Source organism: Acidovorax sp. M2(2025) (assembly GCF_049330835.1).
Lineage (GTDB): Bacteria > Pseudomonadota > Gammaproteobacteria > Burkholderiales > Burkholderiaceae_C > Acidovorax.
In genome coordinates this window covers 1,513,649-1,959,171 of the sequence record NZ_CP186262.1, presented here as the reverse complement: position 1 = coordinate 1,959,171, position 445,523 = coordinate 1,513,649, and the positions used below count along the sequence as shown (strand labels likewise).

The window sequence follows — 445,523 nt, the reverse complement described above, 5'->3', positions numbered from 1 at the left end:
CTGGGCCAGGGCGGGAAATGCCACGCCGCATGCGGCGGCCAGCAGGGTCAACAGGGGGGTCTTTTTGGACATCGCGGAACTCCTTTTGCGTGTTCGTTCGTTGTTCGTGGATTGGATTGCCCGTCTATTGCGCCGGGCGGGGCTGGGCATCCGCGCCGCCACGCGGCTCTTCGGGTGACGGCCCGGCCTGTGGCGCCGGGCCGTCGTCCGCGCGGCGGTGGGTCCGCTCGCGCAGGTGGTCGCCGTGCTTGAGCTTCAGCACCTTCAGGGTTTCGGGCTCAATCTTGGCTTTGAACGGCTGCCCTTCGGCATCCGTGCCGCGGATCTCATAGCAACCGTCATCAATCTTCAGCCGCTGGATCTGCCAGCCTTGCGCGGCAGCCCACTGCCGCAGGGCTTCGCGCGTCTGCCACCGGCTCACGGGCGCGTCGCAGTCGTCCTTGGCCGAGGCGGGCACGGCGGCCAGGCCCATCGACAGGACCACCAGGCCATCGCGCAGACAGGGGGGGCATTTCATGGCAGGCTCCAAAAAAACAGGCTCGCAGCGCAGGCGCACCGGATCTTCCTGATGCACTGCATTGTTCCCCAGGCACTCTGAACGTATGCTGAACGGCGTATTCAGGGCCTGTTCAGCCCGCATGGGGCAACATGCCCCCCATCATCAACCTGGGATACCCATGAGGCATAGCGAAAGACACAAGACCCACCGCACGGGCTGGCTGCGGGCCGCCGTGCTGGGCGCCAACGACGGCATCGTTTCCACGGCCAGCCTGGTGCTGGGCGTGGCGGCCACCAAGGCCAGCACGCAGGCCATTCTGATCGCCGGCGTGGCCAGCCTGGTCGCGGGAGCGATGTCCATGGCCGCGGGGGAATACGTGTCTGTCAGTTCGCAGGCAGACACCGAAAACGCCGACCTGGCCCGCGAAAAGACCGAGCTGGCCGACAACCCGGGCCAGGAGCATGCGGAACTCACGGCCATCTACATGCAGCGCGGGCTGGACGAAAGCCTGGCTTCGCAAGTGGCCACCCAGCTGATGGCCCGCGACGCCCTGGGCGCGCACGCACGGGACGAACTGGGCATTTCGGAAACCCTGGCGGCCAAGCCCGTGCAGGCCGCTTTCGCCTCGGCCGGGATGTTTGCCGCGGGCGCGCTGCTGCCGCTGGCCGTCGTGCTCCTGGCGCCCGCCTCCGCGATCATGGAGGCCGTGGCCGGCAGTTCGCTCTTCTTCCTGGCGCTGCTGGGGCTGGTGGCCGCACGCGCTGGCGGGTCCCCGCTGCTGGTGTCGGCCGCCCGCGTGACGTTCTGGGGCGCGCTCGCCATGGCCCTCACCGCCGGCGTCGGGGCGCTCTTCGGCGTGGCGGCATAAGCCAGTGGAACCGCTGTGCCCCCTCGTCTTCAGCACGGCGAATATTGTTTCCAATACTGGAACAGTTAGTTTGCGACTGGATGGTTTTTCCCTGAACCCCCTCGGCGTACAGTTCATCCCATCGATGAGCCGAACCCGCAAGGCGACTCACCGAACCCGGTTCAAGAATGGTTCTTGCACCGGCTTTTCTGAGACGCTTAACTAGGAATCCATCATGAACAAGACCGCACGTATCCTCTCCCTGGCCGCCCTGACTGCTTTCGCTTCCTTCGGCGCCCAGGCTGACGAAGCCGACGCTTCGCAATTCGCCACGCAGTTCCAGACCAACCGCACCCGCGCTGAAGTGGCTTCCGAAGCCGCCACGGTGGCTGCCACCCGCAGCCAAGAGCCCGCAGGCTCCCGCGTGGTGACCTACAAGAGCACGGCCGACCGCGCTGCCGTGCGCGCCCAGGCTGCCGAAGCCCTGCGCACCGGCAAGATCCCTTCGGGCGAATTCAGCATGTAATTGCTGCGGTTGCGGGCCTTGCCCGCACTCGCAGAAACAAAAGGGCTCCCACCGGGAGCCCTTTTTTCTTGTCCGTGCCCCATCCTACCCAGCGTTGACACAGGGACCTTTCACGAAACAGGTACGTCTAGGAACACGCCCGTCAGACGGCCGGGGTGGCGACCTGACTGAAACCAATCGACCTCCGCGAAACCCCGGGGGGATTCAAGCCCGTTTTCCCCGCCGCATCACTGTGCGGTCTCATCGGTTCCTCGGGGCCAAAGCAGTTTTCGTGATCCCCGCAGTCCGCACAACTTGGCGAGCGGCAGATGAGAATGTCCTCTTGCAGGCACAGCTGCCGGTAGAAGAACTTCTTCCACTTCATGTTGTTCGCATTGAGCGCCGACAAGGCAGGAAACCAGTGCTGAATGAACGCGCTGAGCGCATTCCGGGAAGGTAGCCCCATGTCCTGCCACAAATGCCCGTCGCCCAGACTCGCGCAAGCAACCAGCCATGCCGCGTGGTAGACCTCTGCCTTGGACCCTGCCGAGAAATCCGCATGCCCAATCAGCAGTGCCATCAGGCTGTCAATCTCGTCGGTGCGGGCACGCATGCGCGCCGCAAGGGCAGACCAGTCGAGACAGGGAGAGGTGGATGACGGCATGGCCTGCTCCTCAAGCGTCCGCCGGCGCGTGCGTATAGCACTTCTTGGGGCAGATGCGCGAGCACGCCGTGCAGCCAATGCAAAGTTCCTGGTGCGCGATCGTCATGACCTTTTTTTCGTATTCATCGTCGTCGTCCCCTTCGAGGTCCACGGTGACGCGCTCGCCCTCGTCGTTCAGGCCCACCAGCTCCAGCACGCCGCGCGGGCACACCTTGAAGCAGCGGCCGCAGCCAATGCACTTCTCTTCGTTCAACGAAGCGACGAAGGTTGGCGTCCAGGTCGCGCCGCTGGGCAGGGTGACGGAAAAGGCGCTCATTGCGAGGCTCCGTTTACCGAGGAAGCCGCCGCCGCTTTGCGAGCTTCCATCAACGCGGCGTGGGCGTCGTGGCAGCGCTGCGCCACCGACAGAATGTTCTCCCAATGGGTGGGCAGATCTTCGGACAGGTCATGCAGGTCCATCTTGGCCTGCGTGGCCTGGGCGTTGAGCTTCTTCAGGCGCACTTTGAGTTCGTCAGCGGTTTCACTCATGGTCAGGCTCCGTACTGCGCAACCTCGGGGTAGGTGCGGATCATGGCCACGGCTTCACTCAGGAACTTTCCGCCAGCCTCGGCCAGCTTGGCCAGTGACGGAAAGCCAAACCGGTGCACGTCGCGCAACTGCTTGTTGACGACCACCAGACGACCCGCGATGAGCACCATGCGGCCGAATCCCTCATGGCTCATCTTCATCATGGGTGAAACCATCTGACCAGTTTCACGTTCGATCGCCACCGCGATGGCGTTGTAAAAAATCTCCAGGTGCCACAGCGTCTCAGGATCAGGATCGCCCATGATCGGAATGGCGCGCCGCTCTTCGGCCGTATGGATGAACGGTTTAAGCAGTTGAAGGTCGCTCTTGTTCTCCCAGGTACCGTGGGTATCCTGAGCACGCATCTGCTTGATGAGTTGCTGGATGAACGGCGTGGCCAGCGTGGCCTCGTCGCCGACGGCAGCCGTTTCCAGGGTGGCAGCTTCAGCCATGGGCCACCTCATCGTCTTCAAAGTCAAACGAAGGGACGGCATCCTTTTGCAGCGCCTTGCGCAACCATGGGGGCGGCGTTCCCTTGATCACGGCCTGCAGCTTCTGCAGGATCTCGGCGATGGCTTCCGGCTGCGGCACCTTGATCGGATGGATCCTGGACGCCACCACGCGCGCGGCGCCGGACCCGCCGATGGCCGCAACGTACAGGATGGCGCAGTCCTGGATGGCCTCCAGCTTCGGCGCAAGCTTGTCCTCGTCCCCGTCTTCCTGCAGCTTGTCGCCAAAGTCGAAGCTCCGCACAAGGCTGTAGCCCTCCGGGGAAATTTCGTAAACCAGGATGTGTTTGGCCCAGCCAAAGTGCGCGTTCACGCTCTCCTTGTCCTGGGTGGCGAAGGCGATCTTCATAGGGGACTCCTGAGTCAGGCGCTGGCGGCGGCCAGCGGGTTGGTGAATGGGGTGCTGGCAGCGCTGCCGCGGGGCGCCATGGCCGCACGGCGCGCCTCGGGCGTCAGCGGCCAATCGTTTGCGTGGTGGTGCGGGATGCGCTCAATCATCAGGTTGGCGATCTCGAAAATCAGATTCATCGTGCCGCGGTAGCCCACCTGCACACGGTGCGCATTACCCACACGGTCGAAGACCGGAAAGCCCATGCGCAGCAGCGGCTTTCCCAAGCGCTCGGCCGCTTGGCGGCCATGGGCGTGAGTGACGATCAGGTCGCACTCCCGGGCGCCCTGCTCCAGGTCTTCCAGGTCGCCCAGCAGCACCGTCTGCGCCGGGAGCAGCGCATGCGAGGCGGACTGCGTGGTGCTGACGCAGCAGCGCAATTCAGCGCCCATCTCGTGCAGCAATGCGCCCACGGCCAGCAGCAGGTCCGGCTCGGAGCCAATGGCCACGGTCATGCCGCCGGTGTAGAAATGGCCGTCGAGCATGGCGTCCAGCAGTTGGCTGCGCTGGCGACGGTACTTGGCGGGAACAGGCCGGCCGCTGTGCTGTGACAGGCGCATGAGGAATCGGTCATTGGCCTCGATGCCCGTCAGGCGCTCGAAGACCTCGACGGGCGCACCGCTGATCTCCCGCAATGCCTCGGCGCCCTCACGGGTCTGCTCCCCCACGCCGATGGTCCAGGACGAGGCGCCGGCAGCGCGGATCTGGTCGAGCGAGGTGCCCCCCAGCGTGGTTCCGCGCCAGTCGGGCGGAATGTGACCGTCCAGCGACCCCGAGATATCGGGCAGCACGACGGGCGTCAGCCCAAACGCCTCAATGATCTCGCGCAACTCGTCAATGTCGCCCGGCGAAAGGTGGCTGCCCGGCAGCAGCGTGACCTGCTCGCGCACCGGCGGCAACGGCCGCACCAGGGACTGCACGATTCCCTTGACGGCATGTTTGAAACCGTCCTCGAAAGCCCCCACATAGTCGGGCGTGGACACATAGATGATCTCGGTGTCTGCCAGTTCGGGGTGCCTTTGCCGCGCCAGATTCAGGAACCCGACCACGTCGTCGCCCTTGGTTTCGGTGAGCCCTGTCGAGCAGATCGCGATCAGCCGGGGTGCCGCGCGCTTGCGGATGTTCAGCAGTGCCGCCTCGATGTTCTCGTAGCCGCCGAGGATGGTGGTGACCTCATTCATCGCCGTGGTTTGCAGCGGAATCGCTTCCTTGAAATGCCGCACCAGCAGCACCAGGCCGAAGGACGTGCAACCCTGCGCCCCGTGCATCACGGGCATGCAGCTGTCCAGCCCGAGAAACGCCAAGCTTGCGCCCAGTGGCTGGCTCATCTTCAACGGGTTGACCGCGCAGGCCTTTTTGGATTCGACGACAGTAGCCATGGTGTTCTCCGCTCAGACCGGGATTTCTTCAGGCTCCAGGCCCATGGCGCGTGCTGCGACGCAGGCCAGTGGGTCGATGGCCGTTGCGGGGACCGGCGGGGTTGTGGGCACAAGGGCCCCCAAGGTTTCTCCATCGTCTCCCCACGGTGCGGCGATGCGCACCCGCTGCCAGACGGGGTTGGACAGGGTGCGGTCGATCTGGTGCACCAGCTCGACCATGCCTTCGTAGCCGGCGTAGGCGTAGTAACGTTCCTGGTTGATATCCAGCCAGGGCATGCGCGCCTTCAGCGCCACGAACTGCGAGCGGCCGCCGCTGAGCATGATGTCGGCGCGCGCGTCGCGCAGCATGGCGTACATCTCGCGCGGCGTCATGTCGTCGATCATGTGGGCGTCAGCGCCTTCGCCCATGATCTCCTTGAGCTTTTCCTTGTCTTCCTTGGTGCTCTTCTTGACACTGGTGCCGACGATTTCCATGCCGCCTTCCTGCAGCGCCGCCACCACCGACCAGGACTTCACCCCGCCGGTGATCAGCAGCACGCGTTTGCCGGCCAGGCGCAGCTTGTATTCGGCAATGCGCTTGTAGGCCCGCGCTTCCTCAATTTCGATCAGCCGCTCCGTGCGGGCCATCAGTTCTGCATCGGCGCCCTGCTGCACCAGCAACTGCGCGATTTGGCGCAATGTGTCGCTCATGTCGCTGATGCCGTAGAAAGACCCCTCGAAATACGGGATGCCGTAGCGCTGCTGCATCTTGGTCGCGATGTTGATCATCGACTTGCTGCAGACCATCATGTTGGCCTTTGCGCGGTGGGCCGAAGCGATCTCGTTGTACTTGCCGTCACCGCTGATGCACGAAAGGATGCGAATGCCCAGCGCATCCAGCAGCGGCTTGACCTGCCAAAGCTCTCCGACCAGGTTGTATTCGCCGATGATGTTGATGTCGTACGGCGTCGTGATCTCTGGCTCCACGGTGCCAATCACGTAGTCCAGAATGGCTTCCGCGCCGAGCTTGTTGCCCAGGTTCTTGGGGCCGGCAAAACCGGGCGCGTTGACCGGAATCACCGGCTTGCCGAACTTCTCCGTTGCGCGCTGGCACACGGCCTCGATGTCGTCGCCCGTCAGCGCGGTCACGCAGGTCTGGTAGACGAAAACCGCCGGCGGGTCGTACTTCTCGATGATCTCGCGGATCGACTTGAACAGCCGCTTCTCGCCGCCATAAATCACATCGAGTTCATTGATGTCGGTCGTGAAGCCGGTGCGGTAGATCTGCGAATGCGAAGAGGCGCTGTGCCGGTTGTCCCAGCTGTTGCCTTCGCAAGCAATGGGGCCGTGCACCAGGTGCGCCACGTCGGCCACGGGCTGCAGCGCAATCTTGGCGCCGTCAAAGGCGCACCCACCTGCTGCGGCGCCGGGCGAGAGCTGTTTGGTGCAGCCCTTCTTGCGCTCCTTCTCGCTCTTGCCCTGGTTGATGTCGCAGCCAGGCTCTTCGAACACTTCGGCGATCTTGGCTTTTAGCGATACCGACATGGCGAACTCCTGTCATTGGGATGCATGCCCTCTGCAGGTTTGATGCCAGGGCATTTGGCAGTGTTTTCGGCGCATCGCGGACTGCCAATGGCGGTTTTGAAGCAATCGCGACGGTCGATTTGCGACAGACGTCGGCAACTCAGGCGTCCGTCGGCAGCGGCTTGCCGGCGCGGTGCAATGCGATCCAGCGCTGCAGCTCGGCCACGTGCTGCGCCTCTTCCTCTGAGAACTCCTTGGCGAATGCGCGGATCTCGGGATCGGCCGTGCTGCGCATGATGTCGCTGTAGTAGCTCAGCCCGGCCTGCTCTGCGGCCAGGGCAATCTCCAGCGCCTGCTCACGCCCGAGCATCGGATCTGCGGCCCAAATCGCGGCTGCCTCGGGGCTTTCAATGTCAGGCCAGCGAAACTCGTCCGATGCCAATGTGGACAACTGGCGATAGCCGGAACGCTCCCGCGCGTCGGCCAAATGCAGTTGCGAATAATGGGCCAACTGCCGAAAGAGGCGCCCGACTTCTTTGTTGCCCTGCGCGAACATGGCGTCCGCCAGCTGCCCAAAGCGCAATACCGCTTCCTGTTCGATCTGGATGGCGTGGGCGAGGAATTCTTCGACCGAGTCCATGGTGTGCTTTCTTCTTCAGTAATCGATTTCGAACCAATGCGGCTCGCGCTTGCGCAGTTCGGCCACCAGTTCCAGCGTGGCCGGCACCAACGCCCGCACGCCGTACCAGACGGCTTCCCGGCGCGGCTGTCCGCCCGACTCCAGTAGCTGGTGCAGTTGGCCCCAACTCTGCCAGTCGATCCGGTGGAGCCGCTGGCGCAGCGCGGGCGAAAAGTGCGCCAGGGTCTGCGACATCACCAGCAACTGCGCTTCAACCGCATGGAGCGTGGCGCCGCTCGCGAAGAGCTCATCCTCATCCTGCATCTCCGCCAGCAAGCGCAGGATGGTCTCGCCCGCGCTCCGCACAATGTCGCACTGCATGCGATGCAGCATGGAGGCTCCTTCAGAAGTTGTCGGCCACCACTTCGAGCGCCAGCAATTGCTGGAGCAAGGCATGGCGGGCGCGCCAGCGCGTGGCATCACCGAGCCAGGTGTCGGCGCCTTCGGTTGCCAGCACGGCCTCCCTGTCGGACCAGTAGACCCGCCGCTCACCCGGCCGCGCGGCCAGCGCCGCCAGCAGCGCGGCCCGCTCGTCCACGGGATCCGGGCTGAGCACGCCGCGCCCCAGCACGTGGTCGGCCCGGTAGAGCGTGGCGTCCCAGCCGAACCGGTCACCCAGTGCGCAGACGGCCGGAGCCGCGGCGCGCGCAGCGGCGCTGGCCTCTTCATGGCCCAGCCCGCCCAGCAACGCACGCGGCGTCACTTCGTCGAACAGCTCCCAGGGCTCGCAAGCGTCTGCGGCCGCGATCTTGTGCGACAGGTCCGCCAGGTGGTAGGCGAACCAGGCGTGCGGTTCACCCTTGGGGGGGCATTCGACGATGTAGATCATGCCGGCCCGATCACTCAACGCCCTCGGCCACGGCCTTGGCCCACATCGCGCGACGCAGCCGCTGCGCGATAGCCCTTGGGCTGGTGTCGATCACGCGCTGCTCCAGCGACATCGCGCCGTGCGCGATGGCCGCTTCTTCGTGCGTCAACGGCAGGCGCCCCGCCATATGCGTCGCGCCAGGCGCCACCGCCAGGATCGCTTGGCGGTTGGGGTGTTCCGTCAACGGCACCAGGGTGTCAGCCTCCTTGCGCCCTCCCAGGCACACCCAGCCATCGATCACTTCGACCGGCCGGCCGTCCAGCGTGGTCTTGACAGACACCGGGGCCCCACTACGCCCAGGTGCTGCGCCCGAACCGTCCGGCCCGCCATGCGGGGTAGAAAGCGCAGCGCCAGCGGGTGGGGCCTTCATCTCAGAACTCCACCAGAATGTCTTCGCTGCGCACCACGAACTGGCACGCCAGGCGCCACGGCGGCGGCAGGTCCTTCGTCTCGGCGTCTTCGATCTGCTGCGCAGTGATCTTGCCCGCGAAACGCAGCACGGTCTTCTCTTTCTCTGTCAGCGCCACACCGATCGGCGCCTTGTCGCTGAGCACGGTGACCTTGAGTTGGCAGGACCCGCACTCTCCGTTCTCGCACTCGAAGTCCAGCGGGACGTTGTTCGCCTTCGCCACCGCCAGCAAAGTCCGCGTATCGCCCGCCACCGCATAGACCGTGAGGTCCTTCTTCATGCGTGGAGAACTGAAAGTCACATTGGCCATAAGAGCCTCACAAAAAAGGTGGGAGCGGCCGGCTTCCGCATCCGAGGCGTTGCGGAACCGGCGCCGCCGGGCCGCACGCATCGCCTGCTTGGGGACGAAACGTGCGGCGCTGCGGCAGGAAGGCGCGATCAACGGATGATGTCGTACGAGTAGTCGGTCTTGCCCGGAACGATGGTGTTCGCGTCCAGGGTCTCGAAGAACTCGTCCAGCAAGTTGACCAGCACGCGCATGCCGCCCTCGTACCCCCAGGTGGGGAAACGGTGGTAGTGGTGGCGGTCAAAAATCGGGAACACCATGCGAACCAATGGCGTGCTGGTGTCGCGCTCCAGGTACTTGCCGTAGGTGTTGCCGATCAGGAAGTCCACCGGCTCTGTGAACAGCAACGAACGCATGTGCCACAGGTCGCGCTTGGGGTAGGCCTTGCAGCCGGCGCCGTAGGGCGAGCTGTCGAACAGCTTTTGCATCTTCTCGGCCCAGGCCTCCGTGCCATTGGTCGCCAACACGTGGGCCGGCTCAGCCCCCAGCTCCAGAAGGAACTGGGTGTAGCCCAGCATCTGGTCTGGATCGCCGTACAGGGCATAGCGCTTGCCATGCAGGTGCGCCTGGCTGTCGGCCATGGCGTCAACCAGTTGCCCCCGCTCCTTCTCCAGCTCGGCCGGAATCGGCTTGCCCGTGAGGCGGGAAATGGCCATCAGGAACTGGTCCGTGCCGGCCACGCCCACAGGGGCGTTGAGCACCACGACTTCCTGTCCCTTCTCGGCAATGTACTTGCTGGTCTTCTCGCAGCAATACTCCTGGAACACGATGGTCGCTTTCGCGTTGAGCGCTGCGATCACTTCTTCCTTCGTCGTGCCGCCTTCGTACATGCGGAACTGGCCGTCGGTGGGCGTGTTCCAGTTGCCCGACGGGTCGCAAAGGACGTTCACCTGCACGCCGAACAGATCGAAGATGCGCCGGATTTCCTTCATGTTGCCGACGACATAGCCGTCAAAGCCCGCAATGAAGTTGATGCTGTCGTCGGGCTTGCGCTCCAGGGCCGGCGCGGTGTTGGCCTTGCCGTCCCAGAAGTGCTTGAGAATGCCCAGCAGCGCGTTGTCATAGCCGGTGATGTGGCTGCCGACGAACGCCGGGGTGTGCGCGAACGGTACGTCGAACTCGTCCGGCACGCTGCCCTTTTGCTTGCTGTTCTTGATGAACGCATCCAGGTCGTCACCGATCACCTCGGCCATGCAGGTCGTGGAGACGGCAATCATGTCGGGCTTGTACAGGTTGTAGGCGTTGGCCAGGCCGTCGATCATGTTGTTCAAGCCTCCGAACACGGCGGCGTCTTCCGTCATGGACGAGCTGACACAACTGGTCGGTTCCTTGAAGTGCCGCGAGAAGTGCGAGCGGTAATAGGCCACACAGCCTTGCGAGCCGTGCACGAAGCTCAGCGTCTTGGCAAAGCCGTTGGCCACATACACCGCGCCCAGCGGCTGGCAGGCCTTCGCCGGGTTCACAGTGAGCGAATCGCGCGCGAAGTTCTTCTGCTTGTAGTCCTCGGTCTTCGTCCATTCAATGACCTGGCCGATTTTTTCATCGCTGTGGTTGTATTCGAACTGTTCCTTCTTGTTCTTGAACAGTTCCTGGTACTCGGGCTCACGGAACAGCAGCTCGTGGTCGAGGATCTTGTCGGCGGATTGGGGCATGGCGTACTCCTTGGGAATGTCGGGATGGATCAGTTCTTCCAGGGTGCCTTGGTCAGGCCCCAGATCGGACTGCTGATGGCCATGTCCATGTCACGGGCGAAGATGGCGAAGCCGTCGTAGCCGTGGTAGGGGCCGCTGTAGTCCCAGCTGTGCATCTGGCGGAACGGCACACCCATCTTCTGGAACACATACTTTTCCTTGATGCCGGAGCCGATCAGGTCGGGCTTGATCTTGTCGACGAAGTGCTCGAACTCGTAGCCGGTCACGTCGTCATAGATCAGCGTGCTGTCCTTGATGTAGTGCGTGGTGCGCTGGTAGTCGTCGTTGTGGCCAAACTCGTAGCCCGTGCCGACCACTTCCATTCCCAGGTCTTCGTAGGCACCGATCACATGGCGGGGACGCAGGCCGCCCACGTAGAGCATCACCTTCTTGCCCTGCAGCCGCGGCTTGTATTTGTCGATCACGGCCTGCATCAGCGGTTTGTACTTTTCGATCACGGCTTCGGCGTTGGCCTTGATCTTGTCGTCGAAGTGGCTGGCGATTTCGCGCAGGCTCTTCTCGATCTGGGTCGGACCGAAGAAGTTGTACTCGCACCATGGAATGCCGTACTTCTCCTCCATGTGCCGGCTGATGTAGTTCATCGAGCGGTAGCAGTGCAGCACGTTGAGCTTGGCCTTGGGCGTGTTTTCCAGCTCGGCAATGGAACCGTCGCCTGACCACTGGGCGATCACGCGCAGCCCCATCTCTTCGAGCAGGATGCGGCTGGACCAAGCGTCGCCACCGATGTTGTAGTCGCCGATGATGGCCACGTCGTGCGGGGTGGAGACGAAGTCAGGGCGCTTGTTCGGGTCGGTCTTGTCGAACACCCAGTCGCGGATCGCGTCGTTGGCCAGGTGGTGGCCCAGCGACTGGCTCACCCCACGGAAACCCTCGCAGCGCACGGGCACGATGGTCTTGCCATCGTACTGCGCACTCTTCTTCTTGGAGACGGCCTCGATGTCGTCGCCGATCAGGCCGATGGGGCACTCCGACTGGATCGAGATCCCCTTGTTCAGCGGGAACAGTTCCTGGATCTCGTCAATGATCTTGTCGAGCTTCTTGTCGCCACCAAAGACGATGTCCTTCTCCTGGAAGTCGGAGGTGAACTGCATCGTCACGAAGGTGTCCACGCCGGTCATGCCGATGTAGTAGTTGCGGCGGGCGGCCCAGCTGTACTGGCCGCATCCCACGGGGCCGTGGGAGACATGGATCATGTCCTTGATGGGGCCCCAGACCACGCCCTTGGAACCGGCATAGGCGCAGCCGCGGATCGTCATCACGCCCGGCAGGGACTTGATGTTGGACTTCACGCCGCAATCGGGCTTGCCCTCTTCGTACGTGCTCAGGTGCTTGGCGCGGCGCTTGGCCATCTTCTCGGGATAGGCCTTCAGCACTTCATCGATCAGGGCCTTGTTGGCGGCCTTGCGCTCTTCAACGGTGGCGGTCATGGGAACACTCCAGTGGATGGTAGATGGCTCTCTTGCTCCGCACCCGGCCCGCCTGCAAGCACGCCGAATGCGGTCCTTGAGACGATCAGGCGGCGAGTTCGGCGGCAGTCTTTCCGACTTCCGATTCGTCGATGGCTTTCATGATCCCGTGCTCCATCAGCAAGTCTTCAAGCTGGTCCATCGTGATGGGCGTGGGGATGGTGCCGTTGCCGGCGTTGCCGTGGACCTTCTGAGCCAGGGTGCGGTATTCCTGGGCTTGCTTGGAGTCGGGCGCGTACTCCAGCACGGTCATGCGGCGCAGTTCTGCGTGCTGCACGATGTTGTCGCGCGGCACGAAGTGGATCAGGCGGCTGCCCAGCATCTTGGCCAGCGAGTCAGCCAGCTCCAGTTCCTTGTCGGTCTGGCGCTCGTTGCAGACCAGGCCGCCCAGGCGCACGCCGCCACTGTTGGCGTACTTCAGAATGCCCTTTGAAATGTTGTTGGCCGCGTACATGGCCATCATTTCGCCTGACATGACGATGTAGATTTCCTGCGCCTTGTTTTCGCGGATGGGCATGGCGAAGCCGCCGCACACCACGTCACCCAGCACGTCGTAGGACACATAGTCCACGCCGTCATAAGCGCCGTTTTCTTCCAGGAAGTTGATCGAGGTGATCACACCGCGGCCAGCGCAGCCAACGCCTGGCTCGGGGCCGCCGGACTCGACGCAGCGGATGTCGCGATAGCCGATCTTCATGACATCTTCGAGCTCCAGATCCTCCACCGAGCCCGCTTCCGCAGCCAGCGAGAGGATGGTGTCCTGCGCCTTGGCATGCAGGATCAGGCGGGTCGAGTCGGCCTTGGGGTCGCAGCCCACGATCAGGATCTTCTGGCCCATTTCCGCAAGGGCGGCCAGTGTGTTCTGCGAAGTGGTGGACTTGCCGATGCCACCTTTGCCATAGAAGGCGATTTGACGAAGCTTAGCCATATCAGTTCTCCAATCAAGAAGGGTTGAAAGCCGGGTTGCGATACACCGCGACCAGGTCAGCCTGACGTGCCCATAGCTCTTCTTATCGGATCACGCATCGGCCGGACTTGTGTCCGCGCAGCCACTCCATCGCAGCTTCCGTGCCATGCCATTCGCACCCCCTTCCAACACCTCATAAGTGCTTGTTTTTTAGAGAGAAAGCGGCCTTTCTTCGCGCGCTGTCTAGGCCTTGTACGGCTTTGTTCCGAACCCTACAAACCCGGCCGGCAGCGTCGCAAACGGCACGCCTTGCCAGCGCCTGCGCCAGCGCTTGTGTCGGGTTTGCTGCGCCATCCAGGGCGGGCGAAGGGTTGCGCGGGTTGGTACGTTCATTGCAGACAGCAGCGGTGCTCACTTCCCTTTTCCCAACCACAGGAACCGCCATGACCACGCTCACCGCGCCCGCCACGATTGCCGACACTGCCTTTGCCCGCCTGGAGAAAGAAGGCCGCATGCTCAACCCCGTGCTCAAGGCGCCCACCCCGACGGAAGGCCGCTTTGGATTTCGGGGCGAACTGGCGTTGCGCTTCGCGCCCAAGCTGGCCGACGAAGCGCGCCCCCCCGAGCTCACGCTCGACCAGGTGATCGCCATCGCCACCGCAGGCGATCCCAAACTGCCCTTCCTTGCGGGCTATCTGCTGAACTTTGCCCACCTCAAGGACGTGGCCGAGGTGCTCGGCGACACGCTGTCGGCGGGCGGCAAGTACTTCCTGTTCTGCAACAACATCGACCTGTCGAAGAAGTACCAGGTGCCGTTCCAAGGTGCGATGTTCTACGTGCTGCCCATCGACGAATCCACCGTCTACAACGAACTGCTGGAACTGCTGTACCTGGAGAAGGGCGACCTCAAGAAGCTCGACACCGCGGGCAAGACCGACAAGGTTGCCGATGCGGCGCTGAAGTTCGACATCACCTTCGACACCATCACCTACGACGAAGGCCTGGCGCTCATGGGGCCGGTGCGCAACCCCAACGAAAACCGTCCGGTCTGATCGCGCCAGGGCCTGTGGCTGTTGCCGCGCCAATGGATGATGAACCCGTCCAGCCGCACCGTTGGTACAGCACCAACCTGGTGGGCGTGCCGAGCCAGGTGCTGTCCAGCACGCTGTTCAACGCGCACCCCCTGGCGTTGTCGATCGCCGGCACCCGCGAGACGCATCCGGGCCTGTTCCACCTGCTGGGGCGCTGCGCCAGCCTGAGCGATGCTGCGGAGGTCTTCGTGCACTACCTGGACATCGCCTTCGGCCTTCGTGCCCCTGCGGACCACGAGGCGGCCACGCTGGGCCCTGCCGAGCGCCGCCGGTGGCGCAGCAGCTGGCGCAAACTTCTGCAAGGCTGGGGCATGGACAGCAACGGCCCGGCGGGCGCGGTGCTCAAGGGGTGGGTGGAAAGCCGGTTTGGCCTGGTGCCCATCCACCACAAAGCACCCCTCGCGCACTTTCCTTCTGCAGGCTGGATCACCTACCTGGAAGAGAAGACCTCCAGCCGCCTGCACAACAACAACATCCACCAGCAGCTGGACCTGCTGTACGAGTTTTGCCAATGGGCGCTGCAGCGCTTTGGACTGCCGGGACTCGCAGCCGCCCCGGCCCGGCAACTGCGCCTGTGGCGTGGCAGCACCCGCTGCGACGAACAGCTCGTCGCCGGAGCGCTCCAGAACCGGCATTGCACCGTGCGCCTGAACAACCTGGCTTCCTTCAGCCTCTCCCCCGACGACGCCGGCTGCTTCGGCGACTGGGTGTTCGAAGCCCAGGTGCCGGCCTGCAAGGTACTGGTGTTCCCCGGCCTTTTGCCGGGCCAAGTGCTGCAGGGCGAGCAGGAAGTGCTCGCCCTGGGTGGCGACTACGACGTGGTGGCGCGCTATGTCTGAGCCCTCTTCCTCAAGGCCCTCTTCCGCGCCATTGTCTGTTCGCTTTGACAAAGCCCTGGGGGCCTACCTGGGCCTGGCCCTCGGCGATGCGCTCGGCGCCACCGTCGAGTTCATGCGACCGCGCGAAATTCTGCAGCAGTACGGGGTCCACCGGGACATCGTCGGCGGCGGCTGGCTCAAGCTGGCGCGCGGCCAGGTGACCGACGACACCACCCTGTCGCTGGCGCTGGGTGACGCGCTGCTGGCAGCGGGTGCGGCCGGCATAGCCCGGCTGCGCGACGCGCCCGCACTCGACGAAGACCCGCTGCTGCGCAGCATCGGCCAGGCCTACCTCGACTGGTGGCGTGGCGGCCCCGTCGATTGCGGGAACACCTGCCGGCGCGGCATCCTGCGCTTTCTGCACGAAGGCAGCCTGATGGGCCCACCCAACGAAGGCGACGCCGGCAACGGCGCAGCCATGCGCAACCTGCCGGTCGTGCTCGCCACGCTGGGCGATCGCCGCGCCTTCGAGCGCCTTTCGCTGGCGCAAGCCCGCATGACCCACCACCACCCGCTGTCCGACGCCGCCACCCTGGGCCTGGGACGGCTGCTGCGCGGCCTGCTGCAGGGCGATGACCAGGCACAGCTGCGCGCTGGCATCGCGCAGTGGGTGGCGGCAGAGCCCGCCTTCCGCCACACCCCCTACCCGGGGCGCGCTACCGCCTTCGTGGTCGACACCGTGCAAACCGTGCTGCACTACGTGGCCGAACACGAAGACTTCGAAGACGCCGTGACCGCCACCGTCAACCAGGGCGACGACGCCGACACCACCGGCGCCCTGGTGGGCATGCTTGCCGGGGCGCGCTGCGGCGCTGCGCGGCTGCCCTGGCGCTGGCTCAGCCGCCTGCAGCCCGCAACAGTGCGCGCCATCACCGACCAGACCAGCGGCCTGCTGGCGCTGGCCGACCAGTTGCCCCCCGCTACGGCTGCAGACTCGGCCGCGGCTTCGTAAAGGGAGACCCCATGGCCCATCTCATCTTCTACGAAAAGCCCGGCTGCGGCGGCAATGCCCGCCAGCGCGCGGCGCTGCAGGCCGCAGGGCACACACTGGAACGGCGCGATCTGCTGGCCGAACCCTGGACCCGCGACGCCCTGCTGGCGTTCCTCGCGCCGCTGCCGGTGGCGGACTGGTTCAACCGCGCCGCGCCCCGCATCAAGAGCGGCGAGGTGGTACCCGGCACGCTGAGCGCCGAGCGCGCGCTGGCCCTTCTGCTGGCCGACCCCCTGCTCATCCGAAGGCCGCTGATGTACCAGCCAGCCGACGACAGCCGCCATGTCGGCTTCGACACCGCCGCCGTGGCCGCCTGGATCGGCCTGGCCGAGCGCCCCGCACCCGCGGCCTCGCTGGAAGGCTGCAGCGCCACGCGCACCCCCTGCTCCACCACACCCAAGGGAGGCTCTCATGCCGCTGTTTGACTACCACTGCAAAGCCTGCCAGGCTGAGTTCGAACTGCTGGTGCGCTCCAGCACCGTGCCGACCTGCCCCCACTGCGGCAGCACCGATCTGGAGAAATGCGTCTCGCGCATCGCGCCTGCCGGCAAGATCGAGGCCATTCGCATGGCGCATCGCCGCGCGGCCCATGCGCAGGGGCACTTCAACCACTACAGCCCATCCGACCAGGCCAAGCTGCTCAAAGGAAAGCGCGTCTGAGATGCCGGGCCCGCACCGCTGCGCCCGGCGGATGCATTGCGGCGCCGGCCGTGCCGTTGCGGCGGCATGCAGGATAGACCGGAGGTCGGCGCGCACATCGGCCAGGTGGTTCGCCGTGGCGTCAGAAATTCTTATGAAAATGGCCTCTAGCGCTTTACCATCAAGCGCAAGCAGCTCTCATATTTATAGCAACAAGATTCCATGCATTCTCTCCTTCTCACGTGGAACGGCCCAGCAAACCTGGCCACGCCCAGTCACCCGACGCGACGCGCTCGGCGCTGCGCCCCTGCGCGGGTGCAGCGAACGAACGCAGAGCGCCGTAGCGCCAACCTCGACGATCCGCCGAGGGCCCCATGAGTGACGATTCCGAACGCGGCGCGGAGGCCTTCTTCAACGCCCAGCGGGCCGCCTTTGAGCACACCTTGGCCACGGCCGGTCCCCAAGCCGTGCAGGCCACGCTGCTTCAGGCCTGGGACAGCTTCGACGGCAACGTCGCCATCCAGTGCGAAGGCCAGCCTGCGGTGGAGTGCGCCAAGGGCTGCGCCAGCTGCTGCGCGCTGCGCGTGACCGCGCTGGCCCCCGAAGTCTTTGTGCTGGCCGACTACCTGCGCGCTACCGCCCCCACGCTGCAGCGCCATGGCATCGACCTGGTGGCTGCGGTGCGCACGGCAGACGCCGCCACGCGCGGCCTCGACGAAGCCGCGCGCGTGGCCTTGCGCCGGCGCTGCGCCTTCGTCATCCAAGGGGTGTGCATGATCCATCGCGCGCGCCCGCTGTCCTGCCGGGGCCACGCCTCGCACGACCGGCGCGCCTGCGCCGCCGCCGCAGCCGGACGTACGGACGAAGTGCCGTTCTCCGGCCCGCACCGCCTGGTGCGCCTGCTGCTGCAGGCCGCCCTGCAAGCCGCCCTGCGCGAGCGCGGCCTGGCCTGGGGCGCCTACGAACTCAACCACGCCCTGGTGCTGGCACTGGACACGCCAGACGCCTATGCCGCATGGACCGCGGGGGCCGACCCGCTGGCCGGCGCAGCGGTTGACCAGGACGTGCGCGCCGCCCTGGCGGCGAGCTTTGACGAAGTCCCGCCCCCACCGCAACCGCCCCAATTCCCGTAACGCTGTTGCTGGTGCGGGCACCGGTGCCGCAAGCACACCGCCGACCGCGCCGCCGCCGCCCACGGCGCCTCAGCCAGCACTATCCGATCAGCGCCACAGCCTTGATTTGCGCCCACAGCGCGGTCCCAGGCTGCAGCGCCAGCGCCGCTGCCGAGCGCCGGGTCAACCGCGCAAGCAGCGACGACGCGCCACTGCCCACCCGCACGCGACACAGCGCCAACGCAGAGTGGCTTTCATCGGCCACCTGCTCCACCACCACCGGCAGGCTGTTGAGCAAACTGGTGTCGGTGGCGGGCGAAAGCGCCAGGCTCACATCGCGCGCCAGCACGCGCAGCCGCACCGTGGCGCCCTGGCCCTGCCCGCCGTCGCGCACCCAGAGGCAGCCGCCCGGGAAAGCAATGCGCGCCAGATGCCAGGCCGGCTCGCGCTCGACCACCACGCCCTCCAGCACCACGCCCGCATCCTCGCCCAGGTGGATGGGCAGGTCCAAGCGCGACAGCACCTCGGCCAACGGCCCTGCGGCCACGGCGCGGCCCGCCTCCAGGACCACGATGTGGTCGGCCAGCCGGGCCACCTCGTCGGGTGCGTGGCTCACGTACACCACCGGGATGTCCAGCTCGCGCGCCAGCCGCTCCAGGTAGGGCATGAACTCTTTCTTGCGGGCCACGTCCAGCGCGGCCAGCGGCTCGTCCATCAACAACAGCCGGGGGCTGGTCAGCAATGCCCGGGCGATGGCAATGCGCTGGCGCTCGCCGCCAGAGAGCCCGGCCGGGCGCCGCTCCAGCAGATGGCCGATGCCCAGCAGATCCACGGCGCGGTCCCAGTCCACCTGGCGCGCCGCCACCGGGATGCGCGCCCGGCCGTACTGCAGGTTGGCACGCACGCTGAGGTGCGCAAACAGTTGCGGCTCCTGGAACACATAGCCCAGCGGTCGGCGGTGCGTCGGCAGCGTGTGCGCGCCGTCCTGCCAGACCTCGCCGTTCACCACGCAACGCCCCCCGGGTGCCATCTGCAAGCCCGCGATACAGCGCAGCAGCGTCGACTTGCCGCAGCCCGAGGGGCCGAACAGCGCGGTCACCCCGCGGCCAGGCAGCTGCAGGTCCACGTCCAGCGTGAAGCCGGCAAAGCGCTGCACAAAGTGGGCTTCGATGCTCATCGCGCGTGGCTCCAGCCCCGGCTGTTCAGCAGCAACAGAACCGCGAGCGAAAACACCAGCATGCCGCCGGCCAACCAGTGCGCGTTGCCGTACTCCATCGCCTCGACGTGGTTGTAGATGGCCATCGACAGCACCTGCGTCTTTCCGGGGATGTTGCCGCCGATCATCAGCACCACCCCAAACTCACCCACCGTGTGCGCAAAGCCCAGGACCCCGGCGGCGACAAAGCCCGGGCGCGCCAGCGGCAGCGCCACCGTGAAGAACGCGTCCCAGGGCGAAGCGCGCAGGCTGGCCGCTGCCTCCATGGGCGCGCGGCCGATGGAGACAAACGCCTGCTGCAGCGGCTGCACCACGAAGGGCAGGGAATACAGCGCCGAGGCCACCACCAGCCCCGCAAACGTAAAGGGCAACAGCCCCAGACCGAGGGCTTGCGTGAACCGCCCGACCGGCCCCTGCGGCCCCATCAGCACCAGCAGGTAAAAGCCCAGGACCGCCGGCGGCAGCACCAGCGGCAACGTCACGATGGAGCCCACCAGCGCCTTGAGCCGCGAGGGCGTGCGCGCCAGCCACCAGGCGATGGGCGTGCCGAACACCAGCAGTAGCACGGTGGTCAGCCCCGCAAGCTTGAGGGTAAGCCCCAAGGCGGCATAGTCATGGGCGGAGAGCATGCGGCGTTCCTCAGCAGCGGGAAAAATGGACCTGCACATCGCGCGGCGGGGCCGTGAAGGGCGCAGACGTGACCAACAGGTCCGCACCCGCCGCCACGTAAGCCGCAGCGTTGTCAGAGCGCACGCCGCCCGCTGCGCCCAACAACGGCGTCAATGCCAGCACGCCGAGGCTCCGGCGGCACTCAGCGACGCCAGAGGGGGTGAACTTTTCCAGTTGGAGCACGTCGGCGCCGGCCAGGGCCCAGCGCACTGCCTCCTTCACGTCACCCACTTCGACAACGATCTTTTTTTCGGGCTGTGCTCGCCGCAGCCGTGCCACCGTGTGGTCGGGTTCCTCCGCGAGAAACAACCGGTGTTCTGCAAACAGCAGCAGCGTCTCCGACAGTCCCAACCGGTGCATCACCGCGCCACCCGCCTTCACGGCCTTGACCGACAGGGCTTTGGCACCGGGCACGTTCTTGCGCGTGCAAGCCACCGCTACACCACCGGCTGCGCCCACGATGGACGCAGCCGCAGTGGCGATGCCGCTGGCCCATTCCACCAAGGTCTGCGCCGTCTTCCAGGCACGGTGCAACTGCTCTGCCGACCCGGCTGCCGTCAGCAGCAGGCCGCCTGCGGCCAGGACGGTGCCCGATGTCGCGTGGTGACGGGCCTGTGCGCCCACCCGCTCGAACAGCCGCACGGCTTCCTCCGCACCGCACACCACCATGGGTTCACGCGCCAGAAACTGCAGGCCGCCCGCCGCGGCACCCACGCCCAGGCTCTCGGTCGTCAGGTCGCCGCAGGGCGCGTCGTCCTGCAGCAGCCGGTCCAGTTCATCGTCGCTCAGCGCGGTGTACATGGCGCCTACTTGCCCAGTTCGTAGCCATACGACGTGATCACTGCCTGCGATGGGGGGGACCGCAGGAACTGGAGCAACGCCAGCGGGCCGGCTTTGCCCTTGCCGGGGGCTAGCAAGACCGCGTCCTGGCGAATGGTGGTGTAGAGGTCGGACGGCACGACCCAGGCCGAGCCCTCGATCTTCCCGTCCTTGAGCACCTGCGCCAGCGCCACAAAGCCCAGCAGACTGTTGCCGCTACTGACGAACTGGAATGCCTGGGCAATGGTCTCGCCGGTCACGATCTTGGGCGCGAGGCTGTCGTACACACCCAGCTTCTTCATCGCCTCCACGGCGGCCGCGCCGTAAGGAGCGAGCTTGGGATCGGCCAAGGCGATATGGTCGAAGCCACCGCCTTTGAGCACCTCCCCTTTGGCGTCCACCACGCCCGGCTTTGCCGACCAAAGCACCAGCTTGCCCGTGGCATAGCTGTACTGGCTTGCCCCAACCGCGGTGCCTTCTTTCACCAGCTTGGCGGGCGTCTCGTCGTCGGCCGCCAGCAGGATTTCGAACGGAGCGCCGTTGCGAATCTGCGCGTAGAACTTTCCCGTCGATCCGAACGAGGCGACCACCTTGTGCCCCGTCTCCTGCTCGAACGCGGCGGCGATCTTCTTGAACGGCGCCGTGAAGTTGGCGGCCACGGCCACCGGAATTTCGTCGGCACGCGCCGCCAAGCCCACCAGCAACAGGCCCGCGAGCCATGAGGAAAAAAAGGTCTTGCAGATCATGAACAGGCTCCTGGAGTGAAATGGGGCAAGCCGCTCAGTGGCGGGAAAACAGGTCGCGCACCTTGCACAGCGCGGTGGTGACATCAAACCGGGTGTCGGGCAGGGCCTCGCCGGCCAGCACCTTCTGCAGCGCCACTTGGGGATCTGTTTCGCCCGTCAACAGCACCTGCGCACCCCAGCAGTCCATGTGGCGCAGGAAGCCGTCGCCAGCGCTGCCCGCGATCAGCACATCAACCCCTTGCAAGGGATGCGGGCCGTCGTCTTTGAAATGGTGCGGCAGCTGCTCCTTGGCAAGGCTCAGGCGCCGCGGCGCGGAAGCCGGCACGCCGGGCTGGCAATCAAACAGCAGCCACTCGCGGGCCTGGCCGGCATGGCCGCTGACCTCGCTCCAGTCCTTGTGGGTCGCTATGGCAACTTTCATGAACAGCTTTCAACGGTGAATCAATCGGTGGAGACAAGAAAGACGCTGGAGGCCTTGAAGATCGCCGTCACGGGCTGCCCCACGGCCAGGCCCAGGCGCTCCACGCTCGGAGCCGTGACCACGGCCGTCAGCACCTGGTGGCCACCAGGCAGGCCCAGCGTCACTTCGGCATTGACCGGCCCGTGGTGCACCTTTTGCACCACGCCCTGAAAGCGGTTTCGCGCCGAGACGCGCGTGCTCTCGTCACCCGCCATCAGCACGATGGACGACGCCTTGACGAAGGCCAGCACCTCGCGACCCTCGACCAGGCCCAGGTTCTGCACGGACTCGTTGGTGACGACGGCCGTCAGCTCCAGCGACGGCCCGAGGCGCAGCCTGACTTCGCTTTCCACGATGCCGGCGCGGACCGCCACGATGGGCCCAGCGAACTGGTTGCGGGCACTGGTTTTCATGGAAAGCTTCCTCAGGATCTGCCGAAACTCAGCGATGTCGGGCGCGCCGCACTGCGTCAACTGGCCGCTCAGGCGGGCGAGCGCAGCCTGGGACTCTTGTTCCAGCGCGCGGTAAAAGGCGATCAGGCGGTGGCCGAAATCCGTCAGCTCGGTGCCGCCGCCGTTGCGGCCTCCAGTCACGCGCAGCACCAGCGGTTCGGGCGCGACGTTGTTCATGTCATCCACCGCATCCCAGGCCGCCTTGTAGGCCATGGGCACCGCCTTGGCGGCCTGCAGGATGGAGCCGTGCCGGTCGATCGCTTCCAGCAAGCGGATGCGCTTCTCGCCCAGGAGGCCGCCCGCCGCGGTGTCGATCAACAGCTTGCCGGTCAGAAACTGCGGCGTGGGATTCATGCAAGCCTTCCGTGAACCTTGCCGGTGGCAAGCGTTTGCACTTGCCTGCCGCGCTGTGGTTGAAAGTGCGCAACGCATTCGAGCCGACGGGCCCAGCACATCACTCCGGGCCAGCCGCCCATCTCGAAAGAAAGTCCTCCATGGCCAAGCCCGGCGAGCCGCCCATGGCTTTGCCCAAAGCAGGCCAGGTGCTGATGGGCGTGCCGGTGCGATTGCATCGTCATCCCTCCGTCAGCGGCACGCGGCCAGCGCGGGGTGCCGCACCTGCCGGAGAACCCACTCATAGGGGTAGCGCGGCGCCTGTTCGGCGGGCTGCGATGTCATGCTCAGCGACCAGGCCTCCACCCATTGCCAGCAGGCCCTACGCTCTCGCTCGGACAGGTCCGATCCGTCCAGCGAACGCATGAAGGCGACCAGCCAAGCCTGGCGGTCTGCCGCGCTGATGGGTGAACGGCTGCGATAGACGGCATTCATCGCGGCATCCCCGTGCACACGGACAGCCGTGGCTCCCCGCACATCGGCTCGGTCTCTCCAATGACCTTGTGGCTGGTCAGCCAGCGGTGGTCGGGCAAGCGCCAAGCCGTCACCGTCTCGACATGGATGGGCGCCTCATAGAAGATCTCGTCGTCTTCCGAGCGGAGCGCTGTCTGCACATGCCGAAAGGCGCAAAAGCAGGTCAACCCGTCTGCATCAATCCCCAGGCTCCGGTCGGCCACGATCTCAGTGTCGCGCTGGATCGAGAAGCGCACGGGCGGCACCACCAGACCGACCAGGTCGGAAGGCAACTCGTCCATCCATGCCACCAGGGCCCTGCCACGCCCGGGACAGGCGTTCTCTACCGAACTGCATAACGTCTGGAACATGACACCCTCCTGAAGGCAACAAGACAATCCTTGTATCGAGCCCTACACAACGGTCGACTGGTGAGACAAACGTTGTGTGCTTCGCTACACAACGGCCGTTTCCGACACTCCTGTGGGCTACTTTGCAAAACGCTTGCCAACAAGCGAGGCATCGTTGGACGCATCAGTCAGGCGCCATCAGGAACAGCCGGGGCTGGCGTTGGCGGCAGATGCGCAGCCACAGCAGGGTGGCCGGCACCGACGCGCCTACCGCGAAACACATCGCGTCTTCCAGGCCTTCTCCGCTGCCCTGCCGCAGAGGCAATGCGAGCGAGCACACACCGCCCCAGTCCAGCGCAGGCATGCTCTCTCGCGCAAGGGGCAAGAGGTCCAGCATGCTACGCGCGAGCACCTTCAGGTGGCGCAGCACCTCCGCACGCGCCCATCGCGAGCGGCGCAGATCGCTGGGTCAGTTGTTCGTGCTGCTGCGCGCAGCACGCGGCCGCCGCAACGCGAGCGCGCTTCCGGCAGCAGCACGCGCCGTCGGAGGGCCACCCGTCGGCGTGCCTGCGCCGGGCCGCAGGACGTGCAGCTCCGCCACGGCCCGTCTCAAACGAACGTCAGCAACTCAACGGTCACCGGCTCTTCGCCGAGCACCGCCTGGCAGGCCAGGCGCGACTTCGATCCCACGCCCACCAGCGTGTCGAGCTTTTCGTTTTCCACCTTCTGGATGCGCGAGAGGGTCTTGCGACCTTCGGTGACGAAGATGTGGCAGGAGCCGCACTGGGCCTTGCCATCGCACTTGTTCGCAATGGCCTCGCCGGCAGCGAGGAGCGCCTGCATGATCGTGGCACCCGCGGCGGCGTCATAGGTTTTTCCGGACGGAAGAACGGTCAAAGTGGTCATGGTCTTGGTCTCGAATAGGTTCGTGGAGCGAGGATGGTTTCAGAGTTCAGCGTGCCAGCACTGGCTGCAGCGCGTCGGCAAGAAGCGCTCCGAACTCGGCCAGCGGCATGGGGATGGGTGCAATGCCCTGCTCTTCGAGAAAGCGCGCCTCCATGCGCGTGGGCTCCTCGGGCAGCACGGCCCAGTGGGTATCGCTGGAGCGCTTCATGATCTGGCGCGCGAAGCTGCGGGTGAGCTGGTCGTCGAAGCGGCATCCCAGGAACAGAAAGCGCCGCTCCTTGCGGCGCTCTTGCACCACCTCCGGGATGGGGGTCTGGATGTCAATTTCGGTCAGCACTTCAACGAAGTCGCTGTCGGACACCAGGTAGTTGCTGGCCGGGCTGTGACCGCCGATGGGACGATAGAGCAGGCGTGTCGTGGCGTTCGCAGGCGCGTCTACCACCTGGTCATTGGCGTCGTAGTCGGCGGTCCATTGTCCGAAGTGTTCGGATTGCGACAGGCCCTGGATCTGCCGCCAGCCGCCCTGCGGGTGCGCGGCCCGGACTGCGGCCAGCAGGGTGTCGTCGTACCAGGAGTCCACCCACAGCGTCGCTCCGCTGGTGGCCAGCGTGCGGTGCAGCTGCGACGGCACGGGCACCGCGGCATAGGCCTCGTCCATCAGCATCACGACGGACTTGCGGTGCTTGAAATTCTCGATGAACTGCGCTGCCTGCGTCAGCCGGGCGCGGATCTTGTGCGGCACGCTGACTTTGGCGGTCATCACCGCCGCCAGCGCACCGGGCGTGGCCGGCACCGTCACGCCTTCGCACAGCGCGAGCATGCCGGAGCCCAGGTAGGGGATGACCGCACCGGCCTCCAGCTGGCGCGCAATCTCGGTGATGCCTGCGGACATGGGGATTTCCTTCAAAGGTAAATGGCAGCACCAGCACCCACATTCGTGGCGGTGTCCTTGAGGGTTTTGACGATGTACTTGACCTGCTCTGCGTCAAGCGCGGTGTGCAACGGCAACGCAAGCGCGCGGTCGCCGATGCGATCGGTGTCCGGCAGCACGCCCCGCTGGCGGCCCACGCCGCCGCTCGTGTTCATGTAGAAAAACTGCTGGTGCAGCGGGTGGCTGTAGGCAGCGGTTTCCACGCCGCAGCTCTTCATGTCGTCGATCATCTGGGTCCTTGCGCTTGCGGTGAAGCGTTTGCCCAGGTGCACGACGTAGAGCATCCAGTGAACCTCGTCCACGTCTTCGGCCAGGTAGGGCGGTTTGACGCCCTCAAAGCTCTGCATCTCCTGGTGGTACCACGCCTCAATCCGCTTGCGCTGCAGCAGGCGTTCGTCGATGTCCGACAGCTGCGCCAGGCCCAACGCGGCGGTCAGCTCGCTCATGCCCGCCTGCAGCGGAACGCGGGACCCTATCGAAACCGAAGCACGGTCAGACAGCCGCCGCTGGCGCAGGTAGCGCATTTCGATGGCCAGCGCCTCATCGTCCGTCAGCAGCATGCCCCCTTCTCCCGTGCACAGTGCCGAGGGCATGGAAAAGTCGAACACCGACACGTCGCCAAAGGTCCCCACCGTCCGGCCCAGATAACGCGAGCCGAGCGATTCAGTACTGTCTTCGATCAGTTTCAAGCCGTGCGCGTCGGCCAGCGCACGCAGCGCCCTCCACGCAGCGGGATGGCCGTTGGTGTTGCCGGCGAGGATGGCTTTGGTGGCTGGCGTTATCTTCAGCGCCGCTTTTTCGGGGCTGAGGCAGCCACTCCAGTAGTTGATGTCGGCAAACACCGCCAATGCGCCGGCCAGTGTGATGGCCTGGGCAACCTGGTGCCAGGTGTGCGATGCGCAGATCACTTCGTCTCCCGGGCCAATGCCCAGGGCGCGCAGTGCGATCCAGGTGCCGAGCGTGCCGCTGCCCACGGCCACCGCATGACGGCGACCCACCCAGCGGGCAAAGCCCTGCTCGAACGATTCAAGCATCGGCCCGTCGCCCCAGCGGCCAGACGCGAGCACTGCCTGCGCCAACGCCAGGCCCTGGTCGCCGAGGGTGCTTTCATACAATGCAATGGTTTCGATATCCATGGCCGCGTACCTCAGTGCTGCGTGAGGATCAGGGCCGAGGCCTCGTCGGCGCTCTGCGTCACGTGCCAGCAATGGCCGTCGGTGGCGGCAAGGTAGACGTTGCGGTGGCCCAGGCGCAGGGCCGGCGCTTCGTCTCGCATGTCCATCTCATCGACCACCAGCGCGCGCACCTGGGGGTAGCGCGCACGCCACAGCGCGACCGCATCCCGAAGCGTGGGGGCATAGCCCACCACCTCCGTAGCCGCTTTCAGTTGTTCTCCGGACAGTCCCATGGCGGTTCTCCTGCGCAAAAAACTCAGTCTTCGGCGGACGCGAGCTTGCGCGCCTCGACCGTGATCGGAAGCGGCGTGTCGGCCGCCATGGCGGGCAGGTCCAGCTGCCAGCCGTTGGCCAGGGTGACCAGGCCGCCCCACATCGAGGGACTGACCATCGAGACGATGGGCTCTTCCAGGTCCTTCTTGGGCACATAGGCGCTGAGCACGCCCTTGCTGTCTTTGCGGATCATCACTTTCATCGTCTGCTCCTGGTGGATAGGTTCGGGATTCAGGCGGCCTGGGCGTGGCCCGCGGGCAAGAGGGACCGCAAGGTGGGCAGCGCAGCGACCAGCGCATCCACCTCGGCGCTGGAGGTGGTGCGGCCCAGTGACAGGCGGATGGCGCACAGCGCCTCGTCCCCGGGCACGCCCATGGCGGTCAACGCCTGCGAAGGCGCGCTGCCCGAGGACGAGCAGGCCGCCCCCGGCGAGGCGGCGAAGCCCAGGCGCTCCAGCCGCTGCAGCAGCACGTCGGCCGGCCAGCAACCGACGCGCAGAAAGCTCACGCCCGGCAGACGCGGCACCTCGGCGCCCCAGAGGTGCACCTCCGGCAGGGCAGCGCTCAGGGCCCGCTCCACCCGGTCCCGCAGCGCCGACTGCCGCGCCGCTTCGGCATTCACATCGCCCAGTTGGCTCAGCGCCGCCGCCATGCCGGCGATGGCGGGCAGGTTCTCAGTGCCGCCACGACGGTGGCGTTCTTGCGATCCGGGCACTACCGGGCAGATTCCCACGCCCTGGCGCAGCAGCAGCGCGCCCACGCCCTTGGGGCCGTTGAACTTGTGGGCCGAGAGGGACACCGCGTCCGCACCCCATTCCGCAAAGTCAAACGGCAGTTTGCCGACCCACTGCGTCGCATCGACATGCAGATGCACGCCGGCAGCCGCCGCAAGCGCTGCAACCTGCGCCACCGGCATCAAGACGCCCGTTTCGTTCTGGGCCGCAATCAGCGAGACCACCGCCACGTCCGGCCCAATGAGGGAGGCGGCTGCTCCGAGATCCAACCGACCATCCGGCCGCACCGGCAGAAAGTCCACCGGCACTCCGGCGCTCGCCAATTCGCGGGCCAGCTTCAGGTGGCCGGCATGCTCGACGGCGCTGAACACAACGCGGCGGCGCCCGGCTGGCACCGCCGCCAGCAACCCGCGAACCGCGAGATGGTTGGCTTCCGTCGCGCCGCTGGTGAAAATCACCTCCGCCGGTTTGCAGCCCAGCACGCGCGCCACGGTGGCGCGCGCATCGGCCAGCGCCCGTTTCGCAGCCTGCCCCGGTGCATGCTGCGACGAGGCATTGGCCCAGGTACCAGACATGACCGTCGTCATAGCCTCCATCACCGCACGGGAGGGGGGTGTCGTGGCGTGGTGGTCGAGGTAGATCATGGCCAGAATTTCCGTTCGGCATCCACGCAGACCAGGTCCAGCGCCTCGCTCAGCGACAGGCCCTGCGCGTGCGGCGCCCAGGCTGCTACAGCATGTTCGCGCACCAGCAGCGCCCAGCGGCCGTCCAGGGCGGGAATGAGCAGCGCGATGTCGATCGTTCCACCGCTGCGATCCACATTGCGTGAGCAGCAAGGCGCCTCGATGCGGAAGTTGCTTCCCTCTTGCACCACCCGCGGCTGCACATAGCGGTAACGAACACGCTCGCGAAGCGCCCGCTCGATGAAAGGCAGAAGGAAGCCCATCACCTGCGAAGGCGACGGGTCACTGCCCCAGGAGCCGGCGCAGGGGCTCATGGCGCATCCCCGCGATCTTCCGGAACCCAGCTGGCAGGAAGCGGAGCGAGCTCAATCTCCAGGCAGCCCACCACGCAACCGCCAAAGTCCACCAGGTACACCGGCTCGTTTACTTCCACCGCATGGCCGATGTTGACAATTTCGCCCACATCGCCACGTTCAGCCAGCAGCGCCCCTGCATCGCGTTGGGGGTGGCTTCCGTCATTGGCCAGGTCATCCAGCGCCACCACGTGCTGGCCCCAGGCGTAGGCTGGGGTGCGCGGCTCGGCATATGCGGAAGGATCCAGCAAAGGGGTGGTCATGGGGTTGCTCCTTGGTCGGGCTTGCCGCTGCCCAGGGCGGCCAACGCCGTGGCCTTTTCGCCCAGCTGGGCCAGCACCTCGTCGGGCAGGTTGTCGAGCGTGCAGAGTTCCTTGGCGCGCATGCCGACGCGGTGGCCCGACTCGATAAAGTCCACCGCGTAGATGTAGAACTGCTGCAAGTAGGTGTTGATGCTCACGACATAGCCGATGTCGCCCTTGTTCACCAGCAGTTCCCCAATGTCCTTGCCGTTGTAGGTACCGTCGTTGCGCACGACCGAGCGCGCGATCACGCGCTCGCCAAAGGCGAAGCGGGGAGGCTCGCTCACCTCGATCACGTCGTCGTCACGCACGATGTCAGCCATGCGGCACCTCGGCCAGCGGCGCTGGTGCCAAGCGTGACCGGGCCATTTGCCGCACCTCGCAGTCCAGGTCGTTGACTAGCCTTGCCAGCACAACCTGTCCGCCGCGTCGCGCGACCTCCCAGCGCACACGCCAGTCGCTGTCCGTGGCCAGGCTGTCGAGCAGCGGTGCCGGCAGCCCTTCAGCCACCACGCGGCGCACCTCTGGATCCGGGTCGCGCAGCATCTGCAGCAGCGCGGGCATCTGCAACCGTTGTGCGACGATCTTGCGCACGCTGCGCTCGGGATCGCACGCCAGCGTTGGCAGCAGGGCCAACGGCAGGCGTTGGGCGACGACCTCGCGCACCCCATAGTCGCAGTCACTGCGCAGGGCCGCCAGCCGGTCCACGGCGATGCGCTGCGCTACACGCAATCGCACCTCGCGGTGTGGGTCGTGCGCCAGCCGATCCAGCTGTGCCGGAGAAGTCCGCAGCGCCACCTGCATGCGCACCGTTTCATCCGGGTCTGTCAGCAGGCCGCCCAAGCGGAACACGCTGGCATGGCGCGCCGCGATGGCCCGGACCTCGAAGTAAGGGTGCGAAAGGTGCTGGTCCGCAAGTTGCGGATGCCAACGGAAGAAGCGGTCAATGCGGCGAGCGTAGACGTCTTGCATGCAGGCGTGACCCGGCTCGCAACCCTGATCACCGTCGCGCGCACGCAGGCTGGCATGGGCACAGTCCTCGCAGCGGATCGGGCCGCCACTCCAATGCTGCGGCGCGATGTCCCCTTCAGGCGCACGTCCGGTGAGACGTTGCGACGAACGCAAGAAGGCGATGGCGGCGTTCACGGCCGGCTCCCCTGCGGTGCCCAGCCGCGCACGGGGGAGTCCGCTGCGCCCTCAGCCGGTGACGTGCTTTCGCCCGCCTCGTGCCGCGCCAAGACGTACGACAGGAGGCCGCCGCCCAGGTGGTCTTGCGGGTCGAGGCGGCGGAGCTCGCCGAGCATCCGCTTCGCCTCTTCCAGTTCGCCCAGGCGCAAATGCAAGTAGGCCAGCCCTTTGAGCGTGAAGAGATAAAAGCGCACCGCCGCATCGCCAAGCGTGGCGCCCTCAGTGGGCACCACGTCGCCAAACTCAGGCCCCAGCGCGCTGCGCGCCACGGCCAACGCGTCTTCGCCGGCCGCCCTGGCTTTCTCAAGCGCGTGCCCATAGAAGTGAAAGCGGTAGATCGCAATCAGCGGCACAGGGTGCCGAGGTGCCAGCGCCCGGGCGCGCTCCAGCAGCGGCAGGGCTTTCTCTGGCTGGTCGCGTAGCGCGCCGGCCTGGGCAATCAAGGCTTCCACCGGCGCTGCAAGCTGACCGCCGATGACCGCGGCGGCGAACGCCGCGGCAGCGGCTTCGAAGTCATGGTCAAGGGCGGCATTCACGGCGGATCCCGGTGTGCCCAGGGCGTCAGGGGGTGAGTGTGGCGGTTCGGCCGCCGCGGCCAATCGCACCAATCTCGATTTTTGCCACCCCTGCAGGCCCGGCGTTTTCCGCACTGCTGCAGCCGCAGGCCGCCTGGTTGGGGTTGATGAAGTTCAGCCCCGACGACGTGGCTGTCTCCGTGAAGTCGATGGTCACGCCGTCCAGCAGCAGGCGGCTCTCGGCCGCCAGAAACAGCCTCAGGCCCGAAACCTCGAACACCTGCTCGCCCTCCTTGGGACCGGCCGCAGCGGCGAACTCCGCGCTGTAGCCCGAGCAGCCGCCTGGACTGACCCGCAGGCTCAGGCCAGCGCCTGCGGGCAAGCCCGAGAAGCGCACGATGCGGCCGATGAATTTCTCGGCGGCCGCCGTCAGGGTGAATTGGGCGGACATGGTCTTCAGGCCTTCACAATGCAGCCATCGACCGGGCAAACGGCCTGGCACTGGGGCGAGTCGTACTGGTCGGCGCACTCCGTGCACTTGGCCGGATCGATGATGTAGGTGCCGCCCTTTTCGCGGATCGCGACGTTGGGACACTCGGGTTCGCAGGCCGAGCAGGCGGTGCAGGTGGAGGCGATGATCTTGAGGGCCATGGTGGTTCTCCTTCAGGGGGTGGGGCGAAAGCGTGGGGAAAATGTGTGGCGGGTGCAACCTGCTCAGGCGGCAGCCAGACCGGTAAACGCGCCTTGGCGAATCTGCGCATCGCCGCGGCTTTGGTACGCGATTTCGCCGGCCGCGACGCGTTGGCAGTAGCCGCTGAACCAGCCGAGTGCGGCCTTCTCGATGAACTCGCCGCTGAACTGTTCGACCGGCTCGATGCCGGCCGCGCTCAGTTCGTCGCGCGGACAGGCGCCAATCTTGGCGACCAGCACCGCATGGCAGTCGTTGATGGCCTTGACCACGCTGGGCAACTGCTCCTCGTCGCCATAGCCGCCCTGGCAATACAGGTCGACCCGGCGGTGGCCGACAAACAGGGCCTCGGCGGCGCTGACTTCAAAGATCTGGAACTCCGTGACGTGGCCAAAATGCTCGTTGACCCGGCCGCCGCCTTTGGTAGCGACGGCCACGAGCACCTTCAGGTCCGGGTCCACTGCAACGGCTGCGCCCGCGGCCAATGCACCCTGCTTCGCCGCGTGCTGCGCCTGGCGCTCGGCTTCGACCTTTTCCTGGTAGGCGCGGCGCTTGTCGAGGTCGTACACGACCTCCATCTCTTCGATCCTGTCGAGCGTGAACTCATCCGAACGGTCCTCACCCAGCAGGCCCACGGCGTCGGCGCGGCACTGGCGGCAGTGGCGCATGAGATTGGCGCCACCCATGCAGGCGTCTTGCACGGTTTTGAGTTCTTGCGCCGACGGGCCGCGCTGACCCGTCAGCCCAAACACCGTTCCATGCTCGGCCTCGCTGATGAGCGGCATGATGTTGTGCAGGAAGGCGCCGCGCTTTTTCACCTCGCGGTTCACCTCGATCAGGTGCTCGTCATTGATGCCCGGAATCAGCACCGAATTGATTTTGGTGAGAACGCCACGCGCAGTCAGCATTTCCAGACCGAGCATCTGCCGCTCGTGCAGGATCTTTGCAGCCTCATAGCCGGTCACCCGCCGGTGGTCCCAGAAGATCCAAGGGTAGATCTTCTCGCCCACGGCCGGGTCCACCATGTTGATGGTGATGGTCACATGGTCCACGTTGTACTTGCAGATCTCGTCCACGTAGTCCGGCAGCGCCAGACCGTTGGTCGAGATGCACAGCTTGATGTCGGGGGCCTGCTCCTGCAACCTGCGGAATGTTTCGAATGTCTTCTTGGGATTGGCCAGGGAATCACCCGGGCCGGCCACGCCCAATACCGTCATCTGCGGAATCTCGCTCGCCACCGCCACCACTTTTTTGACGGCTTGCTCGGGTGTGAGCTTCTGGCTCACCACGCCAGGGCGGCTCTCGTTGGAGCAGTCGTATTTACGGTTGCAGTAGTTGCACTGGATGTTGCATGCCGGTGCTACAGCGACGTGCATACGCGCGTAGTGATGGTGGGCCTCTTCGGAATAACAGGGATGGTTCTTCACCTTGTCCCAGATCTCGGCCGGCATGTCATCGGGTCCGTCCGACGAACCACAGCTGGCCTTGCCCTCGCCCCCAGACGTACCGCATCCGCCGCCGGACTCGGGCACTCCCAGCTTGGTGCCCAGCGGCTTGATCGAGCCGATGGACAGATACGTCTTTGCAGGCACGGCCCCCACTGAAGCGCTGCTTGTCGACATGAAGCCCCTTCCATGCGGCCGACCATGGCCGCTTGAAGGGGTATCAGCGAAATCCGTGCCATCGAAAATTCCCTTATGAATCAACGAACTAGCATCGCCTCACGTTGTCGCACCCGGTACACTTCACGGCGCGTAGCGCACGGTTCGTCGGGGATGCGACAAACGAAACATCGCAGCTCCTTCCACCGTTGAACACAGCCGCAGGCATCGTGCGTTCACCTCGGCGCACGTAGCTTCAATGGAGATCAAGCACTCAGCGGAGCGGCCCAAGACAAGCCACGCCGCCGCTCGAACGAGGGCCGGCATAGACCGAAGAGCACATTGCGCGTAGAGGGCAAACAAGGACCGGCCCCACCATTGGGGCCGTGGCATGCCTTGGGTTTGGCGGCAGCCTCCCGACGGGAGAAGCCCACTGGCGTTGCGCCCGAACCATCCGCCGTGCGGCTCACGCTCGAATGGACGACGTCATGCACGCTGGAGGGCCTGGCAGGCTCTGCGCCGCATGCCTTCAGAACTTTCGCACTTCGATCCCGTGCTTCTGCAGCGCGTACCCCATCTGACGCGGCGTGATCTTGAGCAGCCGGGCCGCCTTGGCCTGCACCCAGCCACAGCGCTCCATCGCCCAGATCAGGCGCTCGCGCTCGCCGTCAGGCTTGTCGTCCACACGGCCGCCTGCTGCGGCGCCGACCGAGACCGGCAACAGGGCGCCTGCAGCGCCCTCCTCCGGCGTCTCCCCAAAGCCTGCGTCGGCGGACTCCCCGTCACCGATGGTGGGCAGACGTGGCGGCGGAGCTGTCGGTACTTCGGTGATGGGAATTTCAGCCAGGCGGCTGGGGCGCACGGCATCTTCACGCTCAATGTGGTGGAGCACCTGCGTCAAGCAGCGGTTCTCGCGACATGGGAAGGCCAGGTCGGTGATGATGTTGTCGCCCGCCATGGTGGCCGTGCGCTCGACGCAGTTCTCCAGCTCACGCACGTTGCCTGGCCAGTAGCAGCTGGCCAGCACGCGCATGGCCTCGGGGCTGAAGCGGGTGGTCTTGCCGTTTTCGCGGTTGAAGCGGTCGAGAAAATGCTGCGCCATGGCGGGAATGTCCTCGCGGCGCTCACGCAGCGGCGGCAGCTGGATGCTGACCACGTTGATACGGTAGTAAAGATCTGCACGGAACTCGCCGGCCTGCACCATGCGCTCCAGGTTCCGGTTGGTTGCGAGGATCAACCGCACGTCCACCTTCACCGCAGCCCCCCCGCCCACACGCTCGAAGCTGCGCTCTTGCAGCACCCGCAGCAATTTGGCTTGGAACGCCGCCGAGATGTCGCCGATTTCGTCCAGAAACAGCGTGCCGCCGTGGGCCATTTCGAAGCGCCCCTTGCGCTGGCCCTGGGCCCCGGTGAAGGCGCCCTTCTCGTGGCCAAAAAGCTCGCTCTCCAGCAGCGATTCCGTAAGCGCTGCGCAGTTGACGCCCACAAAGGGCTCCTTGGCGCGCGGCGAGAGGCTGTGGATGGCACGGGCCATGACTTCTTTCCCCGTGCCGCTTTCGCCGCGCAGCAGCACCGTGGTACGCGAAGGAGCCACCTGATGAATCTGATCGAAGACCTTGAGCATGGGCTTGGACACGCCCACCACCTGCTCAAGCTTCGCGCGCTGCCCGCCCAGTGCCTTGTGCATGCGGCGGCTCTCGTCCTGCAGCGTTTCATGGGCAGCGGTGACGCTGCGGTGCAGGAGCAGCGACTGCCCCATCAACGTGGCCACCATGCGCAGCAAGCGCAAGTCTTCGGCAAACACCCGCCGCTCCTCGGGGTTAAGGCAATCGATGACGAGCACCCCCAGCGTGCGGTGATCGGCGCGAATCGGCGTGGCGAGCATGGCCACGGGGATTCCGGGGCTCTGATCGGCACCGCCGGTGCGATTGAGGAACAGGGGCTCAGCGCGCACATCGGGCACCGTGGCCGGCATGCCGCTGGAAAAAACGCGGCCGACGATGCCTTCGCCCGATTCAAAATGCAGGCGCTGCTGCTCGGCCTGGGTCAAACCGATGGCACACAGGCCTGACAGCTGGCTTTCGCCGTCCGCAATCACGACAAACGCGCGGCGCCAGTCGAAGGCATGGGTGAGGTAATTCAGTGCCTCGCGGAAAGTCTTGTGAACATCCAGCGAAGTAGCCAGGGTCTTGCCGACTTCGTAGACCGCGTCCAATTCTCGACGGACCAGGTGAGGTTGTGTATTCACGATGGGACTCCCATCTCTTTGACGTCATCGGGGTGCACCAGCGGAGGGAATCCGCCGCAAAGGCAACGACCTTGACCGGATCGTGCAATAACCGTGCCGCCGGCCTCCGCAGCCGCCGTTCACCCAGACCGGCTTTCAGGCATTTGCAACAAACCCGACAAGCGCACCCTCGCACATGCGTCTGGCTCGGCACAAAGCGCACACAACAGGCCGCTCAACCGCCAATAAAGCAACAAAACGGGATGGCATCGAAGTTGCAAAAGGGGCTGTAACCGCATTTCCAGGAGCCCGCCATGTCGGACGACAGCCTCTGCCACGCCAGCGCCCGCTCAACCTTGCCGATTTATCTGGATTACGCCGCCACGACCCCGGTCGATCCCCGCGTCGCAACCAAGATGTGGCCCTACCTGACCGGGCAGTTCGGTAACCCCGCCAGCCGCTCGCACGCCTATGGCTGGGTCGCAGAAGAAGCGGTCGAGCTGGCCCGCGAACAGGTGTGCGCCCTGATCAATGCGGATCCCCGGGAGATCGTCTGGACCTCAGGCGCCACCGAGTCCAACAACCTCGCACTCAAGGGCGCAGCCCACTTTTACAAGGCCAAGGGAAAGCACCTGGTGACGGTGGCCACCGAGCACAAGGCGGTGCTCGACAGCATGCGTGAGCTGGAGCGCGAGGGTTTCGAGGTCACGGTGCTGCCGGTGCTGCCCAGCGGTCTGCTGGACCTGGACCAGTTCAAAGCGTCCTTGCGCCCCGATACCGTGCTGGCCTCCGTCATGTTCGTGAACAACGAAACCGGAGTGATCCAGGACATTGCAGCCCTGGGGGCGATCTGCCGCGATAAGGGCGCGCTGCTGCATGTGGATGCAGCGCAAGCCGCTGGCAAAGTGGCCATTGACCTGGACCGCCTGCCCGTGGACCTGATGTCGCTCTCGGCCCATAAGATCTATGGACCCAAGGGGGTTGGTGCACTGTACGTGCGCCGCAAGCCGCGCGTGCGCATCGAAGCGCAGATGCACGGCGGAGGTCATGAGCGCGGGATGCGATCCGGCACCTTGCCCACGCACCAGATCGTGGGCATGGGCGAGGCATTCTGGCTGGCCCGGGAGCACATGGAAAGCGACAACGCCCGCATTGCCGCGCTGCGCGAACGTCTGTGGGCCGGCATCAGCGAGCTGGAATGCGTCGAACTCAACGGCGATCCGGTGCGCCGCGCCTGCGGCTACCTCAACGCCAGCTTCAACTACGTTGAGGGCGAATCGCTATTGATGGGCATTAAGGGCGTGGCGGTCTCGTCGGGCTCGGCCTGCACTTCGGCCAGCCTGGAGCCCAGCTATGTGCTGCGCGCCATGGGCCGCAGCGACGAGCTGGCCCACAGCTCGGTGCGCTTCTCCATCGGCCGGTTTACCACCGCCGAAGAGATCGACGCGACCATCGCGCAAGTCACCGAGGTGGTGAACCGGCTGCGCGGCATGAGCCCCTTGTGGGACATGGTGCAGGCCGGCATCGACCTGTCCACGATCCAGTGGGCAGCGCACTGACCCCGTCCAGTCCTGAACTTCGGAGAACACCATGGCCTACAGCGACAAGTTGGTTGACCACTACGAAAACCCCCGCAACGTCGGCGCGTTCGATGCCCACGATGAGAGCGTCGGCACCGGCATGGTGGGAGCGCCCGCCTGTGGCGACGTCATGAAGCTGCAGATCCGGGTGAATGCGCAGGGGGTGATCGAAGACGCGAAGTTCAAGACCTATGGCTGCGGCTCGGCGATTGCGTCGAGTTCGCTGGTCACCGAGTGGGTGCGCGGGCGCACGCTCGACGAGGCCCTGGCGATCAAGAACTCTGCCATCGCCGAAGAACTGGCGCTACCGCCCGTGAAGATCCACTGCTCCATCCTGGCCGAGGACGCCATCAAGGCGGCCGTGGCCGACTACCGCTCGCGCCACCCAGCCACCGGCACCGACGTGGTGGTGGAAAAGGACGCCTGCGAACCCCGCGGCCGCTGAGCCGCTTCCCACCGTGGAGAATGCCATGTCCGCTGTATCTGAAGCCACAGCCACCGAGCTGCCCGCCCTTCCTGTGTTGCTCGACTTCACGCCGCAGGCCGCCGCCAAGGTGGCGGAGCTGATCGAGGAGGAAGGCAACCCTGCCCTGAAACTGCGCCTGTACGTTACCGGCGGTGGCTGCTCAGGCTTCTCATACGGATTCGTGTTCGACGACCAGGTGGCCGAAGACGACACCGTCGTCTCGACCGAAGGGGTCTCCCTCGTGGTCGATGCAATGAGTCAGCAGTACCTGCTGGGCGCCCGGGTGGACTTCGAGGACGGCCTGGAGGGCTCCCGCTTTGTCATTCATAACCCCAACGCACAGACCACGTGCGGCTGCGGCTCTTCGTTCAGCGTTTAAGGGAGATCGCCATGCCGGTTTCCTTGACACCCGCCGCTGCGCGGCACGTGGCGAAATCTCTGACCAAGCGCGGATCGGGCCTGGGCCTGCGACTGGCCGTCAAGACCAGCGGCTGCTCTGGCTACGCCTATGCGCTGGAGTTCGTCGATGAAATGAACGCAGATGACCACTGCTTCGAAAACCACGGCGTAAAGGTCATCGTGGACCCCCTCAGCCTGGGCATGCTGGACGGCACGGAGCTGGACTTTGTGCGCGAAGGCCTGAACGAAGGCTTCAAATTCAACAACCCCAACGCAAAAAACAACTGCGGCTGCGGCGAAAGCTTCGCAGTCTGAACACACCATGGCCCTGCTCCAGATCGCTGAACCGGGCCGCGCGGCCGCGCCCCACCAGCACAGGTTGGCTGCAGGCATCGACCTGGGCACCACCAACTCACTGATTGCGACGGTGCAGAGCGCGCAAGCACGCCCCCTGCCCGACGCAGGCGGCGCCCTCCTCCTGCCCTCCGTCGTTCGCTATGTGCCGCACGGCGACCCCGTGGTGGGCCACGCGGCGCAGCAGCAGCAGGCCGAAGACCCGCAGAACACCATCGTTTCAGTCAAGCGCTTCATGGGCCGCGCGTTGAGCGATTTGCGTGGGTCCAAAGGCCTGCCCTATCGGTTCGTCGATCACGCGGGCATGGTGGGCATCGACACCGTGGCGGGCGAACGCTCGCCCGTGCAGGTCTCGGCAGCTATTCTGGGCACGCTGCGGCGGCGCGCCGAGGAGGCCATGGGAGGTACCCTGGCCGGTGTCGTGATCACCGTGCCCGCCTATTTTGACGACGCGCAGCGCCAGGCCACGAAGGATGCCGCAAGACTGGCCGGGCTGAACGTGCTGAGGCTCTTGAACGAACCCACCGCTGCGGCCATCGCCTACGGACTGGACAAGGCCGTAGAAGGCACTTTCGCGGTGTATGACCTGGGCGGCGGCACCTTCGATGTTTCGGTGCTCAAGCTCTCTCGTGGCGTGTTCGAAGTCCTGGCTACGGGGGGTGACTCAGCATTGGGGGGCGACGATTTCGATAGCGTGATCGCCGAGTGGTTCTGCGAGCAGCGCGCCCTGGGCGCAATGGAATCGCTCGCACCCACGACACAGCGGTCGCTGCTGGCCGCATCGCGAGCGGCCAAGGAGGCACTGTCCTCGCAGGGCTCGACATTGGTGCGCCTGATGTTGCCGGGGCGCGAGCCTCTGGAGGCCATTCTGAGCCGCGACAAGTTCGCTCAGCTCTCGAAGGCACTGGTCGACAAGACCCTGCGTGTGACCCAGCGGGCGCTACGCGATGCCCGCCTGTCGACAGCGGACATCGCAGGGGTCGTGCTGGTGGGCGGATCGACCCGCATGCCCGTCGCACGCGATGCGGTGCGAGACTATTTCGGTGTCGAACCACTGGCCGACATCGACCCCGACCAAGTGGTCGCCCTGGGCGCAGCGATGCAGGCCGACGTGCTGGCCGGAAACGCCCGGGACGATGACTGGCTTCTGCTCGACGTGTGCCCGCTGTCGCTGGGCATCGAGACGATGGGCGGACTGGTGGAAAAGATCATTCCGCGCAATTCCACCCTGCCGACGGCCCGCGCTCAGGACTTCACGACCTTCAAGGACGGGCAGACCGCAATGAGCTTGCATGTCGTGCAGGGCGAACGCGAGTCGGTCAACGACTGCCGCTCGCTTGCCCGCTTCGTGCTTCACGGCATTCCCCCGGCGGTAGCGGGCGCGGCGCGCATCCGGGTGAGTTTTCAGATTGACGCGGACGGCCTGCTCTCGGTGACCGCACGCGAACAGACAACGGGCGTCGAGGCTCACGTGGAAGTCAAACCCTCCTATGGCCTGGGCAACGACCAGATTTCGTCGATGCTGCAAGACGCGATGGGATCCTCGGCAAAAGACATGCAGCTGCGCTCGCTGCGCGAGGCCCAGATCGATGCGCGGCGCCTGCTCGACGCGACCGCGACCGCGCTGATGCAAGACGGCCATTTGCTCGACGCCCGCGAGGCACAGGCGATTCGCGACGTGATGTTCCGATTGGCCGACGTGCTCGAAACGAATGAGGACACGCAGGAACTTCGCATCCAGAGCGCGCACCTGTCCTCCGCCACAGGCGAATTTGCCGCACGGCGCATGAACGCGTCCATACAGCAGGCGTTGGCGGGACGTTCGCTCGAAAGCCTGTGATGCCCACGATTCGCGTACTCCCGCACCCCGATATTTGCCCCCAGGGGGCCGACTTTGAAGCCAAGGCCGGGGCGACGTTGTGCACAGGCCTGCTGAAGGCCGGAGTGGCCATCGAACACGCTTGCGACATGGTAGGCGCCTGCGCCACCTGTCATGTGCATGTGCGCGAAGGCGGCGCGGCGTTGACCGCGCCGGATGACGAAGAGAATGACCAACTCGACAACGCATGGGGTTTGGATGCGCAGTCCCGCCTCGCCTGTTGTGTAAAGGTACCCGCGGAGGACCTGGTCATTGAGCTTCCCAGGCACACGCGCAACCACGCGCGGGAAAATTAAGTCTTCTGCACCGCTGCTGCGGTGCCTCCTTCGACCTCTACGGGCTCGCGAAGACTCAGCGCGCGCCCGCGGCGCGGCGCCGCGCTCACCCGCCGCTCCGCCCCTCCCCCGCTGTTCGAAACAGCACATTTTCGACAGCCTCGACGGCCCCCGCGACAGGGCTCGCCAGAGACCTGACAAATTGCCCCCATAAACCCACACAAATCCCACACAAAGCGGGTGGCACGCCTTATGCACTAAGGCTCCCGAAAGGGCTGAAGCGAAATGGCACAACACCTCGTCATCAACGACACGACATTGCGCGACGGCGAGCAGACGGCAGGGGTTGCCTTCACGCTGGCCGAGAAGTGCAAGATCGCGATTGCACTGGCGGCCGCAGGGGTTCCTGAAATGGAAGTCGGCATCCCGGCCATGGGCGACGACGAGATTGCCTGCATCAACGCCATTGCCGCCCAGCGGCTGTCCGCTCGCCTGATGGTTTGGGGGCGCATGACCGAATCCGATCTGGCTGCAGCGCTGCGATGCAATGCGCACATCATTCATCTGTCGATGCCCGTCTCGGACATCCACCTTCGCCACAAGCTGCGCATCTCGCGCGAAGAAGCCATGGCCCAGGTCACGCGCATCATCGACCGCGCCGCTGCCAGCGGCCGGCAAGTTTCGTTCGGCATGGAAGACGCCTCGCGCGCAGACCATGCCTTCATGGCACAGATCGCGCGCCAGGCAGCGGCATGCGGCGCGACCCGGGTACGCTTTGCCGACACCCTGGGTGTGCTGGATCCGTTCTCCACCTTCGAGTCCATCGCGCGGCTGCGGCAAGAAGCGCCTGACCTGGAAATCGAGATCCACGCGCACAACGACCTGGGCCTTGCCACAGCCAACACCCTGGCAGCGCTGCGCGCGGGCGCCTCCCACGCCAACACCACCGTCAACGGCCTGGGCGAACGCGCCGGCAATGCGGCGCTGGAAGAGATCGTGATGGGGGTGCGCCACCTGCATGGCGGAGAAACCGGCGTGCGCACCCAGTCGTTGGTCGGCATATCTCGCTTGGTCGCACAGGCCTCAGGCCGGCCGGTCGCATTCAACAAGAGCATCGTCGGCGAAGCCGTCTTCACCCACGAGTCGGGCATCCACGTCGATGGTCTGCTCAAGAACCCAAGCACCTACGAGAGCTTCGATCCGGCCGAACTCGGTCGCGAGCGCCGCACTGTGCTGGGCAAGCACTCCGGTTCCCAGGCTGTGCGCAGAGCCTATGAATTGATGGGTGTTGAGCTGGACGATGAAGGGCTGACCAGCCGTCTGCTAGGCCGTATCCGCACCCACGCGATGAACGCCAAGCGGGAGCCTACGCCACAGGACCTGCAGAGGTTCCTCGCTGAAACGCACTTCGTGGCAGTGCTTTCGGGCACCGCGCCATGACATCCACGGAGGACCCCATGCTGGCGACAACGGCCCCCTCTCTTGCCCCGCGCTCGCCTGGCTGGTGGCCCTTGGTGCGCGAAGACGTGGCATGCGTGCTGCAACGCGACCCGGCAGCCCGCAACCGTCTGGAGGTCTGGACCATCTACCCAGGCGTGCAAGCCGTGGCCGCGCACCGGCTGGCCCATGCGCTGTGGTCGCGCGGCTGGCGGTTCCTTCCGCGCTTTCTCTCCTATGCAGCCCGCTGGCTCACCAATGTCGATATCCACCCCGGGGCACGGATCGGCGAACGTTTCTTCATCGACCACGGAGCGGGCGTCGTGATCGGCGAGACGGCCGAGATTGGCAACGACGTCACCGTGTACCACGGCGTCACCCTGGGCGGCACGAGCTGGAATCCCGGTAAGCGGCATCCCACCCTTGGCAGCGGCGTGGTGGTGGGTGCGGGGGCCAAGATCCTTGGTCCCATTACCGTGGGCGACGGCGCCCGCGTGGCGGCCAATTCGGTCGTGATTGAAGCGGTGCCCTCGGGCGCGACCGTGGTGGGCATCCCCGGGCGCGTGGTCGTCCCCAGCCGCCGCACACCGCATGGCTTTGACCTCAACCACCACCTGATTCCCGACCCGGTGGGCAAGGCCCTCGCCTGCGCGCTCGACAGGATCTCCCAACTCGAACGCGCTCATGCGGACCAAGCCGGCCTGACAGCGGCGGAGGCGGCCTGTGGTGAGTGCGAAGCCCCTTGCGCCCTGCCGTCGTTCGACAGCTTCACCGACCCGACCGTTCATCCGGAGTGACCACCATGGAAGACTTTTTGACCCGCATCCATGCCCTTTCTTCTGCCGAGGATTTCCTGCAGTTTTTTGGCATACCGTTCGATCCGGCCGTGGTCAACGTGAGCCGGCTGCACATTCTCAAGCGCTTCTTTCAATACCTGCGCCAGCAGTCGAACGAAATGCCCCTGGGCGACGAAATCGCGCTGTTCACCACCTACCGCAACTTGCTCGCCCGGGCCTACGGCGACTTCGTGAACTCAACACCTGCGCAGGAAAAGGTGTTCAAGGTGTTCCAGGAGGCGGGGGGGCGCAAGCATATGTCGGTAGACCACCTCAAAGCCTCGCTAACGCAACGCGCCATCGCCTGAAAGGAGTAATTCCATGCACATCGTCGTCTGCATCAAACAGGTCCCGGACTCGGCGCAGATTCGGGTTCACCCCGTGACCAACACCATCATGCGCCAGGGGGTCCCCGCGATCGTGAACCCCTACGACCTTTTCTCGCTCGAAGAGGCTCTGCGCCTGAAAGACAAGTTTGGCGGCCGGGTCACCGTGCTCTGCATGGGCCCGCCCCAGGCCGAGGAAGCGCTGCGCAAATGCATCAGCTTTGGAGCAGACGACGCGGTGCTGGTCACTGACCGCGCTTTTGCGGGCGCAGACACGCTGGCTACCTCGTATGCGCTGGCCGCAGGCATCCGCCAGATCGCCCGGGAGCAGGCGGTGGACATCGTGTTCACCGGCAAGCAAACCATCGATGGCGACACGGCCCAGGTCGGCCCCGGCATTGCCAAGCGCATGGGCTTGCAGTTGCTCACCTATGTGTCCCGCATCATCGAGACAGACCTGGACAACCAGACCATCACGGTGGAGCGCCGCGCCGAGGGCGGCGTGCAAGTGCTCAAGACGGCGTTGCCCTGCCTGATCACCATGTTGGAGAACACCAACGAACTGCGCTTTGCCAACCTGCCGGCCATGATCCACGCTGCCGCCTACCCCGTGCGCAAGTGGAGCAAGGAAGACGCGGCCATTGAGGACCTCGAAAAAATCGGCCTCAAGGGCTCGCCCACCGTGGTGAGCAAGGTGTTCGGGCCAACGCCCCGAAGCGAAAAGGCCGAGATGCTGAACCTGGAGACGTCCACGCTGCGCGACGTGTCGCTCAACTTGCTGCAGAAGATATTCACGCGCCATCCCACTCTCGAAGCCGATCTGCTCATGAAGGAGGCAGCATGAACGCTCCCGCTACACCCTCAGCCCCAGCCGCCAAACGCCCCGCCGGACGCGCTGGCCGCAACACCGAACTGCCCGAACACCTGAAGGTCTACCAAGGCGTCTGGGTTTTCATCGAACACGATCGCGGTCATGTGCACAGCGTCTCTTGGGAACTGCTGGGCGAGGCCCGCAAGCTCGCCGACATCCGGGGCAGTTCAGTGGGCGTGGTGGTGCTCGGGGGCACCGACGAGCCGCTGGAAAAGTATGCCGCCGAGGCGTTCACCTTCGGCGCAGACAAGGCCTACATCATTCACGACCCGGTGCTCAAAGGTTACCGCAACGAGCCGTTCACCAAAGGCCTGACCGACCTGGTCAACAAGTACCAGCCCGAGATCCTTTTGCTGGGTGCGACATCGATGGGGCGGGACTTGGCTGGCTCGGTGGCCACCACGCTGCTGACCGGCCTGACCGCCGACTGCACCGAACTGAACATCGACCCGAACTCCAAAGCGCTGGCCGCGACCCGCCCGACCTTCGGCGGTTCGCTGCTGTGCACGATCATGACCCTGGCCTATCGGCCGCAGATGGCCACGGTGCGCCCCCGTGTGATGGCCATGCCGCGCGCCGAGGCGGGTCGCACGGGCGAAATCATCCAGGACACCCTGGGCATGGTCGAGACGCAGATCGTCACCAAGCTGCTGGACTTCATCGCCGATGCCCAGAGCAACACCATCAACCTTCCGTACGCCGACGTGATCGTCAGCGGTGGCAAAGGCTTGAAAAACCCCGAAAACTTCAAGCTGGTGTTTGAGCTTGCGCGTGTGCTGGGCGGTGAGGTCGGCGCAACCCGCCCCTGTGTGCAAGCGGGCTGGGTCGAAGCTGAGCGCCAGGTCGGCCAGACGGGCAAGACGGTGCGGCCCAAGCTCTACATCGCTGCAGGCATCAGCGGTGCCATCCAGCACCGGGTGGGCATGGAGGCATCGGACGTGATCGTCGCGATCAACACCGATCCCAACGCGCCCATTTTCGACTTCGCGCACTACGGCATCGTCGGCAATGCGATGCAAGTGCTGCCTGCGCTCACAGGCGCTTTCGCCGAGCACTTGGCGCGGCGCAGCAAGCAAGTCGCCTGATCCCAACCACCCCAGGGGAATGCCATGAGAAAACCCTCCCAATTCGATGCCATCGTCGTCGGCGCCGGCCCTTCAGGCAACGCCTGCGCCTATACGCTGGCCAAATCCGGCCTGAAGGTTCTACAGATTGAGCGCGGCGAATACCCGGGCAGCAAGAACGTGCAAGGCGCAATCCTCTACAGCGATGCGCTGGAGAAGATCATTCCCGACTTCCGGGAAGACGCCCCACTGGAGCGCCACATCATTGAGCAGCGCGTGTGGGTGCTCGACGACAACAGCTTCGTCGGCTCCCACTACCGAAGTGACGACTACAACAAGCCACCCTACAACCGCTACACGATCATCCGCACCCAGTTCGACAAGTGGTTCAGCTCCAAAGTGCGTGAAGCCGGCGCACTGCTGATCTGCGAGACCACGGTGAACCACCTGATCCTGGATGGCGATCAGGTGGTCGGGGTGCAGTGTGACCGCGAGGCCGGCGATGTGTACGCCGACGTGGTGATCCTGGCGGACGGCGTGAATAGCACGCTGGCGCGCAAGGCAGGCTTCCACGGCGAGATCAAGGACAGCAACGTCGCGCTGGCCGTCAAAGAGATTCTCTTCATGCCCGAAGAGACCATCCGCCAACGCTTCAACATCGGCGAGGAAGAAGGCGTGGTCATCGAGATGGTGGGCAAGATCACCGACGGAATGATGGGCACGGGCTTTCTCTATACCAACAAGGAGTCTCTCACCATCGGCGTGGGTTGCATGCTGGGCGACTTCAAAGGCAACCCGAACAAGGTCTCGCCCAATGCGCTGCTGGAAAAGATGAAGCAGCACCCCTCGATCGCTCCGCTGATCGCGGGCGGCGAGATGAAGGAATATGCCGCGCACCTGATCCCCGAAGGCGGCTTTTACGCCGTGCCCAAGGTCTACGGCAATGGATGGATGATCGTCGGTGACTCCGGTGGCTTCGTGAACGCAGTGCACCGCGAAGGCAGCAACCTGGCCATGACCACCGGACGCCTGGCGGCAGAAACCGTCATCGCCGCGAAGGCCGCAGGCAAGCCGATGCGCGAGGAGTCACTCAAGGCCTACAAAACTGAACTCGACAAGAGCTTTGTGATGAAGGATCTGCACAAGTATCGCGACATGCCACAGATCTTCCACCAAAACAACCAGTTCTTCACCACCTACCCCGAACTGGTCAGCCGTGCGGCAAAGACCTTGTTCACCGTCGATGGCATAGACAAGACGACCAAAGAGCGCGAGATCTTCTCCAGCTTCCGATCCACCCGTTCGCTCACCGGCCTGGTGGGCGACGCCGTCAAGCTCTGGAGGGCCTTCCGATGATTGCCGTGAATGTCGAAGAAAAGCTGTTTCAGAATCGGTACCGTGTCGATGCGGGCCGGCCGCACATCCAGATCAAGGACGCAGACATCTGCACCAACACCTGCCAGGACAAGTCGTGCACCTATGTGTGCCCAGCCTCATGCTACAAGGCCGAGGGAAACGGCACGGTGACACTGATCACGGACGGCTGCCTGGAATGCGGCAGTTGCCGCATCATCTGCTCAGAGCATGCCAACGTGAACTGGGAGTACCCACGCGGCGGGCACGGCATCTTGTTCAAATTTGGTTGAGGACCGCCCGCCCAGTCAGCGTCCGCACACTGGGTGGAGGTGACTTACTTGATGTGCCGACGACCTTCCTATCAGCTGGGTGGGGCGCACTGACAACGGACAGTTCCTCAAACAGGACCACCTGGCTTTCGCCGCCGACGTAAATCTGCGCCCCTTCGGCCTGGCTTGAGAGTCGCTGGAGCGGGCCTCGGGCTCCACCTGGCAGGCGAAACAGTCGCTGGCACGGCATGCCAATGCAATAGAAAACAAAAAACCCCAAGTGAATCATCACTTGGGGTTCTGTGTTGGCGGAAACGGAGGGATTCGAACCCTCGATGAGGCTCTACACCCCATACTCCCTTAGCAGGGGAGCACCTTCGGCCACTCGGTCACGTTTCCAATCCCGCCATTATGCCTCATTTTGGAGGCGGTCTTGGCGAGTCCGCCCCATCCGCCGCCGGGAGATCGCGCCAATCCAGGGTGGCGCCGCAGCGCACCACCCAGCCGCGCCCGACCTTGATGCGGATCTGGTGGCCGCGCGTGCTGCAGGCCTCGATCTGGCCCAGCAGTTCGGCCATCTGGGCGGCGGTGGGCGTGGTGTGGTGGGTCTGGCGCAGCCAGTGGCGCAGCACATTGGCTTGGCGTGCGGGGCTGAGCGCCTGCAGCGCCTGGAGGGTGGGCGGCAGGCCGACCTGCGCCAGGTCCAGCACGGCCAGCTCGTGCAGCAGTTCGCTGGCCTCGGCCGCGTGCGAGGCGGACCGCGAGAAGGTGTCGCGGAACGCGGGAAACGTTGCGTCCAATACCGGCAGCAGTTGGGCGCGAATGCGGTTGCGGGTATAGCGCTCGTCGCTGTTGGTGGGGTCTTCCACCCAGCCGACGCCCTGGGCCAGCAGCCAGCGCCGCACGTCGGCGCCAGCCACCCGCAGCAAGGGCCGGTGCCAGACCACGCCGGCGCGGTGCCACCGGCCGGGCATGGCGGCCAGCCCCGCCACCCCCGCCCCGCGCGACAAGGCGAGCAGCAACGTCTCGGCCTGGTCGTCGGCATGCTGCGCAATTGCTACTGATTTGATAGCTGCCTGCGCTTTACTGGCCTGCACTACAGCATCAAAAGCCTGGTACCTTGCCTGGCGGGCCGCATCTTCGGGGCTTTGGCCGGGCAGGCCGCGGGCATCCACGCGCTGCACGGTCAGGGGCACCTGCAGCGATTCGCACAAGGCCGCGCAGTGGCGCTCAAACCCATCGGCCGCGGCCTGCAGCCCGTGGTGCACATGGAGAGCGCGCACCTGGCCCGGCCAGCGGCGGGCGCAGGCCAGCAGCAGCGCCGTGGAATCGGCCCCGCCGCTCAGGCCCACGGCCAGGGGCAGCTCGGGCGCAAAGGCTTGCAGGGCGGCCTCGAAGGAGAGGGTCACAGAGCCCCCGCAGACGCCGCGCGGCGGGCGCGGCCGGCTTTCGCAAACGGGTGATGTGCCCGTGCGGCGCCCCCGGCAGGCGGCCGCCGCCGCGCAAACAGCAACGGCCCCGAAGGGCCGCAGGCAAGGGGGTTGCGCCGGAGCCGGGTCAACGGCTGTCTGCCTTGGTGTCGGTGAAGCGGCCGTAGCTCTGCAGGCGCTCGTAGCGGCGCTCCAGCAGGTCCTTGACCTTCAGGTCCGCCACCTGGCGGAATGCGTCGCCCAGCGCGCGCTTGAGGAAGGCGGACATTTGCTTGTGGTCGCGGTGGGCGCCGCCCACGGGCTCGCTGACGATCTTGTCCACCAGGCCGAGCGCCTTGAGGCGGTGGGCGGTGATGCCCAGGGCATCGGCAGCCTCCTGGGCCTTTTCGCTGGTCTTCCAGAGGATGGAAGCGCAGCCTTCGGGGCTGATCACGGAATAGATGGCGTACTGCAGCATGATGACCTGGTCGCCCACGCTGATCGCCAGCGCGCCGCCAGAGCCGCCTTCGCCAATGATCGTCGTGATGATGGGCACTTCCAACTGCGCCATCTCGAAGATGTTGCGGCCGATGGCCTCGGACTGGCCGCGCTCTTCGGCATCGATGCCGGGGTAGGCGCCTGGGGTGTCCACAAAGGTGAACACGGGCAGCTTGAACTTCTCGGCCGTCTTCATGAGACGCAGGGCTTTGCGGTAGCCCTCGGGCTTGCTCATGCCGAAGTTGCGCATGGCGCGCTCTTTCGTGTCGCGGCCCTTCTGGTGGCCGATGACCATGCAGGCGTGGCCGTTGAAGCGCGCGAGGCCGCCCACGATGGACTGGTCGTCCGCGTAGTGGCGGTCGCCATGCAGTTCGACAAAGTCGGTGAAGATGTCGCGCACATAGTCGAGCGTGTAGGGGCGCTCGGGGTGGCGGGCGATCTTGGTGATCTGCCAGGGCGACAGTTCGCTGTAGATGTCCTTGGTGAGCTGCTGGCTCTTCTTGCTGAGCTGATCGATCTCTTCCGAAATATCGACGGCGCTCTCGGTCTGCACGTAGCGCAGTTCTTCAATTTTGGACTCGAGTTCGGCGATGGGCTGCTCGAAATCCAGAAAGGTTTTTTTCGCCAACGTTTTTCTCCTTGGGGGCGTACCGGTCAGGGGGCGGCCGCGAGTGGCACGCACTGTAACCGATCGTAAGAACTTGTTTACAGGTTCAGGCCGGCGTGAGCGGCGGCATCAGGCGGTCGGCAAGGGGTCCAGGGAACGCCAAATATACCAAGTCGCCACGCTGCACCAGGGTTTCCAGGCCTCGGCCACCTCGCGGGCGTCGCTGCGGCTGACGGGGTCGCCCGAGAAGTAGTTCTGGCTGATGCCGGTGATCAGGCCCGGGTCGTCCAGCGGCAGCACGTTGGGCCGCTGCAGGTAGAAGATGAGGAACATCTCGGCCGTCCAGCGGCCGATGCCGCGGATGTCCACCAGCTCCGAGATGATGGCCTCGTCGTCCATGGCCGCCCAGTCCTTGACATGGAGCTTGCCGTTTTCAAAGTGCAGAGCCAGATCCACCAGATAGTCGATCTTGCGGGCCGACAGGCCCACGGCGCGCATGTCGTCCACCTTGAGCTTGAGCACGCTGGCGGGCGTGAAGCTGCGCGGCAGGGCCACGAACCGCTCCCACACCGCCTGCGCGGCCTTGACGGACACCTGCTGGCCGACGATGCTGCGCGCCAGCGTCGTGAAGGCGTCGCGCCGGGTCTGCAGCGCGGCGTCGCCAAACTGGGGGATGAGCCGCCGCATGACGCGGTCTTTCTTGACCAGGTGCTTGCAGGCTTCGGACCAGTACCCGGGCGTGGCCAGCACGGCCGGAGGATTGGCGGCTTCGCCAACGATCTTTTTTGTAGCGACCACCGCTTACCCCACCTGCGCCAGATTCAAATTTTGTGCAAAACAACCGGTCACTGCGCAGCTTCCCAAGTGGTGCCGGCAGCGGAATCCTTGAGCACGATGCCCTGGGCCAGCAACGCCTGGCGGATGCGGTCCGCCTCGGCGTAGTTCTTGGCGGCCTTGGCCGCGGCGCGGGCCGCGATCTGTGCCTCGATGTCGGCCGTGTTCACGCCGGCACCCGCCTGCAGGAAGGCCTTGGGGTCGCCTTGCAAAATGCCCAGGCAGCCCCCCAGCGCCTTCAGCAGCCCGGCCAGCGCGGCCGAGCGGGTCTTGTTGACCTCGCCTGCCAGGTCGAACAGCACCGCCACGGCTTCCGGCGTGCCGAAGTCTTCGTCCATGGCGGCCTTGAAGCGCGCGGCAAGGGGATCCGCCCAGTCGATGCTGGCCACCTCGGCCGGCGCCACCAGGCTCAGCGCGGTGTACAGGCGCTTGAGCGCCTGGCGCGCATCGTCCAGGTGGGCGTCGCTGTAGTTCAGCGCGCTGCGGTAGTGGGCGCGCACGATGAAGAAGCGCACCGTCTCCGCGTCGTAGGTCTGCAGCACGTCGCGGATGGTGAAGAAGTTGCCCAGGCTCTTGGACATCTTCTCGTTGTCCACACGCACGAAGCCGTTGTGCATCCAGAACTTCGCCAGCGGCTTGCCCGTGGCGCCTTCGCTCTGGGCGATCTCGTTCTCGTGGTGGGGAAACTGCAGGTCCGCCCCGCCGCCGTGGATGTCGAACGTCTCGCCCAGCGTGGCGCAGCTCATGGCCGAGCACTCGATGTGCCAGCCGGGGCGTCCGGCGCCGAAGGTGCTGTCCCACTTGGCCTCGGGCGGCTCCTCGGGCTTGGCGGACTTCCACAGCACGAAGTCCAGCGGGTCTTCCTTGCCGTCCTGCACGGCCACGCGCTCGCCGGCGCGCAGCTCGTCCAGCGACTTGCCCGAGAGCTTGCCGTAGCCGGCAAACTTGCGCACGGAGTAATTCACGTCCCCATTGCTGGCGCGGTAGGCCAGGCCCTTGCCCTCCAGCTGACCGATGAGCGAGAGCATCTGCGGCACATATTCGGTGGCACGCGGCTCCACCGAAGGCGGCTCGATGCCCAGTCGGCCGATGTCCTCGTGCATGGCGGCGATCATCTCGTCGGTGAGCTGGCGGATGGTGATGCCCCGCTCCAACGCGCGCTTGATGATCTTGTCATCGATGTCGGTGATGTTGCGCACGTAGGTCACGCGCAGGCCGCTGGCCTTGAGCCAGCGCTGCACCACGTCGAACGCCATCATCATCCGCGCGTGCCCGATGTGGCACAGGTCGTAGATGGTCATGCCGCACACATACATGCGCACATGCGAGGGTTCGAGCGGGGAAAAGTCCTCCAATGCACGCGACAGCGTGTTGTAGATGCGCAAACTCATGGGATTTCAGTGTCGGGATGGGGTGGGTGGGCGCAAAAAAGGCGCGCCCGGCAGCTGGGAGCCGTCGCTCGCGGCGGGGTGGCCCGGCAGGGGGCCGGCAGTGAAATCACCCGCGGCAACAGCGTACCGTCATGACACCCCCCTCAGCTACAATCCGCCGCAGTATAAGCCCCCGCCCGGGCGCGACCCCGCCCCACTCCCCCAGTACCCCCCATGAAGCAAGTCCGCCGCACCCTTCCACGCCTGTTGCGCCTGTTGGCCCTGACCGCGCTGCTGGGCGCCAGCGTGGCCCACGCCAACGACTATGCGGACATCACGCAGCTGATCAAGGCCGGCAAGCCGGCGGACGCGCTGGCCAAGGCCGAGCAGCGGCTGGCCGCCAACCCGCGCGACCCGCAGCTGCGCTTCCTGCGCGGCGTGGCGCAGGCCGACCTGGGCAAGCCGGCGGATGCGATCGCCACGTTCACCAAGCTCACGGAAGAGTACCCGGAGCTGCCCGAGCCCTACAACAACCTGGCGGTGCTCTACGCCAACCAGAACCAGCTGGACAAGGCCCGCACGGCGCTGGAAATGGCCATCCGCACCAACCCCAGCTATGCCACGGCGCACGAAAACCTGGGCGACATCTATGCCAAGCTGGCCAGCCAGGCCTATAGCAAGGCGCTGCAGCTGGATGCAGGCAGTGCCAACTCGGTCAAGCCCAAGCTCGCCCTGATCCGCGAACTGTTCACGGCCGAAACGGCCGGCAAGGGCGGCCGCGCAGCGGCGGCCCCGACCGTGGTGGCCCCCCCGCGGCCCGCGGCAGCCCCTGCCCCTGCGCCGGCTCCCACACCCGCCCCGGCTCCAGCCCCTGCACCCGCGCCCGCTGCGGCCCCCGCGCCGGCCGCAGCCGTGCCTGCGCCAGCGGCCACGCCGGCCGCCGCCGCGGAGCCTGCCGATGCCGCCGCCACCCAGGCCGTGACGGCCGCCGTGCAGGCCTGGGCGGCCGCCTGGGCCGCCAAGGACATGAAGGGGTACCTGGGCGCCTATGACAAGTCGTTCGACCCGCCCGGCCGCATGTCGCGTGCCGAGTGGGAAAAGGAACGCGAGGCCCGCATCGTGGGCAAGTCCAAGATCAGCGTGCGCCTGTCGGACATCGTGGTGGCCGTGCACGGCGACAAGGCCACGGCCCGGTTCCGCCAGGCCTACAGCGCCGACACGCTCAATGTCTCCAGCCGCAAGACGCTGGACCTGGTGCACAGCAACGGTCGCTGGACCATCGTCCGCGAATCCACGGGCGGTTGACCGTGCAGCCCCGAGCGGTGCCTGCGCCTGCCGCGCGGGCTTTTTTTTTGCTGGGCTGACCTGGCGCTGGCCTCTCTGGATTTCCGCATGTTGGCGCACCGGTCCCTTCCCGGCTTGAGGACAGCAGGCAGCGCGGCGCTGCTGGCCGCGCTCGCCCTGGCGGCGGCGCCCGCCCTGGCGGACAACACCAAGCCCCGCCGTGCAGACCCGGCGCATGCCGGCCGGCACAACGCCAAGCCGCCCCGTGTGGGCAGCGCTGCCAAAGCAGCAGCCGTCCCATCCCCCGCCAAGGCGGCCGAACTGCGCGACGGGCAGGCCGAGGCCCGGCTGATGGAGGTCTACCGGCTGGCCGCGCGCGGCCAGGGGCGCGAAGCCCTGCAGCAGGCGGAAAGCCTGGCACGCGACTACCCGCACTTCCAGCTGGCCCAGCTGGCGGTGGGCGACCTGCTGATGGCCCGCACCCGCCCCGTCCGGCGCCTGGGGGACGTGCCCGAGCCCGACACGGTGCGCAGCATCCAGGCCGCCGCGGTGCTGGACGAATTGCGCAACGAGTCGCGCCAGCGGGTGGACGCACTGCGCAGCCGGCCGCCGCAGGGCACGGTGCCGGCCCAGTTCCTGGAGCTGTCGGCCCGCACGCGGCACGCCATTGCGGTCGATGCGTCGCGCTCGCGCCTGTATCTTTTCGAGAACACCGCCAAGGGGCTGGAACTGGTGGCCGACTACTACGCGTCGGTGGGCAAGCTGGGCATCGAGAAAGGTGCCGAAGGCGACCAGCGCACGCCGCTGGGGGTGTACTTCATCACCAGCCGCCTCGACCCCGCCACGCTCAAGGATTTCTACGGCGCGGGCGCCCTGCCCATCAACTACCCCAACCCGCTGGACCAGCGGCGCGGCAAGACCGGCAGCGGCATCTGGCTGCACGGCACGCCGCCGGACCAGTTCGCACGCGCGCCCCTGTCCACCGACGGCTGCCTGGTGCTGGCCAACCCCGACCTGGAGCGGCTGCTGCGCACCGTCGAGCCCCGCTCCACGCCGGTGGTCATCGCGCGGCAGCTGCAGTGGGTCGCCCCGCACAGCGTGCAGGCCGACCGCACCGCCTTCGACGCGGTGCTCAATGCCTGGCGCAGCGCCAAGACCGCGGGCGACATGGACCGCCTGCTGGGCTTCTACGCGCCCGACTTCCAGAGCGCGCGCAAGAAGCCGTTGCAGGAGTGGGCCGACGTGCTCCAGGCCGAGACGCGCGCACTGCGCGGCCGGGAACTCCATCTCAAGGACAAGTCCTACCTGCGCTGGACCGATGCCGCCGACACCATGGTGGTAACGTTCGGCGAAGTCGCGGCCGGTGCCCGCACCGGCCAGGTCAAGCGCCAGTACTGGGCGCGCCGGGGCCAACAATGGCAGATATTTTTCGAAGGAGTGATTGGATGATTTCCAGAAGAAATTCGACCGCAGCGCTTGCTGGTATTGCGCTGGCAGCTATTTTTTCGATAGCACCAGCACACGCGCAGGAGGCCCCCAAGGTCAAGCTGGCCACCTCGATGGGCGACATCGTGGTGCAGCTCGACCCGGCCAAGGCGCCCAAGACGGTCGAGAACTTCCTGGCCTATGTGAAGGACAAGCACTACGACGGCACCGTCTTTCACCGGGTCATCGACGGCTTCATGATCCAGGGCGGCGGCTTCACGGCCGACATGGTGCAAAAGCCCACCAAGGCCCCGATCCCGCTGGAAGCCAGCAACGGCCTGAAGAACGACACCTACACCATCGCGATGGCGCGCACGGGCAACCCCAACTCCGCCACCTCGCAGTTCTTCATCAACGTGAAGGACAATGCCATGCTCAACGCCCCCAACCCCGACGGCCACGGCTATGCCGTGTTCGGCAAGGTGATCAGCGGCACCGACGTGGTCGACAAGATCAAGGCCGTGCCCACCGGCAACAAGGGCCCGCACCAGAACGTGCCCACCACTCCCGTCACCATCACTTCCGCCACGCTGGTGAAGTGAGTTTCCACCCCGTCTAGATTAGGAAGAACTTCCATGAGCAATCCCCAGGTCGAACTGCACATCGCCGGCTACGGCGTCATCACGCTGGAGCTGGACGCCGCCAACGCGCCCAAGTCCACCGAAAACTTCCTGGCCTATGTGAACAAGGGCCACTACAACAACACCATCTTCCACCGCGTGATCCCCGGCTTCATGATCCAGGGCGGCGGCTTCGAGCCCGGCATGAACCAGAAGGGCACCGACGCGCCCATCGAGAACGAAGCCAAGAACGGCCTGAAGAACGCCAACTACACCGTGGCCATGGCCCGCACCAGCGACCCGCACTCGGCCACCGCGCAGTTCTTCATCAACGTGGCCGACAACGGCTTCCTGAACCACACCTCGCCCACGCCCCAGGGCTGGGGTTACGCCGTGTTCGGCAAGGTGGTCTCGGGCACCGACGTGGTGGACAAGATCAAGGCCGTGAAGACGGGCCGCAAGGGCTTCCACGACGACGTGCCGAAGGACGACGTGGTCATCGAGAAGGCCGTGGCGCTCTGAACTCCCTTCTGGGGCGCCTCGCACCGTGCAGTGCACCGCGTGGCCCCCAGGGACGACCGCCACCATGACCCCGACCGTGCCCCGGTTCGAGGAGCTGACCGCTCCCTCGCACTGGCGCACGGTCGAATTCATTGCGGACCTGCACCTGCAGGCCGGCGAGCCCGCGACGGTGCGGGCCTGGCAGAACTACGTGCGCACGACGCAGGCCGACGCCGTCTTCCTGCTCGGCGATATTTTTGAAGTCTGGGTCGGCGACGACGCCCTGCTCGAAAGCGGCAGCTTCGAGGCCCAGGCCGGCGCGGCCCTGCGGGCCGCAGCCCGGCGCACCGCGCTGTACTTCATGCACGGCAACCGCGACTTCCTGGCGAGCGCGGCCTTCCTGCAGCACTGCGGCATGACCGGCCTGCACGACCCGACGGTGCTGGCGTTCGCCGGCCAGCGCTATGTGCTCACGCACGGTGACCTGCTGTGCCTGGACGACGTGGACTACCAGCGCTTTCGCGTGCTGGCACGCAGCAGCGCCTGGCAGCAGCAGTTCCTGGCGCAGCCGCTGGCTGCGCGGCGCACCCAGGCGCGCGGCATCCGGCAGGAAAGCGAAACACGCAAGCAGTCCGGCGCGGTCTACGCCGACGTGGATGCCGATGCCGCCAGGGCATGGCTGCAGGCCGCGGGCGCCCGCACGCTCATCCACGGCCACACGCACCGCCCCGCCGACCACGACCTGGCCCCGGGCCTGCGGCGCGTGGTGCTCAGCGACTGGGACGCCGCCGCATTGCCCCCCCGCCTCGAAACACTGCGTTTGTCCGCCCGGGGCTTGGAACGCGTGCCCCTGGCCCCCACGTAGCCGGGGTATCCAACCCCGGGGAGGCATACTGCACGCCCGCCCCGCCCCTGCTGCCCACCATGCCTCCTCTTCTGAACCGGCTCTGGCACCGCGTGCGGGCCACCGTGGCCCCCGTGCCCGACATCTCGGCCACGCTATGGCTGCAAACGCTGCAGCGCTACCCGTTCCTGGCCGCGCTGCCCCTGCACGATCAGGCCAAGCTGCGCGCGCTGAGCGCGCTGTTCCTGGACCAGAAGGAGTTCCACGGCGCCCACGGCCTGGTGGTGACGGATGCAATGGCCATCGACATCGCCGCCCAAGCCTGCCTGCCGCTGCTGCACCTGGGCGAAGCCGCCGAGGCGCTTGCGTGGTACGACGATTTCGTGACCATCGTCGTGCACCCCAGCGAAGCGGTGGCGCGCCGCCAAGTGGTGGACGAAGCGGGTGTGGTTCACGAACACAGCCAGGTGTTGCTGGGCGAGGCGATGGAGCGCGGCCCCGTCATGCTCAGCTGGCCGCATGTCGCCAATGCCGCCGAGAACATCGCGCACGGGCACAACGTGGTCGTGCATGAGTTCGTGCACAAGCTGGACATGCGAAGCGGCGAGGCCAATGGCTGCCCGCCCCTGCCGGCCGGCTTCCTGGGTGCACGCACCGGCCGCGGCGCCTACGAAGCGTGGTGGGCCGCGTGGGAACCGGCGTACGAGCACTTTCGCGAACGTGTCATCCTGGCCGAACGGTTCGGCGCGGAACGCCCCTGGCTGGATGCCTACGGGGCCACCTCGCAGTCCGAATTTTTTGCCGTGGCTTGCGAGGCGTATTTCGTGAATCGAACCCGGTTCGAGCAGGAATTCCCAGGGCTGATGCCGGTGCTGGACGCGTTCTTTGGCGGCCCCGGCAGCGCGACGGCGGTCTGACAACACGCCGGGACAGCCCCGGGGAACCGCCGCAAGCACGGGGGGCCGGCGGTTGGCGCCGGGTTGCCTGCGCGTGGCGGCCGGACCGCGGTTGCAGCCCCAAGTGTTGCCAATCGAAACACTCGCCCATCCACAAGCTCTTCGCGTTAACTTCGACTGTCACCGAGGGTGCCGCTTTGCAAGACTCCACAACCAGAGTGCAAGCGGCCCCAGCCCCACGGTTTTCACCGTGACCCAACAAATCATGGAAGACGCTCATGCCAACTGTTCCGTCCAGAAGCCCGCTGCAACGTGCCGGCGTCCTTGCCGCATTGGTCCTTCCCCTGCTGAGCGCCTGCGGCGGCGGCAGTTCTTCTGAACCGGCGCCCTCCCCGTCCGACCCCACGCCGCCCGCCCCTGGCACAGCGCTTTCGCTCCTGGCCGGCAACACGGACGGCGCCGGCAACCAGGATGGCGCCTCGCGGGCCGAAGCTCGCCTCAGCCTGCGGCTGGGCGGAATGGCAACGACCGGCTCCGGCGAGATCGTTTTTGCAGACGGGCACCTGGTACGCAAGCTCAGCGCCGATCAACAGCAAGTCAGCACTCTGGCGGGCGGCGGGCCGATGGTGCCTTCGGACATCTCCAACTATGCCGACGGCAGTGGCTCTGCAGCGCGCTTCCTCGGCCCGAAGGCCGTGGCGGTGGATGCGGCAGGCAACACCTATGTTGCCGATACGCAGAATCACCTGGTGCGCAAAATCAGCGTTTCTGGGACCGTCACCACCCTGGCGGGCAAGGCCGGGGTGTGCGGTAACCAGGATGGAGTGGCTGGCGCGGCAACGCTTTGCTTCCCTGCCAGCATTGCGGTGGACAAGGCCGGCACCGTGTACGTTTCGCAGAGCTTTGCCTCCACCAGCCCGGTCCGCGAGTCGGCCCTGCCCAACCCGATCCGCAAAATCACGGCAACCGGCGAGGTCAGCACCTTGGTGGCCAAAGCCAGCCTGTACCCCACCGCCGTGCCCAGCCCTTGGGGCTCGGCCTATTACTACGCTCCGGTGCTTTTGGCGATGGATTCTGTGGGCACGCTTTTCGCGGCGGACTCCAACGACCACGTGATCCGCAAGTACACAGCCGACGGCCAGGCCACCGTGGTGTCCGGCACACCGGCCCCCAGCAACGAAGGTGATACGGACGGGGTGGCCTCTGCGGCAAAGTTCCGCACGTTCCTGGCCGTGGCATTCGACGCGGCGAACCGCCTGCACGTCCTGGGCCTGGACAATTCCGGCGCCCCAACCATCCGGCGGATTGACGGCAATGGGACCGCGACGACCCTGGTTCGCGCTCGGTCTTGCACCGCCCAAACGGGCGTTGTCATTGGCGAGCCGGGGACCTTGTGCACCGCGAATCAGCTGGCCGTCCAGGGCAATGGCGATTTCCTCGTGGCCGAACAGGGTGACTCTGGTGGCTCCGTCAAGTACACGCAGTTGCGCAGCTACACGCAGCAAGGCACCTCCACCGTGGTCGCCGGTAAGCCTTCTGCCGTAGGCGCTGACGATGGGCAGGGCAGCAGTGCCCGATTCAACAGGCCGGGTGCGCTGGCCTTCAATCCGGCAGGCGCGCTGTACGTTCGTGACAACGGCAACGGCGCCGTCCGCACGGTGCAAGCCGACGGGCTGGTGCGCACCCTGGGCAAACCCGGCGGGCATTGCACGGCGGTCACCGGCCTGGCCAGCGAATTCCTCGAGCTCTCGGAACCGAGCAGCGGGTCCCTTCGATACAACAATGGCCCCCTGGCCACCGATGGCGCAGGAAATCTCTACACCGTGCATGAGGGGCGCGTCCTCAAGATGCGTGACTGCCAGGTCACCCTTCTGGCGGACCTGAAGCCGCTGCTGTCCGCATCCACCAATCTCTTCATGCCCAACGACGCACCGGGCATCGCGGCCGACAGCAAAGGCAACGTCTTTGTGTCGACCCTCAAGGGCGCCATTTTCAAGATAGACGCCAAGGGAGAAGTCACACTGTTCGCGGGCAGCGTGGGCACCCTGGGGCACGCTGACGGACAAGGCGCGGCGGCGCAATTCGCGGCGCCGGGCCACATGACTGCGGATGCTGCCGGCAATCTCTATGTGGTCGACGGTCTCGGCATCTCGTTCGCCACGACCGTGCTGGGCCCCACCATCCGCAAGATCACGCCCACAGGTCTGGTCAGCACACTGGCGGGCAACCCCAACGCGGCGCCCGGCTTCGCAGATGGCGCTGGTACCGCTGCGGTGTTCACGGTGGGCAAGATCTCGTCGGGCGAGATCGCCAGCATCGCCGCAGACGACAACGGCAACGTGTATGTGGCAGACCCCGTCAACAGCGTGATCCGCAAGATTGCGCCGAACGGACAGGTCAGCACACCGGTGGGGCAGCTCTGGCGCTACGGCTTTGCCGCAGGCAATCTGCCCGGCATCATCAACAGCCCGGCGGGCATTGCCGTGCGCAATTCAATGCTGTACATCAGCGTCCCGAACGCGGTGGTTCAGGTCAAGCTCCCCTGATACCAAGAGCCCAGGTCCAAGCCCTCGGACGCCGTGCTTTTGCACAGGCGCTGAGGGCTTTTTTGCGGGTCAATGACGCGCCCCATCGGCCCGCAGGCTTTCCCGCGCCACGCGGGCAATGTGCGCGGCATCCACCCCAAAAAAGCTCCGCAGCGCCGCCCGCGTATCGCTGCGGCCGAAGCCGTCAGTCCCCAAGGTCACGTACTTGCGTCCTTCGGGAACGAAGGCCCGCACCGTCTCGGGCACGGCGCGCACGTAGTCGGTGGCGGCGATGACCGGGCCGCGCGACGCTGCGAGCTGCTCGGTGAGCCAAGGCACGCCCGGCTGCGCGTCGCCGGCCAGCGCGCGCTGCTCACACGCCACGCCGTCGCGGGCCAGTTCGCTCCAGCTGGTGACGCTGAGCACGGTGACCTCCACGCCTTCGCGGGCCAGCTGCTCGGCCGCCTGGACCACTTCGGTGAGGATGGCGCCGGAGCCCATCAGCGTGACGGCATTTTGTGAAGAAATCGGGCTCTCGCGCCCGTCCATCAAGCGCGAGCAGCTCCTAAAAACATAGCATCCACGCAATACGCCCTCCGCGGCACCTTCGGGCAGGTCCGGCTGGGCGTAGTTCTCGTTCATCAGCGTGACGTAGTAGAAGGCGTCTTTTTGCTCCACCAGCATCTCGCGCATGCCGGCGTCCACGATCACGGCCAGTTCGCCGGCATAGGCGGGGTCGTACGCCTTGCAGTTGGGGATGGTGGCGGCCACCAGGTGGCTGGTGCCGTCCTGGTGCTGCAGGCCCTCGCCGCCCAGCGTGGTGCGGCCCGAGGTGGCGCCCAGCAAGAAGCCCCGCGCGCGCTGGTCGGCGGCGGCCCAGATGGCGTCGCCCACGCGCTGGAAGCCGAACATGGAGTAGTAGATGTAGAACGGCAGCATGGCCAGGCCGTGCACGCTGTAGCTGGTGGCGGCGGCCGTCCAGCTGGCGATGGCGCCGGCCTCGCTGATGCCTTCTTCCAGGATCTGGCCGTCCAGCGCCTCGCGGTAGCTCAGCACCGAGCCGATGTCCTCCGGCGCGTAGCGCTGGCCCACGCTGCTGTAGATGCCGACCTGCTTGAACAGGTTGGCCATGCCGAAGGTGCGCGCCTCGTCGGCCACGATGGGCACGATGCGCGGGCCCAGGTGCGCGTCCTTGAGCAGCGCGCCCAGCATGCGCACGAAGGCCATGGTGGTGCTCATCTCCTTGCCATCGGCCGCCATCGCAAACTGGGCGTACTGGGCCAAGGGGGGCACCGGCACCACCTCGCAGGCGGTTTCGCGGCGCGGCAGAGGGCCGCCCAGGGCGGCGCGGCGCGCGTGCAGGTACTGCATCTCGAGGCTGTCGGCCGCGGGTTTGTAGAAGGCGAGGCTCGTGGCCTGCTCATCCGTCAGCGGCAGGTTGAAGCGGTTGCGGAACTCGATCAGGTCGGCGTCGTCCAGCTTTTTCTGGCTGTGCGTGGTCATCTTGCCCTGCCCCGCTTGCCCCATGCCGTAGCCCTTCTTGGTGTGGGCCAGGATCACCGTCGGCTGTCCCTTGTGGGCGGCAGCGGCGGCGTAGGCGGCGTGAATCTTGACCAGATCGTGCCCGCCGCGCTTCAGGCGGTCGATCTGCTCGTCGGTCATGCCCTGGGCCAGGGCGGCCAGCTCGGGGTTCTGGCCGAAGAAGTTGTCGCGGTTAAAACGGCCGTCCTTGGCGGCGAAGGTCTGCATCTGGCCGTCCACCGTGCCTTCGAGCGTGCGCACCAGCGCGCCGGTCAGGTCGCGGGCGAACAGGCCGTCCCAGTCGCTGCCCCACACGAGCTTGACCACGTTCCAGCCCGCGCCGGCAAACAGGCGCTCCAGCTCGTCGATGATGCGGCCGTTGCCGCGCACCGGGCCGTCCAGGCGCTGCAGGTTGCAGTTGACCACCCAGACCAGATTGTCCAGCCCCTCGCGCGCGGCCAGGGTCAGCGCGCTCATGCTTTCGGGCTCGTCCATCTCGCCGTCGCCAAACACGCCCCACACCTTGCGCCCTGCACAGTCGAGCAGGTTGCGGTGCGTGAGGTAGCGCATGAAGCGCGCGTGGTAGATGCTGCTGATGGGGCCGATGCCCATCGAGCCGGTGGGGAACTGCCAGAAATCCGGCATGAGCCACGGGTGCGGGTAGCTCGACAGGCCCTGGGCACCCGCGCTGGGCGCGGTGATTTCCTGCCGGTAATGCAGCAGGTCCTGCTCGCTGAGGCGGCCTTCCAGGAAGGCCCGCGCATACACGCCCGGTGCGCTGTGCGGCTGGAAAAACACCAGGTCGCCCCGGTGCTGCCCCGGCGCCGTGCCCTCGCGGGCGTGGAAGAAGTGGTTGAAGCCCGCCTCGAACAGATCGGCCGCGCTGGCATAGCTGGCGATGTGGCCGCCCAGTTCGCCATACGCCTGGTTGGCCCGCACCACCATGGCCAGCGCGTTCCAGCGCATGAGCGACGCCAGCCGCTCCTCAATGGCCAGGTCCCCGGGAAAGGCGGGCTGCGCCTGCGCGGCCACGGTGTTCACATACGGCGTGTTGAGCTGCGGTTGCCAGCCCACGCGCTGCGCCCGCGCCAGGCGCACCAGTTCGTCCAGCACAAAGCGGGCGCGCTCCGGGCCTTCGGTGGCGACCAGCGCCAGGAAGGCTTCGCGCCACTCGGCGGTTTCTTGCGGGTCGGTGTCGGCCAGGGAGGCCGGAGCATGCGGCAAAGGGGTGGGCAGTCGGGCGTTCATGGGAGCACACTCTAGAAGGAGTTGCAAAAAATAGGATGCCGAATCGGCAGACGACAGGTCTTTCAACAGCACAATATGCTTCATCCAATCAAAACCGCAGCACATGAAGCTTGACGCCACCGATCTGCGCATTCTGGCCGAGCTGCAGGCCGACGGTTCGCTCTCCAATGTGGAGCTGGCGCGCCGCGTGCACCTCTCGCCCTCGCCCTGCCTGGCGCGGGTGAAGGCGCTGGAGGCCGGCGGCGCCATTGACCGCTATGTGGCACTGGCCAACGCGGCGGCGCTGGGGCTGGGGCTCAATGTGTTCATCAGCATCAGCCTGAAGACGCAGAGCAAGGAGGCGCTGGCCGATTTCGAGCGGCGCATTGCCGAGCACGACGAGGTGATGGAGTGCTACCTGATGAGCGGCGACTCGGACTACCTCATCCGCGTGGCGCTGCACGACATCGCGGCGCTGGAGCGGTTCATCCTGGAACAGCTCACGCCGATCCCGGGCATCGAGAAAATCCGCTCCAGCTTCGCGCTCAAGCAGGTGCGGTACAAGACGGCGCTGCCGCTGCCGGCCGCGCGGGGCTGAGGCCCGCGCCCATGGCGTGGGCCAGGTCCAGCGCCTGGCCGATGTCGGCCAGCAGGTCTTCCACATCCTCCAGGCCCACGGACAGGCGCACCAGCCCTTCGGCAATGCCGTGCGCAGCACGCTGCTCGGGCGTGTAGGTGGAATGCGTCATGCTGGCGGGGTGCTGGGCCAGGGTCTCGGCGTCGCCCAGGCTCACGGCGCGGGTAACGAGCTGCAGCGCGTCCATGAAGCGCACGCCCGCCTGCAGGCCGCCGCGCAGTTCGAAGGCGATCATGCCGCCCATCTGGCGCATCTGCCGCTGGGCCAGCGCGTGCTGCGCAAAGCTGGGCAGGCCGGGGTAGTGCACGGCCGCCGCAGCCGGGTGGGCGGCAATGAATTCGGCCACCTTCTGCGCGCTCTGGCAGTGGCGGTCCATGCGCAGGGCCAGGGTTTTCAGGCCGCGCATCACCAGGTGGGCGTCCTGCGCCGACATCACGGCGCCGGTCATGTCTTTCAGGCCGTACAGGCGCACGCGCTGGGCCAGCTCGGCATCGGCAAACACGGCGGCACCCGCCGTCAGGTCGCCATGGCCGCCCAGGTACTTGGTCATGGAGTGCACGCTCACGTCCGCGCCCAGCCGCAGGGGCTGCTGCAGGTAGGGCGTGCAGTAGGTGTTGTCGACCACCAGCTTGGCGCCCTGCGCCCGGGCCAGGGCGGCCACGGCGGCAATGTCCACCAGGCGCATATTGGGGTTGGCCGGGGTCTCCAGGTACACCACGCGGGTGCGGGGCGTGAGCGCCTCGGCCACACGGGCCGGGTCGGTCATGTCCACGTGCCGCACCGTCACGCCAAAGCGGCCCAGGCCGTGGTGCAGGAACGAGAAGGTGCAGCCATACAGCGTGAGGTCGGCCAGGATCTCGTCGCCCGGCTCCAGCAGGGACCACAGCGTGGCCGTGATGGCGCCCATGCCCGAGCCGAACACCACGGCGCCCGCGCCCTCTTCCAGCGCCGCGAGCCGCCCTTCCAGCAGCGCCAGCGTAGGGTTGGCAATGCGCGTGTAGAAGTAGCCCGGCTCCTGGCCGGCAAAGCAGCGCGCGCCGTACTCCACGTCCGGAAAGGCATAGGTGGCCGAGGTGTGGATGGGCGGCACCAGCGCGCCCTGGTGGTCGGCAGGGTTGTAGCCGTGGTGGATGGCGCGGGTGCTGAAACCGTTGGCGGATGGGCGGGTCATGGGTGTCTCCTGGGTTGGCTGGGCCGCGGGGCCGCAAAGCCTTTGCAGGAGAGATTCTTGAACCCAAAGCCCGGAAAAATTTCGCCTTCTTTGCCTTGATTCACCACCATAAAGGCAAAATTTGCCCAAAACCCTGAACCCAGCCATGCAACCCTACCCGCTTGACCCCGTGGACCGCACCTTGCTCACCGCCCTGCAGCGCGACGGCCGCGCCACCGTGGGCGAGCTGGCGGAGGCGGTGTCGCTGTCCACCTCGCCGTGCTGGCGGCGCGTGCGGGCGCTGGAGGACGCGGGCGTGATTGCGGGCTACCACGCCCACCTGCACCGCCAGCGCGTGGGCTGGGGCGTGCTGGGCTTTGTGCAGGTGGCCTTGCACGACCACACGGCCGAAACCACCTCGGCCCTGGAGCGCGAGGTGATGGCCATGCCCCAGGTGCTGTCGTGCCACAACCTCTCGGGCCGCTACGACTACCAGCTGGAGGTGGTGGCGGCCGACCTGGAATCGTTTGCCGAGTACGTGCGCACCCATGTGCGCAGCCTGCCCGGCGTGCGCGAGATTTCGACGAGCTTCTCGCTCAAGGAGGTCAAGCGCACCATGGCGCTGCCGCTGTAGCGGGCGCTCCCAGCGCCGCGCCATTCAGCGCTGTGGCCGGGGCGAAAGCTCGCCCGTCGCCACGCGCTGGCGCAGCGCGCGGATCAGCGCCTTGGCGCGGGCCTCGTTCTCGGGGCCCATGCGCACAAGCATCTTCTGCCCGCTGGAGAGGGCCTGCAGCGCCGGGTCTTCAAACTCGTAGCGCACCCACGGGCGCGGGTCGGCCAACTCGGTGTTCACGGGCAGCAGCTTCACGCGCACCGGGCCGCGGGGCTCCGGCGCCAGCAGCAGGTGGTCCAGCACGGCCACCAGGCGGTCGTTGAAGTAGCCGCGGGGAAAGCCCAACTCCTCGTACGCCTGCTGGAACAGCGGGTACAGCCGCGCATACAGCGCCACGGCCGCGTCCAGCGGCACCGCCTCTGCAAAGGCCAGCGCGGCGCGGTAGCGGGCGGCGTTGGCAGCGGCAATCGGCGCAGGCGCATCGCCGGGGCCATCCACCAGGAACCGGTCGCGCAGCGGCTGCACCGGCCACATGCGCGCGGGCGCCTGGGCGCGCCCCAGGTTGTCCACCGTGGCGACGGTGCGGCGAATGAAGCCCTCGGTCTGCAAGAAGGCGGCCACCTGCCCCGGGCCCAGCAGTTCATTCAGCAGCGCGGTGACGCGCCCGTCGGACTCCGCCAGCGCCGGCAGGGCGGCATCGGCCGGTGCCAGCGCATCCACCGGGTTCTGGGGGCCGGAGGCGGGCGAGGCAGGCTCGGGGGCGGGTTCGGCTGCTGGGGGCGCAGGCGCAGACGCTACGGGCGGTGGTGGCGCGGCGGGCAGCGGCTCGGCCTGGCGCTGCCAGAACCACCAAGCGCCCGCCGCAGCCACCGCACACACCGCCACCGTGGCGGCAACCCAGGCCGCGGCGGGCGTGCGCTCGGGCGCGGGGCGGAATTCTGCGGTGTCGTGCTCGGGCATGGGATGGGTCTCCGGGTCATCAAGGAACACTCCGTGCGAGCCTGCGCGGCGCCCGGTGTTCCCATCTTTGCATCCCTCCACGCGGAAAGGACGTCCGCAACCATTGCAACCCAGCCCCTGGTCCGGCCCGTAACACCGTGTAGATCAACGGGGTGCGGGCGGGGCCTGCCCCGTCAGAACGCTGCGGGCGCGGTGGTGGACAGCGACTCCAGCCACGCCACGGTGGCCGCCAGCTCGGAGGGGCGGATTTCGTGGGCGCTGGGAAATTCGTGGTACTCCACCGCCACGGGCAGCGGAGCCATGTGGTGGGCAATGGCCTGCGCGTGGGCCAGCGGAATCACGTTGTCGTGCGTGCCATGGCTGAGCCACAGGCGCTTGCCCCGCAGCGCATCGGCCGGCGCCGCGTGCGGCAGCACCTGCTGCAACAGCCGGCTGTGCCAGACCAGGGCCGCGTGCATCAGCTGCGGCCGCGTCAGCAGCAGCGACAGCGCCATGATGCCGCCCTGGCTGAAGCCCCCCACCACCACGCGCTCGGGCGGAATGCCCAGCTGCTCGGCCGCGGCGGCCACGGCCTGCGCAGCCAGGGCCCGGCTCTGGGCCTCCTGCTCCGCGTTGATCGAACGGTCGCCGTTGGGCTCGATGGAGAAATCAAACCAGGCATGCGAGCCCGGCCCCATGCGGAACGGAGCCCGCAGGCTGACCACGTGGAAGCGTTCCGGAATCTGCGGTGCGAGGCCGAACAAGTCCTGCTCGTTGCTGCCCACACCGTGCATCAGCACCAGCAGCCAGGGGCGGGGCGTGGTCGCGGCAGCGGGGCGCTGCAAGAAAGTGAGCGGTAGGTGAAGCATGGTGAAGCGCCAGGGTCTGTGGACTGCAGTTCAGAGGGGTGGAAGGCCGTGGACCGCGTCAATGCACCGGTTCCAGTGCAAACGCATCCATCGCCAGCATGCTGTACATCACTTCGCGACTCAAGTAGTTTGCGTGCAAATCGTCACCGGCGGCACCCAGCGCAAAGAATAGGGGCAGGAAATGGTCTTCGGTGGGGTGCGCGCGGGCGGCGTGCGGCGCCTGGCTGCGGTAGTTGAGCAAGGCGGGCAGGTCGCGCCGCGCCAGGGCGTCCTCGATCCAGCGGCTGAACGCCACCACGTAGGGCGCAGGCTCGCGCGCGCCGCCGAAAAACTCGGCCAGATTGTGCGTCATGCTGCCCGAGCCCACCACCAGCACGCCCTGGCTGCGCAGGCTGCGCAAGGCAGCGCCCAGCGCGTACACCTCGGCCGGGCCGGCGCCCACCGGCAGGGCTACCTGCACGACCGGCACGTCCGCCTGGGGGAACAGGTGCATCAGCGGCACCCAGGCGCCGTGGTCGAACGGCCGGGCGGCATCTCCCCCAGCCGCCACGCCGGCGGCCTGCAGCAATGCCAGCACTTCTTGCGCCAGGGCGGGCGAGCCCGGCGCGGGGTACTGCAGCTCGTAAAGCGCGGGTGGAAACCCGCCGAAGTCGTGCCAAGTGGCCGGCTGCGGCCCCGTCATGACCTGGACCGAACGCGCCATCCAGTGGGGCGACATCACCACAATGCCGCGCAAACCCGGGTGCTGCGCCCGCAGGCTGCTGCCCCACTGGGTGAGCGCGGGCCCGGTCGTCCCGGCGTCCAGGGCAAACAATGGGGCTCCGTGCGAGACAAACAACGCAGGGAGCGGGACGGTAACGGAGGGTGTGGCAGACATGGCGATTCCAAGGTGAATGCCTTGAATGTAGGGTGTCTGCCAGACGCTACCAAGCCCTGCACGGCGGACAGATTGTTCCAGCAGCGATGCCAATGGCCCCGATGCCGTGGGCAGGCGGCGCCCTTGGGGTCAGCCTCCCGCGTCCCGCACGCGGCCGCGCAGCGCCTTGGTCTGCCCGCGCTGGGCCTTGCCCTGCAACCGGCGCCGCTGGGAGCCCAGGGTCGGCCGGGTGGCGCGGCGCACCCGGGGCGGCAGGGCCACCGAATCCACCAGGGCCTGCAGCCGCGCCAGCGCATCGGCCCGGTTCTGCTCCTGGCTGCGGTACTGCTGGGCCTTGATGACCACCACTCCATCCTGGGTGATGCGGTGGTCCCGCAGGGCAAGCAGGCGCTGCTGGACCGGCTCCGGCAGTGAGGAGGCCCGCACGTCAAAGCGCAGCTGCACCGCGGTGGAGACCTTGTTGACGTTCTGCCCGCCCGGGCCCTGGGCGCGCAGGGCCGTGAACTCCACCTCGTGCTCGGGCACCTGCAACGCCATCCGCGGCTCCGGCATCGCAGCGCCCCTGTTCCGGCCCGGGGTCAGCCCGCGGGCTGCGCCAGCATTTGGGCCAAGCCGTCGATCGCCAGCCCGTAGCCCAGCACGCCAAACCCGCACATCACCGCCTTGGCCGCAGCGGCCATGTACGAATGGTGGCGGTACGACTCGCGGGCGTGCACATTGCTGATGTGCAACTCGATCAGCGTGATGCCCGTGCCCTTGATCGCATCGTGCAGCGCAATGCTGGTGTGCGTGTAGGCGCCTGCGTTCAGGACGACGCCCGCCAATTCGCCCGCCGCGTGCAACCGGCCGGCTTCGTGGATCCAGTCCACCAGCGCGCCTTCGTGGTTGCTTTGGTGAAACCGCAGCGCCAGGCCGTGGCGCTCGCACGCCTGGGTGCAGAGCTTTTCCACGTCGCCCAGTGTTTGCGCGCCGTAGACCGCAGGCTCGCGCGTGCCCAGCAGGTTCAAGTTGGGGCCGTTGAGGACAAAAACCGTCTTTTTCGTTGCTGATGACATGCGTGCACTCCGGAGCAAGGCGCCCGACCATGCGGGCCACTGGTGAAGCCGAGGATTATGCTGCGCACGCTGGGCCCCACCCCGTCCAGCCGCCCCCAGTGGACGAAACGCGTCCAGAGCCCCAAGAAAAAGAAAAGCGGCCCCAAGGGGCCGCAGGCAAAGGACAGCGGTGCCGCACCCGGTCTTTCGCAAGGCAAAGGGCTGGGCGCGCCGCCTGTGGGGGTTGCGCGCCCGCTATCCCGCGACTTCGGCGCCCCACCAACGGGGCGCCGGGTGGGTCAACGGTCCCAGCGGCCGTAGCCGTAACCGTGGTGGTGGTGATGGTGGCGGGGGCCGCCACCGCGGTAGTACACCACCGCGGGCGGCGGCGCATAGTAGGCCGGGGGCGCGTAGTACACGGGCCGCGGGGGCGGCGCGTAGTACACCGGGGGCGGCGGAGCCACATACACCGGGGCGGGTGCGTAGTAGCCATTGCTGGCCCCCACCACCACGCCGGGCACGCCAATACCTACGGACCAACTCACGTCGCGGGCCTGGGCTGCGCCCGAACCGGCCAGCAAAGCCAGCGCCACGCCAGCCGCACCGGCCAGGGCATAGATAGAACGGGTTTTCGTCATGGACATCTCCTGTTTGAGCGAGGGCAGCCAGCCAACGGACTCACCTCACCGGTATCTAACGCTTCAAATGTCAAAAAGGATGGCATAAAAACGTCTTTACGTTGTTTCCGGACGTACACGCCCTTGTTTCCATGCGTAAAGCGTCACGAAACCGCCGCCTAAAATGGCCGCATGAGCACCCCGACCTCCGCCAACACCCCCTCCGCCGCAGCCGCCGAAGCGACGGAAGCCGTCAAACCGAGCAATTTCTTACGCCAGATCATCGAGCACGACCTGGCCAACGGCACCTATGCCAGCCGCCGCTGGGCCGGCACGCCCGGCGATGCCGCCCACCACGCCCAGGGCGAGCCCGACCCCGCCAAGATCCGCACCCGCTTTCCGCCCGAGCCCAACGGCTACCTCCACGTGGGCCACGCCAAGAGCATCTGCCTGAACTTCGGCCTGGCGCGCGACTACGGCGGCGTGTGCCACCTGCGCTTTGACGACACCAACCCCGAAAAAGAAGACACCGAGTACGTCAACAGCATCATCGACGCCGTGCAATGGCTGGGTTTTGACTGGGCCCAGCCCGGCCAGCCCCCCGGCAGCGCCGCGCCCTACCAGGCCAGCGACTACTTCGACTTCATGTACCGCGCAGCCGAATACCTGATCGAAGCCGGCCACGCCTACGTGGACGAGCAAACGCCCGAGGAAATGCGCGCCAACCGGGGCGACTTCGGCAAGCCCGGCGTGGACAGCCCCTTCCGCACCCGCACGCCCGCGGAAAACCTTGCGCGTTTCCGCGAAATGCGCGACGGCCAGCTGGCCGACGGTGCCGCCGTGCTGCGCGCCAAGATCGACATGGCCAGCCCCAACATCAACCTGCGCGACCCGGCCATCTACCGCATCCGCCGCGCCACGCACCACAACACGGGCGACAAGTGGTGCATCTACCCCATGTACACCTACGCGCACCCCATCGAGGACGCGCTGGAGCAGATCACCCACAGCATCTGCACGCTGGAGTTTGAAGACCAGCGCCCCTTCTACGACTGGCTGATGGAACGCCTGATCGAAGGCTGCCTGCTGGCATCGCCCCCGCCCCGGCAGTACGAATTTGCGCGCCTGAACCTCACCTACGTCATCACCAGCAAGCGCAAACTGGCCCAGCTGGTCAACGAAGGCAAGGTGGGCGGCTGGGACGACCCCCGCATGCCCACCATCGTGGGCCTGCGCCGCCGCGGCTACACGCCCGAAGCCATTCAGCTCTTTGCCGAACGCATTGGCGTCACCAAGAGCGACAGCTGGATCGACTACAGCACCCTGGAAGGCTGCCTGCGCGAGGACCTGGAAGCCAAGGCCCACCGCGGCATGGCCGTGCTCGACCCCGTGAAGCTTGTGCTGACCAACTGGGACGACGTGATGGGCGCGGGCCACCTGGAGCCCTGCCAGCTGCCCGCCCTGCCCCACCCACCCGAGGGCACCGAATCGCCCGTCCGCCACTTCACCATCGGCAAGGAAGTGTGGATCGAGCGCGAGGACTTCGCCGAAGTGCCGCCCAAGGGCTACAAACGCCTCTTCCCCGGCAACAAGGTGCGCCTGAAGGGCGGCTACGTCATTGAGTGCACCGGCTGCACCAAGGACGCCGCCGGCACCATCACCGAAGTGCTGGCCACCGTGGTGCCCGACACCAAGAGCGGCACCCCCGGCGCCGACAGCGTGAAGGTCAAGGCTGCCATCACCTGGGTGGGCGTGGCCGACGGCGTGAACGCCGAGGTGCGCATGTACGACCGCCTGTTCAGCGACGCGCACCCCGACGCGGGCGGCAAGAATTTCCTGGAAAGCCTGAACCCGAGCAGCCTGAAGGTGGTGACGGCCATCGTGGAGCCGTCATTGGCCAACGCCAAGCCGGATGACAAGTTCCAGTTTGAGCGCCACGGCTACTTTGTGGCCGACCGGGTGGATCACCAGGCGGGGAAGCCGGTGTTCAATCTCGCGGTGGGGCTGAAGGATTCTTGGGGAAAGTGATTCACCCCACAAAATCAGGGATGGTCGGCCGAGTCTGAGACTCGCCGACCTCCTCCAGCTCGGCGTTTTCACACGGCCCGGCTCAGGCTTCCCCCTGCGCCTGCACCGTCAATACCCTGGCAGCCACCATGTCCAGCGCGGGCCGGGTGTTGCCCTGCTTGTCCGCCCACACCTTGGGGGTGAGCGCGCCTGCCAGGGCCACGGAGTCGCCGTCGTTCAGCGCCAGCAGCGCGGCGCAGGCTGCGGGGGCAAAGGCGATGACGTTGACGAGCACCGGCTCGCCATCGCCGGCGGCGGCCCGCACCTTGGCCACCACAAAGTGCGTGGCGTTCTTGCCCTCTCGCATTTCCGCCACACCCACCAGACTACCCGCCACGAGGCCATCGATCACATCATTTCCTTGGTTGCTACAGCTGCCCCGAGCCTAATGGATGGGACGGCCTGAAAGAGCCGCCGTGGCGTGAATCCCCCGGTGGCAACGGCCGGTGGCCAGGCGACCGACCGTCATTTGCTATATTTTTCATAGCTGCTTGCGCTTGACCAGCTTGCCCTGGAGGCCATTTCAACGCCCTACTGCGCCTGCCGCCCGGTTTGCGCTACAAACACCGCCATGCCCACGCCCCTTTCCGCGCCGCCGACATTCGCCCCCACCTACGGCCCGGTGCCGCCCGGCCCGCTCGCGGGGCCGCTGCGGCTGCTGCCCGTGAGCGCGGGGGCCATGGCGGTACACACGGCCACGGGCGCACACGTGGGCTCGCTCAAGCTGGTCGGCGGGGTGTGGAAGTTCAAGGCCATGGGCTACGACGCGGCCGGCCGCATGTAACCCGGCCATGGCCCGCTGACGGACCAGCACAACATGCCGTTTGCCGCGCTCGATGAGGCCGAGGTCAGCGCCCGGTTGCTGAGCGCGCCGGGGATGCCCGGATAGGCGGAGACGGCGCACCGGCGCCGCGCAGGTGCCGGGACGGCGCCAACCCACTCAGGGGTGCTGCGCCCCAGCCAGCACGAAGGCCACCGCCGCACGCACTGCGGCCACCTGGGCCTCGATGCACTGCTCTGGCGTGGCGCGCGGGCTGTCCGGGTACACCTCTGTCGTGGTGGTGTAGCGCGCGCCGCTGATGCCCGCGCACAGGCCCCACTGCTTCATCGGGTAGTGGATGACGCCTGGGGCCACCACGGGCGAGCCGATGATTTCGTTCTTCTCGTCGGCCGGCGCAATGTGCGTCACGCGGCGGACGGCTTCGATGAGGGCCTGCTGGAAGGCGGGCTGCGGGTTCTCGGTGTCGTCCACCAGGTAGAAGCCGTCGGGGATGCTGCCGGGCTCGAACACCTTGCCATCGCGCGCGGCCACGGCCGGGCGGTATTCGGATTCATCGGTGTCGGTGGTTTCGTGCAGATCGATGTGGGCGCTCCACTGGCCGCGCAGCGGGGCCACCAGGCGCATGAGGGCGGCGGACTCCTGCGCGGGCGAGCCAGGGCGGAAGCAGCGGTTGGGATCCAGGGCGTCAAAGTTCCAGCGCTGGATGCGCTCATAGGCCCAGGGGCTGACGCAGGGCACGATCAGCAGGTTGGCGCGGCCCGTCCATTCGCCGGCATGCTGCTGCGCAAACCGCAGCGCGCCGTGCACGCCGCTGGTTTCGTAGCCGTGCACGCCGCCCGTCACCAGCACGCCGGGCAGGCCGGGTTGCCAAGGGCGGCTGCGCAGCGCCTGCAGGGGGAAGCGCTCGGGCGCGTGATCGGGGGCGGCGCAGACGACCTCGCCGTAGGCCTGCACCTCCCAGTCGCCGCGCAGGGCCTCGATGGCGCGGAGCACGTCGTCCGCATAGCTGCGCTGGCGCACCTGGCGGGCGCGCCACTGGGCGCGCTCCGCATCGCCCCAGGGTTGGCCGGGCATGCCGATGGGATAGAAGAAGGACGGGGAAGGCGGCGGTGCAACTGCTGGCATGGGGGCGAAGGGTTGTGATCAGGCCTGGGGCCCGCGCAGAATACGCCATGGGCCCGTGGCAGCCCGGGTTGCCGGTATTTCTTGGGGCCCGGAACCCGCCCGGCCCGCGCGCCAAGTCCCCACAGCTTGGCACACGAACCGCCCCAGCCGCCTTTGCAATCCCATGGCCCGCCGCCCCCACCACCACGTCTATGTCGTCGAGTTGTCCCAGGACGTGCTGCGGGAACCGCGCTTTCGCAGGTGCAACCCCGGCTACGTGGACGGCAAGCCGTGCGTGTATGTGGGCATGACGGGGCTGGACCCGGACGTGCGCTTTGACAAGCACAAGGCGGGCATCCAGGCCAACCGGTTTGTGCAGCAGTACGGCCTGCGGCTGCTGCCGGATCTGTACGAGGGCTTCAACCCCATGCCCTACCAGGAGGCGGTGGACCGGGAGATCGAGATCGGCATCGACCTGCGCTCGGCCGGGTTTGGGGTATGGCAGGCGTAGGCGGGCGCGCCGCGACGCCAGGGCCACCCGCACCCGGCATCGCGTAAGATGCGCCCGGGCGCCAGAATGCTCACTTTTTCATAGCTGCCTGCGCTTTCCTGCAAAGCGCCAGGGGCATATTTCAATCACCCTTTTGAACACCATGAACTTTGCAGACCGACTGACGCAACTTCCCTCCGCCAGCCACCTCGCTGCGCTGCACCTGCTGGGGGCGGACGGCCAGGCGCTCGCCACCCTGGAGAACAAGCCCGGCCAGGCAGGTTCGCTGGCAGTCTACGCCGCACTGGCGGCACTGTACGGCGGGCGCATCACGCCGGCCGCCGCCAGCCTGGGGCTGGAGTGGTACGGCGAACATGTGGCAGACGCGCAGGCGTTTCCGGGCAAGCACCCCAATATCGACCGGCTGCTGGCCTGGGCCGGTGGCATCGAGAGCTTCGCAGTGCGCACCGTGGCGGCCTGACAGGCCGGACTCCCAAAAAGCTTGCCCGGCTGGGGATGCCCTGCACGCATTGAGCGGCCAAGTGCGCTGCTGCGGGTTGGCGTGGGCTGCACGGCGCAAGCCCGAGACCGCCGATGCACGCGGCGCGACGATTCGTGCAGAAGATCCCTGGGACGCCCCGTTGTCGAAACCGGTCCGCCCTGATCGTCGTAGGGGTGTGGGCGCACGAAACCCGGGTGGAGGCACTGCGGCCCACAATGGTTTGGTGCCCCGCCGTCCAACCTTTTGGAGACCCCTATGACGACTCCCGACACCGCCACCGCCACCGCCACCGGCACCGTGACGCTGCACCGCGTGCTGCGCGCTCCGGCCGAGCGCATCTACCGCGCGTTTCTGGACCCCGACGCCATGGGCAAATGGCTGCCGCCGCATGGCTTTACCGGCCGGGTGCTGAGCCTGGACGCCCGGGTGGGCGGCAGCTACCGCATGCAGTTCACCAACTTCAGCAACGGCCAGACGCATGCGTTTGGCGGCGAATATGTGGAGCTGGTGCCGGGCGAGCGCATCGTGCACACCGACCGTTTTGACGACCCGAACCTGCCGGGCGAGATGCGCACCACCATCGCGCTGCGCAAGGTGCTGGTGGGCACCGAGGTCTCCATCGTCCAGGCGGGCATCCCGGCGGTGATTCCCACCGAGGCGTGCTACCTGGGCTGGCAGGAATCGCTGCAGCTGCTGGCGCAGCTGGTGGAGCCGGAAATCCCGGGCTGACGGTTCCTCCCGCATTCACCGTTCAGCAGCGACCTCACTTCAACCACTTCGTCGCGGCCTGCTGGATGGCCCCGCGGCTGTCCACCAGGCCCCACACAAAGCCCATCACCCGCACGTAGTCGGCATCGTCGGTGGGCAGCATGAAGCCCAGGTAGTTCTTGGGCGTGAGGGGCGCGTCCACGAACGCTGCGGCCAGGCGCGGGTCGGCCTTGGCGTAGTGCAGGGCCTCGTAGGTCTCGGTGATCATCACGTCGCCCTTGCCCTCGGCAATCAGCGCGGGAATCTCGGCGTTCTTGTCGTGCGTGCTGACCTGCGCGGCCTTCAGGTTGTTCTGCACATAGGTCTCGTTGGTGCCGCCGGGGTTTTTGATGACGCGCACGGTGGGCTGGTTCAGGGCGTCCACGCTGGTGTACTTGGCCTTGTCGGCCGCGCGCACCAGGGCCACTTTGCCAAAGGGCGCGTAACCCGGCAGCATGTCAAAGAGGCGCATGCGGTTGACGTTGCGGGTGATGCCGCCCACGGCCACATCGAACTTGTCGGCCTGCAGGTCCTTGACCAGGTTGGGCCAGGTGGTGGGCACGTATTCGATCTTCACCCCCAGTTCCTTGGCCATGGTTTCGATCACGTCGATGTCATGGCCGCTGTAGCCTGCGTCGGTCTTGATGGCAAACGGACGGTAGTCGCCCGGTGTACCGACCCGCAAGACCTTGGCGTCCAGGATCTTGTCGAGCCGGGGCCCGGCGTGCGCCGCCTGCGCGAGCGCCAGGCAGGCCACGACGGCAGCTGCCACCGATGCCAGGGTTTTCTTTGCGTTCATGGTCCAGGGTCCTCCAGAAGTTGCGGGAATCATTGCGGTGAAAAAAGCGCCGCGGAGCGCGGGTGCGTGCACGGCAGCTGCAATCACCGTGCCACACTGGCAGCGTACACAGAAAACCCCGCCCGGGCAGCGAAATGCGTTACCCTGCCCGCCCACTTCACCAGGAGCTAGCACCATGGCCAAGAAACTCACCGTCACCATCCAGCTTGAAATGACCGTGCCCGACGACTGGCAGCTGGCCGACACGTCCGAAGGCACGCCCGTGCTGCAACTGTCGGATGGCCGCTACATGGACATCGCCGTGGAGCCGCTGTTTGCCACCGACCCCGAAGACATGTGGAGCAGCACCGACGACGAGGAGGTGCTGGACGAGATCATGGAGATGGTGGAAAGCGAAGCCGTCACCTACGAGTTTGCGGCGCAGTAAAAAAAGCAAAAGCGTGCCAGGCACGCTTTTACGGAGTTGCCGGCCAACGGCGGAGGGCCAGATGGCCCACGGCCGTTGGCGCTGAGGATTCCTAGCGCGCCGCCCGGTAGCGCCGCACCCGGCCCGCGCCCAGCAAGCCCAGCGCAGCCACCAGCGCGATCTGGCCCCATTGCGACAGGGTGGGTATCGCCGCCGGCCCGGCAGCCGCCAGAACCGCCGGGCCGCCCGGGTCGGTGATCAGGCTGTTCGCGGTCAGGTCGTCATCGCCCGCGCCACCGTCGGTCAGCGTCAGGGTGACGGTGTTGCCGCTGATGGTGGCACCGGGGAACGGATACCAGTGGGCAACCGGGTTGCCCGACGTTTTGCCGTATTTCCAGTACACGGCGTTCGCGGGCAAGGCCGTGGGGTAGGTGATGGTCACGGTGGCGCTGGTGCCTGCTGTCCCGGTATCGAGCTGCAGATCCAGCAACCCATGCGGAAACGTGTAGCCGCTGGGGCCCGTGCCGGCGGCCGACGCGACAGAGACGAAGCCGGCGCTGCGCACCTGCCATGCCGTGCCGCCGCTGGAGTTCGTGAGCTCCAGGCGCCCCAGGCCCGAGCCAGTCGCCGTGGTGCCGTTGGGGGCCGAGCAGTTGGCCGTGCTGCCGGCGCTGGTGCATGTCCAGGTCCACGGGGACCCCGCCGTGACCGCGCTGGCCATGCCCACCTGGCACAGACCGGTGCCAGACGGCGCGAACACCGTGGGCGCGTTGGCGGACGCGCCGCAGCTGGCGCCGGCGCTGGTGGTAAGGCTCTGGGGGGCAGAAGCCCCCCACCCCGAAGTGCCCGCGCCATTGATGCGCAGCAGATAGCCCGAGCTCGCGGACAGCCCCGTCACCGTCGCCGTGGTCGACGCCGGGGTAATGGCGGACTGGAGCGCGGCGGTGGTCCAGGTCGCCCCGCCATCGGACGACTGTTCAATGCGCACCCCGCTGGTGCCGGGGGCGTTGAAGCCCACCGTGGCCGTGGTTTCCGTTACCGTGCCCAGCGTCAGCACCGGCAGGCCGATGAGGTTGGACCACCCCACGTAGTTGGAGCCGCTGTCGCTGTCGTTGAGGCGGAAGTAATACCGGGTGGCCGGGTCCAGGCCCGACACCGTGAAGCTGGTGTTGGCCGCCGTCAAGGTGCCCGGCGGGGTCACGGTTGCGCTGCTCCAGGTGCTTCCATCGGTGGATTGTTCGACGACGAACGCACTCGTGTTGACGGCAGGCACCACGCCGCTGGCGAGCCCCAGGGTGGCCGTGGTGGCGGTGCGCGCGCTGAAGACCAGCAGCGGGTCGCTGTAGGCCAGCACGCTGTCGTTCTGGTCCTTGACGATGGAGATCCCGGGGCCATGCAGGCCGGGCGCCACCGTGTTGCTGTGGCCCGCCGTGAAGCCGGCCAGCCCCGGATCGGCAATCAGGCTGTAGCCGTTGACCGAGAATTCGCTGCCGGCCTGGTACGACTGCCACCCGCCCGTCAGCGACATGCTGGTGGAGCAATTGCTGATGACATTGCCGGTGATCGTGGCCTGGCTGCCCGGGAAAAAACCCACGGTGGCGATGCCCGCGCTGGTATACGAGTCGATGAGATGGGCCTGGTAGCCCGTGATGGTGTTGCCCGTGACCGTGGTCTGCCCGCCATACAGGTAGATGCCGTTCTCGAACCCGTCGGAAGACCGCAGGCGCTCTGGATGGGCCGTTCCGTGGAAGGTGTTGTCGGTGATGGAGGCACTCTGGCTGTTGTACAGGTGCACGGCATCCCGGAAGGCGTTGGTGCTTCCGAACGTGCTGCCGGCAACGCTCACCACCCCCTGGAAGTCGTAGTCGGCGTACACCCCATAGCTGAGATCGCCCACCGCCGCGTACAGCCCTTGGGCCTCGGCCAGGTTGTTCTGTGCCAGGAGCTGATCGTTCTTGAACCAGAAATTCTCGAACGCCACGTGGTCCAGGCTGGCCTGCGACGTCCCCGTCAGGAAGACGGCGCCAAAGATGCCGGTCAGGCCTTGCGCGTTGGTGGTGATCGCCGCGTTGCGCAACGTGAGGTTGCTGACCGCAAGGTTGCCCCCCGAGGTCACCAGCCAGAACAGGTTGCCCCGGTACCGGCGGTTGCTGCTGGCATCGGGCATGCCCAGGTGGAAGATGGTCTGGTTGTCATAGCCCTGCCCCATGCCGCCCAGCGCCTCAATGACGGCGCCGTTGCCCTGGATCGTCAGCGGCCGGTTGATTTCGGTGCCATAGATCTGGTAAGTCACCCCGCTGGACAGGTTGATGCTGGAGACCGTGGGATCGCTGAGGGCGGCACTCAGGGCTGAAGAATCGGCGGCGTTCACCGTGGCCCCAGGGGCCACATTGACCCCGACGGTGATGGTCCGGCTGGCGGTATCCACGCCGTCGCTCACCTCAATGGTGAAGGTGTCCGCACCCAGGTAGCCGGGCGCCGGCGTGTAGGCCACCGACCCGACAGGCAGCGTGACCAGGCTGCCGACCGTGCCGCAGATGCCGTTGGCGCAGCTGGAATTGGCGGTGGCGGGGAAGCCGCTGAGCGTTCCGTGCGCGGGCGCCGCCGTCACCGTCCAGGTCAGGGTCTGGTTCACATCGACGTCGCTGACGGCGAGCTGGTTGAGAAGGCTGGTGCCGCCGGGGTTGACGGTCAGCGCCGGCAAGCCGCCCACAAATGCGGGCGCCGCCGCCAAGGCCTCCCAGGATATTCCGATGCCAGGCAGCAAGCATAATGAATACGCAATCAGCCGGATTCGCAATTTTCGAATCATAATCCCTCCCTCCATATAAAATAATTTGACCCCAAATATCAAAGACCTATTATTTTCAGCGCCATCGCCTTCGCAATCATTTGCGATCTGTTTTCGGCATGCAGCTTCTCGCGAGAACTGTTGATATGCGAAATGACCGTTCTGGTCGTGATCTTGAGTTTTTTGCTGATTTCGGCATCGCGCATGCCCCGGGCGGCCAGTTGCAGGCACTGCAGTTCGCGGGGACTGATGGACCTCGGGAGATGCGTGGAGTGCACCTTCATGATTCGCTGCGCGGCCGAGTGCATATAGATTCCCAGCAGTTGGCCGTACGGAAGAATTTTCAAGGTCTCCTCGTATTCCGCGTCAGGATCGGCATCCTTGGCGATGCCCAGCCCGCCCACCGTCAAGCTGAACGACCCCACGGGAAACGCAGCCCCCGCCCGGACGCCGTAGCGCGACGAGGTTTCCAGAATTTCCTGCCTCTCAGGGGTATCAAAGTCAGCCTTGCGCCAGACGTAGGGCAGATCGCTGGCCAGCATGTGCAGCGACGGCGGGTCGATGCGGTACCACTGCCTCTCCTCGAATATATTCATATATTCCGGATCGTAGGTACCGAGAAAAAAAGCGAGAGGCTGCGGCGAGATGAATTCCTCTTTTCTCATCACCCCGTACATGAACCAATCAAACCCCAGCTTCTCGACCACCTTTTGCGAAAATTCTTTTAAACTGTCGAAATCTTGCGCATCGCGCACCGCTTCTAAGTCTCGATGTGAAATAGCAAAAGGCATGGAGCACTAAATAATCACAGCCAGGCAACCCAACACATTCTGCCAGACTTTACAAAATTTAATATTGTCAGAACTGACAGTGCGCCGCGCAGGGAAAAAAGCCCGGTTGGGGGCGATCTTGGGCGGCTGGGGACGGCCACCCGGCAGACCGGCAGCGCTTAAAAATGCGCACACGGACAAGCGCGACGGGCCGGATTCCATCGGCCTGATGTGCCCCCCTGTTCGCGTTGTGTTGCGTTGCGCAGGGCGGCAACAACGAACCACCCCTCTGTGCGCACAGCCCAGCGATGCCCTCTTCAGGGCCTGCCGCGCGCATCCAGCCGGGCACCCGCGCTTCGTTGCATCACAACTGTGATTCCAGCAACCCCGTGATCCGCTCGGCCAGCCGCTCCTTCAGCGGCCGGTTGAGCCAGCTCTCGTACGTCACGCGGCGCGAGCGTCGGATATCGTCCTCGAACACCTGGGTCTGCCGCTGCGCGAAGCCGGCGTCATAGACGTTCAGGTTGGCCTCATCGTTCAGCCGGAATGAGCGATTGTCGAAATTGGTCGAGCCCACGGACACCAGCCGCTGGTCCACGATCATGACCTTGCAGTGGTACATGGTGGGCCCGTATTCGTAGATTTCGGCGCCAGCCTGCAGCAGAGGGCCCCAGGTGGCGCGCGATGCGGCCTTGACCGTCTCGGTGTCGGTGTGCTCGCCGGGCGTGACCAGGCGGATGCGCACGCCCCGCGCCAGCGCGTCCATGAGCAGCTTGTGCGTGAGTTCATCGGGAACGAAGTACGCCACCGACAGGTCGATGCTGCGCTCGGCCGCGGTAATGGCCAGGTGGTACATCAGCTGCATGCTTTCGCTGCCGCTGGACGGCGAGCTGGAAAACATCTGCGCCTTGTGCGTGCCGACGCGCGGCAGCGGGGGAAAGTACCGGTCGCCATGCAGCACCCGGCCCGTGACCTTGAGCCAGTTGTCCAGAAACGTGGCCTGCATCTGCGCCACCGCCGGCCCGCGCACCAGGTAGTGCGAGTCACGCCAGTGCTGCGGGTCCTGCGCCCGGCCCGTCCATTCCGGCGCAATGCCCACCCCGCCCGTAAAGGCCACCTGCCCGTCCACCACCAGCAGCTTGCGGTGGGTGCGGTTGTTCATGCGGGCCCAGTTGTACCAGTGGGGCTTGTGGAACTTCTCGATCTGCACCCCCGCCTGCTTCATCTCGGTGAGGTAGCTCTCCTCCATCTTGGCGCTGCCCACCCAGTCCAGCAACACGTGCACGGGCACGCCGGCACGGGCGCGTTCGCTCAGCGCGTCGGCAAACTGCTTGCCAATGTCGCCCGACCAGTAGATGTAGGTTTCAAACGTCACGCTGTGGCGCGCGGCCCGGATGGCGGCAAGCATGGGCGGGAAGATCTGCTCGCCATTGAGCAGCTCGGTCACCTCGTTGCCGCCCACGATGCCCGGGCCCAGCAGGCTGCCCAGGGCCCGCTCGAACTGCGGGCTGGAGGCGTTGTACAGCCGCGGCAGCTGCTGCTGCACCTTCTTTTCGCCCGCCGTGAAGTTCAGTGCCAGCAGCACCAGCGCGCCCGTGGCCAGGGCGGTCAGCAAGACGGTGAGCAGGGTCAATCGGCGGCGGCCAGCGGCAGGCATGGGGCGATTGTGGGAGCCGCCCCGCCGCCCCGGTGTAGGCCGCCGCCGCCACTGTAGAGCAGCCCCGGCGCACGCCCCATGCGGGCCGCCGGGCGGGATGCCGTCCGGCGGCGGCACAATGGCGGGCCGGGCTGCGCACTGCAGCACGCTGGTGCGCCTTGGTGCGCCGCTGCGCCACGGGCGTCGCCCTGGACCCCATTGCTCTCGATCCTCTCTGCCGTGACCCGCTCTTCCGCACTCCTTTTTTCCACGCCCGTCTCGTCCCTCGCTGCGCCGCTGCCTCCGCCCGGCGTTCTCTCGCGCCGCCAGGTGCTGGCGGGCGGTGCGGGGCTGCTGGCACTGTCGGCCACCCACGGCCTGCAAGCGGCGCCCCAGGCACCGCAGGTGTGGCCCCGGCCGCTGCAGGTGCCCGGGGGCGTGGCGCGGCTGTCCCTGGGCCCGGCTGCCGCCCGGCCGGCGGCGCGGGTGCGCCAGGGCGACAACGACGTGCCTGTGCTGGTGACGGGTGATGCCATCGAATGGACCGCCGTGGTGGGCATTGCGCTGGCCGCCACGCCGGGCGAATCGGCCATCACCGTGGCGGCGGCCGTGCCGGGCGGGCGCGAGCAGCAGGTGCTATTTACCGTGGAGGCCAAGCGCTACCAGGAGCAGCATCTGCAGGTCGCACCCCGCACCGTGAACCTTTCGCCCGAAGACCAGGCCCGCTATGAACGCGAGCGCGACCACCAGGCCGGGGTGATGGCCACCTTCACCGAGCCGCCGGCAGGCAGCGCACCGTCCACCCTGCGCATGCGCGCCCCGGCGCCCGGCCGGCGCTCCAGTTCGTTCGGGTTGCGCCGGGTGTTCAACGGCCAGCCGCGCAACCCGCACAGCGGCATGGACATCGCGGCGCCCACCGGCACCCCCGTGGTGGCGCCCCTGGCAGGCCGCGTGATCGACGTGGGCGACTATTTCTTCAACGGCGGCACGGTGTGGCTGGACCACGGCCAGGGCCTGCTCACCCTGTACTGCCACCTGAGCCGCGTGGATGTGCAGGTGGGCGATGCGGTCAAGGCCGGCGAAGCGTTCTGCCAGGTGGGCGCCACCGGCCGCGTGACGGGGCCGCACCTGCACTGGGGCGTGATGCTCAACCGCGTGATGGTGGACCCGGCGCTGTTCCTTCCCGCCTGACCCCATGCCCCCACGCCTGATCCGCTTCTACAAGCCCTATGGCGTGCTGAGCCAGTTCACGCCCGAAGGCCGGTGGCAGGGCCTCAAGGACTACATCGACCTGCCCGGCGTGTACGTGGCCGGGCGGCTGGATGCCGACAGCGAGGGGTTGCTGCTGCTGACCGACAACGGGCCGCTGCAGGCGCGCATTGCCGACCCGCGCTTCAAGATGGAAAAGACCTACTGGGTGCAGGTGGAGGGCGTTCCCGACGAAGCCGCGCTGGCGGCGCTGCGCCGGGGCGTGGTGCTCAACGACGGCCCCACCCTGCCGGCGCGGGCGCGGCTGATGGAGCCCGCCCCCGCGGTCGGCCCGCGCAACCCGCCCATCCGCGAGCGCAAGCACATTCCCACCGCGTGGATCGAGCTGGTCATCCGCGAGGGCCGCAACCGCCAGGTGCGCCGCATGACGGCCGCGGTGGGCCACCCCACGCTACGGCTGGTCCGCGCCGCCATCGGGCCGCACACGCTGCAAGGGCTGGCGCCAGGCACGTGGGCCGATACCGAGCCGGGCGCCCTGGCAGCCTACGGCGCGGCATCCGCCCCCATGCGCCGCGACAAGGCCGAGCCGCGGGCGCGCAGGAATGCGCGCAAGCCGTCGGCATAGCCCGCGTCCACGGCCTCGCGCACCGAGGCACGCTGCGCCAGGGCCCGGCGCCAGTCCTCCACCCGCGCCGCGCCCTGCCACAGCCCCAGGTCGGCCACGCCGGGCAGCGTGTCGATCACGTCGAAATAGCGGAACACGGGGCCGAACACCGCATCCACCATGCAGAAATCCGCCCCGGCAAAGTACGGCCCCGGCCCGCTGCGTTGCGCCAGCGCCTGCTCCAGCTGCACAAACCGGACGTGCAACTGCTGCGCACTGGCCTGCAGCGCAGCCTCGTGCGGCGCGGCATAGAACGCGCCGATGGTGTTGAGCACGGCCGAGCCCAACTCCATCCACGCCCGGTGGCGGGCGCGCTGCAGCGGGTCCTGCGGGTGCAGCGGGGGCGTGGCCACTTCGTCCAGGTATTCGCAGATCACTGCGGACTCGAACAGGGCTTCCCCGCGCACCTGCAGCACCGGCGTCTTGCCCAGCGGCGACAGGGCCAGGAACCACGCGGGCTTGCGCGCCAGGTCGACGGTGCGGCGCTCGAAGGCCAGGCCTTTTTCGTGCAGCACGATGGCCACGCGCTGCACGTAGGGGCACAGCGCGTGCGAGACCAGCGTGAGCGTGGTGCCGCCCGCCACGGCGTTCATGCCAGCAGCCCCTCGGCCCGCAGCGCGGCCTGGACCGGTGCACGCGCCGCCACGCGGGCCATCCAGGCCTGCAGGTGGGGGTAGGCCATGAGCGGTACGCCCAGCAGGTGGGCCCAGTTCAGGATGGTGAAGCCGTAGGCATCGGCCACGCTGTAGCCGCCCGCCAGGAAGTCGCTGCGCGCCAGCACGGCGTCCAGCTCCGCAAACCGGGTGGCCAGCTTGGCCAGGACCGCCTTGCGCGTGGATTCGGCAGTCTCCTTGTGCCACAGCCAGGGGCTGAAGCCCTTGTGCAGCTCGGTGCTGATGAAGGTCAGCCATTCGACCACGGCCAGGCGCTGGCGCGACCCCGGTGGGCCGATGAGCGCCCGCGCAGGGTCCAGGTCGGCCACGTACTGCAGCAGGGCCGCGCCTTCGGCGTGGCGCGAGCCATCGCCCAGCTCCAGCAGGGGCACGTAGCCGCGCGGCGAAACGTCGAGGAAGCTGCCCCCGGTCTCGGTGGTGTGGGTGCGCAAGTCCACCTGGATGAGTTCGAAGGCGGCACCGACTTCGCGCAGGGCGATGTGGACGGCAAGCGAGCAGGCGCCGGGGGAGTAGTAGAGCTTCATGGAGCAGGGCTTTCTGTGCAAAGGAGTGAAAGATCGTCCTCCTGCAAACGCGAGGGCCCGCAGGGGACGCCCGGAATTTATGATTGCGGCAGCGCAAACAAAATAAGCATCCATGAAATCATTGATTGCACCATCGCAATACCGCCTGGGTGCTGCCGAGCTGGAGGTGCTGCTGGCCATGGCGCGCACCGGCACCCTGGCGGGCGCGGGCGAGCGCCTGGGGGTGGATGCCTCGACCGTGTTCCGGGCCATCCAGCGCATGGAACGCGGGCTGGGGCAGCCGCTGTTCGAGCGCTCGCGCGCGGGCTACCGCGCCACGGACCTGGCCCAGGCCCTGGCCGAGCAGGCCGAGCGCGTGGAGGCCGCGCTGGAAGCGGCCCGTGCCGCAACCCAGGCGCAGCCCGAGCAGGTGACGGGCACGGTGCGCATCTCGACCACCGACACGCTCCTGCACGGGCTCATTGCGCCGGCCCTGCAGCAGCTGCAGCCGCGCCACCCTGCGCTGGCGTTTGAACTGCACGCCAGCAACGAGCTGGTGAGCCTGACGCGGCGCGACACCGACATCGCCGTGCGGGCCACGCGGCGCCCGCCGCAGCATCTGGTCGGCCGCCAGCTGGGCATGATCCGCTCGGCGCTGTACGCCGGGGCCTCCAGCCCGACCCTGTTGTCCGATGTGGAGGCGGGCCGCGCCGCATGGATCACGCTGGACGACGCCATTCCCGACCACCCGTCCGTGCGCTGGCGCAGAAAGCACTTCCCGCGGGCGCAGCCCGCCTTCCGCGTCAACACCGCGCTCACGGTGATGGAGCTGGTGGGCCGCGGGATGGGGATTGGCGTGCTGCCCATCTTCCTGGCTGGGCACCGCAGCGAGCTGCGCCCGCTCACCGGCTCCCTGGCGGACTGCGAAACGCAGCTGTGGCTGCTGACGCACCCCGAGTCACGCCACCTGCGGCGCATCGCGGCCGTGTACGGCCACCTTGCAGAGACCGTGCAGCTGCCCTGACGGCCTGTCCGGCCGCCGCTGCCGCCGCTGCCGCCGCTGCTGCCACGGCGCTGTCAGCAGCCCTTGCCTACAGTGGCGGAACCCGTTGATTCGAGGGTTCCCCATCATGAAGACACAGTTTTACGGCGCCTCCAGCCTGGACGGCTTTCTGGCCACGCCCGACCACGACCTGGGCTGGCTGCTGCAGTTCGGCGAGATCGAGGGCTCCAGCTACCCCGCCTTCCTCCGCGACGTGGGGGCCCTGGCGATGGGTTCGCACACCTACGAATGGATGCTGCGGCACGCGATCGATGCCGGCCAGCCGTGGCCCTACTCGCAGCCGGCGTGGGTGTTCAGCTCGCGCACGCTGCGCCCGGTGGACGGCGCCGACGTGCGTTTTGTGCACGGCGACGTGCGGCCGGTGCACCAGGCCATGCAGCAGGCGGCCGCCGGACGCAATGTGTGGGTGGTGGGCGGCGGCGCGCTGGTGGGGCAGTTCTACGACGCGGGCCTGCTGGACGAGCTGATCGTGCAGATCGCGCCCGTCACCCTTGGCGAAGGCATCTCCCTGCTGCCCCGCCGGATCGCACAGCCGCCGCTGCGCCTGCAGTCGGTCACCGCGCTGGGCGGCCTCTTTGCCGAGCTGCGGTATGAGGTGCCGCGCCCGCGTCAGTCCGCCTGAGCCTGGTCGAGCACCAGGTAGCGCTTCACCAGGTCGAAAAAGCTCTCGTAGAAGGTGTCCTTGGAGATGGTTTCGCTGGCCACCTTGACCAGCGAATCGCTGCTGGCGGAGAACGGCAGGGAAACCGAGCCGATGGCGCCCACGCCGACGCTGGCGGAATTGTTGGTCTTGCGCAGGGCATAGGTGTCCTGCAGCGCCGTCACGAACCCCAGGCTCACCTTGCCGTCCCCGGCCTCGGCCACGCAGACCACGCGCACCACCATCTGCAGATGCGACTCCGCCTCGGGCTGGAAGCTCTTCTTGCCCTCCACCAGCTCGGGCTGCTGGGTGGCGATGATGTAGCCCTGGCTCAGCAATGCCCGGCGCGCGGCTTCGCAGGTCTGCTGGGGCGTCGCGTCGAACAGGCGCGAAAAGGTGGTGACGGATCCGAAATTCTCGGGCGCGGCAAATGTGCGCACGCTGGCACAGCCGCCCAGCGCCGCGAGGGCGGCGCCCAGCGTCAGCGCTGCCGCAGCCCGGAGCACCCGGGCTCCGCTCGTCCGCACGACAGTCGCGGGGCGCCCCGGGCGCCCTGGCAATGCGGGTGTGGGACTACTCAAAATGCACGCTCCTTCTTTTACTCTTTCCACAGTCGTCAAGGTGTCCGCCGCAGGGAGCCCCCGGGCCAAGAACGTGTTTACGTTCTAAGGCGCGGCGTCCAGGCCCCATGAGAGGGTTTGCGCGCGCCACAGTTCCACCAGCCCGCCAAGTATCGCCCCACCCCGCGGCATCGCAATGTCAGCAGGTGTGAATGACCCCAGGCCCCGGTGCGGACGCCGGTCGGTTTTGTTGCCGCCAGTAGCTATACTATTGATAGCTGCCCGCGCCTTGAATACTGCGCTGGTGACCTTTTTCACCGGCTGCCCAGCCAGCCCCCCAAGCCCATGCCCCTTGCCGCCCTTGTCTGCCTGGTGGTCGCCATCAGCGACGGCGACACGCTCACCGCCCGCTGCGGGGCCAGCGGCGCCTACCGCCAGGTCAAGGTGCGCGTGGCGGCCATTGACGCGCCCGAATCGCGCCAGGCCTTTGGCCAGAAGTCGCGCCAGAACCTGGCGCGCCTGTGCTTTCGCCAGCAGGCCACGCTGCAGCCGCGGGAGCAGGACAGCTACGGCCGCACCGTGGCCGATGTGCGCTGCGGCGGCACCGACGTGGCCAGCGCCCAGGTGCGCGCGGGGCTTGCGTGGGTGTACACCCCCTATGCCGAGGCATACCCGCACCTGGGACCGCTGCAGCAGCGGGCACGCGGCAGCGGCGTGGGCCTGTGGTCGCAGCGGCGGCCGCTGGCGCCGTGGGACTACCGGCACCGGCATCCGTACCGCCCGCGCTGAGCGGGCAGTCCGGCAGGCCAGGGCATGCCGCCCAACCGCAGCGCGCCCGGCGCACTGGCGCTAGCATCCTGGGTCTCCTGCTAAACCTCCGCACTGCTCCACCCCGGCAGCGCCTGCGCCGCCAGGGCCGCCGGCCTCCTCCTGCTTCGCTCGCCCTCCCGACTTCATGACGTCTCCCCAACCCAGCCTGGCGGCCGCCGCCGAGGACACCGCCCCCGCCAGCGTCTACCGCCATGCCGGCTTCGTCGCCTTTCTGGTCGCCCGGGTGGTGGCCGTGGTGGCCACCCAGGTGCAGGCGGTGGTAGTGGCCTGGCAGGTGTACGACCTCACGCGCCAGCCGCTGGCGCTGGCCTATGTGGGCCTGGCGCAGTTCCTGCCCATGCTGTGCCTGCTGCTGCCGGCGGGCGATCTCATCGACCGGTTCGCGCGCAAGCGCATCCTTGCCGCCAGCTGGGCCGTGGGCGGGGTGTGCAGTGCGCTGCTGTGGTGGCTGTCGGGCCACGGTACGGGCGGCGTGGCCGGCATCTATGCGGTGCTGGTGCTGTACGGCTGCTCGCGCGCGTTCTCGGGCCCCGCCATGCAAAGCCTGCTGCCGCAGGTGGTGCCGCGCAGCCAGCTCGCGCAGGCCATTGCGGCCAACAGCATGCTCATGCGGGTGGCCAGCATTGGCGGGCCGCTGCTGGGCGGCCTGCTGTATGCGCTGGGGGGCGGCAAGCTGACCTACACGGTGTGCTGCGCCTGCTTTGCGCTGGGGGTGGCGCTGATGCTGCGGGTTCCGGTGGCCTACGCGACGGCGCCAGCGCCTGCGCAGGGCACGATGTGGGAGCGCTTTGGCGCCGGCATCGCGTTCATCCGCTCGCGGCCCATCATCCTGGGCACCATCTCGCTGGACCTGTTTGCCGTGCTGCTGGGCGGCGTGGTGGCCCTGCTGCCCATCTATGCGCAGGAGGTGCTGCACGTCGGCCCGGCCGGGCTGGGGGCGCTGCGCAGCGCCATGGCGGTGGGCGAGGTGAGCGCGGGGCTGTACCTGAGCCTGCGGCCCTTCAACCGCCGCGTGGGCCAGACCATGTTCATCGCGGTGGCGGTGTTCGGCGTGGCCAACCTGGTGTTTGCGCTGTCGCACTGGTTCTGGGTGTCGTTCGCGGCGCTGGCCGTGGCGGGCGCGGCCGACATGGTGAGCGTGTACATCCGGGGCGCGCTGGTGCAGTTCTCCACGCCGGACTCGATGCGCGGGCGCGTGAACGCGGTGAACATGCTGTTCATCGGCTCGTCCAACGAGCTGGGCGAGTTCCGCGCCGGCACCAGCGCCTCCTGGCTGGGCGTGGTGCCCGCGGCCATCGCTGGCGGCCTGTGCACCCTGGGCGTGGTGGGCGGCTGGATGGTGGTCTTCAAGACCTTGCGCACCGTGGACCGGTTCGAGGAAGCGGCGCCCGCCCACTGACCACCCGCCGGATACCGGCCGATACATCCTCGCGGGCCTGTGTTTCCGGCAGGTAAAACCCGCCGCCCGGGCTTGCGCGGCGCAGTGGCGTGGCGCACCATGCGCCCCTCCACCTTCTGCCGCCTGTTGGCACCGCGCACATGTCCCGCTTTCTGGCTCCCTGCGGCTCGCTGCCACCCTTGCTTCGCCGCCGCACCTTGCTGTCGGGCGCCCTGGGCGCCGTGCTGGCCGGCCCCTGGAGCCTGGCCCGCGCCGCAGCGCCCGCAGGCACCTGGGCCACGGCTGACGAACCCACCCTCACCCGCTTGCTGGACCGCGTGACCTGGGGCTGCACCGCCCAGGGCGCGCAGGCCCTGGCACCGCAGGGCGCAGCCGCCTACCTGGCAGCCCAGCTGCGCCCGCCCCCGGCTGCGGCGCTGCCGCGCGCGGCGCAGGCCCGCATCGACGCCATGACCATCACCCAGGTGCCGGCCGAGGCCCTGGCCCGCGAGATGGAGGCTCGCAACCGCGCCGCCAAGGCTTTGCCCACCGAAGACGAGCGCAAGGCTGCGCTCAAGGCCTGGCAGCAGGACATGCACGCGCTGCAGCAGGAGGCCGCCGAGCGCTTCGTGCTGCGCGCGGTGGCTTCGCCCACCCAGCTGCGCGAGAAGATGACCTGGTTCTGGATGAACCACTTCAGCGTCTTTGGCGGCAAGGGCGGCCTGCGGGCGCTGGTGGGCGACTACGAGGACCGCGCCATCCGCCCCCATGCGCTCGGGCGGTTCCGCGATTTGCTGGGCGCCACGGTGCGCCACCCGGCCATGCTGCGCTACCTGGACAACGCCCAGAACGCCGCCGGCCGCATCAACGAAAACTACGCACGCGAGCTGATGGAGCTGCACACGCTGGGCGTGGACGGCGGCTACAGCCAGCAGGACGTGCAGGAGCTGGCCCGCGTGCTGACGGGCGTGGGCGTGTCGCTGCGCCCGGCGGGCGATGCGCCGCGCATGCCGCCCGCGCTGCGCCGCCACTCCGTGCGCGAGGGCCTGTTCGAGTTCAATCCTGCGCGCCATGACTGGGAACCCAAGACACTGCTGGGCCAGCCCTTGCGTGCCCAAGGCCTGGCCGAGGTGGACGAGGCGCTGGACCGGCTGGCCCGTGCCCCTGCCACGGCACGCTTTGTGACGCGCAAGATGGCCCTCTTTCTGGTGGGCGACGCGCCGCCGCCGGAGCTGCTGCAGACCCTGGCCCGCACCTTCGAGCGCAGCGATGGCGACATCGCCGCCGTGCTGCAGGCGCTGTTCGATGCGCCGGCGTTCCGTGCATCGCTGGGCCGGCGCCTGCGCGACCCGGTGCACTATGTGCTGGCCGGCCTGCGGCTGGCCCAGGGGGACGCAGCGCTGCCCCGCGCCGAGCCCGCGCTGGGCTGGCTGCAGCGCCTGGCCGAGCCGCTGTACGGCCGCGCCACGCCCGACGGCTATCCGCTGGAGTCCACGGCCTGGTCGGGCTCGGGGCAGATGGCCACGCGCTTTGAAGTGGCGCGGGCGCTGGGTGCTGGCGCCGCGGACGCCGCCAGCACCGCCGAGAGCCCTGCGGCGCGCGATGACCGGGCCGATGGCGACGCGGCACCACCGCGGCGCACCCCGCCGGCCTTGGCGCAAAGCGCCTACGTGCGTGCGCTGGAGCCCACCTGGTCCGCGGCCACGCGCAGCGCGCTGGCCCAGGCGGCATCGCCGCGCGAATGGAACCTGCTGTTCCTCGCCTCCCCCGAGTTCATGCATGGATGAAGAAAAGAGATGGAGGACATCCCCCTGAGTCGCTGCCGCTCGGTGCTGGTCGCCAGAGGCGACAGCTCTTCGGGACCGTCCAAGCCTGCGCAGGCAGGCTTGGAGCCGCGGCCCTCAGCCCCCTTCTCTCGAACGGCTTCGCCCCTCGGGAAGGGGGACGCAGCCCGTGCGGCGGGGCGGCCCTTGCACGGCTGCCATGGCTTTGGCCGCGCACGCGCCTGCGCAGCAGCCGATGAAGCGTTCGGGCGCGATTGAAAGGACAACCCCATGCTTTGTAGACGACACCTTCTCCAGGCCCTGGCCGCCAGCGCACTGGGCGTTCACGGCGCCGGCCTGCTGGCCGCCCCGCGCCAGCAGGAGGCCCGCTTTCTGCTGGTCTTCCTGCGCGGCGGCTACGACTGCGCCAGCCTGCTGGTGCCCACGGCCAGCAGCTACTACTACGAGACGCGCCCCAACATCGCCATCGCCCGGCCGGGGCAGGACGGCGGCGCGCTGCCGCTCACGGCTGACTGGGGGCTGCACCCGGTGCTGGCGGACTCGCTGCTGCCGCTGTACCAGAAGGGCCAGCTGGCCTTCGTGCCCTTTGCCGGCACGGACGACCTCTCGCGCAGCCACTTCGACACGCAGGACAGCATGGAGCTGGGCCAGCCGCTGGGCGGGCGGCGCGACTACCGGTCGGGCTTCCTGAACCGGCTGGTGGCCGAGCTGGGCCGTGCGGAGGCGGGCGCAGCGCAGGTGCAGCCCATCGCCTTCACCAGCACGCTGCCCCTGGTGCTGCGCGGCGCGGTGGAGGTGCCCAACACGCTGCTGGGCGCGGCGGCGGGCCGCGGCGGCGTGGATGCGCGGCAGGCCCGGCTGATCGAATCCATGTACCAGGGCACGCCGCTGGCCGCGCCGGTGGCCGAGGGCTTTGCCACGCGCGAGGAGGTGGCGCGCACCATGCAGGGCGAGATGGAGGCGGCCAGCCGCAACGCGCTTTCCACCAAGGGCTTTGAAGGCACAGCCCGGCGCATGGCGCGCCTGATGCAGTCGCGCTACCAGCTGGGCTTTGTGGACGTGGGTGGCTGGGACACCCATGTGGGCCAGGGCGCCGCCACGGGCGCGCTGGCCAACCGCCTGGGCGAACTGGGCCGGGGCCTGGCCGGCTTTGCCGACGAGATGGGGCCGGCCTGGAAGTCCACCGTGGTGGTGGTGGTGAGCGAGTTCGGCCGCACCTTCCGCGAAAACGGCAACCGGGGCACGGACCACGGCCACGGCACGGTGTTCTGGGTGATGGGCGGCGGCATCGCCGGGGGCCGCGTCGTGGGCGAGCAGCAGGCGCTCACGGCCAGCACGCTGTTCCAGAACCGCGACTACCCGGTGCTCAACGACTACCGCAGCGTGCTGGGCGGGTTGTTCGCGCGGATGTATGGGCTCAACGCTGCCGCCGTGGCGCGGGTGTTTCCGGGGGCCAAGGCGGCGGACCTGCGGCTGGTCTAGCCACCCATCCACCGAGCCGCAACTATCTTTTTAATAGCTGCCAGCGCTTATCCAACAAGCGCTAGAGGCCATTTTTATCAAAATCCGTCTCGGAATCAGGCGTTGAAGGTCCCCGTCAGCAGCTCCGCCAGCCGCTCCACCTTCATCTTGAACCCGCAGGCCTGCGCGTGGCCGCCGCCGCCCATGCTTTCGGCCAGGGCGATGCAGTCGAAGTTGCGCTGCGAGCGCAGGCCCGCCTTCACGCCCTTGTCGCCCGCGCTCCACATCAGCCCGAAGGTGCCGGTCTTGGCCGACAGGATGTCGCCCACCAGGCTGTGGAACATGCCGGGCGCGTTCACCATCAGCCCCGCGACGCCGTTGAACACCAGCGGCTGCGCGCCCTCGGCAATGTCGGCCGCCAGCTTGCGGAACTTCTCGTCCATGGCCGCGCCGCGCGCCATGAACTGCTGCAACTGCTCGGGCGTGAAGCCGGCGATCTCGCGCCAGCGTTCGAAGCCTTGCGCCTCCATGTCCAGTGCCGAGAGGAAGGCCGCGCTCTCGGCAAACTCCCACTTCCAGATGTCGCGGTCTTCCACGTACTGCAGCAGCGCGGGCACGGGCTCGTGGGGGTGGAAGAACTCCCAGGCCAGGCGGGCGCCCGACTTGCCCATGTCGAAGTGCACCACCCCGCAGCGGCAGGCAAAGCCGGTGAGCTTTTCGGCGGCGCTCTTGTGGTGGTCCAGCATCACGAGCTTGGCCGCGCGCTCGTCGAGGGCAGCCATGACCTCGTTGGCAAAGGAGAAATCAAGGATGTACACCGCCCGGCCCTGCACCGGCGGCAGGTCGTCGATGGTCGCCACGTCGCCGTGGTCCAGGCCCACGTACTCGGCCCGGTCGCCGTAGTACAGCCACGCAGCCAGCGCGGCGCCAAAGCCGTCGGGGCAGTTGCGGCCGTGGTAGAGGATGAGGGGCGCGGGGTCGGCCTGATCGGGCGCCACCAGCAATTGCAGGGGGAGGATGGTTTTTTTCGTCATGCCCCCCGATTGTCGCCGGGCGGCCTTTCCGCCGGCAGGCGCGAAAGGACTCAAACGGGCAGCCAGCGCCACCAGAACGGCTTGCGCACCTCATGCGCGCCCCGGGCCTGCAGCAGGGCCACGAACTCGGTGCGGCCGTGGCGGAGCGCGGCTTCAAGCGGAGTGAGGTCGTCAAAATCCGAGCGCAGCTGCGGATCGGCTCCGTGCGCCAGCAGGTAGTGGGCAATGTCCGCATGGCCGTGGACCAGGGCTGCCACCAGCGGGGTGCACAGAATCTCGGAGTGCTGGTAGTTGGGGTTGACGCCCGCGCTGATGTGGTGGCGCACCAGCGCCAGGTCGCCCGCTACCGCGGCGGCGTACATGTCCTTCCAGTCACCTGCCGACATCCTTGAGTCCTCCGCCGGAGCCCCGCGCTCCTGGTACCGCGGCAGTGTAGGCAATGCCGACTGCGGCACAATCCGCGCCTTCCCTATGCCCACCACCCCGCAGCAGCTTCCCATTCTCTGGCGCGACGAGCACCTGGTCGCCGTCTACAAGCCTGCCGGGTGGCTGGTGCACCGCACGGGGCTCGATGCGGGCGAAACGCGCTTTGTGATGCAGACGCTGCGCGACCAGCTGGGCCGGCACGTGTACCCCGTGCACCGGCTCGACAAGGGCACCTGCGGCGTGCTGGTGATGGCGCTGCACAGCGACGCGGCGCGGGCGCTGTCGCAGGCGTTTGAGCAGGGCGCCACGCACAAGCGCTACCTGGCCCTGGTGCGCGGCTGGGCGCCCGAGGCGGCCGAGGTGGACCATGCGCTCAAGCCGGACGACGCGCCCGCCGATGCGCCCGTGCAAGACGCCCACACCCGCTTTCGCCGCCTGGCGCGGCTCTCGCTGCCCGAGCCCAGCGACGGGCGCTTTGCCACCACCCGTGCCTCGCTGGTGCTGGCCGAGCCCACCACGGGCCGGCGCCACCAGATCCGCCGGCACCTCAAGCACCTGGCCCACCCGATCATCGGGGACGCCACGCACGGCAAGGGGCCGCTCAACCGCTGGTGGGCCGAACGGCTGGGGCTGCAGCGGCTGTGGCTGCACGCCTGGCAGCTGACGGTGCCGCACCCGGCCACCGGCGCCGCGGTGGTGATTGAGAGCGGGCTGGACTGGCCTGCGGCGCCCGCGGGCCTGGCCGGCCGCGACCCTGCGCCAGCCCCGGCTGCAGACTGGCAGCGCCTGCTGGCAATGCTGCCCTGGCAAGCCTGAGCCGGCCTGCCCGGCCGCACGCCGCTGCGCAGCGCCACCGCCCGCGTCAGCCCGCCTTGGCCCCCAGGGTGCGCATTCGGGTCCGCCACTTGGCCACGCCGGCATCGCCCAGCAGCTCCACGCTGCCCACCAGGGTCTCCTGCACCGGGGCGATGCCCACAAAGCCCAGGATGTTGCGCTCCAGCGACCTCACGCTGTGGGCACGGAAGTACCAGCGGTACACCAGCGCCGGCATGCCCATGGTGACCACGACGCGGGCGCTGCGCCCGGTCAGGCCCTTGCGGCCGAACGGGTTGTTGCCTTCGGCATTGAAGGCGAACCCCGGCCGCGCCACCTGCTCCAGGAAGCCCTTGAGCAGCGCGGGCATGTCGCCCATCCACAGCGGGAAAAACAGCACGATGTGCTGCGCCCAGCGGATCGACTCCTGCGCAGGGCGCAGCGAGGCGGGCAGCGGGCCCAGCTCCCATTCGTGCTGGCTGCGCAACAGCGCGAAGTCGATGCGCGCCACATCCACCTCGCGCACTTCGTGCCCCGCCGCGGCGGCGCCCTCGGCATACGCCTGCGCCAGTGCATGGCACAGGTGGGGCGCGGCGGAATCCGGATGGCCCTGGATCAGAAGAATGCGTTGCGCAGCCATGGCGGACTCCCTTCGGACGGGCACAACAGCGGTGGACGGCCGGACCACGACGCGGTGCCTTCTGCGGACCATCCTGGCACGCGGCCTCGGCCAACGCAAGCCCCTTGCGCAAGCGCACGCGTCGGCGGCGTCCTACCCGCACCCACGGCGCCCGCTGCTGTACGCCCCACGCCCCGCGCCGCACAGTGGCAGGCCGAGCGGCGCCACCGCGCCGCGCACTGCCCCCAGCTCCGCCCTGCCCCATGCCCATGGTTGTTTGCCCTCCCGCTTGCCCTCCCATCCCACGCCCCTGCGGCGCTGCCCTGCCGGGGCCCCGCCGCAGCCCCCCGGCGCGCAAGGTGCCCCCCCATGGCTGATCTGTGGCGGCAAATTGCCGACGCTGCCGCCGCCGAGTTTGCCGACGTGTCGGACGCCGCCCAGGCCACCCGCATCGTGGTGCGGCTGGCCGTGGCCGCCTTGCTGGGCGGCCTGCTGGGCTGGGAACGCGAACACGCGGGCAAGGCCGCCGGCGTGCGCACGCACATGCTGGTGGCCATGGGGGCAGCCTTGTTCGTGCTGGTGGCGCAGCAGGCCGGCATGCAGCCGGCGGACAACAGCCGCGTGCTGCAGGGCGTGATCGCGGGCGTGGGGTTTCTGGGGGCGGGCACCATTCTCAAGGGCGACGCCGAGCACCGCGTGAAGGGCCTGACCACCGCGGCCGGCATCTGGCTGACCGCCGCCATCGGTGTGGCGGCCGGGCTGGGCCGCGAGGTCACCGCCGTGCTCAGCACCCTGCTGGCGCTGGCGGTGCTGTGGGCGATTCCCGCCCTGCAGGACCGGCTGGCGCCGGAACCCGAAGAAGCCCCGGCCAGCCCTCCGGCAGACGCTGCCGCCAACCCGGCCTCCGCCGACTGCGAAAGGCCCGCCCGCAAGCCGGGCTGAAACCGCCAGCGGGCGCGCGTCCCGCAGGCTGGGCTACACTTTTTCACCTTCACCCACCCGGGCACTGGCCGCGCTGCCAGTACCTGCGCACACCCCACTCCATGCCACGCCTTTTCGTACCGCACCAGGCTTTGTCCGGCCCTGCAGCAGGGCTGTGCGCCGTCCGCCGCACGGCGCAGGGCACGCCATGACGGCCGCCGTCTCGGGCAACCTGCGCGGCATCCTGGCGATGGTCGCGGCCGTGGGGTGCTTTTCGCTGATGGACGCGCTGCTCAAGACCCTGTCGGGCAGCTACCCCGCGATGCAGGTGGCCGCGCTGCGCGGCTGGGGCGCGCTGCCGCTGGTGGCGCTGTACGTGCTGTGGCGGCGGGAAACCGGCGGGCTGCTCAAGGTGCGCTGGCCCCTGCAACTGCTGCGGGGCGTGCTCAACGTGGGCATGCTGGCGCTGTTCACCTGGGCCCTGCGGGAGCTGGACCTGGCGGAGGCGTACACGCTGTTCTTCATCGCGCCGCTGCTCATCACGGCCCTCTCGACCGTGGTGCTGCAGGAAAAGGTGCGGCGCGCGCACTGGATCGCCATCGTGCTGGGCATGGCGGGCGTCCTCGTGGCCTTGCGCCCGAGCCAGGACGCCTTTTTCACGCTGGGCGCCCTGGCCGTGCTGTCGGCCGCCAGCTGCTACGCCATCTCCGCCATCACCGGGCGCGTGCTCACGCGCACCGACTCCAGCGCCAGCCTGGTCTTCTGGACCACCACGCTGCTGGCCGTGGGTGCGCTGGCATTGGCCTGGCCCCGCTGGCAGCCCGTGCAGCAGGCGCACTGGCATCTGGTGGCGGGCCTGGCGTTCACCGGCTTCCTGGGGCAACTGGCGATCACGGAGGCCTTCCGCCACGGCCAGGCCTCGGTGGTCGCGCCGTTTGAGTACACCGCCCTGGCCTGGGGCATGGGCCTGGACTGGGTGCTGTGGCAGTCCGTCCCCGGCTACGCCACGCTGCTGGGCGGCGCCATCATCATCGGCAGCGGGCTCTACCTGGTGCGGCAGGAACGGGCACAGGCCGTGCTGCCGCCCTGATCACGTGTGTTCGCGGGCTCCCAGGGGAAGATCGCCCGCCGGCGGCTGCGGCCCGGTCTGACAGCGGGCCGCACACGCAGCCCGTCCAATGGGGACATCCGAACCACAGCGGCCCGGCCGCCCAGGAGCCCTTCCATGACCCAGCACGCCACCATCACCGGCAAGGTAACCTATACGCCCGGCGACGGCGCCCCCATCGCCATTCCGCAAGGACCGGTGGAGATCACGCCCGCCAAGGACAGCACCACGCTCAGCTGGACGGCGGACAATGACGCCGCAGGCTCTGCCGCCATTCCGCACGACCAGTTCGACCAGTACGTCCGCGAAGGAAAGATCCGGATGGACCGGTAAGGCCCCCGGCCTTCGGTGGGCCTTTTGCTATAGTAGTGATAGCTGCTTGCGCCCGTCCAGCGGTAGCTAGAGCCGTTTTTCAACCACCCGCATGCACGCCGACGACATCCTCCACTTCTGGTTTGAAGAACTCCGCCCCGCCCAGCACTTCGCGGTGGACGCTGCGCTGGACGAGACCCTGCGCACGCGGTTCGGCCCCACCTGGAAGGCCGCCTGCCGCTGCGAGCTGTGGCCCTGGCGCGCCACGCCGCAGGGGCGGCTGGCCGAAATCCTGGTGCTGGACCAGTTCTCCCGCAACATCCACCGCGGCACGCCCCGGGCGTTCGCGCAGGACGCGCTGGCCCTGGCCTTGGCGCAGGAGCTGGTGGCGGGGCAGCACGACCGGGCCCTGCCCCCGGCGCAGCGGGCGTTTGCGTACATGCCCTACATGCACAGCGAATCGCTCGCCATCCACGAGGCGGCCCTGGCCCTGTTCAACCAGCCGGGCCTGGAGAACAACCTGTCCTTCGAGCTGCGCCACCGCGACATCCTGGTGCGCTTTGGCCGCTACCCGCACCGCAACGCGGTGCTGGGCCGCAGCTCCACCGACGAGGAGCGGGCCTTTCTGGCACAGCCGGGCTCGTCGTTCTGACGCGCCCCCAACGCCTGTCTGACGGTCTCAGTCCAGCGGCCGCGTCAGGTACACCGCTTCGCGGCCCACGATGGGCTCGCGCGTGGGCATGAGAATGGTGCAGCGGTCGCACAGGGCGCGAATCTCGTGCGGGCCGTCGGTGGCAATGAGCTCGCCCTGCGCAAACACCTCGAAGCCCCGCACGGGCCGGGTGAAGCGGAAGTCCGCCGTGCGCACCATGCAGGTCTCCAGCAGCTCGTAGCGGCGCTGCGCGGCGGGCGCAGGGCGGTCTGCGGCCGGCTCCACCAGCCCGAAATGGGCGAGGAAATCCAGCGCCACCGCCGTGGCCATGTCCGCCGCAGACTGGCGGAAGTGCTGGCCGCACTCCACCACCAGCGCCACCCCCTGCCCCTCAGCCAGGCCATGGCGCCCGTGCTGGATGAGCGGCGTGCCCGAGCCCAGCCCGCTGGGCATCAGCAGGTGCACCGGCGGGCGGCCCAGGGCCATCGCCGCCTGCATGTTGCGGGGGTGCGCGGGGTAGACCCAGAAGGGCTCCACGTCCTGGCTGGTGGAATGGATGTCGAGGATGTGGTCTGCCGCGGCCACCACCGGGCGCAGCGCGCGGGCCCGCGCCAGCTCGGGGCTGTGCGCGCTGCCGTCCAGCTCGGCAGCCGACCAGATGCGGTTGAGGTTGTGCACCAGCTGCCGGCTTTCGAAGGGACGGGCCGGGTCAAACGACTCGTAGGCCGCCACGTTGGCGAAGCTGATGGTCAGCGTGCCCACCAGCGGCCGCACGCCGGTGTCCAGCAGGTGCGTGGCCGCCACCATGCCGCAGATTTCGTTGCCATGGGTCAGCGCATTGATGAGCACATGCGGGCCCGGCTTGCCGGACTCGAAACGGTGCACGTAGTCGATGCCGACATTGCCCTGGCGGTACGCCGACAGGTCGCGGGGAAGAACTTCAAAGGCGGGGGGATTCTGCGTCATGGCGAAGGCATTGATAAGCAAGCACAGCATTGTCCGCGCAAAGCCGAAACGGCGCAGGCTCGCGGTACGATGCCCGCCGGCCCTGCCGAACTCGCCCTTCACCATGCCCACCGCCCGACTCTGCCCGCTGGCCGAAGTGGTCCACCGATGGCCCGCCGACAGCGGCCTGCCCGAGCACCTGGCGCCCGGCCCGGCCGCGCTGGCGCAGGGGTGGGCGCTGTGCATCACCGGCGATGTGCAGCTGCCCGCCCTGGAACTGGACGCCCCCCTGGCCAGCGGCAGCCCGCTGCGGGCGCTGTGGCAGGACGGCGCCGGCGACGCGCCCGACCACGCGCAGCCGCTTCTGATCCTGTTCGAAGGACATCTGCAGATCGACGGCGCACTCACCTGCGCCCGCACCGACGGCGCTGCGCACCTCGCCGTGCTGGGCGATGCGCGCATGCGCAATGCCGTGATCGGCGGCCAGCTGCTGTACGTGCAGGGCGCGCTGGAGGTGGCCGACCTGCTGTGGTGCGACGGCCCCGGCGGAGCCTTCTGCGTGCGCGGCGGGCTCGCGGCCCGCGTGGCCCTGTTCACCGGCCAGTGCGCCGTGGACGTCGCCGGGCCCCAGCAGGTGGAAGTCCTCATGGACGAAGTGCGCGGCGTGCCCCACCGGGCCGAGTTCAGCAGCGAAATCGCGGGCATCGTGTTCCCGCCCGAGTTCCATGACGGCATCGGGGATGGCGAGAGCGGCATCCGCCCGCTGATCGACCGCGCCCGCGTGGTGGCCGCCGTGCGCGCCGGCCAGTCCGCCACACGCACCAGCGCCGAGATCCAGTCCGCCCAGCCGCTGCAGGCGGACCTGTTTGCCGACGAGGCCATCAGCGTGCGCAACATCCTGGCGGCCGTCCGCACACCGGTGATCGGCCCCAAGGAACACACGGCCGCAGGCTGGTTCCGGCAGACCGACTTTTTGCTGTGCCAGCGGCATGTGGACGCCGAGGGCGACGCGCGCGACGACAACGTGTTCATCGCCGTCTGGAAGACCTGGGACTTCTACCTGTCGGTGTCGCACGAACCCGAGCACCCCGGCCTGCTGGCCCGCCTGGCCGCCGCCGCACGCGGCCGCAAAATGCCCACCACCGCGCAGCTGGCGCTGCTGTACCGCGCGTACCACGGCGGCAAGCCCGGCGCCTGGCAGCCCCTGGCCCCCGACACGGCGCCCGAGGCCTGGCGGGCCTGCAACCACGCCTGGCGCGGCGTGCTGGACTACCTGCGCAAGGCCGTGGGCCAGCACCGCGCCCGCTACCCGCTGCACCAGCGGCTGCTGGCCGAGCTGACGGCCCAGCGCATCGAGGACTTCACCACCCTGCCCATCTTCACCGAGCGCTACAACGACTGGTGGGACGGCGCCAAGAACGGCTGGTGGGAATGCGACGTGTGGGTCGGCGCGCGCCAGCCCTGCATGCACGACGGCGAGCCCTGGGGCCGCGCCTACAAGCTCAGCTGGCACAACGGCACCGAAGCCCCGGGCGACGCGCAGGACAACGCCCACAGCGCCTACCAGATCACCCTGGAGGCCGCGCTGCACGGCCCTGCCCTGGTGCAGTACACCTACGCGCAGCGCCAGAGCGACGCCCGCGCACCCCTGCCGCGCAGCGCCGCCGACCACATCGCGCGGCTGCTGCGCTTTGCCGCGGCGGTGGAGACGCGGGTGCGGGCCCGGCACGAACAAGACCCGGGCCGCGAGGCCGACGCGTAGCGCGCCGCGCCAACGGCCGATCTCTCAAAAATGCGGCCCCGGCCCCTCCTGGGCCAGCGTGTCCTGCGCGTTGCGCAGCGGGCAGACCTTGAGCGACAGGCAGCCGCAACCGATGCAGCCATCGAGCTGGTCCCGCAGCGCCGTCAGCGTGCGGATGCGCTCGTCCAGGTCGTCGCGCCAGCGGGCGGACAGGCGGCGCCAGTCCGCCACCGTGGGGGTGCGGCCGGCGGGTAGCGCCTGCAGGGCGTCGGCAATGGCGGCCAGGGGCAGGCCCATGCGCTGCGCGATCTTGATCACCGCCACGCGGCGCAGTACCGAGCGCGGGTAGCGGCGCTGGTTGCCGGCGTTGCGCGCGCTGGCGATGAGCCCCCGCGATTCATAGAAATGCAGGGCCGATACGGCCAGGCCGCTGCGGCTGGCGACCTCGCCCACCGACAGCTCCGACGGTTCGGACGGTTCGGGCTGCGTGCGCGCTACCACACGGGCCGCGGGCATGGCGGTCCCGGCGGGATTCCCGGCCGCGGATGCACGGGTTTTCTTCATGGGGTTTGACCTCAATAGCACTTGAGGTTTGATACTAACCGCGAAACCTTTCAGCCCGCCACGCCTGCTGCACGAAGGGCGCAGGCACAGGGATCACCTCTTCACCCACTTTTGAACATCCGCACCATGCCTACCGATTTCCCCCTCCCTCGCCCCGCGGCGCCCGCCGCTGCCGCGCTGCGCTTCATCAACCCGCCCGGCCTGTACGACCCGCGGGCCCATGGCTACACCCATGTGGTGGTGGCACCCGCCTCGGCGCGCACCATTTTTGTGGCGGGCCAGGGGGGCGAGAACGCGGCGGGCGAGCTGTCTGCCGACTTTGGCGAGCAGCTGGACCAGGCATTTGCCAACCTGCGCACGGCGCTGGCAGCGGCGGGCGCCAGCGTGCTCGACGTGGCCAAGCTCACCGTGCTGGTGGTGGACCACTCCGGCCAGCGGCTGGCCCAGCTGAGCCATGCAGTGCGCAGCCAGTGGGCGGATGGCGGGGCACCGGCGTGCACGCTGATCCCGGTGCCGCGGCTTGCGCTCGATGGCATGCTGGTGGAAATCGAGGCCACGGCGGTCACCGCGGCGGCGCAGGCATGAGGTGTGCATGCGCAAAGCCCCATCCGGCCCACCGTCCAACCCACCCTCCTGCGGCATGAGCACTCCAGGCACCCCCTCTTCCTCGCAACCCGTTTCCACCCCGGCGCCGGGCGGCGCCCCCGCGCAGGCCCCCGGTCTTGGCACGCCGGTGCTGCTGCTCATGGCCGCGGCCTGCGGGCTGTGTGCGGGCAGCAACTATTTCAACCAGCCGCTGCTGCACTCCATCGCCACGCAGCTGCAGGTGCGCGATGCGTCGGCCGCGCTCATCGTCACGCTGGCGCAGGTGGCCTATGCGGCGGGCCTGCTCCTGCTGGTGCCGCTGGGTGACCTGCTGGAGCGGCGGCGGCTGATCACCACGCTGATGCTGCTGGCGGCTCTGGGGCTGTTTACCAGCGGGTTTGCGGGCAGCTACGCCATGCTGGCGCTGGGCACGGCGCTCACGGGGCTGTTCTCGGTGGCGGCGCAGGTGCTGGTGCCGCTGGCGGCCACGCTGGCAGCGCCGGGGCGCAGCGGGCGCGCGGTGGGGCTGGTGATGAGCGGGCTGCTCGTGGGCATTCTGGCCGCGCGCAGCGTGGCGGGCCTGTTGTCGGAACTGGGCGGCTGGACGCTGGTGTACCGCGTGGCGGGCGTGGCCATGGTGGCCGTGGCACTGGCGCTGTGGTGGGTGATGCCGCGCTCGCAAAACGCGGCTCAGGCCCAAGGATATGGGCAGGTCTTGCGGTCGCTGGGCACGCTGGCCCTGCGCCACCCGCGCCTGCGCAGCCGGGCGCTGCTGGGCGGGCTGTCGTTTGCCTCGGTCAGCGTGCTGTTTTCCACCATGGCGCTGTTGCTGGCGGGGCCGGCCCACGGGCTGGGCGATGCGGGCATCGGCCTGGTGGGGCTGGCGGGCGTGGCGGGGGCGCTCATGGCCAATGTGGCCGGGCGCATGGCGGACCGGGGCCAGGCCCAGGTGGCCACGGCCGCGTCGGTGGGCCTGCTGCTGCTGGGCTGGGGCGCCCTGTGGCTGGGCGCCAGCAGCCTGATGTGGTTCGTGGTGGGCATGCTGGTGGTCGACCTGGCGCTGCAGGGCGTGCACATCAGCAACCAGAACGTGATCTACCGGCTGGACCCGACGGCCCGGGCACGCCTCAACGCGGTGTACATGACCAGCTATTTCACGGGCGCGGCCACGGGGTCGGCGCTGGGCTCGGTGGCCTGGCTCTGGGGCGGCTGGGGCGCCACCTGCGCCCTGGGCGGCGGCATCGCGGTGCTCAATGCGCTGGCGCTGGCGTACGACCAGCGGCTGGCGGTGCGCGCACTGCGCGGCATTCCGCCGCGCGCCGTGGAAGGCGCGGGGGCCTAGCTGGCGGCACAGCCCCGTGGCGGGTTTGATTTGCTACCAAAACAATAGCTGCTAGCGCTTATCCCATAAGCGCTGGAAGCCATTTTTATCAAAATCTTCGTTTCAACGCCTTCACGCCGTCATAACCCCGGGCCGGCCTCGCCGGGGGCGCAGGCGCGGGCCAGCCAGTCGGCCTGCGGCTCGGGGCGGCCGAACAGGTAGCCCTGGTGGAGGATGCCGGGCGCGCGCTGGCTCAGGAACTGCGCCTGCTCGGGCGTCTCCACGCCTTCGGCCACCACGCGCAGCCCAAAATGCCGGGCCACCGACAAGATGCCTTCCACCAGCACGCCGTCGTCGGCGTCGTTGGGCGCATCGCGCACGAACGAGCGGTCGATCTTGATTTCCTGGATGGGCAGGCGCTTGAGGTAGGCCAGCGAGGAATAGCCCGTGCCGAAGTCGTCGAGCGAGATGTCCACGCCCAGTGCGGCCAGCGCGTGCATCTTGCCCACGGCATCGTCGAAGTCGTCGATGACCAGGCCCTCGGTCACCTCCAGCGTGAGCAGCCGGGAGTCCGCGCCCGAGGACAGCAGCAGCGCGCGCAGCTGCGGCACAAAGCTGGCCTGCCGGAACTGCCGCGCGCTGAGGTTGACGGACAGGCGCAGCCGCCGGTCGCGGAATACGGGCTGGGCCAGCAGCGCGCAGGCCTGGGCCAGCACCCAGTTGCCCAGGTGGACGATGAGATCCGACTCCTCGGCCACGGGGATGAACACGCCGGGCGCCACCAGGCCGTCGCGCGGGTGCTGCCAGCGCACCAGGGCCTCGGCCCCGGTGATGCGCCCCTGCACGTCCACCTGCGATTGCAGGTACAGGCGCAGTTCGCCGGCGCTGATGGCCTGGCGCAGCTCGCGCTCCACGCGAAAGCGCTGCTCGGCGGCCTCGCCCATGCCCTGCTCGAAGAACGCGGCCCGCCCGCCGCCCGCCTGCTTGGCCCGGTGCAGGGCGGTGCTGGCGCGGCGCAGCGCGTCCTGCGCGCCGTCTTCGGCGCTTTGCGGGTAGAGCGTAATGCCCACGCTCGCGCCCAGCTGCGCTTCTTCCGCATCGTTGTCCTGCAGGTGCAGGGGGCGCAGCAGCACCGCCTGCAGCCGGTCGGCAAAGTCCAGCGCCCGGCGGCCCGCCCGCACGGCATCGGCCCCCAGGCCGTGCAGCACCACCGCGAACTCATCGCCCGCCACGCGCACCAGCAGACCCTGCGGCGGCAGGATTTCCGACAGGCGCAGGGCCACCGCGCAAAGCAGCCGGTCGCCCATCTCGCTGCCGCGGGCGTCGTTGAAGGTGGTGAAGCGGTCCAGGTCCAGCAGCAGCAGCGCGTGCTGGGTGGTGGGCGTGCGGCCCGGGCGGCTCTGCAGCGCGGACAGGCGCTCCATCAGCGCAAAGCGGTTGGGCAGGCTGGTGAGGCTGTCGAAGTGCGCCAGGCGGTGGATCTCCTGCGCGGCGCGCTTGCGCTCGGTGACGTCCTGCTTGAGCTCCACGTAGTGGCTGACGTGCCCGTCGGGCTGCCGGATAGGGGCCACCACCACGGCCTCGACGATCTCGGTGCCGTCCTTGCGGCGGTTGACCTGCTCACCCGCCCAGTTCTCGCCGCGCGACAGCGTGTCGCGCAGGCCCTGCTGCTGGGCCGCGGTGAGCCCGTTGCCGGAAAAGCGCTCCGTGGGCTGGCCCAGCACTTCCTCGCGCGCGAAGCCCGTGCGCGCGACAAAGGCGGCGTTGACGTATTCGATGCGGCCCTGCAGGTCGGTGACGACGATGCTCTCGGGGCTTTGCTCCACCGCGCGCTGCAGCTTGCGCAGCTCGGCGTCGGTGGCCACCAGGCTGCTGGCAGTGCGCTGGGCCTCGCGCACCCGGCCCACGTAGCTGCGCCGCGACAGCAGCGTGGCCGCCGCCGTCACGGCCAGGATGCCGCTCAGGTACACCATGTAGGCGGCACGGTTGCCGTACCGCGCGGGCGGCAGCCATCCCTGCACGTCCGCCCAGACGAAGAACACGAACAGCACGCCCGTGACGCCGGTGAGCACCAGGGTGTGCCGGGCGCCCAGCACCCATCCGGCAAAGACGATGAGCACGGGGAAGTTCAAGAGGTTCGGCCCGCGCAGCCCGCCGTTGTTGGCGGCCACCAGCGCGGCCACGCACCACACGCCCCAGATCAGCACCAGCGCCGCCATGTCCCAGCGCTGGCGCCGGCCCAGCAGCACGCCGGCGCCGCCCAGCGCTGCAGCGGCCAGGTTGAGCAGCACGGGAACCCACGCCAGCGCCTGGTCCAGCAGCACCAGCAAGACCGCGATCACGCTGCCCATGACCAGCACCGCCCACGAGCCCGCCAGCACCAGCTGCGCGGTGGTGGCATCGACTCGCTCAAAAGACCGGGGGACGGCGGCGGGCATTGATGTGCATCAAGAAAAAACAGCCAGTCGGGCATGGTAACCGGAACCCCCGGGCGGCACCGCACCGCGGCAGCGGCAACGGGCGGTGGCTGCGCCGGGGCCTATTCGCCGGCCTCGGGCGCATCGCGCCGGCCCGATCCCTTGCCCTTGGCCTTGGCGCGTGCGTCCTTCTTGGCCTGGCGCTGGGCATCCTGGGCCAGCCCGGCCGTGCGCCAGGCTTCAAACTCCTGCGGCGTCTCCAGCGTGATGCGGCCCAGGATGGCGGTGCGGAAGTCGGTGAGCACGATCTCGGCCGCCTTCTGCAGGTTGACCCGCCCGCCGCCCATCATGGCGCCGCGCTTGCGGCCGATGGCTTCGAGCAATTCGTCGTCTTGCAGCGCGGCGATGGCGTCCGCAGGCAGGCCCAGCTTGTAGCGCGCCTCCAGCAGCGGCGCGTAGTGCGTCTGCAGGCGGCGCAGCAGCTCCAGCGCCACCAGTTCCTCGTCGTAGGCATTGCGCCCCACGGCGCCGCTGGCGGCGAGGTTGTAGCCGCTCTCGGGCACGATGATGCGCGGCCACAGCATGCCGGGCGTGTCCCACAGGTAGAAGTCGTCGGCCAGGGTGATGCGCTGCTCGATCTTGGTGATGCCGGCCTCGTCGCCGGTCTTGGCCTGGCGCTTGTTGGACAGCGTGTTGATGAGCGTGGACTTGCCCACGTTGGGCACGCCGCAGATCAGCACCCGCATGGGCTTGGCCATGCCGCCGCGGCTGGGCGCCAGCAGGTGGCAGGCGTCGATGAGCTTGCGCGCAGGCGCGGGGTCGGACGCATCCAGCGGCACGGCGCGGGTTTCGCTCTGGGCGTTGTACCAGTCCACCCACAGCGGGGTGCGCGCGGGGTCGGCCACGTCCTGCTTGTTGAGCACCTTGAGCGTGGGCTTGTGGCCGGTGAGCTCGGCCAGCAGCGGGTTGCTGCTGGAGCCGGGCAGGCGCGCGTCCAGCACCTCGATCACCACGTCGATGTCCTTGATGCGCTCGGCAATCGCCTTCTTGGTCAGGTGCATGTGACCGGGGAACCACTGGATGGCCATGCGGGGCTTTCGTTCTTTCGCTGAAAAGGGGCAAGGATAATCGCGGTCCCTGTTGCCCACGCCCGCCGCCATGCCCCTGCCCACCCCGACCCGCCGCAAAGCCGACCAGGAAATGCTGTTCAAAGGCGTGACCTGCGCCCTGATCGGGCTGGTGATCCTGCTCGCACCCTACATCGCGCGGTCGGACAGCGTGCGCGAGATGATGGGCCAGGCGGCCGTGGTGGGCTGGTTTGCGCTGGTGCTGGGGCTGGCCTTTGTGGTGCAGTGGGCCGTGCGGCGGGCCCGCCAGCGCAAGGACGCCGGCCGTCCATGAGCACGGCCGCCGCGTCGGGCCCCCTCGCGCCCCCCGCGCCTGCAGTGGACGCGGCCTCGGCGCAGGCCATGTTCCGCGGGCTGCAGGAGCGCGCCGCGCTGGCGGGCATCCCCCTGCGCCACCCGCCACCCGAGCCCACGAGCTGCTGCGGCCGGGGCTGCAATGGCTGTGTGTGGGAGGGGTTCCTCGACGCGGCTGAATACTGGCGGCAGGAAGCGCTGCTGCAATTGCAGGGCTGAAATCCAAACCCAATCGGCCTCTAGCGCTTGATGGACAATCGCCGACAGCTATCAAATTAATAGCATCAAACCACTCTGCCAAGCGGCAGGCGCCGCCTGGAACCGGCGCGGTCCAAGGCCCGTGCCACCGTGGAACGGGCTTTGCCAGGGCTGCTGGCGTCCCCCTTGGGGAAAGCGACGCAGCCGCTCAGGGGGTCATCCCAGTTCTTTCACCGCCATGTACTGCTCGCGCCAGGCCTCGAACGGCAGCGTGTCGGCGGCCTCGATGGTCTTTTGCGCGGCGATGGATTCCTCGGCCAGGGCCGCATAGCGGGCCTGCTGCTGCGGCGTCCAGGGCCGGGCCAGCAAGGCGTTCTGCGCCTGCACCGAGCATTCGCGCGCAAAGGCCTCGAAGCTGTGGCCGTGCTGCTGGGTGATGGACTGCAGCACGCGGGCCGAGGGCGTTTCATCCGGCGCGGCCATCAGCGCCCGCGCCGCCCGCAGCGCAGCGCTGTAGTCGCCGCTGCCATGCTGTGCGTCCAGCGCCTGGGCCAGCGGGGCGCATTCGTCCAGCACCTGCGTGCCCCAGTCGGCGAGCCGCACGCGTTCGCCGCCGCGCTGCAGCAGCAGGCCGGGCTCGCGCCCGCGCTCGGCCGTGAGGTGCTGGTTCTGCTTGAGCGCGGCAATCTCGGCCGGCGTGTCGGGCGGGCTGTCGGACAGCAGGCAGTGCAGCAGGAACACGTCCAGCAGCCGCATGGTCTGCGCCGTGATGCCCACGGGCACGAACGGGTCCAGGTCCATCAGGCGCACCTCCACATATTCCACGCCGCGCTCGCGCAGCGCGTGCAAGGGGCGCTCGCCCGTGCGCACGGTGCGCTTGGGGCGGATGGTGCCGTAGAACTCGTTCTCGATCTGCAGCAGGCTGGTGCCCAGCTGGTTGTAGTCGCCGCCCGGGTTGCGCACGCCCAGGGCCTCGTAGGCCGGGTAAGGCTTGGTGAGGGCCTCGTGCAGCGAATTGGCGTAGCCCGTGAGGCCGTTGTAGCTCACGGCCAGCGTGGCCTGGGCATCGCTCTGGTAGCCCAGGCGGCCCATGCGCAGCGAGGTGGCGTGGGGCAGGTACAGCGCGCTGCCGCCTTCCATGCGCTGCAGGCCGTGCTCGCGCCCCTCCACAAAGCACGGACACAGCGCGGGCGAGGCGCCAAACAGGTACAGCAGCACAAAGGCATGCCGGCGGAAGTTGCGGATGAGGGCAAAGTACTGCTCGCTCGTCACACCGGGCAGCGACCAGTTGTAGTGGATGCCCGAGATGGTCTGCATGCGCCGGCCGTAGCGGTGGCCCAGGCCCATGCGGTACACGCTCTTGGCGCGGCCGATGTTGGAGCCGCCGTAGCGCGCCAGCGGGATGGTTTCGTCCGTGGGCAGCCCGCAGGGCATGCTGGACGCCCACAGCAGCTCGCCGCCGCTGTCCTTGAGCACATGGTGCACGAACTGGTGCACCTCGGTCAGCTCATCCAGGCAGTCTTCCACGCCCCGGTGCGCGCCCGTGATCAGCTCCAGCTGCGATTCGCTGTAGTCGGTGGTGATCAGCGGGTGCGTGAGGGCCGAGCCCAGTGCCAGCGGGTGGGGCGTGAGGGCCAGCCCGTCCGTGGGCAGCACGCGCAGCCCTTCTTTCTCGATGCCGCGGCGAATCCCCCCCAGGGCATCCGCCGGGTAGGCGGCCAGTCTCTCGTGCAGTGTGCTCATGTGCTTATACCGATCCGTCGTCTTTTGTCGGCCCGGAACTTAGCACGGAGCTGGCTGGCGCGTACGGACCTGGCTTAAACCCTGGCCGCCAGGGCCTTTCCGACTTCATTGGTGCCCTGCGCCGCGCCACTTTGTGGTACTTGCTCGCCCGAGCGGTCCGTCACCTCGGCCAGGCGGGCGGCCAGCTGCTCAGGCACCTCGGCGCCCAGCCCCAAGTGAATGCCCTGCGTGAGGGTGATGTGGGCCGCCTCAAAGGTGCCCGCGCCCGCGCACAGGATGGTGCGGGTGGGCGCGCTCTCGTGGGCCAGCACCAGCATGGCGGGCACCACGGCCTCGGGCTTCAGGGCGTCGAGCACTTCCTGCGGCATCAGGCCTTCGGTCATGCGCGTGGCGGCAGTGGGGGCCAGGGCGTTGACGTGGATGTTGTACTTGGCGCCCTCGATGGCCAGCGTCTGCATCAGCCCCACCTGCGCGAGCTTGGCCGCGCCGTAGTTGGCCTGGCCGAAGTTGCCGTACAGACCGGTGGACGAGGTGGTCATCACGATGCGGCCGTACTGCTGCGCCACCATGTGCGGCCACACGGCCTTGCAGCAGTGGGCTGCGCCCATCAGGTGCACCTGCACGACCAGGTTGAAGTCGGCCATGTCCATCTTGGCGAACGACTTGTCGCGCAGGATGCCGGCGTTGTTGACCAGGATGTCCACGCGGCCCCAGGCGTCGATGGCCTGCTGCACCATGGCCTCCACGGCCGCGAAGTCGGTGACCGATGCGCCATTGGCCAGCGCCTCGCCGCCCGCCGCGCGGATCTCATCCACCATGGCCTGCGCCGCCGTCACCGTGCCGCCGCTGCCGTCCACCGCGCCGCCCAGGTCGTTGACCAGCACCTTGGCGCCGCGCGCCGCCAGGGCCAGTGCATGCTGGCGGCCCAGGCCGCCGCCCGCGCCGGTCACGATGGCCACGCGGCCCTTGAAATCAATGCTCATGCAGGTTCTCCAGTGTGTTTGCCGAAAAGGATGGGCTGGCGCACGCGCGCCGCGCGGGGCACTGTAAGCCACCGGGGGCGCGGCGCTGGTTGCGTTGGCGACTCCGGAGCGGCAGGGCTCCAAAAGGTTCAGGCCGGCGCGGCGCTGGCGGCAGCACTCCCGCCGGTCGCCTGGTAGTTCACCGGCCGGCTCAGGCGCGGGTCACGGTGCCAGTCCCAGTACGTCTGCACCAGCTGGCGCACCACGGGGCCCACGGTGCCATCGCCCACGGGCCGGCCGTCCACGCGGGTGACGGGCAAGACGCCGCCGCCGGACGTGGACAGGAACACCTCGCGCGCCGCCCGCAGCTGCGCCGCAGGCAGGTCGCGCACCTCCAGCGGCAGGCCCAGCGCCTGCGCCATCTCGATCACCGTGCGGCGCGTGATGCCTTCCAGCACGCCCTGGGCCGGCGTGACCACGGTGCCCTGCGCGGTGACGCAAAAGACGTTGAAACCAGGCCCTTCCACCACATGGCCCGCGGCATCGGTCAGCACCACCGTGTCGCCGCCCGCGTCCAGCGCACCCAGCAGGCCCATGGTGAGGTCGTTCCAGTGGTAGTTCTTGGCGCGCGGGTCCACGCTCTGGGCGGGGATGCGCTGCACGTCGCTCACGACCAGGTGCAGGCCCTGCGCGCGCTGCGCTTCGTTGGCGATCCACACATACGGCACGGCAAATGCGTAGAACTGGTTCACCGCCTGGCGCGGGTCGCGCGAGCCCCAGGGCGGCTGGCCGCGGGTGACGATCATCTCCACATACGCGTTGCGCAGGCCCGACAGGCGCACGCACTGCTCCAGCACCGCGGTGATCTCGCCGGCCGAGCGCCCCGGGTCCAGCCGAAAGCGCGCGCAACTGGCCAGGAACCGCTCCAGGTGCGCGTCCAGGCGGAAAAACGCGCCGTCCCACACCGTCACCACGTCATAGGTTGCGTCCGACCGCAGGAACCCCCAGTCGGTGATGGGGATGGCCGCCTCGCTGATGGGGACATACTGGCCGCGCACGCAGGCGACCCCGTGGGAATAATCGGGCAGGTTGCTCATCCGCCCATTCTTGGTGGCCGCAGCGCCGAACGCAACCCTTTGCGGCCGCTGCCCGCGCCCCGCCGCAAGGCCATCCCCCAATTTTTTTCAAGGAGTCCGCATGAAAGCCACCTGGAACGGCGTTGTCCTCGCCGAAAGCAACGACACGGTCATGGTCGAGGGCAACCACTATTTCCCCGACAGCGCCCTGAACCGCGCGTTCTTCACCTTCAGCAACCACAAGAGCACCTGCCCGTGGAAAGGCCAGGCCAGCTACCTCTCGCTGCTGGTCAACGGCGAGCTGAACGCCGACGCAGCCTGGTTCTACGCCGACCCCAAGCCCGAGGCCGAACAGATCCGCGGCCGTGTGGCGTTCTGGAAGGGCGTGAAGGTGACGGACTGAAAAAGCAGCACTGGCAGGGCGCCTGCGGGTTATCCCTGCAGGCGCTGGACAATCGTGTGGATAAGTTTTGGCAAGTCCTGTATGGCCGCGCCAAGTCATTGATTTGTAATGCACTACGCCAGATTGCTCAATTTTTAATCAACCACCCCTTCCCCCACCTCCTGGTTATCCCTGCGCGCACTGGACAACGCTGTGGACAACCTTGAAAAAGCCTTGGATCGCATGCCTAAGTGCTTGATTTTGAAGGACTATCCTTGCATTGCAAAAAAAGAAGGCAACCACAGCCCTCCCGGCCGGAGCCCCTTCGCCATCGCAGTTATCCCACCCCGCGCTGAACAATTTTGTGGATAACTCTGGACAAGCCCTGTATGGCCGGCGTAAGTGCTTGATTTGCAAGGGCCGCGTCAGGCCTGCTGAAAAAGAAGGCAGCGGGCACGGACCTGCGTGCCGCGGTACAGTCGGGGCCGCCGCCCTGCGGATGCTGCAAAATTCATAGCTTCCAGCGCTTTCCCAGCAAGGGCTGGAGGCCAAAAACATGCAAAAATCAGACCCCGATCTTCCCCACAGCCCCGCGGCCGAGCGCAACCAGGGCCCCATCCTGGCCCAGCTGCAGGCCCTGCTGGGCCCCACCGGCCGCGCGCTGGAGGTGGCCAGCGGCACCGGCCAGCACGCGGCCCACTTTGCGGCGGCCCTGCCCGGCTGGCAATGGCAGCCCACCGACCGGCAGGCCGATCACTTCGGCGCCATCACCGGCTGGGCGGCCCACCGCGGTGCGGCCAACGTGCAGGTCCCGCGGCGCCTGGATGTGCTGCACAGCCCCTGGCCCGACGAGGGCCCGGCCTTCGGGGCCGAATTCGACCTGGTCTACTGCGCCAACATGCTGCACATTGCGCCCTGGGCGTGCTGCGCCGCGCTGATGCAGGGCGCCGCGCGCCACCTGGCTCCAGGCGGACGGCTCGTCACCTACGGGCCCTACCTGGAAGACGGCGCGCCGACCGCGCCCAGCAATGCGGCGTTTGACGCCAGCCTGCGCGCGCAGGACAGCGCCTGGGGCCTGCGCCGCCTCGAAGACGTGGCGGCCACGGCCGCCGCCGCCGGCCTGGCCCTGCTGCAGCGCCACGCCCTGCCCGCCAACAACCTGCTGCTGGTGTGGGGCCATGCCTGCACCGCACCCCAGGCAACCCAACCCACCGTCCTGTCCGCATGACCGCCCCCACCACACCGCCCACCGCCCCGTTCTTCATCGCCAAGGTCGAGCCCGACGGCCTGCAGTGCGACGCCTGGCCCGAGCAGCCACTGCTGCTGTCCCTGGAGCAAGGCGGCATCGACTGGCCCAGTTCCTGCCGCAACGGCACCTGCCGCACCTGCATCGGCCACCTGGTCGAGGGCACGGTGCGCTACGCCATCGAGTGGCCCGGCCTCTCGGCCGAGGAAAAGGCCGAGGGCTGTGTGCTGCCCTGCGTGGCCTACCCGGCGTCTGACGTGGTGATCCAGGGCTCGGCGATCTGAGAACGTGTTCACGATCTGAACCCGCTCAGGAGCCCCCCGCTCTCTCCGTTGCTTGAGGCGGCGCAAGCTGGGCAACGCCCGCGCCACCGGGAGGCCGCGCAAAGGCACCGCCGTGAACTAAAATCACACCTTTGCTCTGCAGATGCGGCAGCCTGGCCGCTGCACCTGCGACGTGCGGCAGCGCCGTATCGCATGTTCTTTGGGTGGTTCTGGAGGCGCCGAGCCTCCGCCAGAGGAACCTGCACTGCAGCGCCCCGCCAACCCGCCGCCCGCGGTGGCCCCAACGAAAGCATCCCTCTCATGAATTCCCCCCTCACCCCGGTGCCCATCTCGCCGGTGCAAGACATCGTGGCCGAGATGCGCGCCGGGCGCATCGTCATCCTGGTGGATGAAGAAGACCGCGAGAACGAAGGCGACCTGGTGCTGGCGGCGGACCACGTCACACCCGAGGCCATCAACTTCATGGCCCGCTTCGGCCGGGGGCTGATCTGCCTCACGCTCTCGCGCGAGCGCTGCGAGCGCCTGCAGCTGCCGCCCATGGTGGCGCGCAACGGCACCAAGATGGGCACGGCCTTCACCGTGTCGATCGAGGCGGCCGAAGGAGTGACCACCGGCATCTCCGCCGCCGATCGCGCCCGCACCGTGCAGGCCGCCGTGGCCCCCAACGCGCAGGCCAGCGACCTGGTGCAGCCCGGCCACATCTTCCCGTTGCAGGCCGTGGAAGGCGGCGTGCTCATGCGCGCAGGCCACACCGAAGCCGGCTGCGACCTGGCCGCCATGGCCGGCTGCAGCCCCGCTGCGGTGATCTGCGAGATCATGAAGGACGACGGCACCATGGCCCGCCTGCCGGACCTGCAGCTGTTCGCCGCCGAGCATGGGCTGAAGATCGGCACCATTGCCGACCTCATCGAATACCGCAGCCGCAACGAATCCCTGGTCGAAAAGGTGGGCCAGCGCGAGCTGAAGACGGCGTTTGGCACCTTCACCGCCCATGCCTTCCGCGACAAGCCCAGCCAGGCCCTGCACCTGGCCCTGGTCAAGGGCGCGTGGGACGCCAGCGACTCGGTGCCCGTGCGCGTGCACGAGCCGCTGTCGGTGCTGGACGCTCTGGAAGTCAACCGCTCCATGCATTCCTGGAGCCTGGACACCAGCCTGCAGTATCTGGCCGCGCAGGGCAAGGGCGTGGCCGTGCTGCTCAACTGCGGCGAAAGCGCCGCGCAGCTGCTGGCCCAGTTTGAAGGCACCGCCCGCTCCGCCCAGGCGCCCGAGCGCGGCCGCATGGACCTGCGCACCTACGGCGTGGGCGCCCAGATCCTGCGCGAATGCGGCGTGCACAAGATGGCCCTGATGGGCCAGCCGCGCCGCATGCCCAGCATGGCGGGCTACGGCCTCGAAATCACCGGATTCATCCCCAAAGAGTAAAGACAAGAACAGGATCACCATGTTTGGCGCAGAAAAAGGAACGGCGGACCGGCTCGATGGCAAGAAGCTGCACATCGGCATCGTGCAGGCCCGCTTCAACGAAAGCATCACCAACTCCCTGGCCAGCGCCTGCCGCGCCGAGCTGCTGGCGATGGGCGTGCAGGAAAAGAACATCAAGCACGTGCTGGTGCCCGGCGCGCTGGAAGTGCCCGTGGCCCTGCAGGCCCTGGCCGAGGCGGACGAGTACGACGCGCTGATCGCCCTGGGCTGCATCATCCGCGGCGAGACCTACCATTTCGAACTGGTGGCCAACGAGTCCGGCGCGGGCGTGTCGCGCGTGTCGCTGGACTACCAGGTGCCCATCGCCAACGCCATCATCACCACCGAGAACATGGAGCAAGCCATCGCCCGCCAGACCGAAAAGGGCGTGGACGCGGCCCGCGTGGCGGTGGAGATGGCCCACCTGCTGGACGATCTGTCATGAGCGAGAACACCCCCTCTTCCTCCGGCACGCCCCCGCGCCCGCCGCGCCAGCCCCGCACGGGCGTGACGTCCACCGGCGCGCGCAAGGCCGCGTCCAAGTCCAACCGCAGCCGTGCGCGCGAGTTCGCGCTGCAGGCGCTGTACCAGCACCTGGTGGGCGGCAACTCGCCCGAGGCGATCGACACCTTCACGCGCGACCTGGCGGGCTTTCACAAGGCCGACTCGGCGCACTACGACGCGCTGCTGCACGGCTGCATCGCCACCGCGGCCGACATGGATGCGCTGATCACCCCGCTGCTGGACCGCAAGATGGCCGAGATCTCGCCCATCGAGCACGCCACCATGTGGATCGGCGTGTACGAGTTCCAGCACTGCATGGACGTGCCCTGGCGCGTGGTGCTCAACGAGTGCATCGAGCTGGCCAAGGAGTTTGGCGGCACCGACGGCCACAAGTATGTGAACGGCGTGCTCAACGGCCTGGCGCCCAAGCTGCGCGCGGCCGAGGTTGGCGCCGACAAGGCCTCTGGCGCGTCGCCAGCGGCCGGCACATCCCCCGAGGGCGCCTGACCGCGCCGCCAGCCCGGGTACGCGCCCCGCGGTGCCACCCGGAGCTCCGTCTCCGAACCACGCCCGACCCGCACGGGCAGGACCCTTTCCGATGAAGTTTTCCACGCGCGCCGAGCGCATCGAACCGTTCTACGTGATGGAAGTGGCCAAGGCCGCGCAGGCCCTGGCCCGCGAAGTGGCCGGCACGCGCGAGCCCATGATCTTCCTGAACATCGGCGAGCCGGACTTCACCGCGCCGCCGCTGGTGCAGGAGGCCGCGGCACGCGCCGTGCGCGAGGGCGCCACGCAGTACACCAACGCCCTGGGGCTGGACGCGCTGCGCGAGCGCATCAGCGGCTGGTACCAAAGCCGCTTCGGCGTCGACGTGCCCGCCCGCCGCATCGTGGTGACGGCCGGCGCATCCGCCGCGCTGCAGCTCGCGTGCCTGGCGCTCATCGAGGCAGGCGACGAGATCCTGATGCCCGACCCCAGCTACCCCTGCAACCGCCACTTCGTGAGCGCCGCAGAAGGCCGGGCCGTGCTGCTGCCCACCACGGCGGCCGAGCGCTACCAGCTGAGCGCCGACAAGGTGCGTGCGGCGTGGAACGAGAAAACGCGTGGCGTGCTCCTGGCATCGCCGTCAAATCCGACCGGCACCTCCATTGCGCTCGGCGAGCTGCGCCGCATCCATGACGTGGTGCGCGCGCACGGCGGCATCACGATGATCGACGAGATCTACCTGGGCCTGTCGTACGAAGAAGAGTTCGGGCACACGGCGCTCTCGATTGACGAGACCATCATCAGCATCAACAGCTTCAGCAAGTACTTCAACATGACCGGCTGGCGCCTGGGCTGGATGGTGGTGCCCGAAGCCATGGTGCCGGTGGTGGAGCGCCTGGCGCAGAACCTGTTCATCTGCGCCAGCACGGTGTCGCAGCACGCGGCGCTGGCCTGCTTCGAGGCCGAGAGCATCGCTGAATACGAACGCCGCCGCGCCGAGTTCAAGGCCCGGCGCGACTTCTTCATCCCCGCGTTGCAGTCCCTGGGCCTCACCGTGCCGGTGATGCCCGATGGCGCGTTCTACGCCTGGGCGGACTGCACCCAGGCCGCGCAGCAGTTGGGCGTGCAGGGCAGCTGGGACACCGCGTTCGAGCTGATGCGCCGCGCGCACATTGCCGTGACGCCAGGGCGCGACTTCGGCACGGCCGAGACGCAGCGCTTCATCCGCCTGTCCACGGCGAACTCGATGGCGCAGCTGCAAGAGTCGGTCGCACGGCTGCGCAAGCTGCTGGGGTGAAGCGGCATGGGGTACGAGTTTCCCATCCGCGTCTACTGGGAGGACACCGATGCCGGGGGCATCGTGTTCTATGCCAACTACCTCAAGTTCTTTGAGCGCGCCCGCACGGAGTGGCTGCGCTCGCTGGGCGTGGGCCAGCAGCGGCTGCGGGAACAAACGGGCGGGATGTTTGTCGTAACCGACGCACAGCTGCGCTACCACCGGCCGGCGCGCCTGGATGACGAACTCATTGTTACCGCCGCTTTGCAGAGCAGTGGCCGCGCATCGTTGACAATACTGCAGCAGGCGCTCCTGAAACCAGAGCAGATGACCGTACAGACACCGACGCTGTTGACCGAAGGCACCATCCGCATCGGATGGGTTGACGCCACCACCCTGCGCCCCGCCCGCATTCCGAGCTCCCTTCTGGAACAACTCACACCATGAACTCCCAAAACATGTCCATCATCTCCCTGGTGCTGCACGCCAGCTGGGTGGTGCAACTCGTGATGCTGCTGCTGCTGTGCGTGTCGGTGGCGAGCTGGGCCGCCATCTTCCGCAAGCTGTTCGCGCTCAAGCGGGTGAAGGCCCTCAACGAGGATTTCGAGCGGGAGTTCTGGTCCGGCACCAGCCTGAACGACCTGTACGCCAGCGCCGCCCAGAACGCCAAGCACGCGGGCCCCATGGAACGCATCTTCGCCAGCGGCATGCGCGAGTACCAGAAGCTGCGCGAACGCCGCATCACCGACCCCGGCACCTTGCTGGACGGCGCCCGCCGCGCCATGCGCGCGAGCTTCCAGCGCGAGATGGACGTGGTCGAGTCCAGCCTCTCGTTCCTGGCCTCGGTGGGCTCCGTGTCGCCGTATGTGGGCCTGTTTGGCACCGTGTGGGGGATCATGCATGCCTTCACCGGCTTCGCGGGCATGGAGCAGGTGACGCTTGCCACCGTGGCGCCCGGCATTGCCGAGGCCCTGGTGGCCACCGCCATCGGGTTGTTCTCCGCCATTCCGGCCGTGATCGCCTACAACCGTTTCGCCCGGGACATCGACCGCGTCGCCACCCACCAGGAGACCTTCATCGAAGAGTTCTCCAACATCCTGCAGCGCAACCTGGGCGCGCAGCCCGCGGGCCACACGGCGTCGGGCCACTGAACGGAGAGACTCGCCCATGCCCGCCCTTGCCTCCCGCGGCCGAGGCCGCCGCACCATCAATGAGATCAACATGGTGCCTTTCATCGACGTGATGCTGGTGCTGCTCATCATCTTCATGGTGACAGCCCCCATGCTCACGCCCGGCATGGTCGACGTGCCCAGCGTGGGCAAGGGCAAGAACATGCCCAAGGTGGTGGCGCAGGTCATCGTGAACAAGGATGGCTCGCTGCAGTTCAAGACCCCCGACGCCACCCGCAGCCTGAACCAGCGCGAGATCGGCGAGGCGGCCAGCCGCTGGCAGAAGGCCCAGGACGAGAACGCCACCAGCGCCGTCGTCATCACGGCCGACAAGGGCGTGCAGTACGAAAGCGTGGTCAAGGCCATGGACGCGCTGCAAAAGGCCGGCGTGCAGCGCGTGGGCCTGTCCGTCAAGCAGGGCGGATAAGCCGCCTGCGCCTTTGTTGCCCCGCCCCATGCACGACCACCACAACGACCGCGACCAGTTTGCCCCCCCCGAGCCGCCGGCGCGGCTGCGCGCCGTCGCCCTGGCGGTGCTGGTGCATGCCGTGCTGATCGGCGCGCTGACCTGGGGCGTCAACTGGAAAAACACTGCAGACCAGCCCGCGGTCGAGGCGGAACTGTGGGCCGCCGTGCCCACCCAGGCGGCGCCCCGCGCCGTGGAGCCGCCACCGCCTCCCCCCCCGCCGCCCGTGCAGCAAGCCACGCCACCGCCCCCCCCGCCCCCGCCCCCGCCCCCCGTGCGGACGGCGGAGCCGAACGACACGCGCGAGGCCGACATCGCCATCGAGCGCGAAAAGAAGCGCCTGGAGCAGGAAAAGAAGGCGCGCGAACAACAGCAAGAGCGCGAAAAGCGTGAGCGCGAGCGCAAGGAAGAAGAGCGCCGCGAACGCCTGGAGCAGGAGAAGAAAGAGCGCCTGCAAAAAGAGAAGGAAAAGGAAAAAGAGAAGGAGAAAAAGGAGCTGCGCGAGAAGCAGCTGGCCGAGCAAAAGAAGGCCGAGCAGGAAAAGCAGAAGAAGCTCGCCGAGGACAAGCGCAAGGCCGACGAAACGGCCAAGCGCAAGGCAGACGCCGAGGCCAAGCAGCTGGCCGAGCTGCGCGAAGCCAACCTGCGCCGCATCCAGGGCCTGGCCGGAGCCACCGGTGGCGAGAATGCGACCGGCAAGGACAAAGAAACTCGGGGTCCTTCCGGCGCCTACGGCGGCAAGGTGGCCGCCAAGGTCAAGCCCAACATCGTGTACCCCGATGCCATCTCGGGCAATCCGCGCGCCGAAGTGGAGGTGCGCCTGGCGCCCGACGGCACCATCGTGGGAAAGCGCCTGGTGCAGTCCAGCGGCAACCGGGCCTGGGACGACGCCGTGCTGCGCGCCCTGGACAAGACCGAGACCCTGCCCCGCGACGTGGATGGCCGCGTGCCGCCCTCGCTGACCATTGGCTTCCGGCCCCAGGACTGAGGGCGGCAGCGGCTCCGCCACGGCAAAACGCCCGGCAGAACCGGGCGTTTTTTGGTCATTTCGCCTGATGAGCGACCTACCTCAGACGCTTTCTCTTCCCCACCCGTTCGGGCTGAGCCTGTCGAAGCCTTGCACGCGCGCTGCAAGCCCTGGCTTCGACAGGCTCAGCCCGAACGGATGGAGTGGTATCTGAGACAAGTAACTAATCAGGTCATTTCGGCATCCAGCCCTTTACTACCAAGCGCTAGAAGCTCTCATTTTGATAGCAATCTTACTCCCACGCGGGGGTGAAGCCCACCTCCGTTCTTACCGGTCGCGGCGCTCCATGCGCCGGTTCAGGTTGAGCGCGCCCAGCGTGCAGGCCACCCCGGACAGCAGGTACACCGTCACGGCCAGCAGGCCGAACTGGGCCGACAGGTACAAGGCCACCAGCGGCGCAAACGCGGCGCCGATGATCCAGGCCAGGTCCGCCGAGAGCGCCGCCCCGGTGTAGCGGTACTGGGGCGAGAAGTTGGCGGTGACCGTGCCGGAAGCCTGGCCGTACGACAGCCCCAGCAGCACAAAGCCCAGGAGCAGGAACATGGTGCTGCCCACCTCGCCGGTGCTCAGCAGCACCGGCGCCATGAAGCTGAACACGCCGATCAGCACCGCCATGCCGCCCAGCAGCTTGCGCCGGCCCAGGTGGTCCGACAGCCAGCCGGACACCATGATCGCCCCGGCGGCCAGGAAGGCGCCCACGATCTGCACCGCCAGGATCTGCGTGACCGGCTGCTCCGAATACAGCGTGATCCACGACAGCGGAAACACGGTGACCAGATGGAACAGCGCAAAGCTGGCCAGCGCCGCGAACGCCCCCAGCAGCACGTTGCTGCCCTCGTCACGCACCACCCGGCTCACCGGCACGGGCTGCAGTTCGCGCTCTTGCAGCAGTTCGGCGTAGGACTGCCCCACCACCAGGCGCAGCCGCGCGAACAGCGCGACCACGTTCACGGCAAAGGCCACGAAGAACGGGTAGCGCCAGCCCCAGGCCAGAAACTCCTGCACGCTCAGGCTGCTGTACAGATAGGCAAACAGGCTGGCGGCCAGCACAAAGCCCAGCGGAGCGCCCAACTGCCCGATCATGGCGTACCAGCCGCGGCGGTTCCTGGGCGCGGACATGGCCAGCAGAGATGGCAGGCCGTCCCACGAACCGCCCAGCGCCAGCCCCTGGCCGATGCGCAGGACCAGCAGGGCGATCACCGCCGCCATCCCCGCGTCCTTGTAGCCGGGCAAGAACGCCATGCCCACGGTGCACACGCCCAGCAGGAACAGCGCCAGGGTGAGCTTGGTGCCCCGCCCCCAGCGCCGCTGGACGGCCATCGAAATCGCGGTGCCCACCGGCCGCGCCACAAACGCCACCGCCAGCAGGGCAAACGACATCAAGGTCCCGTCCAGGTGCGACAGGAAGGGAAACAGGAACGATGGAAAGACCAGAACGCAGGCAATTCCGAAAACGAAAAAGTCAAAGTACTCCGACGAGCGTCCGATGATCACGCCCACGGCGATTTCGCTGGGGGTCACGTCTTCGTGCGTATCAGCCCGGGACAGGGAGGCGGGGCTTTCTTCAAAGCCGGCCGCAGGGTAGCTGGCAAAGGCAGGGCTGCTCATGAACCGATCTCCTGGTCGTTGTGTGAAAAAGGCAACACCGTTCTACACCCAAGCGCAATCCGCCACAAGTGCGGTTTCACTATGTCAGGCGCAGGACAACGCCGCATGGCAAGGGCCCGGGCCGACCCTGGCGAGCGCCAAGACTTTGACCTTGGACAAAATGTCCCATGGACAAAAAAGCTAGCGCTATTACATTCGCGGTCACTTCGTTATCCGCGTTTACCCCAGGGGTCGCCTGCGGGCTGCCGTGACCGGCAGCCGCGCGGAACCGGCCCTCGACAAGCGCCCCGATTGCGCAACCTCCATGTCCATATCCACTCTTTCCCGCGCGCCTGCCTGGCTGGCCGCTGCGGCCGCTGCCGGCGGCCTGGCCGGCTGCAGCAAAGCCGTCGTCCTGAACCCCGCAGGCGACATCGCCTCGCAACAAGGCCACATGGTCATCCAGGCCACGTTGCTGATGCTCATCATCATCGTGCCGGTCATTGCCCTGACCCTGTGGTTCGCCTGGAAATACCGCCAGAACAACAGCGCCAACACCGAGGCCGACTACGACCCCGACTGGCACCACTCCACCACGCTGGAACTGGTGATCTGGACCGTGCCACTGATGATCATCATCGCCCTGGGCGCGCTCACCTGGATCGGCACGCACAAGCTCGACCCGTACCGCCCCCTGGACCGCATCTCGTCCACCAAGGCGCTGGATGCGCAATCCACCCCGCTGGTGGTGCAGGTGGTGGCCATGGACTGGAAATGGCTGTTCTTCTACCCCGAACAAGGCATCGCCACGGTCAACGAACTGGCTGCGCCGGTGGACCGCCCCATCCTGTTCCAGCTCACGGCCACGTCCACGATGAATGCGTTCTACGTGCCGGACCTGGCGGGCATGATCTACGCAATGCCGGGCATGCAGACCGAGCTCAACGCGGTCATCAACCGGCCGGGCGTGTTCCCCGGCATGGCCTCGCATTACAGCGGCAAGGGCTTTTCGGGCATGACCTTCAAGTTCCACGGCCTGGCCCAGCAGGACTTTGACCAGTGGGTGGCCGCCGCCCGCGCAGAAGGCAAGGCGCTGGACCGCAAGGCCTACCTGCAACTGGCGCAGCCCAGCGAGCGCGACCCCGTGCAGCGCTTCGCCAGCGTGGAGGACGGGCTGTACGACAAGGTGCTCAACCGCTGCGCCGAGGACGGCAAGATGTGCATGCACCACATGATGGCCATCGACGAGAACGGCGGCGATGCCTATGTGCGCGCCATGGGCCTGAACCTGCCGCAGGACGTATGCACCTCGAAGAACGCGGCCCAGGTGGTGGCGAGCCTGGAAGCCCGCCACGCGCCGGCGCGCGGCGCCCACTCCGTCCAATGATCCGCCCCTGACCTGCCCGCCTGGCGCCCGCACCTGCGCGCCGGCAGACTGAAAAAGACTTCCTATGTCCTCCGCACCTGAAACCGCATCCCATTGGGCCTTGGGCCGCATTACCTGGGACTCCATACCGATGGCGCACGAGCCCATCGTGTTGTGGACTTTTGTCGCCACCTTGCTGGGCGGCCTGGCCGTGATGGCCGCGATCACCAAGTTCCGCCTGTGGGGCCCGCTGTGGCGCGACTGGATCTGCAGCATCGACCACAAGAAGATCGGGATCATGTACATGATCCTGGGCCTGGTGATGCTGCTGCGCGGCTTTGCCGACGCCGTGATGATGCGCCTGCAGCAGGCCATGGCCTTTGGCGACCACCTGGGCTACCTGCCGCCGCACCACTACGACCAGATCTTCACCGCGCACGGCGTGATCATGATCTTCTTCGTGGCCATGCCGCTGGTCACCGGGCTCATGAACTACCTCGTGCCGCTGCAGATCGGCGCACGCGACGTGTCGTTTCCGTTCCTGAACAACTTCAGCTTCTGGATGACCACGGCGGGCGCCATCCTGGTGATGGTGTCGCTGTTCCTGGGCGAGTTCTCCACCTCCGGCTGGCTGGCGCTGTCCAATCTGGGCGCGCAGGACCCGGGCGTGGGGCTGGACTACTACATCTGGGCCCTGCAGATCGCGGGGGTGGGCACGACGCTGTCCGGCATCAACCTGATCGTCACCATCATCAAGATGCGCGCCCCCGGCATGAACCTGATGCGCATGCCCGTCTTCACCTGGACGGCCCTGTGCACCAACGCGCTGATCGTGGCGTCGTTTCCCGTGCTCACGGCCGCGCTCGTGCTGATGTCGCTGGACCGCTATGCCGGCACCAACTTCTTCACGAACGACCTGGGCGGCAACGCCATGCTGTACGTGAACCTGATCTGGATCTGGGGCCACCCCGAGGTGTACATCCTGATCCTGCCCTGCTTCGGCATCTTCTCGGAAGTGGTGGCCACGTTCTGCAAGAAGCGCCTGTTCGGCTACACGTCCATGGTCTACGCCACGGTGGTGATCACCATCCTGTCGTACCTGGTGTGGCTGCACCACTTCTTCACCATGGGCTCGGGCGCCAGCGTGAACACCTTCTTCGGCATCACCACGATGATCATCTCGATCCCCACGGGCGCGAAGATCTTCAACTGGCTGTTCACCATGTACAAGGGCCGCATCCGCTTCGAGCTGCCCATGATGTGGACCGTGGCCTTCATGGTGACGTTCGCCATCGGCGGCATGACCGGCGTGCTGCTGGCCGTGCCTCCGGCCGACTTCGTGCTGCACAACAGCCTGTTCCTGATCGCCCACTTCCACAACGTGATCATCGGCGGCGTGCTGTTCGGCCTGTTCGCCGGCATCAACTACTGGTTCCCCAAGGCCTTCGGCTACAAGCTGGACCGCACCTGGGGCCTGCGCTCGTTCTGGCTGTGGGTCGTCGGGTTCTGGGTGGCGTTCGCACCGCTGTACGTGCTGGGCCTCATGGGCGTGACGCGCCGGGTGAGCCACTTTGAAGACCCTTCGCTGCAGATCTGGTTCATCATCGCCGCCATCGGCGCCGCGCTGATTGCAGCCGGCATCGCCTGCTTCCTGATCCAGCTGGTGGTGAGCTACCTGAAGCGCGACCAGCTGCGCGACGTGACTGGCGACCCCTGGGATGCCCGCACGCTGGAATGGTCCACCTCGTCGCCCCCGCCGGACTACAACTTTGCGTTCACGCCCGTGGTGCATGAGATCGACGCCTGGTGGGACATGAAGAAGCACGGCTACCAGCGCCCGCTGGGCGGCTTTGCCCCCATCCACATGCCGGCCAACACCGGTTCCGGCGCGGTGATCTCGGCCCTGTCGCTGGTCCTCGGCTTTGCCCTGATATGGCACATGTGGCTGCTTGCCGGCGGGTCCTTCGCCGCGCTGCTGCTGGCCGCCATCGTTCATACGTTCAACTACAAGCGTGACTTCTACATCCCCGCGTCCGAAGTGGCCGCCTCCGAAGAAGCCCGCACTCTCCAACTGGCCCGCCATGTCTGAACACAGCCTTCACGCCAGCGCCGCCGCAGGCGCCCTGCCCGGCCGCGCTTACCACCTCGCGCACGAGCCCCATCCCGAAAACGGCACCGCCCTGGGGTTCTGGCTCTACCTGATGAGCGACTGCCTCATCTTCGCCGCCCTGTTCGCCACCTATGGCGTGCTGGGCCGCAGCTATGCGGCAGGCCCCACCGGCGCGCAGCTGTTCGACCTGCCCCTGGTGGCCCTCAACACGGCCTTCCTGCTGCTGTCGTCCATCACCTTCGGCTTCGCCATGCTGCGCAAGCAGCTGGGCGACGTGCGCGGCACGCTGCTGTGGCTCGCCGTCACGGGCGCGTTCGGCCTGTGCTTCCTGGGCCTGGAACTGTACGAATTCAGCCACCTGATCCACGAAGGCGCGGGCCCGCAGCGCAGCGCCTTCCTGTCGGCGTTCTTCACGCTGGTGGGCACGCACGGGCTGCACGTCACCTTCGGCCTGGTCTGGCTCGTGGTGCTCATGATCCAGATCGGCCGCCACGGCCTCATCCATGAGAACCAGCGGCGCCTGATGTGCCTGTCGATGTTCTGGCACTTTCTGGACGTGGTCTGGATCGGCGTCTTCACCTTTGTGTACCTGATGGGAGTGCTGTAAATGAGCGCACACGACACACACGCACACCACGCCGGACACGGCGGCCATGACGGCCATGGCGACCACCACGGCGCTGCCGTGGGGCCGCACAGCAGCCTGCGCGACTACGCCATCGGTTTCGTGCTCTCGGTCATCCTCACCGCCATCCCCTTCTGGCTGGTCATGGCCAAGGTGATTGCCGACCGCAACACCGCCGTGCTGGTGCTGGGCGCCTTCGCGGTAGTGCAGATCCTGGTGCACATGGTCTACTTCCTGCACATGAACGGCAAGGTTGAAAGCGGCTGGACGCTGCTGTCCACCGTCTTCACCGTGGTGTTCGTGGCCATCGGCATCAGCGGCACGCTGTGGGTGATGTTCCACATGAACGCCAACATGATGCCCGAGCATCCCGCCGCCGCGCAGCCGGCGGCGCACGAGGCCGCCGGGCACGCCGCACCTTGACGACCGGCGCGCGCGCCCACGCCCCTGGCGCGCCGCCCGCCCGGCGACTGCGCCAGGCGGCGCTTGCCATCACGGGCGCCGCGTTGTTCCTGGTCTTTGTGGCGCTGGGCACCTGGCAGGTCGAGCGGCGCACCTGGAAGCTGGCGCTCATCGAGCGTGTCGAGCAACGCGTGCACGGCGCCCCGGTTCCCCTGCCCCCGTCCGGCGAATGGCCGCAGGTCAACGCCGCACAGCATGAGTACCTGCCCGTGATCCTTCACGGCCGGTGGCTGCCGGGCAAGACGGTGCTCACGCAAGCCGTCACGGAGCTGGGCGCAGGGTTCTGGGTCCTTTCGGCCCTGGAGCAGGATGACGGCACCCAGGTGCTGGTCAACCGCGGCTTTGTGCCCGCGGCGCAACGGGCGCAATGGCTGGACGCCGCGCCGCTGCCGCCTTCGGCCTCCGGCACCACGGTGCACGGCCTGCTGCGCATGACGGAGCCGGGTGGCGGCTTCCTGCGCGCCAACGATCCCGCCGCGCAGCGCTGGTATTCGCGCGATGTGGCGGCCATCGGCCGCGCGCTGGGGCTGCCCCGGGCCGCCCCCTTCTTCGTGGATGCGGGCCTGCCCAGCCCGGGGCGTGAAGCGGCCGCAGCGGAGGCCGGCGCCTCCTGGCCGCGGGCCGGCATGACGGTGGTGCAATTCCACAACAGCCATCTGGTCTATGCGCTCACCTGGTACGGGCTGGCCTTCATGGTTGCCGTGGGCGGCTGGTATGTGGCACGCTACGAGCGCCGCCTGGGCGGCAAGCCTCCGCACAGCCCGCTTTCATGAACCCTCCTTCCCGCGCAGATTCCCCACCCGCCCAGCAGCAACGAAGCCCGCGCGCCGCGGATGCGGCGGCCGGGCTCAAGAACCTCCAGCAGCTGATCCAGCTGCGCTGGATTGCCGTGGTGGGCCAGGTGTTCACCATCGAGGCGGCGCACTACAGCCTGCAGCTCACCTTGCCGCTGCGCGAGATGCTGATGGTGGTGGGCTGCCTGGCGCTGTACAACGTGGTGAGCATGCTGCGCTTGCGCACCGGCGTGGCGGTGCGCAATGTCGAGCTGTTCCTGGCCCTGCTGATCGACGTGGCCGTGCTCACCGTGCAGCTGTACCTGAGCGGCGGCACCACCAACCCGTTCGTTTTCCTCTACCTGCTGCAGATCACGCTCGGGGCCGTGCTGCTGCGGGGGGGCTACATCTGGTCCATCGTCGTCATCACGCTGCTGTGCTTTGGCGTGCTGGCCACGCACCATCTGCCCCTGGAGTTGCCGCAAGACCTGCACCAGGGCCTGTCCAGCCTGTATGTGATCGGCTTGCTGGTGTGCTTTGCGCTGAATGCCACGCTGGTGGTGGTGTTCATCACGCGCATCAGCCTGAACCTGCGCGAACGCGATGCGCGGCTGGCCGCCGCGCGCCGGCGCCGCGTGGAAGAAGAGCACATCGTGCGCATGGGCCTGCTGGCCTCGGGCGCGGCGCACGAGCTGGGCACGCCCCTGTCCACCCTGGCGGTGATCCTGGGCGACTGGCAGCACGACCCGCGGCTGGCTGCCTCTGCGCCGCTGCAGGAAGACATCGCGGAGATGCAGGTCCAGGTGCAGCGCTGCAAGGGCATCGTCAGCGGCATCCTGATGTCCGCCGGGGAAGCCCGTGGAGAGGAGTCGGAGCAGACCACCGTGCGCACCTTTCTCGACGCCCTGGCCCAGGAATGGCGCGGCACCCGTTCCCTGGCGGAATTCGCTTACGACAACCAGTTTGGCACCGACCTGCCCATGGTGTCGGACACCACGCTCAAGCAAATGGTTTTCAACGTGTTGGACAATGCGCGCGATGCCTCGCCAGGGTGGGTCCGCCTGGCCGTCACGCGCGATGCCGACATGCTGGACATCACCGTGACGGACGCCGGACCCGGCTTTGCGCCTGAAATGCTCGCCCAGCTGGGCACGCCCTACCAGTCCACCAAGAAGCAGCCCGGCCGCGGGCTGGGCCTGTACCTCGTGCTCAACGTGGCGCGCACCCTGGGAGGCAGCGTGGCAGCCCGCAACCGTCCCGAGGGCGGTGCGCAGGTTTCCATCCGGCTGCCCCTGGCGGCCATTGCCCTGCCGGGCGCCAAAGGCTGAGAAGAGTCCGTTCGCACACCATGGATACCGACATCGACGAAGACGAACGCCTGCTGCTCATCGTGGAGGACGATGAGGCGTTTGCGCGCACGCTCACCCGTTCGTTCGAGCGGCGCGGCTACCGCGTGGTGCGCGCGGCCAGTCTTCCGGAGGTCGATGGCGTGCTTGCCGCGCACACGCCGGGCTATGCGGTCGTGGACTTGAAGCTCAAGGGCGAAGCCTCGGGCCTGGCCTGCGTGCAGCGGCTGCACGCCGCGGACGACGACATGCTCATCGTGGTGCTCACGGGGTTTGCCAGCATTGCCACAGCCGTGGAAGCCGTGAAGCTGGGGGCCTGCCACTACCTGGCCAAGCCGTCCAACACCGACGACATCGAGGCGGCCTTCGGCCTTCGCGCCGGCAACACCGAGGTGGAGCTGACCAACCGCTCCAGCTCCATCAAGACCCTGGAGTGGGAGCGCATCAACGAGGTGCTGGCCGAGACGGGCTTCAACTTGTCCGAGGCCGCGCGCCGCCTGGGCATGCACCGGCGCACGCTCATGCGCAAGCTCGACAAGAAGCAAGTGCGATAGCCCCGCGGCGGGGGCCACTCCCGGCCGCGCCGGCGGCGCGCGTCAGGCGCGCGCCGGCACCTCGTGGGCCATCTGGCGCTCGAAGGCGCGCAGCCGCTTGTAGATGGAGATCTGCTCCACCACGGTGCTCCAGTTGAGCACCAGGAACTGGAACGACTCAAGCACCTTGTCAAAGGCCCGTGCGATCTGCTGCATCACCCCCAGCGTGATCGCGCCGGCGATCAGCGTGGGGCCGAGGGCCACCAGCGGCACCAGCACGCTCACCTGCAGGTACGACCACTTCACCACGTCGAAGTACAGGTAGTGGAAGAACAGCCGGAAGTAATTGCGCCGCACGCTGGCAAACAGTTCGGCTGCCGTGGGCGGCGTGGCGCGGGACGGGTCGTCCTCCCCCAGCACCAGTTCCTTGCGGTAGGCGGCCTCCACGCGCTGGTTGTGGAACTCCAGCCCCGGCAGCTTCACGCCCACGCCAGCGAGCAGCAGCGTGCCGCCCAGGGACCAGGCCAGCGCCACCCAGACCAGGGCATGCGGCACGGCCCCGAGCAACGGCAGCCCGGTCACCTTCTCCGAGAGCGTCCACAGCACGGGAAGAAAGGCCGCCAGCGTCATCAGGCTGCGCATGAAGCTCAGCCCCAGGTCCTCCATGGTGCGCGCGAACCGCATGGTGTCTTCCTGCACGCGCTGGGCCGCGCCTTCGATATGGCGCAGCCGCGGCCAGGCGGCCATGTAGTGCTCGTTCATGGCCTGCCGCCAGCGAAAAATGTAGTGTTTGCTGAAAAAGTCCACCAGCACCGCGGTGGTCACATACACCATGGCGATGCGCGCAAAGGTGGACAGCTGGCCCCAGAACTGCGCCGCCGTGATCGCGCCGGGCTTGCCCAGCGCTTCCTGGATGAGGTCGTAAAAGCTACCGAACCAGTCGTTGATCTGCACGTCCAGCTGCACGCGGTAGCCGGTGGCCAGGAGGATGACCGCAGAGCCCGCAAGGGACCAGGCCCACCAGCGGCGGGCAAAGAAGAAAGACTTGAACATCGGGCACCGGGTTGTTGTTGTGCTTTTGGCAGGTTCTGATCCGGGGCTGCCGCGATGGTTCCGGCACGGGGCCGACGCAGCCGCGGCAACCGCGCCACCCCAGCGGCCGCGCGATGGCGCCAGCCCGCCTCAGAGCCGCTCCATGAGCCACCGCTCCGCGTCCGCCTGGTGGCCCCACCGCGCCCAGTCCACGGCATTCTTGCCCCGGCGGTCACGCCGCCCAAGGTCCACGCCCCGCGCCTGCATCCATTGCAGGGCCTGCAGCTGCCCCTTGGCGGCCGCCAGCATGGCCGGGGTTTCGCCCAGGCTTGCGGGAGCCGGCTCTTCCAGGGACTGCCCCTGGTCTGCCAACCACTGCAGGCAGGCAACACAACCGCTCTGGGCGGCCATGTGCACGGGGCCCCAGTCCCAGCGGTTGCGGGCTTGCAGGCTGGCTCCGGCCTGCGCCAGCCGCTGCGCCACCGCAAGGTGGCCGCCATAGAAAGCACGCAGCAGGGCCGTGTCGCCCCGCTCGCTGTCCTTGCGGGTCTGGCGCATATCGGGCTGGGCGCCGGCGCGCAGCAGCAGTTCCACGTGCGCCAGCTGGCCGCGGTGGGCCACCAGCATCAGCACGGAAGATCCGCTGTCGGCCAGCAGGTTGGGATTGGCGCCATCGCGCAGCGCGGCCTCCAGCGCCGCGGCGTCGCCGGCGTCCTGCGCATCCATGAGGCGCCTGTCCACGGCCGACCAGCGGCTGCTTTCCGGCGTGCCGCCGGGCGCGGTGGCGCCCGCGCTGGCGCGGATATCCCGTTGCGGAGCCCACCACAAGGCGGCCAGCAGCGCCGCCACCACCAGCCAGCCCCAGCCGGGGCGGGAATGGTCCCTGCCCGCGCGCAGCTCCCCGGCGGCAAACCGGCCGCGCCGGTCGCGCCAGGCCTGCGCAACCGCATGCCCCACGGCAACGGCGGCGTCCGCCCCCGCCAGCCCTGGCGTGAGCCGCACCCGTGCGCCGTGCGCGCCACGTGCGTACACGGCGTGGTAGGGGTGCTCGTGCGCACCGCTGCCGGTGGAGTACAGCAGCTTGTGCACGAGTGCCTGGCTTGCGTCGCCCGGCACGGACCGCACCGAGGTCCACAGCCAGGACGTGCGCTGCACCACAATGCCGCTGTCCTGCACCCGCAGGGCCCAGTGCCGCGTGGCCGCGTGCAATGCAAAGGCGGGCAGCACGGTGGCCACCAGCAGGCCGCCCAGCGACCGCGGCGGGAGCAGGCCGTGCGCGCCCAGCCGGTCGTTGACGACCCATTCCAGCACCAGCAGGCACAGGGCGATCCCCGCCGCCCACTGCCATGCACGCTGGGAAAAGGCCAGTTGCCACCCCTGTGCATCCTCGGACACCGTCACGCCGGCGGGCCAGGGCGCCTCCGGCGCATCCAGCCCGGAGTCTTGGGAGAGGGCAATCCTTTCTTCACGCGTCCACGCAGCCCGGCGGTCAAACCGGTCTTCCGCAGCCCCCAGGGCAGCGGACGGCGCAGCCTGCACCGGCACCTCATAGAAAAGCTCCACGGAGCCATCCTCCCGGAGCAACTCCACCCGCCAGTCCACACGCTCTCCCGACCGCTTCGCGCCGTGGGAGGGAGCGTCCGCCGGGACCGAAAAGCGCGCAACCAGCCGGGCTCCGCCATCAGGTGTGGGCTGCTGCGTGGTGCGCGCGTCCACCGCTTCCACCCGGCGTTCCGGAGAGCCTGAACTGGACTCATCCACCCGGTACTGCGCCAGGCGCAGGCGCAACGGCTGCGCTGCAGCGCCAGCCTTTTCCGGAAGCAGCACCGTGGCCTCCACGGGGCTTCCTCCCAGCGGCCGCTGCGGCAGCACGGTGAAAGCCGAGCCGCGGTAGCGCCACACTTTGCGCGTCTGGCCTACCGCAAAGCCCAGCAGCACGACACCAATCGCCACGAACACGGAGATGAAAGCCTTGGCCCAACCCGACGCTCCACGGTCGGCCCAGAGCATCGCGGCCATGGGGAACGCTATGCCGCACCAGAACAGCGTGAAGATCCATATCCCGGCCGCACTGCCCTGCAGGGAGCTGCGCACCGTGGCGCCGGCAGCCTGGGCCGGCACCGATGCCGGCTCCTCCGCACCATTCGGGCGTTGGCGTTGCAGGAGCAGCCGCCCAAACAGCACTGCGGCGCCCACCCCGACGCCGGTGAAGACGAAGGCAAAGGGCAGACGGAACGCCAGCAAGGACCAGCGGATGGCCGGGTCGAGCAACGCATCGGCCGGATCGGCGGGATTCACCCACACCGTCACGGACTGCCCCTGTTCGCGTGCCTGCTGCAGCCGGCGGTGCCATTGCTGGTGCCAGTCGCCAATGTTGTCGGCGCCCCCAACCCGTTCCAGGCCGACCCGGCGGCCCTCCAGGGCCCGGCCGCCAAATTCGTAGCGGTAGTGCGCTCGCACATCATAGGTCGAGCCGCCCTTGCTGCCGCTGTGCCGAAGCAACTCGGTGTCCAGCACCTGCCCCGGCACGGGCTGCCAGCTGCGCACTTGCCATGCCGCCAGCAGCGTGTGCCCCAGCGGCTGCAGCCCCGCAAAGTAGCCGCCCAAGCCAAACGCGATGGCGAACACCGCACTGAACAGCAGCGCACCCGCACGACCCGCCCAGAAAGCCATCGGTCCCTCCTCTCTGTTGTTTTTGTTCTTAAAGCCCAGCATACGGGCCTTCGGGTGACAAATGTATGACAGTTGCCCGCGCGGCGGACAAAAAAAAGCGGCCCCGAAGGGCCGCTTTGGCGATGGTGCGTCGCGTTGCGCTTAGCAGGACACGGCGGCCTTGGCGGCTTCCGCATACTCTTCGATCTGGTCGAAGTTCATGTAGCGGTACACGCTGGCCTTGTCGGCATCGATGACGCCCATTTCCTTGAGGTATTCCTCCTTCGTGGGCAGGCGGCCGAGGCGCGATGCAATGGCCGACAGCTCGGCCGAGCCCAGGAACACGTTGGTGTTCTTGCCCAGGCGGTTGGGGAAGTTGCGGGTGGACGTGGAGATCACCGTTGCGCCCTCGCGCACCTGCGCCTGGTTGCCCATGCACAGCGAGCAGCCCGGCATTTCAGTGCGGGCACCGGCCGTGCCGAACGCTGCGTAGTGGCCTTCCTTGATCAGCTCGTTCTGGTCCATCTTGGTCGGCGGCGCGACCCACAGCTTGACGGGGATGTCGCGCTGGCCGCCCAGCAGCTTGGCTGCGGCGCGGAAGTGGCCAATGTTCGTCATGCACGAGCCGATGAAGGCTTCGTCGATCTTGGTGCCGGCCACTTCGGACAGGAACTTGGCGTCGTCCGGGTCGTTCGGGCAGCAGACGATGGGTTCCTTGATGTCGGCCAGGTCGATGTCGATCACGGCAGCGTACTCGGCATCCTTGTCGGCTTCGAGCAGGTCCGGCTTGGCCAGCCAGGCCTCGACCTTCTCGATGCGGCGCTGCAGGGTCTTCGCGTCCTGGTAGCCGTCGGCGATCATGTTCTTCATCAGGACGATGTTCGACTTCAGGTACTCCTTGATCGGCTCGGGGTTGAGCTTGATCGTGCAGCCGGCAGCGGAGCGCTCGGCCGAGGCGTCGGACAGTTCGAACGCCTGTTCCACCTTCAGGTCGGGCAGGCCTTCGATCTCGAGGATCTTGCCGGAGAAGATGTTCTTCTTGCCGGCCTTGGCCACCGTCAGCAGGCCCGCCTTGATGGCGTACAGCGGAATGGCGTGCACCAGGTCGCGCAGGGTCACGCCGGGCTGCAGTTCGCCCTTGAAGCGCACCAGCACGGATTCAGGCATGTCCAGGGGCATCACGCCCGTGGCGGCGCCAAACGCCACCAGGCCGGAACCTGCCGGGAACGAGATACCGATGGGGAAACGCGTGTGCGAGTCACCGCCCGTACCCACGGTGTCGGGCAGCAGCAGGCGGTTGAGCCAGCTGTGGATCACGCCGTCGCCGGGACGCAGGGCCACGCCGCCGCGGTTGCTGATGAAGGCGGGCAGTTCGCGGTGCGTCTTCACGTCCACCGGCTTCGGATAAGCGGCGGTGTGGCAGAACGATTGCATCACCAGGTCGGCCGAGAAGCCCAGGCATGCCAGGTCCTTCAACTCGTCGCGGGTCATGGGGCCGGTGGTGTCTTGCGAGCCCACGGTGGTCATCTTGGGTTCGCAGTACGTACCCGGGCGGATGCCTTGGCCTTCGGGCATGCCGCAGGCACGGCCGACCATCTTCTGCGCCAGCGTGAAGCCCTTGCCGGAGTCCTTGGGAGCCACGGGCAGGCGGAACACGGTGGAGGCGGGCAGGCCCAGGAACTCGCGCGCCTTGGCGGTGAGCGAACGGCCGATGATCAGGTTGATACGGCCGCCCGCGCGCACTTCGTCCAGCAGCACGTCGCTCTTGAGCGCGAACGAAGCCACTTCGGCGCCGTTCTTGACCAGCTTGCCGTCGTAGGGCAGCACATCGATGACGTCGCCCATTTCGAGCTTGGACACGTCGACTTCGATGGGCAGCGAACCCGAGTCTTCTTGCGTGTTGAAGAAGATGGGGGCGATCTTGCCGCCCAGCGTGACGCCGCCGAAGCGCTTGTTCGGCACGAAGGGGATGTCCTGGCCCGTGGCCCAGATCACCGAGTTGGTCGCGGACTTGCGGCTGGAGCCGGTGCCCACCACGTCGCCCACGTAGGCGACCAGGTTGCCCTTCTTCTTGAGGTCCTCGATGAATTGCATCGGGCCGCGCTTGCCGTCTTCCTCGGGCTTGAAGGCCGCGTCAGGGCGCGTGTTCTTCAGCATCGCCAGGTAGTGCAGCGGGATGTCGGGGCGGCTCCAGGCGTCGGGCGCGGGCGACAGGTCGTCGGTGTTGGTTTCGCCCGGCACCTTGAAGACGGTGACCGTGATCTTCTTGGCCACTTCAGGGCGCGAGGTGAACCACTCGGCATCGGCCCAGCTCTTCATCACTTCCTGGGCCTTGGCATTGCCGGCCTTGGCCTTGGTGGCCACGTCGTTGAAGAAGTCGAACATCAGCAGCGTCTTCTTCAGCGCTTCGGCGGCCACGCCCGCCACTTCGGCGTCGTCCAGCAGCTCGATCAGGGGGTGCACGTTGTAGCCGCCCACCATGGTGCCCAGCAGCTCGGTGGCCTTGGCCTTGCTGATCAGGCCGACCTGGATGTCGCCGTGGGCGACGGCGGCCAGGAAGCTGGCCTTGACCTTGGCGGCATCGTCCACGCCCGGGGGCACGCGGTGCGTGAGCAGGTCCAGCAGGAAGGCGTCCTCGCCCGCAGGCGGGTTCTTGATCAGCTCGATCAGCTCGGCGACCTGCTTGGCATCCAGCGGCAGCGGGGGAATGCCCAGGGCGGCACGCTCGGCCACATGGTCACGGTAGGCTTTCAACATTTTTTTCTCCGGTTGCGTTCTAAAGTGGGGCGGCGTGCAGTGCCGTGCCGCTTGCCGCGGCCCGGCAGCGCACTGCGCGTGTTAGAGGGTGTCGGGTCGTGGGACCTCGGCGAAGCGGGCCACGGCAAGCCCGGCTTCAGCCTTACTTGGAAATGGGCTCCAGCACGCTCACGGGCGGGTTCTTCTTGATGGCCTCGGCCACCACCAACTGCTGCGGGCTCATGCATTCGTCCGCCAGGCGCTGGCCCAGCTTCTGGTTCATCAGCATGGACTTGTTGGCGATCTGCAGCCAGACCGCGCCACCCTTCTGGTCTTCCAGCCGCACCGTGCCGGTCGTCGTGGCCACGGGCGCCATGAAGTACTTGAAACCCTTGCCCTCCACGTGGAAGTGGCCCGGTGTGGCGGGGTCGGCCGTGACAGTGACGAACGCGCCCAGCTCGCAAGGGATGCGGCCGACATGCACGCGCTCGGCAATGGCCAGTTCCTCGGGCGAGAGCGCCGCTTCGGCGGCGATGATCCCGGAGGCCACCTGGTTGGTGGCACTCTTGAGCTGCGTGCGGCTGCTGGTGCCTTCGGGCTTGGCCTTGGCCACGGTGGTCTTCTTGGACGAAGCCGCCTTGTCGGAGGACTTGGCCGTCTTGGCTTCGGACTTGGCAGCATGCTTCGCGGCCGGCTTGGCGGCGGCCTTGGTCTCGGGCTTGGCAGGTGTTTGCGCCAGAACAAGGGCCGGTGCCAGCAGCATGAGGGCGGAGGCGATGAGAGATTTCATGGGAGGTCCTGCGGGAAAAAGGTCAGGATAGTTCACTGCGGAACGGGAGCCGACGCGCCAAACCAATGGCGCACAGCCTGGGGAAGTACACGCCCCGTGCGGTGGGCGCGTTCGAGCACCTGCCAGTAGAACCGGTAACTCGCACGGTCATGCAGCACGCCGTCAAAACTGATGGGAGCCCAATCAGCATCAGCGGCGGCAGCTATTATTTTTGATGCATCTTCAATATCGTCCTGGGGCGGCGCAAACGCCTGCAGGATGGGGCGGATCTGCGCGGGATGGATGCTCCACATGCGCGTGTATCCCAGCTCCCGGGAGGCCCGGCTGGCCGCGCCTTGCAGGGCCGCGGTATCGGCGAACTCCGTCACCACGCAGTGCGAGGGCACCTTGCCGTGGGCATGGCAGGCCGCTGCAATCTCCAGCTTGGCGCGCACCACCAGGGGGTGCGTGAACTGCCCGTCCGACGCCATGCCGGACGCCGGAATGGCGCCGCCGTGGGCCGACACAAAATCCATGAGCCCGAAGCTCAGGCTCTGCACGCGCGGATGCGCGGCGATCTCGAAAGCGCGGTGCACCGCGGCGGGCGACTCGATCAGCACATGCAGGGGCAGCTGCCCTGCGCCGGCCTGCTGCAGCGCCCGCTCGGCGGTCAGCACATCGTCGACCGACTCCACCTTGGGCACCATGAGGTGGCACAGCCGGTGGCCGGCGGTGCCGGCGATGGTGGCCACGTCACTGGCGAAAGCGGGATGGTCCACCGCGTGGACCCGGGCCGCCACGCGGGCTCCGGCGGCAGCGCCCAGCGCCAGGCTGGCGACCAGCCGGGCGTGGTCGGCCTCGCGCCCGACCGGCGCGCCGTCTTCACAGTCCAGCGTGACGTCAAAGACGCAAGTGCCGAATTCCTGCGCCATTTCGGCCTGCAGCTGCAGGCTCTTGCGCATGCGGGCTTCCACGCCGCTGTAATGGTCGCAAACCGGCAGAAAGCCGGTTTGCGCCTGGGCGCCGAGCAGCACATCGCGGGGATGGCGCGGCGCAGGGAAGGATGCAGCGCCCAGCTTCCCTGCGGAAGCTTCGGCGACCCGGAGGTCCGATGCCTGTGGCGTCGGCTGCATGGTGGGCCCTGGCTTATAGCAGGTGCTTGACGCCGTCTTGCTCGCCTTGCAGCTCGGCCAGCGTCTTGTTGATGCACTCCTGGCTGAATGCATCGATTTCCAGGCCTTCGACGATCTTGTATTCGCCGTTTTCGGTGGTCACGGGGAAGCCGAACACGATGCCTGCGGGGATGCCGTATTCACCGTTGGAGGGCACACCCATGGTGACCCATTCGCCCTTGGAGCCCAGGGCCCAGTCGCGCATGTGGTCGATGGCGGCGTTGGCGGCGGAGGCTGCCGACGACAGGCCGCGGGCCGCGATGATGGCCGCGCCGCGCTTGCCCACGGTGGGCAGGAACACGTCCTTGTTCCAGGTCTGGTCGTTGATGGTGCCCTTCACGGACTTGCCGTCCACAGTGGCAAAGCGGTAGTCGGCGTACATCGTGGGCGAGTGGTTGCCCCACACGGTGAGCTTGCGGATGTCGCCCACCTTGAAGCCGGCCTTGGCGGCCAGCTGCGATGCAGCGCGGTTGTGGTCCAGGCGCAGCATGGCGGTGAAGTTCTTGGCCGGCAGATCGGGGGCCGACTTCATGGCGATGTAGGCGTTGGTGTTGGCAGGGTTGCCCACCACCAGCACCTTCACATTGCGCGAGGCGACGGCGTTCAGGGCCTTGCCCTGGGCCGTGAAGATCTGGGCGTTGGCGGCCAGCAGGTCGGCGCGTTCCATGCCGGGGCCACGGGGACGGGCGCCGACCAGCAGGGCGTAGTCGGTGTCCTTGAAGGCTTGCATGGGGTCGCTGTGGGCCTCGATGCCAGCCAGCAGGGGGAAGGCGCAGTCTTCGAGTTCCATGATCACGCCCTTGAGCGCGTTCTGGGCCTTCTCGTCGGGGATTTCCAGCAGCTGCAGGATGACCGGCTGGTCCTTGCCCAGCATCTCGCCCGAGGCGATACGGAACAGCAGGGCGTAACCGATTTGACCAGCGGCACCGGTGACGGCGACGCGAACAGGCTTCTTGCTCATGGTGAAAAACTCCAGGAAGTGAGGAAAACAGGTGTGTGCAACGCAAGCACCAGCGCCTGTTACCAGAAGCCCGTGCCCCGCAAAAACAGCCTTGGAGTGTACCGCCGATTGCAAGCCCCGGTCAATTTGTCTTATGTCTTATATAAGATATGATTGCGCACCCGAGCAAGCCCCCTCCGCCGTGCGCAGCCCTCCCATTTCCTGATTGCCATGCCCTCGCTCTCGCCCACCCCCGACCATCCCGCACTGTCTGCGGCCAGCGCGGGCCCCGGCACGCCGGCATTCAGCCCGCTGTACCAGCAGATCAAGGGGCTGATCCTGCAGAGCCTGCAGCAGGGCGAGTGGAAGCCGGGCGAGTCGATTCCCAGCGAAATGGAGCTGGCCGCACGGTTTCGGGTGAGCCAGGGCACCGTGCGCAAGGCGATCGACGAGCTCGCGGCCGAAAACCTGGTGGTGCGCCGCCAGGGCAAGGGGACCTTCGTGGCCACCCACGCCGAACAGCACGTGCAGTACCGCTTCCTCAAGCTGATGCCCGACACGGGCGACGCCCGCGTGGAAGGCCCGGCGCAGCGGCGCGTGCTGGACTGCCGGCGCGTGCGCGCCAGCGCCGACGTGGCGCGCGCGCTGGCGCTGCGCAGCGGCGACCCGGTGATGCAGGCGCGGCGGGTGCTTTCGTTTGCCGGCATTCCCACCATCCTGGAGGACATCTGGCTGCCGGGCCAGGCCTTCAAGGGGCTGACGGCGGAGCAGATGGCCAACTACCAAGGCCCTACCTACGCCATGTTCGAACTGGATTTCGGCGTGCGCATGGTGCGCGCCGAAGAGAAAATACGTGCCGTGCTGCCCGACGCGGAACAGGCCGCACTGCTGCAGGTGCCTGCGGCCACCCCCTTGCTGAGCGTGGAGCGCATCGCCTACACCTACAACGACGTTCCCATGGAGTTACGGCGCGGCCTGTACCTCACCGACACCCACCATTACCGTAACGAACTGAGCTGACACCATGCTGGCAACCCAGCGCAAACGTGGAGCTTTCGCTTTGCAGCAAAGTGCCGCGTGTTGCATTGCAATAGAATTTTGCGTTCTTTGTCTTCGCGAAATTACAAAGCAGTTACATCCACGAAAGCACACACATGACCGAACTCGCCAAAAAGCGGCCTGAATTCCGCAACATTCATGCCTTCAAGGACCTGCCCACCTACCGTCTTCCTGCTGCGGGGTGGGTGTCGATCCTGCACCGCGTCAGCGGGCTGATCATGTTCCTGCTGCTGCCGTTCATCATCTGGATGTTCGACACGTCGGTGTCGTCCGAGATCTCGTTTGGCCGCTTCAAGGCGGCCTTCAACGCCGGCCTGGGCTTCGTGCCCGGCTGGTTCCTCAAGCTCGTGGCGCTGGCACTCATCTGGGCCTATCTGCACCACGCCATCGCCGGCCTGCGCCATCTGTGGATGGATGTGAGCCACAGCGCGGTGACCAAGGAATTCGGCAAGACCTCCGCCCTGTTCGTGCTGGTGGTGAGCATCACCCTGGCACTGGTGCTGGGCGCCAAGCTGTTCGGCCTGTACTGAACCCCATCCACAACACCCCAGCGCGCGCGCCGCGGCGCCGCGCTGCCGAATGAGAGGAAAACATCCATGTCCGTCAATTACGGTTCCAAGCGCGTCGTCGTCGGCGCCCACTACGGCCTGCGCGACTGGCTCAGCCAGCGCGTCACGGCAGGCCTGATGGCCCTGTTCACCCTGGTGGTGCTGGCACAGGTCATCTTCACCAAAGGCCCGGTCGGCTACGACCTGTGGTCCGGTATTTTTTCCGCCCAGTGGATGAAGGTGCTGACCTTCTCCGTCATCGTGGCCCTGGCGTGGCACGTGTGGGTGGGCATGCGCGACATCTTCATGGACTACATCAAGCCCGTGGGCGTGCGCCTGCTGCTGCAGGTATTCACCATCGTCTGGCTGGTCGGCTGTGCCGGCTGGGGTATCCAGGTTCTGTGGCGTCTCTGATTGATCCCCGCGACTGAAGGCATAAAACAATGAGCTACACCAACGCTAACATCACCAAGCGCAAGTTCGACGTTGTCATCGTCGGCGCAGGCGGCTCCGGCATGCGGGCCGCCCTGGAACTCTCCCGCGCTGGCCTGAACGTGGCCTCGCTGTCCAAGGTGTTCCCCACCCGCTCGCACACCGTCGCCGCACAGGGCGGCGTGAGCGCCTCGCTGGGCAACATGTCCGAGGACAACTGGCACTACCACTTCTACGACACCATCAAGGGCTCCGACTGGCTGGGCGACCAGGACGCCATCGAGTTCATGTGCCGCGAAGCACCGAAGGTCGTGTACGAGCTGGAACACTTCGGCATGCCGTTCGACCGCAACCCCGACGGCACCATCTACCAGCGCCCCTTCGGCGGCCACACCGCCAACTACGGTGAAAAGCCCGTGCAGCGCGCCTGCGCCGCGGCCGACCGCACCGGCCACGCCATGCTGCACACGCTGTACCAGCAGAACGTGAAGGCCAAGACCAACTTCTTCGTGGAGTGGATGGCCCTGGACCTGATCCGCGACGCCGACGGCGACGTGGTCGGCGTCACCGCGCTGGAAATGGAAACCGGCGACCTGTACATCCTGGAAGCCAAGACCGTGCTGCTGGCCACCGGCGGTGCCGGCCGCATCTTCGCCGCATCGACCAACGCCTTCATCAACACCGGTGACGGCCTGGGCATGGCCGCACGTGCCGGCATCGCGCTGCAGGACATGGAGTTCTGGCAGTTCCACCCCACCGGCGTGGCCGGCGCGGGCGTGCTGCTGACCGAAGGCTGCCGCGGCGAAGGCGCCATCCTGCTCAACAGCAATGGCGAACGCTTCATGGAGCGCTATGCGCCCACGCTGAAGGATCTGGCACCCCGCGACTTCGTGTCGCGCTCGATGGACCAGGAAATCAAGGAAGGCCGTGGCTGCGGCCCCAACAAGGACTACGTGCTGCTCAAGCTCGACCACCTGGGCGCGGAAACCATCCACAAGCGCCTGCCCTCGGTGTACGAGATCGGCGTCAACTTCGCCAACGTGGACATCACCAAGGAACCGATTCCCGTGGTGCCCACCATCCACTACCAGATGGGTGGCGTGCCCACCAACATCAACGGCCAAGTGGTGCGCCAGGCCAATGGCATCCACAACGAAGTGGTCAATGGCCTGTACGCCGTGGGCGAATGCGCCTGCGTGTCGGTGCACGGCGCCAACCGCCTGGGCACCAACTCGCTGCTGGACCTGCTGGTGTTCGGCAAGGCCGCCGGCCGCCACATCGTCGAGTTCAACAACAAGAACAAGGAGCACAAGCCCCTGCCCAAGGACGCGGCCGACCGCACGCTGGAGCGCCTGAACCAGCTCGACAAGTCCACCGACGGCCTGTACGCGCAGCACGTGGCGGGCAACATCCGCGCAGCCATGCAGCAACACGCTGGCGTATTCCGCACCCAGGCCGGCATGGACGAAGGCGTGAAGAAGATCGCCGACATCCGCGCCAGCGTGGCGGGCGTGACGCTCAAGGACAAGTCCAAGGTGTTCAACACGGCCCGCATCGAGGCGCTGGAAGTGGACAACCTGATCGAAGTGGCCCAGGCCACGATGGTGTCCGCCGCCGCCCGCAAGGAATGCCGCGGCGCCCACACAGTGTACGACTACGAGCACCCCGCCGACCACCCGGAATTCCCGCTGGGCCGCAACGACAAGGAGTGGATGAAGCACACCCTGTGGTACAGCGAAGGCAACCGCCTGGATTACAAGCCGGTCAACCTCAAGCCCCTGACGGTGGACAGCGTGCCTCCCAAGGTCCGCACGTTCTAACCAGTAGCCCCACGAGAGACGAAACATGCAAAAGCGCACATTCCAAATCTACCGCTACGACCCGGACAAGGACGCCAAGCCCTACATGCAGACCGTGGAGATCCAGCTCGACGGCCACGAGCGCATGCTGCTGGACGCCCTGGTCAAGCTCAAGGAACAAGACCCCTCGCTGTCCTTCCGCCGCTCCTGCCGCGAAGGGGTTTGTGGCTCCGATGCCATGAACATCAATGGCAAGAACGGCCTGGCCTGCCTGACCAACATGAACACCCTGCCGGGCACCATCGTGCTCAAGCCGCTGCCCGGCCTGCCGGTGATCCGCGACCTGATCGTGGACATGACGCAGTTCTTCAAGCAGTACAACTCCATCAAGCCGTACCTCATCAACGAGAGCCTGGCCCCCGAGCGCGAGCGCCTGCAGTCGCCCGAAGAGCGCGAGGAACTCAACGGCCTGTACGAGTGCATCCTGTGCGCCAGCTGCTCCACTAGCTGCCCCAGTTTCTGGTGGAACCCCGACAAGTTCGTAGGCCCCGCCGGCCTGCTGCAGGCCTACCGCTTCATCGCCGACAGCCGCGATGACGCAACGGGTGCGCGCCTGGACAACCTGGAAGACCCGTACCGCCTGTTCCGCTGCCACACCATCATGAACTGCGTGGACGTGTGCCCCAAGGGCCTGAACCCCACGATGGCGATTGGCAAGATCAAGGAACTGATGGTGCGCCGCGCCATCTGACCCAGATCAGGCCCGCAACGGCAGGACGGCCATGCAAGCCCCTCTTTCCACTCCCTCTCCCGCTACGCCGCTGGCGGCGGCCTTGCCGCTGCTGGACGAGCGGGAGCTGAGCAAGCTGCGCTGGCGCTGCCGGCGCGGCCTGCTGGAGAACGATCTGTTCATCGAACGGTTCTTCGCCCGCTTCGAGTCCACGCTGACCCAGCGCCATGCGCAAGGGCTGCGCAGCCTGATGGACCTGGCGGACAACGACCTTCTGGACCTGTTGCTGCGGCGGCGCGAGCCCACCGGCGACCAAGGCTCGGAAGAGGCCCACGAAGTGCTCGACATGCTCAGAGATTGCGCCGGCGCGCCTCCCCTGCCCGCCTGACGCCCCCCAGCGACCCGCGCCCCAGACCGGATTCACATCGGCAACCTACCCAAGGAAAGTAACAATGAAGCTAGCTGACAACAAAGCCACCCTGTCGTTCAGTAACGGCAGCCCCAGCGTGGACCTGCCGGTCTATCAGGGCAGCATCGGTCCGGACGTCATCGACATCCGCAAGCTGTATGCGCAGACGGGCATGTTCACCTACGATCCGGGCTTCCTGTCGACGGCAGCCACCCAGTCCGCCATCACCTACATCGACGGCGACAAGGGCGAGCTGCTGTACCGCGGCTACCCCATCGAGCAACTGGCCACGCAGTGCGACTACCTGGACACCTGCTACCTGCTGCTCAACGGAGAGCTGCCCAACGACGGCCAGCGCACCGACTTCCACAAGCTCGTGACCAACCACACCATGGTCAACGAGCAGATGCAGTTCTTCCTGCGCGGCTTCCGCCGTGACGCGCACCCCATGGCCGTGCTGACCGGCCTGGTCGGCGCGCTGTCGGCCTTCTACCACGACAGCACGGACATCAACAATCCGCAGCACCGCGAGATCGCCGCCATCCGCCTGATCGCCAAGATGCCCACGCTGGTCGCCATGGCCTACAAGTACGGCATGGGCCAGCCCTACATGTACCCGCAGAACCACCTGAGCTACGCCGGCAACTTCCTGCGCATGATGTTCGGCACGCCCTGCGAAGAGTACAAGGTCAACCCCGTGCTGGAACGCGCGCTGGACCGCATCTTCATCCTGCACGCCGACCACGAGCAGAACGCATCCACCTCCACCGTGCGCCTGTGCGGCTCGTCGGGCACCAACCCGTTTGCTGCCATCGCAGCCGGCGTGGCCTGCCTGTGGGGCCCTGCCCACGGCGGCGCCAACGAAGCGGCCCTGAACATGCTGCACGACATCCAGGCCCAAGGCGGCGTGGAGAAGATCGGCGAGTTCATCAAGCAGGTCAAGGACAAGAACTCCGGCGTCAAGCTGATGGGCTTTGGCCACCGCGTGTACAAGAACTACGACCCCCGCGCCAAGCTCATGCAAGAGACTTGCAATGAAGTGCTGGCCGAGCTGGGCCTGGAAAACGACCCGCTGTTCAAGCTGGCCAAGGAACTGGAGAAGATCGCCCTGGAAGACGAATACTTCGTCTCCCGCAAGCTCTACCCCAACGTGGACTTCTACTCCGGCATCGTGCAGCGCGCCATCGGCATCCCGGTGAACCTGTTCACCGGCATCTTCGCGCTGGCCCGCACCGTGGGCTGGATCGCCCAGCTGAACGAAATGATCGGCGACCCCGAGTACAAGATCGGCCGCCCCCGCCAGCTGTTCAGCGGCTCCGAACGCCGCGACGTGCCCCCGCTGGCCAAGCGCTGATTGCGCAGGCCGGTGGACGGCGTTCGCGCCGCTCGCCACCCGCCCACCCTCCCGAAAGCCCGCAGGCCCCGCCTGCGGGCTTTTTTCATGCAGCCCGGCGGACGGCAAAAAGGCCCTACCAGCCTGTACTCCCCCCTAGTAAGCATGGTTTATGCGCCGCCAGCGCATAGGTAAAGCGCACGACTTCGCTATACTGGCACCCAGTACCAGCCGCCCGCACGGGCTTCGCCCTCTTCCCATGCCCCACACTGCCGAAGACAAGCAACGCGCCATCACGCGCCTGCGCCGCATCAAGGGCCAGGCCGAGGCGCTGGAGCGCGCCGTCGAGGCGGGCAGCGACTGCGCCCCCATCCTGCAACAGCTGGCCGCCCTGCGCGGCGCGGTGCACGGGCTGATGGCCGACCTGCTGGACAGCCACGTGCGCGAGACACTGGCCGCCCAGCCAGCGCCCTCGCAGGCCGCCATCGACGAAACCCTGGCGCTGCTGCGCTCGTATCTCAAATAGACGCTCCTGCCGACCCACCGATTGACTGAAAGGACCACCCCATGAAATCCCGCGCCGCCGTCGCCTTCAAAGCCGGAGAGCCCCTGCAGATCGTCGAAATCGACGTCGCCCCGCCGAAGAAAGGCGAAGTGCTCATCAAGATCACCGACACCGGCGTGTGCCACACCGACGCCTTCACGCTCAGCGGTGACGACCCCGAAGGCCTGTTCCCCGTGGTGCTGGGCCATGAAGGCGCGGGCATCGTGGTGGAGGTGGGCGAAGGCGTGACCAGCGTGAAGCCCGGCGACCACGTGATCCCGCTGTACACCGCCGAATGCGGCGAGTGCCTGTTCTGCAAGAGCGGCAAGACCAACCTGTGCGTGGCCGTGCGCGCCACGCAGGGCAAGGGCGTGATGCCCGACGGCACCACCCGCTTCAGCTACAACGGCCAGCCCATCTACCACTACATGGGCTGCAGCACCTTCAGCGAATACACCGTGGTGGCCGAGGTGTCGCTGGCCAAGATCCACCCCGACGCCAACCCCGAGCAGGTGTGCCTGCTGGGCTGCGGCGTGACCACGGGCCTGGGCGCCGTGAAGAACACCGCCAAGGTGCAAGAAGGCGACACCGTGGCCGTGTTCGGCCTGGGCGGCATCGGCCTGGCGGTGATCCAGGGCGCCCAGCTGGCCAAGGCCGGGCGCATCATCGCCATCGACACCAACCCCGCCAAGTTCGACCTGGCCCGGGTGTTCGGCGCGACCGACTGCGTGAACCCCAAGGACCACGACAAGCCCATCCAGCAGGTGATCGTCGAGATGACCGGCTGGGGCGTGGACCACAGCTTCGAGTGCATCGGCAACGTCAACGTGATGCGGGCCGCGCTGGAATGCGCCCACCGCGGCTGGGGCCAGAGCGTGATCATCGGCGTGGCCGGCGCGGGGCAGGAGATCAGCACCCGCCCCTTCCAGCTCGTCACCGGCCGCAAGTGGCTGGGCACGGCGTTCGGCGGCGTCAAGGGCCGCAGCGAGCTACCCGGCATGGTGGAAGACGCCATGGCCGGCAAGATCCAGCTGGCGCCCTTCGTGACGCACACCATGGGCCTCACGGACATCAACCACGCCTTTGACCTGATGCACGAGGGCAAGTCCATTCGCTCCGTGGTCAAGTACGCAGCCTGACCTCGCCGAGGCGCATGCAGCATCAAAAAGCATAGCTGCCAGCGCTTGATTCTTCTTGCTTTCAAATAGAAAACGTTTTGAAAACGATGTGCATCAAGCGCTAGTAGCTATCAAAAGAAGAGCATTCGTTCGCCCCCCACCCCCTCCATCTTCCCCTTCACTCTTGTCTGGATCGGTGTCGCCATGTCCACCCCGTTTGAACTCCTGGGCAGCCACGCCTGCTTTGGCGGCGAGCAGCGCTTTTACCAGCACGCTTCCACCACCATCGGCCTGCCGATGAAGTTTGCGGTGTACCTGCCGCCCCAGGCGCAGCACGGCCCGGTGCCCGCGGTGCTGTACCTGGCGGGGCTGACCTGCACGGAGGAGACCTTCGTGGTCAAGGCCGGCGCCCAGCGTGTGGCGGCCGAGCTGGGCCTGGCGCTCATCGCGCCCGACACCAGCCCGCGCGGCGCCAATGTACCCGGCGAGGCCGACAGCTGGGACTTTGGCGTGGGCGCAGGCTTTTACCTGGATGCCACACAGCAGCCCTGGGCGCGCCACTGGCGCATGGAAAGCTACCTGCTGAACGAACTGCTGCCCCAGGTGGCCGCGCAGCTGCCCATCGACGGCCACCGGCTGGGCATCACCGGCCACTCGATGGGCGGGCATGGCGCCCTCACCCTGGCGCTGCGCCACCCGGGCCGGTTCCAGTCGCTCTCGGCCTTTGCGCCCATCTGCGCTCCCACCCGGTGCCCGTGGGGTGAAAAAGCCTTCACCGGCTACCTGGGCGCGGACCGCACGGCCTGGATCGAGCACGATGCCACCGTGCTCATGCAGCACCAGCCCGTGGCGCCCTACCCGGCCGGCATCCTCATCGACCAGGGCCTGGCCGACAAATTCCTGCCCGACCAGCTGCACCCGCACCTGCTGGAAGAAGCCTGCGCCGCCCTGGGCCAGCCCCTGACGCTGCGCCGCCACGCGGGCTATGACCACGGCTACTATTTCGTGCAGACCTTCATGGCCGACCACCTGCGCCACCACGCGAAAGCCCTGGGCCGCTAAACCCGACACCGCGCAGGTTAATTCCGCCTTAAGCCTCATCACCGACAGTCGGTCCATGCCTTTGTTTCTGCAGCGCCTGCTGCGCGCGCGCCCGCTCCCCGCGGGCGCCCCCCCCTCTCCTGCCACCCCCGACGCCTCCCGCCACCTGCACCCTGCGTGGGTGGTGGTGCTCATCAGCGCCTGGCTGGCCACCGCCTGCAATGTGCCGCTGTGGCGCGAAGTGGCCCAGCTGCCCGGCCAGGGCAGCCTGCGCGGCTGGGGCTTTGCCCTGGCCTTCGCGCTCATCGTCGCGGCGGGCAATGCGGCGCTGCTGAGCCTGCTGGCCTGGCGCTGGACGCTCAAGCCCGCCGCGGCCGTGCTGGTGGTGATGGCCGCCTTCGGCGCGTACTTCATGCTGGCCTACGGCATTGCCATCGACGCCAGCATGCTGACGAACGTGCTGCAGACCGACGTGCGCGAGGCCGGCGACCTGCTCAACTGGCGCATGGCCGCCACCGTGGGCGCCCTGGCCGTGCCGCCCCTGCTGTGGCTCTACCGCCGGCCCGTGCAGCGCCTGGGCGCGTTGCGGCATGTGGCGCACAACGGCCTGCTGCTGGTGGGCAGCGTCGTCGTCATCGTGGTGAGCCTGCTGCTGGTGTTCCAGGACTTCGCCTCCACCATGCGCAACCACACCCGGCTGCGCTACCTCATCAACCCGCTCAACAGCGTGTACGCGCTGGGCAACATCGCCACCAAGCCCCTGCGCATGGACACCAGCAAGCTGCTGCCGCTGGGCCGCGACGCGCAGCTGGGCGCCAGCTATGCCGGCCAGGCCCAACCCCCGCTGCTGGTGCTGGTGCTGGGCGAGACGGGGCGCAGCGGCAACTTCGGCCTCAACGGCTACGAGCGCGACACCACCCCGCGGCTCTCGGCCCGCAAGGACCTGGCCAGCGCCCGCAACGCCTGGTCGTGCGGCACCAGCACCGCGTCCTCGGTGCCGTGCATGTTCTCGCACCTGGGGCGCACGGGCTACGAGGGGCGCCCCGCCAACTACGAAAGCCTGATCGACGTGCTCCACCATGCCGGCCTGGCCGTGCTGTGGCTGGACAACCAGTCCGGCTGCAAAGGCGTGTGCGACCGGGTGGGCGAAACCATCACCGGCAAGCTGGACGACCCCGCCCTGTGCCCGACCCCTGGCGAATGCCTGGACCGCATCATGCTCAAGGACCTGGACGCTCGCATCGCCGCGCTGCCCGCCGAACAGCGCCAGCGCGGCACCGTGGTGGTGATGCACCAGATGGGCAGCCACGGCCCGGCGTACTCCAAGCGCTCGGCCGCCGAGCACAAGAAGTTCCTGCCCGAATGCACCTCCAACGCCCTGCAGGAGTGCGACCGCCAGCAGGTGGTGAACGCCTACGACAACAGCATCGTCGAAACCGACGTTTTTCTGGACTCCGTGCTCCAATGGCTCGCAACGCAAGAGGGTAAAGCGCAGGCAGCTATGATTTATGTAGCAGACCACGGCGAATCCCTGGGCGAGAACAACCTGTACCTGCACGGCCTGCCCTACAGCGTTGCGCCCGACGTGCAAAAGCACGTGCCCTGGATCACCTGGCTGTCGTCCGGCATGCAGGCACGCGCCGGCACGCCCACCGACTGCCTGCAGCGCGACCTGGCCGAGCGGCGCATCACGCACGACCACTACTTCCACTCCGTGCTGGGGCTGATGGACGTGAAGACCAGCGCCTACAACCCGGAGCTGGACATGTTTGCAGGTTGCCGACAGACAGCGGGCGCGGCCCGAGCGCCGGGCTGACGCGGTGTTGGGCCTGCGCGGGCGCATGCCCCCACCGCAGCGGAACTTCTGCGCTCCTTACGCCGCCCCGGGCAGCAGCAGAATCTTGCCGACGTTGGCGCCAGACTCCATGCGACGGTGGGCCTGCGCGGCGTCTGCCAACGGGTAAGTGCTGTCAATCACCGGCCGGATCGCACCGGCCGCCAGCGCGGGCAGCCACCGCGCGGCAAAGCGCTGCACCATGCCCTGCTTGACCTCGGGCGCGCGCGACTTCATCACCGTGCCAAAGATCTGCAGATGGCGGTACAGCACGGCGTCCATCGGCAACGCGGCGCCTTGCGCGCCACCCAGCAAGCCCACGGCCACCATGCGTCCGCCCACAGCCAACGACCGCACGTTGCGCTCCAGGTAGGGCCCGCCGATGAAGTCGATCACCACGTCCACGCCCTTGCCGTCCGTCGCTTGCGCCACCACGGCCGCAAAGTCCTCGCTGCGGTAGTCGATGAACACATCCGCGCCAAAGCCCAGCACGGCATCGCGCTTGTCACCGCTTGCCGTGGCAAACACCCGGGCACCCGCCGCTTTCGCCAGTTGCACCGCCGCCGAGCCCACGCCGCCTGCGGCCGCGTGGACCAGCACCGACTCGCCCGCCTGCAGGTTGGCCAGATGGAACAGCGCCTCGTGCGCGGTCACAAACACCTCCGCCACCGCACCCGCGGCCACAAGATCCAGGCCCATCGGCACGTGCATGGCCATGCGGTGGTCCATGCGCGACAGCTCGGCGTAGGCCCCGCCGCCCACAATGCCCATCACACGGTCGCCCACGGCAAAGCCGTGCACCAGCGGGCCCACCGCGGCCACCGTGCCCGCAATCTCCAGCCCCATGGTGTCCGCATCGCCAAAGTACGCGCGGCCATAGGCCCCCTTGCGGTGCAACAGGTCAGCGCGGTTCACGCCGATGGAGGCGTTGCGCACCAGCAGATCGTGCGGGCGCCCCTCGGGGGTCGGCACCTCGCGGGCCACCAGCACCTCAGGCCCGCCGAAGTCGTCGAACACGACGGCCTGCATGGTGGGCGGTACGGCGGTTGGCACCGTGGCGGGATGTTGTTCACTCAAAGCGGTGGGCATGGGTTGCGGTCCTCAAAAATGTCGCTCAGGCCTGCAAGGTTACAGCGCCAACACACCATTCAAACGCAGCAATTTCGCTGTGTTGTGATGCAAAATTGCATCACTACCCCCGAGAAAAACCACGATGAACTGGGACGACACCCGCGTCTTTCTCGCGCTGACAAGAGCCGCCTCCTTGCGCGCCGCTGCGCGCAGCCTGGGCGTCGACCAGGCCACCGTGGGGCGGCGGCTGAATGCACTGGAGGCCGAGCTGGGCGCCAAGCTGTTCCTGCGCGCCAAAGATGGATACCTGCTCACGCCGGCGGGCGAAACGGCCCTGGCAGCCGCCCGCCGCATGGAAAGCGCAGCCCTCGACCTGCGCACCAAAATCGAAGGCCAGGACGAAAACCCCGGCGGCATCGTGCGCGTCACCAGCACCGACTCCATCGCCATCGACCTGCTCCTGCCCGCCATCGAGCGGCTGCAGCAACACTGGCCCCACATCCGTGTGGACCTGGAGGTCTCCACCCAGTTGCTCAGCCTCAGCCGCAGGCAGGTGGACATCGCGTTTCGCAACGTCCGCCCGGAGACGCCCGACCTGGTCGTGCGCCGCGTGGCGACCTGGCCGGTGGGCCTGTTTGCCAGCGCAGGCTATATCGAACGCTTTGGCGACCCCGTGCCCGACGACGAGCTGCGCGGCCACCACCTGGTGGCCTACGGCCCCTACCTGGAGCAAAGCCCGTTTCTCACCATGGCCGGCGTGCCCGCCCGCCAGGCCCGCATCGCCATGGCCGTGCGCTCCAGCCTGCTGGTGCGCAAGGCGGTGGCAGCGGGCATTGGCCTGGGTGAGATGCCGGTGTGGATGGGCGAGCGCGAAGGCCTGGTCCGCATTTGGCCCCAACGCCGCCGCGCCACCGACTACGAGGTCTGGCAAGTCATGCACCCCGACCTGCAGCGCACCGCCCGCGTCCGCGCCACGGCAGAGTTTTTGTCCAAGGCATTTGGCGACGAATAGCAGGGAAAGGCTGCCTTGGGCTCGAAGCGCATGGGCAAGCAACCACCCCAACAAGCAGCGGGGGACATAAGCTGCTGAGCCATACTCCAGCGCCACCCCCTCTGCCCTATTCGCCGCGCAGTGCCATGCCACACGCTGTCCGGCACCAGGAACAAGGCGCCAAAGGCGCCTTCTACGTAGAAAACGGCGGTCAGCGCCTTGCCGAAATGACCTCAGCCGCACCAACAGGGCGATGGTCATCGTGGACCACACCGAGGTGGACCATCACTCAGCGGGCAAGGTGTCGGGCGCGAGTTGCTGGGCGCACTGGTGCAGTGGGCGCGCGCCAAGGGCACCAAGGTGGTCCCGCTGTGCACTATGCCAAGGCACAGTTCGCCAAGGACGCGTCTCTTCGGGATGGCTGGTTTAGATCCAGCTTTGCGCGCGCCGCGGAACACTTGGGCCTGTCGCCCTCTGCGCTGAGCCAGACGAATCGCCAGCTCGAAGCCCGGCCGGGCGCGCGGCTGCTGAGCCGCACCACCCGCAGCGTGGCGCCCACGGCGACGGGGGCGCAGCTGTACGCACGCATCGCGCCACTGTTCCGCGACATGGCCGACGCGGTGGCCGAGGCCAGTGCGGCGGCAGGCCAGATGGGCGGGACGCTGCGCATCAACACGCTGGCCATGGCGGCCACGCAGGTCGTCGCACCGCGGCTGGGCCGCTTTCACCAGGCGCACCCGGACGTGGCGCTGGACATCGTGGTGGACGACGGGCTCAGCGACATCGTCGCGGGCCGCTTCGATGCCGGCATTCGCGTGGGTGGCCGGCTGGAAAAAGACATGATTGCCGTGCGCCTGACCCCGGACGTGAAGATGGTCGCCGTGGCATCGCCCGGCTACCTGGCACGGCACGGCACGCCGCAGTCGCCGGCCGACCTGCACGGCCATGCCTGCATCAACTGGCGGCTTCAGGTGGACGGGCGTACCTACCGCTGGGAGTTCGCAAAGAAAGGAAAGCGGTTAGAGGTTGCCGCGCAAGGGCCGCTGGTCACCAACCACTCGGACATCGGCGTGGCCGCGGCGTTGCAGGGGCTGGGCATTGCGTATGCGTTCGACCGCGCGCGGGTGGACGAGTCCATCGACCAGGGGCTGCTGGTGCCGGTGCTCGCCGACTGGTCGGTGGCAAAGCACGGCCTGTTCCTGTACTACTCGAACCGCCGCCACCCATCCCCCGCGTTGAGCGCTTTCATCGACTGCCTGTTGGACCGCGACCTGCCGCAGCCCCGGCCCGCGGTGCAATCCCCTGCCATGGCGACTGCTGCGGTGCGAAGAGTGCCCAGGCGGTGAGGCGTGCCATGGGGCCGCGATGGCGTGCCGGCCGGCACGATGGATCAGGCGAACGAATCCGCCATCAGCGCCTTGAACCAGGTGGACATCTCGCCGAAGTTGCGCTGGTTCCAGCCGACCGACGCCGCCGACGACGCCGGAACCACCTTCATCGCCTGCGTCGCGGCGTCGTACTGGAATGCCGCCGTCAACCACGACGCCTGGCTCATGGTGATGGTCGAGTAGCAGGCCGAATTGGTGACCGGCGCAGGGTCGGGCGCCAGGCCCGACAGCAGGCGGCTGATTGCATCGGCGCACACCTTGGCCTCCTGGTTGGCGATGTGGCCGGCCTTGGGCTGCGTGGTGGCACTGCTGTCGCCAATGACGTGCACCTTGTCCGCGCCGGCCACCGTGCTGGCATAGCTGAGCACGTTGACCCCGGCAAAGCGCCCCTCGGTGGCGTTGGCCAGGCCGCTGCCGACAATCAGCTTGCCCGCCCTCTGGCGCGGAATGAGGTTGACCACATCCCCCCGGAACACGCCCTGCGTGGTGCTCACCTGCATGCTGGCGGGGTCCACCTGGGTGACGCTGGCGTTGTTGACGTACTCGATCACGCCGGCATGCAGCCCGAAGAATGCGCTGGAGAAGTTGTCCTTCTCGGTCACGAAATCGGGGTTGGCATCCAGCACCACCAGCTTGCCGCCCGGGTGGCGGGCCTTGAGCCAGTCGGCCAGCAGGCACGCACGCTCGTAAGGCCCCGGCGGGCAGCGGTACGGCACCTGCGGAATGGTGAGGATGACCGTGCCGTTGCTGGGCAGGCTCGCCAGCTGGCTGGCCAGCAAGGCCGTCTGCGGGCCGGCACTCCAGGCGTGGGGCATCTTGTTCGAGCCCGCCATCCCCGGCACATCGTCAAAGTCGATCCCCGGCGACAGCACGATGCGGTCCGCCGCCAGCACCGTGCCCGTGCTCAGCGTCACCTTCACGCCCACGGGGTCGATCTGGACCACATCGCCCAGCACCACCTTCACGCCGTATTTGCTGATCAGGGTGTCGTACCTGAAGTCCTGGCTGGCCAGGGTGCGCTGGCCGGTCAACACCAGGCTGCTCATGATGTTCGAGGTGTACGAACTGGCCCGCTCCACCAAGGTGACCTCGATCCCGTCGCCCCACAGGCGCAGGTACTTGGCCACTGTCGCGCCGCCCATGCCGCCACCCACCACGATCACCCGGGATTTGACGGGCCCGTTGGGCACGGTCACCGGCGACCCGGGAGACCCCGGCGATCCAGGAGCATCGTGGCCCGCATCCGAACCAACCCCTTGCGGGTCCGCTTCGGCCGAACCGCCGCCACCGCAGCCCGCCAGCATGCCGGCCGCGACACTGGCGGCCGTCGCGTTCAGGAAATTGCGTCGTTTCATCGTGTTCCCCTTGTGTTCATTTCTGCGCTGCAAACCACGCCGAGATCAGCCGGAGCTGCTCATCGGTGTACGCCATGGCATGTCGCGCCATGATTCCGTTGCTCTCTTTTCCCGACTGGAACTGCTTGAGGTCTTTGTAGATTTCGTCGGTGGATTTGCCCGCCAGGCTGTCAAAGCCCGGCCCCTTGCCATTGGTGCCATGGCACTGAAAGCAGTTGGACGCCAGCAGGCGGCCAGGCTGGGCGACCTGGGCCTGGGCCACCGGCACCGTGGCCAGCGGCAGCACGGCGAGGATCGCCATCGCGGCAGTACGTTTCCCCATCTGAGTCTCCTTTGAACATCACGCGCCGTCGACGACAGGTCGACTCGCTCGCGGACAGTCCGGACGGTAGAAGTCCAAGATGAAGAAAGGCTGAAGAAAGCCAGCGCCTGCGCGGCGAGGTTGCGTTAGCGCAAGACGCGGCGTGCCGCCGCCCGTGGGGGCGCAAATTTGCAGCCGACGATTTCCAAGCCCGACAGGCTTCTAGTCCCTGGGGGCCCAGCCCTGCGCCTGCGCCACCAGGTGCGCGCGGAACACCTCCGCAATCGGCGACAGCTGCTTGCCCTTGGGCCAGACCAGGTGCCAATGCGACCGGATGGGAAAGCCCTGCACATTGAGGATGGCCAGGCCCTCGTGTCGGGGGCCGAGGCTGTGGCGCGAGAGGACGGAAACGCCCAGCTGGCCCTCCACCGACTCCTTGATGGCCTCGTTGCTGCCCAGCTCCAGCACGGCGCCCGGGGCAAAGCCCCGCTGGCGCAAGTGCGCGTCGGTGGCCATGCGCGTGCCCGAGCCCTTTTCGCGCAGGAGGAAGCGCTCGCCCTGCAATTGCTCCAGCCTGACGCGTTTTTTGAGCGCCAAGGGATGCCCGGCGGGCGCAATGACGACCAGCGGATTGGGCATGAGGATGTGGTCTTCCAGCGGCAGGTCGCCGGGCGGCATGGACATGACATAGAGGTCGTCCAGGTTGGCGCGCAGCCGCGTGATGACGTGGTCGCGGTTGAGCACTTCCAGCGAGATGTCGATCTGCGGATGCAGCTTGCAGAAGCTGCCCAGGAGGCGCGGCACAAAGTACTTGGCGGTGCTGACCACCGCGACCTTCAGGCGCCCGCTGGTCAGGCCCTTGGCGCCGGCGACACGCTGCTCGAACGCGTCCCACTCGCCTGCGATGGCGCGTGCCGTGCTGGCCAGGGCGTGCCCAGCCTGCGTGAGGTGCACGCGGCGCGACACCACTTCGTACAGCGGCAGGCCCACGGCCTGCGTCACCTCGCGCAACTGCATGGATGCCGTGGGCTGCGTGACATGCATGACCCGGGCCGCCGCACTGACGCTGCCGGTTTCGGCCAGCGCCAGAAAGAGGCGCAGCTGGCGAAAGGTGATGTTCATAGGTTTTTATCTATGCATTGCCCTGTTCGAATCGATTTTACTTGCGCGCCTTGGATGCCTACCATGGCTTCTCCAAACAAGTTGACGCAGTTGCGGAGTAGAAAGAAGAGCCATGCAAAGTCTGCTGGACCCGGCGATCCTGTTTTTTGCCCTGGGCGTGTTTGCGGGGGTGGTGCGTTCGAACCTGGAAATGCCCTCCGCCATTTCCCGGTTCCTGTCGATCTACCTGTTGATGGCACTGGGGCTGAAGGGGGGCTTCGCGCTGGCGGCCTCGGGGTTCACGGCCAGCGTCGCCAGCAGCCTGGGGCTGGCGGTGCTGCTGGCGGTGGTGGTGCCGCTGGCGGGGTTTGCCGTGCTGCGCCGCATGCTCTCAGGCTTCAACGCCGCGGCCGTGGCGGCCACCTACGGCTCGGTCAGCGCCGTCACGTTCGTCACCGCAACGCAGTACCTGGAAGCCCAGCACATCGCCTACGGCGGTTACATGGCCGCAGCCATGGCCTTGATGGAATCCCCCGCCATCATCCTGGCCGTGCTGCTGGCCAACGCATTGCGGCAGCAACAGGCCGCAGCCGCCCACCCGGCGACCGTGGTGGGGGTGGCAGGCAGCGGCGCAGCCCTGCTGGGCGCGCCGGGCTTGGGCACTGCCGCCCCGCACCGGGCGGACCACGGCGGGCAGCCTTTGTCGATGGGCAAGATCCTGCACGAATCCTTCACCGACGGAACGCAGCTGCTGCTGTTGGGCGCGATGGTGATCGGCATGGCCACGGGCGACGCGGGCAAGGCGGCCATGCAGCCGTTCTCGGGCGACCTGTTCAAAGGCATGCTGTGCCTGTTCCTGCTGGACATGGGCCTGGCCACCGCTCGCAACCTGCCCGCGGTGCGGCAGCAGTCGCCCTGGCTGCTGGCGTATGCCGTGCTGGGCCCCATCAGCCACGCCACGCTGGCCCTGGGCTTGGCCTGGCTGCTGCAGGTGCCCGCCGGCGATGCCGTGCTGCTGATGGTGCTGGCAGCCAGCGCGTCCTACATCGCTGTGCCGGCCGTGGTGCGGTATGCCATTCCGGAAGCCCATCCGTCGCTGTACGTAAGCCTGTCGCTGGGGGTGACGTTCCCGCTCAATATCGTGCTGGGCATCCCCGTGTACGCCCAGGTGGTGGAGCGGGTGTGGGGTGGATGAGGAGGGCCGCCCGCAGCCACCACGCACCTCGCATCCGCACACGCCACAAGCGGCTATCAATTTGATAGCTGCTTGCACTTATCCTCCAAGCGCTACAACCCCATCTGCACAATATTCTTATGCCCGAAACCACCGATCCACCGGTGCATGCGCGCGTTCCTTACCTTCAAAAACCCCTGCGCCCGCAGCGACAGCGACCGCGCATCGGACCGAATTGCGAGAGTCCCATGCAACAGGCCGCACGGCCCAAATGCGGACATTTATATATTGCAAGAATCTTTTCCTGCAGATAACTTCAATGTCCAGCAAGGCGCTTCCTCCCGGCAACTCGTCGGAGTCAGTGCGACCCCCCTCACTTGCGATCTTGCGGCCCTGCTCTTCGGCAAAGCACTGTCGAGAGTTGCTCTTCCACTCCCTCGCTGGACGACTGATCACATGTCTCGAATTTCGATACTCCCGCTTGTGCTCGCCACACTCCTCGGCCTTGCCGCCCAGAGTCAGGCCCAAACCATTCTGTACCAGGAAAATTTCGGCACTGCTTGCAACTCTTCCCCAGCGGCCGTTCCAGCGCCTTTGATCACGCACAACGGCGATGGCCTCACGGCGGCGGCGAGCGTCTCCTATGTCAACAATGCGTGGGTCGTGCGCGATGATTTCGGACGCGAAATCGGCAACTGCGCCGCTTTCAGCACCTCTTGGTATGCCCCGCCTGGCACCGCGGACGACTGGTTGATCCTCCCGCAGGTCACTGCTACGGCCGGCACGCGACTGTCCTGGAGGGCCGTCGCTTACGACCTCGACTTCCGCGACGGCTATGAAGTCCGCCTCTCTACTGGAGGTAGTAACCCCAGCGACTTCACGACCGTGCTGCTGACGGTTGGGCAAGAAGCAGCTGCCTGGACCCCCCACGAGTTGTCATTGGCGGCATATGCCGGACAGACAGTCCGCATCGCATTCCGCAACAACTCCAATGACAAGTTTCTGTTGCTGCTGGACGATTTGCTGATTCAGGATGTTCCAACCGGCGCCTGTGGTGCGGCGCAAGGCGGACTCTTCTCATCGGCTCCGGCTGCCGATCTCTGCAGCGCAGGGACGGCATCGGCAGTCACGGCCAACCTGTCGACCTACAACTGGACCTGTGGCGGCGCTGGGGTGGTCTCTCCGGCGAATTGTTCCGCAGACAAGGGCTATGACGTGGCTGTGACCGCCTCGCCGCCCGGCGGCGGTTCCGCTGCCTGTACAAGCAACCCGGTCGTCCACGGCGGCAACACGACCTGTACACCCACGGCATCCACAGGCTACTCTTTCACCAACTGGTCGGGCGACTGCTCTGGATCAACCTGCGTGCTTGGCAACGTCACCAGTTCGCGCAGTGTCCAGGCCAACTTCGCGCTGAACACGTATGGCATCGGCACCCAAGTGCTCCCTGCTGGGGCAGGCACCGTGAGCTGCACAAACAACCCCGTGACACATGGAGATAGCACGACATGCACCTACAGCGCGAATCCAGGCTACACGTTCACCCACTGGAGCGGGGATTGCTTGGGTGCCACATGCAACATTGCCGCAGTTACCAGTTCCAAATCAGTGACTGCCAACTTCGTTTCCCAGTCACAAACTCTCAGCACCCCCGGTGGGAACGTGGTACTGCGGGTAGGTGGAACATGGGGTATCACCAGCACCAACCAGACACCTGCGGCCGCTCCTGCGCCTAGCGAGAGTTCCTATCCGTATGGGCAAATGGGGTTTCGGGCTGTGGGTCCGGCAGGCGGGTCGTTGACCGTGACACTCACCTTCCCATCACCGATCCCTGTGGGGTCGAAGCTGCTCAAGTACACGGGCAGCACCTGGGTGGAATGGCCCACAACGCCCGTTGGGGACAATGCGCTGAGCTTTACCGTCAGCGATGCACAGAATGCGGGCTCCACAGGAGCCTCCACGGGAGACCTCAACGCAACTCCGGGAATCATTGATGATCCGGTAGCGCTGGCGGTTCCATTGGCAGCAGGAGCGGCGGCGATCCCTACGCTGTCTCAGTGGGCCCTCATTCTTCTTTCTTCTCTTGTTGGGATTTTCGGATTTGCCTGGACACGACGGCGCGGAACCTGACCCAGCAGATGGTCTGTCGGTCGCTGGCGCATGCGGCCGGGGCAGCTTTGCCGGAACCCGTCCGCGGCCACCGCATCAATCTGCGCTTTGTGGCGCGGCGCAGCCAGTCGCTGGCAGGGATCAAAACAAGCTGCTCTGCCCCCGCAGGTGCCCGGGCCGGAACAGCCCCAGGTCCAGTTCCTCGCGCTCGCTGTTCAGCCCCAGGCGCCGGCAGGTGGCGGCAAACCGCTGGCGCAGCAGGTCGGCCCACAGGCCGCTGCCTTTCATGCGGGTGGCAAAGTCGCTCTGGTACGCCTTGCCCGCGGTGCGTTCCGGCGCGCTGAGGTTGTGCAGGTCCTGCACGCGCGCCATCACGCGGGCGGCGCGCTGGGGGTAGTGCACCTGCAGCCATTCCTGGAACAAGGCGTTCAGTTCCCAGGGCAGTCGCAGCACGGTGTAGAAGGCGGTGCGGGCGCCGGCTTCGCGGGCGGCCTCCAGCACCTGCTCCATGTCTTCGGTGACGAAAGGAATCTGCGGCGCCACGCTCACCCCCACCGGCACCCCGGCGTCGGCCAGCGCGCGAATGGTCCGCAGGCGCCGGTACGGCGCCGCGGCGCGCGGCTCCATGCGCCGCGCCAGTTCGGCATCCAGCGTGGTGATGGTGACGTACACCGCCGCCAGCCGCTGCGCGGCCAGCGGGGACAGCAGGTCCAGGTCGCGCTCCACCCCGCTGGATTTGGTGATGAGCGAGAAAGGGTGCCGCGCTTCCCGCATCACTTCGATGACGCCGCGGGTCAGGCGCAGATCGCGCTCCACCGGCTGGTAGCAGTCCGTGGCCGAGCCGATGTTGATTAACCGGGGCACATAGCGCGGCTGCGCCAGTTCCTGCCGCAGGACCTGGGCAATGTTGTGCTTGGCGACGATCTGCGTCTCGAAGTCCAGGCCCGGCGAGAAGTTGAGGTAGCTGTGGGTGGGCCGCGCATAGCAGTAGATGCAGCCGTGCTCGCAGCCCCGGTACGGGTTGACCGACGACTCGAAAAAGATGTCCGGCGAGTCGTTGGACGTGATTGCGCTGCGCGCGGTCTCCAGGTGCACGCGGGTGGCCGGGGCGGGCGCGCCATCTTCTTCGTCCAGCGGCGGCGCACTGCCATACGGGGCGCCGCCGGCATCCTCGGCATGGGGTGGAGGCACGGGGCCAGGCGCTGTTCGACCCCAGCCGTCATCCACCGCCTCGCGCTGGTCTCGCGCAAACCGGTGGGGCATGGCGCTGGCGGCGCCCCGGCCCCGAACCGCCTGCAGGGGAATGCGGACGGTCTCGGGGCCGGCCGGCAGGTCGGAACGGTCGGTGGTGATGGGGCGCGGCATGAAGGCAGAGCGAATGGGTTGGACCCGAAAAACTGTATTTTTGTACAGTATCACATTCGCTGACAGGCGTCCATCCACGACCGCCCGGAAGGCCCATAGACCGCGCGCACCAGTGCGACATTGCCGATCGTCTACAGTCCCGCGCTTTGTCCCCCACCATCCGAAGAGGTACCCCATGGCGCGCAAGCCGCAAATCACCCTGTCATCGCTCGACGTAGAACGCATTGAAGCCCTGCTGGCCGCCCTCCCCGCCAGCGTGTTCCCGGGCAAGGCCGATCTGCAGGCAGAGCTCGACCGGGCGGATGTGGTGGCGCCCGAAGAGATTCCGCCCAATGTGGTCACCATGAACTCGACCGTGCAGTTCTCCATGCTGGAAACGGGCAAGGAGTTCTGCCTGACGCTGGTGTACCCGCGCGACGCCGACGGCACGGCGGACCGCATCTCCGTGCTGGCCCCCGTGGGCAGCGCGCTGCTGGGCCTGGCCGTGGGCGACGAGCTGGCCTGGCCGGGGCCTGGCGGCAAGTCGATGACGGTGCGCGTGAAGGACATCCTGTACCAGCCCGAAAGCGCCGGCGAACTGCACCGCTGAAGCGGCGCGGCCATCGGGGGGTTGGCGCGCAGCCGCCTGTGCCGCGACAATGGCCTCCGCCATGAACACGCCGCCCCCCGAGACCCCGCAGCCGCCCGAGGCCTTCGACCCCGACTCGACCGTCGCCTTCCAGCGGCGCATGGAGCGCGCTCCCGAGTGGTTCTGCTCGTTCCTGGCCGGCAACAGCCGCGAAAAAAGCCGGCTCAAGCGGGAGATGGCCACCCTGCGGGGATCGGTGGTCTGGCTGGTGCAGCAGCGCCGGCAAGGCAACTGGGACGCGGCCGAGCGGACCCATCTGCGGGAGGTGATGCGCTCGGCGTCCTCCGTGAGCCCCTATCTGCTGGTCTGGGTGGTCCCGGGGTCCATGCTCATCCTGCCGTTCATGGCCTGGTTCCTGGACCGCCAGCGCAAACGGCGCGAGCGCAAGCGCCTGGATTGACGGCGCGCCTCCGACGCTGCGCACGCGCCGGCCCCGCACGGTAGCGGACGGCCGCGATGGCTCAGGCCCAGTTGCTGGACAGCGCCACGAGCATGCCTGCGCCCACCAGCCCCGCCTGCCACCGCAGCGCGGTGGACCAGGACGGCACATGCCGCTCCACACGCAGATAGAGCTGGCGCCCCGCAGCGAGCGAGAGGCCGAAGGCCAGCAGCATCCCCAGCGCATTGAGTTCCTGCGACGCCGGCCACAAGTGGCTGACCACGGCATTGACCAGCAGGCACACGGCAAAATGCACGAGGAACACCGAGTACGACATGCGCCCGATCTCCACCAGGGGGGCAAAGCCGCGCACCGCCTTCAGCGGCTCCGAGCGCAGGGCGGCCACCAGGCACAGCGCCGTCACCAGCGCTACCAGAATGCGGCCGCGGAAGTCCAGTGCCAGTGCCATGCCGCCCAGCAGCAGGATGACGGCCGTCCAGGCCCAGGGCCGGGACGAATGCACCGCCCAGTACGCCAGCATCCCCAGACCGTAGGCGCCAAAGAAGTAGACCGCCCACATATCCAGCCCGGGCAGGCGATTGAAGATCCACAGTGAGGCGGCCACGCCCACCACCACCAGCGTTTGCACCAGACGGGCGGCGTGCTGCCGCGCCCAGGCCCCCAGGCACGCACGGACTGCGGCCCAGACCAGCGCGCTCAGGGCAAAGAGCTGGAAGTCGATGGCCACGTACCACACCCCGGCGGACAGGGCATCCTCCCCCACGATGTCCTGCAGCAAGAGGGCATTGGCCAACAGCTGCGACAGCGTGGGCTCGTCCGGCACGGAGGGGTGGGCCATGAACGGCCGCACCAGCGCCGCCACCAGCACCGTCAGCAGCAAGGCCACGGCGTACGGCACCACCAGGCGGATAAACCGCTTGGCGACGGCATTGCCCGCGTGCCCGAAGCGGGGCACGCCCTGGGGTGCGAGGCTGGCCGTGGCCAGGTAGCCGCCCAGCACCAGGAACACCTGCACGGCCATGCGCCCGTAGTCATAGAGCCAGCCGATCAGCCCGGGCGCCAGGGGCTGGGCAATGTCCGACATCGGTCCGTAAAACGCCAGGTGGTGCCAGACGATGGTGATGCATGCCAAGCCCTTGACCATGTCGATCAAGGGCATTCGGGAAGGTGTGGAGGACATCGCGGAGCGGGCGGCGGGCAGGAGCTGCGGCAGCCGTACTTCAGGAGAAACCCCTATTGTCGCCCTGTCTTGCCATTTTGGGGAGTCCCCCGTGTGCGCCCCTGGCCCGAACAGCGTTCCTTTTCCCGTGATTTTCTGAAATTTCAGTAATTACTGAAATTTCAGAAAATTTGGCGCACAATGCCGCTTCATGACCTACATCAACCCTTTGCCACCTTTGAACCGCCAATTCGTGGCGCACTTTGGCGAGATGGGCAGCCGCTGGGGCGTGAACCGCACGGTGGGCCAGATCTACGCGCTGCTGTTCCTGTCGCCACGCCCCCTGGCCGCCGACGAGATCGCGGACACGCTGGCGTTCTCCCGCTCGAACGTGAGCATGGGGCTCAAGGAGCTGCAAGCCTGGCGGCTGGTCAAGCTCAGCCACCAGCCCGGCGACCGGCGCGAGTACTTCGAGGCGCCGCAGGACGTCTGGGAGATCTTCCGCACCCTTGCCGAGGAGCGCCGGCGCCGCGAGGTCGAGCCCACGCTGTCGATGCTGCGCATGGCCCTGCTGGAAAAAGCCGCTACGGACGAAGAGCGCCACGCCCAGGAGCGGATGCGCCAGATGCACGATCTCATCGACCGCCTGATGGCCTGGTTCGACGACGTGCAGCGCCTGGCGCCCGACACCGCGCTGCAACTGATGGGCATGGGCGCCGCGGTGGCGCGGGTGCTGGAATTCAAGGACCGCGTCACCGGCAAGAGCGCAGCGGCAAGCGCCCCGGCACCTGCCACCGGCGCCGCCAGCAGCCCGGGAGCCTGACGCATGGACACCTTCACCCTGTCGCGCCTTCAGTTCGCGGCCAACATCAGCTTTCACATCCTGTTCCCCACCATCACGATCGCGTTGTGCTGGTTCCTGGTGTTCTTCCGGCTGCGGCACACCGCCACCCAGGGCACGCCGGCCGCGCAGGGCTGGGAGCAGGCCTACTACTTCTGGACCAAGGTGTTCGCGCTCACCTTCGCCCTGGGCGTGGTCTCCGGCATCACCATGAGCTTCCAGTTCGGGACCAACTGGCCCGGCTTCATGGAGCACGCGGGCAACATCGCCGGCCCCTTGCTGGGCTACGAAGTGCTCACGGCGTTTTTCCTGGAGGCAACGTTCCTGGGCATCATGCTGTTCGGGCGCCAGCGCGTGTCCGAGCGCATGCACCTGGTGGCCACGCTCATGGTGGCGCTGGGCACCACGCTCTCGGCCTTCTGGATCCTGAGCCTGAACTCGTGGATGCAGACGCCCGCGGGCTACGAGATCATCGATGGCAAGTTCCACGCGGTGGACTGGCTGGCCATTGTGTTCAACCCCTCGTTCCCGTACCGGCTGGGCCACAAGCTGCTGGCGTCCACGCTCACGGCCGGGTTCCTGATCGCGGGCGTGAGCGCCTGGCAGCTTGTGAAAGGCGCCGCCAACGACGGAACGCGCCGGGCCTTGCGCACCGCCATCACGGCCGTGGCCATTGCGATACCACTGCAGATCTTCATGGGAGACCTGCACGGCCTGAACACGCTGGAGCATCAGCCCGCCAAGATCGCCGCCATTGAAGGCATCTGGCACACCGAAAAAAGCGCGCCGCTCACGCTGTCCGGCTGGCCCAACGAGAAGGACGGGCGTACCGACTACGCCCTGCAGATCCCGCACGCTGCCAGCCTGATCCTGGCGCACGATATCAACGCGGAGCTGAAGGGCCTGAACGAATTTCCGGGGGCCCATCCACCCGTGGCACCCGTGTTCTGGAGTTTCCGCGTGATGGTCGGCATGGGCCTGTTGATGCTGGCCGTGGCCTGGACGAGCGCGTGGCTGCTGCACCGCCATCGCACGCGCGACCTGGCCACCCTGCCCCGCGCCCTGCTGTACACGCTGGTGGGCATGACGTTCTCGGGCTGGGTGGCCACCCTGGCCGGTTGGTACGTTACCGAAATAGGCCGCCAGCCGTACCTGGTCTATGGCCTGTTCCGCACGGCCGATGCCGTGGCCGCGCACGCACCGGCCATGGTGGCGGGCACGCTGGCGGCCTACCTCACCGTGTACGTGCTGCTGCTGGTCGCCTATGTGGGCGTCATCAAGTACATGGCCGAACACCCTGCCGTGCCCGCGCCCGCCACCCCCGGGCGCGGGCACGCCGCCCCCACCGCACCGACCACCCCTGAGGAGGCAGCATGGAAGCAATGAACTGGGCCACCGCCCTGCCGCTGGCCTTCATGGCCGTGATGGGCCTGGCGCTGCTGGCGTACGTGGTCCTGGACGGCTACGACCTCGGTGTCGGCATCCTGCTGCCCTTTGCCACCGATGCGGAGAAGGACGTCATGGTGTCCAGCATCGGCCCGTTCTGGGACGCCAACGAAACCTGGCTGGTGCTGGGCGTGGGCGTGCTGCTGGTGTGCTTTCCCATCGCGCACGGCGTGGTGCTCTCGGCCCTGTACCTGCCGGTGGCGGTCATGCTGGTGGGGCTGGTGCTGCGCGGCGTGGCATTCGACTTCCGGGTCAAGGCGCGGGACGCGCACAAGACCACCTGGAACCGCCTCTTCGCCGCAGGCTCGCTGGTAGCCACGCTGGCGCAGGGATGGATGCTGGGCGCCTACATCACGGGGTTCCAGAACGATCTCTGGGGACTGCTGTTTTCCACCGGCATCGCCATCACCCTGCCAGCCGCCTACGCCATGCTGGGCGCCGGCTGGCTGCTGATGAAAACCGAGGGCGCCCTGCAGCGCAAGGCCGCGCGCTGGGGCCAGGGAGCACTGTGGCCCATGGGGTTCGCGCTCATGGGCATTTCGCTGGCCACGCCCCTGGTCAGCCAGACGGTGTTTGCCAAATGGTTTGCGCTGCCGGAACTGTTTGCGCTGCTGCCGATTCCGCTGGCCTGCGTGGCGGCGTTCTTTGCCATCCGCCATGTGCTGGTCACGCCCCGGGTGGTGAATGCGGGTTACGGCTGGGTCGTGTTTGCCGCCACGGTGCTGATCTTCGTGCTGGCCTTCTTCGGCCTGGCCTACAGCATCTACCCCTACATCGTGATCGACCGCCTGACGGTGTGGCAGGCGGCCAGCGCCACCGAGTCGCTGGTGGTGGTGGGCATCGGCGTGGCCATCACGCTGCCCGCGATCATTGTCTACACCCTCTACATGTACCGGGTGTTCTGGGGCAAGGCGCGCGAGCTGACGTACGGGCTTTGACCAGCGGCGCGGCCCACCGGCCGCAGCGCCCCCGGAGGCCCATTCAATACCGCAGGCTGCCCTCGGCGTCCACGATGGCCAGCTCCACGTAGCTGGAGCCGTTGTGGTTCTTGGGCGAGTACTTGACGCTGAAGCGGCCAAATGCGATCTCGCCCGCGTCCTCCAGGGTCTTGGTGAACGATTCGGTGGTCAGGTTGCGCCCCGTGCGGCGCAGGCCCTCCACCAGCAGCCGCGCGTGCACGAAGCCTTCGAACTGCGAGGCCGAAGGCTGGGCCGCGGGCGACTTGGCGCGCAGCAGGGCCAGGTATTCCGCCACCACCGGCACGGTGGTGTTGCGCAGCGACGGCATGATCTGCGCCAGGATGATGCCGCGCGCCTTGTCCTTGAGGTCGCGCTGGATCACATCCATGCTGGCCACCGAAAAGCCGTAGAAGGCCGGCCGCGCCGCGGTGGCCTGCACCGCCTTGACGTAGCTGGTGAAGGTGGCGCCCGCGGTCGCCAGGATCACGGCCTGGGGCTGCGCGGCTTCGGTGGCGCGGGCCGCGGCGGTGAAGTCGGGCTGCTTGGCATCCAGCTTGATCTCCGCCACGAAGGCCAGCTTTTCCTCGTCCGAGGCCTTTTTCAGCTCGGCCAGCAGCGTCTTGCCCAGGCCGTCGTCCGGGTAGAACACCGCCACGCGGGTGATGCCCTGCTGGCGCAGCTGCGAGACGATCTTGGCCGCCTCGGCGGCGTAGCCCGCACGGACGTGGAACACATAGGGGTTGAAGGTTTCACGGAACGCCGAGGCGCCGGTGACCGGCCCGAACAGCAGCGTGCGGTGCTCCTTGACCAGCGGCAGGATGGCCGCCGTCTGGGCCGTGCCGGTGCTGTGGAAGATCATGAAGACCTTGTCGTTCTCCAGCAGCTGGCGCGTGTTCTCCACCGCCTTTGGCGTGTCGAACCCGTCGTCCAGGGTGGTGTAGCGGATCATGCGGCCGTGCACGCCGCCCTGGGCATTGACTGCATCGAACAGGAGCCGCGAGCCCTCGCCATACTGCGCCGTCTGCGGCCCCAGCGGCCCGGACAGCACGGCCGAGGCGCCCAGCCGGATCTCGTCGGCGGTCACGCCCTCGTTGCGGGCCTGGGCCAGGCCTGCGGCGCCCAGGGCGCCCACGGCCAGCGCCAACGCCAGTAGCTTGCGAAGCATTGCGAATTCCCCCAAGGATGGTTGAACCGGCGCGCCTCGCCGCAAAGCCCGGCGCCCAGTTAGTTATGGGTCATCATCGCTTTGCGGGGGCCGTGCCGTCTATTGGGGGTTTGCCCGGTCGCGCTGGATTGGCAGCGGGGGCAGGGCCTGCCACCCGCGCGCCGCGCGGCCGGCGGGGGTCAGAGCTTCAGGCGCGCGCGGGCCGCCTCGTACTCGGCGCGGAACTTGCCCACCAGTTCGGCCGTGCTGGTCACTGCGCTGATCGCGCCAATGCCCTGGCCGCAGCCCCAGATGTCCTTCCACGCCTTTTGCGCACCGCCGCCGAAGTTCATCTTGCTGGGGTCCGATTCGGGCAGGTTGTCCGGATCCAGCCCCGCCGCACGGATGGAGGGCGCCAGGTAGTTGCCGTGCACGCCGGTGAACAGGTTGCTGTACACGATGTCGTCCGAGTTGCTGTCCACGATGGCCTGCTTGTACGCATCCACGGCCCGCGCCTCGTGCGTGGCGATGAAGGCCGAGCCGATGTAGGCAAAGTCCGCGCCCATGGCCTGGGCGGCCAGGATGGCGCCGCCCGAGGCAATGGAGCCCGACAGGGCCAGCGGGCCGTCAAACCACTGGCGGATTTCCTGGATCAGCGCAAACGGGCTCTTGGTGCCCGCGTGGCCGCCCGCGCCCGCCGCCACGGCGATCAGCCCGTCCGCACCCTTTTCGATCGCCTTGTGCGCGAACTTGTTGTTGATGATGTCGTGCAGCACCACGCCGCCCCAGCCGTGCACGGCCTGGTTCACGTCTTCGCGCGCGCCCAGGCTGGTGATGATGATCGGCACCTTGTACTTGGCGCAGACCTGCATGTCGTGCTCCAGCCGGTCGTTGCTCTTGTGCACGATCTGGTTGATGGCGAAGGGCGCTGCAGGCTTGTCGGGGTTCGCTTTGTTGTAGGCCGCCAGGGTCTCGGTGATCTCGGCCAGCCATTCATCCAGCAGCTCGGCGGGACGCGCATTGAGGGCGGGCATGGAACCCACCACGCCGGCCTTGCACTGTTCGATCACGAGCTTGGGATTGCTGATGATGAACAGCGGCGAGCCGATGACGGGCAGCGACAGGTTTTGCAACACGGGGGGCAGTTTGGACATGGCGACGACTTCCAGGACAGGTTTTGAACGAAATAGCCCTCTAGCGCTTATCCATCAAGCGCTAGCAGCTATTATTTTTATAGTATGGCCTGCACCCTGCACAGGCCTTGTCTCACTCCTCAAGGGACGGGGGACGCCCGTTCAGCAAGCTTCAGAAGGCTTCCAGAGCCAGCTCGGTCACGCTGGCCGCGCCGTCCACAATGCTGTCGCGCAGGCCGGGGGCCTTCACCAGGATGTGGTCGGCGTAGAACTGCGCCGTGGTGATTTTTGCGCGCATGAAGGCTTGGTCCTGTCCCTTTTGCAACAGGTCCTGGGCCACCAGCAGGCTGCGCGCCAGCTGCCAGCCGGCCACCACATTGCCCGCCAGCATCAGGTAGGGCACGCTGCCCGCGAACACGGCATTGGGGCTGGCCTTGGTGCCGCCGGCCACGAAGTCGATCACATCCACCAGCGCCTTGCGCGCGGCCGTCAGGCGCTTGGCCACGGCCAGGGCAGCGGGCGTGCCGCTGGCCAGCAGTTCACCCTCGGTCTTCTCGATCTGCGCGGCAATGCCCTTGGCCACCTGCCCGCCGTCGCGCGCCGTCTTGCGGCCCACGAGGTCGTTGGCCTGGATGGCGGTGGTGCCTTCGTAGATGGTGAGGATCTTGGCGTCGCGGTAGTACTGCGCGGCGCCCGTCTCTTCGATGAAGCCCATGCCGCCGTGCACCTGCACGCCCAGGCTCGTCACTTCCTGGCTCATCTCGGTGCTGTAGCCCTTGACCAGCGGCACCATGAATTCGTAGAAGGCCTGGTTCTGCTTGCGCGTGTCGGCATCGGGGTGGTGGTGCGCGGCGTCGAACGCAGCGGCGGCCACGGTGGACATGGCGCGGCAACCCTCGGTGTAGGCGCGCATGGTCATGAGCATGCGCTTCACGTCGGGGTGGTGGATGATGGGCGCGCTGGCGGCGATGCTGCCGTCCACCGGGCGGCTTTGCACGCGGTCTTTCGCGTACTGCACGGCCTTCTGGTACGCGCGCTCGGCAATCGCGATGCCCTGCATGCCCACGGCGTAGCGGGCGGCATTCATCATGATGAACATGTATTCAAGGCCGCGGTTTTCTTCACCGACGAGGTAGCCCACGGCGCCCCCATGGTCGCCAAACTGCAGCACGGCCGTGGGCGATGCCTTGATGCCCAGCTTGTGCTCGATGCTCACGCAGTGCGCGTCGTTGCGCGCGCCCAGCGAGCCGTCCTTGTTCACCAGGAACTTGGGTACCACGAACAGGCTGATGCCCTTGACGCCTTCGGGCGCGCCCTGCACGCGGGCCAGCACCAGGTGCACGATGTTCTCGGCCATGTCGTGTTCACCGTAGGTGATGAAGATCTTGGTGCCGAAGACCTTGTAGGTGCCGTCGGGCTGGGGTTCGGCACGGGTGCGCACCAGGGCCAGGTCCGAGCCCGCCTGGGGTTCGGTCAGGTTCATGGTGCCGGTCCACTCGCCGGTCACCAGCTTCTCCAGGTACGTGGCCTTGAGCTCGTCGCTGCCGGCGGTGAGCAGCGCCTCGATGGCGCCGTCGGTCAGCAGCGGGCACAGCGCGAAGCTCATGTTGGCGCTGTTGGTCATCTCGATGCAGGCCGCGCCGATCGTCTTGGGCAGGCCCTGGCCGCCAAAGTCGGCCGGGTGCTGCAGGCCCTGCCAGCCGCCCTCGGCGTACTGGCGGAAGGCTTGCTTGAAGCCGGGGGTGGTGGTGACCACGCCGTTGTTCCAGCTCGACGGGTTCTTGTCGCCTTCCCAGTTGAGCGGGGCCAGCACACCCTCGTTGAACTTCGCGCACTCTTCCAGCACGGCGGCGGCGGTGTCCAGGCCGGCGTCTTCAAAGCCGGGAATCTGCGCGATCTGTTCGATGTTGGCCAGGTGCTCGATGTCGAACAGCATGTCCTTGACGGGGGCGGTGTAGCTCATGGGGGTCTCCGAGAAAGCAGAAATTCGTCAAAAAAAAGGCATCGCAAGCGATGCCTTTGTGCAAGCCGCAGGGCCTTACAGGGCCTTGACCAGTTCCGGCACGGCCGTGAACAGGTCGGCTTCCAGGCCGTAGTCGGCCACGCTGAAGATCGGGGCCTCCGGGTCCTTGTTGATCGCCACGATCACCTTGGAGTCCTTCATGCCCGCCAAGTGCTGGATGGCGCCCGAGATGCCCGCGGCGATGTACAGCTGCGGCGCCACGATCTTGCCGGTCTGGCCCACTTGCAGGTCGTTGGGGGCGTAGCCCGCATCCACCGCAGCGCGGCTGGCGCCGATGGCGGCGCCCAGCTTGTCGGCCAGCGGGGTGATGACTTCGTCGAACTTTTCCTTGCTGCCCAGCGCCCGGCCGCCGGAGACGATGATCTTGGCGGCGGTGAGTTCGGGGCGGTCGCTCTTGGCGATTTCGCTGCCCACGTAGCTGCTCTTGCCAGAGTCCTGCGCTGCTGCGGCGGTTTCGACTTGTGCGCTGCCGCCGCTGGCGGCTGCGGCGTCAAAGCCGGTGGTGCGCACGGTGATGACTTTCACGGCGTCGCCCGATTGCACGGTGGCGATGGCGTTGCCGGCGTAGATGGGGCGCTCGAAGGTGTCGGCACTCACGACCTTGGTGATGTCGCTGATCTGGGCGACATCGAGCTTGGCGGCCACGCGGGGGGCGACGTTCTTGCCGCCGGCGGTGGCGGGGAAGACGATGTGGCTGTAGTTGCCCGCGATGGCGAGCACCTGGGCTGCGACGTTCTCGGCCAGGCCGTGGGCCAGGCCGGGGGCGTCGGCGTGGATGACTTTGGCCACGCCGGCGATCTGGGCGGCGGCTTGCGCTGCGGCGCCCGCGTTGTGGCCGGCCACCAGCACGTGCACGTCGCCGCCGCAGGCGGCGGCAGCGGTGACGGTGTTGAGGGTTGCGCCCTTGATGGTGGCGTTGTCGTGTTCAGCAATAACGAGTACCGACATCTCAGATCACCTTTGCTTCGTTCTTGAGTTTTTCGACCAGGGCGGCCACGTCGGCCACCTTGACGCCAGCGCCGCGCTTGGCGGGCTCGCTCACCTTGAGGGTCTTCAGGCGGGGTGCAACGTCCACGCCGAGGTCTTCGGGCTTGATGGTGTCCAGCTGCTTTTTCTTGGCCTTCATGATGTTGGGCAAGGTGACGTAGCGGGGCTCGTTCAGGCGCAGGTCGGTGGTGATGACGGCGGGCAGCGTCAGCGAGAGGGTTTCCAGGCCGCCGTCGATTTCGCGGGTGACGCTGGCTTTGTCTGCGGCCAGTTCGACCTTGCTGGCGTTGGTGGCCTGGGGCAGTTCGGCCAGGGCGGCGAGCATCTGGCCAACCTGGTTGGCGTCGTCGTCGATGGCTTGCTTGCCCAGGATGATGAGCTGGGGCTGCTCTTTGTCCACCACGGCCTTCAGGAGCTTGGCCACGGCCAGGGGCTGCAGGTCCAGCTCGGCCGGGGTTTCCACCAGGATGGCGCGGTCGGCACCAATGGCCATGGCGGTGCGCAGGGTTTCCTGGCACTGGGCCACGCCGCAAGAGACTGCGATGACTTCGGTCACCAGGCCCTTCTCCTTCAGGCGCACGGCCTCTTCGACGGCGATTTCGTCAAAGGGGTTCATGCTCATCTTCACGTTGGCGATGTCCACACCCGTGTTGTCCGACTTCACGCGGACCTTCACGTTGTAGTCCACCACGCGCTTGACAGGGACCAAGACCTTCATTGCAGCGGCTCCTCGATAGAGTTGGTTGAATTGACGTTTACGTAAACTAAAACATTCTATGCCGCACTGCAGCGAAACCGCTACGGAGCCGGGGCACAGACCACACGATTGCAAAAAAGAACGATCGTGCTTTTTCTGAATTATAGGGCAGTGCGTCGCCCCGGTGTCAGGCCGCGCTGTCGCCTGCGGCACCCAGCCGGGCGGGCGCCTGGGCTGGCGCGGCGGCCACCGCCCCGGCCAAGGCGGGCGCAGCGCCGTCGACCTGCACATGCATGACCCGCTGCGGATAAGGGATTTCGATGCGGTGGGCACGCAAGGCCTGGAGGATGGCGCGGTTGATGTCCGAGCGCAGCCCCAGCGACCCGTTTTCGGGGTCCGCGATCCAGAAGCCCACCGTGAACTCCAGCCCATCCGCGCCAAAGGCCGACAGCGACGCGCTGGGAGCGGGGTCGCGCAGGACCCGGGGGCTGGCCAGGGCCGCTTGGGCGAGCAGCTGCGCCACCTGGTCCACATCGCTTTCGTAGGCCACGCTCACGGTGGTGGACATCCACACGCGCGGGTCGGACAGCGACAGGTTTTCCACGCGCTGGGTGATGAGCAGCTCGTTGGGCACGATGGATTCGCGCCCCGCGGGCGAGCGGATCACGGTGTAGCGGGCGTTGATCTGGGTGATGCGGCCTTCAAAGTTGTCCAGCTTCACGTTGTCCCCGATGCGCATGCTGCGCTCGGCCAGGATGACGAAGCCGCTGACGTAGTTGGCCGCCAGCTTCTGCAGGCCGAAGCCGATGCCCACGCCCACCGCGCCGCCCAGCACCGACAGCGCCGTGAGATCAATGCCCGCGGCGGACATGGCCGCGATGAGCCCCACGAAGACCAGCACCGCCCGCAGCGCGTTGCTGATGGCCTTGCGCAGCGACAGCTCGCCCCCCGTGGCCGAGCGCAGCAGCCGGGCCTCGATGGCGGCGGACACCCACAGCGCCACCAGCAGCACCGCGCCGGCAGTGAGCGCGCCTTCGATCATGGTGCGCACCGACAGGGTGGACGCCCCCACCTTCCAGGTGATGCGGTCCAGCTCGTCCAGCACGCGGGGCAGCAGCCCCGTGACCCACAGCACCATGGTCAGCCAGGCCAGCCAGGAGATGGAGCGTTCGATGGGCCGCACCCACGCGGAATGGGGGAACGCCGCCTGCAGCACCTTGGCGCCCAGGCGGATCACCACCAGCGAGGTGAGCACGGGAATGATGACCTTGAAGGCGGCCACGGGCCACCAGGTGAGGATCAGCGTGCGCGCCAGATAGCCCAGGCCCAGCAGCACCAGCGGAAACAGTGCGCCATCCAGCACGCGCTCGCCAAACAGGATGGAGCGCGGGTCCCGCTGGCCCAGGGCGCGGCGCAGCCCGAAGACCGCGCCCCACGCAAGCGCCGCGCACAGCGCCAGCGCGCCCAGCTCGATCAGCACCGAGGGCTGCACAAACGCGGCCAGCCAGCCGCCCACGTCCTCCAGCATGGGCGTGGAATCCATGCGCACCGCCATCAGGTGCGCTTCCAGGCCGGGCTGCGCTTCTCGGCGAAGGCGCGGGCGCCCTCCTGCGCGGTTTCATGGACCATGTTGGCGGCCATGGTCTGGCCCGCCAGCTGGTAGGCGGCATCCAGCCCCAGCTCGCGCTGCTGGTACACCAGGGCCTTGCCCATGGCCACCGCCACGCGCGGCTTCTGCAGGATGGATTGCACCAGCTGCTCCACCTCGGCGTCCAGCGCGGCGGCGGGCACCACGCGGTTCACCAGTCCCTCCTCGCGCGCCGTGGCGGCGTCGATGAAATCGCCGGTGAGCAGCATCTCCATGGCCCGCTTGGCGGGCACGTTGCGCACCAGCGGCACGCTGGGCGTGGCGCAAAACAGGCCGTAGTGGATGCCGCTGGTGGCAAAGCTGGCCGTGTCGGCCGCCACCGCCAGGTCGCACTGCGCCACCAGCTGGCATCCGGCCGCCGTGGCCATGCCGTGCACGCGCGCAATCACGGGCACGCTGAGCTTGTGGATGCTGAGCATCACCCGGCTGCACTGGGCGAACAGCTGCTGGTAGTAGGCCAGTTCCGGGTTCGCGGCCATGTCCTTGAGGTTGTGCCCCGCGCAGAACGCCTTGCCGGCCGCAGCCAGCACCACCACCCGCGCCGTGTCGTCGCGCGCCACCCCGTCCAGCGCCTGCTGCAGCGCCGCCAGCATCTCGGTGCCCAGCGCGTTGAAGCGCGAGGGGTCGTTCAGGGTGAGCGTGACCACGCCACGCGCGTCGCGGGCCACCTGCAGCAGGGAATCGGTGCTTGAACTTGTCATATCTTTCTCTCGTACTTCTGACCTGGGCATGCCCGCAGCCACTGTCGCGGCCACGCGGAGGCCGCCGCGCAAGGGCCGCCCCGCCGCGCTGGCGGCGTCCCCCTTCCGCAGCGCACAGCGATGCAAGAGAAGGGGGAAGCGGCGAAGCCGCTCAGGGGGATGCTCACAAGTCCGCCAGGATCCGCAGATGCGCCTCCACGCTGCGCGACAGCGGCCCCATCACGTAGCCGCCTTCCAGGCACGACACGATGCGCCCCTTGGCAAAGCGCCGCGCCACGTCCTTCACCCGCTGCGTGATCCAGGCATAGTCCTGCTCGGTCATGCCCAGCTGGCCCATGTCGTCCTCACGGTGGCCGTCAAAACCGGCGCTCACAAAGATCATCTCGGGCTTGAAGGCTTCCAGCCGGGGCATCCACATCATCTCGATGATCTCGCGGATGTCCATGCCGCGGGTGTAGGCCGGCACGGGCACGTTCACCATGTTGGGGGCCGGGTTGTGGTCGCCGCTGTAGGGGTAGAACGGGTGCTGGAAGATGCTGACCATCAACGCGCGCTCGTCGTTCGCCAGGATGTCCTCGGTGCCGTTGCCATGGTGCACGTCAAAGTCCACGATCGCCACGCGCTGCAGGTTGTAGCGCTGCAGCGCGTACTTGGCGGCCACGGCCACGTTGTTGAAAAAGCAAAAACCCATGGCCTTGTCGCGGCAGGCGTGGTGGCCGGGCGGGCGCACCGCGCAGAAGGCGTTTTCCACCTCGCCCGCCATCACGGCGTCGGTGGCGGCCAGCGCGGCGCCGGCCGCGCGCAGCGACGCCTTCCAGGTGTGGGCGTTGATGGACGTGTCGGTGTCGATCTGCGCATAGGCGGGGCCGCCCGCCAGCAGCTCTTCGTTGAGCCGGTCGGACAGGCCGCGCAGCGCCGCGATGTGCATGCGGCCGTGGGCCAGTTCGATGTCGGCCAGCGAGGCCTCGGGGGCTTCGTAGCGCTCCAGCGCGTCGGCCACGCCGGTGGCCAGCAAACGGTCTTCAATCGCGTCCAGCCGCTCGGGGCACTCCGGGTGCCCCGGGCCCATCTCGTGCTTCCAACAATCCCGGTGGGTGAAATAGCCCGTTTTGCTCACAGTCTTGCCCCTGCTTGTCCCATTTCTTGGATTTTTTCGGATAACGTCGCGCCATGATGATGAACACACAGCACAAGATCAAATCGCTCCTGGATCAGCTTAACACGGTGATTGTGGGCAAACAGGCCCAGGTCCAGGACTGTGTGGCCTGCCTGCTGGCGGGGGGGCACCTGCTGATCGAGGACGTGCCGGGCGTGGGCAAGACCACGCTGGCGCACGCGCTGTCGCGCACCTTCGGGCTGCAGTTCTCGCGCGTGCAGTTCACCGCCGACCTGATGCCCAGCGACCTTACCGGCGTGTCGGTGTACGAACGCGGCAAGGAGTCCTTCGTGTTCCACCCGGGCCCCGTGTTCGCCCAGGTGCTGCTGGCCGACGAGATCAACCGCGCCAGCCCCAAGACGCAAAGCGCGCTGCTGGAGGCCATGGAGGAAAAGCAGGTGTCGGTGGAGGGCGAAACCCGCGCCCTGCCCCACCCCTTCTTCGTGATCGCCACGCAGAACCCGCACGACCAGCTGGGCACGTTTGCCCTGCCCGAATCGCAGCTGGACCGCTTCCTCATGCGCATCTCCATCGGCTACCCCGACCGTGCGGCCGAGCGCATGCTGCTGGCGGGGGCCGACCGCCGCGACATGGTGGACAGCATGCTGCCGCTGCTGTCGGACGAGGAACTGGCCGAGCTGCAGCGCCAGGTGCAGGCGGTGCACACGGCCGAGCCGCTGCTGAACTATGTGCAGGACCTGATCGCCGCCACGCGTTCGGGCCGCTGGTTCCTGCAGGGCCTGTCGCCGCGCGCGGGCATCGCGCTGGTGCGCGCGGCCAAGGCCCAGGCGCTGATCAGCGGGCGCGACTACGTGGCCCCCGACGACGTGCAGGCCGTGCTGCCCCAGACCATCGCCCACCGCCTGGTGCCCGTGGGCGACGCCGGCCGTGGCGCGGTGGAGCAGGTGCGCGCCATGGTGGACGCCACCCCGCTGCCGTGACCGCGCACTCCGAACCGGCCGTAGCGCCGGCCTGGTCCCGCGCCGCCGCTGCGCTCAATCCGCTGGCGCTGCTGCGGCGGCGTTTTCAGCGCTGGTGGCAGGCCCGGCTGCCCCTGAGCGACACCCTGGTGCTCACGCAGCGCAATGTCTACATCCTGCCCACGGGCGCAGGCTGGATGCTGGCGCTGACCCTGGCGGTGCTGCTGGTCGCCTCGATCAACTTCCAGCTCAACCTGGGCTACCTGCTCACCTTCCTGCTGGCGGGCAGCGCGGTGATCGGCATGCACCTGTGCCATGCCAACCTGCGGGGGCTGACGCTGCACCTGAAGGCCCCGGAACCCCACTTCATGGGCACCAGCACCGCGTTCGAGGTGCAGCTGTCCAGCGACCGCGCCACGCCGCGCTACGGCATTGCGCTGGCCGTGCACGGCACGGGCCGCAAGGAGCCGCACCACTGGGCCTGGACCGACGTGCCCGCCCAGGGCCAGACCAGCGTGCAGGTGGCCTTCCGGCCCGAGCGACGGGGCCTGCACCGCGTGCCCACCCTCACGGCCGAAACCCGCTTTCCGCTGGGCACCTTCCGCGTGTGGACCTACTGGCGCCCGGCCGCCCAGGTGCTGGTGTACCCGGCGCCCGAAACCCCCGGGCCGCCGCTGCCGCCCGGGGAGCCGCGCGCCAGCGGCACGGGCAGCGCGTTATCGCAGGGCATTGGCGAGTTTGACGGCGTGCGGGCCTACCGCCGCGGCGATCCGCTCAAGCTGGTGGTCTGGAAAAAGGCGGCCAAGTCGCTGGCCACGGGCACTGACGACCTGGTGAGCCGCGATGCCCAGCAGGCCCAGCGGCACGAGCTGTGGCTGGACCCGGCCCGCACCGGCCTGACCGACCCCGAGGCCCGCATCTCCCGCCTCACCGCCTGGGTGCTGCAGGCCGACCGCCTGGGCCTGGACTACGGCCTGCGCCTGCCGGGCGCCGAAATCGCGCCCGACAGCGGCGCCGCCCACCGCCGGCGCTGCCTGGAGGCGCTTGCACTGTGCTGATTCGTACCAAAATGCCTTCCAGCGCTTTGTGGATAGGCGCTGGAAGCTATCATTTAGATAGCAAACTTGCTCCAGCCTTCCCCACCCTCACGGCATGACCTTCCCGCAATGACCCTGCGACAGACCCTTGCCTCCCTGCCCCGCGAAGCGCGCGACACGCTGTTCCTGCTGTTCGTGATCGCCTGGGTGATCGCGCCGCAGGTGGCCAACCTGCCGCCCTGGACCAGCCTGCTGGCGGGTGGCCTGCTGCTGTGGCGTGGCGTGCTGGCGTGGCGGGGCCGCCCCCTGCCCGGCCGCTGGACGGTGGCAACCTTGCTGATCGTGGCCGTGGCCGGCACGCTGGTCACGCACCGCACCATCCTCGGGCGCGACGCGGGCGTGACGCTGATCGTGGTGCTGCTCGCCCTCAAGATGCTGGAGCTGCGCGCGCGCCGCGACGCCATGGTCGTGTTCTTCCTGGGCTTCTTCACGATGCTCAGCAATTTCTTCTTCTCGCAGTCGCTGGCCACGGCGGCGGCGATGCTGGTGGCGCTGCTGGGGCTGCTCACGGCGCTGGTCAACGCCCACATGCCGGTGGGGCGGCCGCCGCTGGCCCAGACGTTCCGCATTGCCGGCAGCATGGCGCTGCTGGGCGCGCCCATCATGGTGGCGCTGTTCATGCTGTTCCCCCGCATCGCGCCCCTGTGGGGCATGCCCACCGACAGCATGAAAGGCAGCACCGGCCTGTCGGGGGTGATGAAGGTGGGCTCCATCGCGGAGCTGGCCCTCAACGACGCGGTGGCCCTGCGCGTGCGGTTCGAGGGCCCGGCGCAGGACATTCCGCAGCAGTCGGCCATGTACTTCCGCGGCCCCGTGCTCGCCGGTTTCGACGGGCGGGAATGGCAGGCGGAGCCGTTCCGCGAAGACAGCGCACTGGCCGCGCGGATCGGCCTGCCCGCCAACCTGCAGGTGCAGGGCCCGGCCGTGCGCTACGAAGTGACGATGGAGCCGCAAAAGCGCCCTTGGCTCATGGTGCTGGAGGCCACCCCCAACGCCCCCGAGCTGCCCAACATGCAGGCGTACATGACGCAGGACCTGCAGTGGATGACCAGCCGCCCCATCATGGACGTGATGCGCTACCGCGCCGAGAGCTACCCCACGTTCCGCCACGGCCCCGAGACCGCCGTGCGGCAGCTGCACGTGCACGAGGAACTGCCGCCCGGCTTCAACCCCCGCACCCTGGCGCTGGCCGCGCAGATGCGCGCCGACCCCTCGCTCAGCGCCGGGGGCACGCCGGCGCTGGTCAACGCGGCCCTGCAGCGGCTGCGCACCGGCGGCTACACCTACACGCTGGAGCCCGGCGTCTACGGCGAACACACGGCGGACGAGTTCTGGTTCGACCGCAAGGAGGGTTTTTGCGAGCACATCGCCTCGGCCTTCGTGGTGCTGATGCGCGCCATGGACATCCCGGCACGCATCGTCACCGGCTACCAGGGCGGCGAGATGAACTACTTCGACGGCTACTGGACCGTCCGCCAGAGCGACGCCCACGCCTGGGCCGAAGTCTGGATGGAGGGCCGCGGCTGGGTGCGGGTGGACCCCACCGGCGCCGTCGCACCGGGCCGCGTGGGCCAGTTCCAGCGGCTGCGGGCCCCGCAGGGCGCCTTTGCCGCCGCCATGGGCACCCTCAGCCCCGGCCTGGCGCAGAACCTGCGGGCCGCGTGGGAGGCCGTCAACAACCGCTGGAACCAGTGGGTGCTCAACTACACGCAAACGCGGCAGATGGACCTGCTCAAGGCGCTGGGGTTTGAGTCCCCCAGCTGGCAGGACCTCACCACCGTGATGGGTTTTCTCGTCATTGCCGCCGCCCTGGGCGGCATTGCCTGGAACCTGTGGGAGCGCAGCCAGCACGACCCCTGGCTGCGGCTGCTGGCCCGCACGCGCGAGCGCCTGGCCCGCGCCGGCCTGGAACTGCCCGCCACCATGCCCCCGCGCGCCATGGCCGCCCAGGTGCAGGCCCGGTTTGGCGCCGGGGCCGCCACGCTGGCCGACTGGCTGCTGCGCCTGGAACGGCTGCGCTACGCTCCCCACCCGGACACCGAACTGGCCGCCCTGCGGCGCGAATTCAGCGGGCTGCCCTGGCCGAAGAAATGACACCGTGGCGCGGGCGGGCGGCGCCCTGCCTGCCCGCCCCCGCCACCCATCCCCATGAAGAAGACTGTGGAACTGACCGTGAAAATGCCCGCCCGGCGGGCTGCGATTGCTCTTTTTTTGATAGCTGCTTGCGCAATACCCGCCTTGGCAAACCCCAAAAAAGGCCCAAAATCCGGTGCCGCGCACAACCGGCCGGCGGTGTACTACGCCTCCCGCCCCGAGGCCCTGGAATTTGCCGACGACCTGGCCGCACGCCGCAACCTGGACCGCGAGTGGGTGCGCCAGGCCATCGGCCAGGCCCAGTTTTTGCCGCAGATCCCGCGGCTCATGCTGCCGCCGCCCAAGGGCGCGCCCAAGAACTGGCGGGCCTACCGCAGCCGGTTCGTGGAACCGGTGCGCATCCGCGCGGGCCTGCGGTTCTGGGAAGAGAACCAGGCCGCCCTGGAGCGCGCCGAGCGCGAGTACGGCGTGCCCGCCGAGATCATCGTGGGCATCCTGGGCGTGGAAACCATCTACGGGCAGCAGATGGGCAATTTCCGGGTGATGGACGCGCTGGCCACGCTGGCGTTCGACTTTCCGTCGGCGCACCCGCGGGCCGCCGAGCGGGCCAGTTTTTTCCGGCGCGAGCTGGAGCAGTTCCTGAGCCTGTCCGACCGCAGCAACACCGACCCGTTCGGGCCGCGCGGCAGCTATGCGGGCGCCATGGGGCTGGGGCAGTTCATGCCGTCCAGCTGGATGCGCTACGCCGTGGACTTTGACGGCGACGGCCGCATCGACCTGTTCCGCAGCGCGGCCGATGCCATCGGCTCGGTGGCCCACTATTTCCAGGGCCACGGCTGGGTTCCCGGCATGCCCACGCACTACGCGGTGCAGTTTGACAACGCCCGGCTGCAGCTGGACGCCCTGCTGGCCCCCGACATCCTGCCCACCTTCAGCGCGGCCAGCCTGCAGGCCCAGGGCGTGGTGCTGGACGAGGCCGCCGCCCGCCACACCGGACCGCTGGCGCTGGTGGAGCTGCAAAACGGCGGCGACGCCCCCACCTACGTGGCCGGCACGGAGAACTTCTACGCCATCACGCGCTACAACTGGTCCAGCTACTACGCCATGGCCGTGATCGAGCTGGGCCGCGAGGTGGCGGCAGCCCGCGCACGCTGACGCGCCGGGCGCAGACAGGAGCCCCCCGGCCCCAGTGCCACGGCGGGGATTGGGCCGCACGCCGGCGCGCGGACGCGAGTCACGCCACAATGCAGCGCTTCGGCCGCGTGCGCGGCAGCCCTCTTCCTCCCCCACCCCACCCTTTTGCCCATGCCAGCAGCAGCACCACCGCCCACTGCCACCTCTTCGGACGCCATCGTTCGCGTGCGCGGCGTCAGCAAGACGTACGCGGGCGGGTTCCAGGCGCTCAAGCACATCGACCTGGACATCCGGCGCGGCGAGATCTTTGCCCTGCTCGGCCCCAATGGCGCGGGCAAGACCACGCTGATCAGCGTGATCTGCGGCATGAGCAATGCCACGGCCGGCACCATCACCGCCGACGGCCACGACACCGTGCGCGACTGGCGGGCCGCCCGCGCGGCCATCGGCCTGGTGCCGCAGGAACTGCACACCGACTCGTTCGAGACCGTGTGGGCCACCGTGAGCTTCAGCCGCGGCCTGTTCGGCAAGGCGCCCGACCCGGCGTACATCGAGAAGATCCTCAAGGACCTGTCGCTGTGGGACAAGAAGGACACCAAGATCCTGGCCCTCTCGGGCGGCATGAAGCGCCGCGTGCTGATCGCCAAGGCGCTGTCGCACGAGCCCAGGATCCTGTTCCTGGACGAGCCCAGCGCGGGCGTGGACGTGGAGCTGCGCCACGACATGTGGCGCCTGGTGCGCAAGCTGCGCGACGCCGGCACCACCATCATCCTGACCACGCACTACCTGGAAGAAGCCGAGGACATGGCCGACCGCATCGGCGTGATCCGCAAGGGCGAGCTGATCGTGGTGGAAGACAAGGCGGTGCTGATGCGCAAGCTGGGCAAGAAGCAGCTCGCGATCACGCTGCAGCAGCCGCTGGCGGAGGTGCCCGCCGCGCTGGCCCGCTGGCCGCTAGCGCTAAGCCAGGGCGGCGCCACGCTCACCTACACCTTCGACTCGCAGCAGGACGACACGGGCATTGCCGCGCTGCTGCGCGCCCTGCAGGAGCACGGCATCGACTTCAAGGACCTGCACTCCAGCGAAAGCTCGCTGGAAGACATCTTCGTGAGCCTGGTGCACCAGGCCCCCGCCGAACGAAAGGCAGACCCCGCATGAACGGCCCCAACCTGCATGGCGTGCTCGCCATCTACCGCTTCGAGATGCACCGTGCGTTCCGCACCTGGATGCAGAGCCTCATCGCCCCGGTGCTCACCACGGCGCTGTACTTCATCGTCTTCGGCTCGGCGATCGGCTCGCGCATGGGCGACATCGGCGGCGTGAGCTATGGGGCCTACATCATCCCCGGCCTGCTCATGCTGTCGCTGCTGTCCGAGAGCATCTCCAACTCGGCCTTCGGCATCTACATGCCCAAGTGGTCGGGCACCATCTACGAGCTGCTGAGCGCGCCGGTGAACTGGGTGGAGGCGCTGCTGGGCTACGTGGGTGCAGCGGCCAGCAAGTCGCTGCTGGTGTCGGTGCTCATCCTGGCCACCGCCCGCGTGTTCGTGCCGTACCAGGTGGCCCACCCGGTGTGGATGGTGGGCTTCCTGGTGCTCACCGCCGTCACGTTCTGCCTGTTCGGCTTCATCATCGGCCTGTGGGCCGACAGCTTCCAGAAGCTGCAGGTCATCCCGCTGCTGGTCATCACGCCGCTCACCTTCCTGGGCGGTGCGTTCTACAGCATCAACATGCTGCCGCCGCTGTGGCAGGCGGTGTCGCTGTTCAACCCGGTGGTCTACCTCATCAGCGGCCTGCGCTGGGCGTTCTACGGCCAGGCCGACGTGCACATCGGCGTGAGCACGGGCATGACGCTGGTGTTCATGGCCCTGTGCCTGGCCGTGGTGTGGTGGGTGTTCAAAACCGGGCACCGCATCCGGCGCTGAGTTCCTTCCGAACCATCCGAAACATCCGTTCGGGCTGAGCTTGTCGAAGCCTTGCGCAGCGCTTCGACAAGCTCAGCGTGAACGGTTCAGAGCCGCATCTCGCATCGCCATCACGCATAGGCCGTTCGGGCTGAGCCTGTCGAAGCCTTGCGCAGCGCTTCGACAAGCTCAGCGGCCGAAGGCTCAATACCGCTGCATGTTGCAGCTGTGCGGCTGCTGGGCCTTGGCGGCCGGAATCTGCCGCACCACGCGGAACCCGTAGCCCGAGCCTTCCACGTCGAACTTCACGCCCGGCGTGCCCTTCTTGTCCATCACGCCCACCACCAGCGCCTGCTGGAACTGGTGGTCCGCCGCGCGCATGCTGCCGCCCTGGCCGGAGAGCTGCACGTTTGCGTTCTCCAGCTGCCGCGCCACTGCCGTCGCCTCGGTGCTGCCCGCGCGCTCGATGGACTGGGCCAGCGCCTCCACCATGAGCTGCATGCGCATGTGGACGTAGTCGTCCTGCGGCTTGGGAAAGCGCGTGCGGAAGGACTGGTAGAACGCCTCGCTCTGTGCGCCCGGCACGTTGGGCAGCCAGTCGGCCACGGCCACCACCTTGCCGATGCCCGCGTCGCCCATCGCCGCCGGAGCACCCAGCGCGTTGCCATAGAAGGTGTAGAAGCTGCCCTCGTACCCCACCTCGCGCGCGGCCTTCACCAGCAGCGTGAGGTCGTTGCCCCAGTTGCCGGTGACAACCGCCTGCGCGCCGCTGGTCTTGATCTTCACGGCGTAGGGGGCGAAGTCCTTCACGCGGCCGATGGGGTGCAGCTCTTCCCCGGCGATGGCAACGTCGGGCCGCTGCGCCCCCAGCTGCTTGCGCGCCTCGCGCAGCACGGCCTGGCCGAAGCTGTAGTCCTGGCCGATGAGGTACACGCTCTTGAGGGCCTTGTCCTCGCGCATCACGTCCATGAGCGCGGCCATGCGCATGTCGGCATGCGCGTCGAAGCGGAAGTGCCAGAAGCTGCACTTCTCGTTGGTCAGGATCGGGTCCACCGCCGCGTAGTTCAAAAAGACCACGCGCTTGGCCGGCTCGCGCTCGTTGTGCTTGTTGATGGCCTCGATCAGCACCGCGGCGGTGGCCGAGGAGTTGCCCTGCAGGATGACCTGCGCGCCATCGTCAATCGCGGCGCGCAGGGCCGACAGGGCTTCCTCGTTCTGGCCCTTGCTGTCATAGCGCTCCAGCACCAGCGGGCGCGGGCCGCCAGCCGCTGCGGGCAGCTGCACGCCGCCGCGCGCGTTCACGCGCTCCATGGCCCAGAACACGTTGCGGTAGACGGCCTCGCCGGTGTTCGCAAAGGCGCCCGACAGGCTTTCGATCAGCGCGACCTTGATGGGCTTGCCCTGCACCACCGCGGCCCCGGGCGCAGCGGCCTGGGCCTGGGGGGCGGCCAGCGGCAGCAACGCGCAGGCCAGCGCGGCGGATGCCGCCAAAACGGTGTGACGTAATGCCGCGGCGCTGGTTTTCAAGCCCACGGAACGCAATTTATTCATGCCACTTTTTCCCTTGAAATGCACGGTGGCCGTACACACCTCCTTGGCATGCGGCGACCACGTCGAGAGCCGCGCAGTGTATAGGAGTCCCCATGATCTTCGCCCCCGTGATCCGCCGCGCCGCGTATGCCCAAGCCCCCCGTTCCGCAGACATGGCGCTGCAGCGCTTTCTGATGGGCGCCCTGGCACCAGCCGCCGCAGCACCTGCCGCCGGCTGCACCATCACGCAGGATGAAAAAGCCACCACGCTGCAGCTGGATGTGCCCGGCCTCACCCGCGAGCAGCTCACGATCAGCATCGAAGGTGCCGTGGTGCGCGTGCAAAGCGTGGAAGGCGCACCGCGCCAGGTGCAGCGCGCCTGGGAGCTGGCCACCGAGGTGGACGCCAGCGCCAGCACCGCCAAGCTGGAAAACGGCGTGCTCACGCTGACGCTGGCCCGTGTGGAGCCCGCCAGCAAGGCCGCCACGCTGACGATCCACTGAGCGCCCCGCACGCCCGCGCCGCGGGCACCGAGATAGCTATATTTTCAATAGCTTCCAGCGCCCGCCCCGCAAGGGCTGCGGGCGTTTTTTATAGATATTTCCCTTGCCGCGCCGGGTGCTTTCTCATTCATGCCGCAGCGCATCGATGGGGTCCATGCGCGCCGCGCGGCGGGCGGGAAAATAGCCGAAGACCACCCCGATGCCGGCCGAGAACACAAACGACAGCAGGTTCACGCCCGGGTTGAACAGGTAGGGCACGCCCATCAGGCCCGACAGCGCGAGCGACGCGCCCATGGCCAGCACGATGCCGATGAGCCCGCCCAAGGCGGCCAGCACCACAGCCTCGATCAGGAACTGCAGCAGCACCTCGCGCTCCAGCGCGCCGATGGCCAGGCGCAGGCCGATCTCGCGCGTGCGCTCCGTCACGCTCACCAGCATGATGTTCATGATGCCGATGCCGCCCACCAGCAGGCTCACGGCGGCCACGGCGCCCAGCAGCGTGGTCAGCACCTTGGTGGTGCCCGAGAGCGTATCGGCCAGCTGCTTGGTGTCGAGCACGTTGAAGTTGTCTTCGTCCGAATCGGAAAGTTTGCGCAGCTCGCGCAGCAGCTGGGTGAGGCTCGCCTTCACCCGCTCCGGGTCGCTGCCGTCCTTCATCGACACCAGCAGCGTGTTCACCCGCGTGTTGCCGGTCACCCGCCGCTGCAGCGTCTTGAGCGGCACCAGCACGGTGTCGTCCTGGTCGTTGCCGAACGCGCCCTGGCCCTTGGAGGCGAGCACGCCCACCACCTCGCACGAGAACGCCTTCACGCGCAGCTGGCCGCCCAGGGCGTCCTCGCTGCCAAACAGCTCGCGCCGCACGGTCTCGCCGATCAGGCAGACGGCAGCGCCCGCGCGCAATTCCGCGTCGGTGAAGATGCGGCCGGTGCGCACCGTCCAGTTGCCGGTCTGCAGCCAGGCGTTGGTGCTGCCGATGACGCTGGTGGACCAGTTGCGCCCGCCCACCACCACGGTGGCGCCGGTGCGCGCCTCGGGCGCCACGGCCAGGATGCCGCCGATCTGCTGGGCGATCACGTCGGCATCGGTGTCCTTGAAGGCCGGCGCCCCCGTGCCGCCGCCCGGCCCCAGGCGCTGCCCGGGGCGCACCTGCAGCAGGTTGGTGCCCAGGCCCGAGATCTGGTTCTGGATGGCCAGCGTGGCGCCGTTGCCCAGCGTGACCATGGTGATCACCGCGCTCACGCCGATCACGATGCCCAGGATGGTGAGGAACGACCGCATGAGATTGCGCCGGATGGAGCGCAGCGCCAGGAGCAGGGTGTTGAGCAGCATCAGGCACCTCCCGCGTGCGCTGGCGCTGGCGCCACCGGCGCGTCCGCCGTACCGCTGCGCAGCCCCGCCGGGGACGGGTTGGGCGCATCGCTGTCCACCACGCCGTCCACGAAGCGCACGATGCGCCGCGCGTACTGCGCCATGTCAGGCTCGTGCGTGACCATCAGCACGGTGATGCCCTGGTCGGCATTGAGGTGCCACAGCAGCTCCATGATCTCGTGGCTGCGCTGGGTGTCGAGGTTGCCCGTGGGCTCGTCGGCCAGCAGCACATCGGGCTCGGTGACGATGGCGCGTGCGATGGCCACGCGCTGCTGCTGCCCGCCCGACAGCTCGGCCGGCGTGTGGTGCTCCCAGCCCTTGAGTCCCACCGCCGCCAGCGCACGGGCCGCGGCGGCGTGCCGCACTGCGGCCGACTCGCCCCGGTACAGCAGGGGCAGTTCCACATTCTCCTGGGCGGAGGTGCGCGCCAGCAGGTTGAAGCCCTGGAACACAAAGCCAAAGTAGCGCCGCCGCAGCCGCGCCCGCTCGTCGCGCGAGAGCGACTCCACATGCACGCCCTTGAACAAATACTCGCCCGTGGTGGGCCGGTCCAGGCAGCCCAGCGTGTTCATGGCCGTGGACTTGCCCGAGCCGCTGGGGCCCATGATGGCCACGAAGTCGCCCTGCGCGATGTCCAGGTTCACCCCTTTCAGGGCCTGGAAGGCCAGCGCGCCCTCGCCGTAGACCTTGGTCACGCCGCGCAGGCGGATCAGCGGAACCTCGCCCGGCGCGCTCATGGCTTGGCACCGGCGGTGCGCTGGTCGGTGATCACGGCCATGCCGGGTGCAAGGCCTTCGCCCGTGACCTCGGTGTGGCGGCCGTCGCTGATGCCCACCTGCACCGCCATGGGCCGGGGCGTCCCGTCCTGCAGCACCCAGATCTGGCGCAGCTTGCCCGCGGCGTCGCCCGCCTCGGCCCCGTTGCCCGGCTTGCGCGGCCCCGAGCCTGTGCGCGGCATGCGCGGCATGAGCTGGGACATGATGCCGCCCCCGCTGCCCGACGACGCGGGCGGGCGGGCGCCCCCGGCCGCTGCCGGCGCACCCGTCCCGGCAGCGCCGGAGGGGGTGAAGCGCAGCGCGGTGTTGGGCACCATCAGCACGTCCTTGCGTTCGGTGGAGGTGATGGTGGCCGCGGCCGTCATGCCCGGGCGCAGGCTCAGGTCGGCGTTGTTCACGTCCAGCCAGGTGATGTAGGTAACCACGTTGTCGGTCTTGGTGGAGCCGAACGACACGCGCGTGACGGTGGCCGGGTAGCGGCGCGACGGGTAGGCGCTGACGGTGAAGCTGGCGTTCTGCCCCACCTTGACCGAGCCCACGTCGGCCTCGTCCACGTTCACGTCCAGGCGCAGCCGGGTCAGGTCTTCGGCCACCGTGAGCAGTGTGACGGCCTGCAACGACGCGGCCACGGCGTTGCCCGGCTCCACCGAGCGGGCCAGCACCACGCCATCGATGGGCGAACGGATGGAGGCCTTGGACAGGTTGGTCTCGTCCGTGGACAGGGCGGCGCGGGCGTCCTGCACCGAGGCGCGGGCGCTGGCCTCGTCGGCCCGCGCGCGGTCCAGCGTGGCGCGGCCGGTGTCCAGCTCGGCGGCCGAGGGCACCTTGCCGCCCGACAGCCGGGCCACCTCCTCCAGCCGGCCCAGGTTGGCCTGGGCCTCCTGGGTGGTTGCCGCGGCCTGGGCCAGGCGCGCCTGCGCCGAGGCCAGCGAGGCCCGCGAGCGCAGCACTTGCGCGTCGAGCTTTGCGGTGTCCAGCTCCACCAGCAGCTGGCCCTTGCGGACCTTGTCGTTCACGTCCACCAGCACGTTGCGCACCGTGCCGGACAGCTCGCTGCCGATGGTGACGGAGCGCGTGGGCTGCAGCGTGCCGTTGGCCGCCACCGTCAGCGTGAGGTTGCCCCGGCCCAGCGCCTCGGTCACGTAGCTGGGTGCGGCGTGGGCACTCTGGCGGCTTTGCCAGGCGTACCCGCCCGCCGCGGCCAGCCCGAGCGCGGCCACGCCCAGCCACAGCGACCGGCGCTGCCACCAGCGGCGCGGGCGGTCGGCGCCCAGCAGGGCGTTCAGGTCAGCAGGGGCAGCAGAAGCCGGCGGGGATGCCGGGGACGGATCGGTGTGGGGCATGGCGGTGAATCGGGGTCAATGAAAGGCCGGGCAACGGAAAGGCCGGTGGGACGGCTCAGCGGCGCGCCAGGGCATCTGCGGGCTGCGCCTGCCACCCGCCGCCCAGCGCCTTGTACAGGCGCACGTGGTCGGCCGCGACACTGGTGGCGGTGATGGACTGGCTCTCCTGCGTGGACAGCAGCGTGCGCTGCGTCTCCAGCACGGACTGGAAGTCGATAAGCCCGCTGCGGTAGCGCTGCTGGGCCAGCAGCGCCGCATTGCCGGCGGCCTCTGCGGCGGCCTGCAGCCGGGTGAGCCGGTCGCGGTCCCCCTGCAGCGCGGCCAGGGCGTTTTCCACGTCCTGCAGGGCGGCGAGCACGGTGGCTTCGTACGCCACGCGGGCCTGTTCCAGCGCGGCTTCCTGCACGCGCACCTGGGCCCGCGCGGCGCCGCCATCCAGCAGCGGCACGGACACGCTGCCCAGCAACGCGCTGGTGACCGCACCGCCCCCCGTGAGCGCACCCAGGGTGAGGGCCCGCAGCCCCACCGAGCCGCTGAGGGAGAAGCTGGGGTAGCGCGCAGCGTCGGCCTGCGACACGCGCTGCAGCGCTGCGGCAATGCGCTGCTCGGCCGCACGCACGTCGGGCCGCTGGCGCAGGGTTTCGGCCGGAATCGCCAGCGCCAGCGCGGCGCCGGGCTGGGGCACGGGGGCGGCGGCGGCCAGCGCCGCATCCAGCGCGCCGGGGGGCTGCCCCGTCAGCACCGCCAGGGCATACCGGGACTGCGCAAGGCTCGCTTCGAGCGACGGGATCTGCGCGGCCGTCTGCTCCGCCGCGGCGCGGGCCTGCTCGGACACCAGCGAGGTGGCCAGCCCGGCCTGCAGGCGCCACTGCGCGATCTGCAGTGTTTCCTGCTGGCTGGCCAGGTTGCTGCGCGCAATGGCCAAGCGCTGCTGCAGGCCGCGCAGCTCGATGTAGTTCACGGCCACTTCCGCGGCCAGCGAGACCTGCACGTCGGCAAGGCTGGCCTCGGCGGCGCGCGCGTCGGCTTCGCTGGCGCGCACGCCGCTGCCCAGGCGGCCGAACACGTCGGGCTCCCAGCTGGCATCAAACCCGGCCTGGAAGCTGTTGCCCGTACTGTTGGCCGCGCGGCTGCGCTGCGCCGAGGCGGACGCGCGCACCCCGGGCTGCAGGCCGGCGGCCTGCACGTCCACCTGCGCGCGCGCCTGCTGCAGCGCCGCCTGGGCCGCACGCACGCTGGTGTTGGCCGCCAGCGCCCGCTCCACCAGGGCGGTGAGGTCTGGGTCGCCAAACCCCTGCCACCACTGCGCCAGCGGGGTGGCGGCAGCCCCAGCGGTACCGCCCTGCCCCACCGGGCCGGCAGCTGCCCACGCCGAGGGCACCGCCACGGCAGGCACCCCGCTGCCCGCGGGCGCCAGGCTGGCGCAGCCCGACAACGCGAGGCACAGCCCCACCCCCCAACCCAACCCCAGCGCCGGTCCCCCTCCTTGCGCCAGCGCGGCGGACATCCGCCGCATCAACGCAGCGGCGCGGCCGTCAGGCGGGGCAGGCAAGAGGGAGGCAACCTGGGGAAATGGACGCATGGCGCGGCACGGCTCAAGGAAGGGCATGCCCCGATTGTGAAGAGCCCCGCGGGGACCTGCGTACCCCAACGGTCAAGCCCACGTAAAGAAATGCTGCAGTGCACATGGCGCCAGGGTTGCGGTGCCCGTGCGCGGCCGTCACACCGCGATGGCGTCCAGCGGCCAGCGCGGCTTCACGTCAAACGCGTAGTCGGTGTTGGCCTGCTGCTGCCCGGCTTGCAGGCGCATGGCGGCGGCCATGGCGATCATGGCCCCGTTGTCGGTGCACAGGTGCAGCTCGGGGTAGTGCACACGCACCTTGCGCTGGGCACAGGCCGCATTCAGCTGCGCGCGCAGGTGGCGGTTGGCGCCCACGCCGCCGGCGACGACCACGCGCTTCAAGCCGGTTTGCTGCAGCGCGGCCAGCGTCTTTTTCACCAGCACGTCCACGATGGCCGCTTCGGTGCTGGCGGCCAGGTCGGCCTTGCGCTGCTCCAGCCCGTCGCCCAGCTTCTTCGCCTGGGTGAGGACCGCCGTCTTCAGGCCCGCAAAGGAAAAGTCCAGGTCGCCGCTGTGCAGCAGCGGCCGGGGCAGCTTGAAGGCGGTGGCATCGCCGTGCTCGCCCAGCCGGGACAGCGCCGGCCCTCCGGGGTAGCCCAGGCCCATGAGCTTGGCCGACTTGTCGAACGCCTCGCCGGCGGCGTCGTCAATGGTCTCGCCCAGGATCTCGTAGCGGCCCACGCCGTCCACCCGCATCAGCTGGGTATGCCCGCCCGACACCAGCAGCGCGACAAACGGAAACTCGGGCGGGTCCGCGCTCAGGAACGGCGACAGCAGGTGGCCCTCCAGGTGGTGCACGCCCAGCACCGGCTTGCCCAGCGCGGCGCCCAGCGCGCAGGCCACGCCCGCCCCCACCAGCAGTGCCCCTGCCAGCCCGGGGCCGCGCGTATACGCCACCACGTCCACGGCGGCCAGCGGCTCGCCCGCGTCGCGCAGCACCTGCGTGGCCAGCGGCAGCACGCGGCGGATGTGGTCGCGGCTGGCGAGTTCCGGCACCACGCCGCCGTAGGCCTGGTGCATCTCGATCTGGCTGTGCAGGGCATGCGCCAGCAGTGTCGGCACGGCGCTCCCGGTGGCACGCACCAGGGCCACACCCGTTTCGTCGCAGGACGACTCGATCCCCAGAATCAGCAAGCTCATGGCCCCGAGTGTAAAACCCGGGGCCGGGGCCACGCCTGGCACCGGTCGCGCGGCCCGGCAGCGCGCACGGCCTACCAGCGGTCGGAGCGCATGCGCAGCTCCCAATTGCCGCCGCGCAGTTCGTACACGCCCACCGCGCCGTAGCGCTGCTCGCCCTTGTCGTCCCAGGTCATGGTGCCCGTCACCGGGGCGTAGCCATTGATGCTGTGCAGCACCTTGCCGATCTCCTTGGGGTCGGCGGACTTGGCTTTCTGGATGGCCGCGGACAGCACGTACATGCTGTCGTAGCTGTAGTGCCCGCCATAGGCCGGCGGCTTCTTGTAGGCCTCGATGTACTTTTCCAGGAAGGCCTTGCCGGTGGTGAACTCCTTGGCCTCCAGCACGGGGGACGTGGCGTACATGCCCTCGATGATGCCCGCGCCCTTGGTCATGTCGGTGGTCTTGATGGTGTCGCCCCCGAGCAGGCTGACCTTGGTATGGCCCACCTTGCGCAGCGCCTCCAGCAGGGCCAGCGCCTGGAAGTCGTTGAGGGTGGAGACGATGACCTCCACCTGGGCCGCCTTGAGCTCCGCGGCCAGGGCATCAAAGGCCGTGGTCTTGTCGTCGAACGACTTGCGCACCACCACCTCCTTCTTGTCGGCCCGCAGCTGTGCGGCGGCCCCGTCGGCCAGCCCCTTGCCGTACGGCGTGCCGTCGTCCAGGGCGGCGTAGCGGGAGGCGCCCAGCTGCGCGGCGGCGAACGAGCCCATGGCGCGGGCCTGTAGCGTGTCGTTGGCCACCATGCGGAAGGTGGTGGGCAGGCCCAACTGGGTGAACTTGGGGTTGGTGGAGATGGCCAGCTGCGGAATGTCCTTGGCGGCGTAGATGGGTGCGGCATCGATGCTCACGCCGGAGTTCAGGTGCCCGATGACCGCCACCACGCCGGCGTCCACCAGCTGCTGCGCCACGGTCTTGCCCGTGGCCGCGTCGGCCTTGTCGTCCACCGACACGACCTCCAGCGTCACGCGCTTGCCGTCCACCGTGTAGCCTCCCTTGTTCAGCTCGGCCACCGCCAGATTGACGCCGTTGAGCAAATCGTGCCCCAGCGCACCCAGCGGCCCGCTCAGCGGTTGCGCCACACCGATCTTCACGGTATCCGGCACCTTGCTGCAGCCCGACAGCCCCACGGCCCCCGCCGCGGCCAGGGCGGCGCACGCCAACGCGGTCAAGACAGTCCTCCGACGCACCTGTGTGTTCATGCCAATTTCCTTCTCTCTGTGGATGTGAATGTGACCGGATGTATATGCGAGTCGCCAGGGTGACGGTACCGGGTATGCCCTGTCGTTTCAGACACTATTAGCAACATTCAGGCCCTGCAACGGCGGGGCACAGCGCCCCCGGAAATACCCCGAGCACGTGCCATGCACCAACTTGTGGCGTAAAAATTGCTTGCCTGCAGGGCATGAAAGAGTCCCTGCGTATCGTCGTGGTTGCCCCGGATCTGGCCGTTGCCGACGCCGACGATGAGCACGCCCTGCAACAGGCGGAGCGGTCGCGGGCGCTGCGCATCGGTCTGCTGGAGAACAACTTCAACCTGGTCGCCACGCTGCCGGCCGACGTCTTCCTGAGCGAGCGCATTGCGCAGCTGCAGCCCGACCTCATCATCGTGGACGCCGAAAGCGAAGCGCGTGATGCGCTGGAGCATGTGGTGATGGCGACGCGGGACGCCCGCCGCCCCATCGTGATGTTCACCAACGACGAGGACACCTCGCACGTCCAGGATGCCGTGGCGGCGGGCGTGTCGGCCTACATCGTGGCGGGGCTGGCGCCCCAGCGCATCCGGCCCATCCTGCACGTGGCCGTGGCGCGCTTCCAGCATGAGCAGGCGCTGCGCGCCGAACTGGCCGACGCCCGCAACGAGCTCAAGGACCGCAAGACCATCGACCGGGCCAAGGGCCTGCTCATGGAGCGCCAGGGCCTGAGCGAGCAGGCCGCCTACGAAAAACTGCGCAAGACCGCCATGGACAAGGGACTCAAGCTGGTGGAAGTGGCCCAGCGCATGCTGGACGTGATGGACCTGCTGGGCTGACGGCCCACCCAGGCTCCGCTCAAGCCCCCGCAGCCGGCGATGCACCGTGGTGCAGCGCACAAACACAGTGCATGGGCGGCATGCGGGCCGGTGCCGACCGGTGGCGAGTGCACCCGGCCGATCCCAGCGCCCTATCGCCCCACAGTACAAAAAACGCCCCCAAGCGCCCACTCATGGGCGCAAGCAGCTATCAAAAGAAGAGCGCCTGCCGCCCCGCCATGGTGCTGCGTTTTTCTGGCACGTCGCTTGCATGATCCGGTGCGGGACCAACGACGGTCCCACCCTGCGGCACCGGCCCAACGACGGGCTTGTGCCACCGCAGTCCCCGCAAGGGCCTGCCCCCTGGACAAAGGCGTCCCCCTCCTGCGCCGGCTTGTGCGAGCAAGCGGCCTGGAGGGGACGCCTTTTTTTGTTTTTTGCCGCTACGAGGAAACGCCCCATGACCGATCTGCTCAAGACCCGCCTCCACCGCCGCACCGTGCTGCAGGCCGCCAGTGTGGGCGCCGTCGGCGTCAGCCCAGCTCTGCGCGCGCTGGTGCACGCCCAGGGTTCGGACGCCCCGGAGAAAAAGGAAGTCAAGATCGGCTTCATCCCCCTGACCGACTGCGCCAGCGTGGTGATGGCCTCGGTGCTGGGCTTCGACAAGAAATATGGCGTCACCATCATCCCCACCAAGGAAGCCTCCTGGGCCGGGGTGCGCGACAAGCTGGTCAACGGCGAGCTGGACTTTGCCCATGTGCTGTACGGCCTGGTGTACGGCGTGCACCTGGGCACGGCAGGCCCCAAGAAGGACATGGCCGTGCTCATGGGTCTGAACCACAACGGCCAGGCCATCACGCTGTCGAAGGCGCTGGCCGACAAGGGCGCGGTGGACGGCCCGTCGCTCGCCAAGCTGATGGCCAAGGAAAAGCGCGAATACACCTTTGCCGGCACCTTCCCCACCGGCACCCACGCCATGTGGATGCACTACTGGCTGGCCGCGGCGGGCATCAATCCGCTGTCGGGCGCCAAGCTCATCACCGTGCCGCCCCCGCAGATGGTGGCCAACATGCGCGTGGGCAACATGGACGGCTTCTGCGTGGGCGAGCCCTGGAACCACCGCGCCATCATGGACGGCATCGGCATCACCGCCAACACCACGCAGGATCTCTGGAAGGACCACCCCGAAAAGGTGCTGGGCACCACGGCCGACTTCGTCAAGAAGTACCCCAACACCACGCGCGCCGTGATGATGGCCGTGCTGGAGGCCAGCCAGTGGATCGACGCCAGCCTGTCCAACAAGATGAAGATGGCCGAGACCGTGGCCGGCAAGGCCTACGTGAACACCAGCGTGGACGCCATCAACCAGCGCATCCTGGGCCGCTACCAGAACGGCCTGGGCAAGACCTGGGACGACCCCAACCACATGAAGTTCTTCAACGACGGCGCGGTGAACTTCCCCTACCTGTCCGACGGCATGTGGTTCCTCACCCAGCACAAGCGCTGGGGCCTGCTGAAGGACCACCCCGACTACCTGGGCGTGGCCAAGCAGATCAACCAGGTCGACCTGTACAAGTCGGTGGCCAGCGCGATGAAGATCAACGTGCCCAAGGACCCGATGCGCTCCAGCAAGCTCCTGGACGGCGTGGTGTGGGACGGCAAGGACCCCGCCAAGTACGCCGACGGCTTCAAGATCAAGGCCTGACGCGCCGCACCGAAGCCCCGCCCTTCCCCGCAACGCAAGCCCAGCACTCCGGAGAACACCATGGTCAGTGCCGTCTTTCACGCCCCGTTGGATGCCGCCCCCGCGGCGCAAAATGCTATGAATAATGTAGCTGCCAGCGCTTTATCCACAAGCGCCAGAGCCCAAAACACCTCAAAACAAGCCCCCGCAGCAACGCCGGTCGCCCCCCCGGCGCGCATGCCGCGCGACTGGGCGGCACTGTCGCGCAGCTTCTGGATGGCGGTGCTGCCGCCGCTGTGCGGCCTGGGCCTGCTCATCGGCCTGTGGGCGGCCGTGTCCAGCACCACGGGCGGCAGCATCCCCAGCCCGCTGGAGACCTGGAAGCAGGCGCTCGACGTGTTCAGCAACCCCTTCTACCGCAACGGCCCCAACGACCAGGGCGTGGGCTGGAACGTGCTGATGTCGCTCGAACGCGTGGCGGTGGGCTTTGGCATGGCGGCGCTGGTGGGCATTCCGGCGGGCTTTGTCATCGGGCGCTTTTCGTTCCTCTCGCGCATGTTCAACCCGCTCATCAGCCTGTTGCGGCCGGTGTCGCCCCTGGCCTGGCTGCCCATTGGCCTCTTGGTGTTCAAGGGTGCCAACCCGGCCGCGATCTGGACCATCTTCATCTGCTCCATCTGGCCCATGATCATCAACACCGCCGTGGGCGTGCAGCGCGTGCCGCAGGACTACATGAACGTGGCCCGCGTGCTGAACCTCTCGGAGTGGAAGATCGCCACCAAGATCCTCTTCCCCGCCGTGCTGCCCTACATGCTCACCGGCGTGCGCCTGGCCGTGGGCACGGCCTGGCTGGTGATCGTGGCCGCCGAGATGCTGACCGGGGGCGTGGGTATCGGCTTCTGGGTGTGGGACGAGTGGAACAACCTCAACGTCAAGAACATCATCATCGCGATCTTTGTGATCGGCATCGTCGGCCTGCTGCTGGAGATGGCGCTCATCAAGCTGGCAACCGCATTCACATTCGAAGAGGTCAAGACTTGACCCACCCCTGAGCCGCGCCTGCGGCGCGTCTCCCCCTCAAGGGGGCACCACCGGTGGCCCGGCAAAGCCGGTTCCACGGTGGTCCTCGCGAAAAACCAGGAGTTCCCCATGCACACCTCTCACACCAAGTTCATTGAGATCCACGGCGTCGAGCAGACCTTCAAGACCGCCAAGGGCCTGTTCCCGGCGCTGCGCGACATCCACCTGACCATCGCCAAGGGCGAGTTCGTGGCGCTGATCGGCCACTCAGGCTGCGGCAAGTCCACGCTGCTGAACCTGATCGCGGGCCTGACCACGCCCACCAACGGTTCGCTGCTGTGCGCCAACAAGGAGATCAAGGGCCCCGGCCCCGAGCGCGCCGTGGTGTTCCAGAACCACTCGCTGCTGCCCTGGCTCACCTGCTTCGACAACATCTACCTGGCCGTGGAGCGCGTGTTTGGCGGCAAGGAAAGCAAGGCCCAGCTCCAGGCCCGCACCGATGCCGCGCTGGCCCTGGTGGGCCTGACCCACGCGGGGCAGAAGCGCCCTGGCGAGATCTCCGGTGGCATGAAGCAGCGCGTGGGCATTGCCCGGGCGCTGTCGATGGAGCCGCAGGTGCTGCTGATGGACGAGCCCTTTGGCGCGCTGGACGCCCTCACCCGCGCCAAGCTGCAGGACGAGTTGCTGGAGATCGTGGCGCGCACGCAAAGCACGGTGGTCATGGTCACGCACGACGTGGACGAGGCCGTGCTGCTGTCCGACAAGATCGTGATGATGACCAACGGCCCCGCCGCCACGATTGGCGAGGTGCTGGCCGTCGACCTGCCCCGCCCCCGCAAGCGCGTGGAGCTGGCCGAGGACCCGCGCTATGTGCACTGCCGCAAGGCGGTGATTGACTTCCTGTACACGCGCCAGGGGCACGTGGAAAAAGCGGCTTGAGCGACCGGGCGGGCGGACCCGGCGGGCGGTGCCCCCCCCGCGCACGCCCCGAGAGAGCGAAGTGGCGCAGCCCCGCAGGGGACTGCCCTCAACGGCTGCCGGAGATGTACTGCTCCAGCTGCTCGATGATGAATTTCTGCTCGGAAATGATGTCCTTGACCAGGTCCCCGATGGAGATCATGCCCACGAGCTTGCCGCCCTCGACCACCGGCAGGTGGCGCAGCCGGTTGTTGCTCATGATCTGCATGCACTGCTCGCTGGTCTGGTCGGGGCGCACGAACAGCACCGCCGTGGTCATCACGTCCCGCACCTGCGTGAGCGACGAGGTGCGCCCCATGAGCGCAATCTTGCGGGCGTAGTCGCGCTCCGTGAAGATGCCCACGATGGATTCGCCCTCGGTGACGAGCAAGGCACCGATGCCCTTGTTCGCCATCAGTTGGAGCGCATCGAACACCGAGGCCGCCGGGGCGACGGCGTACACGGTGGCATCGGGCTTGGACTGGAGAATTTTCGAGACGACGGTCATGGGAACCTCCCTCTGAGAGCCTGGACGGATGCAGCGCGCGGCACCGCAGCGCGCTGGAAACATTTCAGCCCATAAGCCCAGGCGGCGCAACCCGCGCAAGCCCCAGGCGGGGCCTTTTGTGGGCGATATGCCGCGCCAGGTGTTTCGCTTCTGTTGCATCGGCCGGTAAGCGAAACAAACTGAAAAGAAGCGAAACCGTGGCGAGACGACGCCGCGTCCGCTGCCGGGCACGATAGCCCCCATGTTCAACAACGCTTTGCAGCCCGCTGCAGCGGCTTCCGGGATGCACCTGCCAGGAAATTGGGGGCGCATTGTTTCCAAAACCGGAACAGTTAGTTTGCGACCAGCCGGTTTTTCTTTGATCCCCTGCGGCGTACAGTTCATCCCATCGATGAGCCGAACCCGCAAAGGCGACTCACCGAACCCGGCGCAAAGCATGGATTGACAGAGTTTCGCACCGGCTTTTTTGAGACGCTTTTTTGACCCAAGGACTTTCATCATGACCAAGAACGCTCGCTACCTGGCCCTTGCCGCTGTTGCAGCCTTTGCCTCGTTTGGCGCCATGGCCGACGAAGCCGACGCTTCGCAGTACGCCGCCCAGTACCAGACCAGCCGCACCCGCGCCGAAGTCGCGGCCGAGGCCGCCGCTGCCGCGCAAACGCGCAGCCAGGAACCCGCTGGTTCGCGCATCGTGACCTATACCTCGACGGTGGACCGCGCGGCCGTCCGTGCCGAAGCCGCTGCACACGCCATGCGCGTCGGCCGCACCGCAACGGCCGAAGGGAGCTGATGCGCAGGCAGGGCCCCGCAACCCTGCCCGCCCACGCTCTCACCTGATTTCCCGCCCCTATTGATTCGTTGATTGATTTACTGGAGTTTCACCATGAACAAGACCGCCCGCATTCTGTCCGTCGCTGCCCTGGCCGCTTTCGCCTCCCTGGGCGCCCACGCTGACGAAGCCGACGCTTCGCAATTCGCCACGCAGTACCAGACCAACCGCACCCGTGCTGAAGTGGCTTCCGAAGCCGCCACGGTGGCCGCCACCCGCAGCCAGGAACCCGCAGGCTCCCGCGTGGTGACCTACAAGAGCACGGCCGACCGCGCTGCCGTGCGCGCCCAGGCTGCCGAAGCCGTGCGCACCGGCAAGATCCCGTTCGGCGAAACCGGTTCGCTGTAATTTCCGCGCCTCTTTAATGCACAAAGCCGAGGCTCCGCAAGGAGCCTCGGCTTTTTCATGCGGGGCATCCTGAGATGCCCAAGGGCCCCGCCAGGGGCCCCGGCTTGTGCGGCACGGGCTTATTTGCCGGCGCGGGCCTGGGCCACGGCGCCCTGCACGTCCTTCCACAGGCCTTCGCCCACGTTCGCTGCAATGCTGGCGTTCACGGCGCTGAGCTTTTCGCGCATGCGGTTGGCCTCGGCGGCGGGCAGCTCGTTCACCTGCATGCCCTTGGCCTTGAGGTCGGCCAGCGCCTTGTCGGCTTCGGCGCGGGTGTCCTGGCGCTCGAAGTCGCGGCTCTTCTTGGCGGCGTCCAGCAGCACCTTCTGCTCGGCCTTGGAAAGGCCGTCCCAGTATTTCTTGCTCACCAGCACGATCCAGGGGCTGTACACGTGGTTCGTCACGGTGAGGTACTTCTGCACCTCGTAGAACTTGCTGGACAGGATGGTGTTGTACGGGTTCTCCTGGCCGTCCACCGTCTTGGTCTCCAGCGCCGTGAACAGCTCCGAGAACGGCAGCGGCACGGCGTTGGCGCCCAGGGTCTTGAAGCTGTCGAGGAACACGGTGTTCTGCATCACGCGCAGCTTCACGCCGTCCATGTCTTCCAGCTTGGTGATCGCGCGCTTGTTGTTGGTGAGGTTGCGGAAGCCGTTCTCCCAGTACACCAGGCCCACCAGACCTTTTTCCTGCAGCTTGTCCATCACCTTCTGGCCCACGGGGCCGTCCAGCACGGCGTCGGCCTCCTTGGCGTTGTTGAACAGGAAGGGCGTGTCCCAGATGGCCATCTCCTTGGTGATGCCCACCAGCGTGGCGGTGGAGCCCACCATCATCTCCTGCGCGCCGCCGATCAGCGCCTGCTGCATCTGCACGTCCGAGCCCAGGGCGGCCGCGCCGATGGCGCGGAGCTTCATCTTGCCGCCGGAGGCCTTCTCCACTTCCTGGGCGAACAGCTTGGTGGCGCGGCCCTGGTTGGAGTCCTCGTTCAGGCCATAGCCGAAGCGGATGATGCGGGGCTTGAAGTCTTGCGCTGCGGCCTGGAACGAGCAGGCGATGGCAGCGACCGACAGGGCGGCCAGCAGGGTACGGCGGAAAGTCTTCATGGTTGTCTCCATTGTGGTGAGGCAGTAAGGAACAGGGGAAAAGGAATCAAAAGACATAGATGGCCCATACCGGCGCGGCCTAGGCCAGGGCCGCGAAGCGACTCAGGGGGTGCGTCATCTCACCTCAGCCATACGACCGGCGCGGTCACGATCTGCGGGAAGACCACCAGAAGCGCCAGGATCAGCACGTAGGTGATGAGGAACGGGTTCACGCCCTTGATGACACTGTGCATCGAGATGCGCCCCACCCCGGCCACCACGTTGAGCACGGTGCCCACGGGCGGCGTGATGAGGCCGATGGCGCCGTTGAGCACGAACATCAGGCCGAAGTACACCGGGTCGATCCCCGCCTTGACGGCGATGGGCAGCATCACGGGCGCGAAGATCAGGATGGTGGGCGTGAGGTCCAGCGCCGTGCCGATGAGCACCAGCACGACCATCATCACCGCCATCAACACGCGCGGGCTTTGCACCAGCGGGCCCAGCCAGCCGGTGAGCACGCTGGGCAGATCGGCCAGCGTGATCATGTAGCTGGCCACCTGGGCGCCCGCGCAAAGGAACATCACGATGGCCGTGGTCTTGGCTGCGCGCACCAGCACGCCATAGATGTCGGCCAGCTTCATCTCCCGGTGCACGAACAGCGCCACCGCCAGCGCATAGAACGCGGCCACCACGGCGGCCTCGGTGGGGGTGAAAACCCCCGTCTTCATGCCGCCGATGATGATGAGCGGCATCAGCATGGCCCAGAAGGCGCGGGCCGTGGCGCGCAGGCGGTCCTTGATGGACAAGGGCTCGCCCTGCGGCAGGTCCATGCCGCGCAACACCCAGCGCCAGGCAAAGATGAGGCCCACGCCCATCATCAGCCCCGGCACGATACCCGACACGAACAGCGCCGAGATGGAGGTGTTGGTCGTCACGCCGTAAATCACGAACGGCATGGACGGTGGAATGATGGGCGCGATGATGCCGCCCGAGGCCAGCAGGCCCGCCGAGGTGTTCATGGGGTAGCCCTGCTGGCGCATCATGGGCAGCAGGATGGTGGCCAGCGCCGCCGTGTCGGCCAGGGCCGATCCGCTCATGCTGGCCATGAGCACGGCCGCGCCGATGGCCACATAGCCCAGCCCGCCGCGGATGTGCCCCACCCAGGCCTGCGCCATGTCGATGATGCGGCGGCTGATGCCGCCCGAGTTCATCAGCTCCCCCGCCAGGATGAAGAACGGCACGGCCAGCAGCGGAAAGCTGTCCACCCCGGCCACCAGGTTCTGGGCCAGCAGCTGGGCGTCCCAGAAATCGAGCACCCAGGCCATGCCGGCGCCCGTGAGCACCAGGGCGAGGCCCATGTTCATGCCGGTGCCCATGAGCACCAGCATGCCCAGCGAGAAGACCACAAAGGCCATGGCTTCAGGCGTCAGTCCGAACATCACTCCACCTCCGCGCCGTGGCCCAGGTCCAAGGGCTTGCGTTGCACCAGCTCAATGGCCGCCATCACGCCAATGGCCACCGCGCACAGAAAGGCCGGCAGCGGCAGCAGCGCCGCCGGGTAGGCCATGACCACCGAACGGCTGCCCATGCCCACCACCACCTGCTGCCACGCCCCCCAGGCCAGCATGGCGCAGGCGGCCATCACCAGCAGCCGGATGAGCACGGTGAGCGCGCCGAAGGCCACCGGGCGCCTGGCCAGCAGGCCCGCCAGGCTGGTGAACGCCATGTGCTCACCGGCCGGGTAGGCCGCTGCCGCGCCGATGAAGACCATCCACACGAACAGCAGGCGCGAGAGTTCCTCGCTCGCCGCCACGCCGCTGCCGAAGCCGTAGCGCAGCACCACATTGGTGAAGACCGCCAGCGCCATCACGCCCAGGCAGGCCGCCATGGCCGCCTGGGCGGCCTGCGTGGCACGGCTGGTTTTTGGGATTGCGCTGTCCTGGGGCGCTGTGTGCGGGGCGTTCATGCGGACTCCTGGGAAGCAGCCAGCCAGGCGGAAGCCTGCTGCTGCAAGGTGGACAAGGGCGCCAAGGCATCCAGCCGCAGCACGCCGGGCTCGCCCACGGGCGGCTCCAGCGTGGCAAATTGGCTGTCTACCAGGGAACTGGAGAAAAAATGCGTGCCGGCCCGTGCCGCCACCCGCAGGCCGGCGCTGGCGCGGTCGATCTCCAGAAAGACGAACCGCAGGCCCGGGCAGGCGCTGCGCAGCCGGTCGCGGTAAACGCGCTTGAGGGCAGAGCAGGTCAGCACCGCGCCTTGCGGCCGCGCCTGCAGCAATTGCCCCAGGGTCGCCAGCCACCCGTCCCGGTCCGCGTCCGTCAGGGCAATGCCCTGGCGCATCTTCTCGCGGCTGGCCGGGCTGTGGTGGTCGTCGCCTTCAATGAGGGGCAGGCCCTCGGCGCCGGCCAGCGCCGCGCCCAGGCTGGACTTGCCGCAGCCGGCCACGCCCATGACCACGATAAAAACGGCGGGAGGGGAAACACCCATGTTGGTAGCGCTGTCCAAACAAACGATAAAAAAGCACCCACCGACGGGTGCGACGAAAATCCGCGACAAGCGGGGGCAAGTTCGTCCAAAATCAGGGGCACTGCGGTGCGCTTTTGTTTGGACAGCGCTATCCTATCCCCAACCCCCTGCATTCCGATAAGGGTTAACCCTTGAACAAGTCCGAGACGAAACCCCGCCGCGCCAGCGGCCGCATCACATTGAACGATGTGGCCAAGGCGGCGGGCGTGAGCCCCATCACCGCCTCCCGCGCCCTGCGCGGCGAGCGCGCCGTGGCGCCCGAACTGGTGCAGCGCGTGAAGGACGCCGCCCAGCAGCTGGGCTACGTGCCGGACCCCGCCGCGCGCGCGCTGGCGTCGCAGCGCAGCGTGCAGGTGCCCGTGCTGGTCCCGCTGCTGTCCAATGCCTTGTTCGTGGACGTGCTGGACGCCGTGCACCGCGTGCTGTTTCCCCAGGGCTACCAGGCCCTGATCGGCGTGACGCACTACGACCCGCAGGAAGAAGAGCAGCTGCTGCGCACCTACCTGGCCCACCGGCCCGCGGGGCTGCTGGTGACGGGCTTTGACCGCACCGAGGCCGCGCGCCAGATGATTGCCGCCAGCGGCGTGCCCTGCGTGCACCTGATGGAGATGACCTCGGCCGCCGGCGTGTACTGCGTGGGCTTTTCGCAGCAGGACGCCGGCCACAGCATGACCGCGCACCTGCTGGCGCGGGGCCGGCGCAAGGTGGCTTTCGTGGCGGCCCAGTTGGACCCGCGCACCATGCAGCGCGCCGAGGGCTACCGCCGCTGCCTGCGCGAGGCCGGCCTGTACGACCCGCGGCTGGAGCTGCTGAGCCCCGAGCCCTCGTCCATCCGGCTGGGGGCCGAGCTGCTGGAAGAGGTGCTGCGCACCCGCCCGGGCGTGGACGCGGTGTTCTTCTGCAACGACGACCTGGCCCAGGGCGGCCTGCTGGCCGCGCAGCGCCTGGGCCTGGCGGTGCCCGGCCAGGTGGCGATCGCGGGCTTCAACGACCTGGCCGGCAGCGACCAGATGCTGCCGCCGCTGACCACCGTGCGCACACCCCGCTCGGCCATCGGCGAGGCGAGCGCGCGCATGCTGCTGGGGCTGATGCGTGGCGACGTGCCGGAGCACAACTCCGTGGACCTGGGGTTCGAGCTGACCGTACGCGGCAGCACCTGAAGGCGCCCGGCCGCGGCCCCGCCGTGGGTTTTAGTGTTTTCGCCTGATTAGCGACCTACCTGACGCTTTCTCTTCCCCACCCGTTCGGGCTGAGCCTGTCGAAGCCTTGCACGCGCGCTACAAGCCCTGGCTTCGACGGGCTCAGCCCAAACGGATGGAGTGGTATCTGAGACAAGTAACTAATCAGGTGTTTTCGGAATCCAGCCCTTGATACACCAGCGAAAGCAGCTACTTTTTTTATAGCAACTGCGCACCGGCGCTATGCCGCCGCTGCTGCGGCGCCTTGCGCGGGGGTGTCCTTCATTTCGCGCCGCAGCGCCACGGCGTCCCGCAGCTGGGCGGGCGCCGATGCATCGATGCGGAACACCTGCACCGTCTCGGCCATGGTCTGGGCCTGCCCGCTGAGCTGCATCGCGGACGCCGCGTTTTCCTCCACCAGCGCAGCGTTCTGCTGGGTGATGGAATCCAGCTGCGTCACCGCGCTGTTGACCTGCGAGATGCCCGAGAGCTGCTCGTTGCTGGCGTGGTGGATCTCGCCGATCAGCGTGTGCACGCGCCGCACCAGGTCCAGCGACTGCGCCATCGTCTTTTGCGCCGCCTCGGTCTTCAGATGGCCCTCGCTCACCTTGGCCGCCGAATCGTCGATGAGCTGGCGGATTTCCTTGGCGGCGGCCAACGTGCGGTGGGACAGGTTGCGAACCTCCGAGGCCACCACCGCAAATCCCCGCCCCTGCTCGCCCGCGCGCGCCGCCTCGACCGCGGCGTTGAGCGCGAGCAGGTTGGTCTGGAAGGCGATGCTGTCGATGAGCTGCGTGATCTCGCTGATGCGGCCCGAGGCCGCCTGGATCTGCTGCATGGTGCTGGCCACGCCGTCCACGGCCTGGCTGCTGCGCTCAGCCACTTCGCTGGCTTGCGTGGCCAGCTGCGTGGCCTGCCGCGCCGATTCGACGGTCTGCTGGACGGTGCCGGTGATCTCGTCCATGGCCGCGGCGGTCTGCTCCAGGTTGCTGGCCTGGGCTTCCGTGCGCAGGGACAGGTCCTGGTTGCCCTGCGCGATCTCGCGGGTGGAGTCCTGCATGTGCTCGCTCTCGTGGCGCGCATCGCGCACGATGGACAACAGGTTCACGTTGAGCTGGGCCAGGGCCTTCTGCAGCTGGCCCACCACCCCCTTGCGGGTGGCCGTGATCTTCTGCGTGAGGTCGCCGGCGGCCATGCGGTTGGCCCAGCGCAGCATTTCCTCCATCGGCGCCACGGTCGACCGGTGCAGGTACACCGCCATGGCCAATGCCAGTACCACCACGCCCAGCCAGGCCGCCCCGGCGATCCAGCCCGGCGCGGCCGCCACCAGCGCAGCGGCGCCCCACGACGCTGCCACCGGCAGCAGGGTGCACAGCACGATCCTGCCCAGCGGGCCCGGGCGCAGGGCGCGGCCTGCGCGGTGCAACGGGTGGTTGTTCACCGGCTGCGCCTCGTGCAGGGCATGCACCCGGCGGCCGGCCTCCTTTTCGGCGCGCATCTGGCGGTACAGCCGCTCTGCGGCGTCGATCTGCTCGCGCGTGGCCTCGGTGCGCACCGACATGTAGCCCGTGGGCTGGTCCCCTTGCATCAGCGGCGTGACGTTGGCCATCACCCAGTAGAAGCTGCCGTCCTTGCGGCGATTCTTGACCGGCGCCGACCAGGGAATGCCGCGCTCGATCGTGTCCCACAGGTCGCGGAACGCTTCCTCGGGCATGTCGGGGTGGCGGATCATGTTGTGGGGCTGGCCCAGCAGCTCTTCCCTGCGGTAGCCGCTCACCTCGATGAAGCTCGGGTTGCAGTACAGGATGCGGCCCTTGAGGTCCGTGGTGGACACCAGCGTGGCACCTTTGGGAAATGCGTACTCTTGCGAGGTCACGGGCAGATTGACGCGCATGGAACACTCCTCCAGGTTGCGGCCGGGCACAGGCCCCGCCACCGAGGGACCTAACAATTGGTTACTTCATTCTAGTGCCAGGTGCACAGCCGTTGCACGGTAAACGTGCGCAACGGCTCCACGTTTCCCCAAAACAGGGCGCCCGGCTTGGCATGCGCATTGCTATCCGATGTCAACGGCCCGGCAGGGCCACGCCCCCCGCAGTGCAACGGCGCACCCCGGGGTGGCAAGGACGAAGGCGTCCGCACATGCGCGCCCGGCACAGCGTCGGCGCCGCACGGTGTGGACGCCTTTTTTTTGTTGCGTGCGCCGCAGGGCGCGCGGCGAACGGGAGCCACGACGATGAACAAGCCCAGGCTGGTAATGGTGGGAAACGGCATGGCCGGTGTGCGCACGCTGGAAGAGCTGCTCAAGATCGCGCCCGACCGGTATGACATCACCGTGTTTGGCGCCGAGCCGCACCCCCACTACAACCGCATCCTGCTGTCGCCGGTGCTGGCCGGCGAGCAGACGCTGCAGGAGATCATCCTCCACGACTGGCAGTGGTATGCCGACCACCACATCACCCTGCACGCCGGCGCCACGGTGACAGACGTGGACCGCGTGCGCCGCGTGGTCCGCGCCACCCGCCCGGACGGCACGGTGGTCACCGCCGAATACGACCGCCTCATCCTTGCCACCGGCTCCAACCCGTTCATCCTGCCCGTCCCCGGCAACACCCTGCCGGGCGTGCTGGGCTACCGCGACATTGCCGACACGCAGGCGATGATCGACGCCGCCGCCACCTACCGGCACGCCGTGGTCATCGGCGGCGGCCTGCTCGGGCTGGAGGCTGCGAACGGCCTGATGAAGCGCGGCATGCAGGTCACGGTGGTGCACGCCGGCGACTGGCTGATGGAACGCCAGCTGGACCGCGCGGCGGCCCGGCTGCTGCAGCAATCGCTGGCCGAGCGCGGAATGCGGTTCGTGATGCGGGCACAGACGCAGGAGCTGGTGGGCAGCGCCGAAGGCCGCGTGGCCGCCGTACGGCTCCAGGACGGCACACAGGTGCCCGCAGACCTGGTGGTGATGGCCGTGGGCATCCGCCCCAACACGCAGCTTGCCGAGAACATGCGCCTGCATGTGCACCGCGGCATCGTGGTGAGCGACACGCTGCAGACCACCACCGACCCGCGCATCTACGCCGTGGGCGAATGCGCCGCGCACCGGGGCGTTGCCTACGGCCTGGTGGCGCCGCTGTTCGAGCAGGGCAAGGTGCTGGCCAACCACCTGGCCGAGATCGGCTGCGGCCGCTACCAGGGCTCGCTCACGTCCACCAAGCTCAAGGTCACGGGCATCGACCTCTTCAGCGCCGGCGACTTCCGGGGCGGGGAGCACGCCGAAGAGATCGTGATGAGCGACCCCTTGGGCGGCGTGTACAAGAAGCTGGTCATCCAGGACGACAAGCTGGTGGGCGCCTGCCTGTACGGCGACACGGCGGACGGCAGCTGGTACCTGGAGCTGCTGCGCGAAGGCCGCAGCGTGAGCGGCATCCGCGACACGCTGATGTTTGGCGAGGCGGCCGGGGCCGCTCGCCAGCCTTCCGCGGCCCTGCCCGCCTGAACCACCTGCCCGGAACCACCTTCCCTGGAGCGCCCCATGCAACGCCGCACCGCCGTCTTCCGCCTCGTCTCCACCGCCGCCGCACTGGGCGCCGCCACGCCCTGGCGCGTGGCCCGCGCACAGGTCACGGACCTCAACGACGCCATCAACAAGGCGGGCCGCCAGCGCATGCTGAGCCAGCGCATGGGCAAGGCCTGGCTGGCCCTGGCCCACCAGGCCGACACGCCCACGGCCCGCCAGGTGCTGGAGCAGTCCATGGCGCTGTTCGAGCGCCAGCTGGCGGAACTCAAGGCCTATGCACCCACGTCCGCCCTGCGCGACACCTACGTGAAGCTGGAGGCCGCGTGGGGCGAGCACAAGGCCACGCTGCAGACCGCCAGCCTCACCGCCGACCGCGCCGCAGCCGTGCTGCAGGCCGACGCCAAGGTGCTGGCCCTGGCCCACCAGGGCACCACGCAGTACGAAGCCGCCTCGGGCAAGCCCGTGGGCCACCTGGTGAACGTGGCGGGCCGCCAGCGCATGCTGAGCCAGCGCATGGCCAAGTTCTACCTGGCCGCCATGCTGCCGGTGGACCCGGCCACCGCCACGGCCGAAATCGCCAAAGCCCGCAGCGAATTCGTCAGCGCCACCGAGCTGCTGCGCAACGCACCCCAGGCCACGCCGCGCGTCCGCCAGGAACTGGCGCTGGCCGACGGCCAGTGGGTGTTCTTCGACGCCGCACTGCAACGCATGCAGGGCGGCGGCAGCACCAACCGCCAGGTGGCCGAGGTGTTCGTGGCCAGCGAAAACCTGCTCTCCAGCATGGACCGCGTGACGGGCCTGTACGCGGCGCTGGCGGCGTGAGCGCCCCTTCCTCCGCAAGCGCCGCCGGGACATTGCCGTGACCACCGCCCTGCGTTCGCCCAACGGCGCGGCCTGCCTTCCCGGCGGGCAGAGACCAAAGCTCCTAAAACAATAGCTGCTTGCGCTTGTCCCATAAGCGCTATAACCCAAAACAACCCGAACATCACCCCGCCATGCAAGAAACAAAATCCACCTGCCCCTACTGCGGCGTAGGCTGCGGCGTGATCATCGAAAGCACCGGCACAGAGATCACCGGCGTGCGCGGCGACCCCACCCACCCGGCCAACTTCGGCCGCCTGTGCACCAAGGGCTCCACCCTGCACCTCACCGCCACCCAGGCGCTGACGCAGCAGACCCGCCTGCTGCAACCCCTGCACCGCGCCCAGCGCAACGCGCCGGCCCAGCCCTTGCCGTGGGACGCCGCGCTGGACCTGGCCGCCAGCCGCCTGGCCCGCACGGTGCGCGAGCACGGCCCCGACGCCGTGGGCTTCTACGTCAGCGGCCAGCTGCTCACCGAGGACTACTACGTCTTCAACAAGCTGGCCAAGGGCCTGATCGGTACCAACAACATCGACACCAACTCGCGCCTGTGCATGAGCAGCGCCGTGGCCGGCTACAAGCAGACACTGGGCGCGGACGCGCCGCCCGCCTGCTACGACGACGTGAACCACGCGCAGTGCCTGTTCATCGTGGGCAGCAACGCGGCCTGGGCGCACCCCATCCTGTTTCGCCGCATCGAGGACGCGCGCGCCGCCAACCCGGGCATGAAGGTCATCGTGGCCGACCCGCGCCGCACCGACACGGCCGGCATGGCCGACCTGTTCCTGCCCCTGCAGCCGGGCAGCGACGTGATGCTGTTCAACGGCATGCTGCACCTGATGCTGCGGGAGGGCTGGCACGACGCCGCCTACATCGCCGCGCACACCACGGGCTTTGACGAGCTGAAGGCCCTGGTGCGCGACTGCACGCCCGAGCGTGTGGCCGAGGTGTGCGGCATCCCGGTGGCCGACCTGGACACGGCCGCGCGGTGGTTTGCGCAGTCCCCGGCCACGCTCAGCCTCTATTGCCAGGGCCTGAACCAGAGCAGCAGCGGCACGGCCAAGAACGCGTCGCTCATCAACCTGCACCTGGCCACGGGCCAGATCGGCAAGCCCGGCGCCGGCCCCTTCAGCCTGACCGGCCAGCCCAACGCCATGGGCGGGCGCGAGGTGGGCGGCCTGGCCAACCTGCTCAGCGCGCACCGCGACCTGGCCAACCCGCAGCACCGTGCCGAAGTGGCCGCGCTGTGGGGCCTGGCCGACGTGCCCGCCAGGCCCGGCAAGACGGCGGTGGAAATGTTCCAGGCCGCGGCCGATGGCGAAATCAAGGCGCTGTGGATTGCCTGCACCAACCCCGCGCAGAGCCTGCCCGACCAGGCCACCGTGCGCCGCGCCTTGCAGCGCGCCGAGTTCGTGGTGGTGCAAGAGGCCTTTGCCACGGCCGCCACCTGCGCCTACGCCGACCTGCTGCTGCCCGCCACCACGTGGGGCGAAAAAACCGGCACCGTGACCAACAGCGAACGCCGCATCTCGCGCGTGCGCGCCGCCGTGCCCGCCCCCGGCCAGACCCGGCACGACTGGGCCATTGCGGTGCAGCTGGCGCACCGGCTGGAGGCGCATCTGCGCCCCGGTGCGCCCACCCTCTTCCCCTACACCACCGACGAAGCCGATGCGGGCGCGCAAGCCGTGTGGAACGAGCACCGCGAAAGCACCCGCGGACGCGACCTGGACATCACCGGGCTGTCGTGGGAGATGCTGGAATCCCAAGGCCCGCAGCAATGGCCGCTGGCCGAAGGTGCTGCGGCCGGAAAGACCCGGTTGTACGAAGACGGCCTCTTCCCCACCGCCGACGGCCGCGCCCGCTTTGCCGCACACGCGTGGCAGCCTCCAGCGGAACAGCGCGGGTCGCGCTACCCCTTCAGCCTGACCACCGGCCGCCTGCGCGACCAGTGGCACGGCATGACGCGCACCGGCCAGCTGGGCCGCCTGTTCGGCCATGTGGCCGAGCCCAGCGTGCAGCTGCACCCGCAGGACATGGAGCGGCTCGGGCTGAAAAGCGGCGACCTGGTGGATGTGGCGAGCCAGCGCGGCTCCATCGTGGTGCCCGCCCAGCCCGACGCCACAGTGGGCCTTTCGCAGGCTTTCATCGCCATGCACTGGGGCAGCGAATTCCTGAGCGGATGCGCGTCCACCGGCGAGCGGCTGGCGGGCGTGAACGCGCTCACCACATCCGCCTACTGCCCCACATCCAAGCAGCCGGAGCTCAAGCACGCGGCCGTAAAAATCGCCAAGGCCGAGCTGCCCTGGACGCTGCTGGCCATGGCCTGGCTGCCGGCCGACAGCGCCCAGGCCACGCGCGCGGCGCTGTCGGGCCTGATGCGGCAACTCCCCTTCGTCAGCTGCGTGCCCTTCAGCAACAACACGCCGCTGGACGAGCCCGCCCGCGAACGCACGGGCGTGCTGCTGCGCGCCGCCGCGCACGAGGCCCCGCCCGAGGCCACCGTGGAGCGCATCGAAGCCCTGCTGGGCCTGGCCGGCGCCGACACCCTGCGCTATGCCGACCCGAAGCGCGGCCAGCGCCGCGCCGCACGCCTGCTGCGCCGGGCCGATGGCGCCACCACGCTCGAAGGCATCGTGCTGGCCGGCGACACCCGCGCCGCAGGCTGGCTCAAGACCCTGCTGCAGGAAGAGTTGCCCGCCCAAGCCTATGGCCGCCTGCTGCTGGCGCCCGCCGCCCAGGCGCCCGTGGCCGTGCAATCCCGCGGCAAGCCGGTGTGTACGTGCTGGAACGTGACGGACGCCGCCATTACCGCCGAGCTGGCCCGCTGCCACGGCACCAACGCCGACCGGCTGGCGCAGTTGCAGGGCCAATTGCGCTGCGGCACCAACTGCGGATCGTGCCTCCCCGAACTCCAGCGCATGGTGCGGGCCACGGGGCCCCTGGCATCCCAGCCGCAGGCCACCATATAACCAAAAGTTTTCTGAGCTAAAGGAAAATAGCGGACACCCCCCACGTATCAGGATGGGTGCAACAGGGCTCCGGCTAGGCATCTCGGCGCAGACAGTACTTGCGTACGGCAAGCCGGGATAACGACGCTGGAGCCCTGTTTCACCCATCCCGCCAAACAAGACCATGGGCAGCATCAGCCACTACATCAAAGAGATCGGCCGCGGCGCGCGCGGCGCCAAGCCCCTCGCGCGCGAGCAGGCCGCGGACCTGTTCGGCCAGGTGCTGGACGGCACCGTGACCGAGCTGGAGATCGGCGCCTTCTGCCTGGCCATGCGCATCAAGGGCGAGACGGCCGAGGAGATGTGCGGCTTTCTGGACGCCACGCACCAGCGCCTGGCCCTGCTGCCCGCCACCGACCGCCCGCTCATCGTGCTGCCCAGCTACAACGGCGCGCGCAAGCTGCCGGTGCTCACGCCCCTGCTGGCGCTGCTGCTGGCGCGCGAAGGGCTGCCGGTGCTGCTGCACGGCATGCGCACCGAGGCGCGGCGGGTCTTGGCATCCGATGTGCTGCTATCGCTGGATGTGCCTGCGCTGGAAGCTCCTGAAAAGATAGCAAACGGCGCGGTGCGCCACATCCACACCCGGCACCTGCACCCGGGCCTGGCGCGCCTTCTCGCCGTGCGCGAAGTGGTGGGGCTGCGCAACCCGGGGCACAGCGTGGTCAAGCTGATGACCCCGTGCGCAGGGCCGTCGGTGGTGGTCACGGCCTACACGCACCCCGAATATTTCGAGATGCTGCAGACCACCTTCCGCACGCTGGGCATGAACGCCCTGCTCTCGCGCGGGCTGGAGGGCGAGGTGGCCACGGACCCGCGCCGCACGCCGCGCTACGACGGCTTTGTGCACGGCGTGCACGAGGTGCTGGAGGCGCAGCAGCCCGGCACGGCCAGCGAGGTGCCCGGCCTGCCCGCCGAGATCGACATCGCCGCCACGGCCGCCTACACCCGCCGCGTGCTCGCCGGTGAACTGCCCGTGCCCGCGGCCATTGCGCGGCAGGTGGAACATATCTTGCGGATCGCCGATCAGACCACCCTGGAGACCTCCCCATGAGCCGCCGCACCCCGCCCGACAGCCGCCCGACCGCCGCCCAGACGCCCGCCGCCACGGCGCACGCACCGCGGGGCCGCTGCACGCTGGTGGGCGCCGGCCCCGGCGACCCGGACCTGCTGACCCTCAAGGCCCTCAAGGCCATCCAGGCCGCCACCGTGCTGCTGGTGGACGACCTGGTGAGCGACGCCATCGTGGCGCACGCGTCGCCCACGGCCCGCATCGTGTACGTGGGCAAGCGCGGCGGCTGCAAGAGCACGCCCCAGGCCTTCATTGAAAAGCTGATGCTCACCGCCGTGAACGAGGGCGAGACCGTGGTGCGCCTCAAGGGGGGCGACCCCTTCATCTTTGGCCGCGGCGGCGAGGAGGTGGAACACCTGCGCGCCGCTGGCGTGCAGGTGGACGTGGTCAACGGCATCACGGCCGGCCTCGCGGGGCTGACGGCGCTGGGCGCGCCGCTGACCCACCGCGAGCACGCGCACGGCGTGGTCTTCGTCACGGGCCATGCCAAGCCCGGCGATGCCGGCACCGACTGGCGCCAGCTGGCCGCCACGGCGCGCGACGCCAAGCTCACGCTGGTGATCTACATGGGCGTGAGCGGCGCCGGCACGATCGAGCAGGAGCTGCTGACCGGCCTGCCCGCCGACACGCCCGTGGCCATCATCCAGCACGCCACCCTGCCGCACCAGCGGCACGCGGTGGCCACGCTGGGCACGCTGCACGCGACCATCACGCGGGAAGGCCTGGCCAGCCCGTCCGTGATCGTGGTGGGCGACGTGGTGCAGGGCATCCTGGCCGCGACCGCCAGCGCTGGTGCCGACACACGCGCGGACGTGGCGGCGCCGGCCCGGCGCGCAGGCTGAGCGGCCCTCGCTCGCCCGGCACCTCGCTCAGCACCTCGACCGGCCGCCACGCGCCGTGCGGTTTCGCGGACAGACCATCCACCCGGTGCGCGATTGGCCCGGGTATTGCTTGAAGGCAGGGACCCGCAGGCCACCCGCACAAGGACGCACCATGTCAGCCTTTTCCCTTGCCCCCCGCTCCAGCACGCCCCCTGCCCCCGCCCAGCGCCCTGCAGCATCGCTGCCGGCCGTGCCCGGCGCGCCCCGCACCGCGCAGGAAGCGGGTGCCGGCATGTCGCTGGTGAACCTGGCGGCGCGCCAGCGCATGCTGTCGCAGCGCATGGTGCTGCAGACCGTGCTGGCCGCACGCGGCAGCGACCTGCACCTGAAGGCTGCGCGCAGTTCGCTGGCGCTGTTCAAGGACAGCCAGGCCCGGCTGGTGGACACGCCGCGCCAGCTGGACGCGGCCAGTGCGGAATGCATCCGCAACGCCTACCACGGTCCTGCGGGCGTGGCCGCCACCATCGACGCGTTTGCCCAGCGGGCAGAAACCGCCCTGGAACACGCCGAGCGCCAGAGCCCGCGCGTGGACGACGCCGTGGCCCGGCTGGTGGAAGCGACCGACGGCGCGCTGGAGGCGCTGAACGCCGCCACCACCGCATTCGATCAGGTGGGCCGCGCCCAGTCCGAGACGCTGATGAAGGAACTGGCCGGCATCGTCGCGTCCATCCAGACCGTGGCGCGCGAGGCCAAGGTGGTGAGCTTCAACGCGCAGGTCATGGCCGCGCGCGCTGGCGAGCACGGGCGCGAATTCGCGGTGGTGGCCAACGTGCTGTCGGGCATCACCCACGAGATCGACGGGCTGTCGCTCCAGGCGGTCTCGCTGGCGGGGCGCAACCGCAGCGCCGCCTGAGCGGCGCTCAGCCGGTGACTTCGCGCACCTGCGCAAAACGCTCGGCCAGCTCCTTGCGCAGGGCCTTGCGCAACTGCGCGGCCTCCCAGCGGCGCTTCTCGTCGGGGGTGGCGGGCGACAGGGGCGGCACCTTCACGGGCTTGCGCGACTCGTCCACCGCCACCATGGTGAAGAAGCAGCTGTTCACGTGCCGCACCACCTGCGAGCGGATGTCCTCGGCCACCACCTTGATGCCGATCTCCATCGACGAGGAGCCCGTGTAGTTCACGCTGGCCAGAAAGGTCACCAGCTCGCCCACATGGATGGGCTGCAGGAACATCACCTGGTCCACGCTCAGCGTGACCACATAGCAGCCCGAGTACCGGCTGGCGCAGGAATACGCCACCTGGTCAAGCAGCTTCAGGATGGCGCCGCCATGGACGTTGCCCGAAAAGTTGGCCATGTCCGGCGACATGAGCACGGTCATGCTCAGCTGGTGCGAGGGAATGTTCATGCGCCGATTCTAGGATTGCCTGCCGGCCCGCGCCGGCCCTGGGGTTCTCGCTACACTCGCGCCTCGCCGCCGCATCCAGGCCGCGCAACCCGCAGGAGGACCCATGCTCGACATCGACAAGCTCAACGAACTCACCGAAGGCCACGGCGCGCTGCGCACGGGGCGCGGCATGGTGTCGGGCGTCATCGCGCTCACCCTGGCCATCCTGTGCTTCCTGGGCGTGCTGGCCTTCCACTTCCCTGAATACCTCACCACGCCGCAGCTGCGCAAGAGCTACGACGTGTCCGTGATCCGCACCATCATGCTGGCGGCCATGGCCATTGCGGGCGGCATCTCGCTGGTCAACATCCTCTTCAACCGCGCGCGCTGGCTGGCCACGTTTGCGTTTGCCATGGTGGCGCTCACCGCGCTCTTGGGCGGGCACAAGGTGGAGGTGGACCCGAACTTCCCGGACAACACGCCCTACATCGGCCTGGACTGGTTCATCCTGGACCTGCTGGGCAGCTCGCTGATCTTCATCTTCATCGAGAAGCTGTTTGCGCTGCGCAAGGACCAGCCCGTGTTCCGCGCCGAGTGGCAGACCGACTTCCACCACTTCATCGTGAACCACATGGTGGTGGGCTTCGTGCTGCTGGCCACCAACCTGGTGGTGCACAAGTTCTTCGGCTGGGCGGCCAACGACGGCATCCGCGGGTGGGTGCAGGGCCTGAATTTCTGGGTGGCGCTGTTCCTCATCATCCTGGTGGCCGACCTGGTGCAGTACTGGACGCACCGCGCCTACCACGAGGTGCCCCTGCTGTGGCGCCTGCATGCGGTGCACCACAGCGTCAAGAGCATGGACTGGATGGCCGGCTCGCGCCAGCACATCCTGGAGCTGCTCATCACCCGCACGCTGGTGCTGGCGCCCATCTACGTGCTGGGCTTTTCCAAGGAAGTGATCGACGCGTACATCGTGGTCGTGGGCTTCCAGGCCGTGTTCAACCACGCCAACGTGAGCGTGCGCCTGGGGCCGCTGCGCTACGTGCTGGTCACGCCCAACTTCCACCACTGGCACCACAGCCAGGACCAGGAGGCGCTCGACAAGAACTACGCGGCGCACTTCGCCTTCCTGGACTACCTGTTCGGCACGGCCGTGAAGAGCACCAAGCTCTGGCCCGAGCACTACGGCGTGCTGGGCGACTACGTGCCCAACGGGTTTGTGAACCAGTTCAAGTTTCCGTTCACCTGGAAGGGGTGAACGGCTCTCTCAGCCACGGCCGGCCGGCCCAGGCGGGGCGGGCCGCCAGCCATGGCCGAGCCCTGCGCCACCCGCGCGCACCGCGCGCACCTGTTGCAGCGCGGCGACACCGCACCCGCCCGATGATTCCAGGGCTTTGAAATTCTTGTGAATCATTCCTATTTGCATTTACAATTTTTAGCATTCCCCAGCCAGCCGTGCTCCCGTAGGAACGGGTTCCCAGAAAAGCGCTGCAAGCCAGCCCGTCATCGCTTTTCTTCAGGAGTCCTCTCATGTCCGCACCCCGCAGGCCCCTCACCTGTGCGCTTCATCCCGTCGCCGTTGCCGCCGCCCTGTCCGCCAGCCTGGCGGGCGCCGCATGGGCCCAGCAGCCCAGCCCGGCGCCCGCGGCCGTAGCGGCAGAGCCGGCCGACGCTTCAGCGGCCATGCCCCCCGACCAGATCACCCCACCCAAGGCACTCGACAGCGTGACCGTCTCGGGTGCGCGTGAAAGTGCTTCCACCCGGCTGCAGCTGACGGCACGCGAAACGCCGCAGTCCGTCAGCACCGTCACACGCGCGCAGATCGAGCGCCAGTCACTCACCAGCATCGACGCGGTGCTGCGCAACGTGACGGGCGTCGCGGTGAGCTTTTATGACACCCAGCGCCCGCTGTACTACGCGCGGGGCTTTCAGATCACCGATTTCCAGACCGACGGCCTGCCCAGCTACAGCAGCAGCACCAACCAGGAGTTCGACACCGCGCTGTACGAGCGCATCGACATCGTGCGCGGCGCCAACGGCGTCCAGACCGGCGTGGGCGTGCCCTCCGCCACCATCAACATGGTGCGCAAGCGGCCGCAGCGCGAATTCGCGGCCTCGGTGGCGCTCACGGCCGGATCCTGGAACCTGTACCGGGGCGAGCTGGACCTGAACGCGCCGCTCAACAGCGACGGCAGCGTGCGCAGCCGCATCGTGCTGGCGCCGCAGAAGAAGGACAGCTTCCGCGACCGCTACTCCGAGGACAAGACCGCCCTGCTGGCGGCCGTGGAGGCCGATATCGGCCAGTCCACCGTAGTGGCGCTGGGCTACCAGCGCCAGTCCAACGACCCCAAGGCGCCGATCTGGGGCACCATCCCGCGCTTTGCCACCACGGGCGCGCCCATCGACCTGCCGGTCTCCACCAGTTTCTCGCCGCCGTGGACGCGCTGGGAGCGTACCTCCGGCACGCTCTACGCCACGCTGGACCACCAGATCAACGACGACTGGAGCCTGAAGGCCGCGCTGAACCACACCGAAGGCGACACCTTCCGCCTGAGCACCTACGGCTATGGCGCCACCACGTCCAAAGCCCCCTTCATCGACCCCGTCACGGGCGCAGGTGCCACGCTGTATGCGGCCGTGGGCGGCGGCAGTGAAAAGCAGGACACGGTGGACGCCTACCTGTCAGGCAAGTTCGAACTGGGCGGCCGCAAGCACGACCTGGTGGTGGGCATGAGCTCCACCCGCAACGCCACGCGCACCGACGGCTACACCTCGGTGGCGGGCTGGAGCTACGTGATTCCCAACCTCTACACCTGGGACGGCAATGCGCCAGCGCCCACCTATTCCAAGACCGGCGCCTGGCGCACGCAGATCACGCAGCAGACGGGACTGTTTGCCTCGGCGCGCTGGCGCGTGTCCGACCCGCTGGCGGTGCTCACCGGTGTGCGCCTGACCGACTGGCACCGCCACTCCGACACCTACGGCACCACGGGCGCCTATGCGGGCCGCTCGGCCGTGCAGGACGAGAACCGCAAGCTCACGCCCTACGTGGGCGCGGTGTACGACATCACGCCCACGCTGTCGGCCTACGCCAGCTATGCGCGCATCTTCAACCCGCAGAACTACAAGGACCGCAACAACACCCCGCTGTCGCCCGTGGTGGGCAGCAATGCCGAAGCCGGCCTGAAGGCCGAGTTGTTCGAGCGCCGCATCCAGGCGCACTTTGCGGTGTTCCAGACGAAGCAGGACAACTTCGGCGTGCGCGACAGCGCCATCACCACGCCGCTGCCCGACGGCACCCTGCCCTACGTGGCCGTGAACGGCACGAAATCCACAGGTTTCGAGATGGAACTGGCCGGCATGGTCAACCACCGCTGGCGCGTGAGCGCGGGCCTGACACGCGCCAAGGTGACGCGCGCCCCCACCGACCTGATCTACGCCAACTTGCCCGAATACCTGCTGCAGCTGGGTACGGACTACCAGCTCTCGGGCGCACTGGCGCCGCTCTCGGTGGGCGGCAGCCTGACCTGGCAAAGCACCATCGAGGGCTTCAACATTCCCCACCCCAGCGGCACCGTCACGGTGAAGGAATCGCCCACGGCCATCCTGAACCTGCGCGCATCCTGGCAGTTCAATCCCAAGCTCAGCGCCACGCTGGCGGTGAACAATGTCACCAACCAGAAGTACTGGGCCAACCTGGACTACGGCAACTATGCCGACCCGCGCAACGTGAGCGTGACGCTGCGCGCGGCGTTTTAAGAACCTGTTCAAGATCTTTTCGGGGTCGCACAAGCACCTTGCCGGGATGGGATGCAAGGCGCGGTGCGCGGCCAATAGCCCGGCTATTGGCAAGCGCCGCAACGCCGCAGACCGCCCGCAAAGACCGCTGCCCGAAGGGTTGGAGCGAAATCGGGCGGTTGCACGCCCCAGCTGCTTGCATGGGCATGAGCCCATGCGGCGCACCCGGAGCATCCACCCATCCCGATGGCACTCCAATGCGATCCCCGAAAAGATATTGACCAGGTTCTCAGAGCGCCCGCAAACCCGGCCGGCGCGGTACCGCCGGGCCGCTGCACTGCCCGCTACAGCGACCTCAGTTCCGCCTCCAGCGCCTTCAGGCGCTCGCGCAGTTCCTCGGTGCGCGCCTCGCAAGCGGCTTGGTCCTGGCCCGCGGCGGCGGCGCGCTCCTGCGCGAACTGGGTGCCGGAGGCCAGGGTGCTGCGCCGCAGGGGGCCGGCATGGGCCACGGCTTCGGCGGGCTGCGCGGCGCACTCGCGCTGCTGGCGCTCCACCGCGGCACGCGCTTCGGGAACGCCCTGGTTCTGCAGGTAGTACTTGCGCTGCCAGGTCGCGCCGAAGGCGCCTTCCCGGGCGGCCGGGGCCGCGGCGGGCGGCGGAGCCACCGGCGTGGCGCCCTGCATCGCGGGGCGCACGTCGATCGCTTCGCCCTCGCCCGGGCAGGGCGCGTCCTGGAACGCGATCTTGCCGTCGGCATCGGTGCATTTGTTGATGGCCCAGGCAGGGGCCAGCGCGCCCAGCAGCAGGGCGCAAGCGGCACAGCGGATCACGGCGGAGTTCATGCGAAGGTCCTTGGCGGGTGGAGCAGCAGCGCACATGCTACCCCGCCCTGGCAAGCCCGGGGCCTACAATCCGCCGCTCCCATGACCACCCCTTTCTTTGACGCCATCATCCTCGGCGCCGGTGCGGCCGGCCTGTTCTGCGCGGGCCAGGCGGGCCAGCGGGGCCTGAAGGTCTTGCTCATCGACCATGCCGACAAGGTGGCCGAGAAGGTCCGCATCTCGGGCGGCGGGCGCTGCAACTTCACCAACCGCGACCTGGACCCGGCCGCGCCGCACAAGCACTTCGTCGGGCAGAACCCGCAGTTCTGCCGCTCGGCGCTGTCGCGCTACACGCCGGCGGACTTCATTGCGCTGGTGCAAAAGCACGGCATCCCGTTCCACGAGAAGCACAAGGGCCAGCTGTTTGCCGACCGCTCGGCCGAGGACATCATCGCCATGCTGCTGGCCGAGTGCGAGGCCGGGGGCGTCACCCGCTGGCAGCCGTGCAGCGTCAAAAATATAGCCTTCTTGGCCTCTAGCATAGATGCAGCAAGCGCTGGCAGCTATCAAATTGATACTGACCGCGGCCCGGTGCAGGCGCGCTCGCTGGTGGTGGCCACGGGCGGCTTGTCCATCCCCAAGATCGGCGCGACGGATTTTGGCTACCGGCTGGCGCAGCAGTTCAACATCCCGCTGGTCGAGCGCCGCCCGGGCCTGGTGCCGCTGACGTTTGATGGCGCGGGCTGGGCGCCCTATGCGCAGCTCGCAGGCCTGGCCTTGCCCGTGCAGATCAGCACCGGTGCCAAGAAAACGCGCATGGCCTTCGACGAAGACCTGCTCTTCACCCACCGCGGCCTGTCGGGCCCGGCGGTGCTGCAGATTTCGAGCTACTGGCAGGAGGGCACGCCCCTGGCCATCAACCTCGCCCCCAGCGTGGACCTGCCGGCCGCGCTGGCGCAGGGCAAGGCCCGCTCGCGCAAGCTGGTTGCCAACGAACTGGCCACCCTGGTGCCCAGCCGCCTGGCCGATGCCTGGGCGGGCCGCGAAGCCGACTGGCAGCGCCCTATCAACGAGGCTTCGGACAAGGCCCTGGCGCGCCTGGCCGAGCAGCTGGCGCGCTGGGAGCTGACGCCCACGGGCACCGAGGGCTACAAGAAGGCCGAGGTCACCCTGGGCGGCGTGGACACCAAGGCCTTGTCGCAACAGACCATGGAGTGCAAGGCGCAGCCGGGGCTGTACTTCATTGGCGAGGTGGTGGACGTGACGGGCTGGCTGGGGGGCTACAACTTCCAGTGGGCCTGGGCCAGCGCGCATGCGTGTGCGCAGGCGCTGGCGGGTCCACCGGGTTGAACGGGAACTGACCGTTCGGGCTGAGCCCGTCGATGCCTCGCGCGGCGCTTCGACCAGCCCAGCATGAGCGGCCCTGGCTGATTCACCCCAGCAATGGCGCAGGCTGCGTGCCCGCTGCATCCAGCCCTCGCAGCGACACCCCCTGCAGCGCCCGGTGCTGCTGCGCCCAGGCCAGCAGGGCGTCGGGCGGCAGCGGGCGGCTGAAGTGGTAGCCCTGCAGCTCCTCGCAGTCCAGTGCATCCAGCACCTGGGCCGTGGCCAGGTCTTCCACGCCTTCGGCGACGATGCCCAGGCCCAGGGTGCGGCCCAGCGCGATGATGGCGCGGGTGATGGCCATGTCGGCGGGGTTGACCAGCATGTCCCGCACGAAGGACTTGTCCACCTTCAGCCGGTCGATGTCGAAGCGCTTGAGGTAGGCCAGGCTGGAGTAGCCGGTGCCGAAGTCGTCGATGGACAGCTGCACGCCCAGCGACTTGAGCGCGGCCAGTTGCTGCTCGGCCGCATGGGCGTTGTCCATGAGCTGCGATTCGGTGATCTCCAGCTCCAGCCGGTGGGCGGGCATGCCGGTGCGCGCCAGCAGCGCCTCGATGTCGGGCACGAGCTGCGGGTCGGCCATCTGCGCGGCCGAGAGGTTGACGGACACGGCCACGTCGCCCAGCGCCGCACGGTGGGCGGGCGACTGCCATTGCACCCACTGCTCGCACGCCTGGCGCAGCACCCAGCTGCCGATGGCGCGGATCAGGCCGCTTTCTTCGGCGATGGGAATGAACTCGCTGGGCGGGATGCTTCCCAGCACCGGGTTGGTCCAGCGCAGCAGCGCCTCCACGCCCAGCAGGCGGCCGCTGCGGGCCGACAGGCGCGGCTGGTAGTGCAGGCGGAACTCCTCGCGTTCCAGCGCGCGGCGCAGGTGCTGCTCCAGCGACTGGCGGGCCAGGGCGCGCTGGTCGGTCTCGGCGGAGTAAAAGCGTGCCATGTCGCGGCCGGTGGTCTTGGCCTCGTACATGGCGGCATCTGCGCGGCGCATCAATTCATCGATCTCACCGCCGTCCTCGGGGTACACGGCAATGCCCACGCTGCACGACACGTTCAGCTCGTGCCCTTCCACCGGGTGGCTCTGGCGAATGAGCGGGATCAGCCGGCGCTCCACCAGCTGCTGCACGTCCTCGCGGCCGGCCACGTCGCGCATCACCACCACGAACTCGTCCCCGCCCAGGCGGCTCACGGTGTCGCGGCTGCGCACGGCCTGCGTGAGGCGCGCGGCCACCGAGCGCAATAGCCCGTCGCCGATGTGGTGGCCCAGCGTGTCGTTGATGGCCTTGAAGCGATCCAGGTCGATGAAGAGCACGGCCACCTTTTCGCCGGTGATGGGCGCCTGCGCCAGCGCGGCCTGCAGGCGCTGCACGCACAGCGACCGGTTGGGCAGCTCGGTGAGCACGTCGTGGTGCGCCAGGAACTGGATGCGCTCCTCGCTGCGCTTGCGGTCGGTGATGTCGATGGCGATGCCGATGTGGTTGGTGACGGCGCCGCCCTTGCTCTCGCGCACGGCCGACACCATGAGCCAGGCCGGGTAGGTCTCGCCCGAGCGGCGCCGAAAGCGCACCTCGCCCTGCCAAGACTCCTTCTCCTGCATGGTGCGCTGGATCTGCAGGGGCAGCGGCTCGCCGGCCGATTCCTGCAGCAGGAAGCCCAGGTTCTCGCCGATCACTTCATAGAAGTCGTAGTGCGTGCTGCGGCAGAAGGCGCGGTTCACGCTCAGGATCTGCTGCTCGGCGTTCATGATGATGATGCCCTCGGACGAGGCCTCGAACACCTTGGCCCACAGCTCCAGGCGCTGCTCCATCACCTTGAGCACGTTGATGGGCGTGAAGGCCGTGAGCACCGAATCGCGCCCCTGGAACTGCAGCCGCCGCGCCGACAGCACGGCCCACGAGGGTTCGGGGCTGGCCTTCCAGCGCACCTCGAACTCATCCACCGAGCCCTGGTCGGCCAGGCGCTGGAAGAAGCGCGCCCGCACGCCCGGCTCCAGCCCCACGGCCCAGGGGTCGCTCTTGCGCCCGCCCAGCCAGTGGGCGGCGGGCGCGTTGGAATGCAGCACCTCGTGCTCGGGCACCGAGGTGACGACCATGGGGATGGGGAAGGCCTCCACCAGCTCGCGCTGGGCCTCGGCTGCGCGGGCGCTGGCCGCCAGCTCCTGCTGCAGCAGCCGCTCGCGGTCCAGCTGGGCCAGCATGTCGTTGAAGGCGGTGACCAGCCGGCCGATCTCGTCGCGGCTGGCCCACTGCGCGCGCAGGCTGTGGTCGCCACTCTTGCGCACCTCGTCGGCCACGCGCGCCAGGTGCTGCAGCGGCTTGGCGATCTGCCGCGCCACCAGCGTGACGAGCGAAAGGATGCAGCCCAGCAGCACCAGCGCGGTGCCCAGGTGCAGCCACATGCGGGCAAACAGGCTGTCGACGCGCTGGTTCAAGAGACGCTCCAGGTCGGCGATGCCCGCCGTCCACGCGCCGCGCAGTGCGCCCAGCACGGCGGCCTGCTGGGCCAGCAGGGCCTCCTGCGTCAGGCGCGACTCGCCGCCGGCGACGCTCTGCAGCTGCGCCTGAAAGTCGTGCAGCGCGGCCTTGAGCGCCTCGCGCTGCGGGGCCAGCGCGGCACGCATCTCGGGCGTGCCGGCAATGAAGGCCTGGTTGTAGTCCGACTCGATGCCCAGCGCCACCGCGTCCAGCCGCCCGGCCAGCGTGAGCAGCTCATACGACCACTGCGGCCCGCGCGCCGTGGGGGGCGCGCTCAGAAAGCTCACGGTGTCGTGCACGGCCTGCAGCAGCTCGGGGTAGCGCAGCACCACCAGGGACATCACGTAGTAGCTGTCCAGGTCCGGGTCCAGGATCAGGTTGGACTGGTTTCCCACGGTGGTGAGCAGTTCGCGCCCCTCGCGCAGCAGCGCCGTGCGCAGGCGTGCCGCCTCGCCGGGCGCCAGCACCGCCGTGGCCGGGGCGGCCGGGGCTTCGGCCGCGATCAGGCGCTGCAAGGCCTCTTCAAACCGCTGCCCGGGCTCGGCCGTGCGCAACAGCGCGTCGTGCCGTTCGCGCACCTGCTGCAGGCGCTGCAGCACCTGCGGCCCCTCGCCGGACGCCGGCGGCGCGGCCTGGGGCAGAAACTGGTCCATGAAGCCGTCGCGCACCACGGCGGCGTAGGTGGTGCCCACGATCTCCTTGCGGGCGAAATCGATGGCCAGGTACTTCTCGTGGATCAGGATGCCCGAGACGTAGATCACGGCCGTCAGGTCCAGCAGGTAGATGAGCATGAGCTTGCGGCCCACACTGAGCCGGCCGAGCCAGCCCGATACGCGGTGCATGAATGCCATGGTGTGTGTGCCTGCCTTGCTGGCTCTGCTCCTGCCTGCCGTGGTGGGGTGCCGGCCGTGCGGCCGGGCGGTTACAGGACGTAGCAATTTCCACGCCATAGGCACCAAACTGGGGCGCGCGCCCCCAGGCAGGGGCTGGCGGGCGCTGCGCCATGGCCGGGCCGCCGGGGCGGCGGCGCTACCCCCTTGCACACAAGCCCGCCAAGGACGCTATAATGTCGCGCTTTGCTGGCACTACCCCGTCGGCCAATACTAGTTACAGTCTCTCGACTGAGACGGGGGCACCCGCCACGCACGGCCTTCAGGCCCGATCTTCCTGAAGGCCCTCTGCGGGCACACTTTGGAAACCATTAGCTAATGACTACGATCCGCGTAAAAGAAAACGAACCCTTTGACGTTGCCCTGCGCCGCTTCAAGCGCACCATTGAAAAGCTCGGCCTGCTGACCGACCTGCGCGCCCGCGAGTTCTACGAGAAGCCCACCGCCGAGCGCAAGCGCAAGAAGGCAGCCGCCGTGAAGCGCCACTACAAGCGCGTTCGCAGCATGCAACTGCCCAAGAAGCTGTACTGATCGCAGCTGGGCGTTTTCCGCAACGCCAAAAAAACCCGCGCTAGGGACGCCAAGCGCGGGTTTTTGTTTTTTGGGTCTGCAAAAAGTCCCTCTGGCGTCGTTGTAGCGCCTTGCCGTAGCGAGACTACTGCCTGCGGCACTACGCCTGGCCAGAGGGGCTTTTTGCAAATCCTAAGTCCATGCCTGACCAACACAAAGGAAAAGCCTCATGAGCCTCAAGGACCAGATCACCGAAGACATGAAGACCGCCATGCGCGCCAAGGACAGCGAGCGCCTGGGCACCATCCGCCTGCTGCAGGCGGCGATGAAGCAAAAGGAAGTGGACGAGCGCATCACGCTGGACGACGCGGCTGTCGTGGCCATCGTGGACAAGCTCATCAAGCAGCGCAAGGACTCGATCACCGCGTTTGAAGGCGCGGGCCGCCAGGACCTGGCCGACAAGGAGAAGGCCGAGATGGCCGTGCTGCAGGCCTACCTGCCCGAGCGCATGTCCGCCGAGGAAGTGACCGCCGCCGTGAAGGCCATCGTGGCCGAAGTGGGTGCCGCCGGCCCCGGCGACATGGGCAAGGTGATGGGCGTGGTCAAGACCCGCCTGGCCGGCAAGGCCGACATGGGCCAGGTGTCGGCCGCGGTGAAGGCCGCGCTGGCCGGCTGAGCAACCTGCTTCCAGGCAGGCGGCCGCGGCCGCTTTGCCTGAAGCTACTAATTTGATAGCTGCTCGCGCTTGCTGCATAAGCGCTGGCAGCTATTTTTTCTTGAAACGGCGCCCCCCCCTCCGACGCAGGCTGCTCAGGAAAAGCGCACTACCACCTTGCCGAAGGCGCCGCGCTCCAGGTGCGCAAACGCGGCGGGCACCTCGCTGGCCGGGTATTCGCCCGCGATCACCGGCTTCAGGCCGGTGGCGTCCACGGCGCGCACCAGTTCCTCCAGCGCACGGCGGTGGCCTCCGCTGATGCCCTGCACCGTGGCGCGGCCCATCAGGACGTCGTAGACCGAGGCGCTGACCGTGTCGCCCGCCAGCGTGCCGATGACCGACACGCATCCTCCCGTGCGCAAGGCCTGCAGGGAGCGGCCCAGATTGGCCCCGCCCACGATCTCCAGCACCTGGTCGACCCCGCGCCCGTCCGTCAGCGCCCGCACCTGGGCCGGCCAGTCGGCATCGCGCGCCAGGGCGTGGGCGGCACCGAGCGCCAGCACCTGCGCGCGCTTGGCGGCGTCGCCCGAGACGACGATGGGCACCGCCCCGTGCAGGTGCGCCAGCTGCACGCCAAACAACGCCACCCCGCCCGTGCCGTGGATGAGCACGGTCTGCCCGGCGCGCAGCCCGCCGGTTTCCACCAGCGCGAACCAGGCCGTGAGCCCGGCGATGGGCAGGGTGCTGGCGGAGGCCGCGTCCAGCGTGCGGGGCGCTGCCACGGCCCAGTCGGCGTCCAGCAGCACGTGCGACGCCAGCACGCCCGGGCCGGGCGCGCCCAGCGCCACGGCGTCGGCAGGCCGTTCGCCGTCCCGCCAGCCGCCCCAGAAGGTGCTCAGCACCCGGTCGCCGGGCTGCCAGCGGGTCACGCCCTCGCCCACCGCCAGCACGGTGCCGGCCAGGTCGGACGCGGGCGTGAACGGAAAGGCCAGGGCCATGCCCATGCCGTCGCGCGCCATGAGCAGATCGCGGTAGTTCAGGGCCACCGCCTCGGTGCGCACCAGGATCTGGTGCGGCGCTGGCAGCGGCATCGGGGCCTGCACCATCTCCAGGTGGGCCAGGCCGAAGCGGGGCAGCTGCCAGCGTTGCAGGGTGGGCGGAAGGGGGCTGTGGGTCATGGTGAAACTCCTGGAAAAAGCAAAACAGAACACGGCCCATGCTATTGGCGCACCAGGCTCTCTGGTGGTTCTTGTTTTTCACCGTAATGGCGACCAAAATTCACCAATGAGCGAACGATTGCAAGGTATCGAGGCCTTTGTCGCCGCCGTGGAGGCGGGCAGCTTTGCCCAGGCGGCCGCGCGCCTGGGGCGCACCCGGTCGGCAGTGGGCAAAAGCATTGCGCGGCTGGAGCAGCGGCTGGCGGTGCGGCTGTTCCAGCGCACCACGCGCAGCCAGAGCCTGACGGACGACGGCCAGGCCTACTACGAGCGCTGCCGCCGCGCGCTGGACGAGCTGGACGCCGCCGATGCCGCCGTGGACGCCGGCCGCCACGCCCCGGCGGGCACGCTGCGCATGAGCATGCCGGCGCTGTTCGGCCGGGTCTGCGTGGCGCCGCTGCTGATGGAACTGGCCCACGAACACGAGGGTCTGCGGCTGGACCTGCAGTTCAACGACCGCCGGGTGGATCTGGTGGAAGAGCGGATGGACCTGGCCCTTCGCAGCGGGCCGCTGGATGACAGCAGCACGCTGGCTGCACGCCCGCTGGGCCACCAGTGGATGGGCGTGTACGCCGCGCCCGCCTACCTAGCGCGGCATGGCCGGCCGACCGGCTGGGAGGCACTGCTGGAGACGGCCGGCAGCCACCGCTTCGCCGGCTACGGGCGCGACGGGCAGCGGCCGTCGGCGTGGCTGTACCGCGACGGCGCCACCGGCGAGCTGCGCGAGTTCCCGGTGCCCGCACGCGTGCGCTGCGACAGCCTGGAGGTGGTGGCCGCCAGCGCCGTGGCAGGGCTGGGCATGGTGCGCATCCCCCAGTGGCTGGCGGCCGGCGCGGTCGCCGGGGGCACCCTGGTGCAGGTGTTTGAGGAAGCTCAGCCGTTCGGCTACGCCCTGCATGCCGTGTGGCCCCGCGCGCGCGCCCTGCCGCGCCGCACGCGCGTGGTGATCGACACCCTGGCCGAGCGGCTGCCGGCGGTGCTGGGCCCGGCGGGCCGCGCCGCGGCAGAGCCCGCACGGCCGGCGTAGAGGCCGCGCGGCCCCTGCCTGGCGCTACGCGCCGGGCACAGGCGGCAGCCCCAGCCCTTCCTGCCGGAACACCTCCTGCAGAAACTCCACGCACACCCGCACCTTGGCCGAGCGCTCCAGGCGCGTGGGGTACACGGCCCAGACGTTGGCCTCCTGCTGCCACTCGGGCAGCACCCGCACCAGCCGCCCGGCCCGCAGGTGCGCGCTCACGTCCCACCACGAGCGCAGCACGATGCCCCGCCCGTCCACCGCCCACTGCACGGCCATCTCGCCGTGGTTGGACGACAGCGGCCCGCGCACCTTGGCCACGGCGTCCACCGCTCCGCTGCGCAGGCGCCACACGCCGAAGGGGTGGTCGCGCTCCTTGATCACCAGGCAGTCGTGGCTGGGCAGGTCGGCCGGCACGCGGGGCGTGCCCTGGCGCGCCAGGTACGCGGGCGCGGCGCACAGCACGCGGTGGTTGTCGGCCAGGCGCCGGGCAATGAGGTGCGGCGCGATCTCGTCGCCCACGCGCACATCCAGGTCGAACCCCTCGCCCGCCACGTCCACCAGCCGGTCGAACACCTCCAGCCGCACCTGCAGGCCGGGGTGCCGCTCCACCAGGCGTGACAGCGCAGGCGCCACCACCTGCCGGCCAAAGCCGAAGCTGCTGCTCACCCGCAGCAGGCCGCGCGGCTCGCGGCGGGTGACGGCTACTTCCTGCAGCAGCTGCTCCATGTCGTCCAGGATGCGCTGCGCCCAGTGGAACACGCGCTCGCCCTCCTCCGTCACGGCCACGCGCCGCGTGGTGCGGTGCAGCAGCTTCACGCCCAGGTCCTGCTCCAGCAGGCGTATGCGCTTGCTCACATACGCCGGCGAGGTGCCCAGCTCGGCCGCCGCGCCGCCAAAGCTGGACTTGCGCACGACCAGGGTGAACACCCGCAGGTCGTCTGGGGCAGGATTTTTATGCACGAAGTGTGAAGAGTGAGGCCACGGACGGCGGATTGTATTTTTGCCAGCAGCGCTGAAGAATACCGGCCATCGTCCCACTCTCCTTTGCTCCAGCCCATGGCCCATTCCAGCCCCCGCCCCTACCAGATCGCCGTCCTGCCGGGTGACGGCATCGGCAAGGAAGTCATGCCCGAAGGCCTGCGCGCCGTGCAGGCCGCCGCCGCGCGGTTCGGGCTGGACCTGCAGTTCCACCCCTTCGAGTGGGCCAGTTGCGACTACTACGCGCAGCACGGAAAAATGATGCCCGACGACTGGAAGGCGCAACTGCAGGGCATGGACGCCCTCTTCTTCGGCGCCGTGGGCTGGCCGGCCGCCGTGCCGGACCACGTCTCGCTGTGGGGCTCGCTGCTCAAGTTCCGCCGCGAGTTCGACCAGTACATCAACCTGCGCCCGGTGCGCCTGTTCGACGGGGTGCCCTGCCCGCTGGCCGGCCGCAAGCCCGGCGACATCGACTACTACGTGGTGCGCGAGAACACCGAGGGCGAATACACGTCGCTGGGCGGCATCATGTACGAGGGCACCGACCGCGAGATCGTCATCCAGGAATCCGTGTACTCCCGCAAGGGGGCCGAACGGCTGCTGAAGTTCGCGTTCGACCTGGCCCAAAGCCGGCCCCGCAAGCACGTGACGCTGGCCACCAAGAGCAACGGCATCGCCATCAGCATGCCCTGGTGGGACCAGCGCGCCGACGCCGTGGCCAGGGACTACCCCGAGGTCACGCTGGACAAGCAGCACATCGACATCCTCACCGCCCGCTTCGTGCTGCAGCCCGGCCGCTTCGACGTGGTGGCGGCCACCAACCTGTTTGGCGACATCCTCTCCGACCTGGGCCCCGCCACCACGGGCACCATTGGCCTCGCGCCCTCGGCCAACCTGAACCCGGAGCGCCACTTCCCCAGCCTGTTCGAGCCCGTGCACGGCTCAGCGCCGGACATCTACGGCCAGAACATCGCCAACCCGATCGCCATGATCTGGTCGGGCGCACTGATGCTGGACTTCCTCACCCAGGGCACGGGCGCAGGCCGGGCGGCGCACGACGCCATCGTCCGGGCCATCGAAGAGGTCATCAAGGCGGGCCCGCGCACGCCGGACCTGGGCGGCACCGCCAGCACCACCCAGGTGGGCGAGGCCATTGCCGCCCGCATCGCCAGCGTGTAGCGGCGCCAGCGGGGCCCGGGAGGCGCTCTGCGCAAATGCGTACGGCGCGGTACGTGTGCAGAGGAATCTCAGCCGCGGTTGCGCGCCACGGCGGCGCGCACCAGCGCCGTGAAGGCGGCCGCGTCCACGCCGTCGCCCTGGCGGAAGTCGATCGCGCGGCGCACCCGGCCCTCCAGGCTGGAATTGAACAGGCCCGCCGGGTCGGGCAGTTCCGCGCCGTGGGCAAACGTCAGCTTCACGACCTGCTTGTAGGTCTCGCCCGTGCAGATGAGCCCCTGAGCCGACCAGGCGGCCGTGCCCCACTTCCACTCTTCCACCACACCGGGGTCGGCGCGCAGGATGAGTTCGCGCAGGCGGGCCAGCACCGGGCCGCGCCAGTCGTCCAGCGCCTGGACCTTGGCGTCGATGTGCGCTGCCGCCGTGCCCGCAGGCAGGGGCGCGCCCGGGGCGCTGGCGCGGCTCATGCGCGGTCTCCCGGCGCCCGCTGGATCATCTTCCAGCCGTTGCCCGCGGGGTCCCGAAAACCGGCATCCACCTGTCCGTAGCGCTCCACCGGGTCCTGCGTGAACTCCACGCCCCGGGCCTGCATTTGCGCGTGCGCCGCGCGGCAGTCTCGCACATGCAGCACCAGCGGCGGCATGGCCCCCTTCGCCACCAGCGCCTGCAAGGCTTGCGCCGTGGCCTCGTCGTGGATGGGCGGGCCCGGGCGGAACAGCCCCAGCTGGAAGCCGGGCTGCTCGGGATGCTGCACCGTCAGCCAGCGGTAGGTGCCGTTGCGCACGTCGGTGTGCACGCGAAAGCCGAGCTTGTCCACATAGAACGCCAGCGCTTCATCCTGGTCGGGCACATACACGCCCGCCACGCCCACGCCGCAGGGCGGCGGGGAGGTCGTACCTTGGTCCATTTGCAATCTCCTTGAGTCACGGGGTCGTCAATGGACGGTTTGTACCCGGCGCCGCCCGCCGGCGCTTCTCCGAAACTGCGGTGGCCAGATCGGGCCGCTGTGCCGCCTTGAGAAAGCACGCGGGCACCCCGGCGAGCACGCTGCGGTCATCCCGCCCGGCCCGGGCCTGCTGCCGCAGGGCGCTGGGGCTGCTGCCCGTGACGTCGCGGAAGGTGCGGCCAAACGTGCCCAGGCTTTCCCACCCTGTGGCAAAGGCGATGTCGGTCACGGACAGGTCGGTCTCTTGCAGCAGGGTGCAGGCCTGCTCAATGCGCCGCGTCAGCAGATACCGGTGCGGCGGAATGCCGAAGGCCTGCCGGAACGAGCGCGCGAAATGCGCCGCCGACACCCCGCTGACCTGGGCCAGGCGCTGCACCGGCCAGGGCTCGTGCGAAGCCGCATCCATGCGGTCCCGGGCCCGCAGCAGGCGGCGCAACAGGGCGGGCGTCTGCTGCAGCCCGCGGGCGGAGCCGGGCGGGTCGGGCAGGGAGGATGGCGAATCAGCGGGCATGGCGCGAGGAGCGGGCAGCATAGCGCCGCGGCACGGGTTCGCAACCTGCGGGGGAATTGCGGCGGCGCCCCGCCGCGCCCCGAACGAGGCCGTGCACTGATGCCCGCCCTGGCCACGGCCCAAGGGCCGACGGCCCATCCGGCCGTTGTGCCGCGCCTGGGCAAAGCCTTCGGCAGCCCGATACACTGTGCCCTTGCACGCCGCTTTTTTTGCAGCGGCTGCGTTCCCCGCTGTCCCCGTTGAGCATGTCCTCCCCTTCCCTGCTGCGGCTGCTGGCCTTCCTGGGCCCGCTGGCCCTCGCCGCGTGCGGCAGCACGCCCTCCTCCACCCCCGCCACGGCCGACGTGCCCACCCAGGCCCCCGTCAAGATCGGCATCGCCCTGGGCGGAGGAGCCGCCAAGGGGTTTGCCCACATCGGCGTGATCAAGATGCTGGAGGCCAACGGCCTGACGCCCACGGTGGTGGCGGGCACCAGCGCCGGCAGCGTGGTGGGTGCGCTGTACGCCAGCGGCATGAATGCCTTTGAACTGCAGGAAAAGGCGGTGGCGCTGGACGAGACGCGCATCCGCGACCTGCAGCTGTCCTCCGGCGGCCTGGTGCTGGGCCAGAAGCTGGAGGACTACGTGAACGAGCAGGTGCGCCGCAAGCCGCTGGAGCAGATGGCCAAGCCCTTCGTGGCCGTGGCCACGCGGCTGGAGGACGGACAGCGCACCGTATTTGCCCGCGGCAACACCGGCCAGGCGGTGCGCGCCTCCAGCAGCGTGCCAGGCGTGTTCCAGCCCGTCACCATCGGCAAGTACCACTTCGTGGACGGCGGCATCGTCAGCCCCGTGCCGGTGGATGCCGCGCGGCAGCTGGGCGCCGACGTGGTGGTAGCGGTGGACATCTCCAACAAGGCCCGCGGCCAGACGCCTGGCAACATGCTGGGCGCGCTGAACCAGTCGATCGCCATCATGGGCCAGAAGCTGGGCGAGGCCGAACTGGCGCGCGCCGATGTGATCGTCCGCCCGCAGGTGCTGGAGATCGGCGCGGCCGACTTCACCCAGCGCGCCAATGCCATCCTGGAAGGCGAGAAGGCCGCCCTGGCGGCCATGCCCCAGATCCGCGAGCGCGTGGCGCAGTGGCAGGCCGAACGCGACAAGACGGTGCGCCAGGCCCAGCAAAAGGCCGCCGAGGCGCAGCGCCAGGCCTGCCTGGACAACCGCTCGCGGCTGCAAAAGCTGGCCGGCATGGCGGGGCTGGACGGCTCCTGCGACAGCCGCTAACCCCCGCTATCCCCCCGCAGCGCCCCCGCACCGGGCGCGCCCCTCACCCCCCGTTCGGCGGCACCCGGAAGCCTTCGGTGACGCGCCGCTCGGCCCGCTGCAGCGCGCCGGCGGCAGCGGGTGGCACGCGCAGCAGGGCGTGGCGGAGCCGCTGAAATACGGAACGCTGCAACACGGAAGGCTGAGGTGCGGCAACATCGCCGGTCGGGGTAGATACGGGCATGGACGGCATGCTCGCCGCTGGCGTACCATCCGTAAAGTTGAATTGAATGAACCATCAATTCAGAAAACCTGATGCGCAACCTGAACCTCGACCAGCTGCAGACCCTGATCGCCATTGCCGACCTGGGCACCTTTGCCGCCGCCGCGCAGGCGCTGCACCTGGCGCCGCCCACGGTCAGCCTGCACATCAAGGAGCTGGAAAGCCGGCTGGACGCCGAGCTGGTGGTGCGCGGCCGCCGCCAGGCCGAGCTGACGCCCGCTGGCGAGGTGCTGGTGCAGCAGGGCCGGCAGCTGCTGCTGGCCGCCGACGACCTGGTGGAGCGCGTGCAACGCCGCGCATCCGGGCGTGAAGGCGTCGTGCGGGTGGGGGTTTCGGCGGGCGTCAGCACCCATCTGCTGCCGCGCATGCTGGAAGCCCTGGCCCAGCGCAGCCCGGGCGTGGAAATCCGGCTGGAGGCCGTGGGCTCCGCCGAGTCCATGCAGCGGCTCAAGGCGGGAACGCTGGACGTGGCCATCGTGGCCAGCCCGCAGCCGCCGGTGGCCGAGCTGCGGCAGACGCCCTGGCGCACCGACCCCATGGTGGCCGTGCTGCCCGCCAGCTGGGAGCCGCCCGACGCCGTGACGCCCGAATGGCTGGCCCCACGCCGCTGGGCATCGTTTGCGCCCGCCACCCAGATGCACGGGCTGATTGCCCACTGGTTTGGCCAGGCCGGCCACACACCCCGCCCGTTCCTAGCGCTGAGCTACCCGGGCGCGCTCAAGAGCCTGGCCGTGGCAGCCCAGTGCGCCGCCCTGCTGCCGCTGGAAGAGGTGGCCGAGCTGCAAGGCGCGGCCGATGTGCAGATCCGCCCGCTGCAGCCGGAGCTCCTGCGCCCCATGGCCGTGGCGCACCGCCACCAGCCGCCGCCCTCGCCCCCCACCGTCGCCGTGCTGCAGGTGCTGGCGGACTTTGCGCAGTGATTGCGCCGGCGCCGGCAGGCGGGAACACCGCACGCATGCCGGCACGCATGCCGGCGCAGATGCCGTGAACAAAGTCACTGCCGGGCACACCGCTGCGCCGGCACGCCGTGGCGCCGGGCGCATTGCGTGAAATCATCACGCCGCTGAATCTCAGAAACTTTTTGCGATCTCCCCATGAAGCGTCTTCTCATCCTTGGAGCCACCGGCTCCCTCGGCCGCCACGTGCTCCAGCAGGCCGTTGCCGCAGGCCACCAGGTGTCCGTGCTGGTGCGCAACCCGGCCAAGCTGCCCGCAGGCATCCAGCCCTGCATCACGGTGCACCAGGTGGACCTGGGGGGCATCTCCATCGCAGCCCTGGCAGACATCGTCCGCGGGCACGACGCCCTGATCAACTGCGCGGGGCTGGTGACCGAAGGACAGGTCTTTGTGGACCTGGTGGACCGCATCGTTGGCAGCGTGGAGTCCCTCGCTCCCGCCGAGCGGCCGGTCTGCTGGTTTCTGGGCGGCGCCGCCGCGCTCGACATCGGGCAGACGGGGCGCCGCGGCGTGGAACTGCCCAAGGTGCGCGACACCTACTGGCCGCACCGCAAGAACTTCGAGCGTCTGAGCGCTTCGCCGCTGGATTGGCGCCTGCTGTGCCCGGGGCCCATGGTGGACCAGCCCGCGCTGGGCGCCGCCAGCCTGCGGGTGGCAACGGACCAGCTCCCGGTCCCCGTCCCTGCCCTGGCCGGCAAGCTGCCGGGCCCGCTGCTGTTGCTGCTGTTCGCGTCGAAGGTGTCGCAGATGATTGTTCCCTATGCCGACGCGGCCGCGGTGATGCTGGCCCACCTGGAGCCCCGGGACGCCTTGTCGCGCCACCGCGTGGGGCTCGCACTGCCCGTGGGAATGCGCGGGAAAAAGGACACCTGGGCCGCCCGGCCCGTCGGCACCCGCTGAAACGGCGCCCGCAAAGAAAAAGGCCCTTGCCATGGCAAGGGCCTTTCGGTCCGCAGGCTTGCAACGCCCTGCCCCTCCGCCGAGGGGTCGGGCCTGCGAAGCATCAGCTCCCGGCCACCTTCATGCGGTTGACCAGGAGGGAGCCCACGGTCTTGGCACCGTAGTTGTAGGCGTCCGCTCCCACGGCTTCGATGCCCTTGAGCATGTCCTTGAGGTTGCCCGCGATGGTGATCTCGTGCACGGGGTAGGCGATGCGGCCGTTCTCCACCCAGAAGCCGCTGGCGCCGCGCGAATAGTCGCCCGTCACGTAGTTCACGCCCTGACCCATCAGCTCCACAACAAAGAGGCCCGTGCCCAGCTTTTGCAGCATGGCGTCCAGGTTGTCGCTGGCCTGCGTGAGGCGCGAGGTCATCACCAGGTTGTGCGATCCGCCAGCGTTGCCCGTGGTCTTCATGCCCAGCTTGCGGGCCGAGTAGCTGGACAGGAAGTACCCCTCCACGCGCCCGCCCTTGACCACCTTGCGCGGCGCCACGCGCACGCCCTCTTCGTCGAACGGCGAGCTGCCCTTGCCGCGCAGAATGAACGGGTCTTCCAGGATGTCGATGTGCTTGGGGAACACCATCTTGCCCAGCGAATCGAGCAGAAAGCTGCTCTTGCGGTACAGCGCGCCCCCGCTCACGGCCTGCACGAAGCCGCCCAGCAGGCCTGCGGCCAGGGTGGACTCGAACAGCACCGGGCACTGCGTGGTCGGAATCTTGCGGCTGCCCAAGCGGCTGAGCGCGCGCTCGGCGGCATAGCGGCCCACGGCCTCGGGCGAGGCCAGCTCGGCGGCGTTGCGCATGGAGCTGAACCAGGCGTCGCGCTGCATCTCGGCGTTCTTGCCGGGCAGCGAGGCAATCGGCGCCACCGAGAAGCTGTGGCGGGAGCTGGCATAGCCGCCGCGGAAGCCGCGCGTGTGCGCGCTGAAGAAATGGCTCTGCTGGGCGGACACGCCCGCGCCTTCGCTGTTGGTGATGCGGCGGTGGGTCTTCAAGGCCGCGGCCTCGCAGCGCTGCGCCATCTCGGCGGCTTCCTCGCTGGTGATGGCCCAGGGGTGGAACAGATCCAGGTCGCGGTGTGTGTCTGCGGGCGCGATGTCGTCGGCATCGGGCAGGCCGGCCACGGGGTCTTCGGCCGTGAAGCGGGCGATGTCGTAGGCGGCCTGCACGGTCTGCTCGATGGCCTTGTCCGAAAAATCGGAGGTGCTGGCGTTGCCCCGGCGGTGGCCGATGTAGACCGTCACGCCCAGGGATTTGTCGCGGTTGCGCTCCACGTTCTCCAGCTCGCCCTTGCGCACGCTGACCGACAGGCCGCAGCCTTCCGACGCCTCAGCCCCCGCGTCGGTGGCGCCGAGCTTCTTGGCGTGGGCCAGGGCGCGGTCGACCAGCTCCTCAAAAAAAGGGCGGCTGTAGCTGAAGCCGCTGTCGGGCGTGCGGGACGTGGCGGTGGCTTGCGCGGTGCGGGAGGAGGGTGTTTTCATATCGGCAGCTATGATACTTGCCGCTGTGGCGCGCTCTGCGCCGCTTCTCTTTTTGCCCCCACCCCATGTCACGCAAACCCAAAAAAGGCTACTTTGTGCGGGGCCAGTTCGTCGCCGAAGGCAGCGAGCTGGACCTGCAGCTCAAGGCCGAACTCAAAGGCACGTCCGAAGCCAGCCGCACCGACCTCAAGCGCGAGAGTGACGAACTGCAGGCGCTGGGCAAGGACCTCCTGACGCTGCGCACCGACTTGTTCGACGCGGTGGGCCTGCCCGACAAGCTGGTCGAGGCCATCAACGAGGCCAAGCGCATCACCAATTTCGAGGGCAAGCGCCGCCAGATGCAGTACGTGGGCAAGCTCATGCGCAAGCTGGAGCCCGAGCTGGTGGAAGCCGCCCGCCAGGCGCTGGAAGAGCAGCACAAGGGCTCGGCCGCCGAAAAGATGCAGCTGCACCTGGCCGAGCACTGGCGCGACCGCCTGATTGCCGACGACGAGGCGCTGGCCGCATGGATGGCCGAGCACCCCACCACCGACACCCAGCAGCTGCGCGCGCTGATCCGCCAGGCCCGCAAGGATGCCCAGCCGGCCGGCAAGGAGGCCAATGTCCAGGTCTCCCAGGGCCTGGCGCCCCGCAAGGGCCGCGCCTACCGCGAGCTGTTCCAGCTGGTGCGCGAGCACCTGGGCGGCACGGGCACGGACGATGCCAACGATACCGACGAGGACCACGGAGATGAGTGAGCCCGCAAGCCTGCACGACCCGGTGAAGATCGGCATCGTCTCCATCAGCGACCGCGCCAGCACCGGCGTCTATGAAGACAAGGGCCTGCCTGCGCTGCAGGACTGGCTGACCCGCGCGCTGCACAACCCCATCACGTTCGAGCCGCGCCTGATCCCCGACGAGCAGGCGGGCATCAGCGCCACGCTCATTGAGCTGGTGGACACCGCCGGCTGCCACCTGGTGCTGACCACCGGCGGCACCGGCCCCGCGCTGCGCGACGTGACGCCCGAGGCCACGCTGGCCGTGGCGCACAAGGAGATGCCGGGCTTTGGCGAGCAGATGCGCCAGATCAGCCTGAAGTTCGTGCCCACCGCCATCCTCTCGCGCCAGGTGGCGGTGATCCGCGGGCAGAGCCTGATCATCAACCTGCCCGGCCAGCCCAAGGCGATTGCCGAGACGCTGGAGGGTTTGAAGGACGTCGAAGGCCAACAGATCGTTCCGGGCATCTTTGCCGCCGTGCCGTACTGCATCGACCTGATCGGCGGGCCGTACCTGGAAACGCGCGACGCGGTGTGCAAGGCCTTCCGGCCCAAGAGCGCCGTGCGACCACCGCGCGCCACCTGACCCGCCGCATTCAAAGCAAAAATAGCTGCTAGCGCTTGTGCACCAAGCGCTGGAAGCTATTTTTTTGATAGCAATCGAACAAGCATCGCTACTTGCCCACCAGCTCGTTGAGCTTGCCGGCCTCGAACTGCTCCTTGAGCGCCGCGTCGCAGGGCACGCAGTCCTTGGCCTGCTGGTTGGCGCTGGAGAGCTTTTCGATGGCCTGCCAGAGCAGCGCGATCTGGTGCTCTTGCGACGAGGCGTTGTCGATCAGCCCGCGCATGGCCTGCGAGAGCGGGTCGTCCTCCTGCGTGATGCCGTAGGCCGTGAACTTGCGCGGCTGCTGCGGCTCGGTGGTCACGTCGGCGCTCTGGCCTTCCTTGGACGGGATGATGCGTGCCGGAATGCCCACCGCCGTGGCGCCCGCGGGCACGGGCTTGATCACCACGGCATTGCTGCCGATCTTGGCCCCATCGCCCACCTCGAAGCCGCCCAGCACCTTGGCGCCCGCGCTGACCACCACGTCGCGGCCCAGCGTGGGGTGGCGCTTGGCGCCCTTGTACAGCGACGTGCCGCCCAGCGTCACGCCCTGGTAGATGGTGCAGCCGTCGCCGATCTCGGCCGTCTCGCCCACCACCACGCCCATGGCGTGGTCGAAGAACACGCGCTGGCCGATCTTGGCGCCCGGGTGGATCTCGATGCCGGTGAGCCAGCGCGAGAAATGCGAGATGAAGCGCCCCAGCCACTTCAGGCCATGGTTCCAGCACCAGTGCGCGGGGCGGTGCAGCCAGATCGCGTGCAGGCCCGGATAACAGGTGATCACCTCCCACGTGCTGCGCGCGGCAGGATCGCGGTCGAGGATGCACTGGATATCGGAGCGCAGGCGGGCAAACATGGTTGTTATGGTTATTTGTAAATTGGCTTGACAGTCTAGCGGCTGGCCTGCGCCGTCTCGATCATGGCTTTGGCGACACCACGCAGGATGTGGATTTCCTCCGGGCTGAGCTGCGCGCGGTTGAAAAGCTGGTTAAGGCGCGGCATGAGCTTTTTGGGGGCGGCGGGGTCCAGAAAACCGATGGCGGCCAGCGCCTGCTCCCAATGGCCCAGCATGCCCGCCACCTGGGCGGCATCGGCCAGCGCACGCGGCGGCGTGGCGTCCTGCACGGCAAAGCCGCCCAGCGCCTGACGCCATTCATAGGCAATCACCTGGATGGCCGCGCCCAGGTTCAGCGAGCCGAAGCCCGGATTCGTGGGAATGGACAGCGCCACATGGCAGCGATAGACGTCTTCGTTGGCCATGCCAAAGCGCTCGGAGCCGAAGAGGAAGGCCACGCCGGCCTGCGCGGCCGGGCCCGCCCCTTCGGCCTTCGGATTTTCAGTGTTTTCGGCCTCCAGCGCTTGTCCAGCAAGCGCGGGCAGCTCATTTTTCAATAGCGACTCAAAGTGCGCCCGGGGCGCCACCGTGGGCGGGCCGAAGTCGCGCGGCGTCATCGCCGTGGCGCACAGGTGGCTCATGCCATCCAGCGCCTCGTCCAGCGTGGCCACGATGCGCGCGTTGTTCAGCACGTCCAGGGCGCCGCTGGCGCGCTGGATGGTTTCCTCGCGCCGCAGCACGTTGGCCCAGCGCGGGGCCACCAGCACCAGGTCGTCAAAACCCATGGTCTTCATGGCACGGGCGGCGGCGCCCACATTGCCGGCGTGGCTGGTGTTGATCAGGATGAAACGGGTCTTCATGGGCGGGCGTTAGGCGAAAAAAGGCTCTGCGGGTAAAATCCCGCCCTCCATTGTCGCCGCCCGCATCGCCGGGACGGGCCCGACCTGACCGCTCATCCTGCCACGCAGCGCCTGCGCCCTCGCCGGCCGCGCTGCCCAACACCACAATTTATGTCGTCCAATCTGCACCCCATGCTCAACGTGGCCATCAAGGCCGCACGCGCCGCCGGCGCCATCATCAACCGCGCGGCCCTGGACGTGGAATCGGTGCGGATCTCGCAAAAGCAGATCAACGACTTCGTGACCGAGATCGACCACGCGTCCGAGAAGACCATCATCGAGACGCTGCTCACGGCCTACCCCGGCCACGGCATCCTGGCCGAAGAAACCGGCCGCGAGTACGGCGCCAAGGACTCTGACTTTGTGTGGGTGATCGACCCGCTGGACGGCACGACCAATTTCATCCACGGCTTTCCCGTGTACTGCGTGAGCATTGCGCTCACCGTCAAGGGCAAGGTCGAGCAGGCCGTGGTGTACGACCCCACGCGCAACGACCTCTTCACCGCCACCAAGGGCCGCGGCGCGTTCCTGAACGAGCGCCGCATCCGCGTTTCCAAGCGCACCCAGCTCAAGGACTGCCTGATCTCCACCGGCTTCCCCTTCCGCCCGGGCGACAACTTCAAGAGCTACATGAACATGATGGGCGAGGTGATGCAGCGCACCGCCGGCCTGCGCCGCCCCGGCGCCGCCGCGCTGGACCTGGCCTACGTGGCCGCAGGCTTCACCGACGGGTTCTTCGAGTCCGGCCTGTCGATCTGGGACGTGGCAGCCGGCTCGCTGCTGGTGACCGAGGCCGGCGGCCTGGTGGGCAACTTCACGGGCGAGGCCGACTTCCTGGAGCAGCGCGAATGCCTGGCCGGCAACCCGCGCATCTACGGCCAGCTGGTGCCCATCCTGGGCAAGTACAGCAAGTTTGCAAGCGCTGGCGACAAGGCGGCCGTGCGCCAGGCGGCTGCGGCCGATGCACCGACCAGCACGGAGTCTGATGTTGCGGCGGATACCGAACCCAGCGCTGCCGAGACCGCTCCCCGGGCGGATTCCGCCAAGGGTGAAGACGCACCGTTCTGACGGCTCGCATCCCCGCAACCGTTCGGGCTGAGCTTGTCGAAGCCCTGCGCGGCGCTTCGACAGGCTCAGCGTGAACGGCCGGTGCAATGCCGGGAAGGCGACATCCGGGCCTGATTGAAAAGCGGGCGCCCTGCGCCCAACGCCATCAAGCCGGATCGGGGTACTTCTGCGCAATGCTGCGGAAGTCTTCCGCAATGTCCACGAACGCATCCACCATGTCCGGGTCGAAATGCGTGCCCTTGCCGCGCACGATGGTGCTGCAGGCCTGGTCGTGCGAGAACGCGGGCTTGTACACCCGCCGGCTGATCAGCGCGTCGTACACGTCCGCCACGGCCATCAGCCGCGCCGAGACGGGAATCTCGTCGCCCTTGAGTCCCTCGGGGTAGCCCGAGCCATCCCACTTCTCCTGGTGGCTGTAGGCGATCTCCTTGGAAACGCTCAGGAAGGCCACGCGCATGCCCAGGCGCCGCTCGGCTTCGTCGATGGCGTTGCGGCCCAGCGTGGTGTGGGTCTTCATGATCTCGAACTCTTCCACCGTCAGCTTGCCGGGCTTGAGCAGGATGCTGTCGGGGATGCCGATCTTGCCGATGTCGTGCAGCGGGGCCGACTTGTAGAGCAGCTCGATCATGCGGTCGTTCAGCACATGCTCGAACCGCGGGTGGTGGCGCAGCCGCTCGGCCAGGGTCTTGACGTACAGCTGCGTGCGGCGGATGTGATTGCCGGTCTCGTTGTCGCGCGTCTCGGCCAGCGAGGTCATGGCCATGATGGTCACGTCCTGGATGGCCTGCACCTCCAGGGTGCGCAAGGCCACCTCGCGCTCCAGGTACGCGCTCTTGTCGCGCAGGAAATCGGCCGTGGCCTTGAGCGCCAGGTGGGTGTTGACGCGGGCCAGCAAAATCGGCGGGCTGATGGGCTTGGTGATGTAGTCCACGGCGCCCAGGCCCAGGCCCATGCGCTCATCGTCCAGGTCGCTGCGGGCGGTCAGGAAGATCACGGGAATGTCGCGGGTGGCAGGCAGCGCCTTGAGCTGGCGGCACACCTCGTAGCCGTCCATGCCCGGCATCATGATGTCCAGCAGGATCAGGTCCGGCTGCGCCTGCGACTGGGCGATCTTGAGCGCTTTCTCCCCATGGTTGGCCACCTTCACGTGGAAGTGCTCGCGCAGCAGGCTGCCCATCAGCGTCAGGTTGTCCGGCGTGTCGTCCACCACCAGCACGGTGGCAATCGGCTTCTCGACCAGGGCGGCCGGTGGAGGGGCGAAGGGCGCGTTGTCCATGGAAGTGCGTTCCTGCGTGTTGTGCCGCTCAGGGCGCGCCGGTGGCAGAGGGCTCGGGCGCCTGCATGCCGGCCAGTGCCTCCAGGGCCTGCTCGAAGTCAAAGTTCAAGGTGTGCGTCTCGGCCGCGGTGAAGGCCGGGCCCAGCACGGGCTTCAGTACCTGCGCATTGTGTTGGAAAAACTCCGCGGCTGCAGGGTCGTCCTGCTCCAGCAGGCCCCGCAGGTGCTGCAAGGCTGCCGCGCCGCCGGGCGCGGGCTCGCCGGCACCAGGCCCCGGCGGCTCAGGCGCCGTGTCGCCCGGCAGGCCCGCCGACTGCAGCTGCCAACCCCGCAGCGCGTGGAGCAGCGGGCCCAGGGCGTCGCCCAGTTCACCCAGCAGACGGCGGTGCAATGCCGCCGCAGCGCCCTCTTGCGGCCCGGCGCCGTGCCGGCCACCCTCGTTCTGCGCCCGCAAGGCCTGCTCCAGCGCGCCGGCCCGGGCTGAAACCTCCTGCGCACCGATGTTGGCCGCCACCGAACGCAGGGTGTGCGCCTGGCGCTCGGCCGCGGCCAGGTCGCCGCCTTCCAGCGCCTGCTCCAGCGTGGGCACGGCACGGGCCTGCCCCTGCAAAAAGCGGTGCAGCAGCTGGGCGTACAGCGCCGGCTTGCCCAGCGCCCGCTGCAGCCCCAGCGCCGTGTCCAGCCCCGCGATGCCGGCAAATGCAGGCCCTGCGCCCTCCGCCGCCGCCGCCGGCGCTTCCCCGCCATCGGGCTGCGCGGCCAGGCCCGGCCGCGGGCGTATCCACCGGCCCAGCGCCGTCCACAGCGCAGCGGGCTCGATCGGCTTGGCCACATGGTCGTTCATGCCCGCGTCGAAGCACCGCTGGCGGTCGGCCTCCATGGCGTTGGCGGTCATGGCGATGATGGGCAAGGCGGCATGGCGGGGGTCGCGGCGCAGCGCGCGCGTGGCGGTTTCGCCGTCCATCACCGGCATCTGCATGTCCATCAGCACCACGTCGTACGATTTCTGCGCAATGCAGTCCAGCGCCACCTGACCGTTCTCCGCAACGTCCACGGCAAAGCCGGCATCGCGCAGCAGTTCCACCGCCACCATCTGGTTGAGTTCGTTGTCCTCCACCAGCAGCACGGACGCTCCGCGGATGGCCAGCGGCAAGGCCTCCGGCGTCGGGGGCGGCGTGCCCACGCGGTCGCGCGCGTCGGTGGAGTGCGCCAGCGGCTGCATCAGGGTGTCGAACAGCAGCGACGCGTTCACCGGCTTGATCAGCACCGTGTCGATGCCCTGCAGGCGCGCGGCGCGCATCACGTCCTCGCGGCCGTAGGCGGTGACCATGAGCATCTTGGGCACCTGTGCCATGCCCAGGCCGCGGATGTGGCCGGCCAGCTCGATGCCATCCATGCCCGGCATGTGCCAGTCGAGCAGCAGGAGGCCGAACGGCCGGTGCTGCGCCATTGCATCGCGCAGGCACTCCAGCGCCTCCAGGCCGGAGTGCGCCTGCTCCACCTCGAATCCCATCGCGTGCAGCATGTCCGCCAGCACGGTGGCCGCGGTGAGGTTGTCGTCGACCACCAGCACGCGGCTGCCCCGCAGGCTGGCCGGCGGCAGGAAGGCCCGCGCCGCAACCCCGCGCTCCAGCGGCACGCTCACCCAGAAGGTGGAGCCCTGCCCCACCACGCTGTGCACGCCCACCGAGCCGCCCATCAGCTCGGCCAGGCTCTTGCAAATGGCCAGGCCCAGCCCCGTGCCGCCGTAGCGGCGCGTGGTGGACGTGTCCGCCTGCTGGAAGCTCTGGAACAGCCGCCCCATTTGCTCCGGCGTGATGCCGATGCCGGTGTCGCGGACCTCGAACCGCAGCGTCACCCGCTCACCGGCGGATTCCACGATTCGCACGGCAATGCTGATCTCGCCGGACTCGGTGAACTTGACCGCGTTGTTGGCGAAGTTGATGAGGATCTGCCCCAGGCGCAGCGAGTCGCCCACCAGGTTGGGCGGCACATCGGGCGCCACGTCGCACACCAGCTCCAGACCCTTGGCGCCGGCCTTGTAGCCCACCACGTCGGACACCGTCTCCAGCATGCGGTCCAGCACGAAGGGCTGCTTTTCCAGGCTGAGCTTGCCTGCCTCGATCTTGGAGAAATCCAGGATGTCATTGATCACGCCCAGCAGGTGCTGGCCGGCCTGCTGGATCTTGCTCACGTACTCGTGCTGGCGTGGCGACAGCCCCGATTTCAGCGCCAGGTGCGACATCCCGATGATGGCGTTCATCGGCGTGCGGATCTCGTGGCTCATGTTGGCCAGGAAATTGGACTTGAGCGCCGTGGACTCCTCAGCCAGCTCCTTGGCCAGGCGCAGCTCCTGCTCGGCGCGCTGCCGGTCCGTGATGTCCACGAACGTGCCGATGGCCCCGCCGGGCGATCCGTCGGCGCGCGAGAAGCCGTGCAGCCAGAACAGCGTGTGGTGCACCTGGCCGTCCGCGTAGGGCAGGTCCACCTCCTTGTGCACGGACTGCAGCCCGCCCAGCGCCTCTTGCGCATCCGCGGCAAACCGCGCGCGCTCGTCCTCGGCCAGGAACGGCAGGTCCAGCACGGTCTTGCCGATCAGGGCCTCCCGCTGCACCCCGAAGGCCTGCTCGTAGGCCCGGTTGAACCCGATGTAGCGGCCGTCGGCCCCCTTGTAGAACAGGGGCACGGGGATGGCGTCGATCAGCGCCTGCTGGAAGTCCAGCTGCTCGGCCACCCGGGCCTCCAGCAGCTTCTGGTCCTGGATGTCCACATTGACGCCCACCACGCGCACGGGCTGGCCGGCTTCGTCGCGGAAGATGCGTGCCGCCGACAGGAACCAGCGCACCTCGCCATCGGGCCGCACGATGCGCCAGGAATCGCGCACATGGGCCTCGTTCCCCGCCAGGGCGCTGGCGAACGCCGCCACTGCACGGTCCCGGTCCTGCGGGTGCAGCCGCTCCTTCCAGTCCTCCTGGGTGCGCGCCTGCGTACCGGGCGGCAGCCCCATCATCGCCAGCAGCTTCTCGCTCCATAGCACCTGGCCGGAGAGCGGGTCGATGTCGAACACGCCGATCTTGCCCGCCTCCTGCGCCAGCTCCAGCCGGTCCTTGGCCTGCTGAACGGCCAGTTCCGCGCGGCGCTGCTCGCTGACATCCTCGATAACCCACAGGGACGCATTCTGGAAGCCCTCCAGCTGCACGCGGCGTCCCGCCATGCGCGCCTCGAAACGGTGGCCGTCCAGCCGGAACAGGGTCGTGATCTGCCGCACCCGCTCCCCGCTCTCCAGCAGCGGGGCCACCTCGGCATGGAAGGCCTTTGCGCGCTCGGCCCCGCCCAGCAGCGTCGCAACACCCAGGCCGAGCAGCTCCGAGGCCGTGCTCCCCATCAGCTCCACAAAGGCCGGGTTGAATTGCCGGAACTTCCCGTCGCCGACCAGGGCGATGGGGGGCGCGTTGTCGAAGATGGCCGTCTGCTGCTCCAGCAACTGGTTCAGCAGCCGCTCGCGCCGCTGCAGTTCCTGCTGGGCCTGGATGCGCGCAGTCACGTCTTCGTGCAGCCCCACGATGGCGATGCGCCGGCCCCGCTCGTCCAGCACCGGCGAGAGCGTGGCCTCGTCGTGGTACAGCGCACCGTCCTTGCGGCGGTTGACGAACTGGCCTTGCCACGAGTGCCCCGACAGCAAGGCGGACCACATCTGCTGGTAGGTGGCCGCAGGAGTCTGGCCGCTGGCCACCACGGCGGGTTTCTTGCCGCGGACCTCCGCCAGGGTGTAGCCGGTGTTGCGCTCGTATTGCGGGTTGACCCAGTCGATGCGCCCGTCGCCGTCGGTGATGACCACCGACACCGGGCTGTTGCCCAGCGCCGTTCCCAGCACCCGGAAGCGCTCCACCGCGGCGCGCATGCGGGCGCGGCTGCGCAGCAGCTCCAGCAGCAGCCAGCCCAGCAGGCACAGAAGCACGAACGCAGCCCCGCCGACCTGCAGCCGCACCGGCAGGGGCACGAGCGCGCTGACGTCGTCCAGCAGCACCAGCTGCCAGGCCCCGCCCGGGTCGCCCCAGTCCACGCGGTGGCGGTCCACGGCATACGGCACGCCATTGAGCAGCACCTCGCCCGCCCCCGGCGCAAAGGGCAGCGCCGAGGCAACGCCGTTGTCGAAATGCCGGCCAAACTGGCGCGATTCCCGGATCGCATCGATGCGCGCCTGGGTCAGTGGCGGCGCCACCGAAAGCAGCCACTCGGGGCGGGTGGAGGCAAACGCCACCCCTTGCGGCGACAACAGCACGGTGGGCATGCCGGTGCGCTTGAGCACCTCGTCGAACAGCTCGAACCCCACCTTGAACATCACCACGCCGATGATGGCGCTGGAAGGCGTTTCGCTTTCGTACAGCGGCGCGGCGTAGTACAGGCCCCTCTCCTGGGTGTTGCGCCCAATGGCGGCGTACACGCTGTTCACGCCCTGGATCGCCTGCTGGAAGTACGGCCGGAACGCCAGGTTGAGCCCGGTGGAGCGGGTGCCCGCCGTCTCGTGCGCCACCACCGTCCCGTCGCGGGACATGACATACACGCCATTGACCAGGAAGCGGCCCCGCGCCACCCCCAGCCGCGCCAGGGCCTCAGGATCGTCCGGCGGAAGCTGCCCCAGGGCCAGGGCCTTGAGCAGCGGCTCGCTCAACCCGAGCAGCGACACCGCGCCCAGCATGCCGGCGCCGGCAATGCGGGCCTGCAGGGTCTCGACCGTCTCCTGCAACAGCCCGGCGCGCTGGTTTGCACGCTCCGTGCTCTTCCAGTGCACCACGCCCAGCACCGCCAGGCATGCCCCCAGCAGCGCGAGCGCCACCACCGCCACCCAGCCCCGCAAGCCCGGGCCGCGGTGGCCCGCCAGGGCGGCGTCCAGCACGGCGCCGTCATCCCCCCGCGCCATGCGCCACCTCTTGAAGAACACACGGCCCGTGGCGCCCGCGCAAGCTCCGGGCACAGCGCAAGCGCGGCGGTGCGTGCAGAGGGCCCCTAGCTTGCCGGGTGCAGCAAGGCATCAATGTCTCCCGCGGGCCCGGGCCGGCCAAACAGATAGCCCTGGAACCCCTCGCAGCCGTGCAGCCGCAAAAAACTCAGCTGCCCCGTGGTCTCCACCCCCTCGGCCACCACCTCCAGGTCCAGGCTCTTGGCCAGCGCCAGGATGGTGCGCACGATCGCCGCGTCGTTGGGATCTGTCAGCACGTCCCGCACGAAGCTCTGGTCGATCTTGACCTGGTCCAGCGGCAGCCGCTTGAGGTACGACAGCGAGGAGTAGCCGGTGCCAAAGTCGTCCAGCGCAAAGCCCACGCCTTCGCTCTTGAGCTGTTCCATGCGCGCGATGGTGTCTTCGATGTCGCCCAGCAGCAGGCTTTCGGTGAGTTCGAGCTTGAGTTTGCCGGGTTCGGCCTGCTGCTCCCGCAGGGTCTGCAGCACTTGGGCGACGAAGCCGCTTTGCCGGAATTGCCGGGCGCTGACGTTGACGGAGAGGGACAGGTGGGCGGTGCTGGGGTGCTGGCTCCAGCGCTGCAGTTGCCGGCAGGCGGTTTGCAGGACGTATTGGCCCAAGGGGAGGATGAGGCCGGTCTGTTCGGCCAGGGGGATGAAGTCGGCGGGGCTGATCATGCCGCGCTGGGGGTGGCGCCAGCGCACGAGGGCTTCTGCGCCCAGGAGGCGGGCGTGGTGGTCGACGACGGGCTGGTAGTGCACGAGGAGTTCGCCCCGGGCCAGGCCCTGGCGCAGGTCGGCTTCGAGGTTGGAGCGGGCGTTGACGGCGGCCTGCATGTCGGGGTCGAAGAAGCGCTGGGTGTTGCGCCCTGCGGCCTTGGCCTGGTACATGGCCAGGTCTGCGCGCTTGAGGAGCTCGTCCACGGTGAGGCGTTCGTCGCCAAAGAGGGTGATGCCGATGCTGGGGGTGCTGTAGTGCTGGGCGCCGTCGAGTTCGAAGGGCTGGTTGAGGCTGGCCAGGAGTTTTTCTGCGACGGTTTCGGCCTGGCTGGCGGCTTCGGGCAGCTGGGGGGCCAGGGCTTCGAGCATGACGACGAATTCGTCGCCGCCAAAGCGCGCGACGGTGTCGGCTTCGCGCACGCTGCCCACCAGGCGGGCGGCGACCTGGGCCAGGAGCTGGTCGCCCATGTCGTGGCCCAGGGTGTCGTTGAGGTCCTTGAAGTTGTCCAGGTCGATGAAGAGCAGCGCCCCGAGGTTCTTGCTGCGCTGGCAGGTGGCCAGGGAGCGCTGCAGCCGGTCCAGCAGCAGCCGGCGGTTGGGCAGCCCGGTGAGCGCGTCGTAGAACGCCAGGCGTTCGATCTCCTGCTCGGCCCGCTTGCGGTCGGTGATGTCCATGGTGAAGCCGTGCGACACCACCGATCCGTCGCTCTCGCGGTGCGGGATCGCATTGGTCATGTGCCAGCGGATGCTGCCGTCGGGCATGCGCACGCGGTACTCGCACTGCCAGGGCACCAGCTTGCGCACCGAGGTGATGGCCGAGCGCTGGACCTGGGGCAGATCTTGCGGGACCACGCGGCGCACCAGCACGCCGTGGTCGGCCGTGACCTCGTCGGGCTCCACCCCCATGAACTCGCGCACCGCGTCGCTGATGTACTGCACGCTGGTTTCGCCGTTGGAGTGCAGCCGGTATTCGTAGATGAAGCCCGGAATGCGGCTGGCGATGCGCTGGATGAACAGCAGCTGCTCGCGCAGCTGCTCGGCCGCGCGGTGCTCCTCCGTCACGTCCTGCACCACGCCCATCACCACCTGCACGCCGTCGCGCGGCAGCGTGCGCTGCACGCGCGAGCGCATCCAGCGCACCTCGCCGTCAGGGCGGCGCCAGCGGTACTCCACATCCAGGCCCTTGCCACGCTCGCGCACGCGCTCGAAGACATGGCGGTCCTCCGGCAGGATGCCGCTGACGGCGCGCTCCGGGTCCACCCACTCCTGCTGCTCGAAGCCGGCGATCTGGCACAGCCCGGGCGACCACAGCAGCACCGTCTCCCCCGGGTCTTCAATGCGGCGCCAGTGCCCCGCGCGGGCCAGGCTTTCCATGGTGTTGAACACGTCGGTCTGCTCGCGCAGCTCGCGGCGCAGGTCCTCCAGGGCGCGCTCGGACGCCGCCAGCGCGCTGCGCAGCGACTCCACCTCGGACACGTCGCGCACGGTGACGACGATGCCGTCGTCCGTCACGCGGCGGGCCGAGATGTCCCAGGCCAGCAGCCGGCGCCCCGGCTCCCGCACCACCTGCCGGCAATCGAGCGGCGCCCCGATGCGGGCCACGCCCAGGAGCTGGTCCATCAGGGGCGTGTCCGCCAGCTGGTCGAACACCTCGCTGGCGCCGGCCCCGGGCTGGCGCACCGCACCCAGCCCGGGCATGCGGCGTGCCGCAGCGTTGGCAGCCACCAGCACCAGGTGGTCGGACTGCAAACGAAACTCCATCCACGCCACCGGCACCGCATCGACCAGGGCCTGCAGGCGCGCCTGCGCGCCGCTTTCCTGGCCGCCAGGGGCGGCGGGGGACAAAAGATCGGCCAACAGTTCGGACGAGATCACGGTCGCTCTGAAACCTTTGAAGCCAGCGGCGGGTACATGGGCCGCTGCAGGCAGCGGCGGGGCCGGCGGTCCCAGCCCATGCGCCAGCATACAGGCAAGAATATGTCAGAACGTAACAAGTGTCGGGAACTGATGGTTTTTCCTTACGCCACTGCTTACGCCACTGCTTACGCCACTGCTTACGCCACTGCTTACGCCACCGGCAAGCCCCTGCCCGGCCTGGCAGGCGGAAGGCGCCCAGCGAACTGCTACAGTCCACGCCTCATTTCACGCCCCCCAGCATGTCCGACGCGTTTGAGAACCACACCCCCATGATGCAGCAGTACCTGGCCCTCAAGGCCGGCTACCCCGAGACGCTGCTGTTCTACCGCATGGGCGATTTCTACGAAGTCTTCTGGGGCGACGCCGAAAAGGCGGCACGCCTGCTGGACATCACCCTCACGCAGCGGGGCCAGTCGGGCGGCCAGCCGGTGCTGATGGCGGGCGTGCCGTTCCACGCGCTGGAGAACTATCTGGCCCGCCTGATCAAGATGGGCGAGTCGGTGGCCATTGCCGAGCAGGTGGGCGAAGTGGGCGCCGCCAAGGGCCCGGTGGAGCGCAAGGTGGTGCGCGTGGTCACCCCCGGCACGGTGACGGACACCGAGCTGCTGTCCGACAAAGCCGAATCGCTGTTGATGGCCGTGCACCAGGCGCCCCGCGCGCGCTGCGGCCTGGCCTGGCTGAGCGTGACGCAAGGCCGCGTCTTCCTGGCCGAATGCGCGCAGGACGAGCTGGGCGGCTGGCTGGCGCGCGTGGCGCCCAGCGAACTGCTCTACAGCGCCGGTGTGACGGACCGCTTTGAGCAACAGCTGCAGATGCTGCGCCAGGGCGGCGCCTTCACCTGCCCGATGACGCTGCGCCCCGACTGGCAGTTCGACAGCGCCCTGGGCGAACGCAAGCTGCTGGAAAACCTGGGCGCTGCCAGCCTGCAGGCCTGGGGTGCGCAAGACCTGGGCGAGGCCCACGCCGCCGCCGCCGGGCTACTGGCCTATGCCGAACACACGCAGGGCCGCACGCTGACCCATGTGCACAGCGTGCAGGTGCAGCGCAATGACGACCTGATCGACCTGCCCGCCACCACGCGCCGCAACCTGGAACTGGTCAAGACCTTGCGCGGCGACGATGCGCCCACACTGTTCTCGCTGCTGGACACCTGCATGACCGGCATGGGCAGCCGCCTGCTCAAGACCTGGCTGCTGGAGCCGCGCCGCGACCGCACCGAGGCGCGCCAGCGCCTGTCGGCCACCACGGCCCTGCGGGGCGCGGGCGGCGCTGGCGGCGGGGCTGGCCCCTGGTCCACGCTGCGCGGCGAGCTCAAGGGCGTGAGCGATGTGGAGCGCATCACCGCGCGCGTCGCGCTGCGCCAGGTGCGCCCGCGCGAACTGGTGGCGCTGTGCAAGACGCTACAAAAATCAGAGCTGCTTGCGCTTTCTGCACAAGCGCCAGAGCCCTATTTGGCCCAAATTTTTGGCAACCTGCACCCGCCCGAAGGCTGCACCACCCTGCTGTGCGCCGCCATTGCCGAAGAGCCCGCCGCCCTGGTGCGCGACGGCGGCGTCATCGCGGGCGGATTCGACACCGAGCTGGACGAGCTGCGCGCCATCCAGACCAACTGCGACGACTTCCTGCTGGAGCTGGAGACCCGCGAGAAGGCGCGCACCGGCATCCCCAACCTGCGCGTGCAGTTCAACAAGGTGCACGGCTTCTACATCGAGGTGACCAGCAGCCACCTGGACCGCGTACCCGACGACTACCGCCGCCGCCAGACGCTGAAGAACGCCGAGCGCTTCATCACGCCCGAGCTCAAGGCCTTCGAGGACAAGGCCCTGTCGGCCAGCGAACGCGCCCTGGCCCGCGAGAAATGGCTGTACGAGCAGATCCTGGACCAGCTGCAGCCCCACGTGCCCGCACTCACCCGCCTGGCCCAGGCCCTGGCCACGCTGGACGTGCTGTGCACGCTGGCCGAGCGCTCGCTCACGCTGAACTGGTGCGCACCGCAGTTTGTGCCCGAGCCCTGCATCGAGATTGAAGGCGGCCGGCATCCGGTCGTGGAGGCGCGCCTGGCGGAAACGTCCAGCGGCAGCTTCATCGCCAACCACACGCGGCTGAACGCCAATACGCGGATGCAGGTCATCACCGGCCCCAACATGGGCGGCAAATCGACCTACATGCGGCAGGTGGCGCTGATCGTTCTGCTGGCCAGCATGGGGAGCCACGTGCCCGCAGCCAGCTGCCGCCTGGGACCCATCGACGCCATCCACACCCGCATCGGCGCGGCCGACGACCTGGCCAACGCGCAGTCCACCTTCATGCTGGAGATGACCGAGGCCGCGCAGATCCTGCACGCGGCCACGCCGCACAGCCTGGTGCTGATGGACGAGATCGGCCGCGGCACCAGCACCTTTGACGGCCTAGCCCTGGCCAGCGGCATCGCCACGCACCTGCACGACAAGACCCGCGCCTTCGTGCTGTTCGCCACGCACTACTTCGAGCTGACCGAGTTGCCGGCCAAGGCGCGCCACGCCATCAACATGCACGTGAGCGCCACCGAGAACGGCGCGGACATCGTCTTCCTGCACGAGATCCAGCCCGGCCCGGCCAGCCGCAGCTACGGCATCCAGGTGGCCAAGCTGGCAGGCATGCCCTCACCCGTGCTGCACCACGCCCGCCACGCACTGGCCGCGCTGGAAGAGCGCGCTGGCGAGGACGACCTGCAGGTGGACCTGTTCGCGGCCCCCGAGGTGGCCGAGAGCGCGGGCGCAAGCCCCGTGGAGGCGGCTTTGTCCGCCATCAACCCCGACGCGCTCAGCCCGCGCGAGGCGCTGGACGCGCTGTACCAGCTCAAGAAGCTGGCCGGGGCGTGAGGCCACATGGCTGCGACCTTCCGCTAGCATTGCCGTGCACTGGTCTTTCAGGAGCCACTGATGAAGCCCTCGACATCCCTCGACAAGCAACGCTGCGCAGTGCGGGAAGCGGTCGCCCGGTTTCGCACCGCGAACCCACGCGTATTTGGGTCGGTACTGCATGGCAATGACGCAGATGGCAGCGATCTGGATTTGCTGGTAGACCCGCTGCCCGGCACCACGCTTTTTGACTTGGGCGGACTGCAAGTCGAGTTGGAGGAGCTGCTAGGCGTGCCAGTGGACCTGCTCACGCCCGGCGATCTGCCCGCCACGTTTCGCGCCCAGGTTCTGGCGGAAGCCCGGCCCGTATGACGCCCGACCGCTTGCCCGACTATCTGGACCACATGCTGGAGGCAACGACCCTCGCATGCGGCTACCTACAAGGCATGGACCGCGCCACCTTCGAGCAAGACAAAAGAACGCAACAGGCCGTCATCCTCAACCTGATCCTGATCGGCGAGGAGGCCACCAATATCCTCAAGGACCACGAAGCCTTCGCGCTGGCACATCCGCAGGTGCCTTGGCGCGCGATGAAGGGCATGCGCAACCGCATTGCGCATGGCTACTTTGAAATTAACCTGGATGTCGTCTGGGACACTGTGCAAACGGCGTTGCCGGCGCTGCGAGAGCAACTGCGTGCTCTTCGTCCGCCCAACGCATAGCCGCAGGCAGTCCGCCAAACCCGCAGGAATCCAGCATGGGGCGCACTCGCCCCCTTCAGCCGATGACACCGCAAGCCGCCAGGACCGCCAGGTGGACCCTGAACAGCCCTGAGCCTCAGCGCCGCACTAAACTCACTGGTTCTCTCGTTCACTGAATCCACTTTGTCACATGACGTATTGCGTCGCCATCAAACTCAATGCCGGACTGGTGTTCCTGTCCGACTCCCGCACCAACGCCGGGCTGGACCAGATCAGCTCCTTCCGCAAGATGATGGTGTACGAGAAGACGGGCGACCGTTTCATGGTGCTGCTGTCGGCGGGCAACCTGTCCATTTCGCAGTCGGTGCGCGAAATCCTGCAGACCGAACAGCTCAAGGACGGCGAATCCGGCGAAACCATCTCGATCTGGAATGCCAAGAGCATGTTCGACGCGGCCCGCGTCCTCGGCTCGGCCGTGCGCCACGTGCATGAGCGCGATGGCGCGGCGCTCAAGCGCTCGGGGGTGGACTTCAATGTGTCCCTGGTGTTCGGCGGCCAGATCAAGGGCGAGGGCATGCGCCTGTTCCAGGTGTACTCGGCGGGCAACTTCATCGAGGCCACCTCGGAGACGCCGTATTTCCAGGTGGGCGAATCCAAGTACGGCAAGCCGGTGCTCGACCGCGTGCTCACCCCCGAGACGCCGCTGGACGAAGCCGCCAAATGCGCCCTGGTGTCCATGGACAGCACGCTCAAGTCCAACCTGTCCGTGGGGCTGCCGCTGGACCTGGTGGTGTACGAGGTCGATCGGTTCTCCACCGAGAAGGTGGTGTGCATCGACGAGAACAACCCCTACTTCCGCATGCTCCACGACAGCTGGGGCCAGAAGCTGCGCCAGGTGTTCGACAGCATCGAAGACCCGGCCTGGGGCGGTGGCGCCACCAGTGTGCCGATCATGGTGAACCCCGCACGCAGCAAGCCGCTCAAGAAGATCACCAACCACCTGGACAAGCTCATCTGAAGAAAGGCTTGCCCGGCATGACCGCCCCCCGCAACGCGCTGCCCATCGTTTTCTCGCACGCCAACAGCTTTCCCGCCAGCACCTACCGCGTGCTCTTCCGGCACCTGAAAGCCCGGGGCTTTGAGGTCAGCGCGGTGGAGCGCTACGGGCACGACCCGCGCTACCCGGTGACCAACAACTGGCCGCACCTGGTGCAGCAGCTGGCCGACTTCGCGGCCGAGCAGGTGCGCCGGCGGGGCGAACGGGTCTTCCTGGTGGGGCATTCGCTAGGCGGCTTTCTGAGCGTGATGGCGGCGGCGCGCCACCCGGAACTTGCGCGCGGCGTGGTGCTGATCGACTCGCCGCTGATCGGCGGCTGGAAAGCCAATGTGGTGGGCGTGGCCAAGAGCGCCCAGGTGGTGGGCTCGATCTCGCCCGGCCGGGTCAGCCGCCAGCGGCGCTTCAGCTGGGCCAGCAACGAGGAAGCGCTCGAACACTTCCGCAAGAAAAAGGCCTTTGCGCGCTGGCACCCCGAGGTGCTGGAAGACTATGTGGCCCACGGCCTGCACGACCAGGACGGCAAGCGCGTGCTGGGCTTTGACCGCGCGGTGGAGACGGCGATCTACAACACCCTGCCGCACAACCTGGGCCGCCTGCTGCGCGCCCACCCGCTGCAGTGCCCGGCGGCCTTCATCGGCGGCCGCGACTCGGACGAAATGAAGCAGGTGGGCATGGCGATGACCCTGCGCGTCACCGAGGGCCGCACCATGATGCTCGACGGAAGCCACCTGTTTCCCATGGAGCAGCCCATGGCCACGGCCGCCGCCATCGAGGCGGCGCTGCTCAACCTGGCGTCGCTGGCACCGCCCGCCAGCGGGGGCTGACACCGGCCCCGGGGCCTGGCCGGACTCCGGGATAACAAGCAGCGCGGCCGACACACGCATCCCCTACACTGGGGATATTGTTACAGCGTGATACGACCTGATGCGTGCACAAACCCTGCTCCAACACCTGCCTGCCGCCAGCTTCCTGCTGCTGGGGGCCTTTGGGCTGGCCACGATCGCACGCGTGTACAACGACACTACCGCGGCGCTCGTCACGGCATCGGTGCTCATGTTTGCGTGCTGCTGGGCCAGCGCGGCCCACCTCCTGGGCGCCCGGCCGGCCTTCAGGTTCGTGCTGCTGGCCGTGGGCATGGGCTGGTTCGCGGAACAGATGGGCACCAGCCACGGGTGGTTCTTCGGCCACTACACGTACACCGACGTGCTCGGCCCCCGGATCGGCGACGTGCCGATCGTCATCCCCCTCATGTGGTTCGCACTGACGTACATGGGCTATGTGATCACCAACCTCATCGTCTGGCAGGCGCCGGTGGACGGCACCACGGGCCTGGGCCACGCGGCGGGGCTGTCGTTCCTGGCGGCCATGGTAGTGACCGCGTTCGACCTGGGCGCCGACCCCTATTTCGTCTACACGCTCAAGGCCTGGATCATGGCCAAGACCGATGGCGCCTGGTTCGGGGAAACCGTGCAGGGCTTCGTGGGCTGGGTGTTCGTCGCCTTTGCCATCCTTTTCACCTTCCGCCTCACCACGGGTCCGCAGGCCGTGCGGCCCGCCACGCCCTTTCTGCCCCGCCACGCTCTGGTGCCGCTGGCCCTGTACGGCGCGGGCATGGTGTTCCAGATGGTGATGGGCGCCCCTGTAGAAATCCGGACCATCGCACCGTTCGCCATGGGCATTCCGCTGCTGTGCTCGCTGGCGGGCTGGCAGCGCTGGAGCAAGGAGACCACCGCATGAACACCCCCTCCGCCACCGCGGCCGCCCCGCGGATTTCCGACGCCGAGCTGGCAGCCATGCAGCGCCGCGCCGACCCGCTGGCCGACCAGACCCTCAGCGACATCCTCGGCGAATGGCCTGCCGGCGACGCGGCCCTGGATGCCGCCCAATGGCGGCGGCTGGAAACCGTCAACCGCCTCATCGGGGAATGGACGGACAACGCCACGTTGCAAGGCTGGCAGGCGCGCGGCGACGGCGTGGACGCATCCCTGGCGCGGGCGCTGGACCACTACGTACAGGCCGCCCAGGCATTGCCCCCCTGGGCCGACGCCCGCAAGATCGAGCGCGCCGAGCATCTGTTCATGGAGCACGGCGCGCTGTCCTGCATCCTGCTGTTTTGCGCCAGCCTGCCCGAGTGCTATGTCATCCCCGACCTGGCCAGCGTGCTGCACACCTCGGGCCAGCTTGAGCAAAACGCCGAATACCGCATCCGCTCCACCGCGGCCATGATCTTCCCCGTGATGCTGCACGGGGGCCTGGGCCCGCGGGGCGCGGGCGTGGCGCAGGTGCTGAAGGTCCGGCTGATCCATGCCACCATCCGCAACCTGATCCTGCACGGCAGCCCGCAAGCCGCCATGCAGCAGCTGCTGGCAGGCGGCGACGGCAAGATCCCTGCGCTGGCCCGCCAGCCCCGGGGGGGCCGCCAGGCGATGTACCAGGCCTTCTTCGCAAGGGGCTGGGACCTGGGCAGCGACGGCCTGCCCTGCAACCAGGAAGAGCAGGCCTACACCCTGCTCACCTTCAGCTATGTGTTCCTGCGCAGTCTCAGGCGCCTGGGCATCGGGCTGCCGCCCGCCGACGAGGAAGCCTACCTGCATGCCTGGAACGTGGTGGGCCATGTGCTGGGCATTGACCGCGCCCTGATGGTCGAAACGATGTCCGAAGGCCACGCGCTCATGGACCGCATGCAGGCCCGCGGCCGCGCCGAGCCCGTCACCCCCGACCCGCGCCCCGGCCTGGGCCGCGCGCTCATGCAGACGATGGAGAACGCGCTGCCCTGGACGATCGTGAAGCCCTTTCCCCAGCTCATGACCCGCACCCTTTGCGGGGCTGCCACGGCGAACGACCTGGGTCTGACCCAGCCCATGCCCTGGCCCTCCGCCCTTCTGTTCCGGGCCGTGCTGCTGCTGGCGCGCGCGCTCGACGCCGTTGCACGGCTGGTGATGCCGCGCTTTTCCATCGTGCGCATGCTGACCCGTGCGCTGGGCTATCACTTCATGAGCCGCGTCCTGATGAGCCAGACGCGCCCGCTGCAACTGCCCACGGAGCTCCTCCACCAGGTGGATGCCGTGGTGCACAGTTGGAGCGACGATCCCCACGCCCCCGCGTGGCTCAACCGCCTGGAAGACCGGCTCACGACCCGCGGCAGCTGGAACCCCAGGCTGGCGAGCCAGGCCCCGGCAGCACCGACGGCCCCGGCGCAGCAAACCGCCTGACCGCCACCGCTAGCCGACCACCGCTCGCCACCCACGCTCCCGCCGCCGATGAAACCCCTGCCACGCGCCCGCCCGATGCTGCCCTGGCCGGGCCGCGCGCGCAGCGGCGTCGCCGGGGCACTGCTGCTCCTGCTGGCATTGCTGGCCTTGCTGGCGCAGCCCCTGCACGCGCGGGCCGCAACGCCTCCGCTGTTGCTGACGCACGACAGGCCGCAGGTCAACCCGTGGGAGGCCATCACGCTCCGGGCCGATCCGACCTACGCGCTTTCGGCAGAGGACATGCTGCGCCAGCTGGACCAGTTCGGGCCGCCCGCCCGGCGCGGCGGCTCGCTGGGCGTGCACAAGGCCGCCATGTGGCTGCACATCCCCCTGCTTGCGCCCGAGGCGCTGCGCACGCCCTGGGTGGTCGACATCGGCTACAGCTCGCTGCAGGCCGACATCTACCTGGCCCGTGGCGGCCAGGTGCTCCAGCAGGTCCGCTCGGGGCAGCCTGGCGCCAGTGACCTGGACATCCGCACCCCGGCGATGGCGTTCCACCTGGAGCCGGGGCAGACCTACGACCTGCTGGTGCGCGTGCGCGCCACCGGGCCGCTGATCCTGCCCATCACCCTGGGCGAGATGCCCCGCCAGATCCACCAGGCCTTGCGCGAACAGATGCTCCAGGGCCTGCTCAACGGGCTGGCGTTCTGCCTGCTGGCGTACAGCCTGGTCCAGTGGGTCACACAGCGCGAGAACCTCTTCGGTTTCTACGCCGTGGTCGTCCTGGGCAGCGCGGGGTTTTCCCTGCAGTTTTTCGGCATTGGCGACCAGTTCCTGTGGCCGGGCAACCTGTGGATGGCGCGGTATGGCGGACTGACCGCAGGCCTGGTGGCGCTGGCGGGGTCGTTCCTCTTTCTGGGCGCGGCCTTGGCCGACGCCACACCCCGCAGCCGGTATGCGCGCACCATGCGCGCGGGCGCCGCCATCACGGCCCTGGTCTGCGCCGGCGTCGTGCTCGGCGGGGTGAGCGTGCCCATCGCCATTGCCTACATGAGCCTGGCAGGCCCACTGCCCTCCCTGCTCAGCGTGCCGGCGGCGCTCGTGCATGTGCGCCGCGGCAACCCCATCGGCTCCACGCTGCTGCTCGCCTGGGTGGCCTACGGCGTGGCCGCCGCGGTCATGGTGTGCCTGGTGCAGGGCTGGGTGCCGGCGAACTTCTGGACGGTGCACTCGTTCCAGTTCGGCGCCACGCTGGACATGCTGCTGTTCCTGCGGGTCATGGGGCTGCGGGCCAAGGCCATCCGCCTGCAGGCGCAAGCGGCCCTGCGCGAGCGCGACCTCATGCATTCGCTGGCCCACAGCGACCCGCTGACGGGCCTCAGCAACCGCCGGGGGCTGCAGCATGCGCTGCGGGCGGCACTCGAGTCCTGCGCGCCAGGCCATCTGGTGGCGGTGTACCTGATGGACCTGGACGGGTTCAAGCCCATCAACGATTCCTACGGGCACGATGTGGGCGACGACCTGCTGGTGGCGGTGGGCCACCGGCTGCAGGCCAACGTGCGCCATGCCACCGACGTCGTGGCGCGGCTGGGGGGCGACGAATTCATCATCATGGCCTGCCAGCTGGAAACGCCCGAGGTGGCCGATGAACTGGGGCGTTCCTTGCTGCACGCGTTTGACCGCCCGTTCCCGCTGGGCCCCTTCCAATTGAAGGTGGGGCTGACCATCGGCTATGCGCTGGCGCCTCTGGACAGCAGCGACCCCCAGGCCCTGATCCGCCTGGCCGACGCCGCGATGTACACAGGCAAGCAGGAAGGAAAGCGCTCCCTGCGGCGCGCTGCGGGCACAGCGCAGATGCTCGCGGCCTAGGCCGGAGGCAAGGCCCAGCTTCGCAAGTTCCGCTCGACCGCATTCCCTGCAACCTCCCGCCGCATCTACACTGCCCCCAACCCACCCCCACCGGCCATGCGCGTCACGCCTCTCTCGAACTTCTGGCACTGGTTGCCGGCGCCCTGGGCACGCTGTGCACTGGGGTGCGCCTGGCTGGCGCTGGCGATGCTCTGGGGCGACAGCCGGGCGGCCGCTCCATTGCCCTTGCGCGACGACACGCCCCGGATCGAAGTGTGGCCGGCCGTGTCCGTGCTGGCCGATCCCTCCGGCACCTGGACGCTGCAGGACGTGCTGCCCCGAGCGGCTGAGTTTGAACATCCGCCCGGCACCGCCAAGACGCTGGGGGTGCAAAGCGGGGCGGTATGGATCCGCACTCCGCTGGACGTCTCGGCAACATCGGATGGGGTCTGGATCCTGGACATCGACTACCCCGTGCTCAACCGGGTGGAGGTGTACCTGACCCAAGACGGCCACGTGATTCAGCAAGCCACCCTGGGCAGCCTGCAGCCCTTTTCGCAGCGCCCGCTGCGAAGCCGCACCCATGCCCTGGTGCTGCCCATGCACGCCGGCCAGCCGTACGAGCTGCTGCTGCGCGTGGAAACCCGGGGCGCCATGGTGCTGCCCATCACGCTGAGCAAGCCGCCCGCGTGGCATGCGGCGGCCTTGAACGAGCAGATGCTGCAGGGCATCCTCGCCGGACTGGCACTGTGCCTGCTGATCTACAGCCTGGCCCAATGGATCAACCTGCGCGATGTGCTGTTCCTGCAGTACGCGCTGCTCATTGCGGGCAGCCTGCTGTTCTCGCTGCACTTCTTCGGCCTGGCCACGCAGTACCTGTGGCAGGACAACCCGTGGTTTGAAGTGCACGCGGCGGGGCTGTCCTCGCTGATGGCCGCCTGCGGCTCCTTCCTCTTCATCAGCCAGGCGCTGGCGGGCCACCGGCCCGGAAACCTGCTGCTGCGCACCATGCGCGGGGGCGCCTTGCTGTGCGTGCTGCTCGCGCTGGTGCACGCGCTGGACGTGCTGAGCACCTCCACCATTGCCGCGGTCGTCAGCGTCCTCGGGCTGGTCCCTGCCCTGATGGGCATTCCAGGCGCGGTGCGGCGGGCTGGGCGCGGCGACCCGGTGGGCGCGAGCCTGTTGCTGGCATGGGTGGTGTACTTCGCGGCCACGGCCACGGTGATCGGCGTCATCCGGGGCTGGGTGCCCGTGAACTTCTGGACGCTGCACTCGTTCCAGTTTGGCGCCACGCTGGACATGCTGCTCTTCATGCGCGTGCTGGGCCTGCGCACCAAGGCGCTGCGCATCGAGGCCCTGCACGCCAGCCGCGAACGCGACGCCATGCGTTCGCTGGCGCATACCGACCCGCTGACCGGCCTGCCCAACCGGCGCGGCTTGAACATTGCACTCACCTCGGCCCTGCACCACTGCGGCCCCGACCGCCTGCTGGCGCTGTATGTGATGGACCTGGACGGATTCAAGCCCGTGAACGACACCCACGGCCACGATGTGGGCGATGAGCTGCTGGTGGCCGTCACCCGGCGCCTGCAAAGCCAGGTCCGGCAGAGCGATGTGGTGGCCCGCCTGGGGGGCGATGAATTCGTGGTCATGACCGGGCAGTTGGGCAGCCCCCAGCAGGCCCACGACCTGGGCAACAAGCTGCTCGAAGCGTTCCGCACGCCGTTCTCGCTGGGCGACCTGAAGATCGAGGTGGGGCTGACCATCGGCTACGCCATCTCCCCGCACGACAGCAACGATGCCGTCGGCCTGCTCAAGCTCGCGGACGCCGCGATGTACAGCGGTAAGCAGGGCGGCAAGTTCTGCCTGCGGCGCAATACGGGCGACCTGGCACTGTCATCGGCCTAGGGATCCTCTTCCCGAATCGTCGCGCCGTGTGCATCTGCGGTTTCGGGAGGGCTGCTGCGTTTTGCGCCTTGCAGCCCCTCCCGATCCGCAGCGCACACTGTCCGCTCGATTCGTGCAGAGCATCCCTGGGTGCGCCGCCGCCCGGCGACGCTTGCGGACCGCTCAGCCCCCTTCGGCGTAGTGCAGGCGGCCCTTGCCGGCCCGCTTGGCTGCGTACATGGCTTGGTCGGCGCGGCTGATGAGTGCACCGATGTCGCTGTCCCGCGGCCGGACCACGGCAACGCCCATGCTGGCACCGACGGTGACCTCCAGGCCGTCCAGCGCCACGGGGCGCCGCAGGGCCTGCAGCAGGCCGTGGCCGACGGTGTCGATCACCTCGCGCGTGACGCCCCGCTCGAGCATGACCAGGAACTCGTCTCCGCCCAGCCGCGCCGCGGTGTCGCCGCCCCGCACGGCGCCAGCGATCCGTTGCGCCATCACCCGCAGCACTTCGTCCCCCGTGCGGTGGCCCAGCGTATCGTTCACCCGCTTGAAGCCGTCCAGGTCGATGAAAAGCACGGCGACCGCCTCCCCCGTGCCGCGGGCTTGCTGCAGCGCGGCCTCCAGCCGGCTCTGGAACGCCCTGCGGTTGTACAGCCCCGTCAGGCTGTCGTGGTGGGCCAGGTAGTGCTGCTGGCGGGCGATCTGGATCTTGGCGGACACGTCCTGCACCAGTGCCATGACGGAGACCACCCGGCCCTCCGCGTCCGTGAGCGCCGAGTTGAACCATTCGCAATGCACCTCGGCGCCATCCTCGCGGAAGAAGCTGGCCTCCGCCCGGTTCTGGGATTCCGCGCCCGACTGCAGGCGGTGCAGGGCCTCCAGCAGTTCACACCCCTCCTGCAGCGCCAGCAGACCGGGCAGCGCGCGCCCCTTGAGCCCCGCCACCGGCGGCCACCCCATCAGTTGTACCGCGCGCTGCGAGCAGTGCAGCAGCCGCAGGCCATGGTCCATCTCCAGAACGGCCAGGGGACTGTTCTCCATGTGGGACGACAGCCGCTGGTTGGCCGCACGCAGCGCGTCCATGGTGACCTGCAGTTCGTGCACATCAAGCGCAGTGGTCATGAAACCTTCGATGGCGCCCTGCTCGCCGTACCAGGGGGTGAGGCAGATGGTGCGCCATTCGTCAAAGCCGTACGGCGTGCGCAGCAGGCGCTGGTACTGGACCCGTTCGCCCCGCAGCACCCGTTCCACAAACGGCATGAAGCGTCGGCAGTCCTCTTCCCCATAGACCTGCACGAGCGACTGGCCCACCAGGCGGTCCGGCACCGTGCCGAACCACCGGGCATATTCGTCGTTCACGTAAATCATGGTCAGGCCGCGGTCCACCACCGCCATGGTGGCGCCAGCGCTGCGGGTGACGATGTCCAGCAGACGGTCCTTGGACGGGCCGGACTGGCCGCCGGGGACGGCGCAGGGTTGCTGCGTCAACTCTGACTCTTCTTGCATCATGCGGCAAAGCCCCGGAGGCTGAACATCGACACGCGAGGGGAAGGAACCGTCCACCGCAGCGCGGCCCCAAGAACCCAAGAAGGGACACGGACCGGCCCGGCGCCTTCAGCTTAACATTGATCCGAGCACTGGCGCGGGCTGTCCCTGCCGTGCTCACGGGCTCCGCCTGTGCGCGGCGGCCGGCCCGCAGGCGGCTATTTGCAGCAGCGGTAGGCCAGCCCGACCGAGACCGAGTACCCCGTGGGCTCCACCGTGAGCGGGCTGCGCCGCGCGTCGCCCTTGAGCTGGGAGACCCGCGCCGCGCCCAGCACCACCCAACGGCGGTTGATGGCAGTCATCACTTCCACGCCGGCGTCCACGCTGTACAGGCCCGCGGCCGGCGAAAACGCGGGCAGCGCCCCCGCGCCCCCTTCCGGCACGCCGAAATGCGCGCGCAGATAGGTGCGGTCGCCAAAGCTGGCGCCCGCGCCGAACGTGACTTTGGTCTGGGCGGTCACCGGCCAGGTGTAGCCGATGCTGGTGGATAGCTGGGCGCCGCCGTCCCGCCCGAGGATGTCCTGCGACAGGCCCGCGCCCACGGCCCAGCGGTCCGTGAAGGCGTAGCCTGCACTCACCCGCGCGCGCAGGGTGGAACGCACGGACGGCAGCCCGACCAGGATGGGGGCATCCGAGCCGTCGCGCCCTTTGTCGACACGCAGCGATGCGCTCAGGTTGAAGCGGTCGCTCTGCGCCAGGGTGGCGCTGGCGCCCCCCGAATCGCGCGGCGCCAGGCCGTGGCCCATGAACGCGCTGCCGCGCGAAGTGCTGATCCGGAAGCGCCCGTATTCAATGGCCCAGGCCGGCCGCAGGCTGTTCTTGCGGCCGTCGCCCCCCGCGTAGTCGGGGCTGGAGCTGACCAGCGCCCCCAGGACGTAGTTGAACCGGGGCTTGGCGGGCTCGTCGCCGTCCCGCGGTGCTTCTTCGGCCGCGCGCGCCGCGGGCCATGCAGCCAGGCAGGCCAGAAGGGCAACGCAGGAGCAACGGCGAAGAGGCAGGCGGGAACGGGTCATGGCAGGATTATCAATCCGCCCACTGCACCCAGCCACCCCAGGCGGTCAACAAAACGACAACGCCAAAGACGATGCGGTAGTAAGCAAACGGCACGAAGCTGTGCGTGCTGATGTAGCGCAGCAGCCAGCGCACGCACAGCCAGGCGCTCACGAACGAAAAGACCAGCCCCACGCCAAACAGGGGCAGGTCCGCTGCCGACAGCAGCGCGCGCTCCTTGTACAGGCTGTAGACGCCCGCACCGATGAGCGTGGGGATCGCCAGGAAGAACGAGAAATCCGTGGCCGCCTTGCGCGACAGCCCCAGCAGCATCCCGCCAATGATGGTGGCGCCGCTGCGGCTGGTGCCGGGCACCATGGCCAGGCACTGCGCCAGGCCTACCTTCAGGGCATCCCAGGGGGTCATGTCGTCCACCGACTGGATGCGGGCCGCCGAGGCCGGCCTCCGCTCCGCCCACAAGATGATGAAGCCCCCCACGATGAAGGTCGTGGCCACCACCATGGGGGTGAACAGGTGCGCCTTGATGGCCTTGCCGAACAGCAGCCCCAGCACCACCGCCGGGAAAAAACCGATCAGCACGTTCACGGCAAAGCGCTGCGCCTGGCGCTCGGTGGGCAGTGCCGCCAGCGTCTCGCGGATCTTCTGCCAGTACACCAGGATCACGGCAAAGATGGCCCCGGTCTGGATGGCGATATCGAACACCTTGGCCTTGGCGTCATCAAACCCCAGCAGCGAACCGGCCAGGATCAGGTGCCCGGTGGAGGAAATCGGCAGGAACTCCGTCAGCCCCTCGACCACGCCCATGACGGCGGCCTTGGCCAGCAATAGAACATCCACGCGCACTCCTTGATAGAAATTTAAGTAAAAGTGGGCTCTAGCGCTTATCTGACAAGCGCAAGCAGCTATCAAAACAGGAGTATATGCCCAGCCGCCCGGGCACCCTCGTCAGGCCGGCGGTTGCCAGGGGGCGTGCCAGCCGCCGCCCAGCGCCTGCACCAGCGCCACCGCCGCCAGCTGGCGGTTCACCTGCAGTTGCAGCAGCGCCCGCTGCGCGGACAGCGCCGCCACCTGTGCAGTGACGACCTCGGTGTAGCTCACCTGCCCTTCGCGGTAGCGGTTGAGCAGCTGCTGTGCGGTGCGCTCGGCGGCCGCCACGGCTTCGCGCCGCAGGGGCTCCTGCGCCTGCAGCGTGCGCAGCACCGTGAGCTGGTCTTCCACGCTCTGGAAGGCTGTGAGCACTGTCTGGCGGTAGGCCGCCACGCGCGCATCGCGGGCCGCCTGGGCGGCGTCCACCCGCGCCGTGGTGGCACCCGCGTCAAACACGGTCTGTGCCACCGACAGGCCCAGCGACCACACCAGCGTGGAGGCCTTGAACAGGTCCGACACGCTCGATCCCCCGCTGCCCAGGGAGCCGCGCAGGCCCAGGTTCGGGAAATAGCCCGCGCGCTGGATGCCGATCTGCGCGTGGGCCGCGGCCACCGCGCGCTCGGCCGCCGCGATGTCGGGGCGGCGCTGCAGCAAGCTGGACGGCACCACCGGCGGCACTTCGGGCACGGCGGCCGACCAGGGCGCGGGCGGCAGCGCAAAATCCGCCGGGGCGCGCCCGGTCAGCACGGCCACCGCGTGCTCGAACCGCGCACGGTTCTGCCGCACCGTGGCCAGGTCGGCCCGGGCATTGGCCAGCTGGGTCTGCGCCTGCAGCACGTCGGTCTGCGCCACCACGCCCGCGCCGTAGCGGTTGCGTGCGATCTGCAGGCTGCGCTCGTAGCCCTCCACCGTGGCCTGCAGCAGCTCGCCCTCGGCATCCGCCTCGCGCAGCTGGAAGTAGGCCGACGCCAGGGCGCCCACGGCCGACAGCCGGGCCGAGGCCAGGTCGGCCTCGCTGGCCTGCGCGCTGGCCTGTGCGGCGCCCACGCCGCCTTGCAGCCGGCCCCACAGGTCGGGCGCCCAGTCCACCCCCAGCGAGGCCGAGGTGGACAGGCCCGTGCGCGCGGCCCCCTCGCCGCCGGTGCGCGTGGCGCCACCGGACAGGCCGACCGACGGGAACAGCCCCGCCCGTTCCTGCCGCACCACGGCCTGCGCCTGCGCGTAGGCCGCCACGGCGGCGGCGATGTTCTGGTTGGACAGCTGCACCTGCGCGGCCAGGCGGTTCAGCTCGGCGTCCTGGAACAGCTCCCACCACGGCCCGCGGTCCAGCGCGTCGGCCGGGGCGGCGGGTGTCCAGGTGGCGCCGGCCTCCTTGAACGCCTGCGGCGCCGGGGCGGCCGGGGCTTCGTAGGGCGGCTGGGTGGCGCACGCCGCCAGCAGCGCCAGCGCCAGCAAGGCGCCTGCGCGCCGTGCGGTGCGTGCCGCGGGTGCACGGAGGGGGGAGGAACGTGTCTTCATGGTGCGCGGTCACGGCGCTGCGCCCGAAGCGGCAGCGCGGCTGAGTTGTTGTTCGTTGGGGGCGGGCCTGCGCAGCTTGTCCAGCAGCACATACACCACCGGCGTGGTCAGCAGGGTGAGCAACTGGCTGGCCACCAGCCCGCCGATGATGGCCACGCCCAGGGGCTGCCGCAGCTCCGAGCCCTGGCCGAAGCCGATGGCCAGCGGCAGCGCGCCCAGCGCCGCCGCCATCGTCGTCATGAGGATGGGCCGGAAACGCAGCAGGCAGGCCTCGCGCACCGCCTCCAGCGCCGTGAGCCCGCGCGCCCGCTCGGCCTCCAGCGCGAAGTCGATGATCATGATGGCGTTCTTCTTGACGATGCCGATCAGCAGGAACACGCCGATGAGCGCGATGATGGTGAACTGCATGCGGAACAGCAGCAGCGCCAGCACCGCGCCCACGCCGGCCGAAGGCAGCGTGGTCAGCACGGTCACCGGGTGGATGAGGCTTTCGTACAGCACGCCCAGCACGATGTAGATGACCACGATGGCGGTGACGATCAGGAACAGCTGCTGCCCCTGCGACTGCTGGGCGCTGAGCGCCGTGCCCTGGAAGCTGCCCCGCACGTTGGTGGGCATGGCGATGTCCGCCTCGGCCTGCTGGATGACCTGGCGCGCCTGCTCCAGCGATGTGCCGGGGTCGATGTTGAACGAGATGGTGGTGGCCAGCTCGCCGTCCTGGTGGCTGATGGAGGTGGGCGAGGCGCGCTCCACCACGCGTGCGATGGCGCTGAGCGGCACCATGATGGAAGGCTGGGTGCTGATGACCTGCCCGGTGGAGGCGCCGCGCTGTCCCGGGTTGGCCGCCGTGCCCGTGGCCCCTGTCGGGTTGGCGGCCACATAGATGTCGGCCAGCGCGGGCGGGCCGCGCGTGTACTCGGGGCCCCACTCCATGATGACCGCGTACTGGTTGAGCTCGTCGTAGATGGTGGCCACGGAGCGCTGGCCAAAGGCGTTGTACAGCGCGTTGTCGATGGCCGAAGCGCTCACGTCCAGGCGCGACGCGCTGGCACGGTCCACCTCCACGTAGGTCTCCACGCCGTTCTCGGCCTGGTCGGTGTCCACATCCTGCAGCAGGGTCTCTTCCTTCAGCCGGTCCGCCAGCTTGCCGGCCCACAGCTTCAGGTCGGCCAGGTTGTCGCTCTTGAGCGTGTACTGGTAGGTGGAGTTGCTGGAGCGCCCGCCCATGCGCAGGTCCTGCACGGGATTCAGGAACACGCGCAGGCCGGTGATCTGGTTGAGCTGCGGGCGCAGGCGGGCGATGACGGCCGGCGTGCTGTCCGCGCGCTGTGCGAGGGGCTTCAAGTTGACGAACATGAAGCCGCCGCCCGCGCGGCTGCCGCCCGAGAAGCCCACCACCGTGTCCACAGCGGGGTCCTTGCGGATGATCTCCACGGCCTCGCGCAGCTTGCGCGCCAGCGCCTCGGAAGAAATGCTCTGGTCGGCGCGCAGGCCCGCGTTGAGCTGGCCGTTGTCCTGCTCCGGAAAGTAGCCCTTGGGGATCTTGGCGAACAGGTAGACGTTGAGCCCGATCACCGCCAGCAGGATGAGCACCACGAGCCCCTTGCTCGCCAGCGCCCAGTCCAGGCTGTGCTCGTAGCCGCGCAGCACCCGCCGGTAGCCGCCTTCCGCCCAGCGCGCCAGGCGCGAGGGAGGCTTGTCATGCGCCGGATCGTGCGCACGCAGCAGCCACGCGCACATCATGGGCGTGGTGGTGAGCGAGATCACCAGCGAGATCATCACCGCCACCGACAGCGTGACGGCAAACTCGCGGAACAGCCGGCCCACCTGCCCATCCATGAACAAGAGCGGGATGAACACCGCCACCAGCGACAGGCTGATGGACAGCACGGTGAAGCCCACCTCGCGCGCGCCTTGCAAGGCCGCCTCCAGCCGCCCCATGCCCGCCTCGATGTGGCGCATGGTGTTCTCCAGCACCACGATGGCGTCGTCCACCACGAAGCCGGTGGCCACCGTCAGCGCCATGAGGCTCAGGTTGTTCAGGCTGAAGCCCAAAAAGTACATGATGCCGAAGGTGCCCAGCAGCGACACCACCGTGGCAACGGCGGGGATCACCGTGGCACGGGCCTTGCGCAAGAAGAGGCCCACCACCAGCACCACGAGCGCGATGGACACCATCAGCGTCAGCTCGATCTCGCGCAGCGACGAACGGATGGAATTGGTGCTGTCCGACGCCACGGCCACCTGGATGTCCTGCGGCAGCTGGGCCTGCAGCTCGGGCAGCAGCGCGCGCACGGCATCAACCGTTTCGATGATGTTGGCGCCGGGCTGGCGGGTGACCAGCACGATGATGGCGGGCTCGCCGTTGAACAGGCCGACCGTGCGGCGGTTCTCCACGCCGTCCACCACCCGCGCCACGTCGCCCAGGCGCACGGCCGCGTTGTTGCGCCAGGCCACGATCAGCGACGCGTACTCCGCCGCCTTGCGGGCGGGCTGCGGGGTGTAGATCTGCAGCCGCCGGCCGTCCCCCTCGATCGCGCCCTTAGGCCGGTTGGCATTCGATGCCTGGATGGCCGCACGCACATCCTCGGTGCTGATGCCGTAGCGGTTGAGCGCAAACGGCAGCAGCTCCACCCGCACGGCGGGCAGCGAGCCGCCGCCGATCTCCACCTCGCCCACGCCGTCCACCTGCGAAAGGCGCTGGCTGACCACGTTGGACACGGCGTCGTAGATCTCGCCCGGCGTGCGCGTCTTGGACGTGAGCGCCAGGATGATGACGGGCGAGGCCGCCGAGTTGCGCTTGCGGTACGTGGGGTTGCTGCGCAAGGTGGCCGGCAGGTCGGCCCGGGCCGCGTTGATGGCGGCCTGCACCTCGCGGGCGGCGGCGTCGATGTTGCGGTTCAGGTCGAACTGCAGGCTGATGCGCGCCGAGCCGTTGGAACTGGACGAGGTCATCTCGTTCACCCCCGCGATCACGCCCAGGCGCCGCTCCAGCGGAGTCGCCACGCTGGTGGCCATGGTCTCGGGGCTGGCCCCGGCCAGGGTGGCCGACACGGAAATGGCCGGGTAGTCCACCTGCGGCAGCGGCGACACCGGCAGCACGAAGAACGCCGCGATGCCCGCCAGCGCCACGCCGATGGTGAGCAGCACCGTGGCCACGGGCCGCTCGACGAAAGGGCGCGACAGGTTCATGCCGCGTCCTCCGGCTGCAGCGGCGCCGCAGCCGTGCCCCGGCCCGTCACACGGCGGCCCAGGCGGTCAAACGCCAGGTAGATCACGGGCGTGGTGAACAGCGTCAGCAATTGGCTCAGGATCAGCCCGCCAAAGATGGCCAGGCCCAGCGGACGGCGCAGCTCCGCCCCGTCGCCCCAGCCCAGCATCAGCGGCAGCGCCGCAAACAGCGCCGCCAGCGTGGTCATGAGGATGGGCCGAAAGCGCAGCAGCGCGGCTTGGTGGATGGCCTGCTGCGGCGCCATGCCCTGGTGGCGCTCGGCGTCGATGGCGAAGTCGATCATCATGATCGCGTTCTTCTTGACGATGCCGATCAAGAGGATGATGCCGATGATGCCGATCACGCCCAGGTCGTTGCCCGTGAGCATCAGGGCCAGCAAGGCGCCCACGCCGGCCGATGGCAGGGTGGAGAGAATCGTCACCGGGTGGATGTAGCTCTCGTACAGCACGCCCAGCACGATGTACACGCACACCATGGCCGCCAGGATCAGCCACAGCTGGCTGGAGAGGGATTTTTCGTACGCCCCGGCGGCGCCCAGGAATTCCATGGACAGGCCCGCAGGCATGCCGATCTCCTTCGCGGCGGCGCGGATCGCATCCACCGCGCTGCCCAGCGACGTGCCGGGCGCCTTGTCAAACCCCAGCGTGGCGGCCGGGTACTGGGCCACGCGCGTGACCTGCAAGGGCGCCAGCTGCTCGCGGATGGTGGCCACCGCCGCCAGCGGCGTGGGTGTGCCGGCACCGGTGCGCAGCGGCAGCGTGCCCAGCGCCTCGGGGCTGCCCAGGCCCTCGGGCTGGGCTTCCAGGATCACGCGGTACTGGTTGGTCTCGGTGAAGATGGTGGACACGATGCGCTGGCCGAAGGCGCTGTACAGCGTGTCGTCGACGGTGCTGGCGGTGACGGACAGGCGCGACGCCGTGTTGCGGTCGATGTCCACAAACGCCGACAGGCCCTGCGCCCCGGCGTCCGTGGTGGCGTTGCGCACCTTGGGCTCGCGCTGCAGGCGTTCCACCAGCTTGCGCGTCCACTCGTTCACCTGGGCCGAATCCACACCGCCGATGGACACGCGGTATTCGGTGGGCCCGGTCTCGGCATCGATGGTCAGGTCCTGCGTGGGCTGCAGGTACAGCGTGACGCCCGCCACGGACTGCACGCGCTCGCGCAGGCGCTGCACGATGGTGTCCTGCGCATCGCGCTGCGGCTTGAGGTTGATGAGCATGCGCCCCGCGTTGAGCATGGTGTTGTTGGCCGCGTCCACGCCCACGAAGGAGCTGAGCGACTCCACATCCGGGTCCTGCAGGATGGCGCGGGCGGCCGCCTGCTGCAGCTCGCTCATGCGGGCATACGACACGTCCTGCGAGGCCTCGATGCGCGCCTGCAGCTGCCCCGTATCCTGCGTCGGGAACAGGCCCTTGGGAATCACGGCATACAGCAGCGCCGTCAGCACCAGCGTGAGCACCGCCACCACCAGCGTCACGCCCTGGTGGCGCAGCACCCACTGCAGCCACCGGTCGTAGCCGCCAATCACACGCTCAAACCCCCGGTTGATGCGGCCGGCCACGCCGTGCGCGCCGCCCACGGGCTCCGCACGCAGCCAGCGCGCCGCCATCATGGGCACGAGCGTGAGCGACACCACCGCCGAGATGAGAATGGTGATGGCCAGCGTGACGGCAAATTCGCGGAACAGCCGGCCCACCACGTCGCTCATGAACAAGAGCGGAATCAGCACCGCGATCAGCGACACCGTGAGCGAGATGATGGTGAAGCCGATCTGCGTCGCCCCCTTGAGCGCGGCCTGGAACGGCGGCTCGCCCTTCTCAAGATAGCGCGCGATGTTCTCGATCATCACGATGGCATCGTCCACCACGAAGCCGGTGGCAATGGTCAGCGCCATCAGGCTCAGGTTGTTCAGGCTGTAGCCCAGCAGGTACATCACGCCGCAGGTGCCGATGAGCGAGATGGGCACGGCCAGGCTGGCGATGACGGTGGCGCGCAGGCTGTGCAGGAAGAAGAAGATCACCAGCACCACCATCAGCACGGCCAGCACCAGCTCCATCTCCACATGCGCCACCGATGCGCGGATGCCCGTGGTGCGGTCGGACAGCACTTGCACCTTGAGCGATGCGGGCAGCCCGGCCTGCAGCTCGGGCAGCAGCTTCTTGATCTGGTCCACTGTGGCGATCACGTTGGCGCCCGGCTGGCGTTGCACATTCAGGATGATGGCTGGAGTGAGTGTGGCCCCCACGCTCCCCACTCCGTGTGGTTCGCTGCCCCCCGAGGGGGCGCTCGCCGCCTTGGGGCGGCCCGGCGGCGGCTCGGTGGCCCCCACGCTCCCTGCGTCGCTGCCACTTGAGCCCACACCCGCCCACGCCCCCAGCCGGTTGTTCTCGGCGCTTTCCACCACGCGGGCCACCTCTGCCATGCGCACGGGTGCGCCGTTGCGCCACGCCACGATGAGGTTCTTGTAGTCGTCCACCGTCACCAGCTGGTCGTTGGCATTGATGGTGTACGAGCGCTGGGGGCCGTCAAAGCTGCCCTTGGCGCTGTTGGCATTGGCGGCGGTGATGGCGGTGCGCAGCGTGTCCAGGCCGATGCCGTAGGTGGCCAGGGCCTTGGTGTCGGCCTGGATGCGCACGGAGGGGCGCTGCCCGCCCCCCAGCGTCACCAGCCCCACGCCGCCCACCTGGCTGATCTTCTGCGCAAGCCGGGTGTTCACCAGGTTCTGCACTTCGGTCAGCGGCAGCGTTTCCGAGCTGATCGCCAGCGTCAGCACCGGCGCGTCGGCCGGGTTGACCTTGGCATACACCGGCGGCGCGGGCAGGTCGGCGGGCAGCAGCGAATTGCCGGCATTGATGGCCGCCTGCACCTCCTGCTCGGCCACGTCCAGCGCCAGGCCCAGGCTGAACTGCAGCGTCACGATGGACACCCCGGCCGCGCTCGTGGAGGCCATGCGCTCCAGGCCCGGCATCTGGCCGAACTGGCGCTCCAGCGGCGCGCTCACCGTGCGGCTCATCACCTCCGGACTGGCGCCGGGGTACAGCGTCTGCACCTGGATCGTGGGGTAGTCCACCTCAGGCAGGGCCGACAGCGGCAGGAAGCGAAAGCCCACCAGCCCCGCCAGCACGATGGCCAGCATGAGCAGCGCGGTGGCAACGGGCCGTTCAATGAAAGGACGCGAAGGACTCATGCTTGCGAACCCGTCCGTTCACGAGGCCGGCCGCTGGCGCCGCCGCCCGCCGCCCTCGCCCGAGGCACCGCCGCGCGGTGCCGACGCACCGTCCCGCGGCCCGCTGGCGCCCGGGCGGGGCGGCCGTGCCCCCGGCAGCTGCACGGCCATGCCGTCCTGCAGGCGGTCGCCGCCCTCCGTCACCACGCGCTCTCCTTCGGCCAAACCTTCGGCGATGGCCATCAGCCCCACCGTGGCCTGGCCCCGCTTCACCTTGCGCAGCGATACCGTCCGGTCCTCGTTGATGACATACACGTAGTCGCCGTTGGCCCCTGTGCGCACGGCCGTGACCGGCACGACCACGGCGGAAATATTGCGCAGCAGCAGCTGCACGTTGACGAACTGGTTGGGAAACAGCGCCCCGGCCGCGTTGTCGAACCGCGCCTTGGCCTTGACCGTGCCGGTGGTGGTGTCCACCTGATTGTCCAGCGTGGAAAAGCGGCCTTGGCCCAGTTCCACCTTGCGCGTACGGTCCCAGGCCGTCACCGCCAGGGCCTCGGACTCGCGCTGGGCGGCCTGGATGTCGCCCACCCGGTCCTGCGGCACGGCAAACTGCACGTCGATGGGCGCCACCTGGGTGATGGTGGCCAGCCCCGCAGTGTCGCCCGAGGTCACGTAGTTGCCCGCATCCACCGTGCGCAAGCCGATGCGCCCGGACGCCGGTGCGGTGATGCGGGTGTAGCCCAGGTTGAGCCGGGCCGTGCCCTCCTGCGCCTTGTCGGTCATTACCGTGCCCTCCAGCTGCTTGACCAGCGCCGCCTGGGTGTCCACGTCCTGGCGCGCGATGGAGTCCTGCGACAGCAGGGTGCGGTAGCGCGCAAGCGTCAGGCGGGCGTTCTCCAGCTGCGCCTCGTCGCGCTGGCGGGTGCCCTGGGCCTGCATCAGGGCCTGCTCGAAGGGCCGCGGGTCGATCTGCGCCAGCAGCTGGCCTTTCTGGACCATCTGCCCCTCCGTGAACAGCACCTGCGTGAGCTGCCCCGACACCTGGGGCCGCAGCGTGACGGTGGCGGCAGGCACCACGGTGCCCAGCGCATCCAGCGCCACCGGCAATTCCGCCTTGCGGGCCACGGCCGCGCCCACGGTGACCAGCGGCCGCCCGCCGCTGGGAAAGCCCGGCCCGCCGCCCGGCTCCTGCCCGGAGCGCTGGACGAGGTACCACGCCCCCCCGCCCATCAGCCCGACCAGGGCCAGCGCCAGCAGGCTGCCCAGCCAACGGCGCCGGCGGGAGGGGCGGGAAGGCGGCGCGGGAGGCGGGGAGGAAGGGATTGGCGCGTTGACTTCTTGCGGGTTCATGGCGGTCCTGGTGCGTTTTCGGGGCTGCACGCCCGGCCCGCATTGTGGGCCGGGGCACACCCCCTGCCGGATCGTAGGGGGACATTTCGCGCTCAGCCTTGAAGGCTGTGCGAAGAAAAGTAAACCTTGGGGGTTCAGAGCCAGTTCCAGGCCCCCGGGCCCTTGCAGCCCGCCTGATTTTGCGGTGCCGGTCCGCCGCCGTTCGCGGCGCCTGCCGCGCATTTGGCGCAGGCCGGCCTGCATTTCGTCGCAGGCCGGTGGCGGGGGGGCGGCCCGGGCGGCACAGTCCGGTCCATCGCAAGAACCCTCCCGGAAGACGACGCCATGCAACTCACCCCCGCCATCGCCATCCACCTCGCCGCCGCCCTGGCGGCCACCGCCATCGGCCCACTGGCCCTGTGGGCCCGCAAGGGCCGGCAGCAGCGCCCCCGGCTGCACCGCGCCGCGGGCTACGCCTGGGTCACGCTGATGGCGGCCACGGCCGTGTCGGCGCTGTTCATCAGCGGCAACGTCGGGCCCCGCCTGGGTGGGTTCGGCGTCATCCACCTGCTGGTGCCCGTCACGCTGTTCGGGCTGTTGGGCTCGTTCATCCACCTGGCGCGGGGCAACGTCGCCGCCCATCGCAAGACCATGCAGGGCCTGTACTTCGGCGCATGCGTCACGGCCGGCGTCTTCACCCTGCTGCCGGGGCGCTACCTGGGCCACGCGCTGTGGTCCGCGCTTGGCGTGGCCTGAGAACCTGTTCAAGATCTTTTCGGGGATCGTATTGGAGTGCCATCGTGATGAAGTGGATGCTTCGGACGCGCCGCATGGGCTCATGCCCATGCAAGCAGCCGGGGCGCCAAAGCTCCCAGTTCATCGGCCCGATTTCACTCCAACCCTTCGGGCAAGCGCCTTGCCGGGCGGTCTGCGGCGTTGCGGCGCTTGCCGATAGCCGGGCTATTGGCCGCGCACCGCGCCTTGCATCCCATCCCGGCAAGGTGCTTGTGCGACCCCGAAAAGATCTTGAACAGGTTCTGCCCCCTCCTCCCCTTTTTGTCCCACCCCATCAGGAGCTTTCCATGCTGATCCAACTGCTCATCCAACAACCCCAGATGCTGGGCCCCATCATCCAACGCACCCCCGCCTCGGTCTGGGCCTTGCTGGCCGGCCTGCTGTGGCTGGGCGCCAGCCAGCTGCGGGTCCGCCAGATGGGCCTGGTGCGCGCGCTGGCCACACCGCTGGCGATGACGGGGCTGTCCGTGTATGGCGTGGCCTCGGCCTTTGGCCCGGCCGGGCAGGCATCCGTGGCGCTGGGCTCCTGGTTCGCGGCGACGGCAACCCTGGCCGCGCTGGCCCTGTGGTTCCAGCCCACGCCGCCCGCCGGCACCCAGTACCTGCCGCAAGCGCGCAGCTTCTGCGTGCCCGGCAGCGCCATGCCCCTGGCGCTGATCCTGGGCATCTTCCTGACCAAGTACTTCGTGGGCGTGGAACTGGCGCTGCAGCCGCTGCTGGCCCGGAGCAGCGAGTTCGCCCTGCAGATCGGCACGCTGTACGGCGTGTTCAACGGCCTGTTCGCCGCCCGGGCGCTGCGCCTGTGGCGCCTGGCCCAGGGGAGCGGTGCGCTGCAGATGACCGCCGTCTGGACCCGCCCCTCTGTCTGATACCGACACCGCCGTCTCTTTTTAGTCTTCGATTCACCAGGACACACACCATGCGCTCTTCGTTGCTTTCCCATCCCACCGCCGACGCCACCGAACGCCTGGCCCGCCGCCGCGCCGGCGCCAAGCTCGGCTGGCTCATCCACGCCAGCGTCTATGTGCTGGTCAACCTGCTGCTGATCGCCTTGTCAGCCGCCAGCGGCCGGGGCTGGGCCGTCTTTCCCTTGCTGGGCTGGGGCCTGGGCCTGGCGGTACATGGCGCGGTGGTGTTCCTGACCACCGGGGGCGCCGGCATCTACGACCGCCTGGTGCAGGCCGAGCGCGAGCGCATGGCCCGGCAGCCAGGCGCCAGCCACTGACCGCCGGGAGCCCTGCCATGCGTTGCGCCCCCCTCTCCCGCTTTCTAACCCGGCTGCTGGCCGCTACCGCCGTCACCTGGGCCGCCGGCGCCACTTGCGCCCATGCCGGCATGGGCCTGGCCGTGCTGCCCGGGCTGCAAGGCGACGGCCCGGTCACCGTGTTCTACCCCACGCCCGAAGCCGACCAGCCGGTGCGCCGCAGCCCCTTCACCGTGCTGGTGGCGCCGCAGGCGGCACCCGTGCAGGGCAATGGCCGGCTGGTGGTGCTGTCGCACGGCTCGGGCGGCGGCCCCTGGGTGCACACCGATCTGGCACGCGCCCTGGTGGACGCCGGCTTCATGGTGGCCCTGCCTGAGCACCGCGGCGACAACGCCCGCGACGCCGCAGAAGCCGGCCCGGTGAGCTGGAAGCGCCGCCCCGAAGAGGTCTCCCGCGCCATCGATGCCGTGGCCGCCGCGCCGCAGTTCGCCCCCTTGCTGTCGCTCGACCGGGTGGGCGTGGTGGGCCAGTCGGCGGGCGGCCACACGGCCCTGAGCCTGGCGGGCGGCGAGTGGTCGCCCAAGCGCTTCCTGGCCCACTGCGAAGCCCATCTGGCCGAGGACTTCAACGCCTGCGTCGGCACCTTCACGCTGCTGACGGGCGGCTGGCTCGACGGCCTCAAGAAAGCCGTCGCCCTGGGGGTGCTGCGCCAGCGCTTTGACGACGCCGAGCCCGTGCGTGCCCACGACCCGCGCATCGCAGTCGCCGTGGCCGGCGTGCCCGCGGCGGCGGACTTCGACCTGGAGTCGCTGCGCAAGCCGCGCATTCCCCTGGGGCTCGTCACAGCAGGCCGCGACATCTGGCTCACGCCCGGCTGGCACGGCGAGGCGGTGGCCGCCGCGTGCACCCCGTGCACGCGCATCGCGCACCTGCCCGAAGCCGGCCACAGCGTGATGCTGTCGCCCGCGCCCCCCGCCGACGTGCTGGGCCGCACCGACCGCCACCTGCTGGCCGACCCCGAGGGCTTTGACCGCGCGGTGCTGCCCGCCCTGGACCAGCGCATCGTCGCCTTCCTGGCGCAACACCTGCAGCCGCTGGCAGCACCCCGCTGACGGCCCGCGGCGGCCCCCTAGAATTCCACGCACCCCCGGGCCCTGCCTGCTCTGCCATCCATACCACCATGCGATCACCCCTGAGCCCCGAAGAACTGGACGCACTGGCCCGCCGGCGCGCCAACGCAAAAATGGGCTGGTACCTGCACGCCCTGGTGTTCGTCCTGGTCAACGCGCTGGTGTTTGCCATGTCGCGCTATGCGTTCGGCACGCGCCCGTGGTCGGTGTACCCGCTGCTGGGCTGGGGGCTGGGGCTGGGGCTGCACGGGGTGTCGGTGTTCCTGCTGGGCAACGGCAGCGGCCTGCGCGAGCGCATGGTGCAGCGCGAACGCGAGGCGCTGCAGCGCGAGCAGGCGCACGCGCGAGACCGGCAACCGCGGCCATGACGCCCCGGCGCTATTTCAACGGCATCAGCAAGCTGCGGCACTACCTGCAGGTGGTGGCCTTTACGCTGGCGGTGGCCACGCTGCAGTACGCCTTCATGCCCGACAAGCCCTACGGGCCGCCGGTGGTGTATTCGGTGCTGATCGGCACCTTCACCTGGGCCATCATCGACCTGGGGCGCGAACTGGTGCCTTCCGCTGCCGAGACCGGCTGGCCGCAAGGCTGGCAAGGCATTGCGCTGGTGGTGGTCGGCATCGCCGTGGGCTACCTGGCCGGCACCGCGGTGGCCGACGCGCTGTGCGTGCACTATTTCCACTTCTATCCGCCGGGCACCTCCACCACGGGGGCGGACCAGCGCACCTCCATCCTCATCACGGCCATTGCCGGGCTGGTGGGCACCTACTACTTCTACGCCATTCACAAGTCGGCCTATCTGGAGGGCAAGATGGCCGAGGCGCGCGTACACGCCACCGAGGCACGCCTGAAGCTGCTGGAAACGCAGCTCGAACCCCACATGCTGTTTAACACGCTGGCCAACCTGCGCGTGCTGATCGGCACCGACCCCGCGCGCGCCCAGCACATGCTGGACCGCATGATCGGCTACCTGCGCGCCACGCTGGCCGCATCGCGCAGCACGCGCCACCCGCTGTCGGCCGAGTTTGCGCGGCTGCAGGACTACCTGGAGCTGATGGCCGTGCGCATGGGCGCCCGCCTGGCCTACACGCTGGAGCTGCCCGAAGCCCTGCAGGACGTGCCCGTGCCGCCGCTGCTGCTGCAGCCGCTGGTGGAAAACGCCATCCGCCACGGCCTGGAGCCCCAGGTACAGGGCGGCCACATCACCGTGCGCGCCAGCACGCGCGCCGGGGCCGACGGGCCGCTGCTGGTCATCGAAGTGAACGACACCGGCGCGGGCCTGCCCGCCACGCTGCCCGCCACCGGACCGGGCCAGAGCTTTGGCCTGGCCCAGGTGCGCGAGCGCCTGGCCACCCTGCACGGCAGCCAAGGCACTCTTGAATTGATAGCTGCCAGCGCAGGCGGGACAAGCGCTAGAGTCACTTTTCCTTTAGAAAACCCCGCCAACCCATGAGTTCCGCCCCGCCCCGCGCCCTGATCGCCGAAGACGAACCCCTGCTGGCGGCCGCCCTGCAGCACGAGCTGGCCCAGGCCTGGCCGGCGCTGCAGATCGTCGCCACGGTGGGCGATGGTCTCTCGGCCGCCCAGCAGGCGCTGGCGCTGCAGCCCGACGTGCTGTTCTTCGACATCCGCATGCCCGGGCAGACGGGGCTGGACGCCGCGGCCGAGCTGGCCGACGCCTGGCCTGCCGGCAAGCCCTTTCCGGCCCTGGTGTTCGTTACGGCCTACGACCAGTACGCCGTGCAGGCGTTCGAGGCCCAGGCCGTGGACTACCTGCTCAAGCCCGTGCAGGCCGCCCGGCTGCAAAAAACAGTGCAAAAACTGCAGCTAGCGCTTACCAGTCAAGCGCCAGCGGCTATCAATTTGGAAGCAAAACTGGAAGCAACGATGGCGCAGCTGCGCCACCTGCTGGCGGCGCCTGGCGTGGCGTCTGCCCCGCCGCCGGCTGCAGCGTCCGCCGCCGGCGCGGCCCCGCTCACCATGATCCAGGCCAGCAGCGGCAGCCAGATCCACATGGTGCCCGTGGCCGATGTGCTGTACTTCGAGGCGGCCGACAAGTACGTGCGCGTGCTCACCGCCGCGCGCGAATTCCTGATCCGCACGCCGCTCAAGGAACTGATCGCCCAGCTGGACCCGCAGGTCTTCTGGCAGGTGCACCGCAGCACGCTGGTGCGCGCGGGCAGCATCACCACCGTGACGCGCGACGAGGCCGGCAAGCTGCATCTGGAGCTGGCCGGCCGGCCCGAAAAGCTGCCCGTGAGCCGCCTGTACGCCCACCTGTTCAAGGCGATGTAGGGCGGCCCGGCGTCCCCAGGGACGTCAGCGGTTGGAGGCCAGGAGCAGGCCGCCCGCCCCCATGAAGAAGCCGCCCGTGGCCTTGTTCAGGCGCACCACCCCGCGCGAGGTGCGGATGAAGCGGCGGATCTGCCGCCCGCCAGCGGCGTACACCGCGGTGGAGACGAATTCCGCCATCAGGTACACGGCGCCCAGCACCAGGAACTGGCGTGCGGCGGGGCGGCCGGGGTCGATGAATTGCGGGAAGATCGCCGCGAAGAGAATGATGGCCTTGGGGTTGGTGATGCCCAGCAGGAACTCCTGGGCGATGAGCGCCTTCAGCGGCACAGGGGTCGGGGAGGCCTGCAGCTCGCCGCCCTCCACCACCTCCAGCCCGCTGAACTCACGGCTGCGCCAGGCGCGCCAGCCCAGCCAGAACAGATAGCAGGCACCGGCCCATTTGACGGCGGTGAACGCCGCTTCGGAGGCCAGCAGCATCGCCCCCAGGCCCACGGCCGAAATCGACAGGAAGATGGCAAACGCCGCCACGCGGCCCAGCGTGGCCACCAGCGCTGCGCCAATGCCGGCGCGGATGCCGTTGTTCAGGCCGCAAAAATTGTTGGGGCCGGGAGTAAGCGCGATGGCCAAGGCCACGGGGGCAAAAAGCAAGGCGTCCATGGGGTTCCTTCAGGGGGCACGGCGGGAGAAGCGCCAGTGTAGCGGCGCAGGCCCGCCCACAACGCCCACGGCTCAGCGCACCAGCGTCACGGCATGGTCCCAGGCCACACCGGGCAGCGCTTCGTAGTGGGCCACCACCACCAGGCGGTCGCCGCGGCCCGCGGCAGCGGCCAGCGCCGACAGCAGATGGTGGATGGAGGGCTTGTCCAGCCCCGCCACGGGCTCGTCGAAGAGCGTGAGCGGCGCGCCGCTGGCCAGCCCGCCGGCCATGAGCACCTTGCGCCGGCTGCCGGTCGAAAGCGCATAGAACGGCTTGTCCAGGTGCGGCTGCAGCGCAAAGCCTTCCACGTGCGAGGCCAGCGCCGCAGCGTCCCACGCCGGGTACCGGGCCGGCAGGCCGTCCAGCCACTGCCGGGCGGTCAGCGTGTCCAGCGCCGCGCTGCGCGGGTCGTGCCAGAACACCCGGGCCTGGTAGGCCTGCAGCGCGCCACGCTGGCGCACGCCCTGCAGGGTGACCTCGCCCGCCTGGGGCGCCAGCTCGCCGGCCAGCATGCGCAACAACGTGGTCTTGCCGGTGCTCTCATCCCCCTGCACCAGCGCCAGCCCACCCGGCCACGCCAGGGACAGCCCGTCCAGCACCGCGCACTCCGGGTAGGCAAAACACAAGCCATCCACCTGCAACATCACGTTCTCGGCCACCGTGCATCCTCGCGTGTCAAAAAAAGAGAGGGGAAAAGCCGAAATTCTAGGGATGCTTTTTTCACGCGCCCGGCGGCACGAATGCGCGCCGCCGCCGCCGCAGCCAGCCCCCGGCCTGATTCACCACCAGGCCGCCCAGCACCGCCACCGCACCGGCCCACTGCAGCGGCGCGGGCGCCTCGCCCAGAAAGGCCCAGGCCGCCCACAGGCCCACCACCGGCACCAGCAGCGAGAACGGCGTGACCCGGGCGGCTGCGTGCCGCTGCAGCAGTTGCGTCCACAGCGTGTAGGCCAGCAAGGTGGCCAGCAGCGCCAGGTACAGCACGGCCAGCACCGAGGCGCCGTTCAGCCCGCGCAGCTGGGCCGCCACGGCGGGCGCCCCGTCGGTTGCCAGCGCCAGCGCGAAGAACGGCACGATGGGCACCAGGCTGCTCCACACGATGAAGGGAAACGGCGCATACGCCCCGGCCTGCGCGGCACGGCGCGCCACAAGGTTGGACACGGCCCACATGAAGGCCGCGCAGAGCGTGAGCACAAAGCCCGCCAGCGTCATCTGGCCCGGGCCCTCGCCGTGGGCCAGGCCAATGGTCATGAGCCCGCCCAGCGCCAGCGTGAGGCCCCACCACTGCCAGGGCTGGGCGCGCTCGCCCAGCAGCGGCGCCGCCAGCAGCAGCGTGAAAAAGGCCTGGGTCTGCATCACCACCGAGGCCATGCCCGCCGTCATGCCCCACTGCAGCCCCAGGAACAAGAACCCGAACTGGCCCAGCCCCTGCGCCAGGCCGTAGCCCACCACATAGCGCCAGGGCAGCGCGGGCCGTGGCACCCACAGCACAAACGGCAGCGACGCCGCCATGAACCGCAGGGCGCCCAGCAGCATGGGGCTGAGGCCCTGCAAGCCCCACTTCATCACCACGAAGTTGAGCCCCCAGATGACCACCACGGCCAGCGCGCGCAGCAGGTCGCCGCGACTCAGTGCCGGGGCCGTCATGCCGAAGCCACCGCAGTGGCGGCAGCCGCCACCGGCCGCCCCTGGCGCGCGCGCGCCGCCACAAAGGCATCAAAAGCCTGGGCACTGGTCTTGGCCGGCCGGTAGCCCAGCACGTCCTTGAGCGCGGTGTTGAGCAGCACAGGGCGGTAGCGCAGAAAGTCCAGCTGCTCGGGGCCGTAGCGGCTCAGCCCCAGGGCCGAGCCCGCGGCCAGCGCCGCCCGCAGCAGGCCGGCGGGCAGCTCCAGCACGGGCTTGCCCAGGCGCCGGGCGATCTCGCGCAGGGGCAGCGCGCCGTCGCCCGCCAGGTTGTAGCAGCCCGGCCGGCGGGTGCGCAGCGCGTGCAGGACGGCGCCGGTCACGTCCTCGTCCCAGATGAACACGAAGGGGCTTGCGCTGCCGCGGATGGCCAGCAGGCGCTTCTTCTCGAACAAGGCCGTGATCTGGTTGTCCACCTGCTCGCCCAGGATGGTGCCGATGCGCAGCACGGTCTGCGCCAGCGCCGGGTGCTGCGCGCGGTACTGGGCCAGCATCTCCTCCACCAGCCGCTTGTGATGGGCATAGGCAAACGCCTCGTTGCCCCGGAGCGCATCCGTCTCGCGCAGCCAGGCGGGGTTGTCGGCGTGGTAGCCGTAGGCCGCGCCGCTGGAGCTGACCACCAGGTGCTGCACGCCCGCGGCCACGCAGGCGTCCAGCACATTGCGGCTGCCCAGCACGTCCACCGAATACTCGAAATCCCGGCTGGAGCCCTTGCCGGGCGTGACGATGGAGGCCAGGTGCACCACGCTGTCGATGGCGTGGGCCGCCAGTGTTTGCGCGAGGGCTGGGTCGCGCACGTCCTGCACCAGGCAGGCCACGCCCGGCAGCCGCCGCTCGGGCGGCACCTCGCGCACGTCGGCCGCAACCAGGGCGGCCGCCCCTTCGCGCGCCAGCGCGGCCACCAGGCTGCGGCCCAGGAAGCCGTCGGCCCCCGTGATGAAGATGCGGCGTCCGCCCAGCGGTGCGGCGCCGCTCATGCGCGCTGCTCCCGTGCGGCCACGGCCGGGGGCACGGGCGCCGGCCGGCGCCCCCACCAGCTGGCCAGCGCCAGGCCCGCGATGATGTCCCAGAAGCCCCACACGCCGGCCACCACGGCCATGCCGCCCAGCCCGCCGAAGAAGCTGAAGATCAGCACCAGGCCCAGGCCCGCGTTGCGGATGCCCACCTCGATGCTGACGGCGCGGCGGTCGTAGTCCGGCAGCCCGCAGGCCCGTGCACACGCATAGCCCGTGCTGAAGGCCAGCGCATCGTGCAGCGCCACGGCCAGCAGCACCAGGCCCACGTAGTCCAGGAAGTAGCGCCAGTTGCCCGCCACGGCGCCGACGATGAAGCCGATCAGGCACACGAAGCTCAGGATGCGTACCGGCTTTTGCACGCGCTGCGTGAGGTGGGGCAGCTTCTCGGCGCACAGGATGCCCAGCACGAAGGGCAGACCGATGATGACCACGATGTGGCCCGCCATCTCCAGCGGGTCCAGCGCAATGCTGCGCAAGAGCGGCGCGGCCGTGGGATGCAGCCCGCCCCAGAACGCGAAGTTGACCGGCATGAGCACGATGGCCAGCGCGTTGGAGATGGCCGTCATCGACACCGACAGCGCCACGTTGCCCCCGGCCCGGTGCGTGAGGATGTTGCTCACGTTGCCCGGCGGGCAGCAAGCCACCAGGATCATGCCCAGGGCGATGCTGGGCCCGGGCTGCAGCAGCAGCGTGAGCGCAAACGTGACGGCCGGCAGCACGATGAACTGCGCCGCAATGCCCACGGCCATGGCGCCGGGCATGCGCAGCACGCGCCGGAAGTCGGCCACGCGCGTGTCCAGCGCGATGCCGAACATCAGGAAGCCCAGCACCACGTTCAGCGCCACCAGCGAGGCAGGGTTGAAGTTGAGGCGTATTTCGTCCACAGGCAGCATGGCGGGCCTTTCAGGCGAGGGCAGCGGCCGCTGCCCGCACCGCGTTGCGGTAGGTGTCCTTGTGCACGTAGTACGCCATGCGCTCGAGCTTCAGGTATTTGAACCCGCCCGAAAGGTCTGGCGGCGGCCCGGCCTTGGCGCGGCGCAGGGCTTCGGCGCGGGGCGATCCTTCGGCCTGGGCCTTGAAGAAGCGGGCAATGAGCTCGGCCTGCTCGTAGCGGCCCTGCCAGCCGATGCCGCTGGCCTCGATCATGCCCATCACGGCCAGGTTGTCGAAGCGGGGGGGAAAGATGTTCAGGTACAGCTGCGGCGCCATGCCCTGCCAGTTGAGCAGCGCCCGGTCGATGAAGGGGTAGTGCAGCTGGTAGCCCGTGGCGCACAGCACCAGGTCGTAGTCCTGCGCGCTGCCGTCCTTGAAGTGCACGGTGTGGCCCTGCAGGCGCGCGATGTCGGGCTTCACGTGGATGTCGCCATGGCCCAGGTGGTGCAGCACCAGCGAGTTCACCACGGGGTGCGACTCGTACATCTTGTACTCAGGCCGGGGCAGGCCAAAGCGCGCGGGGTCGCCGGTGAACCACTGCAGCACCACGCTGTCGATCTTCTGCTTGAGCCACGGCGGCAGCTGGAACTTGCCGCCCAGCGTGTCGGCAGGCTTGCCGAACACGTACTTGGGCACAAAGTAGTAGCCGCGCCGCACCGACAGGTCCACGCTGCGCGCGTGGTGCACCGCGTCCACGGCAATGTCGCAGCCCGAGTTGCCGGCGCCCACCACCAGCACGCGCTTGCCCTTGAACAGCTCGGCGCTCTTGTAGACGCTGGTGTGCAGCAGCTCGCCGTCGAACTGCCCTTCAAACCGCGGCAGGTTGGGCTCGGCCAGCGTGCCGTTGGCAATCACCACGCCGGCGAAGTCAGCCACCTGCTCGGGCCCGCCGCGCTCGGTCCAGGTGATGCGCCACAGCGGCGCGGCGCCCTCCCCCACGGGCTCCACCTTGAGCACCCGGGCGCCGAAGCGGTAGTGCTGGCGCAGCCCGAAGTGATCGGCAAAGTCGAAGAAGTACTGCCGCATGTCGCGGTGGCTGGGGTAGTCGGCCACCTCGGGACGCATGGGGAACTCGGTGAACTCGGTGGTGTGCTTGCTGGAGATGAGGTGCGCCGACTCGTACACCGTGCTGCGCGGGTTGTCGATGTTCCACAGCCCGCCCACGTCGGTGTGGGCCTCGAAGCCCTGGAAGGCCAGGCCGGCCTTTTGCAGGTTGCGCGCGGCGGCCAGGCCGCTGGGGCCCGCGCCGATGAGGGCGATGGGGCGGCGAGCGTCTGGCGGGGTGGGGGTTGTCTCCGGTGTCATAGGTTATTGCTTTGTCGGTCGTGGGTCGGTGTCTCGTCGGGGTGCGGCAGGCCCGGGATAGCGGTGGCGCCGGCCTCGCCCACGCGCGGCTTGCGGGGCTGGGCGAGCAGCAGGCGGTCGTGCAGTGCGCCGGGCAGCACATTGAGCAGCCGCGCCAGCCAGCCGATGCGCGCCGGCAGCACGATGTGCGTACGCCCGCGCGCCACGCCTGCCAACAGGGCCTGGGCGGCGGCTTCGGGCTCCATCAGGCCGGGCATGGCAAAGCGGTTGCCTGCAGTGAGCGCGGTGCGCAGGTAGCCGGGGCTGACCGTGCTCACCAGCACGCCGGCCGGGCGCAGTTCGGCACGCAGGCTCTCCAGGTAGCGGATCAGCCCGCCCTTGCTGGCGCAGTAGGCGCCATTGCCCGGCATGCCGCGCCAGCCCGCGATGCTGGCCACGCCCACCAGCGCGCCATGCTGCTGCGCCCGCAAGGCCTTCACAAAGGGCTGGAACGTGGTGGCCGCACCCAGCAGGTTGATCTCCAGCATGCGGCGCATCACGGCCAGGTCGCTGGCCTCGGCGGTGTCAAAGCCGCCCGCCACGCCCGCGTTGGCGACGACCAGATCGGGCGTGCCGCAGCGCGCCATCCAGTCGGCCGCCATGGCCTGCAGGGCGGCGGTGTCAGCCACGTCGGGTGTGTACACCGCGCACCGCCCGGGGGCCAGGGCGGCCAGCGCCTCCAGCGTGGGACGGTGCATCCCCACCAGGGCCACGGCGGCGCCCTGGTGGATGAGCGCGCGGGCCAGCGCCTGGCCCAGGCCGCCACAGGCGCCCGTGAGTACGGCATTGCGAAAGACGGTGGCGGTCATGAAGGGTGGTGGGCTGCGCGGGAAAAAGGTGTTTGCAGCTTAGCCACGACCTTCAATAATCTCGAAATGATTTATGAATTCGTCTCGAATTCCGGAATAATCGATGAACCCACCGCCCACCCCGCCCAGCCTGCGGCTGTTTGACCTGCTGGAAGTGCTGTGCAACGCGGGCCGGCCCCTCGGGCTGGCCGACGCTGTGGAGGCCACGGGCTGGCCCAAGCCCAGCGTGCACCGCATGCTGGCCCAGCTCGAAGCCGGCGGCCTGCTGGCGCGCGAGCCGGGCGGGCGCCGCTACACGCCCGCGCCCCGCCTGCTGCGGCTGTCCGAAAGCGCCCTGAGCGCGGGCACACAGCAGAGCGTGCGCCACGCCGTGCTGCGCCAGCTGGTGGCCGACATTGGCGAAAGCTGCAACCTCACCGCGCTCAGCGGGGCCGAGGTGATCTACCTGGACCGGGTGGAATCGGCCTTTCCGCTGCGGCTGGAGCTGCGCCCCGGCACCCGCGTGCCCATCCACTGCTCGGCCAGTGGCAAGCTGTTTCTGGCCCACCTGCCGCCCGCGCGCCGCGCCGCCCTGCTGGGCAGCCTGCCGCTGACGCGCCACACCGCCACCACGCTGACGGACCGTGCAGCCCTGGAGGCCGAGCTGGAGCAAATCCGGCGGCAGGGCTTTGCCACCGACGCAGAGGAGTTCGTCGAGGGCCTGGTCTGCGTGGCCGTCCCCGTGCCGGTGGGCGGGCCGCGGCAGGTGCAGTGCGCCGTGGCCCTGCAGGCGCCGGCGGCCCGCATGCCGCTGGTCCAGGCGCTGCAGCAGGTACAGCGCCTGGGCGACGCCGCCCAGGCGCTGGCCCGGACCTGGGGATAGGAACCGGTAGCGATCTTCGGGGGCCGGGGCCTGCAAGAAGCGTCTACCATCGCCATCCCTCGCTGGACGGCCCTGCCCATGACCCTGAACTACCTGGATTTCGACTACAGCGAAGATGCCGATGGCACCGGCACCTTCGACGCCATGGCCAGCGTGGCCCCTGCGCAGGTGGCGGCGCTGCACGCCGAGATTGCGGCCGTGCTGGCCTGGGCGCACCAGCACTGGCCCGGCGCCTGCGGCCCGCTGGACGAAGGCCACCTGTGGCACTACGACCTGCAGGGCGCGCAGGAGGTGAGCACGCCGCTGGCGCTGGAGTTCGACGCCGCCGCGGGCCAACTGCACACGTCCCCGGGCACACCGGCTCCGCCCCGCACCACCCTTGCCGTGACGCTCACCGGCGGGGCGGATTTTTGCGCCGCGCTGCGCGACGCCTTCGGCATCGAATAGCCCGCCACGGCACCGATCGCCGCGCTGGCGTTGCCACGGGCGGTCCGCCTACATCGCCCGCACCGGGGGCCGCCTATCCTCGAAAAGAGCCGCCAGCTCCCCTGGAGCCCGCGCGCCCAGGACAGGACCGCCCCCCATGCACGAAACCTTTGCCGCCTTCCCGGAAGTGCCCGCCGGACCCGCCACGCCACGCCGCGTGTGCCCCGAGGCCGCGCCGCCCTGGCAGCCCCGCGTGCGCATGGAGGTCCAGATCGACCTGGCCTATGACATCGTTGACACCCAGGGCGCGGACTTCGTGTTCAACATCCATGCGGCCCAGACGGCCTGCCAGACCGTCCTGGCCGAACGGCTGGTCTTGAACCAGGACATCGCGACCGAGCTTCACACCGACCCCGCCACGCGCAACCGCACGCTGCGGCTGCATGGCAAGCCGGGCACGCTGGAACTTTCGTACTGCGCCACTGTGGACATCACGCACCACCGCAGCGACCCGGCCGTGCTGGCCGAGGTGCCCGTACGCCACCTGCCGCACGAGGTGCTGGGCTACATCTACCCCAGCCGCTACTGCCAGTCCGACCGCCTGCTGCGCCTGGCCACCAACGCGTTCGGCGCCTTGCCGCAGGGGTATGGCCGGGTACAGGCCATTTGCGACTGGGTGCGGCGACAGGTGGCGTTCACGTCCAACACCTCCAACGTCAACACGGCCGCCGTGGACACGCTGATCGAGCAGGTGGGGGTGTGCCGCGACTTCGCCCACCTGATGATCGCGCTGTGCCGGGCGGTAAACATTCCGGCCCGTTTCACCACCGGCACGGACTACGGCGCCGACCCGGCCCTGGGGCCGCCCGACTTTCACGCCTACGTGGAGGTGTACGTGGGCGGCCGGTGGTACCTGTTCGACCCCTCCGGCACCGCCATCCCCATGGGGCTGATGCGCTTCAGCACGGGCCGCGACGCCGCCGACGTGGCGTTTGCCACCATCTTTGGCGGCGTGCGCGCACAGGCGCCCGTCATCCGCACCCGCGCCCTCGAAGATGCCGAGCGCGGCCTGGTGCTGCCGCAGCATGGCGCGCAGGCGCTGTCCACCGATCCAGGCCCCGGTGCGCAGGCTGCGCGGGCGGCCTGAAGCCTGCACAAAAAGACCCTTCGCCCGGCTGTGGCCTAATATCCTCCTTTTTCTCCACTTTCTCTGAGACCTACCATGGGCAACAAGATCGTCACCGAAGCAGACCGCAAGCGCACTCCCCAACCCCAGCCCCTGCCCGGCTACACCCTGCGCACCCCTGGCCGCGGCCAGCGCGTGAGCCTGGAGCGCGGCGTGGCCACGCGCAGCAAGAAGAACCCCGGCAAGCGCTCCAAGAAGGGCGGCTGATCGCCGAGCCCCGGGCTTGGCGACTGTCGGCCCGCGGACACTCCCGCAAAACAGCCCTCGCAAGAGGGCTTTTTGCTGCGCGCAAGCACCGCGCGCCCGTTGCAGCGGATGGACGGCTGCTGTTCCAATAGCCGCCATGATCACCGTCCACCACCTCGAAACCTCGCGCTCGCAACGTGTCCTCTGGCTGCTGGAGGAACTGGGCGTGTCCTACGAACTCAAGATCTACCCGCGCGACAAGGCCACCAAGCTGGCCCCGCCCGAGCTGAAGAAGGTCCACCCGCTGGGCAAGTCGCCCGTCATCACCGACAACGGCCTGGTCATTGCCGAGTCGGGCGCCATCATCGAATACCTGGTGGAGACCTACGGCGCGCAGGCGGGCGGCGACCTGGCCCACCTGCAGCCCGTGCGCGGCACGCCTGAATACCGGCAGTGCCGCTTCTGGATGCACTACGCCGAGGGCTCGCTCATGAACTGGCTGGTGATGAAGCTGGTGTTCATGACCATCCCCACCCAGCCCATGCCCTTCTTCGTGAAGCCCATTGCCAAGGCCCTGTGCGGCAAGGTGCAGGACAAGGTCATCGACCCGAACGTGAACACCGCGCTGGAATTCATGGAGCAGCACCTGGCCCAGCACACCTGGTTCGCGGGCGAGCACCTGACGATGGCGGACTTCCAGATGAGCTTTGCGGTGGAGGCCGCCGCCTCGCGCACCAGCCGGGCCGCCAGTTGCCCCCACCTGCAGGCCTACCTGCAGCGCATGCAGGCCCGCCCGGCGTACCAGCGCGGCATTGCGAAGGGCGGGCCGGTGGTGATGGGCGCCTGAGGCTCCCCGTGAGCCCGGCCGCCCGTGCGGCTCAGCGCACCCCGCACACCAAGGTCCCGGGGTCGTTGTGCGCCAGCTCGCGCTCGTTCTTGGCCTGGGCCACCGCCATGTCGCGGGGCAACGTGACGCCGTTCTTCACGGCCAGGATCTCGGCCATCACGCTCACCGCGATCTCGGGCGGCGTCTTGCTGCCGATGTAGATGCCAATCGGCCCGCGCAGGCGCGCCAGGCCCGCCTCGGTCTGGTCGAAGTGCTCGATCATGCGGGCGCGGCGCGCCTCGTTGTTGCGCCGCGAGCCGATGCCTCCCACGTAAAAGGCGTCTGTTTCCAGCGCCTCCAGCAGCGCCAGGTCGTCCAGCTTGGGATCGTGCGTGAGGGCCACCACGCAGGTGCGCCGGTCGGGGCGGAAGGCGCGCACCACGTCGTCGGGCATGTCGCTGACCACCGTGGCGCCGGGCACGTTCCACGCACCGCGGTATTCCTCGCGCGGGTCGCACACCGTGACGGCAAAGCCGCTGAACAAGGCCATGGTGGCCAGGTACTCGGCCAGCTGACCGGCGCCGATGAGCAGCATCCGGTATTCGGGGCCAAAGGTGTTGGTGAGCTGCACGGCATCCACCGCCAGCTCGGCCGGCGCGGCGGCGGGCTGCAGGGTCGCGGAGCCGTCGGTCAGGCGCACGGTGCGCTGCACCAGGCGACCGGCCTGCAGGTCGGCAATCAGCGCGGCCAGGCTGGCGGGGTCGGGGTCGTATTCCAGCAGCAGCTCCAGCGTGCCGCCGCAGGGCAGGCCGAAGCGGTGGGCCTCGTCGGCCGTGACGCCGTATTTCACGAAGGACGGCGGCCCGCTGGGAATGCGGTGGTCGTGCCCCGTGGCACCCGCCCGCTCCTGCGCATAGGCGCGCGTGTGACGGTCGATCAGGTCGTCCTCGATGCACCCGCCGGACACCGAGCCCACCACGGAACCGTCCTCGCACAGCGCCATGATGGACCCCACCGGACGCGGCGACGACCCCCACGTGCGCACCACCGTGGCCAAGAGCGCCCGCCGCCCCGCCGCCCGCCAGCCCTGCAGCGTGCGCAACACCATCACATCGAGGTTTTCCATCGTTTCATCCACCCGCTAAAGCTGCTTGACGCCGTTCTCTGGTCATCTTTCCGTTCCGGCCGCACCGCCTGATACTGCCGCCGCGCAAGGGCCGCCTCGCCGCGCTGGCGGCGCCCTCCTTCCCGCGCAGCGGAGCGAGAGAGGGGGTGCACCTCAGTTCAGCCACCACGCTAGCAGGATCAGTGCGACAGCGCCGGCCACCCACACCCATACCGGGATGCCACCGTCAGGAATTTGCGCCTCGGCCGACGCGGACAACGCACTGCTGCCAGGACCGGCAGGCACGGCGCCCCCCGGTGCGCCGCCCGCTTGCTCAGACTCCGCCATCCCCGGCACTGCGGCGGTTGCCTCCGGGCGCGGGTAGCGGCGCTGCATCTCCTCGTCAAAGCGCTTGAAGAAATCCTCGGCCATGCCCTTGGCCGCGCCATCGATCAGACGCTGGCCCAGCTGGGCGATCTTGCCGCCCACGGTGGCGTGCACGGTGTAGTGCAGCTCGCAGCTTTCCAGCCCGGTGCCGTCGGCCGGCAGCGGCACCAGCTTGACTTGCGCACTGCCCTTGCCAAAGCCGGCCACGCCGCCCGAGCCGTCGAAAGCAATGGTGTAGCTCTCGGGCGGCACGATGTCCGACAACGTGATCTTGCCCGCGAACTTGGCCGACACCGGCCCGATCTTGAGCGCCATGGCCACGCTGTACTGGTGCTCGCCCGTGGGCTCGACCTTGTCGCATCCGGGGATGCACAGCTTGAGCACTTCGGGGTCGTTGAGGGCATCCCAGGCCTGCTGCTGGGTCACGGCAAGGGTGCGGCTGGCTTGCATTTCCATGGTGAGTTCCTCTTTTGCTTTGCTGTGTCGTTCTGTGCCCCCTCAGTGCCCACCCCCAGCGGTTCGTGCTGAGCCTGTCGAAGCACTGCGCGGCGCTTCGACAGGCTCAGCGTGAACGGTCGGGGTGGCATGCACGGGGCACTGCATCCGTCTGTGTCCGGTCTATCACTGCCGCAGCAGCGTGGCCAAACTGCCCGCCAAATCCTGCAGCCGGCTCAGGTTGTGCACGGCGAGCATGCCGTGCGCATGGCGGTGCAGCGCCGCGGCGCCGCGGGCCGTGGGCGCATAGCCTTCGTAGCGCAGCAAGGGGTTGAGCCACAGCAGCCGCCGCGTGTGCCGGCGCAGCCAGGCCAACTCGCGCTCCAGCAGCGCGGGCGCACCCGTGTCCAGCCCGTCGCTGATCAGCAGCACCAGCGTGCGCCGTCCCATCAAGCGCCGGGAGTGCTGCTGGCGCAGTGCGGCCAGGCTGTCGCCCATGCGGGTGCCGCCAGCAAAGTCGCTGATGGCGTGGCTGGCCACTTGCAGCATGGCGTCGGTGTCGGCCAGGCGGAAGGCGGGCGTGAGGTCGGTGAGGCCCGTGCCGAACGCGAACACGTCGCGCCGCAGCCCCGGCCCCGCGTGGCGCGGCGCCGTGGCGGCATGCATGAAGGCCAGCAGCAGGCGCGCGTACCGCTCCATGGAGCCCGACACATCCACCAGCACCAGCAGGGGCAACGGCTGCTGGCGGCGCTGCAGGCGCGGCAGGGCCAGCACCTCGCCGCCGGTGCGCGCCGCCTGCTGCAGTGCGCCCGGCCAGTGCGGCCGGCTGCCGCGCACGCCGGGCCGGGTGCGGCGGGCGGCGTAGTGCGGCAAGGGCAGCGCGATGTCGCGGGCCAGGCGCTCCACGAGCTGGTATTCGCTGGCCGAGAGCTGGTTGAAGTCCGCATGGTGCAGGCGCTGGCGGTCGCTGGCCGTCATGGCGGCGTCGAAGTCGATCTTGTCATCCTCGCGCGCAGGCGGCGCATTGCGCGCAGCCCGCAGCGGGGCCAGGGCCTCGCTCACGCGGGGGCGGCGCTTGGCGGGCTCGGCCTTGGCCTCGGCGCTGGGCAGCATCTGGGCCAGCAGCTTCTGCGCGATGTCGGGGTTCCGGAAGTAGGCGTCGAACAGTTCGCGGAAGACCGGGCGGTCCTGCTCGCGGCTCACCAGCACGGCCTCCAGCGCAGCGCTGAAGTCCTCGCGCGCCAAGCCTGCCAGCATGACGGCCTGCTGGGCCAGGGCCATGCGCGCGGCGTCCACGCGCACCCCGGTGCGGCGCAGGGCGCGGCCAAAGCCGGTGAGGTTGTCGGCGAGCTTGCCGGTGCGCGCGTCGCCGAGTTGGGAGATCGTTGCGCCTGCTGCCATGGCTGCGGCCTCACGTCCGTCTACGCATCGGCTGGCTGCAAGAGCTGCGCCGCCATGTCGCGCGTGAGCGCGGCCACGTCCTCGCGCTGCTTGAACAGAATGCCCGCCGTATCGGACACCACCTCCGGGTCCACCACGATGGTGTCCAGCGCCACCAGGGCCTTGGCCCATTCCACGCTCTCGGCAATGCCCGGCGCGCGCTGGAAGGCGTTGGAAAAGGGCTGGCTGCGCAGGCGGCTCACGAAGTCAGCCACCTGCTGCGCCAGCGCCGCGCTGGCGCCCGGCACCTGGGCGCGCACGATGGCCAGCTCGCGGTCGCGGTCCGGGTAGTCGAGCCAGTGGTACAGGCAGCGGCGCTTGACGGCGTCGTGCAGGTCGCGCGTGCGGTTGCTGGTGAGCAAGGTCGCCGGCGTGGCCTGGGCGCGCACGGTGCCGATCTCGGGAATGCTCACCTGGTACTCGCCCAGGTATTCGAGCAGGAAGGCCTCAAAGGGCTCGTCGGCGCGGTCCACCTCGTCGATGAGCAGCACCGCGCCGGGCGCCGGGGCCTGCAGGGCCTGCAGCAGCGGGCGGCGGATGAGGTAGCGGTCCTGGTACACCTCGCGCTCCACCTGCGCCATGTCGGCGGTGCCTTGGCCTTCGGCAGCTCTCATGTGCAGCAGCTGGGCGGCGTAGTTCCACTCGTAAAGCGCCTCGCGCTGCTCCAGGCCGTCGTAGCACTGCAGGCGGATCAGGCCCCGGCTGAGCACCTGGCTGAGCGCCCGCGCCAACGCCGTCTTGCCCACACCGGGCTCACCCTCCAGCAGCAGAGGCCGCTGCAGCTGCAGCGCCAGAAACACCGCCGTGGCCAGCCGCCGGTCGGCAAAGTAGCCCACGGTTTGCAGGGCCTGCAGCAGGGTGTCGACGGAGGCGGGAGAGTTCATTGCTACTCTTCTAATAGCTGCCCGCGCTTATTGGGTAAGCGCTAGAGGCCAATTTGATTCAAAAGTCGTAGGTCAGGCCAACCCGACCCACGACTGCGAGGCTATGAAGCGCCGAGCATCTTCTCCACCGCCCGCTGCGTCTGCACGCTGATCAGGTTCGCGCGATAGGCGGCGCTGGCGTGGATATCGGTGTTCAGGTCGCTCGCATCGATCTTCACGCCGGCTGCGGACTGCGGCGTGAAACTCTGGTTCAGTGCCGCCTCCAGCCCCGCATGCCGGAACACGCAGCTGGCAGCGCCCGTGATGGCGACGCGCACGCCGCTGTCCGTCTGTGCCACGAACACGCCGACCAGCGAGAAGCGCGACGCAGGCTGCTTGAACTTCATGTAGGCCGCACGTTTCGGGATGGGGAAGCGGATGGCGGTGATGATCTCGCCCTCTTCCAGCGCCGTGGTGTACATGCCCACGAAGAAATCGTCGGCCGCGATCTCGCGCCGGTTGGTGACCACCGTGGCGCCCAGGCCCAGCACGGCGCTCGGGTAGCAGGCCGCAGGGTCGTTGTTGGCCACCGACCCGCCCAGCGTGCCACGGGCGCGCACCTGGCGGTCGCCAATGTGCGCGGCCAGGTCGGCCAGGGCGGGGATGGCGGCCTTCACGTCGGCGCTGCTGGCCACGTCCATGTGGCGCGTCATGGCGCCGATGACGAGGGCATTGCCTTCGCGGCGGATGCCCGCCAGTTCGGCCACGCCGTTCAGGTCCACGATCTTCTCGGGGTTGGCCAGGCGCAGGCGCATGGAGGGCAGCAGGCTCTGCCCGCCCGCCAGAAGCTTGCCGCCCTGGGCAATGAGCTGCGCGGCCGCGGCGGTGGAGGATGGCGCTTCAAAGGTGAATGCGTACATGGTCTGTCTCCTTCCTTAGGCCTTGGCGTTTTGAATCGCTTCCCACACGCGGTGCGGCGACGCGGGCATGTCGAAGTCCTTCACGCCCAGCGGGCGCAGCGCGTCCAGCACGGCGTTGATCACCGCCGGGGGCGAGCCAATCGCCCCCGCCTCGCCGCAGCCCTTGGTCCCCAGCGGGTTGTGGGTGCAGGGCGTGCACACATGGCCCAGCTTGAACTCGGGGAAGTCGTCCGCGCGCGGCATGGCGTAGTCCATGAAGCTGCCGGTGAGCAGCTGGCCGGTCTCGCGGTCGTACACACAGTTTTCCAGCAGCGCCTGGCCGATGCCCTGCACCAAGCCGCCGTGCACTTGGCCCTCCACGATCATGGGGTTGATGATGGTGCCGAAGTCGTCCACGGCCGTGAACTTGTCGACGCGCGTGCTGCCCGTGGCCGGGTCCACTTCCACCTCGCAGATGTAGGTGCCTGCGGGGAAGGTGAAGTTGGTCGGGTCATAGAAGGCCGTCTCGTTCAGACCCGGCTCCAGCTTGTCCAGCGGGTAGTTGTGCGGCACGTAGGCCGTGAGCGCCACCTGGCCGAAGGGGATCTTCTTGTCGGTGCCGCGCACGGTGAACTCGCCCCCCGCGAAGTCGATGTCGGCGTCGCTCGCCTCCATCAGGTGCGCGGCGATCTTCTTGGCCTTGGCCTCGATCTTGTCCAGCGCCTTCATGATGGCCGCGCCGCCCACGCTGATGGAGCGCGAGCCATACGTGCCCATGCCGAAGGGCACGCGGCCCGTGTCGCCGTGCACGATGTCCACGTTTTCCACCGGAATACCCAGACGAGCGGCCACCACCTGCGCGAACGTGGTCTCGTGCCCCTGGCCGTGGCTGTGCGAGCCGGTAAACACCGTCACGCTGCCCGTGGGGTGCACCCGTACTTCGCCGCACTCGAACAGGCCGGCGCGCGCGCCCAGGGCGCCGGCAATGTTGGATGGCGCAATGCCGCAGGCCTCGATGTAGCTGCTGTAGCCAATGCCCCGTTTCAACCCCTTGGCCTCGCTGGCCGCCTTGCGTGCGGCAAAGCCCGCCACATCCGCCAGCTGCTGCGCTTGCGTCATGCAGGCGTGGTAGTCGCCCACGTCGTACTGCAGCGCCACGGGCGTCTGGTACGGCCAGCTGGTGATGAAGTTGCGCTTGCGGATCTCGTCCTGGCCCAGGCCCAGCTCCCACCCGCAGCGCGACACCAGCCGCTCCAGCAGGTAGGTGGCCTCGGGCCGCCCGGCGCCACGGTAGGCATCGACCGGCGCGGTGTTGGTGAACCAGGCGTCCACCTCCACATACACCTGCGGCGTGCTGTACTGGCCCGCCAGCAACGTGGCGTACAGGATGGTGGGCACGGCCGTGGAAAAGGTGGAGAGGTAGGCGCCCAGGTTGGCGTCGGTGTGCACGCGCAGGGCCAGGAACTTGCCATCCTTGTCCATGGCCATCTCGGCATGGCTCACGTGGTCGCGGCCGTGCGCGTCGCTCAAGAACGCCTCGCTGCGGTCGGCCACCCACTTGATGTTGCGGTTGAGCTTCTTCGCGGCCCAGGTCAGGCACACGTCCTCGGCGTACAGGAAGATCTTGGAGCCGAAGCCGCCGCCCACGTCGGGTGCGATCACGCGCACCTTGTGCTCGGGCAGGCCCAGCACGAAGGCGGTCATCAAGAGGCGCTCCACGTGCGGGTTCTGGTTGCTGACGTACAGCGTGTACTCGTCGCTGGCCCGGTTGTAGCTGCCGATGGCCGCGCGCGGCTCCATGGCGTTGGGGATCAGGCGGTTGTTGACCAGGTCGAGCTTCGTCACATGCGCGGCGCTGGCAAAGGCCGCATCCACCGCGCCCTTGTCGCCAATGGCCCACTTGTAGCAATGGTTGTCGGGCGCGATATCGTGCAGCGCGGCGCCGGCCACGCTGCCGGCCGCCGCATCGGCCACGCTGACGACGGCGGGCAGCACGTCGTAGTCCACCTCCACCAGCTCGGCCGCGTCGCGCGCCTGCTGCTGCGTGAGGGCCACCACCATGGCCACATGGTCGCCCACGTAGCGCACCTTGCCCTGCGCCAGGATGGGGTGCGGCGGCTCCTTCATGGGCTGGCCGTCGGTGCTGGTGATCAGCCAGCCGCAGGGCAGGCCGTTGATGTTGTCGGCCGCCACATCGGCACCGGTGAACACGCCCAGCACACCCGGCGCGGCCTTGGCGGCATCGGTGTTGATGCGGTTGATCTTGGCGTGTGCGTGCGGCGAACGCACGAACACGGCATGGCTTTGCGCGGCCAGCACCACGTCGTCGGTGTACTGGCCCGCGCCGGTGAGGAAGCGATAGTCTTCCTTGCGCTGGAGCGGCTCGCCGATGTGCGGCAGCTTGGAAAAGTCGGATGCACCCATGGTCGTTTCTCCTTTTTCCTGCTCAGGCCGATGCCATCGCTTTTTGACCCACCTGCACGGCGCGCACGATGTTCTGGTAGCCCGTGCAGCGGCAGATGTTGCCTTCGAGCAGTTCGCGGATCTCACCCTCGCTGGCCTCTGGGTGGCTCTTGCACAGGTCCACGGCGCTCATCACCATGCCGGGGGTGCAGAAGCCGCACTGCAGGCCGTGGCACGCCTTGAAAGCGGCCTGCATGGGGTGCATGGTGCCGTCCGCCGCGGCCAGGCCCTCGATGGTGACGATGTCGGCGCCCTGCGCCTGGGCCGCCAGCATGGAGCACGACTTCACCGCCCGCCCGTTCACATGCACCGTGCAGGCGCCGCACTGGCTGGTGTCGCAGCCCACATGGGTGCCGGTGAGCGCGAGGTGCTCTCGCAGCGCATGGACCAGCAGGGTGTTGGGAGGTACGTCAACACTGGCCGCGCGCCCGTTGACCGTGAACTGGACTTGCATCTGGCTGTCTCCTGTGTGGGTTGGCTGGATTGGCCTGCGCATCTTGTGCCCGCCGCCGGGGCCGGTTCCTAGGGACAACCCTGAAACCCCCGGGCTGCGCCGTGGATATTCTCAAAATGAAACATGTTGCGCCGCACACCGGTGCACCATGGCTCCCTTCCCACGGCCCCTGCAAGGCTCCGCCCGCCTGCAGCCCGTTCACCGCTGGACCGAGCCCACCCCATGCACCGTGCCGCCCTTCCCGCCGACAGCCTGGCCGACCGGCCCGGCCGCATCGCCCAGGCCCGCTACGCACTGCTGCGCCAGGGCTCGCTGCCAGCGCATGCCGAGATCGACCCGTGGATCGCCCGCTCGTGGCAACGCTGCCTGGCCCGCGGCCTGCAGCCCACGCAGCGCGTGGTGTTCGACCTGGTCAGCGCCCAGGCGCTGCGCCGCAGCCAGGACGAGAACCACCATCTGCTGCGAGCGGCGCGCCCCGTGCTGGCGCAGCTGGTCCGCGCCATTGCAGGCATGCGCTACTTTGCCCTGCTGACCGACGCGCACGGCACCGTGGTGGACGTGCAGGGCGCGCTGGACCGCCACGACCCCCGCGCCCGCGCCATCGGCCGCGTGGGCATCGATCTCTCGGAAACCGCCGTGGGCACCACCGCCATCGGCGCCGCGCTCACCGAGCTGCAGCCCGTCTGGCTGCACCGGGGCGAGCATTTCTTTGACGACAACGGCGCCTACAGCTGCGCAGGGGCTCCCTTGTTCGACCCCCACGGCCGGTGCATGGGCATGCTGGACCTGACGGGTGTCGACGTGCCCGAGCGGCCGGAATTGCGCCACCTGGTCGCCCGCTCGGCCCGCGCCATGGAAGATGCCCTGCTGCTGCAGCGCCCCCATGCCCTGCTGCTGCGGCTGAACTGGCCCGGCAGTCCACTGGGTGGCGAGGGCGACGGCCTGCTCGCGCTGGACGCCGACGGCGCCGTGCTGGGCGGCAACAGCGCCGCGCGCCAGTTGCTGCCCCAGCCGCTGTGTCCGCCGGGCGGCCCCGCCCTGCACTGCAGCGACCTGATCGCGCTGCCCTGGACGCAGCTGTTCGACGCGGCCCGCCAGCGCAGCCCGGCGGCCCCGCTGGACCTGCCCTTGTGGTCCGGCCTGCGCCTGCAAGGGCAGGCCTGTTTGCCCGAGCGCGGCGCAGCGGTGCAGCCGCCGCCCCCGGGCGCGCCGCGGCTGCGCGAGACCGAAGCGGCCCTGATCCGGCAGGCGGTGCTGGATGCGCGGGGCAATGTGGCAGAGGCGGCCCGGGCGCTGGGGATCAGCCGGGCGACGGTGTACCGCAAGCTGGGGGGGTACAAGGGGCGTTGAAGCGTGTGGCGGAGCCGTTTTCGCGGCTTTGCGAATGGCAGCTTGCAGGAGCTGGGGCCCTACCCCCGCCGTTCGGGCTCGGCTTGCCGAAGCCGGGCCTCATTCGTTCGTTCGTTCGTAAAAGTCTCCCCAAACGTCGAACCCGCTGCTACCCATCAAGCCATTCCCCCATCCGCCAGCGCCAGCACCACCGCGTTCTCCTCACCACTCAACACCACCGCACTTCCCACCCGCACGCCACTCCCCGCCGCCGCAAAGCCCACCACATGCACCCCGCACGCCAGCGTGGCCGCCACTTCATCCCCCTCCGGCCCGCGAACCACCCGCGAGGCACGTCCGGGCAGGCGGAAGGTGCCTGCGGCCGGCGCCCCGGCCGCGTCGGCCGCGGCCTTGCGCTCCACCCGCAGGGCCGTGGCCTTGCACAGCGCTTGCACGGGCAGCCCGGGCTGCAGGCCCAGCAATTCCGCGCTTTCGCGGGTGATGCGTGCCGCCAGCGCGGGGCGGCTGGCGTCTGCAGCGCCCTCTCCCTCCAGCACCAGATGCACGCGCGCAAGGGGCCCCAGCAGTTCCAGCCGCTGCACTGCGCACGGCCATTGGTTGCGCATGCTGGTGCGCACCGCCAGTCGCGCCAGCGCCGGCCCGGCATGCGGCGTGGCCTGCCAGCGCGACAGCACCGCGCCGCGCGCTTGCTCCATGGCGCCGGCCGCCTGCAGCAGCTGGCGGCCGGCCTCGGTCAGCTGCGCGCCGCCGCCGCCGGCGCCCCCCACGGCCCGCGCCACCAGAGGCGCACCTGCCAGGTTGCTGAGCGTGTCCACGGCCTGCCAGGCGGCCTTGTAGCTCACGCCCACGGCGCGGGCGGCCTGCGAGATGGACCCGCATTCGCCGATGTGGCGCAGGATATCGATGCGCTTGTCGGTGAGCGCATGGCCCAGGGCAGCAGAAAGGGACAGGGGCACGGGGGCAGAAGACATGGTGCCCCGATGATGCCTCGGAACCCGTTCAAGTCTTTTCAGCGCCAGCCCCGCGCCGGGTCGGTGCCTAGGGTTCGCTCAGGAAAACGCCGGGGAGGCATGTCTATACTCTCGCTATTCCAACAATGAATAGCGCTAGCGCTCGACCGCCATGCTCCCATCCGCTCTCCGCACCTTTGCCGTTCTCCTGGGCCTGCCCCTGGCCGCACTGCATGCGGCGCAGGCCGACACCGTGCCGGTTGCGGTGGCTGCCAACTTCACCGCGCCCATGCAGAAGATCGCTGCCGCTTTCGAGGCGGACACGGGCCACAAGGCCGAGCTTTCCTTTGGCGCCACGGGCAAGTTCTACGCGCAGATCACCCATGGCGCGCCGTTCCAGGTGCTGCTGTCCGCCGACGACACCACGCCCGCCCGCCTGGAGCGGGAGGGCCAGGCCGAGCCCAACACCCGGTTCACCTACGCCATTGGCACGCTGGTGCTGTGGAGCGCGCAGCCTGGCTATGTGGACGCCCAGGGCGCCGTGCTCAAGACCGGGGATTTCAAGCACCTGGCCCTGGCCAATCCCAAGCTCGCGCCGTACGGACTCGCGGCCACGCAGGTGCTCGACAAGCTGGGCCTTGCCGCCCGGCTGCAGCCGCGCTTCGTGCAAGGGGAGAACATCGCCCAGACCTTCCAGTTCGTGGCCACGGGCAATGCCCCGCTGGGCTTCGTGGCGCTGTCGCAGGTGATGGAGGACGGCAGGATCGGCAAGGGGTCGGCCTGGCAAGTGCCGGCCAGCCTGCACAACCCCATCCGCCAGGATGCCGTGCTGCTGCTGCCGGGCAAGGACAAGCCGGCGGCCCGCGCCCTGATGAACTACCTGCGCAGCGACAAGGCGCGGGCCATCATTCAGGCGTACGGGTACAGTTTCTAAAAAGGCCGGCGCCCGTTTGCCGGCGGCCAACCCCAGCCTTCACCCCATGCCCCTGTTCTCCGGAGCCGACCTGACGGCCATCGGCCTCACGCTGCGCCTGGCGGCCACCACCATGGTGCTGCTGCTCGTTCTGGGCACGCCGCTGGCCTGGTGGCTTGCGCACACGCCCTCGCGCTGGCGCGGGGCGGTGGCGGCCCTGGTGGCGCTGCCGCTGGTGCTGCCGCCCACGGTGATCGGGTTCTACCTGCTGATCACGTTGGGGCCGCAAGGGCCGGGGGGGCAGCTCACGCAATGGCTGGGGCTGGGCACGCTGCCGTTCACGTTCTGGGGCCTGGTGGCGGGCTCGCTCATCTACTCGCTGCCGTTTGCCGTGCAGCCGCTGCAGCACGCGTTCGAGGCCATGGGCGCGCGCCCGCTGGAGGCCGCGGCCACCCTGGGCGCGGGGCCGCTGGACCGCTTTTTCACGGTGGCACTGCCGCTGGCATGGCCGGGCTTTGTCACGGCCGCCATCCTGAGCTTTGCGCACACGGTGGGCGAGTTTGGCGTCGTGCTCATGCTGGGCGGCAACATCCCCGGCGTCACCCGGGTGGTGTCGGTACAGATCTATGACCACGTGGAGGCGCTGGAGTACGCGCAGGCCCACGGGCTGGCGGCCGCGATGGTGGTCTTTTCCTTTGTGGTGCTGCTGGGGCTGAACCTCACGCGCCGCCGGGCCGCACCGGTGACGCCGTGATGCCCACGTCCATATCCACGCCCACGCAGCAGCAGCCCTTCATCCACGCACAGCTGAACGTGGTGCGCCCGGGCTTCACGCTGGAGGTGGACCTGCGCCTGCCCGGGCGCGGCGTCACCGCCCTTTTCGGCCCGTCGGGCTGCGGCAAGACCACCTGCCTGCGGGCCATTGCCGGGCTCCTGCGCGCCCGCCCCGGCCGGGTGGAGGTGAATGGCGAAGTCTGGCAGGACGACGGCGCCGCCCGGCCCCTGTGGCGCCCCACGCACGAACGCGGGCTGGGCTATGTGTTCCAGGAGGCCAGCCTGTTCGAGCACCTGAGCGTGCGCGGCAACATCCACTACGGCCTTGCGCGCACGCCCGCCGCCCGCCGCACGGTGGCGCTGGAGCAGGTGGTGGACCTGCTGGGCATCGGCCCCTTGATGGACCGCCGGCCCGCCGCGCTGTCTGGCGGAGAACGCCAGCGCGTGGCCATCGCCCGCGCCCTGGCCACCAGCCCGCGCCTGCTGCTGATGGACGAACCCCTGGCCGCGCTGGACGCCGCGCGCAAGGCGGAGGTGCTGCCCTACCTGGAGCGGCTGCACCGCACGCTCGACATCCCCGTGCTGTACGTAAGCCACGCGCTGGACGAAGTGGCCCGCCTGGCCGAGCACCTGGTGCTGATGCAGGCCGGCCGCGTACAGGCCCAAGGCCCCACCCATGCGCTGATTACCCGCCTGGACCTGCCCCTGGCCCATGGCGACGCCGCCGCCACGGTGATCGAAGGCACGGTGCTGCGGCACGACGCGCACGACCACACCACCACGGTCGGCTTTGCGGGAGGCACGCTGCTGCTGGTGAGCCCCACCGCGCGCACGCCGGGCGAGCCGCTGCGCCTGCGCATCCAGGCCCGCGACGTGAGCCTGGCCCTGGCGGCCCCCGCCGGCTCGAGCATTCTCAACGTACTGCCTGCCACCGTGGCCGAGTTGGCCGACGACAGCCCGGGCCAGCAGATGGTGGCGCTGGAGCTGGGCTCCGTGCGGCTGCTGGCGCGCGTCACGCAGCGATCGGCCCAGGCCCTGGGGCTGGCGCCCGGAATGGCGGTGTTTGCGCAGGTCAAGGGCGTTGCCATCGTCAACTGACCAAGGGCGGCGCCCCGGCCCAGCCCCGTATGATTCTGCCCCGATGGCTCTCACCACCCTTGTCCTGGGCGGCTACGGCAACTTCGGCGCGCGCATCTGCCGCGCGCTGGCCGGCAGCTCCGCCACCCCTGACTCCATTCGCCTGCTCGTCGCGGGCCGCGACCTGTCCCGTGCGCAGGCCTTCGCCGCCACGCTGGCGGGCGGAGCCGAGGGCGTGGCGCTCGACCACCAGGCGCCCGGCCTGGCGCAAACGCTGCGCCGCTGGAATGTGGGGCTAGTCATCCACACGGCGGGCCCCTTCCAGGCCCAGGCCTACCGCGTGGCCCAGGCCGCGGCCGAAGCGGGCGCGCACTATATCGACCTGGCCGATGGCCGCCGCTTTGTGTGCGATTTCCCGGCCGTGCTGCAAGCCGCGTTCGCCGCCGCGGGGCGCACCGCCATCAGCGGTGCCAGCACGGTGCCGGCCCTCTCGTCGGCGGTGGTCGACCACTTGTGCGCCGGCTGGCAGCGCATCGACAGCATCGACCTGTGCATTGCCCCGGCCCAACGCGCCCCCCGCGGGGAGGCCACGCTGGCCGCCGTGCTCAGCTACTGCGGCGCGGACATCACCATGTGGGACGGCGGACGCTGGCAGTCCACGCCGGGCTGGGCCCGTCCCACGCGCGTTGACTTCCTCCGCCTGCGGCCCCGCATGGGAGCGGTGTGCGACATCCCCGACCTGGAGATTTTTCCCACGCACTATCAGGTGCGCGACCGGGTGCGCTTTCAAGCCGCCCTGGAAGTGGGCCTGGCGCAGCGCACCTTTGCCGCCATCGCCTCGCTGCGCCGCTGGGGGGCGCTGCCCCGTCCGGAGCGGCTGGCCTGGCTGATGCACCGCACCGGCGGCATGCTGGATTTTCTGGGCACGCCCCTGGGCGGCATGGTCGTGCGCGTGGCAGGCGCCGATGCCCAGGGGCACGCGCGGCGCCGCGCCTGGCACATCGCGGCCGACCATGACCACGGCCCCGAAATCCCGTGCATGGCCGCCATCCTGCTGGCCCGCCAGCTGGCCGCAGGGCAGCCCCTGCCCCATGGCGCGACCACCAGCACCGGCCTGCTGCCGCTGGAGGCGTTCGCCCCGGAGTTCGCACGCTGGGGCATGCAGACGGATGTGGTCGAAGAACCCCTTGCAGAAACGCCAGCCGCTGCGTCCGCCCCATGACCACACCGGCACAGCACAACCTCTTGCGCTACAGCCTGGTCTTCGTCTGGCTCGCCACGGCGGCCGTCAGCGTGTGGGAGCTGCGCGGCCAAAGCCGCGCGCTGCTGGCGGGCCTTCCGGCCGCGTGGACGTCGGGTAGCCTGGCATGGCTGCCCACGGCCGCCATCTTCGCAGGGGCCGGAGCGGATGCCGTGCTGGGGCTCTGGCTGGCCTTTCGCCCCGGCCGGCCGGCCTACCTGGCAGCGTTGGCGCTGATGGGCGCCATGACGTTGCTGGCCACGCTCATCCATCCCGCGTGGTGGCTCCACCCTTTCGGGCCGCTGACCAAGAACCTGCCGATCGCCGCCATCCTGGGGGTGCTGCTGCAATCACCACGGACGCGGGAGCCGCCGCCATGACCCTGTACTTCATGCTCAAGTGGATTCACATCCTCTCCAGCGTGCTGATGGTGGGCACCGGCCTGGGGTCGGCGTTCTACATGTTCTTCACACACCGCAGCGGCAACGTGCAGGCCCAGGCCGTGGTCACGCGTCTGGTGGTGCGGGCGGACTGGTGGTTCACCACGCCCACCGTTTTCATTCAGCCCGCGACCGGGCTGGCCATGGCGTCCCTCGCGGGCCTGCCCCTGTCCACGCCCTGGATTGCGGTGTCGCTGGCGCTGTACGCCCTGGCAGGCGCCTGCTGGTTGCCAGTGGTGTGGCTGCAGCTGCGCATGCGCGACATGGCCGCCGAGGCCGCACGCACCGGCCAGCCCTTGCCGGCCGCCTATGCCCGCTGCGCGCGGTGGTGGGAAGCGCTGGGCTACCCGGCTTTCGCAGCCATGCTGGCCGTGTTCTACCTGATGGTGAACAAGCCGGCGATGGCACTCTGACAAGCGCCGGGAACTATCATCCACGCCATGCTCATCGAGACGCTGGACACCGCGCGCGACCTGGGGCGCCTGAAAGAAATCCTGGGCGTGATGGTGCGCCATGGCTTTGGCGACACCGTGCGCCGGCTTGGCCTGACCGACAAGCTCGAGCGTGCGGGCCAGGCGCTGAATTGGGCGCACGCCGCCGACCTGGCCCGGCTGGAGCCGCCCGTGCAGGTGCGGCTGGCGCTGGAGGAGCTGGGGCCGGCGTTCGTGAAGTTCGGCCAGATCCTGGCGGGCCGGGCCGACCTGTTCGGGCCGGAGTGGATAGCGGAGTTCGAAAAGCTCCACAGCCATGTGCCCGCCGTGCCATTGGAAACGCTGCGGCCCCAGCTGCGCGAAGACCTGGGCGCCGAGCCCGAAGAGGTCTTTGCCTGGTTTGACACCACGCCGCTGGCGGCGGCCTCCATCGCCCAGGTGCACCGCGCCCGGCTGCACGACGGCCGCGAGGTGGTGGTGAAGATCCGCCGCCCCGGCATTGCCGACACCATCCAGGCCGACCTGCGGCTGCTGCAGCGCCTGGCCGCCCTGGCCGAGACGGAGTTGCCCGCGCTCAAGCCCTACCGGCCCCAGCAGCTGGTGCACGAGTTCGCGCGTTCGCTGCGCCGGGAGCTGGACCTGGCCGGCGAGTGCCGTCAGGCCGAACGCATTGCCGCCAACATGGCCGCCCTGCCCTACATCGTGATTCCGCGCGTGGACTGGGAGCACACGCGCGAGCGCATCAATGTGCAGGACTTCATCGACGGCACGCCGGGCGGTGCGCTGGCGGCGCTCACCCCGGAGGCGGGATTCGACCGCACGCTGCTCGCGCAGCGCGGGGCGCGCGCGGTGCTGCAGATGATCGTGCAGGACGGCGTCTTCCACGCCGACCCCCACCCCGGCAACGTGTTCTACCTGCCTGGCAACGCCATTGCCTTCATCGACTTCGGCATGGTGGGACGCCTGTCGCAACGCCGCCGCGACGAGCTGCTGCAGCTGCTGCTGGGCCTGGTGGAACAGCGGCCCCAAGCGGTGGCCGACGTGCTGCTGGACTGGACGGACAACGGGCAGGGCGTGAACATCGGCCAGCTGGAGACGGAGATCGAGGCCTTCGTGGACCAGTACCACGGCGTCCCCCTGGCACAGCTGAGCCTGGGGCAGATGCTGGCCGACGTCACGGCCATCCTGCGGGAGCACCAGCTGGGCCTGCCCTCCGACCTGGCGCTGCTGATCAAGGCCTTCATCTCGCTCGAAGGCATGGGCCGCAACCTGGACCCGGACTTCCACATGGCCTCCGAAGCGCTGCCGCTGCTCAAGGAGGTGGTGCGCAAGCGCTACGAACCCCGCAAGCTGGCCGGCCGCGCCTGGAGCACGCTGCGCCGCGCGCTCACCACCGTGGAGCAGTTGCCCGACGACCTTGGGCGGCTGCTGCGCAACGCACGGCGCGGGCGCCTGCAGGTCAGCATCGACCTGGCCCACCTCAAGCGCGTGGGCGACCAGATCGACCGCTCCGCCAACCGGCTGGCCATGGCGCTGGTGATCGCGGCGCTGATCATCGGTTCGTCCATCGTGATGACCGTGAAGGGCGGCCCCACGCTGTTCGGGCTGCCGGCGTTCGGCTTCCTGGGGTTCACGGGGGCCGTGGTCTGCGGCTTGTGGCTGGTGCGGGCGATCTGGCGCAGCTCTCACCACCGGGATGACGACTGAGCTGCGGGTGTCGGGTTACGCCCTGCCGGGCTAACCCGACCTACCGTGCCGAGGGCCTCGCACCGCCCTCGACACCTGGCAACTGGCGCGAACCAAGCCAGTGCCACCGTGGAACCGGCTTCGCCGGGCCACCGGTGGCGTCCCCCTTGGGGGGAAGGCGCGAAGCGGCTCAGAACCTGTTCAAGATCTTTTCGGGGTCGCACAAGTGCCTTGCCGGGATGGGATGCAAGGCGCGGGGTGCAGTTGATAGCTTGGCTATCAACAAGCACCGCAACGCCGCAGACCGCCCGGCAAGGCACTCGCCCGAAGGGTTGGAGTGAAATCGGGTGATTGGACGCCCCGGCTGCTTGCATGGGCACGAGCCCATGCGGCGCATCCGAAGCATCCACTCCTCCCGATTGCACTTCAATGCGATCCCCGAAAAGATTTTGAACAGGTTCGCAGGGGGCTTACTTGTTCGCGTTGGGGAAGAACAGCCGCTCGCCGCCGATCTTGTAGCTGGCAATGACCTGCTGGCCCGCGGGCGACACGATCCAGTCCACAAACTTCTGCGCATCCTGCACCTTCACGTGGGGGTGCTTCGCGGGGTTCACCACCATCACGCCGTACTGGTTGAAGAGCTTGGTGTCGCCCTCGACCAGGATGGCCAGGTCGGCGCGGTTCTTGAAGTTCAGCCAGGTGCCCCGGTCAGCCAGCACGTAGGCGCCGCTGGAGGCCGCGATGTTGAGCGCCGGGCCCATGCCGCAGCCGCATTCCTTGTAGCCGCTGCCCTTGGCCGACTCCACCCCCGCCAGCTTCCAGTAGCGCAGCTCGGCCGCGTGCGTGCCGCTCTTGTCGCCGCGCGAGACAAAGTTGCCGTTGGCGGCCGCCAGCTTGCGCAGCGCCGCCACGATGTCCTTGCCTTGGGTCCCTACGGGGTCGTTCGTGGGGCCGACCAGGATGAAGTCGTTGTACATCACGGGGTAGCGCTTGACGCCCCAGCCTTCGGCCACGAACTTCTCCTCCGCCGCCTGGTCGTGCACGAACAGCACGTCGGCATCACCGCGGCGCCCCATGTCCAGCGCCTGGCCGGTGCCCAGTGCCACCACCTTGACGTCCAGCCCGCTGGCCTTCTTGAACTCCGGCATCAGATGGCCGAACAGGCCGGATTGCTCGGTGGACGTGGTGGAGGCCATGGTGATGCTCTGCGCCCACACGGCACCAGATGCTACCAAAACAATAGCTGCCAGCGCTTTATGTACAAGCCCTGCAGCCGAAAAACACTTGAAACTCATACCAGTTCTCCTTTGACAAACAGACGGGCGGCCTCCGGCAGGGGGCCGTTGAAGAAGTCGTGCACGGGCAGGTCGGCCACCAGCCGTCCATGCTCCAGATAGATCACACGGCTGGCCAGGCGCTTGACCTGGCCCAGGTTGTGGCTGCTGAACACCATGGTCACGGGGTGGGCGGGCCCTTGCGCACCGTGGCCCGCAGCGAAGTCGGCCATCAGCGCCTCCACCTCGCGCTTGGCATGGGGGTCGAGGCTGGCCGTGGGCTCGTCCAGCAGCAGCACGTCCGGCTGGAGGGCCCAGGCCCGGGCCAGCGCCACCCGCTGCTGCTGCCCGCCGGACAAGGTGCGGGCGTTCTGCGCCGCAATGCCCGCCAGGCCCACCCGTGCCAGGGCGGCCAGCGCCCGTGCGCGGGCCTCGCGCCAGCGCGTGCCGCGCAGCCACAGGGCCAGCGCCACGTTGTTCTGCGCGCTGGTACGCAGCATGTGCGGGCGCTGGAAGAGCATGGCCTGGCCCAGTGCGGACTGGCACTGGAAACCGCCCCCCGTGGCATCGGCCAGGCCGTGGAGCACGCGCAGCAGCGTGCTCTTGCCACTGCCGTTGGCCCCCACCAGGGCCACGCGCTCGCCCGCGGCAATGCGCAGCGTGATCTGGTCCAGCGCGCGCACGGCGCCGTAGCGCACCGACACCTGCTGCAGGTCCACCCAGGCGACGGTCAACGCCGGCGTCATGCCGCCACCCCGACCGGCGTGGCGGAAGCAGCCCCGTCGACCCGCTCGCGCCAGCGGCGCAGCAGACCCACCAGCACGTTGAGCGCCAGCACCACCGCCAGCAGCACCAGGCCCAGCGCCAGCGCCAGCGGCAGGTCGCCCTTGCTGGTTTCCAGCGCGATGGCGGTGGTCATCACCCGCGTGAAGCCGTCGATGTTGCCGCCCACGATCATCACCGCCCCCACCTCGGAAATGGCGCGGCCGAACGCGGCGATCAGCACGGTGAGCAGCGCGTAGCGCTCATCCCAGGCCAGCAGCAGGCTGCGCAGCAGCGGGCCGGCGCCCAGCGAGCGCAGCTGCTCGCCATGCGCCCGCTCGGCGTCTTCCACCACCTGGCGCGTCAGGGCCGTGACGACCGGCAGCACCAGCAGCGCCTGGGCGAGCACCATCGCCTTGAAGCTGAACATCCACCCCAGCGCGCCCAGTGGCCCGCTGCGCGACAGCAGCAGATAAACCACCAGGCCCACCACCACCGACGGCACGGCCAGCAGCGTGTTGAGCACCGCCAGGGCAGCCCCCCGGCCGGCAAACCGGGCCACGGCCAGCCAGGCGCCCAGCACCAGGCCCGCGCCGCACGCCATGAGGCACGCGGTCGCGCTGACCGACAAAGAGCGGCCCACGATGGCCCAGAGGGTGGGGTCGAGCGAGAGGGTGAGTTGCAGCGCTGTGTTCGCGCTTTCGGACAAGGTGGACATCGGCAGGCAGGGGGATGGGCTATCGTAGGCACCCTGCCAATATCCAGCGATATGAACACTTGTGCATAGGGTCCAGCTTCACTACACGCTCAGCCGCGATGCGGGCGACGCACTCATCCGCAATCCACTGCCCGAGATGCTCCAGGCGGTGGCCGAACACGGCTCCATCTCCGGCGCGGCGCGTGCCCTGGGCCTGTCGTACCGCCATGTGTGGGGCGCGCTCAAGCGCTGGGAGGAGCAGCTGGGCGGCGAGCTGATTGTCTGGGGCAAGGGCCAGGCCGCGCAGCTCAGCGCCTTTGGCAGCAAGCTGCTGTGGGCCGAGCGGCAGGCGCAGGCGCGGCTGGCGCCGCAGATCGCTGCGCTGCATGCCGACCTGGAACGCGCCTTTGCGGTGGCATTTGACGAACATGCCCATGTGCTCACCCTGTATGCCAGCCACGACGACGCGCTGGTGGCGCTGCGGGCGCACGCCGCCGCGCAGTCGGATGCCGACGCGCCGCTGCACCTGGACATCCGGTTCACGGGCAGTGTGGATGCCATCCGCGCCCTGAACGAGGGCCGCTGCACCCTGGCCGGCTTTCACACGGTGGAGCAGCCCGCCGCCCCGTCGCTGACCGCGCGCACCTACAAGCCGCTGCTGCAGCCGGGGCTGCACAAGATCATCGGCTTTGCCCGCCGCACGCAAGGCCTGATCGTGGCACCCGGCAACCCGCTGGGGCTGGCCAGCCTGGCCGACGTGGCCCGCACCGGCGCGCGGTTCGTGAACCGGCCCTTGGGCTCGGGCACACGGGTGCTGCTGGACGACCTGCTGGCCCAGGCCGGCCTGGACGTCCAGCATATTGCGGGCTACACGCGCGACGAGCCCTCGCACACGGCCGTGGCGCAGGCCGTGGCCGCGGGCACGGCCGATGTGGGCATGGGCATCGAGCTGGCCGCACGCGCCCGCGGACTGGGTTTCGTGCCGCTGCTGCAGGAGCGCTACCACCTGGCCTGCCTCAAGGCCAGCCTGGACCAGCCGGCAACCCAGGCGCTGCGCACGCTGCTGCAGACGCCGGCGTGGCACGCCCAGATGGCCACCCTGGCCGGCTACACCCCCCTGCACTGCGGCGAAGTGCTGGCCATGAGCCGGGTGCTGCCCTGGTGGCGGTTTGCACGCAAGAAGGACGGTGCCCGCGCCGGGAACACGCCCGGGAGCGCTAGGAACAAACCCTAATTGCTAGCATTTCAATAGCTACAAAACCAATATCTGACAAGGGATAACACCGTCACGCATCCGTCAGGGTCTGCCTACAGTGCTCCGTAGAATCGCGCCGTTGTAAAAGTTTGTCCGGCCCTGCGCCTACCCAGCGCGCGCCGGCCTATCGCATGCACAGCCTTTTTTTGGAGACACCATGCAGGCTCTATTGAAGTTATCAAGAGGGATCGACTGGCTAAACACCCAGGTCGGCAAATACGTGGTCTGGCTGATCCTGGCCTCCACCGTCATCAGCGGCGTGAACGCGGTGGTGCGCAAGGCCTTCAACACCAGTTCCAACGCGTTCCTGGAAGTGCAGTGGTACCTGTTTGCCGCATCGTTCCTGCTGGCGGCGGGCTACACGCTGCTGCAGGGGGAGCACGTGAAGGTGGACGTGGTATCCAGCCGCTTTTCCAAGCGCACGCAAATCTGGATCGACGTTTTCGGCTACATCGTGTTCCTCACGCCCATGTGCGCGGCCGTGCTGTGGTACGGCATCCCCTTCTTCACCCGCGCGCTGGCCTCGGGCGAAATGTCCAACAACGCGGGCGGCCTGATCCGCTGGCCGGTGTACCTGATGATGCCGCTGGGTTTTGCGCTGCTGTGGCTGCAGGGCATCTCGGAGCTCATCAAGCGTTTGGGCTTCCTACAGGGCCTCATCGACGACCCCACGGTCAAGAAAGCCGAAAAGACGGCTGAAGAAGAGCTGGCCGAATCCATCCGCAACCTGGCGGAGGCCGCCAAGGGCAACGGCAAGAACAACAACAAGACCGAAGCCGTCTGAGCGGAGCACACACCATGGAATTCATTGCACACAACCTGGCCCCGATCATGTTCGCGGGGCTCATCTGCTTCTTGCTGATCGGCTTTCCGGTGGCCTTCAGCCTGGGCGCCTGCGGCCTGTTCTTTGCCTTCATCGGCATCGAGCTGGGCGTGCTGCCCGAAGCGCTGCTGCAGGCCGTACCGCTGCGCATCTTCGGCATCATGCAGAACGACACCCTGCTGGCCATTCCGTTCTTCACGCTGATGGGGCTGATCCTGGAGCGAAGCGGCATGGCCGAGGACCTGCTGGACACCATCGGCCAGCTGTTCGGCCCCATCCGCGGCGGGCTGGCCCTGGCGGTGATCTTCGTCGGCGCGCTGCTGGCCGCCACCACGGGCGTGGTCGCCGCCTCGGTGATCTCGATGGGCCTGATCTCTCTGCCCATCATGCTGCGCTACGGCTACGACCGCCGCCTGGCAGCCGGGGTGATCGCCGCCTCGGGCACGCTGGCACAGATCATTCCGCCGTCGCTCGTGCTGATCATCATTGCGGACCAGCTGGGCCGCAGCGTGGGCGACATGTACAAGGGCGCCTTCCTGCCCGGCCTGATGCTGACCGGCTTCTACGCAGGCTACGTGATCCTGCTGGCCATCTTCAAGCCCCAGTGGGTGCCCGCCTTGCCGCCCGAGGCGCGCACGCTCAAGGACGACAACGGCAAGAGCGGCGTGCCGTCGCTGCTGGTCCTGACCGCCATCTGCACGGCCGCTTCCATCTATGTGGCCAAGCACATGGCGGCCCTGCACAGCTGGTGGTCGGGCGAGACCGTGGAAACGGTGGCGCTGGACGAAACCATCGTGGTGTCCATGTGCTTTGGCGTGGCGCTGGCCTTCGTGGCCGCAAGCATCAACAAGATCACCCGCATGGGCCTGCTCTCGCGCGTGGCCGAACGCGTGACCTTCGTGCTGATCCCGCCGCTGCTGCTGATCTTCCTGGTGCTGGGCACCATCTTCCTGGGGGTGGCAACACCCACCGAAGGTGGCGCCATGGGCGCCCTGGGCGCCGGCATCATGGCCATCGCGCGCGGCCGGCTGTCGATGTCGCTGCTCAAGCAGGCGATCACCACCACGACCAAGCTGTCGTGCTTTGTGGTGTTCATTCTGGTGGGCGCCACCATGTTCGGCCTGACCTTCCAGGGCGTGGACGGGCCGCTGTGGGTCGAACACCTGCTGTCGGGCCTGCCCGGCGGCCAGCTGGGCTTCCTGATCGTCGTGAACATCATGGTGTTCTTCCTGGCGTTCTTCCTGGACTTCTTCGAGCTGTCCTTCATCGTGGTGCCGCTGCTGGCCCCGGTGGCAAACAAGCTGGGCATCGACCTGATCTGGTTCGGCGTGCTGCTGGCCGTCAACATGCAGACCTCGTTCATGCACCCGCCGTTCGGCTTTGCGCTGTTCTACCTGCGCAGCGTGGCTCCCACCAAGGAGTACATGGACAAGATCACCAAGAAGATGATCGCGCCCGTCACCACGCCGCAGATCTACTGGGGCGCCATTCCCTTCCTGGTGATCCAGCTGAGCATGGTGGGCCTGATCATTGCGTTCCCTGGCATCGTCTCCAGCGGCCTGGACAAGGCCGAGGTCTATGACCTGGACAAGGTCCGCATGGAGATGGAAGCCACCATGCCGGGCGCCATGCCCGAAACGCCCGATCCCACGGCCGGCATGGACGGTGCCTCCAGCGCAACGCCCGAAGCGGCTCCCGCAGCCGACGACCCGTTGAAGGCCCTGCAGGACTCCATGGCCAACGACAAGAAGTAACCCGCGGCGGTTGTCGCCAGGGTAGGCAAATCCGGCCCAGGCCCTGGTGCCCGGGTCCCAGGACCTCTGCAGCGGATGCTCCGTTGCAGAGGTTTTTTCTTGCCTGTGCGCGAGCGGGGTTGCTCCCGGCAATCCGGCCCAGCCCACTGCAACCTGGAGCAGCAACTGCAAGGCCCGGGCCGAGTCCCGCCTCAACGTCCCCATAATGGGGCCCGGGGACCTCGGCGGTCCCGCCATCCCCCCCATCGCAGCAGGACGCGCCATGAGCTCCTCCCCCTTTCCCTACCGAGGCCCCGAGGCACTGCGGGAGCCCACCCTCCGGGCGCTGCGCCGCGTGGTCGATCCCGAGGTCTCCCTGAACGTGGTCGATGTCGGCCTGGTCTACGGCGTCACGGTGGAAGACGGCACCTTGCACGCGCAGGTGACCATGACCTCGGCAGCCTGCCCGGTGACTGACCTGATCCTGGAAGAGATCGAAAACGAGCTGGACCGCGAGCTTCCCGCCGAACTGCTGATCCGCGTCGAACTCGTGTGGGAGCCCCCGTGGACCACCGAACGCATGAGCGAGAGCGCCCGGCGCTTCATGGGGTGGTGACGCAACAAGGCACGCCGGAGCATCCGCCGCGGCGGCGCCTCCAGCCGCCCGGCCGGGCCAGCGCGCTGGTACCGCTGCTGCTCGCCCTGGTCCTGGCGGCCCTGGTGAGTGCGGTAGCCGGTGGACTTGTGCGCGCGGGCGCCCTGCACCCCGCCCCGGGCTGGGCCGGCGACTGGATGGGCCGCGCAGCGATATCGCACGGCGCGCTGATGATCTGCGGCTTCATGGGCACCGTCATCGGCATGGAACGCGCCGTGGCGGTCAAGCTCAAGCTGGCGTGGCTGGCGCCGCTGGCTTCGTCCATGGCCGCGCTGTGCCTGCTGCAGGGAGCCGTTGCCTGGGCGGGTGCGCTGTTCGCTGTGGCAGCCCTGGCTTTCGTGGGCGTCAACCTGGTGGTGGTGTGGCGCCAGCGCGCACCCCACACGCTGGTGCTGCTGCTCAGCGCGCTGGCCTGGCTGGTGGGCTGCACCACGTTCCTCCTGCGGCCCACCGACCCCGCGAGCGTGCCCTGGTGGTTTGCCTTCCTGGTGATGACCATCGCGGCCGAGCGGCTTGAGATGACGCGGTTGATGCGCCGCCGCCCGGGGGCCCAGGTGGCGCTGGCGCTCGTCCTGGTCCTCATGGCCGCGGGGGCCGCCGCAGGGGCGGCCTACCCACGCGCGGGCGGTGTCGCGTTCGGCCTGTCGTTGCTGCTGCTGGCTGCATGGCTTGGCGTCTTCGACATTGCGCGGCGCACCGTGCGGTCCGACGGGCTGGCCCGCTACATGGCCCTGTGCCTGCTGGGCGGCTATGCCTGGCTGGCCGTTGCCGGTGCGGCCTGGGCGGCCACGGCGCTCGGACTGGCGCTGCGCGACGTGGCACTCCACGCCCTGGGGCTGGGCTTTATCGTGAGCATGATGATGGGGCATGCGCCGGTCATCCTGCCGGCCATTGCCCGCATCAAGCTCCGCTTCGGAAACTGGTTTTATGGGCCCCTGGCGGCGCTGCACCTTTCGCTGGCAGTCCGCCTGGGTTTGGGACTGGAAAGCCCGGCCTGGCGCTCCGCCGGCGCGGTGCTCAACGCGGCATCCATGGCCCTGTTCGGCGCCACGATGGTGGCTGCGGCGCTTGCCTGGCGCCGGCACGCCAGCAACGCCACCCGGCGTTAGCCCCGCCCAAAAAAAGAAAACCCGCCAGTCCAGCGACGGCGGGTTTTGCCATGCGCGGGAGGGCAGCCTGCGCTGCCATCCCGGCTGCCCGATCAGAGCTTCTGCGACGACATGAACGAGTCGTAGCGGGCTTCGGCAAAGCGGAACCAGAGCACCTGGTCGCGCTGGAAAGCACGCATGTCGGCGTAGATCTTCTTCCACTCGGGGCTCTTGGCGTCGTTGGCCGCGAAGACTTCCATCGAAGCCTTGAACGAAGCGTCCATCACGGCCTGCGAGAACGGCAGCACCTTGGTCTTGGCCGCCACCAGCTGCTTCAGGGCCGTGGGGTTCAGGGCGTCGTACTTGGCCAGCATGTCGATGTGGGCCACGTTGGTCGCTGCTTCGATGATGGCCTTGTTCTCGGCCGACAGGCCGTCGAAAGCCTTCTGGTTGATGAAGAAGTCCACCTCGGGGCCGCCTTCCCACCAGCCGGGGTAGTAGTAGAACGGTGCCACCTTGTTGAAGCCCAGCTTCTGGTCGTCGTACGGGCCCACCCACTCGGCAGCGTCCAGCGTGCCCTTTTCGAGGGCCTGGTAGATTTCGCCGCCGGGGATGCTCTGGGGCACCGCACCCAGCTTCTGCATCACTTCGCCGATCAGGCCGCCACCCAGGCGCATCTTCATGCCCTTGAAGTCATCGGGGGACTTGATTTCCTTGCGGAACCAGCCGCCCATCTGGGTGCCGGTGTTGCCGCCCGCGAAGCTGACCATGTTGAAGCCGGCATAGAACTCGTTCATGAGCTTGCGGCCATTGCCGTGCAGCATCCAGGCATTCATCTGGCGGGCATTGAAGCCGAAGGGCACCGCCGAACCCAGGGCGAAAGCGGGGTTCTTGCCGTAGAAGTAGTAAGGCACGGTGTGGGCCATTTCCACGGTGCCTTGCTGCACGCCGTCCACCACGCCGAAGGGAGGCATCAGCTCGCCGCCCGCATGCACCGAAATCTCGAACTTGCCGCCGGACATGGCCTTCACGGCCTTGGAGAACACCTCGGCCCCGCCGTAGATGGTGTCCAGCGACTTGGGGAAGCTGGAGGCCAGGCGCCAGCGGATGGCGGCCTGCGCGTGGACGGCGGGTGCCACACCTGCGGCCAGCACGCCGGCGATGCCAGCCTGCTTGATGATTGAGCGACGATCCATGAGGTTCTCTCCGATATAGTGATTGCGAAACTTGGGAGCACGCGTTGTGCGCGGCGTGCCAAGGACTTTTAAGCCGGCTTCATTGTAGAAACATGCCCCCCTGCGGTTTTGGGGGTTTTCCCGCGAAAGCTCGGGCAAGGCCGCGGGGTTTCAGGCTTCTGCAAGCATGTTGCCCGGCTTGTGGCCCCGGGCGGCAGGGCCACAAGGGAAAGCACGGCGTCTCAGGCCCCCGGCCCAGGCTGCGCAGTTGCCAGAAAGCGCTGCTCGATCGCCCGCTGGATGCCGTCCGCATCCAGCCCCTGCAGCGACAGCAGGCGCGCGGGGTCGCCGTGTTCGATGAACACGTCGGGCAGGCCCAGTTGCAGCACGGGGCGCACGAGGCCCATGGCGTTCAGGGCTTCGGCCACGGCGCTGCCCGCGCCGCCCATCACCGCGCCCTCTTCCACCGTGACCAACGCATCGTGGCGCTCGGCCACGTCGCGCAGCAGGGCCTCGTCCAGCGGCTTGGCCCAGCGCATGTTGGCGACGGTGGCATCGATGCGCTCGGCCGCTTCCAGCGCCGGGTACAGCAGCGTGCCAAACGCCAGGATGGCAATGCGCGGGGCGGCGTTGCCGGCGCCTGCGGCGGCCTTGCGCTCGCGGCGGATTTCACCCCGGCCGTAAGGCAGCCCGTCCAGCGCGGCCAAGGGCGCTACGCCCGCGCCGCTGCCGCGCGGGTAGCGCACGGCCACGGGATGGTCTTGTTCAAAGGCGGTGGTGAGCAGCTGGCGGCATTCGCGTTCGTCCGCCGGGCAGGCCATGGCCATGTTGGGAATGCAGCGCACGAACGGGATGTCGTAGGCCCCCGCATGCGTGGCGCCGTCGGCCCCCACCAGGCCGGCGCGGTCCAGCGCGAAGACCACCGGCAGGTTCTGCAGCGCCACGTCGTGGATGAGCTGGTCGTAGCCGCGCTGCAGGAAGGTGGAATAGATGGCCACCACGGGCTTCACGCCCTCGCAGGCCATGCCCGCGGCGAAGGTGACGGCATGCTGCTCGGCGATGCCGACGTCGTAGTACCGGTCGGGAAAGCGCTTTTCAAACTCCACCATGCCCGAGCCCTCGCGCATGGCGGGGGTGATGCCCACCAGGCGCCCGTCGCGCGCGGCCATGTCGCACAGCCACTGGCCGAAGACCTGGGTGAAGGTCTGCTTGGGCGGCGTGGCGGGCTTGGTCAGGCCGACGCTGGGGTCGAACTTGCCCGGGCCGTGGTAGGCCACCGGGTCGGCCTCGGCCAGCTTGTAGCCCTGCCCTTTCTTCGTGACCACGTGCAGGAACTGCGGCCCCTTGAGGCCCCGGATGTTCTCCAGCGTGGGGATGAGCGAGTCCAGGTCGTGCCCGTCGATGGGGCCGATGTAGTTGAAGCCGAACTTCTCGAACAGCGTGGCGGGCACCACCATGCCCTTGGCCTGCTGCTCCAGGCGCTTGGCCAGCTCCAGCAGCGGGGGCGCGTTCTTCAGCACGCTCTTGCCCACGTCGCGGGCCTTGGCGTAGAACTGGCCGCTCATCAGCTGGGCCAGGTAGCGGTTGAGCGCGCCCACCGGCGGGCTGATGCTCATGTCGTTGTCATTGAGCACCACCAGCAGGTTGGCGTCGGCCACGCCGGCGTTGTTCAGCGCCTCGAAAGCCATCCCCGCCGTCATGGCGCCGTCGCCGATGATGGCGACCGCGTGCCGGTTCTCGCCCTTGCGCTGGGCCGCCAGCGCCATGCCCAGCGCGGCCGAGATGCTGGTGGACGAGTGCGCGGTGCCGAAGGTGTCGTACTCGCTCTCCGCGCGCTGCGGAAAGCCCGAGATGCCCCCCAGCTGCCGCAGGGTGTGCATGCGATCGCGCCGCCCGGTCAGGATCTTGTGCGGGTAGGTCTGGTGGCCCACGTCCCACACCAGCCGGTCGTACGGCGTCTGGAACACGTGGTGCAGCGCGATGGTGAGCTCCACCGTGCCCAGGTTGGAGCTGAGGTGCCCGCCGGTCTGCGAGACGCTCTGCAGCACGAACTCGCGCAGCTCGGTGGCCAGCGCCTTCAGGTCCGGCCGCGAAAGCTTGCGCAGGTCTGCCGGGTCGTTGATGGTCTGCAGCAGGGGATAGGGCGTCGTGGACATTTACTACACTTTTTATAGCTGCCAGCGCTTGTCAATCAAGCGCCAGGGGCCAATTTTTCTTGAACTTCGCCACCGCGGGCGGAACAGGGCATGGGCGGCGCATCAGCAGGTGTGCTCAGTGCGAGCGGGACACCACCATCTCGGCCAGGGCGGCCAGGGCGCGCGTGTCCGCCAGGCCGCTGCGGGCCAGCGCCGCCTGGGCCTGCTCCAGCAATTCCTGGGCATGGGCCTGCGCCCAGGCCAGGCCCAGCAGCGACACGTAGGTGGGCTTGTCGGCCGCGGCATCCTTGCCCGCCGTCTTGCCGAGCGTGGCCGAGTCGGCCACCACGTCCAGGATATCGTCCACCACCTGGAACGCCAGGCCCATGGCCGCACCATAGTCGGACAGGGCATCGCGCGCGGCAGCGGGTGCCTGCCCGCAGGCGGCTCCCATGAGCACGCTGCCCTGCAGCAGTGCCCCGGTCTTGAGCCGGTGCATCTGGCGCAGCTGCTCTTCGTTCAGCGCCACGCCGACACTGGCCAGGTCGATGGCCTGCCCGCCCGCCATGCCCGCAGAGCCCGCAGCGCGGGCCAGCAGCCGGCACAGGGTGGCCTGCGTGGCCGCAGGGATCAAGGTGGCATCGGGGGTGAGCAGCTCGAACGCAAACGCCTGCAGCGCGTCACCGGCCAGCAGGGCCTGCGCCTCGCCAAAGCGCACATGCACCGTGGGCTTGCCGCGGCGCAGGATGTCGTTGTCCATGCACGGCATGTCGTCGTGCACCAGCGAATAGGCGTGGATCAGCTCCACGGCGCACGCGGCCCGCAAGGCCGCCTCGTCCATGGCAGCCCGCAAGGCCGCCGCGTCCATCGCGGCGCTGGAGGACTCCGCAGGGCGCGCGCCTTCGCCAGGCGCCCCGCTGCACACCGCCTCATAGGCCGCCAGCACCAGCAGGGGCCGCAGGCGCTTGCCGCCGTCGAGCACCGCGTAGCGCATCGCGTCGCCCAGCCCGGCGGGGGCATCCACCCCCACCCACTGCGACAGCGCCTGTTCCACGCGCGCCAGGTGGTGCTGGCTCCAAGGGTTCATCTCGAAAGACCCGGCCGCGGCCGTCAGGGGCACAGCGCTCATTCCTGGTTCCATGGTTGCAATTGGCCTTCATCCAGGATCTTGATCTGGTCCTGCACCGCCTCCAGCCGCTGCCGGCAGAACGCCAGCAGCGTGGCGCCGCGCTGGTAGCCCGCCAGCATTTGGTCCAGCGGCAGCTGGCCCGCCTCGATGCGGGCCACAAGCTGCTCCAGCTCTTCCAGGGCCGCCTCGTAGCTGGCTGGTTCGGCGGGCGGTGCTGGCGGGGTGGTGGCCTTGGGCATGGAGAAGAAATGGCGCCGGGGCGCTGGATGAAAACCGCCCATTTTAGGCGCTGCCCCCACTTGCGGCGGGGTGCCCGCCGCGCAATGGAGGCGGCGCTCGAGGCCGGTGCGGACGCGCAAGCCTTGATCTGTGTCCACTACGATGCTTTTCAATACACGTAATCGGGGTGCGGGAATAACCCCACCGCCTATAATCCCATTCCCGTCGAGCCGGCTACCCACCCTAGCCGGTTTTCTTTTTCCAGATGCGTCTTCATCGGCGCACCTCCCGCACTCTCTCTGTGGGGAGTCTTTAGGTCAGGTCACCCATGTCTGATTTAAGTCTTCAACTGCAGCAGGCCGCAAGCCAACTACCAGTTTCGAGCTACTTTGACGAGGCGCTGTTCCAGCGCGAGCTGGAGACCATCTTCCAGCGCGGGCCCCGCTACGTGGGGCACTCCCTGTCGGTTCCGAACGAAGGTGACTATTACGCACTGCCCCAGGAGGGCGAGGGGCGCGCGCTCGTGCGCAACGCGCAAGGCGGCGTGGAGCTGATTTCCAACATCTGCCGGCACCGCCAGGCCGTGATGCTCAAGGGCCGCGGCACGCTGCAGGGGCATGGCAAGGGCCATGCGGGCGGCAACATTGTGTGCCCGCTGCACCGCTGGACGTACAGCCCCAAGGGCGAATTGCTGGGTGCGCCCCACTTTGCGCACGACCCCTGCCTGGACCTGAACAACTACAAGCTGCGCGAGTGGAACGGCCTGCTGTTCGAGGACAACGGCCGCGACATCGCCGCCGACCTGGCCGGCATGGGCCCCCTGGCCGAGTTGTCGTTCGAGGGCTTTTCGCTCGACCGCGTGGAGCTGCACGAGTGCGACTACAACTGGAAGACCTTCATCGAGGTCTACCTGGAGGACTACCACGTCGGGCCGTTCCACCCCGGGCTGGGCAACTTCGTCACCTGCGACGACCTGCGCTGGGAATTCAGCAAGCACTACTCGGTGCAGACGGTGGGCGTGGCCTCCACGTTCGGCAAGCCCGGCTCCGACGTGTACCGCAAGTGGCACGACGTGCTGCTCAAGTACCGCGACGGCAAGCTGCCCGAGCGGGGCGCGATCTGGCTCACCTACTACCCGCACATCATGGTCGAGTGGTACCCGCACGTGCTCACCGTCTCCACGCTGCACCCGATCAGCACCACCAGGACGCTGAACATGGTGGAGTTCTACTACCCCGAGGAAATCACCGCCTTCGAGCGCGAGTTCGTCGAGGCCCAGCAGGCCGCCTACATGGAGACCTGCATCGAGGACGACGAGATCGGCGAGCGCATGGACGCGGGCCGCAAAGCATTGCTGGTGCGCGGTGACAACGAGGTGGGCCCCTACCAGAGCCCCATGGAAGACGGCATGCAGCACTTCCACGAGTGGTACCGCGAGACGATGGGCGGCGCCCTCGTCGACACGCCCGCGCCAAAGCGCTGAATACCGGGGCAAAAGGCCCTCAACTGCAGACCTCGGCGGGTCTGCTCTCATTACAATAGCTGCCAGCGCTCCACCCATGGGCGCTGGCAGCTATTTTTCTTTCAACGTCCGCCAAGCGCCTGCGCGCGCACGGCGGCCCCCTCACGAAAGACCGCAACCCGATGCAAGCCCTGTGGATGGTGTTGGCCGCATTCCTCTTTGCCAGCATGGGGGTGTGCGTCAAGATTGCATCGGCCCACTTCAACTCGGCAGAACTGGTGTGCTACCGCGGCCTGATCGGCATGGCCATCCTGTGGCTGCTGGCGCGCTCGCAGAAGATCACCCTGGCCACGCAGTACCCGGGCATGCACGCCTGGCGCAGCCTGGTGGGCGTGGCGTCGCTGGGGGCGTGGTTCTACGCCATCGCCCACCTGCCGCTGGCCACGGCCATGACCCTCAACTACATGAGCAGCGTGTGGATTGCCGCCTTCCTGGTGGGCGGCACGCTGCTGGCCTGGCGCCCCTCAGCGGCGGCGCCCCGCCCCGCGCTGCAGGGCCCGCTGGTGCTCACGGTGCTGACCGGCTTCGTGGGCGTCGTGCTCATGCTGCGGCCCAGCCTCGACCAGCACCAGGCCTTCGCGGGGATGATCGGGCTCATGTCGGGCCTCACGGCCGCATTTGCCTACATGCAGGTGGTGGCGCTGTCGCGGCTGGGGGAGCCGGAGTCGCGCACCGTTTTCTACTTCGCGGTGGGCTCGGCCGTGGCGGGCGGCGGCGCCCTGCTATTCACGGGGCTGTCGGACTGGCCGGGATGGCCGGCCCTGTGGCTGCTGCCCATCGGCGTGCTGGCCGCGGGCGGCCAGCTGTGCATGACGCGCGCCTACGCCAGCGCCAAGACGCAGCGCGGCACCCTGGTGGTGGCCAACCTGCAGTACTCGGGCATCGTGTTCGCCGCCGTCTACAGCGTGCTGCTGTTCGGCGACCAGCTCCCGCCGATCGCGTGGCTGGGCATGGCGCTCATCGTGGGCAGCGGCATCGTGGCCACCATCCTGCGCGCCCGCGCCGCGCCCGGCACCCCGGCGGAAGAACATTGACACCCTCTTGCGGGCCTGCGCCTACAGCCAAGCCGGCACAAGCGCACACAATGGAGCTCCGCAACACTCTTCACCCCCAGCGCGCACCACGCACCAGGCCCTGACGATGACCACCGCTTACACCACCCTCATTTCCGCCACCGAACTGCAGTCCCTGATGGCCAGCGGCGCGCCGCTGATGGTGTTTGACTGCAGCTGCGACCTGCTGCAGCCATCGCTGGGCGCGCAGCAGTACGCGCAGGCCCATATTCCCGGCGCCGTGTTTGCCGACCTGAACAACGACCTGAGCGCCCGGCACGGCGTCGCGGGCGCCAGCGGCACGCTCGTCGCCCAGGAGGCCGACAAGCCCGCATCGGGCGGACGGCATCCGCTGCCCAGCCGCGAGCGGTTCGCCATGTGGCTGTCCAGCGTGGGGTTTTCCAACGGCATGCAGGCCGTCGTGTACGACCGCCAGGGCGCCAACTACTGCGGGCGCCTGTGGTGGATGCTCAAATGGGCCGGCCACGATGCCGTGGCCGTGCTCGACGGCGGAATGCAGGCCTGGCAGGCCACCGGCGGCGCGGTGCGCAGCGGCGAGGAGCCGGCGCACTTCCAGTCCAACTTCCAGCTGGGCGCGCCCCTGCGGCGGCTCGCCACCGCCCAGGACGTGCTGGCCGGCCTGGGCCAGCCCGGCCAGACCGTGATCGACGCACGCGCCGGCGCCCGCTACCGCGGCGAGGTGGAGCCCATGGACCCGGTGGCGGGCCACATTCCCGGCGCGCTCAACCGCCCCTTCGCCGACAACATTGCGGCCGACGGCCGCTTCAAGCCCGCCCCCGTGCTGCGGGCGGAGTTTGATGCGTTGCTGGCCGGACGCGACCCGGCCACCGTGGTGCACCAGTGCGGCAGCGGCGTGAGCGCGGTGCCCAACCTGCTGGCAATGGAGATCGCCGGGCTGGGCGCCACCGCGCTGTTTGCGGGCAGCTGGAGCGAGTGGTGCTCCGACCCGTCTCGCCCGGTCGAAAAGGGCTGAACCGGCGGGGGGCGCGGCTTCAACGCCCCCCTCCACGCCCTCCAGCACGGCCACCGCGTGGCAAAACCGCAAAAAAGAGGGTTTTGCGGGTGCTATCAAAACCATGAGCAGAAATGGCAGCGCACCCGCCCGCGGCGCAGCACCGGTTTCACAGTGGCATGCGGGACAGCACCTCATCCGCGTGTAAGGCAAATTCCTACAGCGCCCGACAGGAAACCAGACACGCTGCACCGCCAAACCCCGACTTAATTTTCGATTGGGGCGGTTTCACAATCCATTTCAACGGATCACGCAACACCTGCACAGCGCAGGCAACGCAAGACCCGGAACTGGAAACCAAGGAAGCCGCCATGACCAACGAACAAATCCTCGCCGAAATCCGCGAAGCCAACCTCACCTACCTGATGCTGGCCCAGACCCTGATTCGCCAGGACAAGGCGGAAGCCGTGTTCCGTCTGGGCATGAACGAAGAGTCTGCCGACATTCTGGCATCGCTGTCGGCGGCGCAAGTGATGAAACTGGCGTCCCGCAACACCCTTCTTTGCAGCTTCCGCGTGGACGACAACCTGGTGTGGAGCCTGCTCACCAACCATTCCGCCAAGAAGGTGGGCAACGAAGCGACCAACACGCTGCACGCCAACATCCTGATGGCCAGCCGCGTGTCCGAAGTGCTCTGAACCGGCCCCGCCGTACCCCGCAGCCCGCCCGTTTTCTTGCTTCGCCGAAAGCCCGCCATGTCCTCCACCACGACCGCCACCTCCACCCCTGCCGCCAAGGCGCCCGCCAAGAGCGTGCTGAACGAGTCCAAGCAGATCGAGCGCGCCGCCATGCTGATCCAGATGGGCGCCCGCATGCAGGTGCTGGAATCGGAGACCACGCTGTCGTATGAGCGGCTGATCCGGCTGTACAAGGAAATCGCCGGCAAGTCGCCGTCCAAGGGGCAGCTGCCGTTCTCCACCGACTGGTTCCTGACCTGGCAGGAGAACATCCACAGCTCGCTGTTCCTGAACATCTACGAATACCTGTCCAAGGGCGTGGACCTGGATTCGGTGGAGCTGCTGACCAAGGCCTACCGCCTGTACAACGAGCAGGTAACCACCGCCGAGATCGAACCCCTGCTGTCCTTCACCCGCGCCTGGCGCCTGGTCAAGTTCGTGGACGCGGGCATGCTCACGCGCACCAAGTGCAGCCAGTGCAGCGGCCAGTTCGTGACCGAGCTGTACGAGAACCGCCACTACACCTGCGGCCTGTGCAACCCGCCCGCACGCGCCGGCAAGAGCAAGACCGCCGGCGCACTGATGCTGCACTGAGTCCGCTATTAATTTGATAGCTTCTTGCGCCCACCGGATGGGCGCAAGAGACTGTTCCACCCCGACCCCAAAAAATGGACGGGGCCCTGCCAAGGCCGCCGCGCAAGGGCCGCCCCGCCGCGCTGGCGGCGTCCCCCTTCCCGAACTGCGCAGCAGTTCGAGAGAAGGGGCTGAGGGTCGCGGCTCCAAGGCTGCCAGCGCAGCCTTGGACGGCCCGAAGAGTTGTCGCCTCTGGTGACCAGCACCGAGCGGCGAAGCGCCCAGAACGTGTTTGCGATCTCCCAGGGGTCCCCTGCGAGATCGTAAACACGTTCTCAGGGGATGAACCCTACCTCCCCGCCAACAACACCCGCACGTTCTCATCCATGGGCACCGCGTAGTTGTGCGCCGCCACCACGGTGTTGCCCACAGGGTTCACCAGCTTGAGGTTGATGTACACCACCGTGCTCGACACGGCATAGGTGCCCACCACCACGGCCTGCGCGTCCTGCGCCTGGCTTACTTCGCGCACCTCGCGCGAGAGCAGCAGTTCGCCCTGGTCGCGCGCAAGCAGCAGGCTGTCGCGCAGCTTCACCTCGGTCACCCGCAGGCCGCGCTGCACCAGGCGGGCAGCGATCTGCTCCGAGAACATGCGCCCCAGCCGGGACGATTCGGACAGCCGGTCCACCTGGACCAGCGTGGCCACCAGCACCGGCTTGCCGGCGTCCAGCGGCACGGTCTGCAGCAGCGCGTCGGCCGCGCGCTCGTTCACCTCGATGAGGTTGCTGCGCGCTGCCCCCGGGCGGTCACCGTAGTAGTAGCTGTGCATGGGGCTGACGGTTTCGCAGCCCTGCAGGCCGGCGATGGCCAGTGCGGCGCCCATCCAGCAGGCCATGGCACGCAGCGCGCCAGCGCGCCTTGGTTGCTCCACTGCCGTTGTCCTCATGGCGCCACCACCCGCCAGGTCTTGACCGGCGTTGCAGGGGGCGGCGCAGGCGGCAGCGCAGGCTGGTAGAGCACGGCATCGGCGCGCTCGATGTAGTAAAGGTCGGCCGTGCCGGCGAGGTACCGGTCGTGCGACTTGAGCGTGGAGGTGATCAACACCTCGGTGCGCGTGGGCCCGCCCGCGGCGGCGCCCTGGGTGTAGAGCTGGGCCATGTCCAGCGCCACCCCGGCGCCCACACCCAGGGCCGTGGCCACGCCCGGCAGCAGCGTGCGGTCGGAATAATGCACCGCCCAGTCGCGCCACACCCCCACGCCGGTGCCGATGATGGTGCCCGCCATGGGCACGGGCAGGCCGCGCGGGGAGCCGGATTCGTGCTGCACCAGCTGCGTCTGCACTTCCAGCTCCACCGCCGTGGGCACCGTGGACACGGCCACGCCGCGGTTCAGCAGGTGCACCTTGAGCAGCTTGAGAAAGCCCTGGTTGAAGCTGGAGTTGTCCGGCACCGTCACGTACAGCGGGTACTCGCCCTCGGGCCAGGACGCGATCTTTTCCGCCACCCGCCCGGCCACGTCCCCGGCCAGCACATCCCAATGGTGCACGGCACGGGCCTTCTTCTGGCCGGTGGCGGGGTAGTTGTCGGCGCGCGGCACGTCCAGCGTGCCGCAGCCGGACAGCAGCGTCGCGGCGCCCAGCAGGGCTGCAGCAGCGGCGGCGGCGGCCGCATGGCGGTGGAGGATGGATGGCATGTGGGCCATGGTATCGGCGCCCGCTGCGCGTGATCGGTGCAACAGGGCCGTTTTTCCGGCGCAAAGCCGCGCTTTCGGCCCTTGGAAGCGCCGGGGCAAGCCTTCACAATCAGCGCATTTCCATCCCACCTTCCGCGACCACCATGCGCACCACGACCAGCAACCTCCACCTCGCGTCCCTGATGGCCTTGACCGCGGCTCTGGCGGGCTGCGGAGGCACAACCTCCGACAACAACACCAGCGCCCCGCCGCCGCCCCCGCCGGCCACGGCCCCCATTGCCCTGCATTTTGTGCAGCCCACCGAGAACGTGCTGGAGCCCGGCGCCTCCGAGCCGCTGGCGGCCAACGTCGTCGTCAACGGCAGCACGGCCCCCAACGGAACCGTGACCACCTTCAGCGTCAGCCCCTCGGGCGCCGCCGCCTTGTCGCCCGTGGCGCCCACCACCGTGGCGGGCGTGGCCAGCACCACCCTGACCGTCAGCAGCCTGCCGCCCAGCGCCACCTTCCAGGTCGGCGCCACGGCCACCAGCACCTCCAACACGGCGGGCGACAGCCTCACGTACTACGTGCGCCCGGCCCACCAGGCGCTGCAGGTGCTGGTGCCCGCCTACTTCAGCGCCACCGGCACGTCATCGCCCTGGGCCACCCTCACCAGCGGCGCGGCCAGCTACCCGGACGTGAAGATCACCGCCGTGGCCAGTGCCAGCGACGGCGTGCTCACCGCCACCTCCAAGGCCGACGACGACCTGCTCAAGGCCATCAAGGACTTCAAGGCCGTGGCCGGCACCACCAACAAGGTCATCGGCTACGTGGCCACGTCGGGCAGCGGCGGCTCGCGCTCGGTGGCGGACGTGAAAGCCACCATCGACAACTACATCCGCCTGTACCCCGACCAGCTCGACGGCTTCTTCCTGGACGGCATGGCCACCGACAGCGCGCGGCTGGCGTACTTTCAGGACATCTACAACTACATCAAGGCCCTGGCCTCGGGCATGAGCAAGGGCGCCACCCCGCCCAACGCGCCCACCGTGATCGGCAACCCCGGCACCTATCCCGTGGCCGCCTACGCGGGCGTGGCCGACACGCTAGTCACCTACGCCGGCAACGCCGCCGCCTACCAGGCCATCGACCCCCAGCCCGCCAGCACCTGGGTCTACGCCAAGGACAACACCGCCCAGGGCATGCTGGTGCACACCGCCAGCACCTGCACGGACATGCAGGCCGCCGTCAAGCACGCCAACCGCCCCCGCCTGAACACCGGGCTGGTCTACGCCACCAACCTGGCCGTGGGCGCATCGTGGTCGTCGCTGCCCACCTACTGGCAACAACTGCTGGGCACGGTGGACGCGCTCAACAAGCAGCGCCCGCTGCCGCTGTGCTGATGCCGCAGGGCGGGGCCCCGCGGCGCCAGCCGCCCGCCCGGGCTGACGGGCCGGCCCCTCCTTGCACCGACACGCGGCAGGCCCGCCCCGCCTACACACGGCCGGGGGCAAGTCCCATCACAATCGGCGCATGATGTCCGAGCCCACCCCCGCGCCCCAGCCCGCCCGCACCGCCGAGCCGCCCCAGCCCAGCGGGCCGGCGGAGGACACCTGCGCCCAGCCACCCCAGCCGCCTGCCACACCTACTGCGGCTGCTGCGCCCGCGGCCTCCGCACCAGACCCTGCCGCCGAAGCCGCCGCCACCCAGCCCGCCCCGGGCGATCCCGGCAGTTCCGGGGACGCGCCCGCCGCCGCACACCCGCACGGCAGCGCCCCCGCGGCCAACGCGCCTTTCAACGGGCCGCTCATGCTCCACATGCCCGTGGACGTGCGCAACCTCTCCCTGGCGCTGCTGGCCTTGTTCGCGGGCGTGGCCCTGCTGCACTGGGCCAGCGCCGTGTTCATCCCCATCATGCTTAGCCTGCTGCTGACCACCGCCCTGCGCCCCATCGTCGAGCTGCTACGGCGCTGCCATGTGCCGCGCTGGCTGGGCGCGGGCGTGCTGCTCATCGCCATCGTGGTCGGCCTGGCCAGCGCCGCCTGGTCGCTGAGCGACGGGGCATCCCAGCTCGTGGACTCGCTGCCTGTGGCCGCCAAGAAAGTGCGCGACAACCTGCGGGCCCGCTCCGGCGCCGCCAGCCCCCTGGACACCGTGCAGAAGGCCGCCAGCCAGATCGAGCAGGCCGCCAACGAGAACAGCGCCGCCAGCCCCACCCGGCGCGGCGTGCAGCGCGTGGTGGTCGAGCGCCCGCCCTTCAACATCCGCGACTACCTGTGGAGCGGCACCATGGGCCTCATGTCCGCCCTGGGGCAGCTCACGGTGGTGGTGTTCCTGACCTTCTTTGCCCTGGCCTCGGGCAACCTGTTCCGCGACAAGCTGCTGCGCATCGCCGGCACCAGCCTGGAGCGGCGCAAGGTCACCATCCACGTGCTCGAAGACATCACCAACAACATCCAGCGCTACCTGCTGGTGCAGGTGCTCACCAGCGTGCTGGTGGGCGTGGCCACGGGCGCAGCCTACTGGGCCCTGGGCCTGCAGAACGCCGCCGTGTGGGGCGTGGCGGCGGGGGTGCTGAACCTGGCGCCGTACATCGGCTCCGCCATCGTCACCGGCGCCTCGGCCCTGGTGGCCTTCCTGCAATTTGGCACGCTGGACATGGCCCTCGCCGTGGGCGGCGCCTCGCTGGTCATCCACACCCTGGTGGGCAACCTGCTCACCCCCTGGCTCACCAGCCGCACCAGCAGCATGAGCCCCGTGGCCGTGTTCGTCAGCGTGCTCGCCTGGGGCTGGCTGTGGGGCCTGTGGGGCCTGCTGCTGGGCATCCCCGTCATGATGGCCGTAAAGGCCATCTGCGACCGCGTGGAAGACCTGAAGGCCGTGGGCGAGCTGCTGGGGGATTGAGGGGCACCGGTCCAGCGCGGTGCCCATGGGCACCGCAGCGACTGCCTTGCGCCGCCAAAGGCCGCGCCCAACGATCAACCCGTATTCCTCAGCCCCGCAGCAATCCCATTGATAGAAATGTGAATCCCCGTCTGCACCCGCTCATCCCCCTGCCCCGCGCGCCAGCGGCGCACCAGTTCCACCTGCAGGTGGTGCAGCGGGTCGATGTACGGAAACCGGTGCTTGATGGAGCGGGCCAGCGCCGTGTTGTGCGCCAGGCGCTGCTTGTCGCCGGTGATGCGGGTGAGGGCATCGGCCGTGCGGTGCCATTCGGCCTCGATGGCGGTGAAGACCTTCTTGCGCAGGCGGGTGTCCGTCACCAGTTCGCTGTAGCGTGAGGCCAGGGCCAGGTCGCTCTTGGCCAGCACCATGTCCATGTTGGACAGCAGGGTGCGGAAGAACGGCCACTGGCGGTACATCTTCTGCAGCAGGGCCAGCTGGGCCTTGGGGTCCTTGCCCTCGGTGTTGATGAAGGCGTCCACGGCCGCACCGAAGCCGAACCAGCCGGGCAGCGTCAGGCGGCACTGGCCCCAGCTGAAGCCCCAGGGGATGGCGCGCAGGTCTTCGATCTTCTGGCTGGCCTTGCGGCTGGCGGGGCGCGAGCCGATGTTGAGCTCGGCGATCTCGCGGATGGGGGTGGCGCTGAAGAAGTAGTCGGTGAAGCCGGGGGTCTCGTACACCAGCGCGCGGTAGGCGCCCATGCTGGCCTGCGAGAGCTGCGCCGCGGCGTCCAGGAAGGCGCGGGTGGCCGGCTTGGTGGGCTGCAGCAAGGTGGCTTCGAGCGTGGCGGCGACCAGGGTCTCCAGGTTGCGGCGGCCGATCTCGGGGTTGGCGTATTTGGATGCGATGACCTCGCCCTGCTCCGTCAGGCGGATTTGCCCGCGCACGGTGCCCGGCGGCTGGGCCAGGATGGCCTGGTAGCTGGGGCCGCCGCCCCGGCCCACGGTGCCGCCGCGGCCGTGGAACATGCGCAGCTGGATGCCGTGCAGGGTGGCCAGCTCGTCAAACAGCTCCACCAGCGCGATCTCGGCGCGGTACAGCTCCCAGTTGCTGGTGAAGATGCCGCCGTCCTTGTTGCTGTCGCTGTAGCCCAGCATGATGTCCTGCTCGCCGCCGCTGCGCTGGACCAGCGCGGCCACGCCGGGCAGGCTGTAGAACTCGCGCATGATGGGCGCGGCATTGCGCAGGTCTTCGATGGTCTCGAACAGCGGCACCACGATGAGGTGGTTTCTGGACTGGGCGTCCAGCGTGCCCGTGAGCAGCCCCACCTCCTTTTGCAGCAGCAGCACTTCCAGCAGGTCGCTCACCGTTTCGGTGTGGCTGATGATGTAGTGGCGGATGGCGTCGTGGCCGAAGCGTTCGCGCATCACGCGGGCGGTCTCGAAGATGGCCAGCTCGCCCTGCGTGTGGGCGGAGTACTCGGCGCCCACCACGCGCAGGGGGCGCGCGTCGCCCAGCAGCTTGATCAGCAGCGCGCGCTTGGCGGCCTCTTGCAGGCCGGCGTAGTGCGGCTCGATGCGGGCCGTGGCCAGCAGTTCGGCCACCACCTCTTCGTGCTTGTCGGAGCTTTGGCGCAGGTCCACCGTGGCCAGGTGAAAGCCAAACACCTGCACGGCGCGGATGAGGGGGTGCAGGCGCTCTTGCGCCAGCGACTCGCCGTGGTGCGATTTGAGGGAGGCCTCAATCACGCGCAGGTCGGCCAGAAACTCTTCGGCGCTGGCATAGGCGTTTTGCGGGGCCACGGCGTGGCGCGCGGCCTCGCCGCCGGTCAGCTCCTTCAGCGATGCGGCCAGCCGCGCGTAGATGCCGGTGAGGGCGCGGCGGTAGGGCTCGTCCACGCGGTGTTCGCTGGTGTCGGGCGAGCGCTGGGCCAGGGCCTCCATCTCGGCCGACACCTGCACCAGGCGGGCCGACAGCGACAGCTCGCCGCCCAGGTAGTGGACTTCGGTGAGGTAGTGGCGCAGGGCCACCTCGGCCTGGCGGCCCAGGGCGTATTGCAGGGTCTGCGCGGTGACGTTGGGGTTGCCGTCGCGGTCGCCGCCGATCCACTGGCCCATGCGCAGGAAGCTGTGCACGGGGTACTGGCCCAGCTCGGTTTCCAGGTCGGCGTAGATCTTGGGAATTTCGCGCAGGAAGGTGGCTTCGTAGTACGACAGCGCGTTTTCGATCTCGTCGGCCACCGTGAGCTTGCTGTAGCGCAAGAGGCGCGTCTGCCACAGCTGGGCCACGCGGGCGCGCAGCTGGGCCTCGTTGGCGGCCAGCTCGCGCGGTGTGAGCGCGTCCTTGGCGCTGTTGTAGAGCTGGGCGCGCACCTGGATGTCGTCGCGCGCGGCCAGCAGCTGGGCGATGTCGCGCTCGGCGTCCAGAATGCTCTTGCGCTGCACCTCGGTGGGGTGGGCGGTGAGCACGGGCGCCACGTAGCTGCCGGCCAGCGTCTGCGAAATGGTCTTGGGCGCAATGCCGGCCCAGCGCAGGCGCGACAGGGCGACTTCGATGCTGCCCTCCTGCGTGTCGCCCGCGCGCTCGTGCACGGCGCGGCGGCGGATGTGGTGGCGGTCTTCGGCCAGGTTGGCCAGGTGGCTGAAGTAGGTGAAGGCGCGGATCACGCTCACCGTCTGGTCGCCCGACAGGGACTTGAGCAGCTTCTTGAGCGCGCGGTCGGCCTCCTGGTCGGCATCGCGGCGGAAGGCCACGGAGAGCTTGCGCACCTGCTCCACCAGTTCGTAGGCGGCCACCCCCTCCTGCTCGCGGATCACGTCGCCCAGAATGCGCCCCAGCAGGCGGATGTCGTCGATGAGGGGCTGGTCCTTGTCGGATCGTTTCATGGTACGCGGGTCTCCGGAGGTGGGTAAAGTGGCACGGCGCCGCGCGTCCCCTCGCATCCCTCCGGGGCGCACCAACCCCAGTGCGGGCGCATGCTAGCATCGCCCGCCGCTGAAAGATTACAAACAGGTTACGAACTTGACCACCCAAAAAACCGCCCCCCTGCGTATCGTCATCGCCACCCGCGAGAGCCGCCTGGCGCTGTGGCAGGCCGAACATGTGAAAGCGCTGCTGCAAGCGCGTGGCCACACCGTGGAGCTGCTGGGTATGACCACCCAGGGCGACCAGATCCTGGACCGCTCGCTGTCCAAGGTGGGCGGCAAGGGCCTGTTCGTGAAAGAGCTGGAAGTGGCACTGGAAGAAGGCCGCGCCGACATCGCCGTGCATTCGCTCAAGGACGTGCCCATGGAGCTGCCCGAGGGCTTTGCGCTGGCCTGCGTGATGGAGCGCGAGGACCCGCGCGACGCGTTCGTGTCGCCGCGCTACGCCGCGCTGGAGGACCTGCCCCAGGGCGCCGTGGTCGGCACCTCCAGCCTGCGCCGCCAGGTGCTGCTGCAGGCCCTGCGCCCCGACCTGAAGATCGAGCCGCTGCGCGGCAACCTCGACACGCGCCTGCGCAAGCTGGACGAGGGGCAGTACGACGGCATCGTGCTGGCGGCTGCGGGCCTCAAGCGCCTGGGCCTGGGCGCGCGCATCCGCACCACCTTTGAGGCCGGCTCCATGCTGCCGGCGGCGGGCCAGGGCGCCCTGGGCATCGAGGTGCGCAGCGACCGCCAGGACCTGATCGACGCGCTGGCCCCGCTGGCGCACCAGCCCACCTGGCTGACGGTGGCCGCCGAGCGCGCGGTCAGCCGCGCCATGGGCGGCAGCTGCTCCATGCCGCTGGCTGCCCACGGCACGCTGCGCGATGGCGCCCTGCAATTGCACGCCGCCTGGGGAGACCCGCAGGGCCGCCTGCCGCTGGTGCGCGCCCAGGCTGGCGCCACCGTGCAGGACCTGGCGCAGGCGGAGGCCCTGGGCGAAGCCGTGGCCCGGCAGCTGCGGGACGGCGGCGCACAAGGCGTGGATCCAGCCGGGTCCGCGCAACCCTGAATCCGCCCCCCGGGCCCGGCTGCCATGCCCCTGCCCCGCGTGATCGTCACGCGGCCCGAACGCGAGGCCGTCCCCTGGGTGCAGCAGCTGCGCGCGCGCGGCCTGCACGCCGTGGCGCTGCCGCTCATTGCCATCGGCCCCTGCCCCGATCCCGCGGCGCAAGCGGCGCTAGCCCAGGCCCGCGCCCGGCTGGACGGGTACCGGGCAGTGATGTTTGTCAGCGGCAACGCGGCGCTCCATTTTTTTGAAGAAAATCCGGCTCTAGCGCTTACTGGTAAAGCGCAAACAGCTATCAAAACAAGAGCATGGGCACCCGGCCCCGGCACCGCGCGCGCCCTGGAGCAGGCAGGGGTGCCCGCCGACCGCATCGACAGCCCGGCGCCGGACGCGCCGCAGTTCGACTCGGAAGCGCTGTGGCGCCAGGTGGGCGCGCAGGTGCAGCCGGGCGACCGGGTGCTGATCGTGCGCGGCAGCTCCGGCACCGAACCCGGCCCGGCCCAGGGCACCGGCCGCGACTGGCTGGCGCGGCAGATCGAGGCCGCCGGCGGGCAGGCGGAGTTTGTGGCGGCTTACCAACGCGGCGCCCCCCACTGGAATGCGGACGAGGTGGCGCTGGCGCAACAGGCGGCGCGTGATGGATCCGTCTGGCTGCTGAGCAGCTCGGAAGCTGTTGCCCATCTGGCAGAAGCCCTGCCCGGCCAGGACTGGGGGCACGCCCATGCGCTGGCCACGCACCCGCGCATCGCCGAAGCGGCGCGCGCCGCCGGGTTCGGGCACGTGCGGGAATGCCGCCCCGCGCTGGAAGACGTGGTGGCCTCGATAGAATCGGGCGCATGAGTTCTGCGCCTGCCAACGACCTGCCCCCTGCTTCCGCCGCCGCCCCCGAGGCTGCCACCGTGGCAGGCGCAGCGCAGGCCGCGCCCGCAGCACCAGCGGCACGCGGCACCGGCCGCCGCGGCCATGGCCTGACGCTCGTGCTGGGCGCCGTGGCCGCCGCCGCGCTCGCCAGCAGCGGCCTGCTGTGGCAAAAGCTCGGCACCATCCAGGAACAGCTGGCGCGGCAATCGGCCGACACCGGCGCCCAGGCCATCGAGGCCCGCGCCATGGCCCGCCAGGCCGAAGAGTTGGTCCGCGAGACCGCCGCCCGCCTGTCCGTGGCCGAAGCCCGGGTAAGCGAGGTGGCGCTGCAGCGCAGCCAGCTGGAAGAGCTCATGCAAAGCCTGTCGCGCTCGCGCGACGAGAACCTGGTGGTGGACATTGAATCCGCCGTGCGCCTGGCGCAGCAGCAGGCCCAGCTCACCGGCAGCCTGGAGCCGCTGGTGGCAGCCCTCAAGAGCGCCAACCAGCGCATCGAACGCGCAGCCCAGCCCCGTCTGGCACCGGTGCAGCGCGCCATTGGCCGCGACCTGGACCGCCTGACCCGCGCCACGGTCACCGACACCGCCGGGCTGCTGGCCCGCCTGGACGACCTGGTCCGCCAGGTGGACGAGCTGCCTGTGGTGAACGCCGTGGCCCAGGCCGCGGCCACGCGCCGCCTCGCCGCGGCTCCGGCCGCCCAAGGCAGCGCGCCCGCCCCCGCCGAAGGCCTGGCCTGGTGGCAGGCGGCGCTGCAAAGCGGCTGGGAAGTGGTGCGCGACGAAGCCCGCAACCTGGTGCGCGTGAGCCGCATCGACCAGCCCGAGGCCATTCTGCTGGCGCCCGACCAGACCTTCTTCCTGCGCGAGAACCTCAAGCTCAAGCTGCTCAACGCCCGCCTGGGCGTGCTGGCCCGCCAGTTCGAATCGGCCCGCGCCGACCTGGCCGCCGCCACCGCCGCGCTGAACAAGTACTTCGACCCGGCTTCGCGCCGCACCCAGAACGCCGCCAGCATGCTGCAGCAGGCCCAGGCCCACATGAAGACCGCCGAGCTGCCGCGCCTGGACGAAACCTTGTCTGCCCTGGCCACTGCGGCCGCGGGCCGCTGAAGGCCGAGGCACCATGCGCGCTGCACTTTGGCTTCTGGCACTGTTTGGCGTGGCCGTGGCGGCCGCGCTGTTTGCGGGCAACAACCAGGGCACCGTCACCCTCTACTGGCCGCCCTACCGCATTGACCTGTCGCTGAACATGGTGGTGCTGCTGCTGGTGGGCGGCTTCGTCACGCTGCATGCCGCGCTGCGCGCGCTGGCGGCCTTGCTGGAACTGCCGCGCCAGGCGCGCCGGTGGCGCCAGCAGCAAAAGGAGCGCGCCATGCATGCGGCCCTGATGGATGCCCTCACGCACATGCTGGGCGGGCGCTTCATCCGCTCGCGCAAGGCGGCGGAGGCGGCGCTGTCCCAGGAAAAGGCGCTGGAATCCGCCGGCGAGGGCGTGCCCCACGGGCGGCAGCTGCGCGCCCTGTCGCACATGATCGCGGCCGAGGCCTCGCATGCCCTGCAGGACCGCGCCACACGCGAAACCCATCTGAATGAGGCGCTCTCCGAGGCCCCGGCCCGCGGCACCGTCAGCGAACAGGAGCTGCGCGAAGGCGCGCAGATGCGGGCGGCGCGCTGGTCGCTGGACGACCGCGACGCAGCCGCGGCCCTGGACCGCCTGGCGGCCCTGCCGCAAGGAGCCGCCCGGCGCACCCTGGCCCTGCGCATCAAGCTCAAGGCCACCCGTCTGGGCCACCAGACCCAGGAAGCCCTGGACACGGCCCGCCTGCTGGGCAAGCACCGCGCGTTTTCTACGGCAGCCGCCCAAAGCATCGTGCGCGGCCTGGCCACCGAGCTGATCAACAGTGCGCACGACACAGCCCAGCTGCAGCAGATCTGGCTGGCCCTGGAGCCGGCCGAGCGCAACATGCCTGAGCTGGCAATCCACGCGGCCCAGCGGCTGGCGGCCCTGGGAGGCGACGCCACCCAGGTGCGGGCCTGGCTGCTGCCGGTGTGGGAGCGCCTGGTGGACAGCCCCGACCTGCTGGCCGAGCACCACGCGCTGAAGCTGGTGCGCGCCCTCGAAGCCGGGCTGGACGCGCTGGACGCCGCCTGGCTGGCCCGCATTGAATCCGCCCAGCAGGGCAACCCGCGCGACGCGCGCCTGCAGTACCTGGCGGGCATGGCCTGCCTCAAGCGCCAGCTGTGGGGCAAGGCACAACAATTGTTGACGCAGGCAGCCCTGCAGCTGTCCGACACCGGCCTGCGCGCAAGCGCCTGGCGCCACCTGGCCGAACTGGCCGAACAACGCGGCGACGCCCCTACCGCCGCCGACGCCTGGAAGAAGGCCGCCCTCGGGCAGTAACCGCGCACCCGGGCCGGCCTCCCAGCCACCGCCCACCGCCCCCGCCCTCTGCCAACCCCGCAACGGGGTTGCGCACTGCCGTCTGCAAACCGCCCCTCCCGCGCAACACAAAGCCCCAATCGTTGGGGAACTTTGATCGGCACCCCGTTATCGATTCAATTTTTTTGAATCGAAGCATCAATCTGGCTGAAACCCCGGCCGCCAGCCGCTTTCTACACTGCCCTGCAGCCACGGCTGGCGCTCGCTTGGCCTACCCCTGAAGCCCCCTCTGCCCATGACCGTCTCCGCTACTGCTCCTCACGCTACCGCCGGTGCCCCGGCCCGCCGCTACACCCGCACGGCCATGCTGCTGCACTGGGTGCTCGGGCTGGCCCTGGTGGGCATCTTTGCCGTCGGTGTCTACATGGCCGACCTCCCGTTTTCGCCGCAGCGGCTCAAGCTCTACAACTGGCACAAGTGGGCCGGCGTCACGCTGCTCGCCCTGTCCGCGCTGCGCCTGCTGTGGCGCGTCACGCACCGCCCGCCCGCCCTGCCGCCGGCCATCGTGAAGGCCATGCCGGGCTGGCAGAAGCTGGCGCACCACGCCACCCACGCGTTGCTGTACGTACTGTTCTTTGCCGTGCCCCTCATCGGCTGGGCCTACAGCTCGGCGGCCGGGTTTCCCATCGTCTTCCTGGGCCTGTGGCAGCTGCCGGACTTCGTGCCGGTCAGCAAGACGCTGGCCGAGGCCATCAAGCCCTGGCACGAGATCACGGCGTTTGCCATGGCCGCCCTCGTTTTGCTGCACATCGCCGGCGCGCTCAAGCACCAGTGGGTGGACCGCGACGGACTGGTGGCGCACATGCTGCCCGGAGGACGAAGCCCCTCCTGAGCCGCCTGCGCTACGGGGCGGCCCTTGCCCGGCGTCCGCTGGGGGGCCTGCCAGAACAACCGCCGCGCCTGGCGCGCTCGTCCGCTGGCGCCACTTTCACTTGTTGCCTTTTTGAACGGAGTTCCTGCATGCATCTGTCTTCCAGCCTGTCCCGCATTCTGCTGGGTGCAGCCCTCACCCTCGGCGCTCAGGCCGTTCTCGCCCAGCAGGCGCTGGTGCCCGCCCAAAGCGAGGTGCAGTTCACCGCGCGCCAGATGGGCGTGCCGCTGGAGGGGCACTTCACCAAGTTCAACGCCCAGGTGGCGTTCGACCCGGCCAAGCTCGCCACCAGCAAGATCACCTTCACGGTGGATACCGGCAGCGCCACGCTGGGCTCGCGCGAGACCGACGCCGAGCTGCCCAAGCCCGCCTGGTTCAACGTGCCCAAGTTCCCGCAGGCGCAGTTCGAGTCGTCCAGCATCAAGGCGCTGGGCGGCGGCAAATTCGAGGTGGCGGGCAAGCTCACCATCAAGGGCAACGCCCAGAACGTGGTGGTGCCGGTGGCGCTGGCCCAGAGCGGCGCCACCACCACGGCCACGGGCACGCTGCCGATCAAGCGGCTGGCTTTCAAGATCGGCGAGAACGAATGGGCCGACACCTCGATGGTGGCCGACGACGTGACGGTGAAGTTCAAGCTCGCGCTCACCGGGGTTCCGAAGCTCTGACGCGGGCCCCTGATCTTTTTCCCTTTCTTTTCCACAACCAGGAGTTTTCTCCCATGCGCAAGTCCCTGTTCTCCCTGATCGCCGTGGCAGCCGCCGCCACCCTGACCGCGGGCGCCGCCCAGGCTGCCAACTACGCCATCGACCCCACGCACACCTTCGTGACGTTCGAAATCGGCCACTTTGGCACGACCACGAACCGCGCCCGCTTCGACAAGAAGCAAGGCTCCGTGGAGTTCGACCGCGCGGCCAAGACGGGCAAGGTGGAGATCTCCATCGACACGGCCTCGGTGAACTCCGGCACGCCCGCGTTCGACAAGCACCTGCAAAGTGCCGACCTGTTCGACGCCGCCAAGCACCCCACCATCAAGTTCGTCTCGGACAAGTTCGTGTTCAACGGCGACAAGGTGAGCGAAGTGGCCGGCCAGCTCACGCTGCTGGGCAAGACCGCGCCGGTCACGCTGAAAGCCACGCAGTTCAACTGCTACGACAGCCCCATGCTCAAGCGCGAAGTCTGCGGTGGCGATTTCGAGACCACCATCGACCGCACCCAATGGGGCCTGAACTATGGCGTGGAATGGGGCTTCCCCAAGAACGTGCGCCTGGTGGTCCAGGTGGAAGCCGTGAAGCAGTAAGCCCTGCGCCGGCCCGTTGGCGGCGGCCCCTCCGGGGGCGGCCCACGGCACCCAGCCGCCCCTGCCCTGGCGCAGCGGGCGGCTTTGTTTTTTGCCGGGCCGAGCGCGCCAGGCCTCTCCGCCAGGCGGCACAGGCTCATGCCGCGTCCAGCGAGGCACCCAAGTCCCAGCCCGCGGGGCGCCAGGCCCATACCACGGTGGGCTGCACGGCCCGCAAGAAGGCCAGGTCGTGGGACACCACGATCACCGCCCCGGTAAAGGCCGCCAGCGCATCCTGCAAGGCCTGCGTGGCATCACGGTCCAGATGGTTGGTGGGCTCGTCCAGCAGCAGCATTTGCGCGGGCTCCCCGGCCCACAGCGCGCAAGCCAGCGCGGCCTTCATGCGCTCGCCGCCGCTGAGCACACCCGCGGGGCGGCCCACCCTGGCGCTGCCCAGGCCCAGCTGGGCCAGGTGCGTGCGCAAGCGCGCTTGCGGCAAGCGGCAGCCCAGCGCCTGCAAGCGCTCCACGACACTGAGCTGCGCGGGCAGCAGGGCGGGATCCTGCGGGTCCAGCCAGGCCGCCCGCACGCTGCGCCGCACTACCCCCGCCGCGGCCGTCTCGGGTGCCGCGATCAGCCGCAGCAAGGTGCTCTTGCCGCAGCCGTTGGGACCCACCACGGCCACGCGCACCGGCCCGCTCCATACGCCGTCCAGCGGCGCCTGGCCCAACGGAGCGCGGGGGGCACGCACCCGCTCGAAGGCAAGCACTGGCTTGCCCGCCTCGACCCGGCTTTGCGGCAGCACCAGCGCGGCCTCGGGCGGGGGCGCTGTGCGCGATGCGGCGGCACGCACGGCGTCCTCCAGCCGCTCGCGCTCTTGCTGCTGGCGCTCGCGCTCGCGGCCCGCGTGGCCCTCTGCGCTGTTCTTTTGGCGGTCCAGCAGCACGGCCGACTGGTTGGCCGTGCGCCCGGCCTCGCGCCCGCGTGCGGCGCGGCGCAACTGGGCGTCGTGGGCACGCTGCAACGCGCGCAAACCCCGGTCCCGCTCGGTGCGCGCATGCTCCAGCGCCGCCTGCGCGGCCGCGGATTCGGCCGCGCGCTGGCGCTCGTACAACGCCCAGCCGCCGCCGTAGCGCTGCGCGCCCGCCGCCGACAGTTCCACGATGCAGTGCACGCCGGCCAGCAGTTCCCGGTCATGGCTGGCGAGCAGCGCCGCGCCCTTCCACCCGGCCAGCGCCTGCGCCAGGCAACGCCGCCCAGGGCGATCGAGGTGGTTGGTCGGCTCGTCCAGCACCAGCAGGTCCGCGCCCGAAAGAAAGGCCCCCGCCAACGCCACGCGCATGCGCTCGCCCGCGCTCAGCTGCCCCGCCGCATGCCCGGGCGGCAGACCTGCCAGCCCCCAGGCCGATGCCGCCTGCGCCCAGCGCTGCGGCAGGTCCCAGCACCCTTCCGCCAGCACCAGGTCCTCGGGCGATCCGCGCCCGGCCTGCAGCCGCACCAGCGCGCCCCAGGCCGCTCCGTGGCCCGCCAGGTCGGCCACCGTGATTCCGGCGCCCGCACCGGGCTCCTGGCCGACGCGCCAACAGACCCCACGGCGCACCACCACCCCGGCGGAAGCTTGGCGGCTGCCGGCCGCCAGCTGGAGAAAAACACTCTTGCCGCTGCCATTGGCGCCGACCACGCCGGTGATGCCCGGCCCGACGGCCAGGTCCAGCGGCTGAGCCCACAGCGGCGCCGCCCCCGGCGGACTCCAGCCCACGCCGTGGAAGCGCACGAGGGCCGCACCCGCAGAGGGATCGGACGAAGAGAAAGAGGAGGAAGAAGAAAAAGAGGACGCGCCAACACTGCCCTGGGCAGCCGCACGCCGGTGCGCAATCGCCATGCCAATGCACTCCTGACAAGACCCACAGACCTCCCGGCCGGTGAAAGGCTGCAGGAGGAACGGCTTGAAAGGGGCTTACAGGCGCATGGGAGTCGAGCCTCCGAGGGGAAGCGGGCAAAGCGATGAGCGCGCAGTCTACTGCACAACCCCGCGCGGCGCCAAGGCCGGACTGTGGCGCCGCGCCCAGCTCCGCCAGGGGCACTGCGGCAGGGCTTTGGCAGCAGGCGGATAGCGGGCCGGTAAAATCATCCCATCCCGCCTCCAGTCAACCTGACGGCATCCTTCGGGATGCCGTTTTCCTTTGCCATTCCGCCATGAGCGACACCATTGCACAACCGGGCCTCGAAAGCCTGTCCAAGTCCTTTGAACCTGCAGCGCTGGAAGCCCATTGGGGCCCCGAATGGGAGGCGCGCGGGTATGGCAAGGCGGGCCACCGCGGTACCGGCGCCCCGCAAGCGGGCGAGCCGTCCTTCGCCATCCAGCTGCCGCCCCCCAACGTCACGGGCACGCTGCACATGGGCCATGCGTTCAACCAGACGATCATGGACAGCCTCACGCGCTACCACCGCATGCGCGGCTTCAACACCGTGTGGGTGCCCGGCACCGACCACGCGGGCATCGCCACGCAAATCGTGGTGGAGCGCCAGCTGCAAGAGCAAGGCATCAGCCGCTACGACATGGGCCCCACCCCGCCCGAGGCGCGCAAGAACTTTGTGAGCAAGGTGTGGGAGTGGAAGGAAAAGTCCGGCAACACCATCACCACGCAGATGCGCCGCATGGGCGACAGCGTGGACTGGAGCCGCGAATACTTCACCATGGACGACAAGCTGAGCGCAGTCGTCACCGATACCTTCGTGAAGCTGTACGAGCAAGGCCTGATCTACCGCGGCAAGCGCCTGGTGAACTGGGACCCGAAGCTGCAGTCCGCCGTGTCCGACCTGGAAGTCGAGAACGAAGAAAAAGACGGCTCGCTGTGGCACATCGCCTACCCGCTGGCCGATGGCTCCGGCAGCCTGACGGTGGCGACCACCCGGCCCGAAACCATGCTGGGCGACGTGGCGCTGATGGTGCACCCCGAAGACGCACGCTACACGCACCTCATCGGCAAGATGGTGAACCTGCCGCTGTGCGACCGCCAGATCCCGGTGATCGCCGACGAGTACGTGGACAAGGAGTTCGGCACGGGCGTGGTGAAGGTGACGCCTGCGCACGACCAGAACGACTACGCCGTGGGCCAGCGCCACAAGCTGCCCATGATCGTGGTGCTGACGCTGCAGGCCACCATCAACGAGAACGCGCCCGCCAAATACCAGGGCATGGACCGCTTCGTGGCCCGCAAGGCCGTGGTGGCAGACCTCGAAGCCATCGGCGCGCTGGTGGAGGTGAAGAAGCACAAGCTCATGGTGCCCATCTGCACCCGCACCGGCCAGGTGATCGAGCCCATGCTGACCGACCAGTGGTTCGTGGCCATGAGCAAGGTGGGCGAAGGCGACGCCACGGGCAAGAGCATCGCGCAAAAGGCCATCGACGCCGTGGCCAGCGGCGAAGTGACCTTTGTGCCCGAGAACTGGGTGAACACCTACAACCAGTGGATGAACAACATCCAGGACTGGTGCATCAGCCGCCAGCTGTGGTGGGGCCACCAGATCCCGGCCTGGTACGACGAAGACGGCAACGTGATCGTCGCCCGCACCGAAGCCGAGGCGCAGGCCAAGGCCCCGGGCAAAAAGCTGCGCCGCGACGAGGACGTGCTGGACACCTGGTACTCGTCCGCTCTCGTGCCCTTCAGCACCATGGGCTGGCCGAACCAAGGCACCGCCGAAACCGACGACTTCAACCTGTACCTGCCCAGCACCGTGCTGGTCACGGGCTACGACATCATCTTCTTCTGGGTCGCCCGGATGATCATGATGACCACGCACTTCACGGGCCGCGTGCCGTTCAAGCATGTGTACATCCACGGCCTGGTGCGCGACGCGCAGGGCAAGAAGATGTCCAAGTCCGAAGGCAACGTACTCGACCCGGTGGACCTGATCGACGGCATTGCGCTGGAGCCCCTGCTCGACAAGCGCACCACCGGCCTGCGCAAGCCCGAGACCGCGCCCACCGTGCGCAAGAACACGCAAAAGGAATTCCCCGAGGGCATCCCGGCCTATGGCGCCGATGCGCTGCGCTTCACCTTTGCGGCGCTCGCGTCGCTGGGCCGCAGCATCAACTTCGACAGCAAGCGCTGCGAGGGCTACCGCAACTTCTGCAACAAGCTCTGGAACGCCAGCCGCTTCGTGCTGATGAACTGCGAGGGCCAGGACTGCGGCCTGATGGAGCACACCAAGGCCGACTGCCAGCCCGGCGGCAAGGCCCATGGCTACATGGAGTTCAGCCAGGCCGACCGGTGGATCAGCTCGCTGCTGCAGAAGACCGAGGCCGAGGTCGCCAAGGGCTTCGAGGAATACCGCCTGGACAACGTGGCCAACACGATCTACGACTTTGTCTGGAACGAGTACTGCGACTGGTACCTGGAGATCGCCAAGGTGCAGATCCAGAACGGCACCGCAGCGCAGCAGCGCGCCACACGCCGCACGCTGATCCGCACGCTGGAAGCCATCCTGCGCCTGGCGCACCCCATCATCCCGTTCATCACCGAAGCGCTGTGGCAGGTGGTGGCGCCCGTGGCGGGCCTGAAAGGCGAATCGGTCAGCATTGCCCGCTATCCCCAGGCGCAGCCCGAGAAGATTGACGAAGCAGCCATCGCCCACATGGGCCGAGTGAAGGGCCTGGTGGACACCTGCCGGGCGCTGCGCGGCGAGATGAATGTATCGCCCTCCACCCGCCTGCCTTTGTTCGTGGTGGGCGATGCCGACTTCATGCGCGGCGTGGCGCCGGTGCTGCAGGCGCTGGCCAAGCTGAGCGAAGTCAAGGTGTTCGACGACGAAGCCGCCTGGGCGGCCGCAGCCCAGGCCGCGCCCGTGGCCGTGGTGGGCGAAGCGCGCATGTGCCTGTTCATGGAGATCGACGTGGCCGCCGAGAAGGCCCGCCTGGCCAAGGAAATCGCGCGTATCGAGGGCGAAATCGCCAAGGCCAACGGCAAGCTGTCCAACGAGGCCTTTGTGGCGAAGGCGCCGGCCGCGGTGCTGGAGCAGGAGAAAAAGCGGGTGGCCGATTTCACCGCGACCCTCGTCAGATTGCGCGATCAGCTGACACGGCTGGGCTGAAACAGACGCCATACTTTCTGGTAGATGCGGTGCGCCTCGCCCCTCGGTGACCGAGGCCCCGCCCGTTTTGTTCGTCTAGAAAGATCCTCATGACCGTTGCCACCGCCGTCCGCAAAGCCGTGTTCCCCGTTGCGGGCCTGGGTACCCGTTTTCTGCCTGCCACCAAGGCATCTCCCAAGGAAATGCTGCCCGTCGTGGACAAGCCGCTGATCCAGTACGCCGTGGAAGAGGCGTACGAGGCCGGCATCCGCGACATGGTGTTCGTCACGGGCCGCAGCAAGCGCGCCATTGAAGACCACTTCGACACCGCCTACGAGCTGGAAAACGAGCTGGAAAACGCCGGCAAGCAAGAGATGCTGGCGCTGGTGCGCGGCATTGCGCCCGACGACATGAACTGCCTGTTCGTGCGCCAGCCCCGCAGCCTGGGCCTGGGCCATGCCGTGCTGTGCGCCGAGCCGCTGGTGGGCAACGAGCCCTTTGCCGTGCTGCTGGCCGACGACCTGATGGTGGGCAACAACGGCGGCCCGGGCGTGATGGCACAGATGACCGCCGCCTTTGCCAAGCAGGGCCGCTCGCTGCTGGCGGTGCAGGAAGTGCCGCAGGAACACACCCGCCGCTACGGCATCGTGAAGGGCGAGACGGCCAGCGACGGGCTGATCCGCATCGACGAAATCGTGGAAAAGCCCGCGCCCGAGAAAGCCCCCTCGCGCATGGGCGTGGCCGGGCGCTACGTGCTCACGCCCCGCATCTTCCAGGAGATCCGCAACCAGCCCCGCGGCGTGGGCGGCGAGATCCAGCTCACCGACGCCATCGCGCGGCTCATGCAGCACGAGACCGTGTATGCCTTTGAGTACGAGGGCAAGCGCTACGACTGCGGCAGCAAGGAAGGCTTCTTGGAAGCCACGGTGGAGCTGGCGTTGCAGCACCCGCAGGTGGGCGCGCACTTCCGCGAATACCTGAAGACGCTGGCGCTGTAGGCGTCCACTCGCGCGCGAGGGAAGGGCTTGGCGCGCCCTTTGCTTCAATTTGTATAGCTGCTCGCGCTTATCTGGCGCGCGCCAGCAGCCATTTGGATCCGAACATGCTGCTTGCTCACCGCCGCCGGTTGCGCTCTCGGCAGGGGCTGAGGCAGCGCGCCGAGCGGATAGCGCAGCTTATCTGCGCCGCAGCACGTGGATGAACTCATCCCCCACCGTCTGCTGCTCGACCAACTCGTTCCCCGTCTGTTTGGCAAACGCCTGGAAGTCACGCAGCGAGCCGCTGTCGGTAGCCACCACCTTGAGCAGCTGGCCGCTGTCCATGTCGGACAGCGCCTTTTTCGCCTTGAGGATGGGCAATGGGCAGTTCAGGCCCCGGGTGTCGATTTCTTTGTGGATGTCCATGGTGGGTGTCGTCTTCGGTTTCAGTCTTTTGCCTGGGGCGGCAGGTTCAGGCCACGGCGGCGCTCTTCGTTTTCTTCCGCGGTGAAGAACACCGGCTCGTGCCCCCGGGTGCGCAGCCAGTCGGCCAGCGCGTAGCCCGTGCCTGCAGGCCAGCATTTGAGTTCGTGCAGGTCGTACATCCGGTAGTCCACCAGTTCGGGCGACAGGCGCACCTCGCCCGTGGCCACCACATGGTAGGCAATGATGACCTGGTTCATGCGCAGGAATTCGTAGGCGCCCACCAGCGTCGCGGCCTGCACGTCGAGGTTGGTTTCTTCCTTCACCTCGCGGGCAATGCCTTCCTGCGGCGACTCCCCCGCCTCCATGAAGCCGGTGATCAGCGCAAACATCTTCACCGGCCAGGCCGCATTGCGCGCCAGCAGCACCTTGCCATCCACTTCCACGATGGCCGCCAGCACCGGCGTGGGGTTGTTCCAGTGGGTCCAGCCGCAGGCGGGGCAGCGCAGCCGGGCCTTGTCGCCGCCGTCTTCGGCCTGGGTGATCCACTGCAGCGGCGTGCCGCAGTGCGTGCAGAAACGGGTCTCGTAGTGCATGCTGTTGGCGCTCTTATTTTGATAGCTGCCAGCGCTTTTCCATAAAGCGCCTGAGCCTGATTGTTTGCAAGAAAAACCGCGCTCAGGCCGGGAACACGCCGGTGGACAGGTACCGGTCGCCCCGGTCGCACACCACAAAGACGATGGTGGCGTTGCTCTCGCGCGCGGCAATCTGCTGGGCCACCCAGCACGCGCCAGCGGCGGAGATGCCGGCAAAGATGCCCTCTTCGCGCGCCAGGCGGCGGCACATGTCCTCGGCATTGTCCTGGCTCACGTACACCAGCTCGTCCACGGTGCTGGCGTCGTAGATCTTGGGCAGGTATTCCTGCGGCCACTTGCGGATGCCCGGGATGCGCGAGCCTTCCTCGGGCTGCGCGCCAATGATCTGGATGGCCGGGTTCTTCTCCTTGAGGAACCGCGAGACGCCCGTGATGGTGCCGGTGGTGCCCATGGCGCTCACGAAGTGGGTGATGCGCCCGCCCGTCTGCTCCCAGATCTCGGGGCCCGTGGTCTCGTAGTGGATGCGGGGGTTGTCGGGGTTGGCGAACTGGTCCAGCACCTTGCCCTCGCCGCGCTTTTGCATGGCCTCGGCCAGATCGCGGGCGTGCTCCATGCCGCCGCTCTTGGGGGTCAGCACCAGCTCAGCGCCAAAGGCCTTCATGGTCTGCGCGCGCTCGATCGAAAGGTCTTCGGGCATGACCAGCACCATGCGGTAGCCCTTGATGGCGGCGGCCATGGCCAGCGCAATGCCGGTGTTGCCCGACGTGGCCTCGATCAGCGTGTCGCCAGGGCGGATATCGCCACGCTCCTCGGCGCGGCGGATCATCGACAGCGCAGGCCGGTCTTTCACCGAGCCTGCGGGGTTGTTGCCTTCCAGTTTGCCCAGCACCACATTGCCGCGCACAGCGTTGTCCTGAGCGCCGATGCGCTGCAGCGCCACCAGCGGCGTGCGGCCTACGGCGTCTTCAATCGTCGGATAGTTCATGCGCCCTACTGTGCCATAATTCGGGGCTTCACGAATTCCCGCCGGAGTGGTGAAATTGGTAGACGCAGGGGACTCAAAATCCCCCGCCGCAAGGCGTGCCGGTTCGATTCCGGCCTCCGGCACCACAGACCAGGCTGGCAGCTTCCCGCTCCCGGCCTTTTCTTTTTTGTGGACGCTCGCTGCCCGGGCAGGCCCTTTCGCCATGACCACCACCGCACAAGACCTGATCGCATTCGCCACGGTGTGGGCCTACCGGCTCGCAGCCTATGCGCTGGAGAATCTGGCCGAAGACGCGGCGCTGCTGGCAATGGTGTTCTGCTGAGCCGGCCGCACAGGCGGCCGGTGGGCGCCGGGCTCAGTTGTCCTGCCGCCGGATGAGCTGGCGCCCGCTGGGCGTGATGGAGAGCTGGCCGCTGGGGCTCCGCGCGATGTGGCCCCACTCCAGCAAGCGGGCCGAGACGTGTTCCTTGATGGCATGGGGCACGGTCAGGATCTTGCCCATTTCAAGCTGCTTGAGGGTCTCGATCTCGTCAACCGTGGGATCGAAATGCGGAGCGTGGTAGGTCGTCATGGTGCTCTCTCTCGAACGTAGGGTGGATAGTGTCAGACTGACTCGGCCCGGCCCAGAATAGTTCAGCCCCACCCCCTCGCGCAAGCGCATCCCACCGCCCCCCGCCCCTGCCGCCCTCCTCATGCGGACGGCGCCGACTCGGCCGCGGCCGCCTGCAGCCAGCGGGCGAAGGCCGCCAGCACCGGCAGCTGGCCCTGTGCGGGGCTGATGAGGTAGTACGCCCGCTCGCCGCGCAGCGGCCGCGCACAGGCCACCACCAGTTCCCCGTTGGCCAGCTCCGCCTCGATGAGCATGGGGGGAATCAGCGCCACGCCCATGCCCTGCGTGGCGGCCACCGACAGCATGGAGAACAGCTCATAGCGCGGCCCGTCCAGCGCGCGGGGGGCTTCCACCCCCATGGCATCGAACCACTGGCGCCAGCCGTAGGGGCGCGTGCTCTGCTGCAGCAGCGGCAGTCCGGCCAGCGCCTCGGGCGCCACCGGCTGGTGCGCACGGCCGCGGCCGCGGGGCGCTGCTTGCTCCAGCAGGCGCGGGCTGCAAACGGGCACCACCTCTTCGTGCATCAGCAATTGGGCCTGCACACCGGGCCAGTTGCTTACCTGCTCGGGCGTACCCGCATACAGCGCCGCGTCAAACGTGGTGTCAGCAAACAAAAAGGGCCGCGTCTGCGTCTCGATGTGCACCACGATGTCCGGGTGCTGCCGGGCCAGCTGTGGCAGGCGCGGGATGAGCCAGCGCGTGGCAAACGTGGGCACCGCTGCGAGCGCGATGGTGCCGCCCTCGCCCTGGTGGGCCATCACGTCGAGTGTGTCGCGCTCCAGCCCTTGCAGCCAGCGCGCCACCTGGCGGCCATAGTGCGCACCGGCGGGCGTCAGCACCACACCGTGGCGTGTGCGGCGAAACAGCGCCACGCCCAGGAATTCTTCCAGCGCCTGGATCTGGCGCGAGACTGCGCTTTGGGTGAGCGACAACTCCTGCGCGGCGCGGGTGTAGCTCTCGTGGCGAGCGGCGACTTCAAAGCAGGCCAGGGCCTGGGTCGATGGGATGTTGCGACGCATGCTGAACAGGAATTGGAAACCCGGGATAGGGGCGATGAAATCCGGTGAGCCAGTATTCCATACATTCCAAAAACGCATTTCTGGATGAAAACAAGTCGCTTGCCGCCCCAGCTTCAGCGACCTACGATGCACCCCGAATTCCCGTCTTTTTCCTTCCCCTTTTCTTCTTTCGGAGACACCGCCATGGCCCACGCCGCCTTTCAATGGGACGACCCTTTCCTCTTGAGCCAACAGCTGACCGATGACGAGCGCGCCATCCGCGACGCCGCCGCTGCGTATTGCCAAGACAAGCTGGCGCCACGTGTGCTGGAGGCGTTCCGCCACGAAAAGATGGACGTGAGCATCTTCCGCGAGATGGGCGAAGTGGGCCTCTTGGGCCCCACCATCCCCGAGCAATACGGCGGCCCGGGCCTGAACTACGTGGCCTACGGCCTGATTGCCCGCGAGGTGGAACGGGTGGACTCGGGCTACCGATCCATGGCCAGCGTGCAGTCGTCGCTGGTGATGGTGCCGATTCATGAATTCGGCACCGAGGCGCAAAAGCAGAAATACCTGCCCAAGCTGGCCACCGGCGAGTGGATCGGCTGCTTCGGCCTGACCGAGCCCGACCACGGCTCCGACCCCGGCAGCATGGCCACGCGCGCCTACAAGGTCGACGGCGGCTACAAGCTCAAGGGCAGCAAGATGTGGATCACCAACAGCCCCGTGGCCGACGTGTTCGTGGTCTGGGCCAAGGAAGTGTCCGAAGGCGGCGCCGTGGGTCCCATCCGCGGCTTTGTGCTCGAAAAAGGCTGGAAGGGCCTGACGGCCCCCGCCATCCACGGCAAGGTGGGCCTGCGCGCCTCCATCACCGGCGAGATCGTGATGGACGACGTTTTCGTGCCCGAAGAAAACGCCTTCCCTGAAGTGCAGGGCCTGAAGGGCCCCTTCACCTGCCTGAACAGCGCGCGCTACGGCATCGCCTGGGGCGCGCTGGGTGCGGCCGAGTTCTGCTGGCACACCGCCCGCCAGTACACGCTGGACCGCAAGCAGTTTGGCCGCCCCCTGGCCGCCAACCAGCTCATCCAGAAGAAGCTGGCCGACATGCAGACCGAGATCGCCATCGGCCTGCAGGCCTGCCTGCAGTTCGGCCGCATGAAGGACGCGGGCACGGCCAGCGTGGAAGGCACCTCCATCATCAAGCGCAATAGCTGCGGCAAGGCGCTGGACATTGCCCGCCTGGCGCGCGACATGATGGGCGGCAACGGCATCAGCGACGAGTTCGGCGTGGCCCGCCACCTGGTGAACCTGGAAGTGGTGAACACGTATGAAGGCACGCACGATGTGCATGCGCTCATCCTGGGCCGCGCCCAGACGGGCATCGCCGCGTTTGCCAACTGAACCCTGCCCTGACTCCCTTCTCCCCTCTCCCCCCGCGGGAGAGGGGCCGGGGGAGAGGGGCAGCGGCGCACGCGGTGAGCCTGACCGCCCCTCTCCCCAACCCTCTCCCGCGAGGGGAGAGGGAGCGGACAGGGCGCATCGCCGCACATTTCAAGTGTTTTAGGCCGCTAGCGCTTATTGGAAAAGCGCTGGCAGCTATCAAATTCATAGTTCATCAACGCCATGACCACCTCCCCCTCCAACCCAGGCGCCCTCGCGGGCATCAAGGTGCTCGACCTCTCCCGCGTGCTCGCAGGCCCCTGGTGCACGCAGATCCTGGCCGACCTGGGTGCGGACGTGGTCAAGGTGGAGCGCCCCCGCGTGGGCGACGACACGCGCCAGTGGGGCCCGCCCTTCCTGAAGGACGCCGAGGGCAACGACACGAATCAGGCCAGCTACTACACCGCGTGCAACCGCAACAAGCGCTCCGTCACCATCGACATGGCCTCGCCCGAGGGGCAGGCGCTCATCAAACAGATGGCGCTGGAGGCCGACATCGTGGTGGAGAACTTCAAGGTCGGCGGCCTGAAGCAATACGGACTGGACCACGAGAGCCTGCGCGCGCTGAACCCGCGCCTCATCTACTGCTCCGTCACCGGCTTCGGGCAGGACGGGCCGTACGCCGAGCGCGCGGGCTACGACCTGATGGTGCAGGCCATGACGGGCCTGATGAGCATCACCGGCCATGCCGACAGCCAGCCCGGCGGCGGCCCCATGCGCGTGGGCGTGGCCGTGATCGACCTGTTCACCGGCCTGTATGCCAGCAACGCCATCCTGGCCGCGCTGCACGTGCGCGACAACGCGGTGAGCGGCACCGGCCAGGGCCAGCACATCGACATGGCGCTGCTGGATGTGGGCATGGCCGTGCTCGCCAACCAGGCCGCGGGCTTCCTCGCCACCGGCAAGGCCCCCGGCCGCATGGGCAACAGCCATCCCAGCCTCGCGCCCTACCAGGACTTTCCCACGGCCGACGGCAACATGCTGCTGGCCATTGGCAACGACGGGCAGTTCCAGCGCTTTTGCGCGGCCGCCCACCAGCCCCAGTGGGCCACTGACCCGCGCTTTGCCACCAACACGCTGCGTGTGCAGCACCGTGCCGACCTCATACCGGCCATGCAGGCCGTGACGCGCACGCGCACCACCGCCGACTGGATCGCGCTGCTGGAAGACAAGGCCGTTCCCTGCGGCCCCATCAACACCATCGCCCAGGCGTTTGACGACGCGCAAGTGCAGGCTCGCGGCCTGGCCGTATCGCTGCCGCGCTGGAAGGATGGCGAAGCCGGCGACGGCATTGCGCAGATCACCGGCGTCGCCAGCCCGCTGCGGCTGTCGGCCACCCCGCCGGTGCTGCGCAATGCGCCGCCCGCCCTGGGCCAGCACACCGAAGAAGTGCTGCGCGAAATGGGGCTGGACGACGCGCGCATCGCCGCGCTGCGGGCCGCCAAGGCCATCTGACCGGGCCGAACCAACTGGCGCCCTGGTGCCATTTCTTGCTGCGGGGGCGGTAACGACAGCCGCGCCCTGCTTTTTACTATCCCAAGGAGACAAACATGATCCGTCGCACCGCCCTGGCCCTGGGCGTCCTCGCCCTGGCCAGCGCCGCCGCCCAGGCGCAATCCGCCTGGCCCACCAAGCCCATCCGCCTGCTCGTGCCCTTCGCCGCCGGCGGCACCACGGACCTGATTGCCCGCACCATTGCCGAGCCCCTGGGCCGCGAGCTGGGCCAGCCCGTGGTGGTGGAGAACAAGGGCGGTGGCGGTGGCAGCATCGGCGCCTCGGAAACGGCCCGCGCCGTGCCGGACGGCTACAACCTGGGCGTGGCCACGGTGTCCACCACCGCCACCAATCCGGCCATCAACCCCAAGATTCCGTACAACGTGGCCACCGACTTCACGCCCATCGTGAACATTGCGGCCACGCCCAACGTGATCGCGGCGTACCCCAAGCTGCCCTTCCAGGACTACAAGGGCATGCTGGCCGCCGTGAAGAAGGAGCCCGGCAAGTACGCCTATGCCTCGCCGGGCAACGGCAGCATCACCCACCTGATGATGGAGATGTTCAAGCTGGGCACGCAGACCTTCATGGTGCACGTGCCCTACCGCGGCTCCGGCCCGGCGCTGACCGACACCGTGGCCGGCCAGGTGCCGCTGATCTTCGACAACCTGCCCTCGGCCCTGCCCTTCATCAAGGAAAAGCGCCTCACCGCCATCGTGGTGGCAGCCCCCCAGCGCGTCCCCGCGCTGCCGGACGTGCCCACGTTCAAGGAAGTCGGCCTGGAGCCGGTGAACCGCATGGCCTACTACGGCCTGGTGGGCCCCAAGGGGCTGCCCAAGGACGTCGTGGACAAGGTGAACGCCGCCGTGCGCAAGGTGGTGCAGGACCCCACCATCCGCAAGCGCATCGAGGAAACCGGCTCCATCATCATGGCCGACACCCCCGAGGCCTTCGCCAAGCAGATGCGCGAGGAGCTGGCCGTCTACAAGGACGTGGTGGCCAAGCAGAAGCTGACGATGGACTGAGCCCGGCAGTTCAAACCAAATCGGCGGCCAGCGCTTGCGGGACAAGCGCTGGCCGCTATCTTTTTAGAAGCAGCTCAGCAAAGCAAGTGCTTCACGCCAGCGCTTCCGCCTTCGCGGGGCTGGCCTGCTGCGCGGTGGCCAGGGTGGGCGAAGCCAGCTTGCGCAGGTAGGCCATGGTCTGCAGGCAGGCCTGCGCCACCTCGATGCCCTTCTTCACGAAGTGCTCGCGGAAGAAGCGCAGATGGTCCTCGTGGTCGTGGAAGTCGCGCGGCGTGAGCACGGCCGACATCACGGGCACCTCGGTGTCGAGCTGCACGCGCATCAGGCCGTCGATCACGGCGGTGGTGACGAACTCATGGCGGTAGATGCCGCCGTTGACCACCAGCGCGCAGGCCACGATGGCGTCGTAGCGCCCGCTGCGCGCGAGCTTGCGCGCCAGGAGCGGGATCTCGAACGCACCGGGTACGTCGAAGAGCGCCACCTGCGCGGGCAGCAGGCCGTGGCGGTCGAACTCGGCCAGGGCCGCATCACGGGCCTGGTAGACGATGTCCTGGTGCCAGCTGGCGCTGATTATGGCCACGCGGGCGCCGCGGTGGGCGGCGACAGGAGCCAGGGGAGAGACGGAAGAAGAAGCAGAAGACAACTGATTCATGGGGTTCCTCAAGAAAGGTCAGACCAGAATCAGGGCGCGCGCGAACACGTGCCCCTGGCAGGTGGCGCAGCCCGCAGGCGCGCAGCGGCGCGCCCACCAGCCGGCACCCGCCCGGGGCCCGTGGGTTTCGCGATCTCTTTCATCCGGACTGTGACCGTCGGCTCTGGCATCGCACCAGATCTGCTGACCCTGCGGCGCTGCTCCGAAGAACCTCGCCCCAGGCGCTCGCGGGCTCTTGCCGGTCTTTCACAACCCGCAAATACCGCCGGTGGGGAATTCCGCCCCGCCCTGAGAACGCTGCCGGCCCCGAAGGTCATTCGGGGCCGGCAGGTGGATTTTAGAAGCGCCGCGAAGTCAGCGGGGTCACCAAGGCGATTGGGGGGCGGCGGGGCGCTTTGCTTCGGGTGTTCGTCGCGCCTTCGTCCGCAGCGCTCCAACCACCCGTTCGGGCTGAGCTTGTCGAAGCCTTGCGCCGCGCTTCGACAAGCTCAGCGTGAACGGTGTGTTCGATGGTCTGCCGGGCCGCTCAGCGCACGCGCTGGAACCCGCCCTCGGCCCAGGCCGCCGCGCTGGCAGGCGTGAGCTTGAACGTGGGCGGTGCGGATGCGCGGGCCAGCTCTTCGCCCAGTTCGTCCTGCGCGCTCAGCGTGGCCGTGGCGCCCTCTTCATCGGGCACGATGGCCAGCGCCACGCGCAGGCGCTGGCCCTCGGCCGTGGTGATGTGCACGCTCTTGTTCAGCTGCGCGTGCAGCTGCTGCTCGTGGCGGCGCAGCACCTCGCTGGCCGTCTTCACCAGGGTGTGGAAGGCCGACACATCCAGCGGCTTGGGGTTCTTCTTGTCGCGCCCCATGGTCCAGGGGCCCACCAGCGCGGGTTCGGCCTCGCCCTTCAACGTCATGGCCACGGCCCAGCCATCGTCGTCCTCGTTCTTGATGACCTGCGCCGTCCACAGGCCGTCGCTCCAGCAGCGGGGTTCCTGGATGGTGTCGGGCGTGTCGTGGGAGTCGGTCATGGCAGGGCAGGGGCAAAGGGGGCGCAGAGCATAACGGCATGGGCACCACGGCCGGTCTTTCAATAACCGCTGGTTATCGAAGTGCATTACCCCGCCACGCCTGCCGTCTCACGCAGCACCGCCATGAAGGCTTGCGCGGCCGGCGTGGGCGGCTCGCCCAGGCGGGTGATGAGGCCGTAGCCCGGCATGCGGTCGGGCCAGCCCACGGGGATGCGTGCGAGCAGCCCGCGGCGCACATACTTTTCGACCAGCGCCGAGGGCTGCAGTGACAGCATGGGCGTGGTGTTCATCAGCTCCAGCGCGAACAGGAACGACGGCGTTTCCACCACGCCCGCTGTCAGCGACAGGCCCGCACCGCCAAACAGGTCGTCCGACACCTTGCGCACCGCCGTGGAGGGCGGGTACAGAATCCACGGCCAGTGGGCCAGCTCGGTCAGCGACAGGTCGGCCGCGCCGCGCAGCGGGTGGTGCGGCCCGGCCACCACCGACATGGGCTCGGCCGACAGGTGCTCGTAGCGGAACTGGCTGCGCTGGTCCTCGCTGGTAAAGCGACCGATCATCAGGTCGATCCTGCGCTCGGCCAGCCAGGCGATGAGCTGGTCGCTGCTCTGCTCCAGGATCTTGAGCACCAGGAGCGGCCGCAGGCGCTGGATCTCCACCACCGACGCCACCAGCACATGCGCGGCCGAGCCGGTGATGGCGCCCACCGTCACATGGCCGTGGCCGCCCTGCTTGAGCGCGTTGAACTCGTCCACAAACCTGCGCTGCCCATCCAGCGCCGCACTGGCATAGCGCAGCGTGAAAAGCCCCAGCTCGTTGGGCCGCATGCCGCGCGAGAGGCGGTCGAACAGTCGCGCTTCCAGGATCTCCTCGATGTCCATCAGGATCTTGGTGGCCGCAGGCTGCGTGACGTGCATCTGCTCGGCCGTGAGCCGCAGGTTGCGGGTGCGGCCCAGGATGTCCAGAAACTGCAAATGCCGAAAGCGCAGCCGCGCGCAGGCCTGCGCCAAAGACAAGGGTTTACCCGGAAATTCGTCTGGACTCATAAGCGTTTGGAATGGATTTTCGCAAAACATTCAGTGGACCTGTCGGGGCGCGAAACCTAACCTTTGCCCTGCGTTCATGACGGCTGGCCCCAAAAGAGCCGCAGGCGCCGACGGCCTCGCCAACGGGGTCAGCCATTCCAACGGAGACAAGACACCATGCAATTCAAGACCCTCGCCCTGGCCGCCACGCTACTGGCCGCCCTCACCGCACCCCTCGCCCCCGTCGCGGCACAAGTCAAGGAACACACCTTCAAGATCGGCATCGGCCTGAGCGACGACCACCCGCAGGCCCAGGCCGTGCGCCACTTTGCCGAGCGCCTGCAGGCCAAGAGCGGCGGCAAGATGAACGCCAAGCTGTTTGCCAGCGGCGCTTTAGGCAACGACGTGAGCATGACCTCGGCCCTGCGCGGCGGCACGCTGGAGATGACGATTCCGGATTCGTCCACGCTGATGTCGCTGATCAAGCCCTTTGGCGTGCTGAACCTGCCGCTCACCTTCAACAACGAGGCAGAAGCCGACGCAGTGCTGGACGGCCCCTTCGGCCAGAAGCTGCTGGCCATGCTGCCCGACAAGGGCCTGATCGGCCTGGGCTTCTGGGAAAACGGCTTCCGCCACGTGACCAACTCGCGCCGCCCCATCAACACGGCCGACGATCTGGCGGGCCTCAAGCTGCGCGTGATCCAGAGCCCCCTGTTCCTCGATACCTTCAACGCCCTCGGCACCAACGCCACGCCCATGCCGTTCACCGAGCTGTACACCGCCATGGAACAAAAGGCCGTCGACGGCCAGGAGAACCCGCCCGCCACCATCCTGGCCAGCAAGTTCTATGAAGTGCAAAAGCACCTGGTACTGTCGCGCCACATGTACAGCGCGTGGGTGCTGCTCATCTCCAAGAAGACCTGGGACGGCCTCTCGGCCGACGAGAAGAAGATCGTGCAGGAGGCTGCCCGCGAGGCCACGCTGTTCGAACGCAAGACCATCCGCGCCTTCAGCGAAACCGCCCTGGGCGAGCTGAAGAAGGCCGGCATGCAGATCACCGAGCTGCCCGCAGCAGAGCAGGCCAAGCTGCGCACCAAGCTGCAGCCCGTGCTGGCCAAGTACGGCAAGGAGTTTGGTGAAGAGACCACGAGCGAGATGATGGGCGAACTGGCGAAGGCGCGGGGCGGGAAGTAACTCTGCCGCTCCCAGGCCTCCTCTGATTGATTTCAACCCACAACAAGCCGTTCACGCTGAGCCTGTCGAAGCGCCGCGCAAGGTTTCGACAAGCTCAGCCCGAACGGGTAGTGGATGGTCGGCGCAAGTTTCTGTCCTGACATCCAATAAGCCCCTACACCCCTTCGCGCCGCCCCGCCCCGTCTCCCACGGCCTAGCTCCATGACAAAAATACCCCGCCGCCCCTTCCGTTCCCGCGAATGGTTTGCCGCGCCCGAGCGCTCGGACATGACCGCGCTGTACCTGGAGCGGTTCATGAACTACGGGCTCACGCCCGAGGAGCTGCGCTCGGGCCGGCCCATCATCGGCATCGCGCAGACGGGCAGCGACCTGTCGCCGTGCAACCGCATCCACCTGGATCTGGCGCGCCGCGTGCGTGACGGCATCCGCGATGCGGGCGGCATCCCGATGGAGTTCCCCGTCCACCCCATCTTTGAAAACTGCCGCCGCCCCACGGCCGCGCTGGACCGCAACCTGGCCTACCTGGGCTTGGTGGAGATCCTGTACGGCTACCCCATCGACGCGGTGGTGCTGACCACGGGCTGCGACAAGACCACACCAGCGGGCATCATGGCGGCATCCACGGTGGACATTCCGGCCATCGTGCTCTCGGGCGGGCCGATGCTCGACGGCTGGCACGAGGGTCAACTCGTGGGCTCGGGCACCGTCATCTGGCGCAGCCGCCGCCAGCTCGCGGCGGGCGAGATCGACGAGGAAGAATTCTTGCAGCGCGCCTGCAACAGCGCCCCCTCCGCCGGGCACTGCAACACCATGGGCACGGCCTCCACCATGAACGCGGTGGCCGAGGCGCTGGGCCTGTCGCTGCCGGGCTGCGCGGCCATTCCCGCACCGTACCGCGAGCGTGGGCAGATGGCCTACGAGACCGGGCGCCGCATCGTGGAGATGGCGTACGAAGACCTGCGCCCCTCGCGCATCCTGACGCGCGAGAGTTTCCTGAACGCGCTGTCGGTCGTCAGCGTTGCGGGCGGCAGCAGCAACGCGCAGGTGCACATCATGGCCATGGCGCGCCACGCGGGCGTGCAGCTCGATGCACAGGACTGGACCGACCACGCCTACGACCTGCCGCTGCTGCTGAACATGCAGCCAGCAGGCCAGTTCTTGGGTGAGCGCTTCTTCCGCGCTGGTGGCGTGCCCGCGCTGATGTGGGAGCTGCAGCAGGCAGGCAAGCTGCACGCCGACTGCGCCAGCGTGACCGGCAAGACGGTGGGCGAAAACCTGCAAGGCCGCGAGACCCATGACCGCGAGATGATCCGCCCCTTCAGCAACCCGCTGATGGAAAAGGCCGGCTTCATGGTGCTCAGCGGCAACCTGTTCGACTTCGGGATCATGAAGACCTCAGTCATCTCCGAGGCCTTTCGCCAGCGCTACCTCAGCCGCCCGGGGCAGGAGGGCATCTTCGAAGCCCGTGCCGTGGTGTTCGAGGGCGCAGACGACTACCACGCGCGCATCAACGATCCGGCGCTCGATATCGACGAAGGCTGCATCCTGGTGATGCGCGGCGCAGGCCCCATCGGCTGGCCGGGCTCGGCCGAAGTGGTGAACATGCAGCCGCCGGACGCGCTGATCCGGCGCGGCGTCAACACCCTGCCCACGCTGGGCGACGGGCGCCAGTCGGGCACGGCGGACAGCCCGTCCATCCTGAACGCATCGCCCGAAAGCGCCGTGGGCGGAGGGCTGAGTTGGCTGCAAAGCGGCGACACGATCCGCATCGACCTGAACACCGGCCGCTGCGATGCGCTGGTCGCCCCCGAAGAGATCGCACGCCGCAAGCGTGACCTGCCCGCCCCGCCCGTGCCCGCGAGCCAGTCGCCGTGGGAGGCGCTGTACCGCGAGAAAACGGGGCAGCTGGCTGACGGCGCGACGCTGGACTTTGCACTGGAATTTCAGCGCATTTCCGAAAAGACGCCACGCCACAACCACTGACAACAAACGGGGGGCAACCGGTGCCCGCCCAGAATTTTTCGAAGGACTCTCCATGAACGACATGACGGCAGCGGCAGTTGCCGAATGGGCCCGTGCGCCCCACGCCGCATTGCAAGTGCTTCCCGACGACGGCCTGCAGGGCACGCTGGTGGGCCGTGCGTGGGCACCCCAAGGGGCGGTGCCCGGCCCGGCCGTGGTGGCCCTGCGGCCCGACGGTGTGTTCGACCTCAGCGCGCACTACCCCACCATGAGCACGTTGCTGGACACCCTGGCACCTGCCGAGGCTGCACGCACCGCCGCCGGCCAATACCTGTGCAGCGTGGACGACCTGCTGGCCAACAGCCAACCCGGCGCGCGCGACGCCACCCGCCCCTGGCTGCTGGCACCGTGCGATTTGCAGGTGGTCAAGGCGGCGGGCGTGACCTTTGCGGCCAGCCTGATCGAGCGCGTGATCGAAGAACAGGCGCGCGGCGATGCCACCCGCGCGCAGGGCCTGCGCAGCCAGGTCATCGGCCTCATCGGCGAGAACCTGGCCGACATCCGCCCCGGCTCCCCCGAGGCCATGCGCCTGAAGGCGCTGCTGCAGGACAAAGGCCTGTGGTCGCAGTACCTGGAGGTGGGCATCGGCCCCGATGCCGAGGTGTTCACCAAGGCACCGGTGCTGGCCTCGGTGGGCTGCGGCGACGACATCGGCATCCGCTCCGATTCGGCCTGGAACAACCCCGAGCCCGAGGTAGTGCTGGCCGTGAACAGCCGGGGCCAGATCGTGGGCGCAACGCTGGGCAACGACGTGAACCTGCGCGACATCGAGGGCCGCAGCGCCCTGCTGCTGGGCAAGGCCAAAGACAACAATGCGTCGTGCGCCCTGGGCCCGTTCATCCGCCTGTTCGACGCGAGCTTCGGGCTGGAACAGGTGCGCGATGAGACGGTGCACCTGCGCGTGGCGGGCGCGGACGGCTTCGAGCTGCGCGGCATCAACACCATGGCCAGCATCAGCCGCGACCCTGCGGACCTGGTGGCGCAGACGCTGGCCGCGCACCAGTACCCGGACGGCTTCATGCTGTTCCTGGGCACGTTGTTCGCCCCCATCGAGGACCGCGGCGAGCCGGGCGGCGGCTTTACCCACCAGCTGGGCGACCTGGTGTCCATCCACAGCGCCTGGCTGGGCGGCCTGCACAACCGCGTGGCGCACAGCGAGGCCGCGGCGCCGTGGCGCTTTGGCCTGCGCGCCTTCATGGCCAACCTGGCGCAGCGCGGGCTGCTGCAGGGGGCGGCGCTGTAGTGCATGAAACACCCAATTCGCCCAGCCGTTCAGGCTGAGCCTGTCGAAGCCTCGCGCGGCGCTTCGACAGGCTCAGCGTGAACGGATTGAGGTGAGCTGGTACAGACCTATCAAAAAAAGGAGACAACGATGCTCAATGCCCTCATCGACCGCTGCTGCCGCGCCATCAACCTGCTCATCGCCCTGGCGCTGGCCGTGATGGTGGTGATGGTGTTCGGCAACGTGGTGCTGCGCTACGCATTCAACTCCGGCATTGCCATCAGCGAGGAGGTCTCGCGCTGGCTGTTTGTGTGGCTCACCTTCCTGGGCGCCATCGTGGCGGTGCGCGAGCGGGGCCACCTGGGCACGGACTTTCTACTGGCACGCTTGCCGCCGCTGGGCCAGCGCATCTGCCTGGCCCTGAGTTATGCACTGATGATCTGGTGCACCTGGCTGCTGTTCAGCGGCGCGCTGGCACAGGCGCGCATCAACTGGGATGTGGATGCACCGGTCACCGGTGCATCCATGGCCATCTTCTACGCATCCGGCGTGGTGTTTGCGGTGGCGGCAGGCCTCCTGCTGGCGCTGGACCTGTGGCGCATCGTGTCGGGGCAGATGCCGGACAGCGAGCTGGTGCATATCTCCGAGTCCGAAGAACTGGCCGCCGTGGGCAGCCAAGTGCCGCACGAAGCTCCCGCGCCCACGGCAACACGCCCGTGAGCCCCGCACTGCAATGACCTGGAGCGCTCTCCCATGACCGTTTTCATCTTCCTCGGCTCCCTGCTCGCCGCCATGGCCATTGGCGTGCCGATTGCCTACGCGCTGCTGGTGTCCGGCGTCGCCCTCATGTGGCACCTGGACCTGTTTGACGCGCAGATCCTCGCGCAGAACGTCATCAACGGCGCCGACAGCTTTCCGCTGCTGGCGGTGCCCTTCTTCATGCTGGCGGGCGAGATCATGAACGTGGGCGGGCTGTCGCAGCGCATCGTCAAGCTCGCGCTCACGCTGGTGGGGCACCGGCGCGGCGGGCTGGGCTTTGTCGCCATCCTGGCCGCCTGCATGCTGGCAGCGCTGTCGGGCTCGGCCGTGGCCGACACGGCAGCACTGGCGGCGCTGCTGCTGCCCATGATGGTGAAAGCCGGACACGACAAGGCGCGTGCGGGCGGGCTGATTGCCTCGGCCGGCATCATCGCGCCGGTCATTCCGCCCTCCATCGGCTTCGTGGTGTTTGGCGTGGCAGCCAACGTCTCGATCAGCAAGCTGTTCCTGGCGGGCATCGTTCCCGGGCTGCTGATGGGGCTGGCGATTGCGGTCACCTGGTACTGGGTGTCGCAGCGCGAAAACGTCACGCCGCCACCCAAGGCGTCCACCGCCGAGAAGCTGCAGGCGCTCAAGGAATCCACCTGGGCGCTGTTCCTGCCGGTCATCGTGATCGTGGGCTTGAAGATGGGCGTATTCACGCCCACCGAGGCGGCGGCAGTGGCTGCGGTTTACGCCCTGTTCGTGGCAACGGTGGTTTACCGCGAGCTGCACTGGCGCCAACTGGCCGAGGTGTTCACCAGCGCCGCCAAAACTACGGCCGTGATCATGTTCCTGGTGGCGGCAGCCATGGTCAGCGCCTGGCTCATCACCGTGGCCGACATCCCGCGCCAGCTGGTGGGCTTGCTCAAGCCGCTGATGGAACACCCCACGCTGCTGCTCATCGCCATCATGGTGCTGGTGATGGCCGTGGGCACCGCCATGGACATGACGCCCACCATCCTCATCCTGACGCCCGTGCTGATGCCGGTGGTGAAGGCGGCGGGCATCGACCCGGTCTACTTCGGCGTGCTGTTCATCATCAACAATGCCATCGGGCTCATCACCCCGCCGGTCGGCACGGTGCTGAACGTGGTGGCCGGCGTGGGCAAGATGCGCATGGACGACGTCACGCGGGGCGTGATCCCGTTCATGGTGGCGCAGTTTGCGGTGATGTTCCTGATGGTGCTGTTCCCATCGCTGGTGCTGGTGCCCATGCGGTGGTTTGTGGGGTGAGCGCCAAAATTTGAAAGAAATCGGCCTCTAGCGCTTGTGCATCAAGCGCAAGCAGCTATCAAAACAGGAGTCCCCTTGTCGCGCAGGAGGGGACTCCGTAGGGCCGCGATGCCTTAGTTCGCCACCGTAAACCGCTTTTGCACATGGCGCGGCGTTTCCAGCTCGTCCACGATGGCCACGGCCAGGTCGGCCACGCTGATGCTGCCGGGCTGGTCGCCGTTCATCAAGGGTGCCTCGTCGCCCAGCCGGTACTGGCCGGTGCGCTCGCCGGGCTGCAGCAGGATAGGGGGCGAGAGGAAGGTCCAGTCCAGCGCGCTTTCGGTGCGGATCCAGTTCAGCGCCTCGCGGGCGGCGAGAGCGCCTTGCTTCCATTCGGCCGGGAACTGGGGCGTGTCCACCAGCTGCACGCCGGGCGCCACGAACAGGCTGCCCGCGCCGCCCACCATCAGGAAACGGCGCACTCCGGCGGCTTTCGTGCCGTCGATGATGGCGCGCGTGCCTTTGAGGAACTGGTCGTGGATGTCCGGCGCCGTCCAGCCGGGGTTGTAGGCGCTCACCACCGCGTCGTGGCCCGCGGCGGACTTGGCCACCTGGGCGGCGTCCTGCGCGTCGGCAGCCACCACCGCCAGGCCTTCGCGCGCGGCCAGCTTGGCCGGGTTGCGGGCCAGCACCGTCACGCGGTGGCCGCGTTGCAGCAGTTCATTCAGCACGGCCGAGCCGACAAAGCCGGTGGCACCAATCAGGGCGATGTTCATAGGATGTCCTGGAGTCGAAGTTGCGATGCAGTGAGAATAGGAGCTTGTCAAAGCGGCCGGTAGAGGCCCCAGAACGCCTTCTCTTTGAAGTACAGCTTCACAATCCGCCCCATGGACGATCTCAAACGCATGGCCGTGTTTGCCGCCGTGGTGCAGCACGGCTCGATGAGCAGCGCCGCGCGCGCCCTGGGCATGAGCACCTCGGCCGTCAGCCAGCAGGTGCGCCAGCTGGAGCGCGACGGCGGGGTGACGCTGCTGCACCGCTCCACCCGCAAGCTGGCCCTGACCGAGGCGGGCCAGCGCTACCACGCGCGCTGCGCCGCCATGTGGGCGGCGGCCGAACAGGCGCGGGCGGAGCTGGCGGCCTCGCGCGACGCGCCCAGTGGCGAACTGCGCCTGTCCGCCACCGTGGGCTTTGCGCGCCACATCGCCCCCGCGCTAGGGGAGCTGCTGGCGGCCCACCCGGCGCTGCGCCTGCGGCTGCTGGTGGACGATGCCTCCATCGACCTCATCAACGCCCGCATCGACCTGGCCGTGCGCTACGGGCGGCTCTCGGATTCGACCTGGGCCGCGCGGCGGCTGGGCGGCATGCAGTGGTACCTGTGCGCATCGCCCGGCTGGGTGGATGCGCACGGCATGCCCCGCGACCCCGACGCGCTGCTCGCGCACAGCTGGCTGGGCTTTGCGCGCGAGGGCGGCGGCCTGCTCGTCGACCTGCGCAGCCCTGCAGGCGAGCCGCGGGCGCTGCGGGTGGAGCCGCGCATTGCCAGCAACAACCAGCTGTCCATCCAGCAGATGTGCGAGGCCGGCCTGGGACTGGCGCTGGTGGGCAGCATGGATTCGCACGACGCACTGCAGGCCGGGCGGCTGGTACGCCTGCTGCCTGAGTGGTCTTTCGGCACGCTGGACATCTGGGCGGTGACGCCGCAGCGGGATGCACAGCCCGCCAAGGTGCGGCAGGCCATTGCGGCCCTGCAGGGCTATTTGCGCGAGCTGCCGGGCGTGACGGACTGAGCAAACCCTGCGAAACCCGCCCGGCCAGGCTGTGACGACTTCACCACGCCGGGTGTGTTGCAGGGCAGGATTCGGGTATTGCCTGAAAATTTAGCCCCCTGTCCGCGGCGTTCTCAACCTAAAATTTGTAAACACGCGTATCTTTTTTTCAGGCGCGAAGGATTCACCATGAAAGCAGTGCAGCAGGACATCGACGAGCGGACCAATCTCACCAGCACCAACAAGTTCGAGCTGCTGCTGTTTCGCCTGGGCACGGACAACGCCCTGGGCAAGTCCGAGCTGTTTGGCATCAACGTGTTCAAGATCCGCGAGATCGTGGCGATGCCCAGCATCACCCCCATCGCGGGCACCATGCCCCATTCGCTGGGGGTGGTCAACCTGCGCGGGCAGGTGATCCCCGTGCTGGACCTGCCCTCCATCGTGGGCTGCAAGCCCCAGACCGGCCTGAACATCATGCTGGTGACGGAATACGCCCGCACCACGCAGGCTTTCGCGGTGGAATCGGTGGAGGACATCGTGCGGCTGGACTGGAAGCAGGTCCTGTCGGCCGAGACCAGCGGCGCCAAGGGCAAGCTCGTCACCAGCATTGCGCGGCTGGACGGCAATACCGACGAGTCGCGCCTGGCCCAGGTGCTGGACGTGGAAGCCATCCTGCAGATGGTGTCCCCGTCGGACGGCCACGAGGTCACCGAGGAAAAGGTGGGCGCCAAGCTCAAGCTCAAGCCCGGCTGCATCGTGCTGGCGGCCGACGACTCCTTCGTGGCCCGCTCGCTGATCGAGCAGGAACTCAAGGTGCTGAACGCCCCCTACGAGATGGTGAAATCCGGCAAGGAAGCCTGGGACCGCCTCAACGCCATCGCCAAGAGCGCCGAGGCCGAGGGCAAGACGGTGGCCGACCGCGTGGCCATGGTCCTGACCGACCTGGAAATGCCCGAGATGGACGGCTTCACCCTCACCCGCAATATCAAGCAGGACGCCCGCTTCCAGGGGCTGCCGGTGGTCATCCACTCGTCCCTGTCGGGCTCGGCCAACGAGGACCATGTTCGCAGCGTGGGCGCCGACGGCTACGTGGCCAAATTTGTGGCCGAGGACCTGGCGGAGACCATCCGCCGTGTGCTGCCCAAGTAGCCGGCCGCAGGGTTAGGCCAAAAATGCACCCCAGGCCTTACCCAGCAAGCGCAAGCAGCTATCAAATTAGCAGCAACCACCACTGACCCGCCCCTGCGGGCGAGCGGGGTTGGGCACGCTCGCGCGGCGCTGTCCTACCGCGGCCATCGGCCTGCAGGTCAACCAAAACGCGTGGTGGGGCGCTACAGTGAAGACCAGCCAGCGAAAGAGAGATGTAACGCCTGACGGCGTGCTTTTCGCGGGCTTTACGCGCGGGCTGGAACAGCCCGTGCCCTGCCGAGGTCTTACCCGCATGAACACTCTTATCGCCCGCCTTCTCGCCATCGCGGCCCTGGGCACCGCCGTCACAGGTTGCGCCACCGTGCCGGGCGACGCGTATTACGAGCCCGCGCCGTACCAGGTGTACGAGCAGCCGGGCTACATCTACAACGCCCCTCCGGTGTATTCCGCCCCGCCCGTCTACGGCGCGCCGCCGCCGGCCACCATTTACTTTGGGGGCCGCGACCGGGGGGACGACCGCTGGGAACGCGACCGCAACCGCAACGACTGGCGCGAGCGCGAACGCTGGGAGCGGGAACGGGAGCGCCAGGCCCGCGAACGCGAGCGTGAACGGGAAGCCCGTGACCGCGACCGCGCGCGCCGGGACCAGGAGGCGCGCGAGGCCGAGCGGCGACAGCGCGACCGCGCACAGGCACTGCGGGAGCAGGCCGAGCGGGACCGATTCCAGCGCGACAACCGCCCCGGCCGCCTGGCGCCCGACAGCTACACGCCCAGCCCCTACGACTGGCGCTCGCGCCAGCAATCCAACAGCCCGGACAAGCCCTGATCCGGCCCGCCGCCGCAGGAGACGAGGGAGATGCGCACACCATTGCCCCGCCGCTGGCTTGCGCCCGCGTGCCTGCTGGCCAGCACGCTGGCCGCCCTGCCGGCCGCCCACGGGCAGGTGGTGCGCTGCACCGATGCGCGTACGGGCAAGGTGACCTATACCGACGGCCCATGCGCGGCAGGCGCCGCCGCGCACGAGGTGGAAGCCCGCAAGACGCCCGAGGAAGTCCAGCAGGAGCGTGAGCAGGCTGCACAGGCCCTGGAGCGCAAGCAGGAACGGCTGCAGGCCGAGACCGCCGCCGCAGACGCCCAGGCCCGCCGGGACGCCGAACGGGCGCGCGCCGCCGCAGCGCCCGCCGCGCAGGACTACGCCCGCTCGCCGGAGTGCGCCCGGTCGCGGCGCAACCTGGACGTGCTGGCGTCGGACTCGTCACGATCCACCTATGAGCAGCAGCAGCGCCTGGAAGCCGCCCAGCGGCAGATGGACCTGGACTGCCTGGGGCCCCAGGGCTACGCCGAGGTGGAAAAGGCCCGCGCCCTGCAGCCCCGGGTGGTGGTGGTGCCGCCGCCGCGGCGCTCGCCATTGTTTCCCGAGCCGTTTCCGCAGCCGGGACCCCGCCCTGCCCCACCGCGCCTGGTGGAATGCGGCGACTTCCGCTGCACCGACAACCAGGGCAACACCTACCCCCGCACCGGCCCGGGGCGGTTCCCCGGCCCCGGCGGCGTGTGCCGCTCCAACGGCGGGCAAGCGCCCTGCTGAGCGGGCTCAGGCCCGGACAGTGAGGGAGGTGACGGCGTCAGCGCTGCGCAGCCCTTCGGCGACGGACGGGTAGCGCAGCCGCACTCCCAGCTCCTGCAGCATGCGCTGGTTGTCCAGCCGGCGTGATTCGCTCATGAAGCTCAGCAGCATCAGCGACAGCTGGCGGTGCGCCTCGCTGCGCGGCACCCGGGGCGGCCGGGGCAGCCCGTACAGGTCCGCCGCCAGATCGAAATAGTCGCCCATCTTCAGTTCGGTGGCGTCGCTCACGTTGTACGCCCGCTGCGGGCGGCCGCGCCACAGCGCGGCCAGGCAGGCGCGGGCCAGGTCGTCGGCGTGGATGTGGTTGGTGAACACGTCGTCCTCGGCGGCCAGCACGGGCGTGCCGCGGCGCAGGCGGGCCTCGGGCGTGCCGCCTTCGCGGTCGGGCGCATAGATGCCGGGGATGCGCAGCACGCTGGCGCGCACGCCCGCGCGGCCCAGGTGCCGCACGGCGGCCTCGGCATTCACGCGCCGCTGGGCGCGGGCGGTGGCGGGCGCCACGGCCCGGGTTTCGGGCACCCAGGCGCCCTGGCAGTCGCCGTACACGCCGCTGGTGGAGGCGTACGCCAGCGACCGCGGCAGGCTGCGCAGCCGCAGTACCCGGGCCAGCGCCACGGTGCGCGGATCGAGCCACCACGCGCTCCCCCCGGCCCCTTCGCCCGGCGGCGGCGCCAGGTGCAGCACCCGCGTGGCCACGCCCGCGAGCCTGCGCAGCGTGGCCGCATCGTCGAGGTTGCCCACCAGCGGACGTGCGCCCTGGGCGCGCAGTTGCGGCCTGCGCTGCGTGCTGGAGGTCAGCGCCAGCACCTGCAGGCGGCCCGCGCCCGGCCCGGATTGAAGAAGACGCAGTACGCGTTGACCCACGTCACCGCATCCCACGATCAGCAGGCGTTCACGGCGAAAGCGCGCGGGCAGGGCTCCGAGGGGTGTGGCGATTGAAGGCAAAATTGGGTCCGTTTGCTTGTTTTGATAGACGATTCCAAGGATACCCACAACATGACCAGCGCCGAGGCTGCCACCGCCACCACCGCAGCGTTCCAGATCACCGTGCAGCCCAGCGGCCGCTCGTTCAGCGCCGGGGCGGGCGAAGCCCTCCTGGCCGCTGCCATCCGCAACGGCGTGGGCCTTCCTTACGGTTGCAAGGACGGCGCCTGCGGCTCGTGCAAGTGCAAGAAGCTCAGCGGCACCGTGCTGCACACCGCCCACCAGTCCAAGGCCCTGTCCGCGGACGAGGAGGCCGCCGGGCTGGTGCTGACCTGCTGCGCACAGCCGCTTTCCGACGTGGTGCTGGAGTCGCGCCAGGTGACGGACGAAAGCGCCTACCCCGTCAAGAAGATGCCCGTGCGGGTGGCCTCGCTCACCCGCGTCTCGCACGACGTGATGCAGGTGCGCCTGCAACTGCCGGCGGCCGACACCTTCCGCTACCACGCGGGGCAGTATGTGGAGTTCATCCTGCGCGACGGCGCACGCCGCGCCTACTCCATGGCCAACGCACCCCACACCCAGGCCGAGGCGCCGGGGCTGGAGCTGCACATCCGCCACATGCCGGGCGGCAAGTTCACGGACCATGTGTTTGGCGCCATGAAGGAAAAGGAGATCCTGCGGGTGGAGGGACCATTTGGCAGCTTCTTCCTGCGCGAAGACTCCGACAAGCCCATCATCCTGCTGGCCTCCGGCACGGGCTTTGCGCCCATCAAGGCGCTCATCGAGCACATGCAGTTCAAGGGCATCACGCGCCCCACGGTGCTCTACTGGGGTGGACGGCGGCCGGCGGACCTGTACATGCACGGCTGGCTGCAGGCCCGCAGCGCCGACATGCCCCACCTGCGCTACGTGCCGGTGGTGTCCAACGCCCTGCCCGAGGACGGCTGGACCGGCCGCACCGGCTTTGTGCACCAGGCGGTGCTGGACGATTTCCCGGACCTGTCGGGCCACCAGGTGTACGCCTGCGGCGCACCCATCGTGGTGGACTCCGCCCGCGCCGCCTACAGCGCGCAGCGCGGCCTGCCGCCCGAAGAGTTCTACGCGGACTCGTTCACCTCCGAAGCCGACAAGCATGGAACGCCCCCCTGAGGCGGTCCGCGCCTCCATGCCGCCACCAGCGGCGGCAGCTCTTCGGGTCGTCCAGGCCTGGTTCGCGCCAGTTTCCACCGGTGCGGATGACGCGCAGCGCGGCGGAACCCTGACATGACCCGGCTGCGCCAGGCCCTGCGGGGCGCGGGCCCGATGGCTGCGGTGCTGGGCGTGGCCGTGGCGCTGGTGCTCGGCGCGGGCGAATGGGCGGCCCGCAACGAGCTCGACAGCCAGTGGGACAACCTGCGCCGCTCGGGCGAAGTCCAGGCCCTGGCCCTGCGCGGCGTGGCCACCCGCTACAGCTACCTGCCCTTTACCGCCGCCCAGCAGCCGCTCATTGCCACCCTGCTGCACAACCCCAGCGCCGAGCTGCTGCGCAGCGCGGCCAATGCCTATCTGGAAACCGTCAACGCGAACGCGGGCTCGGACACGCTGTATGTCATGGACACGAGCGGGCTCACCGTGGCGTCGAGCAACTGGAACACGCCCGCCAGCTTCGTCCACCAGAATTACCGCAACCGCCCCTACTTCCTTGACGCGATGCAGGGGAAGTCCGGCCGTTTCTACGGCGTGGGCAAGACGACCGGGGAGCCAGGGCTTTTCGCCTCGGCGCCGGTGGTGGAGAACGGCCGGGTCGTGGGCGTGGTGGCGGTGAAGGTGCGGATGCAGCCCATCGTCGACACCTGGACCCAACTGCGCGACCCGATTTTCGTGACCGACGCGCGGGGCATCGTCTTCCTGGGCTCCGTGCCCGCCTGGCTCTACAAGACCACCCGACCCGTGGCCGCCCCGGCGGTGCGCCAGGTTCAGTTTGACGAGCAGTACGGCCCGCAGTGGGCGCCGCAGCCCGTTCCCTGGAAGACCCGCCCGCAGCAGGACGCGCCGGGCGGCGAAATCACCCTGGCAGCCAGTGGCAAGCGCTACCTGGCGCTGGAGGAGCCGCTGCCCGACCTGGGCTGGACGCTGACCCTCACGGCCGACAGCCGGGCCGTCGCGGCCGCCCAGCAGCAAGCCTGGGCGCTGGCCAGCCTGGCCTCGGGGCTGCTGGTGCTCGGCGCGCTCTACTGGCAGCTGCGCGAGCGGCGCCTGCAGGAGAACCGGCAGGCCCGCATCGAGCTGGAGCAGCGCGTGCAGGAGCGCACCCATGCGCTGCAGCAGGCCCACGCCTTCCGGCAGTCGATGGAAGATTCGCTGCTGGTGGGCATGCGCGCGCGCGACCTGGAGGGCCGCATCGTCTACGTGAACCCCGCGATGTGCGACATGGTGGGCTACACGGCAGCCGAACTCATCGGCTGCCTGCCGCCCTACCCCTACTGGCACCCTGACGACCTGGAGCGCCACTGGAGCGATGTGGACACCGTGCAGGCCGGCAAGGCCTCGCCGCAGGGCCGGGAGAACCGGCTGCGGCACCGCAACGGCACGGACGTGTACACGATGTTCTACACCGCCCGCCTCATCGACGGCCACGGCCAGCACATTGGCTGGATGAGTTCGGTGGTGGACATCACCGCGCAAAAGCGCGCCGAGGAGCAGCAGCAGCAGCGCGAGGCCCAGCTGCAGCGGGTGCAGCGGGTGATCACCGTGGGCGAGATGGCCTCCACCCTGGCCCACGAGCTCAACCAGCCCCTGGCCGCGCTGGTCAACTACGCGGCAGCGGCCCGCGCCGTGTCCGTGCAGGGGCAGCCGCAGCTGCTGCAGGACACGCTGGCCGCCCTATCTGCCCAGGCCCTGCGCGCGGCCGACATCGTGGGCCGCATCCGCCACTGGGTGCGCCAGCAGCCCGCATCGCGCGAACCCTGCGACCTGAATGCCGCCGTGGAGCAGTCGCTCAGCCTGCTCCTGCGGGCCGAGGCGCGGCGCCACGGCGTGCCCGTGCGGCTGGCACTGTCGGCCGAACCCGTGCGCGTCAGCGCCGACCGGGTGCTGCTGGAGCAGGTGGTGCTGAACCTGGGGCTCAACGCGCTGCAGGCCATGCAGTCGCAGCAGCCACCGGCCCCGGGGCACGAGCTGCTGCTGCGCACGGCCACCGAGGCCGGCCGCGCGTCCCTGCAGGTGCTGGACCGGGGCCCCGGCCTGCCGCCCGAAATCGCCGAACGCCTCTTCGAGCCGTTTTTCACCACCCGCTCCGATGGCCTGGGCCTGGGCCTGAACATCTGCCGCTCCATCGTCGAGAGCATGGGCGGCGAACTGCTGGCCCGCAACCGGGACGGGGGCGGTGCGGTGTTTGAAATCCGCCTTCCCAGCCTTCCCTCCTTGCCATGACCGACAGCTTGCTGCCCCCTGAACCCCTGCGCGTCTACATCGTCGACGATGACGAGGGCGTGCGCCACTCTCTCGCGGCCCTGCTGCTGGCGGGCGGGCATGACGCCCGTCCGCTGGCCAGCGGCGCGGAGTTCCTCGCGCAAGCCGACCTGGACCGCCCCGGCTGCGTGCTGCTGGACCTGCGCATGGACGGCATGAGCGGCCTGCAGGTGTTTGAAGCCCTGCAGCAGCGCGGCACCGTGCTCAAGACCGTGTTCCTGTCGGCCCACGGCGAGGTCGCCTCCGCCGTGGCCGCCGTGAAACAGGGCGCAGTGGACTGGCTGGAAAAACCCTGCGACGAGGCCACGCTGCTCGCCGCCGTGACCAAGGCCGCCCAGCTGTCGCACGCGCTGGCCGAGCGCACCCAGCGGCACAAGCTGCTGCTGGAGCGCTGGAACAGCCTGAGCCCCCGCCAGCAGGAGGTCGCCAGGGTGCTGGCCACCGGCGTGAGCAGCAAGGAAGCCGCCCGCACGCTGGCGCTGCGCAACCCCGAGCGCCCCATCGACCCCCGCACGGTGGACACACACCGCTCGGCCATCTTCCTGAAGCTGGACATCCGGTCGTCGCACGAGCTGGGCATGCTGGTGGAAGACCTGGGCCTGCCGGATGGCCCCGTGCGCACCCACTGATCCTCCGCAACGAATTCCCCCCATTGCAGGGTTTTCGGGAGAACCTGTTCAAGGTCTTCTTACGATTTTTTTGCACAATGCAGCCATGAACCGCAGAAACCTCCTCCTCCTTGCCGGCGCCGCAGCCACCGCAGCGGCTTTTTCCTCCCCTGCAGCGTTGGCGCAGGAATCGGGGCAGCCGATCCGTCTGATCGTGCCCTACGCTCCGGGCGGCCCCATCGACGTGACGGCCCGCGCGCTGGCCGAGCGGGTGCGGGAGTCTCTGGGCACGGTCATCATCGACAACAAGGGCGGCGCGGGCGGCAACATCGGCGCCGACGCGATTGCCAAGGCCGCCCCGGACGGTCTGACCATCGGCATCGCCGCCACCGCCACGCACGCGGTCAACCCCTGGCTGTACGCCAAGATGCCGTACGACGCGGGCAAGGACTTCGCGGGCATCACGCAGATGGTGCGCGTGCCCAACGTGCTGGTCATGAACGCCGCCAAGGCCGAGCAGCTCAAGATCCACACCGTGGCCGACCTGATCGCCTACGCCAAGGCCAACCCCGCCAAGCTCAACTACGGCAGCGGCGGCAACGGCAGCGCGGGCCACCTGGCGGGCGAGATGTTCAAGCAGCGCGCCGGCATCTTCGCACTGCACATCCCGTACCGCGGCGCCAACCCCGCCCAGCTGGCCCTGCTGGCGGGCGAGGTGGACTTCAACATCGACAACCTGGCCGCCGCAGCCCCCAACATCCGCGCCGGCAAGCTCAAGGCCCTGGCCGTCACCTCGCTCGACGCATCGCCCTCGCTGCCCGGCGTGCCGCCGCTGTCCGCCACGTTCAAGGGCTTTTCCATCGACACCTGGTGGGGCCTGGTGGCGCCGGCCGCCACGCCCAAGCCCGTGATCGAGAAGCTGAACAAGGCCTTCGTCGCGGCACTGAACGCCCCTGAAACCAAGACCCGATTCGCCGCCCTGCTGGCCGAGCCGGTGGCCTCGACACCCGCGCAGTTCGACAGCTTCATGGCGGCCGAGCGCGCCAAGTACCAGCAGGTGGTGAAGGCCTCGGGCGCGAAGGTGGATTAAAAATCCAAGCCCAATCAGCCTCTAGCGCGCTCCCATAAAGCGCTAGAAGCTATATTTTTAATAGCACCCTTTCAACGGGTGCTTGCCGCGCGCGGGCTCTGCGCCCGTGTCCGCAGGCTATTCTTGAGCGGCCAGCCAGGCGCCGTTTTGGCCGGGTGTTGTCCACAAGGTGCGGCGGCAATAGCGGCGCAGCAGGTCGATCACCGTGTCGACCTGATCGAGGGGCAGTTGCAGGTGCAAGGCGCCGCCTCCAGGCCCCTGGGTGAGCAAATTCAGGGTGTAGGCGCCGTTGTATTCGTAGTAGTGCACTTGCGCGACTTCGGCCCCGCAGTCCAGCAGCGGCGCGTGGCACATGGCGATGCCGTACAAGTTGCCGGCTTCGGAGAAGCGCATGGATGCCAGGTCCGCCTCCAGCGCATCGACGATGCGCATGTACTCGGGGCGATAGCTGTGCCAGAGCCGCTGGCTCCACTTCTCTCGGATTTCGGCATAGCCCAGCGTGGCTTTGGGCTCGCCGCCGTACTCGCCTCTCAGATCCACTCCCCGCAGGCGCTGCGCCAGCTCCAGGGGCGATTCGCCGTAGCGGCTGGGCAGCGCGGGAGCTTCGAGCAGCTCATAGGCCGCCATGCATCGGTCCATGTCCGCCCCGGACTTGAGCAGCGCGGTCAGCAGGCTGTCGCCATCGCGGGTGTAGCCCGCCTTCAGCTGCCAGGGCAGGCTCTCCCCCGCCTTGATCAGGTCGCCCTGGGATGCGCCCTCCACCACGAACTGCACCAGCGCCTCGACGCTATCGAACGTGCGCGTCTTCTTCTGGATCTGCGCAACCACCTTGTGCGGCAGGTAGACCTCGGTGGCCCAATCGCTGCCCACGCTCAGGTAGCTGCCGCTAAGGTGCTTCTTGCAGAATTTGCGCAGTTGCTCGTAAAAGCCATCGGCCACCCAGCGGCCTTCCTGCGTGAATTGGAAGCGAATGGCCTGCCCGGCATGCACGAACTCCAGCACCACCTTGCCGCCGGCGCCCCCCTCGGCCCGCGGGCTCTCGGGCACGAACTCCCCCTGGGTGGCCTGCGCGAATTCCTGGAGCACACCCACGTAGTCGGCCGCCTCGGCGATGCACTTCGGGTCGAACTCGCAGATCCGCTCGGGAACCATGTGACGGAAGATCTGGCCCAGGTGGGAGCCATTCCAGTCTTTGGGCAGGGGCCGGAAGGCGATGCCTGCCTTCTTGAGGATGGCCGCAATGGTTTGGGACGTTTGGGTCATTGAAATCAGTGTCCCTGCGCACTTTCGCAAGCGCCTTGGGCTACTTTTGGGGTCTCGTTGAGGGTCCAGGCCATTGCCAGCGGCGCGAGCCGTGCCCGGCTGAAACGCAGGAAGGTCGGCTCCGGGGGTACCAGCCGGGCGTGGCCGTTGCAGATCAGCGCCGCCGATTCTTCGGAGCCAATGAACAACGCATCCCCGCGCTGCTCGAAATGGAAGTTGCCGACGATGCTGATCAGCATGGTGTTCCTTGGGGTGACGTACCTCGTTCCACGGCCGTCAGGGCTTTCGGGTCATTGCCCAGACCTGCTGCAGCAATGCGGGCACCGCGTCGGCCACCAGATCGTCACGCAGCTGGCGCAAAAAATCCTGCCGCAGACCGGGGTCGGTACCCGGCCGGTGCGGCACCTTGCCTTTCTCGGCCATGCGCATCAGTGATTGCAAAGAGCCGAGAAAATTGCGCGGAAAGCGCTCGTAGCACCAGCCGTCCTGCATGGTGGCCATCCAGCGGCCCTGCATCACCAGCGGCGAGGCATCCAGCGTGCGGTAAAGCCATGGCAGGGCATGCGCGTGGCGGCTGTCGTCGGTATCGGCCAGCAGCCAGGGTTCCCGGGGCTTGGCCTCGATCCATCCATGGATGCCGTACATCCAGGCATCCAGTGCCGCAGCCGACGGGGGCGCATCCATCCAGCCCAGCCAATCCAGCAGCGCCAGCTGCTCGGGAACGCCCATGCCACTGTACAGGTGGTCGGAAGCCAGCAGCATGGACAGCGCCTCGGCGCGGTATTCATCGGCCAGCCGGGGCGACGTGTGCACGACGTCCTCATCGTCGACATAGCGCGACCTCAGTTCCACGGTGCGTGCCCATTGGGCGGGTGTCTGCTGGGGATGAAAGAACAGCTCGCGGCATGCCATCCAGGTGGGCGCTGGCCCTGGCGGCCACAACACTCCGTCAAAGAACAGCGCGCGCAACGCGGCGTGTTCCGCCTCCTCGCACGAATCAAAATAATCGACCGCCTCCAGGCGGCTCCACAGCTGCTCCCGGGTCAAGGCATGCGTCAAGATAAGCTCCTTTCCGTTTCGTCCAGGCTGGAATAGACGCACTCCGCGGGCGCGTCGGCACCTGCGCGCCACAGCACGCGCAGGTGCAGCCGTCCTTTGCCATCACCGGCGGTGTAGCCCATGGGTTCGGCTCGCATGCGGCCCAGCAGGGCCTGCAGATGGCGCACCGGCACGCCCTGGGCGTCCATGCGCTCCGGGGTAGTGCACTCCAGCTCGAACACGCCGTTGAACTGCGGGTCGCTGCGCGCGCCACGCTGGATGATGCCGCGCGCCACATGGAAGGCCCAGCGCATGAGGTGGTGCGCGCCATGGCGCGCGGCCTGTTCGGCCGAGGGGGCGGCCACGCGGATGCGGAGGCCATGCCGGCCATCGGCGCCGGGCTGCGGTTCGGGCTCGCTGGCCTGTACGGGTTCTGCCTCGAACAGCGTGGGCAATGCCGCGGAGGCTGGTGGCCAGGTGAGCAGTTGGGCACTTCCCCAATCGCCATGCCGGTCGGAGGGCACCAGCCACACCTGGCTCCAGCCCTCGACAGGCGTGCTCACGCCCATCACACGCCAGCCTTCAGGCAGTGGCTGCGCGGGAGCTGCAGGGCGGCCCTCCGCATCAAAACACAGCAGGTGATGCCCCGCCACCGAGACCAGATACAGGCAGCTGCCGTCGGACCACAGCCAGCGCGTGCCGCCCACGGTGTCCGCAGGCAAGGTGGCCAGCGCAGCGCTGGCCACCAGGTCCTCGGTGTTGGCGCGATAGAGGCGGTGCTCGTCCACAAAGAACCATGTGTTGCCCAACTGGCTCCAGCCACGCGGGTAGCCCCGGGGCCAGGTCAGCATGCCCTGCAACGCGCCGGTGGCGGCGTCGCACCGGGCCCAGAACGATTGTCCTGCCGCGCCGCCGGTGCTCAGGTACACGCTGCCGCCCAGCATGAAGATATTGACCAACTCAAAGGGACTATCGCCGTCAGGCGTGCGTGGCAGCACATGCAGCACCTGCCCTTCGTCGTCGATGACCTGCCAGCCACGCCGATTGCCGGTGTAGAAACACCCGCCCAGGCGATGCACGTGCCGGGACTGCGGCCAGTCGAGCATGCGCCCGCTGGCAGGGTGGAAGGCAAACCCCGACAGGTTGCCGTTTGCGTCCGTGCGGTGGGCGACAAACCAGCCATCGGACCACGAGGCCTTCGCGCAGCGAACGAAATCCCTCGCCCCATCGCCTTCGCCCACGCGATAGTCCATGCTCTCACCCACCGGGCCGGTGCGCCGCACTGGCACGCCATTCCCCCACGCGCCGCCGGTGCCGGGCCACTGCAGAGGGTCTGCGATCTGCAGGCGCCCTTCGGCGAAGGCATGGGCAACGTCGGTCTCTGTGTAGCAGCGAGCGCCGCCCTCATCAACGTGCCACAGCAGCGTGCACAAGCTGGCGAACAGCATGGTTCCCTCCCTGGATATTGCGATTGCCGGCCCGTGATGCGGCGTGTGAAGTCACGCTTTTTTGCCGTCGGCCCAGGCCCCAGGGAATATACGGAGAAATGCGCCCATTCCAGGCCTCTCGCGGTGGACAAGTTGTCAGCCGCCAACCGGCGTTGCGCTTGCAAAATGGCGGCTCTGACAACGCCACAGCCCCCGGTCCTTCCAAGAGCCTGCCCGAAAGGACTGCACATCACCATGAAAAGAAACGAACGCCTGGCCCTCCTCACCTCGCAACGTGCGCTGCAGGCCGCAGTACAGGCCAGAGACTACGCTGCCGTGCGCAGGTGGCTGGCAGACGGCGGGGATGTGAAAGCCCTGTGGCAGGGCGAACGCTGGGAAGACACCTACCCCATGGTCCTGGCCATCGAGGGGAATGATGTGGACATGGTGCACCTGCTGGCCGAAGCGGGCATGCCGCTGTACCACAACGCCCTGGTGGCACAGAAGACCTACGGCGCGGTCGAGCCGCTGACGGTGGCTGCACTGTGGCGGCCCGGCTGCCACGAGGCCGTGATGGCCGCGCTGGACCTGGGCGCGGCCATCCACTCCACCACCAAGGACCACATGCCGGTGCTGCGCCTGACGGATCTACACGAGCGCGAGCTGGATGCGCGCTCCGACGCCCTGTTCCAGCGCATCCTGGACGCTGGCGTGGTCGACGTGGACGCACCCTGGGACGACTCCTTGCGGATACTGCACATCATCTGCATGGGCAACAACCGCTATGTGCCCGCGCTGATCCGCCTGTCACGCGACGTCAACACGCCCGATACCAGCGCGCTGCGCCTCACACCGTTGCGGACGGCTGTCACCTCCGGCAGCGATCTGGCCGTGGGTGCGCTGCTGGCGCGGGGCGCAGCCCCCTCCACGCCGGTGTCTAAAGACAAAACCCTGCTGGATGAGGCCCTCCATATGAAGGAGTTCAGGAGGGAAAAGAACCTGGGCGGCCAGATCGACCGCATCATCACCATGCTGGAGACAGGGCGGACCCTGCCTGAAGCTGCGCCATCCGCCTGAGGAGGGGCATCGGGGAAAACGTGGGAAGCACCATTTTTTTAGCGTTTTTCGCCTCTAGCGCTTATCTGACAAGCGCTAAAAGCTATCATTTAGATAGCATTTCTTCAGCAGAAATCCACGTGCCGCAACACCGCCAGCGCCCCATGGCGCTGACAGCCACGCGCCCATTCCTCACGCAGATTCCACGCGCTCGATGCGCTGGTTCCGCACGGCCTGGAGCCACTCGGCAGGCACGCGCGCGGGTGCGATTTCTGCCAGCGGCAGCAGCACAAAGGCCCGCTCGCGCATGCGGGGGTGGGGCACGGTCAGGGCGGGGGTGTCGATGGACAGGTTGTCGATGAGCAGGATGTCCAGGTCCAGCGTGCGCGGGGCGTTGCGGTAGGGGCGCTCGCGCCCTGCGGCAGCCTCGATGGACTGCAGGGCCGCCAGCAGCTCCTGCGGTGGCAGGGTGGTGCGCAGGGCGGCCACGGCGTTGTAGAAATCGGGTCCGGTGGCGTCCACCGGGGCGCTGCGGTACAGCGCCGAGCACTGCAGCCGCTGCGTGCTTGGCAGCGCTGCCAGGGCCTGCACGGCGGCGCGCAGGGCCGCAGGCGCATCGCCCAGATTGGCCCCCAGGCCGATGTACGCCGTGCGGTTAGGCATCCGCGGTCACGCCGGGCGCGCCGCCGCTGCTGGGCTTGCGGCGACGGCGGCGGCGCTTCTTGGGAGCGCCGCTGTCAGAAGGGAATTCGGCATCGTCTCCGTCTGCGGGGCCGGCCTCGGACCCGGCGTCCGATGCGGAGCCTTCGGCGCGGGGCAACTTGCGCGGATCAGGGGCGGACGCGGCGCGCGGCACGCGCTTGACCACGGGCTGCTGTGCCTTCTGGCGGGAGCGCTGCTCTTCCTTGGCCTGGTCCATCAGGTCCTCGCGGCGCTCGTCGTCGGCGGCCTGGAAGTCCTGCCACCATTCGGCCAGCGCCTCGCTGATCTCGCCCACGTCGGCGCGCAGCCGCAGGAAGTCGAAGCCTGCACGGAAGCGCGGCTGCAGCACCATGCCAAACGGGGTGCTGCCGACACGCTTCTCGAAGCGCGGCTGCATGACCCAGATCTCGCGCATGTCGGCGGCCAGCTTGCCGCGGCCCGACACGTCGCCGATGCGGCGGTCGAACACCTCGTCAATCGCTTCCTGCAGCGCCGGGAACGGGTGCTCGCGCCGCGCCAGGCGCGCCTCCCAGCCCTCGCGCACGTCAGCCCACAGCACGCAGGCCAGCAGGAAGCTGGGGGCCACGGGCTTGCCCTCCTGCACGCGGCGGTCGGTGTCGGCCAGCGCGGCCTTCACGAACGGGGTGTCGGCGCGTTCCACGGCCACGTCCAGCAGCGGGTAGATGCCCTTGGCCAGGCCCAGCTTGCGCAGCTGTTCGATGGTGGCGATGGCGTGGCCCGTCTGCAGCAGCTTGAGCATTTCGTCAAACATGCGGCTTTGCGGCACGTCGGCCAGCAGCGCCTGCGACTGCACCAGGGGCGCGGCCGTCTTGGGCTCCAGGGCAAAGCCCAGGCCGCTGAGCTTGGCGGCAAAGCGCACGGCACGGATGATGCGCACCGGGTCTTCGCGGTAGCGGGTGGCCGGGTCGCCAATCATGCGCAGCACTTTCTTGCGCGCGTCCTGGATGCCCTTGTGGTAGTCCACCACCACCTGGCTGGCCGGGTCGTAGTACATGGCGTTGACGGTGAAGTCGCGGCGCGTGGCGTCCTCGTCCTGCGGGCCCCAGACGTTGTCGCGCAGCACACGGCCGCTAGCGTCCACCGCGTGCTGCATGCCGGCGAGCTGGTGCTTGCTGGTCTTCTCGTTGCCGCTGACCTGCTCGGCCGCGGTGTTGTCCATGTAGGCGCGGAAGGTGGAGACCTCGATCACCTCATGCTCGCGGCCCCGGCCGTGCACCACGTGGACGATGCGAAAGCGCTTGCCGATGATGAAGGCGCGGCGGAACAGCCCCTTGACCTGCTCGGGCGTGGCGTTGGTAGCCACGTCGAAGTCCTTGGGGCGCAGGCCCAGCAGCAGGTCGCGCACGGCGCCGCCCACGATGTAGGCCTCGTAGCCCGCCTGCTGCAGCGTCTGCACCACCTCGACGGCACGGCGGTCCACCAGCTCGGGGTTGATGCCGTGCACCGCCGCGGGCACCTCCTCGCGCTTGCCGAAGCGGGGCTTGCGGCTGCCTGCGCCGGTCGTCTTGGCCAGCAGTTTGTCGATGAACTTCTTGATCATGGGTGGGTGTTGAACAGGTCCAGTATGCGCCAGCCGCGCTCCTGGGCCAGCGCGCGCAGGCGCGGGTCGGGGTTGGTGGCCACGGGGTGGTTGACTTTTTCGAGCAGGGGCACGTCGTTCATGGAGTCGCTGTAGAACGTGCTCTGCACGTCGGCCCAGCTGGACTGGCGCTCGGCCAGCCACTGCTCCATGCGGCGCACCTTGCCCTCGCGCATGGTGGGCACGCCGTCGATCTCGCCGGTGTACCAGCCGGTGTGCGGGTCGCGCACCAGCTGCACGGCCAGCAGCGCTTCATCGCCCACGCCCAGGGCGCGGGCGATGGGGCGGGTGACGAATTCATTGGTGGCGGTAACGATGAGCACCGTGTCGCCCGCGGCCTGGTGGCTGCGCACCAGCTCCAGGGCCTGCGGGCGGATGGCCGGGCCGATCACCTCGCGCATGAACTGCGCATGCGCCGCAGCCGCGGCCTCGGGCCCGCGCTCGCGCACGGCCTCGGTGGCAAAGCGCACGTAGTCGTGCACGTCGAGGGTGCCGGCCTGGTAGTGGGCATAGAACTCGTCGTTGCGCCGCGCGAACTCGACAGGGTCGTTCCAGCCAATGCGGATGGTGAACTCGCCCCATTCGTAGTCGGAGTCCAGGGGCAGCAGCGTGTGGTCGAGGTCGAACAGTGCAAGCCGCAGGGGGCGTGGGTCAGGGGTCATTCAGGCGGTAGGAGCAAAAAATCGGCGGGGGCGGCCAAGCCGGGGCGCCCTGTCATTCTGTTTCCAGCATGGTCTTGAGCAGGGGAATCGTGATGGCCCGCTGGGTGCGCAGCGCAAAGGCGTCCAGCTGGTCCAGCAGCTGCATCAGGCTGCCCAGGTCGCGCGAGAAGCGCTTGAGCATGTAGTCCATCACGTCGTCGCCCAGGAACACCCCGCGTGCGTCGGCCTCCTGGCGCAGCACGGCACGGCGCTCGGGCTCGCCCAGCAGCTGCAGCTGGAACACGTGGCCCCAGCCCAGGCGGCTGCGCAGGTCGTCGCGCAGCGGCAGGTCGGCTGGCGGCACATTGCCGGCGGCCAGCACCCAGCGCTGCGGGCCGGTGGCGGGATTCAGGGCGTTCACGAACCAGTTGAAGGCCGTGGCCTGCTGGGCGGTGCTGTACAGGTGCGTGTCGTCCATGACCACGGCGCCCCAGCGCTCGTCAAACTCGGGCGGCTCGGACACGCCGGGGTCCAGCCAACCCACGGCCGTGCCCTGCTCGCGCAGGGCCTGCCGCACGGCCCGCAGCAGGTGGCTCTTGCCGCTGCCGGGCTCGCCCCACAGGTAGGTGGGCACGGGCGATCGTGGCGCCGCCGCCGGGTCGCCGCTGCCCACGGCCAGGCGCAAATGCTGCAACGCGGCTTCGTTGGGCCCCGCGAAAAATCGCTCCAGCGTGGGACCGGTGGCCAGGCCGATGTCCAGTGCCAGCTGCTTCATGCGCGGCACCCAGGCAGCCGGTGCAGGCCTGCGGCGGACGGTGCGGGAGCGGCGGCAAACAGGAGAGGAAACGGCAGCGGCATCACAAGTGGTTCGAAAGGCGCTGGCCGTAGGTGACTGCGGCGGGCGCGGCGGCAAAGGGGCGGGATGCGTTGCCGCCCCGCAGGAGCGGGAACTGGCAGCAGCGCCCATGATTTTAGTCTGCCGCCGAAGCCCGCCCCGCCACCGCCCGCCGCCCTGCACCGGTGCCCCCGCCCGGCCCGGCCCGGCGCGCCGCCCGCGCGCCGGGGCCGCAGGCCCCTTGCTCAAAGGTAGCTGTTGAGCAGGTTCTCCAGCAGTTCCTGCCGCCCCGAGACCGGCCGCGTGTCCTGGTTGCGCTCCAGCACACGGGCCGCCACCTCGTCCAGTGCTAGCCGGCCGGCCATCACGTCCTGGCCGAAGGGCGCGCCCCAGCCGGCGTAGCGGGCGTCCACGTGGCGCGCCAGGCGCCCGTCCGCGAGCATGCGTTCCGCCACCAGCAGCGCCCGTGCCGACACGTCAATGCCCCCGATATGGCCGTGGAACAGGTCTTCGGCATCCAGGGACTGGCGCCGCACCTTGGCGTCGAAATTGAGCCCGCCGGTGGTGAACCCGCCGGCCTGCAGGACCAGGTACAGGGCCAGCGCGGTGTCCGCAACGCTGTTGGGGAACTGGTCGGTGTCCCACCCACACTGCAGGTCGCCCCGGTTCATGTCGACGGAGCCGAAAATGCCCAGGTCGATGGCGGTGGCGATCTCGTGCTCGAAGCTGTGGCCGGACAGGGTGGCGTGGTTGGCCTCGATGTTGACCTTGATCTCCTTGTCCAGCCCGTAGCGGGCCAGGAAGCCGTAGACGGTGGCCACATCGAAGTCGTACTGGTGCTTGGTCGGCTCGCGGGGCTTGGGCTCGATGAGGAGGGTGCCCTGGAAGCCGATCTTGTGCTTGTACTCCACCACCATGTTCAGAAAGCGCCCCAGCTGGTCCAGCTCCTGGCCCACCCGGGTGTTGAGCAGGGTATCGTAGCCTTCGCGCCCGCCCCAGAGCACGTAGTTCGCCCCGCCCAGGCGGGACGTGGCATCCATCGCCTCCTTCACCTGCAGCGCGGCCAGGGCAAAGATCTCCGGGTCCGGGTTGGTGGCCGCGCCGGCCAGGAAGCGGCGGTGGCTGAACAGGTTGGCCGTGCCCCACAGCAGCTTCACGCCGGTCTGCGCCTGCTTGGCCTGCAGCACGTCGACCATCTCGTGCAGGTGGTTCACGCTCTCGCGCGGCGTGCTGCCCTCGGGGGCCACGTCGCGGTCGTGGAAGCAGTAATACGGCGCGCCCAGGCGCGAAAAAAAATCGAACGCCGCGTCCGCCTTCAGGCGCGCGGCGGCCATCGGGTCGGCCACGCGCTGCCAGGGGCGCTCGAAGGTGCCGTCATAGCCAAAGGGGTCGAAGCCGTTCCAGCAGAAGCTGTGCCAATAGCACACGGCAAAGCGCAGGTGCTCCTCCATGCGCTTGCCCAGCACCAGCCGGTCTTTGTCGTACCACTTGAAGGCCAGCGGATTGGTGGATGCGGGGCCCTCGTAGGCAATCGGGGGGATGTGGGAGAAGTAGGTGCTCATGGTTCTTTCCGGGGCATCAAGGTCTTCAGGGCCTGCGGTACAGGCTGCGGAACAGGGCATGGCGCTGGGCCAGCAGCGCGCGCTCGGCGGGGTCGGGGCGGTACGCGGTGTCCAGCGGTGGCGGCGGGCAGGTGGCCGCCAGCGGGGCCTGCACGCTCAGGGCGCCCAGCCGTGCCGCGCCCAGCGCGCCGCCGACGGCCGATCCGCCGTGGGTGACGATCTCCACCTCCAGCGCGCTGGCCAGCATTTGTGCCCAGAAGGCGCTGCGGGCGCCGCCCCCCACCAGGGACAGCCGCGCCACCTCGCTGCCGGCGGACCGCAGCGCGTCCAGCCCGTCCCGCAACCCGAACGCCACGCCCTCCATCACCGCATAGCCCAGGCGGGCGGCGTCGGTGTCGAAATCCAGGCCGTGGAAGCTGCCGCGCACCCGGGCATCGTTGTGCGGCGTGCGCTCGCCGCTGAGGTAGGGCAGAAACACGGGCGAAGCCTCCCGTTCGCGCAGGCCGAGCCCCGCCGCGCGCACGGCCACGTCGCCTGCGCCCGCGGCGCCCAGCAGGTTCGCCACCCATTGCAGCGCACTGGCGGCCGCCAGCATCACGCTCATCTGGTGCCAGCGCCCCGGCAGGGCATGGCAGAAGGCATGGGTGGCGCTGGCGGCGTTGGGCTGGTAGCCCGGCGTGACCACGAACAGCACGCCGCTGGTGCCCAGCGAGAGAAAGCCCTGCCCCGGCTGCACCGCGCCCATGCCGATGGCGCTGGCCGCGTTGTCGCCCGCGCCCCCCGCCACCACCGTGCCTGGCCGCAGCCCGAGCGATTGCGCCACCTCGGCCCGCAGCTGCCCGCTGGCCTCGCTGCCCTCCACCAGGCGCGGCATGCGCGCCCGCGCCAGGCCGGTGAGCGCCAGCAGGTCGTCCGACCAGTCCCGCCGCCGCACGTCCAGCCACAGCGTGCCGCTGGCGTCCGAGAGATCGCTCACATGCTCGCCCGTCAGCGCCAGGCGCACGTAGTCCTTGGGCAGCAGCACCTTGGCCACGTGCCGGAACACCCCGGGCTCATGCTGCGCCACCCAGCGCAGCTTGGGGGCCGTGAAGCCGGGCATGGCCAGGCTGCCGCCCAGGTCGCTGAGCGCGGGCAGCTCGGCCATCATGGCCGCGCATTCGGCCGCGCTGCGCGTGTCGTTCCACAGGATGGCCGGCCGCAGGACGCGGTCTTGCGCGTCCAGCAGCACCGCGCCATGCATCTGGCCCGACAGGCCGATAGCTTCGGTGGCCGCGTACTCCTGCGGATGGGCGGCGCGCAGCGCCGCCAGCGCCGCCTGGGTGGCGGACCACCAGGCGGCAGGGTCCTGCTCGCTGTGGCCGGGTTGGGGGCGCGACACGGTGAGCGCGGCCCCGGCCGTGCCGATCACGCGCTGGTCAGGCCCCAGCAGCAGGGCCTTGACTTCCGAAGTGCCGATGTCGATGCCGATGTACATGAAAGAAAAGTGCCGTCAGTGAAGGGGATGGGGGGGTACCGTGCCCCGCGCAGTGGCGGCGCCGGGCGCAGCCCCGGTCGGCGGAGCCTGCGGCGCATGCAGGGGACGCAGCTCGTGGTGCAGGACCAGGGCCGCCGCGCCCACGGCCGAGGCCAGCAGCCCATAGCGGGCAGAGCGCACCGCGGGCGCCGGCACGCCCGCGCTGGCGGCATAGCCGGCCAGCGTCTCGCGGGCCACGCGCAGCAGGGCGGGATGGCTTTCGCACGAGGGGCCGCCGACCACCAGGGCGCCCGGGTTGAAGGTGGTCCAGAGGTTTTGCAGGACCACGCCCAGGAACACGCCGCCCCGCGACGGATCGGCGCGGCGCTCCAGCGCCCGCGCGCCAAAGAAGGCTTCGGCACAGCCCCGGCGCCCGCACGAGCAGGGTGGCCCGTCGATCTGCAGAATGCTGTGCCCGATTTCACCGGCCATGCCCTGCAGGCCGGTGAACAGCCGGTCGTTGAGCACGATGCCGGCGCCCACGCCCACGCCGCAAGTCACGAAGATGAGCGAGTCCGTGGCATCGCCGCCGGCAAACTCGTATTCGCTGAGCGCTGCGGTATCGGCCTCGTTCTGCACGTGCACGGCCACCGGCGGGCTGCCCGCCTCGGCCAGGGCCCGTGCGATCAGGGGGGCAAACGCAACGTCGCGCCAGCCCAGGTTGGGGGCAAAGCGGACGGTGCCGCTCGCCTGGTCGAAGGCGCCCGGCAGGCCGATGCCCACGCCCGAGACAGCCACCGGCCGCGCCGCCAGCTCCCGCTGGGCGTGCACCACCAGGCCGGCCACCTGCCGGCACACTGCGGCCGGGGCGCGGTCGGCCAGCGGCTGCTCGGCTGAGCTCAGCACCTCGCCCGTGATCGACACGGCCGCCACGCGCAGCGACTCGACCCCGACCTCCACCCCCACCATGGCACGGCGGGTGCCGTCCAGCCGCAGCGGGGTCGAAGGCCGGCCCAGCCCTTGCGCGGCGGCCAGGCCCGTCTCGGCCATCCAGCCTTCCTCGATCAGTTCCCGCACCAGCAGGCTGACGGTGGACTTGGTGAGGCCGCTTTCGACGGCCAGCTGCGCGCGCGACAGCGGGCCCTGGCGGCGCAGCAGCCTGAGCAGCACGCTGCGGTTGATGCGTTTGACCAGTTGCTGGTCGCCGATGGTTTTCATGGTGCGGGGGCGGCAGGCGCCGGGCCATCCAGGCGATGGGCCTGCGCTTTGCCTTCGGGTTGTTTGCCAGCGATGATCATGCCCAGCACTTCGTCCTCGGTCACGTCCGCCGTGCGGTAGGCGCCCACCAGCCGGCCGTTCTTCATGACCACCAGCCGGTCGCTGAGCGCAAACACATCCGGCATGTCGTGGGTGACGAGGAAGATGCCCACGCCTTCGGCCTTGAGCTGGCGCACCAGGTTGCCGACCATCGCCGTCTCTTCGGGCCCCAGCGCGGCCGTGGGCTCGTCCATGATGAGGATGCGCGCGTTGAAATACAGGGCGCGCGAGATGGCCACCACCTGCCGCTGCCCGCCCGAGAGCCGCCGCACGGGCGTGCGGACGTTGCGGAAGTTCTTGTTCAGGCGCTGGAACACCTTGCGGGCTTGCGCGTCCATGCGGTGGTCGTCCAGCGTGTTCCAGCGCGTGAGCAGCTCGCGGCCCAGGAACAGGTTGGCCACGGCGTCCAGGTTGTCGGCCAGGGCCAGGCTCTGGTAGATCGACTCGATGCCCAGGCGCTGCGCGTCCGCCGGGGTGCGGATGTGGGCCGGCTGGCCCTGCACGCGCACGTCGCCGCTGTCGATCGGGTAGGCGCCCGCCAGCACCTTCATCAGCGTGGACTTGCCCGCGCCGTTGTGCCCCAGCACCGCCACCACCTCGCCCGGGTAGAGGCTGAGGCTCACGCCGTCCACGGCCCGCACCCCGCCGAACGATTTGCCGATGCCGCGCATCTCCACCAGCGGGGTGCTCATGCGGCCTCCCCCGTCCAGCGGCGGTAGATCACGTCGAACACCACGGCGGCAATCAGCACCTGGCCGATGATCACGTAGCGCAGGCCGATGGAGATGTCCAGCAGCAGCAGGCCGCTGTCGATGCTCTGCATGATGAGCGCCCCCAGCACCGACCCCAGGATGGAACCGCTGCCGCCCGCCAGCGACGTGCCCCCGATCACGGCCGCAGCGATCACGAACAGCTCCATGCCCGAGCCCAGCGAATTGGTGCCTGCATTCAGCCGGGCGATCGACACCATGGCGGCAATGGTGATGAGCACACCCATCAGCGCGAACAGCATCAGCGTGACGCGGCGCACCGGAATGCCCACCAGCGCGGCCGCTTCGGGATTGCCCCCCAGGGCAAACACATAGCGTCCGAAGCGCGTGCGGTGCACGATGAACGACAGCGCCACCGCCACCGCGCCCCAGACCAGCACGGGGATGGGCACGCCCTGCGGCGCGTCCTTGGTGGGAATCTGGTACGCGTTCATCGTGGCCACAAAGCCGATGACGATGGCTGCCGGAACGGCGCCCACCAGCGCATCGAGCCACAGCGGCGGGTTGGGCACGCCGTAGGCGGCCTTGGCACGGCGGCGCAGCACGGTCTTGAGGCCCAGCAGCGCCACCACCACGGCCGCCAGGGCCCAGCTGGCCTGCACGCCAATGGCGCCGTCAAAGCCGCCGCCCAGGCGCTGGAAGAACGCATCGCCCACGGGCTGGGTCTTGCCGTCGGCCACCAGAAAGGCCGCGCCGCGAAACGACATCAGCCCGCCCAGCGTGACCACGAACGACGGGACCCCCAGCATCGCCGTGAGGGCGCCCTGGTACAGCGAGACGCCGACCGCCACCGCCAGCCCCGCCAGCGCGGCCTCCACCCAGTGCCAGCCGGCGGTGTACATGAGCGTGGCGATCAGCACGCCCACGAAACCCATCACCGAGCCCACCGACAGATCGATGTGGCGCGCAACGATCACCAGCACCACCACGGTGGACACGATGCCCACCACCGCCGTCTGCTGGGCAATGTTGTAGAGGTTCTCGGGGGCAAGGAATAGGCCGCCCGAGAGCAGGTTGAACACCACGGCCGTGGCCAGCAGCACGGCGCCCATCAGCACCAGCCGCCAGTCGATGGCCAGCTGCCGCAGGGCATGGGAATCAGGGTTCACAAGCACCCTCCCACCGCAACGGTTGCAGGCTTTGCCATGCGCGCCGCCATCTACTGGCAGGCGGCGGGCGCCTTGGCCGCGTCCACGCCCTTGCACAGGTCTTCCTTCCGGATCCAGCCGGCCTTGACGACCAGGTCGAGGTTCCGGGCGGTGACCGGCACGGGCTTCAGGAACTGGGCCTGCAACGCCACCTTCTTCTCGCCGCCATTCCAGGTTTGCGCGCCGGCCACCGGCTGGCCCTTGGCCAGGGCCACGGCGGCGGTGGCGGCGTCCCGGCCCAGATCGCGGGCGTCCTTCCAGACCGACACCGTCTGCGAGCCCTGGGCCACGCGGTTGAGCGCGGCGTGGTCGCCGTCCTGGCCCGACACCGGGATGCCCCGGATGCCCTTGGCCGCCAGGGCCGCCACCGCGCCGCCGGCCGTCCCGTCGTTGGAGGCCACCACGGCATCGATCTTGCCGCCCGTCTTGGTGATGATCTGCTCCATGTTCTTCTGCGCCACCTCCGGCTTCCAGCCCTCGGTGTACTCCTCGCCCACGATCTTGATGTCGCCCTTGGTGATGGCGGCCTCCAGCACCTCCTGCTGGCCGCCGCGCAGGAAGTTGGCGTTGGGGTCGGTGGGCGAACCCTTGATCATCACGTAGTTGCCCTTGGGCCGGGCCTCCAGCACGGCCCGGGCCTGCATGCGGCCGACCTCGACGTTGTCGAAGGTGATGTAGAACACGCCCGGCGCCTCGATCAGCCGGTCGTACGCCACCACCGGGATCTTCTGCTGCCCGGCCTTGCGGACTGCGGGCAGGATGGCATCCTTGTCCATGGCCAGCACGATCAGCACCTTGGCGCCCTTGGCGATCAGCGAGTCCACGTCGGACAGCTGCTTTTCGGGCGAGCCGCCGGCGTCGGCGCTGATGTAGCTGGCCCCCAGCTTGGCCAGCTGGTCCTTGATGGCCTTCTCGTCGGTCTTCCAGCGCTCCTCCTGGAAGTTGGACCAGCTCACACCCACGACCTGGGCCAGCGCACCCGTGCTGGCCACGCCCAGCACCAGGGCGGCGAACGTTGTCTTCAGTTGCATCCTTGTCTCCTGTGAACGGCCTCGCGGCGGGCCTTGGTTGTGTTGAAAGGCGGATGGGACGTTGCCGTGGCGCGGTTCTGCAAACCACATAGTGCGGACGGCGAACTAATTATGGACAGCCCCTGTTGCGCCCCTATCCGGACAAACCCGACATAGTTTGATTAAAAAACTTAATCAACCAAACAGGTCCGCCAGGCCCCGTTGGCCGCCGTAAAAAAGCCGCCACCGCGCAGGGCTGAGCGAAGCCGTGGGAGCGCGGCCCTTAAAATCCCCGGATTACAGCCCGGCACGCGGGCCCACCAGCACTACACCATCCATGAGCTCCTCCTCTGCCTCCACCCCCATTTCCTACAAAGACGCTGGCGTCGACATCGACGCGGGCGACGCACTGGTCGAGCGCATCAAGCCGCTGGCCAAGAAGACGATGCGCGAAGGCGTGCTGGCGGGCATCGGCGGTTTTGGCGCGCTGTTCGAAGTGCCCAAGCGCTACCAGGAACCGGTGCTGGTGTCGGGCACGGACGGCGTGGGCACCAAGCTCAAGCTGGCGTTTGAATGGAACATGCACGACACCGTGGGCATCGACCTGGTGGCCATGAGCGTGAACGACGTGCTGGTGCAGGGCGCCGAGCCGCTGTTCTTCCTGGACTACTTCGCCTGCGGCAAGCTGGACGTGGACACCGCCGCCGCCGTGGTGGGCGGCATCGCCAAGGGGTGCGAGCTGTCGGGCTGCGCCCTGATCGGCGGCGAAACGGCCGAGATGCCCGGCATGTACCCCGCGGGCGAATACGACCTGGCCGGCTTCGCCGTGGGTGCGGTGGAAAAGAGCAAGATCCTGACGGGCAAGGATGTGAAGCCCGGCGACGTGGTGCTGGGCCTGGCCTCGGCCGGCGTGCACTCCAACGGCTTCAGCCTGGTGCGCAAGTGCATCGAGCGCGCGGGCGCCAGCGCCCCCGCCACGCTGGACGGCAAGCCCTTCAAGCAGGCGATCATGGAGCCCACCCGCCTGTACGTGAAGAACGTGCTGGCCGCGCTGGCCCAGCATCCCATCAAGGCCCTGGCCCACATCACCGGCGGCGGCCTGCTGGAAAACATTCCCCGCGTGCTGCCCGAGGGCACGGCCGCCCACCTGAAGAAGGGCAGCTGGCCCCAGACCGAGCTGTTCGCCTGGCTGCAGAAGACCGCCGGCATCGATGACATCGAGATGAACCGCACGTTCAACAACGGCATCGGCATGGTGGTGGTGGTGGACGCCGCCGCCGCCGAAGCCACGGCCGCCACGTTGCGCGCCGCCGGCGAGCAGGTGTACGCCATCGGCACGATTGCGGCGCGCGGCGACGGCGCGGCCGTGGTGGTGGCCTGACCGCCTTGCGCCCACCCCGCCACGCACCGTGCAGCCTGCCGCGCCCCAGCACGGGTCCGCGGCGGCGCGCGGCGGCCTGTCTTGAATGTTGGTGACAGCGCATGGCATCCCCCTCCCCCCTACCCGCCCAGCCGCCCGCGCCCTGCGAGAGCGGCCGGCACCCCGCCGCCCTTGACGGCGGCGCCGTGGACGCGGGGCGCCCCCACCGCGGCGTCGAGATCGCCAGCTACGGCCTGATGGCCGGCACGCTGCTGCTGGTGATGTGGCGCGGCCTGCTGCCCGGCCTGCTGTGCGTGTGCCTGGGTTTTCTGCTGACCCGCGCCCTGACGCGGTGGTTCGCATCGCTGGCAGCCCGGGCGGTGCGCCAGCCGGCCCCGGCGCCGCGCACCCTCCGGCTGGCGCAAATCATGGCCGCCGCCCTCGTCATGCTGCTGCCGCTGGTGCTGCTGGGGCTGGGGCTGACCCATTCCCGGGGCTACCTGGTCGCCGCACCGCACCAATACCAGGAGCTGCTCACCTACATGGCCCGCACGGTGCTCGAACTGCGCCAGAAGCTGCCCGCCGACATGGCCAGCCACCTGCCCGACGGTGCCGCCGAACTGCAGCGCGTGCTGGCCAGCTACCTGGGCGCCAAGGCCGGGGCGCTGGCCATGGCCGGACGCGCCTGGCTGGCCGGGGTGCTGTTCGCGTATGTCGGGCTGCTGATCGGGTCGCTGGCCGCCGTGCGCCCGCTGGGCGGCCCGCTGGGACCCCTGGCAGAGCAGCTGCGGCAGCGCATTCTGCTGTTTGGCGAGGCTTTCCGGCAGATCGTGGCGGCGCAGTTCTGGATCGCCGCCTTCAACACGCTGCTCACCGCCCTCTTCCTGCTGTTCGTGCTGCCGTGGTGGGGGATCGAGCTGCCCTACACGCCGGTGCTGATCACCTTCACCTTTGTGGCAGGGCTGGTGCCCATCGTGGGCAACCTGGTGTGCAACGCAGTGCTGACCATCGTGGGCCTGTCGGTTTCGCCGCTGGCCGCCGCTGCCTGCCTGGGCTTTCTGATCCTGATCCACAAGGCCGAATACGTGATCAACGCCAAGGTCGTCGGCCGCCGCACGCAGATGGGCGTGTGGGAGCTGCTGTCGGTGATGTTCGTGGCCGAGGCGGTGTTCGGGCCGGCCGGCCTGGTGGCCGCGCCGCTGTTCTATGCCTACCTGAAGAAGGAACTGGTGGCGGCACGGCTGGTGTAGGGCCGGCGCACGCCGCCCTGGCGCAGAACGCGGCGCCGGGCCCCATTTGCTACTTTTTTGATAGCTGCTTGCGCCCGCCAGATGGGCGCCGCACCCACATTCAATCCGTTTTTTTGCCCCAGTGGCGTGCGACAAACGCCCACACCAGGGCCGAGGCGTCAGGGCCGGCCGGGTCGCTGTAGGGGCGCCGCGGCGCGCCACCGCTCCAGGCGTGGGCCAGCCCCACGACTTCGCGCACCACCACCACCGCCCGGCCGCGCGCCTTGTACTCCGTGACCCGCGTCGCATAGCGCCGGCCGCGCTGCAGCGTGCGCAGCGCCCCGGGCTGTGCGCCCAGCGCCTGGGCCCACAGCGTGGCGGTGTCGGCCGCGTTGCGCACCGAGACAACGCCGTCGGCATCGCCATGCACCACCAGCAGCGGCGGCAACGCTGCGCCGCCGCTCCCGTTCGCCGCCGCTCCCGCGTCGGCCTTGCGCGGCGCGGCCACCGGATCGGGCAGGTGCGCGGCACGCCGCCCGTTCATCGCGGCAAGGGCCGTGGCGGCAGACTCCGCCGTGCCCGGCGCCACCCCGGAATGCATGGCCACGGCGCAGAAGCGCTGCGGGTACAGCGCGGCCATCAGCACGGCCATGCTGCCGCCCGCGGACAGGCCGGCCACGGCCACGCGGGCCAGGTCCACCGGATGGCGGCGCGCCACCAGGTCCACGGCCGCCAGCAGCGTGGCGGCTTCGGCCTCGGCCTTGCCATTGCGGCGCTCGAACCAGTTCCAGCAGCCGTGGGCATTGGCCACGCGCTCCTGCTCGGGGTAGAGCACCAGAAACCGCTCCCGGGCCGCCAGCCGGTTCATGCGCGTGGCGGTGGCCAGGTCGCGCGCCGTCTGCCCGCAGCCGTGCAGCATGACGAGCAAGGGCAAGGTTTCACCCGCGCGCAGCCCGAGCGCGGGCGGTATGTAGAGCTGGTAGCGCCGCGCCCCGGCCGGCCCGGGCGCAATGCCCGACAGCCATTCCCCGCGCGCCGGGACCGGGCGGCCCGGCCTGCGCCGCGCGCCGACTGCCGCCGCCGATGCGACGGCCGCAGCGCGGCGCGGGGCAGCCACCTTGGCGGGTGCCGGGCGCACGGCCCGGGCGGCCTGGGCAAAGGCCTTGAGGCTGCGCTGGTAGGTGCGGGTCCACGCGGACAAGGAGAAGAGCCGGGAGCGGCGTGGCATGGGCAGGGTGCGGGGAGTGGGTGGTTGGGCAAAAATCAGGGAAAACCCTGATCACCATACCAGCTTCTGGCGGCAGGCGCTCCCGCCGGATTGCAGCACCCTCCAGGGCCTTGCGCACCGCCGCCCCTATCTTGGCGTAAATTGATCGGTATTTGTCCTTCACCAACCGGCTTTAAAGCGGCATCCAAGACACCATCAGCGACATCAACCACCAAATGCCTTGAGGGCTTCCATGAAAACCTGTCTGATAGTGATCGACGTCCAGGAGTCGTTTCGGCACCGCCCCTTTTTCACGGCCCAGGACCTTCCCGCCTACCTGGCGGCACAGAACGCGCTGATCGAGGGCTGCGCGGCTGCGCAGTTGCCCATCGTGCGCGTCTTCCACAGCGACGGGCCCGAGCAGCCGGACAACCCCTTCGCGCAGGCATCCGGCCAGGTGCGCCCACTGGAGGGGCTGGCGCCTTTCGCCGCGGCCGCCACCTTCACCAAGTCGCGCCACAGCGCGCTGGTGGGCACCGGGCTGGACGTGTGGCTCACCCGGCAGGGCATCCAGCGCCTGATCGTGAGCGGCATCCGCACGGAGCAGTGCTGCGAGACCACCACCCGCCACGCCTCGGACCTGGGGTGGACCGTGGACTTCGTGACCGACGCCACCCTGACCTGGGACATGGTGCAGCCGGACGGCCAGCCCCTGCCCGCCGCCGACATCAAGGCCCGCACGGCCACCGTGCTGGCAGGCCGCTTTGCCACGCTCTGCACCGTCGCCCAGGCGCTGCAGCGGGCACAGGCCGCCGCATGAGCGCCGCAGCCGCGCCCCTGCGCGTCGCCATCCTGGTGTTCGACGACGTGGAAGCCCTGGACCTGGGCGGGCCGTACGAAGTCTTCACCACCGCCACCCGCATGCACCGCCGGCTGCAGCCGGCCGTGGCCCACGATCTGTTCAGCGTGCAGTGCGTGGCCCGCGACAGCAGCCCGGTGCGCGCCCGCGCCGGCCTGCGCGTGCTGCCCGACGCCTGTTTTGACAACGCCGCGCCGGCGGACGTGCTCATCGTGCCGGGCGGCGTCGTGGACGCGGCGGCGGCCTGCCCCCGCACGCTGGCCTGGATCGCCCAGGCTGCTGCGGGCGCGCAGATCACCGCATCGGTCTGCACGGGCGCCTTTCTGCTGGCCGCGGCCGGTGTCGTCACCGAAGGGCCTGTCACCACGCACTGGGAAGACGTGGCCGACCTGCGGGCACGCTATCCCGCGCTGAGCGTGCAGGAGAATGTGCGCTGGGTGGACCGGGGCGCATGGGTCACGTCCGCTGGCATCAGCGCAGGTATCGACATGAGCCTGCACCTGGTCGCGCGGCTGGCGGGCACCGCGCTGGCCGAGCGCACCGCCCGGCAGATGGACACCCCTTGGAACCCGCACCCGTAGCCCTTCTGGAGGCCCCCCCAGGACCACGCACGATGACCGCCCCGCCGCCCGCCCCCATCCACGTCTACTTCGCCCTGCTGCCCGGCAGCCTGGTGCTGGACTGGGCCGGCCCGGCGGAGGCGCTGCGCATTGCGAACCAGGCCCTGGCCGCCCAGGGCCTGCCCGAGCGGTTTGTGCAGCACTTCGTCAGCCCCACGCCCCAGTCGGTGACCTCGGTGGGCGCGGTGGTGGCCGGCCTGGAGCCGCTGCCCGCCACCCTGCCGCGGCCCGCCTGGGTGGTGCTGGTGGGGCTGGCCGGGCGCCACATCGCCGTGGACAGCGAGGAAGCACGGGCGCTGCTGCACTGGCTGCGCGGCCTGCGGCCGGTGGCGGACACGCTGGAACTTGTGACCGTGTGCGCCGGCGCCGTGCTGGCCGCCCACGCGGGCCTGCTGACCGGCCGGCGCGCCACCACCCACCACCAGCACCTGGAGGAGCTGGCCGCCGCAGACCCGCGCTGCGACGTGGTGGCCAACCGGGTGTTCGTGTCCGATGGCGCCGTCTACAGCAGCGCCGGCGTCACCACCGGCATCGACCTGGTGCTGCACCGTATCGCGGCCGTCTGCGGCCCGGCGCTGGCCGCCCAGGTGGCCCAGGCCATGGTGGTGGCCCTGCGCCGCGGGCCGGACGCGCCGGAGTTCTCGCCCTTTTTGCAGCACCGCGACCACCTGCACGCCGCCCTGCACCGCGTGCAGGATGCCGTGGGCCAGCAGCCCCAGGCAGACTGGAGCGTGCCCGCCATGGCGCAGGTGGCCCACACCTCGCCCCGGCACCTGACGCGGCTGTTCCTCGAGCATGCCGGCATCGCACCGCTGCAGTACCTGCGCCGCATCCGCCTGGCCACGGCGGAGGCGGCACTGCAATCAGGACGCAACGTGACGCAGGCCGCGCACATGGCCGGGTTCAGCTCCGACACCCAGCTGCGGCGCGCCTGGCACCAGTTCGGCCGCGGGGGCACGCCTTCGCGGCAGGCCCCGGGCCGCCAGCGGGGCATGGCGCAGAACGCAGAATATTCGTAAAATCGGCCTCCAGCGCTTTATGGATAAGCGCAATCAGCTATCATAGTGATAGCAACCAGATGCACACGCTCCGCTCTCAGTACACCTCGGGCACGTACATCGACGCCGGCACGGGCTGGCGCAGGTACTCGGGGTTGCGCACGCGCTCGGGCAGCACCACCGCCGGGTGGGGAACCTCTTGGTACGGCAGCTGCGACAGCAGGTGGGCGATGCAGTTCAGGCGCGCCTTTTTCTTGTCCACGGCCTGCACCACCCACCAGGGCGCCTCGGGGATGTGGGTGCGCTCCAGCATCGTCTCCTTGGCCTTGGTGTAGGCCTCCCAGCGCACGCGGCTTTCCAGGTCCATGGGGCTGAGCTTCCATTGCTTGAGCGGGTCGTGGATGCGGCCCAGAAAGCGCAGGTGCTGCTCTTCGTCGGTGATCGAAAACCAGTACTTGACCAGCGTGATGCCCGAGCGCACCAGCATCTTTTCAAACTCGGGCACGGTGCGGAAGAACTCCTCGTACTCGTCGTCGCTGCAAAAGCCCATCACCCGCTCGACGCCCGCGCGGTTGTACCAGCTGCGGTCGAACAGCACCATCTCGCCCGCCGCCGGCAGGTGCGCCACGTAGCGCTGGAAGTACCACTGCGTGCGCTCGCGGTCGTTCGGCGCGGGCAGCGCCGCCACGCGCACCACGCGCGGGTTCAGCCGCTGGGTGATGCGCTTGATCACGCCGCCCTTGCCCGCCGCGTCGCGCCCCTCGAACAGGATCACCACCTTCTGGCGCGTGTGCTGCACCCAGTCCTGCAGCTTGACCAGCTCGCCCTGCAGGCGGAACAGCTCCGTGAAGTACCGCTGGCGCGCCAGCTTGTCGGTGGGCTGCAGGGCGCCGCTGTCGTCCACGTTGCGGTCCTCGATTTCCAGCTCCAGCTCTTCGTCGTAGCTGTCGATCAGGTCGTTGGCGATGCGTTGCATCAGGTCCTGGGCGTCGAGGTGTTGGGGGTAAAGCATGGCAGCAAGGTTCAAGACAGGAACCGGCATGCTCGCGCCCCGCGATGACAAAGCCGTGACAACGCCATGTCTGTCACGCGCCCGTCACACCCCGGCGCCACCATGCACGGCCGTGCCCCCATCCCCGCCCGACCTTCGCCCCGATCCCGCCGCCCCTGCAGCGCCTGCCGCGCCTGCTGCCAGGCCGGCGCTGCCGCACGCGCCACAGCACTACGGCGGCGACTCGGCCGGGCTGATCTGCGGCTACCTGCTGGGCGGTGGCGCCCCGCCGCAGGAGGTGGACACGGCGCAGGCGGCCGAATGGCTGGCCGCGCCGGTCGCGGGCGACGAGCGCTTCGTGTGGCTGCACTTCAACCTCAGCCACGCTCAGGCCGTGCGCTGGATGGAGCGGCACGCCGGCTTGCCCGAGGCCTTCTTCGACGCGCTGAAGGACCGCTCCGTCTCCACCCGCATCGAGCGCGACGACGACACGCTGATCGCCGTGCTCAACGACGCGCATTTCGACTTTGCCTTCGAGCCGTCGGACATCGCCACGCTGTGGACCGGCGTGGCGCCGCGCCTGATGGTGACGGGCCGCACGCGCGCGCTGCGCTCGGTGGACGCGCTGCGCACCGCCGTGCGCGGCGGCCACGCGCCGCGCTCCAGCGTGGCGCTGCTGGCCGAGCTGATGCGCACGCAGGCCTCGGGCCTGGTGGACATCGTGCGCGGCGTGACCCAGCGCATCGACAGCGTGGAAGACGCGCTGCTGGCGGGCCGCCTGGACCACAAGCGTGCCCGCCTGGGCGTGCTGCGCCGGCTGCTGGTGCGCCTGCAGCGCCTGCTGGCGCCCGAGCCGGCGGCGCTGTTCCGGCTGCTGCAGCACCCGCCGGCCTGGATGCGGCCCGACGACGTGCAGGAGCTGCGCGATTCCACCGAGGAGTTCTCGGTGGTGCTGCGCGACATGCAGGGCCTGCAGGAGCGCATCAAGCTGCTGCAGGAAGAAATCGCCGCGGCCGTGCAGGAGTCCAACAGCCGCAGCCTCTTCGTGCTGACCGTGGTGACCGTGCTGGCCCTGCCCATCAACATCCTGGCAGGCCTGTTCGGCATGAACGTGGGCGGCGTGCCGCTGGCGAACGACCCGCGCGGCTTCTGGATCATCGTGGCCGTGGTGCTGGCCTTCACGGCCGTGGCCGGCTGGCTGGCGCTGCGCAGCCCGCGGGACTGACGCGCGGGCGAAGCGGGCGCTGCGGCCTGTCTACAATGCCGCCCCTTGCCCTGATCCCCCGCGCCGAGCCGCCTGCCCCATGAACATCGTCGTCAACGAAGAACTCAAAGCCTATATCGAACCCCTGACCCCCGACGAGCACGACGCGCTGGAGCGCAGCATCCTGGCCGAAGGCTGCCGGGATGCGCTGGTGCTGTGGGGCGACGTGCTGGTGGACGGGCACAACCGCTACGGCATCTGCCAGAAGCACGGCCTGCCCTTCCAGACGGTGCAGAACCCGCGCTTTCAGTCGCTGGAAGACGTGCACCTGTGGATGATCGACCAGCACCTGGGCCGCCGCAGCGTGTCGGACTTCCAGCGCGGCGTGCTGGCCCTGCGCAAGCGCGAGATCATTGCCGACCGCAAGGCGCGCGCCGCCATGGCGCACGGTGAATCCACCGAGGCCGCCGCCGCGCCGGACACCGAAGCCGCCGTGGCGCCGGAAGCCCTGGCCACCCTGCCGCCGCCCGAGCCGCTCAACAGCCGCGAGGCCATTGCCAAGGCCGCGCGGCTGAGCAGCAGCCAGGTGGTGATGATCGAAAAAATCCAGAAGCAGGCAGCGCCCGAACTGGTGGCGGCGGTGAAGTCCGGCACCATCTCCATCAACGCCGCCGCCGCCGTGGCCACCCTGCCGGCAGAGGAGCAGGTGGCCGCCGTGGCCGCCGGCAAGGACGAGCTCAAGCAGGCGGCCAAGCGGGTGCGCGAGAGCAAGCGCAAGCCGCCGCAGGACGAAGGCAAGGCGGCAGACAAGAGCGACACAGCCTCCACGGCCGCACCCGTCCCTGGCGACGGCGACGAGCTGCAGGCCCTGCGCCAGCGCGTGGCCGAGCTGTCCGCCGAGAACACCGAGCTGCGCCGGCAGCTGGCGCAGCTGCGGGCCGAGCAGCCGGCCGAAGGCGCGCCGTTTTAAGCGCCTGTTGACGATCTCGCAGGCGCGCGGCCGCGAGGGCCCGGGGGCCGTTCAGCGGCCCTTGCCCACGCGGCGCAGCGCGGCCAGGCGGTCGGACACCAGGTCGATGTCCAGCCCCTCCTCGGCGTGGGCCAGGTAGGTCTCCAGGTCGGCCATGGCCTCGGCGGTGTTGCCGCGCTCGGCGTGGGCCAGGCCCCGGTCGCGCCATTCGCCCCAGGCCTGGGGCAGCAGCACGATGAGCCGGTCCTGCACGGCAACCAGGCGCTGCCAGTCGTGCTGTGTGCGGTGCACTTCCTTCAGGTTGCGCAGCATGCGCGCAATGATGTCGCGCGGCGTGGCCGCCTGCAGGTACAGGCCCAGCGGCACGTCGTAGTCGTCCACCAGGCCGCTCTGGCGCTTGTAGGGCTCCAGCCGCTCGGCCAGTTCCTCGCGGCTGAGCGACTGGCCGCTGGTCGGGTCCAGCACCACCTGGCCCTTGGGCAGCAGCACCTTGACCATGAAGTGCCCCGGAAAGGCAATGCCCCGCACATGCAGGCCCAGGCCCTCGGCCAGCTCCATCCACAGCACGGCCAGGCTGATCGGGATGCCGCGGCGCGTGCGCAGCACGGCATTGAGGTAGCTGTTTTCGGGGTCGTAGTAGTTGTTGATGTTGCCGGCAAAACCCAGGTCGGCAAAGAAGAACTGGTTGAGCGTGCGCAGGCGCTGCAGCGCGGGGGCATCGGTGGGGAGCCGGCGCTGCAGGCGCGCGAGCAGCTGGTCCACGTCGCCCAGCAGTTGCTGCACGTCCAGCTCGGGGTATTCGTCCTGCGCCAGGCTGGCCGCAGCCTCCAGCAGGGGAAAGTGGTCATCGCTTTGCACCAGCGATGCAAAGTACTCGAGCGAGGTGGGGACGGAAAGGCTCAGGGGCATGCGCCAGTTGTAAGGGCGGCCCCGGGCTGCGTCAAGCGACAGAAGGTCCTGCTTGGCAGGGCTTTTTGCAGGATGGAAGAAGGGGCGAGTCAGCGGCGCAGCATCTGGCGCAGCTTGAGGCCCGACGCCCACAGCGCGCCGAAGTACAGCACGGCCGCCGCGCCCATCAGCAGGGCCATCAGGCCGATGCGCTGCAGCGTGCGGCCTTTCATCGCCACCCAGTCGAAATGCTCCGCGCCCCACACCAGCAGCACCGCCAGCAGCGCGCTGGCCGCCACCACCTGCAGCGCGAACCGGCCCCAGCCCGGCTGGGGCCGGTAGCTGCCGCGCCGCAGCAGGCCGGCCAGCAGCCAGGCGGCATTGATCAGGGCGCCGATGCCGATGGTCAGCGTCAGCGCCGCATGGTGCAGGTAGGGCACCAGCACCAGGTTCATCAGCTGCGTGAGCACCAGCACCGCCACGGCAATCAGCATGGGCGTGCGCATGTCGTGCTTGGCATAGAAGCCCGGCGCCAGCACCTTGATGGCCACAATGCCCACCAGCCCGGCGCCGTAGCCCGTGAGCGCAAAGGTGGTCTGCCGCACGTCCTGGTCGCCAAAGGCGCCGTAGTGGTACAGCACCGCCACCAGCGGTTCGGAGAACACCAGCAGCGCCACCATGCAGGGCACCGACAGCAGCACCACCAGCCGCAGACCCCAGTCCAGCATGGCCGAGTAGCGCTCGTCGTCGTGCTGCGCGCGGGCGCTGGCCAGCTGCGGCATCAGCACCACGCCCAGGGCCACGCCCAGCAGCGCCGTGGGCAGCTCCATCAGGCGGTCGGCATAGGTGATCCAGCTCACGCTGCCCGTGGCCAGGTGCGAGGCGATCTGCGTATTGATGAGCAGCGAGATCTGCGCCACGCTCACGCCCAGCAGGGCGGGCAGCATCAGGCGGGCCACCTTGCGCGTGGTGGGGTCGGCCCATGCGGCGCGCAGGGCGGCCCAGCGCACGCCGATGCGCGGCACCAGACCCAGGCGCAGCAGCGCCGGCACCTGCACGGCCAGCTGCAGCAGACCGCCCAGCATCACCCCCGCGGCCTGCGCATAGATGGGCTCGATGCCGCGCCGGGCGAACCACGGCGCGCCCAGCGTGATGGACAGGATCAGCGACAGGTTGAGCAGCACGGGCGAAGCCGCCGGCACCGCGAACTTCTTCCAGGTGTTGAGAATGCCGCCCGCCAGCGCCACCAGCGACATGAAGCCGATGTAGGGGAACATCCAGCGCGTCATGGTGATGGCGGCCTCAAACCCCTGGGGCGACTGCTTGAGCCCGCTGGCCATGCCCCAGACCATCCACGGCGCGGCCAGCACGCCGGCCACGCACAGCAGCACCAGCGTCCACGCCAGCAGCGTGCCCACATGGTCGATCAGCGTGCGGGCGCCGTCGTCGCCGTCCTGCGCGCGGGTGGCGGCCAGCACGGGCACGAAGGCCTGGCTGAAGGCGCCCTCGCCCAGCACGCGGCGGAACAGGTTGGGAATGCGGAACGCCACATTGAAGGCGTCGGTCATGGCGCTGACCCCGAACACGGAAGCCATGAGCAACTCGCGCACCAGCCCGGTAATGCGGGAGGCCAGGGTCAGAAGGGAGACGGTGGAGGCGGCTTTGAATAACGACACCGCGGGAAGTGTAGCCCGCCGGCCCGGCGCGCCACCGCGCCCCGCCACCGGCCCGGCGGAGCCCGCTCCAGGGAGGCGCTGGCGATGGCGCTGCACCCGCTGCGGGCGCGGGGCTGGATGCGGCCAGCCCTCTGGGCTATAATCGCGGGCTTTGCTGGCAACATCCACAGACCCTTAGGAATACACCATGGCATCCACCAAGCCCAAGAAAAAGAACCCCCGCCTCGCTTCGGGCCGCAAGCGCGTCCGCCAGGACACCAAGATCAACGCCGCGAACACCTCGCTGCGCTCCAAATACCGTACCGCTGTCAAGAACGTCGAAAAGGCTGTTCTGGCTGGCGATAAGACCAAGGCTGCTGAAGCCTTTGCCAAGATGCAATCGGTGGTCGACACCGTGGCCGACAAGGGCATCTTCCACAAGAACAAGGCTGCCCGCGACAAGAGCCGCCTGTCTTCCAAGGTGAAAGCCCTGGCCCTCGCGGCCGCTTAAACCATCCCGCCTGCTTCGGCAGGCGACCAGCCCGGACGGCTCCGCCGTTCGCCGTTTGTAACGGGTGCGCTGCCAGCAAAAGAAAACGAACCAACCGCCTTCGGGCGGTTTTTTCGTTTCTGGGCGGAATTGGGAGTGTGCGGAGGCGGCCCGGCGGCCCCTCCCCGCCAATCTTTACGGTGAATTATGGAAAAAGCATAATTATGCAAATTTCATAAAAAGGCCTAAACCATGACCTTCCGCCGCACCGCCCTGGCCGGGCAGATGGCTGCGCAGCTGCTCCGGCCTTCATTTCTGGACACCTCGCTGCGCTCGGGCCTGTTCCTGTCGGGCCAGCGGCGCGTGGGCAAGACCACCTTCCTGGCGACCGACCTCATCCCGGCGCTGGAGGCGCTGGGGGCGGTCGTGGTGTACGTGGACCTGTGGAGCCAGCCCCAGGCCAACCCGGCAGAACTGGTGCACGAGGCCATCCGCAGGACGCTTCGGGAGCTGCAGACGCCGGGCTCGGGGCTGCTGCGGCGGCTCCAGCGGGTGACCAGCGTGGACGCAGGCGTGGCGGGCTTCAAGTTCGGCTTCAAGCTGGCGGATGTGGGCAAGGACCAGGGCGCCACCCTGGCCCAGGCGTTCACCGAACTGATCGACCAGGCCCACACGGACGTCGTGCTCATCGTCGACGAAGTACAGCATGCGCTGGGCAGCGCCGATGGCGACCACCTGCTGCATGCGCTGAAGGCGGCGCGCGACGCCATCAACACCCGCCCCGGCACGCCGGGCTACTTTCTCTTCGTAGGCACGGGGTCGCACCGCGCCCGGGTGCAGGAGCTCACGCTCAAGGGCAACCAGGCGTTCAACGGCGCCGTGACCACCGAGTTCCCGGTGCTGGGACGCGATTTCATCGACTATGTGCTGGAGCAGGTGCGCCCCCAGCTGGGCGGCATGCTGCCGTCGGCCGGGGTGGCGGAGGCCGCCTTTCGCAGCATGGGCTGCCGCCCGGAAGAGCTGATGAAGGCCCTCACCATCCTGCGCAGCCTGCCGCCGGACGCGCAGCCCGACGAGCACCTGCCCACCATTGCCCAGTCGCTGGGCGCGGCCGCGGCCGACGTGGAGCTGCAGAAGGTGGAAGCCATGGGCCCGCTGGCCGAGGCGGTGTTCTCGCGCATCTGCAGCATTGGCGGCGACGTGAAGGGCGTATTCACCGGCGAGGCCCTCAAGGCCTATGCCGCCCAGGTCGGCCGCGAAGTGACGGCCCAGGAGGTGCAGGGCATCATCGGCGCCATGACCACGGCCAACCTGCTGATGCGCGTGCGCCACGGCCACTACGGCGTGACCGATCCGTTTGTGGAAAAAGCCTGGCAGGCCAAGCAGCAGGCGGGGCAGCTGCTGCGCTCGGGCTCTGCGCCACCGCTTGCGGGCGCCCCTTCCGGGAGCGATGCCGCGCCCGCTTCAGGCGCGGGGGGGTGACGCAGGCGGGTCTGGCAGCAGGCAGGCTTCGGCCACCTGCAGGTTGTTGTCCCGGGCGAAGTTGATGACGAAATCCCAGGCCATGGGCTCGTGGTCGCGCAGGTCGCTGTGCACCACCACGCACTTCACGCCATTGAGGGTGGTGGGAATGCACCAGGGCGAGTAGCTCAGGTGGCTGCCCGGCCGCGCCCCCCCGGGGCGGAAGCTGCTCATCACCCCCGCCAGACGTTCCGCCCAGTCGCTGGGACGAAAGGTCTTCCCGTCTTGGGTAATGCCCTGGATGAAGACTTCTTTGGAGGAGGGGGAAACCATCGGGGATAGGAGTGGTAGTGAGTGCGCCAGTCGCAGGGTCACTGCATGCTGCAGCGCAGCGCGAGATTCTAACTCTTATATAAGAGCTGGGTCCCTAATCCGCCTGCGGCGGCCGGAATCCCTTGCGCCGCCGTGGTAGCGGGGGCATTGCAGTGATGCGCAATCGTCAACATCCGCGCACCGGGCTCCCCCTAGAATCGTGTTTCGATTTTTCGGGCCACCGGCCCTGGACCCGCGCCAGGCCAGCCCATCACCGCACTGTCTGGAGATCTTGCATGACCGCTTTCATTGAGGCTGCTTCGCCCCACGTGATGAACACCTATGGCCGCGTACCCATCGCGCTGGCCCGTGGTCAGGGCAGCCGCGTGTGGGACGTGAACGGCAAGGAATACCTGGACGGCCTGGGCGGCATTGCCGTCAACACGCTGGGCCACAACCACCCCAAGCTGGTGCCCGCGCTGCAGGACCAGATCACCAAACTGATCCATACCTCCAACTACTACCACGTGCCGCTGCAGGAAACGCTCGCCGCCAAGCTGGTGGAGCTGTCGGGCATGCAGAACGTGTTCTTCTGCAATTCGGGCCTGGAGGCCAATGAGGCCGCCCTCAAGATCGCCCGCAAGTTCGGCGTGGACAAGGGCATCGCCAAGCCCGAGATCGTGGTGTACGAGAAAGCCTTCCACGGCCGGTCGATTGCCACCATGTCGGCCACGGGCAACCCCAAGATCCACAGCGGCTTCGGCCCGCTGGTCGAGGGCTTCATCCGCGTGCCGATGAACGACATCGAGGCCATCCAGAAGGCCACCGAAGGCAACCCCAACGTGGTGGCTGTGTTCTTCGAGACCATTCAGGGCGAAGGCGGCATCAACCCCATGCGCGCCGAATACCTGCAGCAGCTGCGCAAGCTGTGCGACGAGCGCGGCTGGCTGATGATGATCGACGAGGTGCAGTGCGGCGTGGGCCGCACCGGCAAGTGGTTTGCACACCAGTGGGCTGGCATCGTGCCCGACGTGATGCCCCTGGCCAAGGGCCTGGGCTCGGGCGTGCCGATCGGTGCCGTGGTGGCGGGCCCCAAGGCCGCCAACGTGCTGCAGCCCGGCAACCACGGCACCACCTTTGGCGGCAACCCGCTGGCCATGCGGGCCGGCGTGGAGACCCTGCGCATCATGGAAGAAGACGGCCTGCTGCAAAACGCTGCCCAGGTGGGCGCCCACCTGAAGGCCGCGCTGCAGCGCGAACTGGGCAGCCTGCCGGGCGTGAAGGACATCCGCGGCCAGGGCCTGATGCTGGGCATCGAACTGGCCAAGCCCTGCGGCGCCCTGATCGCCCGCGCGGCCGAAGCCGGCCTGCTGCTGTCGGTCACGGCCGACAGTGTGATCCGCCTGGTGCCGCCGCTGATCCTGACCACCGCCGAGGCCGACGAGATCGTCGCCAAGCTGAAGCCGCTGGTGCAAGCCATCCTGGCCGAATGAACAACAATACCCCCATGACGCTGAAACACTACCTGCAGTTCACCGACCTTTCTGCCGACGAATACGCCTACCTGTTCGAGCGCGCCGCCGTCATCAAGAAGAAGTTCAAGGCCTACGAGAAGTACCACCCGCTGGCAGACCGCACGCTGGCCATGATCTTCGAGAAGGCCAGCACCCGCACGCGCGTGAGCTTCGAGGCCGGCATGTACCAGCTGGGCGGCAGCGTGGTGCACCTGACCACCGGCGACAGCCAGCTGGGCCGCGCCGAGCCGATTGAAGACAGCGCCAAGGTCATCAGCCGCATGACGGACCTGGTGATGATCCGCACCTACGAGCAAAGCAAGATCGAACGCTTTGCCGCCAACTCGCGCGTGCCCGTCATCAACGGCCTGACCAACGAATACCACCCCTGCCAGATCCTGGCGGACCTCTTCACCTACATCGAGCACCGCGGCTCGATCAAAGGCAAGACGGTGGCCTGGGTGGGCGACGGCAACAACATGGCCAACACCTGGGTGCAGGCCGCATCGCTCTTGGGCTTCAAGGTGCACGTGAGCACGCCGCGCGGCTACGAGATTGATGAGAAATTGGCCGCCGGGGCTCATGGAATCAGTGCAGGCAGCTATCAATTTTTTAGCGACCCCATGGAGGCCTGCCGGGGCGCCGACCTGGTCACCACCGACGTGTGGACCAGCATGGGCTACGAGGCCGAGAACGAGGCCCGCAAGCAGGCCTTTGCCGACTGGTGCGTGGACGCCGAAATGATGGCCGCCGCCCAGCCCGACGCCCTGTTCATGCACTGCCTGCCCGCCCACCGGGGCGAAGAGGTGGAGGCCGACGTCATCGACGGCCCGCAGTCCGTGGTGTGGGACGAGGCGGAGAACAGGATGCACGTGCAAAAGGCACTCATGGAGTACCTTCTGCTCGGCCGCGTGGCCTGACCAAAACGCGTTCAGCGCCATGGAACCGTTCACGCTGAGCCTGTCGAAGCGCCGCGCGAGGCTTCGACAGGCTCAGCCCGAACGGCTTCGGTCGATTCCACGCGAATCCCTCTAAAACGCCCCATGCCCTGGCGCACCCAGCCCGCCCACAGCGCCGAATTGCAGGCGCACTGGCAGGCCCTGGGCCAGGCGCTGGGGCGCGACACTCCCGCATGGCGCACCGAGGGCCGGCGCCTGCTGCGCAGCTGGGCCCGCTGGCCCCGCGCCTACCACGACACCGCGCATCTGCGGGCCTGCCTGCGGCACCTGCAGGCCGTGCAGGACGAGCACCCCGGCGCGCTCCACAACCCCCATGCCGTGGCGCTGGCCCTGTGGTACCACGACGCGATCTACTGGCCGTGGAGCAAGCACAACGAGGCGCACAGCGCCGACTGGGCGCGCCAGTTCCTGCTAGGCCAAGGGCTGCCCACCGCGCTGGCAGAGACCGTGCACCAGCATGTGATGGACACCCGCCACGCCCCCGGCCCATTCACGGGCGATGCGCTGTGGGTGGCGGACATCGACCTCGCCATCCTGGGCCAGAGCGAGGCGGTGTACCGGCAGTTCGAGCGCAACGTGCGGCGCGAGTATTTCTTTGTGCGCTGGCCGCGCTACGTGGCGGGGCGCAGCGCCGTGCTGCAGGGCTTCCTGGACCGGCCGCAGATCTACGGCACGGCGCACTTTGCCCAGCGCTATGAAGCCACGGCACGCGCCAACCTGCAGCAGGCGCTGGCCGCCCTGCGCCAGGGCCGGCTCTACCCGTAGGCCGGCAGCCCCTCGTGGCGCCGGCGGGGGCGCCTACGCGCAAATTCTAATCAAAATGCACTGCAGCGCTTGTACAGCAAGCGCGATAAGCTATCAAATACATAGCAACCTTACGTCTGTGCACGCCGCCGCGAGGGCGGCAGGGCCACGGGCTTTTCGGCGGCCTGGGGCCCGGGCGGCGCTGCGCAGCTGCCACAGCTGCTGCAGCCGCCATCTCCACCACCGCAGCCCGGCGCCGCGGCCAGCCCCGGGTGCACCCGGCGCAGCCCCAGGCGCCAGCGCCCCGGCAGGTAGCGCCACAGTACATACAGCGCGGCGGCAGCGACGATCAGGCCGACGATGAGTTGCTGGGCCATGCGAACACTCCTTCAACCCCCGCCCAGCGCCAGCGCCACGCGGTAGGTCACAAAGCTGGTGGCATAGGCCAGCGCAAACAGGTAGCCCACCATGAGCAGCGGGTAGCGCCAGCCGTTGGTCTCGCGGCGCACGGCCGCGATGGTGGAGATGCACTGGGGCGCGAACACGTACCACGCCATCAGCGAGAAGGCCGTGGCCAGCGACCAGGAACCTGCGATCAGCGGCCCCAGCTGGTTCGCGGCCTCGTCCCCCGTGGCCGAGAGCGCGTACACCGTGCCCAGTGCGCTCACGGCCACCTCGCGCGCGGCCATGCCGGGCACCAGGGCAATGGCGATCTGCCAGTTGAAGCCGATCGGGGCCACGAGCACTTCCAGCAGCCGGCCCAGCTGGCCCGCAAAGCTGTAGGTGATGGCCGGCTGCGTGGCGCCTTCTGGCGCGCCAGGGTAGGTGGAGAGGAACCACAGCAGCACCGTGACGGCCAGGATGATGCCGCCCACGCGCTTGATGAAGATCATGGCCCGCTCGTACAGGCCGAAGGCCAGGCCGCGCACGCTGGGCCAGCGGTAGGCGGGCAGCTCCATCATCAGCGGCGTGGGCCGCGTGTCGCTGCGCGCCAGCTTGGCCACGGCGGCCACGGCCATGGCGCTGGCGATGCCCGCCACGTACAGGGCGAACAGCACCACCCCTTGCAGGTTGAACACGCCCGCCACCGTGCGCTCGGGGATGAACGCCGCGATCAGCAGCGCATACACCGGCAGGCGCGCCGAGCAGGTCATGAGCGGCGCGATCATGATGGTCACGAGCCGGTCGCGCCAGTGCGTGATGGAGCGCGTGGCCATGACGCCCGGCACCGCGCACGCAAAGCTCGACAGCAGCGGGATGAACGAGCGGCCCGACAGGCCCACCGTGCCCATCACGCGGTCCAGCAGGAAGGCGGCACGCGGCAGGTAGCCCGAGTCTTCCAGCGCCAGGATGAACAAAAAGAGAAACAAAATCTGCGGCAGGAACACCAGCACCCCGCCCGCCCCGGCCAGCACCCCGTCGGTCAGCAGGCTGCGCAGGGGGCCGTCCGCCATGTGGCTGTTGACCAGCGCCGACAGCCCGGCCACGCCGTCTTCGATCCACGACTTGGGCAGCTCGGCCCAGCTGAACACGGCCTGGAACATCAGGAACAGCGTGGCCGCCAGGATCAGCAGCCCCCACACCGGGTGCAGCACCACCGCATCGATGCGGTCGTCGGCGCGCAGGCTCACGGCCGGCACGCGCACGGCCAGGTCCATGATGCGCCGCACTTCCTGGTGCGTGCGGATGACGTCGGCCTGGGCTTCCAGATCCCCCGCGTCCAGGCGCTGCGCCGCGCCAGGCTGCGGCGCGTGCCGCTGCAGGCGCTGGGGCGACACGGTATCCAGCCACTGAACCAGCTCCCGCGCGCCATCGCCGCGCACGCCCACCGTGGCCAGCACCGGCATGCCCAGCTCGCGCGCCAGCGCTTCGCGGTCGATCTCGATGCCCTGGCGCTGGGCCACGTCCATCATGTTGAGCACCAGCACCATGGGCAGGCCCAGGGCGCGGGCCTCCAGCACCAGGCGCAGGTTCAGGCGCAGGTGGGTGGCGTCGGTCACGCACACCAGCAGGTCGGGCACGGGCTCGCCGGCGCGCCGGCCCCGCACGATGTCGCGGGTGATGGCTTCGTCCAGGCTGTGCGCATGCAGGCTGTAGGCGCCCGGCAGGTCCAGCACGCGCACGCGGCGGCCCGCGGCGGTCTGCAGCAGGCCCTCCTTGCGCTCCACGGTCACGCCCGCGTAGTTGGCCACCTTCTGGCGCGCGCCCGTGAGCAGGTTGAACAGCGCGGTCTTGCCGCAATTGGGGTTGCCCAGCAGCGCCACGCGCAGCTGCGCGTCGGCGGTCGGCGCCACCGTGGAGGCCGCTGCGTTCATGCGGCCTCCTGCAAAGAGGCTTGCGCCGCCGGGTCCAGCCGCTGCACCTGCACCATGGACGCCTCCTGCCGGCGCAGCGCAAACGTCACCTGCCCCACGCGCACCGCAACCGGGTCACCCCCCACGCCGCCGCGCGCCACCACGCGCACGGTCTCGCCTGGCAAAAAGCCAATCTCCAGCAGGCGCAGCAGCACGCTGTGTTCTTGCGCATCGCGGGCGGGCAGCAGCCCGGTCACCCGCGCCTGGGCATGCAGCGGCAGTTGTTCCAGCCCAGTGGAAGGGATCGGCCCCGTGCGCGGAGACAACCGCGCCGCAGCGCCATCGTCCATGGTTTTCATGGTGACTGGCCTCGGTATGAATAATAGTGATTCTCATTCTATCAACATCCCGACCATACCATCCACCCCGCCTCCAGGGGCTTGACCTAGCGCAAGCGCTGGCGCTTTGCGCGCCCTGTCGTCAATCGCAAGGCTCGAACCGCCGGCACGCTTCCGTCACGCGGATGCCCGTGAGGGTGTTTTCCCCCGCGATGTGCTGTGCGGTGAACTGCACCCAGCTACCCGGCGCAATGCCCTGCAGCATCTCAGGCTCCAGCACGCGGAAGGTCTGGACCGTGAACGGAATCTTGGACCGGGGAAGCAGCTTGAGGCGCACATAGGCCTTTCCGGTCGCCGCCTCTTTCTGGAAAGACACCAGGCGGCCCCGCGTGTAGACCACGGGCGCGTCAGATGCACGGCCTGCCGACGCCGCAGGCAGTGGCGGCGGCGATGCCTGGGCGTGGCAGCCCTGCCCCGCCAGCGCCAGCACCGCCCCCAGGAGCAAGGCCGACGGATCCCGGTCGCCGGATGACGTACGCATCAGAACGCCCATGCACCCAGCTGGTAGTAGTCAAAGCCACTGGTGCGGCCGCCCAGGCACTGGGCCAGGAAGTCCTCGGTCTTGCGGTACATGGTGAGGTTGTTGGTCCACTTCTGGTTGCCGTGGCCGTCGCCGGTGAAGGTCACGTAGTCCACTGCCTTGCTGGCCTTGCGCAGGGCCGCCACCATCCATTCGGACTGCTCCAGCTTCACGCGCGGGTCGTTCACGCCGTGCATGATGAGGATGGGCTTTTGCGCGTGCCCGGCCCGGTACAGGGGCGACTTCGCGTCCATGCGTGCGCGGTCCTCCGGCACGGCCGGGTTGCCCACGTAGCGGTGCCACCAGGGCAGGCCCAGCTCCCAGTACGGCGGGGCCGCCTCCAGCAGGCGCGCGATGTCCGTCACGCCCACCACGTCCACGGCGCAGGCAAACACCTCGGGGGTGAAGGTGGCGCCCACCAGCGCCGAATACCCGCCATAGCTTGCGCCATAGATCGCCACGCGCTCGGGGTCGGCCACGCCCTGCTCCACAGCCCAGCGCACGCCGTCCACCAGGTCGTCGTGCATGCGGCCTGCGAACTCGCCCCGGGCCATCTCCATATGCTTGCGGCCATAGCCGCTGGAGCCGCGGTAGTTGACCTGCAGCACCGCGTAGCCGCGGTTGGCCAGGAACTGCTGCATGGCGCGGCTGGTGGCGCCGTCGCCCCAGCGGTCGCGTGCCCAGGGGCCGCCATGCACCAGCAGCACGGTGGGCAGGCGCTGTGGCGCTGCGCCCACAGGCAGCGTGAGGTAGCCGTGGATGGTGAGACCATCGCGCGCCGCGTAGGTGATGGGCTGGGTGGGTGCCAGGTCCTTGGCAATCAGGCTCAGGCGGTTTTCGCCCAGAAAGCGCGGCGCCTGCCCATCGCGCAGCAGGTAGTGGCGCGTGCCCCGGTCGGTGGCCACGGCCACCGTGAGCACCTTGTCCGCCCGGTCCAGGCTGGTGACCATGACTTCCGCGGGCTTGTCCGCCGCCAGGGCCGACAGGCGGGCGTCCAGTGCGGCATCGAAGACCTTGCGCGCGGGGTAGCCGGGCATGTAGTGGGCCACCAGCGGCTGGCGCGTGCTGCGGCTGAGCGTCACGCTGTCCAGGTCCACATCGGGGGTTGCAAACCACTCCTCCTCGCCCCCCGTGGTCAGGTCCAGCCGCACCAGCGCCAGCTTGTCGCGCCCCCGGTTGGACAGCGCCCAGGCCCGGCGACCCTCGTCGTGCAGGCCAAAGATGTTCAACGTATCCCACCGGCTGCGCTCTGCCACCGTCACCCAGCGGCCCGGCTCGTCCCCCGGCCGCTCCAGCAACACCTGCTCGCCCTGGATCTGCGCCCGCGCGCGCAGTTGGCCTGCGGTGTCCACGCCCCACCAGTTCACGTTGCCGGGGTTGGTGGCCAGCAGCACCGGCGTGCCCCCGGCCGGGTTCACGCGGTACAGGTCGAACACCTTCTTGTCGCGCTGGTTGGAGGTGACGATGAAATCGGACGCGCCCTCCACCGTCTCGGCAAAATGCGCCACCGAGCGCGGCGCAGGCATCAGCTCGCGCAGCCCGGTGTCCGGGCCATCGACCGCGCCGGCGTAGATGCGGGTGTTCTCGTCGCCCGTGGGATCGGCGGCGATGCCGAGCCAGCGACTGTCGGCACTGAAGCGGATGGCACGCGCCCGGATCCGGAACGCCTTGGCATCGCCGCCGTCGATGGGCTGCACCCAGATCGCAGGCACCACGCCATCGGTGCCAAACCAAGCGATGCGCTTTCCGTCCGGCGACACGCGGTAGCCGCCCGTGGACTGCCGGCTGGCCACAAAGTCCCGCACCGGAACCAGCTCGGGCAGCTGGGCCCCTGCCAGCGCAGGGTGCGTCGGGCCGCTGGCGCAGCCCGCCATGGCCAACAGTGCAACTAGCACCAGAGCGCTCCACCAAGGACGCGCAGTCCGCCTCGAGTACGTTTTTTCCATCTGGTAATCCCTCTGTGAACGTTGCGTTCTGAACACCGGCATTGTGCAAAGCCCAACCTAAATGCCTGCCAAAGGCCATCGCAGCCGCAGCCCCCCTCGCACGCGAAGCGCTCGATACCGCCCGGCACAACACAGCGCGTCACAAAGCCAACACCTTTGGGTACACCGTATCGCGCTTCAACACTTCAAACCCGCAATCCGCATACACCCAGTTGGCACCACTCAAGTTCTCGCCATCCACCTTCAGGGCCGACTCATCCATCCCGGCATCCCCCAGCAGGCGCAGGCTGCAGGCAATCAAAGCGCGGGCCAAGCCCCGCCGGCGCCATGGACGACCCACGCTGATGAACTCGGTATACCCGCGACGACGTGAGAGGCGGTGCGCAGCGCCAGCACACCGTCGGCTGCAAAGCTCGCGCTCGGCACACTTGCCATGGAAGAAAAATCAGCCGCGCCGAGAAAAGGACGCAGGACCACATCGCCCACCCGTGGCGCAGCGATCAGCGAACTGGGGTCAGTCATCATGTGCTGCTCCTACCCTTCTTCAGTGCTTTGCCTTCGCGCCGACGAAACGGGTGCCTAGGGTCGCGCTGCCGCTGCGCCCGCGTCTTGCGATATCTCCGCCAAGTACCTTTCCACATCGGGCTGCCAGAGTGATGGATACACGTGAAGGCTGTGGCCGTCTTGGCCCGATGGCATTGGGTAGCTCACCATTCGACCCCGCCCTCCTGCAGCGCGGAAAGCTTCGAAGTTGGCGCGGCTGTGGTCGAGCGAGTAGTAAGAATCGTGCTCTCCATACAGCCAAAGTGTCGGCTGCGGCATGGTGGCACCTCGGACAAAGGCCGTGCGATTCACCAATGCAGCGTCCTTGCACACCTCGCCAATCCAGCCGCCTACAAAGTTGACGACACCCAGAAACATGCCGGGCCGGGTGCCAGCGTACGTCACCGACAAGATGCCGCCGCGCGATACGCCGCCGATCAGCAGACGTGCCTGGTCCACGTCAGGGCGCTGCTGCAAGTGCACCATGACCGCGTCCAAGTCGGCCAGCGCGCGGTCAAGCCCCGGCAGCGAGCGCTCGGATTGGCAGGAATAGCCCTTCGATCGGTTGGCACCAAAACCTTCGTCATACACGCCGTCGGACTTGCCCCGTCCCCGGCGCTGCGGAAACACCACTTGCCAGCCCTTGGCAGTGAAGTATTGAGCGACCTCAGGGCTCGTCCAGGTGAGGGTGAACCACTCGGGCCGATCCCCACGGCCCGTGGAGCCATGGTTGAAGACCATCGTTGGCAGCGGACCGCTTGCGTTGATAGGGCGGTAAACCACGGCCTCCAGCGTTTGGGCGTGCCCATCTGCATCGGCCCACGGCGTGGGCAGCCGCTCGACCACGCGGGTGTAGGGCGGTGCCGAGAGCTGGGTGCTCAGCACGCCTGCGGCCAAAAGTCGGTTTTCGGGGCGCCACACCGTCATCTCCATCTCGGCCCCGCCCTCGCGCAGGCGCAGCACCAGCCGCGCCCCCGTGTGCAGTCGCGCGTGCAATTCGTCGCCCATGAAGCGTCCTTGCGAGCGGTCCGTTATCTGCGCCTGCTGCTCACTGGCTGCGGCATAGACGAGCGTCGCACCTTCGGCGGTGACGCTTTCGATGGCAATGCGGACATCGCAGGCCCTCGCAATGCATGCCCATCCCCGCCAAAGGCCGCTCCAACGGGCCTTGTCCCGGGGCACGCTGGCGGCGGGCGCCGTTACCGCCACATCCGGCGGCAGGACGGCCGCCACGGGGCTTTCAGAAGGACCAGAAATCTGGTCGGACATGTAGCCGGGCCATGCGGTCGCCCTAGCGGGCAGCGATTCGGACTGCTGCGCAATGGCGGCACTGCACAACAGCCATGGGAGCACCAGCGCTAAGGCGAAGCAAAACAGGTTCTTTCGAAGCATGGCCCCATTGTGCAAACCCTTCCTTAAAGCAAGCCAAAGGACCGAGCCGCGATGCGCATGCATGTCGCTGCGTGCGTGCTGCGGGCGATGTGCTCCCGCTACAGCGCCTCGGTGCGCGCCTCCAGCGCACGCACCACGGCCACCATGTCGGCCTGCCCCAGGCCCATGTCAGCGGTTTGCGCGAACAGCGCGTGGCACGCATCCAGCAGCGGCGACGCCAGCTGCGCACTGCGTGCTGCCTGGGCCACGAGCTGGTTGTTCTTGAGGACGTCGTGGATGGCGGCCTGCACCTCGAAGTCGCGTGACACCAGCTTGGCCAGCTTCACCTGCGAGACGCTGCTGGCCATGGGGCCTGCATCCAGCACCGCCCGGAACAGCTCCATGTCCAGCCCATGGCGGTCGGCAAAGTGCGCGGCCTCGCACAGGCCGGTCACCATGGTGATGAGAAACAGGTTGACCGACAGCTTCATCAGCAGGGCCGAGGGCACCGCGCCGCACACGAAGGTGGTGCGGCACACCGGCGCCAGCAGCGGCTGCACCGCCTGCACGCTGGCCGGGTCGCCCGCCAGCATGCCCACGAGCTGCCCGGCTTCGGCCGGCTTGCGCGAACCCGAGACAGGGGCCTCCACATAGCGCCCGCCGGCGGCCAGGATGTCCTGCTCCAGCGCCCTGGAATATTCCGGCGAGGTGGTGCCCATGTGCACGATGGTGCGGTCCCGCACCTGCGCTGCAAAAGCCGGCGTGCCGCGCTGCAGCGCTTCATCCATGGCCGGTTCGTTGGCCAGCATGAGGATGACGATCTGCGCCTGTGCGCAGACCTCGGCGGGCGTTGCGCCGACCTGTGCGCCAGCGGCGCGCAAAGCCTCGCACTTCTCGGGCGACCGGTTCCACACCCACAGCGGGGTGCCGGCGCGCGCCAGGTTCAGTGCCATGGGAAGGCCCATGACGCCCAGTCCGATAAAGCCAATCTGCATAGGGGACACCTTTCTTTCTGTCAGCGGGGGGTTGTACTGCTGTGCAGCACCAGCCTGAAGCGCTCTGGTGGAGTGGTGAGGGCTGGGGCTGCGCCCACTCTACCGAAAGTGGCGCCGCCCCGTCGGCGGGGTCTTCAGCGCCCGCCCGCTGCATTTGGCATGGCTTAAGACGCCGGCCGCGACAATCCTTCCATGCACATCCTGCTCATCGAAGACGACCTGGACCTGGGCCGCGCGCTGCAGTCCGCGCTGAAGGTGGAGGGCCTGACCAGCGAGTGGCTGCGCCGCGCGGTGGATGCCCCGGCCACGGTCGATGCCACCACCATCGACTGCGTGCTGCTGGACCTGACGCTGCCCGACGGCTGCGGTTTTGACCTGCTGGCGCGCTGGCGGGCACAGGGCGAGAAGGTGCCCATCATCGTGATCACGGCCCGCTCGGCGGTAGAAGACCGGCTGGCGGGCCTGGACGGCGGGGCGGATGACTTTGTGATCAAGCCCTTTGCCACGGCCGAACTGATGTCGCGCATCCGCGCCGTGCTGCGCCGCAGCGCGCGCCAAGCCAGCGAGCGGTGGGTGCTGGGCGACCTCGTGGTCGAGCCCCGACGCCACGCAGCGCAGCGCGACGGCGCGGCGCTGGACTTGTCGCCCCGCGAATTCCAGCTGCTGCTGGAGCTGGCGCGCGAGCCGGGGGTAGTGGTGTCCAAGAGCGTGCTGTCCCAGCGGTTGGACCCGCTGGGCGAACCGGTGGACTTTGCAGCTATCGAGGTGCATGTGTCCAACCTGCGCCGCAAGATCGGGGCGGAGCTGATCCGCACGGTGCGGGGCGTGGGCTATTTGCTGCAGCCATGACGAAGAACTCCGCATTCACCGCGCCTTCCCCTGCACTGATGCGGTCCGTGTGGGCTCGCGTGGCCGAGCCCACGCTGGTGCGCCGCAGCGTGGCATCGGTCGCCGCGGCCTTTGTGCTGGTGTGGGCGGTGCTGCTCGCCTACAACTTCATCAACTACAAGCAGGTCATCACCAACGACCCGGGATTGCTCAAGTACGGCGACGCGCTGCTGGAGTCGCTCACCCCGATCTCCGACCCGGCCCAGGCCGCCGCGGCCGTGGCGTCGACCAACCACTGGACCAACGTCCGCCGCCGCCAGATCGGCCTGCTGCCGGGGGCGTCGATGCATGAGCTGCGCGACAGTGTGTCGGGTGAAGTGGTTTACATGCCCCCGGGTTTGCAGGAGCTGGAGCTTCCGGCCGCGCCGGCGCATGTCGGCTCTTCCGTCTCCGAGGCGGTGGTGCAAGGCCGCCCCTATCGCATCTACGCCGGGCGCAGCGCCCGCTGGAGCCTGCGCATCATCGACAACAAGCGCACAGATTCCCACTTCCTTCAGTACAACGGCCGCGCATTGCTCCCCTACCTGTTGCTGGCCGCGCCCTTTGTGCTGCTGCCGGTGTGGCTCTCCGTGCGCAACGGCCTGCGCCCGCTGCAGCAGCTGGCGCGCCTGATTGCGCAGCGGGGCAAGGACGACCTGCAACCCGTGGGCTTCAATGCCCGCCACCGAGAACTGAAGCCCCTGGAGCAGTCGCTGGACCACCTGCTCGCCCAACTGCGCCAGAAAGTGGAACGCGAGCGCGCCTTTGTGCAGGACGCGGCGCACGAGATCCGCACTCCGCTGGCCGTCATCACGGCCCAGGCCCATGTGATGGCCCGTTCGCAGGTCGAAGAGGAGCGCATGCAGGCGCAGGCCCACCTGGAGCAGGCCATTGCCCGCACCTCGCACCTGGCGCAGCAACTGCTGGACCTGGCTGCGCTGGATGACGCGCAGCGCCCCGCCCCTCGTGAGGTGGACGTGGCCCAGTGGCTGCGTGCTGCGCTGGCACAGGCTGCGGGCGACGCAATGGCGCGGCAGATCGAGTTGTCGCTGGACGCACCGGAGAGCCTGCCCGCGCGGCTGGACCTGCCCGCGCTCGAGTCCATCGCCCACAACCTCATCGACAACGCGGTGCGCTACACCCCGGCCGGCGGCAATGTGGCGGTGGCGCTGCGGCGCGACGGCGCCCTGCTCCACCTGTCGGTGCAGGACGACGGCCCTGGCATCCCCGCAGCCGACCACACGCGCGTGTTCGAGCGGTTTTACCGTGGTGCCGGCCATGCGGCCAACGGGTCGGGACTGGGCCTGGCCATCGTGCGGCAGGCGGTGCTGCGCCTGGGCGGGCAAGTGCGCGTCGGCCCCGGACTGGGCGGCCGGGGCGTGGATTTTTTTGTGGACATTCCGTCCGCACCCGGGGGTTGAGAACTTGGTGAACCGCTAACGGCCGGCCGGTTCCGCAGCGGCAAAAGCAAACATCGTTTAGGCCTCAACTATTTTTTAGATCCTGTTGGAAATAACCGACACCACGGTTTTTTCGGGACATGCAAACTTTGTCCCATGCCAACGCTTTCCACCCCCACCGCCCGCCAGCTCTGGGACATCTCGCCGCCCGTGCATGCGGGCAGCCCGGTGTTTCCCGGCGACACGGCCTACAGCCAGCAGTGGTGCGCCACCATCGGCCCCGGCTGCCCGGTGAACGTGAGCGCCATCACGCTGTCGCCCCACGTGGGCGCGCACGCGGATGCGCCCCTGCATTACGACGAGCACGGCGCAACGATTGGCGACGTGCCGCTGGACGCCTTCCTGGGCCCTTGCCGGGTGATCCACGCCATCCGCTGCGGGCCGCTCATCACCTGGGAGCACGTCGCCCATGCCGTGGACAGCACCCTGCCCCCGCGCGTGCTGGTGCGCACTTACGAACGCATGCCCGTGGACCGCTGGGACGCCCAGCTGGCCGCCTACGCGCCGGGCACCATCGAACGCCTGGCCGACCTGGGCGTGCGGCTGGTGGGCATCGACACCGCCAGCATCGACCCGGCCGACAGCAAGCCGCTGCCCAGCCACCAGGTCATCCGCCGCCGGGGTTTGCGCGTGCTGGAAAACCTGGTGCTCGACGCCGTGCCCGAGGGCGACTACGAACTGATCGCCCTGCCGCTGAAGCTGACCACCGCCGATGCATCCCCCGTGCGGGCCGTGCTGCGCGCCCTGTAGTGCCTGGATTTCAAGCATTTTTGGCCTCTAGCGCTTGCTGGACAAGCGCAAGCAGCTATCAAAACAGAAGCAAAAAAACCATGACCACCACCTTGCAAGACTGCCGGGCGCGCGACGCCCAAGACCCGCTGCGCACCCTGCGCGACCACTTCGCCCTGCCGCCGGGCGTGATCTACCTGGACGGCAATTCGCTGGGCGTGGCGCCCAAGGCTGCCGCCGCGCGCGTAGCCGACGTGGTGAACCGCGAATGGGCCACGGACCTCATCCAATCCTGGAACACCGCCAGCTGGTTCGACCTGCCCCAGCGCCTGGGCAACCAGCTGGCCCCGCTGATCGGCGCAGGGCCGAATGAAGTGGTGTGCACCGACACCACGTCCATCAACCTCTACAAGGTGCTGTGCGCGGCGCTGAACATTGCGCGCGAAGACAGCCCCGGGCGCAAGCGCATCGTGAGCGAGCGCAGCAACTTCCCCACCGACCTCTACATTGCCGAAGGCCTGTGCAAGGAGCGCGGGCTGGAGCTGGTGCTGGTGGAGCCCGAAGAGATCGCCGCATCGCTGACCAGCGACGTGGCCGTGCTGATGCTCACGCACGTGAACTACCGCACCGGCGCCATGCACGACATGGCCGCCGTCACGGCCGCCGCGCACGCCCAGGGCATTCTGTGCGTGTGGGACCTGGCGCACAGCGCGGGCGCGGTGCCGGTCGACTTGAACGGCGCGGGCGCGGACTTCTCGATTGGCTGCGGCTACAAGTACCTCAACGGCGGCCCAGGCGCTCCGGCCTTTGTGTGGGTGCACCCGCGCCATGCCAGCCGCTTCTGGCAACCGCTGTCAGGCTGGTGGGGCCACGCGGCTCCCTTTGCCTTCACGCCCGACTACCAGCCCGCACCCGGCATCACGCGCTACCTGTGCGGCACGCAGCCCATCATCAGCCTGTCGGCCCTGCAATGCGGGCTGGATGTGTTCACCGCCGCACAAAGCCTGGGCGGCATGGCCGCGTTGCGCGCCAAGTCGCTGGCGCTCACCGACCTGTTCATCCAGCTCGTGGAAGAGCGCTGCGCAGGCCACGGCCTGGGCCTGGCCACGCCGCGTGAGCATGCACAGCGCGGCTCGCAGGTGTGCCTGACGCGCGACGAAGGCGCAGGCGTGAACGGCCAGGGCAGCGGCGCCTACGCCATCGTGCAGGCGCTGATCGCGCGCGGCGTGATTGGCGACTTCCGCAAGGGCGACGGCGGCAAGGGGCCGCACAAGGACATCCTGCGCTTTGGCTTCACACCGCTGTACCTGGGCTTTGAAGATGTGTGGAACGCCGTCGAGCACCTGCGGCAGGTGCTGGAAAGCGGCGAGTGGCAAAAGCCCGAGTTCAACCAGACGCACGCCGTCACCTGATCCCGTCTGCATCAACAAATACAAATCCGTTCACGCTGAGCCTGTCGAAGCGCGGCGCGAGGCTTCGACAAGCTCAGCCCGAACGGCCCTGGCGGATCGACCAGGCATCCAGGAGACCAACCATGTGCCCCTTTTCCCAAACCCCCACTCCCGCGAGCGAGGGCCCCGGCAGCGCCCTGCCCGAATCCATCGTGCACGAGGAGCGCGCCCAGCTCGACTTCAGCAAGAGCATGAGCTACGGCGACTACCTGCAGCTGGACGCCATCCTCACCGCGCAGAAGACGCTGTCGCCCGCGCACGACGAGATGCTGTTCATCGTGCAGCACCAGACCAGCGAACTGTGGATGAAGCTGATGCTGCACGAGCTGCGTGCGGCCATCGGCCACATTGCACGCGACGAACTGCCGCCCGCGTTCAAGATGCTGGCGCGCGTCAGCAAGATCATGGAGCAGCTGGTGCACGCCTGGGATGTGCTGGCCACCATGACGCCGCCCGAGTACAGCGCCATGCGCCCGTACCTGGGGCAGTCCAGCGGCTTCCAGAGCTACCAGTACCGCTGCATCGAGTTCTCGATGGGCAACAAGAACCGCGCCATGCTGCGCCCGCACGAGCACCGGGCGGACCTGCTGGCCCAGGTGCAGGCGGCGTATGAAGCGCCGTCGCTCTACGACGAGGCCTTGCGCCTGATGGCGCGGCGCGGCCTGCCCGTGCCCGCGTCGCACCTGGAACGCGACTGGACCCAGCCGTATGCGGAAAGCGATGCGGTGGAGCAGGCCTGGCTCACGGTGTACCGCAACCCCGAGCAGCACTGGGACCTGTACCAGCTGGGCGAAGAGCTGACCGACCTGGAGGATGCCTTCCGGCTCTGGCGCTTCCGCCACGTGACCACGGTGGAGCGCGTGATCGGCTTCAAGCGCGGCACGGGCGGCACCGGCGGCGTCAGCTACCTGCGCAAGATGCTGGACGTGGTGCTGTTCCCGGAGATCTGGCGGCTGCGCACGGACCTGTGAAAGGCCCGGGCCGTGTCCCGGCACCCCTGGAGGGGCCGCGCACGGCCCGCAGGGCAACCGCCACCCCGGAGGATGCGGGGCCGCCCGGGCCGGCGATGGCAGGGCCAGGTTACTGCAGGGGCACCGCGCCCGCCACCATCATGGGGCTGCTGCTGCGGCACCAGATCGGTGCCAGGTGGCCGATCTGGATCGTGAGTTCGTTGCCCTTGCCCACCACGGTGGTCGGGCCGTTGCTGTAGGAATACCCGGTGTCCACGGCGCGCTTGGGCAGGTCCACCGTCCAGCCGCGGCGGCGCAGCACGCCCAGGCCCTGGTCCGGATAGAACTGCATCTCCACCTTTTCGCCATTGCCGCACGCAAACTGCACGCTCGCGCGGTCGGCCGGCTCGGCAAAGGATTGCATTACAGGCGGCTGGCTGGCACAGCCCGTCAACCACAGCGTCGTTGCCACCGCACCGGAAACCAGCCCAAATGTCGTCTTCATCCGTCACTCCTGAGGGCTGCCGCGTGGCGGCCCATCCAATTGCCTAGCAATCACAACCCTCGCCGCCCCGGGGCACCACCCTGGAACAGGGGCTGCGGCCGCCAAGGCTCAAAGCACAAACCTTGCCATCCTGTGGAACACCGGTCGCAGCGGCTGGCAAGGCCCTGTCCGTCAGGGTGCCCCAGGGCCCCCGCTGCGTCGATTGGGGTGATCCCCACGTTGAGAGCTCTCTCTAGATCCTGCCGCCCTCCGGTGGCAGGGTGATGACGGGCCCCTGGCCCCGGCCGGGCGCGTTATTGCACTCGTGGACAGATGGAATCCAAAAGCCTGGCGGCGATTGCGCACAACAAAGCCCACAACAAGGGCCTGCACGGCCGCCCACTGCACCCCATGCGGCACCGTGGGCGTGCAGATCAGGACATACCCTGAGTCCCCACCCATCCGCCGGTGCACTCGCGCGGGGCGGCCGCGCATGCGCCCCGGTTCCGCCCGCCGGCGACAGCCGTGGCGTGCGGCGGCGGTTACCCTTGCCCGTCCGCCCGGCACCCGCCGCAGGCCTTTTCAGGAGTCGCCCGTGCCCGCGCCGCCGTCCACCACCGTTCCGTCCCCCCTGCCGCAGCGCACAGCCTGGGCCATGCTGCTGGCGCTGGTCTCGGGCTTTGCGCTGAGCCAGGCGTTTCGCACCATCACGGCCATCATCGCCACCGGCCTGCAGGCCGAGTTCGCGCTGTCGGCCCAGGCGCTGGGCGTGTTCGCCGGCGCGTTTGCCTTTGCGTTCGGCGCCATGCAGCTGTTCATGGGCGTGGGCATCGACCTGTACGGGGTGCGGCGCACGGTGCTGGCCGTGTTTCCGCTGGCCACGGCCGGCGCGCTGCTCTCGGCGCTGGCGCCGGGGTATGGCGGGGTGCTGCTGGGCCAGGTGCTGATTGGCGTGGGCTGCGCGCCCGCGTTCCTGGTGTGCACGGTGTTCATTGCGCGCCACTTCCCGGCCAGCCGCTTTGCCGTGGTCTCGGGCATCGCCCTGGGGGTGGGCGGGCTGGGCATGCTGTTCACCGGAACGCCGCTGGCCTGGCTGGTGCAGCAAACGTCCTGGCGCGCGGCGTTCGGCGTGCTGGCGGGGCTGGGCGCGCTGGCCTGGCTGCTGATCTTCTGGGCGGTGCGCGAGCCTGCGGCGGCCACCGCGCCCACCGCGCCCGGCGCGGGGGCACCGCCCCCCGAATCCGTTGCCACAGCGGTGCGCGGCTTCGGGGCGCTGTTTCTGCTGCCCCACACGGCCGGCATCCTGCTGCTGGCGCTGATGACCTATGCCTCGTTTCTCACGCTGCGCGGGCTGTGGCTGGGCCCGCTGCTGATCGAACGGCACGGGTACTCGCTGGTGGCCAGCGGCAACGTGGCCATGCTTGCGTCGCTGCTGTCGCTGTTCACGCCGGCGTACTTTGGCCGCATCGACCCGGGGCCTGCGCGGCGCCGGCGCTGGCTGTTCGGCTTCACGCTGCTGCTGGCGGGGCTGTTCACGGCCATCGGCGTGCTGCGTGCCGAGTGGCTGGACGTGGCCGGATCGGTGGGCGTGGGGCTGCTGTCGGGCTACATGGTGCTGCAGTACGCCGATGTGCGCTCGGCCTACCCCGCCGCAATGACCGGGCGCGCCATGGCGGTCTTCACCATGGCGCTGTTCCTGGGCGTGGCGCTGATGCAGTGGGCCACCGGCCTGGCCGCGTCGCTGGCGGCGGCAAGCGGCTTCGACCCCTACGCCACGGTGATGCTCACCATTGCCGGCATGCTGGCCGTGGGGGCCCTGGCCTTCCGGCTGCTGCCAGCGCCGCCTTCGGCGAGGTGAGCCAGCTACCAGCTACCGCCGCAGCGGCAGTAGCCTGCACCGCCGCGTGACCCTGGAAATTTAGTCAAAAAGCTCACCAGAGCTTATCCATCAAGCGCAAGCAGCTATCAAATAAATAGCAAATTTAATGCCATCATGGACGACGCGTCACCACGCCGCAGCAGGCACCTGGTGCAGCAGCACGGGGTGGTTGCCGTTGGCGTCCACCGTCTCGATCTGCACGCCAAAGCCCCACAGGCGTGCCACGTGCCTGAGCACTTCCAGCGTGTCCTCGGCCAGCGGGCGGCCCTGGTACTGGGTGTGGCGCAGGGTCAGGCTGCGGTCGCCGCGCAGGTTCACGTTCCACACCTGGATGTTGGGCTCGCGCGTGCCCAGGTCGTACTGTTGCGACAGGGTCTGGCGCAGGCTGCGGTAGCCGTCTTCGTCGTGGATGGCGCTGACTTGCAGGTCCGGCCGGGCCACGTCGTCGTGGATGGCGAACAGGCGCATGTCGCGCATGAGCTGCGGACTCAGGTACTGGCCGACGAAGCTCTCGTCCTTGAAGTTGCGCATGGCGTGGTCCAGGGTGGGCAGCCAGGGGGCGCCCGCAATCTCCGGGAACCAGCGCCGGTCTTCCGCCGTGGGGTTCTGGCAGATGCGCTGGATGTCGCGGTACATGGCAAAGCCCAGCGCATAGGGGTTGATGCCGCTGTAGGCCCGGTGCCCCGCAGGCGGCTGGTAGATGACGTTGGTGTGGGAGCCCAGCCATTCGATCATGGCGCCATCGCTCAGGTAGCCGTCGTCGTACAGGGTGTTGAGCAGCGTGTAGTGCCAGAAGGTGGCCCAGCCTTCGTTCATCACCTGCGTCTGGCGCTGGGGGTAGAAATACTGGGCGATCTTGCGCACGATGCGCACCACCTCGCGCTGCCACGGCTCCAGCAAGGGCGCGTTCTTCTCGATGAAGTACAGGATGTTTTCCTGCGGCTCCTTCGGAAAGCGCTCCAGCTCCTGTGCCGCGTCTTCCTTGCCCGGGCGGGTGGGCAGCGTGCGCCACAGCTCGTTCACCTGCTGCTGCGCGTAGGCCTCGCGCTGCGCGCGCTCCAGGCGCTCGCGGGCCAGGCTTTTCCTGGCGGGGCGGCGGTAGCGGTCCACGCCAAAGCTGGCCAGCGCGTGGCAGGAGTCGAGCAGCTTTTCCACCTCGGCCAGGCCGTGGCGCTCCTCGCACTGGGCGATGTAGTCCTTGGCATACACCAGGTAGTCAATGATGCTGGAGGCGTCCGTCCACATGCGGAACAGGTAGTTGCCCTTGAAGAAGCTGTTGTGCCCGTAGGCGGCGTGGGCGATCACCAGCGCCTGCATGGCCGTGGTGTTCTCCTCCATCAGGTAGCTGATGCACGGGTTGGCGTTGATGACGATCTCATACGCCAGCCCCATGTGCCCGCGCCGGTAGCGCCGCTCGGTGGCCAGAAACTCCTTGCCGTAGCTCCAGTGCCGGTAGTTCACCGGCATGCCCACGCTGGCGTAGGCGTCCATCATCTGCTCGGCGGTGATGATCTCCAGCTGGTTGGGGTAGGTGTCCAGGCCAAAGCGCTCGGCCGTGGCGGCAATGGCGGCGTGGTAGCGCTCGATCAGCTCGAAGGTCCAGTCGCTGGGGTCGGGCAATGGCGCGTCGGGCCGCTGCCCGGCCGGCAGCGGCTGCACGGGCACGGTGCGGTGGCGGCGCTCGCCTACGGCGGCGGCAGTCCACGGGTTGTCGCGGACGCGGCGCTCCAGCACGGGGTAACGGACCATATCGTGTGCCGTGTCGTGCGCCATGTTGTGGGCCATGGAATCGGTCATGCCGGCACCCCTTCCTTCTTGAACAATTCTCGGAAGACGGGGTAGATGTCGCTGGGCTGCGCCACCTTGCGCATCGCAAAGTGCGGATGCAGCGGCAGCAGCTGGCTGTACTCCTGCCACAGGTTCTGCTCCTCCTCGGCCACCTGCACATAGGCAAAGTGGCGCACCAGCGGCAGGATCTTGTCCACCAGCAGGTTGCGGCAGTTGCCGCTGTCGTTGGAGAAGTTGTCACCGTCGCTGGCCTGGGCGACATAGATGTTCCAGTCGGCCACGGGGTAGCGCGCGCGGATGACCTGGTCCAGCAGCACCAGCGCGCTGCTGACCACCGTGCCTCCGCTTTCGGTGGAGTGGAAGAACTGCTCCTCGCTCACCTCGGCCGCCTGCGTGTGGTGGCGGATGAACACGATGTCGATGGTCTCGTAATGCCGGGTGAGGAACAGGTACAGCAGGATGAAAAAGCGCTTGGCCAGGTCCTTGCGCGCCTCGTCCATGGAGCCCGAGACGTCCATCACGCAGAACATCACCGCCTGGCTGCTGGGCACCGGCACGGCGGTGCGTGCGCGAAAACGCAGATCGATGGGGTCGAGGAACGGGATACGGCCCAGGCGCTCGCGCAACCGGGCGATGCGCCGCTGCAGCTCCGCGATCACCTCGCTGGTGCCGTCGTCCTGCGCCAGCAGCGCATCCAGCTGCGCCTGCAGTGCCTGCAGTTCATGGAACGGCGCCTTGCCCAGCGCGATGCGCCGGCCCAGCGCGCCGCGCATGGTGCGCACCACGGCCAGGTTGTTGGGCGTGCCGTCCTGGCTGTAGCCGGCACGGCGCGACTTCCACTGCGGGTTCTCGCCGATGTGAGTGCGCAGCAGGTGCGGCAACGCCAGGTCCTCAAAGAAGATCTGCATGAACTCTTCCTTGGCCAGCGTGAAGGTGAAGTCGTCCTCCCCCTCGCCGCTGTCGCTGGCCTGCGAGCCGCGCCCCGCCGCCCCGCCCTGGGGCCGCTGGATGCGGTCGCCGCGCACATGGTCCGTGTTGCCCGGGTGCACCGTGTCGCGGACGCCGCCCTGACCGTGGTGGAACGAAGGCTCGCTGATGTCCTTCTTGGGAATGGTGATGTTCTCGGCCTGCTCGATGTTGCGGATGTCGCGCTGCGAGACCGCACGGCGCACCGCGTCCGCGATCTGCTCCTTGTAGCGCCGAACAAAACGCTCGCGGTTGCCCACCGATTTGTTCTTGCCTGCGAGCCGGCGGTCGATGATCTGCAATGCCATCTCCTGGTTCCCCCTGCCCCAGGCGCCGACGTGCGCAGCGCCTGCGGCGTTGTTCAGCTGCTCTTGCGAACGCGCAGGTACCACTCGGAAAGCAGCCGAACCTGCTTGGGCGTGTAGCCCTTGTCCACCATGCGAGTGACGAAGTCCTCGTGCTTGCGCGCCTCCTCGGCGCTGGCCTTGGCGTTGAAGCTGATCACCGGCAGCAGCTCCTCGGTGTTGGAGAACATCTTTTTCTCGATCACCAGGCGCAGCTTTTCGTAGCTCGTCCAGCTCGGGTTCTTGCCGCCGTTGTTGGCGCGCGCCCGCAGCACGAAGTTGACGATCTCGTTGCGGAAGTCCTTGGGGTTGGCAATGCCCGCGGGCTTCTCGATCTTCTCCAGCTCGGCGTTGAGCGCGCTGCGGTCGAACACCTCGCCGGTGTCGGTGTCGCGGTACTCGTTGTCCTGGATCCAGTAGTCCGCATACGTCACGTAGCGGTCGAAGATGTTCTGGCCGTACTCGCTGTAGCTCTCCAGGTAGGCGGTCTGGATCTCTTTGCCGATGAACTCGGCGTAGCGCGGCGACAGGTATTCCTTGATGAAGCTGGTGTACTTGGTCTCCAGCTCGGCGGGGAACTGCTCGCGCTCGATCTGCTGCTCCAGCACGTACATCAGGTGCACCGGGTTGGCGGCCACCTCGGCGCTGTCGAAGTTGAACACCTTCGAGAGGATCTTGAACGCAAAGCGCGTGGAGATACCCGTCATGCCCTCGTCCACGCCCGCGTAGTCGCGGTACTCCTGGTAGCTCTTGGCGCGCGGGTCGGTGTCCTTCAGGCTCTCGCCGTCGTACACCTGCATCTTGCTGAAGATGCTGGAGTTCTCGGGCTCCTTCAGGCGCGTGAGCACCGAGAACTGGGCCATCATCGTGAGCGTGCCGGGCGCGCACTTGGCCGCGCCCAGGGACGATTCGCGGATCAGCTTCTCGTAGATGCGGGTTTCCTCGCTCACGCGCAGGCAGTACGGCACCTTGACGATGTAGATGCGGTCCAGGAACGCCTCGTTGTTCTTGTTGTTGCGAAACGCCTTCCACTCGCTCTCGTTGCTGTGGGCCAGCACCACGCCGTCGAACGGAATCGCGCCGAAGCCTTCGGTGCCCTTGTAGTTGCCCTCCTGCGTGGCCGTGAGCAGCGGGTGCAGCACCTTGATGGGCGCCTTGAACATCTCCACGAATTCCAGCAGCCCCTGGTTGGCCAGGCACAGGCCGCCGCTGTAGCTGTAGGCATCGGTGTCGTCCTGCGCAAAGCTTTCGAGCTTGCGGATGTCCACCTTGCCCACCAGGCTGGAGATGTCCTGGTTGTTCTCGTCGCCCGGCTCGGTCTTGGCAATGCCGACCTGCTTGAGCACGCTGGGATAGCGCTTGACCACCCGGAACTGCCGGATGTCGCCGCCAAACTCGTCCAGGCGCTTCACGGCCCAGGGCGAGAGCACGCGCTGCAGGTAGCGGCGCGGAATGCCGAACTGCTCCTCCAGCACCGGGCCGTCCTCGATGGCGTCGAACAGGCCCAGCGGCGACTCGTTCACCGGCGAGCCCTTGAGCGCATAGAACGGCACCTTCTGCATCAGGTACTTGAGCCGCTCTGCAATGGAGCTCTTGCCGCCGCCCACGGGGCCGAGCAGGTAGAGGATCTGCTTGCGCTCCTCCAGCCCCTGCGCGGCGTGGCGGAAGAAGCTCACCACCTGCTCGATGGAGTCCTCCATGCCGTAGAACTCGGCGAAGGCCGGGTAGCGCTTGATGACCTTGTTGGCAAAGATGCGCGACAGGCGCGGGTCGTTGCGCGTGTCCACCACCTCGGGCTCGCCAATGGCGGCCAGCATGCGCTGGGCGGCCGTGGCGTAGGCCATGGGATCGCGCTTGCACTCGGCGAGGTACTCGTCGATCGACATTTCCTCTTCGCGGCTGCGGGCGTAGCGCGCAGCGAAGTTGCTGATGGCATCCATACCAACCTCCTGTAACGACCCGCCCGGGCGTGCCTGGGACGGGCCGTGGCGTTGCATTCGGAATCGCTACCGGTTCAGCTTTTGTAGCACCACGGACCCGGGTTGAACAGCCCAAATCGCGGGCGCTGCAGAGGCCATTTCAGCGCATTGCACACAAGCAGGTAGAGCGTGGCACACTGCACAAGTTCAAACGCACGGAATCCCCGGCCGCCACGCCGCGATGCTGCACTGCACACGCGCGTGCCACCCACCGCCGGCAGCGGGTGGGCCGCGCAGCCAGTGAAAAGTGCGGCGGCGAAGACAGACGTTGCAGCGGCAGCGCTGCTACAACGCGCTGGCCGCCGCCCCGTCGCCCCGGTACAGCCACGGCACGTCCAGCAGCCGCTCCCCCAGCAGCCGCAGCGACGCGTCGCGGCCCCACCGCACGGGGCCGGTGGCATGGAAGATGCGCCCATTGCGGATGGAGCGCGCCTGCACACGGGCATTGCGCTGCCAGCGGTTGAGGGCATAGCGGCGCAGGCGCAGCGGGACTTCCAGGTCGTGCATGGACAGCGCCCGCTGCAGCTCGGCGGCATCCTCGATGGCCATGCCCGCGCCCTGCGCAAGGTAGGGGCGCATGGGGTGGGCCGCATCGCCCAGCAAGGCCACCAGCCCCTGCGCCATTTCGTCGGCGCTGCGCACCGGTGGACGGTCGCACAGCGGCCACAGCCGCCAGCCCGGCCCGCCGGCCGCGGGGTTCACGGCGCGCACGATGTCCTGCAGCGCCGCACAGGTGCCCTGCAGCGCCCCCTCCAGGTCGGCGGCATTCGCGCTGTGGTCCCAGTTCTGCAGGTCCTGCGGTGCCGGGCCCTGCACGATGACCACCAGGTTCTGCAGCTCGCCCCGCCGCACCGGGTATTGCACCGCGTGCAGGCGCGGACCCAGCCAGGCGGTGACCTGGGTGGTGCGCAGGGCCTGGGGCAGCGTGGCCTGCGGCACCATGGCGCGGTAGGCCAGGTGGCCCGAGACGCGCGGGGGCACCGCGCCCAGCAGCTGGGCGCGCGTGCGGCTCCACAGCCCATCGGCACCGATCAACGCGTCGCCCTCCACCGCTTTGCCCCGGCTGGTGCGCACCGTGACGACACCCTCGCCTTCGGAAAATTCTTCCAGGGTGTGGTCCAGGTGCAACTGAGTCTCCGTGCCCTCACGCACGGCTTGCAGCAGCAGCCCTTGCAGGTCTGCGCGGTGGATGGTGGCGTAGGCCGCGCCGTAGCGCTCGACCGCCGCGGAACCCAGCGGAAGCACGCCCAGCTCGCGGCCGCTGACCGCGTTGCGCACCTGCAGCCGGCCGGGAAATGCCGCCACGGCCTGCAAAGCCTGCTGCAGCCCCCAGGCCTGCAGCCGGCGCACCACGTTCGGCCCGATCTGCACGCCCGCGCCCACTTCGCTGATGACCGCGGCACGTTCGTACAGGCGCACGTCCCACCCCGCCCGCGACGCGCCCAATGCGGCCGCCAGGCCGCCAATGCCGCCGCCCGCAATCAGCACCTGCTTCTTCATCGCCGTCCCCCTGCAGCGCGCAGCGCACGGGCGGGCTGGCTGCGCACCGCAGCCCCAGGCCGCCAGGGCGATCGGGGCAGCACGCACGGGGGAGGGTCAGGCAAGCAGCGGCAGCAGGAAAGCGTCATGCGCCCATTGTGCAGCGCCCGGGTGCCGGGCTTTTTGCCATGGCGCAGCAAGTGCGGCAATTACAGCGCCGGGCGCAGCGCCCGCTCCAGCACCTCGGCCGGCATGGGGCGCCCGAACAGGTAGCCCTGGAACGCCTGGCACCCGTGCCGCTGCAGGAAGTCGAGCTGGCCCGTGGTCTCCACGCCTTCGGCCACCACGGCCAGGTCCAGGCTGTCGGCCAGGGCCAGGATGGTGCGCACGATGGCCGCGTCGTTGGGGTCGGTCTGCAGGTCGCGCACAAAGCTCTGGTCGATCTTGAGCTGGTGCAGCGGCAGGCGCTTGAGGTAGCTCAGCGACGAGTAGCCCGTGCCGAAGTCGTCCAGCGAGAAGCCCACGCCGTAGCGCCCCAGGTGCTCCATGCGCGAGATCACATCCTCCACATCGGCCAGCAGCAGGCTTTCTGTCAGCTCCAGCTTCAGCCGTTCGGGGTTGGCCCCGCTGGCGTGCAGGGTGCCCAGCACCTGCTCCACGAAGTCCGGCTGGCGGAACTGCCGCACGCTCACGTTCACCGACAGGAAGAACTGCCGCGTGAGCGCGCTGCGCGACCAGGCCACCAGTTGCCGGCAGGCGGCCTCCAGCACCCACTGGCCCAGCGGCAGGATCAGCCCCGTCTGCTCGGCCAGCGGGATGAATTCCGCGGGCGACACCATGCCGCGGCGCGGGTGCATCCAGCGCACCAGCGCTTCGGCGCCGAGCAGGCGGCCCTTGCCGTCCACCACGGGCTGGTAGTACAGGGCCAGCTCCTGCTCCTGCAGCCCGCGGCGCAGATCGGCCTCCAGGGCGGAGCGTGCGCTCACGGCGGCCTGCATGTCGGGGTCGAAGAAGCGCTGGGTGTTGCGGCCCGCCGCCTTGGCCTGGTACATGGCCAGATCGGCGTGCTTGAGCAGTTCGTCCACGCTGCACAGCTGCTGGCCAAAGAGCGCGATGCCGATGCTGGGCGTGCTGTGGTGGCTGGCATCGCCCAGGGCATAGGGTTTGCCCAGCATGGTGGCGATGTGGCTGGCCACCAGCGCCGCCTCGGCACTGGCCTGCGCCTCTTCGCCGCTCAGGCCCTCCACCAGCACGACGAACTCGTCGCCGCCGAAACGGGCCACCGTGTCGCTCTCGCGCACGCAGCCCTTCAGGCGCTGGGCTGCCTGCACCAGCAGCTTGTCGCCGGTGTCGTGGCCCAGGGTGTCGTTCAGGTCCTTGAAGTTGTCCAGGTCGATGAACAGCAGGGCGCCCTGGGCCCCCGAGCGCGCCGCAGCCGCCATGGCGTGCTGCAGGCGGTCCACCAGCAGGCGGCGGTTGGGCAGTCCGGTGAGGGCATCGTAGAACGCCAGGCGCTCGATCTGGCTCTCCGCCTGCTTGCGCTCGGTGATGTCCCGGCCGACCCCGCGGTAGCCGCGCAAGGTCCCGTCTGCGGTGATCACGGGCACGCCGCTCACCGAGATCCAGTGCATGCTGCCATCGGGCCGCTGGCGCTGCAGCTCCAGGTCGCGGAACGGCTGGCGCGCTTGCAGCACGGCACGGTGGGCCGCCCAGTCGGCCTCGGTCATGTTCATCGCGCCGATCTCCCAGCGGGTGCGGCCCATCACGTTCGACAGCGGGATGCCGTTGACGCTCAGATCGCCGGCCAGCTGCATGAACCGCCCATCGGCGTCGTGCTCCCAGTACCAGTCGGACGACAGGTCGGAGAGCGACCGGAACCGCGCCTCGCTCTCGCGCAGCTCGTCCTCCACGCGCACGTAGTCGGTGACATCGGTGAAGGTGCGCACCAGCCCGCCCTCGGGCAGCATGGTGGTGCGTACTTCAAACGTGTGGCCCTTCGGCGTGGTGCGCCAGTACACGGGCGGCGCCGGGTCGTGGGCGCCGCCGGCCACGTAGTCGTGCCCGCGCGCATCCACCAGGCGGTAGCCCTCGCCAAAGTCTCCCCGCTCCGCCTGGAAGCGCGTAAGTTCGGCCAGCGTGGGCCGCGTGGCCATCAGCGACTCGGGCAGGTCCAGCAGCTCCAGCACCCGCGGGTTGTACACGGTGACGCGGCCGTCCGGCCCGGTCTTGAAAATCCCCTGGCTCATGCTGGCCAGCGTGGCCTGCAGGGCCGAGCGCTGCTCCTGGAACAGGTGCAGCGCCTCGTGCCAGATCCGCGCATCGACCATGCCCCCCGCGGCGCCCGCGGTGGCGGGCAGGCGGCCCATCAGCGCCTCCAGCCGGTGCAGCAGCTCCCCCAGGTGCGACACGCCATCCGCCGCACGCAGCACGTAGTCGCCCAGGCCGTAGCGAAATGCGCGCGCGGCCAGGGCTTCCTGGGCGGGCTCCAGGCACAGCAGCACGGGGCATCCCGCGCACAGCTCCAGCATGCTGGGCAGCGCCAGCGCACCGGGCCGCAGGCACAGCACCACGGCCTGCCAGGGCTGGGACGCGAGCGGCGCCGCGGCGGCTTCGGACGTGGGGCTGTGCACCACCCGCCAGCCGGGGTGCCGCTGCGCCATCCAATGGCGGGCGGCGCCCGCATGCTGGGTATCGCTGTCCACCCACAACACGGCGGCGGTGCTCATGGCGCCTCGCCTCCTGCCAAGGCCGGGGCACGGCCCGGGGGCGACAGGTCGTGTTCGAAAGCGAAGGCCTCGATCGGCCCGGGCCGGCCAAACAGATACCCCTGGAACCCCTCGCAGCCGTGCAGCCGCAAAAAACTCAGCTGCCCCGTGGTCTCCACCCCCTCGGCCACCACCTCCAGGTCCAGGCTCTTGGCCAGCGCCAGGATGGTGCGCACGATCGCCGCGTCGTTGGGATCTGTCAGCACGTCCCGCACGAAGCTCTGGTCGATCTTGACCTGGTCCAGCGGCAGCCGCTTGAGGTACGACAGCGAGGAGTAGCCGGTGCCAAAGTCGTCCAGCGCAAAGCCCACGCCTTCGCTCTTGAGCTGTTCCATGCGCGCGATGGTGTCTTCGATGTCGCCCAGCAGCAGGCTTTCGGTGAGTTCGAGCTTGAGTTTGCCGGGTTCGGCCTGCTGCTCCCGCAGGGTCTGCAGCACTTGGGCGACGAAGCCGCTTTGCCGGAATTGCCGGGCGCTGACGTTGACGGAGAGGGACAGGTGGGCGGTGCTGGGGTGCTGGCTCCAGCGCTGCAGTTGCCGGCAGGCGGTTTGCAGGACGTATTGGCCCAAGGGGAGGATGAGGCCGGTCTGTTCGGCCAGGGGGATGAAGTCGGCGGGGCTGATCATGCCGCGCTGGGGGTGGCGCCAGCGCACGAGGGCTTCTGCGCCCAGGAGGCGGGCGTGGTGGTCGACGACGGGCTGGTAGTGCACGAGGAGTTCGCCACGGGCCAGGCCCTGGCGCAGGTCGGCTTCGAGGTTGGAGCGGGCGTTGACGGCGGCCTGCATGTCGGGGTCGAAGAAGCGCTGGGTGTTGCGCCCTGCGGCCTTGGCCTGGTACATGGCCAGGTCTGCGCGCTTCAAGAGTTCGTCCACGGTGAGGCGTTCGTCGCCAAAGAGGGTGATGCCGATGCTGGGGGTGCTGTAGTGCTGTGCTCCGTCGAGCTCGAAGGGCTGGTTGAGGCTGGCCAGGAGTTTTTCTGCGACGGTTTCGGCCTGGCTGGCGGCTTCGGGCAGCTGGGGGGCCAGGGCTTCGAGCATGACGACGAATTCGTCGCCGCCAAAGCGCGCGACGGTGTCGGCTTCGCGCACGCTGCCCACCAGGCGGGCGGCGACCTGGGCCAGGAGCTGGTCGCCCATGTCGTGGCCCAGGGTGTCGTTGAGGTCCTTGAAGTTGTCCAGGTCGATGAAGAGCAGCGCCCCGAGGTTCTTGCTGCGCTGGCAGGTGGCCAGGGAGCGCTGCAGCCGGTCCAGCAGCAGCCGGCGGTTGGGCAGCCCAGTGAGCGCGTCGTAGAACGCCAGGCGTTCGATCTCCTGCTCGGCCCGCTTGCGGTCGGTGATGTCGCGGCACACGCCCAGCACGCCGGTCACGCGGCCGTGCAGGTCGCGGATGGGGGTCTTGATGGTCTCGAACTGGCCCTGATAGCCATCCTCGACAAAGGTGAGCGTCTCTTCGTACACCAGCGGCTGCCAGGCCTGCATGGCGCGCTGGTCGTACTTGCGAAAGCGTTCGGCCTGCTCGGGCGCCACCAGGTCGAAGTCGTCCCGGCCCACGATCTCGCGCTCGGGCCGGCCGGCAAACCGCTCGAACACGGGGTTGACCGACAGGTACACGCCTTGCGCGTCCTTGAGGAACACCATGTCGGGCATGGCGTTCACCACGCGCGCCAGGTGGGCCTTCTGGTGGGCCAGCTCTTCCTCGATGCGCTTGAGGTTGGTGAGGTCGTAGGCAAACAGCACCACGGCGGGCACGCCCTGCTCCGTGCGGCTCTCCGGGGCAATGGTGGTGTGGCGGCACTGCGGGCCGTCCGGGCCGTCGACACGGTTTTCAAACACCGCCGTCTCGCCGGCAAACGCCCTGGCGAAGTGCGGCTGCATGCGCGCAAACGCGTCGGGCGGCAGCACCTCCTGCAGCAGCCGGCCCTGCAGCTCGTCCGGCGTGCGGTGGAGCCAGCGCGCCTGCTGCTCGTTGACGTAGAGCACGCGCAGGTCGCTGTCCAGGCGGGCGACGCCGCCGGGCACCTGGCGCAGCAGGTTGGCCAGCAGCGCCTGGTGGGCATGCACGGCTTCCTCCGCCTGGTGGTGTGCGGTGATGTCCGTGTGCACGCCATCCCACATCACCCGCCCGTCCTCGAGCCGGCGCGGGGATGCGCTCAGGTGCATCCAGCGCAGCTGGCCGTCCGGGCGGCGCACGCGAAACAAGGTCTCCATGCTTTCCATGGCCGTAAACGATGCCTCGGCCGCCGCCTTGAGGGCCTCCCGGTCGTCCGCCACCACCTGGCGAAACAGCACCGCAGGATCGCGCAGCACCTCCTGCGCAGACACCCCGTGCAGGCGCTCCACCGATTCGCCGATGTGCACGAATCGCGTCTTCCCGTCGAGCTCCCGGACCACCTGGTACAGCACGCTGTGGGGAAGGTTGCGCCCCAGCAGCGACAGCCGGCCTTCGCTCTCGCGCAGGCGCTTCTCGGCCTCCTGCACGACGGCAAACGGCCGCCGGATCCCTGCATTGAAAACGGCCTGGTACAGCAGCGCGTACGCCACCACCCGCAGGCCGTGGGCGACGCTGCCGCCCCAGGGCGAGCTGCCGCCCAGCAACGCCACGCACAGTTCCCCGCCCAGGAACGCCACGGCGGACCATGCAAACACCCGCTCGCGCCGGTCCGGCCGGCGCAGCAGCACCACGGCCACGGCGCCCAGCGCGGCCACCAGGGTCCAGGCCAGGACCTGGCGCAGGGAACCGCCGGCCGCCTGGGCCCAGGCCCCTGGCAGCGGCCCCAGGGCTGCGGCCACCAGCAGCGCGGACGTGCCGCCGGACACCGCCAGCCAGACCTTGGGCGGGCCCGGCAGCACCCATCGCAGGGCGGTGAACCCCAGCGTCGCCACCTCGGCCACCCGGGCCCAGCTGCTGAACCACAGGGAAATGTGGGCCGTGCCCAGCGGCTCGTGCACCGGCGTGGAATGCGCGAGGGTGCCGTGCAGGAAGTTGCACACGGCCGCGATGCCAAAGCCCACCACCAGCACGTTGGCCGGTGCCTGCTCGGCGGGCTGCAGGGTGTGCAGGGAGACAGAGACCACCAGCAGCCCCAGCAGCACCGCCACCAGTTCCATGAAAGGCTCCAGGCCGTGCTGCCCCACCCCGCCGTCGCCCAGCATCTGGGCCAGCGGCCCCACCACCAGCGCCAGGGCCGCCACCACCAGCACGACGGTGAAGGCCGGCGCATCTGCCAACAGGGGCATGCGCACGACGGGGGCGGTGGCGGGAGGGCGGGGCATGGGACTAGCGGGCGGCAGCAGACAGGCGCGGGTGGGCCAAGCGGGTTTCTACAGGCATCGCCCGCCCACCACAAGTGTAACTACAGGTAAACACCCGGGTGGGCGGCCCGGCCGCCGTCCACCCGGCCTGCGGAGCACGGGCCCGCCCACTCAGCCCTGCAGCAGCTGGCGCAGCACGAAGGGCAGGATGCCGCCGGCGCGGAAGTAGTCCACCTCGATGGGGGTGTCGATGCGCAGGGTGACGGCCACCTCGGCTTGGGTGCCATCCGCGCGGCGCACCACCAGGCGGGCATCGCTCTGAGGGGTGAGCGCCGGGTCGGGGAAGATGTCGATCACCTCGGTGCCCGTGAGGCCCAGGGTTTCCCACGATTCGCCGGCCTTGAACTGCAGCGGCAGCACGCCCATGCCCACCAGGTTGGAGCGGTGGATGCGCTCGAAGCTGCGCGCCACCACCGCCTTGATCCCGAGCAGCTGCGTGCCCTTGGCCGCCCAGTCGCGGCTGGAGCCGGTGCCGTATTCCTCGCCCGCAAAGACCACGGTGGGCGTGCCCTGGGCCATGTACTGCATGGCGGCGTCGAAGATGAACATCTTCTCGCCCTGCAGGGCGCCGCCGTTCTGGAACACCGTGACGCCGCCCTCCTCGCGCGAGCCGTCGGGCAGAGGCGGAATCATCAGATTCTTGATGCGCACGTTGGCAAAGGTGCCGCGCACCATCACGTCGTGGTTGCCGCGGCGGGCGCCGTAGCTGTTGAAGTCCTGCTTCATCACGCCGTGCTGCAGCAGCCACTGGCCGGCGGGCGAGCTTTCCTTGATGGAGCCGGCCGGCGAGATGTGGTCGGTGGTGATGGAGTCGCCAAACAGCGCCATCACCCGCGCGCCGCACACCGACGGCAGTTTGGCATCATTTTGGCCTGCATCGCCCGCCCCATAATCGCCGGCAGCTTCATTTTCGATAGCAAACTGGGCAAAGAACGGCGGCTCTGCAATGTAGGTGCTGGCAGGCCAGGTGTAGGTGGTGCCGTCCACGCCGTGGATCTTCTCCCACAGCTTGCCGGGCTCGGTGCCCACCTTGGCGTAGTTGTCGCGGAAGGCCTTGCCGTTCATCGCGAACTTCATGAGCTGGTGCACTTCCTCGCTGCTGGGCCAGATGTCGCCCAGGTACACGTCGCGGCCACCCTTGCCCTTGCCCACGGGTTCGGTCATCAGGTCCTTGAGCACCGTGCCGGCAATGGCGTAGGCCACCACCAGCGGCGGGCTGGCCAGGAAGTTGGCCTTCAGGTTGGGATGGATGCGGGCCTCGAAGTTGCGGTTGCCCGACAGCACGGCCGCGCACACCAGGTCGTTGCGGGTGATGGCGTCGTTCAGCTCGGGTGCCAGGTCGCCGGCGTTGCCGATGCAGGTGGTGCAGCCGTAGCCGGCCAGGGCAAAGCCCAGCTTTTCCAGGTAGGGCAGCAGGCCGGTCTGCGTGAGGTATTCCGTCACGATGCGCGAGCCGGGCGCCAGCGACGTCTTGATGTGCGGCTGCACCTTGAGCCCCGCCTCCACTGCCTTCTTGGCCAAGAGGCCCGCGGCCAGCAGCACGCTGGGGTTGCTGGTGTTGGTGCAGCTGGTGATGGCGGCAATCAGCACGTCGCCATTGCCGATCGTCACGTCGCCCGTGCGGCTGGCCTGCTGGGCGGTGACCTCGGCGTGGGCGGCGGCCAGCGTGGGCTTGTTCTGCTCCATCTCCACCAAGAAGCGCGGGCCGCCGGCCGGCGCGGGCTTTTCCGCCGCGGGGCGGGGCAAGGGTGCGTCCGCGCTGCGCACATGGTGCCGCGTGTGCAGCAGCTCGGCCGGGCGGTTGAAGCCGTTCTGGGCCACGGGGCGGCTGAACAGGTCGGTGAACTGGCCGCGCACCTTGCCCAGCTCGATGCGGTCCTGCGGGCGCTTGGGGCCAGCCAGGCTGGGGGTGACCTGCCCCAGGTCCAGCGTGACGACCTGGGAGTAGTCCACCTCGCCCGCCCGCGGCACGCCGAACAGGCCCTGGGCCTTGAAGTAGGCCTCGAAGGCCTCGATCTCGGCCTTGGTGCGGCCCGTGCCCTTGAAGTAGTCGATGGTCTTCTCGTCGACCGGGAAGAACCCCATGGTGGCGCCGTATTCGGGCGCCATGTTGCCGATGGTGGCGCGGTCGGGCAGCGCCAGCGTGCGCGTGCCTTCGCCAAAGAACTCCACGAACTTGCCCACCACCTTGTGCTGGCGCAGGATCTCCGTCACCGTGAGCACCAGGTCGGTGGCGGTGACGCCCTCGCGCAACTGGCCCTTGAGCTCGAAGCCCACGACGTCGGGCGTGAGGAAGTACACCGGCTGGCCCAGCATGGCGGCCTCGGCCTCGATGCCGCCCACGCCCCAGCCCACCACGCCGATGCCGTTGATCATGGTGGTGTGGCTGTCGGTGCCCACCAGGGTGTCGGGGTAGTAGACGTTGTCCCGGGTCTTGTGCACGCCGCGCGCCAGGTATTCCAGGTTCACCTGGTGCACGATGCCGAAGCCGGGGGGCACCACGCCGAAGGTGTCGAACGCCTGCATGCCCCACTTCATGAACTCGTAGCGCTCGCGGTTGCGCTGGAATTCAAGCTTCATGTTCAGGTCCAGCGAATTCTTCTTGCCGTAGTGGTCGACCATGATCGAGTGGTCCACCACCAGGTCCACCGGCACCAGCGGCTCGATCTTCTTGGGGTTCTTCCCCAGCCGCGCGGCAGTGCTGCGCATGGCGGCCAGGTCGGCCAGCAGCGGCACACCGGTGAAATCCTGCAGCACCACGCGCGACACCACGAACGGAATCTCGTCCTTGCGCTCGGCCTGGGGCGCCCAGCGGGCCAGCTGCTCCACATGTTCGGGCGTCACCTTGCGGCCGTCGCAGTTGCGCAGCACCGATTCGAGCACGATGCGGATGGACACCGGCAGGCGCTTGATTTCGGGGAACTGCCGGGCCAGCGCGGGCAGCGAGTAGAACTGCCCGGCCTTGCCCGATGCGGTGGTGAAGGTCTGGAGCGTGCTGGCAAACGCGTGGGCGGCGGGCCTGCGCGTTGGCGTGCGGGAGGCGGCGGTCGTTTTGGACGGGGTGGCTAGCGGCGAGGACGGTACGGCCATGGCGAACTCCTGTGAAACGCGACAGGCCTATTCTGTCAGCCCGCGCGGCCCCGGCAAGCCATGGGGGTATGGCGCCGGCGGCACCGGCTGCCCCTGCGGAGCATCGCCATTTGCAAGCAAAAAGGGCTTCTAGCGCTTGTTCAGAAAGCGCTGGAAGCTCCTCTTTTCATAGCAAATGAGCAACCCGCCGGCTACGCCGCGGCGGCCAGCCCGGGCAGACGGCGCACGCCCATCCACTGCACTTCGGCCAGCGCAGCCACCGCCGCCACGTGCACCAGCAGATAGGCCTGGCCCCACACCGTGGGCTGGGAGCCCGAGCCCAGCAGCAGCACCAGGCAGCCGGCAACCCAGGCCCAGTTGCCCAGCACCAGCGCCCACAGCAGCCCCTTGGGCATGTGGGGCGCACGCGCCACCGAAATCGCCAGCGCCGCATAGCCCAGCAGCGCCAGGCCTGCGGCCTGCAGCAGGCCCGCGGGCAGGCCCAGCCAGTCGGCCAGCGGGGACGCGAGCGCCAGGTGCAGCGCCCCCAGCAGCAGGCCGGTCAGCGCATCCAGCCAGCACACGGCACGCAGCACGGGCTGGGAAGAGAGGGTGGACAGGGACAGCATGGCAGGCTCCTTGAGAAAACGGTTGAAAGAAACAACGGTCCCGGACCGGGACACCCGTCCGGCGCACCGGAACAGGACTGCATGGTTGCGCCCGGCCGGCCTGCCGTCGATGACCTGGCAGGTAATGGCCGGCATGCCGTTTGGTCCTAGGATGGAGCGCCATGAGCCCACCCTCCTCCACCCCCGCAGCCCCGTCCGCGGCCATGTCCTTGCCCAGCCACGCGGCCCGGCGCAGCCTGCCGCACCGCCCGGCTGCGGCCAGCGCGCCCCGCTCGTTCGGAGACCACCTGCGCACGTGGCGCCAGCAGCGCCATCTGAGCCAGCTGGAACTGGCCGACGAGGCCGAGATCTCCACCCGCCATGTGAGCTTCATGGAAACCGGCCGCACCAACCCCAGCCGCGACATGGTGCTGCGCCTGTGCGAGCGCCTGTCCATCCCGCTGCGCGAACGCAATGCGCTGCTGGTGGCCGCAGGCTACGCGCCCATGTACCGCGAGCGCACCCTGGACGACCCCGCCCTCGCCGCCGCGCGCCAGGCCGTGGAACTGGTGCTGCAAGGCCATGAACCCTGCCCTGCCGTCGCCCTGGACCGCTGCTGGAACGTGGTGGCCGCCAACCGCGCCGCCCAGGCACTGCTCACCGCGCACGTCGCGCCCGAGCTGCTGGCGCCGCCCCTGAACGTGCTGCGCCTGAGCCTGCACCCCGCGGGCCTGGCCCCGCGCATCGCCAACCTCGCGCAGTGGCGCGAGCACCTGTTCGCCCGGCTGCGCCAGCAGATCCAGGCCACCGCCGACCCCGTGCTGGTGGCCCTGTACGAAGAGTTGCAGCAATATCCGGGGCCGCCCGGGCCGGACGAGCCGCTGGTTTTGCCCGGAGAAATGCTGGGGGTGGTAATGCCGTTCTGCTTTGAAAGCGCCCACGGCATGCTGTCCTTGATCAGCACGACCACGATATTTGGCACCCCGGTGGACGTGACCTTGCAGGAACTGGCGGTGGAATCGTTCTTTCCCGCCGATGCATTCACGGCCCAGGTATTGCGCACCCTGGCACAGGAAAATGAAGACCGCCCTGCCGTGCACGACCCAGCCGCGCCAGCCTCCGCCGGCGGCGGGCTGCCGCCGGAACACCGTTGATTACCCGCGCCAGCCCAGCCGGTGCGGATAAAGCAGCCCGAACGTCCTGCAGGCCTTCCCGCCGGGCGGTTTTCAACAAGCACAAAAAAAGCCCGCTTCTGCGGGCTTTTTGGTGCAACCAGAGGGTAACAGCGGAATTAAATAGCGAACTTCTCGCGGTCTTCGTTCTGAATCCACTTGGGTGCCTTGCCGCGGCCCGTCCAGGTCTCACCCGTGGCGGGGTTGCGGTACTTGGGCGCCACCTTGGTTCCTGCGGTGGAGCTGCGGCCCGTCTTGCCGGCGCCCTTGCCGGCCGGGAACACATCCTGGGCCGTCAGGCCGTATTCCGCCACCAGAGAACGCACCTGATTCACAGCGTCCGACAATTCCCGGCGCCGGGCTTCGTTGATTTGTTGCTCAAGGGCTTCGCGCTGCTTCAATAGTTCTTTGTAGCTGGTCATGGTCTGGAAGGAAATAAGGGTGAGGAAAGCCGCATTATAGGAATGCAATACCCATCGTGCACAAGCCTTTTAGGATTTCTTTGAAAATTCCAGGGAAACGGGCCTGGGCAACATATTTTCCACACTTTTTTGCACTGGACTGGGCCGGAACAAAGCAGCAGGTCGGTTAATGCCAATGCAGCAGGACTGTGAAATCGCGCGGCCCCGCCAATGCAGATCCGAAAGAACCATATTGGTTCCCCAAGATCGAGCGACCAGAGTGCGCTGCGGATCGGGAGGAGGGAGCAAAGCGCAAACGCAAAACCAGCACCCGAACCGCAGCAATAGTTATAGCTATTGCGCGGTGTTGCAATACCTCGGCCAGCGCATCCCTTGCGCCGCCGCCCACGGTGCAGAATCGCCGCTTTGCCTCCATCCCCACCACCATGGCTCTTTATTGCATTGGCGACATCCAGGGCTGCGACAGCGCCCTGGGCCGCCTGCTGGACACCCTGGGTTTTTCTCCCAGCCGCGACACCGTGTACCTGCTGGGGGACCTGGTCAACCGCGGGCCGGATTCGGCCGCCGTGCTGCGCCGCTGCATGCGGCACGACGGCGCGCTGCGCAGCCTGCTGGGCAACCACGACCTGCACCTGCTCGCCGCGGCGCACGGCGCCCGGGCGCCGTCGCGGCGCGACACGCTGCAGCCGGTACTCGACGCGCCGGACCGCAGCGCCCTGCTGGACTGGGTCCGCCAGCAGCCGCTGGCCCGCACGCACGAACATGCCGGGCAGACGCTGCTGATGGTGCATGCCGGCGTGCTGCCGGCCTGGTCCGCCGCAGACACCGTCGCACTGGCGGACGAGGTGCACGGCGTGCTGCGCGGCCGCGATCTGCCGGCATTCCTGCGCAGCATGTACGGCAACACGCCAGCGCGGTGGAGCGATGCGCTGCAGGGCGCCGACCGCCTGCGCGTGATCGTGAATGCCCTCACCCGGCTGCGCTTTTGCTCCCCCGAGGGGGTGATGGACTTTGAAAGCACCGAAAGCGCCAGTGCGGCGCCGCCGGGCCTGCTGCCCTGGTTCGACCTGCCCGGCCGACGCACGGCACACACCCTGGTGGCGTTCGGGCACTGGTCCACCCTGGGCTGGCTGAACCGCCCCCACCTGCTGGGCCTGGACACGGGCTGCGTGTGGGGCGGCTGCCTGAGCGCCGTGCGCTTTGGCGCCACCCTGGCCGACCGCGAGCACATCCAGGTGCACTGCGAGCAGGCCCAGCAGCCGGGCTAAGAACGTGTCTACGATCTAAGGCGCGGTCAGCCCGCCATGGGCCGCAGCAGGGCTGCCATGGCGCCCGACTGCCACAGCGTGCCGTCCGCCCCCGCCATGAGCAGGGCCAGATCGGGCCGGCGCTGCGCCAGGGCCTGCCCCGCAGCGAGGCCCTGGACCATCAGCGCGGTGCCCAGGCCATTGACGGCCGCGACGTCGCGCGCCACCAGGCTCACGCCGTGCACGCCGGTGGCGGGCCGCCCGGTGCGGGGGTTGAGCACGTGGTGCATGCGCTCGCCATCCTGGAAGAAGCAGCGTTCATAGTCCCCTGACGACGCCACCACGGCCGGCCCCTCGACCTCCACGCGGCCCAGCAGGCGCTCGGGCGCGCGCGGGTCGCGTAGCCCCACGCGCCAGGGCCGGCCCTGCCACTGCCCCAGCGTGAGCACGTCGCCGCCGCCGTTGACCAAGGCGTGGTCAACACCGTTGGCGCGCAGCACCTGCATGCCGGCCTCCAGGATCGGCAGCTTGGCCACGCCGCCCAGGTCCAGCGCCATGCCCTGCCGGGCCAGGAACGCCGTGCCGGCCCGCGGGTCCAGCACCAGGCCGCGCGCGCCCACCAGCGGACGCTGGCGCGCCAGCTCCCGGTCCGTGGGCACGGCCGTGGCGCCGGGCGCAAAGCTCCAGCCCTTGAACACGCCCACCGTGGCATCGAACGCCCCGCCCGTGGCGGCCGCCAGCTGCTGCGCGCTGCGCAGCACGGCCATCACCTCCGGGGGAACGCGCACCGGTGCGATGCCCGCTGCATGGTTGATGCGGGCGACCACGCTGTCCGGCCGGTAGCGGCTCATGAGCTGCTCCAGCCGCTGCATCTGCGCAAACGCCAGGTCGGTGGCACGCCGCAGCGCGGCCCCGTCGGCGCCGGCCACCGCCACATCCACCTGCGTACCCATCAGCGCGCGGGACGTGCGCCAGTAGGGCTCTTTCACCTCCGCCGCCGGCGCGGCGGCCCATGTGCCGGCACTCCACACGCCGGCCCCCAGCAAGGGCAACGCCATCGCCAGGCGCCGGCGCTGGGGACTGAAGCCGCGCGACAAGACCTGTGCCATGGGGCCTCCGGCTCAGATCGACTTGTCGACCATGTAGTCGACGGCTGCCTTGACCTCGGCGTCCGACAGGCTGGCGCCGCCGCCGCGGGCCGGCATCATGCCCTTGGCACCGGTGAAGCCTTCGAGCGCGTGCTTGTACAGCGTGTCCTTGCCCTGCGCGATGCGCGGGCCCCAGTCGGCCTTGTCGCCCGGCTTGGGCGCACCCGCCACGCCTGCGGCATGGCACATGGAGCAGGTCTTTCCAAACACGGTCTTGCCCAGTTCGTTTTCCGCTGCGGGCGCCGGTGCTGCGGGCGCTGGCGCGGCGGCGGGTGCCGGGGCGGGCGCCGCGGCGGGGGCGGGCTCGGGCCGCTTGTCGCCACAGCCGGCCAGCAGGGCCGCGAGCACCACGGCGGCAAGGGTCATGGGGGTCTTGTTCATTGCATTCGTCCTAGTCAAAGAGATGGGGAGAGGCGCCAGCAACGCCCGGGGGAGGCAACTGCCTCCCGGGACCTTGCCCGCCGGCACCAACGCGGCAAAAGACCTGTTGATGGGATGGATCGACTGTAGGAGCTGGCCGCCCTTTTGGGCAGGGGGGCACGCCGCTCAAACATGATCCACATCAAATAGATTCATATTGCGTGAATCTATTATCTGACCCATGCAAACCCGTTGGCAAGCCCCCAAAAACCTGCGCCTGTGGATGCTGGCGTGGTTGCTGGCGGCCACCTGCGCGGCGGTTGCCTCGCCCTTCTTGAAGCACCGGCCAGTGCAGCTGGCGTGCTCGGGATCGGGCCATGCCGTGCTGCTGGTGCACACGGCCGAGGGCTTGCTGGCTGCCGACACGCCGGGGATGGACTGCCCCTTGTGCCTGCCGGCCGACATGCCGCCGCCCTGCGGCGCCCCCGGCGCTGCGGCGCCACCCACTGCCCCGCCGGCGCTTGTCTCCGGCCCCGCGCAATGCGCGCTCTCCTGTATGCGGCACCGCCCACCGGCGCGTGCACCACCCCCCGTTTTTTTCACTGAGCCAACCTAAAGAGGTACACCATGAGCGACAAGAGAGACCCACAACTTGCCCCCACCGGACTGGGCCGGCGCAGCTTCATCAATACAGCTGCCCTGGTGGGTCTGACCGCAGGCGTTGCGGCCTGCACGGAAAAGGCCACACCGGCCGCGGCCCCGGCAGCCCCCGCACCTGCAGCCCCCGCGTCCGCGCACGCCGCGGGCAGCATCAACCCGCACCTCAAGCCCGGCGAGCTGGACACGTACTACGGCCTCTGGAGCGGCGGCCACACGGGCGACATGCGCGTGCTGGGCCTGCCCTCGGGCCGCGAGATCACGCGCATCCCCTGCTTCGTACCCGACGCCCTGGTGGGCTGGGGCATCACCAACGAATCCAAGGCCGTGATGGGCACCAAGCCCGACGGCCACCTGGAATACACGGTGGCCGACACCCACCACACCCACGCCTCGTACAAGGACGGCAACTACGACGGCCGCTACGCCTGGATCAACGACAAGATCAATGCCCGCGTGGCGCGCATCCGCCTCGACTATTTCATCTGCGACAAGATCACCAAGCTGCCCAACGTGCAGGGCTTCCACGGCATCTTCCCCGACAAGGCCGACCCGGTGGATCCGGCCATCAACTACACCACGCGCGTGTTCTGCGGCGGCGAGTTCGCCATTCCCCTGCCCAACACCGGCTCGGAAGACTTCACCAAGTACCGCTCCCTGTTCAGCTGCGTGGACGCGGAATCGATGGAAGTGCGCTGGCAGGTGCTGATCGACGGCAACTGCGACCTGGTCGCCACGTCGTACGACGGCAAGCTGGCCGCCACCAACCAGTACAACACCGAGATGGGCGCGAAGTACGAGGACATGATGTCCGCCGAGCGCGACGCCTGCCTGTTCTTCAACGTGGCGCGCATCGAGGCTGCCGTGAAGGCGGGCAAGTTCAAGACCATCGGCAGCAGCAAGGTGCCTGTGGTGGACGGCACGCACGAAGCCAACAAGGACCCCAAGACCGCCCTCACCGCCTACGTGAGCGTGCCCAAGAACCCGCACGGCGTGAACGCCAGCCCCGACGCCAAGTACTTCATCTGCGCTGGCAAGCTCTCGCCCACCGGCACCGTGATCGAGCTGGCCAAGGTGCTGGACTGGTTCGACGGCAAGCTGGAGAAGCTGGACGACGCCATCGTGGCCGAGGTGGAGCTGGGCCTGGGTCCGCTGCACACCGCCTTTGACGGCCGCGGCAATGCGTACACCACGCTCTTCCTGGACAGCCAGGTGGTGAAGTGGAACGTGGAGGCCGCCATCAAGTTCCACGCCGGCGACAAGACCGCCAAGTACGTGGTGGACCGCCTGGACGTGCAGTACCAGCCGGGCCACTTGAACGCCTCGCAGTCCGAAACCAGGGCCGCCGACGGCAAGATCCTGGCGGTGGGCTGCAAGTTCTCCAAGGACCGCTTCCTGCCCGCCGGCCCGCTGCACCCCGAGAACGAACAGCTCATCGACATCTCGGGCGAGAAGATGGTGCTGCTGGCCGACCACCCGGTGCGCGGCGAGCCCCACGACTTCATCATCTTCAAGCGCGACCTGGTGCGCCCCAAGCAGGTCTACACGCTGGATGAGTTCCCGCTGGCCGTCAAGGACCCCAAGGAGTCCGGCGTGTTCCGCAATGGCAAGAAGGTCACGGTGAAGCTGACCTCGCAAGCCCCGGCCTTCAGCCTGCGCGAGTTCAAGCTGAAGAAGGGCGACGAGGTGACGCTGATCCTGACCAACCTGGACAAGGTGGAGGACCTGACGCACGGCTTCGCGATCCCGAACTACAACGTGAACTTCATCGTGAACCCGCTGGAGACCAAGTCGGTGAGCTTTGTGGCCGACAAGCCCGGCGTGTTCTGGTGCTACTGCACGCACTTCTGCCATGCGCTGCACTTGGAAATGCGCACGCGGATGATCGTGGAGGGTTGATTCGGAGCATCCCCCTGAGGCGCGACCGCTCGGTGCTGGTCGCCAGAGGCGACAGCTCTTCGGGACCGTCCAAGCCTGCGCAGGCAGGCTTGGAGCCGCGGCCCTCAGCCCCTTCTCTCTGCGCGCTTCGCGCTCCGGGAAGGGGGACGCAGCCCTCGCTGCGGGGCGGCCCTTGCTCGGCTGCCCTCGCCTGGGCCGCGCCAGTTGCGCAGGCCGCGCTCGTTGCGCATTGCGTTGAAAACCTCCCCAGCCCGTTCAGGCTGAGCCTGTCGAAGCCCTGCACAACGCTCAGTGACGCCCCTTCGCAAAGCCGAGCAGATAGATATTTGAATGAAATTGGCTGCTAGCGCTTGAGGAACAAGCGCTAGCAGCTATCAAAAAGATAGTCCCATGATCTCCCTTCGTCGGCAGTTCGCCACGCTTCTTCTGGTCTTGTTGGCAGCTCTTTGGCTGGCGCCGCGCGCGCATGCTGCGGCGGGGGCCTACGAGGCGGAGCTGCCTGCCGATCTGGCCACGGCCCGCGACCTGTGCGCGCTGGTGCCCTGCAAGGACGTGTTCCCCGGGGCCACGCATTTTTCCGAGCGCAAGGGCCAGCCGCCCTATGTGGAGGCCTACGACAACGACGGTGCCCAGAAGAAGCTGCTGGGCTACGTGATACTGTCCACCGACATCACCGACACACCTGCCTATTCGGGCAAGCCGGTGGTCACGCTGATCGGCATGGACAAGGACGGCCGGTTCGTGGGCGTGAAGGTGCTCAAGCACTCCGAACCCATCCTGCTGCTGGGCATTCCGGAATCGGCGCTGCTCAAGTTCAACGGGCAGTACCTGGGCAAGTCGGTGGCGGACAAGATCGAGGTCGGCCAGTCGCGGCCCGACGAGAACGTGATCGGCCTGGATGCCATCTCGGGCGCCACGGTCACCGTCATCGCGCAGAACCAGGTCATGATGGCCTCGGGCTCGGCCGTGGCGCGGCAGGTGGGCATCCTGGCGCCCACGGTGCGCGAGCCCGCCCGCTATGCCGAGACCGGCAAGCGCCTGACCTGGGCCGAGCTGGTACAGCAAGGCACCGTGCAGCGCCTGCGCGTGCAGCCCGAACAGGTGGGCCTGGACAAGGGCCCCGAGCCGTTCATCGAACTGTGGTTTGGCGACCTGAACCACCCCGACCTGGGCCAAAGCGTGCTGGGCGAGAACGGCTGGCACAACCTGCGCCAGCAGCTCAAGGAGGGTGAGCACGCCTTCTTCATCATCCGCACCGGCGGCAAGGAATCGTTCAAGGGCTCGGGCTTTGTGCGCGGCGGCATCTACGACCGCGTGCAGGTGCACCAGGGCGCCGATGCGTTCACCTTCCGCGACCTGGACGCGCTCAACCTCTACGGCATCGAAGCCGCCGGCGCGCCCAGCTACAACGAGTCGGTCATCTTCATCATCCGCTCGAGTGCGTTCTCCGCCGCGTATCCGTGGAAGCTGAGCTTTCTGGGCAACCGCGTGGACCGCGCCACGGGCACGCGCAGCTTCACCAGCTTTGACGCGCCCTACTGGCTGCCCGCCGCCCTGCTGCAAGGCGGGCGCCCCACCATCGACGAGCCGGACGCACCCTGGGTGCGCGTGTGGAAGACCCGCGCCGTGGAGATTGCACTGTTCGCCGCGCTGCTGGTGGCCGTGACGGTGGTGTACGCGCTGCGCGAAACGCTCACGCGCCGCTCAACCCACAAGAACAAGTGGCCCGTCAACGCCTTCAAGTACAGCTTCTGGGCCATCAGCATCGGCTGTATCGGCTTCAGCCAGATGGCGCAGCCCTCCATCACGCAGGTGCTGACCTGGTTCCATGCGCTGCTGTTCCAGTGGACCTGGTCGCTGTTCCTGTCCGACCCGTTCATCTTCCTGTTCTGGATCTTCATCATCGTCACCGTGTTCCTGTTCGGGCGCGGGCTGTTCTGCGGCTGGATGTGCCCGTTCGGATCGCTGCAGGAGGGCATCTACAAGATCGCGCGCACCCTGGGCCTCAAGCGGTTCCAGACGCAGCTGCCGCAGAAGTGGCACGACCGGCTCAAGTGGGTGAAGTACGGCGTGTTCTTCGGCTTGCTGGCGGTGTCCATGTTCTCCATGGGCACGGCCGAGAAGCTGGCCGAGGTGGAGCCGTTCAAGACCACCTTCCTGGTGGGCGTGCTGAACCGCGCCTGGCCCTACAGCCTGTTCGTGGCCGCCATTTTGGGCGTGTCGATCTTCATCGAGCGGCCCTACTGCAAGTACATCTGCCCGCTGGGCGCGTCGCTGGCCATGCCCAGCACGTTCCGCTGGTTTGGCCTGAAGCGCAAGCAGGACTGCAACAGCTGCAAGGCCTGCGCCACCGGGTGCGGCGCCCAGGCCATCGACGCCGACGGCCGCATCGACCACCGCGAATGCCTGCACTGCCTGGACTGCATGGTGCTCTACACCGACACCAAGGGCTGCCCGCCCCTGGCCAAGGAGCGCAAGCGCCGCGAGAAGGACGGCCTGGAGATCACGCCCATCGGCAAGAACGGCTATTTCATCCCCATCCACCCGGCCACCGTGGCCGACCAGATCTCGGCCAAGGCCGCGCAGGGGCCGGACCCGCGCCTGCCCACCGCGCCGGCGCAGCCTGCGCACAAGGCCGATGCCACCGGCCTGCGCTGGGTGGCCCTGGAGCTGGCGGACCACCTGTGGCCCTGGAGCCGCGCAGGCTGGGCCTCGCGCCGCGGCCTGCAGATCGCGGGCTTCTCGCTGGCCCTCGCGGCCAGCGTGGCCTGGGTGATGGCGGCACTGGGCACGCTGTCGTCGGGCGCCATCATCGGCTGGTGGTTTGGCTGGAGCGTGTACGAGGTGCTGATCCGCCTGTCGGGCAAGCGCTACGTGAAGGACGGCCCGTGGTGGCAGGGCCGCTACCGCGTGGCCGGCGTGATGGACATGCTGAGCTACGTGGGCTTCAAGAACCTGCTCATCGGCGCGGCGCTGTTCCTGGCCCTCAAGGCCGTGGCGGGGCTGGCGTGATGAAGCCTCCCCTGGCCCTCACGGCATTCACCGCGTGCGTGGCACTGGCGGGGTGCCTGCTGGCCCTGCCCGCTGGCGCGGCCACCGTGCGGGTGGCCCCCGGGCAAGACCTGCAGGCGGCCATCCAGGCCGCCAGGCCCGGCGACACCGTGGAGGTGCAGCGCGGCTTCTACCGCGTGGGCACGCTGCGCATCGACAAGCCGCTCACCCTGCGCGGCCTGGACCGCCCCACCTTGAGCGGCGGGCAGCAGGGCGACACCATCCGCGTCATCGCGCCCGACGTGGTGATCGAAGGCCTGATCGTGCGCGACTCGGGCACCAGCCTCAAGGACCAGAACGCGGGCATCTACATCCAGCCCGGCGCCCACCGCGCGGTGGTGCGCTACAACGACCTCACCTACAACCTGTTCGGCCTGTGGATCGAGAAGGCCAACGACGTGCGGGTAGAGCACAACACCATCACCGGCCTGCGCGATGTGGGCTCGTCGCAGCGCGGCAATGGCGTGCAGCTGTACAACACCACGGGCGCCCGCATCGAGGGCAACCAGATCAGCTTCGTGCGCGACGCGCTGTATGTGGACGTGTCGCACCACGCGGTCTTCCGCGGCAACAAGCTGCACCACAGCCGCTACGGCACGCACTACATGAACTCCTACTACAACCTGTGGGAGGACAACGACACGTACCTGAACCGCGGCGGCCTGGCACTGATGGAAGTGCGCGACCAGGTGGTGCGCAACAACCGCGCCTGGGGCAACGCCGACCACGGCATCATGCTGCGCACGCTGCAGGACTCGGTGGTGGAGAACAACGTGGTGGCCGAGAACCAGCGCGGCTTCTTCATCTACGACGTGGAATACGCCACGCTGCGCGGCAACCTCGTCACGCGCAACACCGTGGGCGTGCACCTGTCGGCCGGCTCCACCCGCAACGTGGTGGAGGGCAACGACTTCGTGGGCAACCGCGAGCAGGTGCGCTACGTGGGCGCCCGCGACGAGCGTTGGGGCACCCAGGGCGGCAACTACTGGAGCAACTACCTGGGCTGGGACCGCGACGGCAACGGCGTGGGCGACGTGCCCTACGAAGCCAACGACATGGTGGACCGCCTGACCTGGCGCCACCCCGCCATCAAGCTGCTGCTGGCCAGCCCCGCCGTGCAGGCGCTGCGCCTGGTGGGCCAGCAGTTCCCGGTGCTGCGCGTGCCCACCGTGGTGGATCCCAAGCCCCACATGCAACCTTTTCACCCTGAACGGAGCCATTGGCGTGACCCGCAATCCTCCTCCCATTGACCCGCCCGCGCCCGCCGCCATCGAGGTGCGGGGCGTGCACAAGCGCTACGGCGCGCTGCACGCCGTGGACGGCATCGACCTGCGCATCGAGCGCGGAGAAATCCTCGGCCTCATCGGCCACAACGGCGCGGGCAAGAGCACGCTGTTCAAGATGGTCCTGGGCCTCACGCCCGCCACCGCGGGCGACATCCGCGTGGGCGGCACCAGCGTGCAGGGGCGCGACTTCCGCACCGCACGGCGCCACCTGGGCTACCTGCCCGAGAACGTGGTGCTGTACGACAACCTGAACGGCCTGGAGACGCTGCAGTTCTTCGCGCGCCTCAAGGGTGCGCCGCAGGCCCAGTGCGCCGCGCTGCTGGAGCAGGTGGGCCTGACGCACGCGGGCCGCCGTGCCGTGCGCGAATACTCCAAGGGCATGCGCCAGCGCCTGGGCTTTGCGCAGGCGCTGCTGGGCGACCCGCAGGTGCTGCTGCTGGACGAGCCCACCAACGGCCTGGACCCGCAGGCCATCCGCGATTTCTACGCCACGCTGCGCAGCTTGCAGTCGCGCGGCGTGACCATCGTCATCACCTCGCACATCCTGGCCGAGCTGCAGGAGCGCGTGGACCGCCTGGCGATCCTGGCCGCTGGCAAGCTGCAGGCGCTGGGCAGCGTGCAGGCGCTGCGCGACCAGGCGCACATGCCGCTGACCATCGAACTGGCGCTGGACGACGCGGACATCCCCACCGCCGTGCTCGCCCTCGCGCCGCTGCAAGGTGTCACGGCCACAGCCCACGCCGGCGGCCTCACGGCCATCTGCCCGCGCGACGCCAAGATGGCCGTGCTGGGCGCGCTGGCGCCGCTGGGCACGCGGCTGTTGGATGTGCAGATCCATGAACCGTCGCTGGAAGACGTGTACTTCGGGCTGCGCGACCAATGAACACCGCTTCGCTGATTCAGTACACAAGCCCTTCTCCCCTCGCGGCAGACGGGTTGGGGAGAGAGGGCCTGCGCCCACGCTTCGCCCGCTTCGCCCCCTCTCCCCGGCCCTCTCCCGCAAGGGGAGAGGGAGGCACCGCCGCGCCAGGGAAGGAACCTACCCGCGCGGCGTCACGTGCAGGGAAGCGCGCCCGGCAGCGTGTGCCCACCCAACCGCCGCTGGTCCAGCGCACCAACCCCTCGCCCCTCGCGGGAGAGGGGTTGGGGAGAGGGGGCTTGCGCCCACGCCGCGCCCGCTGCCCCCCCTCTTCCCGGCCCTCTCCCGCAAGGAGAGAGGGAGTGACACCGCCCTCATCCCTCCGCAGGAGCCGCTGACATGGAAATCACCCAAATCCTCACCATCGCGGGCAAGGAGTTCCGCGACCGCATGCGCAACCGCTGGGTGCTGGCCGTGGCGCTGGTGTTCAC

421 protein-coding genes, 2 tRNA genes, 2 pseudogenes and 1 riboswitch (2 of these 426 running past the window's edge) are annotated in these 445,523 nt (G+C 68.5%); of the genes and pseudogenes, 219 read left to right on the top strand and 206 right to left on the bottom strand.

The annotated features are described in order from the left end of the window. Window positions 1-72, bottom strand: the 5' portion of a protein-coding gene (locus tag ACOYR3_RS09100) for a DUF2271 domain-containing protein (protein ID WP_422846124.1). The gene continues 411 nt to the left of window position 1, outside the view; 72 of the gene's 483 nt are visible here — the first part of the coding sequence; its start codon is at window positions 70-72; its stop codon lies beyond the left edge, outside the window. Window positions 73-124: 52 nt separating this feature from the next. After that, window positions 125-517: a PepSY domain-containing protein gene (locus tag ACOYR3_RS09095; protein WP_422846123.1), complete on the bottom strand. Its 393-nt coding sequence runs from the start codon at window positions 515-517 to the stop codon at window positions 125-127. 160 nt (window positions 518-677) lie between these two features. Here ACOYR3_RS09095 and ACOYR3_RS09090 point away from each other — a divergent pair, with 160 nt between their 5' ends. Together ACOYR3_RS09090 and ACOYR3_RS09085 are read left to right on the top strand one after the other, a co-directional pair. Continuing rightward, a complete protein-coding gene (locus tag ACOYR3_RS09090) occupies window positions 678-1,367 on the top strand; it encodes a VIT1/CCC1 transporter family protein (protein WP_422846122.1) in 690 nt (229 codons plus the stop codon). 214 nt (window positions 1,368-1,581) lie between these two features. Beyond that, a complete protein-coding gene (locus ACOYR3_RS09085; protein WP_422846121.1) occupies window positions 1,582-1,872 on the top strand; it encodes a DUF4148 domain-containing protein in 291 nt (96 codons plus the stop codon). A 142-nt stretch (window positions 1,873-2,014) separates the two neighbouring features. Here the strand turns inward: ACOYR3_RS09085 and ACOYR3_RS09080 are convergent, their stop codons facing one another. The 15 genes from ACOYR3_RS09080 to nifH all read right to left on the bottom strand — a co-directional run bounded on the left by ACOYR3_RS09080 (window position 2,015) and on the right by nifH (window position 13,269). Then, window positions 2,015-2,515: a nitrogen fixation protein NifQ gene (locus ACOYR3_RS09080; RefSeq protein ID WP_422846120.1), complete on the bottom strand. Its 501-nt coding sequence runs from the start codon at window positions 2,513-2,515 to the stop codon at window positions 2,015-2,017. A gap of 10 nt (window positions 2,516-2,525) precedes the next feature. Further along, entirely contained in the window at window positions 2,526-2,831 is a 306-nt protein-coding gene (fdxB, locus tag ACOYR3_RS09075; RefSeq protein ID WP_422846119.1) for a ferredoxin III, nif-specific, read from the bottom strand. Beyond that, the gene (locus tag ACOYR3_RS09070) at window positions 2,828-3,043 is read right to left on the bottom strand and encodes a CCE_0567 family metalloprotein (RefSeq protein WP_422846118.1); all 216 of its coding nucleotides are present in this window, start codon (window positions 3,041-3,043) and stop codon (window positions 2,828-2,830) included. Before ACOYR3_RS09070 ends, fdxB begins: the two co-directional genes overlap by 4 nt. Window positions 3,044-3,045: 2 nt before the next feature. Next, window positions 3,046-3,534: a NifX-associated nitrogen fixation protein gene (locus tag ACOYR3_RS09065; RefSeq protein WP_422846117.1), complete on the bottom strand. Its 489-nt coding sequence runs from the start codon at window positions 3,532-3,534 to the stop codon at window positions 3,046-3,048. Next, window positions 3,527-3,940: a nitrogen fixation protein NifX gene (gene nifX, locus ACOYR3_RS09060; protein WP_422846116.1), complete on the bottom strand. Its 414-nt coding sequence runs from the start codon at window positions 3,938-3,940 to the stop codon at window positions 3,527-3,529. The genes ACOYR3_RS09065 and nifX overlap by 8 nt, the downstream gene beginning before the upstream one ends. Window positions 3,941-3,954: 14 nt before the next feature. Further along, window positions 3,955-5,358: a nitrogenase iron-molybdenum cofactor biosynthesis protein NifN gene (nifN, locus tag ACOYR3_RS09055; RefSeq protein WP_422846115.1), complete on the bottom strand. Its 1,404-nt coding sequence runs from the start codon at window positions 5,356-5,358 to the stop codon at window positions 3,955-3,957. 12 nt (window positions 5,359-5,370) lie between these two features. Then, window positions 5,371-6,882 carry a nitrogenase iron-molybdenum cofactor biosynthesis protein NifE gene (nifE, locus tag ACOYR3_RS09050; protein WP_422846114.1) on the bottom strand — a complete coding sequence of 504 codons (1,512 nt, stop codon included), beginning with the start codon at window positions 6,880-6,882 and terminating at the stop codon, window positions 5,371-5,373. Window positions 6,883-7,021: 139 nt separating this feature from the next. Continuing rightward, on the bottom strand, window positions 7,022-7,501 hold the full coding sequence (locus tag ACOYR3_RS09045) for a ferritin-like domain-containing protein (RefSeq protein ID WP_422846113.1): 480 nt from the start codon (window positions 7,499-7,501) through the stop codon (window positions 7,022-7,024). A 15-nt stretch (window positions 7,502-7,516) separates the two neighbouring features. Continuing rightward, the gene (locus tag ACOYR3_RS09040; RefSeq protein WP_422846112.1) at window positions 7,517-7,873 is read right to left on the bottom strand and encodes a hypothetical protein; all 357 of its coding nucleotides are present in this window, start codon (window positions 7,871-7,873) and stop codon (window positions 7,517-7,519) included. A 10-nt stretch (window positions 7,874-7,883) separates the two neighbouring features. Next, a complete protein-coding gene (locus ACOYR3_RS09035) occupies window positions 7,884-8,369 on the bottom strand; it encodes a hypothetical protein (RefSeq protein ID WP_422846111.1) in 486 nt (161 codons plus the stop codon). A 10-nt stretch (window positions 8,370-8,379) separates the two neighbouring features. After that, a complete protein-coding gene (locus tag ACOYR3_RS09030; RefSeq protein WP_422846110.1) occupies window positions 8,380-8,688 on the bottom strand; it encodes a hypothetical protein in 309 nt (102 codons plus the stop codon). Between the two features lie 91 nt (window positions 8,689-8,779). Then, on the bottom strand, window positions 8,780-9,259 hold the full coding sequence (locus ACOYR3_RS09025) for a 2Fe-2S iron-sulfur cluster-binding protein (protein WP_422846109.1): 480 nt from the start codon (window positions 9,257-9,259) through the stop codon (window positions 8,780-8,782). Next, window positions 9,256-10,815 carry a nitrogenase molybdenum-iron protein subunit beta gene (gene nifK, locus ACOYR3_RS09020; RefSeq protein ID WP_422846108.1) on the bottom strand — a complete coding sequence of 520 codons (1,560 nt, stop codon included), beginning with the start codon at window positions 10,813-10,815 and terminating at the stop codon, window positions 9,256-9,258. The genes ACOYR3_RS09025 and nifK overlap by 4 nt, the downstream gene beginning before the upstream one ends. Window positions 10,816-10,844: 29 nt before the next feature. Further along, window positions 10,845-12,302 (bottom strand): nitrogenase molybdenum-iron protein alpha chain, encoded by a 1,458-nt coding sequence (gene nifD, locus ACOYR3_RS09015; protein WP_422846107.1) that lies wholly within the window; start codon window positions 12,300-12,302, stop codon window positions 10,845-10,847. A gap of 85 nt (window positions 12,303-12,387) precedes the next feature. Further along, entirely contained in the window at window positions 12,388-13,269 is an 882-nt protein-coding gene (gene nifH, locus ACOYR3_RS09010) for a nitrogenase iron protein (RefSeq protein ID WP_422846106.1), read from the bottom strand. 422 nt (window positions 13,270-13,691) lie between these two features. On the opposite strand from nifH, the gene ACOYR3_RS09005 reads away from it, so the two are divergent. From ACOYR3_RS09005 to ACOYR3_RS08980, 6 genes are all read left to right on the top strand, one after another. Next, a complete protein-coding gene (locus ACOYR3_RS09005; protein WP_422846105.1) occupies window positions 13,692-14,300 on the top strand; it encodes a hypothetical protein in 609 nt (202 codons plus the stop codon). Between the two features lie 32 nt (window positions 14,301-14,332). Beyond that, window positions 14,333-15,178 carry an NAD(+)--dinitrogen-reductase ADP-D-ribosyltransferase gene (locus ACOYR3_RS09000; protein ID WP_422846104.1) on the top strand — a complete coding sequence of 282 codons (846 nt, stop codon included), beginning with the start codon at window positions 14,333-14,335 and terminating at the stop codon, window positions 15,176-15,178. A gap of 31 nt (window positions 15,179-15,209) precedes the next feature. Further along, the gene (draG, locus tag ACOYR3_RS08995; protein ID WP_422846103.1) at window positions 15,210-16,169 is read left to right on the top strand and encodes an ADP-ribosyl-[dinitrogen reductase] hydrolase; all 960 of its coding nucleotides are present in this window, start codon (window positions 15,210-15,212) and stop codon (window positions 16,167-16,169) included. A gap of 11 nt (window positions 16,170-16,180) precedes the next feature. Continuing rightward, window positions 16,181-16,633, top strand: a complete 453-nt coding sequence (locus ACOYR3_RS08990; protein ID WP_422846102.1) for an ArsC/Spx/MgsR family protein — start codon at window positions 16,181-16,183, stop codon at window positions 16,631-16,633. Continuing rightward, a complete protein-coding gene (locus tag ACOYR3_RS08985; RefSeq protein ID WP_422846101.1) occupies window positions 16,620-16,868 on the top strand; it encodes an FmdB family zinc ribbon protein in 249 nt (82 codons plus the stop codon). The genes ACOYR3_RS08990 and ACOYR3_RS08985 overlap by 14 nt, the downstream gene beginning before the upstream one ends. A gap of 353 nt (window positions 16,869-17,221) precedes the next feature. Next, window positions 17,222-17,980 carry a YkgJ family cysteine cluster protein gene (locus ACOYR3_RS08980; protein ID WP_422846100.1) on the top strand — a complete coding sequence of 253 codons (759 nt, stop codon included), beginning with the start codon at window positions 17,222-17,224 and terminating at the stop codon, window positions 17,978-17,980. Between the two features lie 79 nt (window positions 17,981-18,059). Here the strand turns inward: ACOYR3_RS08980 and modC (ACOYR3_RS08975) are convergent, their stop codons facing one another. From modC (ACOYR3_RS08975) to nifA, 24 genes are all read right to left on the bottom strand, one after another. After that, window positions 18,060-19,136 (bottom strand): molybdenum ABC transporter ATP-binding protein, encoded by a 1,077-nt coding sequence (gene modC / locus ACOYR3_RS08975; protein WP_422846099.1) that lies wholly within the window; start codon window positions 19,134-19,136, stop codon window positions 18,060-18,062. Further along, complete coding sequence (gene modB, locus ACOYR3_RS08970) at window positions 19,133-19,804, bottom strand: molybdate ABC transporter permease subunit (RefSeq protein WP_422846098.1); 672 nt, start codon at window positions 19,802-19,804, stop codon at window positions 19,133-19,135. The genes modC (ACOYR3_RS08975) and modB (ACOYR3_RS08970) overlap by 4 nt, the downstream gene beginning before the upstream one ends. 10 nt (window positions 19,805-19,814) lie before the next feature. After that, window positions 19,815-20,645: a ModD protein gene (gene modD / locus ACOYR3_RS08965; protein ID WP_422846097.1), complete on the bottom strand. Its 831-nt coding sequence runs from the start codon at window positions 20,643-20,645 to the stop codon at window positions 19,815-19,817. A 5-nt stretch (window positions 20,646-20,650) separates the two neighbouring features. Beyond that, the gene (gene modA, locus ACOYR3_RS08960; protein WP_422846096.1) at window positions 20,651-21,409 is read right to left on the bottom strand and encodes a molybdate ABC transporter substrate-binding protein; all 759 of its coding nucleotides are present in this window, start codon (window positions 21,407-21,409) and stop codon (window positions 20,651-20,653) included. Between the two features lie 34 nt (window positions 21,410-21,443). Next, the gene (locus tag ACOYR3_RS08955) at window positions 21,444-21,830 is read right to left on the bottom strand and encodes a NifB/NifX family molybdenum-iron cluster-binding protein (RefSeq protein WP_422846095.1); all 387 of its coding nucleotides are present in this window, start codon (window positions 21,828-21,830) and stop codon (window positions 21,444-21,446) included. 20 nt (window positions 21,831-21,850) lie between these two features. Continuing rightward, on the bottom strand, window positions 21,851-22,675 hold the full coding sequence (locus ACOYR3_RS08950; protein ID WP_422846094.1) for a TOBE domain-containing protein: 825 nt from the start codon (window positions 22,673-22,675) through the stop codon (window positions 21,851-21,853). Between the two features lie 231 nt (window positions 22,676-22,906). Then, window positions 22,907-23,149 carry a hypothetical protein gene (locus tag ACOYR3_RS08945; RefSeq protein ID WP_422846093.1) on the bottom strand — a complete coding sequence of 81 codons (243 nt, stop codon included), beginning with the start codon at window positions 23,147-23,149 and terminating at the stop codon, window positions 22,907-22,909. After that, window positions 23,146-23,538: a hypothetical protein gene (locus ACOYR3_RS08940; protein WP_422846092.1), complete on the bottom strand. Its 393-nt coding sequence runs from the start codon at window positions 23,536-23,538 to the stop codon at window positions 23,146-23,148. The genes ACOYR3_RS08945 and ACOYR3_RS08940 overlap by 4 nt, the downstream gene beginning before the upstream one ends. A gap of 163 nt (window positions 23,539-23,701) precedes the next feature. Next, complete coding sequence (locus ACOYR3_RS08935; RefSeq protein WP_422846091.1) at window positions 23,702-23,914, bottom strand: hypothetical protein; 213 nt, start codon at window positions 23,912-23,914, stop codon at window positions 23,702-23,704. 212 nt (window positions 23,915-24,126) lie between these two features. Further along, window positions 24,127-24,423, bottom strand: coding sequence for a 2Fe-2S iron-sulfur cluster-binding protein (locus ACOYR3_RS08930; protein WP_422846090.1), 297 nt, complete (start codon window positions 24,421-24,423; stop codon window positions 24,127-24,129). A 46-nt stretch (window positions 24,424-24,469) separates the two neighbouring features. Then, window positions 24,470-25,315, bottom strand: a complete 846-nt coding sequence (locus ACOYR3_RS08925; protein WP_422846089.1) for an SIR2 family NAD-dependent protein deacylase — start codon at window positions 25,313-25,315, stop codon at window positions 24,470-24,472. A gap of 11 nt (window positions 25,316-25,326) precedes the next feature. Next, window positions 25,327-26,490, bottom strand: a complete 1,164-nt coding sequence (locus ACOYR3_RS08920) for a DegT/DnrJ/EryC1/StrS family aminotransferase (protein WP_422846088.1) — start codon at window positions 26,488-26,490, stop codon at window positions 25,327-25,329. Window positions 26,491-26,501: 11 nt separating this feature from the next. Beyond that, window positions 26,502-26,762 carry a hypothetical protein gene (locus ACOYR3_RS08915; protein ID WP_422846087.1) on the bottom strand — a complete coding sequence of 87 codons (261 nt, stop codon included), beginning with the start codon at window positions 26,760-26,762 and terminating at the stop codon, window positions 26,502-26,504. 23 nt (window positions 26,763-26,785) lie between these two features. Then, window positions 26,786-27,004, bottom strand: coding sequence for a putative nitrogen fixation protein NifT (gene nifT / locus ACOYR3_RS08910; protein WP_422846086.1), 219 nt, complete (start codon window positions 27,002-27,004; stop codon window positions 26,786-26,788). A 29-nt stretch (window positions 27,005-27,033) separates the two neighbouring features. Beyond that, complete coding sequence (locus ACOYR3_RS08905; protein ID WP_422846085.1) at window positions 27,034-28,179, bottom strand: cysteine desulfurase family protein; 1,146 nt, start codon at window positions 28,177-28,179, stop codon at window positions 27,034-27,036. Further along, window positions 28,176-28,532, bottom strand: a complete 357-nt coding sequence (locus tag ACOYR3_RS08900; protein WP_422846084.1) for a hypothetical protein — start codon at window positions 28,530-28,532, stop codon at window positions 28,176-28,178. The genes ACOYR3_RS08905 and ACOYR3_RS08900 overlap by 4 nt, the downstream gene beginning before the upstream one ends. Further along, window positions 28,529-28,834, bottom strand: a complete 306-nt coding sequence (locus tag ACOYR3_RS08895) for a nitrogen fixation protein NifZ (RefSeq protein WP_422846083.1) — start codon at window positions 28,832-28,834, stop codon at window positions 28,529-28,531. Before ACOYR3_RS08895 ends, ACOYR3_RS08900 begins: the two co-directional genes overlap by 4 nt. After that, entirely contained in the window at window positions 28,831-29,196 is a 366-nt protein-coding gene (locus tag ACOYR3_RS08890; RefSeq protein ID WP_422846082.1) for a nitrogen fixation protein NifZ, read from the bottom strand. The genes ACOYR3_RS08895 and ACOYR3_RS08890 overlap by 4 nt, the downstream gene beginning before the upstream one ends. Continuing rightward, the gene (locus ACOYR3_RS08885; protein WP_422846081.1) at window positions 29,189-30,019 is read right to left on the bottom strand and encodes a 4Fe4S-binding leucine-rich repeat protein; all 831 of its coding nucleotides are present in this window, start codon (window positions 30,017-30,019) and stop codon (window positions 29,189-29,191) included. Before ACOYR3_RS08885 ends, ACOYR3_RS08890 begins: the two co-directional genes overlap by 8 nt. Then, window positions 30,016-30,597: a hypothetical protein gene (locus ACOYR3_RS08880; RefSeq protein WP_422846080.1), complete on the bottom strand. Its 582-nt coding sequence runs from the start codon at window positions 30,595-30,597 to the stop codon at window positions 30,016-30,018. The genes ACOYR3_RS08885 and ACOYR3_RS08880 overlap by 4 nt, the downstream gene beginning before the upstream one ends. A 25-nt stretch (window positions 30,598-30,622) precedes the next feature. After that, a complete protein-coding gene (locus ACOYR3_RS08875; RefSeq protein WP_422846079.1) occupies window positions 30,623-31,027 on the bottom strand; it encodes a HesB/IscA family protein in 405 nt (134 codons plus the stop codon). Window positions 31,028-31,032: 5 nt separating this feature from the next. After that, entirely contained in the window at window positions 31,033-31,227 is a 195-nt protein-coding gene (locus ACOYR3_RS08870) for a 4Fe-4S binding protein (protein ID WP_422846078.1), read from the bottom strand. A gap of 63 nt (window positions 31,228-31,290) precedes the next feature. After that, window positions 31,291-32,886 carry a nitrogenase cofactor biosynthesis protein NifB gene (nifB, locus tag ACOYR3_RS08865; RefSeq protein ID WP_422846077.1) on the bottom strand — a complete coding sequence of 532 codons (1,596 nt, stop codon included), beginning with the start codon at window positions 32,884-32,886 and terminating at the stop codon, window positions 31,291-31,293. Between the two features lie 508 nt (window positions 32,887-33,394). Then, window positions 33,395-35,116 carry a nif-specific transcriptional activator NifA gene (gene nifA / locus ACOYR3_RS08860; RefSeq protein ID WP_422846555.1) on the bottom strand — a complete coding sequence of 574 codons (1,722 nt, stop codon included), beginning with the start codon at window positions 35,114-35,116 and terminating at the stop codon, window positions 33,395-33,397. A gap of 290 nt (window positions 35,117-35,406) precedes the next feature. Between nifA and ACOYR3_RS08855 the strand changes: the two genes are divergently transcribed. The 13 genes from ACOYR3_RS08855 to ACOYR3_RS08795 all read left to right on the top strand — a co-directional run bounded on the left by ACOYR3_RS08855 (window position 35,407) and on the right by ACOYR3_RS08795 (window position 46,225). Next, entirely contained in the window at window positions 35,407-36,651 is a 1,245-nt protein-coding gene (locus ACOYR3_RS08855) for an IscS subfamily cysteine desulfurase (RefSeq protein ID WP_422846076.1), read from the top strand. A 31-nt stretch (window positions 36,652-36,682) separates the two neighbouring features. After that, window positions 36,683-37,117 (top strand): Fe-S cluster assembly scaffold IscU, encoded by a 435-nt coding sequence (gene iscU / locus ACOYR3_RS08850; RefSeq protein ID WP_422846075.1) that lies wholly within the window; start codon window positions 36,683-36,685, stop codon window positions 37,115-37,117. Window positions 37,118-37,142: 25 nt separating this feature from the next. Further along, window positions 37,143-37,517, top strand: coding sequence for an iron-sulfur cluster insertion protein ErpA (gene erpA / locus ACOYR3_RS08845; protein ID WP_422846074.1), 375 nt, complete (start codon window positions 37,143-37,145; stop codon window positions 37,515-37,517). Window positions 37,518-37,528: 11 nt separating this feature from the next. Further along, window positions 37,529-37,852, top strand: coding sequence for an iron-sulfur cluster assembly protein IscA (gene iscA / locus ACOYR3_RS08840; RefSeq protein ID WP_422846073.1), 324 nt, complete (start codon window positions 37,529-37,531; stop codon window positions 37,850-37,852). Window positions 37,853-37,859: 7 nt separating this feature from the next. Next, window positions 37,860-39,731 carry a Fe-S protein assembly chaperone HscA gene (gene hscA / locus ACOYR3_RS08835; RefSeq protein WP_422846072.1) on the top strand — a complete coding sequence of 624 codons (1,872 nt, stop codon included), beginning with the start codon at window positions 37,860-37,862 and terminating at the stop codon, window positions 39,729-39,731. Further along, window positions 39,731-40,066 (top strand): 2Fe-2S iron-sulfur cluster-binding protein, encoded by a 336-nt coding sequence (locus tag ACOYR3_RS08830; protein ID WP_422846071.1) that lies wholly within the window; start codon window positions 39,731-39,733, stop codon window positions 40,064-40,066. Before hscA ends, ACOYR3_RS08830 begins: the two co-directional genes overlap by 1 nt. Window positions 40,067-40,330: 264 nt before the next feature. Beyond that, on the top strand, window positions 40,331-41,485 hold the full coding sequence (gene nifV, locus ACOYR3_RS08825; RefSeq protein WP_422846070.1) for a homocitrate synthase: 1,155 nt from the start codon (window positions 40,331-40,333) through the stop codon (window positions 41,483-41,485). A gap of 17 nt (window positions 41,486-41,502) precedes the next feature. Continuing rightward, entirely contained in the window at window positions 41,503-42,279 is a 777-nt protein-coding gene (gene cysE, locus ACOYR3_RS08820; protein WP_422846069.1) for a serine O-acetyltransferase, read from the top strand. A 5-nt stretch (window positions 42,280-42,284) separates the two neighbouring features. Further along, window positions 42,285-42,626 carry a nitrogenase stabilizing/protective protein NifW gene (nifW, locus tag ACOYR3_RS08815; RefSeq protein ID WP_422846068.1) on the top strand — a complete coding sequence of 114 codons (342 nt, stop codon included), beginning with the start codon at window positions 42,285-42,287 and terminating at the stop codon, window positions 42,624-42,626. Window positions 42,627-42,639: 13 nt separating this feature from the next. Then, a complete protein-coding gene (locus ACOYR3_RS08810) occupies window positions 42,640-43,488 on the top strand; it encodes an electron transfer flavoprotein subunit beta/FixA family protein (protein ID WP_422846067.1) in 849 nt (282 codons plus the stop codon). After that, window positions 43,485-44,600: an electron transfer flavoprotein subunit alpha/FixB family protein gene (locus ACOYR3_RS08805; RefSeq protein WP_422846066.1), complete on the top strand. Its 1,116-nt coding sequence runs from the start codon at window positions 43,485-43,487 to the stop codon at window positions 44,598-44,600. The genes ACOYR3_RS08810 and ACOYR3_RS08805 overlap by 4 nt, the downstream gene beginning before the upstream one ends. A gap of 24 nt (window positions 44,601-44,624) precedes the next feature. Beyond that, entirely contained in the window at window positions 44,625-45,935 is a 1,311-nt protein-coding gene (locus ACOYR3_RS08800; RefSeq protein ID WP_422846065.1) for an FAD-dependent monooxygenase, read from the top strand. Next, complete coding sequence (locus ACOYR3_RS08795) at window positions 45,932-46,225, top strand: ferredoxin family protein (RefSeq protein ID WP_422846064.1); 294 nt, start codon at window positions 45,932-45,934, stop codon at window positions 46,223-46,225. Before ACOYR3_RS08800 ends, ACOYR3_RS08795 begins: the two co-directional genes overlap by 4 nt. A gap of 52 nt (window positions 46,226-46,277) precedes the next feature. On the opposite strand, the pseudogene ACOYR3_RS08790 reads toward ACOYR3_RS08795, so the two are convergent. From ACOYR3_RS08790 to cysS, 6 genes and pseudogenes are all read right to left on the bottom strand, one after another. After that, a pseudogene (locus tag ACOYR3_RS08790) lies at window positions 46,278-46,397 on the bottom strand (heat-inducible transcriptional repressor HrcA); the annotation flags it as partial. Between the two features lie 113 nt (window positions 46,398-46,510). Then, window positions 46,511-46,603: transfer RNA gene (locus ACOYR3_RS08785), tRNA-Ser, on the bottom strand. A gap of 17 nt (window positions 46,604-46,620) precedes the next feature. Then, entirely contained in the window at window positions 46,621-47,613 is a 993-nt protein-coding gene (tilS, locus tag ACOYR3_RS08780; RefSeq protein ID WP_422846063.1) for a tRNA lysidine(34) synthetase TilS, read from the bottom strand. A 148-nt stretch (window positions 47,614-47,761) separates the two neighbouring features. Further along, the gene (locus ACOYR3_RS08775; protein ID WP_422846062.1) at window positions 47,762-48,739 is read right to left on the bottom strand and encodes an acetyl-CoA carboxylase carboxyltransferase subunit alpha; all 978 of its coding nucleotides are present in this window, start codon (window positions 48,737-48,739) and stop codon (window positions 47,762-47,764) included. A 108-nt stretch (window positions 48,740-48,847) separates the two neighbouring features. Further along, a complete protein-coding gene (locus ACOYR3_RS08770; RefSeq protein ID WP_422846061.1) occupies window positions 48,848-49,516 on the bottom strand; it encodes a DNA-3-methyladenine glycosylase family protein in 669 nt (222 codons plus the stop codon). Between the two features lie 47 nt (window positions 49,517-49,563). After that, complete coding sequence (cysS, locus tag ACOYR3_RS08765) at window positions 49,564-50,943, bottom strand: cysteine--tRNA ligase (protein ID WP_422846060.1); 1,380 nt, start codon at window positions 50,941-50,943, stop codon at window positions 49,564-49,566. 213 nt (window positions 50,944-51,156) lie between these two features. Between cysS and ACOYR3_RS08760 the strand changes: the two genes are divergently transcribed. The 7 genes from ACOYR3_RS08760 to ACOYR3_RS08730 all read left to right on the top strand — a co-directional run bounded on the left by ACOYR3_RS08760 (window position 51,157) and on the right by ACOYR3_RS08730 (window position 59,038). Then, the gene (locus ACOYR3_RS08760) at window positions 51,157-52,227 is read left to right on the top strand and encodes a L,D-transpeptidase Cds6 family protein (RefSeq protein WP_422846059.1); all 1,071 of its coding nucleotides are present in this window, start codon (window positions 51,157-51,159) and stop codon (window positions 52,225-52,227) included. Window positions 52,228-52,314: 87 nt separating this feature from the next. Beyond that, window positions 52,315-53,655, top strand: coding sequence for a L,D-transpeptidase family protein (locus ACOYR3_RS08755; RefSeq protein WP_422846058.1), 1,341 nt, complete (start codon window positions 52,315-52,317; stop codon window positions 53,653-53,655). After that, on the top strand, window positions 53,652-54,233 hold the full coding sequence (locus tag ACOYR3_RS08750; protein ID WP_422846057.1) for a peptidylprolyl isomerase: 582 nt from the start codon (window positions 53,652-53,654) through the stop codon (window positions 54,231-54,233). The genes ACOYR3_RS08755 and ACOYR3_RS08750 overlap by 4 nt, the downstream gene beginning before the upstream one ends. Window positions 54,234-54,266: 33 nt before the next feature. Continuing rightward, window positions 54,267-54,773, top strand: a complete 507-nt coding sequence (locus tag ACOYR3_RS08745) for a peptidylprolyl isomerase (protein WP_422846056.1) — start codon at window positions 54,267-54,269, stop codon at window positions 54,771-54,773. Window positions 54,774-54,837: 64 nt separating this feature from the next. Further along, window positions 54,838-55,617: a UDP-2,3-diacylglucosamine diphosphatase gene (locus ACOYR3_RS08740; protein WP_422846055.1), complete on the top strand. Its 780-nt coding sequence runs from the start codon at window positions 54,838-54,840 to the stop codon at window positions 55,615-55,617. Between the two features lie 59 nt (window positions 55,618-55,676). Continuing rightward, on the top strand, window positions 55,677-56,513 hold the full coding sequence (locus ACOYR3_RS08735) for a zinc-dependent peptidase (protein ID WP_422846054.1): 837 nt from the start codon (window positions 55,677-55,679) through the stop codon (window positions 56,511-56,513). Window positions 56,514-56,770: 257 nt separating this feature from the next. Continuing rightward, window positions 56,771-59,038, top strand: coding sequence for a hypothetical protein (locus ACOYR3_RS08730; protein WP_422846053.1), 2,268 nt, complete (start codon window positions 56,771-56,773; stop codon window positions 59,036-59,038). 69 nt (window positions 59,039-59,107) lie between these two features. On the opposite strand, the gene mdeB is transcribed toward ACOYR3_RS08730, so the two are convergent. Further along, window positions 59,108-61,786 carry an alpha-ketoglutarate dehydrogenase gene (mdeB, locus tag ACOYR3_RS08725; protein WP_422846052.1) on the bottom strand — a complete coding sequence of 893 codons (2,679 nt, stop codon included), beginning with the start codon at window positions 61,784-61,786 and terminating at the stop codon, window positions 59,108-59,110. Between the two features lie 103 nt (window positions 61,787-61,889). Here mdeB and ACOYR3_RS08720 point away from each other — a divergent pair, with 103 nt between their 5' ends. After that, on the top strand, window positions 61,890-62,363 hold the full coding sequence (locus ACOYR3_RS08720; RefSeq protein ID WP_291488368.1) for an Lrp/AsnC family transcriptional regulator: 474 nt from the start codon (window positions 61,890-61,892) through the stop codon (window positions 62,361-62,363). Here ACOYR3_RS08720 and ACOYR3_RS08715 read toward each other — a convergent pair. Continuing rightward, complete coding sequence (locus ACOYR3_RS08715) at window positions 62,311-63,573, bottom strand: methionine gamma-lyase (RefSeq protein ID WP_422846051.1); 1,263 nt, start codon at window positions 63,571-63,573, stop codon at window positions 62,311-62,313. The genes ACOYR3_RS08720 and ACOYR3_RS08715 overlap by 53 nt on opposite strands. Window positions 63,574-63,718: 145 nt before the next feature. Between ACOYR3_RS08715 and ACOYR3_RS08710 the strand changes: the two genes are divergently transcribed. Then, window positions 63,719-64,186 carry an Lrp/AsnC family transcriptional regulator gene (locus ACOYR3_RS08710; protein ID WP_291488370.1) on the top strand — a complete coding sequence of 156 codons (468 nt, stop codon included), beginning with the start codon at window positions 63,719-63,721 and terminating at the stop codon, window positions 64,184-64,186. 24 nt (window positions 64,187-64,210) lie between these two features. Here the strand turns inward: ACOYR3_RS08710 and ACOYR3_RS08705 are convergent, their stop codons facing one another. The 6 genes from ACOYR3_RS08705 to ACOYR3_RS08680 form a co-directional block, all read right to left on the bottom strand. Beyond that, window positions 64,211-65,125, bottom strand: a complete 915-nt coding sequence (locus ACOYR3_RS08705; protein ID WP_422846050.1) for a DUF3014 domain-containing protein — start codon at window positions 65,123-65,125, stop codon at window positions 64,211-64,213. Between the two features lie 173 nt (window positions 65,126-65,298). Then, complete coding sequence (locus tag ACOYR3_RS08700; protein WP_422846049.1) at window positions 65,299-65,973, bottom strand: alpha/beta hydrolase; 675 nt, start codon at window positions 65,971-65,973, stop codon at window positions 65,299-65,301. Between the two features lie 58 nt (window positions 65,974-66,031). After that, window positions 66,032-66,850: a DODA-type extradiol aromatic ring-opening family dioxygenase gene (locus tag ACOYR3_RS08695; RefSeq protein ID WP_422846048.1), complete on the bottom strand. Its 819-nt coding sequence runs from the start codon at window positions 66,848-66,850 to the stop codon at window positions 66,032-66,034. Between the two features lie 129 nt (window positions 66,851-66,979). After that, window positions 66,980-67,387 carry an alternative ribosome rescue aminoacyl-tRNA hydrolase ArfB gene (arfB, locus tag ACOYR3_RS08690; RefSeq protein WP_422846047.1) on the bottom strand — a complete coding sequence of 136 codons (408 nt, stop codon included), beginning with the start codon at window positions 67,385-67,387 and terminating at the stop codon, window positions 66,980-66,982. A 41-nt stretch (window positions 67,388-67,428) separates the two neighbouring features. Further along, on the bottom strand, window positions 67,429-67,905 hold the full coding sequence (gene aroQ / locus ACOYR3_RS08685) for a type II 3-dehydroquinate dehydratase (RefSeq protein ID WP_422846046.1): 477 nt from the start codon (window positions 67,903-67,905) through the stop codon (window positions 67,429-67,431). Window positions 67,906-68,183: 278 nt separating this feature from the next. Then, complete coding sequence (locus ACOYR3_RS08680) at window positions 68,184-68,522, bottom strand: hypothetical protein (protein ID WP_422846045.1); 339 nt, start codon at window positions 68,520-68,522, stop codon at window positions 68,184-68,186. A 171-nt stretch (window positions 68,523-68,693) separates the two neighbouring features. On the opposite strand from ACOYR3_RS08680, the gene ACOYR3_RS08675 reads away from it, so the two are divergent. Then, complete coding sequence (locus ACOYR3_RS08675; RefSeq protein WP_422846044.1) at window positions 68,694-70,529, top strand: glutamine--tRNA ligase/YqeY domain fusion protein; 1,836 nt, start codon at window positions 68,694-68,696, stop codon at window positions 70,527-70,529. Window positions 70,530-70,611: 82 nt separating this feature from the next. Here ACOYR3_RS08675 and ACOYR3_RS08670 read toward each other — a convergent pair whose 3' ends face one another. Continuing rightward, complete coding sequence (locus ACOYR3_RS08670) at window positions 70,612-70,920, bottom strand: single-stranded DNA-binding protein (protein ID WP_422846043.1); 309 nt, start codon at window positions 70,918-70,920, stop codon at window positions 70,612-70,614. A 219-nt stretch (window positions 70,921-71,139) separates the two neighbouring features. Between ACOYR3_RS08670 and ACOYR3_RS08665 the strand changes: the two genes are divergently transcribed. Next, window positions 71,140-71,352, top strand: a complete 213-nt coding sequence (locus ACOYR3_RS08665; protein WP_422846042.1) for a hypothetical protein — start codon at window positions 71,140-71,142, stop codon at window positions 71,350-71,352. A 156-nt stretch (window positions 71,353-71,508) separates the two neighbouring features. Here ACOYR3_RS08665 and ACOYR3_RS08660 read toward each other — a convergent pair whose 3' ends face one another. After that, complete coding sequence (locus tag ACOYR3_RS08660) at window positions 71,509-72,474, bottom strand: M14 family metallopeptidase (RefSeq protein WP_422846041.1); 966 nt, start codon at window positions 72,472-72,474, stop codon at window positions 71,509-71,511. A gap of 163 nt (window positions 72,475-72,637) precedes the next feature. Between ACOYR3_RS08660 and ACOYR3_RS08655 the strand changes: the two genes are divergently transcribed. The 3 genes from ACOYR3_RS08655 (at window position 72,638) to ACOYR3_RS08645 (ending at window position 74,174) form a co-directional block, all read left to right on the top strand. Then, a complete protein-coding gene (locus tag ACOYR3_RS08655) occupies window positions 72,638-72,964 on the top strand; it encodes a hypothetical protein (protein ID WP_422846040.1) in 327 nt (108 codons plus the stop codon). A gap of 142 nt (window positions 72,965-73,106) precedes the next feature. After that, window positions 73,107-73,424, top strand: a complete 318-nt coding sequence (locus tag ACOYR3_RS08650; protein WP_422846039.1) for a DUF2322 family protein — start codon at window positions 73,107-73,109, stop codon at window positions 73,422-73,424. Between the two features lie 276 nt (window positions 73,425-73,700). Continuing rightward, window positions 73,701-74,174, top strand: coding sequence for an SRPBCC family protein (locus ACOYR3_RS08645; protein WP_422846038.1), 474 nt, complete (start codon window positions 73,701-73,703; stop codon window positions 74,172-74,174). A gap of 34 nt (window positions 74,175-74,208) precedes the next feature. Here ACOYR3_RS08645 and ACOYR3_RS08640 read toward each other — a convergent pair whose 3' ends face one another. After that, the gene (locus tag ACOYR3_RS08640) at window positions 74,209-74,991 is read right to left on the bottom strand and encodes a transporter substrate-binding domain-containing protein (protein WP_422846037.1); all 783 of its coding nucleotides are present in this window, start codon (window positions 74,989-74,991) and stop codon (window positions 74,209-74,211) included. Between the two features lie 175 nt (window positions 74,992-75,166). Here ACOYR3_RS08640 and ACOYR3_RS08635 point away from each other — a divergent pair, with 175 nt between their 5' ends. Then, window positions 75,167-75,418: a hypothetical protein gene (locus tag ACOYR3_RS08635; RefSeq protein WP_291488389.1), complete on the top strand. Its 252-nt coding sequence runs from the start codon at window positions 75,167-75,169 to the stop codon at window positions 75,416-75,418. Window positions 75,419-75,509: 91 nt separating this feature from the next. Here the strand turns inward: ACOYR3_RS08635 and ACOYR3_RS08630 are convergent, their stop codons facing one another. From ACOYR3_RS08630 to ACOYR3_RS08620, 3 genes are all read right to left on the bottom strand, one after another. Further along, entirely contained in the window at window positions 75,510-78,110 is a 2,601-nt protein-coding gene (locus ACOYR3_RS08630; protein ID WP_422846036.1) for an IPTL-CTERM sorting domain-containing protein, read from the bottom strand. A gap of 137 nt (window positions 78,111-78,247) precedes the next feature. Beyond that, entirely contained in the window at window positions 78,248-78,979 is a 732-nt protein-coding gene (locus ACOYR3_RS08625; RefSeq protein WP_422846035.1) for a LuxR family transcriptional regulator, read from the bottom strand. 343 nt (window positions 78,980-79,322) lie between these two features. Next, the gene (locus tag ACOYR3_RS08620; RefSeq protein ID WP_422846034.1) at window positions 79,323-80,615 is read right to left on the bottom strand and encodes a phospholipase D-like domain-containing protein; all 1,293 of its coding nucleotides are present in this window, start codon (window positions 80,613-80,615) and stop codon (window positions 79,323-79,325) included. A 219-nt stretch (window positions 80,616-80,834) separates the two neighbouring features. Between ACOYR3_RS08620 and ACOYR3_RS08615 the strand changes: the two genes are divergently transcribed. Together ACOYR3_RS08615 and ACOYR3_RS08610 are read left to right on the top strand one after the other, a co-directional pair. Next, a complete protein-coding gene (locus ACOYR3_RS08615) occupies window positions 80,835-81,785 on the top strand; it encodes a peptidoglycan DD-metalloendopeptidase family protein (RefSeq protein WP_422846033.1) in 951 nt (316 codons plus the stop codon). 4 nt (window positions 81,786-81,789) lie between these two features. Beyond that, window positions 81,790-82,428: a pseudouridine synthase gene (locus ACOYR3_RS08610; protein WP_422846032.1), complete on the top strand. Its 639-nt coding sequence runs from the start codon at window positions 81,790-81,792 to the stop codon at window positions 82,426-82,428. On the opposite strand, the gene ACOYR3_RS08605 is transcribed toward ACOYR3_RS08610, so the two are convergent. Then, window positions 82,347-83,060: a glutathione S-transferase family protein gene (locus ACOYR3_RS08605; protein ID WP_422846031.1), complete on the bottom strand. Its 714-nt coding sequence runs from the start codon at window positions 83,058-83,060 to the stop codon at window positions 82,347-82,349. The two genes, ACOYR3_RS08610 and ACOYR3_RS08605, sit on opposite strands and share 82 nt — an antisense overlap. Then, a complete protein-coding gene (gstA, locus tag ACOYR3_RS08600) occupies window positions 83,057-83,665 on the bottom strand; it encodes a glutathione transferase GstA (protein WP_422846030.1) in 609 nt (202 codons plus the stop codon). Before gstA ends, ACOYR3_RS08605 begins: the two co-directional genes overlap by 4 nt. 121 nt (window positions 83,666-83,786) lie before the next feature. Between gstA and ACOYR3_RS08595 the strand changes: the two genes are divergently transcribed. Further along, window positions 83,787-84,668: a LysR family transcriptional regulator gene (locus ACOYR3_RS08595; protein ID WP_422846554.1), complete on the top strand. Its 882-nt coding sequence runs from the start codon at window positions 83,787-83,789 to the stop codon at window positions 84,666-84,668. Window positions 84,669-84,774: 106 nt separating this feature from the next. Continuing rightward, window positions 84,775-85,329, top strand: coding sequence for a dihydrofolate reductase family protein (locus tag ACOYR3_RS08590; protein WP_422846029.1), 555 nt, complete (start codon window positions 84,775-84,777; stop codon window positions 85,327-85,329). Here the strand turns inward: ACOYR3_RS08590 and ACOYR3_RS08585 are convergent. Then, window positions 85,317-85,853, bottom strand: coding sequence for a DUF2242 domain-containing protein (locus ACOYR3_RS08585; protein ID WP_422846028.1), 537 nt, complete (start codon window positions 85,851-85,853; stop codon window positions 85,317-85,319). The two genes, ACOYR3_RS08590 and ACOYR3_RS08585, sit on opposite strands and share 13 nt — an antisense overlap. 399 nt (window positions 85,854-86,252) lie before the next feature. Here ACOYR3_RS08585 and ACOYR3_RS08580 point away from each other — a divergent pair, with 399 nt between their 5' ends. The 4 genes from ACOYR3_RS08580 to ACOYR3_RS08565 all read left to right on the top strand — a co-directional run bounded on the left by ACOYR3_RS08580 (window position 86,253) and on the right by ACOYR3_RS08565 (window position 91,382). Continuing rightward, window positions 86,253-86,696: a thermonuclease family protein gene (locus ACOYR3_RS08580; RefSeq protein WP_422846027.1), complete on the top strand. Its 444-nt coding sequence runs from the start codon at window positions 86,253-86,255 to the stop codon at window positions 86,694-86,696. A 166-nt stretch (window positions 86,697-86,862) separates the two neighbouring features. Further along, on the top strand, window positions 86,863-88,137 hold the full coding sequence (locus ACOYR3_RS08575) for an MFS transporter (protein ID WP_422846026.1): 1,275 nt from the start codon (window positions 86,863-86,865) through the stop codon (window positions 88,135-88,137). 140 nt (window positions 88,138-88,277) lie between these two features. Then, window positions 88,278-89,903 (top strand): DUF1800 domain-containing protein, encoded by a 1,626-nt coding sequence (locus ACOYR3_RS08570; protein WP_422846025.1) that lies wholly within the window; start codon window positions 88,278-88,280, stop codon window positions 89,901-89,903. A gap of 267 nt (window positions 89,904-90,170) precedes the next feature. After that, complete coding sequence (locus ACOYR3_RS08565; protein WP_422846024.1) at window positions 90,171-91,382, top strand: DUF1501 domain-containing protein; 1,212 nt, start codon at window positions 90,171-90,173, stop codon at window positions 91,380-91,382. A gap of 95 nt (window positions 91,383-91,477) precedes the next feature. On the opposite strand, the gene ACOYR3_RS08560 is transcribed toward ACOYR3_RS08565, so the two are convergent. Together ACOYR3_RS08560 and ACOYR3_RS08555 are read right to left on the bottom strand one after the other, a co-directional pair. After that, window positions 91,478-92,395: a DHH family phosphoesterase gene (locus ACOYR3_RS08560; RefSeq protein ID WP_422846023.1), complete on the bottom strand. Its 918-nt coding sequence runs from the start codon at window positions 92,393-92,395 to the stop codon at window positions 91,478-91,480. Between the two features lie 50 nt (window positions 92,396-92,445). Continuing rightward, window positions 92,446-92,781, bottom strand: coding sequence for an ankyrin repeat domain-containing protein (locus ACOYR3_RS08555; protein WP_422846022.1), 336 nt, complete (start codon window positions 92,779-92,781; stop codon window positions 92,446-92,448). An 85-nt stretch (window positions 92,782-92,866) separates the two neighbouring features. Between ACOYR3_RS08555 and ACOYR3_RS08550 the strand changes: the two genes are divergently transcribed. Next, on the top strand, window positions 92,867-93,637 hold the full coding sequence (locus ACOYR3_RS08550) for a pseudouridine synthase (protein ID WP_422846021.1): 771 nt from the start codon (window positions 92,867-92,869) through the stop codon (window positions 93,635-93,637). A 46-nt stretch (window positions 93,638-93,683) separates the two neighbouring features. Here ACOYR3_RS08550 and ACOYR3_RS08545 read toward each other — a convergent pair whose 3' ends face one another. Further along, window positions 93,684-94,274: an NAD(P)H-dependent oxidoreductase gene (locus ACOYR3_RS08545; protein WP_422846020.1), complete on the bottom strand. Its 591-nt coding sequence runs from the start codon at window positions 94,272-94,274 to the stop codon at window positions 93,684-93,686. A 348-nt stretch (window positions 94,275-94,622) separates the two neighbouring features. Between ACOYR3_RS08545 and ACOYR3_RS08540 the strand changes: the two genes are divergently transcribed. The 4 genes from ACOYR3_RS08540 (at window position 94,623) to ACOYR3_RS08525 (ending at window position 97,246) form a co-directional block, all read left to right on the top strand. Then, on the top strand, window positions 94,623-95,195 hold the full coding sequence (locus tag ACOYR3_RS08540) for an MgtC/SapB family protein (RefSeq protein WP_422846019.1): 573 nt from the start codon (window positions 94,623-94,625) through the stop codon (window positions 95,193-95,195). A gap of 187 nt (window positions 95,196-95,382) precedes the next feature. After that, the gene (locus ACOYR3_RS08535) at window positions 95,383-96,264 is read left to right on the top strand and encodes a DMT family transporter (RefSeq protein WP_422846018.1); all 882 of its coding nucleotides are present in this window, start codon (window positions 95,383-95,385) and stop codon (window positions 96,262-96,264) included. 135 nt (window positions 96,265-96,399) lie between these two features. Beyond that, window positions 96,400-96,615: a hypothetical protein gene (locus tag ACOYR3_RS08530; RefSeq protein ID WP_291488429.1), complete on the top strand. Its 216-nt coding sequence runs from the start codon at window positions 96,400-96,402 to the stop codon at window positions 96,613-96,615. Between the two features lie 91 nt (window positions 96,616-96,706). After that, a complete protein-coding gene (locus ACOYR3_RS08525) occupies window positions 96,707-97,246 on the top strand; it encodes a DUF924 family protein (RefSeq protein ID WP_422846017.1) in 540 nt (179 codons plus the stop codon). A 27-nt stretch (window positions 97,247-97,273) separates the two neighbouring features. Here the strand turns inward: ACOYR3_RS08525 and ACOYR3_RS08520 are convergent, their stop codons facing one another. After that, entirely contained in the window at window positions 97,274-98,212 is a 939-nt protein-coding gene (locus tag ACOYR3_RS08520; protein WP_422846016.1) for a succinylglutamate desuccinylase, read from the bottom strand. 103 nt (window positions 98,213-98,315) lie between these two features. Between ACOYR3_RS08520 and ACOYR3_RS08515 the strand changes: the two genes are divergently transcribed. Next, window positions 98,316-99,953 carry a hypothetical protein gene (locus ACOYR3_RS08515; protein ID WP_422846015.1) on the top strand — a complete coding sequence of 546 codons (1,638 nt, stop codon included), beginning with the start codon at window positions 98,316-98,318 and terminating at the stop codon, window positions 99,951-99,953. Between the two features lie 24 nt (window positions 99,954-99,977). Here the strand turns inward: ACOYR3_RS08515 and soxR are convergent, their stop codons facing one another. Continuing rightward, the gene (gene soxR / locus ACOYR3_RS08510; protein ID WP_422846553.1) at window positions 99,978-100,448 is read right to left on the bottom strand and encodes a redox-sensitive transcriptional activator SoxR; all 471 of its coding nucleotides are present in this window, start codon (window positions 100,446-100,448) and stop codon (window positions 99,978-99,980) included. Window positions 100,449-100,622: 174 nt separating this feature from the next. Between soxR and ACOYR3_RS08505 the strand changes: the two genes are divergently transcribed. Next, window positions 100,623-101,081, top strand: a complete 459-nt coding sequence (locus ACOYR3_RS08505; RefSeq protein ID WP_422846014.1) for a RidA family protein — start codon at window positions 100,623-100,625, stop codon at window positions 101,079-101,081. Between the two features lie 55 nt (window positions 101,082-101,136). Then, entirely contained in the window at window positions 101,137-102,423 is a 1,287-nt protein-coding gene (locus tag ACOYR3_RS08500; protein ID WP_422846013.1) for an MFS transporter, read from the top strand. A 119-nt stretch (window positions 102,424-102,542) separates the two neighbouring features. Here the strand turns inward: ACOYR3_RS08500 and ACOYR3_RS08495 are convergent, their stop codons facing one another. Both ACOYR3_RS08495 and ylqF read right to left on the bottom strand, forming a co-directional pair. Next, window positions 102,543-104,840 (bottom strand): putative bifunctional diguanylate cyclase/phosphodiesterase, encoded by a 2,298-nt coding sequence (locus ACOYR3_RS08495; RefSeq protein ID WP_422846012.1) that lies wholly within the window; start codon window positions 104,838-104,840, stop codon window positions 102,543-102,545. Window positions 104,841-104,941: 101 nt separating this feature from the next. Beyond that, window positions 104,942-105,907 carry a ribosome biogenesis GTPase YlqF gene (gene ylqF / locus ACOYR3_RS08490; protein WP_422846011.1) on the bottom strand — a complete coding sequence of 322 codons (966 nt, stop codon included), beginning with the start codon at window positions 105,905-105,907 and terminating at the stop codon, window positions 104,942-104,944. A gap of 70 nt (window positions 105,908-105,977) precedes the next feature. On the opposite strand from ylqF, the gene ACOYR3_RS08485 reads away from it, so the two are divergent. Both ACOYR3_RS08485 and ACOYR3_RS08480 read left to right on the top strand, forming a co-directional pair. Continuing rightward, the gene (locus tag ACOYR3_RS08485; RefSeq protein WP_422846010.1) at window positions 105,978-106,220 is read left to right on the top strand and encodes a hypothetical protein; all 243 of its coding nucleotides are present in this window, start codon (window positions 105,978-105,980) and stop codon (window positions 106,218-106,220) included. Beyond that, entirely contained in the window at window positions 106,217-106,459 is a 243-nt protein-coding gene (locus tag ACOYR3_RS08480) for an oxidoreductase-like domain-containing protein (protein WP_422846009.1), read from the top strand. The genes ACOYR3_RS08485 and ACOYR3_RS08480 overlap by 4 nt, the downstream gene beginning before the upstream one ends. 195 nt (window positions 106,460-106,654) lie before the next feature. Here the strand turns inward: ACOYR3_RS08480 and gshA are convergent, their stop codons facing one another. The 3 genes from gshA to ACOYR3_RS08465 all read right to left on the bottom strand — a co-directional run bounded on the left by gshA (window position 106,655) and on the right by ACOYR3_RS08465 (window position 110,240). Next, complete coding sequence (gene gshA, locus ACOYR3_RS08475) at window positions 106,655-108,181, bottom strand: glutamate--cysteine ligase (protein WP_422846008.1); 1,527 nt, start codon at window positions 108,179-108,181, stop codon at window positions 106,655-106,657. 74 nt (window positions 108,182-108,255) lie between these two features. After that, entirely contained in the window at window positions 108,256-109,164 is a 909-nt protein-coding gene (locus ACOYR3_RS08470) for an SDR family oxidoreductase (protein WP_422846007.1), read from the bottom strand. A 128-nt stretch (window positions 109,165-109,292) separates the two neighbouring features. Beyond that, window positions 109,293-110,240: an aminotransferase class IV gene (locus ACOYR3_RS08465; RefSeq protein ID WP_422846006.1), complete on the bottom strand. Its 948-nt coding sequence runs from the start codon at window positions 110,238-110,240 to the stop codon at window positions 109,293-109,295. Between the two features lie 100 nt (window positions 110,241-110,340). Between ACOYR3_RS08465 and ACOYR3_RS08460 the strand changes: the two genes are divergently transcribed. The 11 genes from ACOYR3_RS08460 (at window position 110,341) to tolA (ending at window position 118,481) form a co-directional block, all read left to right on the top strand. Then, complete coding sequence (locus ACOYR3_RS08460; protein WP_422846005.1) at window positions 110,341-110,622, top strand: DUF427 domain-containing protein; 282 nt, start codon at window positions 110,341-110,343, stop codon at window positions 110,620-110,622. Between the two features lie 535 nt (window positions 110,623-111,157). Further along, complete coding sequence (locus tag ACOYR3_RS08455) at window positions 111,158-111,829, top strand: DUF938 domain-containing protein (RefSeq protein ID WP_422846004.1); 672 nt, start codon at window positions 111,158-111,160, stop codon at window positions 111,827-111,829. Then, window positions 111,826-112,131, top strand: coding sequence for a 2Fe-2S iron-sulfur cluster-binding protein (locus ACOYR3_RS08450; protein WP_422846003.1), 306 nt, complete (start codon window positions 111,826-111,828; stop codon window positions 112,129-112,131). The genes ACOYR3_RS08455 and ACOYR3_RS08450 overlap by 4 nt, the downstream gene beginning before the upstream one ends. 300 nt (window positions 112,132-112,431) lie before the next feature. Further along, window positions 112,432-113,553 carry a bifunctional 3,4-dihydroxy-2-butanone-4-phosphate synthase/GTP cyclohydrolase II gene (gene ribBA, locus ACOYR3_RS08445; RefSeq protein WP_422846002.1) on the top strand — a complete coding sequence of 374 codons (1,122 nt, stop codon included), beginning with the start codon at window positions 112,432-112,434 and terminating at the stop codon, window positions 113,551-113,553. A 19-nt stretch (window positions 113,554-113,572) separates the two neighbouring features. Next, window positions 113,573-114,037: a 6,7-dimethyl-8-ribityllumazine synthase gene (gene ribH / locus ACOYR3_RS08440; protein WP_422846001.1), complete on the top strand. Its 465-nt coding sequence runs from the start codon at window positions 113,573-113,575 to the stop codon at window positions 114,035-114,037. Continuing rightward, the gene (gene nusB / locus ACOYR3_RS08435) at window positions 114,034-114,603 is read left to right on the top strand and encodes a transcription antitermination factor NusB (RefSeq protein WP_422846000.1); all 570 of its coding nucleotides are present in this window, start codon (window positions 114,034-114,036) and stop codon (window positions 114,601-114,603) included. The genes ribH and nusB overlap by 4 nt, the downstream gene beginning before the upstream one ends. A gap of 91 nt (window positions 114,604-114,694) precedes the next feature. Beyond that, entirely contained in the window at window positions 114,695-115,879 is a 1,185-nt protein-coding gene (locus ACOYR3_RS08430) for a pyridoxal phosphate-dependent aminotransferase (protein WP_422845999.1), read from the top strand. 6 nt (window positions 115,880-115,885) lie between these two features. After that, complete coding sequence (ybgC, locus tag ACOYR3_RS08425) at window positions 115,886-116,305, top strand: tol-pal system-associated acyl-CoA thioesterase (protein ID WP_422845998.1); 420 nt, start codon at window positions 115,886-115,888, stop codon at window positions 116,303-116,305. Further along, on the top strand, window positions 116,302-117,009 hold the full coding sequence (gene tolQ / locus ACOYR3_RS08420) for a protein TolQ (protein WP_422845997.1): 708 nt from the start codon (window positions 116,302-116,304) through the stop codon (window positions 117,007-117,009). The genes ybgC and tolQ overlap by 4 nt, the downstream gene beginning before the upstream one ends. A 16-nt stretch (window positions 117,010-117,025) precedes the next feature. Next, window positions 117,026-117,454 (top strand): ExbD/TolR family protein, encoded by a 429-nt coding sequence (locus ACOYR3_RS08415; protein ID WP_422845996.1) that lies wholly within the window; start codon window positions 117,026-117,028, stop codon window positions 117,452-117,454. A gap of 28 nt (window positions 117,455-117,482) precedes the next feature. After that, window positions 117,483-118,481, top strand: a complete 999-nt coding sequence (gene tolA, locus ACOYR3_RS08410) for a cell envelope integrity protein TolA (RefSeq protein WP_422845995.1) — start codon at window positions 117,483-117,485, stop codon at window positions 118,479-118,481. 306 nt (window positions 118,482-118,787) lie between these two features. Here the strand turns inward: tolA and ACOYR3_RS08405 are convergent, their stop codons facing one another. Beyond that, the gene (locus ACOYR3_RS08405) at window positions 118,788-120,128 is read right to left on the bottom strand and encodes an MFS transporter (protein ID WP_422845994.1); all 1,341 of its coding nucleotides are present in this window, start codon (window positions 120,126-120,128) and stop codon (window positions 118,788-118,790) included. 304 nt (window positions 120,129-120,432) lie between these two features. Between ACOYR3_RS08405 and cyoA the strand changes: the two genes are divergently transcribed. From cyoA to ACOYR3_RS08370, 7 genes are all read left to right on the top strand, one after another. Next, window positions 120,433-121,494 (top strand): ubiquinol oxidase subunit II, encoded by a 1,062-nt coding sequence (gene cyoA / locus ACOYR3_RS08400; RefSeq protein ID WP_422845993.1) that lies wholly within the window; start codon window positions 120,433-120,435, stop codon window positions 121,492-121,494. A 64-nt stretch (window positions 121,495-121,558) separates the two neighbouring features. Then, entirely contained in the window at window positions 121,559-123,562 is a 2,004-nt protein-coding gene (gene cyoB / locus ACOYR3_RS08395; protein WP_422845992.1) for a cytochrome o ubiquinol oxidase subunit I, read from the top strand. Continuing rightward, entirely contained in the window at window positions 123,555-124,190 is a 636-nt protein-coding gene (gene cyoC / locus ACOYR3_RS08390) for a cytochrome o ubiquinol oxidase subunit III (RefSeq protein ID WP_422845991.1), read from the top strand. Before cyoB ends, cyoC begins: the two co-directional genes overlap by 8 nt. Further along, window positions 124,191-124,631, top strand: coding sequence for a cytochrome o ubiquinol oxidase subunit IV (gene cyoD, locus ACOYR3_RS08385; protein ID WP_422845990.1), 441 nt, complete (start codon window positions 124,191-124,193; stop codon window positions 124,629-124,631). It begins immediately after the preceding gene. Next, window positions 124,628-125,443 carry an SURF1 family protein gene (locus ACOYR3_RS08380; RefSeq protein ID WP_422845989.1) on the top strand — a complete coding sequence of 272 codons (816 nt, stop codon included), beginning with the start codon at window positions 124,628-124,630 and terminating at the stop codon, window positions 125,441-125,443. Before cyoD ends, ACOYR3_RS08380 begins: the two co-directional genes overlap by 4 nt. Next, window positions 125,440-126,771, top strand: coding sequence for an ATP-binding protein (locus tag ACOYR3_RS08375; protein ID WP_422845988.1), 1,332 nt, complete (start codon window positions 125,440-125,442; stop codon window positions 126,769-126,771). Before ACOYR3_RS08380 ends, ACOYR3_RS08375 begins: the two co-directional genes overlap by 4 nt. A gap of 20 nt (window positions 126,772-126,791) precedes the next feature. After that, the gene (locus ACOYR3_RS08370; RefSeq protein ID WP_422845987.1) at window positions 126,792-127,343 is read left to right on the top strand and encodes a response regulator transcription factor; all 552 of its coding nucleotides are present in this window, start codon (window positions 126,792-126,794) and stop codon (window positions 127,341-127,343) included. A gap of 42 nt (window positions 127,344-127,385) precedes the next feature. Here ACOYR3_RS08370 and sbmA read toward each other — a convergent pair whose 3' ends face one another. The 6 genes from sbmA to ACOYR3_RS08340 form a co-directional block, all read right to left on the bottom strand. Next, a complete protein-coding gene (sbmA, locus tag ACOYR3_RS08365; protein ID WP_422845986.1) occupies window positions 127,386-128,375 on the bottom strand; it encodes a peptide antibiotic transporter SbmA in 990 nt (329 codons plus the stop codon). A 129-nt stretch (window positions 128,376-128,504) separates the two neighbouring features. Continuing rightward, the gene (locus ACOYR3_RS08360) at window positions 128,505-131,027 is read right to left on the bottom strand and encodes an ankyrin repeat domain-containing protein (protein ID WP_422845985.1); all 2,523 of its coding nucleotides are present in this window, start codon (window positions 131,025-131,027) and stop codon (window positions 128,505-128,507) included. Between the two features lie 141 nt (window positions 131,028-131,168). Next, on the bottom strand, window positions 131,169-133,763 hold the full coding sequence (gene acnB, locus ACOYR3_RS08355) for a bifunctional aconitate hydratase 2/2-methylisocitrate dehydratase (RefSeq protein WP_422845984.1): 2,595 nt from the start codon (window positions 133,761-133,763) through the stop codon (window positions 131,169-131,171). A gap of 142 nt (window positions 133,764-133,905) precedes the next feature. Further along, window positions 133,906-134,532, bottom strand: coding sequence for a hypothetical protein (locus tag ACOYR3_RS08350; protein WP_422845983.1), 627 nt, complete (start codon window positions 134,530-134,532; stop codon window positions 133,906-133,908). Window positions 134,533-134,564: 32 nt separating this feature from the next. Beyond that, the gene (locus tag ACOYR3_RS08345; RefSeq protein WP_422845982.1) at window positions 134,565-135,644 is read right to left on the bottom strand and encodes an HpcH/HpaI aldolase/citrate lyase family protein; all 1,080 of its coding nucleotides are present in this window, start codon (window positions 135,642-135,644) and stop codon (window positions 134,565-134,567) included. A gap of 13 nt (window positions 135,645-135,657) precedes the next feature. After that, entirely contained in the window at window positions 135,658-136,644 is a 987-nt protein-coding gene (locus ACOYR3_RS08340; RefSeq protein WP_422845981.1) for a malate dehydrogenase, read from the bottom strand. A gap of 210 nt (window positions 136,645-136,854) precedes the next feature. Here ACOYR3_RS08340 and ACOYR3_RS08335 point away from each other — a divergent pair, with 210 nt between their 5' ends. From ACOYR3_RS08335 to ACOYR3_RS08285, 11 genes are all read left to right on the top strand, one after another. Beyond that, window positions 136,855-137,643 (top strand): GntR family transcriptional regulator, encoded by a 789-nt coding sequence (locus ACOYR3_RS08335; protein WP_422845980.1) that lies wholly within the window; start codon window positions 136,855-136,857, stop codon window positions 137,641-137,643. Between the two features lie 134 nt (window positions 137,644-137,777). Next, window positions 137,778-138,212: a succinate dehydrogenase, cytochrome b556 subunit gene (gene sdhC, locus ACOYR3_RS08330; RefSeq protein WP_422845979.1), complete on the top strand. Its 435-nt coding sequence runs from the start codon at window positions 137,778-137,780 to the stop codon at window positions 138,210-138,212. Window positions 138,213-138,278: 66 nt separating this feature from the next. Continuing rightward, window positions 138,279-138,644, top strand: coding sequence for a succinate dehydrogenase, hydrophobic membrane anchor protein (gene sdhD / locus ACOYR3_RS08325; RefSeq protein WP_422845978.1), 366 nt, complete (start codon window positions 138,279-138,281; stop codon window positions 138,642-138,644). Between the two features lie 29 nt (window positions 138,645-138,673). Next, a complete protein-coding gene (gene sdhA, locus ACOYR3_RS08320) occupies window positions 138,674-140,482 on the top strand; it encodes a succinate dehydrogenase flavoprotein subunit (protein WP_422845977.1) in 1,809 nt (602 codons plus the stop codon). Window positions 140,483-140,507: 25 nt separating this feature from the next. Further along, complete coding sequence (locus ACOYR3_RS08315; RefSeq protein WP_422845976.1) at window positions 140,508-141,212, top strand: succinate dehydrogenase iron-sulfur subunit; 705 nt, start codon at window positions 140,508-140,510, stop codon at window positions 141,210-141,212. A 31-nt stretch (window positions 141,213-141,243) separates the two neighbouring features. Continuing rightward, window positions 141,244-141,579, top strand: coding sequence for a succinate dehydrogenase assembly factor 2 (locus ACOYR3_RS08310; protein ID WP_422845975.1), 336 nt, complete (start codon window positions 141,244-141,246; stop codon window positions 141,577-141,579). Window positions 141,580-141,643: 64 nt separating this feature from the next. Beyond that, window positions 141,644-142,954: a citrate synthase gene (locus ACOYR3_RS08305; protein WP_291487504.1), complete on the top strand. Its 1,311-nt coding sequence runs from the start codon at window positions 141,644-141,646 to the stop codon at window positions 142,952-142,954. Between the two features lie 238 nt (window positions 142,955-143,192). Then, window positions 143,193-143,459, top strand: coding sequence for a metal-sensing transcriptional repressor (locus ACOYR3_RS08300; protein WP_422845974.1), 267 nt, complete (start codon window positions 143,193-143,195; stop codon window positions 143,457-143,459). 41 nt (window positions 143,460-143,500) lie between these two features. Then, window positions 143,501-144,616 carry an S-(hydroxymethyl)glutathione dehydrogenase/class III alcohol dehydrogenase gene (locus ACOYR3_RS08295; protein WP_422845973.1) on the top strand — a complete coding sequence of 372 codons (1,116 nt, stop codon included), beginning with the start codon at window positions 143,501-143,503 and terminating at the stop codon, window positions 144,614-144,616. Window positions 144,617-144,799: 183 nt separating this feature from the next. Continuing rightward, window positions 144,800-145,657, top strand: a complete 858-nt coding sequence (gene fghA / locus ACOYR3_RS08290) for an S-formylglutathione hydrolase (protein ID WP_422845972.1) — start codon at window positions 144,800-144,802, stop codon at window positions 145,655-145,657. 55 nt (window positions 145,658-145,712) lie between these two features. Next, a complete protein-coding gene (locus ACOYR3_RS08285) occupies window positions 145,713-147,452 on the top strand; it encodes a phosphoethanolamine transferase (protein ID WP_422845971.1) in 1,740 nt (579 codons plus the stop codon). Between the two features lie 57 nt (window positions 147,453-147,509). Here the strand turns inward: ACOYR3_RS08285 and ACOYR3_RS08280 are convergent, their stop codons facing one another. Continuing rightward, entirely contained in the window at window positions 147,510-148,499 is a 990-nt protein-coding gene (locus tag ACOYR3_RS08280; RefSeq protein WP_422846552.1) for an NAD(P)H-quinone oxidoreductase, read from the bottom strand. A 184-nt stretch (window positions 148,500-148,683) separates the two neighbouring features. Between ACOYR3_RS08280 and ACOYR3_RS08275 the strand changes: the two genes are divergently transcribed. Both ACOYR3_RS08275 and ACOYR3_RS08270 read left to right on the top strand, forming a co-directional pair. Continuing rightward, the gene (locus ACOYR3_RS08275; protein ID WP_422845970.1) at window positions 148,684-149,553 is read left to right on the top strand and encodes a LysR family transcriptional regulator; all 870 of its coding nucleotides are present in this window, start codon (window positions 148,684-148,686) and stop codon (window positions 149,551-149,553) included. Window positions 149,554-149,903: 350 nt separating this feature from the next. Further along, window positions 149,904-150,878, top strand: coding sequence for a LysR family transcriptional regulator (locus tag ACOYR3_RS08270; RefSeq protein WP_422845969.1), 975 nt, complete (start codon window positions 149,904-149,906; stop codon window positions 150,876-150,878). A 44-nt stretch (window positions 150,879-150,922) separates the two neighbouring features. Here ACOYR3_RS08270 and ACOYR3_RS08265 read toward each other — a convergent pair whose 3' ends face one another. The 3 genes from ACOYR3_RS08265 to ACOYR3_RS08255 all read right to left on the bottom strand — a co-directional run bounded on the left by ACOYR3_RS08265 (window position 150,923) and on the right by ACOYR3_RS08255 (window position 153,698). Further along, a complete protein-coding gene (locus ACOYR3_RS08265) occupies window positions 150,923-152,275 on the bottom strand; it encodes an FAD-dependent oxidoreductase (RefSeq protein WP_422845968.1) in 1,353 nt (450 codons plus the stop codon). Between the two features lie 16 nt (window positions 152,276-152,291). After that, window positions 152,292-152,597: a c-type cytochrome gene (locus ACOYR3_RS08260; RefSeq protein ID WP_422845967.1), complete on the bottom strand. Its 306-nt coding sequence runs from the start codon at window positions 152,595-152,597 to the stop codon at window positions 152,292-152,294. Window positions 152,598-152,798: 201 nt separating this feature from the next. Beyond that, a complete protein-coding gene (locus ACOYR3_RS08255; RefSeq protein ID WP_422845966.1) occupies window positions 152,799-153,698 on the bottom strand; it encodes a LysR family transcriptional regulator in 900 nt (299 codons plus the stop codon). 112 nt (window positions 153,699-153,810) lie between these two features. On the opposite strand from ACOYR3_RS08255, the gene ACOYR3_RS08250 reads away from it, so the two are divergent. Both ACOYR3_RS08250 and ACOYR3_RS08245 read left to right on the top strand, forming a co-directional pair. Then, window positions 153,811-154,872: a sodium-dependent bicarbonate transport family permease gene (locus ACOYR3_RS08250; RefSeq protein ID WP_422845965.1), complete on the top strand. Its 1,062-nt coding sequence runs from the start codon at window positions 153,811-153,813 to the stop codon at window positions 154,870-154,872. A 462-nt stretch (window positions 154,873-155,334) separates the two neighbouring features. Continuing rightward, window positions 155,335-156,981: an IPTL-CTERM sorting domain-containing protein gene (locus ACOYR3_RS08245; protein WP_422845964.1), complete on the top strand. Its 1,647-nt coding sequence runs from the start codon at window positions 155,335-155,337 to the stop codon at window positions 156,979-156,981. A gap of 120 nt (window positions 156,982-157,101) precedes the next feature. On the opposite strand, the gene ACOYR3_RS08240 is transcribed toward ACOYR3_RS08245, so the two are convergent. Next, window positions 157,102-158,325: a PA0069 family radical SAM protein gene (locus tag ACOYR3_RS08240; RefSeq protein ID WP_422845963.1), complete on the bottom strand. Its 1,224-nt coding sequence runs from the start codon at window positions 158,323-158,325 to the stop codon at window positions 157,102-157,104. Window positions 158,326-158,500: 175 nt separating this feature from the next. On the opposite strand from ACOYR3_RS08240, the gene rnk reads away from it, so the two are divergent. Continuing rightward, complete coding sequence (gene rnk, locus ACOYR3_RS08235; RefSeq protein ID WP_422845962.1) at window positions 158,501-158,914, top strand: nucleoside diphosphate kinase regulator; 414 nt, start codon at window positions 158,501-158,503, stop codon at window positions 158,912-158,914. 61 nt (window positions 158,915-158,975) lie between these two features. Then, entirely contained in the window at window positions 158,976-159,353 is a 378-nt protein-coding gene (locus tag ACOYR3_RS08230) for a hypothetical protein (protein ID WP_422845961.1), read from the top strand. 61 nt (window positions 159,354-159,414) lie between these two features. Here ACOYR3_RS08230 and ACOYR3_RS08225 read toward each other — a convergent pair whose 3' ends face one another. Continuing rightward, window positions 159,415-160,533 carry an acyltransferase family protein gene (locus ACOYR3_RS08225; protein WP_422845960.1) on the bottom strand — a complete coding sequence of 373 codons (1,119 nt, stop codon included), beginning with the start codon at window positions 160,531-160,533 and terminating at the stop codon, window positions 159,415-159,417. Window positions 160,534-160,723: 190 nt separating this feature from the next. On the opposite strand from ACOYR3_RS08225, the gene ACOYR3_RS08220 reads away from it, so the two are divergent. The 3 genes from ACOYR3_RS08220 to ACOYR3_RS08210 are packed head-to-tail and all read left to right on the top strand — an operon-like array spanning window position 160,724 to window position 163,737. After that, the gene (locus ACOYR3_RS08220) at window positions 160,724-161,335 is read left to right on the top strand and encodes a GbsR/MarR family transcriptional regulator (RefSeq protein ID WP_422845959.1); all 612 of its coding nucleotides are present in this window, start codon (window positions 160,724-160,726) and stop codon (window positions 161,333-161,335) included. A gap of 3 nt (window positions 161,336-161,338) precedes the next feature. Further along, window positions 161,339-162,739: a cytochrome ubiquinol oxidase subunit I gene (locus tag ACOYR3_RS08215; protein ID WP_422845958.1), complete on the top strand. Its 1,401-nt coding sequence runs from the start codon at window positions 161,339-161,341 to the stop codon at window positions 162,737-162,739. Next, window positions 162,727-163,737: a cytochrome d ubiquinol oxidase subunit II gene (locus tag ACOYR3_RS08210; RefSeq protein WP_422845957.1), complete on the top strand. Its 1,011-nt coding sequence runs from the start codon at window positions 162,727-162,729 to the stop codon at window positions 163,735-163,737. Before ACOYR3_RS08215 ends, ACOYR3_RS08210 begins: the two co-directional genes overlap by 13 nt. Window positions 163,738-163,780: 43 nt before the next feature. Here ACOYR3_RS08210 and ACOYR3_RS08205 read toward each other — a convergent pair whose 3' ends face one another. The 8 genes from ACOYR3_RS08205 to ACOYR3_RS08170 all read right to left on the bottom strand — a co-directional run bounded on the left by ACOYR3_RS08205 (window position 163,781) and on the right by ACOYR3_RS08170 (window position 173,160). Then, on the bottom strand, window positions 163,781-164,923 hold the full coding sequence (locus ACOYR3_RS08205; protein ID WP_422845956.1) for an ABC transporter substrate-binding protein: 1,143 nt from the start codon (window positions 164,921-164,923) through the stop codon (window positions 163,781-163,783). A gap of 179 nt (window positions 164,924-165,102) precedes the next feature. Then, window positions 165,103-166,056: an NAD(P)H-dependent flavin oxidoreductase gene (locus ACOYR3_RS08200; RefSeq protein ID WP_422845955.1), complete on the bottom strand. Its 954-nt coding sequence runs from the start codon at window positions 166,054-166,056 to the stop codon at window positions 165,103-165,105. Between the two features lie 151 nt (window positions 166,057-166,207). Then, a complete protein-coding gene (locus ACOYR3_RS08195; protein WP_422845954.1) occupies window positions 166,208-167,998 on the bottom strand; it encodes an acyl-CoA dehydrogenase in 1,791 nt (596 codons plus the stop codon). 75 nt (window positions 167,999-168,073) lie between these two features. Next, the gene (locus ACOYR3_RS08190; protein WP_422845413.1) at window positions 168,074-169,006 is read right to left on the bottom strand and encodes an electron transfer flavoprotein subunit alpha/FixB family protein; all 933 of its coding nucleotides are present in this window, start codon (window positions 169,004-169,006) and stop codon (window positions 168,074-168,076) included. 1 nt (window position 169,007) lies between these two features. Further along, window positions 169,008-169,763, bottom strand: a complete 756-nt coding sequence (locus ACOYR3_RS08185) for an electron transfer flavoprotein subunit beta/FixA family protein (RefSeq protein WP_422845953.1) — start codon at window positions 169,761-169,763, stop codon at window positions 169,008-169,010. Between the two features lie 166 nt (window positions 169,764-169,929). Then, complete coding sequence (locus tag ACOYR3_RS08180) at window positions 169,930-171,285, bottom strand: mechanosensitive ion channel family protein (protein ID WP_422845952.1); 1,356 nt, start codon at window positions 171,283-171,285, stop codon at window positions 169,930-169,932. Window positions 171,286-171,296: 11 nt separating this feature from the next. Beyond that, a complete protein-coding gene (locus tag ACOYR3_RS08175) occupies window positions 171,297-172,091 on the bottom strand; it encodes an enoyl-CoA hydratase (protein ID WP_422845951.1) in 795 nt (264 codons plus the stop codon). Window positions 172,092-172,254: 163 nt separating this feature from the next. Beyond that, window positions 172,255-173,160, bottom strand: a complete 906-nt coding sequence (locus tag ACOYR3_RS08170) for a histone deacetylase family protein (protein WP_422845950.1) — start codon at window positions 173,158-173,160, stop codon at window positions 172,255-172,257. A gap of 107 nt (window positions 173,161-173,267) precedes the next feature. On the opposite strand from ACOYR3_RS08170, the gene ACOYR3_RS08165 reads away from it, so the two are divergent. From ACOYR3_RS08165 to ACOYR3_RS08140, 6 genes are all read left to right on the top strand, one after another. Continuing rightward, entirely contained in the window at window positions 173,268-174,188 is a 921-nt protein-coding gene (locus ACOYR3_RS08165; protein WP_422846551.1) for an AAA family ATPase, read from the top strand. Next, a complete protein-coding gene (locus ACOYR3_RS08160) occupies window positions 174,185-175,225 on the top strand; it encodes a DUF58 domain-containing protein (protein WP_422845949.1) in 1,041 nt (346 codons plus the stop codon). Before ACOYR3_RS08165 ends, ACOYR3_RS08160 begins: the two co-directional genes overlap by 4 nt. Window positions 175,226-175,333: 108 nt before the next feature. After that, window positions 175,334-177,358: a transglutaminase TgpA family protein gene (locus ACOYR3_RS08155; RefSeq protein WP_422845948.1), complete on the top strand. Its 2,025-nt coding sequence runs from the start codon at window positions 175,334-175,336 to the stop codon at window positions 177,356-177,358. A gap of 84 nt (window positions 177,359-177,442) precedes the next feature. Then, window positions 177,443-178,513 (top strand): lytic murein transglycosylase B, encoded by a 1,071-nt coding sequence (gene mltB / locus ACOYR3_RS08150; protein ID WP_422846550.1) that lies wholly within the window; start codon window positions 177,443-177,445, stop codon window positions 178,511-178,513. Between the two features lie 150 nt (window positions 178,514-178,663). After that, window positions 178,664-179,650: an ABC transporter ATP-binding protein gene (locus ACOYR3_RS08145; RefSeq protein ID WP_422845947.1), complete on the top strand. Its 987-nt coding sequence runs from the start codon at window positions 178,664-178,666 to the stop codon at window positions 179,648-179,650. Next, the gene (locus tag ACOYR3_RS08140; RefSeq protein WP_291487453.1) at window positions 179,647-180,417 is read left to right on the top strand and encodes an ABC transporter permease; all 771 of its coding nucleotides are present in this window, start codon (window positions 179,647-179,649) and stop codon (window positions 180,415-180,417) included. Before ACOYR3_RS08145 ends, ACOYR3_RS08140 begins: the two co-directional genes overlap by 4 nt. 183 nt (window positions 180,418-180,600) lie before the next feature. Here ACOYR3_RS08140 and ACOYR3_RS08135 read toward each other — a convergent pair whose 3' ends face one another. After that, window positions 180,601-181,947 (bottom strand): branched-chain amino acid ABC transporter substrate-binding protein, encoded by a 1,347-nt coding sequence (locus ACOYR3_RS08135; RefSeq protein ID WP_422845946.1) that lies wholly within the window; start codon window positions 181,945-181,947, stop codon window positions 180,601-180,603. 92 nt (window positions 181,948-182,039) lie between these two features. On the opposite strand from ACOYR3_RS08135, the gene ACOYR3_RS08130 reads away from it, so the two are divergent. Beyond that, window positions 182,040-182,429 carry an Hsp20/alpha crystallin family protein gene (locus ACOYR3_RS08130; RefSeq protein WP_422845945.1) on the top strand — a complete coding sequence of 130 codons (390 nt, stop codon included), beginning with the start codon at window positions 182,040-182,042 and terminating at the stop codon, window positions 182,427-182,429. A gap of 123 nt (window positions 182,430-182,552) precedes the next feature. On the opposite strand, the gene ACOYR3_RS08125 is transcribed toward ACOYR3_RS08130, so the two are convergent. The 6 genes from ACOYR3_RS08125 to ACOYR3_RS08100 all read right to left on the bottom strand — a co-directional run bounded on the left by ACOYR3_RS08125 (window position 182,553) and on the right by ACOYR3_RS08100 (window position 189,915). After that, window positions 182,553-183,758: an ABC transporter permease gene (locus ACOYR3_RS08125; RefSeq protein ID WP_422845944.1), complete on the bottom strand. Its 1,206-nt coding sequence runs from the start codon at window positions 183,756-183,758 to the stop codon at window positions 182,553-182,555. Beyond that, complete coding sequence (locus ACOYR3_RS08120) at window positions 183,758-184,534, bottom strand: ABC transporter ATP-binding protein (RefSeq protein WP_422845943.1); 777 nt, start codon at window positions 184,532-184,534, stop codon at window positions 183,758-183,760. Before ACOYR3_RS08120 ends, ACOYR3_RS08125 begins: the two co-directional genes overlap by 1 nt. Further along, on the bottom strand, window positions 184,531-185,916 hold the full coding sequence (locus ACOYR3_RS08115) for an efflux RND transporter periplasmic adaptor subunit (RefSeq protein WP_422845942.1): 1,386 nt from the start codon (window positions 185,914-185,916) through the stop codon (window positions 184,531-184,533). Before ACOYR3_RS08115 ends, ACOYR3_RS08120 begins: the two co-directional genes overlap by 4 nt. 55 nt (window positions 185,917-185,971) lie before the next feature. Then, window positions 185,972-187,423 (bottom strand): efflux transporter outer membrane subunit, encoded by a 1,452-nt coding sequence (locus ACOYR3_RS08110; RefSeq protein WP_422845941.1) that lies wholly within the window; start codon window positions 187,421-187,423, stop codon window positions 185,972-185,974. Window positions 187,424-187,636: 213 nt separating this feature from the next. Beyond that, window positions 187,637-188,677 carry a tRNA (adenosine(37)-N6)-threonylcarbamoyltransferase complex transferase subunit TsaD gene (gene tsaD, locus ACOYR3_RS08105; RefSeq protein WP_422845940.1) on the bottom strand — a complete coding sequence of 347 codons (1,041 nt, stop codon included), beginning with the start codon at window positions 188,675-188,677 and terminating at the stop codon, window positions 187,637-187,639. A 71-nt stretch (window positions 188,678-188,748) separates the two neighbouring features. After that, complete coding sequence (locus ACOYR3_RS08100; protein WP_422845939.1) at window positions 188,749-189,915, bottom strand: branched-chain amino acid ABC transporter substrate-binding protein; 1,167 nt, start codon at window positions 189,913-189,915, stop codon at window positions 188,749-188,751. Between the two features lie 203 nt (window positions 189,916-190,118). Here ACOYR3_RS08100 and ACOYR3_RS08095 point away from each other — a divergent pair, with 203 nt between their 5' ends. The 4 genes from ACOYR3_RS08095 to ACOYR3_RS08080 all read left to right on the top strand — a co-directional run bounded on the left by ACOYR3_RS08095 (window position 190,119) and on the right by ACOYR3_RS08080 (window position 194,367). After that, a complete protein-coding gene (locus tag ACOYR3_RS08095) occupies window positions 190,119-190,745 on the top strand; it encodes an ANTAR domain-containing response regulator (protein WP_422845938.1) in 627 nt (208 codons plus the stop codon). A gap of 439 nt (window positions 190,746-191,184) precedes the next feature. Next, entirely contained in the window at window positions 191,185-192,429 is a 1,245-nt protein-coding gene (locus ACOYR3_RS08090) for a CmpA/NrtA family ABC transporter substrate-binding protein (protein ID WP_422845937.1), read from the top strand. A 60-nt stretch (window positions 192,430-192,489) separates the two neighbouring features. Continuing rightward, on the top strand, window positions 192,490-193,449 hold the full coding sequence (gene ntrB / locus ACOYR3_RS08085) for a nitrate ABC transporter permease (protein ID WP_422845936.1): 960 nt from the start codon (window positions 192,490-192,492) through the stop codon (window positions 193,447-193,449). A gap of 108 nt (window positions 193,450-193,557) precedes the next feature. Further along, entirely contained in the window at window positions 193,558-194,367 is an 810-nt protein-coding gene (locus tag ACOYR3_RS08080; RefSeq protein WP_422845935.1) for an ABC transporter ATP-binding protein, read from the top strand. A gap of 88 nt (window positions 194,368-194,455) precedes the next feature. Here the strand turns inward: ACOYR3_RS08080 and ACOYR3_RS08075 are convergent, their stop codons facing one another. Then, window positions 194,456-194,893 carry a CBS domain-containing protein gene (locus ACOYR3_RS08075; protein WP_422845934.1) on the bottom strand — a complete coding sequence of 146 codons (438 nt, stop codon included), beginning with the start codon at window positions 194,891-194,893 and terminating at the stop codon, window positions 194,456-194,458. Between the two features lie 241 nt (window positions 194,894-195,134). Here ACOYR3_RS08075 and ACOYR3_RS08070 point away from each other — a divergent pair, with 241 nt between their 5' ends. The 3 genes from ACOYR3_RS08070 (at window position 195,135) to ACOYR3_RS08060 (ending at window position 196,070) form a co-directional block, all read left to right on the top strand. Next, window positions 195,135-195,338, top strand: coding sequence for a hypothetical protein (locus tag ACOYR3_RS08070; RefSeq protein WP_422845933.1), 204 nt, complete (start codon window positions 195,135-195,137; stop codon window positions 195,336-195,338). 54 nt (window positions 195,339-195,392) lie between these two features. Then, the gene (locus ACOYR3_RS08065; RefSeq protein WP_422845932.1) at window positions 195,393-195,683 is read left to right on the top strand and encodes a DUF4148 domain-containing protein; all 291 of its coding nucleotides are present in this window, start codon (window positions 195,393-195,395) and stop codon (window positions 195,681-195,683) included. Window positions 195,684-195,776: 93 nt separating this feature from the next. Then, window positions 195,777-196,070 carry a DUF4148 domain-containing protein gene (locus tag ACOYR3_RS08060; RefSeq protein WP_422845931.1) on the top strand — a complete coding sequence of 98 codons (294 nt, stop codon included), beginning with the start codon at window positions 195,777-195,779 and terminating at the stop codon, window positions 196,068-196,070. Between the two features lie 119 nt (window positions 196,071-196,189). Here the strand turns inward: ACOYR3_RS08060 and ACOYR3_RS08055 are convergent, their stop codons facing one another. The 4 genes from ACOYR3_RS08055 to ACOYR3_RS08040 form a co-directional block, all read right to left on the bottom strand. After that, the gene (locus tag ACOYR3_RS08055) at window positions 196,190-197,209 is read right to left on the bottom strand and encodes a TRAP transporter substrate-binding protein (RefSeq protein ID WP_422845930.1); all 1,020 of its coding nucleotides are present in this window, start codon (window positions 197,207-197,209) and stop codon (window positions 196,190-196,192) included. A 119-nt stretch (window positions 197,210-197,328) separates the two neighbouring features. Then, window positions 197,329-198,630: a TRAP transporter large permease gene (locus ACOYR3_RS08050; RefSeq protein ID WP_422845929.1), complete on the bottom strand. Its 1,302-nt coding sequence runs from the start codon at window positions 198,628-198,630 to the stop codon at window positions 197,329-197,331. Beyond that, window positions 198,630-199,157, bottom strand: coding sequence for a TRAP transporter small permease (locus ACOYR3_RS08045; RefSeq protein ID WP_422845928.1), 528 nt, complete (start codon window positions 199,155-199,157; stop codon window positions 198,630-198,632). The genes ACOYR3_RS08050 and ACOYR3_RS08045 overlap by 1 nt, the downstream gene beginning before the upstream one ends. Continuing rightward, window positions 199,154-199,642: a gluconokinase gene (locus tag ACOYR3_RS08040; protein ID WP_422846549.1), complete on the bottom strand. Its 489-nt coding sequence runs from the start codon at window positions 199,640-199,642 to the stop codon at window positions 199,154-199,156. Before ACOYR3_RS08040 ends, ACOYR3_RS08045 begins: the two co-directional genes overlap by 4 nt. Before the next feature lie 206 nt (window positions 199,643-199,848). On the opposite strand from ACOYR3_RS08040, the gene ACOYR3_RS08035 reads away from it, so the two are divergent. Beyond that, window positions 199,849-200,877 (top strand): LacI family DNA-binding transcriptional regulator, encoded by a 1,029-nt coding sequence (locus tag ACOYR3_RS08035; RefSeq protein WP_422845927.1) that lies wholly within the window; start codon window positions 199,849-199,851, stop codon window positions 200,875-200,877. A gap of 259 nt (window positions 200,878-201,136) precedes the next feature. Here the strand turns inward: ACOYR3_RS08035 and ACOYR3_RS08030 are convergent, their stop codons facing one another. Beyond that, window positions 201,137-202,789, bottom strand: a complete 1,653-nt coding sequence (locus ACOYR3_RS08030; RefSeq protein ID WP_422845926.1) for a methyl-accepting chemotaxis protein — start codon at window positions 202,787-202,789, stop codon at window positions 201,137-201,139. A gap of 342 nt (window positions 202,790-203,131) precedes the next feature. Here ACOYR3_RS08030 and ACOYR3_RS08025 point away from each other — a divergent pair. The 6 genes and pseudogenes from ACOYR3_RS08025 to ACOYR3_RS08000 form a co-directional block, all read left to right on the top strand. Continuing rightward, window positions 203,132-204,349, top strand: a pseudogene (locus tag ACOYR3_RS08025) (NAD(P)/FAD-dependent oxidoreductase); the annotation flags it as partial. A 78-nt stretch (window positions 204,350-204,427) separates the two neighbouring features. Further along, the gene (locus tag ACOYR3_RS08020) at window positions 204,428-205,234 is read left to right on the top strand and encodes a type IV pili methyl-accepting chemotaxis transducer N-terminal domain-containing protein (protein WP_422845925.1); all 807 of its coding nucleotides are present in this window, start codon (window positions 204,428-204,430) and stop codon (window positions 205,232-205,234) included. Between the two features lie 173 nt (window positions 205,235-205,407). Continuing rightward, window positions 205,408-208,242: a molybdopterin-dependent oxidoreductase gene (locus ACOYR3_RS08015; protein WP_422845924.1), complete on the top strand. Its 2,835-nt coding sequence runs from the start codon at window positions 205,408-205,410 to the stop codon at window positions 208,240-208,242. Between the two features lie 163 nt (window positions 208,243-208,405). Beyond that, window positions 208,406-209,332 (top strand): DNA-binding protein YbiB, encoded by a 927-nt coding sequence (gene ybiB, locus ACOYR3_RS08010; RefSeq protein ID WP_422845923.1) that lies wholly within the window; start codon window positions 208,406-208,408, stop codon window positions 209,330-209,332. Next, on the top strand, window positions 209,329-210,192 hold the full coding sequence (gene cobA / locus ACOYR3_RS08005) for a uroporphyrinogen-III C-methyltransferase (protein WP_422845922.1): 864 nt from the start codon (window positions 209,329-209,331) through the stop codon (window positions 210,190-210,192). The genes ybiB and cobA overlap by 4 nt, the downstream gene beginning before the upstream one ends. A gap of 151 nt (window positions 210,193-210,343) precedes the next feature. Continuing rightward, window positions 210,344-211,084, top strand: a complete 741-nt coding sequence (locus ACOYR3_RS08000; protein ID WP_422845921.1) for a methyl-accepting chemotaxis protein — start codon at window positions 210,344-210,346, stop codon at window positions 211,082-211,084. A gap of 7 nt (window positions 211,085-211,091) precedes the next feature. On the opposite strand, the gene ACOYR3_RS07995 is transcribed toward ACOYR3_RS08000, so the two are convergent. Continuing rightward, window positions 211,092-211,577 carry an acyl-CoA thioesterase gene (locus tag ACOYR3_RS07995; RefSeq protein WP_291486655.1) on the bottom strand — a complete coding sequence of 162 codons (486 nt, stop codon included), beginning with the start codon at window positions 211,575-211,577 and terminating at the stop codon, window positions 211,092-211,094. A 103-nt stretch (window positions 211,578-211,680) separates the two neighbouring features. Here ACOYR3_RS07995 and ACOYR3_RS07990 point away from each other — a divergent pair, with 103 nt between their 5' ends. Further along, entirely contained in the window at window positions 211,681-212,814 is a 1,134-nt protein-coding gene (locus ACOYR3_RS07990; protein WP_422845920.1) for a sterol desaturase family protein, read from the top strand. 272 nt (window positions 212,815-213,086) lie between these two features. After that, window positions 213,087-215,315 (top strand): TonB-dependent siderophore receptor, encoded by a 2,229-nt coding sequence (locus ACOYR3_RS07985; RefSeq protein ID WP_422845919.1) that lies wholly within the window; start codon window positions 213,087-213,089, stop codon window positions 215,313-215,315. Between the two features lie 323 nt (window positions 215,316-215,638). Here the strand turns inward: ACOYR3_RS07985 and ACOYR3_RS07980 are convergent, their stop codons facing one another. Further along, on the bottom strand, window positions 215,639-216,136 hold the full coding sequence (locus ACOYR3_RS07980; RefSeq protein WP_422845918.1) for a DUF4124 domain-containing protein: 498 nt from the start codon (window positions 216,134-216,136) through the stop codon (window positions 215,639-215,641). Window positions 216,137-216,217: 81 nt separating this feature from the next. Here ACOYR3_RS07980 and ACOYR3_RS07975 point away from each other — a divergent pair, with 81 nt between their 5' ends. Continuing rightward, window positions 216,218-217,465: an NAD(P)/FAD-dependent oxidoreductase gene (locus ACOYR3_RS07975; RefSeq protein WP_422845917.1), complete on the top strand. Its 1,248-nt coding sequence runs from the start codon at window positions 216,218-216,220 to the stop codon at window positions 217,463-217,465. Between the two features lie 82 nt (window positions 217,466-217,547). On the opposite strand, the gene ACOYR3_RS07970 is transcribed toward ACOYR3_RS07975, so the two are convergent. Beyond that, window positions 217,548-220,823: an EAL domain-containing protein gene (locus tag ACOYR3_RS07970; RefSeq protein ID WP_422845916.1), complete on the bottom strand. Its 3,276-nt coding sequence runs from the start codon at window positions 220,821-220,823 to the stop codon at window positions 217,548-217,550. Between the two features lie 357 nt (window positions 220,824-221,180). Here ACOYR3_RS07970 and rpsU point away from each other — a divergent pair, with 357 nt between their 5' ends. Both rpsU and ACOYR3_RS07960 read left to right on the top strand, forming a co-directional pair. Beyond that, complete coding sequence (gene rpsU / locus ACOYR3_RS07965; protein WP_007833691.1) at window positions 221,181-221,393, top strand: 30S ribosomal protein S21; 213 nt, start codon at window positions 221,181-221,183, stop codon at window positions 221,391-221,393. Window positions 221,394-221,601: 208 nt separating this feature from the next. Then, window positions 221,602-222,048, top strand: coding sequence for a GatB/YqeY domain-containing protein (locus ACOYR3_RS07960; RefSeq protein ID WP_291486646.1), 447 nt, complete (start codon window positions 221,602-221,604; stop codon window positions 222,046-222,048). A 134-nt stretch (window positions 222,049-222,182) separates the two neighbouring features. On the opposite strand, the gene ACOYR3_RS07955 is transcribed toward ACOYR3_RS07960, so the two are convergent. Further along, on the bottom strand, window positions 222,183-223,205 hold the full coding sequence (locus ACOYR3_RS07955; RefSeq protein ID WP_422845915.1) for a zinc-dependent alcohol dehydrogenase family protein: 1,023 nt from the start codon (window positions 223,203-223,205) through the stop codon (window positions 222,183-222,185). 106 nt (window positions 223,206-223,311) lie between these two features. Here ACOYR3_RS07955 and ACOYR3_RS07950 point away from each other — a divergent pair, with 106 nt between their 5' ends. Then, a complete protein-coding gene (locus tag ACOYR3_RS07950) occupies window positions 223,312-224,271 on the top strand; it encodes a LysR substrate-binding domain-containing protein (protein WP_422845914.1) in 960 nt (319 codons plus the stop codon). Between the two features lie 24 nt (window positions 224,272-224,295). Here ACOYR3_RS07950 and ACOYR3_RS07945 read toward each other — a convergent pair whose 3' ends face one another. Then, entirely contained in the window at window positions 224,296-225,222 is a 927-nt protein-coding gene (locus ACOYR3_RS07945; RefSeq protein ID WP_422845913.1) for a LysR family transcriptional regulator, read from the bottom strand. A 96-nt stretch (window positions 225,223-225,318) separates the two neighbouring features. Here ACOYR3_RS07945 and ACOYR3_RS07940 point away from each other — a divergent pair, with 96 nt between their 5' ends. Then, window positions 225,319-226,419, top strand: coding sequence for a tartrate dehydrogenase (locus tag ACOYR3_RS07940; RefSeq protein WP_422845912.1), 1,101 nt, complete (start codon window positions 225,319-225,321; stop codon window positions 226,417-226,419). Window positions 226,420-226,487: 68 nt separating this feature from the next. On the opposite strand, the gene ACOYR3_RS07935 is transcribed toward ACOYR3_RS07940, so the two are convergent. From ACOYR3_RS07935 to ACOYR3_RS07925, 3 genes are read right to left on the bottom strand one after another with little or no spacing between them, the layout of a single operon-like run. Continuing rightward, window positions 226,488-226,883 (bottom strand): DUF1801 domain-containing protein, encoded by a 396-nt coding sequence (locus tag ACOYR3_RS07935; RefSeq protein WP_422845911.1) that lies wholly within the window; start codon window positions 226,881-226,883, stop codon window positions 226,488-226,490. Next, entirely contained in the window at window positions 226,880-227,323 is a 444-nt protein-coding gene (locus ACOYR3_RS07930) for a VOC family protein (RefSeq protein ID WP_422845910.1), read from the bottom strand. Before ACOYR3_RS07930 ends, ACOYR3_RS07935 begins: the two co-directional genes overlap by 4 nt. A gap of 16 nt (window positions 227,324-227,339) precedes the next feature. Further along, the gene (locus ACOYR3_RS07925) at window positions 227,340-227,873 is read right to left on the bottom strand and encodes a helix-turn-helix transcriptional regulator (RefSeq protein WP_422845909.1); all 534 of its coding nucleotides are present in this window, start codon (window positions 227,871-227,873) and stop codon (window positions 227,340-227,342) included. Between the two features lie 245 nt (window positions 227,874-228,118). Between ACOYR3_RS07925 and ACOYR3_RS07920 the strand changes: the two genes are divergently transcribed. Continuing rightward, on the top strand, window positions 228,119-229,138 hold the full coding sequence (locus ACOYR3_RS07920; protein ID WP_422845908.1) for a patatin-like phospholipase family protein: 1,020 nt from the start codon (window positions 228,119-228,121) through the stop codon (window positions 229,136-229,138). Window positions 229,139-229,181: 43 nt separating this feature from the next. On the opposite strand, the gene ACOYR3_RS07915 is transcribed toward ACOYR3_RS07920, so the two are convergent. Beyond that, window positions 229,182-229,361, bottom strand: a complete 180-nt coding sequence (locus tag ACOYR3_RS07915; RefSeq protein WP_422845907.1) for a hypothetical protein — start codon at window positions 229,359-229,361, stop codon at window positions 229,182-229,184. 71 nt (window positions 229,362-229,432) lie between these two features. Here ACOYR3_RS07915 and ACOYR3_RS07910 point away from each other — a divergent pair, with 71 nt between their 5' ends. Continuing rightward, window positions 229,433-230,320: a LysR family transcriptional regulator gene (locus ACOYR3_RS07910; protein WP_422845906.1), complete on the top strand. Its 888-nt coding sequence runs from the start codon at window positions 229,433-229,435 to the stop codon at window positions 230,318-230,320. Between the two features lie 174 nt (window positions 230,321-230,494). Continuing rightward, entirely contained in the window at window positions 230,495-231,256 is a 762-nt protein-coding gene (locus tag ACOYR3_RS07905) for an NAD(P)-dependent oxidoreductase (protein WP_422845905.1), read from the top strand. A 103-nt stretch (window positions 231,257-231,359) separates the two neighbouring features. On the opposite strand, the gene pmbA is transcribed toward ACOYR3_RS07905, so the two are convergent. Then, window positions 231,360-232,775, bottom strand: a complete 1,416-nt coding sequence (pmbA, locus tag ACOYR3_RS07900; protein WP_422845904.1) for a metalloprotease PmbA — start codon at window positions 232,773-232,775, stop codon at window positions 231,360-231,362. A gap of 65 nt (window positions 232,776-232,840) precedes the next feature. On the opposite strand from pmbA, the gene yjgA reads away from it, so the two are divergent. Beyond that, window positions 232,841-233,512, top strand: coding sequence for a ribosome biogenesis factor YjgA (gene yjgA / locus ACOYR3_RS07895; RefSeq protein WP_422845903.1), 672 nt, complete (start codon window positions 232,841-232,843; stop codon window positions 233,510-233,512). Continuing rightward, on the top strand, window positions 233,505-234,116 hold the full coding sequence (gene mog, locus ACOYR3_RS07890) for a molybdopterin adenylyltransferase (protein ID WP_422845902.1): 612 nt from the start codon (window positions 233,505-233,507) through the stop codon (window positions 234,114-234,116). The genes yjgA and mog overlap by 8 nt, the downstream gene beginning before the upstream one ends. 88 nt (window positions 234,117-234,204) lie before the next feature. Here mog and cysE (ACOYR3_RS07885) read toward each other — a convergent pair whose 3' ends face one another. Next, window positions 234,205-234,990, bottom strand: coding sequence for a serine O-acetyltransferase (cysE, locus tag ACOYR3_RS07885; protein WP_422845901.1), 786 nt, complete (start codon window positions 234,988-234,990; stop codon window positions 234,205-234,207). Window positions 234,991-235,025: 35 nt separating this feature from the next. Next, complete coding sequence (locus ACOYR3_RS07880) at window positions 235,026-235,829, bottom strand: RNA methyltransferase (protein ID WP_422845900.1); 804 nt, start codon at window positions 235,827-235,829, stop codon at window positions 235,026-235,028. A gap of 150 nt (window positions 235,830-235,979) precedes the next feature. Here ACOYR3_RS07880 and ACOYR3_RS07875 point away from each other — a divergent pair, with 150 nt between their 5' ends. Continuing rightward, window positions 235,980-236,936: an inositol monophosphatase family protein gene (locus tag ACOYR3_RS07875; RefSeq protein WP_422845899.1), complete on the top strand. Its 957-nt coding sequence runs from the start codon at window positions 235,980-235,982 to the stop codon at window positions 236,934-236,936. 145 nt (window positions 236,937-237,081) lie between these two features. Here the strand turns inward: ACOYR3_RS07875 and ACOYR3_RS07870 are convergent, their stop codons facing one another. From ACOYR3_RS07870 to ACOYR3_RS07860, 3 genes are all read right to left on the bottom strand, one after another. Further along, window positions 237,082-238,212 carry a response regulator gene (locus ACOYR3_RS07870; RefSeq protein WP_422845898.1) on the bottom strand — a complete coding sequence of 377 codons (1,131 nt, stop codon included), beginning with the start codon at window positions 238,210-238,212 and terminating at the stop codon, window positions 237,082-237,084. A gap of 28 nt (window positions 238,213-238,240) precedes the next feature. Next, window positions 238,241-243,133, bottom strand: coding sequence for a PAS domain S-box protein (locus ACOYR3_RS07865; RefSeq protein ID WP_422845897.1), 4,893 nt, complete (start codon window positions 243,131-243,133; stop codon window positions 238,241-238,243). Window positions 243,134-243,219: 86 nt separating this feature from the next. After that, the gene (locus ACOYR3_RS07860; protein WP_422845896.1) at window positions 243,220-245,766 is read right to left on the bottom strand and encodes an EAL domain-containing protein; all 2,547 of its coding nucleotides are present in this window, start codon (window positions 245,764-245,766) and stop codon (window positions 243,220-243,222) included. A gap of 281 nt (window positions 245,767-246,047) precedes the next feature. Here ACOYR3_RS07860 and mutS point away from each other — a divergent pair, with 281 nt between their 5' ends. The 9 genes from mutS (at window position 246,048) to ACOYR3_RS07815 (ending at window position 257,353) form a co-directional block, all read left to right on the top strand. After that, on the top strand, window positions 246,048-248,669 hold the full coding sequence (gene mutS / locus ACOYR3_RS07855; protein ID WP_422845895.1) for a DNA mismatch repair protein MutS: 2,622 nt from the start codon (window positions 246,048-246,050) through the stop codon (window positions 248,667-248,669). Between the two features lie 60 nt (window positions 248,670-248,729). Further along, window positions 248,730-249,020: a nucleotidyltransferase family protein gene (locus ACOYR3_RS07850; protein WP_422845894.1), complete on the top strand. Its 291-nt coding sequence runs from the start codon at window positions 248,730-248,732 to the stop codon at window positions 249,018-249,020. After that, window positions 249,017-249,370, top strand: coding sequence for a DUF86 domain-containing protein (locus ACOYR3_RS07845; RefSeq protein WP_422845893.1), 354 nt, complete (start codon window positions 249,017-249,019; stop codon window positions 249,368-249,370). Before ACOYR3_RS07850 ends, ACOYR3_RS07845 begins: the two co-directional genes overlap by 4 nt. Before the next feature lie 169 nt (window positions 249,371-249,539). Further along, on the top strand, window positions 249,540-250,367 hold the full coding sequence (locus tag ACOYR3_RS07840; protein WP_422845892.1) for a peptidase: 828 nt from the start codon (window positions 249,540-249,542) through the stop codon (window positions 250,365-250,367). Window positions 250,368-250,384: 17 nt separating this feature from the next. Further along, window positions 250,385-251,230, top strand: coding sequence for an alpha/beta hydrolase (locus ACOYR3_RS07835; RefSeq protein ID WP_422845891.1), 846 nt, complete (start codon window positions 250,385-250,387; stop codon window positions 251,228-251,230). Window positions 251,231-251,330: 100 nt separating this feature from the next. Continuing rightward, the gene (locus ACOYR3_RS07830) at window positions 251,331-252,143 is read left to right on the top strand and encodes a carotenoid biosynthesis protein (protein ID WP_422845890.1); all 813 of its coding nucleotides are present in this window, start codon (window positions 251,331-251,333) and stop codon (window positions 252,141-252,143) included. Beyond that, a complete protein-coding gene (locus ACOYR3_RS07825) occupies window positions 252,140-253,618 on the top strand; it encodes an oxygenase MpaB family protein (protein WP_422845889.1) in 1,479 nt (492 codons plus the stop codon). The genes ACOYR3_RS07830 and ACOYR3_RS07825 overlap by 4 nt, the downstream gene beginning before the upstream one ends. 48 nt (window positions 253,619-253,666) lie before the next feature. After that, window positions 253,667-255,466, top strand: coding sequence for a diguanylate cyclase domain-containing protein (locus ACOYR3_RS07820; RefSeq protein ID WP_422845888.1), 1,800 nt, complete (start codon window positions 253,667-253,669; stop codon window positions 255,464-255,466). Between the two features lie 96 nt (window positions 255,467-255,562). Beyond that, on the top strand, window positions 255,563-257,353 hold the full coding sequence (locus ACOYR3_RS07815) for a diguanylate cyclase domain-containing protein (RefSeq protein WP_422845887.1): 1,791 nt from the start codon (window positions 255,563-255,565) through the stop codon (window positions 257,351-257,353). A 162-nt stretch (window positions 257,354-257,515) separates the two neighbouring features. On the opposite strand, the gene ACOYR3_RS07810 is transcribed toward ACOYR3_RS07815, so the two are convergent. From ACOYR3_RS07810 to ACOYR3_RS07780, 7 genes are all read right to left on the bottom strand, one after another. Continuing rightward, complete coding sequence (locus ACOYR3_RS07810) at window positions 257,516-258,844, bottom strand: diguanylate cyclase domain-containing protein (protein ID WP_422845886.1); 1,329 nt, start codon at window positions 258,842-258,844, stop codon at window positions 257,516-257,518. Window positions 258,845-259,038: 194 nt separating this feature from the next. Then, window positions 259,039-259,893 carry a MipA/OmpV family protein gene (locus tag ACOYR3_RS07805; protein ID WP_422845885.1) on the bottom strand — a complete coding sequence of 285 codons (855 nt, stop codon included), beginning with the start codon at window positions 259,891-259,893 and terminating at the stop codon, window positions 259,039-259,041. 10 nt (window positions 259,894-259,903) lie between these two features. Continuing rightward, a complete protein-coding gene (locus ACOYR3_RS07800; protein ID WP_422845884.1) occupies window positions 259,904-260,728 on the bottom strand; it encodes an undecaprenyl-diphosphate phosphatase in 825 nt (274 codons plus the stop codon). Between the two features lie 108 nt (window positions 260,729-260,836). Further along, complete coding sequence (locus tag ACOYR3_RS07795; RefSeq protein WP_422845883.1) at window positions 260,837-262,276, bottom strand: efflux transporter outer membrane subunit; 1,440 nt, start codon at window positions 262,274-262,276, stop codon at window positions 260,837-260,839. Window positions 262,277-262,285: 9 nt separating this feature from the next. Next, a complete protein-coding gene (locus ACOYR3_RS07790; RefSeq protein ID WP_422845882.1) occupies window positions 262,286-265,468 on the bottom strand; it encodes an efflux RND transporter permease subunit in 3,183 nt (1,060 codons plus the stop codon). Continuing rightward, a complete protein-coding gene (locus tag ACOYR3_RS07785) occupies window positions 265,465-268,695 on the bottom strand; it encodes an efflux RND transporter permease subunit (protein ID WP_422845881.1) in 3,231 nt (1,076 codons plus the stop codon). The genes ACOYR3_RS07790 and ACOYR3_RS07785 overlap by 4 nt, the downstream gene beginning before the upstream one ends. 18 nt (window positions 268,696-268,713) lie before the next feature. After that, on the bottom strand, window positions 268,714-270,027 hold the full coding sequence (locus ACOYR3_RS07780) for an efflux RND transporter periplasmic adaptor subunit (RefSeq protein WP_422845880.1): 1,314 nt from the start codon (window positions 270,025-270,027) through the stop codon (window positions 268,714-268,716). Window positions 270,028-270,351: 324 nt separating this feature from the next. Between ACOYR3_RS07780 and ACOYR3_RS07775 the strand changes: the two genes are divergently transcribed. The 7 genes from ACOYR3_RS07775 to ACOYR3_RS07745 all read left to right on the top strand — a co-directional run bounded on the left by ACOYR3_RS07775 (window position 270,352) and on the right by ACOYR3_RS07745 (window position 275,430). Then, entirely contained in the window at window positions 270,352-270,762 is a 411-nt protein-coding gene (locus tag ACOYR3_RS07775) for a DUF2306 domain-containing protein (RefSeq protein ID WP_422845879.1), read from the top strand. 326 nt (window positions 270,763-271,088) lie between these two features. Next, the gene (locus ACOYR3_RS07770) at window positions 271,089-271,670 is read left to right on the top strand and encodes a DUF6622 family protein (protein ID WP_422845878.1); all 582 of its coding nucleotides are present in this window, start codon (window positions 271,089-271,091) and stop codon (window positions 271,668-271,670) included. A gap of 50 nt (window positions 271,671-271,720) precedes the next feature. After that, a complete protein-coding gene (locus tag ACOYR3_RS07765) occupies window positions 271,721-272,026 on the top strand; it encodes a 2TM domain-containing protein (protein WP_422845877.1) in 306 nt (101 codons plus the stop codon). 17 nt (window positions 272,027-272,043) lie between these two features. Continuing rightward, entirely contained in the window at window positions 272,044-273,117 is a 1,074-nt protein-coding gene (locus ACOYR3_RS07760; protein WP_422845876.1) for an alpha/beta hydrolase family protein, read from the top strand. A 68-nt stretch (window positions 273,118-273,185) separates the two neighbouring features. Then, window positions 273,186-273,503, top strand: coding sequence for a 2TM domain-containing protein (locus ACOYR3_RS07755; protein WP_422845875.1), 318 nt, complete (start codon window positions 273,186-273,188; stop codon window positions 273,501-273,503). Continuing rightward, entirely contained in the window at window positions 273,500-274,588 is a 1,089-nt protein-coding gene (locus tag ACOYR3_RS07750) for a sensor histidine kinase (protein ID WP_422845874.1), read from the top strand. The genes ACOYR3_RS07755 and ACOYR3_RS07750 overlap by 4 nt, the downstream gene beginning before the upstream one ends. After that, window positions 274,585-275,430 carry a LytR/AlgR family response regulator transcription factor gene (locus ACOYR3_RS07745; protein ID WP_422845873.1) on the top strand — a complete coding sequence of 282 codons (846 nt, stop codon included), beginning with the start codon at window positions 274,585-274,587 and terminating at the stop codon, window positions 275,428-275,430. Before ACOYR3_RS07750 ends, ACOYR3_RS07745 begins: the two co-directional genes overlap by 4 nt. 24 nt (window positions 275,431-275,454) lie before the next feature. Here the strand turns inward: ACOYR3_RS07745 and ACOYR3_RS07740 are convergent, their stop codons facing one another. The 7 genes from ACOYR3_RS07740 to ACOYR3_RS07710 all read right to left on the bottom strand — a co-directional run bounded on the left by ACOYR3_RS07740 (window position 275,455) and on the right by ACOYR3_RS07710 (window position 281,912). Next, on the bottom strand, window positions 275,455-276,087 hold the full coding sequence (locus tag ACOYR3_RS07740) for a LysE family translocator (RefSeq protein WP_422845872.1): 633 nt from the start codon (window positions 276,085-276,087) through the stop codon (window positions 275,455-275,457). A gap of 72 nt (window positions 276,088-276,159) precedes the next feature. Beyond that, window positions 276,160-276,786 carry an ABC transporter ATP-binding protein gene (locus tag ACOYR3_RS07735; protein WP_422845871.1) on the bottom strand — a complete coding sequence of 209 codons (627 nt, stop codon included), beginning with the start codon at window positions 276,784-276,786 and terminating at the stop codon, window positions 276,160-276,162. Between the two features lie 61 nt (window positions 276,787-276,847). After that, window positions 276,848-277,774, bottom strand: coding sequence for an EamA family transporter (locus ACOYR3_RS07730; RefSeq protein ID WP_422845870.1), 927 nt, complete (start codon window positions 277,772-277,774; stop codon window positions 276,848-276,850). Continuing rightward, the gene (locus ACOYR3_RS07725) at window positions 277,771-278,787 is read right to left on the bottom strand and encodes an NAD-dependent epimerase/dehydratase family protein (RefSeq protein WP_422845869.1); all 1,017 of its coding nucleotides are present in this window, start codon (window positions 278,785-278,787) and stop codon (window positions 277,771-277,773) included. Before ACOYR3_RS07725 ends, ACOYR3_RS07730 begins: the two co-directional genes overlap by 4 nt. Next, entirely contained in the window at window positions 278,784-279,719 is a 936-nt protein-coding gene (locus ACOYR3_RS07720; protein ID WP_422845868.1) for a bile acid:sodium symporter family protein, read from the bottom strand. The genes ACOYR3_RS07725 and ACOYR3_RS07720 overlap by 4 nt, the downstream gene beginning before the upstream one ends. 10 nt (window positions 279,720-279,729) lie before the next feature. Next, the gene (locus tag ACOYR3_RS07715) at window positions 279,730-281,064 is read right to left on the bottom strand and encodes a flavin-containing monooxygenase (protein ID WP_422845867.1); all 1,335 of its coding nucleotides are present in this window, start codon (window positions 281,062-281,064) and stop codon (window positions 279,730-279,732) included. Beyond that, window positions 281,061-281,912: an SDR family oxidoreductase gene (locus tag ACOYR3_RS07710; protein WP_422845866.1), complete on the bottom strand. Its 852-nt coding sequence runs from the start codon at window positions 281,910-281,912 to the stop codon at window positions 281,061-281,063. The genes ACOYR3_RS07715 and ACOYR3_RS07710 overlap by 4 nt, the downstream gene beginning before the upstream one ends. A gap of 103 nt (window positions 281,913-282,015) precedes the next feature. Between ACOYR3_RS07710 and ACOYR3_RS07705 the strand changes: the two genes are divergently transcribed. The 5 genes from ACOYR3_RS07705 to ACOYR3_RS07685 all read left to right on the top strand — a co-directional run bounded on the left by ACOYR3_RS07705 (window position 282,016) and on the right by ACOYR3_RS07685 (window position 285,419). Beyond that, on the top strand, window positions 282,016-282,774 hold the full coding sequence (locus tag ACOYR3_RS07705; RefSeq protein WP_422845865.1) for an IclR family transcriptional regulator: 759 nt from the start codon (window positions 282,016-282,018) through the stop codon (window positions 282,772-282,774). A gap of 78 nt (window positions 282,775-282,852) precedes the next feature. Beyond that, window positions 282,853-283,221 (top strand): hypothetical protein, encoded by a 369-nt coding sequence (locus ACOYR3_RS07700; protein ID WP_422845864.1) that lies wholly within the window; start codon window positions 282,853-282,855, stop codon window positions 283,219-283,221. 238 nt (window positions 283,222-283,459) lie between these two features. Then, window positions 283,460-284,347, top strand: coding sequence for a transglutaminase-like domain-containing protein (locus ACOYR3_RS07695; protein WP_422846548.1), 888 nt, complete (start codon window positions 283,460-283,462; stop codon window positions 284,345-284,347). Window positions 284,348-284,422: 75 nt separating this feature from the next. Beyond that, entirely contained in the window at window positions 284,423-284,593 is a 171-nt protein-coding gene (locus ACOYR3_RS07690) for a hypothetical protein (RefSeq protein WP_174240364.1), read from the top strand. Between the two features lie 136 nt (window positions 284,594-284,729). Next, the gene (locus ACOYR3_RS07685) at window positions 284,730-285,419 is read left to right on the top strand and encodes a glutathione S-transferase family protein (RefSeq protein ID WP_422845863.1); all 690 of its coding nucleotides are present in this window, start codon (window positions 284,730-284,732) and stop codon (window positions 285,417-285,419) included. Window positions 285,420-285,450: 31 nt separating this feature from the next. Here the strand turns inward: ACOYR3_RS07685 and ACOYR3_RS07680 are convergent, their stop codons facing one another. The 7 genes from ACOYR3_RS07680 to ACOYR3_RS07650 form a co-directional block, all read right to left on the bottom strand. Continuing rightward, window positions 285,451-286,524, bottom strand: a complete 1,074-nt coding sequence (locus ACOYR3_RS07680; RefSeq protein WP_422845862.1) for an XdhC family protein — start codon at window positions 286,522-286,524, stop codon at window positions 285,451-285,453. Window positions 286,525-286,677: 153 nt separating this feature from the next. Continuing rightward, window positions 286,678-287,346 (bottom strand): CoxG family protein, encoded by a 669-nt coding sequence (locus tag ACOYR3_RS07675; RefSeq protein ID WP_422845861.1) that lies wholly within the window; start codon window positions 287,344-287,346, stop codon window positions 286,678-286,680. Between the two features lie 165 nt (window positions 287,347-287,511). Further along, window positions 287,512-288,726, bottom strand: a complete 1,215-nt coding sequence (locus ACOYR3_RS07670; protein ID WP_422845860.1) for a vWA domain-containing protein — start codon at window positions 288,724-288,726, stop codon at window positions 287,512-287,514. Between the two features lie 20 nt (window positions 288,727-288,746). After that, window positions 288,747-289,649, bottom strand: a complete 903-nt coding sequence (locus ACOYR3_RS07665) for an AAA family ATPase (protein ID WP_422845859.1) — start codon at window positions 289,647-289,649, stop codon at window positions 288,747-288,749. A 101-nt stretch (window positions 289,650-289,750) separates the two neighbouring features. Next, window positions 289,751-290,548: an FAD binding domain-containing protein gene (locus ACOYR3_RS07660; RefSeq protein ID WP_422845858.1), complete on the bottom strand. Its 798-nt coding sequence runs from the start codon at window positions 290,546-290,548 to the stop codon at window positions 289,751-289,753. A gap of 15 nt (window positions 290,549-290,563) precedes the next feature. Beyond that, the gene (locus ACOYR3_RS07655; protein WP_422845857.1) at window positions 290,564-292,951 is read right to left on the bottom strand and encodes a xanthine dehydrogenase family protein molybdopterin-binding subunit; all 2,388 of its coding nucleotides are present in this window, start codon (window positions 292,949-292,951) and stop codon (window positions 290,564-290,566) included. Between the two features lie 22 nt (window positions 292,952-292,973). Continuing rightward, entirely contained in the window at window positions 292,974-293,444 is a 471-nt protein-coding gene (locus ACOYR3_RS07650) for a (2Fe-2S)-binding protein (protein ID WP_422845856.1), read from the bottom strand. A 222-nt stretch (window positions 293,445-293,666) separates the two neighbouring features. Between ACOYR3_RS07650 and ACOYR3_RS07645 the strand changes: the two genes are divergently transcribed. After that, on the top strand, window positions 293,667-294,794 hold the full coding sequence (locus ACOYR3_RS07645) for a sigma-54-dependent Fis family transcriptional regulator (protein ID WP_422845855.1): 1,128 nt from the start codon (window positions 293,667-293,669) through the stop codon (window positions 294,792-294,794). A gap of 155 nt (window positions 294,795-294,949) precedes the next feature. Here the strand turns inward: ACOYR3_RS07645 and ACOYR3_RS07640 are convergent, their stop codons facing one another. Next, the gene (locus ACOYR3_RS07640) at window positions 294,950-295,765 is read right to left on the bottom strand and encodes a molybdenum-dependent transcriptional regulator (protein WP_422845854.1); all 816 of its coding nucleotides are present in this window, start codon (window positions 295,763-295,765) and stop codon (window positions 294,950-294,952) included. 151 nt (window positions 295,766-295,916) lie between these two features. On the opposite strand from ACOYR3_RS07640, the gene modA (ACOYR3_RS07635) reads away from it, so the two are divergent. The 7 genes from modA (ACOYR3_RS07635) to ACOYR3_RS07605 are packed head-to-tail and all read left to right on the top strand — an operon-like array spanning window position 295,917 to window position 302,326. Further along, entirely contained in the window at window positions 295,917-296,678 is a 762-nt protein-coding gene (gene modA / locus ACOYR3_RS07635) for a molybdate ABC transporter substrate-binding protein (protein ID WP_422845853.1), read from the top strand. A 46-nt stretch (window positions 296,679-296,724) separates the two neighbouring features. Continuing rightward, window positions 296,725-297,411: a molybdate ABC transporter permease subunit gene (gene modB / locus ACOYR3_RS07630; RefSeq protein WP_422845852.1), complete on the top strand. Its 687-nt coding sequence runs from the start codon at window positions 296,725-296,727 to the stop codon at window positions 297,409-297,411. After that, window positions 297,411-298,529 carry a molybdenum ABC transporter ATP-binding protein gene (gene modC / locus ACOYR3_RS07625; RefSeq protein ID WP_422845851.1) on the top strand — a complete coding sequence of 373 codons (1,119 nt, stop codon included), beginning with the start codon at window positions 297,411-297,413 and terminating at the stop codon, window positions 298,527-298,529. The genes modB (ACOYR3_RS07630) and modC (ACOYR3_RS07625) overlap by 1 nt, the downstream gene beginning before the upstream one ends. A gap of 43 nt (window positions 298,530-298,572) precedes the next feature. After that, entirely contained in the window at window positions 298,573-299,730 is a 1,158-nt protein-coding gene (locus ACOYR3_RS07620; RefSeq protein ID WP_422845850.1) for a saccharopine dehydrogenase family protein, read from the top strand. Beyond that, window positions 299,727-300,128, top strand: coding sequence for a DoxX-like family protein (locus tag ACOYR3_RS07615; protein WP_422845849.1), 402 nt, complete (start codon window positions 299,727-299,729; stop codon window positions 300,126-300,128). The genes ACOYR3_RS07620 and ACOYR3_RS07615 overlap by 4 nt, the downstream gene beginning before the upstream one ends. Continuing rightward, complete coding sequence (locus ACOYR3_RS07610) at window positions 300,125-300,601, top strand: DUF2269 family protein (protein WP_422845848.1); 477 nt, start codon at window positions 300,125-300,127, stop codon at window positions 300,599-300,601. Before ACOYR3_RS07615 ends, ACOYR3_RS07610 begins: the two co-directional genes overlap by 4 nt. Window positions 300,602-300,628: 27 nt before the next feature. Further along, entirely contained in the window at window positions 300,629-302,326 is a 1,698-nt protein-coding gene (locus ACOYR3_RS07605; protein ID WP_422845847.1) for an ABC1 kinase family protein, read from the top strand. Window positions 302,327-302,775: 449 nt separating this feature from the next. Here ACOYR3_RS07605 and ACOYR3_RS07600 read toward each other — a convergent pair whose 3' ends face one another. From ACOYR3_RS07600 to ACOYR3_RS07590, 3 genes are all read right to left on the bottom strand, one after another. Next, window positions 302,776-303,501, bottom strand: a complete 726-nt coding sequence (locus tag ACOYR3_RS07600) for an extracellular solute-binding protein (RefSeq protein ID WP_422845846.1) — start codon at window positions 303,499-303,501, stop codon at window positions 302,776-302,778. A gap of 95 nt (window positions 303,502-303,596) precedes the next feature. Then, on the bottom strand, window positions 303,597-304,313 hold the full coding sequence (locus ACOYR3_RS07595) for an ATP-binding cassette domain-containing protein (RefSeq protein ID WP_422846547.1): 717 nt from the start codon (window positions 304,311-304,313) through the stop codon (window positions 303,597-303,599). 8 nt (window positions 304,314-304,321) lie between these two features. Then, on the bottom strand, window positions 304,322-305,059 hold the full coding sequence (locus tag ACOYR3_RS07590) for an ABC transporter permease (RefSeq protein ID WP_422845845.1): 738 nt from the start codon (window positions 305,057-305,059) through the stop codon (window positions 304,322-304,324). A 61-nt stretch (window positions 305,060-305,120) separates the two neighbouring features. On the opposite strand from ACOYR3_RS07590, the gene ACOYR3_RS07585 reads away from it, so the two are divergent. The 5 genes from ACOYR3_RS07585 (at window position 305,121) to ACOYR3_RS07565 (ending at window position 310,613) form a co-directional block, all read left to right on the top strand. Continuing rightward, window positions 305,121-306,272 carry a substrate-binding domain-containing protein gene (locus tag ACOYR3_RS07585; protein WP_422845844.1) on the top strand — a complete coding sequence of 384 codons (1,152 nt, stop codon included), beginning with the start codon at window positions 305,121-305,123 and terminating at the stop codon, window positions 306,270-306,272. 178 nt (window positions 306,273-306,450) lie between these two features. Next, complete coding sequence (locus ACOYR3_RS07580) at window positions 306,451-307,077, top strand: TRAP transporter small permease subunit (protein ID WP_422845843.1); 627 nt, start codon at window positions 306,451-306,453, stop codon at window positions 307,075-307,077. A gap of 14 nt (window positions 307,078-307,091) precedes the next feature. After that, entirely contained in the window at window positions 307,092-308,870 is a 1,779-nt protein-coding gene (locus ACOYR3_RS07575) for a TRAP transporter large permease (protein WP_422845842.1), read from the top strand. Window positions 308,871-309,132: 262 nt separating this feature from the next. Then, a complete protein-coding gene (locus ACOYR3_RS07570) occupies window positions 309,133-309,465 on the top strand; it encodes a metal-sulfur cluster assembly factor (protein WP_422845841.1) in 333 nt (110 codons plus the stop codon). Beyond that, on the top strand, window positions 309,462-310,613 hold the full coding sequence (locus ACOYR3_RS07565) for a hypothetical protein (RefSeq protein ID WP_422845840.1): 1,152 nt from the start codon (window positions 309,462-309,464) through the stop codon (window positions 310,611-310,613). Before ACOYR3_RS07570 ends, ACOYR3_RS07565 begins: the two co-directional genes overlap by 4 nt. A 92-nt stretch (window positions 310,614-310,705) precedes the next feature. On the opposite strand, the gene ACOYR3_RS07560 is transcribed toward ACOYR3_RS07565, so the two are convergent. The 4 genes from ACOYR3_RS07560 to ACOYR3_RS07545 all read right to left on the bottom strand — a co-directional run bounded on the left by ACOYR3_RS07560 (window position 310,706) and on the right by ACOYR3_RS07545 (window position 315,270). Then, window positions 310,706-311,788 carry a TRAP transporter substrate-binding protein gene (locus tag ACOYR3_RS07560; RefSeq protein ID WP_422845839.1) on the bottom strand — a complete coding sequence of 361 codons (1,083 nt, stop codon included), beginning with the start codon at window positions 311,786-311,788 and terminating at the stop codon, window positions 310,706-310,708. A gap of 221 nt (window positions 311,789-312,009) precedes the next feature. Next, window positions 312,010-313,923, bottom strand: a complete 1,914-nt coding sequence (gene dxs, locus ACOYR3_RS07555; protein WP_422845838.1) for a 1-deoxy-D-xylulose-5-phosphate synthase — start codon at window positions 313,921-313,923, stop codon at window positions 312,010-312,012. 115 nt (window positions 313,924-314,038) lie between these two features. After that, window positions 314,039-315,031, bottom strand: a complete 993-nt coding sequence (locus tag ACOYR3_RS07550) for a polyprenyl synthetase family protein (protein WP_422845837.1) — start codon at window positions 315,029-315,031, stop codon at window positions 314,039-314,041. Next, complete coding sequence (locus ACOYR3_RS07545) at window positions 315,028-315,270, bottom strand: exodeoxyribonuclease VII small subunit (RefSeq protein WP_291487938.1); 243 nt, start codon at window positions 315,268-315,270, stop codon at window positions 315,028-315,030. The genes ACOYR3_RS07550 and ACOYR3_RS07545 overlap by 4 nt, the downstream gene beginning before the upstream one ends. 308 nt (window positions 315,271-315,578) lie before the next feature. Between ACOYR3_RS07545 and ACOYR3_RS07540 the strand changes: the two genes are divergently transcribed. The 5 genes from ACOYR3_RS07540 to flhC all read left to right on the top strand — a co-directional run bounded on the left by ACOYR3_RS07540 (window position 315,579) and on the right by flhC (window position 320,128). After that, entirely contained in the window at window positions 315,579-316,733 is a 1,155-nt protein-coding gene (locus tag ACOYR3_RS07540) for an aromatic ring-hydroxylating oxygenase subunit alpha (protein WP_422845836.1), read from the top strand. 161 nt (window positions 316,734-316,894) lie between these two features. Then, window positions 316,895-317,806 (top strand): DMT family transporter, encoded by a 912-nt coding sequence (locus ACOYR3_RS07535; protein ID WP_422845835.1) that lies wholly within the window; start codon window positions 316,895-316,897, stop codon window positions 317,804-317,806. 106 nt (window positions 317,807-317,912) lie between these two features. After that, on the top strand, window positions 317,913-318,818 hold the full coding sequence (locus ACOYR3_RS07530) for a sulfurtransferase (RefSeq protein WP_422845834.1): 906 nt from the start codon (window positions 317,913-317,915) through the stop codon (window positions 318,816-318,818). Between the two features lie 350 nt (window positions 318,819-319,168). Further along, complete coding sequence (gene flhD, locus ACOYR3_RS07525) at window positions 319,169-319,495, top strand: flagellar transcriptional regulator FlhD (RefSeq protein WP_056166924.1); 327 nt, start codon at window positions 319,169-319,171, stop codon at window positions 319,493-319,495. 57 nt (window positions 319,496-319,552) lie between these two features. Beyond that, complete coding sequence (gene flhC / locus ACOYR3_RS07520; protein ID WP_422845833.1) at window positions 319,553-320,128, top strand: flagellar transcriptional regulator FlhC; 576 nt, start codon at window positions 319,553-319,555, stop codon at window positions 320,126-320,128. A 328-nt stretch (window positions 320,129-320,456) separates the two neighbouring features. Here flhC and ACOYR3_RS07515 read toward each other — a convergent pair whose 3' ends face one another. After that, window positions 320,457-321,002 (bottom strand): FlgO family outer membrane protein, encoded by a 546-nt coding sequence (locus ACOYR3_RS07515; RefSeq protein ID WP_422846546.1) that lies wholly within the window; start codon window positions 321,000-321,002, stop codon window positions 320,457-320,459. 47 nt (window positions 321,003-321,049) lie between these two features. Further along, complete coding sequence (locus ACOYR3_RS07510) at window positions 321,050-321,799, bottom strand: hypothetical protein (protein WP_422845832.1); 750 nt, start codon at window positions 321,797-321,799, stop codon at window positions 321,050-321,052. Between the two features lie 143 nt (window positions 321,800-321,942). Between ACOYR3_RS07510 and ACOYR3_RS07505 the strand changes: the two genes are divergently transcribed. Together ACOYR3_RS07505 and ACOYR3_RS07500 are read left to right on the top strand one after the other, a co-directional pair. Further along, window positions 321,943-323,181 (top strand): spherulation-specific family 4 protein, encoded by a 1,239-nt coding sequence (locus ACOYR3_RS07505; protein ID WP_422845831.1) that lies wholly within the window; start codon window positions 321,943-321,945, stop codon window positions 323,179-323,181. A 133-nt stretch (window positions 323,182-323,314) separates the two neighbouring features. Continuing rightward, window positions 323,315-324,682 (top strand): AI-2E family transporter, encoded by a 1,368-nt coding sequence (locus tag ACOYR3_RS07500; RefSeq protein ID WP_422846545.1) that lies wholly within the window; start codon window positions 323,315-323,317, stop codon window positions 324,680-324,682. A gap of 74 nt (window positions 324,683-324,756) precedes the next feature. Here the strand turns inward: ACOYR3_RS07500 and ppc are convergent, their stop codons facing one another. Beyond that, complete coding sequence (ppc, locus tag ACOYR3_RS07495; RefSeq protein ID WP_422845830.1) at window positions 324,757-327,546, bottom strand: phosphoenolpyruvate carboxylase; 2,790 nt, start codon at window positions 327,544-327,546, stop codon at window positions 324,757-324,759. Between the two features lie 136 nt (window positions 327,547-327,682). Here ppc and hemC point away from each other — a divergent pair, with 136 nt between their 5' ends. The 7 genes from hemC to ACOYR3_RS07460 all read left to right on the top strand — a co-directional run bounded on the left by hemC (window position 327,683) and on the right by ACOYR3_RS07460 (window position 334,098). Beyond that, complete coding sequence (hemC, locus tag ACOYR3_RS07490) at window positions 327,683-328,636, top strand: hydroxymethylbilane synthase (RefSeq protein WP_422845829.1); 954 nt, start codon at window positions 327,683-327,685, stop codon at window positions 328,634-328,636. A gap of 24 nt (window positions 328,637-328,660) precedes the next feature. Beyond that, on the top strand, window positions 328,661-329,473 hold the full coding sequence (locus ACOYR3_RS07485) for a uroporphyrinogen-III synthase (protein WP_422845828.1): 813 nt from the start codon (window positions 328,661-328,663) through the stop codon (window positions 329,471-329,473). Further along, window positions 329,470-330,600: a uroporphyrinogen-III C-methyltransferase gene (locus ACOYR3_RS07480; RefSeq protein WP_422845827.1), complete on the top strand. Its 1,131-nt coding sequence runs from the start codon at window positions 329,470-329,472 to the stop codon at window positions 330,598-330,600. The genes ACOYR3_RS07485 and ACOYR3_RS07480 overlap by 4 nt, the downstream gene beginning before the upstream one ends. Before the next feature lie 13 nt (window positions 330,601-330,613). Then, complete coding sequence (locus ACOYR3_RS07475) at window positions 330,614-331,891, top strand: heme biosynthesis HemY N-terminal domain-containing protein (RefSeq protein ID WP_422845826.1); 1,278 nt, start codon at window positions 330,614-330,616, stop codon at window positions 331,889-331,891. A gap of 274 nt (window positions 331,892-332,165) precedes the next feature. After that, the gene (locus tag ACOYR3_RS07470; protein ID WP_422845825.1) at window positions 332,166-332,762 is read left to right on the top strand and encodes a cytochrome b; all 597 of its coding nucleotides are present in this window, start codon (window positions 332,166-332,168) and stop codon (window positions 332,760-332,762) included. A gap of 128 nt (window positions 332,763-332,890) precedes the next feature. After that, on the top strand, window positions 332,891-333,466 hold the full coding sequence (locus ACOYR3_RS07465) for a YceI family protein (RefSeq protein ID WP_422845824.1): 576 nt from the start codon (window positions 332,891-332,893) through the stop codon (window positions 333,464-333,466). 53 nt (window positions 333,467-333,519) lie between these two features. Further along, window positions 333,520-334,098: a YceI family protein gene (locus ACOYR3_RS07460; RefSeq protein WP_422845823.1), complete on the top strand. Its 579-nt coding sequence runs from the start codon at window positions 333,520-333,522 to the stop codon at window positions 334,096-334,098. Window positions 334,099-334,234: 136 nt separating this feature from the next. On the opposite strand, the gene ACOYR3_RS07455 is transcribed toward ACOYR3_RS07460, so the two are convergent. Then, window positions 334,235-335,959, bottom strand: coding sequence for an ATP-binding cassette domain-containing protein (locus ACOYR3_RS07455; RefSeq protein ID WP_422845822.1), 1,725 nt, complete (start codon window positions 335,957-335,959; stop codon window positions 334,235-334,237). A gap of 314 nt (window positions 335,960-336,273) precedes the next feature. Here ACOYR3_RS07455 and ACOYR3_RS07450 point away from each other — a divergent pair, with 314 nt between their 5' ends. Together ACOYR3_RS07450 and galU are read left to right on the top strand one after the other, a co-directional pair. Then, window positions 336,274-339,171 (top strand): valine--tRNA ligase, encoded by a 2,898-nt coding sequence (locus ACOYR3_RS07450; RefSeq protein WP_422845821.1) that lies wholly within the window; start codon window positions 336,274-336,276, stop codon window positions 339,169-339,171. Between the two features lie 89 nt (window positions 339,172-339,260). Beyond that, window positions 339,261-340,148, top strand: a complete 888-nt coding sequence (gene galU, locus ACOYR3_RS07445) for a UTP--glucose-1-phosphate uridylyltransferase GalU (RefSeq protein WP_422845820.1) — start codon at window positions 339,261-339,263, stop codon at window positions 340,146-340,148. Between the two features lie 177 nt (window positions 340,149-340,325). Here galU and ACOYR3_RS07440 read toward each other — a convergent pair whose 3' ends face one another. From ACOYR3_RS07440 to cysM, 3 genes are all read right to left on the bottom strand, one after another. Beyond that, window positions 340,326-340,553: a sulfurtransferase TusA family protein gene (locus ACOYR3_RS07440; RefSeq protein WP_291487383.1), complete on the bottom strand. Its 228-nt coding sequence runs from the start codon at window positions 340,551-340,553 to the stop codon at window positions 340,326-340,328. A gap of 20 nt (window positions 340,554-340,573) precedes the next feature. Further along, on the bottom strand, window positions 340,574-341,146 hold the full coding sequence (locus ACOYR3_RS07435) for an NUDIX hydrolase (RefSeq protein ID WP_422845819.1): 573 nt from the start codon (window positions 341,144-341,146) through the stop codon (window positions 340,574-340,576). A gap of 82 nt (window positions 341,147-341,228) precedes the next feature. After that, a complete protein-coding gene (gene cysM, locus ACOYR3_RS07430; protein WP_422845818.1) occupies window positions 341,229-342,131 on the bottom strand; it encodes a cysteine synthase CysM in 903 nt (300 codons plus the stop codon). A gap of 40 nt (window positions 342,132-342,171) precedes the next feature. Here cysM and ACOYR3_RS07425 point away from each other — a divergent pair. Beyond that, window positions 342,172-342,256: transfer RNA gene (locus ACOYR3_RS07425), tRNA-Leu, on the top strand. Between the two features lie 230 nt (window positions 342,257-342,486). Here the strand turns inward: ACOYR3_RS07425 and ACOYR3_RS07420 are convergent. Both ACOYR3_RS07420 and ACOYR3_RS07415 read right to left on the bottom strand, forming a co-directional pair. Continuing rightward, window positions 342,487-342,702 (bottom strand): hypothetical protein, encoded by a 216-nt coding sequence (locus ACOYR3_RS07420; protein WP_422845817.1) that lies wholly within the window; start codon window positions 342,700-342,702, stop codon window positions 342,487-342,489. Between the two features lie 119 nt (window positions 342,703-342,821). Beyond that, window positions 342,822-343,760 (bottom strand): LysR family transcriptional regulator, encoded by a 939-nt coding sequence (locus ACOYR3_RS07415; protein ID WP_422845816.1) that lies wholly within the window; start codon window positions 343,758-343,760, stop codon window positions 342,822-342,824. 183 nt (window positions 343,761-343,943) lie between these two features. Here ACOYR3_RS07415 and ACOYR3_RS07410 point away from each other — a divergent pair, with 183 nt between their 5' ends. The 3 genes from ACOYR3_RS07410 to ACOYR3_RS07400 all read left to right on the top strand — a co-directional run bounded on the left by ACOYR3_RS07410 (window position 343,944) and on the right by ACOYR3_RS07400 (window position 347,698). Next, window positions 343,944-345,140: an acyl-CoA dehydrogenase gene (locus ACOYR3_RS07410; RefSeq protein WP_422845815.1), complete on the top strand. Its 1,197-nt coding sequence runs from the start codon at window positions 343,944-343,946 to the stop codon at window positions 345,138-345,140. A gap of 222 nt (window positions 345,141-345,362) precedes the next feature. Then, a complete protein-coding gene (locus tag ACOYR3_RS07405) occupies window positions 345,363-346,634 on the top strand; it encodes a CaiB/BaiF CoA transferase family protein (RefSeq protein ID WP_422845814.1) in 1,272 nt (423 codons plus the stop codon). Window positions 346,635-346,729: 95 nt separating this feature from the next. After that, window positions 346,730-347,698, top strand: a complete 969-nt coding sequence (locus ACOYR3_RS07400) for a tripartite tricarboxylate transporter substrate binding protein BugE (protein ID WP_422845813.1) — start codon at window positions 346,730-346,732, stop codon at window positions 347,696-347,698. Window positions 347,699-347,789: 91 nt separating this feature from the next. Here the strand turns inward: ACOYR3_RS07400 and ACOYR3_RS07395 are convergent, their stop codons facing one another. The 3 genes from ACOYR3_RS07395 to ACOYR3_RS07385 form a co-directional block, all read right to left on the bottom strand. Continuing rightward, window positions 347,790-348,350 (bottom strand): 6,7-dimethyl-8-ribityllumazine synthase, encoded by a 561-nt coding sequence (locus ACOYR3_RS07395; protein WP_422845812.1) that lies wholly within the window; start codon window positions 348,348-348,350, stop codon window positions 347,790-347,792. A 127-nt stretch (window positions 348,351-348,477) separates the two neighbouring features. Next, window positions 348,478-348,650: riboswitch (FMN riboswitch) on the bottom strand. A gap of 226 nt (window positions 348,651-348,876) precedes the next feature. After that, window positions 348,877-349,362 carry a hypothetical protein gene (locus tag ACOYR3_RS07390; RefSeq protein WP_422845811.1) on the bottom strand — a complete coding sequence of 162 codons (486 nt, stop codon included), beginning with the start codon at window positions 349,360-349,362 and terminating at the stop codon, window positions 348,877-348,879. Between the two features lie 86 nt (window positions 349,363-349,448). Beyond that, complete coding sequence (locus ACOYR3_RS07385; RefSeq protein WP_422845810.1) at window positions 349,449-350,408, bottom strand: LysR family transcriptional regulator; 960 nt, start codon at window positions 350,406-350,408, stop codon at window positions 349,449-349,451. A gap of 156 nt (window positions 350,409-350,564) precedes the next feature. On the opposite strand from ACOYR3_RS07385, the gene ACOYR3_RS07380 reads away from it, so the two are divergent. The 5 genes from ACOYR3_RS07380 (at window position 350,565) to ACOYR3_RS07360 (ending at window position 356,859) form a co-directional block, all read left to right on the top strand. Continuing rightward, window positions 350,565-351,581 carry a TRAP transporter substrate-binding protein gene (locus tag ACOYR3_RS07380; protein ID WP_422845809.1) on the top strand — a complete coding sequence of 339 codons (1,017 nt, stop codon included), beginning with the start codon at window positions 350,565-350,567 and terminating at the stop codon, window positions 351,579-351,581. Between the two features lie 201 nt (window positions 351,582-351,782). Beyond that, window positions 351,783-353,564 (top strand): IlvD/Edd family dehydratase, encoded by a 1,782-nt coding sequence (locus ACOYR3_RS07375; RefSeq protein ID WP_422845808.1) that lies wholly within the window; start codon window positions 351,783-351,785, stop codon window positions 353,562-353,564. 52 nt (window positions 353,565-353,616) lie between these two features. Further along, window positions 353,617-354,846, top strand: a complete 1,230-nt coding sequence (locus ACOYR3_RS07370; RefSeq protein WP_422845807.1) for a fumarylacetoacetate hydrolase family protein — start codon at window positions 353,617-353,619, stop codon at window positions 354,844-354,846. Window positions 354,847-354,975: 129 nt separating this feature from the next. Further along, the gene (locus tag ACOYR3_RS07365; RefSeq protein WP_422845806.1) at window positions 354,976-355,545 is read left to right on the top strand and encodes a TRAP transporter small permease; all 570 of its coding nucleotides are present in this window, start codon (window positions 354,976-354,978) and stop codon (window positions 355,543-355,545) included. A 33-nt stretch (window positions 355,546-355,578) separates the two neighbouring features. Beyond that, complete coding sequence (locus tag ACOYR3_RS07360) at window positions 355,579-356,859, top strand: TRAP transporter large permease subunit (RefSeq protein ID WP_422845805.1); 1,281 nt, start codon at window positions 355,579-355,581, stop codon at window positions 356,857-356,859. Window positions 356,860-356,972: 113 nt separating this feature from the next. Here the strand turns inward: ACOYR3_RS07360 and ACOYR3_RS07355 are convergent, their stop codons facing one another. Further along, window positions 356,973-357,614 (bottom strand): NAD(P)-dependent oxidoreductase, encoded by a 642-nt coding sequence (locus tag ACOYR3_RS07355; RefSeq protein WP_422845804.1) that lies wholly within the window; start codon window positions 357,612-357,614, stop codon window positions 356,973-356,975. A gap of 111 nt (window positions 357,615-357,725) precedes the next feature. On the opposite strand from ACOYR3_RS07355, the gene ACOYR3_RS07350 reads away from it, so the two are divergent. The 4 genes from ACOYR3_RS07350 to ACOYR3_RS07335 all read left to right on the top strand — a co-directional run bounded on the left by ACOYR3_RS07350 (window position 357,726) and on the right by ACOYR3_RS07335 (window position 361,341). Then, entirely contained in the window at window positions 357,726-358,628 is a 903-nt protein-coding gene (locus tag ACOYR3_RS07350; protein ID WP_422845803.1) for a LysR family transcriptional regulator, read from the top strand. A gap of 168 nt (window positions 358,629-358,796) precedes the next feature. Beyond that, window positions 358,797-359,756: a chemotaxis protein gene (locus ACOYR3_RS07345; RefSeq protein WP_422845802.1), complete on the top strand. Its 960-nt coding sequence runs from the start codon at window positions 358,797-358,799 to the stop codon at window positions 359,754-359,756. Window positions 359,757-360,048: 292 nt separating this feature from the next. Further along, entirely contained in the window at window positions 360,049-360,582 is a 534-nt protein-coding gene (locus tag ACOYR3_RS07340) for a hypothetical protein (protein ID WP_291487345.1), read from the top strand. A gap of 30 nt (window positions 360,583-360,612) precedes the next feature. Continuing rightward, window positions 360,613-361,341, top strand: coding sequence for a DUF4124 domain-containing protein (locus ACOYR3_RS07335; RefSeq protein WP_422845801.1), 729 nt, complete (start codon window positions 360,613-360,615; stop codon window positions 361,339-361,341). Window positions 361,342-361,347: 6 nt separating this feature from the next. On the opposite strand, the gene ACOYR3_RS07330 is transcribed toward ACOYR3_RS07335, so the two are convergent. Further along, window positions 361,348-362,325 carry an NAD-dependent epimerase/dehydratase family protein gene (locus tag ACOYR3_RS07330; protein ID WP_422845800.1) on the bottom strand — a complete coding sequence of 326 codons (978 nt, stop codon included), beginning with the start codon at window positions 362,323-362,325 and terminating at the stop codon, window positions 361,348-361,350. A 51-nt stretch (window positions 362,326-362,376) separates the two neighbouring features. Here ACOYR3_RS07330 and ACOYR3_RS07325 point away from each other — a divergent pair, with 51 nt between their 5' ends. The 4 genes from ACOYR3_RS07325 to ACOYR3_RS07310 all read left to right on the top strand — a co-directional run bounded on the left by ACOYR3_RS07325 (window position 362,377) and on the right by ACOYR3_RS07310 (window position 367,452). Continuing rightward, window positions 362,377-363,453: a CDP-6-deoxy-delta-3,4-glucoseen reductase gene (locus ACOYR3_RS07325; protein ID WP_422845799.1), complete on the top strand. Its 1,077-nt coding sequence runs from the start codon at window positions 362,377-362,379 to the stop codon at window positions 363,451-363,453. 114 nt (window positions 363,454-363,567) lie between these two features. Beyond that, complete coding sequence (locus ACOYR3_RS07320; protein ID WP_422845798.1) at window positions 363,568-365,715, top strand: ATP-binding protein; 2,148 nt, start codon at window positions 363,568-363,570, stop codon at window positions 365,713-365,715. After that, window positions 365,712-366,383, top strand: a complete 672-nt coding sequence (locus ACOYR3_RS07315; RefSeq protein ID WP_422845797.1) for a response regulator transcription factor — start codon at window positions 365,712-365,714, stop codon at window positions 366,381-366,383. The genes ACOYR3_RS07320 and ACOYR3_RS07315 overlap by 4 nt, the downstream gene beginning before the upstream one ends. A gap of 85 nt (window positions 366,384-366,468) precedes the next feature. Next, window positions 366,469-367,452 (top strand): tripartite tricarboxylate transporter substrate binding protein, encoded by a 984-nt coding sequence (locus ACOYR3_RS07310; RefSeq protein WP_422845796.1) that lies wholly within the window; start codon window positions 366,469-366,471, stop codon window positions 367,450-367,452. A gap of 117 nt (window positions 367,453-367,569) precedes the next feature. Here the strand turns inward: ACOYR3_RS07310 and ACOYR3_RS07305 are convergent, their stop codons facing one another. Genes ACOYR3_RS07305 through ACOYR3_RS07290 form a run of 4 tightly spaced genes read right to left on the bottom strand, consistent with a single transcriptional unit; the run spans window position 367,570 to window position 371,201 of the window. Next, window positions 367,570-368,715: a hypothetical protein gene (locus tag ACOYR3_RS07305; RefSeq protein ID WP_422845795.1), complete on the bottom strand. Its 1,146-nt coding sequence runs from the start codon at window positions 368,713-368,715 to the stop codon at window positions 367,570-367,572. A 5-nt stretch (window positions 368,716-368,720) separates the two neighbouring features. Continuing rightward, on the bottom strand, window positions 368,721-368,954 hold the full coding sequence (locus ACOYR3_RS07300) for a hypothetical protein (protein WP_422845794.1): 234 nt from the start codon (window positions 368,952-368,954) through the stop codon (window positions 368,721-368,723). A gap of 37 nt (window positions 368,955-368,991) precedes the next feature. Continuing rightward, window positions 368,992-369,774 carry a hypothetical protein gene (locus ACOYR3_RS07295; protein ID WP_422845793.1) on the bottom strand — a complete coding sequence of 261 codons (783 nt, stop codon included), beginning with the start codon at window positions 369,772-369,774 and terminating at the stop codon, window positions 368,992-368,994. Continuing rightward, entirely contained in the window at window positions 369,771-371,201 is a 1,431-nt protein-coding gene (locus tag ACOYR3_RS07290; RefSeq protein WP_422845792.1) for a hypothetical protein, read from the bottom strand. The genes ACOYR3_RS07295 and ACOYR3_RS07290 overlap by 4 nt, the downstream gene beginning before the upstream one ends. Before the next feature lie 234 nt (window positions 371,202-371,435). Here ACOYR3_RS07290 and ACOYR3_RS07285 point away from each other — a divergent pair, with 234 nt between their 5' ends. After that, window positions 371,436-372,257, top strand: a complete 822-nt coding sequence (locus tag ACOYR3_RS07285) for a hypothetical protein (RefSeq protein ID WP_422845791.1) — start codon at window positions 371,436-371,438, stop codon at window positions 372,255-372,257. Between the two features lie 171 nt (window positions 372,258-372,428). Here ACOYR3_RS07285 and folK read toward each other — a convergent pair whose 3' ends face one another. The 10 genes from folK to xylF form a co-directional block, all read right to left on the bottom strand. Further along, window positions 372,429-372,899, bottom strand: coding sequence for a 2-amino-4-hydroxy-6-hydroxymethyldihydropteridine diphosphokinase (gene folK / locus ACOYR3_RS07280; RefSeq protein ID WP_422845790.1), 471 nt, complete (start codon window positions 372,897-372,899; stop codon window positions 372,429-372,431). Then, the gene (pcnB, locus tag ACOYR3_RS07275; protein ID WP_422845789.1) at window positions 372,892-374,499 is read right to left on the bottom strand and encodes a polynucleotide adenylyltransferase PcnB; all 1,608 of its coding nucleotides are present in this window, start codon (window positions 374,497-374,499) and stop codon (window positions 372,892-372,894) included. Before pcnB ends, folK begins: the two co-directional genes overlap by 8 nt. Next, entirely contained in the window at window positions 374,496-375,200 is a 705-nt protein-coding gene (locus ACOYR3_RS07270) for an HAD family hydrolase (RefSeq protein WP_422845788.1), read from the bottom strand. The genes pcnB and ACOYR3_RS07270 overlap by 4 nt, the downstream gene beginning before the upstream one ends. A 52-nt stretch (window positions 375,201-375,252) precedes the next feature. Next, window positions 375,253-375,954: a DnaA regulatory inactivator Hda gene (gene hda, locus ACOYR3_RS07265; RefSeq protein ID WP_422845787.1), complete on the bottom strand. Its 702-nt coding sequence runs from the start codon at window positions 375,952-375,954 to the stop codon at window positions 375,253-375,255. A gap of 305 nt (window positions 375,955-376,259) precedes the next feature. Beyond that, window positions 376,260-377,576 (bottom strand): xylose isomerase, encoded by a 1,317-nt coding sequence (gene xylA / locus ACOYR3_RS07260; protein ID WP_422845786.1) that lies wholly within the window; start codon window positions 377,574-377,576, stop codon window positions 376,260-376,262. A gap of 25 nt (window positions 377,577-377,601) precedes the next feature. Next, entirely contained in the window at window positions 377,602-379,050 is a 1,449-nt protein-coding gene (gene xylB, locus ACOYR3_RS07255; RefSeq protein WP_422845785.1) for a xylulokinase, read from the bottom strand. Between the two features lie 15 nt (window positions 379,051-379,065). Continuing rightward, the gene (locus ACOYR3_RS07250; protein WP_422845784.1) at window positions 379,066-380,247 is read right to left on the bottom strand and encodes an ROK family protein; all 1,182 of its coding nucleotides are present in this window, start codon (window positions 380,245-380,247) and stop codon (window positions 379,066-379,068) included. Further along, window positions 380,244-381,038 (bottom strand): ATP-binding cassette domain-containing protein, encoded by a 795-nt coding sequence (locus ACOYR3_RS07245; RefSeq protein WP_422845783.1) that lies wholly within the window; start codon window positions 381,036-381,038, stop codon window positions 380,244-380,246. The genes ACOYR3_RS07250 and ACOYR3_RS07245 overlap by 4 nt, the downstream gene beginning before the upstream one ends. After that, on the bottom strand, window positions 381,035-382,168 hold the full coding sequence (locus ACOYR3_RS07240; RefSeq protein ID WP_422846544.1) for a sugar ABC transporter permease: 1,134 nt from the start codon (window positions 382,166-382,168) through the stop codon (window positions 381,035-381,037). Before ACOYR3_RS07240 ends, ACOYR3_RS07245 begins: the two co-directional genes overlap by 4 nt. 107 nt (window positions 382,169-382,275) lie before the next feature. Continuing rightward, window positions 382,276-383,295 (bottom strand): D-xylose ABC transporter substrate-binding protein, encoded by a 1,020-nt coding sequence (gene xylF, locus ACOYR3_RS07235; protein WP_422845782.1) that lies wholly within the window; start codon window positions 383,293-383,295, stop codon window positions 382,276-382,278. A gap of 316 nt (window positions 383,296-383,611) precedes the next feature. Between xylF and purM the strand changes: the two genes are divergently transcribed. Then, entirely contained in the window at window positions 383,612-384,655 is a 1,044-nt protein-coding gene (gene purM, locus ACOYR3_RS07230) for a phosphoribosylformylglycinamidine cyclo-ligase (RefSeq protein WP_422845781.1), read from the top strand. A 101-nt stretch (window positions 384,656-384,756) separates the two neighbouring features. Beyond that, window positions 384,757-385,884, top strand: coding sequence for an AI-2E family transporter (locus ACOYR3_RS07225; protein ID WP_422845780.1), 1,128 nt, complete (start codon window positions 384,757-384,759; stop codon window positions 385,882-385,884). Between the two features lie 100 nt (window positions 385,885-385,984). Here ACOYR3_RS07225 and ACOYR3_RS07220 read toward each other — a convergent pair whose 3' ends face one another. Beyond that, entirely contained in the window at window positions 385,985-387,091 is a 1,107-nt protein-coding gene (locus tag ACOYR3_RS07220; protein WP_422845779.1) for an alpha/beta hydrolase family esterase, read from the bottom strand. A gap of 232 nt (window positions 387,092-387,323) precedes the next feature. Here ACOYR3_RS07220 and ACOYR3_RS07215 point away from each other — a divergent pair, with 232 nt between their 5' ends. From ACOYR3_RS07215 to ACOYR3_RS07205, 3 genes are read left to right on the top strand one after another with little or no spacing between them, the layout of a single operon-like run. Continuing rightward, on the top strand, window positions 387,324-387,890 hold the full coding sequence (locus tag ACOYR3_RS07215; RefSeq protein WP_422845778.1) for an isochorismatase family protein: 567 nt from the start codon (window positions 387,324-387,326) through the stop codon (window positions 387,888-387,890). Further along, window positions 387,887-388,510, top strand: a complete 624-nt coding sequence (locus ACOYR3_RS07210; RefSeq protein WP_422845777.1) for a DJ-1/PfpI family protein — start codon at window positions 387,887-387,889, stop codon at window positions 388,508-388,510. The genes ACOYR3_RS07215 and ACOYR3_RS07210 overlap by 4 nt, the downstream gene beginning before the upstream one ends. A gap of 32 nt (window positions 388,511-388,542) precedes the next feature. Next, on the top strand, window positions 388,543-389,568 hold the full coding sequence (locus ACOYR3_RS07205) for a GlxA family transcriptional regulator (protein WP_422845776.1): 1,026 nt from the start codon (window positions 388,543-388,545) through the stop codon (window positions 389,566-389,568). A 76-nt stretch (window positions 389,569-389,644) separates the two neighbouring features. Here ACOYR3_RS07205 and ppk2 read toward each other — a convergent pair whose 3' ends face one another. Then, entirely contained in the window at window positions 389,645-390,559 is a 915-nt protein-coding gene (gene ppk2, locus ACOYR3_RS07200) for a polyphosphate kinase 2 (protein ID WP_422845775.1), read from the bottom strand. 190 nt (window positions 390,560-390,749) lie between these two features. On the opposite strand from ppk2, the gene ACOYR3_RS07195 reads away from it, so the two are divergent. Both ACOYR3_RS07195 and ACOYR3_RS07190 read left to right on the top strand, forming a co-directional pair. Then, entirely contained in the window at window positions 390,750-391,763 is a 1,014-nt protein-coding gene (locus ACOYR3_RS07195) for a transporter (protein WP_422846543.1), read from the top strand. A gap of 79 nt (window positions 391,764-391,842) precedes the next feature. After that, window positions 391,843-392,712, top strand: a complete 870-nt coding sequence (locus ACOYR3_RS07190) for a plasmid replication/partition related protein (RefSeq protein WP_422845774.1) — start codon at window positions 391,843-391,845, stop codon at window positions 392,710-392,712. Between the two features lie 51 nt (window positions 392,713-392,763). Here the strand turns inward: ACOYR3_RS07190 and ACOYR3_RS07185 are convergent, their stop codons facing one another. Then, window positions 392,764-393,621, bottom strand: coding sequence for a SirB1 family protein (locus tag ACOYR3_RS07185; protein WP_422845773.1), 858 nt, complete (start codon window positions 393,619-393,621; stop codon window positions 392,764-392,766). A gap of 89 nt (window positions 393,622-393,710) precedes the next feature. Next, a complete protein-coding gene (gene murJ, locus ACOYR3_RS07180) occupies window positions 393,711-395,276 on the bottom strand; it encodes a murein biosynthesis integral membrane protein MurJ (protein WP_422845772.1) in 1,566 nt (521 codons plus the stop codon). 187 nt (window positions 395,277-395,463) lie between these two features. On the opposite strand from murJ, the gene rpsT reads away from it, so the two are divergent. Continuing rightward, window positions 395,464-395,766 carry a 30S ribosomal protein S20 gene (rpsT, locus tag ACOYR3_RS07175; protein WP_291487295.1) on the top strand — a complete coding sequence of 101 codons (303 nt, stop codon included), beginning with the start codon at window positions 395,464-395,466 and terminating at the stop codon, window positions 395,764-395,766. Window positions 395,767-395,997: 231 nt separating this feature from the next. After that, on the top strand, window positions 395,998-397,227 hold the full coding sequence (locus ACOYR3_RS07170) for an AAA family ATPase (protein WP_422845771.1): 1,230 nt from the start codon (window positions 395,998-396,000) through the stop codon (window positions 397,225-397,227). Here ACOYR3_RS07170 and ACOYR3_RS07165 read toward each other — a convergent pair. Beyond that, the gene (locus tag ACOYR3_RS07165) at window positions 397,210-397,539 is read right to left on the bottom strand and encodes a DUF3579 domain-containing protein (protein WP_422845770.1); all 330 of its coding nucleotides are present in this window, start codon (window positions 397,537-397,539) and stop codon (window positions 397,210-397,212) included. The two genes, ACOYR3_RS07170 and ACOYR3_RS07165, sit on opposite strands and share 18 nt — an antisense overlap. A 275-nt stretch (window positions 397,540-397,814) precedes the next feature. Here ACOYR3_RS07165 and ACOYR3_RS07160 point away from each other — a divergent pair, with 275 nt between their 5' ends. From ACOYR3_RS07160 to ACOYR3_RS07150, 3 genes are all read left to right on the top strand, one after another. Continuing rightward, window positions 397,815-399,011 carry an aspartate aminotransferase family protein gene (locus tag ACOYR3_RS07160; RefSeq protein WP_422845769.1) on the top strand — a complete coding sequence of 399 codons (1,197 nt, stop codon included), beginning with the start codon at window positions 397,815-397,817 and terminating at the stop codon, window positions 399,009-399,011. 20 nt (window positions 399,012-399,031) lie between these two features. After that, window positions 399,032-399,952 (top strand): ornithine carbamoyltransferase, encoded by a 921-nt coding sequence (argF, locus tag ACOYR3_RS07155; RefSeq protein WP_422846542.1) that lies wholly within the window; start codon window positions 399,032-399,034, stop codon window positions 399,950-399,952. Between the two features lie 123 nt (window positions 399,953-400,075). Further along, window positions 400,076-400,756: a hypothetical protein gene (locus tag ACOYR3_RS07150; protein ID WP_422845768.1), complete on the top strand. Its 681-nt coding sequence runs from the start codon at window positions 400,076-400,078 to the stop codon at window positions 400,754-400,756. A 110-nt stretch (window positions 400,757-400,866) separates the two neighbouring features. On the opposite strand, the gene ACOYR3_RS07145 is transcribed toward ACOYR3_RS07150, so the two are convergent. The 9 genes from ACOYR3_RS07145 to ACOYR3_RS07105 all read right to left on the bottom strand — a co-directional run bounded on the left by ACOYR3_RS07145 (window position 400,867) and on the right by ACOYR3_RS07105 (window position 408,826). After that, window positions 400,867-401,112: a hypothetical protein gene (locus ACOYR3_RS07145; protein WP_422845767.1), complete on the bottom strand. Its 246-nt coding sequence runs from the start codon at window positions 401,110-401,112 to the stop codon at window positions 400,867-400,869. 12 nt (window positions 401,113-401,124) lie between these two features. Beyond that, window positions 401,125-403,050: a ferrous iron transporter B gene (gene feoB, locus ACOYR3_RS07140; protein ID WP_422845766.1), complete on the bottom strand. Its 1,926-nt coding sequence runs from the start codon at window positions 403,048-403,050 to the stop codon at window positions 401,125-401,127. Beyond that, window positions 403,047-403,379 (bottom strand): FeoA family protein, encoded by a 333-nt coding sequence (locus ACOYR3_RS07135; protein ID WP_422846541.1) that lies wholly within the window; start codon window positions 403,377-403,379, stop codon window positions 403,047-403,049. The genes feoB and ACOYR3_RS07135 overlap by 4 nt, the downstream gene beginning before the upstream one ends. Window positions 403,380-403,509: 130 nt before the next feature. Further along, window positions 403,510-403,908, bottom strand: a complete 399-nt coding sequence (locus ACOYR3_RS07130) for a hypothetical protein (RefSeq protein WP_422845765.1) — start codon at window positions 403,906-403,908, stop codon at window positions 403,510-403,512. Then, entirely contained in the window at window positions 403,908-405,842 is a 1,935-nt protein-coding gene (locus ACOYR3_RS07125) for a S9 family peptidase (protein ID WP_422845764.1), read from the bottom strand. The genes ACOYR3_RS07130 and ACOYR3_RS07125 overlap by 1 nt, the downstream gene beginning before the upstream one ends. Window positions 405,843-406,032: 190 nt before the next feature. Then, window positions 406,033-406,206: a hypothetical protein gene (locus ACOYR3_RS07120; RefSeq protein WP_422845763.1), complete on the bottom strand. Its 174-nt coding sequence runs from the start codon at window positions 406,204-406,206 to the stop codon at window positions 406,033-406,035. Next, complete coding sequence (locus ACOYR3_RS07115) at window positions 406,191-406,418, bottom strand: hypothetical protein (RefSeq protein ID WP_422845762.1); 228 nt, start codon at window positions 406,416-406,418, stop codon at window positions 406,191-406,193. Before ACOYR3_RS07115 ends, ACOYR3_RS07120 begins: the two co-directional genes overlap by 16 nt. Window positions 406,419-406,472: 54 nt before the next feature. Then, window positions 406,473-407,828 (bottom strand): dienelactone hydrolase family protein, encoded by a 1,356-nt coding sequence (locus ACOYR3_RS07110; RefSeq protein WP_422845761.1) that lies wholly within the window; start codon window positions 407,826-407,828, stop codon window positions 406,473-406,475. A 98-nt stretch (window positions 407,829-407,926) separates the two neighbouring features. Beyond that, a complete protein-coding gene (locus ACOYR3_RS07105; RefSeq protein WP_422846540.1) occupies window positions 407,927-408,826 on the bottom strand; it encodes an NAD(P)-dependent oxidoreductase in 900 nt (299 codons plus the stop codon). Between the two features lie 168 nt (window positions 408,827-408,994). Between ACOYR3_RS07105 and ACOYR3_RS07100 the strand changes: the two genes are divergently transcribed. The 5 genes from ACOYR3_RS07100 (at window position 408,995) to kynA (ending at window position 414,280) form a co-directional block, all read left to right on the top strand. Next, window positions 408,995-409,651, top strand: coding sequence for a response regulator (locus ACOYR3_RS07100; protein WP_422845760.1), 657 nt, complete (start codon window positions 408,995-408,997; stop codon window positions 409,649-409,651). Further along, entirely contained in the window at window positions 409,648-411,090 is a 1,443-nt protein-coding gene (locus tag ACOYR3_RS07095) for a sensor histidine kinase (RefSeq protein ID WP_422845759.1), read from the top strand. Before ACOYR3_RS07100 ends, ACOYR3_RS07095 begins: the two co-directional genes overlap by 4 nt. Before the next feature lie 135 nt (window positions 411,091-411,225). Then, complete coding sequence (gene kynB / locus ACOYR3_RS07090) at window positions 411,226-411,879, top strand: arylformamidase (RefSeq protein WP_422845758.1); 654 nt, start codon at window positions 411,226-411,228, stop codon at window positions 411,877-411,879. Window positions 411,880-411,959: 80 nt separating this feature from the next. After that, window positions 411,960-413,270: a kynureninase gene (gene kynU / locus ACOYR3_RS07085; protein WP_422845757.1), complete on the top strand. Its 1,311-nt coding sequence runs from the start codon at window positions 411,960-411,962 to the stop codon at window positions 413,268-413,270. A gap of 122 nt (window positions 413,271-413,392) precedes the next feature. Then, window positions 413,393-414,280: a tryptophan 2,3-dioxygenase gene (gene kynA / locus ACOYR3_RS07080; protein ID WP_422845756.1), complete on the top strand. Its 888-nt coding sequence runs from the start codon at window positions 413,393-413,395 to the stop codon at window positions 414,278-414,280. A gap of 109 nt (window positions 414,281-414,389) precedes the next feature. Here the strand turns inward: kynA and ACOYR3_RS07075 are convergent, their stop codons facing one another. Next, entirely contained in the window at window positions 414,390-414,764 is a 375-nt protein-coding gene (locus tag ACOYR3_RS07075) for a hypothetical protein (protein ID WP_422845755.1), read from the bottom strand. Window positions 414,765-415,398: 634 nt separating this feature from the next. Here ACOYR3_RS07075 and ACOYR3_RS07070 point away from each other — a divergent pair. Continuing rightward, entirely contained in the window at window positions 415,399-416,601 is a 1,203-nt protein-coding gene (locus ACOYR3_RS07070; protein WP_422846539.1) for an MFS transporter, read from the top strand. 147 nt (window positions 416,602-416,748) lie between these two features. On the opposite strand, the gene ACOYR3_RS07065 is transcribed toward ACOYR3_RS07070, so the two are convergent. The 8 genes from ACOYR3_RS07065 to ACOYR3_RS07030 all read right to left on the bottom strand — a co-directional run bounded on the left by ACOYR3_RS07065 (window position 416,749) and on the right by ACOYR3_RS07030 (window position 432,952). Beyond that, window positions 416,749-418,419, bottom strand: a complete 1,671-nt coding sequence (locus tag ACOYR3_RS07065) for a SpoVR family protein (RefSeq protein ID WP_422845754.1) — start codon at window positions 418,417-418,419, stop codon at window positions 416,749-416,751. Then, window positions 418,416-419,684 carry a YeaH/YhbH family protein gene (locus ACOYR3_RS07060; RefSeq protein ID WP_422845753.1) on the bottom strand — a complete coding sequence of 423 codons (1,269 nt, stop codon included), beginning with the start codon at window positions 419,682-419,684 and terminating at the stop codon, window positions 418,416-418,418. Before ACOYR3_RS07060 ends, ACOYR3_RS07065 begins: the two co-directional genes overlap by 4 nt. Before the next feature lie 53 nt (window positions 419,685-419,737). After that, window positions 419,738-421,660 (bottom strand): PrkA family serine protein kinase, encoded by a 1,923-nt coding sequence (locus tag ACOYR3_RS07055; protein ID WP_422845752.1) that lies wholly within the window; start codon window positions 421,658-421,660, stop codon window positions 419,738-419,740. Window positions 421,661-421,984: 324 nt separating this feature from the next. Then, window positions 421,985-423,199: an FAD-dependent monooxygenase gene (locus ACOYR3_RS07050; RefSeq protein WP_422845751.1), complete on the bottom strand. Its 1,215-nt coding sequence runs from the start codon at window positions 423,197-423,199 to the stop codon at window positions 421,985-421,987. Window positions 423,200-423,387: 188 nt separating this feature from the next. Continuing rightward, a complete protein-coding gene (locus tag ACOYR3_RS07045) occupies window positions 423,388-425,904 on the bottom strand; it encodes a putative bifunctional diguanylate cyclase/phosphodiesterase (RefSeq protein ID WP_422845750.1) in 2,517 nt (838 codons plus the stop codon). Continuing rightward, the gene (locus ACOYR3_RS07040) at window positions 425,901-429,215 is read right to left on the bottom strand and encodes an EAL domain-containing protein (protein ID WP_422845749.1); all 3,315 of its coding nucleotides are present in this window, start codon (window positions 429,213-429,215) and stop codon (window positions 425,901-425,903) included. The genes ACOYR3_RS07045 and ACOYR3_RS07040 overlap by 4 nt, the downstream gene beginning before the upstream one ends. A 150-nt stretch (window positions 429,216-429,365) precedes the next feature. Further along, window positions 429,366-432,344, bottom strand: a complete 2,979-nt coding sequence (locus ACOYR3_RS07035) for an aconitate hydratase (RefSeq protein ID WP_422845748.1) — start codon at window positions 432,342-432,344, stop codon at window positions 429,366-429,368. 191 nt (window positions 432,345-432,535) lie between these two features. Continuing rightward, a complete protein-coding gene (locus tag ACOYR3_RS07030; RefSeq protein WP_422845747.1) occupies window positions 432,536-432,952 on the bottom strand; it encodes a hypothetical protein in 417 nt (138 codons plus the stop codon). A 203-nt stretch (window positions 432,953-433,155) separates the two neighbouring features. On the opposite strand from ACOYR3_RS07030, the gene ACOYR3_RS07025 reads away from it, so the two are divergent. Further along, complete coding sequence (locus ACOYR3_RS07025; RefSeq protein ID WP_422846538.1) at window positions 433,156-434,085, top strand: helix-turn-helix domain-containing protein; 930 nt, start codon at window positions 433,156-433,158, stop codon at window positions 434,083-434,085. A 137-nt stretch (window positions 434,086-434,222) separates the two neighbouring features. On the opposite strand, the gene ACOYR3_RS07020 is transcribed toward ACOYR3_RS07025, so the two are convergent. Further along, entirely contained in the window at window positions 434,223-434,525 is a 303-nt protein-coding gene (locus ACOYR3_RS07020) for an H-NS family nucleoid-associated regulatory protein (protein ID WP_422845746.1), read from the bottom strand. Between the two features lie 425 nt (window positions 434,526-434,950). Between ACOYR3_RS07020 and ACOYR3_RS07015 the strand changes: the two genes are divergently transcribed. Next, window positions 434,951-435,793, top strand: coding sequence for a symmetrical bis(5'-nucleosyl)-tetraphosphatase (locus ACOYR3_RS07015; protein ID WP_422845745.1), 843 nt, complete (start codon window positions 434,951-434,953; stop codon window positions 435,791-435,793). Window positions 435,794-435,819: 26 nt separating this feature from the next. Here the strand turns inward: ACOYR3_RS07015 and ACOYR3_RS07010 are convergent, their stop codons facing one another. Both ACOYR3_RS07010 and ACOYR3_RS07005 read right to left on the bottom strand, forming a co-directional pair. Continuing rightward, entirely contained in the window at window positions 435,820-436,881 is a 1,062-nt protein-coding gene (locus tag ACOYR3_RS07010) for an FAD:protein FMN transferase (protein ID WP_422845744.1), read from the bottom strand. Between the two features lie 12 nt (window positions 436,882-436,893). Next, window positions 436,894-437,301 (bottom strand): c-type cytochrome, encoded by a 408-nt coding sequence (locus tag ACOYR3_RS07005; RefSeq protein WP_422845743.1) that lies wholly within the window; start codon window positions 437,299-437,301, stop codon window positions 436,894-436,896. Between the two features lie 606 nt (window positions 437,302-437,907). Between ACOYR3_RS07005 and nosZ the strand changes: the two genes are divergently transcribed. The 5 genes from nosZ to ACOYR3_RS06980 form a co-directional block, all read left to right on the top strand. Continuing rightward, complete coding sequence (gene nosZ / locus ACOYR3_RS07000; protein ID WP_422845742.1) at window positions 437,908-439,836, top strand: TAT-dependent nitrous-oxide reductase; 1,929 nt, start codon at window positions 437,908-437,910, stop codon at window positions 439,834-439,836. Between the two features lie 390 nt (window positions 439,837-440,226). Continuing rightward, complete coding sequence (locus tag ACOYR3_RS06995; protein WP_422845741.1) at window positions 440,227-442,848, top strand: 4Fe-4S binding protein; 2,622 nt, start codon at window positions 440,227-440,229, stop codon at window positions 442,846-442,848. Further along, entirely contained in the window at window positions 442,848-444,137 is a 1,290-nt protein-coding gene (locus tag ACOYR3_RS06990; RefSeq protein ID WP_422845740.1) for a nitrous oxide reductase family maturation protein NosD, read from the top strand. Before ACOYR3_RS06995 ends, ACOYR3_RS06990 begins: the two co-directional genes overlap by 1 nt. Next, window positions 444,112-445,056, top strand: a complete 945-nt coding sequence (locus ACOYR3_RS06985) for an ABC transporter ATP-binding protein (RefSeq protein WP_422845739.1) — start codon at window positions 444,112-444,114, stop codon at window positions 445,054-445,056. The genes ACOYR3_RS06990 and ACOYR3_RS06985 overlap by 26 nt, the downstream gene beginning before the upstream one ends. Before the next feature lie 375 nt (window positions 445,057-445,431). Next, window positions 445,432-445,523 carry the start of an ABC transporter permease gene (locus ACOYR3_RS06980; protein WP_422845738.1) on the top strand. 724 nt of this gene lie beyond the right edge of the window, so only the first 92 of its 816 coding nucleotides appear in the window; it begins with the start codon at window positions 445,432-445,434; its stop codon lies beyond the right edge, outside the window.

Coding starts and splice junctions, on each gene's coding strand:
- ACOYR3_RS09095 (WP_422846123.1), bottom strand. CDS start 517: ATGAAATGCCCCCCCTGTCTGCGCGATGGCCTGGTGGTCCTGTCGATG.
- ACOYR3_RS09090 (WP_422846122.1), top strand. CDS start 678: ATGAGGCATAGCGAAAGACACAAGACCCACCGCACGGGCTGGCTGCGG.
- ACOYR3_RS09085 (WP_422846121.1), top strand. CDS start 1,582: ATGAACAAGACCGCACGTATCCTCTCCCTGGCCGCCCTGACTGCTTTC.
- ACOYR3_RS09080 (WP_422846120.1), bottom strand. CDS start 2,515: ATGCCGTCATCCACCTCTCCCTGTCTCGACTGGTCTGCCCTTGCGGCG.
- fdxB (WP_422846119.1), bottom strand. CDS start 2,831: ATGAGCGCCTTTTCCGTCACCCTGCCCAGCGGCGCGACCTGGACGCCA.
- ACOYR3_RS09070 (WP_422846118.1), bottom strand. CDS start 3,043: ATGAGTGAAACCGCTGACGAACTCAAAGTGCGCCTGAAGAAGCTCAAC.
- ACOYR3_RS09065 (WP_422846117.1), bottom strand. CDS start 3,534: ATGGCTGAAGCTGCCACCCTGGAAACGGCTGCCGTCGGCGACGAGGCC.
- nifX (WP_422846116.1), bottom strand. CDS start 3,940: ATGAAGATCGCCTTCGCCACCCAGGACAAGGAGAGCGTGAACGCGCAC.
- nifN (WP_422846115.1), bottom strand. CDS start 5,358: ATGGCTACTGTCGTCGAATCCAAAAAGGCCTGCGCGGTCAACCCGTTG.
- nifE (WP_422846114.1), bottom strand. CDS start 6,882: ATGTCGGTATCGCTAAAAGCCAAGATCGCCGAAGTGTTCGAAGAGCCT.
- ACOYR3_RS09045 (WP_422846113.1), bottom strand. CDS start 7,501: ATGGACTCGGTCGAAGAATTCCTCGCCCACGCCATCCAGATCGAACAG.
- ACOYR3_RS09040 (WP_422846112.1), bottom strand. CDS start 7,873: ATGCTGCATCGCATGCAGTGCGACATTGTGCGGAGCGCGGGCGAGACC.
- ACOYR3_RS09035 (WP_422846111.1), bottom strand. CDS start 8,369: ATGATCTACATCGTCGAATGCCCCCCCAAGGGTGAACCGCACGCCTGG.
- nifK (WP_422846108.1), bottom strand. CDS start 10,815: ATGCCCCAATCCGCCGACAAGATCCTCGACCACGAGCTGCTGTTCCGT.
- nifD (WP_422846107.1), bottom strand. CDS start 12,302: ATGACCGCCACCGTTGAAGAGCGCAAGGCCGCCAACAAGGCCCTGATC.
- nifH (WP_422846106.1), bottom strand. CDS start 13,269: ATGGCTAAGCTTCGTCAAATCGCCTTCTATGGCAAAGGTGGCATCGGC.
- ACOYR3_RS09005 (WP_422846105.1), top strand. CDS start 13,692: ATGACCACGCTCACCGCGCCCGCCACGATTGCCGACACTGCCTTTGCC.
- ACOYR3_RS09000 (WP_422846104.1), top strand. CDS start 14,333: ATGGATGATGAACCCGTCCAGCCGCACCGTTGGTACAGCACCAACCTG.
- ACOYR3_RS08990 (WP_422846102.1), top strand. CDS start 16,181: ATGGCCCATCTCATCTTCTACGAAAAGCCCGGCTGCGGCGGCAATGCC.
- ACOYR3_RS08985 (WP_422846101.1), top strand. CDS start 16,620: ATGCCGCTGTTTGACTACCACTGCAAAGCCTGCCAGGCTGAGTTCGAA.
- ACOYR3_RS08980 (WP_422846100.1), top strand. CDS start 17,222: ATGAGTGACGATTCCGAACGCGGCGCGGAGGCCTTCTTCAACGCCCAG.
- modC (WP_422846099.1), bottom strand. CDS start 19,136: ATGAGCATCGAAGCCCACTTTGTGCAGCGCTTTGCCGGCTTCACGCTG.
- modB (WP_422846098.1), bottom strand. CDS start 19,804: ATGCTCTCCGCCCATGACTATGCCGCCTTGGGGCTTACCCTCAAGCTT.
- modD (WP_422846097.1), bottom strand. CDS start 20,645: ATGTACACCGCGCTGAGCGACGATGAACTGGACCGGCTGCTGCAGGAC.
- modA (WP_422846096.1), bottom strand. CDS start 21,409: ATGATCTGCAAGACCTTTTTTTCCTCATGGCTCGCGGGCCTGTTGCTG.
- ACOYR3_RS08955 (WP_422846095.1), bottom strand. CDS start 21,830: ATGAAAGTTGCCATAGCGACCCACAAGGACTGGAGCGAGGTCAGCGGC.
- ACOYR3_RS08950 (WP_422846094.1), bottom strand. CDS start 22,675: ATGAATCCCACGCCGCAGTTTCTGACCGGCAAGCTGTTGATCGACACC.
- ACOYR3_RS08945 (WP_422846093.1), bottom strand. CDS start 23,149: ATGAATGCCGTCTATCGCAGCCGTTCACCCATCAGCGCGGCAGACCGC.
- ACOYR3_RS08940 (WP_422846092.1), bottom strand. CDS start 23,538: ATGTTCCAGACGTTATGCAGTTCGGTAGAGAACGCCTGTCCCGGGCGT.
- ACOYR3_RS08935 (WP_422846091.1), bottom strand. CDS start 23,914: ATGCTGGACCTCTTGCCCCTTGCGCGAGAGAGCATGCCTGCGCTGGAC.
- ACOYR3_RS08930 (WP_422846090.1), bottom strand. CDS start 24,423: ATGACCACTTTGACCGTTCTTCCGTCCGGAAAAACCTATGACGCCGCC.
- ACOYR3_RS08925 (WP_422846089.1), bottom strand. CDS start 25,315: ATGTCCGCAGGCATCACCGAGATTGCGCGCCAGCTGGAGGCCGGTGCG.
- ACOYR3_RS08920 (WP_422846088.1), bottom strand. CDS start 26,490: ATGGATATCGAAACCATTGCATTGTATGAAAGCACCCTCGGCGACCAG.
- ACOYR3_RS08915 (WP_422846087.1), bottom strand. CDS start 26,762: ATGGGACTGTCCGGAGAACAACTGAAAGCGGCTACGGAGGTGGTGGGC.
- nifT (WP_422846086.1), bottom strand. CDS start 27,004: ATGAAAGTGATGATCCGCAAAGACAGCAAGGGCGTGCTCAGCGCCTAT.
- ACOYR3_RS08905 (WP_422846085.1), bottom strand. CDS start 28,179: ATGATCTACCTCGACCACCACGCCACGACACCCCCCTCCCGTGCGGTG.
- ACOYR3_RS08900 (WP_422846084.1), bottom strand. CDS start 28,532: ATGAGCCCCTGCGCCGGCTCCTGGGGCAGTGACCCGTCGCCTTCGCAG.
- ACOYR3_RS08895 (WP_422846083.1), bottom strand. CDS start 28,834: ATGACCACCCCTTTGCTGGATCCTTCCGCATATGCCGAGCCGCGCACC.
- ACOYR3_RS08890 (WP_422846082.1), bottom strand. CDS start 29,196: ATGGCTGACATCGTGCGTGACGACGACGTGATCGAGGTGAGCGAGCCT.
- ACOYR3_RS08875 (WP_422846079.1), bottom strand. CDS start 31,027: ATGTCCGCCCAATTCACCCTGACGGCGGCCGCCGAGAAATTCATCGGC.
- ACOYR3_RS08870 (WP_422846078.1), bottom strand. CDS start 31,227: ATGGCCCTCAAGATCATCGCCTCCACCTGCACCGCCTGCTCGGCCTGC.
- nifB (WP_422846077.1), bottom strand. CDS start 32,886: ATGTCGACAAGCAGCGCTTCAGTGGGGGCCGTGCCTGCAAAGACGTAT.
- ACOYR3_RS08855 (WP_422846076.1), top strand. CDS start 35,407: ATGTCGGACGACAGCCTCTGCCACGCCAGCGCCCGCTCAACCTTGCCG.
- iscU (WP_422846075.1), top strand. CDS start 36,683: ATGGCCTACAGCGACAAGTTGGTTGACCACTACGAAAACCCCCGCAAC.
- erpA (WP_422846074.1), top strand. CDS start 37,143: ATGTCCGCTGTATCTGAAGCCACAGCCACCGAGCTGCCCGCCCTTCCT.
- iscA (WP_422846073.1), top strand. CDS start 37,529: ATGCCGGTTTCCTTGACACCCGCCGCTGCGCGGCACGTGGCGAAATCT.
- hscA (WP_422846072.1), top strand. CDS start 37,860: ATGGCCCTGCTCCAGATCGCTGAACCGGGCCGCGCGGCCGCGCCCCAC.
- ACOYR3_RS08830 (WP_422846071.1), top strand. CDS start 39,731: ATGCCCACGATTCGCGTACTCCCGCACCCCGATATTTGCCCCCAGGGG.
- nifV (WP_422846070.1), top strand. CDS start 40,331: ATGGCACAACACCTCGTCATCAACGACACGACATTGCGCGACGGCGAG.
- cysE (WP_422846069.1), top strand. CDS start 41,503: ATGCTGGCGACAACGGCCCCCTCTCTTGCCCCGCGCTCGCCTGGCTGG.
- nifW (WP_422846068.1), top strand. CDS start 42,285: ATGGAAGACTTTTTGACCCGCATCCATGCCCTTTCTTCTGCCGAGGAT.
- ACOYR3_RS08810 (WP_422846067.1), top strand. CDS start 42,640: ATGCACATCGTCGTCTGCATCAAACAGGTCCCGGACTCGGCGCAGATT.
- ACOYR3_RS08805 (WP_422846066.1), top strand. CDS start 43,485: ATGAACGCTCCCGCTACACCCTCAGCCCCAGCCGCCAAACGCCCCGCC.
- ACOYR3_RS08800 (WP_422846065.1), top strand. CDS start 44,625: ATGAGAAAACCCTCCCAATTCGATGCCATCGTCGTCGGCGCCGGCCCT.
- ACOYR3_RS08795 (WP_422846064.1), top strand. CDS start 45,932: ATGATTGCCGTGAATGTCGAAGAAAAGCTGTTTCAGAATCGGTACCGT.
- cysS (WP_422846060.1), bottom strand. CDS start 50,943: ATGAGTTTGCGCATCTACAACACGCTGTCGCGTGCATTGGAGGACTTT.
- ACOYR3_RS08760 (WP_422846059.1), top strand. CDS start 51,157: ATGAAGCAAGTCCGCCGCACCCTTCCACGCCTGTTGCGCCTGTTGGCC.
- ACOYR3_RS08755 (WP_422846058.1), top strand. CDS start 52,315: ATGTTGGCGCACCGGTCCCTTCCCGGCTTGAGGACAGCAGGCAGCGCG.
- ACOYR3_RS08750 (WP_422846057.1), top strand. CDS start 53,652: ATGATTTCCAGAAGAAATTCGACCGCAGCGCTTGCTGGTATTGCGCTG.
- ACOYR3_RS08745 (WP_422846056.1), top strand. CDS start 54,267: ATGAGCAATCCCCAGGTCGAACTGCACATCGCCGGCTACGGCGTCATC.
- ACOYR3_RS08740 (WP_422846055.1), top strand. CDS start 54,838: ATGACCCCGACCGTGCCCCGGTTCGAGGAGCTGACCGCTCCCTCGCAC.
- ACOYR3_RS08735 (WP_422846054.1), top strand. CDS start 55,677: ATGCCTCCTCTTCTGAACCGGCTCTGGCACCGCGTGCGGGCCACCGTG.
- ACOYR3_RS08730 (WP_422846053.1), top strand. CDS start 56,771: ATGCCAACTGTTCCGTCCAGAAGCCCGCTGCAACGTGCCGGCGTCCTT.
- mdeB (WP_422846052.1), bottom strand. CDS start 61,786: ATGAACGCCCGACTGCCCACCCCTTTGCCGCATGCTCCGGCCTCCCTG.
- ACOYR3_RS08720 (WP_291488368.1), top strand. CDS start 61,890: ATGAAGCTTGACGCCACCGATCTGCGCATTCTGGCCGAGCTGCAGGCC.
- ACOYR3_RS08715 (WP_422846051.1), bottom strand. CDS start 63,573: ATGACCCGCCCATCCGCCAACGGTTTCAGCACCCGCGCCATCCACCAC.
- ACOYR3_RS08710 (WP_291488370.1), top strand. CDS start 63,719: ATGCAACCCTACCCGCTTGACCCCGTGGACCGCACCTTGCTCACCGCC.
- ACOYR3_RS08705 (WP_422846050.1), bottom strand. CDS start 65,125: ATGCCCGAGCACGACACCGCAGAATTCCGCCCCGCGCCCGAGCGCACG.
- ACOYR3_RS08700 (WP_422846049.1), bottom strand. CDS start 65,973: ATGCTTCACCTACCGCTCACTTTCTTGCAGCGCCCCGCTGCCGCGACC.
- ACOYR3_RS08695 (WP_422846048.1), bottom strand. CDS start 66,850: ATGTCTGCCACACCCTCCGTTACCGTCCCGCTCCCTGCGTTGTTTGTC.
- arfB (WP_422846047.1), bottom strand. CDS start 67,387: ATGGCGTTGCAGGTGCCCGAGCACGAGGTGGAGTTCACGGCCCTGCGC.
- aroQ (WP_422846046.1), bottom strand. CDS start 67,905: ATGTCATCAGCAACGAAAAAGACGGTTTTTGTCCTCAACGGCCCCAAC.
- ACOYR3_RS08680 (WP_422846045.1), bottom strand. CDS start 68,522: ATGACGAAAACCCGTTCTATCTATGCCCTGGCCGGTGCGGCTGGCGTG.
- ACOYR3_RS08675 (WP_422846044.1), top strand. CDS start 68,694: ATGAGCACCCCGACCTCCGCCAACACCCCCTCCGCCGCAGCCGCCGAA.
- ACOYR3_RS08665 (WP_422846042.1), top strand. CDS start 71,140: ATGCCCACGCCCCTTTCCGCGCCGCCGACATTCGCCCCCACCTACGGC.
- ACOYR3_RS08660 (WP_422846041.1), bottom strand. CDS start 72,474: ATGCCAGCAGTTGCACCGCCGCCTTCCCCGTCCTTCTTCTATCCCATC.
- ACOYR3_RS08655 (WP_422846040.1), top strand. CDS start 72,638: ATGGCCCGCCGCCCCCACCACCACGTCTATGTCGTCGAGTTGTCCCAG.
- ACOYR3_RS08650 (WP_422846039.1), top strand. CDS start 73,107: ATGAACTTTGCAGACCGACTGACGCAACTTCCCTCCGCCAGCCACCTC.
- ACOYR3_RS08645 (WP_422846038.1), top strand. CDS start 73,701: ATGACGACTCCCGACACCGCCACCGCCACCGCCACCGGCACCGTGACG.
- ACOYR3_RS08640 (WP_422846037.1), bottom strand. CDS start 74,991: ATGAACGCAAAGAAAACCCTGGCATCGGTGGCAGCTGCCGTCGTGGCC.
- ACOYR3_RS08635 (WP_291488389.1), top strand. CDS start 75,167: ATGGCCAAGAAACTCACCGTCACCATCCAGCTTGAAATGACCGTGCCC.
- ACOYR3_RS08625 (WP_422846035.1), bottom strand. CDS start 78,979: ATGCCTTTTGCTATTTCACATCGAGACTTAGAAGCGGTGCGCGATGCG.
- ACOYR3_RS08620 (WP_422846034.1), bottom strand. CDS start 80,615: ATGCCTGCCGCTGGCCGCCGCCGATTGACCCTGCTCACCGTCTTGCTG.
- ACOYR3_RS08610 (WP_422846032.1), top strand. CDS start 81,790: ATGCCCCCACGCCTGATCCGCTTCTACAAGCCCTATGGCGTGCTGAGC.
- ACOYR3_RS08605 (WP_422846031.1), bottom strand. CDS start 83,060: ATGAACGCCGTGGCGGGCGGCACCACGCTCACGCTGGTCTCGCACGCG.
- gstA (WP_422846030.1), bottom strand. CDS start 83,665: ATGAAGCTCTACTACTCCCCCGGCGCCTGCTCGCTTGCCGTCCACATC.
- ACOYR3_RS08590 (WP_422846029.1), top strand. CDS start 84,775: ATGAAGACACAGTTTTACGGCGCCTCCAGCCTGGACGGCTTTCTGGCC.
- ACOYR3_RS08580 (WP_422846027.1), top strand. CDS start 86,253: ATGCCCCTTGCCGCCCTTGTCTGCCTGGTGGTCGCCATCAGCGACGGC.
- ACOYR3_RS08575 (WP_422846026.1), top strand. CDS start 86,863: ATGACGTCTCCCCAACCCAGCCTGGCGGCCGCCGCCGAGGACACCGCC.
- ACOYR3_RS08570 (WP_422846025.1), top strand. CDS start 88,278: ATGTCCCGCTTTCTGGCTCCCTGCGGCTCGCTGCCACCCTTGCTTCGC.
- ACOYR3_RS08565 (WP_422846024.1), top strand. CDS start 90,171: ATGCTTTGTAGACGACACCTTCTCCAGGCCCTGGCCGCCAGCGCACTG.
- ACOYR3_RS08560 (WP_422846023.1), bottom strand. CDS start 92,395: ATGACGAAAAAAACCATCCTCCCCCTGCAATTGCTGGTGGCGCCCGAT.
- ACOYR3_RS08555 (WP_422846022.1), bottom strand. CDS start 92,781: ATGTCGGCAGGTGACTGGAAGGACATGTACGCCGCCGCGGTAGCGGGC.
- ACOYR3_RS08550 (WP_422846021.1), top strand. CDS start 92,867: ATGCCCACCACCCCGCAGCAGCTTCCCATTCTCTGGCGCGACGAGCAC.
- ACOYR3_RS08545 (WP_422846020.1), bottom strand. CDS start 94,274: ATGGCTGCGCAACGCATTCTTCTGATCCAGGGCCATCCGGATTCCGCC.
- ACOYR3_RS08540 (WP_422846019.1), top strand. CDS start 94,623: ATGGCTGATCTGTGGCGGCAAATTGCCGACGCTGCCGCCGCCGAGTTT.
- ACOYR3_RS08535 (WP_422846018.1), top strand. CDS start 95,383: ATGACGGCCGCCGTCTCGGGCAACCTGCGCGGCATCCTGGCGATGGTC.
- ACOYR3_RS08530 (WP_291488429.1), top strand. CDS start 96,400: ATGACCCAGCACGCCACCATCACCGGCAAGGTAACCTATACGCCCGGC.
- ACOYR3_RS08525 (WP_422846017.1), top strand. CDS start 96,707: ATGCACGCCGACGACATCCTCCACTTCTGGTTTGAAGAACTCCGCCCC.
- ACOYR3_RS08520 (WP_422846016.1), bottom strand. CDS start 98,212: ATGACGCAGAATCCCCCCGCCTTTGAAGTTCTTCCCCGCGACCTGTCG.
- ACOYR3_RS08515 (WP_422846015.1), top strand. CDS start 98,316: ATGCCCACCGCCCGACTCTGCCCGCTGGCCGAAGTGGTCCACCGATGG.
- soxR (WP_422846553.1), bottom strand. CDS start 100,448: ATGCCCGCGGCCCGTGTGGTAGCGCGCACGCAGCCCGAACCGTCCGAA.
- ACOYR3_RS08505 (WP_422846014.1), top strand. CDS start 100,623: ATGCCTACCGATTTCCCCCTCCCTCGCCCCGCGGCGCCCGCCGCTGCC.
- ACOYR3_RS08500 (WP_422846013.1), top strand. CDS start 101,137: ATGAGCACTCCAGGCACCCCCTCTTCCTCGCAACCCGTTTCCACCCCG.
- ACOYR3_RS08495 (WP_422846012.1), bottom strand. CDS start 104,840: ATGCCCGCCGCCGTCCCCCGGTCTTTTGAGCGAGTCGATGCCACCACC.
- ylqF (WP_422846011.1), bottom strand. CDS start 105,907: ATGGCCATCCAGTGGTTCCCCGGTCACATGCACCTGACCAAGAAGGCG.
- ACOYR3_RS08485 (WP_422846010.1), top strand. CDS start 105,978: ATGCCCCTGCCCACCCCGACCCGCCGCAAAGCCGACCAGGAAATGCTG.
- ACOYR3_RS08480 (WP_422846009.1), top strand. CDS start 106,217: ATGAGCACGGCCGCCGCGTCGGGCCCCCTCGCGCCCCCCGCGCCTGCA.
- gshA (WP_422846008.1), bottom strand. CDS start 108,181: ATGAGCACACTGCACGAGAGACTGGCCGCCTACCCGGCGGATGCCCTG.
- ACOYR3_RS08470 (WP_422846007.1), bottom strand. CDS start 109,164: ATGAGCATTGATTTCAAGGGCCGCGTGGCCATCGTGACCGGCGCGGGC.
- ACOYR3_RS08465 (WP_422846006.1), bottom strand. CDS start 110,240: ATGAGCAACCTGCCCGATTATTCCCACGGGGTCGCCTGCGTGCGCGGC.
- ACOYR3_RS08460 (WP_422846005.1), top strand. CDS start 110,341: ATGAAAGCCACCTGGAACGGCGTTGTCCTCGCCGAAAGCAACGACACG.
- ACOYR3_RS08455 (WP_422846004.1), top strand. CDS start 111,158: ATGCAAAAATCAGACCCCGATCTTCCCCACAGCCCCGCGGCCGAGCGC.
- ACOYR3_RS08450 (WP_422846003.1), top strand. CDS start 111,826: ATGACCGCCCCCACCACACCGCCCACCGCCCCGTTCTTCATCGCCAAG.
- ribBA (WP_422846002.1), top strand. CDS start 112,432: ATGAATTCCCCCCTCACCCCGGTGCCCATCTCGCCGGTGCAAGACATC.
- ribH (WP_422846001.1), top strand. CDS start 113,573: ATGTTTGGCGCAGAAAAAGGAACGGCGGACCGGCTCGATGGCAAGAAG.
- nusB (WP_422846000.1), top strand. CDS start 114,034: ATGAGCGAGAACACCCCCTCTTCCTCCGGCACGCCCCCGCGCCCGCCG.
- ACOYR3_RS08430 (WP_422845999.1), top strand. CDS start 114,695: ATGAAGTTTTCCACGCGCGCCGAGCGCATCGAACCGTTCTACGTGATG.
- ybgC (WP_422845998.1), top strand. CDS start 115,886: ATGGGGTACGAGTTTCCCATCCGCGTCTACTGGGAGGACACCGATGCC.
- tolQ (WP_422845997.1), top strand. CDS start 116,302: ATGAACTCCCAAAACATGTCCATCATCTCCCTGGTGCTGCACGCCAGC.
- ACOYR3_RS08415 (WP_422845996.1), top strand. CDS start 117,026: ATGCCCGCCCTTGCCTCCCGCGGCCGAGGCCGCCGCACCATCAATGAG.
- tolA (WP_422845995.1), top strand. CDS start 117,483: ATGCACGACCACCACAACGACCGCGACCAGTTTGCCCCCCCCGAGCCG.
- ACOYR3_RS08405 (WP_422845994.1), bottom strand. CDS start 120,128: ATGAGCAGCCCTGCCTTTGCCAGCTACCCTGCGGCCGGCTTTGAAGAA.
- cyoA (WP_422845993.1), top strand. CDS start 120,433: ATGTCCATATCCACTCTTTCCCGCGCGCCTGCCTGGCTGGCCGCTGCG.
- cyoB (WP_422845992.1), top strand. CDS start 121,559: ATGTCCTCCGCACCTGAAACCGCATCCCATTGGGCCTTGGGCCGCATT.
- cyoC (WP_422845991.1), top strand. CDS start 123,555: ATGTCTGAACACAGCCTTCACGCCAGCGCCGCCGCAGGCGCCCTGCCC.
- cyoD (WP_422845990.1), top strand. CDS start 124,191: ATGAGCGCACACGACACACACGCACACCACGCCGGACACGGCGGCCAT.
- ACOYR3_RS08375 (WP_422845988.1), top strand. CDS start 125,440: ATGAACCCTCCTTCCCGCGCAGATTCCCCACCCGCCCAGCAGCAACGA.
- ACOYR3_RS08370 (WP_422845987.1), top strand. CDS start 126,792: ATGGATACCGACATCGACGAAGACGAACGCCTGCTGCTCATCGTGGAG.
- sbmA (WP_422845986.1), bottom strand. CDS start 128,375: ATGTTCAAGTCTTTCTTCTTTGCCCGCCGCTGGTGGGCCTGGTCCCTT.
- ACOYR3_RS08360 (WP_422845985.1), bottom strand. CDS start 131,027: ATGGCTTTCTGGGCGGGTCGTGCGGGTGCGCTGCTGTTCAGTGCGGTG.
- acnB (WP_422845984.1), bottom strand. CDS start 133,763: ATGTTGAAAGCCTACCGTGACCATGTGGCCGAGCGTGCCGCCCTGGGC.
- ACOYR3_RS08350 (WP_422845983.1), bottom strand. CDS start 134,532: ATGAAATCTCTCATCGCCTCCGCCCTCATGCTGCTGGCACCGGCCCTT.
- ACOYR3_RS08345 (WP_422845982.1), bottom strand. CDS start 135,644: ATGCAGCCGACGCCACAGGCATCGGACCTCCGGGTCGCCGAAGCTTCC.
- ACOYR3_RS08340 (WP_422845981.1), bottom strand. CDS start 136,644: ATGAGCAAGAAGCCTGTTCGCGTCGCCGTCACCGGTGCCGCTGGTCAA.
- ACOYR3_RS08335 (WP_422845980.1), top strand. CDS start 136,855: ATGCCCTCGCTCTCGCCCACCCCCGACCATCCCGCACTGTCTGCGGCC.
- sdhC (WP_422845979.1), top strand. CDS start 137,778: ATGACCGAACTCGCCAAAAAGCGGCCTGAATTCCGCAACATTCATGCC.
- sdhD (WP_422845978.1), top strand. CDS start 138,279: ATGTCCGTCAATTACGGTTCCAAGCGCGTCGTCGTCGGCGCCCACTAC.
- sdhA (WP_422845977.1), top strand. CDS start 138,674: ATGAGCTACACCAACGCTAACATCACCAAGCGCAAGTTCGACGTTGTC.
- ACOYR3_RS08315 (WP_422845976.1), top strand. CDS start 140,508: ATGCAAAAGCGCACATTCCAAATCTACCGCTACGACCCGGACAAGGAC.
- ACOYR3_RS08310 (WP_422845975.1), top strand. CDS start 141,244: ATGCAAGCCCCTCTTTCCACTCCCTCTCCCGCTACGCCGCTGGCGGCG.
- ACOYR3_RS08305 (WP_291487504.1), top strand. CDS start 141,644: ATGAAGCTAGCTGACAACAAAGCCACCCTGTCGTTCAGTAACGGCAGC.
- ACOYR3_RS08300 (WP_422845974.1), top strand. CDS start 143,193: ATGCCCCACACTGCCGAAGACAAGCAACGCGCCATCACGCGCCTGCGC.
- ACOYR3_RS08295 (WP_422845973.1), top strand. CDS start 143,501: ATGAAATCCCGCGCCGCCGTCGCCTTCAAAGCCGGAGAGCCCCTGCAG.
- fghA (WP_422845972.1), top strand. CDS start 144,800: ATGTCCACCCCGTTTGAACTCCTGGGCAGCCACGCCTGCTTTGGCGGC.
- ACOYR3_RS08285 (WP_422845971.1), top strand. CDS start 145,713: ATGCCTTTGTTTCTGCAGCGCCTGCTGCGCGCGCGCCCGCTCCCCGCG.
- ACOYR3_RS08280 (WP_422846552.1), bottom strand. CDS start 148,499: ATGCAGGCCGTCGTGTTCGACGACTTCGGCGGGCCTGAGGTGCTGGTG.
- ACOYR3_RS08275 (WP_422845970.1), top strand. CDS start 148,684: ATGAACTGGGACGACACCCGCGTCTTTCTCGCGCTGACAAGAGCCGCC.
- ACOYR3_RS08265 (WP_422845968.1), bottom strand. CDS start 152,275: ATGAAACGACGCAATTTCCTGAACGCGACGGCCGCCAGTGTCGCGGCC.
- ACOYR3_RS08260 (WP_422845967.1), bottom strand. CDS start 152,597: ATGGGGAAACGTACTGCCGCGATGGCGATCCTCGCCGTGCTGCCGCTG.
- ACOYR3_RS08255 (WP_422845966.1), bottom strand. CDS start 153,698: ATGAACATCACCTTTCGCCAGCTGCGCCTCTTTCTGGCGCTGGCCGAA.
- ACOYR3_RS08250 (WP_422845965.1), top strand. CDS start 153,811: ATGCAAAGTCTGCTGGACCCGGCGATCCTGTTTTTTGCCCTGGGCGTG.
- ACOYR3_RS08240 (WP_422845963.1), bottom strand. CDS start 158,325: ATGCCGCGCCCCATCACCACCGACCGTTCCGACCTGCCGGCCGGCCCC.
- rnk (WP_422845962.1), top strand. CDS start 158,501: ATGGCGCGCAAGCCGCAAATCACCCTGTCATCGCTCGACGTAGAACGC.
- ACOYR3_RS08230 (WP_422845961.1), top strand. CDS start 158,976: ATGAACACGCCGCCCCCCGAGACCCCGCAGCCGCCCGAGGCCTTCGAC.
- ACOYR3_RS08225 (WP_422845960.1), bottom strand. CDS start 160,533: ATGTCCTCCACACCTTCCCGAATGCCCTTGATCGACATGGTCAAGGGC.
- ACOYR3_RS08220 (WP_422845959.1), top strand. CDS start 160,724: ATGACCTACATCAACCCTTTGCCACCTTTGAACCGCCAATTCGTGGCG.
- ACOYR3_RS08215 (WP_422845958.1), top strand. CDS start 161,339: ATGGACACCTTCACCCTGTCGCGCCTTCAGTTCGCGGCCAACATCAGC.
- ACOYR3_RS08210 (WP_422845957.1), top strand. CDS start 162,727: ATGGAAGCAATGAACTGGGCCACCGCCCTGCCGCTGGCCTTCATGGCC.
- ACOYR3_RS08205 (WP_422845956.1), bottom strand. CDS start 164,923: ATGCTTCGCAAGCTACTGGCGTTGGCGCTGGCCGTGGGCGCCCTGGGC.
- ACOYR3_RS08200 (WP_422845955.1), bottom strand. CDS start 166,056: ATGTCCAAACTGCCCCCCGTGTTGCAAAACCTGTCGCTGCCCGTCATC.
- ACOYR3_RS08195 (WP_422845954.1), bottom strand. CDS start 167,998: ATGAGCTACACCGCCCCCGTCAAGGACATGCTGTTCGACATCGAGCAC.
- ACOYR3_RS08190 (WP_422845413.1), bottom strand. CDS start 169,006: ATGTCGGTACTCGTTATTGCTGAACACGACAACGCCACCATCAAGGGC.
- ACOYR3_RS08185 (WP_422845953.1), bottom strand. CDS start 169,763: ATGAAGGTCTTGGTCCCTGTCAAGCGCGTGGTGGACTACAACGTGAAG.
- ACOYR3_RS08180 (WP_422845952.1), bottom strand. CDS start 171,285: ATGGATTCCACGCCCATGCTGGAGGACGTGGGCGGCTGGCTGGCCGCG.
- ACOYR3_RS08175 (WP_422845951.1), bottom strand. CDS start 172,091: ATGACAAGTTCAAGCACCGATTCCCTGCTGCAGGTGGCCCGCGACGCG.
- ACOYR3_RS08170 (WP_422845950.1), bottom strand. CDS start 173,160: ATGGGCCCGGGGCACCCGGAGTGCCCCGAGCGGCTGGACGCGATTGAA.
- ACOYR3_RS08165 (WP_422846551.1), top strand. CDS start 173,268: ATGAACACACAGCACAAGATCAAATCGCTCCTGGATCAGCTTAACACG.
- ACOYR3_RS08155 (WP_422845948.1), top strand. CDS start 175,334: ATGACCCTGCGACAGACCCTTGCCTCCCTGCCCCGCGAAGCGCGCGAC.
- mltB (WP_422846550.1), top strand. CDS start 177,443: ATGCCCGCCCGGCGGGCTGCGATTGCTCTTTTTTTGATAGCTGCTTGC.
- ACOYR3_RS08145 (WP_422845947.1), top strand. CDS start 178,664: ATGCCAGCAGCAGCACCACCGCCCACTGCCACCTCTTCGGACGCCATC.
- ACOYR3_RS08140 (WP_291487453.1), top strand. CDS start 179,647: ATGAACGGCCCCAACCTGCATGGCGTGCTCGCCATCTACCGCTTCGAG.
- ACOYR3_RS08135 (WP_422845946.1), bottom strand. CDS start 181,947: ATGAATAAATTGCGTTCCGTGGGCTTGAAAACCAGCGCCGCGGCATTA.
- ACOYR3_RS08130 (WP_422845945.1), top strand. CDS start 182,040: ATGATCTTCGCCCCCGTGATCCGCCGCGCCGCGTATGCCCAAGCCCCC.
- ACOYR3_RS08125 (WP_422845944.1), bottom strand. CDS start 183,758: ATGCTGCTCAACACCCTGCTCCTGGCGCTGCGCTCCATCCGGCGCAAT.
- ACOYR3_RS08120 (WP_422845943.1), bottom strand. CDS start 184,534: ATGAGCGCGCCGGGCGAGGTTCCGCTGATCCGCCTGCGCGGCGTGACC.
- ACOYR3_RS08115 (WP_422845942.1), bottom strand. CDS start 185,916: ATGCCCCACACCGATCCGTCCCCGGCATCCCCGCCGGCTTCTGCTGCC.
- ACOYR3_RS08110 (WP_422845941.1), bottom strand. CDS start 187,423: ATGTCCGCCGCGCTGGCGCAAGGAGGGGGACCGGCGCTGGGGTTGGGT.
- tsaD (WP_422845940.1), bottom strand. CDS start 188,677: ATGAGCTTGCTGATTCTGGGGATCGAGTCGTCCTGCGACGAAACGGGT.
- ACOYR3_RS08100 (WP_422845939.1), bottom strand. CDS start 189,915: ATGAACACACAGGTGCGTCGGAGGACTGTCTTGACCGCGTTGGCGTGC.
- ACOYR3_RS08095 (WP_422845938.1), top strand. CDS start 190,119: ATGAAAGAGTCCCTGCGTATCGTCGTGGTTGCCCCGGATCTGGCCGTT.
- ACOYR3_RS08090 (WP_422845937.1), top strand. CDS start 191,185: ATGACCGATCTGCTCAAGACCCGCCTCCACCGCCGCACCGTGCTGCAG.
- ntrB (WP_422845936.1), top strand. CDS start 192,490: ATGGTCAGTGCCGTCTTTCACGCCCCGTTGGATGCCGCCCCCGCGGCG.
- ACOYR3_RS08080 (WP_422845935.1), top strand. CDS start 193,558: ATGCACACCTCTCACACCAAGTTCATTGAGATCCACGGCGTCGAGCAG.
- ACOYR3_RS08075 (WP_422845934.1), bottom strand. CDS start 194,893: ATGACCGTCGTCTCGAAAATTCTCCAGTCCAAGCCCGATGCCACCGTG.
- ACOYR3_RS08070 (WP_422845933.1), top strand. CDS start 195,135: ATGTTCAACAACGCTTTGCAGCCCGCTGCAGCGGCTTCCGGGATGCAC.
- ACOYR3_RS08065 (WP_422845932.1), top strand. CDS start 195,393: ATGACCAAGAACGCTCGCTACCTGGCCCTTGCCGCTGTTGCAGCCTTT.
- ACOYR3_RS08060 (WP_422845931.1), top strand. CDS start 195,777: ATGAACAAGACCGCCCGCATTCTGTCCGTCGCTGCCCTGGCCGCTTTC.
- ACOYR3_RS08055 (WP_422845930.1), bottom strand. CDS start 197,209: ATGAAGACTTTCCGCCGTACCCTGCTGGCCGCCCTGTCGGTCGCTGCC.
- ACOYR3_RS08050 (WP_422845929.1), bottom strand. CDS start 198,630: ATGTTCGGACTGACGCCTGAAGCCATGGCCTTTGTGGTCTTCTCGCTG.
- ACOYR3_RS08045 (WP_422845928.1), bottom strand. CDS start 199,157: ATGAACGCCCCGCACACAGCGCCCCAGGACAGCGCAATCCCAAAAACC.
- ACOYR3_RS08040 (WP_422846549.1), bottom strand. CDS start 199,642: ATGGGCGTGGCCGGCTGCGGCAAGTCCAGCCTGGGCGCGGCGCTGGCC.
- ACOYR3_RS08030 (WP_422845926.1), bottom strand. CDS start 202,789: ATGCGCGTCAATCTGCCCGTGACCTCGCAAGAGTACGCATTTCCCAAA.
- ACOYR3_RS08020 (WP_422845925.1), top strand. CDS start 204,428: ATGCAACGCCGCACCGCCGTCTTCCGCCTCGTCTCCACCGCCGCCGCA.
- ACOYR3_RS08015 (WP_422845924.1), top strand. CDS start 205,408: ATGCAAGAAACAAAATCCACCTGCCCCTACTGCGGCGTAGGCTGCGGC.
- ybiB (WP_422845923.1), top strand. CDS start 208,406: ATGGGCAGCATCAGCCACTACATCAAAGAGATCGGCCGCGGCGCGCGC.
- cobA (WP_422845922.1), top strand. CDS start 209,329: ATGAGCCGCCGCACCCCGCCCGACAGCCGCCCGACCGCCGCCCAGACG.
- ACOYR3_RS08000 (WP_422845921.1), top strand. CDS start 210,344: ATGTCAGCCTTTTCCCTTGCCCCCCGCTCCAGCACGCCCCCTGCCCCC.
- ACOYR3_RS07995 (WP_291486655.1), bottom strand. CDS start 211,577: ATGAACATTCCCTCGCACCAGCTGAGCATGACCGTGCTCATGTCGCCG.
- ACOYR3_RS07990 (WP_422845920.1), top strand. CDS start 211,681: ATGCTCGACATCGACAAGCTCAACGAACTCACCGAAGGCCACGGCGCG.
- ACOYR3_RS07985 (WP_422845919.1), top strand. CDS start 213,087: ATGTCCGCACCCCGCAGGCCCCTCACCTGTGCGCTTCATCCCGTCGCC.
- ACOYR3_RS07980 (WP_422845918.1), bottom strand. CDS start 216,136: ATGAACTCCGCCGTGATCCGCTGTGCCGCTTGCGCCCTGCTGCTGGGC.
- ACOYR3_RS07975 (WP_422845917.1), top strand. CDS start 216,218: ATGACCACCCCTTTCTTTGACGCCATCATCCTCGGCGCCGGTGCGGCC.
- ACOYR3_RS07970 (WP_422845916.1), bottom strand. CDS start 220,823: ATGGCATTCATGCACCGCGTATCGGGCTGGCTCGGCCGGCTCAGTGTG.
- rpsU (WP_007833691.1), top strand. CDS start 221,181: ATGACTACGATCCGCGTAAAAGAAAACGAACCCTTTGACGTTGCCCTG.
- ACOYR3_RS07960 (WP_291486646.1), top strand. CDS start 221,602: ATGAGCCTCAAGGACCAGATCACCGAAGACATGAAGACCGCCATGCGC.
- ACOYR3_RS07955 (WP_422845915.1), bottom strand. CDS start 223,205: ATGACCCACAGCCCCCTTCCGCCCACCCTGCAACGCTGGCAGCTGCCC.
- ACOYR3_RS07950 (WP_422845914.1), top strand. CDS start 223,312: ATGAGCGAACGATTGCAAGGTATCGAGGCCTTTGTCGCCGCCGTGGAG.
- ACOYR3_RS07940 (WP_422845912.1), top strand. CDS start 225,319: ATGGCCCATTCCAGCCCCCGCCCCTACCAGATCGCCGTCCTGCCGGGT.
- ACOYR3_RS07935 (WP_422845911.1), bottom strand. CDS start 226,883: ATGAGCCGCGCCAGCGCCCCGGGCGCGCCCCTGCCTGCGGGCACGGCG.
- ACOYR3_RS07930 (WP_422845910.1), bottom strand. CDS start 227,323: ATGGACCAAGGTACGACCTCCCCGCCGCCCTGCGGCGTGGGCGTGGCG.
- ACOYR3_RS07925 (WP_422845909.1), bottom strand. CDS start 227,873: ATGCCCGCTGATTCGCCATCCTCCCTGCCCGACCCGCCCGGCTCCGCC.
- ACOYR3_RS07920 (WP_422845908.1), top strand. CDS start 228,119: ATGTCCTCCCCTTCCCTGCTGCGGCTGCTGGCCTTCCTGGGCCCGCTG.
- ACOYR3_RS07915 (WP_422845907.1), bottom strand. CDS start 229,361: ATGCCCGTATCTACCCCGACCGGCGATGTTGCCGCACCTCAGCCTTCC.
- ACOYR3_RS07910 (WP_422845906.1), top strand. CDS start 229,433: ATGCGCAACCTGAACCTCGACCAGCTGCAGACCCTGATCGCCATTGCC.
- ACOYR3_RS07905 (WP_422845905.1), top strand. CDS start 230,495: ATGAAGCGTCTTCTCATCCTTGGAGCCACCGGCTCCCTCGGCCGCCAC.
- pmbA (WP_422845904.1), bottom strand. CDS start 232,775: ATGAAAACACCCTCCTCCCGCACCGCGCAAGCCACCGCCACGTCCCGC.
- yjgA (WP_422845903.1), top strand. CDS start 232,841: ATGTCACGCAAACCCAAAAAAGGCTACTTTGTGCGGGGCCAGTTCGTC.
- mog (WP_422845902.1), top strand. CDS start 233,505: ATGAGTGAGCCCGCAAGCCTGCACGACCCGGTGAAGATCGGCATCGTC.
- cysE (WP_422845901.1), bottom strand. CDS start 234,990: ATGTTTGCCCGCCTGCGCTCCGATATCCAGTGCATCCTCGACCGCGAT.
- ACOYR3_RS07880 (WP_422845900.1), bottom strand. CDS start 235,829: ATGAAGACCCGTTTCATCCTGATCAACACCAGCCACGCCGGCAATGTG.
- ACOYR3_RS07875 (WP_422845899.1), top strand. CDS start 235,980: ATGTCGTCCAATCTGCACCCCATGCTCAACGTGGCCATCAAGGCCGCA.
- ACOYR3_RS07870 (WP_422845898.1), bottom strand. CDS start 238,212: ATGGACAACGCGCCCTTCGCCCCTCCACCGGCCGCCCTGGTCGAGAAG.
- ACOYR3_RS07865 (WP_422845897.1), bottom strand. CDS start 243,133: ATGGCGCGGGGGGATGACGGCGCCGTGCTGGACGCCGCCCTGGCGGGC.
- mutS (WP_422845895.1), top strand. CDS start 246,048: ATGTCCGACGCGTTTGAGAACCACACCCCCATGATGCAGCAGTACCTG.
- ACOYR3_RS07850 (WP_422845894.1), top strand. CDS start 248,730: ATGAAGCCCTCGACATCCCTCGACAAGCAACGCTGCGCAGTGCGGGAA.
- ACOYR3_RS07845 (WP_422845893.1), top strand. CDS start 249,017: ATGACGCCCGACCGCTTGCCCGACTATCTGGACCACATGCTGGAGGCA.
- ACOYR3_RS07840 (WP_422845892.1), top strand. CDS start 249,540: ATGACGTATTGCGTCGCCATCAAACTCAATGCCGGACTGGTGTTCCTG.
- ACOYR3_RS07835 (WP_422845891.1), top strand. CDS start 250,385: ATGACCGCCCCCCGCAACGCGCTGCCCATCGTTTTCTCGCACGCCAAC.
- ACOYR3_RS07830 (WP_422845890.1), top strand. CDS start 251,331: ATGCGTGCACAAACCCTGCTCCAACACCTGCCTGCCGCCAGCTTCCTG.
- ACOYR3_RS07825 (WP_422845889.1), top strand. CDS start 252,140: ATGAACACCCCCTCCGCCACCGCGGCCGCCCCGCGGATTTCCGACGCC.
- ACOYR3_RS07820 (WP_422845888.1), top strand. CDS start 253,667: ATGAAACCCCTGCCACGCGCCCGCCCGATGCTGCCCTGGCCGGGCCGC.
- ACOYR3_RS07815 (WP_422845887.1), top strand. CDS start 255,563: ATGCGCGTCACGCCTCTCTCGAACTTCTGGCACTGGTTGCCGGCGCCC.
- ACOYR3_RS07810 (WP_422845886.1), bottom strand. CDS start 258,844: ATGATGCAAGAAGAGTCAGAGTTGACGCAGCAACCCTGCGCCGTCCCC.
- ACOYR3_RS07805 (WP_422845885.1), bottom strand. CDS start 259,893: ATGACCCGTTCCCGCCTGCCTCTTCGCCGTTGCTCCTGCGTTGCCCTT.
- ACOYR3_RS07795 (WP_422845883.1), bottom strand. CDS start 262,276: ATGAAGACACGTTCCTCCCCCCTCCGTGCACCCGCGGCACGCACCGCA.
- ACOYR3_RS07790 (WP_422845882.1), bottom strand. CDS start 265,468: ATGAACCTGTCGCGCCCTTTCGTCGAGCGGCCCGTGGCCACGGTGCTG.
- ACOYR3_RS07785 (WP_422845881.1), bottom strand. CDS start 268,695: ATGAGTCCTTCGCGTCCTTTCATTGAACGGCCCGTTGCCACCGCGCTG.
- ACOYR3_RS07780 (WP_422845880.1), bottom strand. CDS start 270,027: ATGAACCCGCAAGAAGTCAACGCGCCAATCCCTTCCTCCCCGCCTCCC.
- ACOYR3_RS07775 (WP_422845879.1), top strand. CDS start 270,352: ATGCAACTCACCCCCGCCATCGCCATCCACCTCGCCGCCGCCCTGGCG.
- ACOYR3_RS07770 (WP_422845878.1), top strand. CDS start 271,089: ATGCTGATCCAACTGCTCATCCAACAACCCCAGATGCTGGGCCCCATC.
- ACOYR3_RS07765 (WP_422845877.1), top strand. CDS start 271,721: ATGCGCTCTTCGTTGCTTTCCCATCCCACCGCCGACGCCACCGAACGC.
- ACOYR3_RS07760 (WP_422845876.1), top strand. CDS start 272,044: ATGCGTTGCGCCCCCCTCTCCCGCTTTCTAACCCGGCTGCTGGCCGCT.
- ACOYR3_RS07755 (WP_422845875.1), top strand. CDS start 273,186: ATGCGATCACCCCTGAGCCCCGAAGAACTGGACGCACTGGCCCGCCGG.
- ACOYR3_RS07750 (WP_422845874.1), top strand. CDS start 273,500: ATGACGCCCCGGCGCTATTTCAACGGCATCAGCAAGCTGCGGCACTAC.
- ACOYR3_RS07745 (WP_422845873.1), top strand. CDS start 274,585: ATGAGTTCCGCCCCGCCCCGCGCCCTGATCGCCGAAGACGAACCCCTG.
- ACOYR3_RS07740 (WP_422845872.1), bottom strand. CDS start 276,087: ATGGACGCCTTGCTTTTTGCCCCCGTGGCCTTGGCCATCGCGCTTACT.
- ACOYR3_RS07730 (WP_422845870.1), bottom strand. CDS start 277,774: ATGACGGCCCCGGCACTGAGTCGCGGCGACCTGCTGCGCGCGCTGGCC.
- ACOYR3_RS07725 (WP_422845869.1), bottom strand. CDS start 278,787: ATGAGCGGCGCCGCACCGCTGGGCGGACGCCGCATCTTCATCACGGGG.
- ACOYR3_RS07720 (WP_422845868.1), bottom strand. CDS start 279,719: ATGCTGCCTGTGGACGAAATACGCCTCAACTTCAACCCTGCCTCGCTG.
- ACOYR3_RS07715 (WP_422845867.1), bottom strand. CDS start 281,064: ATGACACCGGAGACAACCCCCACCCCGCCAGACGCTCGCCGCCCCATC.
- ACOYR3_RS07710 (WP_422845866.1), bottom strand. CDS start 281,912: ATGACCGCCACCGTCTTTCGCAATGCCGTACTCACGGGCGCCTGTGGC.
- ACOYR3_RS07705 (WP_422845865.1), top strand. CDS start 282,016: ATGAACCCACCGCCCACCCCGCCCAGCCTGCGGCTGTTTGACCTGCTG.
- ACOYR3_RS07700 (WP_422845864.1), top strand. CDS start 282,853: ATGACCCTGAACTACCTGGATTTCGACTACAGCGAAGATGCCGATGGC.
- ACOYR3_RS07695 (WP_422846548.1), top strand. CDS start 283,460: ATGGAGGTCCAGATCGACCTGGCCTATGACATCGTTGACACCCAGGGC.
- ACOYR3_RS07690 (WP_174240364.1), top strand. CDS start 284,423: ATGGGCAACAAGATCGTCACCGAAGCAGACCGCAAGCGCACTCCCCAA.
- ACOYR3_RS07685 (WP_422845863.1), top strand. CDS start 284,730: ATGATCACCGTCCACCACCTCGAAACCTCGCGCTCGCAACGTGTCCTC.
- ACOYR3_RS07680 (WP_422845862.1), bottom strand. CDS start 286,524: ATGGAAAACCTCGATGTGATGGTGTTGCGCACGCTGCAGGGCTGGCGG.
- ACOYR3_RS07675 (WP_422845861.1), bottom strand. CDS start 287,346: ATGGAAATGCAAGCCAGCCGCACCCTTGCCGTGACCCAGCAGCAGGCC.
- ACOYR3_RS07670 (WP_422845860.1), bottom strand. CDS start 288,726: ATGGCAGCAGGCGCAACGATCTCCCAACTCGGCGACGCGCGCACCGGC.
- ACOYR3_RS07665 (WP_422845859.1), bottom strand. CDS start 289,649: ATGAACTCTCCCGCCTCCGTCGACACCCTGCTGCAGGCCCTGCAAACC.
- ACOYR3_RS07660 (WP_422845858.1), bottom strand. CDS start 290,548: ATGTACGCATTCACCTTTGAAGCGCCATCCTCCACCGCCGCGGCCGCG.
- ACOYR3_RS07655 (WP_422845857.1), bottom strand. CDS start 292,951: ATGGGTGCATCCGACTTTTCCAAGCTGCCGCACATCGGCGAGCCGCTC.
- ACOYR3_RS07650 (WP_422845856.1), bottom strand. CDS start 293,444: ATGCAAGTCCAGTTCACGGTCAACGGGCGCGCGGCCAGTGTTGACGTA.
- ACOYR3_RS07645 (WP_422845855.1), top strand. CDS start 293,667: ATGCACCGTGCCGCCCTTCCCGCCGACAGCCTGGCCGACCGGCCCGGC.
- ACOYR3_RS07640 (WP_422845854.1), bottom strand. CDS start 295,765: ATGTCTTCTGCCCCCGTGCCCCTGTCCCTTTCTGCTGCCCTGGGCCAT.
- modA (WP_422845853.1), top strand. CDS start 295,917: ATGCTCCCATCCGCTCTCCGCACCTTTGCCGTTCTCCTGGGCCTGCCC.
- modB (WP_422845852.1), top strand. CDS start 296,725: ATGCCCCTGTTCTCCGGAGCCGACCTGACGGCCATCGGCCTCACGCTG.
- modC (WP_422845851.1), top strand. CDS start 297,411: ATGCCCACGTCCATATCCACGCCCACGCAGCAGCAGCCCTTCATCCAC.
- ACOYR3_RS07620 (WP_422845850.1), top strand. CDS start 298,573: ATGGCTCTCACCACCCTTGTCCTGGGCGGCTACGGCAACTTCGGCGCG.
- ACOYR3_RS07615 (WP_422845849.1), top strand. CDS start 299,727: ATGACCACACCGGCACAGCACAACCTCTTGCGCTACAGCCTGGTCTTC.
- ACOYR3_RS07610 (WP_422845848.1), top strand. CDS start 300,125: ATGACCCTGTACTTCATGCTCAAGTGGATTCACATCCTCTCCAGCGTG.
- ACOYR3_RS07605 (WP_422845847.1), top strand. CDS start 300,629: ATGCTCATCGAGACGCTGGACACCGCGCGCGACCTGGGGCGCCTGAAA.
- ACOYR3_RS07600 (WP_422845846.1), bottom strand. CDS start 303,501: ATGGCCTCCACCACGTCCACCGAGCAATCCGGCCTGTTCGGCCATCTG.
- ACOYR3_RS07590 (WP_422845845.1), bottom strand. CDS start 305,059: ATGTCCACCTTGTCCGAAAGCGCGAACACAGCGCTGCAACTCACCCTC.
- ACOYR3_RS07580 (WP_422845843.1), top strand. CDS start 306,451: ATGCAGGCTCTATTGAAGTTATCAAGAGGGATCGACTGGCTAAACACC.
- ACOYR3_RS07575 (WP_422845842.1), top strand. CDS start 307,092: ATGGAATTCATTGCACACAACCTGGCCCCGATCATGTTCGCGGGGCTC.
- ACOYR3_RS07570 (WP_422845841.1), top strand. CDS start 309,133: ATGAGCTCCTCCCCCTTTCCCTACCGAGGCCCCGAGGCACTGCGGGAG.
- ACOYR3_RS07560 (WP_422845839.1), bottom strand. CDS start 311,788: ATGGATCGTCGCTCAATCATCAAGCAGGCTGGCATCGCCGGCGTGCTG.
- dxs (WP_422845838.1), bottom strand. CDS start 313,923: ATGTCCACGACGCCCTATCCCCTGCTGCAGACCATCAACGACCCGGCA.
- ACOYR3_RS07550 (WP_422845837.1), bottom strand. CDS start 315,031: ATGAGCGCTGTGCCCCTGACGGCCGCGGCCGGGTCTTTCGAGATGAAC.
- ACOYR3_RS07545 (WP_291487938.1), bottom strand. CDS start 315,270: ATGCCCAAGGCCACCACCCCGCCAGCACCGCCCGCCGAACCAGCCAGC.
- ACOYR3_RS07540 (WP_422845836.1), top strand. CDS start 315,579: ATGTCTGATTTAAGTCTTCAACTGCAGCAGGCCGCAAGCCAACTACCA.
- ACOYR3_RS07535 (WP_422845835.1), top strand. CDS start 316,895: ATGCAAGCCCTGTGGATGGTGTTGGCCGCATTCCTCTTTGCCAGCATG.
- ACOYR3_RS07530 (WP_422845834.1), top strand. CDS start 317,913: ATGACCACCGCTTACACCACCCTCATTTCCGCCACCGAACTGCAGTCC.
- flhD (WP_056166924.1), top strand. CDS start 319,169: ATGACCAACGAACAAATCCTCGCCGAAATCCGCGAAGCCAACCTCACC.
- flhC (WP_422845833.1), top strand. CDS start 319,553: ATGTCCTCCACCACGACCGCCACCTCCACCCCTGCCGCCAAGGCGCCC.
- ACOYR3_RS07515 (WP_422846546.1), bottom strand. CDS start 321,002: ATGGCCTGCTGGATGGGCGCCGCACTGGCCATCGCCGGCCTGCAGGGC.
- ACOYR3_RS07510 (WP_422845832.1), bottom strand. CDS start 321,799: ATGCCATCCATCCTCCACCGCCATGCGGCCGCCGCCGCCGCTGCTGCA.
- ACOYR3_RS07505 (WP_422845831.1), top strand. CDS start 321,943: ATGCGCACCACGACCAGCAACCTCCACCTCGCGTCCCTGATGGCCTTG.
- ACOYR3_RS07500 (WP_422846545.1), top strand. CDS start 323,315: ATGTCCGAGCCCACCCCCGCGCCCCAGCCCGCCCGCACCGCCGAGCCG.
- ppc (WP_422845830.1), bottom strand. CDS start 327,546: ATGAAACGATCCGACAAGGACCAGCCCCTCATCGACGACATCCGCCTG.
- ACOYR3_RS07485 (WP_422845828.1), top strand. CDS start 328,661: ATGCCCCTGCCCCGCGTGATCGTCACGCGGCCCGAACGCGAGGCCGTC.
- ACOYR3_RS07480 (WP_422845827.1), top strand. CDS start 329,470: ATGAGTTCTGCGCCTGCCAACGACCTGCCCCCTGCTTCCGCCGCCGCC.
- ACOYR3_RS07475 (WP_422845826.1), top strand. CDS start 330,614: ATGCGCGCTGCACTTTGGCTTCTGGCACTGTTTGGCGTGGCCGTGGCG.
- ACOYR3_RS07470 (WP_422845825.1), top strand. CDS start 332,166: ATGACCGTCTCCGCTACTGCTCCTCACGCTACCGCCGGTGCCCCGGCC.
- ACOYR3_RS07465 (WP_422845824.1), top strand. CDS start 332,891: ATGCATCTGTCTTCCAGCCTGTCCCGCATTCTGCTGGGTGCAGCCCTC.
- ACOYR3_RS07460 (WP_422845823.1), top strand. CDS start 333,520: ATGCGCAAGTCCCTGTTCTCCCTGATCGCCGTGGCAGCCGCCGCCACC.
- ACOYR3_RS07455 (WP_422845822.1), bottom strand. CDS start 335,959: ATGGCGATTGCGCACCGGCGTGCGGCTGCCCAGGGCAGTGTTGGCGCG.
- ACOYR3_RS07450 (WP_422845821.1), top strand. CDS start 336,274: ATGAGCGACACCATTGCACAACCGGGCCTCGAAAGCCTGTCCAAGTCC.
- galU (WP_422845820.1), top strand. CDS start 339,261: ATGACCGTTGCCACCGCCGTCCGCAAAGCCGTGTTCCCCGTTGCGGGC.
- ACOYR3_RS07440 (WP_291487383.1), bottom strand. CDS start 340,553: ATGGACATCCACAAAGAAATCGACACCCGGGGCCTGAACTGCCCATTG.
- ACOYR3_RS07435 (WP_422845819.1), bottom strand. CDS start 341,146: ATGCACTACGAGACCCGTTTCTGCACGCACTGCGGCACGCCGCTGCAG.
- cysM (WP_422845818.1), bottom strand. CDS start 342,131: ATGAACTATCCGACGATTGAAGACGCCGTAGGCCGCACGCCGCTGGTG.
- ACOYR3_RS07420 (WP_422845817.1), bottom strand. CDS start 342,702: ATGACGACCTACCACGCTCCGCATTTCGATCCCACGGTTGACGAGATC.
- ACOYR3_RS07415 (WP_422845816.1), bottom strand. CDS start 343,760: ATGCGTCGCAACATCCCATCGACCCAGGCCCTGGCCTGCTTTGAAGTC.
- ACOYR3_RS07410 (WP_422845815.1), top strand. CDS start 343,944: ATGGCCCACGCCGCCTTTCAATGGGACGACCCTTTCCTCTTGAGCCAA.
- ACOYR3_RS07405 (WP_422845814.1), top strand. CDS start 345,363: ATGACCACCTCCCCCTCCAACCCAGGCGCCCTCGCGGGCATCAAGGTG.
- ACOYR3_RS07400 (WP_422845813.1), top strand. CDS start 346,730: ATGATCCGTCGCACCGCCCTGGCCCTGGGCGTCCTCGCCCTGGCCAGC.
- ACOYR3_RS07395 (WP_422845812.1), bottom strand. CDS start 348,350: ATGAATCAGTTGTCTTCTGCTTCTTCTTCCGTCTCTCCCCTGGCTCCT.
- ACOYR3_RS07390 (WP_422845811.1), bottom strand. CDS start 349,362: ATGACCGACTCCCACGACACGCCCGACACCATCCAGGAACCCCGCTGC.
- ACOYR3_RS07385 (WP_422845810.1), bottom strand. CDS start 350,408: ATGAGTCCAGACGAATTTCCGGGTAAACCCTTGTCTTTGGCGCAGGCC.
- ACOYR3_RS07380 (WP_422845809.1), top strand. CDS start 350,565: ATGCAATTCAAGACCCTCGCCCTGGCCGCCACGCTACTGGCCGCCCTC.
- ACOYR3_RS07375 (WP_422845808.1), top strand. CDS start 351,783: ATGACAAAAATACCCCGCCGCCCCTTCCGTTCCCGCGAATGGTTTGCC.
- ACOYR3_RS07370 (WP_422845807.1), top strand. CDS start 353,617: ATGAACGACATGACGGCAGCGGCAGTTGCCGAATGGGCCCGTGCGCCC.
- ACOYR3_RS07365 (WP_422845806.1), top strand. CDS start 354,976: ATGCTCAATGCCCTCATCGACCGCTGCTGCCGCGCCATCAACCTGCTC.
- ACOYR3_RS07360 (WP_422845805.1), top strand. CDS start 355,579: ATGACCGTTTTCATCTTCCTCGGCTCCCTGCTCGCCGCCATGGCCATT.
- ACOYR3_RS07355 (WP_422845804.1), bottom strand. CDS start 357,614: ATGAACATCGCCCTGATTGGTGCCACCGGCTTTGTCGGCTCGGCCGTG.
- ACOYR3_RS07350 (WP_422845803.1), top strand. CDS start 357,726: ATGGACGATCTCAAACGCATGGCCGTGTTTGCCGCCGTGGTGCAGCAC.
- ACOYR3_RS07345 (WP_422845802.1), top strand. CDS start 358,797: ATGAAAGCAGTGCAGCAGGACATCGACGAGCGGACCAATCTCACCAGC.
- ACOYR3_RS07340 (WP_291487345.1), top strand. CDS start 360,049: ATGAACACTCTTATCGCCCGCCTTCTCGCCATCGCGGCCCTGGGCACC.
- ACOYR3_RS07335 (WP_422845801.1), top strand. CDS start 360,613: ATGCGCACACCATTGCCCCGCCGCTGGCTTGCGCCCGCGTGCCTGCTG.
- ACOYR3_RS07325 (WP_422845799.1), top strand. CDS start 362,377: ATGACCAGCGCCGAGGCTGCCACCGCCACCACCGCAGCGTTCCAGATC.
- ACOYR3_RS07320 (WP_422845798.1), top strand. CDS start 363,568: ATGACCCGGCTGCGCCAGGCCCTGCGGGGCGCGGGCCCGATGGCTGCG.
- ACOYR3_RS07315 (WP_422845797.1), top strand. CDS start 365,712: ATGACCGACAGCTTGCTGCCCCCTGAACCCCTGCGCGTCTACATCGTC.
- ACOYR3_RS07310 (WP_422845796.1), top strand. CDS start 366,469: ATGAACCGCAGAAACCTCCTCCTCCTTGCCGGCGCCGCAGCCACCGCA.
- ACOYR3_RS07305 (WP_422845795.1), bottom strand. CDS start 368,715: ATGACCCAAACGTCCCAAACCATTGCGGCCATCCTCAAGAAGGCAGGC.
- ACOYR3_RS07300 (WP_422845794.1), bottom strand. CDS start 368,954: ATGCTGATCAGCATCGTCGGCAACTTCCATTTCGAGCAGCGCGGGGAT.
- ACOYR3_RS07290 (WP_422845792.1), bottom strand. CDS start 371,201: ATGCTGTTCGCCAGCTTGTGCACGCTGCTGTGGCACGTTGATGAGGGC.
- ACOYR3_RS07285 (WP_422845791.1), top strand. CDS start 371,436: ATGAAAAGAAACGAACGCCTGGCCCTCCTCACCTCGCAACGTGCGCTG.
- folK (WP_422845790.1), bottom strand. CDS start 372,899: ATGCCTAACCGCACGGCGTACATCGGCCTGGGGGCCAATCTGGGCGAT.
- pcnB (WP_422845789.1), bottom strand. CDS start 374,499: ATGATCAAGAAGTTCATCGACAAACTGCTGGCCAAGACGACCGGCGCA.
- ACOYR3_RS07270 (WP_422845788.1), bottom strand. CDS start 375,200: ATGACCCCTGACCCACGCCCCCTGCGGCTTGCACTGTTCGACCTCGAC.
- hda (WP_422845787.1), bottom strand. CDS start 375,954: ATGAAGCAGCTGGCACTGGACATCGGCCTGGCCACCGGTCCCACGCTG.
- xylA (WP_422845786.1), bottom strand. CDS start 377,576: ATGAGCACCTACTTCTCCCACATCCCCCCGATTGCCTACGAGGGCCCC.
- xylB (WP_422845785.1), bottom strand. CDS start 379,050: ATGTACATCGGCATCGACATCGGCACTTCGGAAGTCAAGGCCCTGCTG.
- ACOYR3_RS07250 (WP_422845784.1), bottom strand. CDS start 380,247: ATGAAAACCATCGGCGACCAGCAACTGGTCAAACGCATCAACCGCAGC.
- ACOYR3_RS07245 (WP_422845783.1), bottom strand. CDS start 381,038: ATGAGCACCCCGCTGGTGGAGATGCGCGGCATCGGCAAATCGTTCGGC.
- ACOYR3_RS07240 (WP_422846544.1), bottom strand. CDS start 382,168: ATGGGCGCCGTGCTGCTGGCCACGGCCGTGGTGTTCAACCTGCTCTCG.
- xylF (WP_422845782.1), bottom strand. CDS start 383,295: ATGCAACTGAAGACAACGTTCGCCGCCCTGGTGCTGGGCGTGGCCAGC.
- purM (WP_422845781.1), top strand. CDS start 383,612: ATGAGCTCCTCCTCTGCCTCCACCCCCATTTCCTACAAAGACGCTGGC.
- ACOYR3_RS07225 (WP_422845780.1), top strand. CDS start 384,757: ATGGCATCCCCCTCCCCCCTACCCGCCCAGCCGCCCGCGCCCTGCGAG.
- ACOYR3_RS07220 (WP_422845779.1), bottom strand. CDS start 387,091: ATGCCACGCCGCTCCCGGCTCTTCTCCTTGTCCGCGTGGACCCGCACC.
- ACOYR3_RS07215 (WP_422845778.1), top strand. CDS start 387,324: ATGAAAACCTGTCTGATAGTGATCGACGTCCAGGAGTCGTTTCGGCAC.
- ACOYR3_RS07210 (WP_422845777.1), top strand. CDS start 387,887: ATGAGCGCCGCAGCCGCGCCCCTGCGCGTCGCCATCCTGGTGTTCGAC.
- ACOYR3_RS07205 (WP_422845776.1), top strand. CDS start 388,543: ATGACCGCCCCGCCGCCCGCCCCCATCCACGTCTACTTCGCCCTGCTG.
- ppk2 (WP_422845775.1), bottom strand. CDS start 390,559: ATGCTTTACCCCCAACACCTCGACGCCCAGGACCTGATGCAACGCATC.
- ACOYR3_RS07190 (WP_422845774.1), top strand. CDS start 391,843: ATGAACATCGTCGTCAACGAAGAACTCAAAGCCTATATCGAACCCCTG.
- ACOYR3_RS07185 (WP_422845773.1), bottom strand. CDS start 393,621: ATGCCCCTGAGCCTTTCCGTCCCCACCTCGCTCGAGTACTTTGCATCG.
- rpsT (WP_291487295.1), top strand. CDS start 395,464: ATGGCATCCACCAAGCCCAAGAAAAAGAACCCCCGCCTCGCTTCGGGC.
- ACOYR3_RS07170 (WP_422845771.1), top strand. CDS start 395,998: ATGACCTTCCGCCGCACCGCCCTGGCCGGGCAGATGGCTGCGCAGCTG.
- ACOYR3_RS07165 (WP_422845770.1), bottom strand. CDS start 397,539: ATGGTTTCCCCCTCCTCCAAAGAAGTCTTCATCCAGGGCATTACCCAA.
- ACOYR3_RS07160 (WP_422845769.1), top strand. CDS start 397,815: ATGACCGCTTTCATTGAGGCTGCTTCGCCCCACGTGATGAACACCTAT.
- ACOYR3_RS07150 (WP_422845768.1), top strand. CDS start 400,076: ATGCCCTGGCGCACCCAGCCCGCCCACAGCGCCGAATTGCAGGCGCAC.
- ACOYR3_RS07145 (WP_422845767.1), bottom strand. CDS start 401,112: ATGGCCCAGCAACTCATCGTCGGCCTGATCGTCGCTGCCGCCGCGCTG.
- feoB (WP_422845766.1), bottom strand. CDS start 403,050: ATGAACGCAGCGGCCTCCACGGTGGCGCCGACCGCCGACGCGCAGCTG.
- ACOYR3_RS07135 (WP_422846541.1), bottom strand. CDS start 403,379: ATGGACGATGGCGCTGCGGCGCGGTTGTCTCCGCGCACGGGGCCGATC.
- ACOYR3_RS07130 (WP_422845765.1), bottom strand. CDS start 403,908: ATGCGTACGTCATCCGGCGACCGGGATCCGTCGGCCTTGCTCCTGGGG.
- ACOYR3_RS07115 (WP_422845762.1), bottom strand. CDS start 406,418: ATGATGACTGACCCCAGTTCGCTGATCGCTGCGCCACGGGTGGGCGAT.
- ACOYR3_RS07110 (WP_422845761.1), bottom strand. CDS start 407,828: ATGCTTCGAAAGAACCTGTTTTGCTTCGCCTTAGCGCTGGTGCTCCCA.
- ACOYR3_RS07100 (WP_422845760.1), top strand. CDS start 408,995: ATGCACATCCTGCTCATCGAAGACGACCTGGACCTGGGCCGCGCGCTG.
- ACOYR3_RS07095 (WP_422845759.1), top strand. CDS start 409,648: ATGACGAAGAACTCCGCATTCACCGCGCCTTCCCCTGCACTGATGCGG.
- kynB (WP_422845758.1), top strand. CDS start 411,226: ATGCCAACGCTTTCCACCCCCACCGCCCGCCAGCTCTGGGACATCTCG.
- kynU (WP_422845757.1), top strand. CDS start 411,960: ATGACCACCACCTTGCAAGACTGCCGGGCGCGCGACGCCCAAGACCCG.
- kynA (WP_422845756.1), top strand. CDS start 413,393: ATGTGCCCCTTTTCCCAAACCCCCACTCCCGCGAGCGAGGGCCCCGGC.
- ACOYR3_RS07075 (WP_422845755.1), bottom strand. CDS start 414,764: ATGAAGACGACATTTGGGCTGGTTTCCGGTGCGGTGGCAACGACGCTG.
- ACOYR3_RS07070 (WP_422846539.1), top strand. CDS start 415,399: ATGCTGCTGGCGCTGGTCTCGGGCTTTGCGCTGAGCCAGGCGTTTCGC.
- ACOYR3_RS07065 (WP_422845754.1), bottom strand. CDS start 418,419: ATGACCGATTCCATGGCCCACAACATGGCGCACGACACGGCACACGAT.
- ACOYR3_RS07060 (WP_422845753.1), bottom strand. CDS start 419,684: ATGGCATTGCAGATCATCGACCGCCGGCTCGCAGGCAAGAACAAATCG.
- ACOYR3_RS07055 (WP_422845752.1), bottom strand. CDS start 421,660: ATGGATGCCATCAGCAACTTCGCTGCGCGCTACGCCCGCAGCCGCGAA.
- ACOYR3_RS07050 (WP_422845751.1), bottom strand. CDS start 423,199: ATGAAGAAGCAGGTGCTGATTGCGGGCGGCGGCATTGGCGGCCTGGCG.
- ACOYR3_RS07045 (WP_422845750.1), bottom strand. CDS start 425,904: ATGAGCACCGCCGCCGTGTTGTGGGTGGACAGCGATACCCAGCATGCG.
- ACOYR3_RS07040 (WP_422845749.1), bottom strand. CDS start 429,215: ATGCCCCGCCCTCCCGCCACCGCCCCCGTCGTGCGCATGCCCCTGTTG.
- ACOYR3_RS07035 (WP_422845748.1), bottom strand. CDS start 432,344: ATGGCCGTACCGTCCTCGCCGCTAGCCACCCCGTCCAAAACGACCGCC.
- ACOYR3_RS07030 (WP_422845747.1), bottom strand. CDS start 432,952: ATGCTGTCCCTGTCCACCCTCTCTTCCCAGCCCGTGCTGCGTGCCGTG.
- ACOYR3_RS07025 (WP_422846538.1), top strand. CDS start 433,156: ATGTCCTTGCCCAGCCACGCGGCCCGGCGCAGCCTGCCGCACCGCCCG.
- ACOYR3_RS07020 (WP_422845746.1), bottom strand. CDS start 434,525: ATGACCAGCTACAAAGAACTATTGAAGCAGCGCGAAGCCCTTGAGCAA.
- ACOYR3_RS07015 (WP_422845745.1), top strand. CDS start 434,951: ATGGCTCTTTATTGCATTGGCGACATCCAGGGCTGCGACAGCGCCCTG.
- ACOYR3_RS07010 (WP_422845744.1), bottom strand. CDS start 436,881: ATGGCACAGGTCTTGTCGCGCGGCTTCAGTCCCCAGCGCCGGCGCCTG.
- ACOYR3_RS07005 (WP_422845743.1), bottom strand. CDS start 437,301: ATGAACAAGACCCCCATGACCCTTGCCGCCGTGGTGCTCGCGGCCCTG.
- nosZ (WP_422845742.1), top strand. CDS start 437,908: ATGAGCGACAAGAGAGACCCACAACTTGCCCCCACCGGACTGGGCCGG.
- ACOYR3_RS06995 (WP_422845741.1), top strand. CDS start 440,227: ATGATCTCCCTTCGTCGGCAGTTCGCCACGCTTCTTCTGGTCTTGTTG.
- ACOYR3_RS06990 (WP_422845740.1), top strand. CDS start 442,848: ATGAAGCCTCCCCTGGCCCTCACGGCATTCACCGCGTGCGTGGCACTG.